The following is a 451058-nucleotide window of genomic DNA, read 5'->3' as shown; positions in this document are numbered from 1 at the left end:
AGCGCCGCACCGACGACAAGTGGTGGGACGGCGAAGTGTTCCTCGATGGCCTGGAATTCATCGACTACGGCACCGATCCGGCAGCCATGGTCAGCGCTTTCGAAGCCGGCGAAGTCCACACCAACTTCGAGACCTCGGCCGACTATGTGTCGATCCTCGACGGCATGGACCTGGTCAAGTCGGAAATCGTCACGGCGTCGACCATCGTTTGCCGCACCAACGTCAACAACAAGCCCTATGGCGATCAGAAGGTACGCAACGCGTTGCAGCTTGCGGTCGACAACAATGTCGTTCTTCAGCTCGGCTACGGCAATGCCGGCACCGTTGCCGAAAACCACCATGTCTGCCAGATTCACCCGGAATATTTCGAGCTTGCGAAGGTCGCCCGCGATCCGGCCAAGGCAAAGGCGTTGATGGCGGAGGCAGGCCAGGCCGACTTCGAGCACGATCTGATCACCGTCGACGAGGACTGGCACAAGAACACCGGCGATGCGATCGCCGCCCAGATGCGCGACGCCGGCCTCAAGGTGAAGCGCACCGTGCTGCCTGGCTCGACGTTCTGGAACGATTGGACCAAGTATCCGCTGTCGATGACCAACTGGAACATGCGGCCGCTTGGCGTCCAGGTGCTTGCGATCGGCTATCGCACAGGCGAGGCCTGGAACGAGACGGCCTGGTCGAACCCCGACTGGGACGCCAAGCTCAATGCCGCGCTCGCCGTTGCCGACGCCGCCAAGCGCAAGGAAATGATGAAGGACATCGAGCAGATCCTGCAGGATTCCGGCATCTTGATCCAGCCGTACTGGCGCAAGCTCTACAGCCACTCGGTCAAGGCGGTGCAGAACTATAAGATGCATCCGACCTTCGAGCGCGACTACGGCAAGGTCTGGCTCGACCAGGCTTGATCGCACGGACAAGGGGAAGGGGCATCAGCCCCTTCCCTCGCTGTTGGCATCATCCGTCCCTGCAGGTCCGCTTCTCAAGAAAGTTGCGGACTCCCGGGCAAGGTCATGCAACAAAAACAGGGTTGATCGCATCCGAAGGCCTGTTTGACAGCCAGCCCCGCCGGTCACGGCAGGGTTGGCTTTCATAGCCGGCTCAAACCCCAACCCATCGGCAGGGGACCGCCATGCTTTCTTTCGTTATCAGGCGCCTTGGCACCATGGCATTGACGATGCTGTGCCTGACCATGATCGTCTTCTTCCTGATCAACCTTGAACCCAATCTGAAGAAGCTGGCGATCAGCCAGACCGAAATGCATACCTCGGCCGAGCAGCTCGAAAGCTGGCTGGTCAACCATGGCTACCGGCAGAACTTCTTCGTCCGCTATGGGCAGTGGCTGGGCGTCGTGCCCAAGCAGCCGGTGACCGACCCGGCGACCGGCAAGCCGGCGCAGCGTTTCTCCTTCTGCAACGATCCGGTCGTGCCGACCTTCGCTGGCGTTCTCGAGGGCGATTTCGGCTGCTCTACCAAATTCAAGGCTAGCGTCGCCTCGAAACTGTTTCCCGCCCTTGGCGCGACCGGCACCCTGATGCTCTGCGTGCTGGCGGTAATGGTGCCGATCTCGCTGCTGATCGGCATTCTGGCCGGCATGCGCGAAGGGTCGCGAACCGACCGCGTGCTGTCGGTGGCCTCGATCGCCTCGACCGCGACACCCGAATATGTGTCGGGCGTCATCTTCACCGTCATCTTCGCCTCATGGCTTGGCTGGTTGAACGGCTCGGCGGCATCGGCCAGCCAGGGCATCACCTTCTACAATTTCACTTTGCCGGTCATGACGCTGGCGATCTACGGCATCGGCTACATCGCCCGCATGACGCGCGCTTCGATGGTCGAGGTGATGACGCAGCAATATATCCGGACCGCCCGATTGAAGGGTCTCTCCTTCGGCAGCGTGGTGGTGAAGCACGCGCTGCGCAATGCGCTGATCGCGCCATTCACCGTCATCATGCTGCAGTTTCCCTGGCTGCTCACTGGCGTCGTCATCGTCGAGGTGATGTTCCGCTACCAAGGCTTCGGCTACACGCTGGTCGAGGCGGCCGGCAACAACGACATCGACCTGCTGCTCGGCTGCTCGCTGGTTTCGGTGTTCATCGTCTTGATCACGCAGCTCATTTCCGATGTCGGCTACGCGTTTCTCAATCCGCGTATCAGAGTTCAGTAGGGGGCGAAGCGGATGCCGATCCAATACATCAGTGCGTTCACCGTCGTTCTCGAAGTGCTGTCGCGCTTCTGGCCGGTCTGGATCGCGCTCCTCATCGTCATGGGAGCGAGCTTCGCCTACAAGAAGAAGCTGGCGCTCTACGGCCAGCTGTTCGACAGCGGCGTAGGCATAGTCGGCGTCGGCATCTGCCTGTTCTGGCTGTTCACGGCAATCTTCGCCGCGACCATCTCGCCCTTCGATCCGCTGGCCCAGGTCCCGATCATGAAGGACGTGCTGCCGGGCGCCATCGAACCGCAATCGGGACTGACCTATCTGTTCGGTGGCGACAAGCTGGCGCGCGACGTGTTTTCGCGCATGGTCTATGGCAGCCAGATCGTACTGATCATCGCGCCTGCCGCGACGGGCTTCGCGCTGATGGTCGGCATCACGCTCGGCTTGCCGGCCGGCTACTACGGCGGCAAGATCGACACAGTGCTGTCGTTCCTGGCCAATCTGGTGCTGGCCTTCCCGGTGATCCTGCTGTTCTACCTGCTGGTGACGCCGGGCATCATGGACACGCCGATCCCCTATGCGATGGCCGGCGTGTTCTTCCTGTTTCCGATCATCTTCTTCAGCGTGCTGTTCTGGACGCGCTACAAGAACCGGCCCGATCGGCTCTACATCCTGCTCGGCATCACCCTGATCGTCGGTGGCTGGATCTATGCCGGCCTGGTGTTCGACGCCGATCCGCTGAAGATCGTGCACATCGACCCCAACCAGCTCAACATCTTCGTGGCGGTGGTGTTCGCCTCCAGCCCCGGCGTGTTTCGTATCGTGCGCGGCCTGGTGATGGACATCAAGACGCGCGATTATGTGGCGGCGGCACAGACGCGGGGTGAATCGCCCTGGTACATCATGCTGTGGGAGATCCTGCCCAATGCACGCGGGCCGCTGATCGTCGATGCCTGCCTGCGCATCGGTTACACCACGATCCTGCTCGGCACGCTCGGTTATTTCGGCCTTGGCCTGGCGCCCGAAAGTCCGGACTGGGGCACCGCGATCAAGGACGCCAGCCGCCTGCTGCGCTCCTTCATCCACCCGGCGCTGCCGCCGACGATCGCACTGATGTCGTTCGTGCTGGGCTTGAACCTGTTGGCCGACTCGCTGCGCGAACAATCGATGAAAGACTGATGGACGGATCTTCAACCCCAAGAGCGAAGAGCCGGCCTGAAACAAGGATTGGAGCGACCCATGAATGAGGCAGTTCGAAATCCCGCCAAGCCGACCAATGGGCCGATCATCGAGATCGAAAACCTGTCGATCTCCTTCTTCACCCGCAAGGGCGAAATCCCGGCGGTCATGGATTTTTCCTGCACGGTCATGCCGGGCGAGGCGATGGGCATCGTCGGCGAATCCGGCTGCGGCAAGTCGACCGTGTCGCTCGGCATCATGCGCGACCTCTCCAACATCGGAAAGATCGTCGGCGGCAAGATCAAGTTCCAGGGCAAGGACATGGGCGAGCTCTCCGATGAGGAGCTGCGCGCCATCCGCGGGAACAAGATCGCCATGATCTACCAGGAACCGATGGCGAGCCTCAATCCGGCGATGAAGGTCGGCCAGCAATTGATGGAAGTGCCGCTGATCCACGACAAGGTGTCGAAGGAAGAGGCTTACAAACGGGCGCTCGAAATGGTGCGTTCGGTCAAGCTTCCCGACCCCGAGCGCATGATGCGCTCCTATCCGCACCAGCTCTCCGGCGGTCAGCAGCAGCGTATCGTCATCGCCATGGCGCTTTTGTCGAAGCCGGCGCTGCTTTTGCTGGACGAGCCGACGACGGCGCTCGACGTGACAGTCGAGGCGGGCATCGTCGACCTGGTCAAGGGGCTGGGCGAGAAGTTCGGCACCTCGATGATCTTCGTGTCGCACAATCTGGGTCTCATCCTGGAGACCTGCGACCGCATCACGGTGATGTATTCGGGCGAGGCGGTGGAGACCGGCAAGATCAAGGACGTGTTCGACCGCATGCGCCATCCCTATACGCAAGGGTTGTTCCGCTCGATCCCGCTGCCCGGCGCTGACAAGAATTCACGGCCGCTGATCTCGATTCCCGGACAGCTGCCGCTGCCGCATGAGCGGCCCAAAGGCTGCAATTTCGGCCCGCGCTGTCACCATTTCGTCGAGGGCGTCTGCAATGCCGCCGAGATCCCGATGATCGAGGTCGCGGGCCACGAAGGCCATTTCTCGCGCTGCGTGCGTTTCAACGAGATCGACTGGGAGGCCCTGCCGCCCGGCGCCAAGAAGGTCAATGAGCGCGTCGTGCCCGGCGCGCCGGTGCTCAAGATCGAGGATCTGAGAAAATACTACAAGGTCGGCGGCAGTGAGGTGTTCGGCTCGAGCGAAGGCCGCGTCGTCAAGGCCAACGAGACGATCTCGTTCATGGCGCGCGAATCCGAGACGGTCGCCATCGTCGGTGAATCCGGCTGTGGAAAGTCGACATTGGCCAAGGTGCTGCTCGGGCTTGAGACGGCAAGCTCCGGCAGCGTGACGCTGGGCAATACGGAAATCCAGTCGACCGGCATCGAGAAGCGCAGCGTCGACACCGTGTCGTCGATCCAGATGGTGTTCCAGAACCCGTTCGACACGCTCAATCCCAGCCATTCGGTCGGTTCGCAGATCATCCGCACGCTGGAGAAATTCAACGTCGGCAAGACGGTTGCCGACCGCCGCAAGCGCATGCTGGAACTGCTCGACCTGGTGAAGCTGCCGCGGGCGTTCGAGACCCGCAAGCCGCGCCAGTTGTCCGGCGGCCAGAAGCAGCGCATCGGCGTGGCGCGGGCCTTTGCCGGCGACGCCAAGGTGGTGGTGGCCGACGAGCCGGTGTCGGCGCTCGACGTGTCCGTGCAGGCGGCGGTGACCGAACTCTTGATGGACATCCAGCGCAAGAACAAGACGACGATGCTGTTCATCAGCCACGATCTGTCGGTCGTGCGCTACATCGCCGACCGTGTCGTCGTGATGTATCTCGGCTACATCGTCGAGCAAGGCACGACCGACCAGATCTTCGCGCCGCCCTATCACCCCTATACCGAGGCGCTGCTGTCGGCGATCCCGATCGCCGACACCAGCGTGGTGAAGCGGCACATCGTGCTGGAGGGCGACATTCCTTCGGCGATGAACCCGCCGTCGGGCTGTCCGTTCCAGACACGCTGCGGCTACAAGAAACTTGTGCCGGACAATCTGTGCGAGACCAAGGTGCCGCCGGTCAAGAACCTGGGCGACGGCCATATGAGCCTGTGCTGGCTGGCGGACGACGTGCTGGCCAAAATGGAGCCGGTGATCAAGTTCGACAAGGAACACGCCGCGCATGAGGGCGTGCCGGAAGACGCGCCGCATGTTTCGGAGGCGCCTACGCCCAAGCCCCCACGCGGCAAAAAGCCGAACTGACGGGCGCAGTCGGAGTTAGCGCAGCGGCGCGTTCAGTTGCCGCACTGGCTCAGTTGCTGCGCATAGTCCCGCGCCATCTTTTCGGTGGCCCTCGCATAGCCCTGGACGCCGGCATCGCCGCGGTTGCCGCGGCCATAGGCGGTCCAGCCGAGATAGTAGGCGAGATAGAGATTGTAGGTGTCGTTGCGGGCGACACCATAGCTGTCTGCCGTCTTGGAGTGATACCAGCCGACGAAATCGACGGCGTCGGCAAATTTGGTCCGCCGCGCCGCCCAGTTGCCAGTCTCTCTCTGATATTGCGACCAGGTGCCATCCAGTGCCTGCGAGAAGCCGGTGGCCGACGAGACGTGCTTCCATGGAATGAAGCCGAGCAGCTTGGTGCGCGGCGGCCGGGCGTTGCTCTTGAAGCCGGATTCCTTGCGCACCGTCGCCATCAGCACGGGGACCGGCACGCCGTATTTCTGCTGCGTGTGCTCGGCGGCCGACTGCCAGTTGTCGAACCAGCCATCGTTCTGGTCGAAGACGGCGCAGACATTGTTGATATGACTGGGCGCCGTGGCGCAGGCCGAAAGCGCCAGCAGCACGCAAACCGCACCAATTTTACTAAAACTCGAACTACGCATTGGAGGAGCAATAGGGCGAAAACATAAAAGGAATCTTGCGACGTTCGTTAATGCCTCACCGGCGTAGCTGCTCGACAAAATCCATTGCCAATAACACGACGCATTTTGTCGTTTTTCCTAAACGGACACTGCAGAAATGCCGCCGTGGCTAAAATCACGTCCGCAAACGGCGTATTTCTGACAGCTTGCCCGGTTTGCCGGGGCTTTGATGTCAGGCATGAACGAACCAAGACGCAAGCGCGGCGCCGAGCGCACCAGCAACAGGGGGCCATCGGCCATCCCGCAATTGCCGCTCCGGCGCGTGACCAATCCCTATCCGCCAATGGCAATGCTCTCGGCCGACCAGATCGAGCAGATCCATCAGGCGTCGATGCACATATTGGAGAATTTCGGCATCGAGGTGATGAGCCCGCGCGCGCTATCGCTGTTCGAGAAGGCCGGCGCCAGCGTCGATCATGCCTCGGCGAATGTCCGCATCGATCGCGGCCTCGTCGCCGAGGCGCTGAAGACCACGCAGTCCAGCTATGTGCTGACGCCGCGCAATCCGGCCAACGCCATTCATCTCGGCGGCAACACCATCAATTTCACGCTTGTCGCCGGGCCGCCCAATGTGCATGACATGGAACGCGGCCGCCGCGCCGGCAATCTGCGCGACTATTCCGACCTCACCCGGCTGGCGCAGCACTTCAACTGCATCCACATGCTCGGCAACCAGGTCTGCGCGCCGGTGGAACTGCCGGCGAATTCCCGCCATCTCGACACCTATTTCACCAATCTGACGCTGACCGACAAGAGCTTCCATGTCTCGGCGATCGGGAGGGGTAGGGCGCTGGACGGCATCGAGATGATGGCGATTGCGCGCGGGCTGACGCTGGACCAGATGCGCGACGATCCCGGGATCACCACCATCATCTCGGTCAACTCGCCGCGCCGCTTTGACGAGATGATGGCCGAGGGGCTGATGACCATGGCCGAGTTCGGCCAGTCGGTGGCGGTGACGCCGTTCACGCTGATGGGGGCGATGAGCCCGGTGACGCTGGCCGGCGCGCTGGCGCAACAGAATGCCGAAGCGCTGTTCGGCGTGGTGCTGACGCAGTTGGTGCGCCCCGGTGCGCCGGTCATGTATGGCGCCTTCACTTCCAATGTCGACATGAAGTCGGGCGCGCCGGCCTTCGGCACGCCGGAGAATACCAAGGCCAACATCGCGTCGGGGCAGTTGGCGCGACGCTACAATCTGCCCTACCGCACCACCCCGGGTTCCGCCTCCAACGCCGCCGATGCGCAGGGCGCGTATGAGACGCTGATGGCGCTGTGGGGCGCGGTGCTCGGCCATGGTAATCTCGTCTACCATGCCGCCGGCTGGCAGGAGGGCGGACTGACCGCTTCGTTCGAGAAGCTCATCATCGATGTCGAGATGATCCAGCACATGATGGAGTTCCTGCGCCCGATCGAGGTCAACGAGGCGGAGCTTGCCGTCGAGGCTTTGGGCGCGGTGCCGACCGGCGGCCATTTCTTCGGCGAGCCGCATACGCTCGAGCGTTACGCCACCGCCTTCTACCAGCCGATGCTGTCCAATTGGCAGAATTACGAAGCCTGGCAGGAAGCCGGTGGCCTCGACGCCACGGCGCGGGCGACGCGGCTGTGGAAGAAGGCGCTCGAGGACTATGTCGAGCCGGTGATGGATATCGCCGTGCGCGAGGCGCTCGAGGCCTACATGGCCAAGCGGCGCGAAGCGATCGGGCAGGGCGAGCCGTGATGCCTTGCGTTTCGATTCATCTCACCCATTCAACACACTGATATCAGAGAAAAATCCATGAAATCGCATGCAAAGGTCGTGGTCATTGGCGGCGGCGTCGTCGGGTGCTCCGTACTGTTCCATCTGGCCCGCCATGGCTGGACCGACGTCGTGCTTCTGGAGCGTGACGAGCTGACCTCAGGCTCGACCTGGCACGCGGCCGGCGGCATGCACACGATCAATGGCGACCCCAACGTCGCCAAGCTGCAGAAATACACCATCAACCTCTACAAGGAGATCGAGGAGCTTTCCGGCCAGGCGACCGGCGTGCACCTGACCGGCGGTGTGCTTCTGGCGGCGACCGAGGCGCGGCTGGACTGGCTGCGCGGCGTCGTCGCCAAGGGGCGCTATCTCGGCATCGAGCTTGAGGAGATCTCGCCCAGCGAGGCGGCCGAACTGATGCCGCTGCTCGATCCCAAGCAGTTCGTCGGCGCTGTCAGAAACAAGGAGGACGGCCATCTCGATCCGTCGGGGGTGACCCATGCCTATGCCAAGGCGGCGCGCAAACTCGGCGCCGAGGTCGAGCGCTTCACCAAGGTCGAGGACATCGTGCGGCGCGCCGATGGAATGTGGCACGTCATCACCAACAAGGGCGAGGTGGTGGCCGAGCATGTCGTCAATGCCGGCGGCCTGTGGGCGCGCGAGGTCGGCCGCATGGTCGGGCTCGAACTGCCGGTGCTGGCGATGGAGCATATGTACCTGATCACCGAGGACATGCCGGAGGTCGCTGCCTGGAACGCCAAGACCGGCACGGAGATCATCCACGCGGTCGATTTCGATGGCGAGCTCTATCTGCGCCAGGAACGCGGCGGCATGCTGATGGGTACCTATGAGAAGGCCAACAAGCCGTGGTCCGAGTTCCAGACGCCGTGGAATTTCGGCCATGAATTGCTGGCGCCGGACATCGACCGCATCGCGCCGTCGCTCGAGGTCGGCTTCCGGCATTTCCCGGCGTTCCAGAACACTGGCATCAAGCAGATCATCAACGGCCCCTTCACCTTCGCGCCGGACGGCAACCCGCTGGTCGGGCCGGTGCGCGGCCTGCCGGGTTTCTGGGTTGCCTGTGGAGTCATGGCCGGCTTCAGCCAAGGCGGCGGCGTCGGCCTGGCGCTGTCCAACTGGATGATCGAGGGCGATCCCGGCGCGGATATCTGGGCGATGGACGTCGCGCGCTATGGCGACTGGGCGACAATGGCCTACACCAACGCCAAGGTGCGCGAGAACTATTCCAGGCGCTTTTCGATCCGCTTCCCCAATGAGGAACTGCCCGCCGGGCGGCCGCTGAAGACGACGCCGGTCTATGACCTGCTGTCGGCCAAGGGCGCGCAATGGGGCGTCGCCTATGGGCTCGAGGTGCCGCTCTGGTATGCGCCCGAAGGTGTCAAGGACGAGTTCTCGTGGCGCCGCTCGAGCGATTTCACCCAGGTCGCCAGGGAGGTCGCGACCGTTCGCGACGGCGTCGGCCTGTCAGAGATTTCGAGCTTCGCCAAATACAAGGTGGCGGGCGAGGGGGCGGCCGCCTGGCTCGACCGGATGCTCGCCTGCAAGCTGCCCAGGCCCGGCCGCATGACGCTGGCGCCGATGCTGAAGGATGATGGCAAGCTGATCGGCGACTTCACACTGGCCAATATCGGCAGCGAAGGCTGGTTCCTCGCCGGCTCCGGCATCGCCGAGCAATACCACATGCGCTGGTTCGAGAAGCACCTGCCTGCCGATGGTTCGGTTCGCATCGAGGCGCTGGGGCCAAAACTCACCGGCCTGGCGATCGCCGGGCCGAGAGCGCGCGAAGTGCTGGCCAAGGTCAGCCGCGCGGATGTCTCCAACGCCGCGTTTCCCTTCATGGCGGTTGCAAGAATGGACATCGGCATGGCGCCTTGCCTGGTCGGCCGCGTCAGCTACACAGGCGACCTCGGCTACGAGATCTGGGTGGCGCCGGAGTATCAGCGCGCTGCATTCCAGGCCCTGATGGCGGCCGGCGAGGAATTCGGCATCGGCCTGTTTGGCTCGCGGGCGCTGAACGCGCTGCGGCTGGAGAAGAACTACGGTTCATGGGCGCGCGAGTACCGGCCGATCTATGGGCCACTGGAAGCCGGTCTCGACCGCTTCGTTGCGTATAGCAAGGATGCGGATTTCATCGGCAAGGCCGCGGCGCTCGCCGAGCGCAAGCAGGGCGGCAAGCTGCGCCTTCGCGCCTTCATCGTCGATGCCGACGACGCCGATGTCATCGGCGACGAGCCGATCTGGTTCGATGGCGCGGTGCGTGGCTGGGTGACTTCGGGTGGCTACGCGCATCACTCGAAACAATCCGTCGCCGTGGGCTATGTGCCGAAGGAGATCGCCGACGAGAGCGACGGCTTCGAGATCGAGCTTTTGGGCAAGCGGCATGCGGCGCGCGTGCAGGCGGCGCCACTGTTCGATGCCAATTTCGAGAGGATGCGCGCTTGAGCACGCATCCCTCCCAAGGTGGTCAGGCGCTACGGCGGTTGTCCAACGCAAAAGCGCCGGCGCCGGCAAACACCAGATAGAGGAAGATGAAGCAGAACGAGATCGCCAAATCTCCGCCGTTGTTGACGGGGAAAAAGTCGCGCGGCATGTGCGCCATGAAATAGGCGATCGCCATTTCGCCGGCCAGCAGGAACGCGACCGGGCGGGTGAACAGCCCCAGCGCCAGCAGGATGCCGCCGGCGAATTCGAAAATTCCAGCGGCGAGTGTCAGCCCGGTAAGGGTATGGGGTTGGTCGCTTATGGGAAAATTGAACAATTTCTGGCTGCCGTGCTCGATGAACTGCAGCGCCGTCATGATGCGCAGCACCCCCAAGGCCTGCGGCTGATACTTGGCGAGGCTTTCGAAAAGCTTCATAAATGGCTCCATTTGTCGCTTCCCGACCGGCCATAGATTGTCGCTGGGTAACGGACCATTCACTTCCCATGGCATGCCATCAACAATCGGTGATTGGAAATGTTCCCCGGTTTGACCTTTCATATTGTTCTCGTATGGGTTGCATTTGTATCGCTATGGTTGTATCCATAATATGGACATTCCGAACAGGCGGGTTCCCTTGGTTATGAAAAAAGTCGCCATCAGTCTATTCGCAATCCTTGCAGGGACCAGCTTCGCCATGGCCGAGGATGCCGGCTGCGAGGCCTTCAAATGGCCGGTGACGCGGGAACAGGCGTTGTTTGCCGCAGCGCCTGYAACGCCGTCTGGAGCGACGCTGGTGGTGGGTGCTGCTGCGGATCTGGCACTGGTGCCGGCGGAGAAAGCCGGTTTTGCGCTGCCGCCCGAACATGCCCCCGCATCAGGCACGTTCGGTGCCGTCGCCAGCGTCGAGGTGCCGGCCGAGGGCGCCATTCAGATAAGTCTGTCAGGCGAGGCCTGGATCGATGTCATTCAGGACGGCCACGCCATGAAGTCAGTGGGCTATAGCGGTGTGAAAACCTGCCCCGGCATCCGCAAGAGCGTGCGTTTCAAGCTTGCGGCCGGCCCGGCCACCGTCCAGTTCAGCGGCGCGAAAAAGGCAGACCTGAAGGTCGCGGTGCTGACGCCCGAGTAATTCTCAAAGAGCGCCAGAGTCAGCGAGACAGCGCCCCTCTGTCCAGATGGACAGAGGGGCGGAGAAACCGGGCCTGGCCTCTTACCGCACCGGCGCCATCAATGCGAAATGGGCGCCTTGCGGGTCCTGGCATTGCACGATCCAGCTGCCGCCGGGGACCTCCATCGGGCCCATCAGGATCTTGCCACCATTGTCGGTGACCCGCTTGGCGGCCGCATCTATGGCCGCAACATTGAAGTAGAACTGCCAGACCGGCACCGGGATCTGCTGCGGCTTGTTCATGATGCCGCCACTGGATTCGGGGCCGGCTGTGAAGGTCTGGTAGGTGCCCATCGGGCCCATGTCGAAATCGCCGGCATTGGCCCAGCCGAACTGGTCGGAATAGAAATCGAACGCGGCCTTCCAGTCCGATGTGTAAAGCTCGTGCCAGCCGATATGGCCTGGGGTGCTGGCTGGCACGATGGGCTGGTCCGGGCCGTTCGGCTGCAGAAACATGAAGGTCGCGCCTTGCGGATCGGCGACGACGGCAAAGCGGCCGACGCCCGGAATGTCGTCGGGCTTGCGGTGAACCGCACCGCCGGCTTTCTCCAGCGATGCCGTCGCGGCATCGACGTCTTTTGTATGGATGTAGCCGAGCCAAGCCGGCGGCATGCCCATCTTGGCGGCGTCCTCGGGCATCGTCATCAGCCCGCCGACGCCACGCTCGCCGACATTCATGACGATGTAGCGCGGCATGCCGGGGGCCTTGTCGAAAGGCTGCGCGGTCCAGCCGACCACCTTGGTGTAGAACGCCTCCGCAGCGTCCAGATCTGTGGTCATCAATTCGTACCAGAAAAAGGGCATCGGGGTTTTTGGCATGGTCGGTCTCCTCACCGGTTATGCATCGATCGTCGGTCGATCCATCCTAGGACGATCTTCACGACGGAAATCCGACAATCGCCCAAACAAGAATGTCGGTCCATGACAAGCGTTCCCGGGTTGCGCGCCCACCGGTTTTCGATTTCTCTGCGGTGGAGAGGGGACGTCGTTTCATGCGCCGGATGTCGCTCACGCCTGAGCTTGTCGCACTGTGCCATCGGGAGGAGGCCGATCCTGGCCCTGACCCGAGCTGGACGGAGTTGAAAGACGAGGATTTCCGGCCCCTTGCCTTGCGGCTGTCCGGTGAAGCCGACGAGGGGCCGCTTTGGGTATTCGCCTATGGATCGCTGATCTGGAAGCCGGAGTTCGAGTCGATCGAGCAGCAACTCGCCACGGCCTTTGGCTGGCACCGCTCCTTCTGCCTCGACATGGTGCGTTGGCGCGGCAGCGCCGAGCAGCCGGGGCTCATGATGGCGCTCGAGCGGGGTGGACGGTGCAACGGCGTCATCTATCGCTTGCCGGAAGGCGAAAAACCGGCCCAGATCGAACGGCTGCTGCGGCGCGAGATCAGCGACCACGAAAGTATCGACACGGTCAGGTGGCTCCCGGTGCATACGGCTCAAGGGTCGCTGCGCGCGCTTGGCTTCTGGGTCGGCGTGAAGGGCAGGGGAACGTCACTGAAGCAGCCGCTGGACAAGGTGGCGAGCGTGCTGGCCAGAGCCTGCGGGCACATCGGGTCCGGCGCCGAATATCTCTACAACACGGTCAGTCATCTCGAAGCGTTCGGCATCCACGACCGCAATCTGTGGCGGTTGCAGGAACTGGCGGACGAGGTCCGGGCTATCCATGGCCATGCTGTGGAGCCCAGCCATTCGCTCGCACTGCAAACGCCATAACATGAGTAAAAATATCATGTTTTATCCAGCCTTTTCAGGGCCTTGCGCCGAAAATTGACCAATTGATAAAAAAATAAAACGTGCTAGCCTTCGCCAAAACAAAACATGGGGAACTGACGATGCCAGAAGGCCAGTTCAAGGAAGGCATTGCCGGCGGCCGGCTCCAAGCCGACCAGTATGCGGACAATTTTTCCGACCTGCACCCGCCGCTCGATCACCACGAGGCGCTGGTCGAATCCGACCGCTGCTATTTCTGCTACGACGCGCCGTGCATGAATGCATGCCCGACCTCGATCGACATTCCGCTGTTCATCCGCCAGATATCGACCGGTAATCCTATCGGTTCAGCCAAGACGATCTTCGACCAGAACATTCTGGGCGGCATGTGCGCCCGCGTCTGCCCGACCGAGACGCTGTGCGAAGAGGTCTGCGTGCGCGAGGTGGCAGAAGGCAAGCCGGTCCAGATCGGCCGTCTGCAGCGCTATGCCACCGATGTCGCGATGAGCGAGAACAAGCAGTTTTACCAACGCGCCACTGCCACCGGCAAGACGGTCGCCGTGGTGGGGGCAGGGCCGGCAGGCCTCGCCGCCGCGCACCGGCTCGCCCGCCATGGCCATGACGTGACCATCCTGGAAGCGCGGCCGAAGGCCGGCGGGCTCAACGAGTACGGCATCGCCGCCTACAAGAGCGTCGACAATTTCGCCCAGGCCGAAGTCGACTACGTCACCGCCATCGGCGGCATCGACATCCAGAACGGCAAGGCGCTTGGTCGCGACTACCAGCTGTCCGACCTTATACGCAATTACGATGCCGTGTTCCTCGGCATGGGGCTTGGCGGCGTCAATGCGCTGCGCGCCGATGGCGAGGATGCCGACGGCGTAACCAATGCGGTCGAGTTCATTGCCGAACTGCGCCAGGCCAGTGATCTCGCCAGCCTGCCGGTCGGCCGGCGTGTCGTCGTCATCGGCGGCGGCATGACGGCGATCGACGCGGCGGTGCAGTCGAAGCTGCTTGGCGCCGAGGAAGTGACGATCTGCTACCGGCGTGGCCACGAGCAGATGAACGCTTCCGGGTTCGAACAGGATCTTGCCGCCGCCAACGGCGTCACCATCCGCCACTGGCTGCAGCCCAAGCGGGTGATTGCAGAAGGCGGCAAGGTGTCAGCCATCGAACTCGAATACACCGCCATGGACGGCGACAGGCTTGCCGGCACCGGCGAGAGGCTGACACTGGTCGCCGACCAGGTGTTCAAGGCGATCGGCCAGAGTTTCGTGCCGACCGCGCTTAACGGCAGCGGTGCCGAGATCGAGCTCGAAGCCGGACGCATCAAGGTCGATGCGGAAGGCCGCACCTCGCTCGCCAAGGTCTGGGCCGGCGGCGACTGCATCTTCGGCGGCGACGACCTCACCGTTTCGGCCGTGGCGCAGGGCCGCGACGCGGCGGAGAGCATCCACAGGAGCCTCGCTCAGGGATAGGATCATGGCCACGGTGGAACCGGGCATCGCCCGTCACTATGACATATCGGGCCTGGAGGAGCGGATCATTGCCGCGCTCTCCGATAGCGGCGTGGACGTTGCCAATCTGCGTGCAAGCGATCTTGAAGCGGTCGACGAATTTCACATTGGCGGCGTGGCCGCGACCATGGCACTCGTCGGGCAGATGGGGCTGAAGCCGGGGACAATGCTTCTCGACATCGGGTCTGGCGTCGGCGGGCCGGCCCGCTTCGTCGCCAACAATGTTGGCGCCGATGTTACCGGCATCGACCTCACGCAAAGCTATGTCGATATCGCGGCCAGCCTGTCCGAGCGAACCGGTATGGCGGGCAAGACGCGCTTCGTGCAAGGCAGTGCGCTGGACATGCCATTCGCGGATGCCAGCTTCGATGCGGCGGTTGTCCTGCATGTCGGCATGAACCTCCCCGACAAGCCGGGACTGATGAGCGAAGCTGCCCGCGTGCTGCGGCCAGGCGGCGTTTTCGCCGTCTACGATGTGATGCGGCTGAAGGACGGCGTGCTGACCTTTCCGCTGCCATGGGCGTCTGATGAAACCATGTCCTTCGTTGCTACCCCGGACGACTATCGCTCGGCGGCCGTCGCCGCCGGGTTCTCCGTGATCGCCGAGCGGCCGCGCGGCGCCTTTGCCATCGAGTTCTTCGCCACGATGCGTGCGCGCCTGGCAGCCGCGCAAGCGGAAGGCAGCAAGCCGCCGCCCGGGGTTGGCCTCGTCATGGGCGACGACGCCCGCACCAAGATCGCCAATCTCACCGCCGCACTTGAAGGCGGCATTCTTGCACCCGTCGAACTGCTCCTTCGTCTCGGTTGAAAGGGACCTGTCATGGCAGACATCCGCAATAATTTCGTCGGCATCAAATCGCCCAATCCGTTCTGGCTGGCCTCGGCGCCGCCGACCGACAAAGCCTACAACGTCATCCGTGCCTTCAAGGCCGGCTGGGGCGGCGTTGTCTGGAAGACGCTTGGCGAGGAAGGCCCGCCGGTGGTCAACGTCAACGGCCCGCGTTACGGCGCGATCTGGGGCGCCGACCGGCGACTGCTCGGCCTCAACAACATCGAGTTGATCACCGACCGCGACCTGCAGGTCAATCTGCGCGAGATCAAGCAGGTCAAGAAGGACTGGCCCGACCGTGCCATCGTCGTCTCGCTGATGGTGCCTTGCGTCGAGGAGAGTTGGAAGGCGATCCTGCCGGTGGTCGAGGAGACGGAAGCTGATGGCATCGAGCTCAATTTCGGCTGTCCGCACGGCATGTCGGAACGTGGCATGGGTGCCGCCGTCGGCCAGGTGCCGGAATATATCGAAATGGTGGTGCGCTGGTGCAAGGCCAACACCCGAATGCCGGTCATCACCAAGCTGACGCCCAACATCACCGATGTGCGCAAGCCCGCGCGTGCCGCGCTTGCCGGCGGCACCGACGCGGTGTCGCTGATCAACACCATCAATTCGATCACCGGCGTCGACCTTGACAGTTTCGCGCCGCAGCCGACCATCGACGGCAAGGGTTCGCATGGCGGCTATTGCGGCCCGGCGGTGAAGCCCATCGCCATGAACATGGTGGCCGAGATCGCGCGCGATCCCGAAACCCACGGCTTGCCGATCTCCGGCATCGGCGGCATCACCACCTGGCGCGACGCGGCCGAATTCATGGCGCTCGGCGCCGGCAATGTTCAGGTCTGCACGGCGGCGATGACCTACGGCTTCAAGATCGTGCAGGAGATGATCGCAGGTCTCGAAAACTGGATGGACGAGAAGGGGCATGCCTCGCTCGACGACATTGTCGGCCGCGCCACGCCCAACGTCACCGACTGGCAGTACCTCAACCTCAATTATGTTGCCAAGGCCCGTATCGACCAGGACGCCTGCATCCAATGCGGCCGCTGCCACATCGCCTGCGAGGACACTTCGCATCAGGCGATCACCAGCATGGTCGACGGCAAGCGGCATTTCGAGGTGATCGAGGCAGAATGCGTCGGCTGCAATCTGTGCGTCAATGTCTGCCCGGTCGAGAACTGCATCACCATGGAGCCGCTCGCGGCAGGCGCAATGGACCAGCGCACCGGCAAGCCGGTGTCGCCGATCTATGCCAACTGGACGACGCACCCGAACAACCCGATGGCCAAGGTGGCGGCGGAGTAGGGGCAGCATTCGTCGAAAAAAAGCGGCGCTTTCGGGCGCCGTTTTTCATTTTTCTATTGCAGATAAAACTTATCCACGATATAAATTATCCAAGAATAGGAGGTCAACACAATGAAACTGGGCGAGGGCGTTGAAGCAGCCATCCACTGCGCCGCCATGCTGGCCGGCGTCGAGGGTGAAGCGACCATGCCGGGCGCCGCGCTGGCGGAGGCCTTTGGCCTGTCGCCGAGCTACCTCCTGAAGCATCTCAACATGCTGAGCGCTGCGCGCATCCTGGAATCGGTGCCGGGACCGGCCGGCGGCTACCGGCTGGCGCGGCCGGCCGAGCGCATAACGCTGCTCGATATCGTGCTGGCGGTCGAAGGGCGCGAACCGGCCTTCCGTTGCGGCGAGATCCGCCGCAACGGTCCGACCAGGCTAGACGCCTCGGCTTATGTCAAACCCTGCGGCATCAATATCGCGATGCTGAAGGCCGAGAAGGCCTACCGCGCCGCACTGGCCGAGGCAAAGCTGTCCGACATCGTGGCGGAATACGTGACCGATGCCGATCCGCGTTCGGTCGCTGCCGGCTGCGCTTTCGTGGCGCGCCATCAGAGACCGCAGAAATCCAGTTCAACCAAGCAAGCGTAAAGGACATCAAGATGAAACAGAGGCTGCAATTTTTCGCCAAGGCGCCGGAGATCATGAAGGCGGTGTCGGCGCTCAACAAGGCGGTCGACGAATGCGGGCTTGAGGTGGGCCTGCTGCACCTGATCAAATTGCGTGCATCGCAGATCAATGGCTGCTCGTACTGCGTCGAGATGCACAGCCGCGAGGCCAGGCGCGACGGCGAGAGCGAGCAACGGCTCTATCTGGTTTCGGCCTGGAAGGAATCGCCGCTGTTTTCCGAGCGTGAGCGCGCCGCCTTCGCCTGGACCGAGGCCGTTACCCTGATCGCTGACCATGGCGTGTCGGACGAACTCTATGCAAAGACGCTCCAGCATTTCTCGGAAGAGGAACTGGTCAAGCTGTCGGTCGCGCTCGGCATGATCAACACCTGGAACCGGCTCTGCATCCCGTTCCACGCCATTCATCCAGTGGCGGCGGCCAAGGCTGCCTGATTGACAGGTTTTGTCTTGGAGCGCCGTCGAGGAGGCGGCGCTCCAACTGTTTTGAAAGGGGGAGTTTGATGCCGATCGATTTGCCTTCGAGCTTGTTGTTTCTCGGCCGGTTGTTGCTCGGCGGCGCCTTCGTCTTCGCCGGTCTGCGAAACATCCAGAACGCGGCCTTCCTGACCCATCTGATGGCCGCGCGCGGCGTGCCGCAGGCGCGGTTGGCGCTATGGGCCGGCGTTGTCCTGCAGATCATTGCCGGCGTGTTGGTAATGGCGGGCTTCTGGATCGCAATTGCCTGTGCGGTGCTGGTCGTGTTCCTAATTGTTGCAACGCCGATGTTCCACAATTTCTGGGATCATCAGGGCCCGGACCGGGCGTCGCGCATCAACGGCTTCGTCGGCAATGTCGCACTGAGCGGTGGTTTTCTGACGCTGATCGCACAGTCTGTCTAGGAAAAGAACAAGCGATCAGGTTTTCCCGCAGAAAGATCGACAGACGACGGGGATTGCAGGTAACGGCGGTGCTGTTTGACTTCGGCACCGGACGCTCTAACGTGCGCCGGCGGCTTCTTGTCAAGGAGTGGCCCCGTGTCAGTCGTGTATCGACCTGCCGGCGCGCAAGATCTGAAACGAGCTGACGAGCTTGTCGTTGCCAGCATCAACGATTTGACCGAGCGCCATGGCTTTGGCCCCATAGCCGTGCCGCGCCCGACCAATTTTCAATTGTTTTCCTTGAACGACGACGCCGCTGGCTTGTGGGTGGCGGAAGACGCCGGTGAAATCCTCGGCTTCGCCTGGAGTTGGGTCTGCGGGGATTTGTGGTTTCTCGCGCAGCTGTTCGTTTCTTCCAGTCATCAGGGCAGCGGGATCGGCAATCAACTGTTGAAACGAACGCTGGAGCATGCGCGGCAGTCGGGAGCGACCAACAAGGCTTTGATCACCTTCAGCTTCAACACCGTATCGCAAGGTCTCTACATCAGGCACGGACTGTTCCCGCGATTCCCGATCTACAATCTCAGCGTTGCGCAGGATGTCCTGAAAGGTCGATTGAAGGCCGGGCAGCTCCGCAGTGTGCCTCTGAGGGAAACAGCTTCGCACCTGCATAGCCTTGCCTATATTGACGATCGGGCCCTGGGCGTATCACGCGAAAAGCACCATCGGTATTTGATCAACGACGAGCAGACGAGGGGTGTCGTTCTCTATGCCGGGGAGGACTGCGTCGGCTACGTCTACATAGGCACCAACGGCCACATCGGGCCACTTGCGGTCGTGCGGCCGGATCAGCTCGACGCTGCCTTCAGAACCGCACTGACTCTCGCCGCGGAGATTGGCTCTTCGCAGGTGTCGGCGTTTCTGCCTGGCACGACGCAAACAGCTCTGAGCACCGCCGTCGAGCATGGGATGCGCATCACGCTTCCCATGGTTCTGATGTCGACGCGGGATCTTGGCGATTGGTCTCAGTATTTGCCCCGCAATCCTGGTTTCATGTGATCGCAGCCACTGCCTGCGTGGCATGGCATTCGACCCGCAGCCGCTCGTCGCCTCCGACGGCATCGATATTATATCGGAACCAATCGAGCCGCTGATGCATTTCGCACCTGTATGCCGAGCATCCCGGGACGAAATATGAAAATTGCCCATGTCGCGCCGCTTTTTGAATCGGTGCCGCCCAGACTTTATGGTGGCACCGAACGCATCGTCTCGTACCTGACCGAAGCGCTGGTTGACCTTGGCCATGAGGTGACCCTGTTTGCCAGTGGCGACAGCCAGACCTCCGCGAAGCTGGTCGCCGGCAGGGAATGCGCGCTTCGCCTCGATCTGCGCCCGCTCAAATCCGAGATTGCGGCGCATCTTTCGATGCTTGCCGAGGTGCGAAGACGGGCGCGAGAGTTTGACGTCATCCACTTCCACCTCAGCCATTTCCTGCACTTTTCCTTCTTCGAGGACATGGCGGAGAGGACGGTGACGACACCGCATGGCAGGCTGGACTATGTCGACCTGGCGCCGGCCTATGAGCGTTTCCCGCGCTTCCCGATGATTTCCATTTCGCGCAGCCAGAAGACAGGCCTTGCCAGGGCCAACTGGCTGGCAACGATCCACCACGGACTGCCGACCGGTATTTACGAACCGACGTTCGAGACGAAGGCGCAAGAACCCTATCTTGCCTTCCTCGGTCGGTTTTCACGCGACAAGCGCCCGGATCGCGCCATCGAGATCGCCTTGCGCTCCGGGCTCAAGCTGAAGCTTGCGGCAAAGATTGGCGACGACGACCGAGCCTATTTCCACGAAGTGGTCGAGCCTTTGATCGACGGCGATCGCATCGACTATGTCGGCGAGATCGAGGAGGACCAGAAGGCGGAATTTCTCGGCAACGCGGCCGGCCTGCTGTTCCCGATCGACTGGCCGGAGCCGTTCGGCCTTGCCGCCATCGAGGCAATGGCCTGCGGCACGCCGGTGATCGCCTGGAATTGCGGCGCGCTGCCCGAGATCATTGATCAAGGCGTCACCGGCTTTGTCGTGGATTCGTTGGATGGCGCGGGCGCCGCAGTGCCGGACTTGCTGCAGCTCGACAGGCGAAAGGTGAGGGGCGTTTTCGAAAAGCGGTTTTCCGCCAGAAGAATGGCCGGCGACTATTTGGCTGCCTATGCGCGCCTGCTCGGTGTCCCGAGCGAGGCGAAGGCGTCGTGAGCAACGACGCGCTCGATCTATGGGAATGAAACGACAGGGATTTGTGACGAATGGCCCAACTCGATGAGCGCCAGCTCGATCCCGCCGTCGCGCTTGCCTCGCTCGACGCGACAGCGCCTCGTGAGCCCCACCGGCTGTTTGCGCTCAAACAGGGCGACTGCTTTGCGGTTGCCGATGCCTATGGTGATATACGCGGCGCTGGCGACGGTTTTTTCCGCGACGACACACGGGTGCTGTCCGAGTTCCGGTTGACCATCGGCGGCAGGCAGACATCGTTACTTGGCGCCTCGCTCAGCCAGGACAATGTCTTGTTCACCACCAACCTGACCAATCTGCCGATGCTCAGCGCCAGCGGTCGCGACATTCCGCAGGGCGCCATTCATGTCGAGCGCGTCAGGCTGCTCTGGCAAGACAGGCTGTTCGAACGCATCACCCTTTCCAATTACAGCCGGGAAACCTCGACGATCGGCGTTTCCCTGCACTTTGCTGCTGATTTCCGTGACATGTTCGAAGTGCGCGGCTCGACACGGCTGCGGCGCGGCATGACGCATGTGGCCGAGATGGATGCGACGTCCGTCCTGCTGCGCTACGACGGCTTGGACGGACTGGCGCGCGCATCGGCGATTTCGTTCTCGCAGGCACCGGATCAACTGACAGCCGACCGCGCCGATTTCTTGCTTGCGGTGACCAAGCGCAGCAGCAGTGTGCTCTATGTCGAGGTCGGTTCCGAGGTGGCGGATGCGCCCGATCGTGACCGTTTCCGCGCCGCAGCCGCCCGGGCCCGCTTTGGCATGCGGGCCAAGCGCCGCCATGGCGCGACGGTGCACAGTTCCGGTCGCGTCTTCAACGACTGGGTCGAGCGCGCCCGCGCCGATGTCGCGCTGCTGACCACCGAGCTTGCGACCGGACCCTATCCCTATGCCGGCATCCCCTGGTTCTCGACGGCGTTCGGCCGTGACGGCGTCATCTCGGCGCTGCAGATGCTGTGGCTCAATCCCGGCCTGGCGCGGGGGGTGCTGGCCTTCCTGGCCCAGCATCAGGCGACGGAGACGTCGCCGTTCAGCGATTCGCAGCCGGGCAAGATCATGCACGAGACCCGCAAGGGCGAGATGGCGGCGCTGCGGGAGCTTCCATTCGGCCGCTACTATGGCGGCGTCGATACGACGCCGCTCTACATCCATCTCGCCTGTGCCTATGCAGATCGTACTGGCGACATGGCGTTCATCGACAGCCTGTGGCCGTCGCTATGCGCGGCGGCCGAATGGATGGAGGAGGCGGGCCGCGAGACCGGATTCGTGACCTACCAGCGGGCTGCCGAGTCCGGCCTCGCCAACCAGGGCTGGAAGGACAGCTTCGATTCCGTCTTTCATGCCGATGGCCGTATCCCCAAGGGTCCGATCGCGCTGGTCGAGGTGCAAGGCTATGTCTTTGCCGCCTTCCGGGGGCTGGCGGCGCTTGCCCGTCGCCGTGGCGAGGACGAGAGAGCCGATCACTGGGACAGCCTCGCCGAGGCCATTCGGGCGGCGGTGGAACGCGATTTCTGGCTCGACGACCTCGGCTTCTATGCCCTTGCGATCGACGGTGCCGGCGAGCCCTGCAAGGTGCGAACCTCGAATGCGGGCCATCTCCTCCTTGTCGGGCTTCCGGAGCCGGCGCGGGCGCAAATGGTCGCCGATCAGCTGCTTTCCGCCTCCTTCCATTCCGGCTGGGGGCTGAGGACGCTTGCCGACGATGCCGTGTTCTTCAACCCGATGTCGTACCACAATGGCTCGATCTGGCCGCATGACACCGCCATGTGCGGCGCCGGGCTGGCGCGCTATGGCGAGCGCGACAGCGTGGTCCGCCTGATGAGCGGTACGTTCGAATCCGCTGTCCATTTCAACATGCGGTTGCCGGAACTGTTCTGCGGCTTTACCCGCGCGCCGGGCGAAGCACCGATCGCCTATCCCGTCGCTTGCCTGCCGCAAGCGTGGTCGGCGGGATCCGCCTTCATGCTGATGCAGGCCTGCCTCGGCCTGGAAATCGATGGCTGGGATGGCGAAATCCGCGTCACCCGTCCGAGGCTGCCGATCGGCATCGACACACTCACGCTGCGACATCTGGGCGTCGGCGAAAGGGTGGTCGATCTCACGTTCCAGCGTGTCGGCGACCGGGTCGTCGCTTTCCTGGCCGACCGGCATGAAGGCCTGGTGCCGCTCATCGTCAGAACATGATCCGATCCAGATTGGCTGGAACCGATCGCTGCCTTGTGCGTTGCACAATACAGGTCCGGGCGCCGACCAGGTTGCCGGCGGATAGTTTCTAGTCGGAAACACGAACAAAAAAGGCCGCCGAACGGCCTGAGGTGAGTTGGCATTCCAATGACAGATTATGGTGCGGACCTGCTCTGGGTTCTGATCCTCGCGAGCCTTTGTCTTTCCGCTCTTGCCGTTTTCTTCTCCATATCGCGGCAACGCCGCAGCCACCCTCCAACGGTTGCACATCCAGCCGGCGAGGACGTGGCCGCGGAAGCGGCGCGCAAGGTGATACGGGAGTTCGAAAAGAACGGCCAATCAGCCGATGCCGCCCTGGTGACGTGGTCGCCCGAGACATTGCGCAAGATCCTGGCTGACGATCTGCCCGATGCGCAGGTCATCGTGGTCTCCAACCGCGAACCATACATCCACAACGTCAGAGGCAATGGCGTCGAACTGCTCGTGCCGGCCAGCGGGCTGGTTTCGGCGCTGGAGCCGATCACCCGCGCCTGCGCCGGCACCTGGATAGCCTATGGCGGAGGCACCGCGGACCGTCTCATGGTCGACGAGGACGACCGGGTCCAGGTGCCACCCGGCAATCCGTCCTACACGCTGCGCCGGGTCTGGCTGACGGAGGAGGAGCATCAGGGCTACTATCTCGGCTTTGCCAATGAGGGCCTGTGGCCGCTTTGCCATATCGCCTTCACCCGGCCGATCTTTCGCGCCTCGGACTGGGAGGCCTATGAAGCCGTAAACCGGAAGTTCGCCGATACGGTGGTGGCCGAAGCACGCAACGAGCGGCCGATCGTGCTGGTCCAGGACTATCACTTCGCGCTGCTGCCGCGGATGATCCGCGAGCGCCTGCCCGAGGCTATCGTCATCACCTTCTGGCACATCCCGTGGCCGAACTCGGAAGTCTACAGCATCTGTCCATGGCGTGAGCGCATCCTCGAAGGACTACTCGGCAGCTCGATCATCGGTTTCCACACCCAGTTCCATGCCAACAATTTCACCGAGAGTGTCGATCGCTTCCTGGAAAGCCGTATCGAGCGGGCGGATGCGGCCATCTCCTATGGCGGGCAGACGACGCTGGTGCACGCCTATCCCATCTCGATAGAGTGGCCGGCGGACCTTCTGGCAAGATTGCCTGATGTCGATGACTGCCGCGCCCGCCTGCGCGCCAGGTTCGCATTGAAAGCGGATGTGAAGCTGGGCGTCGGCGTCGAACGTCTCGACTACACCAAGGGTATTCTGGATCGCCTCCAAGCGCTGGACGAATTGTTCAGGCGATACCCGGAATGGATCGGAAAGGTGGTCGTCCTGCAGATCGCGGCACCGAGCCGCGGCACGCTCCCGGCCTACAGGCAGCTCTACGACGAATGCCACCGTTATGCTGAAGAGCTCAACGAGCGCTATGGCAGCGACGGCTACAGGCCGGTGATCATGGTGGCCGAACATCACACGCAGGAACAGGTCTATGAGATCTATCGTGCCGCCGACATCTGCATGGTCACCAGCCTGCATGACGGCATGAACCTGGTCGCAAAGGAATTCGTTGCGGCGCGCAACGACGAACAGGGCGTCTTGATGCTCAGCACATTCGCCGGTGCCTCGCGCGAATTGCTGGAGGCGCTGATCGTCAACCCCTACGATGCCGCCATGATGAGCGAGGCTCTGCTGCAGGCGCTGACGATGACGCCGGATGAGCAGCGCGAGCGCATGCGGCCGATGCGGCAGATGGTCCGCGACAACAACGTCTATCGCTGGGCCGGCAGCATGCTTCTAGATGCGGCACGCTTGCGCAAGCGCGGTGACGTCGATCGGGCAACCGGCACTGGCGACCGACAGCCTCCGAGCGCCGACAATGTCGTTTCCATGTTCGAGCGCAAACGGCTGGCAATGTCATGAGCGAGACTCTGCGAAAGCCACAGACTGTGCTGGCCGGCGAATGGGCGCTGTTCCTCGACATTGACGGCACCCTGCTGGAACATGCGGAACACCCGGACGCCGTCTCGGTCAGCGCCGACCTTCGCTCTTTGCTGCAAGGCCTGGATCACAAGTTAAACGGGGCATTGGCTGTTATCACGGGCCGCTCGGTTGCGGCAGTGGATGAGCTTTTTCAGCCTTTGAAGCTGCGCGCGGCCGGGCTTTATGGCCTGGAACACAGGCTCCTGCCGGATGACCAAGTCGAAGTCGCTGGAGAGCCGGCGGATATTGCGGCCCTTGCCGACGAGATTGAGGCCGAGCTCGGTCGTGGGCAAGCCTATATCGAACGCAAGGGCCGGGTGCTGGCCATCCATACGCGCGCTGCCCCGCATTTGCTTCCGCGCGCGACGCAGCTTGTCGAGCAGGCGCTGGCCAGCCTGCCCGAGGGCTACCGGGTGGTTGCCGGCAATGCCGGCGTGGAACTGTTGCCGCTCGAGGCAGCCAAGGGTGCCGCGATCCGGCGGTTCATGGGCATAGCGCCCTTCACAGGCCGCCGCCCGGTCTTCCTGGGCGACGACACGCCAGACGAAAACGGCTTCGAAGCCGTCAACGATGCCGGCGGCATATCGATACGGGTCAAACCACCCGCGCATACCGCCGCACGGTACGGCCTTGACGGCGTTGCAGAAACGCTCGCCTGGCTGAGGGGTCAACTTTAGATCCAGCCGAGGGGCGCAACCGGGGCTTGGGGCGATGTGGATCAAGCCGCAAATCGGAGGCCGCCATCGCAGGTCAGCACCTGACCGGTCATGAAGCCGTTGGAGACGAGAAAGGCAATTGCGTCGGCGACGTCGTCGGCGCGGCCGATGCGGCCGACCGGGGTCTTGCCGGCATATTCGGCAAAGAGCGCCTGCCGCTGCTCCTCGGCCAGAAAATCCCACCAGGGCGTGTCGATAACGCCGGGCGCCACGACATTGACGCGCAGCGGCCTCAGCTCCACCGCCAGGATCGGCACGACGGTCAAAAGCATGCCGTTGATGGCGGCGATGCCGGCGACGCCCGGCGTCGCGAGCTGAGCCGATACTGCCGAGATGAAGGTGGCCGATCCACCCTTGTTCAGCGTCGGCAAGGCGGCCTGCAGGCATGACAGTTGCGGGCGGACTTTCTCGTCGACGCCGCTGCCGATATCGGTCAGGTCAAGCGTCTGGAAGGGGCCAAGGCCCTTGCCGCCGCTGGCCGCCAGGACCAAGGTGGTCGAAGGGGCCGAGGCGTTCGAAGAACTGGCTGACTTCGTCCGGCTTCGAGGCATCGAACGCAGCCTTCTCGACGGCCCCGCCGAGGCTCTTCCACGCGCCGTTGAGCCTATCCTGGTTGCGCCCGGTGATGGTCACCTTCATGCCGGGGCCAATCAGCTTGCGCGCCGTCGCCAGACCGATGCCGGACGAGCCGCCGATGACGACGGTGTGCTGGATTGTCGTGGTCATGAATGCTGTTCGTTCGATGTTGGGGAGGCGAGGCCGACGAGGTCGAGGCTCAAAGCTCGCAATTGTTGTCTAGCCTTGGCGTCGTAGGCCTGGGCGTCGGCGCGGGATTCCCGCAGGCCGTCGAAATAGAGGCCGCTGCGTCCGTCCAGCGCCGATGAAGTCGCAAGATTGAGGATAGCGTCGGCACCGGTTTCGACCGAACTCCATGGGGTGACGCCTGCCTGGCGGACCATGGTGGTGTCCATGTAGCTGGCCGGATGCAGCGCGTTCACGGTAACGCCTGTCCCTTTCAGCTCCTGCGCAAGGTCGACTGTGAACAGGATCTGCGCCAGCTTGCTCTGGCAATAGGCGCGCACGCCGTCGTAGCTGCGGGTCAGCATGACATCGCCGAAGTCGATCGCCTGCTGTCCAGCCGAGGCAACGTTGACGATGCGCGCCGGAGCGCTTGCTTTCAGCAATGGCAGAAGTTCCGATGTCAGCAGGAAGCCGGCGAGATAGTTGACGGCAAAGCGCAGTTCGTAGCCGTCGGCGCTGATCTGCCTTTTGGCACCTTGGCCGGCAGTGCCGATGCCGGCATTGTTGATGAGGATGTCGAGGCGGTCCGTCCTGGCGCGCACGGCCTCGGCGAGGCGGCGCACCTCGGTCAGGGAGGAGAGGTCGGCGACCAGCAGCTCGGCCTTGCCGCCGGCGGCTTCGATGTCGGCGACGGTCGTCTTACCGCGCGTCGCATCGCGACCATGCACCAGCACACGGGCACCATCAGCGCCGAGCCTTTGCGCGACGACACGGCCGACGCCGTCGGTCGACCCGGTGACGAGGATTGTCTTGTCTTTGAGTTCCATGTTCGGAGCCTCCCTTCTGTTGCTCTGAACGGAAGATGGGACAGCCAGCGCGCGTCAAACAGTTCAAACTTTATCCTGGTATCAATACTGCTATATTAGCCTCATGGAATCCCAACCTCACTCTGCTCCCACGCACTCCGCCGAAGACAGCCGCCGGCGCGAGCTGGGCGCTTTCCTGCGCTCGCGCCGCGAAAGGCTGACGCCATCGGCCACAGGCATTGCCACCGGCCTCAGGCGGCGCACGCCCGGGCTGCGGCGCGAGGAGGTGGCGATGATCGCCGGCGTCGGCACGACCTGGTACACATGGCTGGAACAGGGGCGGGACGTCAGGCCCTCGGTCGAAGTGCTGACGGTGCTTGCCGAGGCGCTGCGCCTCGATGCCGCCGAAAAGCAGCATCTGTTCATCCTCGCCGGCCGCCAGCAGCCGGAGCGTCGCGCCGTGGCGCCGGAAAAGGTCGACGGCCCCTTGCTGCACATGCTGCAGAGCCTGGTGCTGCAGCCGGCCTATGTCGTCGGCCGGCGCTGGGACGTGCTGGCCTGGAACCCGGCGGCGGTGGCGGTGTTCGGCGACTATGGTCTGCTGGAGGGTGATGCCCGCAACATCGTCCACATGGTCTTCACCAATCCGCACCACCGGCGGCTGCTGGTCGACTGGGAGCAACTGGCGCGCATGGTGCTGGCCTCGTTCCGGGCCGCAAGCGCCAGATATGTCGGCGATCCGGATTTCGAGCGGCTGATCGAGTTGATGACGCGCTCAAGCCCGGAGTTTCGCGCCTGGTGGCCGCAGCGCGACGTGGCGCACCGATTGTCGGGGGTGAAGCATGTCAGGCATCCGAGCGCTGGCGGCATGACGTTCGAGCATATGACCTTGTCGGTGGGCGACGGCTCCGACATGAAGCTGATCGTCTACACGCCGCTTGCCGAGCAGAACTCGATCGCAAAGCTGCAGACATTGCTGGATGCGCTGCCGGCCGAACGGCGCAGCGCCTGATAGCCGCCGAACGTTAGTTTTTCGGCTTCAGCCCGTCGAGGAACAATTGCTCCAGATAACGGGCGGCATCCTCGAAACGGCCATCGCCGCCGCGGTCGGGGCCGAGCACGGCTCGGACCTGGACGTCGAAATCGGCATAGTGCTGCGTCGTTGCCCAGATCGAGAAGATCAGATGCCAGGGGTCGGTCCTGGCGATCTTGCCGGCGCGCATCCAGCTCTTGATGACGGCGGCCTTTTCATCGACCAGCGTTTTCAGTTCACCCGCCAGCAGCGGCATGATGCGCGGCGCCCCTTGCAGGATCTCGTTGGCGAACAGCCGGCTCTCGCGCGGAAAATCGCGTGCCATTTCGAGCTTGCGCCTGATGTAGTTGCGCAATTCGGTCATGGGATCGCCGATGTCGTCCAGCTCTCGCAGCGGCGCCAGCCAGGTGTCGAGCAGGCGCTGCATCAACGTCTCGTGGATGTCCTCCTTGCGGCGGAAATAATAAAGCAGGTTCGGCTTCGACATGCCGGCGGCTTCGGCTATCTGGTCGATGGTCGAGCCGCGAAAGCCGTTGGTGGAGAAAACCTCGAGCGCCGCCTCCAGGATGAGTTCGCGCTTTTCCTGCTGGATGCGGGTGCGGCGAGGGGCGTCCGTGCTGGTGGTCACCGTTGCCAGCCCTCGCTTTGCCAAACCTCGCGTTCAAGGTCATCTGGACCAATTCTCTGGACCAGTTTTTCCTTGGCCTGTGGAACGCACTTCAGGTGCCGCATTTCCGCTAGTAATCCCTTGACCGCCGACAGGGCGGTGCTAACGTTTGTCCAATCGGTCAAAAATTTGCGTAGCACGAAATCGCAACGAAGACCAAGCGTTGGGCGCACCGAAACAATTTACAAGGGGAAGTCTTGGTCATGTCCAACCGGCTGAAAGTCACGCCGAACGATCTCAGTGCATTCTGGATGCCGTTCACGGCAAACCGGCAGTTCAAGCAGGCGCCGCGCATGATGGTGTCCGCCAAGGACATGCATTACACCACCAGCGATGGCCGCAAGGTGCTGGACGGCACCGCGGGTCTGTGGTGCGTCAATGCCGGCCACTGCCGGCCGAAAATCACCGAGGCCATCCAGCATCAGGCCGCCGAGCTCGACTACGCGCCGGCCTTCCAGATGGGCCATCCGATCGTCTTCGAACTGGCCAACCGCCTGGTCGACCTCGCGCCGAAGGGCATGGACCATGTCTTCTTCACCAATTCCGGCTCGGAATCGGTCGAAACGGCGCTCAAGATGGCGATCGCCTATCACCGCGCCAAGGGCGAGGGCTCGCGCACCCGTCTGATCGGCCGCGAGCGCGGCTATCACGGCGTTAATTTCGGCGGTATCTCGGTCGGCGGCATCGTCTCCAATCGCAAGATGTTCGGCACGCTGCTCGGCGGCGTCGACCACATGGCGCACACGCATCTGCCCGAGAAGAACGCATTCACCAAAGGCGTGCCGGAGCATGGCGCGGAACTGGCCAACGAGCTGGAGCGCATCGTCGCCCTGCATGACGCCTCGACCATCGCCGCCGTCATTGTCGAGCCGGTCGCCGGTTCCACCGGTGTGATCCTGCCGCCCAAGGGCTATCTGCAGAAGCTGCGCGAAATCTGCACCAAGCACGGCATACTTTTGATCTTCGACGAGGTCATCACCGGCTTCGGCCGTCTCGGCACGCCGTTCGCCGCCGACTATTTCGGCGTCACGCCCGACATCATGACCACCGCCAAGGGCGTCTCCAACGGCGTCATCCCGATGGGCGCGGTGTTCGTGAAGAAGGAAATCCACGACGCCTTCATGACCGGCCCCGAGCACATGATCGAGTTCTTCCACGGCTACACATATTCGGGCAATCCGATCGCCTGCGCGGCGGCCTTGGGCACGCTCGATACCTACAAGGAAGAGGGCCTGCTCACCCGTGGCGAGGAACTGGCGCCCTATTGGGAAGACGCACTGCATTCGCTGAAGGGCGAGCCGAACGTCATCGATATCAGAAACATCGGCCTGATCGGCGCGATCGAACTGGCGCCGATCGCCGGCCAGCCGACCAAGCGGGCCTTCTCGGCCTTCGTCAAGGCGTTCGAGCGCGGCGCGCTGATCCGCACCACCGGCGACATCATCGCGCTGTCGCCGCCGCTGATCATCACCAAGGGCCAGATCAACGAATTGATCGACCATGTGCGGGATGTCCTGCGCTCGATAGACTAATCTGCCTATACCTGGACGGGTGGCGACGGGAACCGCCGCCCGCCCAGGACATGAAATGAGAGGACTTGGCATGGCCGCACCCGGCGAGAATCTGCGAATCAATTCAGACCGTTTGTGGGATTCGATAATGGAGATGGCGAAGATCGGCCCCGGCATTGCCGGCGGCAACAATCGCCAGACCGTAACCGACGAGGACGGCGAGGGCCGGCATCTGTTCAAGCGCTGGTGCGATGCGGCCGGGCTCGACATGGGCGTCGACGAGATGGGCACGATGTTTGCCCGCCGCGAAGGCGCCGATCCAAGCCTGCCGCCGGTCTATGTCGGCAGCCATCTCGATACGCAGCCGACCGGCGGCAAGTATGACGGCGTGCTCGGCGTGCTGGGCGGGCTTGAGGTGGTGCGCTCGCTCAACGATCTCGGCATCAAGACCAAACATCCGATCGTCGTCACCAACTGGACGAACGAGGAAGGCGCACGCTTTGCCCCGGCAATGATGGCATCCGGCGTGTTTGCCGGTGTGCTCGACCAGGCCGACGTCTATGAGCATGTCGACAAGCAAGGCAAGAAATTCGGCGAGGAGCTTGAACGCATCGGCTGGAAGGGCACTGAGAAGGTCGGCGACCGCAAGATCCATGCCTTCTTCGAACTGCATATCGAGCAGGGACCGATCCTCGAGGACGAGGGCATCGACATCGGTGTCGTCACCCACGGGCAAGGGCTGAAGTGGCTGCAGGTGACGCTGACCGGCAAGGAGGCCCACACTGGTTCGACGCCGATGCCGAAGCGCCGCAATGCCGGGCTGGGCATGGCGCGTGTGATCGAACTGGTGCACGAGATCGCCATGGACTACCAGCCCGACGCCGTCGGCGCGGTCGGCCATATGGAGGTGTTTCCCAATTCGCGCAACATCATCGCCGGCCGCACCTTCTTCACCATCGACATCCGCTCGCCCGAAAAGGAAGTGCTGGATGCGATGGACGGCCGCATCCGCGAAGGCATCGACACGATCTGCGAGGCGCTCGACATCCAGTACAAGATCGAGCAGGTCGGCGCTTTCGACCCTGTCACCTTCGACGCCGGCTGCGTCAAGGCGATACGCGATGCCGCCGAACGCCTCGGCTATACGCACCGCAACATCGTCTCCGGCGCCGGCCACGATGCCTGCTGGATCAATCGCGTTGCGCCGACCGCGATGGTGATGTGCCCTTGCGTCGACGGGCTCAGCCACAACGAGGCCGAGGACATCTCCAAGGAATGGGCGTCGGCTGGTGCCGACGTGCTGTTCCATGCCGTGGTGGAGACGGCTGTCATCGTGGAGTGAGCTTACAAATCCGCATTCCAAACGCCGCTCGCAAAGAAGCGCGAAGAGAACAAGGGAACAAGACATGACCAAAGTTATCAAGAACGGCACCATCGTCACTGCCGACCGCACGTGGAAGGCCGATGTGCTGGTCAAGCACGGCAAGATCGTCGCCATCGGCTCGGACCTGCATGGCGACCACGAATTCGATGCCACCGGCTGCTATGTCATGCCGGGCGGCATCGATCCGCATACCCATCTCGAAATGCCGTTCATGGGCACCTATTCGGCCGATGATTTCGAATCCGGCACACGCGCGGCGCTCGCGGGCGGCACCACGATGGTTGTCGATTTCTGCCTGCCGGCGCCGCAGCAGTCGCTGCTGGAAGCCTTGCAGATGTGGGACAACAAAACCTCGAAAGCATCCTGCGACTATTCCTTCCACATGGCGATCACTTGGTGGGGCAAGCAGGTGTTCGACGAGATGGCCACCGTCGTCGACAAGGGCATCACGTCGTTCAAGCATTTCATGGCCTACAAGGGCGCGCTGATGGTCGACGACGACGAGATGTATGCCTCGTTCCAGCGTTGCGCCGACCTTGGCGCGCTGCCGCTGGTGCATGCCGAGAATGGCGATGTGGTTGCAGCCCTGTCACAGAAGTTGCTTGCCGCCGGCAACAATGGCCCCGAGGGTCATGCCTATTCGCGGCCACCGGAAGTGGAAGGCGAGGCGACCAACCGCGCCATCATGATCGCCGACATGGCGGGCGTGCCGCTCTATGTCGTGCATGTCTCCTGCGAGCAGAGCCACGAGGCGATCCGCCGGGCGCGGCAGAAGGGCATGCGGGTGTTCGGCGAGCCGCTGATCCAGCACCTGACGCTCGACGAGAGCGAGTATTTCAACAAGGACTGGGACCATGCGGCGCGCCGCGTCATGAGCCCGCCTTTCCGCAACAAATTGCACCAGGATTCGCTGTGGGCCGGCCTGCAGGCGGGTTCGTTGCAGGTGGTGGCGACCGACCATTGCGCCTTCACAACCAAGCAGAAACGCAACGGCGTCGGCGATTTCACCAAAATCCCGAACGGCACCGGCGGGCTGGAAGACCGCATGCCGGTGCTGTGGACCACCGGCGTCAACACCGGCCGGCTGACGATGAACGAGTTCGTCGCCGTGACCTCGACCAACATCGCCAAGATCCTCAACATGTACCCGAAGAAAGGCGCCATCGTCGAAGGCGCTGACGCCGACATCGTCGTCTGGGATCCGAAACGCAAGAAGAAGATCTCGTCGAAGAAGCAGCAATCTGTCATCGACTACAATGTCTTCGAAGGGTTCGAGGTGACCGGCCTGCCGCGCTTCGTGTTCTCGCGCGGCGAGTTGTCGATCCAGGAGGCCGAGGTCAAGGCCAAGCCGGGGCACGGCGAGTTTGTCGGCCGTGAGCCGAACGCGGCGGTCAACCGGGCGCTGTCGACGTGGAAGGAAATTTCCGCGCCGCGCAAGGTCGAACGCACCGGCATCCCGGCGACCGGGGTTTGAGCTTGGAGCGCTCGGCCGCGCTTATTTCGTTGGTCCTGGCTGCAGCTGTCGCTGGCCCAGCAGCAGCGAGCGGCGTGCTGGCCGGCTCCTGGGGCAACGATGTTGGCTGCGCCGGCGTCAAGGCCGGCTATCGGGACAGCGATGCCTATATCGTGCTGACCGCCGAGGGCATCGAGACCTATGGCAGCGGCTGCCGGTTCGCGCAGCAATTGACGTCGGTGCTGGGTGCCCAATCGGTGGCTTCGACCTGTTCCGCCGAGGGCGAGGCGGGGACGACGATCGAAACAATCGTGGTCACCAACAAGGGTGAGGATGGTTTCTTCGTCTCCATTCCGGGCCTTGAAGAAATGGGGCCGCTGCAATCATGTTCGTGACGTGGGGCGTTGGCATGCGCGGTTTTGGTCTGTCCCTTGCGATGGCGCTCGTGCTGGCTGCCGGTCAGGCTTCGGCGGCAGGCATCGATCTATCCAAGCCCTATGGCAACAAGTCCGGCTGCATCAACAAGAACGGCCAGGAAGTCTATGCCGAGGACATGCTGCTGCTGACGGACACGGATCTGGTCACCGTGGCAAGCGCCTGCACCTTTACCGACAAGCAGGCGAAATCGGACGGTTCGCTGGTCATCAAGGCGCAATGCGAGGCCGAAGGTGAGGATGGGCAGTCGCCGGCAGAGTTCACCGTCAAGCAAAGCCCCAAGAGCGCCAAGAAGCTGGTGATCACCGATGCGGACGGTAATGTCATGGGGGAAGTCTCCCGGTGCCGATGACGATCAAGTTCCCATCGGCTTCAAGCGACCAGCGCATCCAGTTCCGGCAGCAGGACGACGCTTTCCTGTTCGTTGGGATCGGTGCGGGCAATGACGGCCGAAGACGGGGCGCTGCTGAGATTGGCCGGCAGATGCGGCACGCCGGCCGGAATGTAGAAGAGGTCGCCGGCCTTGACGACGATATGATGCTCCAGCCGGTCGCCATACCACGTATGGACTTCGCCGGAGAGCACGTAGATCGCCGTTTCATGGTTCTCGTGCATGTGCGCCTTGGCGCGGGCGCCGGGCGGCATCGTCAGTATGTGCATGCAGATGCCGGAGGAACCGACGGTTTCAGTGGCGATGCCGGCGAAATAGGTCAATCCCTGCTTGCCTTCATAAGTGGTTTCAGGGCGGATAAGATGACAAGTGGGCGACATCGGGGAAAACTCCGGGCGTCGATTGAGTGGGACAAATTAGTGGGACTGGGGCCAATGGGACAGGGGCGAGTGGAAAACAACATCGCAATAAAAGCAATCGGATTCCGGTCGGCGCCGCAGTGGCGGGAACAGGCAGGCAGCAAGCGATGACGGGGATTTCGCCAGCCGTCGTCGCGGCAAGCCAACTCGGACTGACGTTCCAGACCAATGACGGGCCGGTGCAGGCGCTGTCCAATGTCGACCTGACCATCGGCAAGGGAGAGTTCGTCTCCTTCATCGGGCCGTCGGGCTGCGGCAAGACCACCTTGCTGCGCGTCATCGCCGATCTGGAGAAGCCAACCTCGGGGACGATTTCGGTCAACGGCATGACGCCCGAACAGGCGCGTGAGAAACGCGCCTATGGCTATGTCTTCCAGGCCGCGGCGCTGTTTCCGTGGCGCACCATCGAGCGCAATGTCGGGCTGCCACTGGAGATCATGGGTCTGTCCAAGGCGGAGCAGGCGGAGCGCATCAATCGCACGCTCGACCTCGTCAACCTCTCAGGTTTCGAGAAGAAATATCCCTGGCAGCTTTCTGGCGGCATGCAGCAGCGCGCGTCAATCGCCCGGGCCCTGGCCTTCGACGCCGACCTTCTGTTGATGGACGAGCCATTCGGCGCGCTGGACGAGATCGTGCGCGACCACCTCAACAAGCAATTGCTGGAACTGTGGGGACGCACCAACAAGACCATCTGCTTCGTCACCCACTCCATTCCCGAAGCCGTGTATCTGTCGACACGCATCGTCGTCATGTCGCCACGCCCGGGCCGCGTTACTGATGTCATCGAATCGACGCTGCCGAAGGAGCGGCCGCTCCACATCCGCGAGACGCCGGAATTCCTGGCGATCGCAGCCCGCGTCCGCGATGGTCTGCGGGCAGGGCACAGTTATGAAGATTGAGGCGGCGCGCTAGATGGACAGCTTCCGCGACAAGCTCGTTCCGGTGACCTCGATCCTCGCTGGCGTGGTCGTGCTCTGGTACGTTTTCGCCGTTATCCTCAACACGCCGTTCCAGCGCGATCTCGACCGGCGCGCCGGTGAAACCCCTGCCTTGAGCGAATTCATCGGCAAGACGCTGTCGCAGCCGAAGCCGACGCTGCCGGCGCCACATCAGGTGGCGGTCAATTTCTTCGAGAACACCTTTCTGCGCCCCGTCACGTCGAGCCGCAGCCTCGTCTACAATGCCTGGGTGACACTGTCGTCGACGCTGCTTGGCTTTGCTTTCGGCACGGGGCTCGGCATTATCATCGCCGTCGGCATCGTGCATGTGGCGACGCTCGACCGCAGCTTGATGCCGTGGATCATCGCCTCGCAGACCATTCCCATCCTGGCGGTGGCGCCGATGATCATCGTCGTGCTGGCGGCGGTTGGCATCACCGGGCTCATCCCGAAGGCGATGATCTCGACCTATCTGTCGTTCTTCCCGGTGACCGTGGGCATGGTGAAGGGCCTGCGCTCGCCGGAGATCATGCATCTAGACCTGATGCACACCTACAATGCCAGCGCGTCGCAGACCTTCTGGAAGTTGCGCGTGCCGGCCTCGGTGCCGTTCCTGTTCACATCGATGAAGGTGGCCGTGGCGGCGAGCCTGGTCGGTGCCATCGTCGGCGAACTGCCGACCGGTGCGGTCGCCGGCATCGGTGCCAAGCTACTGGCCGGCGCCTATTACAGCCAGTCTATCGACATCTGGTCGGCGCTGGTCGCAGGTTCGGTGGTGGCCGCACTACTTGTCATGGTGGTCGGCATAGCTGGGCGCATCGTCGACCGCGCCATGGGCGGGAGGCCGGCATGAACTGGCTGAAACCCTCGTGGCAAGCGGTGCTCGCCATCGCACTGTGCCTGATCGCTGTGGCGCTCGGCGCGATGTCGAAGCCCGAAGCGGCAGCGCTTGCCGACCCGGCAGTCAGCTTCAACTACCCCTACCTCACAACGAAGGGCTTGATCTTCGGCCTGGCCGTGCTGGCGGCGCTGATCTCGATGACCAGGATTCCGCCCCTTGCAGAGGCGGTGGTGCTGTTTGTCGGCGCCCACCTCGTCGCATGGTTGCTGATATCGGGCATAACCGGTTTTGAAGGCACGGCACTGGCGCCGTACTTTTTGCTGCTCACTGCTGCCTGGCTGCTCGGCTGGCGCTGCGTCGCCGTCCTGTCGGAGCTTCGCCCGATGGCGAACTGGGCCCGGAGCGCGCTGCGCCTGATCATCCCCGCCATTTTCGGCGCCTGGATCCTGATCATCTGGGAAGCCGTGACGCGGGGCGCCGGCATTCCCTTCATCCTTTTGCCGCCGCCAAGCGCCATCGGCGCGCGCATCGCCAACTCGCTGCCGGTGCTCGGCGCCGATGTCCGGCAGACCATCTTCAAGGCGGTGATCTTCGGGTATGTCGTGGGCAGCGGTGCCGGCTTCATCACCGCGATCCTCGCCGATCGCGTACCGTTCCTGCGCCGCGGGCTCTTGCCGATCGGCAACATGGTCTCGGCGCTGCCGATCATCGGCGTCGCCCCAATCATGGTCATGTGGTTCGGCTTCGATTGGCAATCCAAGGCGGCCGTCGTCATCATCATGACCTTCTTCCCGATGCTGGTGAACACGGTGGCTGGGCTCGCCGCGTCCGGCCATATGGAGCGCGACCTGATGCGCACCTACGCATCGGGCTACTGGCAGACGCTGCTGAAACTCCGGCTGCCGGCAGCAGCGCCCTTCATCTTCAATGCGCTGAAGATCAACTCGACGCTGGCGCTGATCGGCGCCATCGTCGCCGAGTTCTTCGGTACGCCTGTCGTCGGCATGGGCTTCCGCATCTCGACCGAGGTCGGGCGGATGAACATCGACATGGTCTGGGCCGAAATCGCAGTTGCAGCACTTGCGGGTTCGGTCTTTTATGGTGTGGTCGCTCTTGTCGAAAGAGCCGTCACGTTTTGGCATCCCTCTGTCCGTGGTGGATAGGGCGGTGGGTTTAAGGGTACTAACTTCAGAGGGTAAAAAGATGAAAAGACTGATTATTCCTGTCCTGGCCGGCGCAATGTCGCTAGCCGCTTTCCAGGCAATGGCCGCCGACAAGGTGACGTTGCAACTGAAATGGGTCACGCAGGCCCAGTTTGCCGGCTACTATGTTGCCAAGGCCAAGGGTTTCTACGAGGCCGAAGGTCTCGACGTCGACATCAAGCCGGGCGGTCCCGACATTGCGCCCGAGCAGGTGATCGCCGGCGGCGGCGCCGACGTCATCGTCGACTGGATGGGTGGTGCGCTGGCCGCTCGCGAAAAGGGCGTGCCGCTGGTCAACATCGCCCAGCCGTTCAAGAAGGCCGGCATGGAACTGGTCTGCCCGAAGGACGGCCCGATCAAGACCGAAGCCGACTTCAAGGGCCACACGCTCGGCGTCTGGTTCTTCGGCAACGAATATCCGTTCTACGCCTGGATGAACAAGCTCGGCCTGAAGACCGAAGGCGGCCCGGATGGCGTCACGGTTCTGAAGCAGAGCTTTGACGTGCAGCCGCTGATCCAGAAGCAGGCCGACTGCATCTCGGTGATGACCTATAACGAGTACTGGCAGCTGATCGACGCCGGCTACAAGCCGGAACAGCTGACGGTGTTCAACTATTCGGCAATGGGCAACGACCTGCTCGAGGACGGGCTCTATGCGTCGGAAGATAAGCTCAAGGATCCGGCGTTCGAGGACAAGATGGTGCGTTTCGTGCGCGCCTCGATGAAGGGCTGGAAATACGCCATCGACAACAATGACGAGGCCGCAGGCATCGTCATGGACGGTGGCGGCCAAGACGAGAACCACCAGAAGCGGATGATGAGCGAAGTCGCCAAGCTGATCGACAATGCCGACGGCAAGCTCGATCCGGCGACCTACGAGCGCACCGCCAAGGCGCTGCTCGACCAGAAGATCATCACCAAGGAGCCGAAAGGCGCCTACACCACCGCCATCACCGACAAGGCGGTCAAGTAAGCCTAGCCGGCAATATCTTGATATTGACAAACGGCGCCTCTGTCAGAGGCGCCGTTCCTTTATGGTGTTCATGACGAAGCTGGTCTCGATCGAGGCGACGCATTTCAGCCGCGCGATCTTTTCCTTGATGAAGCGCTCGTACTGTTCGAGGCTGCCCGTCACCACCTTCAGCACATAGTCGCGCGAACCGGTGACGAGGTGGCATTCCAGCACCTCTTCCCAGCCGCGGATCGCGTCCTCGAACATGACGATCTCGTCCTCGTTCTGACGGCTGAGCCTGACGGTCGCGATGGCGACCATGCTCCAGCCGAAGGCGGCCGGATCGACCAGCGTGGTGTAGCCTCTGATGACGCCGGTCTCCTCCAGCCGCCGCACCCGCCTCAGACAGGGCGACGGCGACAAGCCGATCCGCTCGGCAAGTTCGTTGTTGGTGATGCGGGCGTCGGCCTGCAATTCCTGCAGAATCCTGCGGTCGAAATCATCGGCTATCTTTTGCTGCACTTTCGGCCTCTCCCGGCAATTTGTTGCGAGGATGCAGCCATGTGCGCCCAAAAATAGCAAGGACTGCGCGATGGGGATCGCATAAATTGCCGTGCGACACTCCTCGAAGAAGCAGGAAAAAGCCATGCCCGCGCCACGCCCGTCGAAAACCCATATCGGCAACCACAAGCTCCATCCGGAGACGCTAATGCTGAGCTATGGCTTCGATCCGCAGCTTTCGGAGGGCGCGGTCAAGCCACCGGTGTTCCTGACCTCGACATTCGTGTTCAAGTCGGCGGAAGAGGGACGCGACTTCTTCGACTACACGTCCGGCCGCAAGGAGCCGCCGAGCGGTACGGCGTCCGGTCTGGTCTATTCGCGCTTCAACCATCCCAACAGTGAGATCGTCGAGGACCGGCTCGCGATCTATGAGGGGACGGACGCCTGCATCCTGTTTTCGTCAGGCATGTCGGCGATCGCGACGACACTTCTCGCCTATGCTCGTCCGAGCGACGTCATCCTGCATTCGCAGCCGCTCTATGGTGGTACCGAGACGCTTTTGACGCGCACGCTTTCCGGCTTCGGCATCGGCGCTGTCGGCTTCGCCGACGGCGTCGACGAGACGGCCGTGCGCGCGGCAGCCGACGCTGCAGTCGCGAAGGGCCGTGTCTCGGTCATCCTGATCGAGACGCCGTCAAATCCCACCAACAGCCTGGTCGACATCGCGCTGATGCGCAAGATCGCAGACGAAATCGGCGCGCGCCAAGGGTCGGCGCCGATCATCGTCTGCGACAACACGCTGCTTGGTCCGGTGTTCCAGAGGCCCATCGAACACGGCGCCGATGTATCCGTCTATTCGCTGACCAAATATGTCGGCGGCCATTCCGACCTGATCGCGGGCGCCGCCATGGGCAGCAAGGCGGTCACCAAGCCGATCAAGGCGCTGCGCGGCGCGATCGGCACGCAGCTCGACCCGCATTCCTGCTGGATGCTTGGCCGTTCGCTGGAGACGCTGTCGATCCGCATGGAGCGGGCGAACGACAATGCGCGCATGGTCGCTGAATTCCTGCGCGATCATGCCAAGGTCGAGAAGGTGCATTACCTGCCGTTCCTGCGCGAGGATACGCCGGCCGGCCGCGCCTATAAGGCACAGTGTAGCGGCGCCGGCTCGACCTTCTCCTTCGACATACGCGGCGGACAGAAGGCGGCTTTCGCCTTTCTCAACGGCCTGCAGATATTCAAACTGGCTGTAAGCCTCGGCGGAACGGAATCGCTGGCCAGCCACCCAGCAGCCATGACCCATTCGGGGATACCCTTCGACGTGCGCCAACGTATCGGCGTGCTGGAGACCACGGTCAGGCTGTCGATCGGTGTAGAGCATCCGGACGATTTGATCGCCGACCTGACGCAGGCGCTGGCAGCGGTCTGACCGTCTCCGAGGCGCGCCTAGGCAGCGAGGCGGAGGCGCCGTCGCAGCTTTGAGTTGGATAATCCCAGGAGGGGCGGGCAACCGCCTCTCTCTTTATCGGTCGTCATCACATATGCGTGCGCCGAGGATACTTTTGGCCGGTAGATCGTTGTGGTGATGTATCCATGCGCTGGGGGGCCGCAGGGTGTTTCATCCAACGGAGGTTTCTAAAATGCGCATGCAGTCCATTTCGCCGATCGTTTCGGCACTTGCCGTCACTGTTTCTATCTTCCTTGTCTCGCCGGCCTTGGCCGACACGGAAAAGTTCACTGCGACGCTCGATGGCGGCCAGCAGAGCCCGCCCGTCACAACGAAGGGCAAAGGCACGGCCACTCTCACGTTCGATACGGCCAAGAAGAAGCTCAGCTGGAACGTCAAATATTCCGGTCTCAGCGGGCCGGCGACGGCCGCGCACATTCACGGCCCGGCGGCGATGGGTGAAAACGCCGGACCCGTCATCCCGTTCAAAAAGCTCAAGAGCCCGATCAAGGGATCGGAGACGTTGACCGATACGCAGGCCGCTGACCTCGAGGCCGGCAAATACTACGTCAACGTCCACACCGCCGCCAACAAGGACGGTGAGATCCGCGGCCAGATCGAAAAGGCGAAGTAGGATAACGTCGCCCCGGGGGACTGGGGGACTGAATTACCTCGAAGTTAAGGAACAGCGTCCCCTCCGTCCGGTAGGATGGAGGGGACGCGACGCTGTTCGACCCATGCCGTTGGTGCTCAGGCCTTGTCGCGGATCTGGGTCATCGTCCGGGTCGGCGTGATCGCCTCGGGGTCGAGCCTGATCTCGACGATCGCCGGTTTGCCGCTGGCGCGGGCACGCTCGAAGGCGGAAGCGAAATCCGCGGTCTTCTCGACAGTCTCGCCATGGCCGCCATAGGCGCGGGCCAAGGCCGCAAAGTCGGGGTTCTTGAGATCCGTGGCAACGACGCGGCCGGGATATTCGCGCTCCTGATGCATGCGGATGGTGCCGTAGATGCCATTGTTGACGACGACGACGATGATCGGCAGGTCATACTGGACGGCGGTGGCGAATTCCTGCCCGTTCATCAGGAAGCAGCCGTCGCCGGCAAAGGCAACCACCATGCGATCCGGGAACAGCCCTTTGGCGGCGACCGCGGCAGGGGTGCCATAGCCCATCGAGCCTGACGTCGGGGCTGCCTGCGTGGCGAAGCGGCGCGAGCGGTGGAAGCGATGCACCCAGGTGGCGTAATTGCCGGCGCCGTTGGTGAGGATGGCGTCGTCGGGCAACACCTTTTCGAGGTAGTTCATGATCGGCCCCATCTGGACCGGGCCGGGACCGCTCTCCGGCGGCGTCGACCAGTCGAGATAGGCCGCATGCAGCTTTGGCGTCTCGGCTGCCCAGACGGGCGCGGCGGCCGGCCTGCGCTTGGCGAAGGCTTGAACGAAGGCCGAAGGCGAGGCGTTGATTGCCAGTGTCGGCCGGTAGACGCGGCCGAGTTCGCCGGCATCGGCATGGACATGGACCAGCGTCTGGTCGGGGTAGGGGCTTTTCAGCAGCGTGTAGTCGGACGACGGCATTTCGCCCATGCGGCCGCCGATCAGCAGCACGAGATCGGCCTGCTTGATCGCGGTGGCCAGCTTCGGATTGATGCCGATGCCGACATCGCCGGCATAGTTCGGATGCAGATGGTCGAACAGCATCTGGCGGCGGAAGGAACAGCCGACCGGCAGCGACCACGCTTCGGCGATCGTGCGCATCTGCGCCACGGCCTCGGCATCCCAGCGGGTGCCCCCGAGGATGACGAATGGCCGCTTGGCCCTGGCCAGCAATGCCTCCAGCGCGTCGAGTTCGGCTTCGCCAGGCCGGGTTTCGACCGATGTGTGCGGCAAGGCGATGGGGGCTTCGACGACACTGGTCAGCATGTCTTCGGGAAGCGAGATGACCACCGGGCCGGGGCGGCCCGATGTCGCCACCGCGAAGGCGCGGGTGACGAATTCCGGGATGCGCGAGGCATCGTCGATCTCGACCACCCATTTGGCGATGTCGCCGAAGAAACGCTTGTAGTCGACTTCCTGGAAGGCCTCGCGCTCCTTGGCGTGGCTGGCGACCTGGCCGATGAACAGGATGACGGGAACCGAGTCCTGCATGGCGATGTGGATGCCGGCGGACGCATTGGTAGCGCCGGGCCCGCGGGTGACGAAGCAGATGCCGGGCTTGCCGGTCAGGCGGCCGTGGCAATCGGCCATCATGGCGGCGCCGCCTTCCTGGCGGCAGACGATGGTGCGGATCGCTGAATCGTGCAGCGCGTCGAGCACCGCCAGGTACGATTCGCCAGGCACGCAATAGATGCGGTCGGTGCCGTTGGCTTCGAGTGCGTCGACGATCAGTTGTCCGCCAGTCTTCATTGTCCAGACTTCTCCAGTTCGGCAAGGATTTCTTGCGTGTGCTCGCCGAGGCGCGGCGAGGGACGCTCATAGACGAGCGGCGTGCCGGACATCACCATCGGTGCGCGCACCGATGGCAGAAGATTGCCCTGGCCGTCGTCAAGGTCGAGCCGCATGCCGCGCGCGATCGTCTGCGGGTCGGCAAACATCTGGCCGATCGTGTTGATCGGGCTCGCCGGCACGCTGGCCGCCTCCAGCTTTGCCAGCAGCGGGTCGCGATCAAAAATCTTCAGCGCCTCGATCATGTGCTCGCGCAGCTTGACCCGGTTGGTGACGCGGGCAGGGTTGGTGGCGAAGTCGGGATTTGCGGGCAAATCGTCGAGCCCGACGGCGGCACAGAATTTAACGAACTGGCCGTCATTGCCGACCGCCAGGATGATGTGACCATCCCTGACCGGGACCACCTCGTAAGGCGCGATGTTCATATGCGCATTGCCCATCTGCACCGGCGACTTGCCGGAAACGAGATAGTTGAGGTTCTGGTTGCCGAGCGCCGAGATTTGGGTGTCGAAGAGCGCCATGTCGATGTGCTGGCCGTCGCCAGTCTGTTCGGCATGGCGAAGCGCCGCCTGAATGGCGATGACCGAATAAAGGCCGGTGAAGATATCGGAGATGGCGACGCCGGCCTTTTGCGGCTCGCGGCCGACCTCGCCGGTGATCGACATCATGCCGGCCATGGCCTGGATGATGAAATCATAGCCGGCGCGCGGCGCGTAGGGACCATCCTGGCCGAAGCCGGTGATCGAGCAGTAGACGAGGCGAGGGTTGATCGTCTTCAGGCTGTCGTAATCGAGGCCATATTTCTTGAGGCCGCCGAGCTTGAAGTTCTCAATCAGCACGTCCGACGTCGCGACCAGCCGGCGCACCGTCTCGGCACCCTCGGGCGTCGAGAAGTCGATGGCGATGGAGCGCTTGCCGCGATTGCAGGAGTGGTAATAGGCGGCCGACAGGTTCTCGCCGTCCTTGCCCATGACGAAGGGCGGGCCCCATTTGCGGGTGTCGTCGCCGCCATCGGGGCTCTCGACCTTAATGACATCGGCGCCGAGATCGGCAAGCAATTGCCCGGCCCAAGGTCCGGCAAGGATGCGAGCGAGTTCGACGACGCGGACGCCTTTCAGTGGGGGTTTGGCCATAAATCACCGTGGTTGCTGCAATCACTTTGATTGCTGCGAAAGCAGAGGCTCTATCAAGCCCGGCGGTGGCTGTCACGGCCCTTGCAATGGGCCAAGGTGCCAGTTCGATGCGGATTCGCACCGCTTTGGCCTTATTTTAGCACTCCGTCGGCCCAGGCCGCGAAATCGTCCATGATGATGTCGCGGTTGACCTCGTTCAGGCTTTCGTGGCGGGTGTCGGCGTAAACCTTTGAAACCAGATTCGAAAACCCCATCATGCGCATGCGATTGGCAAGATGGGTGATCCCTTTGCCGTAGTCCGAGGCGGGATCCTTCTCGCCACCGACGACGCTGACTGGGAGATCGCGCCTGATGCCGGCAAAGCCGGCGTCCCTGCCACCATTCAGCGCCATGCCGACGACGTCGCGCCACATCGATACCGAGGCATCCCAGCCGCAGAGCGGATCGGCAATGTACTTCGCCACCTCAGCCTCGTCGCGCGACAGCCAGTCGAACAGCGTGCGGTGATTGGGCACGGCCTTGCCCCAGGCCCGGAAGGTGAGTTTCGGCAGCAGGCGCGATGGGACATCCGAGCCCAGCCGCATCCGTTCCCAGCCAAGAATGCCCAGGGCCAGCTGGCCGAGCAGGCCTTGCGAGAAGTTGCCGTTCCAGATCGCGGCCGCATGAACGCGTGGCGAGTGGTGCAACAGGAAGTTCAGCGCCACGGACGCACCCATCGAATGGCCAAAAAGGATGACCGGCAAGTTCGGCTGTTCGCGGGCGATGAGATCATGGACGGCGCCGACATCGGCGATCACCTTGGCTGAGCCATCCTGGTCGGCGAATTTGCCGAGTGGCGCATCGGGCGCCTTGGTGGCGCCATGGCCGCGATGGTCGTGGACATAGACGTGGTAGCCGCGCGGGCCAAGAAAATCGGCGAAGCGGCCATAGCGCGCGGCGTGCTCTGCCAGCCCGTGATTGATCTGCACGACGGCACGTGGCCTGCCATCGGCCTGCCTGACGAAGAGATTGAGGCTGGCGCCGGTCGGCGAGCGAACCACGCGCTGCTGGCTGAATGACATGCCGCTCGGTCTCCAGGCTCTGCCGCCATCGTGGCGCCGGCTTTGTTTGCGCCGGCACCGGTTTTGCGTCAATCCACCCTGCCTGACTTTCCGCGACGATGTTTCTTGCGTTTGGCCAGCAAAATATCGCAATTCTGACATGGAGACAGCTTCAGTCTGTCGCCCACTTTCTTCAGCCGGGGATTCCTATGCGCATTGGTGTTGTTTTCGGATTGGCCATGCTGGCGGCCTCGCTGGCCGGTGTGGCGCGTGCCGACGTCAAGATGAGGGGCACCTTCGTCGCCGATGCGGCCTGTCCGGCAACGCAAGCCATCAAGAATGGCAAGAATCCGGGCAACGTCTCGACCGATGCTGGACAGAGCTACCAGCTGCTTGCCGGCAACAAGGATGCGCCTACGCATTATCTCATCCTGGTGCCGGGCGCCGATCCGGAGCGCCGCTGGGTGAAGGTCAGCTGCGGCCATGTCTCCGGCAGCAGCGCCGCGACAGTGCCGGCAGCACCTGGTGGGCAAGGCAAGCCGGCGGCGTCGGGAAAGCCTGAATATGTCTTCGCGCTGAGCTGGCAGCCGGCCTTCTGCGAGACCAAGTCGAGCAAGACCGAATGCAAGGCGCAGAGCGCCGGCGATTTCGACGCTACGCATTTCACCTTGCACGGGCTGTGGCCGCAGCCGAACGGCAATTTCTATTGCCAGGCGACAGCGAGCGACAAGGCCAATGACAATCCGGCCCACTGGAAGGACCTGCCACCGGTCAATCTGGATGCCAGCACCCGCACGGAACTCGACCAGGTGATGCCGGGTACCGCCTCCCATCTCGAGCGGCATGAATGGATCAAGCACGGCACTTGCTACGGCAAGAGCCAGCAGGACTATTTCTCCGACGCGCTCAATTTGATGCGCGCGGTGAACAGCTCGCCGGTGCGCGATCTCTTTGCCAAGAACATCGGCGGCAAGCTGACGGCGGACCAGATCCGTGGCGCCTTCGATAGCGCCTTTGGCGCTGGGGCAGGGGACCGGGTGCGGGTCTCCTGCGTCATCGATCCTTCGAGCGGGAGGCGGCTGATCGGCGAACTGACGCTCGGCCTTGCCGGCCCGATCGGGCCCGACAGCTCGCTCAAGGACCTCTTGCTGGCTTCGGTGCCGACCAACAAGGCCGGGTGCCCGACCGGCACCGTTGACGCGATCGGGTTCCAGTAAGCACTGGCTGAACGCCGACGCCTGACTGTCGCCTTGCCTCGTCGTGGTGCTATGCTGCGCCGAGCATCATTCGGGCGGGGGTCTCAATGGTTGGCATGACGAGCAGCGCGCTGGCGCGGCTGGCCTTCTGGGCCAAGGGCATGGTCGCGATCAGCGACGGGCGCATGGAATGGCCGGGTTTTTCCTATAAAGACTCCGAATGGGCGCGCATGCGGACGCTCTCCGAACCGATCGGCGCCGGCACCTACCAGCTGTTCACGATCGTCAATGCGGTGATCTTCATCACTATTGCTTCGCTCGGCATTTTCGGCGTCTTCCTGCCGCTGGCGACAGTGCTGTTTCCCGTTCCGGCCGAGACCAGCGCACTGAAGTTTTCGCTGCTGCTGGCGGCCTGCGCCTTCCTCATCATCGGGCTTGGCCTGCCGATCTCGATGCGCCTCTCGGCAGTGCTGGTGGCCAGCAACGCGGTGCGTGCGGCGCTTGTAGCCGCGCCCGGCGACGAGGCGCTGGCCTCAAAAGTGTCCTGGCAGATCAACCGCATCATGCTGATCATGTGCGGCCTGCTGGTGCCAGGCATCCTGCTGTTCATAGCCTATGACATCGAAGCCGGACCGATCATCACCGCACTGAAATGGCTGGCGATCGCACTGATGGCGGTCTCTACTTTGGCCGGCATTCGGTGGCAGAAAAAGTCGTCGTAAGCTTCACGGGACCGTGCTCTAGATCTGAGCGGATTTGGTCCATGCAACGGCGGCATCGGCCTCGTAGCCGTCCGGCTCGCCAACGACGCGATCGCGTCCGGTCGACTTGGCCTTGTAGAGACGCTGGTCGGCGAGCGCGAACAGATCGGCAAGGCAGCGCGTGGTTTCGCCGACGCTGGAGACGCCGGCGCTGACGGTCAGGTCGAAGCGGCTGGTGTTGGCGGAGGCCTTGACCGCATAGCGAATGCTCTCGCCGAACAGCCTGGCGACCGAGTGCGGACGCGAACTGAGGATGGCGAATTCCTCGCCGCCGATCCGGAACACCTGGTCTTCCGCACTTGCTGCCTCGCCAAGCAGGGCCGCAACGGCTTTCAGCACCTTGTCGCCTTCGGCATGGCCGAAACGGTCGTTGATCGACTTGAAATGGTCGACGTCGATGATCAGCAGGCTGAGCGGCTTCGCCGTTCGCAGGCTGACCTGAACGGCGGCTTCACCATCGCTGTCGAAGCGCCCCCTGTGCAGCAGGCCGGTCAGGCCGTCACGGCCGACATGTTCGACCAGCGCTTCGTAGCGCTCGCGATAGGTCAGCGTGTCGAAGATGTCGGTCAGGCCGCGCGGTAGCGCGATCTGGCGTTCTTCGAACCATCTGAGATAGGCGACGAGCATGGTGCTGTAGGTCAGCGCGGCGACCATCTTGGCAAACCAGCCGCCGAAAAACACCGCGATCGGCGCGCCGGCGACGAAATGCAGCGCGGCGAAGAACCCCGCCTGGTCGAAGGTGAGCACGCAGGCGACCGAAATCAGGATGCGCGCGAACTGTGCCTTGCGCAGGTATCGCCCGAGCTTTTCATAAAGCAGGATGATCAGGATGGCGTCGACGAACAGCAGCGTCGTGCCCCACACCATCAGCCAGCCCATCTCGTCGATGAAACCGATGTCGGGGAGCCTGCCATCGGACAGCGGGGCGATGGCGTGCAGGCGCAACAGCAGCACCAGCCCGATCATCAGCGCATTGCCAAGCAGCAGACCATAGATCGGCTGACGGACGGTGGCGGCGTCCTCCTTCATGTAGAGCAGCAAAAGCATGACCAGCTTGCCGGAAAACAGCACCGCCGAGCCCGGCGAGACCATGCCGAACGGCAAGGCGACGTAAAAGACGCTGGCGAGGTAGGTCTCGAGGAAGTGCATGACGCCAAGCGCGCAGACGAAGACGCCGAGGCCGATGCGCTTCCTGAAGTGGAAAAGCGTCACCATGACGCTGAAGTAGACGACCGCTTCGGCAAGGAGCAGGAAACTGTTCAGCAATGCCGTCGATCCGATCTTTCTCCTGAATCGCGACAAGCCGGCGATTCCACTCGATCCTGTTTTGACCGCGAAGGGTTAACCGGAGCTTTCATCGCGCCCGGCGGCCGGCGGAAAACTTCAGGCCTGGCGGACACTTCCGCGTGTGACCGGCCAGAAGCGGCAAAAGCGATTGCCGTTCGCCGCCGCATCGCCTACATAGCGGCCAACCTCCATTCAATTTGACAAATCCAGTCAGTTTCTCTGGGCCAGTCAGTTTTTCAGGGAAAGCGCGCGTGGCACGCCAGTTCATCTATCACATGGCCGGCCTCAACAAGGCCTATGGCACCAAGAAGGTGCTCGAGAACATCCATCTGTCCTTCTATCCAGATGCCAAGATCGGCATTCTCGGCCCCAACGGCGCCGGCAAGTCGACGATCCTCAAGATCATGGCCGGGCTCGACAAGGAGTGGAACGGCGAGGCGTGGCTCGCCGAAGGCGCCACCGTCGGCTATTTGGCGCAGGAGCCGGCGCTCGATGCGAAGAAGACCGTGTTCGAGAACATCATGGAAGGCGTCGCAGCCAAGACCGCCATCATCGAACGCTACAATGAACTGATGATGAACTATTCCGACGAGACGGCCGATGAGTCGGCCAAGCTCCAGGACGAGATGGACCGGCTGAACCTGTGGGACCTCGAACAGCAGGTCGAGATGGCGATGGAAGCGCTGGGCTGCCCGCCCAAGGACGCCGACGTCACCAAGCTGTCGGGGGGCGAGCGCCGCCGTGTCGCGCTCTGTCAGCTCTTGCTGCGCCAGCCCGACCTGCTGCTGCTCGACGAGCCGACCAACCATCTCGACGCCGAGACCACGGCGTGGCTGGAAAAGCATCTGCGCGCTTACCCGGGCGCGGTGATGATCATTACCCACGATCGCTACTTCCTCGACAATGTCACCGGCTGGATCCTGGAACTCGACCGTGGCCGCGGCATTCCCTATGAGGGCAACTACACCAAGTATCTCGAAGCCAAGGCCAAGCGGCTCAAGCAGGAAGGCCGCGAGGACGACGCCCGCCAGCGCGCCATCGGCCGCGAGCGCGAGTGGATCCAGTCGAGCCCCAAGGCCCGCCAGACCAAGTCCAAGGCGCGTATCCAGGCCTTCCAGGATCTCCTGGATGCAGCCGACAAGCGGCGGCCGACGGACACGCAGATCGTCATCCCGCATGGCGAGCGGCTCGGCAACGTGGTGATCGAGGTCGACAGCCTGTCGAAGGGTTTTGGCGACACGCTGCTGATCGACGGCCTGGAATTCAAGCTGCCGCCCGGCGGCATCGTCGGCGTCATCGGTCCGAACGGCGCCGGCAAGACGACGCTGTTCCGCATGATCACCGGCCAGGAAAAGCCGGATGCCGGCACAGTCCGCGTCGGCGAGACGGTCAAGCTCGGCTATGTCGACCAAAGCCGCGATGCACTCGATCCGTCAAAGACGGTTTGGGAAGAGATTTCCGGCGGCGCCGAAGTGGTCAAGCTCGGCAAGTTCGAAGCCAACACGCGCGCCTATTGCGCGTCGTTCAACTTCCGTGGCGGCGACCAGCAGCAGAAGGTCGGCAACCTCTCCGGCGGCCAGCGCAACCGCGTGCACCTGGCAAAGATGCTGAAGACCGGCGGCAACGTGCTGCTGCTCGACGAACCGACCAACGACCTCGATACGGAAACGCTGGCGGCACTCGAAGACGCGCTGGAAAATTTTGGTGGCTGCGCGGTCATCATCTCGCACGATCGTATGTTCCTCGACCGCTTGGCGACGCACATCCTCGCCTTCGAGGGCGACAGCCACGTCGAATGGTTCGAGGGCAATTTCGAGGATTACGAGCAGGACAAGATCCGCCGCCTCGGGCCGGATGCCGTCAACCCGCACCGCATGACCTACAAGAGGCTGACGCGATAAGGTTTTTTGGGCGGCGAATTCTCAAGCGACATGAGGAGCTCACATGGCTGATTGGTCCGCCGCCCAATATCTGAAATTCGAGGACGAGCGCACGCGACCCGCGCGTGATCTCGCGGCGCAGGTACCGGTGGATTTCCCGCGCCGGGTCGTCGACATCGGATGCGGTCCTGGCAACTCGACCGAGTTGCTTGTCGAGCGCTGGCCGGATGCGCAGGTGAGCGGCTTCGACACGTCGCCCGACATGATCGAGAAGGCGAGGGCGCGCCTGCCTGACGTCACCTTTGACCTGGCAGATGCCTCCAACTGGCAGCCGGGGGTGCCGGTCGATGTGATCTTCGCCAATGCGGTCTTCCAGTGGCTGCCGCAACATCCGGCGGTCTTCCAGCGGCTGATGGGTTTTTTGGCCCCGGGCGGCGCGCTGGCCATTCAGATGCCCGACAATATGGGCGAGGACTCGCACCGCTTGATGCGGGAGACCGCGGCCGAAATGCCGTTTGCCGACAAGATCAAGGGTGCGGCGCGCGCTCCGCTGCCGTCGGTTTCGTTCTATTATGATCTGTTGTCGCCGCTCAGCGATCGGCTGGACATCTGGCACAGCATCTACAACCATCCGCTTGCCGACGCAGAGGCGATCGTCGAATGGGTGAAATCGACCGGGTTGAAACCGTTCCTCGATCCGCTCGAGGCGGACGAGCGCAAAATGTTCCTCGACAGCTACACGGCCAAGATCGCCAGGGCCTATCCGAAGACGGCTAACGGCAAGGTGCTTTTGCGTTTTCCACGCATCTTCATCGTCGCCAAACGGGCTTGATTATCCACGTTGCGACGAGCCAATTGCGGCCGCTTGACCCGGTTTCTTCACCGTGCGCATTTCATCGCGTTGGGTCACGATGGCCCGTGGCAGGGGTGGGTGATGACACTGAAAAAGATGCTTTTCGGCGGCGGCGTGTGCGCGGCAGTGCTTCTGGCGTTCTCGATCTCGGCGGAGGCCAAGCGGGCGCGTTGCTATACCAGCGATGACGGCTATTTCTCATGCAGATACAGGGCGATCGACGACGCGGGCAGCTTCCGCATCTCGGCGCCGGGCTACCCGACCTATGTCCTGGAGATCGACGGGCCGGGCTTTGCCTATGGCTATGTCAATCTCGGCCGCCGCAATGTGCCGCTGCCGGGACAGTTCGTGCGCAGTCGCGACGACGGCGCCTGCTGGAACAACCCGCAGACCAACACCAAGCTGTGCGCCTGGTGAAGTTAGATTTAAGCCGGCGTAAACCGCCTCGGTGAGAAAAGTGTTGCGCCCGAGCGTTTCGGCGCCCACATGAAGCCCGCAACGCCTGCGGATGGGACGGACTGGACACATGCATCGCGTCATCATCAGCGGCATTGGCGTTGAAATCCCCGAACCCAAGATCACCAATGAAGAACTGGTCGCCAGCTTCAATGCCTGGGTCGACATGGAGAACGCGCGCCGCCAGGGCACCGACGAGGCGCCGCTGGCGAAATCGGACAGCGACTTCATCGTCCACGCCTCGGGCGTACGCACACGCCACGTGATCGAGCGCGAAGGCATTCTCGACCCGACCCGCATGGCGCCGCGCATTCCGGCACGGGCCGATGACGCGCTGTCGCTTCAGGCCGAGTTCGGCATTGCCTCGGCGCGAAAGGCTCTCGACCATGCCGGGCTGAAGCCGTCCGATATCGACCTGGTGATCTGCTCGGCCTCGCATCACCAGCGGCCCTATCCGGCGATCGCCATCGAAATGCAGGCGGCGCTTGGCACCAAGGGCGCCGGATTCGACATGGGGCTTGGTTGCTCTTCGGCTGCTGCTGCCTTGCACATCGCCGTCAACCTGGTGCGGTCTGGTGCGCACAAGCGCATTCTGGTGACGACGCCCGAGATCATCACCGGCCATCTCAATTTTCGCGACCGGCAGACGCATTTCATCTTCGGTGACGCCTCGGTGTCGATGGTGGTCGAAGGGCTGGCGCAGGGCGAAAAGCGGCCGGGCCGCTTCGAGGTGCTGGAAACGCGTACCTGGACGCAGATGTCGAACAACATCCGCACCAATCTGGGCTATCACACGCGCACCGCTCAGGATGACCCCTACATGATCAATCTGGAGGGAAACCTGATCAAGCAGGTCGGCAACAAGGTGTTCAAGGAAGTCACCGTCGCCGGGCACAAGTTCATCGTCGAATTCCTCGCCGAGCATGGGCTGACGCCGCAGGCAGTCCGGCGCTTCTGGCTGCATCAGGCCAATGCGCGCATGAACGCCATGATCCTGAAACTGTCGTTCGGCCATGAGGTCGACCACGATCGCGCGCCGATGGTGCTGGAGCGGCTGGGCAACACGGCGGGCGCCGGCGCCATCGTGGCGCTGTCGGAGAACCATGCCGACATGAAGCCCGGCGATTTCGGCCTGATCTGCGCGTTTGGCGCGGGGTATTCAATAGGTGGTGCGCTTCTCAGAATGCTCTAGACTCGGGCATTCGATATTCACCCGGCCTGCGCATTCGGTGCTCCCGCACCCCAAAGCGCGCCCCGTTGCGGTTCCCGGAATCCACCATTCCAGTCGCTGCGCGCCGATGGCGCTGTCGAACACTTCCAGCAAAGCAGTGCGGCAAGAAAATCAGGCTGAAACGGCGCTTACCTGCCGTATCGGGCTGGCGCGAACGGCACCAGCATCGGCACCTGCCTGGCATAGTTGTCATAGGCGCTGCCCAGTTCGCCGCGCATGAAGTGTTCCTCGAGTTTTGCCTTCGTCACGATGCCGATGATGAGCAAAGCGGTTCCGACAATGCCCCAAACCGTACCTTTTGCCGCCATTGTGGCCAGGATCGCCACCAGCAGTCCGGTGTAGATCGGATGCCGGACCAGCCTATAGGGGCCGGTGTCGACGACGTGGTGCCCGGCCTTGGCGGTAATGGTGCCTGACCATAGCCTGCCGAGATGCAGGCGCGCCCACCAGGCAAAGGCGATGCCGATGGCGATCAGAACGACACAGATCCATGCCTCGGCGATGGTAGGCATCCACAACCTGAGGCGGCCTTCATAGCCATGCGCTGGAATGAACAGCAACGCCGCGCCGACCAGCCAGAGAACCCGATAGCGAACCTCCACCCTGAACCCGGCGCGTTTCTGGGCAGGGTCGGCCCAGAGCGCGGCGGCGGCCCAGGTGACCACCCAGATCAGCCAAAGCAGCGCGATTGCTGTCCCGGGACGCATGAGAACCTCCGCAGACTTGGTCTGGCGTCACCATGAAGCCGGCGCGGCGCGGCAGCAATGCGGCGTTGCGTGGACTGGTTCCACTTTCAGGTCGTGATCCGCGCCGGACCTCATTCATTGGGACAGCTGAACATCCATTGCACGCCAAAGGCGTCGACCAGCATGCCGAAGCTGGTTCCCCAATATTGCCGCGCCAGGGGGACGGTGATCCGGCCGCCCGCGGCCATGCGGGCGAAAAGCTCCCGCATCGCCGACAGGCTGTCGAATTCCAAGCAAAGGGCGGAGCCTTTCATCGGCTCGGCATCGTCATTGTCCGAGGCATGAAACAGCACGCCCGGACCTTCGAATCGCGCATGCAACACCTTTCCGCGCATAGCTTCGGTCCGCACCGGCATGGTGTTGTCGCCCCAGCGCAGCAGGATCGTCGCCCGGCCAAGACCGCACTGTTCGTAGAAGGCCAGTGCCGGCTCGCAATTGGTGGTGAAGAACAGCGAAGGGGAGAGCCGCATCGGTTCGCTCCTGTTCGTCGCGGCCGAAATCACTGCGCGGCGGCGGTTGCGGCAGCGACAAGTGCTTCGCCTGAATATTGCCGGCTGCCGATACCCCAACCGCCGTCGGGCGCATTGACGATGTTGATCCAGGTGTTTTCAGGCCGGTGGCCGGGCACGCAGAGCGCGGCGACAATCCCGGCGGCCTCGGTGATGAAGGCATTTCGGGCTTCGATCGAACCGAGGCCGATGTTCGGCAACTTCAGCTCGACCATGACGACCGGCCGATTGGCGCCACCGGCATAAATGCGATGCAGGGGCAGGATATTGACTGTGCCTCCGACGATCGCGGTGAAGAACGAATTGCCTGTGGCGCCGGAGGCTTCGATGAGGGCGGCGCTGAGGCGCGGCAGGATCTCACGCTCTCCCGCCGGGGTCAGTACGCCTTCGGGCGCGGTCACGGTGATTGGCATTTGGCTCTCCTTTTTCGCTGGTTTCCATGGTCTTGCCGGGGACATTTCTTCCGGCTTGCCATGTTTCGTATCAATTGTTACGTTATGCAGACAAGGCGAGTCAAAAGGTTTCGTATCGATCACTATGGATAATTTGGAAAAGCATCGGGGTGGCCGGCCACGCGCCTTCGACCTTGATCGGGCGCTGGATGCGGCGATGCATCTGTTTTGGGAGCATGGCTATGAGGCGACGTCGCTGGCCATGCTGCGCGAGGCGATGGGGCTGACGCCGCCGCAGATCTACAACGCCTTCACCGACAAGGAGACTTTGTTCCGCAAGGCGCTGAAGCGCTACCACCAGACCGAGATCGGCTTTGCGCTGGAGGCGCTGAGCGCGCCGGTGCCGACGGGGGAGGCGATCCGGCGGTTGCTGCTCGGCGCGGCGGAGGCCTATTCCAGACCCGGCAAGCCGGGTGGCTGTCTGTTCGTCAGCGGTGCGCTCGCCGCCTCGCCGCAGGCGCAAGCTATTGCGGATGAACTCAAGGCTTATCGCAAGGCAAGTGAAGCGGCGATCGCCGAGCGGCTGGCCAAGGGCCGGGCAATCGGTGACCTGCCGGAAGGCCTCGCCGTCGAGGGCTTCGCCAAATACCTGTCCGGCGTCATGAACGGCATGTCGATCCAGGCGCGCGACGGCGCTTCGGTCGAAGAGTTGCGCACTTTGGCCCAAACCGCTCTTGCGGCGTTCGCAATCGAAGGGCAAAAACAGGCGCATCATCCAAGGAATGAAGCCGATGCTGGATCTCTTCCCCGAGGCTGAAAAGCCTGTCGAAATCGTCCCGGCGCGTAAGCTGGTCGCCAAGGTGGCGGCGCTTTATCTGGCGCCGTCTGATCATTTCGAGACGCGCCCGGTCGATGCGTTGCGGCTGGGCTTCGATGGCATATCAGGTGATTTCCACGCCGGCGCGACGCGGCGCTCCGGCGGGCGCGAGCCCTGGTATCCGCGCGGCACCGAAATGCGCAACGAGCGGCAATTGTCCGTCGTGGCGGCGGACGAGCTGGCCATCGTTGCCGACCGGATGGGCTTGGCCGAGATCAAGCCGGAGTGGATCGGCGCCAATCTTTTGATCGAAGGTGTGCCGCATCTGTCTATGCTGCCGGCCGGCACGCTGCTGTTCTTCAAGGACGGCGTCACCATCAAGGTCGACGCGCAGAACGGACCTTGCCGTATCGCCGGCCGATCGATCGCCCAACATGCCGGGATGGCCGACATCGAGGCCGGCGCGCTGCTGTTCCCGAAATCGGCGAAGCGGCTGCGCGGCCTCGTCGTCTGGGTCGAGAAGCCGGGAACGATCAATGCCGGCGAGGAGATATCGGTGCGGGTGCCCGAGCAGTGGATCTATCTGAGCTAGACTCTCGCCAGTATTGAAAGGCCGCATAGGGTAGGGGCCACGCCGCCGAGGCGGCGTAGCGTAGCGATATCTCCGAACTGGCCTCAGGCTTTGCGGTTCTTCTTCGCGCCCTGCGCCATGATGGAAACGTCGTCCCACTTTTCCCAGGTGGCGATGCGGTTGGCGTATTCCTGCTTGATCATCGGCAGGCCGCCATCGCCGAAGAACACGCGCAGTGGCGGTTCGGCGGCATCGACAATGGCCAGCATCGCCGGTCCGGTGGCCTCGGGATCGCCGGCGACCGAATTGGCGCGGCGCTCGGCCATCTTGGCGCGGGCGGGCGCATAGGCCTCGATCGGCTTGGAGACCTTGGCCGACGGTCCGGCCCAGTCGGTGGAGAAGCCGCCCGGTTCGACCAGCGTCACGTGGATGCCGAATTCCGCGACCTCGATGCCGAGCGACTGGCTGAAGGCCTCCAGCGCCCATTTCGAGGCATGATAGAGGCCGAGCGAGGCAAAGGCATTGACGCCCCCGATCGACGAGATCTGGATGATGTGGCCGGAACGCTGCGCCCGCATGATAGGCAGTGCGGCCTGGGTGACCCACAGGGCGCCGAAGACATTGGTTTCGATCTGGTCGCGGGCTTCCTGTTCGCTGACTTCCTCGATGGCGCCGAAATGGCCATAGCCGGCATTGTTGATGACGATATCGAGCCGGCCAAAGCGCTTGTGCGCCTCGGCTATCGCGGCGTCGACGGCTTTCTTGTCGGTGACGTCAAGCTTTATCGCGGCGATATTGTCGCCGTACTTCTCGACGAGATCGGCGAGCGTGCCGGCATCGCGGGCGGTCGCCGCGACGCGATCGCCACGGGCGAGTGCGGCCTCGGCCCAGACGCGGCCAAAGCCCTTCGACGATCCGGTGATGAACCAAACCTTGTTTGTCATAATGTGGAGTCCTTGCCCCTGCGGGCGTGATTTCGGGTGAAAGCGGAGGCTTCTCCGCTTTTGGGCATATACGGACAATTCGGCGCTTTTCCAGAGGCGAAGGAAATCTTTTTGAACAGACCGCCTTGTTGATCAGGGGTATTGCACCGGGCTCGACCATGCCGGGTCGTCGTGCTTTTGCCAATAGAGCGTCATCAGGCGGTTGGTGATCGGGCCGACGTTGCCGTTCGCGATCCGGTCGCCGTTGATCTCCGTCACCGGCATGATACCCCCGGCGGTCGAGGTGATGAAGACCTCGTCAGCTTCGCGCAAAGCGGCGACACTGACATCGGTGGCGACGGCGTCGAGACCTTGTTCGGCGCAGAGATCGAAGACGGTGCGCCGGGTGATGCCGGGCAGCACGCCAATGGCCGGCGTCGACAGTTTGCCGTTCTTGACGCAGAAGACGTTGAAGCCCGGGCCCTCGGCGACATTGCCGTTAAAATCGAGAATCAGCGCGGTCTCGGCGCCGCGGTCATAGGCATCATAGAGGCCGCGCACCAGATCGAGCCAGTGGTAGTTCTTGATCGTCGGATCGATCGAGCCCGGCGGGATACGTACCTTGTCGCTGATGGCGAGACGCAGGCCGCGTTGCAACTGCTCGGCATTGGCGACAGAGCCGAACGGCACCGCGAACGCCATGAAGCGGTTGACCGCCTGGCGCGGGTCGCGGCTGAAGGTCGGCGAGGCGCCGCGCGTGCACAGCATTTCGACATAGGCGCTGCGATGTCCCGACAACGCCACGCAATTGTGCAGGATTTCGGTCACGCGTTCACGGTCGAAGGGGATCGTCATGCGCAGCTTTTCCAGCCCGCTGAAGAAACGGTCGAGATGCAGGTCGAGGCGGAAGAAGCGGCCGTTCCAGACATGCACGGTGTCGTAGGTAGCGTCGGAATGCAGAAAACCCCAGTCCAACACCGAGACCTTGGCTTGCGACATCGGCAGGTACTGGCCGTCGAGGAAGGCAACCCCGTCGGGATAGGAATGCGGGTCTACGTGGCTGTCGCTGACCGTTGGCAGTGGCTTCTCATTCGGTCTTGCGATCGTCTGGCTCATCGGGGCGTCCTCTCGCGCAAGGCGGAATCGGCAGGCTATCGGCGCCACGCGGAAGGCATAGAGCCAGCCGACAGGCGCCGTTCGTCCTCGATGGCGATCCGGCCGATACATTGGACTGGAATTGCCCTATGTTGCGGGCTCTGACCGGGAGGGGACATGGGCAGGTTCGGGACCGTCATCGCAGCCATGATGATTTTCGCCGCCACAGGCCAAGCCAGTGCCCAATGCGCGCGCGAAGGCGAGGAACTGTGCCAGAGCGGCCAGACCTATCGCTGCGAGAAAACCGGCAGCGAATTGACGCCGATCTTCCAAAACGTGCCTTGCGCGGTGAATGCGCCGACGCTGAGCGGCACCTGGGTCGGCAGCGGCCACCAGAGCCCGGCCGGGGCCACCGGTGCCGACTGGTCGATCGCTATGACGATCAATGATAGCGGCGCATCGATCGACTATCCGTCACTTGGCTGCGGCGGATCCCTGTCCCAGACGTCCAGCGACGAGACATCAGCGGAATACCATGAGAGCATCACTTACGGTCAGGACAAGTGCATCGACGGCGGCAACGTCACCGTCAGGTTTTTCAAGGGAAATCTGTCCTGGACATGGACCGGCCAGGCGGACGGCCAGCCCTACAATGCGGTCGCCGTGCTGACGCGGCAATAACAGGCTCTGCCTCATTCCTCCTCGTCGTCGGCATCGAGCAGTCGCGTGGCTCGCCAGCGGGTGAGCATGATGTTGGTCTGTTCGATGACGAAGAAACGCGCCGAGTCGCGGTCATAGCCTTCGCCCAGCAGTTTTTCATAATCGGTGTGCACGTGGCGGATGTGGGCAATGGTCGCCAACCACACGGCGATGGTCGGTGGCAACGTCTTCATGTGAACCGAGCCGGCATCCGCGCGGATCTTCTCCATGTCGGCATAGGGCGCCAGCGGCAGCAGTGCTGTCAGCGCCTTGGCGATGGCGCGGCGGCGGCCGGTCGGCGCTGCTCTCATCGCCGAATCCGATTGGGCTCGTCGCGCCCTTCAATGGTCGCCTCGGCGAAGGCATCGGTCGAGGCGAAGTAGGGTTTTATGTCGATGACCGGCGTGCCATCGAGCACGTCGATGGCGTCGAGATCGAGGCGGCCGGTGCCGATGTCGAGCCCGACGAGTTTTGCCACATGCAGGCCGACCGGGTTCGGTCGGGCAGGGGAGCGCAGGCCGAATACGCCTTTTGCTTCAGCCGCATGGCGAGGTTTCTGCACAATCAGAGTCCGCGGCGCATGATGCATCCAGGACAGGATGATGATGTGGCTGGCGCGCTCCAGCCCCTGCAGGCCGCTGCGATAGGGCGCGTCGATGGTCACCACGGCCGGCTGCCCGGTCTCGCGCGCGGCGCGCATGTTCTTAGGGCAGGTCTCCCGTGTCGTCCATGGCGAGGTGATGCGGCCGATGAAGACGATGCCGCCGTCGGCCGGCATCAGTGCCGGATCGTTTTCCAGCTTCTGCTCGCCGTCGCGCGCCTCGAACATCTCACGTGGTCCGGTCATTGCGCCCTCGCATCTTTGGACGTGCATGTCGTTGCCCCAAAACCGCTACACACTTTTGGGCGACATGCACCAAGGGATCACGCAAGCGGCATTTTCTTGTCCGGAAGCGACATAGCGCTTGCAAGGATGCGAAAATCGACATAAACATATGTTTATATCTTTTTCAAAGAGAATACTCTGATGCATGTCTCGCTCGACACCATGGTGGACACATTGAAGGCGGCGGCCGAATCCAGCCGCCTGCGCATATTGGCACTGTTGTCGCGCGGCGACCTCACCGTTTCCGATCTTACCGAAATTCTCGGTCAATCGCAGCCGCGCGTTTCGCGGCACCTCAAGCTGCTGCTGGAGGCCGGGCTAATCGGCCGCTACCAGGAAGGGTCTTGGGCCTTCTTTCGCCTGTCTGATGCGGATTCCGCGCGCGGCTTCGTCATGGGGCTGGTTTCCAGCATTCGCGGCGCCGACCCGCAGGTCGAGCGCGATCTCGAGCGGCTGGGCTCGGTCAAACGCAAGCGGCAGGACCGGGCAGCCGAGTATTTTTCGGTGAATGCGGCAAGCTGGGATCATATCCGCTCGCTTCATGTGCCGGACCGCGCCGTCGAAGCCGCGATGCTGAAGCTGGTCGGCAAGCGGCCGTTCCAGTCAATGCTGGACCTCGGCACCGGCACTGGGCGCCTGCTCGAAATCTTCTCGCCCCTGTACCGGCGCGGTGTCGGCATCGACATGTCGCGCGAGATGCTGACTGTTGCGCGTGCCAATCTCGATAAGGCAGGTGTTTCGAATGCTCAGGTGCGGCAGGGCGACATCTTCGCGCCGCCGGTCGAGCGCGACGCCTTCGATCTCGTCACCATCCACCAGGTGCTGCACTATCTCGACGATCCCGCCCGCGCCATCCACGAGGCGGCGCGGCTTTTGCGTCCAACCGGACGGCTGGTCATCGTCGACTTCGCGCCGCACACGCTGGAATTCCTGCGCGACGAACACGCGCATATGCGGCTCGGCTTTTCCGACCGGCAGATCGCCGACTGGTTTGCGGAAGCCGGCCTCGATCTCGAGGACAGCCAAGAGTTCGAGCCACGCGGCGGCAACGAAGCCAGGCTCACCGTCAAACTCTGGCTTGGGCGCGACCGGCGCCTGCTGATCGCCGATCCTTCCAATGACACAAGGCAGATAAGGGAAATTGCCTGATGAACCAGTTCCGCTTTTCCCGCCGTCCCGACATTGGCGACAAGGTCAGGGTTTCCTTCGAGTTCTTCCCGCCCAAGACCGACGAGATGGAGGCGAGGCTGTGGGACACGGTCACCCGGCTGGAGCCGCTGAAGCCGAAATTCGTCTCGGTGACCTATGGCGCCGGTGGCTCGACGCGTGAGCGTACAGCCCGCACGGTAAAGCGCATCCTGACGGAAACCGGTATTCCGGCCGCGGCGCATCTGACCTGCGTCGGTGCAACGCGCGACGAGGTCGACGCGGTCATCCAGGACTATAAGTCGATCGGCATCAACCGGTTCGTGGCGCTGCGCGGCGATCCGGCCTCGGGTGTCGGCGAACCGTATCGCCCGCATCCCGGTGGCTACGAGAATGGTGCGGAACTGGTCGCCGGACTCAAGAAGATCGCGGATTTCGACATCTCCGTCGCGGCTTATCCGGAAAAGCACCCGCAGAGCCCCGATTTCGCCACCGACATCGAGATGCTGAAACGCAAGGTCGACAATGGTGCGACGCGCGCCATCACCCAGTTCTTCTTCGACAATGATCTCTACGAGCGCTATGTCGAGCGCGTCCGCCGCGCCGGCATCTACATCCCCATCGTGCCGGGCATCCAACCGGTTCACAGTTTCAAGCAGGTCGCGAACTTCTCCGCCAGGGCGGGCGCGCATGTGCCCGGCTGGCTGGCGGAGCGGTTCGAGGGCCTTGACCGGGACCCGCAGACGCATGCGCTGGTGGCGTCGGCGGTGGCGGCCGAACAGGTCATGGACCTGGTCGAGCGCGGGGTCGGGGATTTCCATTTCTATACGATGAACCGAGCCGATCTGGTTTTTGCCATCTGCCACATGATCGGCATCCGTTCACACGAAGCCGAGTCGGCCGGTACCGCCGCGGCCTAGAGCAATTCCCCGTTCGGGATTGCGTCAAAGAGCTTCCGAAATGCAAAAAGGCCGGGCAAAAACCCGGCCTTTTTCGATGGTTTTGACTATGTGGTGCTGGTCTTCCCCGTCTTGGCGGGTCAGGGAAGAAAGCCCATAATGAGGGCTCCGATGAAGGCGAACGCAGCACAGATCATCAATGCGTTGATAGGCCTCGTAAGTCCCATGACATAGCCTCCTCTTAAAGAGCTATGTCCGAGAGTCTAGGTTCATTTGTGCCACAGGCAAGCGAAAAATGTGCTGCATTGCGACGTGATTGCCAGATTTGCGACCCGCCTTTTGCCGTTAGGCATTGAAACTCTTCGGCAAAAACCCGCTTCAGACCTGTGAACAAAATGTGGCGGCGATGTGTCACTATCGTGTCATGGCAGCGCTACCGCGGTTCTAACGCCTTCCGAACGGCCGTCCGTCGATAGTCACGAGGCCAAGTGCGATCAGCACCACGCCGCCGATTTCGAACAGTTCGAGCCGTTCGCCGAGGAACAGGAAGCCGAGCAGCATGGCGCTGGCCGGCACGATGAGCGTGACCAGCGAGGCATTGGTGGCGCCGGCCGAGGCGACGAGGTTGAAATAAAGGATGTAGGCGAAGGCGGTGGACAAAAGCGCCAGCGCCAGCACCGCCGCCCAGACCGGAGGCGAGGCGGAGAACAGACCGGCAGGGCCATAAGCGAAGAGCACGATCGGGATCATGATGATGGTCGAGGCGGTCAATTGTCCGGTGGCGATGACCGGCGATGGCACGCCTTTGAAGCGGCGGGCGACCATCAGCGCCACGCCATAGGACAGCGACGCGCCGATCAGCGCGAATTTGGCCCAGACCGGGCCGCCGAGCCCGGCAAGCAGGCCGGGGCCGATCATCAGCGCCGTGCCGGCGACGCCGAGCGCAATGCCGGCCAGCTTGTTCCAGGAGAGCTTTTCGTCTGATGTCAGCGCGTTGGCGAGGATCAACGTCCAGAACGGCGTCGTTGCGTTGAGCACCGAGGCGACGCCGGCGCCAAGCTGGGTCTGGCCGGCGAAGATCAGCGAGAAAGGGACGACATTGTTGGTCAATGCCAGCAGGAAGAACAGGCCGGCATGGGGAAGCGCGAGGCGGAAAGACGGTCCGCGAATGGCGAGATAGAGCTGCAGCGCGATCGCCGCGATGGCGACGCGAAACAGCACCAGCACCAGCGGATGAAGTTCCGCCACCGCGATGCGGGCAAAGAAGAACGAGCCACCCCATATCGCACCGAGCAGCAGGAGCTGTCCCCAGTCCTTGAGCACCATCGGCCCGCGTGGCGCTGATGTCGCGGCCATTGCCATGTCAATCGTCCTCCCCAGACGGCCTGAATGCCAGCCGGTCAGCCAGAACGCATATCGGGTCTGGCGACAAGGGCCACCCGAAACCTGACTGATGGCAAACACTGCCACTTGGACCTAGCGCAGCTGCGTCAGTGCCACGAGACACAGAATTGTTTTCATTAGCCGCTAGCTTGGATTAATTGTGCGCAGCCGACATGAGGATTCGTCCATGCAGCGATTCGAGAATGCCCGCGAGGCGGCACTGGCGCTTCGCCCGGACGATCCGGTCTATTGCTTCCGCCCGCAGGTGCTGATGGCGGATGCCAGGCAGTTCATGGGCATGTTCCCCGGCAAGACCGCCTATGCGGTCAAGACCAATGGCGAGCCGATCGTACTCAAGGCGCTGGTTGAGGCCGGCGTCACTGCTTTCGACGTCGCCTCGCCAGGCGAGTTCGCCGCCGTGCGCGCGGTCTCACCCGATGCCGAGATGCTCTACATGCATCCGGTCAAGGCGCAGTCGGACATCAAGCTGGCACTGGAGAAGTACGCCATCCGTGTCATTTCGCTCGACCATGAGGACGAGATCACCAAGCTGACACGGGTGGTGCGGGCGCTCGACATCGATCCAGGCGCGATAGCCGTGTTCGTGCGGGTGCAGACCAAGGGGCTTGCCGCCTACGAACTGTCGAAGAAGTTCGGCGCCGGGCCGGCCTATGCGGTAGAGCTGGCGGAGCGGCTGAACCGCACTGGCTACAAGGTCGGCCTGTGTTTCCATGTCGGCAGCCAGATCGAGGATCCCGATACCTATGAGCGGGCGCTGGCCTCGGCCGACTGGGTGCGCAACCGCCTGACCTTCGACATTGCCGGGCTCGATGTCGGCGGTGGCTTTCCAGCCGAGTACGGCCACGACCCGAACCGCAAGCACATCGAGATGCCGTCGCTCGGCCAGATCATGTCGCGGCTTTCCGGCGACCTCAAGGAATACCAATTCGACCACATACCGCTGGTGGCCGAGCCCGGCAGGGTGATCGTGGCGCGCTGCCTGTCGCTGATCGTGCGGGTGCTCTTGCGCAAGGGCAAGCGGCTCTACATCAATGACGGCATCTGGGCGTCGCTGTCGGACTCCTGGACCGGCAAGATCACGCTGCCGGCGCGTTTCATCCCCGATCCGGCGATCCGCTCGCGCAATGGGGAGGAAAAGAACATCGTGCCGTTCAAGGTCTGCGGCGCGACCTGCGATTCTGTCGACATCCTGTCGCGGCCATTCTGGCTGCCTGAAACGGTCGACACGGGCGACTGGATCGAGATCGGCCATATCGGCGCCTATTCGCTGTCGCTTAGGACCCGCTTCAACGGCTTTTACCCCGACACCTTCGTCGAGGTAACGACGCCGTTCGACGAAGGCGACGCGCCGCAAGGCTTTGCGAGTTTGGAGACGATGGCGAATTAGTGAGGTGGTGAGTAGAAGCAGCCCTTCTATTCACTACTTACTATTCGCACTCACTAGAGCCTCGCCAAAAGCTCCGGCGTCGGCCAGCCGTCCACCGGCAGGCCAAGACGCATCTGCTCCTTGCGGATGGCTTCGCGGGTGTTGGTGCCGAGGATGCCATCGACCGTGCCGACATCGTAGCCCCTGGCTTCCAGCCTGGTCTGCAGCGCCTTCAGTTGCTCGTTGTTGAGGCCGGTCTCGGGATTGCGCGGATCGAACTGTGGCGCGCCCGCCAGCCTGGCGGCGAGGTTGGCAGCGGTCAGCGCGTAGGTGAAGGACTGGTTCCATTCGAGATAGACATCGAAATTGTCGTAGGTGAGGAAGGCTGGCCCCTTGCGGCCCATCGGAAGCGCGAGGCCCGCTTTCAGGCCATTGTCGACCAACGGGGCGCCGCTGGGGTAGGTGACACCCCATTGTGCCCATTGTGTCAGCGGCAGCTTGTTGGTGCGCCCGGTCTGGTCCCACGGCATGTCGTCGGGCACGCGGACCTCCTGGATCCAGGGCTCGTCACGTTTCCAGCCACGCGACAGAACCTTGTTGGCAGTGGTCATGATCACATCCGGCACGCTGCCGCGCAGGTCGACCTTTCCGTCGCCATCGCCGTCGACGCCGCGCGCCAGATAGTCGGAAGGCAGGATCTGCGTCTGGCCGATCTCACCGGCCCAGGCACCCCTGACATCGGCCGGCACGACGCCGCGATCGATCAGTTCCAGAAGTGGCACGAGCTGAGGCCGAAACAGTTGCGGGCGGCGGCAATCATGGGACAGCGTCACCAGGGCGCTCAGCGTGTGGAAATCGCCCTGCACGGCGCCGAAATCGGTCTCCAGCGCCCAGAAGGCGGCGATGATCGGTGCCTGGACGCCGAATTGCTGGTCGGCACGGGCGAAGACATCGGCGTATTTCTTCATGTTCGCCGCGCCCTGCTTCAGCCGGTAGGCCGAGATCATGCGGTTCGAAAATTCGGTGAAGGTCTGGGTGAAGACGCCCTGGGCGCGGTCGCGCGCCAGGACCTTGTCGTCGATGGTGGCATCCTCCAGCGCGTCCAGACCCACTGCACCGACACCAGCCGATTTGGCTTCCGCCGCTACGCCCTGCTTCCAGGTTTCGAAGTCGCCGCCACATTCCTGCGCCATCGCCGGCAAGGCCGTGGCGCACAAGAAGAGCGCCGCGAGGGCTTGGGAATGCAGTCGCATCAGCTTCCTTTCGAACGAATGAGGGCATTTGTCGTGCCCCCCTCGGAAGCCCCAACGCCCTTGATTACCGCCGGTTGCACTCTTTGCCGCCGGCTGTGTCGAAAAGCAAGCGGCAGGCCCGGTGTCAACGGTGTTCTGCCGAAGCCTCTTATTCCGCTCCGCTTCGCTGCGGTTAAACCTAGGTCAACGGGTGTTCTGCCACAGCCCCCTTTTTCCAGGCGACCTCGTTGCCGTTGAACCGGGCTCAACGGGTGTTCTGCCGCAACCACTTGTTCCACGCAGCTTCGCTGCCGTTGAAGACGTTGATGTCGGACTTGCCGGTCATGCCCGGAACGATGCCGGTTCCGGTGTATTGCCAGAAGGTGAAGGGGTGACTGCCGTATTTTTCGCGCGGATGGCCGGCGACGGATCGCAGCCAGTAGGGATAGCCGCGGAAGGTCGATAGCTGGTTGTCGTCGAAGAAGTCGACCGAGGTGTAGATGATCGGCTTCTTGCCATAGTGCCGTTCGACGATTTCGAGGAAGGTGGTCATCTCCGCGCGCACCGTGGCGGCATCGGGACGCAACCTGCAGGTTGGCGACTTCGGGTTCCACTCCATGTCGAGGACTGGCGGCATCGCCGAGCGATCGACCGGGACGTTCTGGATGAACCAGCGCGCCTGCTGGGCGGCGGGCGTGCAGAAGTAGAAGAAGTGGTAGGCCGCGCGCGGGACGCCGGCGGCTTTCGTGCGGGCCCAGTGTTCGTTGAAATATTCATCGAAGCGGTCACCGCCCTCGGTCGCCTTGATGAAGGCGAAGGAGATGCCGCTGGCCTTGGCAGCCGGCCAGTCGACCGACGTCTGATATTTGGACACATCGGTGCCGTGGACGGCATAGTTCCACGGCGCGCCGCTGTCCCATTCATGCGGCTTGGAATCGGCGAAGCGCGGCGCGCGCACGGCAACCGTCGTCGGGCTACTGGACGCAGACGGCGACAGCGGCGAGAGATCGTCCACCGTCGAGCAGGCGCTAAGCAGCGTCAGCATGATGAGGCCCGCAAGACGGCGCATCGCAACTCCCGAGCCGGATTCAGCCGGTCGCTGATGGGTCTGTGCACTGATGGCCGGCGCTTGGTCTGGCCCCCGACGAGCGATCGCCCCACAGCATCGCCCGGTATCTTCGTTCTCGTGCATGTCGTTGTCCCAAAACCGCTGCGCAGTTTTGGGCGACATGCATTGATCGCCGAACATGGTTGATATCAGGTTGACGGCGCTCGACAAGCACTGCGATTTGCGGAAGCAATGGCGGCAAATCGATGACATAAGCGTCAGGCAGGGGCCTGGGAGGAAACAAATGCGGACCGTCGCCAAGATCGTCAGATGGCTGCTTGGCCTGGTCGTGCTGGCGATCGCCGCGCTCTTCGCCTGGCTCTACATCGCACCGCCGGAATTGATCCGTGTCGGTTCGGGCTATTCGGCCAAGATTGTCTGCTCGAACGTCTTCATCGCCGGTCGCGACGCCAATGAGGTGCTAGCGGTCGACGTGCAGGCGCCTGGGCACCCGCTGCTGCGGCTGATGCGGGTCTCGGTGGACAAGAACAGGGGAACGGTCTCGGCGGGCCTGCTCGGCTTCCTTGGCAAGAGCCTCGCTGTCGCCCGTGATGGGCTGGGCTGCGCCTCGGTTCCCGATGGCGATGTCGGCAAGGCGCGACGGACGGCGGTCTATGCCGAACCGTCGGCGGTCAGCCAGGACGCGCTGTGGCCGGAGGGCGAGCGGGTCGAGCCGTCACAGGACCCGGTGATTGCCAAGCTGCTCGACGATGCGGCGCTGACCGGCACCGGCATGCGTGCGGTGGTGGTGGTCAAGAATGGCCGCGTCGTCGCCGAGCGCTATGGCGCGGGATTCTCGGCAAAGACGCCGATGCTCGGCTGGTCGATGACCAAGACGGTGAACGCCGCTATCGTCGGCACGCTGGTCAAGGACGGCAAGATGGCGGTCGACAACAAAGGCCTGTTCACGCCATGGAAGGCGGATGGCCGCGCGGCGATCAGCCTTGCCGACATGATGGCGATGTCGAGTGGACTGGAGTTCAACGAGGACTATGGCGACGTTGCCGACGTCACGCGCATGCTCTACCTCGAACCCGACATGGCAGGCTTCGCCGAAGCCAAGCCACTGGTGGCCGAGGTCGGCAAAGTGTTTACCTATTCGAGCGGCACGGCGGTGATGCTGTCGCGCCTCTGGCAGGACGCGATCGGCGACAAGGGAAAGGCGCTGACGTGGCCACGAACGGCGCTGTTCGAGCCGCTCGGCATGCACAGCGCGGTGCTCGAGACCGATGAACAGGGCACCTTCGTAGGCTCGTCCTATCTCTATGCGACTGCGCATGACTGGGCCCGCTTCGGCCAGTTCCTGCTGCAAGGGGGCGTGTGGAACGGCAACCAGGTGCTGCCGGCCGGCTTCGTCGACTGGATGCGGGAGCCGGCGCCGGCCTCGAAAGTCTACGGCAAGGGCCAGTTGTGGATCGAGGCACCGGGCGACGAGAAAAAGCCCGGCGCTGGCGTGGCGGCGGGCCTGCCCAAGGACACCTACTGGATGGAAGGCCATGACGGGCAGACGGTGACCATCATTCCCTCTGAGCAACTGGTGGTGGTGCGGCTCGGGCTGACGCCGGCCAAGCTCGGCTACCGCCCTCAGGCGATCGTTGGGGCCCTGGTGGCCGCGCTACATTAGCTTCTACGGACGCGGCCCGATCACGGCCAGCCACGCATAGCCGCGATAAAGCGTGCGGAAACGGAAGCTTGCGCCGGTTCGACGAGTTTCCGATTCCAGGACCTCGCGCAGGGTTGAGCGCGGCGCGACATGGAACTTCTTGAGCCAGCCGCGCAGCAGTGCCCGGAACCAACCCGGCAGGCCTTCCTGCTGCCCGAAATCGACGACGTGCAGCGAACCATTCGATGACAGCGCAGCAAGTGCCGCCGACACCGTCTTTTCCCAACCAGGGATCATCGACAGCGAATAGGATACGAAGATGCGGTCGAACCGTTCTACACCGTAAAGCGCGTCTGTGTCGAAATCGGTGGCGTCGCCCCTCGCCAGCGTGACGCGGCCCGACAAGCCTTCGCGAGCAATGGCAGTGCCGGCCGTCTCCAGCATCTCGGCCGAAATATCGAGGCCGAAGAAGCGGGCGTCGGGATAGCGACGGGCGGCCAAGATGATGTTGCGGCCGGTGCCGCAGCCGAGTTCAAGCACGGTGCCGCTGGCCGGCACGTCGAGTCCCGAGATCATCAGGTCGCGGCCAAGCAAATAGTATTTGCGGGTCAGGTCGTAGATGTGACGCTGCCAGCGATAGACGCCGTCCATCAGCTCGGCATGGCTGGCCGGCAGCTCGGTGGTGCTCATGCTGCGCGCTTCACGTAGAGGTGGAAGCCGCCATAGATGGCCGAACGGTCGCGGGTCGAGAATTCGCGCGAGGCCTCGTCCTGATAAGTCCATTGGTCGAGCAGCGAGCTGGAAACCCGGCCGGGCAACAAGCTGGGTTCGGCGGCGGTGCGGAAGATGACGCGGGCGCCGGCCGACGCGGTGCGGGTGATTTCGGACCATAGCGCATTGAGCTGGTCGTCGGTCATCCAGTCCTGCGCATCGAGCAGGATGAAGCGGTCGACCGCGCCTGCATCCTTGCCGGCAAGGAACTCGATCAGATTGGCATGGTGGATGGCTACGCGGTCGACATTGCCGCGGATGGTCTCGTAATTCTGCTTTTCGAGATAGGCGGGCAGGGCGGCCTCGCCGGGATTCGGATAGCGGCGGGCGAAGGCCTGCCAGGCGAAGTAGTTGTTCTCCAGCGGAAAATCGCAAGCGAGCTTTTCCAGCCGGGCCTTGAGCACGCTGGCCATGGTGCCGTCGCCCGACGTGATCAGCGAATCATACTGCGCCGGCGGAATGCCGAGGCCGAACAGCGAGGCTTTGCGCGACGTCGCCCATTTCAGCAGCGGCTTGTCGAAGACCGGCGCCAGTTTCTCGTTGAAGAAGCGGCGCTGCTCGCCGATGTTACGGGCCTGCATGATGCCGGCAGGATCGACGCCGAAGAACTTTGCCGTGCGATGGCCCATGGCGATGAACAGGCCGAGCAGGCCGGTCTGGTAGAAATTGCGATCGAAGACCGCGATGCGCCGGCGGCCGCGCCAGTTGCGGCGCTCCCAGTAGTGACGGCTGACCGGGTCGAGATGCGGCGCGATGAAACGGTCGTAGGCTTGCGAATTGTGGCTGGTGTCGGCGGCGCCGAAGAAGCGGAACAGATCGCCCTGCGCAGGCAGGTGGCGCACGGCTTCCAGCTTCATGCGGTTCAACGCGATATGCGCTGCATTGAGGTCGACGGCGTCAATTTGTGCTGGCGAACGGGTCAGGTAGGCGAGGATGTTGCAGCCGCCGGAGGCGATGGTGACGACGCGATGGCCCTGGCCAAGCTGCATCGCCTCCATGTCGACATCGGGGTCCTCCCAGATCTGCGGGTAGACGAGGCCGGAAAACAGGAAGGCGAACAGCCGCTCCGAGATGCCGGCTTTCGACAGCGGGCGGTTCTGGTAGACGGCCTTTCCAACTTCCTTGCCGCGGCGAAAAACCAGATCTGCGGAAACGTCCGTCATGGCAAGGTGATTCCCCATTTGCTTTGGCGCAAGCGGGTAGCGCAGGGTCATGACAGGCCAGTGACAGCCTGTTGACGTAGCTTCAGGCCTTGCCAAACCCGCCCGGCGTCGGCGTCGTCAGGATGACGGCGTCGCCGGCCTGAAGCACGGTCTGGTCGCAGGCTTTCAACAGGTCGATCGCGCCGTCCTTGCGGCGGACCTTGGTCGAGCCGACTTCGCCGTCGCCGCCACCGTCCAAGCCTTGCGGCGGGCGGTTGCGATGCGAGGACAGGATCGCGCATTCCATCTTCTCGAGGAAACGGATGGTGCGCCTGGTGCCGTCGCCGGCGCTCCATCTGCCCTTGCCGCCGGAACCTTCCCGAATGTGGAAATCCTCGAGCAGCACGGGAAAGCGCAGCTCCAGCACTTCCGGGTCGGTGAGGCGCGAATTGGTCATGTGGGTATGGACGCCGGAAGTGCCGGCAAAGCCGCGGCCGGAGTTCATTCGGCCGGCGGGTGAGCCGGAACAGATCGTCTCGTAATACTGGTAGTGCTTGTTGCCGAAGGTCAGGTTGTTCATGGTGCCTTGCGCGTTGGCCATGGCGCCCATGGCGCCGAACAGCGCATTGGTGACGTGCTGCGAGGTCTCGACATTGCCGGCCACGACGGCGGCAGGGTAGGCGGGTTTGAGCATGCAGCCGTCGGGAATGATGATGTTGATTGGCCGCAAACAGCCGGCATTCATCGGGATCATGTCTTCGACCATGACGCGGAAGGCATAGAGGACCGCCGCGCGGGCAACCGGCTCGGGCGCATTGAAATTGTTCTTCATGACCGGCGACGTGCCGGTGAAGTCGACAGTCGCCTCGCGCCGTTGCCGATCCACCGTGATCTTCACCTTGATGAGCTGGCCGGTATCGGTCGGATATTCATATTCGGAAGCGTCCGGCAGCCGCTCCAGCACGCGGCGCACGCTCTCGGCGGCGTTGTCCTGGACATGGCCCATATAGGCTTCGACGACATCGAGGCCGAAATGCGCGACCATCTTGCGCAGTTCCGCGACGCCTTTCTCGTTGGCGGCGATCTGCGCCTTGAGGTCGGCGATGTTCTGGTGCGGATTGCGGGCCGGCCACCGGTGGTCGGTGAGCAGCGTTTCCAGTTCCTTCTCGCGGAAGCGGCCGCGATCGACAATGCGGAAATTGTCGAACAGCACGCCTTCCTCGTCGACCGTTGTGGCGAGCGGCGTCATCGAGCCGGGCGCCGTGCCGCCGATATCGGCGTGGTGGCCACGCGAGGCGGCCCAAAACAGGATTTTCTGCTGAGCGTCGTCGAAAACCGGCGTCACCACGGTGATATCGGGCAAATGGGTGCCGCCATTGTAGGGGGCGTTGAGGGCAAAGACGTCGCCGGGGTGGATGTCGCCGGAATTCAGCCGGATGATGGTTTCGACCGAACGATCCATGGAGCCTAGATGCACCGGCATGTGCGGCGCATTGGCGACCAGCGCGCCGTTGTGGTCGAAGACGGCGCAGGAGAAATCCAGCCGCTCCTTGATGTTGACGGAATAGGCGGTGTTCTGCAGTGTCACGCCCATCTGCTCGGCGATCGACATGAACAGATTGTTGAAGACTTCCAGCATCACCGGATCGGCCTCGGTGCCGAGCGCTGCCTGCCGCTGCTTCTCCTCGACGCGGCGTAACAGCACATGGTTCTTGGCGGTGATCTCGGCCTGCCAGCCCGACTCGACGACGATGGTCTGGTTAGGCTCGATGATCAGCGCAGGGCCGGCAATTCTATGCCCGGGCTTGAGCCCTTCGCGGCGAATGATGCCGGCGTCGCGCCAGATGCCGTCGGAAAAGATTTTTCTAACTTCCAAAGGACTTGCGGCGATGTCTTCGAGCGCGGAATCGCTTTCGTCGCGTCCCGTGCCACCGGTGTCGGTCCCCTCGACGCCGACGGTCTCGACGATCATCGGCTTGTTGTCATAGACGAAGCCGAACTGCGCCTTGTGGGCAATTTCGAAATCGCGCTTGGCCTTGAAAATCGAGTCTTCCTCGAAATTCACCGGCAGTGTCGTGTCGGTGCCGTCATATCGAATGTGAAGCACCGGCTTAGCGGCAACCATGTTTTCGGCGATGCCCTGCACTGCGAATTCGGCGAAGACGGCTTTTCTCAGGGTGGCAATCAGGTTGCCGATCTCGGTTCTGGACTCTTCCGCCAGCGGCTTCAGCAGCGCCTGCTGGCGCGAGGCAAAAACCGAGGACAGTCCAATGCCATAGGCCGACAGCAGGCCGGAAAAGGGATGGATCAGCACCGCTTCCATGCCGAGCGCGTCGGCAACCAGGCAAGCATGCTGGCCGCCGGCGCCGCCGAAGCAATTGAGCAGATATTCGGTGACGTCGTAGCCGCGCTGGACGGAAATCTTCTTGATGGCATTGGCCATGTTTTCCACGGCGATGGTGACGAACCCTTCGGCGACAGCCTCGGGAGTGCGGCCGTCGCCGATTTCGGCGGCCAGTGCGGTGAATTTTTCGCGCACCGTTTCGACGTCGAGCGGCTGGTCCTGGGCGGGACCAAAGATCTTCGGAAAGAAATCGGGCTGCAGCTTTCCCAGCATGACATTGGCATCGGTGACGGCCAGCGGCCCGCCGCGGCGATAGGCGGCCGGGCCGGGATTGGCGCCGGCGGAATCGGGGCCGGCGCGGAAACGGCCGGCCTCGTAGTGGAGGACCGAACCGCCGCCGGCGGCGACGGTGTGGATGCGCATCATCGGCGCGCGGATCCGCACGCCGGCGACCTCGGTGTCGAAGGCACGCTCATACTCGCCGTCATAGTGGGCGACATCAGTGGAGGTGCCGCCCATGTCGAAACCGATGACCTTGCCGAAGCCGGCAAGCTTCGCCGTCTCGACCATGCCGACAACGCCGCCCGCTGGCCCGGATAGCAGCGCGTCCTTGCCCTGGAATATGTCGGCGGCGGTCAGCCCGCCAGAGGACATCATGAACATGAGGTGGGGAGATTGGCCGGGCGCGGCGCCCAATTCCCCAGCCACCTTCTGCACATATCTCGACAGGATCGGCGACAGATAGGCGTCGACCACGGCGGTGTCGCCGCGGCCGACCAGCTTGATCAGCGGCGACACTTCATGGCTGACGGAAACCTGGCCGAAGCCCAGTTTTCGGCAGACTTTTGCCACTGCCTTCTCGTGGTCGGGGTATTTCCAGGCATGCATGAAGACGATGGCGACGGCGTCGATGCCATCGGCTTTCGCCTGCTCGATCGCCGGCCGGCAAGCCGCGATGTCGAGCAGCCGTTCGATGCTGCCGTCGGCGCGCACGCGCTCGTCGATCTCGATGACGCGCTCATAGAGCTGTTCTGGAAGGATGATCTCCTTGGCGAAGATGTCCGGCCGCGCCTGATAGGCGATCTTCAGCGCGTCGCGAAACCCCTTGGTGATGAGCAGCAGAACCCGGTCTCCCTTGCGCTCCAGAAGGGCGTTGGTGGCGACGGTGGTGCCCATCTTGATGTCGCCGATCAGGCCCGGCGGGATTGCGCCGCCGGAGGACAGGCCGAGAAGGTCGCGAATGCCCTGGATGGCGGCATCGGCATAGGCTTCGGGATTTTCGGAGAGAAGTTTGCGCGGATGCAGCCCGCCTTGCGGGTCGCGGCCGATGACGTCGGTGAAGGTGCCGCCGCGATCGATCCAGAAATCCCACGTCGCGGTCATGGCAGCTCCCGGCAGTTTCAGTTCGATTTGCTCAACACATCCTGTTAGTTCGCCGTTGTCTGGCCGGCAATCGCAAACGGGCCAGATGATGTTACATATGGAAACGCAACGTTACGAAACTCATGGCCGTCTGATGCATTTCCCCTTCGACCGTTCACCGCAACGTGAACGTGTAGTGAAGGAGAGATGTTATGAAAAAGCTCATTCTTGCGTCCGTTTCCGCTTTGGCGTTGCTCGGCGTTGCTGCCTGTAGCGACAGCGGCACGGACAACACCACCACCCAGAGCACCAATCCGCCGGCCGCCGAACAGCCGATGAAGCCGGCGACGCCGGAAGCCACGCCGCCGGCCGCAACGCCTCCGGCAACCGATAACTCGACCACCAAGAGCATCACACCTGAGAAGCCTGCCGAGCCGGCTCCGGCAACACCAGCTCCTGCGCCCGCGCAGTAGTCAGCAAAGCAGTACTCGTGTGATGATTGAGGAAGGCCGGCTTGTGCGCCGGCCTTTCTCATATTGTCCGCGCCCCGTGGCTACATCCCCCTCCGGCGCCACAGCGACCGGTTGCGCCAAGGCTGCGGCACTGTCCCGGCTTGATAGCAAGAGGCCGTGGCCCTAAGAAGCAGGCCATGTCGATTTGGGATCGCCTTGGCGAATTCATCACGCGCGTTTCATCCTCAACCTCGTCCGGCGTCGCCGACGTCGTGGAGGCTGTGCGCACGATTTTCTCCGGCGACGCTGATCTGCGCCGGCGTGTCGCTTTCTCGGTGGCGATGATCGCGCTGTCGGCCAAGATGGCCAAGGCCGATGGCATCGTGACCCAGGACGAGGTGCGCGCGTTCCAGGAAATATTCGAAGTGCCGCCGAAGGAGACGCGCAATGTGGCGCGGCTGTTCGATCTCGCCCAGCGCGACGTCGCCGGTTTCGAAACCTATGCTGAGCGGATGGCGCAACTGTGCGGCTCGGGCCATTCCAACTGCGTGATGCTGGAAGACATACTCGACGGTCTGTTTCACATCGCCAAGGCCGATGGGCTGGTGCATGAGCGCGAAGGCCACTTCCTGCATCGCATCGCCGAGATTTTCCGCATCGACGAGGCCCATTACGAGAGCATCATGGCGCGGCACGTCAATCTCGGCGCAGGTGATCCCTATGTCGTGCTCGGCATCGAACGCGGCAAGCCGTTCGAAGAGGTCAGGAAGCGTTATCGCAAGCTGGTCTCCGACAATCATCCGGACCGGCTGATCGCGCGCGGCCTGCCGCAGGAGTTCATCAAGATCGCAACGACCAGGGTGGCGGCGATCAACGCCGCCTATGAGATGATCGAGCGGGGCCTGCGGCACGCATGAGCGGCTTCCTGCCCGACGAGCCCAGCGCCGAGGTCAGGGTATCGCCGAATTTCGGTCCGCGGCGCGACACGCTCCGGCCCGACATGATCGTGCTGCATTACACTGGAATGGCGACCGGTGCCGGCGCCGAAGCATGGCTGTGCGATCCGGCCAGCGAGGTCTCGTCGCACTATCTCGTGCATGAGAATGGCCACATCGTGCAGATGGTCAGGGAAAGCGATCGCGCCTGGCACGCCGGCCAGAGCTCGTGGTTCGGACGCGCCGACATCAATTCCTGTTCGATAGGCATCGAGATCGTCAATCCGGGACATTCGCTGGGCTATCCCGGTTTTCCCAGACGGCAGATCGATGCGGTGATCGGCTTGTGCGCCGGGATCGCAGGTCGGCACTCGATTGCTGCCGAGCGAGTGCTGGCCCATTCGGACGTGGCGCCGGGGCGCAAGATCGATCCGGGCGAGAAGTTCCCATGGCGGACGCTGTTTGCGGCCGGCGTCGGCCATCTCGTGGCGGCCGCACCCGTCAGGCGAGGGGCCGTGCTCAAGACCGGAGACACCGGCGCCGATGTCGAGGCGTTGCAGTCGATGCTGGCGCTCTATGGCTATGGCGTCGAGATATCAGGCATTTTCGACCGGCAGACGGAGATTGTCGTCGAAGCGTTTCAGCGACATTTCCGGCCGCGCAAAGTGGATGGTGTTGCCGATGGCTCGACGCAGCGGACGCTAGAAAGGCTGCTTGCTTCCGTAAGGTCTTGATCTCGGGGGAAGCTGTTCCCAAGGTACTCATTCCAGTCCTTAGGTTACAAGCTGTCACTTAAAGTGACTTGCCTGGCCTTGTTTGGCACCAATTCGAGCTTCAAACGGCTGGCGTGCAAGTTGTCGGACCCCCAGCCCCCCGGATGTTCCGATATTGATTAAGCGTTGCTGCGTGAACACCTTCACGCGGTTCAGACAGAACAGGATCACATGCAGAAATTGACCGTTTTAACGGCAGCTGTTGCTGCCGGCGTAATGACTTTTGCCTTCGGTGCCGCGAATGCCAGCCCTCGGGCTGATCAAGGGCTCGTCGCGGTATCCGCAAAACCCAGCAAGGCAGGCCAAGACGCCAAGGCCACGAAGCGGTCTCCCGTGAAAATGGAAAAGGCAAGTTTTGCCAAGCCGAAGAAATCCGCCAAGAGGCAGACGAAGCGCGGCCGCAAGACCTTGGACATGGCGACAACGGCGTCGATCGGCCTCAGGAACGCGGCTGCGTCGACGGCAGCAGTGGCCGGCGGCGGTCAGTATTCGGCGATCGTCGCGCGCTATGCCGCGAGCTACGGCGTACCGGTTTCGCTCGCTCATGCAGTCATCAGCATCGAGAGCAACTACCGGCCGAACATGGTCGGCAGCGCCGGCGAGATCGGCCTGATGCAGATCAAGCCGGCGACGGCGCGGATGATGGGCTACAACGGTTCGGCAAAGGGCCTCTTCGACCCCGACACCAACATCAAATACGGCATGAAGTACCTCGCCATGGCGCAGGACCTCGGCGGCGGCACCACCTGCGGCACGATCCTGAAATATAACGCCGGCCACGCCGCGACGCGGATGAACCCGGTGTCGGCCGCCTATTGCAGCAAGGTCAAGGTGCAGATGGCGGCGCTTTAGCCGACTGGTTGTGTGGAGCCGGCCGGAGCGGCCGGCTTTTTCGTTTGCGTTTTCGAGCGTGAACCCCTTTATACGCCTTGCCAGCTGGCCGGGCGGCCGCACCCGCAACAGCCGAAAGGCCGCGGGTGAGGAAAGTCCGGGCTCCATGGAGACACGGTGCCGGTTAATGGCCGGCGGGGGCGACCCCAGGGAAAGTGCCACAGAAAGCAAACCGCCACGATCTAATCGTGGCAAGGGTGAAAGGGTGGGGTAAGAGCCCACCGCGCGACTGGCAACAGGAGCGGCACGGTAAACCCCACCGGGAGCAAGACCGAATAGGGGCGGTGCGAGGGGAAACCCTCGAGGGCTGTTTCCGGCTCACCGTCCGGGTAGGTTGCGTGAGGCGTATGGCAACATGCGCCCAAGATGAATGGCCGCCACGTTCTCGCCTCGCAAGGGGCGAGGGCCATACAGAACCCGGCTTACAGGCCAGCTGGCAATTCTCTCCCCGACATCGAAAAGAAATCTTTGAGATCAGCAGGTTGCGCCCTCGGGCGCGCCTGCCGATTCAAGCTGTTCAGCTACTTACCCTCGAAAGCGGGGAGCCTACCTGTTGCTTGAAGCTGGTGCGATTAAATCGTACCATGGGTCAGAATGGCATCAGGGGCCTATCATGGGACAGGTCGACAAACGCAGCATTACGCTTTCGCCGGAACTGGCGCAGGCGGTGGACGATGTGGTCGCAGCCGGCGAATACGCTTCGGCGAGCGAGGTGATCCGCGATGCGCTCAGGCAATGGAAGGACCGGCGCGATCTGCATGGCTACACGGTCGAGGAGTTGCGCAAGCTGGTGCAGGAGGGGATCGACAGCGGGCCGGCATTGGATGGGCCGCTACTCATGGAACGATTGCGCGCCAAATATCTGAAACTGTCAGAGACCAAGGGCTTTCAGGAGTGAAATACCGCTTGCTTCCCCAAGCAGTGGTCGACCTCGAAAATATCGGTGACTACATTGCCAGCCACGATCCATCGGCAGCTGTCCGCCTCGTGGATGCGTTGCAAAGACGGTGGGATTTGCTGACTTTGCATCCTTTCTCAGGCGCGCCACGCGACGATATCGCCCCGGCCATCCGTCATCTGGTCGTGGGCGACTACCTCACTCTGTACCGGGTCGGTGACGACGCGATCGAAATCATCCGCGTGCTGCACGGCAAACGCAGGATCGAAGCCGACGACCCCGGTTCATGATCGACGCCCCGGTCAGCCGCTGATCTTGTCCAGCGACGCCTCGATCGCCTTCCAGAGTTCTTCCACCGGCTCACAGCCGACCGAGAGGCGAACGAAACCGGCGGCAACCGCATCGCCTCTCTTAGATCGGCGTTCGGCGGAGCTATGGACGCCGCCAAAGGATGTTGCGGCCTGCATCAGATCGCAGTTGTTGATGAAATCCTCGGCCTTGTCTTCAGAGGCGAGCTCGAACGAGATGAGAAAGCCGAAGCGCTCCATCTGGGCTCGGGCAAGGTTGTGCGACGGGTCGCTCTCCAGTCCGGGAAAACGCAGGCCGCTGATTGCCGGGTGGCTCTTCAGCCGCCGTGCGATCACTTCCGCCGAAGAGCACATGCGGTCGAAGCGCACATCCAGCGTTTCGAGGCCGCGATGCACCAGCCATGCCTCGAACGGTCCAGGAATGCTGCCGGAGATTTCTCGCCAGCCGGTCACGGCGGCGATGATATCGGCATTGCGGCTGGCGACATGGCCGAACAGAACGTCGGAATGGCCATTGGGTGCCTTGGTGTCGGCGGCAACGACGATATCAGCGCCATGGTCGAGCGGGCGCTGTCCGAAGGGCGTCATCGTCGTGTTGTCGACGGCAAGGAGCGCACCGGCCACGTGAGCGGCTTTTGCAACGGCCGCGATATCGCAGATGTCCAGTCCCGGGTTGGCTGGGGTTTCGACGAAGGCAAGGCGGTAACCTTCGAAGCCACCGTCGAGGAAGGTCGATGTCGGCCTCATATCGTAGGTGACGCCAAACGGCTTCAGGAAGCGGTCGGCCAGGGCCCTTGTCGTGTGGTAGCCGTCCGCAGGCAGCAGGATACGGTCGCCGGCTTTAAGCAGGCCGAAAAACACCGAACAGATCGCAGCCATCCCGGACGGAAAGGCGACGCTGGGCGCACCTTCCAGATGCGCCAGCATGTGCTCGACCGCATCCCAGGTCGGGTTGCTGAAGCGGCCATACTCATCGAAACCGTTGGCGTCGCCGGGGGTGTGATAGATCGCGGCCATGGTCAGCGGCAGCGGGATCGGATCACCCTTGGCGAACCCCCTGTCGCGCAGATGGGGAAGTGCCGCAGCGCGTGCGTTCGCTGTTTCAGACATCGATTCTCAGACCCTCTTGGTGACCGACGAGATGCGGCGAGACGCTATGCCGGGCGGTGGCTTGCGGCAAGGCGCGTCCGGTTGGGCCAGGCGGGTCTAAACGCTTCGTTAGGCTTAATGGACCATAAAGACGAGACGTGCCGTCAAGGCTGCTCTCATTGGTCGCGACGCGCGTGTTTGTGAAGCCATTCCCGTTGACGCCCATAGTGCCCCATGATATCCCATTTCGATACTCAAGCCTTCGTTCCGCGTCAGGGTAAAGCGTACGCCAATCGGGCAGCCGCGGCGGCTGCGCGTTTGCGGGTTTTTGCCCTTATGGACGAGGCTGATACGGGGCAGGGAGCGCGCTGCGGCGGCGCGTGCGGCAAGATGGAGAGGGGTGCGGCGGCGCAAGCGGCTGTGACGTTCAATGGACCGGTTTCTGTCAAACACGGTGAGCAGGATCGATGCGAAGGGGCGAGTTTCCGTTCCGGCGCATTTCCGTGCCGTCGTGCAGAAGCGCGGCTACTCGGAACTCTATGGGTTGCGCTGTCTCGACCAGCCGGCGATGGATGTTGGCGGGCTCGACCTGCTCGACCGCTACGAAGAGCGCATCGCACTCGAAGATCCCTTCCTGCAGACGGCGGACGACATGTCGTTCTTCTGCCATGGCGATGGTACCTTCCTGAAGCTCGACCAGGACGGCCGTATCACGATAAGCGATTTCATTCGCGAGCATACCGGCATTTCGGCGGAGGTGGCCTTTGTCGGGCGCGGCAATTTCTTTCAGATCTGGGAACCGGGACGGCTAGCTGCCTATGGGGCGCAGGCGCGGGCCCGGCTTTTGCAGCTTCGGCAGGGGACGAAGCCTGGGGAGCGACCGGAATGACGGTAGGCCACGGCGATGACCCTCACGCCGTTGGCGGATCGGCCCGCCACATTCCGGTCCTCCTTGGCGAAGTGCTCGAAGCGCTGGCGCCGGCGGAGGGCGACATCATCGTCGACGGCACGTTCGGCGCCGGCGGCTACACCAAGGCCATTCTGGCGACGGGCGCTTCCGTCGTGGCGATCGACCGCGATCCGGATGCCATCGCCGCCGGGCGCGATCTCGAGGCGCAATCCGGCGGCAGGTTGAGGTTGGTGCAGGCGCCATTCTCGACGCTGGACGAGCATGTCGAGAGCGCCGACGGCGTCGTGCTCGACATCGGTGTGTCGTCGATGCAGCTCGACCAGGCCGAACGCGGGTTCTCGTTCCGCGCCGATGGGCCGCTCGACATGCGCATGGCGCAAGCGGGCCTGAGCGCCGCCGATGTCGTCAATTCCTTCAAGCCGGGCGATCTCGCCCGCATCTTCGGCTTCCTCGGCGAGGAGCGTCACGCCGGCCGTATTGCCCGCATGATCGAGGCTCGCCGCGAAAGGCGGCCATTCGAGCGCACGCTGGAACTGGCCGACGCCATCGAGACACATGTCGGCCGCGCACCAAAGGACAAGATCCATCCGGCCACGCGCGTCTTCCAGGCGTTGCGCATCTTCGTCAATGACGAGCTTGGCGAACTGGCGAAGGCCTTGTTGGCCGCCGAACGCACGCTGAAGCCGGGCGGGCGGCTCGCCGTGGTGACGTTCCATTCGCTGGAAGACCGCATCGTCAAGCGCTTCATCGCCGATCGCGCCGACGCCGTGACCGGCTCGCGCCATATGCCCGAGGCACACGCGCGCACCGCGACCTTCCGCAAGGCGGGCGGCGGCGTGACTGCCGGCGATGCCGAGGTCGCGGCCAACCCGCGCGCCCGTTCGGCCCGGCTGCGCGCGGCCATCCGCACCGAGGCACCGGCCCGCAACAGCGACTTTTCGATTTTCGGCCTTCCAAAACTTCCCGGCATCGACCGGCCGGGAGAGAGGTAAGCACGTGTTTCGTACCAGCGACATCGTCCTGATCGCCGTCATGGTTTCGGCGGCGGCCCTTACCTACAAGACCAAGCGCGAGGCCGAGGAACAATTGGCAGCGGTGCAGAAGATCCACGAGCAGATCCGCTATGAGGAGGACACGATCGACCTGCTCAAGGCCGACTGGAGCCTGCTCACCCAGCCGTCGCGGCTGCAGAAGCTGGCCGACCTCTACAAGTCGCAGCTCGAACTCCAGCCGGTCAGCGCCCGCCAGATCGTCGGTATCGGCGACCTGCCGGCCAAAGCCCTGGACATTCAGGACATCCTCAAAGGACGCGAGGGCGGCATGGCCGACAATTCCGACATGGCGTCCCCGGACGGCAAGGATCCCGTTGTGACCGGAGGCATCGCCCAATGATCGGCAAACTGCTGAAGCGCAGCACCAAGGCCGGTGAAGGCGGATCGATCGTGGTCGAGGGCGCCCGCAAGGCGACCGGCGGTAAGGGCAGGACGCGCATCGTGATGACGATGGCGGTGTTCTTCGGCATCTTCGCGACCATTTCAGGGCGGCTGGTCTATCTCGGCTTCCAGACCCCCGACATGTCGGGCGGCCCGCAGAGCCGGGTAACAGCGTCGCGGCCCGACATTGTCGATCGCAACGGCGAAGTGCTGGCGACGGACATCAAGACGGCGTCGCTGTTCGCCGAACCGCGGCGCATCGTCGACGCCGACGAGGCGATCGAGAAGCTGTCGACGGTTCTGCCCGAGATCGACTACGAGCAGACCTACCACAAGCTCAAAAGCGGCGCCGGCTTCGTCTGGCTGCAGCGGCAGCTGACGCCCAAGCAGCAGTCCGACATCATGCAACTCGGCATTCCCGGTTTCGGCTTCCGCACCGAAAAGCGCCGCTTCTATCCGAGCGGCGAGACCTCGTCCTACGTTGTCGGGCTCACCAACATCGACAACCAGGGCATCTCCGGCATGGAGAAGTATGTCGATGAGCAGGGTTTGAGCGACTTGCAGGCATCGGGCCTGGCGGTGGCCAAGGATCTGAAGCCGGTGAGGCTTTCGATCGATCTGCGCGTCCAGCATGTTGTGCGCGACGAGATCGCCGCCGGTTTGGAACGCTATCGCGCCATGGGCGCTGGCGCCGTTGTGCTCAACGTCAAGACAGGCGAAGTGGTCGCGATGGCCTCGGTGCCGGATTTCGATCCGAACAATCCTTACAATGCACAGGAAAAGGACCGGCTGAATCGGATGTCGGCGGGGCTCTATGAGATGGGCTCGACCTTCAAGAGCTTCACCTCGGCCATGGCGCTCGATTCCGGCAAGGCGACGATGGCGAGCCGCTTCGACGCTTCGCATCCGATCCGGGTCGGCCATCAGGCCATTCACGATTTCCACGGCAAGAACCGTGTGCTGTCATTGCCGGAGGTGTTCCTCTATTCGTCCAACATCGGGTCGGCCAGGGAGGCCGAGATGGTCGGCATCGAGGGGCACCGCGAATTCCTGCATCGCCTTGGAATCTTGGACAAGATGCAGACCGAACTGCCGGAAGTCGCCCGTCCGACTGAACCGAAGGTCTGGAAACAGGTCAATTCGTTCACCATCGCGTTCGGCCATGGCGTGTCGACGACGCCGCTGCAAGCGGCTGTCGGCTGCGCGGCGCTGATGAATGGTGGCTTCCTGATGAATCCTACCTTCCTGGTCCGCACTCAGGAAGAAGCGATGGCGGTGGCCAAGAAGGTGGTCAGCGAAAAGACGGTCGATGGCATGCGCTACCTCTATACGCTCAACGCCGAAAAGGGCTCGGCCAGAAACGCCAGGGTCCCCGGCTACCGCGTTGGTGGCAAGACCGGAACAGCCGAGAAGGTCATCAATGGCCGCTACTCGAAGGAATTGAACTTCAATACCTTCGTCGCCGCTTTCCCGATGGACGATCCGCAATACCTCGTGTTTACGATCGCCGACGCCCCGCACCCGGAAAAGCCTGGCATGACCGACGTCGCGGCCGCGAATGCGGGGGTTATCGCCGGTAATATCATCAAGCGTTCAGCGGCCATGCTTGGCGTGAAGCCAGATTTCAGCCATGAAAATGGTGCAACGCTGGTTTCCTATCAGTGATTCTTGGGGCGCGCCGGCAACTGCGCGCTATTTTGTTGTGGTGAACGGGACTCGATGAAGCTCAGAGATCTAGCCGGTATCCTGCCAGTCGAAGGAACAGCTTCCGCCGATCTGGAGGTTACCGGGATTTCGTCGGATTCCCGCCAGGTAAAGCCCGGCGTCGTCTTCTTCGCGCTCGCCGGTACCAAGGCGGATGGCGCCACCTATGCCGCCGACGCTGCCCGGCGTGGCGCCGCCGCAATCGTCGCAGGCAGCGCCATCGCCGGGTTGCCGGTTCCAGTGCTGGCGGTCGATGATCCGCGCCTGGCGCTGGCGCTAAGCGCGGCCCGCTATTTCGGCAAGCAGCCTGAGACCATGGTCGCGGTGACCGGCACCAGCGGCAAGACATCGGTCGCCGCCTTCACCAGGCAGATCTGGGAGCAGGCCGGCTATGCCGCCGCTTCGATCGGCACCACCGGCGTGGTGGCGCCGGGTCGCAACGAGTATGGCTCGTTGACGACACCCGATCCGGTCGCCTTGCACCAGCTGCTCAAGGAATTGGCGGATGCCGGCGTCACCCACGCATCGATGGAAGCCTCCAGCCATGGGCTCGACCAGCGCCGCCTCGACGGCGTCAAGCTGGCGGCAGGCGGCTTCACCAATCTCGGCCGCGACCATATGGACTATCATCCGACCGTCGAGGACTACCACCGCGCCAAATTGCGCCTGTTCGACACGTTGCTGCCGAAAGGCGCGCCGGCCGTCATTTTCGCCGACGATCCGTGGTCGGCGCCGACGATCCAGGCGGCGCAGGCTGCCGGGCTCGACGTGCTGACGGTTGGCCGCCATGGCGATTTCCTCAAGCTGAAGCGAGTCGAGCACGAGCGCCATCGCCAGCGCGCCGAGGTCGAGGCTGGCGGCGTGCTCTACGAGGTCGACCTGCCGCTCGCCGGCGATTTCCAGATATCGAACGCGCTGGTTTCCGCGGGGCTTGCCATTTCCACTGGAACACCTGTCGCCAAAGCCTTGCTGGCATTGGAGAAACTGAAGGGCGCGCCGGGCCGGCTCGACCTTGTTGGCACCACCACCAACGGCGCGCCGGTCTATGTCGACTACGCTCACAAGCCCGATGCGCTGGAAAACGTGCTGGCCTCGGTGCGCCCGTTCACCACCGGTCGCGTCATCGTCGTGTTCGGCTGTGGCGGCGACCGCGATCGCGGCAAGCGGCCGATCATGGGCGAGATCGCGACGCGGCTCGCCGATGTGGTCATCGTCACCGACGACAATCCGCGCTCGGAAGTGCCGGAAACGATCCGCGCCGCTATTCTTGCCGCCGCGCCAGACGCCATCGAAATCGGTGACCGGCGCCAGGCGATACACGAGGCGGTCGCTATGCTGCATGCCGGCGACACGCTGATCGTGGCCGGCAAGGGCCACGAGGAAGGCCAGACGATCGGCACTGAAACGCTGCATTTCTCAGATCATGAGGAAGTCCGCGCGGCGCTGCGGGAGCGTGCCGCATGAGCTTGCTGTGGACCTCCGAGGCACTGGTTGCCGGCATGGACGGGCGGCCGCTCGGGCCGATGCCGGAAGGCATATCCGGTATTTCGATCGACAGCCGCAGCCTGCAACCGGGCGACGCCTTCTTCGCCATCAAGGGCGAGGTGATGGATGGTCATGACTTCGCCACTGCCGCCATCAAGGCCGGCGCCGGCGTGCTGGTGGTGGCGGAAGGCAAGCTGCCGTCGCTCGGTCGGCTGACGGCACCGATCATCGTCGTCGAAGACGTGCTGGTGGCACTTGAGAAGCTTGGTGTCGCTGCGCGCGCTCGTTCCGAGGCCAAGATCATCGCTGTGACCGGTTCGGCCGGCAAGACCACCACAAAGGAAGCGCTGCGCCACGTGCTGTCGGCGGTCGGCAAGGTGCATGCCTCGGCGCAGTCCTTCAACAATCACTGGGGGGTGCCGCTGACGCTGGCGCGGATGCCGGTCGATTGCGACTATGCCGTGTTCGAAATCGGCATGAACCATCCCGACGAAATCCGGCCACTGGTCAAGATGGTGAGGCCGCATGTCGCCATCGTCACCATGATCGCGGCGGCGCATCTTGGCTTCTTCCGCAATCTCGATGAGATCGCCAGGGCCAAGGCCGAGATATTCGAAGGCCTGGAGCCTGACGGCGCAGCCGTCCTCAATCGCGACGATGGGCGCTGGAAGCTTCTGGACAAGATGGCGCATGCCGCCGGAGTCGAGCACGTGTACGGCTTCGGCGAGAATGCGCGCTCGACCTTCAGGCTGATCAAATGCGATCTCCATGCCGACCATTCCGACATCACCGCCAGGATCGGCGGCCACGAGGTGACGGCCCGGGTCGGTGCGCCCGGCCGCCACATGGTGCAGAACGTGCTGGCGGTGCTGGGTGCGGCGCATCTGGTCGGCGCCGATCTCGACAGAGCGGCGCTGGCGCTGGCCGATCTTTCGGCCGAGCGCGGCCGTGGCAAGCGCCATGTGCTGCGCCACCCCGGCGGGCCGATCACGCTGATCGACGAGAGTTACAACGCCAACCCGGCGTCGATGGGCGCCGCCATGGCGCTGCTCAATGCGACGCCGGTGACAGGCGAGGGCCGCCGCATCGCCGTGCTAGGCGACATGCTGGAACTCGGCGACCATTCGGCCAAGCTGCATGCCGCCCTTGCCGATCTCATCGTCGGCACCGGGACGCAGACGGTCTTTCTCGGCGGGCCGGAAATGCGGGCGCTGGCCGAGAGGCTGCCAGGCGAAATCGAGACGGAATACCGCGCCGGCGTCGAGGAACTGAAGCCGGTGCTGCTTGCCGCGCTGAAACCGGGCGACGTGGTGATGATCAAATCGTCGAAGGGCATCGGTTTTGCAAAACTGGTCGATGCGCTGCTGGGCAAGTTCCCGGCTCAAACGACAAGCAAACAGACCTAGGTCGGGGGACGATAAGCGCATGTTCACACTGCTCGTCGATTTTGCGGACAAGATCTCGGTCTTCAATGTCTTCCGCTACATCACCTTCCGCACCGGCGGGGCGCTGATCACGTCGGCACTCATCGTCTTCATCTTCGGACCGACCATCATCAATTCGCTGCGGTTGCGGCAAGGCAAGGGCCAGCCGATCCGCGCCGACGGCCCCCAGACGCATTTCAAGAAGGCCGGCACCCCGACCATGGGCGGGCTGATGATCCTGTCGGGCATCATCGGGTCGTCGCTGCTGTGGGCAAACCTGTCGAGCATCTATGTCTGGGTGGTGCTGCTGGTGACGCTGGGCTTCGGCTCGATCGGCTTCTACGACGACTATCTGAAGGTGACCAAACAGTCGCATCTCGGCTTTTCCGGCAAGGCACGGCTGGCGCTCGAATTCGTCATTGCCGGCATCGCCGCCTGGGTGATCATGCATAACGGCCAGGCGCCGTTCTCGTCGTCGCTGACATTCCCCTTCGCCAAGGAATTCATCATCAATCTCGGCTGGTTCTTCATCCCGTTCTCCTGCTTCGTCATCGTCGGCGCCGGCAATGCGGTGAACCTGACCGACGGCCTCGACGGGCTGGCGATCGTGCCGATCATGATCGCGGCGGCGTCCTTCGGCGTCATCGCCTATCTGTCCGGCAACGCCGTGTTCGCAGAATATCTGCAGATCCATTTCGTGCCCGGCACCGGCGAACTGGCGGTCGTGCTCGGCGCGGTCATCGGCGCCGGCCTCGGCTTCCTCTGGTTCAACGCGCCGCCGGCGGCGATCTTCATGGGCGACACCGGCTCGCTGGCCATGGGTGGCCTGATCGGCACGGTTGCCGTCGCCACCAAGCACGAAATCGTGCTGGTCATCGTCGGCGGATTGTTCGTCGTCGAAATCCTGTCGGTCATCATCCAGGTCGGCTACTTCAAGATGACCGGCAAGCGGGTGTTCCTGATGGCGCCGATCCACCATCATTTCGAAAAGCTCGGCTGGACCGAAAGCCAGGTGGTGATCCGATTCTGGATCATCGCCGTCATCCTGGCGCTGGTCGGCCTGTCCACCCTGAAGCTGAGATAGGAGGCCGCTTGATCCCCGCCGCATCCTTCGCAGGCAAGCGCGTTTCGCTCTTCGGGCTCGGTGGCTCGGGGATCGCGACGGCGCGCGCGCTGATCGCCGGCGGGGCGGACGTGCTGGCCTGGGACGACAACCCCGACAGCGTTGCCAAGGCGGCGGCGGACGGCATCGCAACCAGCGATTTGCGCGGCGCCGACTGGGCGAAGTTCTCGGCTTTCGTGCTGTCGCCGGGCGTGCCGCTGACGCATCCCAAGCCGCATTGGACGGTGGAACTGGCGCGTGGTGCCGGCGTCGAGATCATTGGCGACATCGAGCTTTTCTGCCGCGAACGGATGCTCGCCGCGCCGGCAGCGCCGTTCATCGCCATCACCGGCACCAACGGCAAGTCGACGACGACCGCATTGACCGCGCATATCCTCAAAGCGGCGGGTCGCGACACGCAGATGGGCGGCAATATCGGCCGCGCGGTGATGACGCTCGATCCGCCCGAGCCCAATCGGCATTATGTCGTCGAATGCTCGTCGTACCAGATCGATCTCGCGCCCTCGATCAACCCGACGGCCGGCATCCTGCTCAATTTGACGCCGGACCATCTCGATCGGCACGGCACCATGCAGCACTACGCCTCGATCAAGGAACGGCTGGTGGCCGGCAGCGAGACTGCGATCATCGGCATCGACGATTCCTGGTGCGCTCAGATTGCCGAGCGGCTGGAGCGGGCGGGGCGGCATGTCATCCGTATTTCCAAGCGGCTGCCGCTGACCGACGGCTATTTCGCCGACGGCGGCAACCTGATGGAGGCGGTGAACGGTCGCTACAGCCGCGTCGCTTTCCTCGAAGGCATCGGCTCGCTGCGCGGCCAGCACAATGCGCAGAACGCGTTGGCGGCGGTCGCTGCTTGCCTCAAGGTCGGGCTGGACCTCGGCGAAATCCAATCCGGACTGGAAAGTTTTCCCGGCCTTGCACACCGCATGGAGCAGGTCGGCCGCAAGGATCATGTGCTGTTCGTCAACGATTCCAAGGCGACCAATGCCGACGCGGCGGCACCGGCTTTGTCGAGCTTTCCGCGCATCTACTGGATCGCCGGCGGCCTGCCCAAGGAGGGCGGCATTGAGCCGCTGCGCGGCTTCTTCCCGCGCATCGCCAAGGCCTATCTGATCGGCGAGGCGGCGCCCGCCTTTTCGGCGACACTGGGCGAGGCCGTGTCCTACGAAATATCGGGCACGCTGGCCGCTGCGGTCGAACATGCCGCGCATGATGCGGCTCAAGACGATGCGAGCGAAGTGGTGGTTCTGTTGTCGCCGGCCTGCGCCAGTTTCGACCAGTTCAAGAATTTCGAAGTCCGCGGCGAAGCCTTCAGGCAAGCTGCGAATGCTATCGAGGGTGTGAAACCCATCGGAGGGGCACGATAATGCAGAGCCGTCTCGATAAAAGTCCGGTTGCGACCTGGTGGTGGACGATCGATCGCTGGTTCCTGGCGGCGTTCCTGTCGCTGATGGGGCTCGGCATCGTGCTGTCCTTTGCCGCCAGCCCGGCGGTGGCCGAACGCATCGGCCTCGACAGCTTCCATTTCGCCACCAGGCAGATCATCTTTACCGTTCCGGCGCTCGGCGTGATGCTGGCGGTGTCCTTCCTCGAATCCCGGCAGATCCGGCGCATGGCGTTGATCATGCTGTGCCTGATGCTGGTGCTGATGGTGGCGGTGCTCTACATCGGCGTCGAAGTGAAAGGCGCGCGCCGTTGGGTGTCGCTGGCCGGCCTGTCGATCCAGCCGTCGGAATTCCTCAAGCCCGCCTTCGTCATCATGTGCGCCTGGCTGTTTGCCGAGCACAAGCGCCAGCCCGACATTCCGGGCAATCTGTTTGCCATGCTGCTGCTGGCGCTGGTCGTCTCACTGCTGGTGGCGCAACCGGACCTCGGCCAGACGATGCTGGTGACCGGCACCTGGGGTGTGATGTTCTTCATGGCCGGGCTCCCATGGCTGTGGATCATCGCGCTTGGTGGCGCGGGCGTCGGCGGCGTATTTGCCGCCTATTCGGTGTTTCCGCACGTCGCCTTGCGCATCGACAAGTTCCTCACCGGCGAAGGCGACACGTTCCAAGTCGACATGGGCCGCGAGGCGCTGATCAATGGCGGCTGGTTCGGCGTCGGGCCGGGCGAGGGCACCGTCAAGCGGGTCATCCCGGACAGCCATGCCGACTTCGTCTTTTCGGTCGCCGGCGAGGAATTCGGGTTGATCATGTGCTTCTTCATCATGTCGATCTTCGCCTTCATCGTGCTGCGCGGCCTCAACACGGCGCTGAAGGAACATGACGACTTCACCCGCTATGCGGTCGGCGGCCTCGTCACGGTGTTCGGCCTGCAGGCCGTCATCAACATGTGCGTCAACCTGCAGCTCGTGCCGGCCAAGGGCATGACGCTGCCATTCATCTCCTATGGTGGCTCCTCGCAGATCGCCATCGCCATCTCGATGGGCATGGTGCTGGCGCTGACGCGCAAGCGGCCCGAAAAGCGCAAGCAGATGGGCTTTGCCTTGCCGCAACGCGCCTTGCCGGCGGAGTGATATGGCGAGAGGCGTCATCCTTCTCGCGGCAGGTGGAACCGGCGGGCATCTGTTTCCGGCCGAGGCGCTGGCGCATGAGCTGAACGAGCGCGGCTGGACGGTGCATCTGGCCACCGACGACCGCGCCGAGCGGTTCGCCGCCCATTTCCCGGCGGCCGCCATCCATCCGATCCAGTCGGCGACAATGGGCTCGAAGAATCCCATCGCCCTGCTTGGTGCCTTCTGGAAAATCTGGCGCGGTGTGCGCCAGGCCTCCGCGGTCATCGCCAGGATCAAGCCGGATGCGGTCGTCGGCTTTGGTGGCTACCCGACCTTGCCGCCGCTCTATGCGGCGACACGGCGCAAGGTGCCGACGCTGATCCATGAGCAGAACGCAGTGATGGGGCGCGCCAACCGGGCGCTGGCCGGGCGTGTCGACGCCATCGCCGGCGGCTTCCTGCCACAGGACGCCAGTGCCACCGGCGCCAAGACGGTGACGACAGGCAATCCGGTCCGGCCTCCCGTGCTGGAAGCGGCCAAGACGCCTTATGCGGCATCGACCGGGGAGCAGCCGTTCAGGCTGTTGGTGTTCGGCGGGAGCCAGGGTGCGCAGTTCTTTTCGGACGCGGTGCCGGCGGCCGTCGCGCTGCTTTCCGATACGCAACGCAAGCGGTTGCTGATCACGCAGCAGGCGCGCGCCGATGACGTGGCGCGGGTGAAGGCGGCCTATGCCGCACTTGGCGTCGCCGCCGAAGTCTCGCCCTTCTTCACCGACATGGCGCAACGCATAGCGGCGGCGCATCTGGTGGTGTCGCGCTCCGGCGCCTCGACCGTTTCGGAGATCGCCGTCATCGGCCGGCCGGCGCTGCTGGTGCCATATCCCTATGCGCTCGACCACGACCAGGCGGCGAACGCGGCGGCCCTTGCCGCCGCTGGCGGTGGCGAAGTGCACCCGCAATCCTCGCTTTCGCCCGAGCGCATCGCGGCCCTCATCGGTGGGCTGATGGACAGCCCCGAGCGGCTGGCGGCCATGGCGGCGGGAGCGAAATCGGCCGGCCGGCCCGACGCGGCACGGTTGCTCGCCGATCTTACAGAGGCTATTGCGTCCCAAAAAACCGTTTCAGACTTCAGGAAGGGGACGCACGTATGAAGATGCCGCAGACCATCGGCCTTGTGCATTTCATCGGTATTGGCGGCATCGGCATGAGCGGCATCGCCGAAGTGCTGCACAATCTCGGCTACAAGGTGCAGGGGTCCGATCAGGCCGACAGCGCCAATGTGCAGCGGCTGCGCGACAAGGGCATCGAATGCTTCGTCGGCCACCAGGCCGAAAATCTCGGCGATGCCGAGGTTGTCGTCGTCTCGACGGCGATCAAGAAAACAAACCCCGAACTGAAGGCCGCGCGCGAGAAGCTGCTGCCGATCGTGCGCCGCGCCGAGATGCTGGCCGAGCTGATGCGTTTTCGCCAGGCGGTGGCGATTGGCGGCACGCATGGCAAGACGACGACGACCTCGATGGTGGCGACGTTGCTCGAAGCCGGTGGGCTCGATCCGACGGTCATCAATGGCGGCATCATCAATGCCTATGGCACCAATGCGCGCATGGGCGATGGCGAATGGATGGTGGTCGAGGCCGACGAGAGCGACGGCACATTCCTCAAGCTGCCGGCCGAAATCGCCGTCGTCACCAACATCGATCCCGAGCACCTCGACCACTATGGCAGCTTCGACAAGGTGCGCGAGGCGTTCCGCCAGTTCGTCGAGAACGTGCCGTTCTACGGCTTCGGCGTGATGTGCACCGACCACCCGGAAGTGCAGGCCCTGGTCGGCCGCATCGAGGACCGCCGCGTCATCACCTATGGCGAGAACGCGCAGGCCGACGTGCGCTTCACCAACCACCGCATGGCGGGTGCCATTTCGGAATTCGACGTGGTGATCCGCAACCGCAAGAGCGGTGGCCAGACGACGATCGCCGGCCTGCGCTTGCCGATGCCCGGCCGCCACAACGTCTCCAACGCGACGGCGGCGATCGCTGTCGCGCATGAACTTGGCCTGTCCGCCGAGGCGATCAAGAAGGGCCTGTCGTCCTTCGCCGGCGTCAAACGCCGCTTCACTCATACCGGTTCATGGAACGGCGTCGATGTGTTCGACGATTACGGCCATCATCCGGTCGAGATCTCGGCTGTGCTGAAGGCGGCGCGCAGCGCCACTAAGGGCCGCGTCATCGCCATTGCCCAGCCGCATCGCTTCACCCGGCTGCACGACCTGTTCAACGAGTTTTCCACCTGTTTTAACGACGCCGACACGGTGATGGTGGCGCCGGTCTACGCGGCCGGTGAAGAACCGATCGAAGGCGTGACCTCGGATGCCCTGGTGTCGCGCATCCGCGCCGGCGGCCATCGCGACGCACGCTACATCGAAGGTCCGGCAGCAATCGCGCCGATCATCCGCGATCTGGCCAAGCCCGGCGACTTCGTCGTCTTCCTCGGCGCCGGAAACATCACCCAATGGGCTTATGCGTTGCCCAAGGAGCTTGGCGGGACGGTCTCATGATGTATGGCCAGGCCCTGATCGACAGACTTGGCGACCGGCTTGCCGGCCTGCGTGGCCGCCTCACGCCGAATGCCGAGATGGACAAGATCACCTGGTTTCGCGCCGGGGGGCTGGCCGAAGTGCTGTTCCAGCCGGCCGACGAGGAGGACCTGGCCGCCTTCCTCAAAGCCGTTCCCGAGGAAATACCGCTGACCGTCGTCGGCGTCGGCTCGAACCTTCTGGTTCGTGACGGCGGCATTCCGGGTTTTGTCATCCGGCTTTCGGCTAAGGGGTTTGGTGAGGCAGAAGTTGTTTCGCCGACCACGATCAAGGCGGGCGCGGCCACGCCCGACAAGCGCGTTGCCGCCGTGGCGCTGGAAGCCGGCATTGGCGGCTTTCATTTCTATCACGGCATTCCGGGCGCCATCGGCGGCGCGCTGCGGATGAACGCCGGCGCCAACGGCGTCGAGACGCGCGAACGCGTCGTCGAGGTGCGTGCGCTCGACCGCAAGGGCAATGTGCAAACGCTGAGCAATGCCGACATGGGTTACGCCTACCGCCATTCGGCGGCACCTTCCGGGCTGATCTTCACCTCGGCTTTGTTCGAGGGATTTGCCGAGGACAAGACCGCGATCAAGGCGGCGATGGACGCGGTGCAGAACCATCGCGAGACCGTGCAGCCGATCCGCGAAAAGACCGGCGGCTCGACCTTCAAGAATCCCGAAGGCACGTCAGCCTGGAAGGAGATCGACAAGGCGGGCTGCCGCGGCCTGATGATCGGCGGTGCCCAGATGTCGCCGCTGCATTGCAACTTCATGATCAATACGGGAACCGCGACCGGCTACGACCTCGAATACCTCGGCGAGACGGTGCGAACGCGGGTGCTGGAAAATTCGGGCATCCGGCTGCAATGGGAAATCAAGCGCATCGGCAATTTCCGGCCGGGGCATGCCGTGCAGGAGTTTCTCGGGCAACTTCTATAGTGGGTGTTGAAGTTCACGTGATGCATGAACTTCAATGGGGCCGAAAATGGCCCGCGACCGTTGCTGCAAAGACTCAACGGCGCGGTTTTCGCATCCATTTTCTCAGAAAGTGAATCTCTCGGAATCGTAAGTACTTGCCAGTGAATCAACTCTCTGATTCTCTGCTCCAAAGCGTTTCCTGATTTGAGTCGTTCGACGCGTTCGGCGTTTTCCGTCTGGGGGGGCAACCTGCCGGGAGACTCGGACTCAATGTTGCGGAAATCTTGGTTTTTGGTCCGCGGTGAGAGGGGATGACGGGGGAAATGAAAAGCAAGCATGTGGCCGTCCTGCTGGGAGGTTTCTCGTCCGAGCGGCCCGTGTCCCTGTCCTCGGGAAAGGCTTGTGCCGATGAGCTCGAGAAGGAAGGCTACCAGGTCACGCGCGTCGATGTCGGGCGCGATGTCGGCTCGGTGCTTGCCGAACTCCGGCCGGATATCGCGTTCAATGCGCTGCATGGTCCGTTTGGCGAGGATGGTACCATCCAGGGTATCCTCGAATATCTCGGTGTCCCCTATACGCATTCCGGCGTGCTCGCTTCGGCGCTGGCCATGAACAAGGAGCAGGCCAAGCGGGTTGCCAAATCGGTCGGTGTCCCTGTCGCCGAATCGAAGGTCGCCAGCCGCTTCGCCATTCAGAACAAGCACCCGATGAAGCCGCCCTATGTGGTCAAGCCCGTCAATGAGGGGTCAAGCTTCGGCGTCGTCATCGTGCATGAAGGGCAGTCGCATCCGCCGCAGGTCATCGGCTCGTCCGAATGGAAGTATGGCGATACCGTCATGGTCGAACGCTACATCCATGGCCGCGAGCTGACCTGCGCCGTAATGGGCGATGTCGCTCTGGGAGTCTGCGAGATCATCCCGACCGGCCATTCCTTCTACGACTATGATTCAAAATATGTCGCGGGGGGATCAAAGCACGAATGCCCCGCAAAAGTTTCACCGAATATTTACCAAAAAATACAAACACTGGCGCTCAAGGCTCATCAAGCGATCGGCTGTCGGGGCGTTTCCCGGTCGGACTTCCGTTATGACGATCGGCATTCCGAAAACGGCGAGGTTGTCTGGCTCGAGGTCAACACCCAGCCGGGTATGACGCCGACGTCCTTGGTGCCTGAAATCGCCGCCCAGGCCGGGCATTCGTTTGGCGATTTGTTGAGTTGGATGGTGGAGGACGCTTCGTGTCTGCGTTGAAATGGGGACAAGGCAAGGGGAAAGGCGCGGCAGGGCCGGCGCTGTTCGGCCTGCCGTTGTCATCAGGCCATTTCGTGCTGCCGCGTGTGCTTCGCCGCCCGGTGCGCGTTCTTGCGCGCCTGGGCGTGGGTGAATTCCAGGCGCCGCGCTTCTCCGCGGCCATGATGTCTGCCGTGCTGCTTGTGTCGAGCAGTGCCTATGGCGCCTACCTCGGCGGCCATGTCGACGGCATCGTCCAAAGCATCACTGCCCGCACCGGCTTTGCCGTCGATCAGGTCAAGGTGGTCGGCAATCGCCAGACCTCCGAGATCGACATTCTCGACAGGCTCGAGCTCGACGGCTGGACCTCGCTGATCGGTTTCGATGCCGGGGCCGCGCGGGAGCGCATTGCTACCTTGCCTTGGATCGAGGTCGCCGCGGTGCGCAAGGTCTATCCGCACACGCTGGAAGTGCGCGTCGAAGAGCGCGAGCCTTTCGCGCTCTGGCAGCAGGGCGATGAGCTCTCTGTTATCGAGAAGAATGGCGCCGTGATCGCGCCGTTCTCCGGCGGCAAGCAGGTGCTTCTGCCTTTGCTGATCGGTCTCGGTGCGCCGGCCAAGGCGCCGGACTTCCTGGTCAAGGTCGAAAAATACCCCGAGCTGGCGAGCCGGATCAAAGGCTATGTCCGCGTTGGCGAGCGGCGCTGGGACCTGAAGCTGGACAACGGCATCACCGTCAAGCTTCCCGAGGATGGCGAGGATCAGGCGATCGCCGAGCTCGTCAAGATGGACCAGGACAAGGGGCTGTTGTCGCGCGATATCGCCGCCGTCGACATGCGCCTGACGGACAGGCTGGTCGTGCAGTTGACGCCCGAGGCGGCGACGCAGCGCGAAGCCGCCCTCAACGAAAAACCCAAAAGCCTGAAGCGCAAGCCGGAGACGAAAATATGAGCTGGCTTGGCGGTCATGGCGACGCCGCGTCGCGCCGGTCCGGCACCCTGACGGTGCTGGATGTCGGTTCGAGCAAGGTCTGCTGCATGGTGGCCAAGCTGAAACCGAGCGATGACGGCAAGCTGTTGCGCGGCCGCTCGCACCGGATCCAGGTGATCGGCATCGGCCATCAGAAGTCGCAAGGCGTGAAGTCGGGAGTCGTCGTCGACCTCGATCGCGCCGAGCATGCCATTCGTCTTTCCGTCGATGCGGCCGAGCGCATGGCTGGGCTGACGGTCGATTCGCTGATCGTCAACATGACCGCCGGCCGGCTGAAGAGCGAAGCCTTCTCGGCCACCATCAACCTTGGCGGCCACGAGGCCGACGAGGCCGATATCAAGCGCGTTCTCGGCGCCGGCGCCAAGCAGGCCTTGAAGGCCGAACGCGAGGTGATCCATTCGCTCCCCGTCGGCTTTTCGCTGGACGCCGAGCGCGGCGTGCGCGATCCGCGCGGCATGGTCGGCGACGCACTTGGCGTCGACATGCATGTCTTGACCGGTGACGCCGCGCCGATGCGCAACCTGGAGCTTTCCATCAACCGGTCGCACCTGTCGGTCGAGCGCATGGTGGCGACGCCCTATGCCAGCGGGCTGGCCGCCCTGGTCGACGACGAACTGGAAATGGGCGCCGCCTGCATCGACATGGGCGGCGGCACGACGACGATCTCGGTGTTTTCGGACGGCAAGTTCGTCCATGGCGACGCCATCGCAATCGGCGGCAACCATGTCACGCTGGACATGGCCAAGGGCCTGTCGACCTCGCTCGACGCCGCCGAGCGGCTGAAGGTGATGCATGGCTCGGCATTGCCGGGCAGCGCCGACGACCGCGACCTGGTCTCGATCCAACCGATCGGCGACGATGGCGACGTGCCGCTGCAGATCCCGCGCTCGGTGATGACGCGCATCGTGCGCGCCCGCATCGACGAGACGCTCGAACTGCTGCGCGACCGGCTGAACAAGTCCGGCTACGGCAATGCAGTGGGCAAGCGCGTCGTCTTGACCGGCGGCGCCAGCCAGCTTGCCGGCCTGCCGGAGGCGGCTCGCCGGATCCTCGGACGCAATGTGCGCATCGGCCGCCCGCTTGGCGTGGCGGGCCTGCCGGAAGCGGCGAAGGGACCGGCCTTCTCGGCTGCGGTGGGGCTTCTGATCTATCCGCAGATGGCGAGCTTCGAGAGCCATCCGGCGAAAGGAATTTCCGGTCTCAGAATGACCGGAACGGGTGGAAAACTGCATCGCATGAGTCAGTGGTTGAGAGACAGTTTCTAATTGACGGGGACAGCCCCATAGGCGGCCGCGGCGGCGAAGCGGCGTGAAAGGCAAAGGACGGAGACAATGACGATCAATCTGCAAAAGCCGGACATCACCGAGCTTAAGCCGCGGATCACCGTTTTCGGTGTCGGCGGCGGCGGCGGCAATGCCGTCAACAACATGATCACCGCCGGTCTGCGCGGTGTCGAGTTCGTGGTGGCCAACACCGACGCTCAGGCGCTGACCATGTCGAAGGCCGATCGGCTGATCCAGCTCGGCGCGCATGTCACCGAAGGCCTTGGCGCCGGATCGCAGCCGGAAGTCGGCCGCGCGGCGGCGGAGGAATGCATCGACGAGATCATCGATCATCTGTCCAACACCCATATGTGCTTCGTCACCGCGGGCATGGGCGGCGGCACCGGCACGGGTGCGGCTCCGGTCGTGGCGCGTGCCGCACGCGAAAAGGGCATCCTCACCGTCGGCGTCGTCACCAAGCCGTTCCATTTCGAAGGCCAGCGCCGCATGAAGACGGCGGATTTTGGCATCGAAGAGCTGCAGAAATGCGTCGATACGCTGATCGTCATCCCCAACCAGAACCTGTTCCGGCTGGCCAATGACAAGACGACCTTCGCCGACGCCTTCGCCATGGCCGACCAGGTGCTCTATTCCGGTGTTGCCTGCATCACCGACCTGATGGTGAAGGAAGGCCTGATCAACCTCGACTTCGCCGACGTGCGTTCGGTCATGCGCGAGATGGGCAAGGCGATGATGGGCACCGGCGAGGCTTCGGGCGAGGGCCGCGCGATGGCCGCCGCCGAGGCAGCCATTGCCAACCCGCTGCTCGACGAGACCTCGATGAAGGGCGCCAAGGGCCTGCTGATTTCGATAACCGGCGGCCGCGACCTGACCCTGTTCGAGGTCGACGAAGCGGCGACCCGCATCCGCGAGGAAGTCGACCAGGACGCCAACATCATCCTCGGCGCCACCTTCGACGAAGAGCTCGAAGGCGTCATCCGCGTGTCGGTGGTTGCCACCGGCATCGACAAGTCGGCGGCGGAAATCGCCGCAGCGCCGATCTCGATCCGCACCGCTCCGCAGAAGCCGGTCAGCCGCCCGGCCGTTGCCGCGGTGGAAAGCCGACCGGCGCCGGTCCAGCAGGCAGCTTACGAACCGCGCGCCGTCGACCCGGTCGCCGAAGCCATCCAGCTGGCGGAAGCAAATGCAGCGGCGATGGCGCAGGCTCGTCCGGCTCCCGTTGCCCATGCGGAGGATTTCCGCCCGCAGAGCAAGATCTTCCAGGCACCGCCAGCACAGCCGATGCCGCAGCCCGTGGCACAGCCGGCCCCGCAGCCACGCGAAATGCTGCGTGAAGCGCCGCAACCGGTTGCGATGGCGCCGCAGCGGATGCCGCGCGTCGAGGACTTTCCGCCGGTCGTCAAGGCCGAGGTGGATGCCAAGAACCGCCCGGCCGACCACGAGAACAGCAGCGGACCGATGGGCCTGCTGAAGCGCCTGACGAACGGCCTGACCCGTCGCGAGGAAGAGCCTGCACGGCTGCAGCCGGCGCAGCCGCGCGAACCCAAGCTGCGCCAGGCAGCGCCTGAGGTGCGCCGTCTTGCCAGCCAGGACGCGCAGCTCTACGCGCCGCGCCGCGGTCAACTCGACGAGCAGGGCCGCCTGACGCCGCAGGTGAGGGCGACTCAGGACGATGATCAGCTGGAGATTCCGGCGTTCCTGCGCCGCCAGGCCAACTGATTGGTAAACGGGCTTTAAGAATTGTTAACAGGCAAGCAAGAAACTGCTTGCCTGTTAACGTTTAAAATCATGAGATTTCAATAGCTTATCAAGCTCAACTGGATCCGGCTCGCAGTTACAAAGAGTAAGAAACCGTGATTTGGAGTCTCCCACCCGCGACATTATCTTCCGGCCACCATAGTCGGTTTGTCAGGATTTCGGGGGAAGTCGCCCTGCCTGCCGATTTCAACAAGAGCCGCGCCCTCGGGCTGGAGAAGCGGACCTTAGGCATTACGGGCTTATGGGGATTGTCTTGCACGACTATCAGACGACAGTGAAGACGCGCGCGTCGCTTACCGGCACCGGCGTCCACAGCGGCAAGGAAGTTTCCATCAGCTTCGTGCCGGCAGATGCCGATACCGGCATCGTGTTCCAGATTTTCAACGGCGCAGAGCAGGGCCGCGAGGTTCGCGCCTTGGTTTCCGAAGTCGGCGCCACAGACCTGTGCACCATGCTGGGTGATCCCGCTGGCGAGCACATCGCCACGGTAGAGCACATCATGGCGGCGCTGTTCGGGCTCGGCATCGACAATGTCGCCATCGAGATCGACGGGTCCGAGGTTCCCATCTTCGACGGCAGCGCCATGGCGTTCGTCGAAGCCATCGACCAGGCCGGCGTCGAGACGCTGTCGGTCAAGCGCCGTTATATCAGGGTCATCAAGCCGGTTCGCATCGAGAACGGCGCCTCGTGGGCGGAGTTCAAGCCTTACGACGGCACCCGTTTCGAGATCGAGATCGACTTCGAAAGCCCGGCAATCGGCCGGCAGCTGTTCGCGTCCGACCTCAACGCCGATATCTTCCGCCGCGACCTCGCGCGCGCCCGCACCTTCGGCTTCATGAAGGATGTCGAGCGGCTGTGGGCCGCCGGCTATGCGCTCGGCTCCTCGCTGGAGAATTCGCTGGTGATCGGTGACGACAACCGCGTCATCAACATGGGCGGCCTGCGTTATCCCAACGAATTCGTCCGCCACAAGACGCTTGACGCCATGGGCGACCTGGCGTTGGCCGGTGCCCGTTTCATCGGCTGCTTCCGCTCCTATCGCGGCGGCCACAGGATGAATGCCGCCGCACTGCGTCGCCTGCTGTCGGATCGCACGGCATTCGAGATCGTCGAGACGACACGCCGCGAGCGCGGCCGCAGCGCCGAGATGAACGCCGTCAACGCGCCGCTCTACGCGCCCTGGATGATCTGATTTTCCTAACTTTTTTCGGATTCCTGGCAGATAGAGGTGTTGCATGAATGCACCACCTGTCGGTGAAATTGCACTGATTTTCAAGCAGCGTCCGGCTGCCACAAAAATGTGCGATTGGCCGGCGATAGCGTTGCCGGGCAAGGCGGTTATGGTTTATGGCTGCTGCCGTCGATTAGGGCATGTCGCTCAAAAGTGGGGATCAAGTTTGGGACCACGGCATGCAACACGCATTGAAATAACGCCGAAAGGGCGGAATCCAATCATGTTCTTCAAGCGAGTTGGTCAATCGAAAGCGCCGCAGCGGGCTGTTTTCCTGGCGCTTTCGGTGGTTGTTCCATCGCTCTTCCTGTCGGCCTGCATGTCGTCGGAGAAAGATATCGACCTGTCGACCTATGTCGACCAGACCGAGCCGGCCGATGTTCTCTACAATCAAGGTCTTGCCAATCTGAATGCCGGGCGCCTGCAAGAGGCGAGCCGCAAATTCGATGCCGTCGACCGTCAGCATCCTTATTCGGAATTCGCCCGCAAATCGATGGTGATGGGCGCTTTCGCAGACTATCGCCAGGGCAACTACGACGAGGCGATCGGCTCGGCCAAACGCTACCTCACGCTCTATCCGTCGACCGATGACGCCGCTTACGCGCAGTACATCATCGGCTTGAGCTACTACCGCCAGATCAAGGACGTGACGCAGGACCAGAAGGAAGCGCGCCAGACCCTTCAGACGATGCAGGACCTGGTGACGCGCTGGCCGACATCGGAATATGTCGATGACGCCAAGGAAAAGATGCGCTTCGCCAACGACCAGCTGGCCGGCAAGGAAATGCAGATCGGCCGCTACTATCTCGAGCGCCGCGAATACATCGCCGCCGTCAAGCGCTTCCGCACCGTGGTGGAGAACTATTCCAACACACGGCATGTCGAGGAGGCGCTCGCCCGCCTGACCGAAAGTTATTACGCGATGGGCCTGACCTCGGAGGCACAGACCGCCGCCGCGGTGCTCGGCACCAACTACCCCGACAGTTCGTGGTACAAGGATTCCTACAAGCTGCTGCAGAGCAACGGGCTTGCGCCGCGCGAGAATGCCGGCTCGTGGATATCCAAGGCCGGGAAGATGATCACCGGCGGCGCCTGACCCCAGAGCATTGGACCGAAGCGTACGCAACGCTTTTTCGGATTGATCCGGTGCCCAAACAAAAAGATAGTGCGGCGCTGCGACTCCAGATGGTCGAGTGCCGCTCTAAAGCGCATCGCGCTTTAGGTCTTTTGTCTTTGTGCATGTCGTTATCCCAAAACCGGGTCCACTTTTGGGCGACATGCAATAGGTCCGGGTTCTGATGCTTTCCAGACTGTCGATCCGCGATATCGTCCTGATCGAGAAGCTGGATATCGACTTCCAGCCGGGTCTTTCCGTGCTGACCGGCGAAACCGGCGCCGGCAAATCCATCCTGCTCGATGCCCTGTCGCTGGCGCTCGGCGCGCGCGGCGACGCGTCGCTTGTGCGCCATGGCGCGGCGCAGGGCCAGGTGATCGCCGTCTTCGACGTGCCGCGCAACCATCCAGCCCGCACACTGCTTGCCGAGAACGCCATCGACGATGACGGCGACATCATCCTGCGCCGCCTCCAGACGGCAGATGGCCGCACCCGCGTCTTCGTCAACGACCAGCCTTCGAGCGTCACGCTGATGCGCGATGTCGGCCGCGCGCTGGTCGAGATCCACGGCCAGCACGACGAACGCGCTCTGGTCGATCCCGGCGCACACCGCGATGTGCTTGACGCTTTCGGCGGCCATCTCGGCGCTGTCCGCTCGACCGGCGAGGCGTGGCGGCACTGGCGCGCCTGCGAGCAGGAGCTGTCGCGTCACAGCGCCAAGGTGGCGGCGGCCGCGCGCGAGGCCGACTATCTGCGTGCGGCGGTGGCGGAACTGACGAAGCTCGATCCGCAGCCGGGCGAGGAGACCGATCTCGCTGAGCTGCGCGCATCCATGATGCGGGCGGAGAAGATCGCTTCCGAAATCCATGACGCGCAAGATGTGCTGTCCGGTCCGTCCTCGCCCTTGCCGCAACTGGCGAGCCTGCTCAGGCGGCTGCAGCGCAAGGTGACGGAAGCGCCGGGCCTGCTCGACGACGTGGTCAAGTCGCTCGACGAGGCAATGCTGTCGCTCGACGCCGCGCAATCGGGCGTCGAGGCCGCACTGCGCGCCACCGAATATGATCCACAGCGGCTGGAGAAGGCGGAGGAGCGGTTGTTTTCGCTGCGCGCCGCTTCGCGCAAGCACACTGTCGCCGTCGACGACCTGGCGCAATTGCGCGACACGATGTCGGCCGATCTCGCCGATCTCGATGCCGGCGAGGAACGCTTGCACGGGCTGGAAAAGCAGGCTGCCGCGGCGCGCGAGACCTATGACATAGCCGCCGCACAGCTGTCCTCGCTGCGTCATGCGGCAGCAGTCGGCCTGACCAAGGCGGTCATGGCCGAGTTGCCGGCTCTAAAGCTCGAACGCGCCGCCTTCATCGTCGAGATGAAGAGCGAGGCCGAGGGCCGCATGGAAGAAGGCATCGACCAGATCGAATTCTGGGTGCGCACCAATCCAGGCACACGGCCCGGGCCGATGATGAAGGTCGCTTCCGGCGGTGAGCTGTCGCGCTTCCTGTTGGCGCTGAAGGTGGCGCTGGCCGACCGTGGCTCGGCGCCGACGCTGGTTTTCGATGAAATCGACACCGGCGTGGGCGGCGCGGTCGCCGACGCCATCGGCCAGCGGCTGGCGCGATTGTCGAAACGCGTCCAGGTGCTGTCGGTCACGCATGCGCCGCAGGTAGCGGCACGTGCGGCGACGCATTTCCTGATCTCCAAGTCGGGCAGCACCGACCGAGTCGCGACCGGCATTGCCGAGATGGACCGGCCGGCGCGGCAGGAAGAGATCGCGCGCATGCTGGCCGGCGCCACCATCACCGACGAGGCGCGCGCCGCCGCCGAGCGGCTGCTGCGCGAGAACACCGCCGCGTCCTGACGATGCACGGTTCGCCAGGCTGGCAAAAATCCCGGCTTCGCAACAGAGTCAGCTTGTGGCGCCATCCCGCTGTTTCGGCGCGGTTTTATCAGAATTTTGCTCCCTTGGATCCGAAAGCTGATCTATGGTCGCGGACCACCAAAGCGCGTCGCGCCGAATCGGATTTGCGCGACGCGCTCTGGGTCTTTGTTGCTATGCGTGTCGTTGTCCCAAAACCGCTGCGCACTTTTGGGCGGCATACATCTATGAGCCGGGTCTGAAACCATGTCCGAAAAACCAGTCGATGCCCTGACAGACAGCGAAGCCAAAGCCGAGCTGAAGCGCTTGGCGGAAGAGATCGCCGAGCATGACCGGCGCTACCATACCGAGGATGCGCCGATAATCTCCGATGCGGAATATGATGCGTTGACGCGCCGCAACCTTGCCATTGAGCAGCGCTTTCCGGCGCTGGTGCGCGAGGATTCGCCGTCGCGCAGGGTCGGTGCGGCGCCGGCGGAAGGCTTCGCCAAGGTGCGCCATGCGGTGCCCATGCTCAGCCTCGCCAAGGCCTATACCGACGAGGATGTCGCCGACTTCATCGAACGCGGCCGGCGGTTCTTCGATCGCGACAAGGATCTCGACATCGCCTTCACGGCCGAGCCGAAGATCGACGGTTTGTCGGCATCGCTGCGCTATGAAAGCGGTGTGTTCGTGCAGGGCGCAACGCGTGGCGACGGTGCCGTCGGCGAGGACATCACCGCCAATCTCAGGACGATCGCCGACATCCCCGCGAAGCTGAAAGGCTCGGGCTGGCCAGAAATCATCGAGATACGCGGCGAGGTCTATATGACCTACGCGGAATTCGAGGCGCTGAAGCAACGCTCGGCGGCGGTTGGCGGCCAGGACTACGTCAATCCGCGCAACACGGCGGCCGGTTCCCTGCGCCAGAAGGATCCATCCGTCACCGCCAGCCGCAACCTCAAATTCTTCGCCTATGCCTGGGGCTATACGTCTGAGGATCCCGCTCCGACCCAGTACGGCGCCGTGCAGAAGTTCAAGGATTGGGGGTTCGCGATCAGCCCGCTGATGGTGCGGGCGAAGTCGGCCGAGGAGTTGATCGCGCATTATCATCGGATCGAGGAGCAGCGCTCCTCGTTGGGCTACGACATTGATGGCGTCGTCTACAAGGTCGACCAGCTGGAGCTGCAGCGCAGATGGGGTTTCGTCACCGGCGAGCCGCGCTGGGCGGTTGCGCATAAATTCCCCGCCGAACAGGCGATGACGACCGTGCAGAAGATCGACATCCAGGTCGGCCGCACCGGCACGCTGGCGCCGGTTGCGCGGCTGGCGCCGGTCACGGTCGGCGGCGTCGTGGTCGAAAACGTCACGCTGCACAATGAGGACTACATCAAGGGCCTGGACAGCACGGGACAGCCGATAAGGGACGGCATCGACGTGCGCATCGGCGATACGGTGGTGATCCAGCGGGCAGGGGATGTCATTCCACAGATCGTCAGCGTCGTCATCGACAAGCGTCCGCCCGACGCCGTGCCATACGAATTCCCGCACACCTGTCCGATCTGCGGCTCGCCCGCGACGCGTGAAATCAACGAGAAGACAGGCAAGGAAGATTCCCGCCGCCGTTGCACCGGCGAACTGATCTGCCCCGCGCAGGCCGTGGAAGGATTGCGGCACTTCGTGTCACGCGGTGCCCTGGACATCGAAGGCCTGGGCGCCGAGAACATAGACACTTTCTTCAATGCGGGATTGATCAAGACAGCCGCCGATATCTTCACGCTCAGGGATCGCCGTCCGGCCGTCACCAAGGCGTTGGCCGAGCGGCGCGAGGAGCAGGCTAGGCAGCGCGAGGCGGCATCGGGCAAGACGCGCAAGAATGTGCGCAGCGTCGAGGATCGCAATTACGAAGGCCTCGACAAACTGTTTGCTGCCATCGACTCGCGCCGCGAACCGGAACTGGACCGCTTCATCTTCGCGCTCGGCATCCGCCATATCGGCGAAACCACGGCCGCAGTGCTTGCCAAAACCTTCTCGACCATCGAGGAACTGATCCGCGTCGGCAAGGAGACAGCGGCGGCCGACGATCCGCACAGCGTTTTCCCATCGGTCAACGGCATCGGCGACACGGTCATCGATGCGCTACGCGACTTCTTCGGCAACGAACGCAACGACGACGTGCTGGACGCGCTGCTCAAACAGGTCAAGCCGAAGCCGTATATCGTGACCATCTCGGCCGACAGCGCGGTGGCTGGCAAGACGATTGTGTTCACAGGCACGCTGGAAAAGATGACCCGCCCCGAAGCCAAGGCAATGGCCGAACGCCTCGGCGCGAAGGTCGCGGGCTCGGTTTCGGCGAAGACGGATCTGGTGGTCGCCGGGCCGGGCGCCGGCTCCAAGCTCAAGCTCGCCAGCGAGCTCGGCGTCGAAGTGATCGACGAGGACGCCTGGCTTGTGCGGATCGGCAAGGCGTGATGGAAGGTGCATTCAAGGGTTTCGGGCAGAAGGCCATTCCGTTCCTGAAGGCGCTGGATTTCCATCAGAGCCGGGAGTGGTTCCTGGAAAACCGCGACCTGTTCGAAAAGGAGTTGCGCGATCCCTTCGGCGATCTGGTCGAAACGCTCACGGAGCGTTTCACGCAAGCTGGGCTCGGCCTGCGCGGCGATCGCAAGAAGTCGCTGTTCCGTATCAACCGCGACGTGCGCTTCGCCAAGGACAAGCGGCCTTACAACCGGCATCTGTCGGCGATCCTGTCGCCCGACGGCACCAAGATGGCGCACGGCGTGTTCTACGTTCATGTCGGGCTCGAGGGTTGCTTTGCCGACGTTGCCTGGTGGCAGCCGGAGCCGGCACTGCTGCTGGCTATGCGCAAAGCCATCGCGACGCAGCCTGACAAGTTCCGCGCCATGGCAAAGGCGCTGAAGAAGAACGGCCTTGAGCTTGAGACGGAAGGCCGCATGAAGCGTACCCCACGCGGCTTCGAGCAGATCAGCGAACCCGATCTGACTGACGCCATCCGCAACCGGCATTTTGTCGTCCAGCATGTGATCGACCCGGCGGGGATCCATGGTGCGCAGCTGGTCGACGAACTTGTCGATTTCACCTTGCGCGCCAAACCGCTGCTCGGCTGGGGCAGGGCGATCGAGGGCGGTGCTGCCCCTGCCTAGATCGGATAATGGGGTAGCCGAGGGACAACGAAATGTCGGATTGCAAGATCGAATTTCGCAAAAATCCGTTGCCCGACGGAACGCCTCAGCGCGAGTTTCTGACTGATGCCGAATTCTACCAGGTCGCCGAGATCGTAAAGACAGATTCGGAAGTTATGGCCGCGATCCACCGGCAGGCGGAAAAAATAAATCGAAATCGTGGGTTAGACGAACCAGACGACGACGAGATACCAGTCGCAGGCTGTTTACCGAAGATTGCCGCTGTCATTCACGATGTGACGTCACGAGACAGTTCGGCAGTTTTGGCGTTTAGGTTTGTCGTTGAGTTCTTGAAGGAAGAAAACCTCATATAGAGAAGATCGGCGATGTAGCGGTAGGGCAGCGCTTGAATCCGTTCCAACGCGACCGCTTTGACCGGGCTACGAAAAAGCGGCCCTGGATCATTTCCGCTGATCATTTGGCTCAAGCGAATTCGTGTGACAAGGCAGGCCACGCCACCTACATCCGCCGTTATCTAAAGCGCGTCGCGCGCTTTAGGTCTTTGTTTTATGCATGTCGCTGTCCCAAAACCGGGGCCACTTTTGGGCGACATGCAGTAGGAGCAGTCGATGGCGACGGACGTAATTTCCGAAAGCAGCGTGAAAAGCGATTTCTGGCAAGGTGTGCGGCTGTCGATGCCTGTCGTGGTGGCGTCGGCGCCATTCGCGGTGCTGTTCGGGGCGCTTGCGGTCGACAATGGCTTCTCAGTCCTCGAGGCCTTTCTGATGAGCGCGCTGGTCTATGGCGGCGCCAGCCAGATGGTCGGCATCCAGCTGTTCGGCCAGCATGTCGCGCCTTGGCTGATCGTGCTGTCGATCTTCGCCGTCAATTTCCGTCACGTGCTCTATTCCGCCGGTATCGGCCGGCGCATCGCGCACTGGCCCATCATCGAGCAGGCGCTCGGCTATTTCATCCTCACCGATCCGCAGTTCGCCGTGGCCGAGGCGAGGGCACAATCCGGCCAGACGGTCGGCTTCGCCTGGTATCTCGGACTTGGCCTGCCGGTCTATGTGTTCTGGGTGATCGAAAGCGCGATTGGCGCGGTGTTCGGCAAGCTGATCCCCGACACGCATGCGCTGGGGATCGATTTCCTGCTGCCGATCTATTTTCTCGGCCTTGTCCTGGGCTTTCGCAAGCGACCGCTGTGGCTGCCGGTGGTCATTGCCAGCGCCGCCGCCTCGATCATTGCCTACAAGACGGTCGGCTCGCCCTGGCACGTCTCGATCGGCGCAATTGCCGGTGTGCTGCTCGCCGTCATCCTGCCACCTCACCACAGCGGCGTGAAGGCACGGCCATGAGCACGACATTCTGGATCATCATCGCCGGTGCGATCGCGACCTATCTGACGCGCATCGGCGGGCATCTGGTCATCTCCCGTTTCGAGAACATCCATCCGCGCGTCGAAGCCGGCCTCAATGCCGTGCCGGCGGCGGTGCTGACGACACTGGTCGCGCCGGAGCTGTTGAACGCCGGACCGGCGGAATGGGCAGCACTGGTTGTCACCGCCGTGGTTTCGCTGCGCGGCGGGCTGATGTCGATGTTTCTCGCCGGCGCGGCGGTGCTGATACTGGCGCGGCAGTTCGTCGGGTAGGAATTCTGCCGCGCGACCGTTTCGATGGTTGGCGCTGCCCCTCATTGCCCTGCCGGGCATTTCTCCCCGTAGAACGGGGAGAAAGACGCCTGCCTTGAAGCTTTCGCCATCATCAGATCTTCGCGTCGTGAGGCAGCGGCGCGGTCGCCTTTTCCAGCCAGGCCAACGTTTCGCCGTCGAGCATCGGTCCGATCTCAGCCAGCACGCGGGCATGGTAGGCGTCGAGCCAGTGCAATTCGTCGCGCGTCAGCAGATCGGTGCGCACCAGGCGGATGTCGATCGGCGCCAGCGTCAGCGTCTCGAAGCCGTGCATGGCGATGTCGCCGCCCTCGACCTGTTCCGCCGGCGTCACGAGGATCAGGTTCTCGATGCGGATGCCGTAGGAGCCTTCCTTGTAGTAGCCGGGCTCGTTGGACAGCATCATGCCTTCGAGCAGCTTTTCGGTGCCGGTGCGGGCAATGCGCTGCGGTCCCTCATGCACGGCCAGGTACGAGCCGACGCCGTGGCCGGTGCCGTGGGCGAAGTCGCAGCCGTGCTTCCACAGCGACATGCGGGCGACGGCGTCGATTTCCGAGCCGCGCGTGCCGGTGGGGAAACGCAGCGTCGAAATGCCGATCATGCCTTTCAGCACCAGCGTGAAGCGTTCGCGCATTTCCTCGGTCGGCTGGCCGATCGGCACCGTGCGGGTGATGTCGGTGGTGCCGTCCTGATACTGGCCGCCGGAATCGAGCAGGAACAATTCGCCGGCCTGCAGCTTGCGGCTGGTGGCGCGCGACACACGGTAATGCATGATGGCGCCGTTCGGGCCGGCGCCGGAAATGGTGTCGAAAGAGACGTCGCGCAGCGGCATCTGGGTTTCCTCGCCCGTCTGCCGGCGCGTCTCTTCAAGCCTGGTCACCACGGCAATCTCGTCGAGCGAGCCGGGTTTTTGGCGCTCCAGCCAGCACAAAAGCTTCGCCACTGCAGCGCCATCGCGCCGATGCGCGGCGCGGGAACCGTTGATCTCGGCCTGGTTCTTGGTGGCGCGCGGAATGCGGGCGGGGTCGGCTGCTGCAACCACCGTGCCGCCATTGTCTTCGACCAACATGCGCAGCCTGTCGGCCGCCAGCACCGGGTCGAGCGCGATCTTCGCGCCACCCTTGGCAAGGGCCACGATCGCCGCTTCGAATTCGCCGGGCTCATGTGGCTCGGCGAGCTGCGTGAGATAGGCCTCGACCTGGCGCGAGAATTTGCGCCCGTCCATGAACAGCTGATGCGATCCGTCGGCTGCGAGGATGGCGAAGCCGAGCGCCAGCGGTGTATGCGGCACGTCACCGCCACGGATGTTGAAGGCCCAGGCGATGGAGGAGGGGTCGGTCAGCACCGCATGGGTGGCGCCGTCCTTGGCGATCGCCGTTGCCAACCGCGCCAGCTTGTCCTTGGCGAGTTCGCCGGCAAAGCCGATCGGGTGGAGCTCGACCGGCGCCACCGGCGCCTCGGGCTGGTCCTTCCAGATGATGTCGATCGGGTTCTTGTCGAGCGGCACCAGCACAGCGCCGGTCTTGTCGGCCGAGGCCTGCAGTGCCTTGACCTCACTGATCGTGTGCAGCCACGGGTCAAATCCGAGCCGTGCGCCCTTACCCAGATTGTCCCTGAGCCAGGCGGTTGGCGGGTTGTCGACCAGGCTTTCGATCGAAAAGATGTTGAGATCGACCTCGTGGCGCACCTGCAGGGTGTAGCGCCCGTCGACAAAGACGAAGGCGCGGTCGCGCAGCACGATGGCGACACCGGCCGAGCCGCTGAAACCGGTCAGCCATTTCAGCCGCGCCGAGCGATCGGCGACATACTCGCCCTGATGTTCGTCGGCGCGCGGCACGATGAAGCCGTCCAGCCCGTTGGCGGCCAGCCAATGGCGCAGCAGCACGACGCGCGGCTTGCCGACTGCCGGATCGCCCGCGGAATCGAAGGTCTGGAACATTGTGGCCTCCCTGAATTCGGCACTGATGTAGCGCATGGGCCTGAAAATCGGAATCGATTTCCGGCTGGCGCAACCTGCTACAGCATCGCTTGACTGACAACCGGCCGGGCTTGGTCCAAGCTGGGTCGTTGCCGGCGTGTCGGCCTCAATGCTTGAGGTGGATCGTCACCCAGCCCTCGCGGTGCAAGGTGCGCACGTGGCGGAAGTTCTGGCCGACATAGGCCGAGACGACGGCGTTGCGCTGGCGCTCGAGGATGCCTGACAGCACGATCGAGCCACCAAGTGCGATGTGATCGGCCATTTGCGGTGCAAGCCGCATCAGCGGCCGCGCCAATATGTTGGCGACGATGAGATCGAAGGGCGCGCGCTTGCCAAAGATCGGGTGGTGAAAGCCCGGCGCGGTCACCGTCTCCACCAGCGCCTTGACGTGGTTGAGCCGCGCATTGGCGGCAGCCACCCTGACCGCCACCGGGTCGATGTCAGTGGCCAGCACCGGGATGTGCGCCAGCTTGGCGACGGCGATGGCCAACACCGCGCTGCCGGTGCCGAGGTCGAGCGCATTGCGCGGGTGCTCGCGGCGCATGACCTTTTCCAGCATTTCGAGGCAGCCGGCGGTGGTGCCGTGGTGGCCGGTGCCGAAGGCAAGACCCGCCTCGATCTCGATGGCGAGTTCGCCGCTGTGGCGCTTCCGGCGGTCATGCGCGCCGTGGACGAAGAAACGGCCGGCGCGCACCGGCTTCAAGCCTTCCAGCGAGCGTGCCACCCAGTCGATGTCGGGCAGGGCCTCGCGGCCGATCGGCTTCGCGATGGAAAGGCCGGCAAGGATGTCCTTGGCCCGCGCCTCGACGGCATCGACGTCGCCATCGGCATAGAGCGACACTTCGTAAATGTCGCGATCTTCATCGACCTCCAGCACGGCGATCGGCAGGCCTTCATCCTCGAAGGCCGCCTCGAACGCCGCGAAAATGCTGACAGATTCGAGCTTTCCGGTGATGAAATGAAGCCGCGTCTGGGTCATGGATTAAGTGTCTTGCTCGAGCATGATCTTGTCCGAAAACCGGTTCCACTTTTCGCTGACGCGGTCCTTCGGTTCGGGATCATGCGCCCTCGGCCAGTCGCTTCAACTTGGCGACGGCCGTGTCGGCGCTTTCGCCATAGGCGATGGTGCCGGCAAAGTCGCCCTTGGCGTTGAGCAGCAGCACCGAGGCGGTATGGTCCATCGTGTAGTCGCCGTCGCCGGTGTCGACTTTCTTCCAGTAGATGCCGAACGACTTGGCCATGGCATGGACCTTGTCCGGATCGCCGGTGATGCCGACGATGCGGTCGGAGAAATTGCTGACATAGGCGTTCATCACATCGGGCGTGTCGCGCTCCGGATCGACCGAGACGAAATAGGCATGCAGGTTCTTGCCGTCGTCGCCGAGTGTCTTCAGCCAGCCGGCCAGTTCGAACAGCGTGGTCGGGCAGACTTCGGGGCAATGGGTGAAGCCGAAGAAGACGACGCTGGGCTGACCCCTGAAGGCGGCCTCGGTGATCGGCGCGCCTTTCTGGTCGACCAACGTGAAGGCGGCGCCGAAGGGCTCACCTCCATAGTGGCCGCGGTACCAGTCGAAGGTCAGCCAGCCGATGCCGGCCGCCATCAGGACGAGAATGCCGACCAGAATAGAACGCATCATCAGTAAGGTCCGTCCGCAGAATCATCGCGGCGCCGGCCCAAGGCCGCGCCAGCATGACAGTCTTAACGGTTCGACCCCGTCCAGGCAAAGTGCCGCGTTGCCGCAACCGCAGTGGTGTCGATGTATATGCTTGCAAAGCGGGGTTGGTCGCCCCACCTGTGACCGGCAACTCGAAGCAGGAGGCTCCCTTGCAAGCACTGATTGGGCGGAAACTGATCGGCGGCGCGTTGGCCGCGTGCGTTGTCCTTGGCGCTGGCACGGCGGTGGCCGATGAAGTCGGCAAGGTCGGTGTCGACTGGCTGGGCAACGACATCATCGTCGAGGCGATCAAGGATCCGAAGGTGGAGGGCGTCACCTGTCACGTCGCTTATTTCGATCGTGGCATCATCGACCGCCTGCATAAGGGCAACTGGTTCGAGGATCCGTCCGATTCATCGATCTCCTGCCGCCAGACCGGCCCAATCACCATCGGCGACATCGATATGAGCGAAGGCGGCGAGGAAGTGTTCAAGCAAGGCATCAGCCTGATCTGGAAGAAGCAGGTGGTGAACCGCATCTACGACAAGGCCAACGAGACGCTGATCTACCTGTCGCATTCACGCCAAGTGCAGAACGGCTCGGCCAAGATGTCGGTCACCACCGTGCCGCTCTACGGCCAGAACGTGGTGTGGACCAGCGGCAAGCCGAAATAGGTGGGTCGGCTGGAACCGAGCTTACGGACGGTTGGTCCCGCTTGCGGGACCAACCGCCTAGGGGTAAAGCCGCCCGCATGGACCGTTCCGAAAATCTCGTCCCGAAGGATTCCGAGCCGCGCATCCATCCGACCGCGGAGCTGAAGGCCTGCAAGCTCGGCCGCTATGCCTCGATCGGCGAGCGGGTGGTGCTGCGCGAGGTGAGCGTCGGCGACTTCTCCTATTTCGAGCGCCACGCCGAAGCGATCTACACGACGATCGGCAAATTCTGTTCGATCGCTTCAAACAGCCGCATCAACGCGCTGGAGCACCCCATCCAGCGGCTGACCCAGCACAAGGTCAGTTACCGGCCGAACGAGTATTTTCGCTGGCTGGGCGTCGACGCCGCATTCCGCGAGCGGCGGCAGGCGAAAGCAGTGACCATCGGCCATGATGTCTGGATCGGCCATGGCGCGGTGATCATGCCCGGGGTCACCATCGGCAATGGCGCCGTCATCGGCGCCAATGCGGTGGTGACGCATGATGTAGCGTCCTACGCCATCGTCGCCGGGGTGCCGGCCAGACCGCTCAGATCACGCTTCCCGGCCACTGTCGCGGCTCGGATCGAAGCGCTCGCGTGGTGGGACTGGCCGGTCGAAAAGCTCGCCAGGGCGGTTCCCGACATGCAGGCATTGCCGATCGAGGCGTTCCTCGACCGCTGGGAAAACGACGCCATCTGACCGGACTGAAACCCCTTCCGCCATGCGGGGGTGGCGCGGCGGAAGGGGCTGGAGATAACCCGCTGGGTAGCGGAAGGAACAGGCACTCTTGCCTGTGCCGCTATTGTGGCATTGAAGCCATAAGGCGTGTTTCCGCCTTGTTCCCTTTATGCGTGTAGCCAATTGCGCCTGACGTATTTGTTTGCGCCGGGAACCTGAAGCGGTCGCCGGTTGTTTCTCATCGTGCCGCTGCGTTGAGGGATTTCGACACATGGAAAAGCTTTTCACCAAGATCGCCAACTGGGTCGCCCATGTCACCGGCCTGCCGCTGACGTTTGCCGCCTGCTGCCTGATCGTCGTCGTCTGGGCGGTGACCGGGCCGTTCTTCGGCTTTTCGGACACCTGGCAGCTCGTCATCAACACCGGCACGACCATCATCACCTTCCTGATGGTCTTTCTCATCCAGAACACCCAGAACCGCGACGGCGCGGCGATCCAGGCCAAGCTCGACGAGCTGATCCGCGTCAGCGAGGGCCACAACAACTTCATCGGCATCGAACATCTGACCGAATCGGAGGTCGAGGAGATCCGTGACAAATGCGAGCGTGCGGCCAGGCGGCATGACGAGAAGATCGCTGCCATGGCGGCAAAGAAGGCCGTGGCGCAGAAGCGCGGACCGAAGAAGCACGCGGCTTGAAAGGCTGGAATTCAGGATCAGTCTCTGAGAACGCTCATTGCTTCATGTAGGCCGCGAAAGGCTCCTTGTAGTCCGGATGCCAGCGCGACAGGGCCGGGCGGTTCTCGATGATGTCGCCGATCGCCCAGGCCATGCGCTTTTCATCCAGCGGCCGCGCCGCCTCATTGTCCGGGCACAGGATGTAGAAATCGCCCCTGGTCAGGGATTCCAGCATGAAATCAATGACCTGTTCGCCGCTCCAGGCGCCGGCCGGTTTTTCGGTCGCGCCCTCGGTGAGGCCGGTAAAGGTGAAGCCGGGGATCAGCAGATGGGCGGCGAGATGGGCGCCGGGTTCGTTGCGCAGCGCGTGTGCCAAGCCTTCCGTGTAGGTCTTCACGCCAGCCTTGGAGACATTGTAGGCGAGGTTGCCGGGCGGTGTGGTGATGCCTTGCTTGGAGCCGGTGTTGACGATCAGGCCGGGCTTGGCCGAGGCCAGCATGCGCGGCGCGAAGGCCTCGACGCCATGCACGACGCCCCAGAAATTGATGTCCAGAAGCCGCCTCCAGGCATCGCGGTTTTCCCAGGGCTTTCCGGGGTTGTTGCCAACGCCGGCATTGTTCATCAGCAGCGACACGTCGCCGAAGGCGCCGAACGCTCTTTCGGCGAGACGGTCCACTTCATCCGCGTTCGAAACGTCGGCGGCAACGGCAAGCACAGCATCGTCGCCCGCAATCGCGGAAACGGCGCGGGAGGCGTCGTCAAGGCGTGCGCTGCCGATGTCTGCCAGCACGATCTTCATGCCCATCAATGCAAGCCGCTTGGCGGCCGCAAGACCAATACCGCTGGCGGCGCCGGTGATGACGGCGGTGTTGCCCGGGCCAAGCGCGGGCAGGGCGGTCTGGATTTCGGCGTCGGTGATCATGGGCTATGGGGTCCTTCTTTCGATGGCGCAGAACTTAGCGCTGGAACTGGCCAGCGCAAGCCTCACTGCGCGTAAAGCGCATCGGGGTTCGAAGGGATTTATGCGGCGCGCTTCAGGCCTTGTTTTCATGCATGTCGTCGTCCCAACGCCACCGCGCCCATTCGGGCGGCATGCATTGGCCCGGGTTGACCAGCCCGGCCGAGGCTGCGCATGTTGCCACGGCAAAAGGAGACTTTTGCCGTGAGAAATGGAGATTTCCTGATTGACGGACTGGGTCGCAATTCTGAAGGAACAGACCGCCACCGGCGATCAGATGAGCCGCGAGGTGCCGCAGATGCTGGCCAACCCCGACATCAGCGAAGCGCAGGTGAAAACGCTCTTTTCCGCCCTGGAGAAACAAGCCGAGTTCGTCGAGAAGCTGCGCATGGCGCTGGAGAAATTCGGCCATGATTTCTCGATCATCAAGGCGGCGGAACGGTTGGAGGAGCGCTATGCCGACCTTGCCGCCTCGGTGGCGGAAAAACTGAAGGCGATGCGCAAGTGAAGCAATTCCAGGAAAAGTGTGAAGCGGCTTTCCTGGGAATCGCGTCAGACAAAAAGCACTATTTTTCGATCACCCGGGCGAAGCGCCTATCCGGCACAAACCAGATCATCGCAACCAGCACATAAAGCGCGACGCCGATCCACTGACTGACGAAGGTCAGCAGGACGCCTGCGATGTAGAGGCTCAGCGAGATCTTGCCCTTGCGGTCATTGCCCAGCGCCTTGGCAAAGGCGGTCTCGTTGCCGTGCAGGCGATGCAGTGCGGCGGCCAGTATCGTATAGGCGACGGCGCATAGCACGAGATCGATGCCATAGACGGCGACTGGCACCGGTGCGAAGTGGTTCTCGCCCATGAAGGCCGTCGTCACCGGCATCAGCGACAGCCAGAATAAAAGATTGAGGTTCGCCCACAGCACGCGGCCGTCGACGCGCTGCACCGTGTGGAACATGTTGTGCAGATTGTTCCAGTAGATCCCGACGTTGATGAAGGACAGCACATAGCTGAAGAAGATCGGCCACAACGGCAACAGGGCGGAAACATCCTCGCCATGCGGCACTTTCAGCTCGAGCACCATGATGGTGATGATGATGGCGACGACGCCATCGGTGAATGCCTCGACCCTGCCTTTGCCCATAAGTCCTCCCCCACTGTCGGCGAAATCTACGCGATGGCGGGACAGGCGGCTACCCGCCATGTGGCTGGGCGACCACCTCTGAGGACGGAACGGATCGGGGCGGTTCGGGTGGAAGAAGATCAATACGCCGCCGTTGCCGGCGAAGTGCGGAGGTATCGCCTGTCCTTCAGCCGTTGGGCATCTCGGGCGCCATATTCGCGCGCTGGCGCGGCACGCCAAGGCCGGTATCCGGCGGCTCGCCGGCAGCCGGCCTGTCCTCGATCATGTGCATGGTGCGCCAGCGGCCGAAGCGGTAGTAGGCCGCGGCCAGCACCAGCGAGGTGATCGAGCCGGCCGGGAAACTCCACCACAGCGCTTCCTCGCCGATTACGCCGCGCATGAAATAGGCGAAGCCGGTGCGCACTACCAGCACCGAAATCACCAGGATGATGAGCGGCGGCATCACAGCGCCGGTGGCGCGCACGGTGGCGAACAGCACGATGGTGATGCCGAACAGGATGAACGACTAGGACGCAACATTGTTGATGTGGGCGGCGATGTCGATCGCAGCGCTGTCGTTGCTCAGGAACAGGCTCAGCACCGAACGGTCGAAAAGCCAAAGCACGGCAACCAATGCGCCGGTCAGCACCAGGTTGAAGCCGACACCGGAGGCGGCGATGCGGCCGATCCGGTCCCAGCGGCCGGCGCCGACATTCTGCGCCGCCATCGAGGAGACCGCCGCACCGATGGCGAGCGCCGGCATCTGGATGTAGGTCCAAAGCTGCGCGGCGATGCCGTAGGCGGCGGCGACCTGCGAACCGTAGGAGTTGACGATGCCCATCACCGTCAGCGCCGCCACCGAGATGACGATCATCTGCAGGCCCATCGGCACGCCCTTGAACACGATGATGCGCAGCAAGGCAGGGTCGGGCCGCAGCAGAGCGAGGTTGGCGCCGGCCAGCCGCAGCGGGTGCTTGCGCACATAGAGCACGATCAGAATGGCGATTGCGCTGACCGTCTGGCCGATCAGCGTCGCGGTGGCGGAGCCAGCGATGCCGAGTTCCGGGAATGGCCCGATGCCACGGATGAGCAACGGGTTGAGCACAATGTCGAGGACGACGGCGAGCGCCATGAACGAAAAGGGCGTGCGTGAATCGCCGGCGCCGCGCAGCACGGTCATGACGAAGGACAGAAGGTTCATCATCGGCACGGCGACAAAGATGATGCGCAGATAGGAGCGCGCCAGCGGCAAGGCATCGGCCGGAGTGCCGAGCGTGTTGAGGATGGCGTCGACCCATATCCAGCCGCAGACCGCGAAGATGACCGAGATGAGGAAGAAGAAGGTCGCGCTGGTGCCGACGATGCGGCGCGCCTCGGGCAGGTCGCGGGCGCCGACCGACTGTGCCACCAGGATGGTGGCGGCCATGCCGACGCCGAACACCGTGCCGAGGATGAGGAACAGGACGAGGTTGGCGTTGGAGGTAGCCGTCAGCGCCGATTCGCCTAGAAAACGGCCAACCCAGACGGCGTTGATCGAGCCGTTGAGCGACTGCAGCACGTTGGAGCCGAGCACCGGCAAGGCGAACAGCAGCAGCGTGCGCGGGATCGGGCCACTGGTCAGGTCGCCGGTGCGCCGGCGCGTGGGCATCTTGTCGTCCATGGCAAGGCAACTCGGCGAAGGCTTATGTCAGGTCCGGTCCGTGCCTTGATCTAATCATGTTCTCAAAGCTTCCGTAATCGGATAGTGGTTCTGGGCGCGTGGGGCGCGTTCCTTACTTGATCAAACTCGTAAGCCGGGGGTTCATGTCCGATATTCCGCTGTTTTTTAAGCGCCTGAACAGGCGCTCGTTTCTCGGTGCCTCCGCTTTGGGCGCGGCCTCCGTGGCTCTTTCGGCGTGCACCACGACGGAGGTGGTGACGCCGCCAGTGGCAGCGCCGCCAAGCGATCCGGCCTTCGGCGATGTCGCAACCATGTATGAGGCGCGCGTCGACGAGGGCTATCAGCTGCCGGCGATCCCGGTGGCCAAGATGGATCCGAAGTTCGTGCGTCAGATCGTGTCCGACCCGACCGGAGAAAAACCTGGCACGATCGTCGTCGATGTCTCCGAGCACTTCCTCTACCTGGTGCGCGACGGCGGCAAGGCTATCCGCTATGGCGTCAGCCTGGGCAAGGCCGGTTTCGGATGGACCGGCAGCGCCGTGGTCCAGGCGAGGAAGAAGTGGCCGGTCTGGACGCCGCCGCCGGAAATGATCCAGCGCCGGCCGGAACTGGCGAAATACAAGGACGGCATGCCGCCCGGCCCGCAGAGCCCGCTAGGCGCCCGCGCGCTGTATCTCTTCCGCGACGGCAAGGACACGATGTATCGGCTGCACGGAACACCGGAGTGGGATTCGATCGGGAAGAACGCTTCGTCCGGCTGTGTGCGCTTCATGAACCAGGACATCATCGACCTCTACGGCCGCGTCAACGGACCCGCGCCGGTCTTCGTACGCGCAAATCTGTCGGCCGCCGCGAAGATCACCGCCGTGTCGAACAGGACGGCCGAGCCGATCGACGCGGGCGTACCGAAGGACGCGGAGATGTTGCAGTAAGTGTGCCTTCACGATCTGTAGGCGGACGCGCTTGGCGTCCGCCTGGGTCGTGTCGTTACTTCTTGGCGAGGCCGGGAAGCGTGACCTGATAGACCGTGAACATGGTGTCGACATCGGCGCCGTCCTCGGCCTTGTAGGGTGCGCCGACCTGGAACCCGTCCTGGGTGAGGAAGTCGTTGTCGTTGGCCACGAACAGGAAATAGTCGTCCGGCAGCTTGGGATCGAGCACGCTGACCACCGACATCGCCTCCCACTTTTCCGAAAGGTTGTTCTTGTCGTTCGGCGCGCCATTGTGCAGGCCGAAGCGGCCGAGTTCGCCCTTGTCGTTGAGGTCGATGAACGGCGTCAGCTTGGCCGGCGTCACCGATGGGTCGAGCACGCCCTTGGGTGCCACCGGCTTGTCGGCGGCGTCGAAGGCGCCACCGGCGATGTCGGTCGCAGCGGAGAGATCGACGATGTTGATCTGGCGAAGCAGCGAGGTGTCGCCCTTCAACCCCTGGCCGTTGCCGCTGTCGCGGGTCAGCATCAGGAAGGTCTGGTCGGACAGGGCGACGATCTCGCTCTGCGCCGCCACCTTGGTCTTGCCCTTGGCATCCTTGAACACCGGCAGCGGCACGACATATTCGTGCGCCAGCTTGAGATGGGCGAGGTCGGAAGCGTCATAGACCAGCGCGCGCGTGTTCTGGCGCGTCGCGCCGGAATCGCCGCCATCCTGCCGGGGCGCCGACTGCAGCACGGCGATCAGGAACTTGCCGTCCGGCGTCATCGCCATGCCTTCGAGGCCCTGGTTGTTCTGTCGGCCGGTATCGGGATCCTTCGGATCGGGCTCGGCAGCACCTGGACCTGGATTGTCCGAGGCGAAGTTCGGCGCGCCATGGCGCATCGGCACGAGGGCAGCCGGCGGCTGGGTCGCCGACAGCAGGCGGCCTTCAGCGGAAAACCGATAGATGTTCGGGCCGTATTCGTCGGAGATGAACATCGAGCCGTCGGCTAGCCGCACGATCGCCTCGTTGTCGAGCGCCAGCTTGCCGTTGGCCTCGGGCAGGATCGGCATGTCGCCGCTTGCTGCGCGCACGCCGTTGAGCGGGTCGAGGCCCGTGGCATCAGCGCCCTTGTCGTCGGTCAGGAGCATGGTGTCGGCGAGTGTCGCCTTGACGCCGGACTGCTCCTGGCCGGCAGCGGGTGCCGCACCAGGCGCGGTTGGCGCGAACTCGATGCCGATCGTGTTGAGGCGCGGCCGGTAGTCGGTGGTGCCGACGACATTGTAGCCGCGGTCCGGCAGCAGCCAGAGCGAACCCTTGTAGCCGTCGGCACCATGCGTCCAGCCGGCGGTGTCGATCGCCATGCCGGAACCTGAGCCGAACGTTTCGCCGAACTTGTCCTTCTGGCTGGCCGGGATGCGGCCGACGCCGACCAGTCCCTTGTTGACGAAGCTGATGCCGCCGACGGTCGCGGTGCTGTCGGCCAGCGCCGGCGTCAAGGCGGTGAACAATGCCAGCGCGACGCCGAGCGACGCGGTTCGGTGCAGGTGTTTCATGGATGATCCTCTTTGTAACAAAGCGTGCCGGAGCGGCCGATGGCGAAAGAGCTGAAAGAGGTGCGGCATCGATGATGCCGCGCGCGCCTCCCCGAAAGCGGTCTACGGCGCAAACATGATGCTTGCGTGACAGCGCGCGCAATGCCCCGTCGGGTTCTTCACACGCCGATAATAACCTGTGGTCGCACCAAAGAATTGATCACTCCCTTCTAGCTCAAGTCGACAAAGCGTGGTGTGCGTGCATCGTACTAGACACATATGTCCAGTGCGTATATGGTGCAGCCTTCGGACTAACCGGGGAGGGAAGCCTTGAAGTCGCACTACCGCGCAGTCGTCATCGGGGGTGGCGTGGTCGGAGCCTCGGTGCTCTATCATCTGACACGGTTCGGCTGGAGCGATGTGGCGCTGATCGAGCGAGCCGAACTGACGGCCGGTTCGACCTGGCACGCGGCGGCCGGGTTCCACGCGCTCAATGCCGATCCCAACGTCGCGGCGCTGCAGGACTACACCATCAAGCTCTATCGCGAGATCGAGGCCGAATCCGGCCAGGACGCGGGCCTGCACATGACGGGCGGCGTCAACATGGCCAGCGATCCCCAGCGCTGGGAGTGGCTGAAATCGGCCTGGGCCGTGTTCCAGTCGGTCGGCATCGAAACGGCTCGCCTGGTGACACCGGAAGAGATCAAGGAGATCTGCCCGATCGTCGATGTCAGCGACGTGCTCGGCGGCCTCTATGATTCCAACGAAGGCCATCTCGACCCTTACGGAGCGACGCATGCCTATGCCGGCGCCGCGAAAAAGCGTGGTGCCGACGTGATCCTGCGCAACCGCGTGGTCGCGTTGAAGGCGCGTGCCGACGGGCACTGGGATGTCGTCACCGAGCAAGGCACGATCGTGGCCGAGCATGTCGTCAACGCCGGCGGGCTATGGGCAAAGCAGCTCGGCCGCATGGCCGGCGTCGACTTGCCGGTGACGCCGATGGAGCACCACTATTTCATCACCGAAGACATTCCGGAGGTTGCCGCTCTCGACAAGGAACTCGGTCTTGCGGTCGATCTCGACGGCTTTTCCTACCTCAGGCAAGAGCGCAAGGGCGTGCTGCTCGGCGTCTACGAGCAGAACCCGAAGCACTGGAACATGGATGGCGCGCCATGGGATTACGGCATCGAGCTGATCCCGGAAGACATCGACCGCATCAGCCCGGAACTGTCCAAGGCCTATGAGCGCTTTCCGTGCCTGAGGACGGCCGGCATCCGCAAATGGGTCAACGGCGCCTTCACTTTCACCCCCGACGGCAATCCGATCGTCGGGCCGGTGCGCGGGCTGAAGAATTACTGGCTTGCCTGTGGCGTCATGACCGGCTTCAGCCAGGGTGGCGGCGTCGGCAAGTCGCTGGCCGAGTGGATGATCTATGGTGAGCCGCAGGCCGACATCTTCGGCATGGATATCGCCCGCTATGGCGCCTTCGCGGCCAACCGCGAATATCTCAGGCAGACGACGCGCCAGTTCTATTCGCGCCGCTTCGTCATGACCTTTCCCAATGAGCGGCTACCCGCCGGCCGGCCGCTGAAACGCCCCGGCGCCTATGACGGCATGACGGCGGCGGGATGCGAATGGACGGCGTCCTGGGGTCTGGAAATCCCGGCCTATTTCGCACCGATGGGGTTTCGCGAGAACACGACGCTGCGGCGTTCCAACGCCTTCGACATCGTCGGCGACGAGGCGGTGCAGGTTCGGCGTGCCGCCGGTCTCGTCGATATCTCGGCCTATGCGCGTTATGCGGTCTCGGGGCAAGGGGCCGAAGCATGGCTTGACCAGTTGCTTGCCTGCAGGCTGCCGAAGCCGGGACAGGCGAGGCTGGCGCCGATGCTCGGCCATGACGGGCGGCTGAAGGGCGACCTCACGGTCATCAACTGGGGTGGCGGCGACTATTGGCTGATGGGCTCGTACTATCTCAGGGAATTCCACATGCGCTGGTTCGAGAGCCATGCGGCGGAGGGGATCACTGTCACAGACCTTTCCGACACGATGAGCGGCTTCCTGCTGACCGGGCCGAATGCACGCAAAATCCTGGCGCGCACGACGCATCAGGACGTGTCGGGCGCGGCACTGCCGTTCATGGCCTGCGGGGCATTCGACATCGGTATGGTGCCCGCGCGGGTTGCCCGCCTTTCGATCGCCGGTGAGCTCGGTTTCGAGATCAGTTGTCCGGTCACCATGCATGCCAGCTTGCGCGAAACGCTGCTGGCCGCCGGCGAGGATCTCGGCCTTGCCGAGATCGGCTATTACGCGCTGAATGCGCTGCGGCTGGAGAAGAGTTTCGGCATCTGGTCGCGTGAATTCACCCAGGGCTACACACCCGATCAGGCCGGTCTCGACCGGTTCATCGCGTTTGGGAAGGGTGACTTCACCGGTCGCGAGGCGGCATTGAAACAGCGGGAGGGCGGCAGCGGCCAATGCCTGGTGACGCTGGAGATCGATGCCATCGACGCCGACGCCAGCGGCTTCGAGCCGGTCTGGCATCAAGGCCGGCGCGTCGGCTTCGTCACTTCGGGCGGCTATGGCTATACTGTCGGCAAAAGCCTGGCGCTGGCGCTCGTCGATCGTGATTTCGCAGGCGAGGGCACCGCGCTCTCGATGCATGTCGTCGGCACGGAGAGGCCGGCGCGCGTCATCGCGGCCTCGCCCTACGACCCCGAAGGCAAGGCGATGCGGCAATGAGGAGGATTTCTGATGGATGACGCGGCACGTGACAGCAGGCGCGAGCGCCGGCGTGGACGGACGGGCGAAGCCGGCTCGGAAACTAGCCGCCGCCCCAATTACCGTTCGCTGAGGAACCCGTTCCTGCCGCAGCCGATCTTTTCGGATGATCAGGTTGCCGCCATCCACGACACGGCGCTGCGCGTGCTGGAAGAGCTCGGTATCAAGGTGCTGTTGCCGCAGGCGCGTGAACATTTCGCCCACGCCGGCGCCCTGGTCGATCCGGACACCGACATGGTGCGCATCGGCCGCGATATGGTGACGGCGGCACTGGCCTCGGCGCCGAAGTCGATCCATGCTCATGGCGGTGCTCACACTCGCGATCTGACGCTCGAACTCGGCTCGATGACTTTCCTGGCCGGATGCGGGGCGCCGAACGTCACCGATCTCGAGCGCGGCCGGAGGCCGGGGACGCTGGCCGATTTCGAGGATCTGATACGGCTGGTGCAGCATTTCGACGTGCTGCATATGCTGGGACCCTGCATCGAGCCGCAGGACGTCGACAACCGCTTTCGCCACTATGCGGTCAACCGTGCCCAGCTGACGCTCTCCGACAAGCTTCCGTTCGTCTTCGCGCGCGGCACGCCGCAGGTCGAGGACGGCTTCGAGATGCTGCGGTTGGCGCGCGGCCTGTCGGAGGACGAATTCCTTGCCGGCGCGCACTGCTACACCGTCATCAACACGAACTCGCCGCGCCAGCTCGACATCCCGATGGCGCAAGGCATCATCGATTTCGCCAGGGCCGGGCAGATCTCCGTCATCACGCCCTTCTGCCTGGCGGGCGCGATGGCGCCGATCACGGTCGCCGGTGCGCTGACGTTGCAGCATGCCGAAGCGCTGGCGGGACTGACGCTGGCGCAGATCGTGCGGCCCGGTGCACCAGTCGTCTACGGCTCCTTCTCCTCCAATGTCGACATGAAATCAGGCGCGCCCGCCTTCGGCACGCCGGAGCATGTCAAGGCGACGCTGGGCGCCGGCCAACTGGCGCGTTTCACCGGGCTGCCATGGCGGTCCGGCGGCGGCAGCGCGGCCAACATTTCGGACGCGCAGGCGGCGCACGAGACGCAGTTCGCGCTGTGGGGCTCGGTGCTGGCCGGGGCGACGATGTGCATCCATGCCGCCGGCTGGCTGGAAGGCGGCTTGAGCGTTTCCTTCGAGAAGCTGGTCACTGATATCGAGGCGTTGCAGACAGTGGCTGAACTCTGCGCCCCGACGCCCGGCGACAGCGATTCCATCGGCTTCGAGGCAATCGCCGAGGTACAGCCGGGCGGTCACTTCTTCTCGGCCGGCCACACCATGGCGCGCTACCGCACCGCGTTCTACGAACCGCTGGTCGCCGACTGGTCGAATTTCGGCAATTGGACGCAAGGCGGGTCGAAGACCGCGAGCGAGCGCGCCACAGGTGTCTGGAGACGGGCGCTGGCCGATTTCGTACCGCCGGAATCGGCTATCGCGACCGCCGGCGTCCTCGACGCGTTCATCGCCCGGCGCACGCAAGAGGGCGGCGCAGCACCGGTGTCCTGAGGGCGGGAGCAGTCGCGCAAGACGCGCGACGCAGCTTTCGCGACGTGATCGGTGCCGGGGTCATTGGCAATCGGCGCATCCCGTGCAGAAATGGGCGCATGCGCGAAGCTTTGATCGCAGTGATGATCTTCCTGTGCCTGACAGCGGCGCCGCTGGCCAGCATGGCGATCTGGCCCAGGCTGCCGGTCAGACATCGCGACGAAGATACGAACAATGTGGTTCGGCTCGCCGCCAACCTGTTTGGGGTCATGACCTCGCTTGTGCTCGGCCTGATGATCAACTCGGCCAAGAACACGTTCGAATCGATCGATCACAACGTGCACGACTATGCGACGGAGCTGATCCTGCTCGACAGGACCTTGCGCGAGTATGGCCCGGAGACCGACGAGGCGCGCCAGCTGCTGGTCGTCTATGTGCAGAGGGTGGCGGGCGACGCTTCGCCGACTGGTGAAACTCCGGTCGTCGCCAACCGGTTGTCCGAACATCTGCTGACGGAGATCGGCACCCGGCTGAGGGCGCTGGAGCCGGCCGACGCGGCGCACAGCGCCCTTCTGCAGGATGCCGGTCAGCGCCTGCAGAAAGTGGTGGAGTTGCGATGGATTCTGATCGAGCAGTCGGAGGGCACGATCCCTGCGCCGCTGATCGCCATGCTGGTTGCGTGGCTGGTGCTGATCTTCGCCAGTTTCGGGTTCAGGGCACCGCGCAACGCCATCACGGTTTCGACCTTCGTGGTTTCGGCAGTGCTGATTGCCGGTGCGATCTACCTCATCCTGGATATGGACATACCGTTCTCCGGCCCGATCCAGATTTCGCCGGCGCCCCTGCAGAGGGCATTGGCGGAATTGCAGCGATGATACGGAACCGGCGTCGATCCCGGGCATTCTGTGAGATGGCTCCACGGAGGACGACATGGGATTCGACCAGTATCACGAACCGCCTGAAGAACTGTCGCAGAAGGTACGGACCTTTGCCCGCATGATCACCTCGCTGATCGAGGAGGCGGAGGCGATAGGCTGGTACGAACAGCGCATCTCGGTGGAGAAGGACCCTCAGGCCCGCGCCATCATGAAGAACGCGCAGGGCGAGGAGTTCAAGCATTTCGGCATGGATCTCGAATTCCTGTTGCGCCAGAAAAAGGATTGGCGGGCGGAACTGAAGGAAATCCTGTTCACCACCGGCGACATCGTCAAGGCCGGCGAGAGGGGTGAGAAGAAGGTGGATTGAGGCCTGATAGGTCGCGACTGATCTGGCTCTGCTTTCGGCCAGATCAATCGCTGTCGCGCGCCACAAGCTCCAGCGGCCAGACCTCGCGCATGATCCGCGGACCCTCCGGGCCGGCGAAGGCCGGGATCGAGGCCAGCAGCATTTCGGCGAGCCGCTGACCCATCGGCTCCAGGGCCGGGCGGAAGGCTGTCAGCGCCGGCGAGAAGTAACGGCAGAGCGGTGTGTCGACGATGACGGTCACCGCCATGTCGTGGCCTGGCCTGATCCCCATTTCGGCCAGCGCCTTGCAGCCGCCAAGCGCCATCGCGTCGTTGTTGAAGATGATAGCGGTCGGCGGATCCTTGGAGCGCATGACCTGCGGCGTCACCTCGTAGCCGCCGGCCTCGTTGATGAAGCCGGACGCGATCAGCTCGGGGTCCACCTCGATGCCGTGCCGCCGCAAGGCCTTGCGATACCCGTCGAGGAACAGGTAGCTGAAATTGAGATCAAGCGACGGGCGGATGGCGGCAATGCGGCGGTGGCCGCGCGCCACCAGGCGGTCGACTGCGTCGGCACCGGCCTTTTCGAAATCGAGGTCGAGCGAAGGGTAGGACTTGGCCCCGGAGCGGCTGCGACCGAGCGTGGCGAACGGGAAGCCGGCCTGGGTGAGATAGTCGATGCGCTCGTCCTCCCGCCGCGTCCAGGCCAGCACCACGGCATCGGCGCGGCGCGTCTCGACGACACGGCGCAGGCGTTCCTGCTGGTAGTCGCCCGGCGCGCCCATGACCACGATCAGGTCGAGCCCGCTCTCGGCAAGTTTCGCCTGCAGCCCGATCAGGAACGGAATGAAGAACGGCTCGCCATATTGCTGGTCGCCCGGATGCGGCTGCAGCATGAAGGCGATCGAATGGGTGGCGCCCTGCCGAAGGCTGCGGCCGGACTGGTTCGGCGAATAGTTCAGCGTCCTGGCCGCCTCGAGCACGCGCTGGCGCGTGTCGGCGTTGACGTCGGCGCGGCCGTTGAGGGCGCGCGACACGGTGCCGATCGAAATGTTCAGGTGACGGGCAAGGTCATGAATGCTGGACGCCAAGTGACTGTTCTCCCCCTTGCTTGGCTAGCACCGGTAAGCGCTCAGGCCAAGGCGACAAGACAATTTTTTGCGAGCGGCCAATTGACATTCTACACCTTCGGGTGTGTTCTCGTAAACGTTTACGGAAAAACGTTTACGGCCATGCCGTGAATGCCGTGACGATCGGTCTGGAGGGACCGAGCGGAGGAGGAGTGCTGGATGATCAATGTCGTCCTGGCCGGCTGCGGAGCGATGAGCAAGCAGTGGCTCGATGCCGTGAGGCAGATCGACGGGCTTTCCGTTGTCGGCCTTGTCGACCTCGACGCCGACAGGGCGAAGGCGAGGGCGCGCGAATACGACCTCACCAGCGCCGTCACCGGCACCAGCCTCGACGCGGTGCTCGACCAGACCAGGCCGGACGCGGTGTTCGATGTGGTGGTTCCCGCCGCCCGGCGTGAGGTCGCGTTCTCGGCCTTTGCCCATCATTGCCATCTCCTGACGGAAAAGCCGCTCGCCGACAGCCCCGAGAATGCGCGCGCCATCGTCGAGGCCGCGCGCCGGGCCGGGCGTATCCATGCCGTCGTCCAGAACCGCCGCTACGTCGCCAATGTCAGGCGTATCCGGCGCTTTCTCTCTTCCGGCGCCATCGGTGCCGCGACCAGCATCCATGCCGACTTCTTCGTCGCGCCGCATTTCGGCGGCTTTCGCGAGGAGATGGCCCACGTCCTGCTGCTCGACATGGCGATCCACACCTTCGACGCCGCCCGCTACATGGTGAATGGCGAGCCGGCCGGCGTCTACTGCCAGGAATGGGAGCCGGCGAGTTCCTGGTACCGGCAGGGATCGTCGGCCAGCGCCGTCTTCGATCTCGGCGGCGGCAAGGTCTTCACCTATGCCGGCTCCTGGTGCGCCGCCGGCTTCCGCACCAGCTGGGAGAGCACATGGCGCATCGTCGCCGAGCGCGGCAGCCTGGTCTGGGACGGCAGCGACGAGTTGAAGGCCGAGGTCGTCCTGCCAGCCCGTGAAGGCCTGTTCGACCGCACCGAGCCGATCACCGTGCCGCCGCTCGATCCCGCCGACCGCGTCGGCGGCCATCTCGGCATCATCCAGGATTTCATGCGCGCGATCGAGACCGGCACCGAGCCGGAGACGCGCGGCGCCGACAACATCAAGAGCCTGGCCATGGTCTTCGGCGCTATCGAAAGCGCCGAGACCGGGCGCCGGGTGACGATCTCTTCGCAGGAAGGACAGTGATGCCAAACCCGCTTCTCGACATCAGGATCGGCACCATGGTGCGGGCCAATCTCGATGACCCGGCCGCCTATATCAAGGCGATCCTGCCGCTCGGTTTCGAGTGCATCCAGCCCTTCTTCTGGCAGACGCTGGGCGGCAAGGATCTGCCGCGGCTTGCCGGCCAGATACGCGAGGCGATCGGCGATGCCGACGTCACGGTCTCCTCGATCGGCGTGTTCGGCAATCCGCTGGAGAGCGGCGACGTCGATCGCGGCGTGCTCCAGGCCTGGGAAACGGTGATCGACAACGCGCATCTGTTCGGCACGTCGATCGTCAGCGGCTTCACCGGCCGCCTCCGCGGCAAGCCGTTGCCCGACAGCCTGCCACGCTTCAAGGAAGTCTGGGGTCCGCTGGCCAGGCGCGCCGCCGACAAGGGCGTGCGCATCGCTTTCGAGAATTGCGCCATGGACGGCAACTGGGCTGGTGGAGACTGGAACATCGCCCACAATCCGGATGCCTGGGAGCTAATGTTCAATGAATTGCCAGACGACAATCTCGGCCTCGAATGGGAGCCCTGCCACCAACTCGTCTACCTGATCGATCCCCTGCCGCAGATCCGCAAATGGGCGCCGCGCATCTTCCATGTCCACGGCAAGGACGCGACGGTGCGCTGGGATGTGATCCGCGAACACGGCGTGTTCGGCCGGCTGCCGTTCGTACAGATGCGCACGCCGGGCTTCGGCGACAGCGACTGGACGCGGGTGATCAGCGAACTGCGGCTGGCCGGCTACAAGGGCGCCATCGACATCGAAGGCTGGCACGATCCGGTCTATCGCAACGAGCTGGAGATCACCGGGCAGGTACGTGCCCTGGACTATCTGAAGCAATGCCGGGGAGGTGCCAGCTACCTGCCTAACCCGGTGTGAGAGCGAGCCGGCGGGAGGTGCCGGCTGGCCAAGATTGCGGCGCACTGCCGAAGCGATCGTCGAAAACCCCTCGGCCTAGCCAGGGAAAAAAGGGAGGATAAGTGCATGAGCATGACGATGAGAAGGACACTTCTGCGCTCGACCATCGTGGCCGCCGCCACGACGCTCGCCGCTGCGATCTCGACCTTGCCGGCGCAGGCGCTCGACGCCCAATGGTGCAAGGACGTCCACATCCGTTTCTTCGTCGGCGGCGCCGAGGGCGACGCCTTCGGCACCATCGTCTACAATGGCGCCAAGCAGGCGGCAGCCGATCTCGGACCAAAGGTCGATTACATCTTCTCCGGCTGGGATGTCGAAAAGATGGTGCAGCAATTGCGCGAGGCGGTCGCGGTGAAGCCAGGCGGCATCGCCATGATGGGCCACCCGGGCGACGCGGCGATCATGCCGCTGGCCGAACAGGCGCATAAGGACGGCATCAAGATGATGTACCAGAATGTGCCGGTGCCGACGGTGACGGCGGCGTTCGGCGGAGGCTATGTCGGCGCCCAGCAGGAGCAGCAGGGCCGCGCGCTCGGCGCCGAGGCGTTCAAGCTGGCCAAGCTGAAGGCCGGCGACAAGGCGATCATGATCGGCCCGTTCGAGAATGAGAGTCGGGGCGCGCGCGAGCGTGGGACAGTCGCCGCGCTGAAAGAGGCCGGCATCGATGTCATTCAAATCAATTCTCAAACCGAATGGGCAGCCGATCCGAATCTCGCGATCCCGTTGATCACCGCCGCGTTGCTCAACAATCCCGACGTCAAGGCGGTCGGCTATCCCGGCGGACAGATGCTCGGCAATGTGCCGACATACATGCAGGCCGCAGGGAGGAAGGCCGGCGACATCTTCAACTTCGGCTTTGACACCAGCCCGCAGATCGTCGAGGCCTTCAAGGGCGGCTGGGTACAGCTGACGGCCGACCAGCAACCGTTCCTGCAGGGCTATCTGCCGATCCTCAGCCTCTGCCAGCAGGTGGTGCTCGGTCTGGCGCCGATGAATGTCGACACCGGCGCCGGCTTCGTCACGGTTGAAAATTACGAGATCGTCGCCGAACTCGCCAAGCAGGCACTGCGCTGACCTCCCAAGCTGCCGGCCGGGGCTGAGCCCGGCCGGCAGGACCGCCGGCAGAGACGCTGGCAGCGACAACAGAGGTGAGGATCCGATGGCCGAACGCATCATCGAACTGCGCGATATCAGCAAGTCCTATGGCCAGGTCTATGCACTGGGCGGGGTCAATCTCAGCGTCGATCGGGGCGAAGTGGTCGGCCTGATCGGCGACAATGGCGCCGGTAAGTCGACGCTGATCAAGATCCTGTCCGGCGTGGTCAGGCCGACCAGCGGCGAGATTCTCGTGCGCGGAAAGGCGGTGACGGGATGGAGCGCGGCGCGTTCGCGCGACGCGGGCATCGAGACGGTGTTCCAGGACCGGGCGCTGGCCGTGCAGCAGACGATCGTGCGCAACATCTTCATGGGCCGAGAACTCACCGGCTTCCTCGGCTGGCTGAAGGTCAACAAGGAGATCGAGGAAGCCAGCCGGCTGATGCGCGAGATCGGCTTCACCTCGAAAGTGTTCACGCCGCAGTCGATCGTCGGCCAACTGTCGGGCGGCGAGCGCCAGGGCGTGGCGATCGCGCGCGCCATCTACAAGCAGGCGGAACTGATCATCCTCGACGAGCCAACGACGGCGCTGTCGCTGACCGAAACCGCCAAGGTCTTCCATTTCGTGCGCCAAGTGCGGGCGAGCGGCCGCTCGATCCTGTTTATCGGCCACAACATCCATCATGTCTTCGACATCGCCGACCGCTTCGTGGTGCTCGATCGCGGCAAGGTCGCGCTCACCGCCGACCGCAGCGAGGTCAAGTCGGCCGAGGACCTCATCAACTTCATGGAGGATGTCGCACATCCCGGCGGGCTGGCCGGGTTGCACGACACCGGCGACGCCGAGAGGGCAGTGCGATGAGCAAGACCATGGAACCCGATCTGCACGAGCCGTCCACCGCCATTCCCAGCCCACAGAAGGAGTGGAGACACCCATCCGATCAATGGCTGCGCGGCTTCATCCTCGACAATCGTGCTTCGCTCGGCACGCTCGGCGTGTTCATCGTCATGATGGCGGTGTTCATGATCGCCAACCCGACCGTGTTCACCACCTGGTATCTCTACAGTTCAGTGCTGACCACGCTGCCGGTCGCGCTGTTCGTGGTGGTGCCGCTGGTCTTCGTCGTTACCTGCGGAGAGATCGACCTGTCGTTTCCGGCGACGATGGGTTTTGCCTCATGGGTCTTCGCGCTGGTCGTGCAGGCCGGCTACGATCCGTTTCTCGGCATTGCCGCGGCGCTCGTCACCGGCATACTGCTCGGCTTCCTGGTCGGCTCCCTGGTGGTCTATGGCGGGCTGTCGTCGCTGATCGCCACGCTCGGCATGAATTTCCTGCTGCGCGGTCTGATCCAGATCATCAACGAAGGCAAGTCGATGGCGCTGACCAACCTTGCCGACAGCTGGGCCTATAAGATTTTCTCCAGCCAGGTTTATGGCATCCCGGTGCAGATCTTCTGGGCCATCGCCTTCGTCGTGCTGTCGGCGATGCTCTACAACCGCCATCGCTTCGGCGCGCAGGTGAGGGTGGTCGGCGACAATCCCGATAGCGCCCAGCAGATGGGCATCGACGTCAAGCGCGTGCGGGTGAAAGTGTTCGTCTTCGTCGGCATTGGTGCGGCGATCGCCGGCACCTTCTCGGTGATGATCAACTTCACCTGGTGGCCGACCGCCGGCGACGGCTATCTCTTGCCGGTGCTGGCATCGGTGTTCGTCGGCGGCACCCCGACCTGGGGCGGCATCGGCACCGTCGTCGGCGGCGCCATCGGTGCGGTCACCGTGTCGTTCATCCAGACCGGCGTCGTGGCGGCGGGCCTGAGCGGCTTCTATGTGCAGTTCTTCAACGGGCTGATCATCATCCTGTCGCTGCTCGGCCACAAATGGAACCAGGCGCGGTATCGGTGAGGGGTGGAGATTTTTGGCTGGGGCGGTCGCTTGTAGGACAACGGGACAAGCGGGCGCTCAAACCGCCGCGACAAACCCGTCCAGCACGCGCTTCTGGCCGGCCTTGTCGAAGTCGATGGTCAGCTTGTTGCCTTCGATGGCGGAAATGTTGCCGTTGCCGAATTTCTGGTGGAAGACGCGATCTCCGACGCTGAAGGCGGATGGCGTATCTGAGACGGATTTGGCGACCAGCTCACCGTCGATGGTGCGACCTTTGACGCTGGTGCGGCCGGCGCCGTAGCCGGAGTCGGTCTCGCCATAGCCGATGCGCTCGACCTGATGGCCGGAGCGCGAGCCCCAGTTGCGGTCGGTCGCTTCAGTGCGGTTTTGTTGCGCGCGCTGCCAGCCCGGCGTCGCATAGGTGTTGGAAAAGGCACCGGATTTTTCCGTATTGGCGCCGACATTGTCGAAGCGCGAGGCGCCATAGGGATTTTGCCGGCCACCGCGACCGGAGGCGAAAGAACCGCCGCCATAGGAATTGCCATAGCCGCCATAGGAATTGCCGCTTTCGGCGACATCGACATGGGCTTCCGGCAGTTCTTCGAGAAAGCGCGACGGGATGGTCGACTGCCACAGGCCATGGATGCGACGGTTGGAGACGAACCACAAATGCAGGTTCTTCTTGGCGCGGGTCAGGCCGACATAGGCGAGCCGGCGCTCTTCCTCCAGCCCGGAGCGGCCGCCTTCATCGAGTGCGCGCTGGTGCGGGAACAGGCCTTCCTCCCAGCCGGGCAGGAAGACGGTCTCGAATTCGAGACCCTTGGCCGAATGCAGCGTCATGATATTGACGGCGTCGAGCTCGGCATTCTGCTCGGCGTCCATGACCAGCGCCACATGCTCGAGGAAGGAGCGCAGCGATTCATACTCCTCCATGGAGCGGATCAGCTCCTTCAAATTCTCCAGCCGGCCGGGCGCTTCGACCGAGCGGTCGTTCTTCCACATGTCGGTGTAACCGCTCTCTTCCAGAATGGTCTCGGCGAGTTCGGTGTGCGGCGTGGTCTCCAGCGCCTTCTGCCAGCGCTCGAAATTGGCGGCGACCTCGCGCAAGGCGGCGCGCGGCTTCGGCTTCAACTCGTCGCTTTCGGCGAGCTTGGCGGCGGCTTTCAGCATCGGCACGCGCAGCGCGCGCGCCGTGTCGTGTATCTGGCGGATGGTGGTTTCGCCCAGCCCGCGCTTCGGCACGTTGACGATGCGCTCGAAGGCGAGGTCGTCGGCGCCTTGCGCGACGACGCGGAAGAAGGCCAGCGCATCGCGTATCTCCATGCGCTCGTAGAAGCGCGGACCGCCGATGACGCGGTAGTTGAGGCCGAGCGTGACGAAGCGGTCCTCGAACTCGCGCATCTGGAACGAGGCGCGGACCAGAATGGCCATGTCGTTGAGATTGTGCTTCCGGCGCTGGTAGGCCTCGATGGTCTCGCCAACGGCGCGGGCTTCCTCCTCGGAATCCCAGGCGGCGTGGACATGCACCTTGTCGTCCTCGGGCTCGTCGCGGTCGGTGAACAGCGTCTTGCCGAAGCGGCCCTCATTGTGGGCGATGAGGTGGGAGGCAGCCCCCAGGATATGCGCGGTGGAGCGGTAGTTGCGTTCCAGGCGGATGATGGTGGCGCCCGGAAAATCCTTGTCGAAGCGCAGGATGTTGTCGATCTCTGCGCCCCGCCAGCCATAGATGGATTGATCGTCGTCGCCGACGCAGCAGATGTTGACTTTGTTGTCGCTCACGGGCTGTTCCGCGCCTGCCGGCGCGGGCCCTCCGCGGGGGCCTCGCAACGGCTCGGACGGACGGTCGTCCTTGCGGCCTTCGGCCGACTGCAGACCGGCGGTCGACGAAGATTGGCGCGACGGTTGCGGCCGCTGCGCCAAAAGCCGCAGCCACATGTACTGGGCGGTGTTGGTGTCCTGATATTCGTCGACGAGGATGTATTTGAAGCGCTTGTGGTATTCCTTCAGCACATCCGGATTGGCGCGGAAAATGCGGATCGGATGGCACAAAAGGTCGCCGAAATCGCAGGCGTTCAGCGTCTGCAGCCGCGCCTGGTAGGCCTTGTAGAGTTCACGGCCCCGGCCGTTGGCGAAGGCGCGGGCGTCGCCCTCTGCGATGTCGGCCGGGCCTTGTCCCTTGTTCTTCCAGCCGTCGATCATCTGGGCGAACTGCTTGGCCGGCCAGCGCTTGTCGTCCAGGCCCTCGGCCTGGATCAACTGCTTGATCAGCCGCACGACATCGTCGGTGTCGAGGATGGTGAAGTCGGAGCGCAAACCGGCAAGCTCGGCGTGTCTGCGAAGCAGCTTCACTCCAATCGAGTGGAAGGTGCCGAGCCACGGCATGCCTTCGACGTTGCCTTCGCCGATCAGGATGCCGATGCGCTGCTTCATCTCGCGCGCGGCCTTGTTGGTGAAGGTGACAGCGAGGATCTGCGAGGGGAACGCCTTACCGGTGGCGAGGATGTGAGCGATGCGCGTGGTCAGCACCCGCGTCTTGCCGGTGCCGGCGCCGGCCAGCACCAGAACCGGGCCTTCGGTGGTTTCCACCGCCAGCCTCTGCTCGGGGTTCAGCCCCTTCAGATAGTCCGGCGCATTGTTGTGGCCGCTGCGGGCAGCCATGGCGCGCGCGGCAATGCCCGACGGGGCCGCGGGCCGCGCATTGGGTTCATCGAAAAAGGGCATGTCTTCGGAAAAGCCGGACATCTCCCCCGAATGTAGTGATTCGGCGGCGAAAGGCCAGAAGTGTCTACGTTTTGTTCCGCTAAAGTGCCCGATATGGGCTGTTCAGGCCTTGCGATAACCGAGGGCGACGAAAAATCGATGTCCGAACGAGCGCGCCTCGTCCGTCATCACGGCGCCGAGAGCGACCTGCATCTGGTCGTAATAGTGGCTGCCGGCGGGCGATGTCAGGAAAGTCTGGTAGAGCTTGAGATCGTCAAGCGGCAGATCCCGGTAGATGTAGGCCACCGATGCCATGACGTCCGTTTCGATGTCATGGCGAAGTCCTTCGGATCGCTGACGCAGCAGGGCCATGATCTGGTCGTCGGGCAGGGGCTTTCCGGCCGCTCCCAGCATCTCGGAAAGCATTGCATAGCCCATGTTCAAGGCCACGGCTTCTCCGGTGTCGACAGCGCTGAGATCGTCCACGAGCTTCTTGTACAGTGCGAGCCGAGCCGGATCCCTGGATGGAAGTTCGCGCAGGATCTTGGGACCTTCGATCGTCTTGCGTTGCCTTTCTTCCGGAGTTGAAGCCTGGATTTCCAGTGCCGTGACATGTTTACCGAGGGGCGACGCATAGAACGAGGCCAGGTCGGACAATTCACTGGCGGGCAGTTTGTCCGCCATTCGCGCTTCGATGGCTGCCTCCATCTTGTTCGCGTCAAAGGCGCCTTCCATGGCCGCCGCCAGGGCGTCCTGGACTTTTTGCGGCGGCGTTTCCGGCGCCGATTTCACGGCTGCGATGAAACCCGGGCCGATAGCCATCAGCATCTCGTGAAAGCCGTTCGCCTTGTTGATCTCATGCAGCGTCTGCGCGGGCGCAGCCACGGCGACAGAGACAAGGCAACAGAGTGCAAGCATCAGGCGCGTCAGCGGCGGAACGAACGACGTCATTTGCTTGCTCCTGCGGAGAGATGATTGAGACTGCTGGAAAACCCGACCGCAGGCAAGATGGATTGCCACCTTGGCGTGTGCGTCGCCTTGACAGGCGGGGCAGGCGGGAGAAAGCTGTGCGGAGGGCAGGAACGGGTGCATCGGGCTGTCCTTGGGCGTCGCAAAACGCAACAGTCGAAGGAGTATCATCTTGGCTGTCACCATCACCTCCCTCATCCTTTTCCTGATCGGTCTGGTGCTTGGCGGCGGCGGCATCCGCTTGGCTTCGCTGGGCGGCAGCTGGTACTATATTATCGTCGGCCTCGCCTTCCTGATCGCCGCCTGGCTGCTCTACCGGCGCCGGTCCACCGCGCTGTGGCTCTACGCGGCGATCGTGATCGGCACGCTGGCCTGGGCAGTCTGGGAAACCGGCTTCGACTGGTGGGAACTCGGCCCGCGCGGCGGCATCATCGTGCTGGTGGCGCTGTGGCTGCTGACGCCGTGGGCGCGGCGGGGGATTACCGGCCCCGACGCACGCGCGCCGCTGATCCTTGCCGTGCTGGCGTCGCTGGCGGTCGCCGGTTATTCAATGACAGCGGATCCGAAGGACATTGCCGGCGAGCTCGACACCGACAAGGTGATCCCCAATGCCAATCTCGGCAACGATGTGCCGGCCGGTGAGTGGCACTATTACGGACGCACACAGTTTGGCCAACGCTATTCGCCGCTCGACCAGATCACGCCGGACAATGTCGCCAAGCTGCAGCCTGCCTGGACCTATCGCACCGGCGACGTGAAGGGGCCGGACGATATCAGCGAGACAACGTATCAGGTGACACCGCTGAAGATTGGCGACACGCTCTACATCTGCACGCCGCACAATTTCGCCATCGCGGTCGATGCGGTGACCGGTAAGGAGAAATGGCGCTACGATCCCAAGATCAAGCTCGACAAGGATCGCCAGCACCAGACCTGCCGTGGCGTGTCCTATTATGCCGATGCCGCCATCGCCGCCGGCCAGCCCTGTGCAACCCGCGTCTACCTGCCGACCTCGGATGCGCGGCTGATCGCGCTCGACGCCGCCAACGGGCAGGTCTGTCCGGCCTTCGCCGAGGGCGGCACGCTGAACCTGCTGACCAACATGCCCTATCCGAAGTCGGGCTATTACTATTCGACCTCGGCGCCGTTGGTATCGGGCGGCAAGATCATCGTCGGCGGGGCCGTCAACGACAATTATTCGACGCAGGAGCCGTCCGGCGTCATTCGCGCCTACGATGTCAACACCGGCGCCCTGGTGTGGAACTGGGATTCCGGCAATCCGGACCAGACGACGCCGCTGGCGGCGGGCCAGACCTATACCGCCAACTCGCCCAACATGTGGTCGACGCCGAGCGCCGACGAGAAGCTCGGCCTGCTCTACGTGCCGCTCGGCAACCAGACCCCGGACCAGCTCGGTGCCGGGCGCAGCGACAATGTCGAGAAGTTCTCGTCCTCGATCACCGCGCTCGACCTCAACACCGGGCAGTTGCGCTGGGTGCGGCAGACCGTGCACCACGACCTCTGGGACATGGACGTTCCGGCGCAGCCGAGCCTGATCGACATCACCAAGGCCGACGGCACGGTGGTGCCGGCGCTGGTCGGGCCGACCAAGCAGGGCGACCTCTATGTGCTTGACCGCCGCACCGGCGAGCCGGTGGTTGCGGTCAAGGAAGTGCCGGCGCCCGGCGGCGCCGTCGAGGGTGACCACAGCGCGCCAACGCAGCCAGCGTCGGACCTCTCCTTCAATCCGAAGCCGCTGACCGACGCCGACATGTGGGGCATCACCATGTTCGACCAACTGGCGTGCCGGATCGAGTTCCAGGGCCTGCGCTACGAAGGCCGTTACACGCCGCCGTCGGTGCAGGGGTCGCTAATCTATCCCGGCAATTTCGGCACCTTCAACTGGGGCGGCGTCGCGGTCGATCCGGTGCGGCAGGTACTATTCGGCATGCCGACCTATCTGGCTTTCAAGTCGCAGCTCATTCCGCGCGATCAGGTGCCGCCGCCGGATGAAGGGCGCGGCAGCGAGCAGGGGCTGAACCGCAACGAGGGCGCGCCCTATGCGGTGGTGATGGGACCGTTCCTGTCGCCGCTCGGCATTCCCTGCCAGGCGCCGCCCTGGGGCTATGTCGCGGGTGTGGATTTACGGACCGGCACCATCGCCTACAAGCATCGCAACGGCACCGTCTACGACATGACGCCGCTGCCATTGCCACTGAAGGTCGGTGTGCCGGGCATTGGCGGACCGATGATCACCGCCGGCGGCGTCGCCTTCCTGGGTGCCGCGGTCGACGATTATCTGCGCGCCTATGACCTGACATCGGGCAAGCAGCTCTGGCAGGCGCGGCTGCCGGCCGGCGGGCAATCGACGCCGATGACCTACACCGTCGCCGACGGACGCCAATTCGTGGTCATCGTTGCCGGCGGCCACGGCTCGGTCGGCACAAAGCCGGGCGACTTTGTTATGGCCTACGCGCTGCCGAAGTAGGGGAGACTACTGTCTTGACGGATCGACGCCTCAGCTGATCCCGAGATGGCTCTTCAGGCTGGGCACCGAGCCCAGCACCTCGTTCGTCAGGTCCGGGCCGGCGGCGGCTTCGGCTTGCTGGATCAGCGTCGCGCCCGCCTTCTGGATCTGCGCCATGTCGAGGCCGGATGCCTTCAGCGCCGCAATACCGTTGACCAATGCGCCGGCTTTCTCGCCGAGAACGCCGCCAAGCGCGCCCTGCAGCGAGGACAGAAAGCCGCCACCGCCGGCTGGGGCGGTGGCCATGACGTCATACTTCTGGGCCAACGCATCGGCGCCGGGGATCTTGGCGAAGAATGAGGAGGCGCTGGTGCCTTCCGCTTCGTGCTCGAGCACCGAGAAAATGGTGCCAACGACCTTTTCCGTCGTCGCCTGGTCGAGACCCGCCTTCTGCGAAACAGTGTTCACGATGTCCTGTACGTCCATGACTTCACCTCAACCCTGGGTTTTCGTGTTTGCCGGATGGCGCTGATGGCTGCGGACCTTGATCATGGACCTTCGACTTGCGGCAACGATCGTCGCGCGCAACGCTGGAATGGCGGTCGCGGCAACCAGGAAGGCGGCTGCCAGGATTGGCGAGGGCATGGTCATCGGCGTCTTTCCTTTCCAGATCGGGCCTTTCAGATCAGGAACCGTGACCGCGCCAAGGCGCGGCCGACGTCTGTCAGTGTCCCCCACTATTGTGGCAGCGCCATCAGGATTTGTGGCCGATGACCAAAACGTGATGATGCTGGAAGTCTCCAGGGCATTCGCGAGGGAGGACGAGGTGTCACCGAGCCGTGACTGGACGACAGGAGCCTCGCCCCTATCTTGCGAACGATGCCAAAGCGGATCGAAGGAGCGCGCCCATGACGAAACCAGCCATCACCCAGGCTATGATCGACGCCTATGATGAATACACCCATCTGACGCTCGACCGCCGCCGCTTCATGGAGCAACTGACCCGGCTTGCCGGATCGGGTGCTGCCGCCGCCGCAATCGCACCGCTGCTGGCGGCAAATTCGGCGCAAGCGGCAATCGTCGCCGACAACGATCCACGCGTGAAGGGCGAGGACATCACATATGCCGGCAGCGGCGGCGAGATGAAGGGCTATCTGGTCAAGCCGGCGAGCCAGTCCGGCAAGCTCGGCACCGTCATCGTCATCCACGAGAACAGGGGGCTCAACCCGCATATACGCGATGTGGCGCGGCGCGTCGCGCTGGAAGGGTTTGTGGCGCTGGCGCCGGATTTCCTGTCGCCGCTCGGCGGCACGCCTGACGACGAGGACAAGGCGCGCGACATGTTCGCCAAACTGGATTCCGCGCAGACCGTCGCCAACGGGGTGGCAACGGTCGCTTTCCTCAAGGCCGAAAAGGACGGCAACGGCAAGGTCGGCGCCGTTGGCTTCTGCTGGGGCGGGGGCACGGCAAACATGTTGGCGGTCAACGCGCCCGATCTCAGCGCCTCCGTCGCCTATTACGGGATGCAGCCGAAGGCCGCCGATGTGTCGAAGATCAAGGCTGCACTGCTGCTGCACTATGCCGGGCTGGACGAGCGCACCAATGCCGGCATCGACGCCTTCAAGAAGGAGCTCGACGCCGCGCATGTCGAATACACGGTGTATGTCTATGAAGGCGCCAACCACGCCTTCAACAATGACACCTCGGCGGCGCGCTACGACAAGAAGGCGGCCGACCTCGCCTGGGGGCGCACGATCGCTTTCCTCAAGGAGAAGCTGGCGTAGAGCTTTTCATCGCGGTAACGCCGCGCCGCTCGGATTTGCCTTAGGGAAAGCGCTACGCGCTTTCCCGTGCTCCAGCTTTTGGAGTCAGGCACCTGAGGACGCCCAGACGGTTTCGAAGGCCGGCGACAGCGTGAAGCCGGACGGCAGCACCGAAACGGGCGGCGGACGGCGCACGCCTTCCTGCAGATAGCGTAACGCGGAGGTCAGCCCGTTCATCGTGTAAGGTTTGGCAATCACGCCGATCGCGCCTGCGAAATGATCGGGAATACGTTTCGGGTTGGCGGTCATGAACACCACCATGGCGTTCTTCTTCTGGCCGATATATTCGGCCACTTCGACGCCGGTCGGCCCGTCGGTCAGATGAATGTCGACAAAGGCGATGTCGGCGGCCGTTGTATCCACCATGGTCCTTGCTTCGGTCAGGGAGGTCGCCCAGCCAACAACGCTGTGGCCGGCGTCCTCGACAAGGCCTTCCAGTTCCATTGCCAGCAGCGCTTCGTCTTCGACGATCAGGACCTTGAGCGGTTCAATCATGACACATTCCCTTTTTGCTGCGGTTCGTTCGGCATCGAGATGATAACTTTGGTGCCGGGGCCGGCGTCGCGCCATTCGATGTCGGCGCGCAGCTGACGGGCCAGCGACTTGATCAGCCGCATGCCGAAAGACGCGTCGCCGCTGGCATCAGCCATGCCGACCCCATCATCGGACACCTCGATGTTGAAGTGGCCGTCAGGCTGGCTCATCTTGATGCCGATGCGTCCCGCCCTCGTGCCGTCCGGCTTTTCCTTGAAAGCATGTTTTAGCGCGTTGGTGACAAGCTCATTGACCATCAGGGCGACGGGCGTTGCCTTTTCAGCCGAAATGACGATGGGTTCGAGGTCGAGGGTCGACTTGATCTCCGAACGTCCCGAAGCCGTCAGCAGGTCGGATACGAGATCCCTGGCGAAATCCGAGACGTCGAACCGGCTAACGTCCTTCGACTGGTAGAGCCGGCGGTGGACGGTGCTCAGCGCCTCGATGCGCGCCAGCATGGTAGACAGCGACTGCTTGGTCGATTCGTCCTTCATGGTCCGGCTCTGCATGATGATCAGTGAGGAGATCATCTGCAGGTTGTTCTTCACCCGATGGTCGACCTCGTGGAGAAGGGTTGTCTGCGCCTCGAGTGCGGCTTCAAGCTCGCTGGTGCGTTCCTGTACTGCCTTCTCGAAGCGGTCCTTGTCCGCTTTTACGCGATGCTCCGAGCTCTTGCGGTCCGAGACGTCCAGTTGCGAGGCGAAAAAGAACTGCAATTCGCCTTTGTCGTTGGAAACCGGACTGATGTAGAGCGCATTCCAGAAGCTGGAACCGTCCTTGCGGTAGTTCAGAAGATCGACGGCGATGTCGGCTCGATCTTCGATCGCGGCGCGCACCTTGTCGACGGCGGCCTTGTCGGTCTTGGGTCCTTGCAGGAAACGGCAGTTCTTACCCATGACCTCGTCGCGCTCATAGCCGGTCAGGCGCAGGAACGCGTCATTTGCAAAGACGATCGGATTGTCCTGTTGCCGGGGATCGGTGATGATCATCGACATGCGTGTGGCGCGAATGGCGGCGGCGAACGGATCGCCCTTGCCGTGTTCTGCATGCAGATCGTCTGTCATGCGCCAGGCGTCAGCCGGTTCCCTGGTCCGTTTCCAGTCCATTTCTTTCTAACTCCAAGCCGTTTCGTGGGGACCAACGGCTCAGGAGTGGAAATAGTTCAATCTTGAGCCGTTTTATCGCGGTCTGGCGAATCGCGGAACTCAAGAGTTGTTGATTTAAGTCTTTGATAATAAACTGTTTTATTCAGCTTATCTGACGCCTGCGGGTTTATGCAAGGCAACGCCAGCGACGACCAAAATGATGCCGAAGCAGTCAATGAGGCTCGGAATCTGGCGCAAGACGATGACGCCGATCAGCGTCGCGGTAACCGGCAGCAGCGACAGCATCAGCGCAAAGCTGGCGCGCGGCAGCCGCGACATGGCGAGCTGGTCGCAGATGTAGGGAATGACCGACGAGCAGATGCCGACGCCGATGGCGGCGAGCAACAGCAATGGTGAGAAAAGAGCGGGCAACGCGTCGGTGAGGCCGATCGGCAGCACGACGATGAAGGCAATGGCCATCGCCGCGCCGAGGCCCGCGATGCCGTCGCCTGCGCCCGCGCGGGCGACGCGGTGGCCGAGCACGATGTAGCCGACGAACAGCGCGCCGTTGAGGAAGGCCCAGAACAGGCCAAGCGGATCGCTCGACCATTTGACGTCGATGAGCAGCAATGTGCCGGTGACGGCAATGGCAAGCGCTGCGAGATTGCGCGGGCTTCTGAGGCCGATCAGCGCGATGCCGATGGTGCCGACGAATTCGATTGCCGCCACCAGCGAGATCGGCAGGCGGTCGAGCGCGAGGTAGAACGAACAGTTCATCACCGCCAGGCAGGCGCCGAAGGCCAGCAACAGCAGCCGCGTCGAGCGATCGGCGCGGGCGAAGGTTCGCCATGGACGGGTCAGTGGCGCGAAGACCAGGGCTGCGGTGGCTATCCGCAGCCACGCCATGCCGAGCACGCCGACATGCGGGAACAGCAGCACGGCGAATGCCGGCCCGAGATAATGGAAGACGGCGCTGACGCCGAACCAGACATGCGGCGGCAGTCTCGTCGCCAGCCCGCCGAGGGTGGGGCCAGCACGGGCAGCGCTTGCCGCGAGAGCTTGCGTTTGATCATCCATCGGATCAGTATCGCAGGCAGTTTTGTCAATTTATATGGGTGATGATTGCCCCTTCTGACTAGCTTTCGCCTGGAAGCAAGGAGATTTCCTTGAAACGCCTTCGAACTGAAAGCGCCGACCTCGATGCGGCGGATATGAAGATCCTGCTGCTGCTCGAAAAGGACGCTCGCGTCAGCACGGCGGAGCTTGCACGCTCGGTCGGCCTGTCGGCGCCGAGTGTCGCCGAGCGCATCAAGCGACTGCAGGAGAGCGGCGTCATCGAGGCCTATTCGGTCAGGATCAACCCTGCCGCACTTGGCCTGCCGCTATCGGCATGGCTGCGCATCCGTCCCGTGCCGGGGCAACTGGCTGTGGTGGCCGAGATCATCCGCGAGCTGCCGGAGATCGCGCAATGCGACCGGGTGACCGGTGAGGACTGTTTCATCGCGCTGGCGCATGTCGGCTCCGTGGCCGAGCTCGAACGGGTGATCGACCGCATCATTCCCTACGCGATGACCAACACGGCGATCATCCAGTCGTCGCCGGTGGTGGCGCGCTCGCCGCTGGGAGCGGTGAAACGCCAGTCTTGAGGGCGAGGATGTCGGTTTGAAGATTTATGCGTGGCCGCGCTTCATGCGCGCCTGCTTCAGGATGGCGCGCCAGCGGATCATGTCGAACGGGATCGGCTCGTTGTTGTTGGCGATGTGGAAAATCTCGTTGTTGACGTTCTTGAGCGAGCGCCAGAAATCATAGTCCGTGATGCGCGGATCGGCTACCAGCCTGTCCACTTCGACCTTGATGTCGGTTTTCATGCACGTCCCTCGAACCGGCTTCGCCCGCCGCCCGTATCGCAACCCATGCGGACCGTTCTCGACCGCTCCGCTGAGTCGTTCAATGGCTCAATTGGCTTGTTCCCGTTAAAACCTCGGTAAGGTTAACGTGGGCGTCGAGTCGCTTCAAGCGGTCTTGCGACGAATCCCGATCGAACGGCCGGCGCGCTCCGGCATCGGCAGCGCCGAATGGGCGGCGCGCATGGCTTCGACCTTGGCAAGCACATCGGCGGGAAAGGGTGCCACCTTCGGCCCGGACATGTCGACATGCAGTGAAAGCGATTCCGATGTGGCGGCCAGCCAGCCGTCGACGTGGCGGATTTCCTGGTAGACCCGAAGCCGCTTGTCGTCATGGTCGATCAGCTGGAAGGTGACGGTGACCTTGTGCTCGAGATGCAGCTCCTGCACGTAGCAGACATGGACTTCCGCCGTGTAAATGGTGAGGCGGCGGTCCCTGGCGTAATTCGGCCCCATGCCCATCGCCTCGAAGGCGTCGTCCGAGCAGCGGTCGAACAGCACGTTGTAATAGGCCATGTTGAGATGGCCGTTGTAGTCGATCCAGTCCTTCTCGATGTCCATCGGTTGGGAGACGAAGGGGGCGGGAATAGGCATCGAAACTTCCTTGTTCTGGTGCTGGACAGACTGTTGCCGGTGAGACTAGATCGGTTCATCGTTTCACGGAAACGCCGAACTGCTCTATCTCCTTGTTTGACGCAAATCCGATGGAAAGCCGCTCCACGCCTTTCCTGGGATTGCCGAGCGCATCATCCATAGATGCACAACAAGGGTGCGCGCTGGTCCATTCGCGGAGGAATTCATGGCTCTGAGCGACCTCAATCCGGTCGAACGCAACGAGGAAGGCATCGCGGCGGTGCTCGGCATCCTCAAGCAGCGGCTCGGCGAGCGCTTCCAGACCGGGCAGGCCATCCGCTCCCAGCACGCCCACACCACCACCTATATTCCGACGCAGGCGCCGGATGGCGTCGCCTTCCCGGAGACGACGGCCGAGGTGCAGGAGATCGTGCGCGCCTGCGCCGCGTATAGGGTGCCGGTGATCGCCTTCGGCGTCGGCTCATCGCTGGAAGGCCACACCAATGCGCCGGGCGGCGGCATCTCTGTCGACACGTCGCGGATGAACCGTATCCTGGCGGTCAATCCGCAGGATCTCGACTGCACGGTCGAACCCGGCGTCACCCGCGAGGATTTGAACCGGCATTTGCGCGACACCGGCCTGTTCTTTCCGATCGACCCGGGCGCCAACGCCTCGCTCGGCGGCATGGCGGCGACGAGGGCGTCCGGCACCAATGCGGTGCGCTACGGCACGATGCGCGAGAACGTGCTGTCGCTGACCGCGGTCATGGCCGACGGCGAGACGGTGACGACCGGCAAGCGTGCGAAAAAGAGCTCGGCCGGCTATGATTTGACGCGATTGCTGGTTGGATCGGAAGGCACGCTTGGCATCATCACATCGCTGACACTGAAGCTGCAAGGCATTCCGCAAGCGATCTCCGGCGGCGTTTGTCCCTTCCCGAGTGTCGAGGCGGCCTGCAACGCGGTCATCGCGACGATCCAGATGGGCATTCCGGTGGCGCGCATCGAACTGGTCAATGCACTGCAGATGCGGGCGATGAAGAACTATTCGAAGCTCGATTATCCCGAGAGCCCGTGCCTTTTCGTCGAATTCCACGGCAGTGACGCCGGCGTTGCCGAGCAGGCGGAGACCTTCGGCATGATCGCCGAGGAGAATGGCGGCGGACCGTTTCTGTGGACCAGTGTCGTCGAGGAGCGGACGAAATTGTGGAAGGCGAGGCACGACGCCTACTGGTCGTCGCTGACGCTGCGGCCGGGCGCGAAGGGACTGTCGACCGATGTCTGCGTACCGATCTCGCGCTTTGCCGAATGCGTCACCGAGACCGAAGCCGATATCGCCGAGATGGGGCTGATCGCGCCGATCGTCGGCCATGCCGGCGACGGTAATTTTCACGTGCTGGTCCTGATGGACGTCGACGACCCCAAGGAGATCGTGCTTTCGGAAAAGTTCGTCGCGCGGCTCAACATGCGGGCGATCGCCATGGATGGCACCTGCACCGGCGAGCACGGCATCGGCCAGGGCAAGATCGGCTTCCTGCGCCATGAACTCGGCCACGGCGTCGACATCATGCGCACCATCAAGCAGGCGCTCGATCCGCTTGATATCATGAACCCGGGCAAGATATTGCCTGGAAAATAAGGCGCGGACTTACTACCGCTGGCTCGACCCGGTCGCGGATGACCCAAAGCAGATATCCCGCGCTGACTGGAAGCTTGCGCTGTACCACTCGGCGAGGACTTGCAGGTCACCAGCTGGGATCTCGGCCTTCAAGATCTTCGTTCGGGACGATCGGCGGTTGGCGACGAAGACCGGTGTATGGGTCCAGGTAGGCCATTTTGAAAGCGTCGCCCATCACACGGCATATCGCGTTGAGAGTTGCGCCGATTGCAAGCCTCGGAAAGCCTAGCCGAGGCAGTTTAAGGCGTCGGATGTTAATCAGGACGGTGGTGGAGATGTCGGCCATGGTGTCCTCCAGTGACGGTGAGAATGACACCGTGTCCCACTCAGGTCCTTGGCTCGGACCTGAAAGGTTCTGAACTACCCTGAAGTTCGCCTTCAGGACCGTCTTGGGTTATCGTTGCCCTGGAGGGACGGGTTCTTTTGCAAATGGACTTGGAGTTTGGGAATTATCGTCTGAAACGCGCCGAACGGCTGCTGCTGGGTCCCAAGGGGCCGATGGAGCTGTCGACGCGATCCTTCGACATCCTCGCCACGTTGCTGGAGAGGCCGGACGAGGTGATCGGCAAGACCGAACTCTTCGATGCTGTCTGGCCCGGCGTGGTGGTGGAGGAGAACACGCTGCAGGTCCACATTTCGGCGCTGCGAAAACTGCTGCCCGCCGAGATGATCGTAACCGTGCATGGTCGCGGCTATAAATATGCTGGTCCCAAGCCCTTTGTGGCCGTGGCAGAGGCTACGGCACCGGCCAGAGCATCCATCGCCGTTCTTCCCTTCGACAACATGAGCGGCGACCGGGAACAGGGCTATTTCAGCGACGGGATAACCGAAGACATCATCACCGAGCTTGGCAAGTTCAGGGAGTTCCTGGTCATTGCGCGGAACTCATCCTTCCAGTTCCGTGGCAAGGCGAATGACGTGGCCGAGGTGGCGAAGAGACTTGGCGTCCAGTATGTCGTCGAAGGCAGCGTGCGGAAGATCGGCAACCGGGTGCGGGTCACCGTGCAACTGATCGACGCATCCTCAACAGCTCACATCTGGGGCGAGCACTACGACCGCGAACTCGATGACATTTTCGCCATCCAGGATGAAATCACCCAGATGATTGCAGCCCGCCTCGCCCGGCAGGCGAGAACCGCGATTGCATCGCGCGCCAGGGCCCGGCCGACGGACAACATGTCGGCCTATGAGTTTTACCTGCGGGCGCTGCAATTGGCGGCCGTCTATGACGCCGCACACGAAGCGGAACCGTTTCTGCGCCAGGCGGTAAAGCTCGATCCGCGGTTTGCTGCTGCCCACGCCATGCTCGGCGTTGTCGAGACCCTCAAATTCTTCTGGGTCTACTACAATTCAGATTATCTGCATTCCGCACTGGAGATGGCAAAAACCGCGTTGCAACTCGACCCCGACGGGGCGTATGGCCATCTCGCGACCGGCTTTGCTCTCTTGTACTTGCGCCAATTCAGGCAGGCTGAAATCAGCCTTGACCGTGCGGTTGCCCTGAATCCGAACGACCCGTTCATTCTCAGTATCCGTGCCCTTTTCCTCAATTACACGGACAGGCCGGATGAGGCGCTTGTTGAAATAAACCAAGCCCAGCGCCGCGACCCATACGCTGTGGGATGGTATGAAGACTTTCGCGGCATCATACTGACCACTGCTGGACGATATCGCGAGGCAACGGCCTGCTACGCGAAAATGGCGAGCGTACCGCGGTGGTCGCTCGTTCGTCTTGTCGTCTGCCATTGCGAACTCGGCGAAATCGAGCAAGCGCAAGACGTCCTGGCAAAAGTCAAGGCACATTACCCTGGACTAGGCCTTGACGAGATCGTCGATGCGGAATTGGATTTCTTTGAGGATCCCGCTGTGTGCAGCCGTTACCGCGCCATCCTGGAGCGTGTCGACAGGCAAGAATAAGCGTCTCCCAAGCCGCAGCCCGCTGTGAGCTGTGAGTACCCATCGACCCGTCTCAAGACAACGTGCCGCGTCGGACGGCCCTGCCTTCAACTTGCGCACCTCGCGCAAGGGGCATGCGGTCGGAGGCAAACCAGAGGACGGCGGACTACCGTGCGGCCGCAGGCTTCTCCTGCGCGCCCTGAACAAGCGTTTGCAGCATGGGGCGGGTTGGCGCGAAGAACGTCGTGCCGGTGTGCGGCGTGGAGAAATCGAGCAACCGGTCGTATGCGCCCGGCGGGTCACCGATGTACATTCGCTGCAGCATCTTCTCGGTCACCCAGAGATACCTGCTATAGCCGATAAAATAGGTTCCGAATTCCCGTCGCCCCGGCTGGCCGAACGGCATGTTGTCGCGCAGGATATCGTATCCGTTGCCATCGGCATCCTCGATGGTGGCCAACGACTTGTGCGATTTGCGCGGCGCGGCGTCATCATCGATTTCGATGTTGTCGATCTTGGTGCGGCCGATGATCTCTTCCTGGAGGGGCGTTGGCGTTCGCGCCCACGCATTGAGATCGTGCAGATATTTCTGAACGACGACATAGCTGCCGCCGGCGAAGTCGGCATCTTCGTCGCCGACGAGCGCCGAGGCGGGCAGATCGAGACCGGTCGGGTTGGCCGTGCCGTCGACAAAGCCGAGCAGGTCACGCGCATCGAAATAGCGGAAGCCCGAGACCTCGTCGACGACCGTCACGCCGTCGCCAAGGCTGTCGAGCAGGATGCGCTCGAACTCGAAGCACATGTCGGGGCGTTCGGACCGGATGTGGAAGAGAAGGTCGCCCGCTGTCGACGGCGCCGAATGAACCGCACCCTTGATCGGCGCAAACGGTCTCAGTTCCAGCGGCCGCCGGTCTGGAGAGAGACGATCCCAGAGCGCGCGGCCGATGCCGGCAATGCAGGACAGGTGGCCGGACAGGTCACGGAATCCGACAGTCTTGACGAGATCGTCAAGCCCGCCGAGCACGGCCGCGACCTCGGCCAGGGCGCTTTGCTCGCTGGCGACGGTGACGACAAGAAAGACCGCCGACAACGATAGTGGAGCGTCGACGCTCTGCGCATCGATCGGCACGCGGTCCCAGTTCTTCCCTGACATCCGAAAAATCTCCGCTTTTCCAGGATTTGTTTCAGATCATCCGGCTTCACGCAACTCACGCAACTGCGGATGAGGCATCACGCAACACTGGATGAATTGCCTCTTTATCGACACGCGGATGCAGGTAGAGTGCGGCAGAATTTCAATCAACCCGTTTGGAGCTGATGCTCGCACGTCTGTTCGTGATCTTCGGTGGCCTGTTCGTGCTGGTGCTGTGTGCGGCGCTGGTGGTGCCATATTTTGTCGACTGGACCGGCTACCGCGCCGAATTCGAGCGCGAAGCCAGCGCCATCCTCGGCCGCAAGGTGACGGTGCAGGGCGATGCCACGGCGCGGCTGTTGCCGTTTCCCTCGGTGACCTTTTCCAACGTCACCGTCGCCGGTGGCCCGAATGGTCAGCCGGCCATGACCGTCGAGACGTTTTCGATGGATGCGGAGCTGGCGCCCTTCCTGCGTGGCGAGGTGCTGATCTTCGACATGCGGCTGGTGCGGCCGCAAGCGACCATCGATATTGCCAGCAACGGTACCGTCGACTGGGCGATGCGGCCGTCCTCGCCCTTCGACCTCAACCAGATCTCGATCGAAAAGCTGACGGTAACGGAAGGGCAGATCAAACTCAGCCATGCCGCCGGCGGACGCAGCCATCTCATCTCCGAGATCAATTCGACGATCTCCGCCAAGTCGCTGGCCGGGCCATGGCGCATGGACGGCACACTGCGGCTCGACGGCCTTCGTACCACGGTCGTGGCGTCCACTGGCAAGGCCGAAGGCACCGGGCAAATGCGGCTTCGGCTGAAGGCCGATCCCGATGCCTATCCGCTGGTCATCGAAACCGACGGTAATGCAGGCATCGTCAAGGGTGCCGCCGTCTACTCCGGCCAGTTCAAGATCTCCGGTGCCGACAAGAACAGCGCCGCGCTGCGCGGCAACGACGGCGAGACGGTGAAGGTCAGTGCTGGCAAGCCCGATCCGGGCTTTCGGCTGAACGGCAAGTTTTCGCTCGACCACCAGAAGCTCGGTGTCGACGAATTCCGCTTCGAGACGGGGCCTCTCGACAATCCCTACACCGCCGACGGCAAGGCTTCGGTCGATCTCGGCCTGAAGCCGAGCTTCGCCATCGAGGCCAGTGGCGCGCAGGTGCAGTTCGACGAGGCGGTAGGCGCCGAGGCCGGCGCCGGCGCGACGCTCGACCAGCGCATCGCGGCGCTTGAGCAAGCGTTGCACGAGCTGCCGAAGCCGACCATACCGGGCACCGTCGAGGTCAAGCTGCCGGCGGTGGTCGCCGGCGACACCACGGTGCGCGACGTCCATCTTTCCGCCCAGCCGACCGATGGCGGCTGGTTGGTGGAATCGCTCGCCGCGACACTGCCTGGCCGCACCACGCTGGAAGCCAACGGCATGCTCAGCGTCGAGAATCATTTCGGCTTCACCGGCTCGCTGCTGCTGGCCGTGGCGCAACCTTCTGGCTTTGCCGCCTGGCTGTCGAAGGATGTCGACGAGGCGATCCGCCGACTGCCCGCCGCCGGTTTCAAGGCCACGGTCGATCTCACGGAAAAGCGCCAGGCCTTCAGCGATCTCGAATTGATCCTGGGCAAGGCGAAGTTTTCCGGCAGTATCGATTCCAGCCAGCCCGACGATGCCAAACCGTCGGTGCTGATGCGGCTCGAAGGCGGTGAGCTCGATGTCGACGGGCTGGCAGCCTTCGCTTCGATCTTCGTCAGCGACAAGGGCGCCAACCGCTTTGCCGACCGCGACCTGGATTTCCAGATCAAGGCCGGGCCGGTCAGCGCCGGCGGCCTGACCGCCGACACGGTCGATACGGCGCTGAGGCTGCGCGACGGGTTGCTTGAAATCGACCGACTGTCGTTGGGCGGGTTGGCCGGCGCCTCGATCAGCGCCACCGGCCGGATCAAGGATTTTCCGGCAAGTCCGACCGGTAAGCTCGACGCTTCGGTGGTTGCCGTCGATCTCAAGCCGCTGGTCGACGTTGCTGCCCAGCACTATCCCGACAATGCCGTGCTGAAGGGGCTGGCAAGCCGTGCGGCGGCCTATCCCGAGCTGTTCCAGGATGCGCGCGTCGACCTTGTGGCAAGTGCCGCCGACAATGGCGATGGCACTACGGGGCTGGCGGTGAGCGGCCAAGGCAAGGCCGGCGGCTCGGCCTTTTCGGCATCGCTGTCGGGGAAGGGAGCAGCGGACAAGTTGCTCGAAGCGCCGGTGACGCTGACCTTCAACGCCAGGAACCCTGACGCCACCGCGCTGCTGGCGCTCTACGGCCTGCCGGCGCTGCCGCTCGGCATGCTGGGCGAGGCGAGCACGGACGTTCAGGCCAAGGGCACGCTTGGCGGCGGCCTGGCGACGACTTTCAGCCTCGCCGGCAACGACTTCAAAGCCGGTTTCGAGGGAACCGTTGCGGACACGCCGCAAGGGGCTACCGTCAAAGGCAAGCTCAACCTCGATGCCGCCGACATCGAGCCGTGGCTGATGACGACCGGCATCGGCCTGCCTGGCATGGGCGCTGGCATGTCGGCGTCACTCGCGGCGCAGGGCGACTATGGCAACGGCCTGTTGGTGCTGGACAATCTCAGCGGCGCCCTGAACGAGGCGGCGGTGTCCGGCGACGTCAATGTCGAGGTCAAGGACGGCGTGCCGCATCTGGCCGGGGCGCTGGTGCTCGACGAGCTTGACCTCGATCCGATGGCGGTGGCGCTGTTCGGCGATTCCGCTTTCCTTGCCAATAAGAGTGGGGGCGACAAGAATGGTGGCTGGCCGGCTGCTCCGTTCAGCCAGAAATCCAGCCTGCCGTTCACCGCCGACCTCGACCTGACGACGGCGGCACTTGCCGCCGGGCCGTTCGCCACCGCCTATGACGCTGGCTTTTCGCTCAAGCTCGACCAGGAAGGCATCCGGGTTTCGGATCTCAAGGCGAAATTCCTCAATGGTGCGCTGACTGGCCTGTTCGAATTGAAGAACAATGACGGCACCGGACTTTTCACCGGCCAGATGAAACTGGCCGGCGCCGATCTGGCGACCGTGCTGCCGAATGCCGGCATCAGCGGCAATGGTGATTTCTCGACGGCGCTGTCGACCAGCGGCAAGTCGGTCGATGCGATGGTGGCGGCTTTATCCGGCTCCGGCACGGCGGCGCTGAAGGGCTTGCAGGTCGCCGGCGTCAATCCCGATGCGTTCAACGCGTTCCTCGCCAAGGCGGATGCGATCGGGCGCGACATCGATGCGGCCAAGACCGCCGCCTTCGCGCCGCAAATCGCCGCCGATGGCAGTTTTGCCGCCAAGGATACATCTGTCGCCTTCACGGTTGCCGGCGGCACGGTGCGGGCACCGCCGATCAGCCTGGAGAATCCGGCGGCGACCTTGTCCGCCGACATCATTGCGGACCTCAACACAGCCATGGTTTCCGCCAAGGGGGCGATTACCTATCGGCCCGGCGACGACGCGCTGGTCGGCTCCGAGCCGGTCGTGAACTTCACCGCCGAGGGGCCGTTCGGCGCCGTGAAACGGCAGTTCGACAGCGAGCCGCTGGCACAGTTCCTGACCCAGCGCGCGCTGGAAAGGGAACAGCGGCGCGTCGAGGCGATGCAGGCGGCGCTGCTCGAAAAGCAGCGGCTGCGGCGCGAGGTGCGCTACTATGCGGCGTTGCAGGACGAACGCGACAGGGCGGCCGAGGAACTGCGCCAACAGGAGGAAGCGGCGCGGCTGAAAGCCGAGGCTGACGCCAGGGCAAAGGCGCAAGCAGATGCGCAGGCCCAAGCTGAAGCGGATGCAAAGGCGAAAGCCGATGCCGAAGCGAAAGCCCAGGCAGATGCCGAGGCCGCGGCCCAGCAGCAGGCCGCCGACGAGGCAGCCAAGGCGCAGGCCGACGAGCAGGAGCGGCAGAAGGCGGAGGAGGCAAGACGCATCGCCTCGCAGGAAAAGGCAAGGCTCGAGGCCGAACGCAAGGCCGCGCAGCAGGCCCCGAAGGTGGAGCGTGCGCCGCTGCCGGAGGCCAACGACAGCCCGCCGCCGGCCAAGCCGAAGTCCAATCCGTTCACCATCGACAATCTGCTGAAGTCGTTGCAGTAGCGGAAACTACCGCCGGCGCTGAACAATTGCCTCAGAGGACGGACATCTCGGCGCTGTCCGCAACGTAGCGAGCGTGACGAAAATCGCGAATGGCGGCAAGCCTGCCCGCCTGCCATCCCAGCAGCACGAAGTAGGAAGGCCGCACCGTCGGGTCACTTGGATCGCAGACAAGGACTGCCGGCCTGCCTTCGACGAAGCCCGGCACGAAACGCCAATCCTGGACCGACGAATAATTGCGGAAGTAGGTGCCCACTTGCCCGCGGCCATTCAGCCGCGCCCTGGCCACCAGTTCCAGCCGCACCTCGTCGGCCAGCATGTCGCGCACCGCATCGAAATCGCGGGCGTTGAAGCGATCGATGTAAGCGTCGAGGAGCAGGCGTTCGGACGCACTCAGCCTGGGGGAAGGGCGATCCTCGGGTTCATCGGCGAGCTGGCGCAGGCGGCCGCGGCCACGATGCAGCGCCGCCTTGATGGCCGGAATGCTGGTGTCGAGCATGGCGCTGATCTCCTGCAGCGAATAGCCCAGGACGTCCATCATGATGATGCTGCTTCGCTGTGCGACGGGAAGGCGCATGAAGGTGTGCAGGCCGGCGGCCGCGGCCTGACGATCGACGGTGGGGTTGGCCGGGTCGACGATCATGTCCGGATCCTCATCGGAAAAGGCCTTTTCACGGGCGCGACGGCGCAGAAAATCAAGCGCCGCATTGTGGGCGATGCGGAACAGCCAACCTTCCGGATTCGCTATCGGGCCGGTGTTGGGCAGGGCTTCGAACGCCTTGGCCAGGGCTTCCTGGAGCACGTCTTCACCGTCGATGGCCGAGCCCGTCATGCGGGCGCAGTAGCGGTGCAGCTTGGGGCGCAATTCCCCGAACAGGCGATCGAAGGGATCGCGGATATCGCCAGGGATGTTCATGCGCCTCTATCCCGATTACTCGCCCAGCATCCGATAGCTGCCCACGACGGTCATTTCCTCACGTTGTGGGCGTTCAATGCAACGGTCGCGGATGCCGTTCTGAAAGGCCTCGAATGCCGCAAGCCCGGTGATGAGTTCGGCATGGGCATCAGTTTCCGTTTCGACCAGATGGACAAAGGTCCCGTCGCCGGCCCGCAAGGTCATATAGCGAACGCCGTCCGGAGATTTATCGCTCAGTTCCTGGAATACGGCCTTGATCAGCCGCTCGTTCTCATCGGCCAGCTCCGGCTTGGTCTTGTAGCGTATCAGGTGGCGTTTCATCGTGATTGTTCCTTGAATCGTGTTTCGCCTTGCCGGCCCACTCCTGTCGAGACGTTCCCGGGAAGCCCAAGGATTCAGGGTGCCAGGAATAATTTGCTGCCGTGCCGCAACGATGCCGGCGCGTCACTCGCGGACGAGCAGGCGCTTGAGCATGGGTTCGATGCGTGACAGCTCGTCGAGATGTGCTGCCGACAGCTCGGCCAGGCAATCGTCGGCGCGTTCGGTCAGCCGCAGCAGCACGCGGCGATGGTCATCCTTGTCCTGATTCCTTGCCACCAGTCCTGCCTCGCAAAGGCGGTTGACCAGCTCGACGGCGCTGTGATGACGAATGCGCAGGCGCTCCGCCAGATCGCCAACCGTCACCGGTCCGCCGCCCGGGAATCCCTTGATTGCAAGCAACGCCTGATGCTGGCGCGGCGTCAGGCCGGCGTCTTCCGCCTGGATCTGGCTGAATTCGAGGAAGCGGCGGATCAGGTAGCGAAATTCGGACAGCCGCTGGTAGTCGGACTGCTTGATGGCGGGGCGTGGTTTCTGCGGCTGCGTCATACCAGACATTTGTTCGTTTTCCGGGAAAGCTCAAACGGATTTCGAGCAAAACCGACTTGAATATTTATATCGTGTTACGATACATAGCCAACCGACAAAGCCGGCTGGCCGCCTCGACCATGCCGCGAGATACGGCTCGCCGCCAGAAAGCAAAGTCCGTCATGAAGCCCAATCACTCCAATCCCAGTCATCTCAGGGATTTCACCACCGATGCCAGGGTGCTGCTCGTCGCCGCCATCGCCGTGGTGGTGGCGACGGCGGGGCTGTTTGCCGGCATCGCGCTTTTGAAACTGATCCGGCTTGCCACCAACATTGCCTATTTTGGCCAGTTCACGCTTGCCGATCTGAAGCTGCAGGACACGCCGCTTGGTTATGCCTCGGTCGTCGTCCCGGTGATCGGCGCGCTGATCATCGGGGTGATGGCGCGCTTCGGCAGCGAGAAGATCCGCGGCCACGGTATTCCGGAGGCCATCGAGGCGATCCTGCTCGGGCGCTCGAGGCTCGACGCCAAGGTTGCAATCCTGAAGCCGCTGTCGTCGGCGATTTCGATCGGCTCGGGCGGCCCGTTCGGGGCCGAGGGCCCGATCATCATGACAGGCGGCGCGATCGGCTCGCTGATCGCACAAATGCTGCCGGTCACCGACAATGAGCGCAAGACGCTGCTGGTGGCAGGTGCGGCGGCCGGCATGACCACGGTCTTCGGCACACCGATCGCGGCCATCATGCTGGCGGTCGAACTGCTGCTTTTCGAATGGACCCCGCGTAGCTTCATTCCCGTGGCGGTCGCGGCAATCATTGCCGAGGTCGAGCGCACCATCCTGCATCTGCCCGGGCCGATCTTTCCGTTTCAGGGCGGCATGGAGGTGTCCTTCATCGGCCTTGCCGGCTGGGTCTCGATCGGTGTTGCGGCCGGCCTGTTGTCGGGGCTGCTGACGCAGATGGTCTATGCCTGCGAGGACGGCTTCCAGAAGCTGCCCATTCACTGGATGTGGTGGCCGATGCTGGGTGGCCTGGTGGTCGGCATAGGCGGACTGATCGAGCCGCAGGCGCTCGGCGTCGGCTATGACAACATCACCGACATGCTGGATGGCCGCACGGTCGCCACCGCGGCCCTCGTCCTCCTGGTGGTGAAGGCCATCATCTGGTCGGTGGCGCTTGGTTCGGGAACGTCCGGGGGCGTGCTGGCACCGCTGCTGATCATGGGCGGGGCGATGGGAGCGGTGCTCGCCGGCGTTCTGCCCGCGGCCGATCCGGGCTTCTGGGCGCTGCTGGCGATGGCCGCGACCATGGGCGGCACGATGCGGGCGCCGTTGACCGCAACCTTCTTTGCCGTCGAGCTGACCGGCAACACGCACATGCTGGTGCCGCTGATCGCGGCCTGCGCGGCGGCACATGCCGTCACCGTGCTCTTGATGAAGCGTTCGATCCTGACCGAGAAGATCGCCAGAAGGGGACACCATCTGGTTCGCGAATACCGTGTCGATCCCTTCGCCCTGACCAGGGTGCGCGAGGTGATGACCTCTCAGGTCGAGAGCGTACCTGCTGCGATGACGCTGCATGGCGCGGCGGCATTCCTGACGGCGCCGGAAACGCGGCATCCAAGTTTTCCCGTCGTCGACGAGAACGGGCATGTGCTCGGTCTCATCGATCCGCCGGCAATCCTGCGCTGGAGACGCGCCGGCACGCACCGCACCACGACGCTTGGCGAGCTGCTGGCCGGCAGCAAGATTACGCTGGCCTATCCAGATGAGTATCTTGAGGGTCTCTCCGACAAGCTGCTCCTGGCCAACGTCTCCCATCTGCCTGTCGTCACCCGCGAGGGCCTGCAGCTGGTCGGTTATGTCGGCTGGAAGGATCTGATGCGCGTGCGGTCGAGGAAACAGGCCGAGGAACGCGATCGCTCGACCCTGCTTGCCTTCGGCACCAGACGCAGGAAAAAGACGGACGCGGTCGAGAGCCTCTAGAAGCAATTCCAGGAAAAGTGCGAGACAGTTTTCCGTCCGAAATTGCGTAAAGTCAAAGATTTAGCCGGCGCCGCGCTTTGCCCACTGCAGGACAAAGAGCCGGAGAGCCGAAGACAGGTTGGTGTCGCGGGGCCGCGTCTCGTCGACTTCGGCGACAAGAGCGGCGAGCGTCAGCTTCCTGGTCGCCGCGATCCCGACGAGATCGTCATAGAAGGGCTTTTCCAGCGAATAGCTGGTGCGGTGACCGCGAATGGTCACCGAGCGCTTTTCGACGGCGCTCACGGCGGAGTGCTCATTTTGCTCTAAGCATCGGATTCATCCTGAAGCCGCCGCGCACCTTTTTGTCCGATGCTCTGGTTGTCCTTATCGCCAAAGGGTTCGCGACGGTGGCCAGCGACGAATTTGTCGCTCTTGTCGGCGATCATGCGGTCGCGTTCCTTTTCGGCCTTGGAACGACCGTGCAGGGCCCGGTTCTGTTCGGCGACGTGCAGTTTCTCGTCCCGCGCCTTCTGCTTGCGGGCCTGGCGGAGGTTGACGATGTCGGCCATGGCGCGAACCGTGGATTATTTCTTGCGGAAGGCGTCGAGCGAGACCACTTCGGCGCCCTTGGTGGCGGCGTCGGCAGTGGCGGGCTTCTTCTCCGACTCGGCGGCGGCGGCCTTCTTCTCGGCCTTCGGCTTTTTCTCGGAGACGATGGTCAGCGGCTCGGGCGAGGCTTCAGCGGCTAGTTCCTCGGCTGCCAGACCGTCCGTCTTGACGTCGAATTCGAGTTCGAAATTGACCGAAGGATCATAGAAGCCGCGCACGGCCGAGAAGGGGATTTCGAGTTTCTCCGGCACGTCGGAGAAGGACAGGCCGACCTCGAAGCCCGTGTCGGTCACCTTCAGGTCCCAATACTGGAACTGGATGACGATGGTCATCTGCTCCGGATAGCGCTCGCGCAGCCGCGACGACACGCGCACGCCCGGCGCGCCGGTCAGAAAGGTGATGAAGAAGTGGTGGTTGCCGGGGAGGCCGGTGCGCGCGACTTCGGCCAGGACCTTGCGCATGACGCCGCGCAACGCCTCCTGGGCGAGAATGTCGTAGCGGATGTGGTCGTCGGCCATGTGGCGGTCGGGTTCCGTTGAATCGTCCGCATAGCTGTAATCAAGCTTGAGCGCGGCGTAAACCGCATATAGATCACCTCCGCACCGAGACGAGGACTATTGCCGACGATTTGATCGCTCAGGCGCTGGCCAGCGCGGCCTGCTTTTCAACCGATGCGACGGACCGGCGCTTGCCAAACGCACGCAGGAAGGTGCGCACGCCATTGGTCGCCGACTGGAGCACCTGGTCTTCGCGCGGCGTGCCGCCGAGCATGAAGGTCGTTTGCAGTTCGGCATTGACGAGGCCGAGAAACTGACGCGCCGCCACATCGGGATCCTCGATCGCGAGGTAACCGCCATAAGCCAGCCGCGCGAAGCGGGCGGCGATTGCCGGCCAGGTTCTGCCTGGGCCCTGTTCCAGCCATTCTGCAAACAGTTCGGGATAGCGCTCGCCTTCGGTCTGGATCAGCTTGCGCAGGAATTTTCCGTCGCGGTTGCAGATGCAGTTCTGGTTCAAGCGCACGGCAAAGCCGATCAGATCGGCTTCGAGGTCCTTGGGTTGATCGGGGAAGGTGGCGATGGTGGCGAAAATGCCGGTATTGCAGCGCTCGGTCAGATCGCGCACCACGGCGACGAACAATTTTTCCTTGTCGCCATGATGGTTATAGACGGTCTGGCGTGAGACGCCGGCCTCGACCGCGATCAAGTCGATGTTGGCGCCGGCATAACCTTCGCGACAGAAGACTCCAGCTGCGGCGTCGACGATCGATATGCGCTTGGCCTCATGGCCGCGTGGCGGGAAAGTGTCAGGAGAAACGTGCAGCTTCATAGAAATCTATATAGAGGTGATTGACGAATTAGACAAGAGTGTCTAAATTTGTGGACACAATACGAAGAGATTTGGCTCCGGAGAGACGAAGAGAATTCGCTCTTGGAGAGTCGGAATTTCAGGGGATGGAACGTCCTTGGGTTACCCGCCGGCCCGCGGCGGCAACCAGATTCGAAAGAAGCCTTTATCATGAGTCCCAAATTCCTCCGCATCGCGGTCGTGCTCGGCTTGTTGTCCGCCATCGGCCCGTTCGCCATCGACATGTATCTGCCCGCGCTGCCTTCGATCGGCGCGGATCTGCACGCCGGCACCGCCGCCGTGCAGATGAGCCTGTTGATCTTCTTCCTGTCGATGGGTTTTGGCCAAATCGTCGTTGGGCCGATCTCCGACATGGTTGGCCGCAAGCTGCCGCTCTACGGCGGCCTTGCGCTGTTCATGATTGGCGGCATCGGTTCGGCAATGGCGCCGACCATCGAATGGCTGATCGCTTTCCGCTTCCTGCAGGGCCTTGGCGCGAGCGCCGGCATGGCCATTCCACGCGCCATCGTGCGTGACCTGCACACAGGCAATGAGGCTGCCAAGCTGATGTCGCTGCTGATGCTGGTGTTTTCGGTGTCGCCGATCCTGGCGCCGCTGACCGGCAGCCAGATCATCGAGAATTTCGGCTGGCGCGCGGTGTTCTGGACGGTGACGGGTGCGGCAGTGCTTGCCACCATCCTGTTGGCGACTTCGCTCAAGGAGACGCGGCCGGTGGAAGACCGCGCCGGTTCCTCCTTTGCAACCGCGCTTTCCGGTTACCGCTTCCTGATGGGTGATCGCAACTTCCTCGGTCTGGTGGCAATCGCCGGTTTCGGCATTGCGAGCTTCTTCGTCTATCTGTCGAGCTCGTCGTTCATCCTGATCGACCACTACGGGCTTTCGCCTTCGGTCTACAGCGTGTTCTTCTCGATCAATGCGGTCGCCTTCATCGGCATGTCGCAGCTGACGGGTCTGCTGGCCGAGCGCTTCGGGCTGCGGCGCGTTGTGCGTGTCGCAGTGACTGGCTACGCCACGACGATGGTGGTGCTGTTCGCGGTGATGGCCACAGGCATCGACCGGCTCGACGTGATGGCGGCGCTGTTGTTCGTCGGCTACGGCTTCCTCGGCCTGGTTATCCCGACCACCTCCGTGCTGGCCATGGAAGAGCATGGCCAGATCGCCGGCACGGCTTCGGCATTGATGGGCACGCTGCACTTCGCCATCGGTGCGGTGGCCATGGGCGTCGCCGGGGTGTTCTTCGACGGTACGCCGCTGCCGATGGTGGCTGGCATCACGCTCTGTGCGGTCATCTCCTTCACGCTGGCCAAGGTCACGCTCGGCCGCTCGCGCGAAGCTGTTGAGGCGCCGGCGGAATAAACAATTACAATCCACGAAAAGGCCGGGCTCGCCCGGCCTTTTTTATCTCAAACCTGCCTCGGCCAGCACAAATCGCAGCCGGACCTCGATCGGCGCCAATGGCAGCGGGACCAGCTCATAACCCAGTTCCGAATAGACGCCGACCAGCGCATGATAGGTGCGCTCGGCCTCGTCGAGCGTCTGCTTTCTCTCGGCATCCTGCGTGAAGATGTCAGGCCATGGCGGAGCAATGAAGACGCGGCCGGCATAGCGGAAGCGTTCGGCGGCATGCATGACGTGCTCGGGAACGGGCAGGTCGGTCAGGCGCAGATAACCAAGCGTGTCCGGTACGCCGCGATCAAAAAAGACCGGGCCTGAGTGTTCGCACGCGACCTGATGGGAGCGCATCTCCCACGACAGCATCAACTCTGCGAACAGCGCGCGATCGTGCCAGGGCAGGGCGGTCCCGCCTATGGCGGACTGGTCGCGGATGATGGCGCGGCCGGCTTCGACCGCAGTGGCGAAGCCGGCCCGGCGCAAGGCTTCGATCAAAGTGGTCTTGCCGGAGCCGGGACCACCGGTCAGCACGAAGAATCGATCTGAATCGTTTTGCATCTTTTGTCCATGGAGACGGCACGCGGTGCTGCGCCCTTCGCGGCCATGGCGGTGCAAAGGGGCTGATCAGCCGAAGCTGTCGTTGCGCGTGAGGCGTATTGAAAGAGGGGAGAAGTGGAGGTTTCTGTTGCCAGGTACCTCCGAACCCCGCCTAGAAGTGCGAACCTCTAGGACTTGAATTGAAGCTATCGCACCGCATTAAGCAGCGAGACGTGCTTCCGCATAGTTGTCGTTGGCAACTATAAGTTTAGCCCGATGACGGTGGTACAATGCCGGGCAAAAGTACGATCTTTACACCTTCGTCGATCCTATTTCGCCCCCAGCAAAAACCGCCTTGTCTCGGCAGCGGCTTTTGGTGGAGGCGCCGGGTACCGCCCCCGGGTCCGAACGGCTTATTTCATCGCCCATTTATCGCCATAGTCGGTCAAGCCGACAAAACGAATATAGGGGCCGATGGTGGAAAATGAAAGGCCGCAATGGCACTTTGTCCCCATGCCAAAACCGCATTGCCAAGGGTTGACTTGGGCGCGGTCTCAACCGAAGCTTTGCAACGGTGAGGAGTTACCGACCTAGCGCACAGGTTGCAGCAGCGCGCCACAGCCCTCATCGATCAGATTCGTGGCGCCGACGAGGGGAATTCTGATGGCCGACTATCTTGCAGACGTGAAGAAATACGACGCCGCGGCAAGCGCCGACGTGGTCGACAAGATCGTGAAGCATCTGGGCATTGCGCTCAGGAACCGCGATTCCTCGCTGGTGTCCTGCACCGACCCGAAGGAGCTCGACCGCGTCAAGGCCGGCTGGGTGTCAAAAAAGCTTGGCATATCAGACGACAAGAAGGCTGATGCGTCGATCGAAAAGGTCTGCAAGGCGATGGCCGCCGACAACACCAAGAACCGGGTGACTTTCTACTATCTGGTCGCCAAGGACCTGGGCAAACTCGGCTCCCTCTGACGGTCGCGCGACCGACGTTGCAAGAAGGGCGCCGACGTTGCTGCCGGCTTCTTTCTCCCCGTCGCTATACGCGGAGAAATGCCCGGCAGGGCAATGAGGGGCGGCGCAGACGCCTGCAAAAGAGTGATGGAGCAAGCAACGCTTGCGCCGCTTTGTAGTGTTCGGCCTCCTGTCCGTCGGCTATGATGGCAGGACAACCGAATCGAGCCGGAACCGATGCGCCAATATCTTGACCTCTTGCAGCATGTGCTGGACAACGGCGCCGATCGCGGCGACCGCACCGGCACTGGTACGCGCTCCGTGTTTGGCTACCAGATGCGTTTCGATCTGGCGCGCGGCTTTCCCGTCACCACCACCAAGAAGCTGCACTTGAAGTCGATCATCCATGAACTGCTGTGGTTCCTGGCCGGCGACACCAACATCAAATACCTCACCGACCATGGCGTTTCGATCTGGGACGAATGGGCCGACGAGAATCGTGATCTCGGCCCGGTCTACGGCAAGCAATGGCGCTCGTGGCCGGATGGCCATGGCGGTTCCATCGACCAGATAGCAAATCTCTTGAAAGAGATACGCCGCAATCCTCAATCGCGGCGGCTGATCGTTTCAGCCTGGAACCCGGCCGAAGTGGAAGCCATGGCGCTGCCGCCATGCCACTGCCTGTTCCAGTTCTATGTTTCCGAGGGCCGGCTTTCTTGCCAGCTCTACCAGCGCTCCGCCGATATCTTCCTCGGCGTGCCGTTCAACATCGCTTCCTACGCGCTGCTGACGTTGATGGTGGCGCAGGTGACCGGGCTGAAGCCAGGTGATTTCGTTCATACGCTCGGTGACGCGCATCTCTACGCGAACCATTTCGAACAGGCGCGCGAACAATTGCAGCGCACGCCAAGGGCGCTGCCGACAATGTGGATCAATCCGGAGGTGAAGGACCTGTTCGCCTTCCGCTTCGAGGATTTCCGGTTGGAAAACTACGTCGCCGATGCGACTATCAAGGCGCCGATCGCGGTCTAAGTCCCGCCGATCGGCTTACCCTCGAAATCAGGCACCGATCAGTCGATGCCGACCATCACATCCGAAGCCTTGATCACGGCATAGGCCTGCTTGCCCTTTTCGAGCTTAAGATCGGCGACGGCCTCGTTGGTGATCGAAGCGGTGACGACGGCGCCGCCAATGTCGATCCTGACATGCGAGGTGGTGGCTCCCTTGACGATCTCGGTGATCGTTCCCTTGAGGATATTGCGGGCGCTGATCTTCATCGGAGTTTCCTTTTCCAGGGCTTCTTTGCCCGTCTTACCAGAACAATCGATGTCGCACAGGGGTACAGGGCCTTCCCTTGTTATATTCATGCGGATATATCGGTGGCAGGCTTCGAGCCGATCGGATTTCAAACCCAGGGGAGTTTTCCATGACGCGCAAAGGTTTCGGATTGAGAGCGATCGCCATTGGTGGTTTTGCCGCGACGCTGATGGCGGCAGTGCCGGCCGCTCATGCGGAAGACAAGGTGGTGGTGTTTGCCGCGGCCAGCCTCAAGGACGCGCTCGACGCAGTGAACAAGGCATGCGAGGCCGATGTCGGCGAGGCCGCGACTGTCTCCTACGCCGCAAGCTCGGCGCTGGCCAAGCAGATCGAGGGCGGCGCACCTGCCGACGTCTTCATTTCGGCCGACCTCGACTGGATGAAATATCTCTCCGACAAGAAGCTGACCAAGCCGGACACCGAAGTGAAGCTGCTCGGCAACGAGATCGTGCTGGTGGCGCCGAAGGACTCGACGGTTGAAACCAAGATCGAGAAGGGTTTTGGCCTTGCCAAGCTGATTGGCGACGGCAAGCTGGCCATGGGCGACTTCAAGGCTGTGCCGGCCGGCAAATACGGCAAGGCCGCGCTTGAATCGCTCGGTGTCTGGTCGTCGGTCGAAGGCAAAGTGGCGCAGGCCGAGAATGTGCGCGCGGCGCTCAAGCTGGTTTCGACCGGCGAAGCCGCCCTCGGCATCGTCTACGCCACCGACGCGCACGCCGAAAAGGGCGTCAAGGTGGTCGGCACCTTCCCGGAGGATTCGCATCCGCCGATCATCTATCCGGTTGCCCAGACCGCCGATTCGAAGGACAAGGATACGCCGGCTTTCCTGAAATGCCTGCAGTCGGCCAAGGCTGGTGCGCTGTTCAAGGAGCAGGGATTTACTGTCCTGACGCCGAGCAATTGAGGTACGAAACCAACGCATGAACTGGCTGCTGGACCTCACTCCCGACGAATGGAATGCGGTCCGGCTGTCGATCAAGGTGGCGACAGTGGCGATGCTCGCCAGCCTGCCGCCGGGCATATTGATCGCGATGCTGCTTGCCCGAGGACAATTCTGGGGCAAGACGCTGCTCAACGGCCTGGTCCATCTGCCGCTGATTCTGCCGCCGGTGGTGACGGGCTATCTGCTGCTGCTGACCTTCGGCAAGCGAGGGCCGGCCGGCGCCTTCCTGGCCGAGCATTTTGGCATCGTCTTTTCGTTTCGCTGGACGGGTGCGGCGCTCGCTTGCGGCGTCATGGGCTTTCCCCTGATGGTGCGCGCGATCCGGCTGTCGATCGAGGCGGTTGACCGCAAGATGGAAGCGGCGGCGGGAACGCTCGGCGCAAATCCCTACTGGGTGTTCGCCACCATCACGCTGCCGCTGATCCTGCCCGGATTGATCGCCGGCGCCATCCTGGCTTTTGCCAAGGCGATGGGCGAGTTCGGCGCGACCATCACCTTCGTGTCCAACATCCCCAACGAGACTCAGACACTGCCGTCGGCGATCTATACCTTCACGCAAGTGCCGGGCGGTGACGAAGGCGCGCTCAGGCTGACGCTGATCTCCATTGTCATCTCGATGGCCGCACTGGTCGCTTCGGAGGTGCTGGCACGGCGTGTCGGACGGCGGATGGACATTGAATGACCGTCCTTGTCGACATCAGCCATCGCCTCGGCGATTTCAGCCTCGATGTTCGCTTCGAGAGCGCCGGGCGGCTGACGGCGTTGTTCGGACCCTCCGGGTCCGGCAAGACGACGCTGATCGACATGATCGCCGGGCTGATCCGGCCCGACAAAGGGCGCATCGAGGTCGATGGCCGCGTGCTGGTCGACACCGGCGCTGGCATTTTCGTGCCGAAGCACAAGCGCCGCATCGGCATGGTGTTCCAGGATGCACGCCTGTTTCCGCATATGAGCGTGGCCAGCAATTTGCGCTATGGCCGCTGGTTCTCGCCGGCAACGGAGCGCTACGCCGAGATGGATGCCGTTGTCGAATTGCTCGGCATTGGCCCGCTGCTGGACAGGCGCCCGGCAAAGCTCTCGGGCGGCGAGAAGCAGCGCGTGGCGATCGGCCGGGCGTTGCTGGCCAGCCCCAGATTGCTGCTCATGGACGAACCGCTGGCCTCGCTCGACGAGGCGCGCAAGGCCGAGATCCTGCCCTATGTCGAGCGGCTGCGCGACGAGACGAAAATTCCGATCGTCTATGTCAGCCATTCGGTTGCCGAGGTGGCACGGCTGGCCACCGACGTGGTGACGCTGTCGCAAGGCCATGTCATCGCGAGCGGACCGACCGAGGCGGTGATGCAAAGGCTCGACCTGCTGCCGGCGGAGGAGCGCGCCGAGGGCGGCGCCGTGCTGGACACGAAGGTGCTGCACCATGACGAGGTTTTCGGCATGACCGTGCTCGGCTCGGCCGCCGGCGAGATCCGGGTGCCGCGGCTGGCGATGACGACAGGGGCGCGTGTCCGCATCCGCATCCGCGCCCGCGACGTGATGATCGCAACGGAGAAACCGACAGGCCTCAGCGCGCTCAACATTCTGCCGGGCACCATTGTCGCCATCAGCCCGGGCGAGGGCGCGACAGTCGAGGTCGGCATCGACTGCAACGGCGCAACCGTGCTTGCCCGCATCACCGAGCAGTCGCGGCAGGGGCTGAAGCTTCGGCTCGGCGGCAAGGTTTTCGCGGTGGTCAAGACGGTGAGTTTCGACCGGGCAAACACCGGCGCCGGCCTGCCCGTCGAAGTGGACGGCTGACCATCGCTATGTTTTTTTGGAATAGCGGTATCGCTGAGGAGCTTCTAGTATGGCATCGGGCGTGACCGCGGAGGAGCAAAGATGCCGTCGCTGAGCTTGCGGATAAATCTCGACCCCGACGGGCGCATCGGACCGGGTAAGATCGAGCTTCTCGAGCAGATCGCCGCCTTCGGCTCGATCTCTGCCGCCGCGCGTGGCATGGAAATGTCCTACAAGCACGCCTGGGACCTGGTCGAGGACATGAACCGGGTGTTCGGCAAGCCGCTGGTCGCGGCGCAGACCGGCGGTCGCAAGGGCGGCGGCGCGCAACTGACGGCGGTGGGGCTTGCGGTTGTCAGCCGCTTTCGCGCCATCGAGCGCGCGGCTGCGGCTGCGGCTGCGACGCATATGGAGGCATTGCAGGCTGAAATCGACGCCGGGTGAGAGCTGCCGAGCGGAAGATGGGACGCCCAGTTCACGGCGCCAACCAGAGGCCGACAGCGCGGTGCCAACAACATCATCGCAACGGTTGCTTTGTGCGCTCGCGGGCCAGTTGTCCGGCTCCGGATTCTTGGTTAGAATTGGCACCTCTTGGTTAGACGACACGTTGATGCACAGCAGATCGGCCCCCTGAGCACTCCATACATCGAGGAAACTGAGGCCATGATCTTGGAAACAGCGCAGCACTAGCAACAACTCAACACGAAGAGGCGCTGCGCGATGAGGGTACTGCTTCGGCTTACCTATGTCTGGCGGCTATTGCCTCGCGCAATGCGGGCTCGGCTTGCCTCGCTTCCCCTGTTGAGAAGACTGCTGCCGCTGCTCAGGCGCGGGCTAATTCGAATGGACGCCGGCCCCACAGAGTTTCACCGAAACGACCTGACTGCCCTTGTCGGACGCAAATCAGCCCTTGAGATCGGGCCTTTCACCAACCCAACGCTTCGGGGTCCAAACGTCAGATATCTCGACGTCTTGGACAAGCAGGGCCTGATCAAGAGGGCGGATGCGGTCGGCTACCCATACTCCACCGCCCCTGTGGATATCGACTATGTCTCCAGCACCGGCGATTTGGGTATCGTCGCCGAGACGTTTGACTTCTGCCTGAGCAGTCACTGCATCGAGCATCAGCCGGATCTGATCCACCATCTGAGACAGGTCGAGAGGATTCTCGTGCCGACAGGCAGATACCTCCTGATTGTACCGGACAAGCGCTATTGCTTCGATCACTTCATTCCAGAGAGCTCAATTGCAGATTTCATCAACGCTCGGGGCAACAGCGTTCACTGCGTAAAGAGCGTCATCGAACACAGAGCACTGATCACGCACAATGACGCTGCCCGTCATTGGGCCGGAGATCATGGGCTGCCGGTTTATCGGCAGAATATTGCTGCCGTCTCCGTGGCCATGAGCGAATATGACAATTCCGGCGGGGCATACGTCGATGTTCACGCGTGGCAATTTACGCCGCAAAGCTTCCGCGACGGCATAGAGGCACTTTCCAATCTCGGTCTCATCGGGCTGGATGTCGAGCAAGTCTATGCCACGCCGCACAACAACTTTGAATTCTGCGCAATTTTGAAACGACGGCAGGCGTAGGTCGTTAGGTTTGGACCTTCGGTTCCTGAAAATTACCGATCGTCCTGCGGCTCACCAGGCTTGCGCAGCAGATACGTATCCATGATCCAGCCCTTCTGCAGACGGGCTTCCTCGCGGACCCTTTCGATCTCCGGGCCGACATCGCCGATCCGGCCCGAGAGAATAATCTCGTCCGCTGTGCCGAGATAGGCGCCCCAATAGATAGCGACATCCTTGTCGGCAAGCGTGTTGAACGCGCATTTTCCATCCAGCATGACGACGGTGCTGCCGGCATTGTCGGCCAGGCCCTCCTGGGAGAGGCGGCGGCCGGTGGTGACGAGGACGGAATCGCCAATGCGGTTCAGCGCCATTTTGTGGCTGGCGGCAAGCGCCTGGATAGCGGTGATGCCTGGAATGACCTCCAGTTCGAACGCGACATTGCCTCTCAGGCGCACGCGCTCGAGGATTCGCAGCGCGCTGTCGTAGAGCGAGGGATCGCCCCAGATCAGAAAGGCGCCGCAGCCATCCTGCGCAATCTCGTCGCGGATCAGGGCTTCGTAGATGGCGGCAATGGCCTCGTGCCAGTCGTCGACCGTCGAGCGGTAGGAGGGCGCCGGCTCGGCGCGCACCGGCACGTCGAATTCGACGCGGCGCGACTTCGGGTTGGTGACGAAGCGATCGCAGATCTGGCGGCGCAGGTCGGCAAGGTCGTTCTTTTTCGCGCCCTTGTCGGGGATGAACAGCACGTCGGCGCGGTTGAGGCCGTTTATGGCCTGAACGGTCATGTGGTCTGGATTGCCGGCGCCGATGCCGATGACGAGAAGCTTGCGCATGGAACGATCTCCTGCCCGATCGAAACCTGTTAGTCCAGAGCGTCATGGCGCGCCCGCGGATGCGGAAGGGCTTTGAAACGCCACATTGAAACGGCTAGGGTCGTGTCGGCATTCTAGCCGAGGGGGCTTCCATGTTGCGATACGTCCTGACCGCCGTGCTGGCGCTTTCAGCCGCGCCTGCATTCGCCAATGATTCGGTTGCCGAGCTCGGCACCGGCGGCCTGATCCTGTCGCGCAGCGATGCCGTGTCGATGCAAAGCGAGGACCTCTTCATCTCGCCGCAAAAGGTGACGGTCGACTACGTCTTCCACAACAACACCGACAAGGATGTCGACGCGATGGTCGCTTTCCCGATGCCCGACATTTCTGGCGATCCCGAGGAGATGCCGGCGATCCCTGAAAATCAGAGCGACAATTTTCTCGGCTTCGAGGTGACGATCGACGGAGTCGCCGCCAAGCCCCAGCTCGAGCAGAAGGTGTTCGCGCTCGGCATCGACATCGGTGCCGATCTGAAGGCTCAGAATGTGCCGTTCAACCCGTTCGGCGACGAGGCGAAGGCCGCATTGGCAAAGCTGCCGCAAGCGGTGGCCGACGATTGGGTCAACCGCGGCATCATCATCGAGGACACGATTGACGACAGCCCCGGCGCGAAACCCAACTACGCGCCGTTCTGGCAATTGCGGTCGACCTACTGGTGGCGCTCGACCTTTCCGGCCAACAAGGACGTTCATGTCTCGCACCGTTACAAGCCGAGCGTCGGCGGCACGTCTTCGGTCAGCTTTTACTTCGACGGCAAGTTCCAGGGCCAATACGCCAGCTACAAGACGCGTTACTGCATGGACGACACCTTCGAGAACGCGGTGCGCAAGGCGGCGAAGGATGGTCCAGACGGCTATCCCCAGTACAACGAAAGCCGCATCGCCTATATCCTGACCACCGGCGGCAACTGGGCGGCGGGCACCATCGGCAAGTTCAAGCTGACCGTCGACAAGGTCAATCCGAAAGCGCTGGTCTCGTTCTGCGGCGACAATGTCAAAAAGGTCGGGCCGACGACGTTCGAGATGACGGCAGACGATTTCTATCCCGAGCACGACATCGACATCCTGCTTCTCGATCCGACGGCCAGCAATGGCGGGGAGGCCAACTGATGCATGTCGCGATTTATGTTGCCATTGCCGAGAACGGCGTGATCGGGCGGGATGGCGGGCTGCCCTGGCGGCTGTCCACCGATCTCAAGCGCTTCAGGGCCGACACGATGGGCAAGCCGATCATCATGGGCCGCAAGACCTTTGAAGGCATCGGCCGGCCACTGCCGGGCAGACTGAACATCGTGGTCACCCGCGACAAGGCCTGGCGCGCCGAGGGTATCGAGGTGGCGCATTCACTCGAAGCCGCGATCCAACTGGCGACGGTGCGCGGGCGCTGCATGGTCGGTGTGGACGAGGTCTGCGTCATCGGGGGCGGCGAAATCTACGCCCAGGCGCTGCCGCTGGCCGACCGGCTGCACGTCACCCATGTGCTGGCAGCGGTCGACGGCGATGCGCATTTCCCGCCGATCGATCCCAATTCCTGGCGTATGGTCAGCTCACAGGAGATTCCGGCGGGGGAAAAGGACAGCCACGCGACGCGCTATTCGGTTTACGAGCGCCGCCGCGACGTGCATTGAAAGACGACAAAGGGTCGCGACCGGGCCAAATCGGACGAAGTCGGCAACGCATCGCGTTGAAAGCGTCTCGTGGCGTCCCTATAGAAGAACGATACTGGATTTCGCGCCATAATTCCGGCGCTTGAGGGAATTCCATGCGAAAGGACATTCATGCCCTGGAACGATAAAAGCGGCGGCGGCGGCCCATGGGGCGGCGGCGGCAACAATCAGGGACCCTGGGGGCAGGGACCAAAGGGACCGAGCGGCCCGCAGGGCTCGCCTCCCGATCTGGAAGACATCATCCGCCGCGGCCAGGACAGGCTACGGCGCGCGCTGCCGGGTGGCGGTGGCGCAAGCCCGGCTATTTTCGCGCTGATCGCGGCAGCATTAGTGGTGCTGTGGGCGTTCCAAGCGGTTTACACCGTGCAGCCCGACGAGGTCGCGGTTGAACTGCGCTTCGGCAAGCCGAAGGCCGAACTGTCGCAGCCCGGCCTGCATTTCCATTGGTGGCCGCTCGAAACCGTAGAGACGGCCAAGATTTCCGAACAGCTCGTCGATATTGGCGGCGGCAACACCAGCGGCAACGGGTTGATGCTTTCAGGCGACCAGAACATCGTCAATGTCCAGTTCTCGGTAGCCTATCAGGTCTCCGACCCCCGGGCCTATCTGTTCGACGTCTCCGATCCCGACGGCATGCTGCGGCAGGTTGCCGAAAGCGCCATGCGCGAAGCCGTCGGCCGCCGGCCGGCGCAGGACATCTTCCGCGATGACCGCCAGGGCATCGCCGCCTCGGTTCGCGAGATCATCCAGACCACGCTGGATGGCTACAAGGCCGGCCTCAACGTCAATGCCGTCTCGATCGAGGATGCAGCACCGCCACGCGAGGTGGCCGATGCGTTCGACGAGGTGCAGCGTGCCGAGCAGGACGAGGACAAGTTCGTCGAGCAGGCCAACCAGTACTCCAACCAGAAGCTCGGCCAGGCGCGCGGCGAGGCCGCACAGGTTCGCGAAGACGCGGCCGCCTACAAGAACCGGGTCGTGCAGGAAGCCGAAGGTGAGGCGCAGCGCTTCATCTCCGTCTATGACGAATATGCCAAGGCGCCGGATGTGACACGCAAGCGCCTCTATCTGGAAACCATGGAGAGAGTTCTGAAGGATTCGAACAAGGTGATCGTCGAGCAGGGCAACGGGCAAGGGGTCGTTCCCTATCTGCCGCTGCCGGCATTGCAGCCGAAGGCGCCGGCACCGGCCGCCCCTGCTGCCGTTACGGGAGGTAACCAGTAATGGCCAATCGTCTCCCCATCATCGTCGTCGCCGTGGCGATCATCCTGTTCCTGCTCTATTCGTCGGTCTTCGTGGTCAATGCGCGCCAGCAGGCGCTGGTCCTCAGGTTCGGCGAGATCGTCGACGTCAAGAGCGAACCCGGCATCTACTTCAAGGCGCCGTTCTCGTTCTTCGACGCCGATACGGTGCAGCTGATCGAGAACCGTGTGCTGCGCTTCGACCTCGACAACATCCGCGTCCAGGTGTCGGGCGGCAAGTTCTATGAGGTCGATGCCTTCATCGCCTATCGCATCTCGGATCCGCGCGTCTTCCGTGCCGCCGTGTCCGGCCAGATCGAACTGGCCGAAGCCCGGCTCAGGACGCGTCTCGACGCTGCCTTGCGCCGTGTCTACGGTCTGCGCGATTTCGAGGCCGCGCTCTCCGAACAGCGCGCCGTGATGATGCGCGAAGTCCGCGATCAGCTCCGGCCCGACGCCACGTCGCTCGGCCTGCAGATCGAGGATGTGCGCATTCGCCGTACCGATCTCACCGCGGAAGTCTCGCAGCAGACATACGACCGCATGAAGGCCGAACGCTTGGCAGAAGCTGCGCGGCTGAGGGCACGCGGCAACGAAGCGGCACAGCGCATCACGGCTCGCGCCGATCGCGAAGTGGTCGAGATCGTTGCCGAAGCGCGCAAAGAGTCGGAAATCCTGCGAGGCGAGGGCGAAGCCCAGCGCAGCGCCACCTTCGCGGAAGCGTATAAGCGCGACCCGGCCTTCTTCGATTTCTATCGGTCGATGAACGCCTATGGCACGGCGCTGGACAACACCGGGACGACCATGGTGCTGTCGCCGAACTCCGAGTTCTTCCGGTTCTTCCGCGATCCTGATGGCAAGGAGGCGCCGGCGAAGCCGGTTTCACCGGCACCTGCCGCGCCTGCGACGGCACCTGCCGCGCCGGCGGCACAGCCCAGCACCAGCCCGTAGCGGCAGGTGCAGGACTTTCTCGCCGCCATGGGCCTTGTCCTTGTGATAGAAGGTCTGGTCTATGGCGGCTTTCCAGGCCTTGCCAGGAAGCTCGCCACTGAAGTGCTGTCGCTGCCCGAGAATGCGTTGCGGATCGCCGGGCTGGCGGCGATTGCCATCGGTGTCGGCATCGTCTGGCTGGTGCGGAGCGGGTGAGGGCGGCGAGCTTCGATCTCGGGATACGAGCTTCGATCCCGGGGGATACGAGCTTCGACCCCGGGATAACGGATGATTTATCCTCTGCCGATAGTCATAGCCGCAAACGTGCCGTATTTTTTGCCAACATGGCGCGACGCGGCGTTTTCGTCGAAGCGCTTTTCTTTTCAAGAATACCGGGAGGCTTCTCGATGACATCCAATACCCTTTTGCGCGCGGCACGGCGGACGCTCATCGCCGGTGCGGCAGCCCTTCTTGTCAGCGCCGTCGCTGCCCCGTCCTTCGTGACGCCGACATTGGCCGCCGACGGCCCTGCTTCGGTCGCCGACCTGGCGCAAGGCCTGCTCGGCGCGGTGGTCAACATCTCGACCTCTCAGACTGTGAAGGGTACGGAAGGTCCGGGCGCGGTGCCGATGCCGCAGTTGCCCGAGGGTTCGCCTTTCCAGGATTTCTTCGACGATTTCTTCAAGAACCGTGGCGGCGACAAGGACAATGGCGGGCAGAAAGTGCAGTCGCTGGGTTCCGGCTTCGTCATCGACGCGGAGCAAGGCATCGTCGTCACCAACAACCACGTGATCGCCGATGCCGACGACATCGAGGTCAATTTCTCGGACGGCATCACCTTGAAGGCGACGCTGGTCGGCACCGACACCAAGACCGATGTCGCGGTGCTGAAGGTCGACCCGAAGGGCCACAAGCTGACGGCGGTGAAGTTCGGCGATTCCACCAAGATGCGCGTCGGCGACTGGGTCATGGCGATCGGCAATCCGTTCGGCCTCGGTGGCACGGTGACGGTCGGCATCGTTTCGGCCCGCAACCGCGACATCAATTCCGGCCCCTATGACGATTTCATCCAGACCGACGCCGCGATCAACCGCGGCAATTCCGGCGGTCCGCTGTTCAACAGCGCCGGCGAGGTCATTGGCATCAACACCGCGATCATTTCGCCGTCGGGCGGTTCGATCGGCATCGGCTTCTCCATCCCCTCGCAACTCGCCTCCGGCGTCGTTGACCAGTTGCGCCAGTTCGGCGAGACCCGGCGCGGCTGGCTCGGCGTGCGCATCCAGCCGGTGACCGACGACATTGCCGAAAGCCTCGGCATGGCGACTGCCAAGGGCGCGCTGGTCGCCGGCGTCATCAAGGGCGGCCCGGTCGACAACGGCACCATTCAGGCCGGCGATGTCATCCTCAAATTCGACGGCAAGGACATCCATGAAATGCGCGACCTGCCGCGCGTGGTCGCCGAGAGCCCGGTCGGCAAGGCGGTCGACGTGCTGATCGTGCGCAAGGGCGTCGAGCAGACCGTGAAGGTGACGCTCGGCCGGCTCGAAGATGGCGAAAAGCTGGCCAGCGGCGAGGACGGCAGCAACACCGACCAGAACAAGGGCGACAAGGCTCCGGCCGTCTCGACGGCTTCGGTGCTTGGCATGACCGTCGGCGAACTGAACGACGAAACGCGCAAGAAGTTCAGCATTGCCGCCGATGTCTCCGGCGTCGTCATCACCGATGTCACCAAGGATTCGGCTGCCGCCGAACGCGGCATCCAGCCGGGCGAGGTGATCACCGAGATCGCACAGGAATCGGTCGCCACGCCCAAGGATGTCATGGACCGGATTGGCGCCTTGAAGGAGCAAGGGCGCAAGAACGCGCTGCTGATGCTGGCGTCGAAGACCGGCGAGCTCAGGTTCGTGACGATCCGGATGGACTGAAGTCCGGAAAGGCTTGTAGTGCCCTGATTTTGAGACGAAAAAAGGCGGCTATTGGGCCGCCTTTTTTCTTGCCTGCCAGTCCTCGCGCGACAATCTGTAGAGGACATGCCGCTTGAGCGCCGGGTGGCTGTCAGGGACGTCCGGATGGTCGAAGTCGCCAGCCGGGTCGACCCTCATGCCGAGGCGTTTCATGACGGCGGTGGAGCGATGGTTTTCGTAAACCGCGAAAGACACGATTTCGTCCAGGTCGAGCGTTTCGAAACCGTGGGCGAGCCAGGCCTCGGCCGCCTCGGTGACGTAGCCCTTGCCCCAGAATTCCGGAGCGAGACGCCAGCCTATCTCGATCGTGCCGGCGGGCAGGACGTCGATGTCTTCCGTCCCGGTTATCCCGACAAAGCCGATGCACTCGCCCGTGGCCGCAATCTCGGTCGCGGCGAAGCCATAGCCGTCCTCATCAACCCAGGCGCGGACCTCGTCCATCTTAGCGTCCGCCTCCGCGCGGGTGCGGCGGAACGGAAAGAATTCCATGACCAGTTCGTCGGAATTGATCCGGTGGAACAGTTCGCGATCGCGATCTTCCCAGTTGCGCAGGATCAGGCGCTCGGTACGCATTGGTTTCATTGCACAAACTCTTCCTGTCTGTAGCCCTGCACATAGAGCAATGCTGTCAGGTCGCCATGGTCGATGCGAACCGTTGCCTGTGCCGCCACCGTCGGCTTGGCATGGAGGGCGACACCGGTGCCAGCCAGCCGGATCATGTCGAGATCATTGGCGCCGTCGCCGACAGCAATGGCGTCAGTCGGCGTCAGGCCGAGGCGTGTGGAAATCTCGATCAGCGCATCGGCCTTGGCGGCGCGGCCGAGTATCGGTTCGCCAACCAGCCCGGTGAAGCGGCCGTCCTGTTCGAGCAGGCGATTGGCGCGGTTCTCCTGGAAGCCAAGCATGGCCGCGATGCGCGTCGTGAAGACCTCGAACCCGCCGGACACCAGCGCCGTCCAGGCGCCATGGGCCCGCATGGTTCGCACCAGCGCGCCGCCGCCCGAGGCCAGAGTCAGGCGATTGGCGACGATGCGGTCGACCACGGCGGCGTCGAGGCCCTTCAACAACGCCACCCGCTCGCGCAAGGCCGGTTCAAACGCGATCTCTCCATTCATCGATCGCGCGGTGATGGCGGCGACATGATCCTTGACGCCGATCTCGTCGGCCAGTTCGTCGATGCATTCCTGGTCGATCATGGTCGAATCCATGTCGGCGATGAGGATCTTCTTGCGGCGCGTTTCCGCCGGCTGGACGATCACGTCGACCGGTTCGGTGGCGAGTGCTGCACGCAGGGCGGCACTTATATCGCCGGCGTTAGCCTCTTTCGGCAAGGCAAGATCGCAGGCAATCCCGTCGGCAAGCCAGACAACAGCGCTTGCGCCGACCGACCGTGACGCCATATTCGCAAGCGACTGCGACAATACGCGATCGGCGGGACGGGAAACAAGCGTGGCGATGAGCGGCATGGACGATTCCGGCGGACAGGCGGGCAAAGGCCGCGTGAAGGACGCGATCCTGATAGCCGGGCCGACCGCCAGCGGCAAGTCGGCCCTTGCGCTCGATCTGGCCGGGCGCAAGGGCGCCGTCATCGTCAACACCGATTCCATGCAGGGCTATTCGGTGCTCGACGTGCTGACGGCCCGGCCGGGGGTCACCGACCTCGCCCGCGCGCCGCATTTTCTCTATGGCCATGTCCACCCAGCTACAGCCTATTCCACCGGCGCCTGGCTGCGCGACGTGATGAAGCTGATCGACGACGGTACGCTCTCCGGACAGCCAGTTATTTTTGTCGGTGGTACCGGGCTCTACTTCCGTGCGCTCGCCGAGGGCATTTCGGAAATGCCCGACATTCCGCAGCGAATTCGTGACCGCTGGCGCTATGAGTTGAAGGAGCAGGGCGCCGTCAAGCTGCACAGCGTGCTGCTGCGCCAGGATTCTGCGGCTGCCATGATGCTGAAGCCGACCGACAGCCAGCGCATCGTGCGGGCACTGGAGGTGCTCGATGCGTCGGGCCGTTCGATCCGGGAATGGCAGGCGGAACGCGGCCGGCCGCTCATCGACAGGCAGAGCGCGCGTTTCTTGGTCATCGAGCCGGACCGGGCGGCGCTGGTCGACCGCATCGAAAAGCGCTTCGACCAGATGCTGGACAAGGGGGCACTGGACGAGGTCAAGCGGCTATCGGCGCTCGGCCTCGACCCCGAATTGCCGGCGATGAAAGCGATCGGTGTTCGCGAACTGCAGGCCGCGATGGCTGGAGAGATTGGCTTTCCCGAGGCGATCGAGCGCGCCAAGATTGCAACCAGGCAATATGCCAAGCGGCAAACGACCTGGTTCAGGCACCAATTGGGCTCGGAATGGCAAAAATTGCGGCCCGGTGACGATCTGGAAACCACGATTTGATCGCCTGTTTCCATTGCAACCTGAAAAGTTTATCTGCAAGGTAAGGTTCCCGTTGCGGTTGTCCAAATTAACCCTCCGTAAGCCCGCCCATGCCATAAGGTCAGTGGGCACTTTTCCATTGGGGAGCAGATGCGTTTCCATAAGGCGGAATCAGCATTTTTCGTCTTTATCTTCGTGATCCTGGCCGCCGGCCTGGTGACGCTGCATGCCTATGGACTGCTGCAATCCTTCGCCACCGAGCTGCATACGGCTTCGGGCATGGACAAGGTCATCTATCTCAACAAGCTGTTGTTCGCGACCGGGGTGCTTTTGGCCACTGCGCTGTTCTTCGGCATTTTCTTCATCTATCCGCTGATCCGCAAACAGGCGACGGAGGAAGGCAAGCTGCGCGCCATGACGGTATCGCTCAGCGCCCGCTCTGAGACACTTGAGCATGCCGCGCTGACCGACGGCCTGACCGGCATGCAGAACCGGCGCTATTTCGATGACGCGCTGAAGGAATATCTCGAGGAGTTCCGGCGCATCGAAAAGCCCGTCGGGCTGATGATCCTCGACCTCGACCATTTCAAGCAGGTCAACGACACCCATGGCCATGATGTCGGCGACGAGGTGCTCAAGGCCGTCGCGAGCTGCCTCAAGGACATGACACGCTATCACGACGTGGTGGCGCGGCTGGGCGGCGAGGAGTTCGCCGTGGTCACGCCCAACATGGACTCCGAACTGCTGGGCAAGTTTGCCGAGCGCATCCGCAAGGCGGTCGCCAATATGTCGGTGCTCTCCGGCAATGTCCGGCTCAGGATCACCACCAGCGTCGGTCTGGCTGTCTGGGACCGCAAGGAAACGGCGGAGGAGTTCTATCGCCGCGCCGACCGCCAGCTCTACGAGGCGAAGAGGCAAGGCCGCAACCGCGTCTGCGCCTAAAATCCCGAAAGGGAATTCATGAGGCCGGTCGTCTGACGCGGCTTTCTAGACTTCCGGTGCTCACGGACTAAATGTCCGCTCCGCTCCGGCTTCTCGAAAGCCACGCCATTCAACTCGGCCTGATGAATTCCCCTTCGGGATTTACCCAAGGCATGCCAACGACGCAGGGCGCCTAGATGTGCGGCTTCTTGGACTGTCAGCAGAGAGACGTAGCGCGCACCGCTCAGTCGTTTTGTGGGCGCAGGCCGAAGGTCGCGGGCTTGAGACCGTAGCGCATGTCGAAATCGTCATCCGATTGCACCCGGCTGGTGGCCGGCGGCTTGCGGTAGTCGGGATCGCCGGCCTGGCGGCTTGAATCGACGACTTCGGCGAAGGCCATCGCCTGCTGCGTTGATTTCGGCACGTTGCGCAGCCGCTCGACGATCGCCACCAGGTCGACATCCTCGCCGGCTTTCGACTCGGCCTCTTCGCGTTTGTTGGTGCCGGGGATCAATTCCGAGGATAGTTTTTCGAACTTAAGCCGCATCGTCGTCGCCACGCCTTCGCCAAAGGCAATTGCCTCGCGCTGGCCCATGGACGACAGGAAAGCCAGCGTCGAGGCCGAGGAGTCGGCAATCGCCGAGCGGATGATCGCCTGGTCCTGCTCGTTGGCTAGTCGCATGGCGAAGAAGGTCGAACATTGCGACAGGATCGTCGGGTCGAGCTCGCCCGGTCGCTGGGTGACGACGCCGAGATAGCAGCCATATTTGCGGCCTTCCTTGGCGATGCGCGACAGCGCGTGCCTTGTCGGCGCAAAGCCGAGACGCGGATCGGCCGGCATATAGCGGTGCGCTTCTTCGCACAAAAGCAGAAGCTGCAGCTTGCCCTCGCTCCACAAAGCGAGGTCGAAGGCCAGGCGCGCCAGCACCGAACAGACGGAATTGACCACTTCGGACGGCATGCCGGCCATCTCGAAGCAGGTTACCGGGCGGCCATGATGCGGCACGCGGAAGAGGTTGCCGATCGTCTCGTGGATGGTGTCCTCGATCAGGCGCGAGTTGAACATGAAACGGTAGCGTGGATCGGCCGCCGCCGACTCGACGCGCGTCTTCAGGGATTTCAGCGTCGGGCGATCGGTCTTGCTTTCGAGCATGCCCATACGCTCGTCGATCTGCTTGATAAGGTCGGCGATGCGGTAAGGCACCGGCGTATCGGCGGTCAGCGCATCGCTGCCGCGCCTGATGTAGCTGCCCGAATTCGGGTTGCGGTAAAGGTTCTTGGCGGCGGGGATGAGGTCGCGCAAGGCGTCGATCTCTTCCGGCACCGTCTCGCGGCCGCGGAACAGCACCTCGGCGAACTCCTCCAGCCTGAACATCCAGAACGGAAGGTCGAGCGTCTTGGAATCGACCCTGACGCAATATTCGGGCAGCGACGCGGCGAACTCGTTGTGCGGATCGAGGATCAGGATGCGCAGGTCCGGCCGCGCCGCGATCGACTTGCGCAGCAGCAACGAGACGGCGGTGGATTTGCCGACACCGGTGGTGCCGACCACGGCGAAGTGACGCGCCAACGTATCGTCGATGGCGATGTTGGCGGCGATCGTCTCGTCCTGCGAGAGTGTGCCGATGGTGATCGAATGGCGCCCGGCCAGATCATAGACCGCCTGCAGGTCACGGGTGCGGATGCGATGGGCGATGGCGCCGATATGCGGATAGGTGGTGATGCCGCGATCGAAGATCGGCTTGGCGCCCGGCTCTGCTCCGTCGCGGACTTCGCCGATCAGCTCGATGCTGACCTCGATCGGGTTTTGACCTTCATTGCTCCAGGCGCGGTCCGACTTGCCGATCCCGTAGACCAGGCCGACGGTTCGCGTGGATCCCAGATTGATGGAAATCATCTTGCCGACTGTCCACAGGCCGGTCACCGCGCCGTCAATATCGTCCGCAAAGGCGCCGATGGTGGCGCGCGCGCCGTCGCATTGCACGACGTTGCCCAGAATGCGCCTGTCGTTCTGCTCCGCGTTGCGACGCTCCTGCGATGTCGGTTCTCCAACGGAGGCTTCGCGTTCGACATACATGGACAGACCAACCCCCATTTTCCCTTGGAGCATCGACCCTACAGGAACGGGGTTAAGGCTGGATGAGGTCGGATGGTGTAGAGACGATTAAGGGGTCCGTGAGAATTGTCGCGAGAGGGATCTTCTCCATCGCCGGCATTTCGCTATAATGGACATATGGATGATATAGCGAACGATATTTCCTCAACCATCGGCAGAAGAATACACGCCGAAAGGACCATGCGGGACTGGTCCCTGGCCGAGCTTGCGGGGCGCTCCGCCGTGTCGAAGGCGATGCTGAGCACGATAGAGCGCGGCAAGACCAGCCCGACGGCAGCACTTCTGGTGCGCATCGCGTCGGCCTTCGGCATGACGCTGTCGACGCTCATCGCGCGCGCCGAATTGCAAGGCGGCGGGCTGCTGCGCGAGGCCGATCAACCGGTGTGGCGCGACCCTGGTACGGGCTATGTCAGGCGGCATCTGTCGCCCGCCTCGGACATGCCGCTGGAACTGATCAGGGTTCAGTTGCCGGCGGGCGCCAGGGTCAGTTTTCCCGCCGCGTCCTATGCCTTCATCAAGCAGCAGATATGGCTGATTTCGGGGCGGCTCGAGTTTGCCGAGGGCGATGTGGTGCACCGGCTCGACCCCGGCGATTGTCTGGCGCTCGGCGCGCCATCGGACTGCACCTTCCACGCCCTGGAACCCGGCGCCGACTATCTCGTCGCGCTGGTCAGGGGTTGAAGTCATGGCCAGACGACCAAAGCGCTCCCACAATGGGGGGCCGCCTCTTGACGAGTACAAGGGGCCGCCATGGGGCAAGGGCGATCCCTACATCTTCCTTGCCTGGCAGGCCGCCCATGCCAAGGCGTGGAAGGCGCCAAGCCGCGAGGTCATGCTGCTGCGCATGGACAAGGCCGAGCGGCTGGGCCTGACCTATGAGGAATATACGCTCGAGATACTGGAGCGCGGGCGGCATCTCAGGGAAGAAGACACCGAACGCATCGGCGCCATCAAGGCGGCACGAAAGCGCCGCCGCGTGCGCCATCTCGACTGACGACCGCTTCAGTCGTGCCATCGCAATCACAGGACATCACGCGCATGAACTCGATCGAGATCGGAACACTGACCCCAGCTGCGGCGACGCAGGAGATGCTGGCCGAATTGCTGGTCGCAACGGTAGCGGCCGGTGGATCGGTCAGTTTCATGCATCCGCTGGCACCGGAAGCGGCTAGCGCATTCTGGCAGAAATCCCTGGCAGCAGCGGCAAGAGGGGAAAGGGCGGTGCTTGGCGCCTGGGACGGCGAGGTCCTGGTCGGCACCGTCACCCTGTTGCTCGACTGTCCGCCCAACCAGCCGCACCGGGCCGAGATCGCCAAGTTGATGACCCGTTTGGATTACCGGGGCAGGGGCGTGGGATCGCGCCTGATGCGGGCCGCTGAGAGCCTGGCCGTGGAAAAGGGCCGCACGCTGCTGGTTCTCGACACGGCGACGGAGGAGGGTGCTTCAGGGCTCTACGAGAAGCTCGGTTTCACGCTGGCAGGCGAGATACCGGACTATGCCTTGAAGCCGCATGGCGGGCTGACCGGTACACTCCTCTACTGGAAACGTATCGGGCCAATCTCGTAACCAGTCACGCAGGACCGTAACCGGAGAGGCGCGACAGCAGCCACCGGCGGAAATCCTGCTCGGCACTGGTCAGGCGCGCGGTCGACGCCTTGGTCAGGAAATGCCCAGAGGTGCTGGAGAGTTCGAAGTCGGAAAGCCTGACCAGGGTCCTGCTGTCGAGCGCGGCATCGACCAGCGGCCGCGAGCCCAGCAGCACGCCGGCACCGGCCCGGGCCGCCTCCATCGCCGCAACGAAACTGTCGAAGCGATGCGATCGCCGGAGGTGGCCGGCCAACCCTGCGGCCGCGAACCATTCAGCCCACATCTCGCGTGCGCCGGCGACCAGAAGCAGCGGCAGGGAGGTCCAGTCGGCGTCGCCAGCCAGGGCCGGGGCAGCCACCGGCACGAGCCGCTCGGCGGTCAGCCTGTCGGCGTCACGTCCGGGGAAGGATCCGTTGCCGAAACGGATGTCGAGCGTTGATCCCGGCAGGTCGTAGTCGGTCGGTCGGTGGATCGTCACCAGATCGAGCTGGATGCGCGGCAATGCCGTGGCCAGATCGGGCAATGCCGGGACGAGCATCAGCAAGGCAAAGGAGATCGGCGCTCGAACGGTCACGGTCTGGACGGCACGCGGCTCAAACAGTTCAGCCGTGCTGCTGCCGATGGTGGCGAAAGCCGACTGGATGTGGGGCAGGTAAGCCGCGCCTTCCGGCGCCAGCGCGACGCCACGTGCCAGCCTTGAGAACAGACGCGTCTTCAGCCGTTCTTCAAGAAGCCGGATATGCTGGCTGACCGCCGCCTGGGTCAGGCCAAGCTCGGTTGCCGCGGCGGTGAAATTCGACAGCCGTGCCGCGGCCTCGAAACTGCGCAGCCAGTCAAGCGGAGGCAAGGGCGGGATTGTTCGAGCCATTAGTTCTTTGGGGTCATTGGCCAAAAAAGGATAATTTGAGTTATGCCTTTCGCGCGGTCAACATGCAATCGAAACCTGCGGATCGGACCGCAGGCGTAGCGGACAGGAATGGATCTCCATGCTCACCCACGCGCTGGTCGGCGACGAAGGCGGAACCATCGAACTTGGCTGGAAGGACGGGACGCGCACCCGCTTTCACGCCATCTGGCTGCGCGACAATGCGCTGGACGACAAGACGCGCAGCGCCGGCAACGGCCAGCGGCTCATCACCATCCTCGACATTCCAGCCGAGACGAAGATCGGCGCGGCATCGATCAAGGGCGACGCCCTCGAGGTCAGCTTCGTGCCGGAAGGAAAGACGGTGAGCTTTCCCTCGATATGGCTGAGCGCCAATGCCTATGATCGCGACGCGGCCCGCCAGGCCGGCTGGACAGGCGAGCACATCGTGCGCTGGACCAAGGCGACGATGCAGAATTCCGTGCCGCGTGCCGGCTACCCTGCTGCCAGCCGCGACCGCAACGTCTTGAGGCAATGGCTGTCGGCGGTGAAAGCCTATGGCTTTGCGGTGATGGACGACCTGCCGGCCGAATCCGGGGCGCTCTGCAAAGTGTCAGATCTGTTCGGCTATATCAGGGAAACCAATTACGGCCGCTGGTTCGAAGTGCGCGCCGAGGTCAATCCCAGCAATCTCGCCTACACCAATCTCGGCCTCCAGGCGCACACCGATAATCCCTATCGCGATCCGGTGCCGACGCTGCAGATCCTGTCCTGCATCGAAAATACGGTGGAGGGTGGCGAGTCCAGCGTCGTCGACGGGTTTGCCGTCGCGGCCGCCTTGCAGGCTGAGAACCCCGAAGGCTTTCGGCTGTTGAGTTCATGCCCGGCGCGGTTCGAATATGCCGGCTCGGCCGGCGTGCGGCTGCAGGCGAAGCGGCCGATGATCGAGCTCGGGCCCGACGGCGAGCTGATCTGCATCCGCTTCAACAATCGTTCGCTGGCGCCGACGGTCGACGTGCCGTTCGCCGACATGGAGGCATACTATGCCGCCTATCGCCGGTTTGCCGAGCTGATCGAGGATCCATCCTTCGAAGTGACCTTCAAGCTCGAAGCGGGCCAGGCGTTCATTGTCGACAACACGCGCGTCATGCATGCCCGCAAGGCGTTTTCCGGCACCGGCAAGCGCTGGCTGCAGGGTTGCTACGCCGACAAGGACGGCCTGCTGTCGACGCTCGCGGCGATCGAACGCGGGTTCAAGGAGGCGGCGGAATGACCGGCCAGGACCTGAACGCGGACAACATCGTCGAGTTCATCGCCGACATCTTTGAACGCCGGGGTGCGGAATCCTATCTCGGTGAGCCCGTCACCATGTCGGAGCACATGCTGCAGGGCGCATGGTTCGCCGAGCAGGACGGCGCGCCGGACGAGCTGGTGGCGGCGGCCCTGCTGCACGACATCGGCCACTACACCAGCGAGTTCGGCACCTATTCGCCGGAGGATGTCGAGGACAAGCATCATGACGAAGCCGGCGGTGAGGTACTGGCGCCGTTCTTTCCGCCTGTCATCGTCGAATGCGTCAGGCTGCATGTCTCGGCCAAGCGCTATCTCTGCGCCACCGACCCGAGCTATTTCGGCAAGCTTTCGCAGGCTTCGGTGCATACGCTGTCGCTGCAGGGCGGGCCGATGAGCGTGGACGAGGTGGCCGAGTTCCGCAAGAATCCCTTCCATGAAGAGGCGGTCCGGGTCCGTATCTGGGACGAGAGCGGCAAGGTCGCCAACATGAAGACGCGGACATTCCGCGACTACGTGCCGTTGCTGCAGCGGGTCGTTCGCGACTTTCGCGATCGCGCCTGACGCAACTCCGTCGAGGTCGAGGAGGCTCGCCGTCTTGCCGCTGCGCTTGTTCCGATGTATTAGCCGCGCCCACCATGCGGCCCGCATTTTCATTGGCCGCACCGTATCGACCACGCTTTTGATGGAGGCGACGATGAGATCTTGTTCACGCATTTTGCGCCTCCGCGGCGGACGAACGGGCTGACCGCGCCACAGCGGTTCCAATATCCTGGCACTCTGAGGACCGCCGTGCTGCGATGTGCGGTGGCAGTTGTCGTCTACACGAGCTGCGTAACCCGGGACGGCGTTAAGCCGCATTGTCCTTAAAACGGTGGGAAGCCTAGCTCCCGGCCAACGATCGCGGCTGCCTGAAAATCAAAGATGCAGCTTTGCAACACTTCGGCAGGCCATTGTAAACATTGAAGGAATGGCACTTGTGCCAAGTTTCTTGTGAGCCTAGAGACCGCGCCATTCCCAACCCGTCATCCTGAACGGAGACCTGTCCATGTCACGCCAACCCAGATCGACACATTCCGTGCCGACGCTGGAATTGCGTGCGGCTGACAGGGTTCCAATCAGGAAGAACGGCCATGGCAAAGTCCATGATCCAGCGCAGGCAGGACGCCGAGCGCCAACGCATTGAAGCATATCAAGCATCGCTGAGGCGGGTTTCCGCCATGCCGCGCCCCGCTCCCGATTTCGAGCGGGCGCTCGACGAGGTACGCCGCGGCTATGCAGGCATGGCGATCCGCGACGGCGCGTTGTGGCGTCCAAAGCTGAAGACGCGCGACCCGGCGCGGCTGCGGCTGGCTGCCGCCCGCTATCTCTTTGCGCGTTATCCGGTTTCGGCCGCGCTCGAGGCCATCTGGCTGGATAGGTCGGGACTCGATGGCGAGGAGATCGCACTTCGCCTGGCCTGGTACGTCACGGCTGCAGGTGGCGGCTCGCTCTACAAGGCGGGCGCCAATGCGTGGCTGTCGCGAAAGGAGGTGCACTGCTTCCTGAACGTGTCCGGCGATTTCACCTTCGACGAGGCGTTCTGGTTCGCGATCGTCCGGTCCTACACCGAGGATTGGGGGCTGGCTGCACGACTTGCACGCACGAAGATCGCGCGCACGCCGCGTGGCGAGTTGGCCTTCTGGCGCGAGGTGGCGCGCTTCTTCTGCGAGCATCCTGCTTCGAAGGAGGAGATCGACGATCTCTGTGACTATGTCGGCGCCAAGCACCGGCGCGATGCTGCCTACAGCCTGAAGGGCCGCACGCTCGCCTCGCTGCACCGGCAGATGTCGGACTGGCATCGCGATCTTGCTGCGATCGAACGCATCGAGACGATGCGCCGGCGGGCCGCCGCGCGGGCTCAGCCCGTCGCCGGCGCACCCGCGCAGTGCAGCGCCTGGGACGGCTCGCGCCTGCAGGATTGGGAATGGCATCCGCCGCCCAAGGAGGCGAAGGCGCATGGCGAGTGGTTCTCCATCCGCCAGTTGAAGACCGCAGAGGACCTCGTTGCCGAGAGCCGGGCGATGCATCATTGCGTATCGTCCTATGCGACCAAATGCATTGCCGGCAATGCCTCGATCTGGGCGCTGCGGCGCAAGGCGCTCGGCAAGACTGAACGCTTGCTGACGATCGAGCTCGATCCGCAGCATCGGGCGGTCCAGGTGCGCGGTTTCGGCAATCGTCTGGCAACGACGGACGAGCGCAAGATCCTCGAGCGTTGGGCCAAGGCGAAGTGCGTGACGCCGCAGGACTGAACAGACTGAGCCCGCGCGGCGGAATCGCCGCGCGGGTTTAAAAGGGGCGGATGAACGAGGCGCTATCCCTTGTGATGGACCTGCTGCAGCCCGTAGACCGGCGTCGGCAGGCCTATCTGCCTGGCCTTCAACTGCAGCGACAGGAACTGCGAATAGTGGCGTGACTGGTGCAGATTGCCGCCATGGAACCACAGTGCTTCCTGCTGCGTCGGCTTCCACATGTTGCGCAATTCGCCCTCCCATGGACCGGGATCCTTGGTGGTGTTCGAACCGAGACCCCAGCATTTGCCGACCTTATCGGCGACGTCCCTGGAGATGAGGTCGGCCGCCCAGCCATTCATCGAGCCATAGCCGGTGGCATAGACGATGACATCGGCGGGCAACTCGGTGCCGTCACTGAGCAGCACCGAGTGCTCCTTGATCTCGGCAACGTTGACACCGCTTTTCAGCTTGATCGAGCCATCGATGATCAGGTCGGAAGCGCCGACATCGATGTAGTAGCCCGAACCGCGTCGCAGATACTTCATGAACAGGCCCGAATCGTCATCGCCCCAATCGAGCATGAAGCCGGCCTTCTCCAGACCCGTGTAGAATTTTGCATCGCGCTTCTTCATCTCGGCGTAAGCCGGAATCTGGAATTCGTGCAGGATCTTGTAGGGCAGGGAGGCAAAGACGAGGTCGGCCTTGGCCGTGTTCATGCCGCTCTGCACCGCCTGTTCCGAATAGAGGGACCCCAGCCCGATTTCCATCAACGTGTCGGACTTGACGATATGCGTGGTCGAGCGTTGCACCATGGTGACATCGGCGCCAGCTTCCCAAAGTGCCGCGGCTATGTCGTGGGCGGAATTGTTCGAGCCGACGACAACAGCTTTCTTGCCGGCATAGGCATCGGGACCAGGATGCTTCGAGGAGTGATGCTGATCGCCCTTGAAGTTTTCCATGCCTTTGAATTTCGGCATATTGGCCTTGCCGGATTGTCCCGTAGCCAGCACCAGTTGCTTCGGCCTTAGGGTGATGTCCTTGCCGTCGCGGTGGACGACGACCGTCCATTCCTTCTTCTTGTCGTCATAGGACGCGCTCTTGGCCTCGGTCGAGGACCAGTAATTCAGTTCCATCACCTTGGTGTACATTTCCAGCCAGTCGCCGATCTTGTCCTTGGGCGAAAAGACCGGCCAGTTCTTCGGGAAATCGATATAGGGCAGATGGTCGTACCAGACCGGGTCATGCAGGCAGAGCGACTTGTAGCGCTTGCGCCAGCTGTCGCCGGCCCGTTCGTTCTTCTCGATGATGATCGTGGGAACGCCGAGCTGCCGCAGGCGCGCGCCGAGCGCGATGCCGCCCTGGCCGCCGCCGATGATCACCGTGTAGGGCTGAGTCTTGAAGCCGAGCTCAGAGGCTTCCTTTTCGCGTTCTTCCTTCCATGTCTGACGGTTCTTGCCCGAGCCGTGTTTGGCACCCATCGGCCGCGCGAAACCCGCCGGCTCCTCGTGGCCTTTCAATTCAACCATGGTGGTCAGCAGCGTCCAGATCTTGCCGTCCTTCAGCCTGACATGGCCGAAGCCGCGCGCCACCTCTGTCTCGAAGCTGATCCAGCCGTCGATCAGCCCGCCGCTCTCGGTCGCGTCCTCGCCCTTGGCGATGGCGAAGTGGGATGGCTTGGTCTTCGACAACTGGCTTTTCAGCATGTGGCGGACCTGGTCGCGACCCTCCATGGTCTTGATGTTCCAGGTGAAGGTGACGAGGTCGCGCCAGTAACAGTCCTCCTGAAAGCAATCGACCGCTTTCTCGATGTCGTTGGCGGCCAGGGCGGCGCCGAATTGGTCGAGCAGGTCGGACAGTTTCTTGTTAGGGGCCTTGTCGAGCATCAGCTTTCCTCCTTGGATTGTGATCGCTTCTCGATCGAGCGATTTGGCCGGACCGAGTTGTCCACGATGAGCTGAGTATTTCTTCAAAAGCTCCGCAGCGTCACGCCCTCCAATAGTTTGGCGTGTTTTCAATGCCTTATCGGAAACCTATGGGATTTTTCCGGTCATGGCTTGCCGGTGCCAAGGAGGAGAGCCGGCCCCTTTGCTGCGGGTTCATGTCACTCAGATTCGCCGTTGACAGCGGCGTGAAACCAATTCTATTGTCCGCCACCATGAAAACGGCACTCATTCTCGTAGGAAAGCGCGTGGGCAAGGCGGTGTAACCGCCGGGCGAAAACCTCCCATGCGCACACACAGGCTCCCTCGGGGGCCTTTTTTATTGCCTGAAACACGACTAAACGACCAGCAATCGCCAGATGGCGGCAGTACGGGACCAGACCGATGAGCAACGGACAGAGTGAGCGGCGCGAAATGCCAAGAACCGAAATGACGGGCGCCGAAATGGTGGTGCAGGCGCTGAAGGACAATGGCGTCAAGCATGTCTTCGGCTATCCGGGCGGCGCGGTACTCCCGATCTACGACGAGATTTTCCAACAGGACGAGGTCGAGCACATCCTGGTGCGCCACGAGCAGGGCGCCGGCCATGCGGCCGAAGGCTATGCACGCTCGACCGGCAAGGCGGGCGTCATGCTGGTGACGTCGGGACCCGGCGCCACCAATGCGGTGACGCCGCTGCAGGATGCGTTGATGGATTCGATCCCGCTGGTCTGCCTGACCGGGCAGGTGCCGACTTCGCTGATCGGCTCCGACGCTTTTCAGGAATGCGACACGGTCGGCATCACGCGCCCCTGCACCAAGCACAACTGGCTGGTGAAGGACGTCAACGAACTCGCCGCAACCATCCACGAGGCCTTCCATGTGGCCACCACCGGCCGTCCCGGTCCGGTCGTGGTCGACATTCCGAAGGACGTGCAGTTCGCCAGGGGCTTTTACGTCTCGCCGCAGATCGCGCCGCGCACCAGCTATCAGCCCAAGGTCCAGGGCGACCTGGACAAGATCAAGGCGGCGGTCGAATTGATGGCCAGCGCCAAGAAGCCGATCATCTATAGCGGCGGCGGCGTCATCAATTCGGGTGCGGAAGCAAGCCATCTGCTGCGCGAACTGGTCGATCTCACCGGCTTCCCGATCACATCGACGCTGATGGGGCTCGGCGCCTATCCGGCATCGGGCAAGAACTGGATGGGCATGCTGGGCATGCACGGCACTTATGAAGCCAACATGGCCATGCATGATTGCGATGTGATGATCTGCATCGGTGCGCGCTTCGACGACCGCATCACCGGGCGGCTGACCGCGTTCTCGCCGAACTCGAAGAAGATCCACATCGACATCGATCCGTCGTCGATCAACAAGAACGTCCACACCGAAGTGCCGATCATCGGCGATGTCGGCCGGGTGCTGGAGGATATGGTGCGGCTGTGGCGGGCGACCGCCAAGGCCGACAAGAAGGCGCTCTACCCCTGGTGGGAGCAGATCGCCAAATGGCGTGCGCGCGATTCACTCGCCTACAAGATGAACAACGACGTGATCATGCCGCAATACGCCATCCAGCGGCTCTACGAACTGACCAAGGGCATGGACACCTACATCACCACCGAGGTCGGCCAGCACCAGATGTGGGCGGCGCAGCACTATCATTTCGAGAAGCCGAACCGCTGGATGACGTCAGGCGGGCTGGGCACGATGGGTTATGGCCTGCCGGCGGCATTGGGCGTGCAGATCGCGCATCCCGATGCGCTGGTCATCGACATCGCCGGCGACGCCTCGGTGCAGATGACGATGCAAGAGATGAGCGCCGCCGTGCAGCACGACGCGCCGATCAAGATCTTCATCCTCAACAACCAGTATATGGGCATGGTGCGGCAGTGGCAGCAGCTGCTGCACGGCAACCGGCTGTCGCATTCCTACACCGAGGCGATGCCGGACTTCGTCAAGCTGGCCGAGGCCTATGGCGGCCACGGCATCCGTTGCGAGAAGCCGGACGAGCTGGACGATGCGATCAAGGAGATGATCGCGGTGAAGAAGCCGGTGCTGTTCGATTGCCGCGTGGCAACGCTTGCCAACTGCTTCCCGATGATCCCGTCGGGCAAGGCACACAACGAGATGCTGCTGCCCGACGAGGCGACCGACGAGGCGGTGGCCAACGCCATCGACGCCAAGGGCAGGGAACTGGTGTAGTCCGCTCAGCCGAGGCAGGGCTGTCGCGAGAAGCCGTGCGAAAACAGAGAATTAGCTCAATAGTTTGAAATCGAGATTGATGTCATGAACGCACAGCACCTTCAGCCCACGGGCTCCGCCTACTTCATCGCCAAGGAGACGGAAAGGCCGGAGAACCACACGCTTTCCGTGCTGGTCGACAATGAGCCGGGCGTGCTCGCCCGGGTCATTGGCCTGTTCTCCGGGCGCGGCTACAACATCGAGAGCCTGACCGTCTCCGAGACCGAGCATGAGAAGCACCTGTCGCGCATCACCATCGTGACGCGCGGCACGCCGCATGTGCTGGAGCAGATCAAGCATCAGCTCGAACGCATAGTGCCGGTCCACCGCGTGGTCGACCTGACCGTGCGTTCGCACGAGTTCGGCCAGGAGCGGCCGCTGGAGCGGGAACTGGCGCTGGTCAAGGTTGCCGGCACCGGCGAGGCCCGCGTCGAGGCGCTGCGGCTGGCGGACGCCTTCCGCGCCAGCGTCATCGACGCCAACACCGAGCATTTCATCTTCGAGATCACCGGCAAGGGCTCCAAGCTCGACCAGTTCATCGCCATCATGAAGCCGCTCGGCCTGGTCGAGATCTGCCGCACCGGCGTGGCGGCGATGAACCGCGGCCCGCAGGGGATGTAGGCACGGCCGGGCCTTCCAAATCTTTGACAAGCGTAGGTCTGGCTCGGTCATAGACCGGCAACTGGTCTTTGTGCAGTTGCCGAAAAGAGACAATAATGCTGACGTGTCTGGGAGGATATCATGTCGCTTGACGCATTCCTTGCCCTGCTCGTCTATGCCTTGGTGACGTCGATCACGCCGGGGCCGAACAATTTCATGCTTCTGGCATCGGGAGTGAATTTCGGCATCGTCAGGACGGTTCCGCACATGCTGGGCATCAGCATCGGTTTCCTGGTGCTGCTGGTGGCGGTTGGGCTTGGCCTGGGTGCGGTGCTGACCGCGTTTCCGATCCTGCATACGGCACTCAAGGTCGCGGGCGGCGCCTACCTGCTCTATCTTGCCTGGAAGATCGCCATGTCGCGTTCGCTTGCCGGCAAGGGTGAGGCGAAGGGGCAGCCCATGCGCTTCATCGACGCGGCGGCGTTTCAGTGGGTCAACCCCAAGGCATGGGTTATGGCGATCACCGCCATGGCCGTCTACACCAATCCGGAGCATCCGTTCCTGTCGGTAGTGTTGATCTCGGTGGCCTTCACCGTCGTCAACTTGCCGAGCGTCTCGGTGTGGGCGGGTTTCGGCACCGCGCTGCGCGGTTTCCTGTCGGACCCGGTGCGGCTGAAATGGTTCAACATCGCCATGGGCGTGCTTCTGGCGGCGACGTTGTGGCCGATGCTGCGCTAGGTGTGTCGACATTCAGCTGATGCGGGCAGGTGATGCCGGCCTGACCTGAAACCCGGCCCACCTTGGTCGGCTGCACATCCATTGTGCAGTGCACATTAAATCTTCGTAATGCCGTGTTTTGGCCCTTTTCCGACAAAGGCGTGTCCTATCTATTCGGCGAAATCGCGGCAACGGGCCGTGATTTGCGCTAGAATGCGAACCATCGGCCCATCGCGTGTCGGATGGAGAGGGCCTTTTGACCATGCGTGGAAAAGTCGTTCTTTCGTTGCTTGCCGTCGCTTGCCTCGGCGCGGCGGGCTGGCTCTATCTTTCGCCGAACGCGCTAGGCAGGGTTGAACAGATCATCGGCGCAAAGCAGGTGGCTGCGGCGGACCAACCGGCCGCGGCTTCGGACAAGAAGGGCGCCACCGCGGCGCGCTCCGCCTCCATCCTCTCGGCCGTCGCTTCGACGGCCGATTTCCCGATCCGGCGCTATGCGATCGGTTTCGTCTCGTCTCCGGCCGTCGTCAGCATCAATGCACGGGTGTCCAGCCAGATCGTATCGATCGACGTCAAGGACGGGCAGATGGTGAAGACCGGCGACGTTCTGTTTTCACTGGATGATCGCGCGCTGAGGGCGCAACTGGCCAAGGACCAGGCGGCGCTCGCCAAGGACCAGGCGATGCTCGCCAGCTCGAATTCGGATCTCCAGCGCGCCAAGGACCTGGTCGCCAAGCAGGCCGGGACGCAACAGACCTACGACCAGGCGGTTGCGGCGCAAAAGGCGGCGACAGCGACCGTGGATGCCGACAAGGCGACAATCGACGCCGACAACGTCCAGCTTGGCTTTGCCACGATCACCGCGCCGATTTCCGGCCGGCTTGGCGCCGTCAATGTCGCGGTCGGCGACCTGGTCACCACCAGCAATGGCAACAACAGCAGCACGGCAACCCCGCTGGTGACCATCACCCAGATGGACCCGCTGCAGGTCAACTTCAATCTGCCGGAAAGTAACCTGGCGCTTCTTCATAAGGCGCTTGCCGCGCCGCAGCAGGGTGCCGTGACGCTGACCAAGGACGGCGATCCGACGCCGATCGGCAAGGGTACGCTCGATTTCGTCGACTCCAGTGTCGACACCGCTTCCGGAACGATCGCGACGCGGGCGAGCGTGCCGAATGCCGATCTCTCCTTGTGGCCGGGCCAATATGTCAATGTCGTGCTCGATGCCGGCATCATGCCTAAGATGACATCGGTTCCCACGGTTGCGGTGCAGCCCAGCCAGAAGGGGCCGTTCGTCTACGTGGTCAAGCCGGATAACACGGTCGAGATGCGGCCGGTGGAGGTGGCACTGACCGAAGGTGAAAACAGCGCCATCAGCCAGGGGCTGAAAAGCGGTGAGAAGGTTGTCACCGAAGGCCAGACAAGGCTGAAGGACGGCGCCGCCGTGCATGAAGGCAAGGCCGCGACCGGTGGCGGCGGCCAAGCCGCTCCCAAGGTCGCGCAAGCCGGCAAGGCCGGCGAGGCGGCCCAATGATCTCCGAATTCTGCATTCGCAGGCCAGTCGCCACCCTCCTGATGTCGTTCGCCCTCGTGCTGGGCGGACTGTTCGCCTACAAGTTCCTGCCGGTGGCGGCGCTGCCCAGCGCCGAATTCCCGGTGGTCAACGTCTCGGCGCAGTTGCCCGGCGCCTCGCCGGAAACCATGGCCACGTCGGTGGCGACGCCACTCATCAAGCAATTCGCCACCATCGCCGGCATCGATTCCATTTCGACAACCAACTCGCTCGGTTCGACCTCGATCGCCATCCAGTTCGTGCTCAACCGCGACATCGATGCGGCCGCGGCCGACGTGCAGGCGGCGATCGCGCGCACGCAGAAATCATTGCCGCCGCAGATGACGGCGCCGCCGAGCTATCGCAAGGTCAATCCGGCCGATGCGCCGATCCTGCTGATGTCGCTGGTCAGCGACACGGTTCCGCTGACAGATCTCGATGCTTTCGCGGAAAACGTCATCTCGCCGTCGCTCTCGACGATCGACGGCGTCGCGCAGGTCTCGATCTTCGGCCAGCAGAAATATGCGGTGCGCATCCAGATCGATCCGACCGCGCTTGCCGCGCGCGGCATCTCGATCGACCAGCTGCAGGCAGCGATCGCGTCTGCAAACAGCAACACGCCGCTCGGCGTGCTGCAGAACGACAAGCAGCAGCTCACCATCACGGCCAACACGCAACTGACCAACGCTGCCGGCTTCTCCAACCTCATCATCGCCACCAAGAACGGTCACCCGGTACGGCTGGGCGAGGTGACCCGCGTCGTCGATTCGGTGCAGACGACCACCACCGCAAGTTGGTACGATGGTACCCGCGCGATCATCATGGCCGTGCAGCGCCAGCCCGACGCCAACACGGTCGACGTCGTCGACAAGGTCAAGGCGATGTTGCCGTCCTTCCAGGACCAGATGCCGGCCGCCGCCTCGATCAAGCTGCTCAACGACCGTTCGACCTCGATCCGCCAGGCTGTCGATGACGTGCAGTTCACGCTGCTGTTGACCATCGCGCTGGTGGTCATGGTGATCTTCGTGTTCCTGCGCCGGGTAACGGCGACCATCATCCCGGCCGTGGCGGTGCCGATCTCGCTGATCGCCACGCTTGGCGCGATGTTCCTGTTCGGCTTTTCCATCGACAACATATCGCTGATGGGCTTGACGCTTGCGGTCGGCCTTGTCGTCGACGATGCCATCGTGATGCTGGAAAACATCTTCCGCCATATGGAGGAGGATGGGTTGTCGGCATTCGATGCGTCGCTGAAGGGCGCGCGCGAAATCGGCTTCACCATCATCTCGATCTCGATATCGCTGGTCGCCGTGTTCATCCCCGTGCTTCTCATGGGCGGCGTGATCGGGCGCATCTTCAACGAGTTCGCCGTCGTGGTGACGGTCGCCATCCTGGCCTCGATGTTCGTGTCGCTGACGCTGACGCCGATGCTGTGCTCGCGGCTGCTGTCGGTTACGAAGGCCGATCGCGACAAGCATGGCCCCGGTCACAAGCAGGATTTCATCACACGCGGCTACGACCGGATCTTGAGCTTCTGCCTGCGGCACACCTTCCTGGTGTTCCTCGTCTTCATCGGAACCGCGGCAGCGTCGGTATGGCTGATCCAGGTCTCGCCGAAGGGCTTCTTCCCGCAAGAGGATATCGGCCAGATATCGGTGACGACCATCGCGCGCCAGGACATCTCGTTTGACGCCATGGCAAAGCTGCAGGGGCAGGTGGCCAACGTCTTCTCGCATTCGCCTTATGTCGACCATGTGGCGTGGTCGGCGGGCAGCGGCAACAATGCGCTCAACCAGGGGCAGCTGTTCGTCCAGCTCAAGGGGAAGGACCAGCGTCCCGATATCGAGAAGGTCCTTTCGGATCTAAGGCGACAACTGGCCGGCGTGGCGGGTATCGAGACCTACATGCAACCGGTTCAGAACCTGAGGCTGGGTTCGCGGTCGTCGGCCAGCGCCTATCAGCTCGTGGTTCAGGGCCTGGATACCGGCCAGACCGATATCTGGGCGCAGAAGATGAACGACGCGATGGCGGCCGACCATGCGACCTTCGCCGACGTCACCAGCGACCTGCAGAACAATGCCCTGCAGGCGACGCTGGTGGTGGATCGCGACAAAGCCGCCCAACTCGGTATCGATACCGACACCCTGCGTTCCGCTCTCTATGGCGGATTCGGCACCGACCAGGTTTCGACAATCTTCGGTTCGGCCGACAGCTACGAAGTCATCACCGAGCTCGATCCCAAGATCGAATGGTCGCCCGAGCGGATGCTGGCCATCCAGATGAGGACGGCGAGTGGCAGTCTGGTGCCGCTTGGCGCCTTTGCCCGGGTCGATCGCACGGCCGGCGCCTTGACGGTCAACCAGCTTGGCCAGCTGCCCGCGGTGACCATCTCCTACAATCTGCCGCAAGGCGTGGCTCTCGGCGACAGCGTGACCCGCATCAACGCGCTCAAGGAGCAGATCGGCATGCCGACGGCGATCTCGACGACCTTTGCCGGCACGGCCAAGACCTTCCAGGATTCGCTGGCCAACCAGGGCCTGCTGATCGGCGGCGCCATCCTGACCATCTACATCGTGCTTGGCATCCTCTACGAAAGCTTCATTCACCCGCTCACCATTCTCACCGGCCTGCCATCGGCGGTGCTTGGCGCCGTCGTTGCGCTACGCTTTGCTGGCATGGATCTGTCGGTGATCGCGGTGATCGGCATTCTGATGCTGATCGGCATCGTCAAGAAGAACGGCATCATGATGGTCGACGTGGCGCTGGAATTGCGACGAGACGGCTTGTCGGCCACCGAGTCCATCCACAAGGCCTGCCTCATGCGTTTCAGGCCGATCATGATGACGACGCTGGCCGCACTGATGGGCACGTTTCCGATCGCGCTCGGCACCGGCGCCAGCGCCGAGCTGCGCCAGCCGCTGGGTGTTGCCGTTGTTGGCGGCCTGCTTGCTTCGCAGGCGCTGACCTTGTTCGTGACGCCGGTGATCTATGTCTACATGGAGAATTTCTCGGGCTGGCTGGTCGGGCTGATGCCGAAGCGCAAGGCTGAAGAGATCCCGAAGGAACCTGTGAGGCAGCCCTCTCTGTTCGATGTCAACGAGGAGCAGCAGCTCGAACCGCAGAAGACGGCCGCCGAATAGAATCCAAGGTCGCCAGGATCTGGCCCAAGGCGTTGCGCTTGTGGTGGCATCACCAGAAACGTAATTTGCCGGCATGTCACACGACCACGATCACGACCACGACAACGAGCTCGATCCCTTTGCCGCGCGGGTACGTGCGCTGGAGACGATCCTCACTCGCAAGGGGCTGATCGATCCGGCCGCGATCGATGTCATCGTCGACACCTACGAGACCAGGATCGGCCCGCGCAATGGCGCCAGGGTGGTGGCGAAGGCCTGGAGCGATCCTGCCTATGCCGACTGGCTGAGGCGCGATGCGACGGCAGCGATCGAATCGCTCAGCTACACCGGCCGCCAAGGCGAGCATATGCAGGCGGTCTTCAACACCGAGGAGACGCACAACCTCGTCGTCTGCACGCTGTGCTCCTGTTATCCGTGGTCGGTACTCGGCCTGCCGCCGGTCTGGTATAAGGCGCCGCCCTACCGCTCGCGCGCGGTCATCGATCCGCGCGGCGTGCTGGAGGAGTTCGGGCTGACGCTGCCGGCCGACAAAAAGATCCGCGTCTGGGATTCCACCGCCGAGCTGCGCTATCTCGTCGTGCCGATGCGTCCCGACGGCACCGAGGGCTGGAGCGAGGAGCGGCTGGCCGATCTGGTGAGCCGCGACGCGATGATCGGCACCGCTTTAGCGAGCCAGCCGGCATGAACGGGCCGCAGGACCTCGGCGGACAGATGGGCTTCGGTCCGGTCGCGCCGGAAATTGACGAGCCGTATTTCCATGCCGCCTGGGAAAGGCGGGCGCTGGGCGTGACCTTATGCGCAGGCGCGATGGGCGCGTGGAACATCGACGAGAGCCGGCATGCGCGGGAATCGCTGCATCCCGCCGATTACTATGCCTCCAGCTACTACGAGATCTGGATCAAGGCGCTGGAAGTGCTGCTCAAGCGCCATGGTTTTGTCAGCGAGCGCGATCTCAAGGCAGGCACCGCAGTCGATCCGGCGGCGGCGCCGAAACGGGTGCTGAAGGCCGAAAACGTGCCCGCGGTGCTGGCCGACGGCGGTCCTTGCGACCGCCCGGTGGTGCAATCGGCACGGTTCAAGGCCGGCGATCCCGTACGGACCAAGAACTTCAACCCGACCGGCCACACGCGGCTGCCGCGCTATGCACGCGGCAAGCATGGAACGATCGAGGCGGTGCGCGACGGCTTTGTGTTTCCAGACAGCAACGCGCATGGCGAGGGCGAAAACCCGCAATGGGTCTACACGGTGGTTTTCGAAGGGTCGGAAATCTGGGGCGAGGGCGCCGACCCGACGCTGAGCGTGTTGATCGATGCCTGGGAGAGTTATCTTGAGCCGGCGTGAGGCAAACGGACCCGCCGCCGATTTGCTGCTTGGCGTCGATGCCCCGGTCTTTGCCGAGCCATGGCAGGCCGAAGCATTCGCCATGACGGTTGCGCTGCATGACGAGGGCCAGTTTTCGTGGGGCGAATGGGCGCAGGCACTGTCGGCGCAGGTGAAGAAGCCAGGTGCCGCGGTTGACGGCAATGACTATTACGAACATTGGCTGGCGGCGCTGGAAAGCTTGCTTGTTTCGAAAGGGCTGACCGCCAAGGCGGATGTCGATGCCATGGCTGAAGCCTGGGAGCGCGCCGCGCACGCCACTCCGCATGGCAAGCCGATCCTGCTGGAGAACGACCCCAGGCCGACCAGACAGGTCGTGGCGGCAGCCCGACCATAACCGCGGCGTTGCCACGTCTGTTCTCTTTACGTTCTTGTTTGCGCCTGATAGCCTGACCCGTCCGTGGCGCTGAAGCGCCCCGACACGTCGATGGTGGTGGCGGCTATCTTGTCTTTCCCTTGCGAATCCGGTCTCTCGCGCTGATGGAATTCTCTCCCCAACAGGACGAGGCGCTGCAAGCGGTTGCCCGCTGGCTGAAGACCGGAAAGCCGCAGCTGTTCCGGCTGTTCGGCTATGCCGGCACCGGCAAGACGACGCTGGCGCGCTATTTCGCCGAGCATGTCGACGGCCAGGTCCAGTTCGCCGCCTTCACCGGCAAGGCCGCACAGGTGTTGCGCTCCAAGGGCGCGATCAACGCCCGCACCATCCATTCGCTGATCTATCGGCCGAAGGGCGAGGAATCGGTATCGGATGAGGTCACCGGCAAGACCTCGATGTCGCCGACCTTTTCGCTCAACCGGCAAAGCCCGATCTCGCGGGCGAAACTGGTCGTCATCGACGAATGTTCGATGGTCGACGAACAGCTTGGCCGCGACCTGATGAGTTTCGGCACGCCGATCCTGGTGCTCGGCGACCCTGGCCAGCTGCCGCCGATTTCGGGCGGCGGCTTCTTCACCGACCACGAGCCGGATTTCCTGCTCACCGAAATCCACCGGCAGGCGCGCGACAACCCGATCCTGCGGCTGGCGCTCGATGTGCGCGAGGGCCGCGAATTCATGCGCGGCGACTATGGCACGGCCCAGGTGATCGGCAAGGAAGACGTCACCCAGGAGCTGGTGCTGAAGGCCGACCAGGTGCTGGTCGGCACCAACCGCACGCGGCGACGCTACAATCAGCGGCTGCGCGAACTCAAAGGCTTCAATGCCGACTATCCGCAGGCCGGCGACAAGCTCGTCTGCCTGCGCAACGATCCGGCCAAGGGCCTGCTCAACGGTTCGCTGTGGAAGGTGATGACCTCGTCGCGCGAGACAGTGAAGCCCGGCATCAACCTTCTGGTGTCGCCGGAAGAGGACGATCCGGATCGCGGCGTCGCCAAGATCAAGCTGCTCAAGGCAGCCTTCGAGGATCCGGATGCCGACATCCCCTGGCAGCAGAAGAAGCGCTTCGACGATTTCGACTATGGTTACGCGCTGACCGTGCACAAGGCGCAGGGCTCGCAATGGAACGAGATCGTGCTGTTCGATGAAAGCTGGGCCTTCAAGGAAACCCGCCAGCGCTGGCTCTACACCGCGATCACGCGCGCGGCCGAGCGGCTGACGATCGTCAGGTAGCAGGCATTCGCCGAGACCCTGCGGGGCTGTCGTGTTTCAGCCGCGACCCTGTTGATCTTCGGTCGGCCGGGCTCCAAGCCATTGCCAGGCCGAGGCTTCGTCCTCGGTCTCGAAATGCTTGAATTCGATTGACGGCGCATCCCGCATGACATGTCGCGCGTCGGCGGTCCAGTCCGGCTCGCCGATCGTCGCGCAACGGCCGACATGTTGCATTGCATGGGCGGTGCCTTGCGTCAGGGTCTCTTCGGCAATATTGGCCCAGTCGACGCCATCGTGATCGACAAGGCGCACCAGCACGTCGATATGTGGGTGAAGGGCATAGGCTGCCTCCATCAACCCGAAAAGGTTTTCGCCATCGGCCCCCGAGACGTGGCCGACGACATCGATGGCGAGAAGATCGTCACGGCTGGTCTCGAGACGACGGATAGCCGGTACGGCATCGAGAAAATTCATGGCGCTTCCTTTCGCGGACTCACTTCATCACGCTTGGAACACTCGAAACCCCCTGTCTGTTCCCGCCAAAGGCATTATAGGTGGCGCGTCGAATGATCTCCGAGGCCGCTTCCATGCCCGCAAAACTCTCCGTCAATCTCAATGCCGTCGCCATGCTGCGCAACAGGCGTGACCTGCCGTGGCCGAGCGTGACGGGCCTCGGCCGCATCGCGCTCGCAGCCGGGGCGCATGGGCTGACGGTGCATCCGCGCCCCGACGAGCGGCACACGAGACACTCGGATCTGCCTGAGATACGGTCCCTGATCGACGACGAATTTCCGCGCGCGGAATTCAACATCGAGGGCTATCCGACCGAGGATTTCCTGGTGCTTGTGGAAAAGCATCAGCCCGAACAGGTGACGCTGGTGCCGGACGATCCGGCGCAGGCGACGTCGGACCATGGCTGGAACTTTGCCGCCGAGGCCGCGTTCCTTATTCCGATCGTCAGACGCCTGAAGAAGAGCGGCTTTCGTGTGTCGCTGTTTTCTGACCCGGACCCTGCGGGCGTGACGGCAGCGCGGGACACCGGCGCCGACCGCATAGAGCTTTATACAGGTCCGTATGGTAGTTATCATTCCGATCCCGCCGGAGCGGCCAAGGAATTGGAAAGACTGGGAAAAACCGCTGATGCCGCGCTTGCCGCCGGTCTTCAGGTCAATGCCGGGCACGATCTGGTGGTCAGGAACCTTCCGGCACTGGCAAAGCGCATTCCGGCATTAGCCGAAGTGTCGATCGGACATGGATTGACAGCCGACGCGTTGGAGTATGGCATGGCCGGCACGGTGGGGCGGTTCCTGAAGGCCTGCGGGTGGTAGGGTAGAGCCGCGCATTGAAAGTATGGCAGCCATCGCGTGCAATTGATATCGTATCGCAGCATGCATAGAGCGCCGCGCGCTTGTCGGAGAGTGGTCGATGGCCCTTGCCAGTAGCGGTAGCGAGGCTGGAACCGTCGAACAATCGAGCCATTCCGAGGTCGAAAAGCACAGCACCAAGGTTCTGATGCTAGGCGCACTCGGTGTCGTCTATGGCGATATCGGCACCAGCCCCATCTACGCCTTCCGAGAGGCGCTCCATGCTTCTCCCGGCACCGATACGCGCAGCGATGTGCTGGGCGTTCTGTCGCTGATCGTCTGGGCGCTGACGATCATCGTCACCATAAAGTATGTCGCCTTCGTGCTTCGTGCAGACAACAAGGGCGAGGGCGGTACGCTATCCCTGATGGCGCTTGCACGAAGCGCCTATCCGAAAGGCGCCCGACTAATTCTCGGGATCGGGCTTTGCGGTGCGGCGCTGTTCTTTGGCGACGCTATCATCACACCGGCCATCTCCGTGCTGTCGGCGGTCGAAGGCCTGGAGGTGGTGACCCCGACACTGGATGCCTATGTCGTGCCCATCACGTTGGTCATCCTGGCCCTTCTGTTTTCGGTGCAACGCTTCGGCACCGGAAAGGTCGCGGCGGTGTTCGGGCCGGTGACAGCGCTTTGGTTCCTGGCCATCGGCATTGCAGGGCTCTATCACCTGACGGACGATCCATCGGTCCTGATGGCGATCAATCCTTACTACGCCGTCTATTATCTCGCCGGTACTCCGACCGCCGCCTTTGTCACCGTCGGTGCCGTGTTCCTGGCCGTGACCGGGGCCGAGGCGCTCTATGTCGATCTCGGCCATTTCGGGCGCAAGCCGATCGTGATGGCCTGGTTTTCCGTGGTTTTCCCGTGTCTGCTGCTCAACTATTTCGGGCAAGGCGCCTTTGTCCTGGCCAATGGTGGCAGGCCGACCAATCCATTCTTTCAGATGCTGCCTGACTGGGCACTGATGCCGATGGTGGGCATGGCAACGGCCGCGACCGTTATCGCCAGCCAGGCGGTCATCTCAGGCGCTTTTTCACTGACCCGTCAGGCCGTGCAGCTCAACCTTCTGCCGCGCATCGAGGTGCAGCATACCTCTGAAATGCAGCTCGGGCAGATTTACATGCCCCGCGTCAACCTGCTCATCGCGATCGGGGTGATGCTGCTGGTGGTTGGTTTCGGCAGCTCGAGTGCGCTGGCCTCCGCTTACGGAATTTCGGTGACCGGCGAAATGCTGATGACGACCATTCTGCTGTTCGTGGTGATGCGCAAGCTGTGGAAATGGAAGCTGGCGCTTGCCTTGGCTCTGGCCCTGCTGTTCGGCATTATCGACAGCGGTTTCTTCTTGGCAAACGTCGTCAAGATATTCGAAGGCGGATGGGTATCAATTACTGTCGCCTGCATGATGGGGCTGATCATGTCGACATGGATTCGCGGCACCCGCTATCTGTTCGACAAGACCCGGCGCAACGAGATTCCGCTCGATTTCCTCGCCGGCAATCTGCTGAAGAAGAAGCCGCAGCTGGTGTCCGGCACCGCCGTGTTCCTGACCAGCGATCCCTTGAGCGCGCCAACGGCACTGATGCACAGTCTGAAGCACTACAAGGTGCTGCATGAGCAGAACGTCATCCTTTCGGTGGTGACCGCGCCGCAGCCGGTGGTGCCCGACAGCGAGCGGGTCAAGATGGAGACGGTCAACGAGCTGTTCATGCGGGTGACGCTGACCTTCGGCTACATGGAGCAGCCCAACATCCCGCGCGCGCTGGCGATCTGCCGCAAGCAGGGTTGGAAGTTCGACATCATGACGACCTCGTTCTTCCTGTCGCGACGTTCGCTCAAGGCCTCGCCCAATTCCGGTATGCCGGTGTGGCAGGATCGGTTGTTCATCGGCCTGGCGCGCACGGCGGCCGACGCGACCGAATATTTCCAGATCCCGACCGGCCGTGTGGTAGAGATTGGTACGCAGGTAGCGATCTGACGGACGCATATGCTGCCGGTCCTGCTGGTGGGACCATGCCTGCAGATCGAGCCCGCGAATCTCGCGTGGACCGATGATCTTCCGAGCAGCCGAGCGTTGCCGGCATGGGAGCCATCACGCGACGGCACTTGATATTGCATCGCAGCAAGCGTAGATGACCGCGCACTTATTGGAGTGTCGTCCATGGCCCTTGCCAATGCTGGTAGTGAGGCAGAACCCGTCGAACAATCGAGCCATCCTGAAATCGAACAGCACAGCACCAAGGTGTTGATGCTGGGCGCGCTTGGCGTCGTCTATGGGGATATCGGCACCAGCCCGATCTATGCGTTCCGCGAGGCGCTGGTGGCATCGTCCCGCGGTAGCGTGGCGGATCGCGGCGATATTCTTGGCGTTCTGTCGCTGATCATCTGGTCGCTGACGATCATCGTCACCATCAAATACATTATGTTTGTGTTGCGCGCCGACAACCGCGGCGAGGGCGGCGTGCTGTCGCTGATGGCGCTGGCGCGCGGCAGTTTCCCCAAGCGTTCGGCGCTGATACTTGGCATCGGCATCGTCGGGGCATCGCTTTTCTTCGGTGACGCCGTCATCACGCCGGCAATCTCGGTGCTGTCGGCCGTCGAGGGCATGAATGTCGTCACGCCTGCCTTCCAGCCTTATGTGGTGCCGCTAACTCTGGTCATTCTTGCCWTGGTGTTCGCCGTACAGCGCTTTGGCACGGGCGGGGTGGGATTGGTGTTCGGCCCAGTGACCGCAGTATGGTTCCTGGCCATTGGCCTTTCCGGTCTCAACCACATCATCGCCGATCCGGAAATCCTGTGGGCCGTGAGCCCACACTACATCGTTGCCTTTCTGATCAATTCGCCCGACGTCGCCTTCGTTACCATCGGCGCCATCTTCCTCGCCGTCACCGGCGCCGAAGCGCTCTATGCCGATCTGGGCCATTTCGGCCGCAAGCCGATCGTGCTCGCCTGGCTGGCGATCGTGTTTCCCTGCCTGCTGCTCAATTATGCCGGGCAAGGCGCCTTCGTGCTGGCAAAGAACGGCGTGGTCGGCCATCCGTTCTTCGAGATGAATGAGGGCTGGACGCTGATCCCGATGGTCGTGCTGGCGACTGCTGCGACCGTGATCGCCAGCCAGGCGGTGATTTCCGGCGCCTTCTCGCTGACCAGGCAGGCTGTGCAGCTCAACATGCTGCCGCGTCTGGAAATCCTGCACACATCTGAAAAACAGTCCGGCCAGATCTATATGCCGCGCGTCAATCTCCTGCTGGCGCTGGTGGTGATGATGCTGGTCGTCGGCTTCGGCGAGTCCAGCAAGCTGGCGTCGGCCTATGGTATTTCGGTGACTGGCAACATGCTGGTGACAACGGTGCTGCTCTATGTCGTCATGACGCGTATCTGGAAATGGCAGCTGTGGCTGGCCGTCTCGCTGACGGCGCTGTTTGCCTTTATCGACATCGGCTTCTTTGCCTCCAACATCGTCAAGGTGTTCGAGGGCGGCTGGGCATCGCTGGCTGTGGCCTTCACCATCGTGCTGGGCATGTGGACCTGGGTGCGCGGCAGCCGCTATCTGTTCGACAAGACCCGGCGCAACGAGATCCCGCTCGATTTCCTCGCCGGCAATCTCTTGAAGAAGAAGCCGCAGCTGGTGTCCGGCACCGCCGTGTTCCTGACCAGCGATCCCTTGAGCGCGCCAACGGCGCTGATGCACAGCCTGAAACACTACAAGGTGCTGCATGAGCAGAACGTCATCCTTTCGGTGGTGACCGCGCCGCAGCCGGTGGTGCCCGACAGCGAGCGGGTGAAGATGGAGACGGTCAACGAGCTGTTCATGCGGGTGACGCTGACCTTCGGCTACATGGAGCAGCCCAACATCCCTCGCGCGCTGGCGATCTGCCGCAAGCAGGGCTGGAAGTTCGACATCATGACGACCTCGTTCTTCCTGTCGCGACGTTCGCTCAAGGCCTCGCCCAATTCCGGCATGCCGGTTTGGCAGGACCGGTTGTTCATTGGCCTGGCGCGTACGGCGGCCGACGCGACCGAATATTTCCAGATCCCGACCGGCCGTGTGGTAGAGATCGGTACGCAGGTGGCGATCTGACGGGCCCTTGCCGATGAACGGTTGAGGAGGCGGGAATGAGCGGCGAATTGGTGCTTGTTACCGGTGGCTCCGGCTTCCTCGGCGCGCATTGTATTCTCGAACTGCTGAACGCCGGCTACCGTGTTCGCACGACCGTGCGCTCGGCCAAACGCGAAGCCGATGTTTTGGCCATGCTCAAGGCAGGCGGCACCGAGCCTGGGGCGGCGCTCTCGTTTGCCGTCGCCGATCTGATGGCCGATGCCGGCTGGCCGGATGCGGTGGCCGGTTGCGACTATGTGCTTCATGTCGCCTCGCCATTTCCGCCCGGCGTGCCGAAACATGAAGACGACCTCATCATCCCGGCCCGTGAGGGTGCGCTCAGGGTGTTGCGCGCGGCGCGGGATGCGAACGTGAAGCGCGTCGTGCTGACCTCGTCCTTCGCGGCAATCGGTTATGGCAAGCTGCCGCCCGGCGGGCAGCCGTTCACCGAGGAGAGCTGGACCGATCCGACGGCCAAGGTTAGCGCCTATGTGAAATCGAAGACGCTCGCCGAACGCGCCGCCTGGGATTTCATTGCCGCGGAGCGTGGCAAACTGGAACTCGCGGTCGTCAATCCGGTCGGTATCTTCGGGCCGGTGCTCGGCCCGGACCATTCGACCTCCACCGAATTTGTCCAGCGTATGTTGAACGGTGCCATGCCGGGGCTGCCGCGCCTGTCCTTCGGCGTTGTCGACGTGCGCGACGTGGCGGACCTGCATGTGCGTGCCATGACCAATCCTGCCGCCAGGGGCAAACGATTCCTGGCGGTTGCCGGCGATTTCATGACCGTGCGGGAGATCGCGCAGACTTTGAAAACCCGGCTTGGCGATGCCGGGGCGCGCGTCTCGACGCGGGAACTACCCGATTGGCTGGTGCGCATCGTGGGCCTGTTCAACCCGGAAGTCGCACAGTTGGTGCCGGAATTGGGCAAGGTCAAGAATGCAACCAAAGCGAGGGCCGTGCGCCTGCTAAGCTGGGCGCCGCGATCACGCGAGGACGCGCTGGTTGCCACCGGCGAAAGCCTCATCCGGCTCGGTCTGCTCAAAAAGGCGAAGTAGCGCCGGAAGCCGGGGTTCGGCTTCCGGGACCACTCACCTGACCGTCAGCCTGCCAAGGCAGCCTTGTTGGTCTCGAGGAACTGCTTCAGCGACACCGACTTGCGGCCGGAGAGCTTTTCCACGGCGTCCGTCACCATGCCAAGACCGCCGCCCCGCGTGGTGGCGTCGAAGGACACCAGAAGCTTGGCGAAGGGCTCAGGCAGGCCGGCTGCCTTCATGCCCTCGGTCAGGGCGTCGTCGGAAAGCTGCACGACCTGGATGGGCTTGCCGGTGACTTCGGTGACAAGGGCCGCGACCTCGGCGGTCGTAAAGGCCTGGGGTCCGGTCAGCGTGTAGGTCGCGCTCTCGTTGATGCCGGAGGCGAGCCCCGCGGCGATCGCCGCCGCGAGATCGTCGCGCGCGCCATAGGAAATGCGGCCATCGCCCGCCGACGTGTACCATTGGCCCGACGCCAGGATTTGCGGCGTTGCCATGAACAGGTTCTCGTCATACCAGCCATTGCGGAAGATCGTATAGGCAATGCCGCTCGCCTTGATCGCTTGTTCGGTGTCGTAGTGGTCGGGCGCGAAATGGACCGGTGAACCCGGCTCGGGGTTAGGCATCGAGGTGTAGAGCAGGTGGGCGACGCCGGCCTTGCTGGCCGCGGTCACGGCCGCGAGCTGCTGCTCACGGCGCTTTCCCTGCACCTCAAGTTCGTTGGTCGAGATGATGAGCGCCCGGCCGGCGCCCGCGAAGGCCTTGGCAAGTGATGCCGGATCGTTGAAGTCGGCGGCCCTGACGACAACGCCGCGCGCCGCCAGGTCGGCAAGGTTGGCCGGCGTGCGCGTGGTGGCGATGATCTGCGCCGCCGGGACGTTGAATGTGTCCAGCAGGTGGTTGATGACGCTGCGGCCGAGTTGGCCTGAAGCGCCGGTGACGAGGAGGGTTTTGCTCATTGGATATCCTGGCATGGGTCGGAGAGGAGTGGGGCAAAAGGTGGTCTCAAAAAGAGACCAGCACTAAAATAGGAATTGACCCGTGGCCGTAAAGAAGGCAGTTTTTCGGGAGGTAGGCACAATCAGGGAACCAGCCGTGGACAGCACCATCGTCAATCTCAGATCCAAGCTCGAGATCTACAAATCCTTGAGCGATGGCGGCAACATCGCCGATTGCCCGGTCCGCGATGTGATCCAGGGGCTGAACGGCAAATGGAGCTCGCTGTTGATGGCGGCACTGGCCGAGCAGCCCTATCGCTTCGGCGAGCTGCGGCGGCTGGTGCCCGACATTTCACAGCGCATGCTCACCCAGACGCTCTACGACCTGCAGCGCGACGGCTATGTGCATCGCGAAGTGTTCCCGACCAAACCGCCAAGCGTTGAATACAGCCTTACCGACCTTGGACGCTCGATGTTCGGCGCCTTGCACCAGCTGATCCTGTGGGCTGAGCTCAACCACGACGCGGTGCGCAACGCGCGCGCCGGTTTTGATGCGGCCCAAGGGTGAGCCGGCCAGCGAAGCGGACAAAGCCAAGGGCTGCGGCTTGATTTAGTCCGCCCGCTGAAGGACTGTCCGGCGAGTTCGGCTTTGGGGGCATTGGCATTTCCTACGATATCGCGATTGCCGGGGCCGGCCCGGCGGGGCTCGCCATGGCGCTCTATCTCAAGCGCGCCGGGCACAAGGTCACCATGTTCGAGCGCTTCGAGGAGCCGAAGCCGGTCGGTTCCGGGCTGATCCTGCAGCCGACCGGGCTGACGGTGTTGGCTGATCTCGGCCTGCTCGACGACATACTGGCGCTTGGCAGCCGTATCGACCGACTGCATGGCGCCGATGCCGCCACCGGCCGCACTGTTCTCGACGTCCGCTATGATGCCCAGCGCGGCCACCGCTTCGGGCTGGCGGTGCATCGGGCGGCTCTGTTCGGCGTGCTCTTTCGTGCTGTGCAGCGCGAAGCGATCGCCATCGAGACAGGTGTCGAGATCGAGACTCTGGAGACCGGCGAACGGGCAACGCTGGTCTGTGGCAACGGCCGCAGGGAAGGGCCGTTCGACTTCGTCGTCGACGCCAGCGGCTCACGCTCGAAGCTGCGGCAGTGCACGGGCAATGCAGGCGCGCCACGGCCGCTCACCTACGGCGCGTTCTGGGCCTCGCTGCGCTGGCGCGATGAAGGTTTCGACGAGCACGCGCTATTGCAGCGCTACGACAAGGCCAGCGTGATGATCGGGGTGCTGCCGATCGGCCGGCCGCAGCCGGGCGCTGAAAAGATGGCGGCCTTCTTCTGGAGCCTGAAGCCGGCGGACGCCGATGAGGTGCGCAACCGGGGCCTCGACGCCTGGAAGGAGAGGGTGGTTCGGCTGTGGCCCGAGAGCGAGGCATACACCAGCCAGATCGAGGATTTCGACCAACTTTCGCTGGCGCGCTACGGCCACCACACGATGAAGCGGCCGGCCGGGCGGCGGCTGGCCGTCATCGGCGACGCCGCGCATTCGACCAGTCCGCAGCTGGGGCAAGGGGCGAACATGGCGCTGCTCGATGCGGCCGCGCTCAGCCATGCGCTGGCGCGGACGCCAGACGTCGAGGCGGCACTTGAAGCCTATGCGAAGGCACGGCGGTGGCACGTGCGTGTCTTCCAGGCGCTGTCGCTGGCGTTCACGCCCTTCTACCAGTCGGACTCCATGGCGCTGCCCTTCATCCGCGACAGGCTGGTGGCGACGGTGGCAAGAGTCCCGCCGGCGCCACAGTTCCTTGCCTCGATGGTGGCCGGCACGGTGGTTGATCCGTTCAGGTGTATCGGGCTCAAGGAAGCGCGATGGCCAGATCGTTCCGCTGAATAATCGTCGTGAGTTGCGACTTCTTCGCCCGCAGAAAGGTATGCAGGCGCTGCGGGTAGTCCGGCGCGACGGCCTGCCTGATCGACGGACGCTCCCTCAACGCCTGACGCCAGGCCCGGACGAACGGCTTGCCGTCCAGAATGCCGAAATCGCCGATCCGGTCGAACACGTCGAGATATCTGAAAACAGGGCCGTGGACGGCGTCGACAAGCGAGAAGTGCTCGCCGGCGAACCATGGTCCGTTCCGTTCGGTGTCCGCCAGTTCGGCTTCGAGACGATCGAACATCGCCGACAGCGCGCTGGTTTCGGCGAGGAAGCCGGCCTCCGTCGTGGCCGAATAGAACCGGCCGATGGCGTTGAGGATTGCCGAGCCGAACTCGATCCAGGCACGATGCCGGGCGCGGGCATAGGGGTCGGCGGGGTGGAGTGGATTGGCTTGTGTCTCTTCGAGGAATTCGAGAATGACAGCGGATTCGAAGATCACCGTTTCCTCGCCATTTCGCTGCACGCGCAGCAGCGGCACCTTGCCGAGCGGCGAGATCGCTCTGAACCAGGCCGGCTTGTTGGCGAGGTCGATATCGACGCGCTCGAACGGCACGCCCTTTTCGGCCAGTGAAATTGCCGCGCGCTGCACATAGGGGCAGAGAGGATGGCTGACGAGAATGAGCTTGTCGGTCATCTCACTCTCCCCAGACATAGTTCAACGCGCCGTCCTCGACGCGCGTCGACAAGAACATCAGGCGGGAATCCTTTGGCGCCGGACCGTCGACGCGGTCGCCGCTGGCCATGTCGAACGAGGCGCCATGCCATTGGCAGACCAACCTGCCGTCCTTGCAGTCGAGCGGGCCACCAAAGTGCAGACAGACATTGGCGGCGGCGCGGATGCGCTCGCCGCTGCGGTAGACATGGACCTCGCGGCCGAAGAACGGGGCGATCAGGCTGCCCGTCTGCGGAATGTCGGCGACCTTGCAGATTTCGTGTTTCATGACGCGTTCTCAAAGTTGATGCAATTGCATCTATATAGATGCATCTGCATTGACCGTCAAGCTTGATGCAATTGCATCTATCGCCTATGGTGGGCCATGACTGAGAAAGCCATGCCTTCGCCCGAGGCCATCACGGCCTGGGCCCGCCTGATGCGCGTTTCGCGCCAGCTCGTGGAAAGTGCTGAAGACGCGCTGAAGGAAAGCGGCCTGCCACCACTTGCCTGGTACGACGTGCTGCACGAACTCGCCGAGGCGGGTGAGGGCGGCTTGCGGCCGTTTCAGGTGATCGAGCGCACTTTGTTTGCGCAATACAACGTCTCGCGGCTGCTGGCCCGGCTCGAGGCAGACGGGGTGGTCGAGAAACTGCCGGTGGCCGATGACGGCCGCGGCCAGACCATCCGTATCACGGCCAGGGGCCGCGAGATGCGTCGCCAGATGTGGGCTGTCTATGGGCGATCGATTACCGAACTGGTCGGTGCCAAACTCTCCGCTGATGAGCTGAACATGGTGTCGGCACTCCTGGGTCGATTGCGCTATCCTCCCCTTGCGGACTGATGATCTGGCGCCGGTCAGGCCGAATGACTGCCCCAGAGAAAGGCCAATGTCGCCAGCACGCCAAGGGCCACGCGAACCCGGTGCAGATCGCCCCACTTGACGATCAGGGACCGGGCTTGCGGATTGCCGGCGCCTGCGTCCATCGCCTCCAGCACCCTGTTGGTCGGCATCATGGCGATCAGCGTCCACGGCCAGGGCAGGATGATCAGCACCGCGCCGACCAGAAAGGCGAAACCGCCAGTCTGCCACCAGGCAATGAGACCCAGAACGCAAGCAACAATGGCAATCGACGCCTGCATGGCGGCGCCACGCTTGTAGGAAGGTTGCCATTCCTGCAACAGCGCCTTGTCGTCGATACGAAGCCGCGCCGGTTGCTCGGCGACACTGACGTAGATCGCGGCGCCAGAGAATACGGCGGCAACCGTCAAGGCCAACAATCCGATCAGCATCTTCTTCCCCGCGCAAGCCGTCCGGCGCCGACGCCATACAGGTAGAAATAGGGCTTGCAAGGCTGGGAACAATACGCCATAGAAGAGGCGAACCGTAACGTACGGTACGGCTCGCCGAAAATGACCGGCCGGCCTTACCTGCCGAGAGAATAGCGTGTTGGACATCGTGCCCGAGATCGACACCAGCGAAGCGCTGACGGAGCGGCAGAAAGCCGTGCTCGACGCAGCGCTGCGGCTGCTCGTCGAGGAGGGCGATCAGCTGACCATGACCGCCGTGGCGCGTCGGGCAAGCTGCTCCAAGGAAACGCTCTACAAATGGTTCGGCGACCGTGACGGGCTGCTGACGGCGACGGTGCAGTGGCAGGCGTCCAAGGTGCGGGTGGCGCAAGTCGATGGCAAGGGGCTCGATCTTGTGTCGCTGACCGCAAGCCTCGAACGCTTCGCTTCCGACTGGCTGAAGGTTATTTCGAGCGACACCTCGATCGCGCTCAACCGCGTAGCGGTCAGTCATGCTGGTTCCGGCAAGGATAACCTTGGCGCCGTGGTGCTGGAGAATGGCCGCTTCGCTTTGGCCAAGCGGCTGAAGCCGCTGCTTGAGGCCGGACGACAGGCTGGACTGCTCGACTTTGCGGATGCCGAGACGGCGTTCCGAACCTTTTTCGGGCTGGTCGCCCGCGACGTGCAGATACGTCTGCTGCTCGGCGACCGGCTGGAATTGACTGAGGCGGCGATCGGCGGCGATGCCGCGCGGGCGACGCAGCAGTTTCTCGCTCTTTTCAAGAGCAACAACCGGCCGCAAGGCCTCTGATTCATAACCGGGAAGGAAGACAAAATGCGTGTCTATTACGATCGCGATGCCGATCTCAATCTGATCAAGGGCAAGAAGGTTGCTATCATCGGCTATGGCAGCCAGGGCAGGGCGCACGCGCTCAACCTCAAGGATTCGGGCGCCAAGGATATCGCCATCGGCCTCAAGGCCGGCTCGGCGACCGCCAAGAAGGTCGAGGCCGACGGTCTCAAGGTGATGAGCGTGGCGGACGCGGCCAAATGGGCCGACCTGATGATGATGGCGACGCCTGACGAGCTGCAGGCCGACATCTATCGCAACGAGATCGCGCCGAACATTCGTGACGGCGCTGCAATCGCCTTCGCGCACGGCCTCAATGTGCATTTCGGCCTGATCGAGCCGAAGGCCTCGGTCGACGTCGTCATGATTGCGCCGAAGGGCCCTGGCCACACGGTGCGCGGCGAATACCAGAAGGGCGGCGGCGTGCCGTGCCTGGTCGCCGTCAACCAGGACGCCTCGGGCAATGCGCTTGACTTGGCGCTGTCCTATGCCTGCGGCGTCGGCGGCGGCCGTTCGGGCATCATCGAGACCAATTTCCGCGAGGAGTGCGAGACCGACTTGTTCGGCGAGCAGGTCGTGCTGTGCGGCGGCCTGGTCGAGTTGATCCGCGCCGGCTTCGAGACGCTGGTGGAAGCCGGTTATGCGCCGGAAATGGCCTATTTCGAGTGCCTGCACGAGGTCAAGTTGATCGTCGACCTGATCTATGAAGGCGGCATCGCCAACATGAACTATTCGATCTCGAACACCGCCGAATGGGGCGAATATGTCTCCGGCCCGCGCATCATCACCGCCGAGACCAAGGCCGAGATGAAGCGCGTCCTGAAGGACATCCAGACCGGCAAGTTCACCTCGGAATGGATGCAGGAATATCGCGCCGGCATGTCGCGCTTCAAGGGCATTCGCCGCAACAATGACAGCCACCAGATCGAGGAAGTCGGCGCCAAGCTGCGCGCGATGATGCCGTGGATTTCCAAGAACAAGCTGGTCGACAAGGCCAAGAACTAAGTTAAATCCACGTTCTTGCCTTTGCGTGTCCTCGGGCTTCGCCCTGCGGGCACGCGGGGATTTCCAAGAACAAGCTGGTCGACAAGGCCAAGAACTGAACCTTGCGCTCGAAGTCCTTGGGTTCGAAGAGCTGAAAATGAAAAACGGCGCCACATGGCGCCGTTTGTCATGTCAGGGCTCCGCTACAGACTAGCTCGTCAATAGGGCGAGTAGCACTGCTGACGCGGGCCGCCATAGGGCTGGAACGTGTTGTCCCAGGCGCGATACGACCGGTAGCGGTTATAGCACCATTGGACATGGGCGCTCGAAACCCGCGTGCGGTAGTAGCGGCGCGGTGGCGCGTCGTAGTAATTGTAGTTGTTGTACATGCTGCCGATGCCGAGCCCAAGGCCAAGGCCTAGAAGGGCAGCCGCGCCGTCATCGTAGTAGCCGCCGCCGTGATAATGATGGCGACCATGGCGCCAACGCCAATTGTCTCCATTGTTCCAGTTTCCGCCGCCGCCATTCCAGTGTCCGTGGCCACCGTTCCAGTGTCCGTTTCCGCCATTCCAATTGCCCGACCGGCGCCATCTCCAATTGCCGCCATTGTTGCCGCCCGCCCAGCCTTCGCGAACCACCATCGGCGCCGCAGTGCTGGCGGGGATCGACACGTCGGGCTGCATCATCGGCCCTGCGGCGGACGGCGCCGTGACGCCGGACAGGATACCGAGGGCTATCAGCCCGGATTTGACCGTGGAAGAAAAGAGCGAGTTCATTGCACTCTCCAAGAGACACAGGCCCCACGCCTATTTTAGGGGGCCTATTGTGGATGTTTGCATCTGAACGGCGGATGAACGGAAAGGTTCCGTCAACCATGGCGCGAGTGGCGTCAGGACCGATCGATCTCCGCTGGCGGTCCTGCGACCTTGTTTTCCGCCGCGCTTGCGGGCAAAGGTCATGACATGTCGCTGCGCCTCGCCACCTTCAATGTCGAGAACCTGATGAACAGGTTCGATTTTTCCGGCTATCGCAACCAGCTCAACGAGGATCGCACGCTGGCGCTGTTCGATATCCAGAGCGAGGCGGAATACAAGATGCTGGAGCAGGCGCGCGCCATCGCCCAGTCCGACGATACGCGCCAGCTGACGGCGCTGGCGATCGCGGCCACCCGCGCCGACATCATCTGCATGCAGGAGGTCGACAATATCGAGGCACTGAAGGCCTTCGAATATGGCTATCTGTTCAAGATGGTGGGGCAGGGCTACCGGCAGAAATACACCACTTCGGGCAATGATTCGCGCGGCATCGACGTTGCCGTGATGATGCGCAACGAGACCGCGCAGGGCCAGTTGATCGAATTCGTGCGCATGACCAGCCATGCCTACGTCACCTACGAACAGTTCGGGCTGCACACGCCGGAACTCGAGGCACTCGGCAACCAGGCCAACGAGCGCATCTTCCGGCGCGACTGCCTGGAAGTCGACGTGACCGTGGGCGGTGTACCGCTGACGCTTTATCTGGTGCACTTCAAGTCGATGGGCTCGCCCCGCAACGGGCTAGACGGACGCGAAGCGACGATGCCGGTGCGCATCGCCGAGGCTCAAGCCGTGCGCCGGATCATCGAGGAGCGTTTTGGCAAGGACCATGCCGCCGACAAGCGATGGGCGATCTGCGGCGACATGAATGATTACCGGCAACGCGTGAAGATCGCCGGCGACGCGATCGACGGCCACCGCTTCGAGGTGGTCAACGAGAACCAGTCCTGCATCAACGTGCTGACAGCAGGCGGCTTCTGCGAAAACGTCGTCGAGCGGCGGCCGGAGATGAACCGCTGGAGTTTCTACCACACGCGCGGACCGGAAGAACGGCATCTGTGCCAGCTCGACTACATCCTGTTGTCGAAAGGGCTCGCCGCCAGCAACGCGACGGCCGTTCCAGACATCATCCGGAACGGCCAGCCCTGGCGCACGATTTTCCCGCCCGGCCAGGAGGTCGACCGGTTTCCGCGCGCCGGCTGGGACAGGCCGAAGGCATCCGATCATTGTCCCGTGGCGATCACCTTGGACATGACCTGATACGCCGATGAGTTTCGACCTGCCGCGCAATGTCATCCTGCCGGTCGATGCCGTCGACGTCCGGCTCGATCCCAGCCCGCACCCGTTCGCACTGGACAATGCGGAGGCTATCGTCGAGAACTGGCAGCGCGAGCTGGCAGCCAAGCCGGCGCTGTTCGACGGCACGGTGGTGCTGCTGTCGCAACTCACCTATCGCGACAACCGTCTTGTCGGCCGCTGCCATGCGGTCAACTACTCCACCTTCATGCTTTGGCGTAAGCGGCGTGAGAATTCGGGCGCCGAACATGCCTATGCCCATGCCGTGCTGGTGGCCGGCGACAATGCGCTGGTGGCGATCCGCATGGGCTCGCACACGGTCAATGCCGGGCGCGTCTATTTCGCCGCCGGCTCGTTCGAGCCCATCGACTTTCGCGACGGCCAGGTCGACGTCGATTTCAACATGATCCGCGAGGTGCGCGAGGAGACCGGTCTCGATCTGTCGGACGCGTCACGCGGCAAGCGCTACCACGTCCTGTCGACGGCCAGCGGTACGGTGATCTTCCGCCGCTATCGCGAGACTGCTCCGGCCGACGAAATTGCCCGGCGAATCTCAGCCTTCGTCGCCACCGAGACCGAGCCGGAAATCGATGGGCCGGTCATCATCCGCCACGCCGCCGACCTGCCGGACGGATTGGCGGCGCATATGAAGCCGCTGGTCGAGTGGCATTTTGCGGGCGTGGACTAGCGAAGCGTCTTGTCCTGCGCCGCCTTGCGATCGTTGCGGGCGGCGACGAAGAACAAGATAAAGCCAAGACCCAGCAAGCCGCCCATCGCCATTCCCATGGTCTGTCCGACCACTGTCTGGAAATCGGCGGTAACCCGATCGGGATCGGCCATGCCGAAGCGGGCGAGATACCACCAGATGCCTGCAAGGACTGCTTCGATGACGACCATCGCCAGGATCAGTCGTGCCTTCTTGCTCATGTGCTGTTCGCCCCCGACCAGAGATATCTTGCCTTAGGGCCTGGAGATCGCCGAGTCGATCGAATCTGCATCGAAATGAGGTCGATTTGGAAGCGATGGCGGCGAGCACGCAGCGCGCCGGGTACCCCTGTTGCATGTCGCCAATGCGTCTGCTAAATACTGAACCACATGGTTCACTATTTTCGCCCCCATCTTGATGCCTCGTTCGCCGCGCTCTCGGACACCACCCGACGCGGCGTTCTGGAGCAGCTCGGACGTTCCGATGCTTCGATCACGGAGCTTGCCGAGAAGTTTCACATGACCCTCACGGGCATGAAGAAGCATGTCGGCGTCTTGGAGCAGGCGGGGCTCGTCATCACCGAGAAGGTCGGGCGCGTGCGGACCTGCAAGCTCGGCCTGCGCCGACTGGAGGAAGAGGCGGCATGGATCGAGAGGTACCGCCAGCTCTGGGACGCACGCTTCGACGAATTGGACAAGGTTGTCGAGGAATTGAAACGGAAGGAGAAAGTCGATGGACAAAAAAAGCGAGAGTGAGCCCATGAACAACCGCACGACGGTCGAACGGAAGTCCGACCGAGAGCTGGTCGTTACGCGAACCGTCAACGGCCCGGCGCGCATCGTGTTCGAGGCGTGGACCAAGCCCGAACTGTTCAAGCAGTGGTGGGCGCCGAAGTCGATGGGCATGTTCCTGCGTTCCTGTGAGATGGATGTTCGTACCGGTGGCACCTACCGTCTGGTGTTCGGCCACGATGCCTCAAACTCTGACGAGTTCTTCGGCAGGTATATCGAAGTGACACCGCACTCGCGCCTCGTCTGGACCAATGACGAAGGTGGTGACGTTGGACCCGTCACCACGGTGACCTTCGAGGAAAAGGGTGGCAAGACGCTGCTGGTCCTGCACGAACTCTATCCCTCGAAGGAAGCTCTCGACGCTGCCGGGACCGGGGCGGCGGATGCGATGGGCGAGCAGTTCGAGCAACTGGACGAGCTCCTCGTCACCCTGGGCGCGAACTTGGGAGGGTCATGAGGCCCTTGATCTCGCGGTCGGTCGCATGGGAATTCACGACACGGAACAGCCCCCCGGCGAGATCGCCGTGGGGAGCTGGCCTGGGCCTACTCGTGCCGCAGCGCGTCGATCGGATCGAGCCTGGCGCCGCGCAGCGCCGGAAAGAAGCCGAACACCATGCCGATCAGCGCCGAAAAACCGACGGCGAGCAGGATGACCGCCGGGCTTGGCGCGAAGGGAATGGTCAGCGCCACCGAGGCGAGGCCGGCCAGCGCCAGGCCGATCAGGATGCCGATGATGCCGCCGAGCAGCGACAGCACCGTCGCCTCGACCAGGAACTGGATGAGGATGTGCTTTTCATGGGCGCCGATGGCGAGCCGGATGCCGATCTCGCGCGTCCGCTCGGTGACCGAGACCAGCATGATGTTCATGATGCCGATGCCGCCGACCAGCAGGCTGACGCCGGCAACCGCGCCCAGCATGCCGGTCATGGTGGTGGTGGCGCTGGCCATGGCGTCGGCGATCTGGGTCATGTCGCGGATGGCGAAATCGCTCTCGCGGTCGGGGGTGACACGCCTGATATCGCGCAAAATGTCCTCGACGCGCGGCTGCAACTCGCTGGTCGGCGTCGTGTCGTCGGCGGCGATGTAGATGTTGTCGATGTCGCGGTTGCCGGCGATGCGGCGCTGATAGGCATGCAGCGGCATCAGCACCACATTGTCCTGGTCCTGGCCGAAGCCGGTATAGCCCTTGGGCTCGAGCAGCCCGATGATCTTGCAGGAGGTGCGGTTGACGCGGATGAACTCACCTTCCGGGTCACCGGCGCCGAAGAATTGCTGGCGCACCGTCTCGCCGATCAGGCAGACGCCGGTGCCGGAGCGGGTTTCGGAATCGCTGAACGGACGGCCGGAAACCAGCTTCCAGTCGCGCGCATCGAGATATGCGCTGTCGGTGCCGGTGACGCCCGAGGTCAGGCTTTCGGTGCCGAAGATGACGCGGACCTGCTTTTGCGAGGCCGGCGAAATGGCGCGCGCGCCGGTTAGATGCGCGACCAGTGCCGCGAGGTCCTTTTCGGCCAGCGGACGGACCACCTGGTCGAGCCCGCCCGGACCGCCTGGCCCGGCCGGGCGGCCGGAGCGGACGACCAGCAGGTTGCTGCCGAGCTTGGAGATGTCGGCCTTGACCTTTTGCGTGGTGCCGGAGCCGATGGTGAGCATGGCAATGACGGCGGCAACGCCAATGACGATGCCGAGCAATGTCAGGAACGAACGCAGCACGTTGCGGCGGATCGAGCGCAAGGAGAGGCGGACAGTTTCCCAGATCATGGTTACGCCGTCTCCAGCTTCATGGAATCGGAAGCGACGTGGCCGTCGAGGAAGCGAATGGTGCGCTCGGCATAGCCGGCGACGTCGGCCTCATGCGTGACCATGGCGATGGTCAGGCCAAGTTCGGTGTTGAGCTGCGTCAGCAACTCCATGATCTCGTGCGTGCGCGCGGTGTCGAGATTGCCGGTCGGCTCGTCGGCGACGAGCAGCGTGGGCCTTGTGACGATGGCGCGCGCGATCGCCACGCGCTGCTGCTGGCCGCCGGACAGTTCGGCAGGCGTGTGGTGCTCGCGGCCGACAAGGCCGACCTGGGACAGCGCCTGCATGGCAAGATCGCGGCGCTCGTGAGCGGCAACGCCGCGATAGATCAGCGGTAGTTCGACATTTTCAGCTGCCGTGGTGCGGGCCAAGAGATTGTAGCCCTGGAAGACGAAGCCGACATAGAGGTTGCGCAGCATGGCGCGGCGGTTGCGGTCGAGCCGGCCGGCGTCGATGCCCATGAAGGAATAGGTGCCGGCCGTCGGCGTGTCTAGGCAGCCGATGATGTTCATCGCCGTCGACTTGCCGGAGCCGGATGGGCCCATGATGGCGACGAATTCGCCGCGCCGGATGGCAAGATCGACGCCGGCCAGCGCATGGACCTTGGCTTCGCCCTGGCCGTAGGTCTTCCAGACCTTGTCGAAGGTGATGAGGGCAGCACCGGCAGCCACGGCCTCAGCTCCGCTGCTGCGATGCGGTGATGACCTCAGCGCCTTCCTTCAGGCCCGAGGTGATCTCGGTCAGCTCGCCATCGGTTGAGCCGATCTTGACGTTGACCGGATGCGGCCGCCCATTCTCCAGCACATAGAGCGTGCGCGAGCCGTCGGTGGGCGTCGTCGCGGCCTGGCGCTGGCGGTTGCCGCCGGGGCGACCCATGCGGCCGGTGAACAGGTCCGTGAGGCTCCAGCCACGGGCCGCCTGCTGGGCTGGGCGATAACGGAAGGCGGTGGCGGGTACGGTGAGCACGTCCTTGGCCTGCCGTGTGACGACCGAAACGGTTGCGGTCATGCCGGGCCGCAGCAACAGCTCGTTGTTGTCGACCTCAAGCCGCGCATTGTAGGTGACGACGCCGTCGGTGGTGACCGAGGCATAGGAAATGTCGCGTATCTCGGCGTCGAACGGCCGGTCCGGGAAGGCATCGACGGTGAAACGGGCATGCTGGCCGGTCTTGACCGCGCCGATGTCGGCCTCGTCGACCGCCGCCACCAGCTCCATGTTTCTGAGATCGGCGGCGATGATGAACAGCACCGGCGCCTGCAGCGAGGAGGCGACCGTCTGGCCGGGGTCGACCGAGCGCGTCAGCACGATGCCGTCGATCGGCGCATAGATAGTGCTGTTGGCGAGGTCGGTCTGCTGTGATTTCAGATCGGCATTGGCGATGGCGAGATTGGCCTCAGCGCTGTCGAGCGCCGCCTTGGAGCGGTCGCGCGTCGCGGTCGCCGCCTCGAGCGACTGGTCGGTCGCCATGCCACGATTGGTCAGCGAGGCCGCGCGGACAAGCGCCTTCTCATTCTCGGCGAGCGTCACCGTGGCGTCCTCGACATTGGCGGCCGCACCCTTGGCGGACGCCTGCGCCCGCTCGATCTGGACCTGCAGCTTGGCGGTGTCGAGGGCGGCCAGCACATCGCCCTTCTTGACCTGCTGGTTTTCCTCGACGGACACCGAACGGATGATGCCGGACAACTGGCTGGAAATGTCTACCTGGGTGAGCGGCTGCAGCGTGCCGGTCGCCGACACCGCGACGGTGAGATCGGCCTTGGCGGCCGGCACGGTGGTGTAGTCGATCTTGGCCGGCGAGCCGGCATACCACTGATAAAGGCCAAGCCCCGCAGCAAGCACGATCAGTGTCAGCAGCGCATAGAGCCAGCCACGCCGACGCGTCTTGCGCAGACCTTGCCTGTCGAGCCCGAGCGCCGTCTCGATGGCGGAATCCGATTCCGTCTTTGGCAGGTTGACAATCTGGTCCACGTTGGACCCCTATGATGCGCAATGTCCCTATCTGTGCACAGATCAGGGTTACTGGTTCAAATATCAAATTAAATTTCGCCCATGTTGGGATTGAGGCAGGCATGCAAACCCGGAATTACTTACTTTACGACGTGTTTACGACCGAGCGACTGGCCGGCAACCCGCTGGCCGTGGTGTTGGATTGCAAAGGTCTGGACACGGCCGCGATGCAGGCCATCGCGCGCGAGTTCAACCTGTCCGAAACGGTCTTCGTGCTGCCGCCGGACAATCCCAAGCACAAAAACCGCATCCGGATCTTCACCCCCGACTATGAAATGCCGTTCGCCGGCCATCCGACAGTGGGTTCGGCGATCGCGCTGGCCGAACTGGCGGGAGATGGCGGCGCTGGCATCTTCGTGCTGGAAGAGAACATCGGTCCCGTGCGTTGCGCCGTCAGCAAGCATGATGGCGACACCTTCGCCGAATTCGATCTGGCGAAGCTGCCGGAGCCGCTGAAGCTCGAAGCCGATCCGGAGGCGATCGGCGCGGCCCTTGGGCTGGCGCCGCATGAGATCGGCTTCGAGAATCACCGCGTCTCGTTCTGGTCGGCGGGCGTGCCCTATGTGACCATCCCGGTTGCCAATCTCGAAGCGGCGGGCCGAATCCGGCTGGACAACCAGGCGTGGTCGGAACTGGCGCCGCGCAAGAGCGAGTGGGCCTTTGCCAGCCCCTATGTCTATTGCCGCGAGACGGTGAACCACGAAAGCGCGTTCCATGTCCGCATGATCGTGCCGGGCACGCCGTCCTATGAGGATCCGGCGACCGGCTCGGCGGCGGCCGCCTTCGCCGGCGCCATCATGCATTTCGACGCGCCGACCGACGGTGTTTCGCAACTGTGGATCGAGCAGGGGCTGGAGATGCACCGGCCGTCGCGCATCCGCCTCGAACTGACCGTGCAAGGCGGAAAACTGGCCTCGGCGCGTATCGGTGGCAACGCGGTCAAGGTGGCGGAAGGCAGACTGTTCGTCTAACCGTAGACGGGCTCGGTCGATTTGTCGGGAAATGATTCCGGCAGGGCTGGACAGGACCGATGGTGGCGGCTATATGCCCGCCAACGCCGGTTTTCGCCGGCCGAGTGGGTGCGTAGCTCAGTTGGTAGAGCAGCTGACTCTTAATCAGCGGGTCCACAGTTCAATCCTGTGCGCACCCACCAAATTCTTCAAAGACTTGGTGGAAAAGACCTGAAAGCGAGACGCGTTGACGCGTCTCGGGCATGCGCCGGTTATGGTGCGGTCTTCCCAAGACTGGTTGTGAACCTGGCCTTCATGGCGATTTGACCGGCGGCACCCTCAACGGGGCATCAAAGGCTGCGATTGCCGCGCCGAAAAATGCGGTTCAGAAACCTGCCGAGCCGAAATGCGATGCCGTTGTCCGAACTTTGATGGCCATCGGCATCAATGCTGGCCTTGCGGCCCGAAAAATCACTGATGAGCCACCAGAAGAAAACCAGGAAAACCGCCAGAATCGCAGTGTCGATCGGGCCGTAACTTGAATATCCATTACGCCGAAGCACAACTGCAAGCAGCACGGCGATAGTCACAGCAGCGGCAGCAGGATGAAGCTTTTTCATCCACCAGACCTATTCGAGAATCGTTACAATTGAAAGATACCGCCCTTGCTGTGATGACTGTGGCTTGTCCGATCTAAGCGGGAACTCGGCGTTTACTTCTCCGACACCCCAGCCTCGGCAAAACTTGCCATGCGGGCATGGCACTCCAGCGCCGAGCGGACGATGTTGACGGCGAGGCAGGCGCCGGAGCCTTCGCCAAGCCGCATGCCGAGATCGAGCAGCGGCGGCAGGCCGAGCGCTTCGAGCAGGCCGCGATGGCCCGATTCGGCCGAGACGTGTGCTGCGATCGTATGGGCGAGACCTGCCGGGTGCAGCCTTGCCAGTGGGGCGGCGGCGGCGGTGCAGACGAAGCCATCGAGCAGCACGGGTATGCCCAGATGGCGGGCGGCGAGCGTGGCACCGAAGATGGCGGCGAGTTCGCGCCCGCCGAGTGCAGCGGCAACCCCCAGCGGATCGGCAAGGGCGGCGGCATGGCGCTTCAGGCCGGCCTCGATGGCGACCACCTTGCGCTTGAGGCCAGCGTCGTCGACGCCGGTGCCGCGGCCTGTCCATTTTTCAGCGCCGCCCCCGAACAGCGCTGCCGAAATGGCGGCTGCCGGCGTGGTGTTGCCGATGCCCATTTCGCCGAAGCAGACCAGATCAAGGTCCTTCGTCACCGCGTCATAGCCAGCTGACACGGCTGCGAGAAACGCCTTGTCGTCCATCGCCGCCCCTTGTGTAAAATCGCCCGTGGGATGGTCGAGATCGAGCGGAATGACGTCGAGTTCGGCGCCGGCGATGCGGGCGAGCTGGTTGATGGCGGCACCGCCGCCGGCGAAATTCGCCACCATCTGCACCGTGACTTCGGAAGGATAGGCCGAGACGCCTTGTGCTGTAACGCCGTGGTTGCCAGCGAAGACAAAGACCTTCACCCGGTCGAGTTTTGGCATATCGCGGCCTTGCCAGCGTGCCAGCCACGAGGCGATGGTCTCGAGCCGGCCGAGGCTGCCTTGCGGCTTGGTCAGCGTGTCCTGGCGGCGGGCGACCGCATTTGCGGCGGCATCGCTGCCGGCGGGTAGATCGACGCAAGCGGCGCGCAGTTCATCGAGCGATTTGAAGGGCATGGGGGCAAAGTCTCCAAAAGGGAATCAGGCCAAGGGGGTATCAGGAGAGAGCTACAGAAGCGACGAGCAGCACGGCGATTTCACTCAGCTGCTGCAAAGCGCCGATCGTGTCGCCGGTCTGGCCATCGATCTGGTTGAGGCAAAGGGCGCGGAAGGCGGCAAACAGCAGGCCAAGCAAGACGAGCGCGACAATGGCGCCGCCGAGCCCGAGCAAAAGCAGCGGTACCGCGCCGAGCACGGCACCGGCGATGGCGGTTTCAAACGAAACCGTGCCGGAATCGGCCGAGAGACCATCGGATCGGGCCGGGGGCAAAAGGTGCATGAAGACGCCCAGCACGCCGCGCGAGGCGGCATGTGCAGCCACGAGTGCGAAGAGGGCCTGCGTGGGTTCGACGAATTCCTGCAGTGCGCTCCAGCGGATCAGCAGTGACAGAGCGAGTGCTGCGGCGCCGTAGGCGCCGATGCGGCTGTCGCGCATGATGTCGAGTTTGCGGCCGCGCGATTTGCCGCCGCCAAAGCCATCGGCGACGTCGGAGAGCCCATCCTCATGCAGGCAGCCGGTGGTGAGCAGGGTTGCCACAAGGGCAAGCGCTGCCGACGGCCCCATGGCGAGGCCAAACCGTTCCGCCGTGGCAAAGACGATGGCGCCGATCAGGCCGACGACAAGGCCGGCGACCGGGGCGGCCCAGATCGCGGATGCAAGGCTGCGGCCACGAAAGTCGAAGACGGGCAGCGGCAGCCGGGTGAAGAAGACCAGGCAAAGCGCGATATCGCTGGGGATTTGCCGGGGCGAACGGCTGAAGTTCTGGAATTTGAGTCGAATTTCTTCCCAAAACCGGCTGCCATTTTTCGGGATCATGCTCTAGCCCCTCGCAATGGCGTGGAAGAAGGTGCCGCTGACATGGCCGCGCCTGTAACCCGAGGCGCCAATGGGGTTGCCCTGGCCGTCGGCGAGGTCGGCCAGCGGCTCGTCATTGCCGGTCGCGATCATCTGCGCGTAGTGGAATTCGTGGCCGCGGATCAGCGCGCCTTGCGCGCCCAGCGGACAATCGGCGCGCAGCCGCGCCTCGCGGTAACCGAGATTCATCTTGCGTTTGGCAAAGCTGGTGGAATGGCCGAGCAAGCCGAGCATTCCATGCTTTTCGCCCGACGCGTCCTCCAGGGCTTCGCCCAGCACCATGAAGCCACCGCACTCGCCATGGATGGGCTTCGTCGCGGCGAATCTTGTCATTCCGGCGCGGAAATTTGTCGCTGCGGCGAGCTTACCGGCATGGAGCTCGGGATAGCCGCCGGGCAGCCAGCAGACATCGCAGCCTTCGTCCGGGGCCTCGTCGGCGAGCGGCGAGAACGGGACGATCTCAGCGCCGGCCTTGCGCCAACAGGCCGCCACATGCGGATAGAGGAAGGTGCAAGCGGCATCTTCAGCCAGCGCAATGCGCTGGCCGGGCGGCGATAGCGCGTCATCGAAGCCGCCGGGCGCCGGGGTGAGGGGTGTCGCCAAGGCCATGATGGCATCGAGATCGAGCGACTTCTCGGCCATGTCGGCCAGCCGGTCGAGATGCGCCATCAGGTCGTCATATTCGCCGGCCTGGACGAGGCCGAGATGGCGCTCGGGCAGGTTCAGCGTCGGGTCGCGCAGGATGGCGCCGACAACGGGCAGGCCGATTGCCTCGATGGCGTCGCCGGAGAGACGTCGGTGGCGCTCGCTGCCCAGCCGGTTGAGCACGATTCCGGCCATGCGCACATCGGGATCGTAAGTGGCAAACCCCTTGGCGACAGCGGCCGCCGTGGTCGACTGGCCGGAAACGTCGAGCACCAGCAGCACCGGCAGGCCATAGAGCCGGGCTAGGTCGGCGGCGGAGCCGGTGCGGCCGGGAGCCGCCGGAATGCCGTCGAACAGCCCCATGGCGCTTTCGAGGATGACGAAGTCGGTGTCGTCAGCCGCTTGCGCGGCCAGTGCGTTGAGCAGCGATGGCGGCATCGCCCAGCTGTCGAGATTGACGCCGGACAGACCGGTGGCTGCGGTGTGGAAGCCGGGATCGATATAGTCGGGGCCGGACTTGGCGCCGCGCACTTTCAAGCCCCGCCGGGTGAGCGCGCGCAGGATGCCGATGGTGACGCTGGTCTTGCCCGAGCCGGAGCGCGGTGCCCCGATGATGATGGCGCGGGCGCTCACGGGTTGCCCGCCAGTGCCGCGCGCATGGCAACGATGCCGCCAACGACGATCAGCGCCGGCGAGGTCAGCCCAGCGGCGGCGGCTTCCTCGGCAATGGTGGCGAGCGTGGCGACGACGGTCTGTTCCTGCGGCGTCGTCGCGGCAACGATGACTGCCGCCGGCGTCGACGGCGCCAGCCCACCGTCGAGCAGTGCGGCGGCGATGAGGGGCAGATTGGCCATGCCCATATAGACCACGACCGGCTGGCCGGTGCGGGCGATTGCGCTCCAGTCGATATCGTCATCGGAACCGGCGGCGTGGCCGGTGGCCAGGATCACCGCCTTGTTGATGCCGCGCATGGTGGCGGGGATGCCGGTCGCGGCCAGCGCGCTCAGCCCCGATGTCAGGCCGGGCAGCACGCGGAACGGGATATGCTCCCGCGCCAGCGCCAAGGCTTCTTCACCGCCACGACCGAAAATATAGGGATCGCCGCCCTTCAGCCTGACGACGCGGCGACCTTCGCGCGCCAGCCGGACCAACAGGGCGGTGATGTCGTCCTGCTTCATCGACGGTTTCCCGCCGCGCTTGCCGGCGAAGAAAAGCTCGGCGTTTGCGGCAACGGCGACGACATCGGAGGAGACCAGCGCGTCGTAGACCAATGCATCCGCCTCGGCCAAGGCCGCCAGCACTTCCAGGGTCAGGCAGCCGGGGTCGCCGGGGCCGGCGCCGGCCAGCCAGACATGGCCGGGCTCTAGCCGGCGCGGCTTGAAATTCAGCCGGGACAATGCCTGCTCGAGCGTGGCGTTCTCGCCCTTGTTCCTGGTGCTGGCGCTCACAATCCGTCCCGTCCGCGAAAACGCCGCTGGTAGTGGGCGTCGTACAATGAACTCTCGCCAAAGCCTTCCGCCGCCAGCGAACGGCCGACGAAGATGATCGCCGTGCGCTCCATCGGATCGGCAGCGAGTTGTGCCTCGATTGTTTCCAGCGTGCCAGTCAGCACGCGCTCGTCCGGCCAGGAGGCGCGGAAGACGATCGCCACCGGGCAATCCCCACCATAGTACGGCGTCAGCTCGGCGACGACGCGGTCGATGGCGTGGATGGCAAGGTGAATGGCGAGCGTGGCGCCGGTGCGGCCGAAACCAGCCAGCGTTTCTCCAGGCGGCATCTTTGAGGCGCGGCCGGAGATGCGGGTCAGCACCAGGCTTTGCGCGACTTCGGGGATGGTCAGCTCGCGGCGAAGTGCTGCGGCCGCGGCGGCGAAGGAGGGGACGCCCGGCGTCAGCGTGTAGGGAATACCGTGCTTTTCCAGCCGCCGGATCTGCTCGGCAACCGCGCTCCACACCGACAGGTCGCCGGAATGCAGACGGGCGACATCATGGCCGGCCTTGTGGGCCTCCAGATACGCGGCCTCGATCTCGTCGAGCGACATCGGCGCGGTGTCGATCAGTTTTGTCCCAGGCGCACAGTGCTGCAGCAATTCGGGCGCGACGATCGAACCGGCATGCAGGCAGACAGGGCAGCTTGCCAGCAACCTGGCGCCACGCAGCGTGATGAGATCGGCGGCGCCTGGACCGGCACCGATGAAATGCACGGTCATGGCGCGTCTCCGCTGATGGCGATGGCGCAGGTCACGGGGCCGTGCACTGTACGGGCTCCAAGCAGCCTCGCGCCCCTGCCGGCGACGGCAAGCGCGGATGCTTCGGAAACCGATGGCGTGCCGGCCAGATCCTGTGAGAGAACGGATTGGCTGAGCGTGGCCGACGAGGCTGCCTCGATCGCGGCCTCGTTGGCGATGATGATCGGAAGATCGAGCTGATGTCCGGCGGCGAAAATGGCCTTTTCGTCCTGCTTCAGGGGAGCTGTCGCCAAGGCAGACAACGCTGTCATCGTCAGCCCGTGCGTTTCCAGCGCGGTTTCTATCGCCGCGAGTACGTCTTCGACTGTCACGCCTTTTCGGCTGCCGATGCCTGCGACCATCATGGCTTCACCCAATTCCATTGGGTGACCGGCATGGCAGGCCGCCACGCCTGCATCGAGCCCACCGGCGACGCGCGGGATATGTTTATGCGGGTAAGGTCGCCGCCGAGCGAGACGTGGCGCGCGAGAAGCAGGGTTTCCATCTCCAGTGTCACCGCGTTGGCGACGAGACGGCCGCCGGCGCGCAGGGCCTTGATGGCAGCGTTCAACACGCCGGTATCGCTGCCGCCGCCGCCGATGAAAATCGCGTCCGGCGTGTCCAACCTGGCGAGCGCCTTGGGTGCACTGCCCTCCATCACGATCAGGCCGGGAACGCCACAAGCAGCAGCGTTGCGGCCAATGCGGGCGGCTCGGATCGGGTCCGCCTCGATGGCGATGGCGCGCATCGAGGGATGGGCGAGCATCCATTCGATGCCGATGGAGCCGGAGCCGGCGCCGATGTCCCACAGCAACTCGCCGCGACGTGGCGCCAGCGCCGACAGGGTGATGGCGCGGATTTCGCGCTTGGTGATCTGGCCGTCATGGTCGAACAGATGATCGGCAAGGCCAACCGTGAGCGGCAGGACGCGCGCATCAGGACCCGATTCAACGTCGATCGCCAAAACATTGAGCGGATTGATGTTTTCGAGGTCGAAGGCATCGGCGCGAGCCGAGCGCAGGTTTTCGTTCGGACCGCCTAGCGCCTCAAGAACCGTCAGCCGTGATGCGCCGAAGTCGAGTTCGGTCATCAGGCGCGCGATTGCAGCAGGCGCTGCGGCGTCCGACGTCAGCGCCAAGATGCGCGCTTTCGGCTGCAGCAGCGGCCGGATCAGGTCGAGCGGCCGGCCATGCAGCGACACGGTGTCGATATCCGGCAGCGGCCAGCCAAGGCGGGCCGCTGCCAGCGAAACGGCCGATGGTGCCGGGATGACATGCATCTCCCGCGCCTTCACCTTGCGGGCGAGAGTGGCGCCAACCCCATGGAAGAACGGATCGCCGGAGGCGAGCACACAGACGTTTCTGCCGGCAAGCGCCAGCACATCAGCCATCTCGGCATCGAAAGGAACCGGCCATGGGCGCGCCTCGCCCTTGGCGAAGGAGGCGACAAGGGCGAGGTGCCGCTTCCCACCGAAGATAATCTCCGCCTTGGCGATCAGCCGCTTGGCCTCGTCGCCGAGACCCGTTAAACCGTCCTCGCCGATGCCGACGACTGTAAGCCATCTTGAGTTGAGCTTGGCGCCGCGCGGTCCTTCAGCAGGCATGATGACCCACCGCATTCTGATCCTCGGCGGAACCACGGAAGCCCGGCAGCTGGCCGGAAAACTGACGGCGCGCGCCTCGGTCACGCTGTCGCTGGCCGGCCGCACCGAAAGCCCGGTTGCGCAAGGGGTGCCGGTGCGAACCGGAGGGTTTGGCGGCGCCGATGGGCTGGCTGCCTATCTGCGGGACACTCGCACCGACCTTCTGATCGACGCCACCCATCCCTACGCAGCGCGAATCTCGGCCAATGCCGCGCAAGCCGCGCACGTGGCCGGCGTGCCTATTTTGGCCCTGAGGCGGCCGGGCTGGGAGCCTGTCGCAGGCGACCTCTGGACGCAGGTCGATATCGTCAGCGATGCCGTGCAAGCGCTGGGTCCCGCGCCTCGTCGCGCCTTTCTGGCGCTGGGCCGGCAAGAGGTTGCCGCTTTCGAAGCAGCGCCCCAGCATCACTATCTCATCCGCAGCGTCGATGCGGTCGAGCCGAAGCTGGCCGTTCCCGATGCTCACTATCTTTTGGCCCGGGGGCCGTTCCGCGAGGCGGAAGAACGTACGCTGCTCGAAGAGCATCGCATCGACATCGTAGTGTCCAAGAACAGCGGCGGCGAGGCGACCTATGGAAAGATCGCCGCGGCGCGAGCACTTGGCATCGAGGTGGTCATGGTCCGCAGGCCGGCCTTGCCGGATGTTCCTTCGGCTGAAACCGTCGAAGCGCTGGCCGCCATTGTCAACCAGTTCGGGGCCGATCATCTTCTCTGACCTGTGGACGAGCGCGGCGTGTAGACCAGCGCAGGTCTGTCGTTGCGCTTGATGATCCTGGTTTCTGGCGAGCCGATGATGATGCAGGTCGCCATATCGGCTTTTTGTGCGTCGACATCGGCCAGTAGGAACACGTCGATGCGCTCGTCCGGACGGCCGGCGGCACGGCCGAAAATCACCGGCGTGGTGCCGGGCAGGATGGCGGTCAGGCATTCGAAGGCGCGGCCGAGTTGCCAGGGGCGCGCCTTGCTGATCGGATTGTAGAGCGCGATGACGAAGCCGGCGCCGGCCGCCGCCAGCAGGCGCAGCTCGATCAGTTCCCAGGGTTTCAGATTGTCGGACAGCGAAATGGCGCAGAAATCATGGCCGAGCGGGGCACCGATGCGGGCGGCAACCGCGAGCATGGCGGTGATGCCGGGCACCACATTGACATCGACCGCACGCCATTCAGCCGGGCCGGCCTCAATCGCCTCGCAGACTGCAGCCGCCATGGCGAAGACGCCGGGGTCGCCACCGGAAACGACGGCGACGTCATGGCCTTCCGCGGCTTTGGTCAAGGCGTCCTTGGAGCGGGCGAGTTCCTCGCGGTTGTCGGAGGTAACGCGAGTCTGGTCCGGGCGCAATTCGAGCCGGTCGAGATAGGGCTTATAGCCATAGAAGAACGCTGCCTGCGCCACCGCGTGGCTGGCCTCAGGCGTCACCTGATTGGCATTGCCGGGCCCGAGCCCGATGACGGTGATACGGCCGCTCATGCCTGCGCTCCCAAGGCGCCGGGCCGGCCGGACCAGCCGGCGACCAGCACGATGGCAAAATAAGGCGCCTTGTCGTCCTGCTTGTCGGCAAGTCGCATCGAGACGCTGCCGGCCATGGTGCCGCGCTCGACATAGACGGCGCGCGCCAGCTTGCCGGTTGCCTCCAGCGCTCGCCTGATCTTGGGCAGGTTGCGGCCGACCTTCATGATGACGGCGGCGTCGGTGTCGGCCAGCCGCCGGGTGAGTTCGAACTCGTTCATCGTGCCCGGCAACACCGTCAGCACATCGTCGCCCTGGACGATTGGCAAACCGGTCGCCGACCAGCAGCCGGACATGGCGGTGACGCCGGGAATGACCTCGGTCGGGAAGCGATGGGCGAGCCGCACATGCAGGTGCATGTAGGAGCCGTAGAACAGTGGGTCGCCCTCGGACAGCACGGCAACCATCCTGCCTGCTTCAAGGTGTTCGGCGACCTTCTCGGCTGACTCCTCGTAGAAACCGGCGATCTGCGAACGGTAGTCGTCGTGATCCTTGTCGATTTCGGTGGTGACGGGATAGAGCAGCGGCAGTTCCGTCATGCCCGGGCGGAATTGGGCTTCGACGATGGCGCGCGCGTTGCTGTTGTTGCCGCGCTTGGCGAAATACGCCACGACATCGGCCTCGGCCAAGGCCCGAGCGGCCTTCAGCGTCAACAGTTCGGGGTCGCCGGGACCGGTGCCGACACCGACGAGACGGCCTTTGGGGAGCGCGTTCACAGGCCAGGCCTCGCCAGGGCGTTGAGTGCGGCGGCAGTCATGGCGCTGCCGCCAAGCCGGCCGCGCACGATGGCATAGGGCACGCCATAGGAATTCTCGGCCAACGCATCCTTGGATTCGGCCGCGCCGACGAAGCCGACCGGCATGCCGATGATCGCCGCCGGCTTCGGCGCACCGTCGCGCAGTTTTTCCAGCAAATAGAAGAGCGCGGTCGGCGCATTGCCGATGGCGACCACCGAACCGGCCATGCGCTCTCCCCACAGGTCGATGGCGGCCGCGGAACGGGTGTTGCCGATCTCCCTGGCGATTTCGTGTGTGCGCGGGTCGCGCAAGGTGCAGATCACCTCGTTGCCGGTCGGCAGCCTGGCGCGGGTGACCCCATGCGAAACCATCTCGGCGTCGCAGAAGATTGGCGCCCCAGCCGAAAGTGCCGTGCGCGCGGCGGCAACGAAATCCGTCGAAAAGACAAAATGGCTGGCAGCTTCGACCTGACCGCAGGCATGGATCATGCGGATCGCGACATCGGCCTCTGCTTCGGAGAAGCGCGACAGGTCGGCCTCGGCGCGAATGATGGCGAAGGAGCGCTCGTAGATCGCCGTGCCGTCGTGGATGTAGTCGTAGGCGGCCATGCTCATTCCTGTCGGTAAGCCTCGGCGATGCCGGCCGCGCCAAGCCTTGTCAGGCAAGCGGCGGCGGTTTCGCCGGGAAGTCGTGCGCTGCGGATTGCTGCCGCGACGCGGCTGATGCCGCGCGCGGCGTCATAGCCCGGCCTGTAGCTGGCAGGAAGGCCCTTTGCCGTCGCGTTCACGACAAGTCCGGCTCCGTTTTCGCCGCCGACCAGGGTAAGTGCAGCTTTGCCCGGATGGGCGCAGCCCTTGGCGCAGCCGGAAATGTGCAAGGTGAAGTCGAGGATGTCGGCATTTTCAGCGGCAATCGTCTCGGCAATGTCGCGCGTGGCGATCCGGCCGGAAGCGCAGGCCGGTGTACCGGGGCAAGCGGCGATGCGTGTGCGCGGATCGGCGGCGTCCGTGACGAATCCGAGGGTGGTTGCGGTGTCCTGAAGGGGCCGGTTGGCGGCTGTCGGCTGGCCGAGGAAGAGCAGCGCGCGGCCGGGGGCGAGGCGGATTTCCGACGTGCCGAGGGCGAGGGCGCCTTGGGCGAGGCTGATGATCTTGTCCGCCGGCATGCTGCCATAGGGGAGGGCGATGCCGAGGGCGACGCCAGAGGCGGCGAGGTCGAAAGTTCCGATGGGAGAGCGAGTCGATGGCGCAGGATAGCGATCCTGCCCACCCCCCTCTGTCCTGCCGGACATCTCCCCCGCAAGGGGGGAGATCGGCAGTTCTGCTGCCGGCTCTCCTTTTGGACGCTGAGTGATTGCTGCAACGCCTACGACTAGCGAAAGCGGAGATGAGAGCGCAATCTCCCCCCTTGCGGGGGAGATGTCCGGCAGGACAGAGGGGGGTGGGACGGAGTGCCAACTTGCAAGAGAAGCTAGCTGCCTCTCGGTCAAATCCCTCGCATGGGCTTCGCGGCCCTTCTCGGCAATCATCCTGAGCACGGCAACGGCAATATCGCATGCAGCATCGTCTTCCACCGTGGCCAGCGGCCTTGCATTCCGCCCATCACCCGCGACAGACACCAGCCACCGAACTCCCGCATCAGTGCGCGTCGCGGCAAGCCGCACATCGGCCGTCACCGAATCCAGTCGAAGCTGCCCGCCGCCGTCGACAACGACTGAAACCTTCGGGCCGAGCCGTTGCGTGAGCCCGGCTTCTTCGACCGCTGTCCTGATCCGTTCAGCCAACGGCTGGGGATCGGGAACCTCCTGCGGATCGATGCCGGCCAGCGGCCCGGTCTCGACCGGCACGCCGGTGCGCACCGCGATATCAAGCGCATCGACCTCGGTCGCCAGCAGCGGCGCGCTTTCCGATGTCAGGCCGCGTATCTGCAGGCTGCCGCGCGCGGTGACTTCCATGATGCCGTTGCCGTGCCGCAGGGCCGATTCGGCGAGTGCGATCAAAAGCTTTGGCGACAATCCTCCAGAAGATGGGCCTCCAGCAACGGGGTTGAGCCGCACCAGCAGACCATCGCCGGTCTGCATGGGGGCTGCCAGAGCCGGACAGGCGCCGCGACGCGAGAAGGCGTTCATGCCGCAACCCCAAGCGCTTCAGCCTCGGCAATCAGGGCGGCGAGGTCGTCGTCGATAGAATTGCGCAAGGGATGCCAGAGCCCGCGCCGCCGGGCCGACAGGAAGCGTTCGGCGATGACTTTGGCGGCGGCAGGGTTCTCGCGCAGGATGAAGGCGCGCACCAGGGGATCGCCGAGATAGGCGTCATGCACCGCCTCGATCAGCGTGCCTGATATCGCGAGGGTGGTTTCGGCAAAGCCGACCAGCCGGTCAACGGTTTCGGCGAATTCGGAGGCGCCGCGCGGGCCGTGGCGCATCTGGCCTGAGACGAAGCGTGGATTGACGGCGCGGGCCCGCACGACGCGGGCCACCGCCTCACTGAGCGAACGCGGCTTCGGCTTTTGCGGATCGGTGGTGTCGAGCACGATGACGTCGGCATTCCTGCCAAGCGCCGCAAGCGCTGCCGAAAATCCGCCGATGAAGGCGACGTCGGCGGAGCCTTCGAGGATATCGCGGCCAGGGTCGTCGCCGGTGTGGACGAGAAGATCGGCTTCGGCGATGCGACCCTCGAAGGCGCCGGGTGCCGAGACGCCTTCGCCCCCAGCGCCGCCATAGGCATGCGAGGTGGCGTCGAGATAGGCGCGGCCGATCTCTTCGCGCGCCGCCCAGTCGCCGCTCGACAGCAAGTCCTCGACGCCGGCGCCGTAAGTGCCGGGCGAAGTGCCGAAGATGCGCGGGCTGATCTTGCCATCCGCGCGGGTCTTGGCCGCCAGCGGGTTTTCCGAATCCTCCTCGTCGCGGGCGGCAACGGCGTTGGCCGCGGCATCGATCAGTGCGATTTGGGTTGGGAACATGTCTCGGAACAGGCCGGAAATGCGCCAGGTGACGTCGACGCGTGGTCGGCCGACGGTTGCCGGCGGCAGCACCTCGATGCCGTTGATGCGGCCGGTCGCGGCATCCCATTGCGGCCGGCAGCCCATCAGCGCCAGGCCTTGTGCAATCTCCTCGCCGCCGGTGCGCAGCGAGGCTGAGCCCCAGAGGTCGATGACCAGCGAACGCGGCCAGTCGCCATGCGACTGCATATAGCCACGCACCACTTCCTCCGCCGCCGCCCTGCCGAGGTCATAGGCGGTCGGCGTCGGCATGGTGCGCGGGTCCGACGTGAACAGGTTGCGACCGGTGGGCAATACATCGGCGCGGCCGCGCGCCGGCGCCCCTGCCGGGCCGGCCTTGACGTGGCGGCCATCGAGTGCTGCCAGCAATGCCGTCTTCTCGGCTTCAGCGCTTTGACGCCGCATGGCGTCAGGCTCGTCGTTGGAGGCGCGGCCGTAGATATGCAGCCCGTCCTTGATGGCGAAATCCTTGAGGTCGCAGAGCCAGGCGTCGATGCGGCGCAGCGCCTCGTCGGGTGCATCGGTTTTGGCGACGCCGGCTTCGGAGGCGAGGCCGGTCTTCTGCGCGGTGTCGACGATCAGCTTTGCGAGGCGGTCGCGGCGGCGGCGGTCGAGCCCGTCGGCCTGGGCATATTCGTCGACCAGGCGTTCGAGCCTGTGCTGATCCTCGTCCAGTCCGGCGCCGGTCAGCGGCGGCGGCAGATGCCCAAGGGTGACGGCGGCGATGCGCCGCTTGGCCTGTGCGGCTTCGCCGGGGTTGGAGACGATGAAGGGATAGATCACGGGCAAGGGGCCGGTGACGATCTCGGGAAAGCAGTTTTGGCTGAGCGCAACCGTCTTTCCGGGCAGCCATTCCAGCGTTCCATGGGCGCCGACATGGACAAGCGCATGAGCGCCGAGCGATTTGCGCAGCCACAGGCCGAAGGCGATCAGCGCATGCCGCGGCGGCAGCGTCGGGTCGTGATAATCGGCGCGCCGATCCACTGACCGGCCGCGGTCGGGAGCAAGCGCCACGGTGACGTTGCCGAAGGTGGCGGCGCGGAAGGGGAATTTTGCGGAGGTTAGCACCTCGCGCAAACCTGTTTCATCTTTCGCCTTACCCCAGGCGCCTTCTACGGCAGCTATCGCCGCCCTCGGCAGTTCGGTTGAGAAGCACAGATAGTCGTCAAGCTTCAGCCCGTGGTTTGAACTTTCCAGCAAATCCAGCAGCGCACGCGGCGTTTGCGGAATCCCGTCAACGGCATAGCCCTGTCCCTTGAGGTCCTGCAGCATCGCCAGCACGCTGGACGGCACGTCGAGGCCGACGGCATAGCCGGTGCGGCCGGGGGCGCTGGGATAATCGGGGATCAGGATGGCAAGCTTGCGCTCGGCGCTCGGCGTTTCTTGCAGCTTGATGAAGGCCGCGACACGGTCCGCCACTTGCGCCACACGATCGGGCTCCGGCCGGTTGGCGAAGGCGCGGTGACCAAGTGCGGGATCGACCTCGCTCTCGCCCTTGAAGGAAATGGCGCCGGCAAGGATGCGGCCGTCGAGTTCGGGCAGCACGACATGCATAGCGAGGTCGGCGGGCGCCAGCCCACGCTGGTTGTTTTCCCAGATGTCGCGGCGGGTGGTGGCGACGATGACCTGGAAGACTGGCACGCCGGCACGATCGAACAGGGTTTCGACGCCGGGTTCGGCGCCGGACGCGAAGGCGGTCGCGGTGACGATGGCGGCAGGTTTCAACGAGGCCAGCGCGGTTTCGACGAACGCCAGCGATACCGGGTCCTTGAGGCTGGAGACGAAGATGGGGACCGGCGTCATACGGCGCTGCCGCAGCGCTTCAAAAAGGGCGTCGATCGGTGCGACATCGGCGGCCAGCAGCATCGAACGGTAGAACAGGATGGGGATGACAGGCGCGGTGTTTCCTTGCCCCTCGAGAGGAAGGGGGACGACGCCGCGGCCCGGCTCATAGTAGCCGGCCTTTGGTACCGCGACAGGCGCCGAAATTGTTGCTTCAGACCCTGCCAGCCGCGCCAGCTTCTGCACCAGCGCGTTCATATTGGCCGGACCGCCCTCGCGAAAATAGTCGAGCAGGCCGTCCAGTTCCTGGCGCGGCAGTGTCGAGGCTTCGATCAGGCGCAGATCCTCGTCGCGGCATTCGCCGGGCAGCAGCGCCAGTTTTATACCGCGCGCGCGGGCGGTCGAGGCAAGCTGGTCGCAGCCGTAGCGCCACCAGTCGTAGCCGCCCAGAATGCGCACGAGGATGACTTTGGCATGGCGGGCGACGCTGTCGACCCAGAGGTCGACGGACATCGGATGGCGCAGGTCACGCAAAGCCGCCAGCCGCATCGAGGGCAGGCGCTCGGCATCGGCCTTCCATGCCGCCGCCAGTCCGGCGAGATCGCTGTCGGTGAAGGACAGGGCCACGATATCCGCCGGCGACTGCCGCAGATCGACCGGCTCGGCGAGATCGTCGAGCGAGGCGGAGGTCGTGGTGAGGATGTGCATCGCGGGCCGTGGTTTGCGTCAGCCGGCGAGTATACGCTCGATCGCCGGGCGGTTCAGCCCCTTGAGGCCGATAACGACGAGACGCGAGCGGCGGTCATCCCCGGCCGTCCAGGCGCGGTCGTAGTAGTGATTGACGCGCGGTCCCACGGCCTGCAGCAAGAGCCGCATCGGCTTGCCGCCAACCTCGACGAAGCCTTTCACGCGCAGCACGTTTTCTTCCTCGGCGGCGGTGGCGACGCGCTTTGCCAGCTCGTCGGGATTGGCGATCGAGGCAATGTCGATGACGAAAGAGTCGAAGTCGTCGTGCTCGTGGTCGAGTTCGTCGTCGTGGTGGGTCTTGCGGTTCTCGATATCGTCCTCGACGGCAAGGCCAAGACCAAGCAGCACCGACGGATCGACCTTGCCTTGCGACGTCGGCACGATCTTCACGGCGCGAGCGATGTGCTCGTTGATGATGGCGTTGGCGCGGGCGGAGCCGGCGGTGTCCATCAGGTCGCTCTTCGACAGGATGATCAGGTCGGCGCAGGCGATCTGGTCCTCGAACACCTCCTCGACCGGATCGTCGTGATCGAGCGTCTCATCCTGGGCGCGCTGTGCCTGAAGTGCGTCCATGTCATTGGCGACGCGGCCTTCGGCGAGTGCGGGACCGTCGACGACGGCGATGACGCCATCGACCGTCACGCGGCTCTTCACCGTCGGCCACTGGAAAGCCTGGACCAGTGGCTTGGGCAGAGCCAGACCCGAGGTCTCGATCAAGATGTGGTCGACCTTCGGCGTCAACGACAGGATCTGGTCGAGCGCCGGCACGAAATCGTCGGCAACGGTGCAGCAGATGCAGCCATTGGACAGTTCGACGATGTTTTCCTCCGGGCAGGTGTCGATGCCGCAGCCCTTCAGGATTTCGCCGTCGATGCCGATGTCGCCGAACTCGTTGACGATGATGGCGATCCGCTTGCCGCCGGCGTTTTCCAGGAGATGGCGGATCAGCGTCGTCTTGCCGGCGCCGAGGAAGCCGGTGACGACGGTGCAGGGGACGCGGGAGACGGAGGCAGTCATGATCAGTCCTTCAGCAGGTCGAGGGGAGGGATGCGGGCCACGAGGCCGCGCTTGAGGCTATCTGGACGGCCGCGCCACGGGATCAGGCCGTCGGTCGAGGTGGCGAAGAGTTTTGCCCCTGTGACGAGGTCGGCGCCGCTGGATGTGGTCAGGTCGCCGAAGACGTAGCTCCAGCAACCATCGCGCAGGATGGCGGCACTGAGCCGGCGCTTGCAATTGCCGAGGCATTCGACCGTGCGGACGCGGATGTCTTGGCCAGACGCGGCGTGACGCGTGTCGTCCGCGAGCAGTTCGCCGGCGCGGGGATGGGCATCGGAACCGGTTTCATCGCGACAGGAGGCACAGACGATCACGGTCACGCCGGCAAGGGCATCGCTCTCGCCGGACGAATTGTCCGCTGTGCCAGCGGAAAAACTGCTGTCGTGGTCCAAAAATTGGGCTCCTTGCCCGGAAACCCGCCGGGCGATCGGATTCTACAGTCGCAGACGGCAGGTCTCCTGGCTCGCGGGTCATCGCCTTGGGTAGCCGCCTTCCCGGGAATACCCCAGTGGCTTTCGGCCTTGGCTCGTCGCTTACAGTTGCGGGGACAGCCGCGGATTTGAAATCGGAATTTCGCACCGCATTCCCTCTTGGCTCCTCTCGTTGAAGAGAGGAGACCGTCTGGAGCGGATTTAGGCTTTTGCGGGCGGCGGTGTCAACGTGGGCTTACGACACGGTCAGGTCGGCCAGCGCCGGACCCAAATCACCGGCTGATGTCACCTCTATACGTTCAAGGCCGAGCCAGCCCTGCATCTGCTTCAATTCTTCGAAGAGTTCTGCAGCGGTTTCAGGCGGCGCGCCGGGCTCTGCGTAAGCAGCATGGACCCGCAGGACACCGGCTGGCCGGTCGGCCTTGAGGTCAACGCGCGCCACGATCCTGTCGCCGAGCAGGAACGGCAGGACGTAGTAGCCGTATTGGCGCTTTTCGGCTGGCGTGTAGATCTCGATGCGGTAGTGGAAGTCGAACAGCCGCTCGGTGCGCGACCGTTCGAAGACGACCGGATCGAACGGCGCCAGCAAAGCGCGGGCCTCGATCTTGCGTGGCAGACGGGCGTCTTTATGAAGATAGGCCGGCTTGTCCCAGCCTTCGACACGCACAGGCAGCAGTTCGCCTGTTTCGACCAGTTCCTCCAGTCGGCCCTTCATGTCGGCGGGGGACAGGCGGAAATAGTCGCGCAGGTCGCCTGATGTCGCGATGCCGTGGGCGCGGGCGGAAATGCGCAGCAATTCGCGGTGCGCGTCCTCGGCGGCGGGCACCGGCAGGTCGAGGATCGCCTGCGGCAGCACGCGTTCCGGCAGATCGTAGAACCGCTCGAAACCGCGACGGTGCGCCGTTGTGATGCGCCCGGCCCAGAACAGCCATTCGAAGGCGTGCTTGGCATGGCTCCAGCCCCACCAGCCGCCCGAGCCTTTCTGGCCTTCGAGCGCGGAAGCGGCGATCGGCCCGCGATCGGCGACCTCGCGATAGATCTGTTCGATGTAGCCAGCGTGTTCGCGGCCCCATTTGGCGAGACCGAGATACATTTCGTCGCCGCGCTCGGCTCGCTGCATGCGCCAGCGCATCAGCGGGTAGGTCTCGACCGGCAGGAAGGAGGCTTCGTGTGCCCAGTATTCGAACACCGTGCGTTTGCGCGTCACGGCGGCGTTGTCGAGCAGAGCGAAGGGGTAGGGGCCAAGGCGCGAATAGAGCGGCATATAGTGGGCGCGCACCACTGCACTGACGGAATCGATCTGCAGCAGGCCGGTGCGGGAGAGAACGCGGGCGAAATGGCGGCGGTCGGGCGTACCGGCGGGGCGGGGATCGAGAAACCCCTGGGCGGCGAGCGCGATGCGCCGGGCCATGGCAAGCGAGAACTTTTCCTTCATGCAGGCATCACTCTGAGGGTGGTTGGCCGAAGTTCTGATGGGTGATTCCGGCCCATGCTAGCAGGGTTTTGGCGGCAACCATGTCAGGAGACAAAAGTGGAGTAAAAAGCGAAGGAAATCAAACAGGAGCGGATCGGACCAGTTTCCTCGGATATGCCGTCCAGCACCGCGTTTTGAACAAGGTTTGACTTGCTTCGCTGGAAGTGCTGCGCTAACCCTCGCCGCGTTGCAGCATAGGCCCTTAAAACGGTTCAGCGGTTAAACTGTCACGCTTCCGCATTAGGGTCCGGTGCTGTAATCAACGTGGATTGGCGCCAACGGAAAGCCGAGCATGAACGCACTTCTAGGTTCATACCTGCCCATCGTCCTGTTCATCGGCGTGGCCCTGGTCGTCGGGCTGGCGCTGCTGGCCGCCCCCTTCCTGGTCGCCTACCGCAATCCCGATCCCGAAAAGCTTTCCGCCTACGAGTGCGGTTTCAACTCGTTCGACGACGCCCGCATGAAATTCGACATCCGTTTCTACCTGGTGTCGATCCTGTTCATCATCTTCGACCTGGAAGTGGCTTTCCTGTTTCCGTGGGCGGTGTCGTTCTCGAAGATCGGCATGCTCGGCTTCTGGTCGATGATGGTCTTCCTGGCGGTGCTGACCATCGGCTTTGCCTATGAATGGAAAAAAGGAGCGCTGGAATGGGATTGAACGACAGTTCCGGCACGCTCGTCGCGCCGAAGCCCAAGGGCCTGATCGATCCCAACACCGGCAGGCCGGTAGGGTCCGACGATCCTTTCTTCCTCGAGATCAACAACGAATTGGCCGACAAGGGCTTTCTCGTCACCTCGACTGAGGCGCTGATCACCTGGGCGCGCAGCGGTTCGCTGATGTTCATGACGTTCGGCCTCGCCTGCTGCGCGGTCGAGATGATCCATACTTCGATGCCGCGCTACGATTCGGAGCGGTTCGGCGTTGCGCCGCGCGCGTCTCCGCGCCAGTCCGACATCATGATCGTCGCCGGCACGCTGACTAACAAGATGGCGCCGGCGCTGCGCAAGGTCTATGACCAGATGCCGGAGCCGCGCTACGTCATCTCGATGGGCTCCTGCGCCAATGGCGGCGGCTACTACCACTATTCCTATTCGGTGGTGCGCGGCTGCGACCGCGTCGTGCCGGTCGACATCTATGTGCCCGGCTGCCCGCCGAGCGCCGAAGCGCTGCTTTACGGGATTCTTCTGTTGCAGAAGAAGATCCGCCGCACCGGCACGATCGAACGGTAAATCCATGACCGCATCCCTGAGCGAACTGTCGACCTATCTCGGCGAGAAGCTGATCGGCCGCGTGAATGACGCGGTGATCGCCTATGGCGAACTCACCGTCCATGTCGAGCCGCGCAATCTGGTCGAGGTGATGACTTTCCTGCGCGACGATGCGCGCTGCCAGTTCATCTCGATCATCGATGTCTGCGGCGCCGACTATCCGTCGCGGGCCAAGCGCTTCGACGTCGTCTATCACCTGTTGTCGCCGAAGCAGAACGTGCGCATCCGCGTCAAGGTGCAGGCCGACGAGGAGACGATGGTGCCGTCGATCACCGGCGTCTATCCCGGCGCCGACTGGTTCGAGCGCGAGACCTACGATCTCTACGGTGTGCTTTTCTCCGGGCATCCGGACCTGCGGCGACTGTTGACGGATTACGGTTTCGAAGGCCATCCGCTGCGCAAGGATTTCCCGCTGACCGGCTTCGTCGAGGTGCGCTACGACGACGAGGCCAAGCGCGTCATCTACGAGCCGGTCGAGCTCAAGCAGGAATTTCGCAATTTCGATTTTCTCTCCCCTTGGGAAGGCACGGACTACGTGCTGCCCGGGGATGAAAAAGCCAAGACGAATTGAGGCGCCAGAATGGCTGAAACCTCCGTCCGCAACTTCAACATCAATTTCGGCCCGCAACACCCCGCGGCGCACGGCGTTTTGCGCCTCGTTCTGGAGCTGGACGGCGAAGTCGTCGATCGCGTCGATCCGCATATCGGGCTGCTGCATCGCGGCACCGAAAAGCTGATCGAGGCCAAGACCTACCTGCAGGCGATACCTTATCTCGACCGGCTCGATTATTGCGCGCCGATGAACCAGGAGCATGCCTTCGCACTGGCCGTCGAGCGCCTGCTCGGCATCGATGTGCCGAAGCGCGGCCAACTGATCCGCGTGCTCTACTGCGAGATCGGCCGCATCATGTCGCACATCCTCAATGTCACGACGCAGGCGATGGATGTCGGCGCGCTGACGCCGCCGCTGTGGGGCTTCGTCGAGCGCGAAAAGCTGATGGTGTTCTATGAGCGCGCCTCCGGCTCGCGCATGCATGCGGCCTATTTCCGCCCCGGCGGCGTGCATCAGGATCTGCCGCAGAAGCTGGTCGAGGATATCGGCAAGTGGATCGATCCATTCCTGAAGTCGATCGACGACCTCGATCAGTTGCTCACCGGCAACCGAATCTTCAAGCAGCGCAATGTCGATATCGGCACGGTCTCGCTGGCCGATGCGTGGGCCTGGGGCTTTTCGGGCGTGATGGTACGTGGTTCGGGCGCGCCTTGGGACCTGCGCAAGTCGCAACCCTATGAGTGCTATTCGGAAATGGATTTCGACATTCCGATCGGCAAGAACGGCGACTGCTTCGACCGCTACCTCGTGCGCATGGAAGAAATGCGCCAGTCGGCAAAGATCATGCGCCAGTGCGTCGACCTCTTGCTCGGCAAGGAGAGCACCGGCCCGGTGTCGAACCTCGACGGCAAGGTGGTGCCGCCGAAGCGTCAGGCGATGAAGCGCTCGATGGAAGCGCTGATCCATCACTTCAAGCTCTACACCGAGGGCTACCGCGTGCCGGCCGGCGAGGTCTATGCGGCGGTCGAAGCGCCGAAAGGCGAGTTCGGCGTGTATCTCGTCTCCGACGGCTCCAACAAGCCCTACCGCTGCAAGCTGCGCGCGCCCGGTTTCGCGCATTTGCAGGCCATGGATTTCCTCTGCCGCGGCCACATGCTGGCCGACGTCACCGCCGTTCTCGGCTCCCTCGACATCGTGTTTGGTGAGGTCGATCGCTAAATGTCAGTCCGCCGTCTCGCAGAAGCCAGCGTCCAGCCAGCATCCTTCGCCTTCAACCGGGCGAACGCGGCAGCGGCGAAGCAATGGCTCAAAAAATACCCCAAGGGCCGCGAACAGTCGGCGATCATCCCCTTGCTGATGATAGCTCAGGAGCAGGAAGGCTGGGTCACCAAGGCGGCGATCGAGACGATTTCGGACATGCTCGGCATGCCCCGTATCAGGGGGCTGGAAGTCGCCACCTTCTACACGCAATACCAGCTGAGCCCGGTCGGTACCCGCGCCCACATCCAGGTTTGCGGCACCACGCCCTGCATGCTGCGCGGCTCGGAAGCGCTGATGGATGTGTGCCGCTCAAAAATCCATCACGACCAGTTCCACACCAACGACAAGGGCACCTTGTCGTGGGAAGAGGTCGAGTGCCTTGGCGCCTGCGTCAACGCGCCGATGGTGATGATCTTCAAGGATACGTTCGAGGATTTGACGCCCGAGCGGCTGGCCGAAATCATCGATCTCTATGACGCCGGCAAGGGCGCCTCGGTGACGCCCGGACCGCAGGACGGGCGCACCGGCTCGGAGCCGGCCTCCGGCCTCACGACCCTGAAAAGCGAAAAGGCGATCCTCAAGTCGACCCGCGACAGGGAAGCAAGGGAGGCAACCAAGGCCGCGAAGGCGGCGCCCGACGCGATAATCGCCACGGTCGCGCCCGCTGCCGCTCCTGTCGCACCGTCCAATGCCAGCAAGCCGAAGACCGATGCGCCTGAAACCAGCCCGGCCTTGAAGACGCCTTCAAAGACCAAGGTCGCGCCGGCTGCTGAAAAGGCGGCGAGTGTTTCGGCCCCGCCGCATTCGGCCGCCAATGCCAACAAGGCGGCCCCCGAAGTCGAGCAGGTTTCAAAGCAGCGCAACGGTCCGAAGACCAAGGCCGAGCCGGCAGCCGCCTTCAAGGCGCCGGAGGTCAAGGCCCCAGCCGCGAAGGCTGACAAGCTGGCCAAGCCGTCGCTCGAGGACAAGAACCGCCCGGCCGGCATCGACAGGCCGGCGCTGGTCGACGATCTCAAGTTGATCTCTGGTGTCGGCCCGAAGATCGAGGGCGTCCTGCATTCCCTGGGCATTTTCACCTTCGCGCAGGTTGCTTCCTGGAAGAAGGCCGAGCGCGAGTGGGTGGACGGTTATCTCGCTTTCCACGGCCGCATCGATCGCGACGACTGGGTCAAGCAGGCCAAGGCGCTCGCCAAGGGTGGCGTCGCCGAATACATCCGCGTCTTCGGCAAGAAACCGGTCTGAGGGACGAAAAATGCTTCAGGACAAAGACCGCATCTTCAACAACATCTACGGCCTCTTCGACAAGTCGCTGGCCGGCGCGATGGCGCGTGGCGCCTGGGACAACACGCCCGGCATCGTCGCCAAGGGGCGCGAGTGGATCGTCAACGAGATGAAGGCATCCGGCCTGCGCGGACGCGGCGGCGCCGGCTTCCCGACAGGCCTGAAATGGTCGTTCATGCCCAAGCAGAGCGACGGCCGGCCGAGCTACCTCGTCATCAATGCCGACGAATCCGAGCCCGGCACCTGCAAGGATCGCGACATCCTGCGCAATGACCCGCACACGCTGGTCGAGGGCGCGCTGCTTGCAGGCTTCGCCATGGGTGCGATTGCCGCCTACATCTATGTTCGCGGCGAGTTCATCCGCGAGCGCGAGGCGCTGCAGCGGGCGATCGACGAGGCCTACGAAGCCAAGCTGATCGGCAAGAACAACACGTCCGGCTACGACTTCGACATCTACATGCACCATGGCGCCGGCGCCTATATCTGCGGCGAGGAGACGGCGCTGCTCGAAAGCCTCGAAGGCAAGAAGGGCCAGCCGCGGCTGAAGCCGCCATTTCCGGCCAATGTCGGCTTGTATGGTTGCCCGACAACCGTGAACAATGTCGAATCCATCGCCGTTGCGCCGACCATCCTGCGCCGCGGTGCTGCCTGGTTCTCGTCCTTCGGCCGGCCCAACAATGTCGGCACCAAGCTGTTTTGCGTCTCCGGCCACGTCAACAACCCGTGCACCGTCGAAGAGGCGATGTCGATCCCGTTCCGCGAGCTGATCGAGACGCATTGCGGCGGCATTCGCGGCGGCTGGGACAATCTCCTGGCGGTCATTCCGGGCGGCGCTTCGGTGCCGCTGGTGCCGGCAGAGCAGATCATCGATACGCCGATGGATTTCGACGCGTTGCGCGACCTCAAATCCGGCCTCGGCACGGCGGCTGTCATCGTCATGGACAAGTCGACCGATATCGTGAAGGCGATCGCGCGGCTTTCCTACTTCTACAAGCACGAGAGCTGCGGCCAGTGTACGCCGTGCCGTGAAGGCACCGGCTGGATGTGGCGGGTGATGGAACGGCTGGTGCGCGGCGAAGCGCAGAAGCGCGAGATCGACATGCTGCTCGACGTCACCAAGCAGGTCGAGGGCCACACGATCTGCGCGCTGGGCGACGCGGCGGCATGGCCGATCCAGGGTCTGATGCGGCATTTCCGCGGCGAGGTGGAACGCCGCATCGACGAGTTTTCGCGCAATGCGCACCGGGCCGAGCCGGTGATGGTGGCGGCGGAATAGAGAAATTGTGAATTCGGGCGAAAGCCCGAAGCGGAATGCGGGCAAGTGCCCGATTTGAGACAACCGGGGCGGGCGAACGAAGAAACGACCAGGAGATATCTATGGCGCCGTATTCGACACCCTACTCATTGATGCCCAATTTGGACCAGTTCGAGAAGATGAACCAGGATCTGACCAGGATGATGCCGAAGGAGATGGCGAGCGCCGTCAACCTTCTCGCGCATCCTGTGGCGGGTGCCGCGGCGATGTCGGCGCTCGGTATCGGGCTGGCGAACCACGCCTTCGGCGTCTGGCTGGGCGCGCTCTCGGGGGCTGCCGAAGCCTCGCAACGGCTGCTGCAGCCGATCGTCGATGATTTCGAGGCGCGCACCGAGCGCTTCCCGGAGACGGAAAAGAGCGCCTCCAAGGCCGCTCGCGCGGCGACCAAGACCTTGATCGCCGAAGCGCAATCCTTCGCGCAGGACGTGACTGACATGGTTGCCAGGGAGGCAGCCGACGCAGTGCCGGTCGCCGATGGCGGCCCAGCAGCAGGCCCGGCTCCGGCCGGGTTGATGCCGGAGGATTTCAGGCAGCCGAAGGCTATGGACAAGCCGGCGGAGCCGTCGGACCTCAAAGCGATATCGGGCATCGGTCCGAAGCTGGAGAAGGTTCTCAATGGCCTGGGTATCTGGACATATGCCCAGATCGCCGCATGGGTGCCGGAAGAGGTTGCCTGGGTCGAGGATTATTTGTCGCTCACCGGCCGTATCGTCCGTGACGATTGGACTGCCCAGGCGTCGGCACTCGCCGTCGGGAAATGAATGAAATGCCGGGTGCGGTTTCGACCGTGCCCGGGACAAGAGATTGCGGGAAATCCGCAGGGGTTTGAGGCGAATGGCAAAGCTCAAGGTCGACGGGAAAGAGATCACTGTACCCGACCACTACACGCTGCTGCAGGCGGCGGAAGACGCTGGCGCGGAAGTGCCGCGTTTCTGCTTCCATGAGCGGCTGTCGATCGCCGGCAATTGCCGCATGTGCCTGATCGAGGTGAAGGGCGGGCCGCCCAAGCCGCAAGCCTCCTGCGCCATGGGCGTGCGCGACCTGCGCCCCGGCCCGAATGGCGAGGCGCCGGAAATCTTCACCAACACGCCGATGGTCAAGAAGGCCCGCGAGGGCGTGATGGAATTCCTGCTGATCAACCATCCGCTGGATTGCCCGATCTGCGACCAGGGCGGCGAATGCGACCTGCAGGACCAGGCGATGGCCTTCGGCGTCGATTCCTCGCGCTATCACGAGAACAAGCGCGCGGTCGAAGACAAGTATATCGGCCCGCTTGTCAAGACGGTGATGAACCGCTGCATCCATTGCACGCGCTGCGTCCGCTTCACCACCGAAGTCGCCGGTATTTCCGAACTCGGCCTGATCGGTCGCGGCGAGGACGCCGAGATCACCACCTATCTCGAACAGGCGATGACCTCGGAGCTGCAGGGCAATGTCATCGACCTTTGCCCGGTCGGCGCGCTGACTTCGAAGCCGTTCGCCTTCCAGGCGCGGCCGTGGGAACTGACCAAGACCGAATCCATCGACGTGATGGACGCCGTCGGCTCGGCGATCCGCGTCGACAGCCGCGGCCGCGAAGTGATGCGCATCCTGCCGCGCGTCAACGAGCAGGTGAACGAGGAGTGGATCTCCGACAAGACCCGCTTCATCTGGGACGGTCTGCGCACGCAGCGCCTCGACCGCCCCTATGTGCGCAAGGATGGCAGGCTGGCACCGGCAAGCTGGGCCGAGGCCTTTGCCGCGATCAAGGATGCGGTGTCGAAGACAACACCAGAAAAGATCGGCGCCATTGCAGGCGATCTCGCCGCGGTCGAGGAAATCTACGCGCTGAAGCTGCTGATGGCTTCGCTCGGTTCGAAGAACACCGACTGCCGTCAGGACGGCGCCGCACTCGATCCGGCGCTCGGCCGGGCCAGCTATATCTTCAACCCGACCATCGAGGGCATCGAGCAGGCCGACGCGGTGCTGATCATCGGCGCAAATCCGCGCTATGAAGCCTCGGTGCTCAACGCCCGCATCCGCAAGCGCTGGCGGATCGGCAATCTGCCGGTCGGCGTCATCGGCGATGTCGGCGACACGCGCTACGACTATGAACAACTGGGCGCCGGACCGGATTTGCTGAAGGATCTGGCTGACGGAAACGGCAAGTTCTTCCAGACGCTGAAGAAGGCGACGCATCCGCTGATCATCGTCGGCCAGGGCGCGCTGGCGCGCGCCGATGGTGCGGCCGTGCTCGGCCAGGCGGCAAAGCTCGCCGCCGCCGTCAACGCCGCCAGGGCGGACTGGAACGGCTTTGCAGTGCTGCACAATGCGGCCGGTCGCGTCGGCGGCCTCGATCTCGGCTTCGTGCCGGGCGAGGGCGGCAAGAACGTCGCCGGTATGCTGGGCGAGATGGAACTGCTGTTCCTGCTTGGCGCCGACGAGATCGATATGGCCAAGACCGGCGGCGCCTTCGTCGTCTATATCGGCACGCATGGCGACCAGGGCGCGCACCGTGCCAATGCCATCCTGCCGGCGGCAGCCTACACCGAAAAGTCGGCCACCTATGTCAACACCGAAGGCCGCGTGCAGCAGACCAACCGCGCCGGCTTCGCGCCGGGCGATGCGCGCGAGGACTGGGCGATCCTGCGGGCGCTGTCGGATGTACTGGGCAAGAAGCTGCCGTTCGATTCGCTGCCGCAGCTGCGTGCGAAGCTCTATGGCGAATTCCCGCATCTGGCCCGCATCGACCAGGTCGCGGCCGGCAATGCCGAGGACATCGCCAAGGTGGCGAAGCTCGGCGGGCGGCTGAACAAGGGCACCTTCACCTCGCCGGTCGCGGACTTCTACCTGACCAACCCGATCGCGCGGGCATCGGCCGTGATGGCGGAATGCTCGGCACTGGCCAAGAGCGGCTTCAAGCAGGCGGCGGAATAAGCATGGACACTTTCTTCTCCTTCTACGTGCTGCCGGCGCTGCTGATCCTTCTCAAGTCGGTCGTGCTGATCGTCGTGCTTTTGATCTTCGTCGCCTACATCCTCTACGCCGACCGCAAGATCTGGGCGGCGGTGCAGCTGCGCCGCGGCCCGAACGTGGTCGGCCCGTGGGGAACGCTGCAGGCCTTCGCCGATCTTTTGAAGTTCGTCTTCAAGGAACCGGTCATCCCGTCCGGCGCCAACAAGGGCGTTTTTCTCCTGGCGCCGCTGGTTTCTGCCGTGCTGGCGATCTCGGCCTGGGCGGTCATTCCGGTCAACCAGGGCTGGGCGATCGCCAACGTCAATGTCGGCATCCTCTATGTCTTCGCGATCTCCTCGCTCGAGGTCTATGGCGTGATCATGGGCGGCTGGGCGTCCAACTCGAAATATCCGTTCCTCGGCGCGCTACGTTCGGCCGCACAGATGGTGTCCTATGAAGTCTCGATCGGCTTTGTCATCGTCACCGTGCTTTTATGCGCCGGTTCGCTCAACCTGTCCGACATCGTGATGTCGCAGCAGGATGGGCTGGGCACCAAGCTCGGCCTGCCCAACACCTTCCTCGACTGGCACTGGCTGTCGCTGTTCCCGATGTTCGTCATTTTCTTCATCTCGGCGCTGGCCGAGACGAACCGGCCGCCCTTCGACCTGGTGGAAGCCGAATCGGAACTGGTCGCCGGCCACATGGTCGAATATTCGTCGACGCCGTTCCTGCTGTTCTTCCTCGGTGAGTATGTCGCCATCGTGCTGATGTGCGCGCTGGCCACCATCCTGTTCCTCGGTGGCTGGCTGCCGCCCTTCGACTTCGCGCCGTTCACCTGGGTGCCGGGCGTCATCTGGTTCGTGCTAAAGGTCTGCTTTGTGTTCTTCGGCATCTCCATGGTGAAGGCCTTCGTCCCGCGCTACCGCTACGACCAGCTGATGCGGCTCGGCTGGAAGGTGTTCCTGCCGATCTCGCTGTTCATGGTGGTCGCCACCGCCGCCTTCCTCAAGATCACGGGGTTTGCGTGATGTCCGCTCTGTCCCAAGCCGCAAAATCGCTGCTGCTGCAGGATTTCGTCAGCGCCTTCTTCCTGTCGATGCGCCAGTTCTTCGCACCGAAGGAGACGATCAACTATCCGCACGAGAAGGGGCCGACCAGCCCGCGCTTTCGTGGCGAGCATGCGCTGCGCCGCTATCCCAACGGCGAGGAGCGCTGCATTGCGTGCAAGCTCTGCGAGGCGATCTGCCCGGCGCAGGCGATCACCATCGAAGCCGGCCCGCGCCGCAATGACGGCACGCGCCGCACGGTGCGTTACGACATCGACATGGTGAAGTGCATCTATTGCGGCTTCTGCCAGGAAGCCTGCCCGGTCGACGCCATCGTCGAGGGGCCCAATTTCGAATTCGCTACGGAGACGCGCGAAGAGCTCTACTACGACAAGGACAAGCTTTTGGCGAATGGCGACCGGTGGGAGCGCGAACTGGCGCGCAACATCTCGCTGGACTCGCCGTATCGCTGATATTTGACGCATGGACGGGGCGAGGGGCCTCGTCTAAGGACAACGCGACTTGGGAACCGGAGGCGGTACCAAGCCACAGAAGCGGACATGGCGAGAGCCGGTCCGGACAGGAACCCGGGGGAACCCCATGCTGAGTGGACTAGAGGCGGCCTTTTTCTACCTCTTCGCCTTTGTCGCGGTGGCGTCGGCGTTCATGGTCATTTCGTCGCGCAACCCCGTGCATTCGGTGCTGTTCCTGATCTTGACCTTCTTCAACGCGGCCGGCCTGTTCATGCTGACCGGCGCCGAGTTCCTGGCGATGATCCTGCTCGTCGTCTATGTCGGCGCGGTCATGGTGCTGTTCCTGTTCGTCGTCATGATGCTCGACGTCGATTTCGCGGAGATGAAGGAAGGCGCGCTGCAGTATGCGCCGATCGGCGCGCTGGTCGGGCTGATCCTGGCGGCGGAGCTGATCGTCGTGCTGGGCGGTTACACATTCGCACCGCAGCTCGCCTCGACGGTGTCCAAGCCAATTCCGGACCTCGCCACGCGCTCGAATACGGCAGCACTCGGCGACATCCTCTATACGGACTACCTCTACTACTTCCAGATCGCCGGCCTCGTGCTCTTGGTCGCCATGATCGGCGCCATTGTCTTGACGCTGCGCCACAAGGAAGGGGTCAAGCGGCAGTCGATCGCAGCCCAGGTCGGCCGCACCGCGGCGACCGGCATGGAAATCCGCAAGGTCAAGTCGGGCGAAGGAGTCTGAGATGGTCGTCGGCATCGCACATTATCTGACCGTATCGGCGATCCTGTTCACGCTCGGCGTGTTCGGCATCTTTTTGAACCGTCGGAACGTCATCGTCATCCTGATGTCGATCGAGCTGATCCTGCTCGCGGTCAACATCAACTTCGTCGCTTTCTCGGCGGCACTTGGCGATCTGGTCGGCCAGGTGTTCGCGCTGTTCGTGCTGACGGTCGCGGCGGCCGAGGCTGCCATCGGACTTGCCATTCTCGTCGTCTTCTTCCGCAACCGCGGCTCGATCGCGGTCGAAGACGTGAACATGATGAAGGGTTGACGGATCCACCATGTACCAGGCCATCGTCTTCCTTCCCCTGCTCGGCTTCCTGATCGTCGGCCTGTTCGGCACGTCGCTCGGCGCCAAGGCATCCGAATACATCACCTCAGGCTTCCTGGTGATCGCGGCGGTGCTGTCGTGGGTTGCGTTCTTCAGCGTCGGCTTCGGCCATGGCGAAGTGTTCACCGTGCCGGTGCTGCGCTGGATCCAGTCGGGCGGATTGGAAGCGTCCTGGGCACTCCGGATCGACACGCTGACAGTGGTGATGCTGGTGGTGGTCAACACTGTGTCGGCGCTGGTCCACATCTATTCGATCGGCTACATGCACCACGATCCGAACCGGCCGCGCTTCTTCGCCTATCTGTCGCTGTTCACCTTTGCCATGCTGATGCTGGTGACGGCCGACAATCTGGTGCAGATGTTCTTCGGCTGGGAAGGGGTGGGTCTCGCGTCCTACCTGCTGATCGGCTTCTGGTACAAGAAGCCGTCGGCCAACGCCGCCGCGATCAAGGCCTTCGTCGTCAACCGAGTCGGCGATTTCGGCTTCGCGCTCGGCATTTTCGGTCTGTTCGTGCTGTTCGGTTCGGTCAATCTGGGCACCATCTTCGCCAATGCGGCGACGTTCATTCCCGCTGAAGGCGCGCCGCAAGGTGCCGCCGTGCTGACCTTCCTCGGGCACGCGCTCGACAAGCAGTCGGCAATGACGATTGTCTGCCTGCTGCTGTTCATGGGCGCCATGGGCAAGTCGGCGCAGGTGCCGCTGCACACCTGGCTGCCGGACGCCATGGAAGGCCCGACGCCGGTCTCCGCACTCATCCACGCCGCCACCATGGTGACGGCGGGCGTGTTCATGCTGGCGCGGTTGTCGCCGCTGTTCGAACTGTCGCATTCGGCGCTGACGGTCGTGACCTTCATCGGCGCCTTCACCGCCTTCTTCGCGGCGACCGTCGGCCTCGTCCAGAACGACATCAAGCGCGTCATCGCCTATTCGACCTGTTCGCAGCTCGGCTACATGTTCGTGGCGCTCGGCGTCGGCGCCTACGGTGCCGCGATCTTCCACCTCTTCACGCATGCCTTCTTCAAGGCGCTGCTGTTCCTCGGCTCGGGCTCGGTCATCCACGCCGTCTCCGACGAGCAGGACATGCGCAACATGGGCGGCCTGCGCAAGCTGATCCCCACCACCTACTGGATGATGGTGATCGGCACGCTGGCGCTGACCGGTGTCGGCATTCCGGTGACGGTCATCGGCACCGCCGGCTTCTTCTCCAAGGACGCCATCATCGAAAGCGCCTTTGCTGGCCACAATTCGGTTGCCGGCCTCGCCTTTGTGCTTTTGGTCATCGCCGCCTGCTTCACCTCCTTCTATTCCTGGCGGCTGATCTTCATGACCTTCCATGGCGAGCCGCGGGCGAGCCATGAGGTGATGCACCACGTCCATGAATCGCCGCCGGTGATGCTGGTGCCGCTGTTCATCCTGGCCGCTGGCGCGCTGTTCGCCGGCATCATCTTCCACGGCGCCTTCATCGGCGAGGGCTATGCCGAATTCTGGAAGGCATCGCTGTTCACACTGCCGGACAACCACATCCTGCACGAAATCCACGAACTGCCGCTGTGGGTCGAGCTCTCGCCCTTCATCGCTATGCTGATCGGCTTAGCGCTGGCCTGGAAGTTCTACATCCGCTCGCCGGAATTGCCGCGAAGCGTCGCCGCCAACCACCGCTTGCTCTACGCCTTCCTGCTCAACAAGTGGTATTTCGACGAGCTGTACGACTTCCTGTTCGTGCGGCCAGCCAAGCGGCTCGGTCGTTTCCTGTGGAAGACCGGCGACGGCACCATCATCGACGGTCTTGGTCCTGACGGCATCTCGGCGCGCGTCATCGATGTCACCGACCGCGTCGTCAAGCTGCAGACCGGCTACCTCTACCACTATGCCTTCGCCATGCTGATCGGCGTTGCCGCACTCGTCACCTGGATGATGCTCTGATGACCGCTTGGCCAATCCTCTCGCTGGTCACCTTCCTGCCGCTGGTTGGTGTGCTGCTCATCCTGTTCATCAATGATGACAGTGAAAACGCGCGCCGCAACATCCGCGCCATCGCGCTGTTGACGACGACGTTCACGTTCATCATCTCGCTGTTCATCTGGACCGGCTTCGACAATTCGCAAGCGGGCTTCCAGTTCGTCGAGAAGGTTGCCTGGCTCGACTCCGGCATCTCCTACCATATGGGCGTCGACGGCATTTCAATGCTGTTCGTCATCCTGACGACATTCCTGATGCCGCTCTGCATCCTGGCCTCGTGGGAAGCGATCGAGAAGCGCGTCAAGGCCTACATGATCGCCTTCCTGCTGCTCGAAACGCTGATGATCGGCGTGTTCTGCGCGCTGGACATCGTGCTGTTCTACGTCTTCTTCGAGGCTGGCCTGATCCCGATGTTCATCATCATCGGCGTCTGGGGCGGCAAGCGGCGCGTCTATGCCTCGTTCAAGTTCTTCCTCTACACGCTGGCCGGCTCGGTGCTGATGCTGCTCGCCATCATGGCGATGTTCTATCAGTCCGGCACGACCGACATCCCGACGCTTTTGACGCACAATTTCCCGGCCAACATGCAGACCTGGTTGTGGCTCGCCTTCTTCGCCTCCTTCGCGGTGAAGATGCCGATGTGGCCGGTGCACACCTGGCTGCCTGACGCGCATGTCGAAGCGCCGACAGCGGGCTCGGTGATCCTGGCCGCAATCCTGCTCAAGATGGGCGGGTACGGCTTCCTGCGCTTCTCGCTGCCGATGTTCCCGCTGGCGTCGGAAATGTTCGCGCCGCTGGTGTTCACGCTGTCGGTCGTCGCCATCATCTACACCTCGCTGGTGGCGCTGATGCAGGAGGACATGAAGAAGCTGATCGCCTATTCCTCGGTCGCCCATATGGGCTTCGTGACCATGGGCATCTTCGCCATGAACCAGGAAGGCGTGCAGGGCGCGATCTTCCAGATGCTCAGCCACGGCCTTGTCTCGGGCGCGCTGTTCCTGTGCGTCGGCGTTATCTACGACCGCATGCACACGCGCGAGATCGACGCCTATGGCGGGCTGGTCAACAACATGCCGAAATACGCCACCGTGTTCATGGTCTTCACCATGGCCAATGTCGGCCTGCCCGGCACCAGCGGCTTCGTCGGCGAGTTCCTGACCATGCTCGGCGTCTTCCGGGTCAACACCTGGGTGGCGTTCTTCGCAGCCACCGGCGTCATCCTGTCGGCAGCCTATGCGCTGTGGCTCTATCGCCGGGTGATTTTCGGCGCGCTGACCAAGGACAGCCTGAAGGGCCTGCTCGATCTGTCGCCGCGCGAGAAGGTGATCATCTACCCGCTGGTCGTGCTGGTCATATTCTTCGGCGTCTATCCGGCGCCCGTCTTCGACGCGACGGCCCAATCGGTCAAGTCGCTCGTCACCAATGTCACTGCATCCATCGGCGCCGCGCAGACCGCGGCGGCGAATTAACCCAAGGGTTTTGCGAACCATGACGCCGGACCTTCTCTCCAGCCTGTCGCTGTCGACGCCAGAGCTGATCCTCGCCATCGGCGCGCTGGCGCTGCTGATGGTCGGCGCCTATTCGCGCGCCAACACCGCCAATACGGTGACCGGCCTCGCAGTCGCCGTGCTGGTGTTATCAGGCGCCTGGCTGGTCTTCCGCACGGGGCAGGGCAGCGCCTATGGCAATGCCTTCATCCAGGATTCCTTCGCCCACTTCATGAAGGTGCTGGCGCTGATCGGCTCGGCGGTGACGCTGGTGATGTCGATGCGCTTTGCCAAAGCGGAGCATTTCGACAAATTCGAATATCCGGTGCTGATCCTGCTTTGCACGCTCGGCATGATGCTGATGATCTCGGCCAACAGCATGATCGGGCTCTATCTCGGCCTCGAACTGCAATCGCTGGCGATCTACGTGCTGGCGGCGATCAACCGTGACAATCTGCGTTCGACCGAGGCCGGCCTGAAGTATTTCGTCCTCGGCGCACTGTCGTCGGGCATGCTCCTCTATGGCATCAGCCTGGTCTACGGCTACACCGGCAACACCGGCTTCCAGGAGATCGCCACGGCGTTGGGCAGCGGCGAGCGCCAGCTTGGCCTGGTTTTCGGTCTGGTCTTCGTGTTGGCCGGCCTTGCCTTCAAGATCTCGGCGGTGCCGTTCCACATGTGGACGCCCGACGTCTATGAAGGCGCGCCGACGCCGGTGACGGCCTTCCTGGCGGCCGCTCCCAAGATGGCGGCGATGGCGCTGATGGTGCGCGTCACCATGGGCGCGTTCAAGCCGATCGCCTCGGACTGGCAGCAGATCATCGTCTTCATCTCGATCGCCTCGATGGCGCTCGGCGCCTTCGCGGCGATCGGCCAGACCAACATCAAGCGACTGATGGCCTATTCCTCGATCGGCCACATGGGCTACGCGCTGGTCGGCCTTGCCGCCAACAGCCAGGCGGGCGTGCGTGGCGTCGCCATCTACATGCTGATCTACCTGGTGATGACGCTCGGCACCTTCGCCTTCATCCTCGCCATGCGGCGCAAGGAAGGCAATGTCGAGTTGATCAGCGACCTGGCCGGTCTGTCGTCGACCAACCCGATCATGGCGACGATCCTGACCATCCTGATGTTCTCGCTGGCCGGCATTCCGCCGCTCGCCGGCTTCTGGGGGAAATGGTACGTCTTCCTCGCCGCCATCAACGCCAACCTCTACGCGCTGGCGATCATCGGCGTGCTGGCCTCGGTGGTGGGTGCTTATTATTATCTGCGCATCATCAAGATCATGTGGTTCGATGAGCCGGTTGGCGGCTTTGTGCCGATGGCGAGTGAACTGCGCCTGGTGCTCGGCGTCAGTGGCGCCTTCGTGCTGTTCTACGTGCTGATCGGCGGGCCGATCGGCACCTATGCCGAAGCCGCTGCCAAGACATTTTTCTAAACGGCATGGCGTTTCGGCTGGCTCCTACCTCGGCGTCGGAAGGGTTCCGGCTCGAGGCACATGACAGCGTCGGCTCCACCAATGCGCTGGCGCTGGACCATGCCCGGGCGGGCGACCCCGGCAGATTGTGGGTCGTTTCCAAGAAGCAGGAAAGCGGGCGCGGGCGGCGCGGCCGTGTCTGGGCGACGCCGGAAGGCAACCTCGCGGCGACGCTGCTTGTCATCACCACTGCCGAGCTTCGTCTTGCCGCGACGCTGGGCTTCGTCGCCGGGCTGGCGCTGGCCGATGCGCTCGACGCGGTCGTGCCGAAGGGCCGGATCGCCATAGGCCTCGACGGCGCAAGTGCGGGCAAAAACCGGTTCGAGCTGAAATGGCCGAACGACGTGCTTGCCGCCGGCGCCAAGCTGGCCGGCATCCTGCTGGAATCGGCGATCCTGGACGGCGGCCGTTTCGCCGTGGCTGTCGGCATCGGCGTCAATGTTGTGGCTTATCCCGAAGATTTGCCCTATCCGGCAACTTCATTGCGCGCGCTGGGCGCGACATGCGATGCGGAAACATTGTTTCTGGCGCTGTCGGATGCCTGGAGCGAGAATGCCCGGTTGTGGGATGAGGGGCGCGGACTTGCCGCCGTCAGGCAACGCTGGCTGGCACGGGCGGCGGGGCTTGGCGGCGAGGTTGCTGTCAGAATTGACGGCAATGTGGTGCGTGGCGTGTTTGAAACCATTGACGAGGACTGCCGTTTCGTGATCCGCGACGATCAAGGTTCTATTCTGACGATCGCCGCCGGCGACGTGCATTTCGGCGCGGTCGCGTCTGCCCGCGTCTAACGGGCTTGGCCTGAGGGTCAGGAAGGGAAAAATCATGGCGAAAGCGGAAAACGCCGAACTCGTCTTCGTGCCGCTCGGCGGCGTCGGCGAGATCGGCATGAACTTCGCCCTCTATGGCTACGGCCCGCCGAGCGCGCGCGAGTGGATCGTCATCGATGTCGGCGTGACCTTTCCCGATGCCAGCCTGCCGGGCGTCGACCTGGTGCTGCCCGATACGCGCTTCATCGAGGAGAACCTCGCCAATCTGCGCGGCATCATCATCACGCATGCGCATGAAGACCATTATGGCGCGCTGCTCGACACCTGGCCGAAGCTGAAGGCCCCGGTCTGGATGACGCCGTTCAGCGCCGGCCTGCTCGAAGCCAAGCGGCAGGGCGAACAGGGCGCGCCGAAGATCCCGCTGACCATTTACCGGGCGGGCGAGAAATTCACGGTCGGCCCGTTCGAGATCGAAGCCATTCCCGTAGCGCACTCGATTCCCGAGCCGATGTCGCTGGCGATCACGTCGCCGGCCGGCACCGTCATCCACACCGGCGACTGGAAGATCGATCCAGAGCCGACGATCGGCCCGAAGACCGACGAGGCGCGTTTCCGCGCCTATGGTGACAAGGGTGTTCTGGCGCTGATCTGCGATTCGACCAATGCGCTGCGGGAAGGCGAGTCGCCTTCGGAAGTCGCCGTGGGCGAGGGCCTCAAGGGCGTCATCCAAGCAGCCAAGGGCCGCGTCGCCGTCACCACTTTCTCCTCCAATGTCGGCCGCATCGTCTCCATTGCCAAGGCGGCGCGCGATGCCGGACGCCAGTGCCTGGTGCTCGGCCGTTCGCTGAAGCGGGTGATCGATGTGGCTGATGAACTCGGTTACATGGACGGGCTGCCCGAGTTCATCGCCGAAGAGGATTTTGGCTTCATCCCGCGCGAAAACCTGGTGATCATCTGCACTGGCAGCCAGGGCGAGCCTTTGGCGGCGCTGGCCAAGCTGTCGCGCGAAGAAATGAAATCGGTGTCGCTGACGGCCGGCGATACGGTGGTGTTTTCCTCGCGTACGATCCCCGGCAATGAAAAGGCGATCCTCGAGATCAAGAACCGCCTGATCGACCTCGGCATCAAGATCATCGAGGACGGCGACGCGCTGGTGCATGTTTCAGGCCACCCGCGGCGCAGCGAATTGCGCAAGATGTACGAATGGGTGCGGCCGCAGATCGGCGTTCCCGTGCATGGCGAGGCAGCGCATCTGGTGGCGCAGGGGTCGCTGATGTCGACCTCCGGCATCGGCCAGGTGGCGCAGGTGCGCGACGGCGACATGCTCAGGCTCGCTCCCGGCCCCGCCACCATTATCGACCAGGTGCCGTTCGGGCGCATCTACAAGGACGGCAGTCTGATCGGCACCGATCAGGCGATGGGCATTCGCGATCGGCGCAAGCTGTCCTTTGCCGGCCATGTCGCGGTCAATGTCGTGCTCGACGACAAATATGAGCTTGCCGGCGATCCCGATCTGGTTGCCATCGGCGTCGCCGAGGCCGATGCAAGCGGTGAGACGCTCGAGGATCTGATGATCGACGCGGCAGTCGGCGCCGTGGATTCGATCCCCCGCCAGCGGCGAAAGGATCTCGACCTGGTGCAAGAGGCGGTACGGCGCGCCGTACGCGGCGCTGCCAACGAAGCGTGGGGCAAGAAACCGCTGGTGACGGTGTTCGTCACCCGGTGAGGGTGGCAGCGTTCGCTACACGTTCAGCTGATAGCTGACGGGAAGCCAGCGAAAAGAGCCGTCTAGCTGCTCGACGTAGCCCAGTCCTGGAAATGGCATGTGGTGGCCAGCGATCAACAGACGCTGTTCCGCGGCCATCTTCAGCAGTCGCTTGCGGGTCTCGATGGCCAGGTCTTTGTCATCATCCAGATCGGCACGCCACTCCGGCCGCTGGATGGACACGACATAGTGCAGGAAGGCGTCCGACCAGATGAGCAATTGCTGTCCGTCGCTTTCGACGAGAAACGCCAGCAGCCCGGGAGAATGACCGGCTGCGTCGATGGCGGCAATGCCAGGCGCAACCTTGTCCCCGGGTGCTATGAATGCTGCCCGGCCGGCCAGGTTGCTGCAAATGCGCCTGAATAGATCGCGGCTTTTCAATCTGGCCTCGCGCACCGCATTTCCCTCGGTCCAGAAGCTGAATTCCGCCGCGCCGAATACATAGCGTGCCCGCCTGAAAACGGGTTCGCCATCCTTCACAAGTCCTCCGATGTGATCCGGGTGCCCGTGGGTGATGATCACCACATCAATGTCATCAGGCCCGAGCCCAAGGTCCTGCAGACAATCCAAAAGCGAACTGTCCGCATCTCCGCATCCGGTGTCGAACAGGATCTTTTCGGAACCGGTGTCGATCAGCGTCGGGATGAAACAGTGCTCGTAGCGATCGCGGTCGATGAAGTTCGAGACAGCGAGTTCGTGCACTGCGGTTGACGACTGTCCAGGTGCCAGGGCCGATGCAAGGTTGTTGCGAACATCGACGGCATCGAGCAAAGCGGCAACTTTGAATGAGCCAAGACCGAATGTGAAAACGCGTGGGCGGGAAGGGTGGGCGTCGAACATTTGCCGTTTGTACTTCGCAGTTGCCGGTTGGAACAGCCTGGGCGGTGATTTTGAAACTCTCTGTCCGTTCAAGAGCGTTCGAGGACGGCTCGTCAAAGTGCGACAGTGCGCGCCTGGTGAAAGGCTGTTGATATCAGTCGATTTGACGTATGACGCCAGCCATCGGGACCCAGAAGGGAATGCTCGGATATGCTCGGTCGCCTGAACCATGTTGCGCTTGCAGTGCCGGATCTGGCTGCGGCCGTCGCCGCCTATCGCAACACGCTCGGCGCCGAAGTGACGGAGCCGCAGGCACTGCCGGAGCACGGTGTGACCGTGGTGTTCGTCAATGTCGGCAACACCAAGATCGAACTTCTGGAGCCGCTGGGCGAGGGCTCGCCGATCGCCGCCTTCCTGGAGAAGAATCCGTCCGGCGGGATGCACCATCTTTGCTACGAGATCGACGACATCCTGGCCGCACGCGACCAGCTCAAGGCCGCAGGCGCGCGCGTGCTGGGTGACGGCAATCCGAAGACCGGTGCGCATGGCAAGCCGGTGCTGTTCCTGCATCCGAAGGATTTCTTCGGTACGCTGATCGAACTGGAGCAATCATGAGCTGGGTATCGTTCACCGCACTTTTCTTCGCCACCTGGTGGATCGTGCTGTTCGTCGTGCTGCCGTTCAGCGTCAGCACACAGGACGACGATCACGACGTGACGCTGGGCACGGTTCCAAGTGCGCCGCGCGGCCCGCATATGCTGCGCGCCATCCTGCGAACCACCGTCGCGACGGCGGTTCTCATGGGCATTTTCTACGGCCTGACGAAAGGGTTGGGATACAGCCTTGACGAGGTGCCGCACATCATTCCGGAATTCAGTCAGACGCCAACGAAATAGGCCTTTTCAGGCCGCGTTTCAGCCGATTCGAGATCGACACGATATCGCCTGGAGGCCATGGCGATTCTGGCTTTGTGCCGGTTGACGCAAGGTCATCCAGTTTATCAATCTCTGCTGCTAACCAGATGTTTGCACAAAAAAAATGCAAGGCACAAGGCCTTGCAATTTAAACGCGTCCGATCTGTTTCCGGTTTCCGGCGGCAGCGAGTTACCGCGCCTAGATCGCATCCTCCCAAGACTTTGACCGCGTAGGAGAGCAGATTTTTCTCTACCCTCTCGGTTATCGGGGCACATTAGCCCAACGCGAATGAAAATGTCACGTAGAATTTTGCCTTGAAACGGGCATTCTCGTGCTGCACTGCACAATAGTGTGGCAGGCTTTGCTTGGGAAACGACCAATAAGACGCGCGCGGCACTGCAGCATCCCTGGAACGCCGGGTGTCCGAGGCACGCGCAAGGACGCTCTGGCACGTTCGACCCCATGTATCGTGCCTTTCCGAAAGCCGATTTCCGATTTTCGGATCGATGCGTCCGGGTTTCCATTCCGCCATGAAATGGCTATGAAGCCGGGGCAAGCAAGCCCGGGTCGCGCCGATTCCCGCGCGGCCATCCTCACTCACGGACCAGTCCATGCGTTTGTCGCGCTATTTCCTGCCTATCCTCAAAGAAAATCCGCGCGAGGCCGAAATCGTCTCGCACCGGCTGATGCTGCGCGCCGGCATGATCCGCCAGCAGGGGCAGGGCAGTTTCTCGTGGCTGCCACTCGGCAAGCGGGTCCTGGACAAGGTTTGCCTGATCATCCGCGAGGAGCAGAATCGCGCCGGTGCGCTGGAAATCCTGATGCCGACCATCCAGTCGGCGGATCTGTGGCGCGAAAGCGGACGCTATGATGACTACGGCAAGGAGATGCTGCGCATCAAGGACCGGCAGGACCGCGACATGCTCTACGGCCCGACCAATGAGGAAGTGGTCACCGAGATCGTCCGCGCCTACGTGAAGTCCTACAAGGACCTGCCGCTCAATCTCTACCACATCCAGTGGAAGTTCCGTGACGAAGTGCGGCCGCGCTTCGGTGTCATGCGTTCGCGCGAATTCCTGATGAAGGACGCCTATTCCTTCGACCTCGACTTCGAGGGCGCCAAGGCGGCGTACAACAGGATGTTCGTGTCCTATCTCAGGACGTTTACGCGCATGGGCCTGCAGGCGATTCCGATGCGGGCCGACACCGGGCCGATCGGCGGCGATCTCAGCCATGAATTCATCATCCTCGCCGACACCGGCGAGAGCCAGGTTTTCTGCCATCGCGACTATCTTTCGCTGGACGTGCCCGGAGAAAAGACCGACTTCGCCAACGACGCCGAGATCGGCGACATCGTCAAGACATGGACGACGCCCTACGCCGCCACCGACGAGATGCATGACGAGGCGGCCTGGGAGAAGATCGGCGAAAGCGACAAGGTTTCGGCGCGCGGCATCGAGGTTGGCCACATCTTCCATTTCGGCGACAAATACTCCAAACCGATGGGCGCCAAGGTGACCGGGCCCGACGGCAAGGATCATTTCGTCTCCGGCGGCTCCTACGGCATCGGTCCGTCGCGCCTGGTCGCGGCGATCATCGAAGCCAGCCATGACGACAACGGCATCATCTGGCCGGAAGCGGTGGCGCCATTCGACATCGGATTGATCAACATGAAGGCGGGCGATGCCGAGTGCGACCGCGTCTGTGACGAGCTGCATGCCGCCTTCGTCGCCGCCGGCAAGGATGTGCTCTACGACGACACCGACCAGCGGCCGGGCGGCAAGTTCGCCACCGCCGACCTGATCGGCCTGCCTTGGCAAGTCATCGTCGGTCCACGCGGCGTTGCCGCAGGCGAGATCGAGATCAAGAATCGCAGGACCGGCGAGCGCGAGACGCTGCCGATCGCCGACGCGAAAAAGCGCTTTGGCAGCGCCGCATGAGCGACGTGGCGGTGGCAAGATCGGCGGGCGCCGGACCTTTTTCCATCTTCGAGCGCATGGTTGCCTGGCGCTACCTGCGTTCGCGGCGCAAGGAGACGGTGATCTCGGTGATCGCCTCGATCTCCTTCCTCGGCATCATGCTGGGGGTCGCCACGCTGATCGTGGTGATGGCGGTGATGAATGGCTTTCGGGCGGAGCTGTTGACGCGCATCCTCGGCGTCAACGGCCATCTGATCGCGCAGCCGCTCGATTCGCCGCTTGAGGACTACGCACAGGTCGCCGGCCGCATCAACGGCGTGCCCGGCGTCAAATACGCCATCCCGCTGATCGATGGCCAGGTGCTGGCGCAAGGCAATGTCGGCGGCGGAACCGGCGCGCTGGTTCGCGGCATACGTGGCGAGGATCTGAGCAAGATCGCCATCGTCGCGGCCAACGTCAAGCAGGGTTCGATCGCCGGTTTCGACACCGGCGAGGGCGTCGCTATCGGCAAGCGCATGGCCGAGAATCTCGGCCTGGCGCTCGGCGACACGATCACCTTGATTTCGCCTGACGGCGACGTGACGCCGCTCGGCACGACGCCGCGCATGAAGGGCTATCCGATCACCGCGATCTTTGAAGTCGGCATGTCGGAATATGACAGTTCCATCGTCTACATGCCGTTCTCGGAGGCACAGCTCTATTTCAACATGGACGGCCGGGCCCAGACGATCGAGATCTACGTCGACAATCCCGATGATGTCGACGCGCTGAAACCGAAGGTGGAGGAGGCGGCGCAGCGGCCAATCGACCTCGTCGACTGGCGCCAGCGCAACGAGACCTTCTTTTCCGCCCTGCAGGTCGAGCGCAACGTCATGTTCATGATCTTGACGCTGATCGTGCTGGTGGCGGCACTCAACATCATTTCCGGCCTGATCATGCTGGTGAAGGACAAGGGGCATGACATTGCCATCCTGCGCACCATGGGGGCGTCGCGCGGCGCCATCCTGCGCATCTTCCTGATGACGGGGGCGGCGATCGGCGTGACCGGCACGATCGCCGGCGTGCTGCTCGGCGTGCTGATCTGCACCAACATCGAATCCATCCGCCAGTTCTTCTCCTGGATGACCGGCAAGGTGCTGTTCAACCCGGAGCTCTATTTCCTCAGCCAGCTGCCGGCGAAGATGGATCCGCGCGAGACGACCTATGTCATCCTGATGGCACTCGGGCTGTCCTTCCTGGCAACGGTGTTTCCAGCGTGGCGGGCCGCCCGGCTCGATCCCGTCGAAGCCTTGAGGTATGAATGATGGCCGAGGCCATTATCGAGCTGAAGAGCGTCGAGCGGCACTACGTCCAGGGGCCGCGCAAGCTCACCATTCTCAACGGCGCCGATTTCTCGCTAAAGCGCGGCGAGATGGTTGCGCTGGTGGCGCCGTCGGGCACCGGCAAGTCGACGCTGCTGCACACTGCCGGCCTGCTAGAGCGGCCTGATGCCGGCGACGTCATCCTGGCCGGCCGTGCCTGCGGGCGGCTCTCCGACGACGAGCGCACGGCGATCCGCCGCAACGATGTCGGCTTCGTCTACCAGTTCCATCACCTGCTGCCGGAATTCTCGGCGCTGGAAAACATCATGATGCCGCAGCTGATCAAGGGGCTGAGCCGCAAGGAGGCGTCGGAGCGCGCGGCGCAACTGCTCGACTACATGCAGATCGGCAAGCGCGCGTCGCACCGTCCGTCCGAGCTTTCCGGCGGCGAGCAGCAGCGCGTCGCCATTGCCCGCGCGGTTGCCAATGCACCGCTGGTGCTGTTGGCCGACGAGCCGACCGGCAATCTCGACCCTGTCACCGCCTCCTATGTGTTCGAGGCGCTGGCGGCGCTGGTCAAGCAATCGGGCCTCGCGGCGCTGATCGCTACCCACAATCACGAACTGGCCTCGCGCATGGACCGGCGCGTCACGCTGGCCGACGGCAAAGTGGTGCCGCTCGGCTTGAGCTGATCTCAGTCTCGACAGACCTGGCGAGCTCGCGGACAGTCCGCCCTCAGTGCGCGTTGCGGCTCCATTGATGGTTGTCGCACGCCCGTCAACCTTTCCTTAACCCTGCCGATTTGATCGCCCGGAAATTCCGGACGCGGCCGGATACCGACCGTTGACAATAGAACAAAATTAGAACAAATTAAAAACATATCAACAACAGGAGAGAGTTATGACCGATCTGGTTCAGGATGTCATCTCACTGGTTTGCATGAGCACCTTTCTCATTTCCATGGCGATCTGGATCGGCGCCATGTGATCTGGAGTTGAGGACGTGGCGCGAACGCAAGCGTCCCTCGGGCGCGAAACTCCTCACACTTACCCTCTCCCCGTTCAAGACGGGGAGAGGGGGGCATCAACGCTGGCGGCGTGCCTTTCACTGAGACGCCGACGCGAATGGCATGCATCCGGGAACCGAGTTTTCCTGTTAAGCTTTTCTTGCCGCCGCGACGTTTAGGGTAGTGCCTCCAAGACAGGGAGCAACGTCGCGTGTCGCCCATCGTCACGACCATCCTCGTGGCCAGCAATCTCGGGCTGATCTTTCTCTTGATGAGCGTGCCGCTTGGTTTGCGCACGATCAGGCTCAGCCGTGTCGTGGCTATGGACCGGCAGCGCCTCTGGCAGGCGCTGTGGCCGCTTGGCAGCGATGCCGGCTGGTCCGGCGAGATCCTTTCGGCCGAGCCGCTGGACGGCGAGGGCATGGCCCGCATCATGCTGTCCTGGGAAGGCCGCGACGGCAAGCCGATCGAGCGCAAGTCGCGGTTTGAGGACGTAGTCGAGGGCAGCCGTTTCTCGATGCGGGTCATCGAGGATACCACGCTCGACGCTTCGTTCTGGAAGGATTTTCGCGAGACCACTGAGCTCGTTTCTGAAGGCAGCGGCACGCGGATCACGCTTGGCCAGACCGATCGCTATCGCGGCTTTGCCTTCCTGGTGTTCCGCTATTTCGCCATGTGCCGCGAACTCTCCAAGCTGCAGCGCTGGGCGAGGACCGGGCGATATCGCAAGGGCGGCTGGTTCGAGCATCCGCTCAGCCAGGTCGGCTTCGCGGCATTGTCGGCATTGATCCTGTGGCCGTTCTTCGGGCTTCATCTCGGCGGACTGGCGCTGGCCGCGATCCTCACGTCAGTGGTGGCCCTGCACGAGCTCGGCCACATGGCCGCGTTTCGCCTGATGGGTCACAACAAGGCGCGCATGATCTTCATTCCGCTGCTCGGCGGCATCGCCATTGGCGGGCGGCCATATGACAGCCGTTTCGAAGTGGCGTTCGTGGCGTTGATGGGCGCCGGCTTCTCCGCCTTCCTGGTGCCGGTCGTCATCGCCGCCAGCACCTTTGCCGGCGCGGAAGGATATCGACTGGCAGCAATGCTGCTGGCGACGCTGGCGGGCTTTGCTGCCCTGTTCAACATCGCCAATCTGGTGCCGGTGTGGAAGTTCGATGGCGGCCAGGTGCTGCGCCAGATCTGCCCGGGGCCGATCGTGCTGGCGCTGGCCTCGTTCTCCCTGCTTTCGGCCTTCCTGGCGCTTGGCCGAAAGGCCGGCTTTTCCCCGGGCTTTCTGCTCGCCGCGGGCGCGGTCTTTTCAATCCTCAGCCTGCTGACGATGCGCAGCGGGGTAAAGCCGCGCCACGAGCTGAAACCGATCCGCACCGTCGACCGCCTCGTCATCGCCGGCGCGCTGCTGGCGGTGTTCGCTATCCATGGCTTCGGCGTCCTGTGGGCGTCCGCGCAACTGATCTGAGGTGTGTTGATATTCGGGCCGGATGGATCAGCCGGCCTTGCGGGCGGCTTCGACAGGCAAAGCCGTGGCGGGACCGAAGACGTCGTCGAAGGCAGATTTCAGGGCCAGGTCGAGGTCCGCCATTGTTACAGGCAAGCCGAGGTCGACAAGGCTGGTAACGCCGTGGTCCTGCACGCCGCACGGCACGATGCCGCTGAAATGGTCGAGATCCGGTTCGACATTGATGGCGATGCCATGAAAGCTCACCCAGCGCCGCAGCCTGATGCCGATGGCGGCGATCTTGTCTTCGGCCGGCGAGCCGTCCGGCAGGGCAGGGCGATCCGGCCGCACCACCCAGACACCGACGCGGTCCTCGCGGCGTTCGCCGTGCACGTTGAAAGCGGCGAGCGTGGCGATGATCCACTGTTCAAGCGCGGCGACAAAAGCACGGACATCCTCGCGGCGCCGCTTCAGGTCGAGCATCACATAGGCGACCCGCTGGCCCGGCCCATGATAGGTGTACTCACCGCCGCGCCCAGCCGCGAACACTGGAAAACGGTTCGCGTCGATCAGGTCCTCGCTACGGGCACTGGTGCCGGCGGTGTAAAGCGGCGGATGTTCGACAAGCCAGACCATTTCGCCGGCGGCACCGCTTCGGATCGCCTCGGCGCGCGCCTCCATGAAGGCCAGCGCATCGCGATAGGCGGTGAGGCCAGGCTCGATGCACCATTCGACCGGTGCTGAACCGGGGAGCGGCAGGAACGACGTGGCGATCTGGCTGCGTTCTGGCATGGCTTTTCGTTTTTCGTTTATGCATGTCATGATCCCAAAACCGCCTTGCGCTTTCGGGCGACATGCATTTGCCTTCCATATGGCGCTATCGGGCCGAAACGTCCAGTTTCGGCTACGCATTCCAATTCTGTGGAACGTTATGCCAATCGCTGGCGATTATTGCTTGCGGCGCACTTGTTTCGCCGGAAACGATTTGCTACACGCCGCGAGCCGGTCGGTTCCGGCTCCTACCACGTGCGGTCGTGGCGGAATTGGTAGACGCGCAGCGTTGAGGTCGCTGTGGGGCAACCCGTGGAAGTTCGAGTCTTCTCGACCGCACCAAATTTCCCTGACAGATTGCTTATGGCGAGCTCTGACGGCAGGCGATGACACGTCGCGGCCACAGGGCTTTCCGCGGATCGAAACGGCAGCGGCGGCGCGTCCTTCAGACCACGCCGCCGCTTCGCCTTTTAGGGCCTATCCCGTCCACCCAAGGCCAGCCGAAATGCAATTGATCGATACAAGCAGAGCGTCGGTCGCCCGCTTTTGATCCGCCGTGCCGGTATTTGCCCGAACTTCACGCAGCAGATCGACCTGTAGCCGGTGAATGTCATCCATCTGTCGCCGCAGACTGTCGAAACGCCGCTTGAACATCGGAAAGCGCGCGGAAAGATCGCCTCCCGTGAGGTCGCCGATCAGGCGTCGCGTCAACTCGTATTCGGCGGCGATGCGGGCGTAGATTCGCTGGGCCGCATCGCTGTCGGACACCAGGCGGGCGTAGAGCCCCGCGATCTCCATGTCGGACTGGTAGAGCGTCTTCTCGGCCTCGTCGACGATCAAGCGGAAGAAGCGCGAGTGCTCGAACATGCCGGCCAGAAGTTCGCGCCCGGCCTCGCCGCGCACAGCGACGAAAGAGCTAAGCGCGCTGCCGATGCCATACCAGCCAGTCAGCAGATGACGGTTCTGACTCCAGGCGAACACCCATGGAATGGCGCGCAGGTCAGCAATGCCGCTGGCGCCGAAACGGCGGTCCGGCCGTGACCCCATTTTCAGGAGCGCCAGCTCCGCGACCGGGCTCGCCTGGTTGAAATAATCGAGGAAACCGGGCTCGGCCATCAACCCGGCGTAGGATGCCTGCGACATGCCTGCCAGAGCTTCCAGCGCCTCGTCGAATTCCGGCGTTTCCTTCGGCTCGACATCACCGGGCGATCCGACACCGTGGGCCAGCACGCCAGCGGCGAGAACCTCGAGCTGGTTGAGGCCGGTGCCGCGATTGGCGAATTTCGACGATACGACCTCGCCCTGCTCCGTCACCCGCATGGATCCGGCTACCGTGCCTTCCGGTTGTGCCGCGATCGCCCGGCCGGTCGGCGCGCCGCCACGGCTGACAGAGCCGCCGCGACCGTGAAAGAAACTGATCCTGACGTTGTGCTTGCGCCCGACGGCGGCGAGGCGCTTTTGCGCTTTTGCCAGTTCCCAATTGGAAGCCAGAAAGCCGCCGTCCTTGTTGGAATCTGAATAGCCAAGCATGATTTCCTGGCGCGCGCCGAAATCTCGCACCGTCCGCCTCACTAGCGAAACGCCGAGCAATCCAATCAGGATGCCCGGTGCGGCCTGTAGATCGGAGATAGTCTCGAACAATGGTACGATCCGCAGCCTGATCGTGCCGCCACCACCAGGCGCGGTTGAAAGTCCGCAACATTGCGCCAGCAGATAGACCGCGAGCAGATCGTCGGCCGAACGGGTCATACTGAGAACGAAGGAGCCGACAGCGTCGGCATCCGAGCCGGAGATCTGCTCGCGGATAACGGAGAAAGTCGAAAGCAGTTCGCCTGCTTCGGGCGAGAGGCGGCCTGCGTCGATCTCCAGCCGCTCGCCCTGGATGATGGCTGTGCGAATACGCGCCGACCATTGCGGCGTGCCGGCTGCGACCGGATCGGCGGGATTTTCCAGCGCAAACAGTTCGGCCAGCACCCGGTTGACGACCGTGGAGTTCTGCCGGATGTCGAGCGAGACCGTACGGAAGCCGAAGCTTCCGACTTGCCAAAGCAGAGGCTGGATGAAGCGCTTGGCTACCGCGCGACCTCCGATCGCTTCGAGAACGGAAGACAGCCCGTTCAGATCGGCACGAAACGCCTCTGCCGAGAGATATGCCGCCGGACCGCCGTCTCGCGTGGCCTCCAGCCGGGCAAGCAAGGCCGAGGCGAACTGGCGAAGCGGTTCGTCAGGGTTGCGGGCGGCGATAATGTGCGCCAGTCCGCTTTTATCAAGCGCCGTTTGCAGCACCGGCTTGAAGCTGGCCGGCAGGTCGATGACGTTTGAGCTGGCGCTGAGCACCGTCACCAGCCGCTGCACCTGCGTCAGATACCAGCCTATTGCGGTGTTGCGGTATTCGGCCATGGCATGGGCGGTGACCGCGGCAGTCACATTTGGATTGCCATCGCGGTCGCCGCCGATCCACGAGGCATAGCGCATGAATGAGGGAATTCTGATCGGCTCTCCCGGATAGTGACGCTCGAAGGCGCCCTGAAGCTTGCCATAGAGCTGCGGCGTTGCCTCGAAGATGACTTCGCGAAAGAAATGCAGGCCCCAGGCGATTTCACGTTCGACCGTCGGACGCTCCAGGCGCAACTCGCCCGTCATCCACAGAAGCTCGATCTCGCTTTCCAGATCGGCGACCAACAGGGAGCGTTCGCGCGGCGCCCAGCGTGGCTGGTCGAGCTCGGTCAGCTTGCGATAGATACGGCGGTGGATCTCCAGCACCGTGACGCGTTTGGCTTCCGTCGGGTGCGCGGTCATGGTCGGGCCAACGCGAAGCTCATCGAGCTTCGCCTGGACTTCCTGCGCCGAGTGGCCATTCGCCGCCATCTGCGCGATCACGCTGGCGAAGGAGCCGGGTACTTCGTCAACACCCGCGCCTTGTTCGAGTTCGCGGCGCGCCCGCATGGCAAGCAACTCGTCTGCTATCGCCAGCAACTGGAACCATACGCCGCTTGCCTGAAGCGCCGGGATGCGCTGCTCCGCGGCGAGGGAGACAAGCGACCGACGTCCGGCCAGAACGGCGGCGATCTCGGGCTCACGCGCGCTTGCGACCTGAAGCAGCAAGCGCAACAAAAGGCTGCGCTCGTCCTCACGAAAGTTGATGCGTCTGCTCTGTTCCAAACCGGTTTCCTGCTTCGTCCGCACCGATGGCCAAGTAGCCGCGCCCTGAATCGAGGGCGGCGCCTGCTGTCAGGCGACCCGGTCGGGGACCGGGCGACCCTCGAAAAAGGCGGCCAGGTTCTCCACCACCTTCATGCCCATCGCCACCCGCGTTTCCTCGGTCGCACTCCCGAGATGCGGCAACAGCACCACGTTCTCCAACCGCTTCAGCGCCTCCGGAACGGCCGGCTCGTCGGCAAAGACGTCGAGACCCGCCCCCGCGATCTCGCGCCTTTCCAGTGCACCGATCAGGGCATCCTGGTCGACGACGTCGCCGCGCGCCGTGTTGATCAGGAACGCGTCGCCTTTCATCGACCGCAGGCTTCGAGCATTGATGAGATGGCGGTTTTCCGCGCCGCCCGGACAGTGCAGCGACACGAAATCAGATGTTATGAGCACATTGTCCAGGGTTGGCATCTGCACCGCGCCCATGGCGCGCGTCTCGTCATCATCGACCGGGGACCGATTGAAGAACACGATGTTCATACCGAAGCCGAAATGCGCGCGCCTGGCTGTCGCCTTGCCGATGCGCCCCATGCCGACAATACCCAAGGTTTTGCCCGACACCTTCGCGCCGGCCATATGGGTTGGCGACCAGCCGCGCCACTCTCCGGCCCGCAACTGCCGCTCGCCCTCACCAGTCCGGCGCGCGACAGCCAACAGCAAGCTGAGGGCGAGGTCGGCGGTGCAATCGGTCAGCACGCCCGGAGTGTTGGTCACGACGATGTCGCGGTCGCGGGCTGCCGCGACATCGATATGGCTGAAGCCGACGCCGAAATTGGCAATGATCCGGGTGCGGGCGGTGTTCTCGGGAAACACTGCACCAGGCAAGCGGTCGCTGACCGTTGCCAGGATCGCGTCAAAATTCGCGAATGCCGATGTCATTGCGGCAGGGCTCAGCGGCGTATCGCTGGGGTTGAGCGTCGTGTCGAAGCGCTCGGCGAGGATCGCTTCAACGGGGGCCGGCCATCTCCGGGTGACAATCAAACGCGGTTTCATCGAATTTCCTGCCGATCGATGGGCCGCGATGCATCCGCCGACCCGAAACAGACTTCACATCTTGAGCCATGCGACCGTCAGGCCGCCTTCTTCATCCCGGCCAGGGTATCGGCAACGACCTCCCCGAAGGACGATGGCGTCGGCACGATGACGACGCCGGCCTCTTTGAGGATTTCGACCTTTTCCTGCGCCGACTCGCCGAAGGCCGAGATGATGGCGCCGGCATGGCCCATGCGCCGGCCCTTCGGCGCGGAAAGCCCGGCGATGTAGGCGATCAGCGGCTTGCGCATGTTGTCGCGCGCCCAGATAGCGGCTTCCGCCTCCTGCGGTCCGCCGATCTCGCCGATCATGACCACGGCATCGGTTTCGTCGTCCTGTTCGAACAGCTTCAGCATGTCCTTGAAGGACGAGCCGTTGATCGGATCACCGCCGATGCCGACGCTGGTCGAAACGCCGATGCCGAGCGCCTTCATCTGCGAGGCTGCCTCATAGCCGAGCGTGCCCGAGCGCCCGACGATGCCGACGCGGCCGGGGAGATAGATGCTGCCCGGCATGATGCCCATCAGTGCCTGTCCGGGCGTGATCACGCCAGCGCAGTTCGGACCGATCAGCCGCATGCGGTCCTCGAAACGGTAGCGAAGCATGTAGCGCTTCACCTGCATCATGTCCTGCGAGGGGATGCCGTCGGTGATGCAGACGCATAGCTTTATGCCGGCATCGGCGGCTTCCATGATCGAATCGGCAGCGAAAGGCGGCGGCACGAAGACGATGCTCGCTTCGGCGCGGGTTTCGCGAACGGCGCCCTTGACGGTGTTGAAGACCGGCAGGCCGAGATGCTTCTGACCGCCCTTGCCGGGCGTCACGCCGCCGACGAGCTTGGTGCCGTAGCGCTTCATGTCTTCGGCATGGAAGCTGCCGATCTTGCCGGTGAAGCCCTGGACGATGACCCGCGTGCCGCGGTTGAGCAGGATTGCCATATTCTTAGCTCCCTCAGCTTGCTTTTTTGAGCGTTGCCGAACGCCAGGCGGCGACGGCTTTTTCGGCGGCTTCCGCCAGCGTATCGGCGACGATCACCGCCTCGCCGGAATCGGCCAGGATGCGGCGCCCTTCCTCGACCTTGGTGCCGGCAAGCCGCACCACCAGGGGGACGTTGACGCCGACTTCGCGGATTGCCTTGACGACGCCTTCGGCGACCCAGTCGCAACGGTTGATGCCGGCGAAGATGTTGACCAGGATGGTCTCGACATTCTTGTCACCAAGCACGGCGCGGAACGATTTCGCGACCCGCTCCGGCGAGGCGCCGCCGCCGATGTCGAGGAAGTTCGCCGGCTCGCCGCCGGCGATCTTGATCATGTCCATCGTCGCCATGGCGAGACCGGCGCCGTTGATGATGCAGCCGATATTGCCGTCGAGGCCGACATAGGAGAGGCCCCGGTCGCTGGCGAAGGTCTCACGCGGGTCTTCCTGGCTCTTGTCGCGCAGCTCGGAGATCTCCGGCCGCCGGAACAACGCGTTCTCGTCGAACGACATCTTGGCGTCGAGCGCGACGAGGTTGCCGTCGCGCGTCACCACCAGCGGATTGATCTCCAGCATCGAGGCGTCGTAGTCGCGGAACACCTGGTAGCAGCTGAAGATGGTTTCGGTCGCCTTGCCGATCAGGTTCTGGTCCAGACCGAGCCCGAAGGCGATCTCGCGCGCCTGGAAGCGCTGCATGCCGACGCCCGGATCGACCGTGGTCCGGATGATGGAATCCGGCGCCCTCTCGACGATATCCTCGATCTCCATGCCGCCGGCGGCCGACGCCACGATCATGACGCGCTCTTCTTTGCGGTCGAGAACGAAGCCGACATAGAGCTCCTGCGCGATGTCGACGGCCTCCTCGAGATAGAGCCGCGATATCAACTTGCCCCGCGGGCCGGTCTGCTGGGTCACGAGCTTGCGGCCGAGCATTGCTTCGGCCGCGTTGGAGATCTCCTCGTCATTGGCGCAGAGCTTGATGCCGCCGGCCTTGCCGCGGGCACCGGAATGAACCTGCGCCTTGAGAACCCATTTGCCGCCGCCGATCTCGCGCGCCCGATAGGTCGCCTGCTCGGGGCTGTAGGCCAGGCCGCCGCGCGGAACATGAACCCCGTGGCGGGCAAGCAGTTCCTTGGCCTGGTATTCGTGAATGTCCATTTTTTGTCCTCCCAAGAGCCTTCAGTGCGCGGCTGCGTGCGCCTGGCCGGCGCGTTCGATTGCCTCGTTGACCACCAGCACATTGCGCGCCATGCGTTCCGACGCCGCGTCGATCATTTTTCCGTCGAGCGCCGCCGCGCCCTTTCCGAGCGCCTCCGCTTCCTTGAGCACTTCCAGGATGCGCCTGGCGCGGACGACTTCCTTTTCCGGCGGCGAGAAGACGTTGTTGGCAAGCGCGATCTGCGAGGGGTGGATCGCCCATTTGCCTTCGATGCCAAGTGCCGCCGCGCGCCTTGCCGCCGCCGTGTAGCCCTCGGGGTCCGAGAAATCGCCGAACGGCCCGTCGATGGCGCGCAGGCCGTAGGCCCTGCAGGCAACCGTCATCCGCGACAGGGCGAAATGCCACTGGTCACCCGGATAGTCGGGATTGAGACCGCCGATGTTGACGGTGCGCGCCTTGTTGCTGGCGGCATAGTCGGCGACGCCGAAATGCATCGCCTCCAGGCGGCCGGGCGTGGCGGCGATCGCCTCGACATTGGCCATGCCGAGCGCCGTCTCGATGAGGGCTTCGAGGCCGACGCGGGTCTTGTAGCCCTTGGCCATCTCGATCTGGTTGACCATGGCTTCGACCATATAGAGGTCGGCCGGAACGCCGACTTTCGGCACCAGTATGGTGTCCAGCCGGTCGCCGGCCTGTTCCATCACATCGACCACGTCGCGATACATGTAGTGCGTGTCGAGGCCGTTGATGCGCACCGAAACGGTCTTGCCCTTGGCGCGCCAGTCGATGTCGTTGAGCGCCTGGATGATGTTTTTGCGGGCGCGTTCCTTGTCCGGCGGCGCCACCGCGTCCTCGATGTCGAGGAAGACGAAATCGGCGGCGCTGTTGGCCGCCTTCTCGATCATCTCCGGGCTGGAGCCGGGAACCGCGAGTTCGCTGCGCTGCAGCCGGAGTTTTTTGAGATGGTTGATCGTGTGGCTCATGGTCGCGTTCCTCTCACGCCGCTTCGGCGACAGGTACCTCGGCCGAGGCACGGAAGTGCTGGATGGCGGCGCCGACGCCCGAACCTGGCGCCAGCCGGACGCCGCAATCGAGCAGCGCCATTTCGGCCGCCGACAGCGAGGCGAGCACCATCACCTCGTTCAGCCAGCCGAGATGGCCGATGCGGAAGACCTTGCCGAGCACCTTGTTGAGACCGCCTCCGAGCGAGGTCCGGTAGCTCTGGTAGGCGCGCTTGACGACGTCGCCGCTGTCGATGCCTTCCGGCACCAGGATGGCGCTGACGGTGTCGGAGTGCCATTTCGGCGCCTTCGCGCAAAGCTTCAGGCCCCAGGCGTCGACCGCCTTGCGCACGCCTTCGGCAAGGCGATGGTGACGGGCGAAGATGTTCTCGAGCCCTTCCTCGGCGATCAGGTCGAGCGAGGCGCGCAGTCCGCGCAGCAGTTGCGTTGCCGGCGTATAGGGGAAATAGCCGGCGTCGTTGGTACGGATCATGTCCTCGAACGAGAAGAAGCAGCGGCGGTGAGTCGCGACCCTGGAAGCGGCCAGCGCTTTCTTGCTGACCGAGAGGAAGCCGAGGCCGGCAGGCAGCATGAAGCCTTTCTGCGAGCCGCTGACGGCGCAGTCGACACCCCATTCCTCCTGACGAAAGTCGATCGAGCCGATCGACGACACACCGTCGACAAAGAGAAGGGCAGGGTGGTTCGCCGCGTCGAGTATGGCTCGGCAGCCTGCGACATCGCTGGTGACGCCGGTGGCGGTCTCGTTCTGCGTGCAGAAGATTGCCTTGATGCGGTGTGCCTTGTCGGCCTTCAGCTTTTCTGAGTAGAGGTCGAGCGGCACGCCGGTTCCCCACTCGCAGTCGATCACGTCGACCTCGAGGCCGAGGCGCTCGGCCATGTCGACCCACAGATGCGAGAACTGTCCGAAGCGCGACATCAGCACGCGATCGCCGGGGCTGAGCACGTTGGTCATCGCCGCCTCCCAGGCGCCGGTGCCCGACGACGGGTAGATGAAGACGCGGCCGGTCTCGTTCTTGAAGACCTTCTTGATGTCCTCGAACAGTGGCAGCGTGAAATCAGGGAACGATCCGGCGCGCATGTCCTCCATCGGGAGGTTCATCGCTTGCCGGACCTGCTCCGGAATGTTGGTGGGTCCTGGAATAAAAAGGTGGGTGAACCCAGCCATGCGTGAACTCCTCCGAAGTTAGAGATTTGTGGAGGGAGTGTCGTTTGGAAGGCGAGGGGCAACAACACCTTGGTGGGTAAGTTCTCGCCGCGCGCGGGTGGGGCGAGCCTACCCGCTCGGCCTACCCGGTCGTGTTACCCGACAGGCTGCTTGGGACTGCGACGCTTCTCGCTCGAATAGAGCGCGACGGCCATCGCGCGATTGCGGACGTCAAGCTTGTCATAGAGATTCTTGAGGTGATACTTCACCGTATTCTCGGAAATTCCAGTGCGCGTTGCGATCTGAACGTTGGTCCAGCCGTCGGAAAGCACCGCCAGCAGTTCGCGCTCGCGAACCGTGAGCTGGGCCAAAGGCGTGTCGTTGACCTTGTTGATGTCGATGTAGGGGATGCAGATGCGGCCGTGCGCGACCGCCAGGATCGTCTCGAAGATGATATGCGGATCGTCGAACTGGAAGCAGTAGCCTTGAGCACCAAGCCGCACGCACTGCTTCAAGATGCCGATGTCGTGGTCGTTGGAAAACACCGTGATGCGCACATCGAGCTTACGGCTCTGGACCTCGGCCAGCACATCCGCGCCGTCCATGTCGGCGAGCCTCCAGCCGATGACAGCGACATCAAACGTGGTCTTTCCTGCCAGGTCCAGGAGTTGCCTGCCGCTCTGCACGGCGCTCAGCAATTCGAAACGTCCGTCGCATTCCAGCATTTCGCGGAGCGCCGATATGACAAGCGGATTGCGCTCGGCGACAACGACGCGAATGCGTTGCTGTCCTGATGTGGCCTCGTTCGTTCTCGCCGACCTTGCGTTCAAGGGCTTCCGTTCTGGACCGGTTGCGGGCATGGGCGGACCCGGCTGGTATCCGGACCCTATGCCATGACAATCGCCGCAACCGCACCACGGTGCTCTTTCCCCAGCGACATGCGCTGTCGCGCCACCTGAACCGGTACCCAGTTGGTTTTGACGGGATCGGCATCGTCAGCCCAGCGCTCGGCGATGTCCGCCTCTGGCGACGTCAGGCCGGTAGGAGCGCGCGTATTTCGTTTGATATTCCGTGCGTTAGGACCATAGGTTCCCAAATCGAATCGTGCTGCCGCGCCATCTCTGGATCGAGCGGCGGATTCTCCCCAAAAGCGGTTTCCACTTTTGGGTCCGATGCTCTAGACCTGAGACGCACCTTTTCCGGGATTGCGATGGCGGGAGGCGCTGGTGGAAGGCCAGGACGAACGGACGACCGGCGCCAGGGCCGCTGAAGACGCCCACGCCGATATTTATGGCGAGGATGGCGCCGTCCTTTCGTCCTTCCTTGCCCAGATCGGTGCGGCGATCGCCGACCGCGACACGCTCACGCTCAAGCACGAAGTCGACCACCTGCACCAGTCGGAGCTCGGCGACCTGCTCGAGGCTCTGCATCCCGAACAGCGCCGCACGCTGGTCGAATTGTTGGGCGCCGATTTCGACTTCTCCGCGCTGACCGAGGTCGACGAGGCGATCCGTATGGAGATCGTCGACAATCTGCCCAATGCGCAGATCGCCCAGGCGGTGCAGGAGCTCGATTCCGACGACGCGGTCTACATTCTCGAAGACCTCGAAAAGGAAGACCAGGACGAGATCCTGTCGCAACTGCCGTTCACCGAGCGGATCAGGCTGCGCCGCTCGCTCGACTATCCGGAAGAGACGGCCGGCCGCCGCATGCAGACCGAGTTCGTCGCGGTGCCGCCGTTCTGGACGATCGGCCAGACCATCGACTACATGCGCGAGGACAAGAACCTGCCCGAGCGCTTCAGCCAGATCTTCGTCATCGATCCGACCTTCAAGCTGCTCGGCGCCATCGACCTCGACCAGATCCTGCGCACCAAGCGCGCGGTCAAGGTGGAAGAGGTCATGCATGAGACGCGACACGCCATTCCCGCCACCATGGACCAGGAAGAGGCGGCGCGGGAATTCGAACAGTATGACCTTCTGTCTGCCGCCGTTGTCGACGAGAACGAACGGCTGGTCGGCGTGCTGACCATCGACGACGTCGTCGACGTCATACAGCAGGAAGCGGAAGAAGATCTCCTGCGCATGGGCGGCGTCGGTGACGAAGAGCTCTCCGACAGCATCTTTTCGACCTCGCGCTCGCGCGTGCCTTGGCTGCTGGTCAACCTCTTGACCGCATTCCTGGCGGCATCGGTGATCGGCCTGTTCGACCGCACGATCGAGCATATCGTGGCGCTGGCAGTGCTGATGCCGATCGTCGCCGGCATGGGTGGCAATGCCGGCTCGCAAACCATGACGGTCACCGTGCGCGCGCTGGCGACCAAGGATATCGACATCTACAATGCCGGCCGCATCATCCGCCGCGAGATGGGTGTCGGCTTCATCAACGGAATCGTCTTTGCCATCCTGATCGGCATCGTCGCCGCGACCTGGTTCCACGACAACAATCTGGGCGGCATCATCGCCGCGGCGATGATCATCAACATGTTCGCGGCCGCTTTGGCCGGCATCCTGATCCCGCTGCTGCTCGACCGTTTCAAGATCGATCCGGCGGTCGCTTCGGCGGTCTTCGTCACCACGGTCACCGATGTCGTCGGCTTCTTTGCCTTTCTCGGCATTGCCACGTGGTGGTTTGCGGTGCCTTGAAGGCGCATCGTGCCCTCAATTGACTTTTACGTAAATGCCGTGCGAGGCTTGCGCGGGGTGCCATGTCGATTCCGGCTTGGCATGGGTTTGGTTCGGGACAGGAGGGGGTGCCGCATGGCGATCCCCGGGTTCCGGGGTGTGGGAGTGACAATGCGGGAATATTATTCGATCACCGAGCTGACCCGCGAATTCGACGTGTCGACGCGGACGCTGCGCTTCTATGAGGACGAGGGGCTGGTGCAGCCGGTGCGGCGCGGCCGCACGCGGCTGTTTCGCCCGTCCGACCGCCACCTCATTCGCCAGATCATGCGGGGAAAACGGCTCGGCTTTTCGATCAATGAGATCCGCGAAATCATCCAGATGTACAAGGAGCCCCCCGGCGAGGTCGGTCAACTCAAGCTGATGATCAAGCGCATCGAGGAAAAGCGCGAGGACCTGCGGCAGAAGCGCCGCGACCTCGAGGAGACGCTGGCCGAACTCGACCAGGCCGAGGAATCCTGCGTCGAGCGGCTCGTCGAACTCGGCGTCAATACGTAGCGCTGTTCAAATCCAGCGCCGCACTCTCTTGGCGTAGTCCCGGTATTTCTTGCCGAATTTCGCCGCCAGCACCTTTTCCTCGCCCTCGATCGCGACCTTCTGCGTGACAAAGGCAGCGATGAAGGCGAGCGGCAGGAACCATACGATCCCCGAGACAAAGGCGACGCCGATCAACAGCAGCGTGTTGGCCAGATACATCGGATTGCGGGTAATGCCGAACGGGCCTGTGGTAACCAGGTGATCGGGCACCGCGTTGGGATTGAGCGTGGTCTTGGCCCGAATCATGGTGCGGATCGCGGTGAACCAGAGTGCCGCGACGCCGAGCAGGGCCACCCAGCCGGCGGCGAACAGGATATCGCCCAAGAGGTCGCCAATCCAGGGCAGGGGATAGAGCAGGCCGAGTGCGATGCTGATGGCGATGGCAGCAATGTAGATCACTGGCGGCCACGGTATGAGCCCTGCCTTCGGCTGGTTCTCGGTCATTTGACCCCTCCCTCCGTCATCTTGTCTTCGGTCTTGGCGGTGCACATACCGGCGAGATCGGATATATGCGTCTTCCATTCGGCAGTCTGGTCGTTGTTGTAGAGCCGATCAAGTGAGGCTTCGCTCTCGAGCGTGTCGAGCATGCAGACACAGTAGCTCGAACAGAATTCGATGTCGCGCGACTGCTCGCAAGACAGCTGGCAGGTCTTCAGGAAGTTCACCTGCGGGGTTTCGACCTTCGCCGGCATGACTTGCGCGAACAGCCACACACAGCCGATCAAAAGCGGCTGGTGGATCAGGTAGAAGGCCAGGCTGTGGCGGCCGATGAAGATCAGCGGGTTGGCCCAGCGGCCGGGTGTCAATTCGGCAAGCCGGGCAAGCAAGCCCGAAGCGGAGGCGAGTTTAGTTACCGCGATGCCTGCAAGTACGGCGCCGAACCACGGAAACAGCGGCACGTAGTCGTTGGAACGCGGATTGATCGCCGACAGGCCGATCCACCACAGCCATGGATGGTCGAAGGCCTCGAAGCGCAGATAGACGGGCGCTGCGATGACCAGCGCTGCCACAAGCAGCGTCAGCAGCGCGGGCAGCCGCAGGAACGCGAGGCCGAGCAGGCTGGCCAGCGCGATCTCGTGCAGGATGCCGAAGAAGATAAAACCGTCCGGGGTGGCAATGCGGGTGGCAACCGAGATGGCGATCGCCGCTCCGGCGACCATGGCGAAGCGCCTCCAGAAGCCGTTCCAACGGATTTGCCGGCCATGGGCGAGGTATAGGCTGACGCCGACCAGGAACAGGAAGGTCGAGGCGATGCAGCGCGCGTAGACCTTCCACCAGCCGAAGGCGGTGAGGCCCGGGTCGGTATAGCCGAAGAATTCCAGGTCCCAGGTGAAGTGGTAGCTCGCCATGGCGATGAGCGCGATGCCGCGCACGATGTCGATGGCGACGATGCGCTTCGGTCGATCCTGAACAGATGCGGTCGGCGTGTGGATGCTCATGGTCTCGTATTTCTGATTCAGCCCCGCAAGACGACTATCACGGTTGCCACGGACAAAAGAAGGCCGGCAGCTTCGGGTATAGGCTGCGCTGCAGACGCTGGATCAGGCGCCGCCTTAGGCCAGCGCCGGAAAGCCTTTGGCCGACTTCGCTTTTGCCGGATAGGCGTCGGTTTCCTGTTACCCGCGCAGGAATCACCACGGCAGATTTGACCCGCTGATTCTGCTTTGGGGAAGCAATGTCCACCCATGTGCGCCACCCGGTCTGGCTGCCGGCCTTGCGGCCGGCCGACGCGCGCACCTTCGCCTCGCTCTATGCGGTCGAATCCTTCGCCCGCGCCACGGTGTCGAGCGTCATCCCGATCCAGGCCTACGAGATCCTGCATAACGAGCAGATCGTCTCGATCCTCTACACCATCGTGGCGATGCTCGGCCTGTCGGTAACGCTGTTCATGCCGATGCTGATCCGACGCTTTGCCCGGCGCTGGGTCTACACGGCAGGCGCCTGCCTGCTGGCCATCGGCGCGTTGTTCTTCGTCACCCATACGCTTGCCGGACAATTGGCCGGCATGCTGTGCCGCGTGATGGGCGCCAGCGCGCTGTCGATCACGCTCAACCTCTACATCATGGACCACATCCGCAAGACCGATTTCATGCAGGCCGAATCACTGCGCATGGCGTGGTCGATGTTGGCCTGGACCGGCGGGCCGACGCTCGGCATCTTCCTCTACACGCGCTTCGGCATCTACGCCGCGCATGGTGCGGTGGCGGTGTTCGCGCTGGCCTTGCTGGCGCTGTTCTGGACCTACCGCCTGGGCGACAACCCATCGATCCGCCCTGGCAAGATGCGGCCGGCCAATCCGCTCGCCAATATCGGTCGCTTCGTCGCCCAGCCCAGGTTGCGGCTGGCCTGGCTGATCGCCTTCGGCCGCTCCTGTTTCTGGACGACGTTCTTCGTCTACGGGCCGCTGTTCATGGTCATCACCGGCGAGGGCAAGCTGGCCGGCGGTCTTTTGGTTTCGGCCGGCAATGCGCTGCTGTTCATGGCCATTTTCTGGGGCAAGGCGGGAAAGCGCTTCGGTGGCCGCCGAACCATGACATTTGCCTATTTCGCCATGTCGGCCATGCTGCTGGCGGCGGGTGCGGTTGGCCAAACCGTGCCGCTGCTCACCGGCGCCTTGCTGCTCTGCGGCGCTTTCTTCACCATCGCGCTCGATGCGCTGGGCTCGACCGCCTTCATGCGCTCGGTGCGATCCTATGAAAGGTCGCAGATGGCGGCGGTCTACCGGACCTATCTCGACTTTTCCGAACTGACGCCGCCGCTGGTCTATTCGGTGGTGCTGGCGTTCTTCGGGCTGGGCTCGGTGTTCGTCACGCTCGGCCTGCTGGCGGCGGTCTGCGGCTTCGTGACCTGGCGATACCTGCCGAAATCGCTGTGATCTTCAGGGCTTGGGGATAACCGCTGCGTGCCGCTCGCGGATCCAGTTGTGGAAGCGGTGCAGGTCGTACTCCTCGGGCATCAGCACGCCGGCCGCATGGCGCATCGAGCGCAGACCTTTCTGATTGACCTCGCAGATCGCCGCATCCTCCTCCAGCACCTGTTTGCCGAAGGCGACGATGTTGTCGATGTCGGTTGCATCAAGCGCCTCCGGCGCAAACAGCCATTCGGCGACAAGCTCGGTCTGCTCGGGGCCAAGCGGCACCAGCCGCACGGTCCTGATATAGTCGACATGGCCGACGACGAACATCGACGGCAGGTTGGTGGCGTAGGTCTGGCCGGCGGCGCGTTCGGCTGATGTGAGGCCGGCAAAGACCGGCCCATGCGCCTGTCCGTCGCGCGACCATGTCTGCGCGCCGGCGCGCAGGCCGCCGGAAAACTCCGGCGCGTCATTGTCGGCGTGGCGGGACCATTCGGGATCGTCATGGCGGCCCATCAGGCCGCGGCCATAGATCGGCACCAGCCGCGACAGGTCCTTGTGGACGCCCGGACAATGCAGGCACTCGTTGAAGTTTTCCCAAAAGATCTTCCAGTTGCAGTTCATCACCTTTCGCAGCACATGGCCGGTAACAAGCGTCTCCAGCGGCCAGTTGGCGAGACTGCCGGATGCTGGATCGAAGGATATTTCCGCCGAGCCGGCGGCGTCCTCCTGCAGATTGACGAAGACAAAACCGCGCCATACGGAGAGCGCCACGCGATAGAGCGGATGATTTGCCTTGTCGAAGCCTTCCGGCAGCGACTTCGACGGCACGCGCACGAGGTCGCCGCGCAGCGAATAGGACCAGGCATGGTAGGGGCAGGTGATGAGCCGCGCCTTCAGCCGGCCTTCGCGTTCCTGGCAAAGCTGCGAGCCGCGATGGCGGCACGTGTTGTGGAAGGCGCGCAGTTCGCCGGTTTCGTCGCGGAGCGCGACGATTTCCTGCGTGCCGACGCGGAAGGTGCGGAATGAAAGCGGCTGCGCAAGGTCGGCCTCGCGGCAGACGAGCAACCAGCTTTTGTACCAGATGGCGTCGAGATCGCGCTGATAACTGTCCGCATCCCAATAGGCCGACGATGGCAGCGTGGGTTCGGCCCGGGTCAGGCCGTTGTAGGGATCGCGCTCGCTGGCAATGGGCTGCATGGCTGGCTTCCTGTGGACTTGTCAGCCGACACCCGACCACGGGAATTGTCAATTGTTGTGCCGGAGACCCGATTTATCTGGATGGCGCAATCGCGCTGGTTGTCGGCGGAATTTGGTTTGCCGGTCGCGACGATTTTCCCTATAGTCGCGCTTGTCGTCGGTTCCGTTTGGAGCCAAGAGGGAATGCGGTGCGGGCGGACTTGTTGCCCAATGCCGTGGCTGCCCCCGCAACTGTGTGCGGTAGTCCTCTCCATATGCCACTGAAGGTTTCTCTTCGGGAAGGTGGGGAAGGGCGCTGATCCGCGAGCCAGGAGACCTGCCGGCGACAGGAAACTGACTTCGATGCCCTCGGGTGGAGGGTGAAAGGACAAGACATGACTACCGCTTCCGTCTCCCTCGGCGCCTCCGTCTCCTCGCAGTCGCGCTTCATGCAGCTTGCACTCGTGGCGCTGCTCGGCATCTTCGTCGTCGGCTTTGTCGGCTTCTCGCATATCGATGCGGTCCACAATGCGGCTCACGACTATCGCCATTCGATGGCGTTTCCCTGCCACTGACGAGGATTTGACATCATGAACCTGTTTCGCAACGTCGTGTTCATCGCGGCGATCGCAGGGCTCGTGGCCGGCGTCGTTCTCGCATGCCTGCAGGCCTATGCCACCGTGCCGCTGATCCTCAAGGCGGAAGTCTACGAACAGGCCGGCGGCGGCCATCACCATGACCATGCCGCTCCTGCCGCAACCGATACCAGCGCCATGAGCACAGCCGCTCCGGCGGGGAATGCGATGAGCTCCGCCGCCCCGGCGCCGGCGGAAGCAGCCGCTCCGGCGGCGGAAGACGAAGGCTGGGCGCCGGCCGACGGTTTCGAGCGTTTCGCCTTCAGCGTTGTCGCCAATATCGTCACCGGCATCGGTTTTGCGCTGATCCTGGTCGCGGTTTCCGAATTCGCCGGCGGCATCGGCAATTGGCGCCAGGGCGTGTTCTGGGGCCTGGCCGGCTTTGCCGTGTTCACGCTGGCACCGGGCCTCGGCCTGCCACCGGAATTGCCTGCCATGCCGGCGGCCGATCTCACGCAGCGCCAGATCTGGTGGTGGGCGACGGTGGTGGCGACCGCGGCGGGTCTCGGCCTGATCGCGTTCCGCAAGTCGCTGCCGCTTGCAATCCTTGCCGTCCTGCTGATCGTCGCGCCGCATATTGTCGGCGCACCGCAGCCCGACAGTTTCGAGACGCCGATCCCGGAAGGCCTGCACCACCAGTTCGTGGTGGCGGTTACGGTGACCAACCTGGTGTTCTGGCTGGTGCTCGGCGCCGTCGTCGGCGTGGTGCGCGGCCGCTTCACCGGCACCGCGACCAGCCTGCGCGACAGCTTTGCCTGATCGCAGCAAGCTGACCTTCATCATCGGCGGTGCGCGCTCCGGCAAGAGCGCGCATGCCGAAACCCTGGCGACGGTTCTACCCTCGCCATGGACCTATATCGCCACGGCGCAAGCCTATGATGACGAAATGCGTGAGCGTATCGCGTTGCACCGCTCGCGGCGCGGCGAGGGCTGGGCGACCATCGACGCACCGCTCGATCTCGCCGGCACGCTCGAGGCTTTGCCGGACGATCAGCCGGTGCTTGTCGACTGCCTGACACTGTGGCTGACCAATCATATGCTGGCCGAACACGACCTCGACCTTGAATGCCGTCGGCTGACGGACGTGCTGTCGCGGCCGCGCGGGCCCTGGTTCGTCGTGTCCAATGAAGTCGGCCAAGGGATCGTGCCGGACAACGCACTGGCGCGCCGTTTTCGCGATGCCGCCGGCCGGCTCAACCAGCAGGTGGCCGCTGTCGCCGACACGGTGCTTCTGATGGTGGCGGGGCTGCCGCTCAAGGTGAAATGAAATGACCGATATCGACAACAAGACCGACCGGGATGAAGAACGCCACCGCGCCAAGATGGCCAAGCGCAAGGCGGTGCAGGATGCCGAGGTGGCGGCCAAGACGATCGAGAAGGGGCTGCTGATCGTCAACACCGGGCCGGGCAAGGGCAAGACCACCGCTGCTTTTGGTCTGGCTTTGCGGATACTCGGCTACGGCAAGCGTGTCGGCGTCGTCCAGTTCATCAAGGGCAAATGGCACACCGGCGAGAAGGATGCCTTCGCCGCCTTTGGCGACCGCGTCGTCTGGCACGCCATGGGCGAGGGGTTCACCTGGGAGACCCAGGATTTGAAGCGCGACATCGCGGCGGCCGAAGCCGCATGGGCCAAAGTGCTCGATCTGATGGCCGATCCGTCGATCAGCCTGTTGGTGCTCGACGAGCTGAACATCGCACTGCGCTACGATTATCTCGATCTCGACAAAGTGGTTGCGGCGCTGAAGGCGCGGCGCGAGGGCCTGCATGTCGTCGTCACCGGCCGCAACGCCAAGCCGGCAATGGTCGAGGCGGCCGATCTCGTCACCGAAATGGGTGTAACCAAACACCATTTCTCGGCGGGCGTGAAGGCGCAGCAAGGCATCGAGTTCTGATAGCCTTAACCAGCAGGCCCGATCACGCGACGATGACGATTGCCGAGACCAAACCGAACAGCGCGATCAGCAGATAATCGGCGACACGATAGAGTTTCAGCGCCTGCCTGATATCGATGCTGTCGGCTTCGCGGCGGCCGCCTTCGCCCATGAAGACGTCGTCGACCAGCACGCCGCCGTAGCTGCGCGGCCCGGCGAGGGCCAGGCCGAGCGCGCCGGCCATCGCCGCTTCCGGCCAGCCGGCATTGGGCGAGCGGTGTTTTTTCGCGTCGCGCCACACGGCATGCCAGGCGTTTTTCGCATCAGCACCCCTGACCAGGAATGCGGCCAGCACGATCAACAGCGCCGTCAGCCGCGATGCCGGCAGGTTGATCCAATCGTCGAAGCGCGCCGCCGCCCAGCCGAACGCTTCGTGGCGCGGGGTGCGGTGGCCGATCATCGAATCGGCGGTGTTGGCGGCCTTGTAGGCAGCGCCTCCGGCCAGCCCGGCGACCCCGGTCCAGAAGGCGGGAGCAACGATGCCGTCGGAAAAATTCTCGGCCAGGCTCTCGATCGCCGCGCGGCTGACACCGGCCCGGTCCAGCGATTCGGGATCGCGGCCGACAATGCGCGAGACGGCGATGCGTCCAAGAGCAAGGCCACCTGTGTCGAGCGCGTCGGCCACGGCCTCGACATGCTCGTAGAGGCTCTTCTGCGACAGAAGCGATGTCGCCAGAAGGGCGGCAATGATCAATCCCATGGGAACGAACCAGAGCAGGATCTGCACGCCGAGCCCGATCGCCGCCGGCACCAGCACGATGACCAACAGCGCCTGGACACCACGCTTGCGACGCAGCGCGTCGGGATCAGTGGCGCGGTTGAGCCGGCCGTCGAGAAAGGATATCAGCCTGCCGAACCACGTCACCGGATGGCCGATGGCGCGAAACAGCCAGTCCGGGTAACCCAGGACGAATTCAGCGGCCAATGACAGGAAAGCGATCAGGATTGACATGAAGCTTCTTGATGGGGCGGCGGTGGACCATGGTGGAAGTCTCGGCCGGGCGAGGGCGCTTTTCCCCAACGCGCCGCAGCCTTTCGTCGACCTCTCGACCGGTATCAATCCGCACTCCTACCCGCTTTTCGAGTTGCCCGCCACCACCCTGTCGCGGCTGCCGGAGGCCGGACGTGGCCGCGAGCTGGTCGAGATCGCGGCGAGCGCCTATGGCGCGCCTTCGCCGGCCAACCTTGTCGCGGCACCCGGCACGCAGATCCTGTTGCCGCGCGTCGCATCGCTGATAGCGCCCGGCAAAGCGCTGGTGCTGGGTCCGACCTATGCCGAACATGCGCGGGCAGCGGCGATCGCCGGGCACGCGGTGACGGAGGTCGGCGATTTCGAAGTGTTGGCGGAAGCCGACCTTGCCATCATCGTCAATCCCAACAATCCGGATGGGCGCATCATCGCGCGCGACAGGCTGCTGGCGCTGGCCGCAGGGCTGCGCGCCAAGGGCGGGCTGCTGGTCGTCGACGAGGCGTTCATGGATGTCGGCCCGCGTCAGCACAGCCTTGGCGGCGATGTCGGCCGGGGCGGCATCGTGGTGCTGCGCTCGTTCGGCAAGTTCTTTGGCCTGGCCGGGCTGCGGCTCGGTTTTGCGCTTTCCGATGCGGCGACGGTCGGCCGGCTGGACAACCAATTCGGACCATGGGCCGTCGCCGCCCCGGCGCTGGAATATGGCATCCGCGCGCTTGCCGATATCGACTGGCAGGACGCGATGCGGGCATCCCTTGCGGAGGCATCGGCACGGCTCGACGCGCTGTTCGGCCGCTTCGGCGCTGCTGTCGCGGGCGGCACCACATTGTTCCGCTATCTCCACTTGCCCGACGCCGCCGACCTGTTCGCCACACTTGGCGAGCGAGGCATCCTGCTGCGCCATTTCGCCGACCGTCCTGGCGTCTTGCGCGCCGGCCTGCCGGGGAGCGAGGTGGAATGGCAGCGGCTCGAATCCGCTCTTGCCGAATGGGCGTCGCGGCGCAAGGATCGATCGAAGGGTTCGAAACAATGATCCATGTCTGTTCGCTGGCAAAGGTCGAGGAAACGGTGGCAAGGACCGGCGCCGATCGCATGCTGTCGTTGCTCGCCGCCGGAACCGATGTTGTGCGCCCGGCCTCGATCGCCCGGGAGAATCATCTGCATCTGGTCATGCACGACATTGCGGTGGCGCAGGACGGCATGACCATGCCGGGCGAGGAGCATGTCCGCAACCTGCTCGATTTCGCGCGCCGATGGGACCGGGCAAAGCCGATGGTCGTGCATTGCTATGCCGGCATCAGCCGCTCGACCGCCTCGGCCTACATCATCGCCGCGGCATTGGCACCGAAGCGCGACGAAGCCGAACTGGCTCAGACGCTGCGGACGCTGTCTCCCTCAGCGACGCCCAACCCGCGGCTGATTGCGGTGGCCGACCTCCTGCTCGACCGCAACGGCCGCATGATCGAGGCGATCCAGGCGATCGGGCGCGGCGCCGACGCTTTTGAAGGAGCGCCCTTTGCGCTGAAGATCGACCTCTAGGACATGTTGATATTCAGGTGACCTGCCCTGAGACGGGAGTGCTATTTCAGCCAGTCGGCAAGCTCTGCCTTCCGCACATCGCGCAGCAGGCTGATGAAACCATCGGCCTGATGTTCTGATGTCAGCCGGCCTTTCTCGGCCGTGGCGATGCTGGCATCGCCGACCACGCCATTCGGGTTGAGATCGCTGGCGATCCAGGCAAAGGCATGGGTGCCGGTGTGGCGCAGCAGCGAAAATTCCTTTTCAGCCTTCGCGACATTGGAAACGAAATTGTCGGCCTTGCCCATGTCGACGAGATCTGGCCGGAAATGCAGCATCAGCGACGTCTCGACATCGCCGCCATGGATGCCGTGACGGTCCTCGATTTCGGTGTACATGCCCGCCGGGCGGCCAAAGCGCTGCCAGCTGGTCTTCACCGCCAGCATGTTTTCGCGCACGCGCAGTTCGCGCGTGACGATGCCCATGATCTCTTCATTGCCGCCATGCGAATTGACGACGATCAGCTTGCGCACGCCGGCCCGTGCGATCGACAGGCCAATTTCGGTCCAGGCGTCGACCAGCGTCGTTGCCGGCAGGGTGAGGGTGCCCGGTGCGTGAAGATGCTCGTTCGACTTGCCCACCGCCTGCACCGGCAGGATGCGGATGTCGAGATCGTCTGGAAGGCGGGCAATCACTGTGTCGAGCATGCCGTTCATGATCGCAGTGTCGGTCGAGACCGGCAGATGCGGACCATGCTGCTCGATCGCCGCCAGCGGCAGCACGGCGATCGTCGCCTCCGGGTCGATCGAGGCGTATTCGGTCGTGCGGTAGTCGCCCCACCACACGCGTTTGTTTGCAACGGTCATGTCACGCCTCTTCGATAATAGGTCAGACCTAGCGCGGCAAGCGCGGCCTGTCGATCACCCAGCCGCGATGGCCTCGACCTCGACCTTGAATTCAGGCCGGGCGAAACCCGAGACGATCATCAGCGTCGAGGCCGGCGCCGGGCTGGAAAACAGCCGGTCGCGGACATCCATATAGGGTCGCAGGTGCGCGCGGTCGGTGACGTAGGCGTTGATGCGGACGATATCCTGCAGCACCAAACCGGCCTCTCCGAGCACTGCCGCGATGTTGCGGAAGCAGAGTTCGGCCTGTGCGCCGGCATCTTCCGGTATCTGGTCGTCCGCCGTGATGGCGACCTGGCCCGAGCACAGCACCAGCCGCTTGCCGGCGGGCACCTCGACGCCGTGGCTGTAGCGGGCAAAGGGTGGCTTTATCGACTTCGGGGTGAGGAACTTGAACATGGCAATCTCCGGTTCGCCGGTAGCCTAAGACCGGATGCACCATACCTTCAAGATGGCGGTGCATGTCGCTGGGGCGATTGTGGACAGGCGTTCAAAAAATAGGCACGATGCCTCCGGTGCAGCACGACCCGTCCGGCTTCGCAGATGGCTGTGGTGCAAGCGGGCGGTCCCGGCGCAAGACGCCGGTGGCATGTGTCTTGCTTCTTGAATCTCTGGTGTCGAGCCTGGCGCGTGGCGTGCCGGAGCAAACAAAGGGTGATGTTGATGTACGGAAAACAGAAGATCTCGGTGGCGGTGGTGGCCCTGCTTGCGGCCAGCACGCTCGGTGCCGCGGCGAATGAAAAAGTCACCTTCGGCACCAACTGGTTGGCCGAGCCGGAGCATGGCGGATATTATCAGGCGGTGGCTGACGGCACCTACGCCGCCTGCGGCCTCGACGTCACCATCATGCAGGGCGGTCCGCAGGTCAGCGGCCGGCCGATGCTGCTTGCCGGCAAGATCGATTTCTACATGGGCGGCAATCTGCTGTCGGCTTTCGATGCCGTCCAGCAAGGCATTCCGATGCGCGTGGTGGCGGCGGATTTCCAGAAGGACCCGCAGGTCATCATGTCCCACCCCGGCGAGGGGCTCGACAAGTGGGAAGATCTGAAGAACGCCGACCAGTACATATTGGGCGACGAGGGCGTGCAGACCTTCTTCCAGTGGATGGTCATCGAGCTCGGCTTCGACGCCGCCAAGCGCGCGCCCTACACCTACAACACCGCTCCCTTCCTCGCCAACAAGAAGTCGATCCAGCAGGGCTACGTCACCTCCGAGCCGTTCGCGGTCAAGAAGGAAGGCGGCTTCGTACCGAACCAGTTCCTGCTTGCCGACTATGGCTGGGACACCTACTCGACGACGATCGAGGTGATGCAGGACACGATCGACAAGAAGCCGGAGGTGGTCCAGTGCTTCGTCGATGGCTCGGCCAAGGGCTGGTACAAATATCTCTACGGCGACAACAAGGCCGCCAACGACATGATCAAGAAAGACAATCCTGACATGAGCGACGAGCAGATCGCTTTCTCGATCGAGCAGATGAAAAAGTTCGGCCTTGCCGATTCAGGCGACACCGAAAAGCTCGGCATCGGCGCCATGACCGACGCGCGCATCCAGAGCTTCTACGACAAGATGGTCAAGGCCAAGGTCACGCCAGCCGGCATCGACATCAAGAAGGCCTACACGCTGACCTTCGTCAACAAGGGTGTCGGGCTCGAGCTGAAGAAGTAGGCCGTTCCGGCATGATGCAGGAGAATGTGGCGCAAGCGCCGGCGAACGCGTCGGATGTCGCTCCGACATTGCTGGCGCTGCGTGGCGTCGGCAAGGTCTTTTCCAACGGCGTGACGGCGCTCAACGATGTCGATCTGACGATCCGGGAAGGCGATTTCCTCAGTCTGCTCGGACCGTCCGGTTGCGGCAAGTCGACGGCGCTGCGGCTGATCGCCGGCCTGTCGACCCCGACCTCCGGCGTGCTCGACTGGCGCGGCGGCGGCTCGCTTGACCGCTCCAACATCGGCTTCGTCTTCCAGGAGCCGACGCTGCTGCCCTGGGCCAGCGTCTTCGACAATGTCTGGCTGCCGCTCAGGCTGAAAGGCGTTTCCCGCGCCAAGGCGGCGCCGGCGGTGACGCAAATGCTGGCGCGGGTTCACCTGACCGGCTTCGAAGACGCGGTGCCGCGCGAACTGTCCGGCGGCATGAAGATGCGTGTCTCGATCGCGCGCGCCATGGTGACGAAACCGCGTGTGCTGTTGATGGACGAGCCGTTCGCCGCGCTCGACGAGATCACCCGCTTCAAGCTCAACAACGATCTTCTGGAGCTGTGGCAGGACGAGCGCTTCACCGTCGTCTTCGTCACCCACAGCGTCTTCGAAAGCGTGTTTCTCTCCAACCGCGTCGTCGTCATGGCGGCGCGGCCGGGCAGGGTGTTCGACGAACTCGCCATCGAGGCAGCCTATCCGCGCGACGAGGCGTTCCGGACCTCGCCCGACTATGCGGCGTTGTGCCGGCAGGCCTCCGACGTGTTGGTCAAGGCCATCAATTCAACAGCAGGCGCGCATCATGACGGCCATTGACGAGGGCGTGCTGAAGCTCGATCCCGAGGAAGCGCGCCGCGTGCGCCAGGATCGGCTCGAACGGATTGGTCGCTGGGTGTTGCCGCTGGCGATCATGATCCTGGCGATCTGGCTATGGGATCGCATCTGCGTGTGGAATGAGATCCCGCAATACATCCTGCCGCGCCCCGGCGTGGTGCTGTGGACGCTCTACAACGATGCCGGCCTGCTGTTTTCCGCGCTGCTGGTGACCTTGCGCATCACCTTCCTCAGCCTGGCCTTGGCCGTCATCGGCGGTGTCGGGCTGGCGGTGCTGTTCGCGCAATCGAAATGGGTCGAGATGTCCTTCTTCCCGTTCGCCATCGTGCTGCAGGTGACGCCGATCGTGGCGATCTTTCCGCTGATCAACATCTATGTCGACAACCAGACGACCAAGCTCCTGCTCTGCGCCTGGATCGTTGCCTTCTTTCCGATCCTGTCCAACACAACGCTCGGCCTCAATTCGGTCGACCGCAACCTGCGCGACATGTTCAAGCTCAATGGCGCGACGCGCTGGCAGCAGTTGCGCTATCTCAGATTGCCGGCGGCGATGCCGTATTTCCTGGGCGGGTTGAAGATCGCCGGCGGCCTGTCGCTGATCGGTGCCGTGGTGGCCGAGTTCGTCGCCGGCGCCACCGGCCAGTCGTCGGGGCTTGCCTCACGCATCATTGAAGCCGGTTACCGGCTCAACGCGCCGCGGCTGTTCGCGGCGCTGTTCCTGATTTCGCTCACCGGCATCCTGATCTTCCTCGTGCTGTCGCTGATTTCGCATCTCATTTTAAGGCGCTGGCACGAAAGCGCGCTGAAGCAGGAGCGCTAGTTCCTTGGTACCGAACACAGGTTCATACCGCCTCGCCAACGCCCGGCTTCACGCGTCCCTGACGCCGGGATTCACAGCTGCTTTCGACAGCGATGGCTTTGCTCTTGCAGACATCGCTGTCGCCGACGGCAAGATTTCCAGCATTGCCGTACATGCCCGTACCGTGCCGGTGGACACCACAGACCTTGCCGGCCGCATCATCCTGCCGTGCTTCGTCGACTGCCATACGCATATCGACAAGGGCCATATCTGGCCACGAAAGCCCAATCCGGATGGCACCTTCATGGGTGCGCTGAGCGCCACCGGCGCCGACCGCACTGCGCGCTGGAACGCCGAGGACGTGGCGCGGCGCATGGATTTCTCGCTGCGCTCAGCCTACGCGCATGGGACCAGGGCGCTGCGGACTCATCTCGACAGCGTCGCGCCGCAAGAGGAAATCTCCTGGCCGGTGTTCGAAACGATGCGCGAGACATGGCGCGGCCGCATCGAATTGCAAGGCGCATGCCTGATCGGCATCGAGGGCGTGCGCGACAAAAAATGGTTCGACAGGCTGGCAAAAAGGGTAGCCGCGGCCAAGGGTGTTCTCGGTGTGGTCACCTATATGGTGCCGGATCTCGAAGAGCTGCTCGACCACGTCTTCGCGCAAGCGATCAAGCATGGCCTAGATCTCGATTTCCATGCCGACGAAACCGACGACATCGCGGCGATCTCTCTGAAGAAGATCGCCGAGGCGGCACTCTGGAACGGCTTCGAGGGCAACATCCTCGTCGGCCATTGCTGCTCGCTGGGGCGCCAGCCGGACCTCGATGTGCTCGACACGCTGGACAAGGTGGCGAAGGCCGGGCTCGCGGTCGTGTCGCTGCCGATGTGCAATCTCTATCTGCAGGACCGGCGCGGCGACCACACCACACCGCGCTGGCGTGGCGTGACGCTGCTGCACGAGATGAAAGCGCGTGGCATTCCGGTCGCTGTCGCTTCCGACAACACGCGTGACCCATTCTATGCCTATGGCGATCTCGACATGCTGGAGGTCTACCGCATGGCGACGCGCATCCTGCATTTCGATCATCCGGTCGCCGACTGGCCGCAAGCGGTCACCGCGACACCTGCCAGGGTGATGCGGCTCGACGGTTTCGGCACGCTCGCTGCCGGCGGGGATGCCGACTTCGTCGTGTTCAAGGGCAGGAGCTGGACGGAATTGCTGTCGCGGCCCGAATCGGATCGCATCGTCGTGCGCAGCGGGCGCGCGATCGACCGGCAACTGCCCGACTATGCCGAACTCGACGAACTGATGGTGGAATGATGGACGTTTCGGCGCTCAAACGCGATCTCGAAGGCCTGAAGCTCGACGACAATCCGGCCATCGTCCAGCAGAAGAGCCGCGACTTCTACTGGTACAGCCCGGTGCTGAAGCAGCAGCTCGACCATGTCACCGGCGACCTGATCGTGACGCCGAAGGACGAGGCCGAACTGATCCGCGTGCTTGCGGCCTGCCACAGGCATGGCGTGCCGGTGACGCCGCGCGGCAGCGGCACGGGCAACTACGGCCAGGCCATGCCGCTCTCCGGCGGCGTGGTGCTCAACCTTGCCGAAATGAACGAGATCAAGTCGATCGCGCCGGGGCGCGTGGTGACCGGACCAGGTGCGGTTCTGGCCGACATCGACAAGGCAACGCGGGCCCATTCCGGCCAGGAACTCCGGCTGTCGCCCTCCACCTACAACACGGCTTCGATCGGCGGCTTCATTGCCGGTGGCTCGGGCGGCGTCGGCTCGATCAATTTCGGCGGCCTGCGCGATTTCGGCAATGTGCTTCGCCTGCGCGTGGTGACCATGGAGGCCGAGCCGAAGGCGCTCGAACTCACCGGCGAGGATTTGCACAAGGTGACCCACGCCTTTGGCACCAACGGCATCATCACCGAAGTCGAGATGCCGCTGACATCAGCCTATGACTGGGTCGATGTCATCGTCGGCTTCGACAGCTTCATGGAAGCGGCCCGCTATGGCAATGCGCTGGCTTGCCAAGACGGCATCCTGACCAAGCTGATCACGCCGATAGCGGCACCCGTGCCGCAGCTCTATTTCAAGCGGCACCAGAAATTCCTCAGGGAAGGGCAGAGCGTCTGCGTCGTCATGGTGGCGCAGCATGGGCTCGACGCCTTCCTGGCCTTCACCAGCCGAACCGGCGGCGAGGTTATTTTCAATGCCGCCACAGCGACGCCGGAGGACAAGAAGGGCCTGCCGCCCGCCTATGAGCTGGCCTGGAACCACACCACGCTCAGGGCGCTGCGCGTCGACCCCTCGATCACCTATCTGCAATCGCTCTATCCCTTCCCCAACCAGCTGGCGTTGGTCGAGAAGATGGACGCGATGTTTCCCGGTGAGGTGTTCTCGCATCTCGAATTCGTGCGGCTGGACGGCAACATCACCTGCTTCGGCCTGCCGCTGGTCAAGTTCACCACCGAAGCGCGGCTCGACGAGATCGTGCGCATGCATGAGGAGAATGGCTGCCCGATCTTCAACCCGCACCGCTACACGCTGGAAGAGGGCGGCATGAAGCAGACGGATGCGGTGCAGCTTGCCTTCAAGCGCGAGACCGATCCGCAGGGCCTGCTCAACCCCGGCAAGATGATCGCTTGGGAAAACCCGGACTACGACTACCGTTCGGGCCGGACCTTCCTGTTCAAGGGGCTGCAAAAGGCCGGCTGATGAACATTCTCGTCCTCCACGCCCATCCGGTCGAGACCAGCTTCAATGCCGGCCTGCACCGGATGATCGTCGAGCGGCTGACGGCAGCGGGCCACAAGGTCGACGATTGCGATCTCTACGCCGAGGATTTCGATCCGCGCCTGACGCGCCAGGAGCGGCTGGACTACCACAATGCGCGCGGCCCGGCCGACCCTGTGGCGCCTTATGTCGAGCGCCTGCTGCGGGCCGAAGCGCTGGTGCTGTCCTACCCGGTCTGGAACTATGGCTTTCCGGCGGTCCTGAAAGGCTTCTTCGATCGCGTCTTCCTGCCCGGCGTGTCGTTCAAGCTGGTCAATGGCAAGGTGCAGCCCTCGCTGCACAACATCATCAAGGTCGCGGCGGTCACCACCTATGGCGGCAGCCGGTTCCGCGCCATGCTGATGGGCGATCCCCCACGCAAGCTGATCAAGCGCATGCTGCGCGCCACCGTAAAGCCCGGCGCGCCGGTGAGCTATCTCGCGCACTATGCAATGAACCTGTCGACCGCTGAAACGCGCAAGGCGTTCATGGCGAAGGTCGCGGCCAGCATGGACGCCTTCTGATGCGGGCTCTGGTTGTCTACTGCCATCCGGTGCCGGAGAGTTTTTGCGCGGCGATCCGTGCCACTGCCGTCGAGGTGCTGAAGGCGCGAGGCTGGGAGGTGCGGATGCTCGATCTCTATGCCGAGAAATTCGACCCGGTGATGGGATGCGACGAACGGCGCTCCTACAACGACCAGGCGCCGCAGGATCCGGCGCTGAAGCCGCATTTCGAGCTGCTCAACTGGGCCGAAGCGATACTGTTCGTCTATCCGACCTGGTGGTATGGGCTTCCGGCGATGCTCAAGGGCTGGCTCGATCGGGTGTGGGCGACGGACGTCGCGTTCAAGCTGCCGGCGGGCAAGGGGCGGATCAAGTCGCTGATGACGCATGTGACCAAGGTCGGTGTCATCACCACCTGCGGTGCGCCGACCTGGTGGAGCGTCGTCGTCGGCCAGCCCGGACGCAAGACCCTGCTGCGCGGCATGCGGGCGCTGTGCGCGAGGCGCTGCCGGACCTTCTTCCTGGCGCACTATCTGATGGATGCCTCGACGCCGCAGACACGGGCTGCGTTTCTGGCGAAGGTGCGATGGAAGCTGGAGCGGTTCTGAGGGGCTTGACCCTCCCCCTTGTGGGGAGGGTCACATAGCAAATGCCGCAAAGCGGCTTTTGCGAAGTGGGGTGGGGGTCTCGTAGGGCGCACCCCCCACCCCGTCTCGCGATCTTCGATTCGCTACGACTGCGAGCCGACCCTCCCCACAAGGGGGAGGGTGAAACAACTACATCCTCGTCCGCTCCGACTTCGGGTCATACATCGGCTTCAGCGATGCTTCCGCAGCAAAACGCTCGCCGGCGATCTCGATCTCGTAGGACGATGCCAGAACATCCGCCTCGCTCTCGCCCAGACACGGCACATAGCCCAGCCCAATGGCGCCGCCGAGATGATGGCCGTAATTGCCCGAGGTGATCGGGCCGACGATCTTGCCGTCGCGCAGGATCGCCTCGTTGTGGAAGAGCAGGGGCTGCGGCTCCTTCAACCGGAACTGCACCAGCCGGCGTGACAGGCCGGCCTCCTTCTTCCGCAGCACCGCATCGCGACCGATGAAGTCGCCCTTGACCGTCTTCACGGCAAAGCCGAGGCCGGCTTCCAGCACATTGTCCTCATCGGTGATGTCGTGGCCGAAATGCCGGAAGGCCTTTTCGATGCGGCAGGAATCCAGCGTGTGCAGGCCGCAGAGCTTCAGGCCGACATCAGTACCCGCCTCGTCGATCGCCTCGAAGACATGAGCTGCCTGGTCGGTCGAGACGTAGAGTTCCCAGCCGAGTTCACCGACATAGGTGACGCGATGGGCGCGGGCCAGGCCCATGCCGATCTCGATCTCCTGGAACGTCCCAAACGGGTTGGCTTCGTTGGAGAAATCATTCGGGCTGACCTTCTGTATCAGCTTCCGTGAGTCCGGCCCCATCAGGCAAAGCACGGCTTCAGCGGCGGTGACATCGGTGATGACCACGAATTCGTCGGTCAGATGCTTGCGCAGCCAGGCGAGGTCGCGCTGCAGCGTCGCGCCGGGAACGACAAGGAAGAAAGCCGTTTCCGACAGCCGCGAGACGGTGAGGTCGCTTTCGATGCCGCCGCGCTGGTTGAGCATCTGTGTGTAGACGATCTTGCCCGGCGCCACGTCCATGTCGTTGGCGCAGAGCTTTTGCAGGAAGGCGCAGGCATCGCGGCCCTCGACGCGGATCTTGCCGAACGAGGTCATGTCGAACAGGCCGACCTTGTTCCTGACCGCCAGATGCTCCTCGCGCTGGTTGTCGAACCAGTTCTGCCGCTTCCAGGAATAGCGGTATTCGCGCTCCTGGCCCTCGCGGGCGAACCAGTTGGCGCGCTCCCAACCGGCGACCTCACCGAAGACGGCGCCACGCGCCTTGAGATGTTCATGCAGGGGTGAGCGACGGACATCGCGCGAGGTCGCCATCTGCCGATAGGGGAAATGATCGGCATAGAGCAGGCCGAGCGTTTCGGAGACGCGCTCCTTCAAATAGCGGCGGTTCTTCTGGAATGGCTGGGCGCGGCGAATGTCGACTTCCCACAGATCAAAGGGTGCTTCGCCGTCATTGATCCACTGCGCCAGCGCCATGCCGGCGCCACCGGAGGAGACGATGCCGATCGAGTTGTAGCCGGTCGCCATCCAGTAGCCGGACAGCTCCGGCGCCTCGCCGAGATAGTAGCGGTCGTCGGGGGTGAAGCTCTCGGGACCGTTGAAGAAAGTATGGATGCCGGCGGTCGCCAGCATCGGCATCCGGTTGACGCCCATTTCGAGGATCGGCTCGAAATGGTCCATGTCCTCAGGCAACTGATCGAAGCAGAAATCCTCGCGGATGCCGTCCATGCCCCAGGGTTTTGCCACCGGCTCGAAGGCGCCCAGCATCATCTTGCCGGCGTCTTCCTTGTAATAGGCGCACTCGTCGGGAACGCGCAGCACCGGCAGGCGGGTAAGGCCCGGGATTGGCTCGGTGACGAGATAAAAGTGCTCGCAGGCGTGCAGAGGGATGGTGACGCCGTTCTGGGCGCCAAGCTCACGCGCCCACATGCCGGCGCAGTTGACGACGATGTCGGCTTCGATGGTCCCTTGTTCTTCGCCTTGCGCCCACGACACGCCGGCGACGCGACCGGCCTTGGTGTGGACCTTGGTGACCTTCACATTCTCGACGATGGTGGCGCCGCGCTGGCGGGCACCCTTGGCCAGCGCCATCGCAATGTTGGCGGGGTCGCATTGGCCGTCGAGCGGCAGATGCACGGCGCCGACGACGTCGGACACATTGAGATGCGGGTACATCTCCTTGACTTCATTCGGTGAAATCTCGCGCACGTCGACATCGAACGCGCGGGCGAGAGACGCCTGCCGGTAGATTTCATGCTTGCGCTCCTCAGTCAGCGCCACCGTGATCGAGCCGACCTGCCGCATGCCGGTGCCGACCTCGGTCTCGGCTTCCAGCTTGACGTAGAGGTCGGCCGAATATTTCGCCAGCCGGGTCATGTTCTGCGAGCCGCGCAACTGGCCGATCAGGCCGGCGGCATGCCAGGTCGTGCCCGATGTCAGCTGCTTGCGCTCCAGGAGCACGATGTCGGTCCAGCCGAGCTTGGCCAGATGATAGGCGACCGAACAGCCGGAGACGCCGCCGCCGATGATGACAGCTCTTGCCTTGGTGGGGATGGCCTTGGCGGTCATGCGGCCTCGCGGCGATAGCTGGAGGCAAAACGGCGCAGCCGAAGTGCTGCTTCCTGCAACACGAGCTCCGGCTGGCAAAGGCTGATGCGAATGTGGCCGGCGGCGGCCTCGCCGAAGCTGGAGCCGGGCATCACGCCGACCTTTTCCTTGTCGAGCAAGGCCCAGGCGAATTTCTCGTCGTCGGGTTCGACGGCCGATATGTCGAGCATGACGTACATACCGCCGTCGGAACCGCGCACGGTGACATCGTTCATGCCACGCACGGCGTCGAGCAGGATGGTGCGGCGCGCGGCGTAGCGTTCGGCGATTTCCTTGACGCCATAACGGTTCTCGAGCGCCTCGGCGCAGGCAATCGAGATGAAGGCCGGCAAGCCATAGGTCGTCACCAGATTGAGATTGACCAGCAGCGAAATCATCTCTTGTGGTCCCGTCAGCCAGCCCATGCGCCAGCCGGTCATGCCATGGCTCTTCGACATGGAATTGATGACCAGAGTGCGCTCGGCCATGCCGGGCAGCGAGCGCGGCGAGACGTGCTCGCCGCCGCCCAGTGTCCAGTAGACCTCGTCCGACAACAGCCAGAGGTCATGCTCCCTGCAGACCTCCGCCAGCTGTTCCAGCCGCTCGCGCGAATAGACCGCACCGGTCGGGTTGTTCGGCGTGTTGATCAGGATGGCGCGCGTGTTAGGCCGAAGTGCTGTGCGGATCATGTCGGCGTGCGGCTGGAAGCCATCCTCGGCCGGTGTCTCGACCACGGTGAAACTGGCACCGGCGGCGCTGAACGTGTTGGGATAGGTGGCGTAGTAGGGCGCCACCACGATGGCATGGTCGCCCTGGTCGAGAACAGCCTGCACGGCCGCGTAGAGTGCGGCCTGGCCGCCCGGCGTGGCGATGACCTGATCCGGCGTCGTCTCGACGCCGGTGCAGGCGCTCGAGGCTGCCGCCATAGCCTTGCGCAGGCGCGGCAGGCCGGGAAGCGGGGTGTAGTGGTGATTGCTGCCGCGAACCGCGGTCACACAGGCTTCGATGGTTTCCGAGGGCGTGTCGAAATCATGGTCGCCCACTGACAGCATGATGATGTCTTCGCCGGCCGCCTTGCGGGCCCAAGCGGCCGAATGGACTTCCCAACCGTCCTTGCCCGAAGGCACGATGCCGGAAATGCGCGATGATGGTCTAGGCATGTATATCTCCCGAAATTTCGTAACCGGCCTGTTCGAGCCGGTCGCGCAGCGCGGCGATGTGTGGCGGTCCGACTTCGCAGCAGCCGCCGACAATGCTCGCGCCGGCCTCCATCCAGCCGATCGCCTGTTCTGCATAGGCGTCCGGACCGAGGTCATGGCGAGCGTGCAGGACATCCACCGTGCCGCCATGCTTGAGCGCTTCGACCGAGGTGAAGCCGTTGGCATAGGCGCCAACCGGGCCGCCGAGATCAATCAGCTCGGGCAGCGCTGCGCTGACTGCCTCGGGCCGGCAACAATTGACCAGCCGCGCTGCCACCGCCAGGCCATCGAGAGCGCTTGCTGCCGCGGCCAATGCCTCGCCACTGCGCAGGCGTGGCTTGCCATGATCGGCCAGCGTCCACGAAACCCATACCGGCTTGCCGCTTTCCGACGCCGCGGTCACCGCCGCACGCGCCTCCTCGGTGGAAGCCATGGTCTCGCACAGGAACAAGTCGACGCCATCAGCCTGCTCGGCAACGATGCGGCGGTAGATGTCGAGCGTATCCTCGAATGAAATGGTCAGCGCATGGGCATAGCTACCGAAAAGCGGTGACAGGCAGCCGGCGATGGTCGCCTCGCCGGCCTGCTCGCAGGCTTGCCTTGCAAGCTCGATGCCGCGCTTCTGCAAGGGCTTGAAGAGGTCTTCCGCGCCCTCGCGCGCCAGGCGTTCGGGTGTCGCCGAATAGGTGTTTATGGTGATGACGCGGGCGCCGGCACGGATAAATTCCGCGTGCAGGTCGCGCACGAGATCCGGTTCGTCGATCAGCACCCTGGCCGACCATAATGGCGTCGGCTCGGATTTGCTGCGGCGGACCAGTTCCTGGCCCATGCCGCCATCCGTGAGGATGATTTTCTTCATGCGCGCAGCCTCTCGTTCTTTGGATCCCACAAGGGCTCGTCCTTCTGCACGACCGCCTGAAAACGGTCGCCGAAGATTTCGACCTCGATCGCTGTTCCCGGTTCCGCCAGATCGGCGCGCAGCATGCCGAGCGCGATCGATTTGTCGATCCGATGACCCCAGCCGCCCGATGTCGTTTCACCGACGATCTTGCCGTCGTGCCAGAGTGTGGAAACAGAAGGGGCGTCGCAGTCACCGGGGTTCTCGACGACCAAAGTGACGAAACGCTTCGTCACGCCTTGCTGCTTCTCGTTCAGCAGTGCCGCCTTGCCGCGGAAATCGGGCTTGTCCCATTTGACGAAGCGCTCCAGCCCGCCCTGGAGGATCGAATAGTCGGTCGACAGGTCACCCTTCCAGGTGCGGTAGCCTTTTTCGAGCCGGAGCGAATCCAGCGCGTACATGCCGAATGGCCTGAGGCCATGCTGTTCTCCGGCCGCGCAGATGGCGTCAAAGATGGCGGCGGTGTCGTCGACCCTGGTGTGGATTTCCCAGCCGAGTTCGCCGGCGAACGAGACGCGCACCAGCTTCGCCCAGCGTCCGGCGATCTTCGTCTCCTGATGCGTCAGCCACGGCAAAGCAAGGTCGGCGCTGCAGACATCGGCGAGGATTTTTCGCGAGTTCGGGCCGGCCAGGATCTGGGTCGAAAATTCCTCGGTGCGGTCGATCAGCCTGAACGGCGCATTCTTGGGCATCCTCGATTTCAGCCATTCGAAATCATGCCATTGCGCGACCGCCGCGGTGATCAGCGTCATCAGGTTCTCGTCATGGCGCACGACCGACATTTCGGTGACGATGCGGCCCTTGTCGTCGGCGAAATAGACGAGGCCGATGCGGCCGATCTTCGGCACCAGTCCGGTGACCTGCAGGCTCAGCCATTCGGCGGCACCTGGTCCGTCGAGGTTGAAGCGCGAGAAGCCCGGCAGGTCGAGGATGCCGGCTGCGTCGCGAACGGCAAGGCATTCCTCGCGGACGCGATGCTGCCACGGTCCTTCGCGACGGAAGGTCAGCGTCGCTTCCTCTGACATGTCGTCGCCGTCCTTGGCGTACCAGGTGGCGCGTTCCCAGCCATTATAGGCGTCGAAGCGGGCGCCGAGCGCCTTGATGCGATCATGGATCGGCGACAGCTTGCGGTCACGGCCTTCCGGCCACGCATGGCGCGGGAACTGGATGGCGTATTCGTTGCCGTAGATCTCCTTGCCTTTGGCGACGCAATAGTCCGGCGCGGCAGCAAAGGAGGTGAAGCGGCGCGGATCGCACGACCACATGTCCCATTCGGTCTGGCCCTGTGTCACCCACTCGGCCAGCACCTTGCCGGCGCCGCCGCCCTGGGCGATGCCGAAGGTGAAGACGCAGGCCTCGAAGGCGTTGGGAACGCCGGGCATCGGCCCGATCAGCGGATTGCCGTCCGGCGTATAGGGGATCGGCCCGTTGATGACCTTGGACAGGCCGGCGGTGCCCAGGATCGGCACGCGGGCCACGGCATCGGCCAGATAGTGTTCCAGCCGGTCGAGGTCGTCGGGGAACAACTGGAAGGAAAAGTCCTCCGGCATCGGATCATTGTGGGTCGCCCAATGCGCGCGGCAGTTGCGCTCATAGGGACCGAGATTCATGCCGTTCTTTTCCTGGCGCAGATAGTAGGAGGTGTCGACGTCGCGCAGCAGCGGCAGTTTCTTGCCCTGTTCCTTCGACCATGCCGCCAGTTCGGGGATTTCCTCGAACAATATGTACTGATGGCTCATCACCATCATCGGCACCTCGCGGCCGAACATCTTGCCGACTTCGGCGGCGCGGTAGCCGGCGGCATTGACGACGATCTCGCAGCGGATTTCGCCTTGCGCGGTCTCGACCACCCATTCGTCGTTCTCGCGGCGCACGCCGGTGACCGGGCAGAAGCGGATGATCCTGGCACCCATGTCGCGCGCGCCCTTGGCCAGCGCCTGGGTCAACTGCGCCGGATCGATGTCGCCGTCGCTCGGGTCGTAGAGCGCGCCTTTCAGATCATGCGTCTCGATGAAGGGATAGCGGCGCTTGATCTCGTCCACGCCGACGACGTCGATGTCCATGCCCTGATAGCGGCCCATGCCCTTGGCGCGCTGGAACTCCTGCATGCGCTCGACCGAGTGGGCGAGGCGAAGCGAACCGGTGACGTGGTAGTTCATGGGATAGTCGACCGCTTCGGCCAGCCCGCGATAGAGCTCGGTCGAATAGCGCTGCATGTTCATCAGCGACCAGGACGACGAGAAGGTCGGCACATTGCCGGCGGCATGCCAAGTCGAGCCGGAGGTCAGTTCGTTCTTTTCGAGCAGGACGCAGTCGGTCCAGCCCGCTTTGGCGAGATGATAGAGCGCGGACGTGCCGACGGCACCACCTCCGATGATCACCACGCGTGCCGTGCTCGGCAAACCGGTCATGTTCTTCTCCCTGACAAAACCCAAAAGCGCGTTGCGCTTTCCATTTTTTGTTTTTGATACCTGTCGTTATCCCAAGCACGCTTCTGGGCGACATGCATTCAATAGACTGGCGGCGCAACCACCCAGATGACAACCGCCGGCTCGGCACCCGGATTGCGCCAGCGGTAGGGCTTGCCTTCGAAGCGAAAGGAGTCGCCTTCGCCGAGCCGATGCCAGACGCCCGATATCTCGATATCGAACAGTCCGGACGCGACGTATCCGGCCTCTTCGGTCGGCCGACGCGCCTCGTTTTTCAGCTCCGCGCCCGGCGCGAAAACCGAACGCACCATCTCGAAGCTACCGCCGAGATCGGGCGACAGAAGCTCCTCCACCAGGCCGGATTCGCTTGTGCCAAGCGTGCGGCGCCTGCCGGCGCGCACAACCACGCCACGCTCGCTTTCGACCGGCACGTCATGGCTGAAGAACAGGCTGATCGGCACGCCGAACAGTTCAGCGAAGGCTCTGAGATCGCTGAGCGATGGCGTCGACAGGCCACGTTCGACCTGGCTGACCCAGCCGACCGAACGGCCAAGCTTCAGGCCGATCTCGGCAAGCGTCAGCCCGCGCGCCTTGCGCAGCGCCCTGAGATCGCTGGCCAGCACGCGTTCGTCAGGTCCCTGCAATGTTCGTGCGATAGGTGAAGGCAAAACGCTCACTTCATGAAAATTTGCATCCGAATTTCATGAGAAATCAAGCTCATGAAAAAATCAAGTGGATTTTCACGCATGCTCAAGATTTGCTTGCAGGATTTTGACGGTTCATGCAAAGGCTCGGGCACGAACGGCGAGTGGGGACGTCTGGTCGAGACGAGGGTTAAAGGACGGCCCATGCTTGAAAAGAACACCCGAATTGCGGACGAGGCCGAGATTGTCGACGAGGCGATCCTGTCGCGCCGCTCGGTGCGCGCATTCCTGCCCGACATGGTCGACGACGACACCATCCGCGCCATTCTGTCGGTTGCGGCGCGGGCTCCATCCGGCACCAACATGCAGCCGTGGAAGGTCTACGTCACCAAGGGCGAGACCAAGCAGCAGATCACCGACGCCATCCTCAATTCGGGCATCCGCGCTGAAAAGGCCGATTGGGATGAGTACCGCTACTATCCCACCCAGTTCTTCGAGCCCTATCTGACCCGACGGCGCGCCAACGGCTTTGGGCTCTATGGCGCGCTCGGTATCGGCCGTCGCGAGGTCGACAAGATGCGCGCCCAGCACGACCGCAACTTCGTCTTCTTCGACGCGCCGGTCGGCATGATCTTCACCATTGACCGCCGGCTCAACCAGGGTTCATGGATCGACTACGGCATGTTCCTGCAAAACATCATGGTCGCAGCGCGGGGCAGGGGCTTGCACACGTGCCCACAAGCGGCGTTCGCCCCCTATCACCGGCAGATCCGGCCGGTGCTCAACATTCCCGACGAGGAGATCGTCGTCTGCGGCATGGCGCTTGGCCATGAGGACATCTCCAAACCCGAAAACGCCTTCCGCACCGACCGCGTGCCGCTGGAAGAGTGGGTGACGTTCAGCGAGTAAGCCGGCCGCCCCGGCCAGAACCGGCCAACTGGGCGTCGAGCCCTATTCCGTGTTCATCTGTGCGCCGTGGCCGCTGACATGGGCGCCGTCCTGCGGCGTCAGCTTGAGATAGGCGAATAGCGCACACAGCGTGATGACGCCCTCGATCACGAACAGGATGCGAAAATCGCTTGCCACGGCCGGACCGCCGCCGGCCAGAAACGACAGTGCCGCGGCGGCCAGGCCGACACTGATCGCCACCGCGAGCTGCCACAGGATGTAATAGAGTGCGCTGAAGCGGGCGAGCTGTTCGGGCGCGATGTCGGAATAGGCGAGGTTGCCGGTCGACGCCCATTGCGCTGAGCGGAAGACGCCGAAGACGAAGATGTAGGCAAGCACGATCCACACCGGTGTGGTTGCCTGCATCAAGGCAAATCCAACGACCATGGCGGCGACGATCGGCGTGTTGCAGACCAGCACGCGGCGGAAGCCGAAACGGTTGAGGACACGCGGCATGAAGAAGCGCATGGCCACCGAACCGACCGCGGCAACGAAAGTCAGCGATCCCGCCTGCACCGCGCTCATGCCGAAGCCGAGCTGGAACATCAGAGGCAGCAGGAAGACGACCGAGCTGAGGCCGATCGTATCCAGGCCACCGCCGGTCAGGAAGGAAATGCGGAAGGTGCGGATGCGCAGGAGCTTGAGATCGAGCAGCGGATTGCGCACGCGCAGGCAGTAGAACGAGGCAATTGTCAGGATGACAAGCGCGAGCGCCAGTTCACCGGCGATGACGCCGCCGGCAGCGTCCTTGGCGGCAAGCGAATCCATGCCGAAGACCAGCAGCACCATGCCGCTGCCGACCAGCAGAAACCCCGGAAAATCGAACGGCGTGCGCACGGGCTTGGTCACTGTCGGAAACAGCGAGGCGGCAAGCAAAGCCGCCGCCAGTGCGAACGGCACGTTGATGAAGAAGATCCAGCGCCAGGAAATGTAGGTGGTCAGCGCGCCGCCGACGAGCGGGCCGACCAGCGGTCCGGACTGGCCGGCCAGCGAGATGTACATGTTGATCTTCAGGGTGCGGCTGCGCGGAAAGGTCTGCAGGATGACGACCTGGCCGAGCGTGCCCATCAGCGCGCCGCCGAACCCTTGCAGCGCACGGGCGCCGACCAGCATCCAGATGTTGTCGGACAGCCCGCATAGGGCCGATGCGGTGGCGAACACCAGCAAGGCAAAGCAATAGACATTGCGCAGGCCGAAGCGGTCGGCGGCCCAGCCGCCAAGCGGCATCGAGATGATCAGGCTGGCGACATAGACGGTGATCAGAAGGCCGAGCTGGCTGGGCGGGCGGCCGAGGCTTTCGCCGATACCGGGCAACGCCGTCACGACGACATTCTGATCGAGGCTGGTCATGAAGACGCCGCAGGCGACCGTCAGTGGCAGCAGGAGCAAGGCTCTGGCCGACACATCGGCGCGATCGGTGGCGCCGGCGGATATTTCTGCGGTCATGGGGATGTTCGAACCAAACGACTATGCCGAGCCTGAGACGGGGTTTGATGCCCCTTGGGCCGGTCTTGGCGGCCACGTTTCCCATCATGGCCGCCCGCGGCGCGATTCTCTAGCGGCAGAACCGGCTGGCCTTGATGCCAGAAGCCGCGGCGATGCGGCCATCCGGCCGGCGCTGCCTATTGCACCTCGTAGCCGACTTCCTCGCTGGCATGGCAGAGCGCCTTCCAGAACGAGCGTGCGAACGAGCGGAAGACATAGATGTCGAACTGGTCGGAGCCGATACGCTGGATCTGGGCGAAGACATCGTGATGGGCGGTCGAGCGGCCGGCGCCAACCGGAAAGGCCGGCAGCGCGAAGTCGATGGCGAAGAACTTCGCCAGCACCCATTCGGCCTTCGGCCCGGCGATGCGAATGGCGGTGCGACCATGCGAAAGGTCGGTCACCGTGCCGATGGCCGGGGTGACCGCCTTGGCAAAGGCGCCGGCCAGGCCTTCGGCTTCATCGGCAACGGTGAATTTTCCCGGCGCGAAGCCGAAGACCGACTTCACGCCGTCGCTCATGCCGCCGCCGGCGCCATCGGGCAGCGCAAGCCCGGTGACGGTACGGATGGCGGCAATCAACTTCTTCTCCTCACCCGGCCAGGCTGCCAGCTGCACGATCGAGCCGGGCCCGGTCTCGGTCAGGATGATCTCGACGCCGTGTTCGAAATTGCCATGCGAGCCAATGTGAAACTCCGGCTCGAGCGGTGATTGGCGCTCAACCATGCATGCGGCTCCCGTCCGGATCGAAGAAGTGGTTGGAGACGATCTCGACCGGCCCGAACCGGTTGCGCAGGGGATCGGAGACATTGGCGCGCGTGCCGTGTCGTGCCTTGCCGCCCTTGACCAGCGCCAGCGCGATGTGCTTGCCGAGCGCTGGCGAATAGCAGCAGGCGGTGATGTGGCCGATCGAGCCGTGGGGATTGGCCTCGTCGAGTTGCTCGACGATGTGCGCGCCGCCATTGAGTGGGCGGTTGTCCAGCGCGATCAGGCCGACGAGTTCCAAGCGGTCAGACGCGATCAGGCCCTCGCGGTCCATCATCGCCGAGCCGATGAACGGCTTTTTCTTCGACAGCATCCAGTCGAGATGCAAGTCGCGCGCCGTGGTGCGGCCGTCGATCTCGGCGCCGGTGACATGGCCCTTCTCGATGCGCATCGTGCCCAGCGCCTCGAGCCCGTAGGTGACCAGCCCGAACGGTTTGCCGGCCTCGATCAGCGCTTCCCAGACATGGGTGCCATGGCCGGCACCGGAATAGACCTCGAACGCCATCTCACCGGAGAAGGAGAGCCGGCAAATCATCACCGGGACACCCGATATCTCGCCGCGCACAATTCCCATGAAGGGCAAGGTGGCGTTGTCGACCGATGTGCCGGTGACGCAAGCAGCGAGGATCTGCCTGGCCTTCGGTCCGCCGATCGCGGCGCCCGCCCATTCGTCGGTCACCGAGGTGACGTGCACCTTGAGCTCCGGCCAGATCACGTCGAGGAAATATTCCAGATGCTGCATCACCTTGCCGGCGTTCGCCGTCGTGGTGGTCATCAGGAAATCCTGCTCGCCCAACCGCCAGGTGGTGCCGTCGTCGAAGGCGAGGCCGTCCTCGCGCAGCATCAGCCCGTAGCGGGCCTTGCCGACGGCCAGTGTCGAAAACATGTTGGTGTAGACGCGGTCGAGGAATGCAGCGGCGTCGGGCCCTTGCACGGCGATCTTGCCCAGTGTCGAGACATCGACGATGCCGGCGCTTTCGCGGGTCGCCTTGGCTTCGCGCACATAGGCCTGCTCGACCGTCTCTCCGGCATGGCCGTAGATCATCGGACGGTACCAGAGGCCGGCCGAATACATGGTCGCGCCATTGGCGAGATGCCAGTCATGCATCGGCGTCAGCCGCTCGGGTTTCAGGTCACCGAAGCGCTCGGCCGCCAGCGAGCCGATCGACACCGGTGCAAAGGGCGGGCGGAAGCGCGTCGTGCCGACCTCGGGGATCGGCTTGCCCAGCGCCTCGGCCATGATGGCAAGGCCCGGAACATTGGAGCTCTTGCCCTGGTCGGTTGCCATGCCGAGCGTGGTGTAGCGCTTCAGGTGCTCGACCGAGACAAAGCCTTCGCGGTGTGCCAGCCGCACATCCTCCGCGGTGACGTCGTGCTGGAAATCGACAAAGCTCTTGCCTTTGGCCCTGATCTCGAACACCGGCGCCGGATCGGGATCGCCAGGAACGGCTTCGACAGTGGGCAACGCCGCCGGCGTGCTGGTTCCGCCGGCCGCGGCGAGGCCGGCGGCGCGGCCTTCGGCGATGGCTTCAGTGGTGGAAAAACTGCCGGTGAAGGCGCCGGCGCCAATCCAGTGCTGCGTTGGCCATTGCTGGGTCGGCTTCGGCGGCAGGAAAGCCTGCCGCGCGGCGTTCCACTCGGCCTTGGCGCCGGCCTGGCTGGCCAGATGGATGGTAGGCGACCAGCCGCCCGACATCAGCAGGCAATCGGCGTGGATGCTGCGGGCGTCGCCGGTGAGCGAACCGTTGGCCATGTCGAAGCGCTGCAGCTTGAGGCCGGTCAGCGTCTTGCCGCCTTCCGTGGCGACGACGGCATGGCCGGCGAAGACCTCGGCCTCGGCCTCCGTGGCCAGCTTGAGCATCTCGGCTGAAGGGTCTGGCCGGACGTCGGCAATGGCGACGACCGTGGCACCCGCCTTCTTCAAGGCGACGGCCGCTCGGTAGGCGCTGTCATTGTTGGTGAACAGCGCGATCCGTTCGCCCGGCAACACGCCGAACTCGTTGGCGTAGCGCTCGGCGGCATGCGCCAGCATCACACCTGGCCTGTCATTGCCCGGAAACACCAGCGGCCGTTCGAAGGCGCCGGTGGCGAGCACCACGGAGCGGGCGCGAATCGCCCAATAGCGATGGCGCGGCTCGCCCTTGCCGGGCTGCTCCTTGTGGTCGCTGACCCGTTCGAGCGCGGCAAGCGTGTTGTTGTCGTAATAGCCCCAGACCGTGGTGCGCGGCAAAAGGCGGACATTGTCGCGGCCTTCGAGCTGGGCGACGGTGCGGCGGGCCCAGTCGGCGGCCGGTGCGCCATCGATGGTTTCGCCTGACCAGTTGGCAGAGCCGCCGAAACGCGGCTCAAGATCAGCCAGCATGACCCGGGCGCCCTGATCGGCAGCGGCCTTGGCGGCCATCAGCCCGGCCGGGCCGGAGCCGACTACCAGCACGTCGCAAAAGGCGTTCATGCGTTCATAGCGGGCCGGGTCCTTCGCCGATCCGGCGCTGCCGAGACCGGCGGCGCGGCGGATGAAATGCTCGCAGAACATCCAGAAGCGAGTGCCTTTGAGCGGACCGATCACTGGCCCCATGAAGGTCTTGTAGTAGAAGCCGGCCGACAGGATCTTGCCGCCAAGCTGGTTGACGGCGTTGACGTCCCAGGCAAGCGAGGGAAAGCGGTTCTGGCTGATGGCGACCAGTCCGTCATGGATCTCGACCATGGTCGCCGGAATGTTGGGCTCGCGAACATCGCCCTTCAGCACCGTCACCAGCGCGTTGGGCTCCTCGATGCCTGCGGTGAGCAGGCCGCGCGGGCGGTGATATTTGAATGAACGCCCGTAAAGGGTGACGCCCTTGGCCAACAGCGCCGACGCCAGCGTGTCGCCGGCATGGCCGGTATAGGTGGCTCCGTCGAAGGTGAAGCGGATGGTTTTCAGCCGGTCTATGCGGCCGCCAGTGTCGGTGCGGCGCGGGCTCATGATTTGTCCTCCGCCTTGCGGCGCGCGGTCGAGGTGTGAGCGCCGCGCATGAAGGCGACGCTCAAAATCTCATGCGTCAGCGTGTTACGCACGACCCTGAGATGTGCGCGGCAACCGCCGGAATGCTGCCAGATTTCGTTGTGGTCGCCGGCCGGGTTCAGCCGGTCGTAGACATAGGCGTTCCATGCCTCGAAATTCTGCGAGGCGGGGTCGGGGCGCTTACGGTTGCCGTCACCTTGATAGGTAAATTCGACGACGTCGCGCGGGCCGCAATATGGACAGGTGATCAACATGGGACTTTACCTAATGCAGCCGCGGGTTTGCACCCTGGCCCTTGTCGTCGATCACCAGGCCGCGGTGGAAGCGGTCGAGCGTGAAGGGGGCGTTGAACTCGTGCGGCTGATCCTTGGCGATGGTCCAGGCAAAGCACCAACCCGAGGCCGGCGTCGCCTTGAAGCCGCCATAGCACCAGCCGCAGTTGAGATACATGCCGGGCAGGGGGCCGGTGGTGATGATCGGCGATCCGTCCATCGACATGTCGCAGACGCCGCCCCAGGAGCGCAGCATGCGCACGCGGGCAAGGCCCGGAAACAGCGCCAGCATCTCGCTCATCACCTCGTCGACGATGGGCAGGTTGCCGCGCTGGGCATAGCTGTTGTAGCCGTCGATGTCGCCGCCATAGATGAGGCCGCCCTTGTCCGACTGCGACATGTAGAAATGGCCCATGCCGAAGGTGACGACGGTGTCGATGAAAGGCTTTAGCGATTCGGTGACGAAGGCCTGCAGCACGTGGCTCTCGATCGGCATCGTCTCGACGCCGGCCAACTTCATGACGCGCCCGGTGCTGCCAGCGACCGCCACTGCCACCTTCCTGGCGCGGATGTCGCCGCGCGACGTGGTGACGCCGGTGACGCGGTCGCCGTCGCGCAGGAAGCCGGTGACCTCGCAATTCTCGATGATGTCGACGCCGCGCCGGTCCGCGCCGCGCGCATAGCCCCAGGCGACCGCATCGTGACGGGCGGTGCCGGCGCGCCGCTGCATCAGGCCACCGACCACCGGGAAGCGTGCGCTGTCGGAGATATCGAGCGCCGGGATCAGCCGTTTGATCTGCGCTGGCGTCATCAATTCAGCATCGACGCCGAGATGACGCATGGCGTTGCCGCGCCGTGCATAGTCGTCGAACTGAGCCGGCGTGTGCGCCAGGTTCAGGCAGCCGCGCTGCGAGAACATGACATTGTAATTCAACTTGTGCGACAGGTTCTCCCACATCTTCATCGAATGCTCGTAGAAGCGGGTGTTGGCGGGCAGCAGATAGTTCGAGCGCACGGCCGTCGTGTTGCGGCCGACATTGCCGGAGCCGAGCCAACCCTTTTCCAGCACCGCGACATTGGTGATACCGTGCTCCTTGGCGAGATAGTAGGCGGTTGCCAGCCCGTGACCGCCGCCACCGATGATGATGACATCATAGGACGCCTTCGGATCCGGCTTGCGCCAGGCCGGTTTCCAGTCCTTGTTTCCCTTGAGCGCGTTCGCGAGCAGCGAAAAGGCCGAGTACTCTGCCATCATTGTCATCCGGTTCGGGCGATGCGGCAGACTATAGAGCAGGCCGCATCCGCAAAGCCAATATTGCGCCATCGCCTTTCGACTGGCCGACGCCCGCGATCGGATCAGTGGAGCGATCGGATGCGACGGCTTGCCCCATGATATGGCCGTCTTTATCAATGACAGGCTTTTTAGATGCCTTTGCCGCTCGTGAGTCGCCAACAAATCATGCTTTTCCGGTTGCTTCGCCTCATTTTGATCCTCGCGCTTGTTGTTTCGGCGCCGCCTTCGTTTGATGCGATGGCGCAAGCGCTCGGTCAGGGCGCTGCCGGATTGATCACCGATCAGCAGAAAGTCATCCAGGGCCTGACGGCCAAGACTGACGACCTCGAGAAGAAAATACAGCAGGACGGTGAGGACGATGCCTCACTCGTCGATATTCGTCTGCAACTGGAGGACGTGTCGCGTGCGGCACTTACCAGTGCGCTGGCGTTTCGTTCGCGCCTCACCGACATCAACAATCGGATCGAGGTGCTGGGCCCGCCACCCGCGGCGGGGCAGCCACAGGAGCCCGACATAGTTACAGGCGAACGCCAGGCGTTGGCGTCGGAAAAGGCCGAGATCAACGCAGTTGTCGCCAGCGCGCAGAACCTGTCGATCCGCATCAGCGGGCTGGTCGACAACATCGGCAACATGCGCAGCGCGCTGTTCCGCAACCTTTTGACCAAGCGCTACGTGCTGTCCGATGCCCTGAGCCCTGAGGTCTTCTCCGACGCCCATGACGAATACGCCAACCTGTACAAGGCGGTGTCGTCCTGGCTGATCTTCGCTTTCAAGTTCAAGTTTAAGGCCATCCTGGCAGCGACCTTCGTGGCGCTCGGACTGGCGCTGGTGCTGCTGGTCGGGGGCAGGCGGCTGTTCGGGCGGGTCTTCGAAGCCGACCCGACGGTCGAGCAACCGTCCTATCTCAGCCGTCTATCGGTGGCGTTCTGGTCGACTTTGCTGCCGTCACTGGCGGTCAGCGTATTCCTGGCCTCCACGGTGTTCTTATTCAACTATTACAATGTGTTGCGTGGCGACATCGGGGTCTTCCTGAACGCGCTGGCGGCTGTCATCGCTGTGGTGTTCGGCGTCAACCGGCTGACCAATGCGGCGCTCGAGCCGCGGCTGCCGAACTGGCGGCTCATTCCCGTCGAAACCGGCCCGGCGCGCTGGTTGGTGCGGCTGACGACCGCCATGGCAGTGGTCATCGGCGTCAACTATTTCCTGTCGATCGTCAACGACAAGATGGGCTCGCCGCTGTCGCTGACCATTGCCCGCAGTTTCGGCGCCACGATCATCTTTGGCGTGATCCTGATCCTGATGGCGATGCTGCGGCCGTTCAGGGCGCGTGACGGAAGCTGGCGGCCGTGGCCGGCATGGCTGCGCTACATGGCGCTCGCACTCGGTTTGTTCACCATCGCTGCGGCCTTGCTCGGCTATATTGGCCTTGCCATCTTTGTCTCGGTGCAAGTGTTGGTCACCGGCACCATCCTCATCACTTCCTATATCGGCTTCCTGTCGGCGCGGGCGATCGGCGAGGAGGGCGCTTTCGCCGACACGTCCGTTGGGCGCTGGCTGTCGGCCAATTCGAGCTACGATGACGCCGCCCTCGATCAACTCGGCCTCGCCGTCAGCGTCGCCATCAACTTGATGATCGTGCTGGTCTTCCTGCCGCTGATCCTGTTGATGTGGGGTTTCCAGCCCGGCGACATCGAGGCCTGGGCCTACAGGCTGGCAACCGGGATCACCGTCGGTTCGGTGACGATTTCGGTCACCGGCATCCTTTCCGGCATCGTCGTCTTCATCATCGGCTATTTCCTGACGCGCTGGTTCCAGGGCTGGCTCGACGGTTCGGTGATGGCGCGCGGCAAGGTCGATACCGGAGTGCGCAACTCGATCCGGCTGGCGGTCGGCTACTCCGGTGTTGCGCTGGCGGCACTGGTCGGCATTTCGGCTGCGGGCATCGACCTGTCCAATCTAGCGCTGGTCGCCGGTGCCCTCTCTCTCGGCATCGGCTTTGGCCTGCAGAATGTGGTGTCCAATTTCGTCTCCGGCCTGATTCTTTTGGCCGAGCGGCCATTCAAGGTCGGCGACTGGATCGTCGCCGGCGATGTCAGCGGCACCGTCAAGAAGATCAGCGTGCGCGCCACCGAAATCGAGACGTTCCAGCGGCAGTCGGTGATCCTGCCCAATTCGAACCTGATCAACAACGCCGTCGGCAACTGGACGCATCGCAACAAGCTTGGCCGGGTCGACATCAAGGTCGGCGTCGCCTATGGCAGCGACGTCAAAAAGGTTCACGCCATCCTGACAGAGATCGCACGCGGCCACCCGATGGTGCTGAAGAATCCGGAACCTTTCGTGCTGTTTTCCAATTTCGGCGCGGCAGCACTGGAATTCGAGATCCGCGTGTTCCTGGCCGATGTGATGAACGGCAATATCGCGCAGAACGACATCCGTTTTGCCGTGCTCGAGAAATTCAGCGGCGAGCATATCGAGATTCCCTCGACGCCACGCGCCGTCGTCGAGGTCCGCAAGCCAGAGGCCTGGCCGACCGACGACGACAAGATCGAGGCCGACTTCGTCGAACAGGAGCAGGCCAAGGTGGAAGCCGCGGCCGAAGCAAAAAAGCTCGCCAAGACGGGACGCAAGGCGCGCAAGCCCGATCCGGACTAGGCGTGTAGTCAGTCAACTGCCCCTTTAACGGGTGCGCTCGCAACCGGGCAAAGCCAATTGCGGCATGAATGCGGCATTCAGTTGCGGTTCAGCTTCCATCTCATATAAGCTCCCATGCAAAGGCGAAAATGCCTTGCGAAATGCAACAGAGGCGGTGGGAACACCGATATTGCAACATGTGGAAGTCTCTCGTCGCTGCCGTCGCTTTGGCCGCCGCCATCGGCTCGACCCATGCCGCCAGCGCGGTCAACAAGGACGCCGAGACCCGCACGCTGATCGTGACGGAGGGCGGCAGCAAATCAGACCTTGCGCTGGCCGCTGGCGAAACCGTTGAATTCTGCCCGAACGGTTGCTTCGTCACCTTGCCCAATGGCGATCTCGAAGCCCTGACCGGCTCGGAAACGGTCGAGATCTCGGGCGGCGTTGCCCGCATCAAGTAATCCCGACGGCATGACAGGAAAGGCCGGGCATTTGCCCGGCCTTTTATTGTTTTCGGTAGCGTTTGCTTAACAATGACGCCGGAAATACCGCCGCGACAACCGCCTGCATCCGGGCGTTTTAACGTTCGCTATGCCGTTCCCGGCTATACCAGCTTCAAGACGCCGAAACGCGGCGCGCAACGAGGCTCCGGCTTTCCGGATCATACGCTGGCAGGGCAGGACGGGTTATGGATGCGAGGTCGGACAGGAACGCAATACCGTTTGCGGTCGATCTCGACGGCACGCTGATTGCTACCGACCTGTTGTGGGAAGGACTGTTCATCCTTCTCAAGAAGAACCCGCTCTATATATTCCTCGTGCCTTTCTGGGCCGCCCGCGGGCCGGCCCGGTTGAAGCAGGCGATTGCCCAGCACATCGACATCGATCCGGCATCGCTGCCTTATCGCGAGGCGTTGCTCTGCCGCCTCCGGACCGAGCACGCGGAAGGCCGCAAGATCGTGCTGGCGACCGGCACGCCGCGCAAATTCGCAGACGCCATCGCTGCCCATCTCGGCATTTTCGACCGGGTGCTGGCTACCGACGGTTTCGACAATCTCACCTCCGGCAAGAAGCGCGCCTCACTGATCGCAGCCTATGGCGACGGTGGCTTCGATTATGCCGGCAACAGCCGCCACGACCTCCAGGTCTTCGACGCCGCGCGCACGGCAATCGTGGTGGCGCCCGACCGTCATGCCGCGCGCTGGCAGGCAGCACATGGCGCCGAGACGATGCCGACGCCCAAGCCGACACTGCGGACCGTCGTCAAGATGTTGCGCGTGCATCAGTGGCTCAAGAACTCGCTGATCGCCGTGCCAATGGTGCTGTCGCATGAATATTTCAACACCTCCATGATCTGGCAATGCCTGCTGGCATTCGTCTCGTTCAGCGCGGTGGCGTCGGCGATCTACATCCTCAACGATTTCTTCGACCTTGCGCTCGACCGCAAGCACGCCACCAAGCGCAACCGGCCGTTCGCCAGCGGCGCGCTGTCGATCCCGTTCGGCCTTGGCGCGATCGCGGTGCTGCTGGCGATCGGCATCGCCACCGGATTGCTGTTGTCGCCCGAATTCCTGGCCGTGCTTGGCGGCTACATGGTGGTCACGACGGCCTATTCGCTGTCGTTCAAGCGCATGCTGCTTGTCGACGTGCTGACGCTTGCAGGCCTCTACACGATCCGCGTCCTGGCGGGTGCGGCCGCGACCGGCGTCGACGTCTCGTTCTGGCTGCTCGCCTTCTCGATCTTCTTCTTCCTGTCGCTGGCACTGGTGAAGCGCTTCGTCGAACTTCGCACCACAGCCATTCCGCCCGGCGAGCGCATTGCCGGCCGTGGCTATCGCACCGAAGACCAGGAGATCGTCGCCCAGGCCGGAATGGCTTCGGCCTTCTCCTCGGCGCTGGTGCTGGCGCTCTACATGGACAGCGTCGCCGTGCGCGAGCTTTATCCGCATCCGTGGCTGATCTGGCCGCTGGCGCCAATCGTGCTTTATCTCACCATGCGCGTCTGGATCCTGGCGCGCCGCGACGAGATGCATGACGACCCGGTCGTCTTCATCATCCGCGACTGGCGCAGCCAGATCGTGGTGCTGATCGGCGCGGTAATGCTGGTCATCGGAGGCTGGTAAAGGATGGCCGACCGCTTCCAGAGCTTTGGCCTTGCCACGCCGCCGGCACCACGCGCGATCGGTGCCGACGATGGCATTGCGCTGCTGAAGGGCGGCCAGGCCAAGCCGGCGTCGCTGCTCGCCTATGGCAACGGCCGTTCCTACGGCGATTCCTGCCAGAACGAGGCCGGCACGGTCGTCGACATGCGGTCTTTGAACAGCATCCGCGCCTTCAATGCCGAGACAGGCCTTCTTGAAGCCGATGCCGGCGTGCTGTTATCCGACATCATCGCACACGCTGCCCCTTACGGCTTCTTCCCGGCGGTTGTTCCAGGCACCCAATTCGTCACGCTCGGCGGCGCCATCGCCAATGATGTGCATGGCAAGAACCATCATCGGCGCGGCACCTTCGGCTGCCATGTCGAGACCTTGACGCTGCTCAGGTCCGACGGAAAGAGCCGTCGCTGTTCGGCGACCGACAATGCGCGGCTGTTTCGGGCGACGATCGGCGGAATGGGGCTGACCGGCCTCATCCTGTCGGCCTCGATCCGGCTGATGCGGGTGCCTTCGCTCGACATCGTCGAGACGGCGACGCCGTTTCGCGATCTAGGCGAATTTTTCGGTTTGGCCGAGGCGGCCGACGAGGCCAATGAGTACGCGGTCGCTTGGATCGACCAACTGGCCGGTGGCCGCAACAGTGGTCGCGGCCTGCTGTTTACCGGCAATCACGCCGAGCACGGCTCGCATGCCGCCGCGCGCGCCGGCGGCACGCTATCGGTGCCGGTCCAGCCGCCTTTCAATGTCCTTAACCGGCCGTTCCTGACCGCCTTCAATGGCGCATACAGGTGGAAGAAGGGCCGGTCCGCGGCGCCGCGCCAGGTCGGATACCAGGGCTTCTTCTTTCCGCTTGATGGCGTGCGCGACTGGAACCGGCTTTACGGACCGAAAGGGCTTTTCCAGCACCAGAGCGTGGTCCCTGAAGAGACGGCGCACGAGGCGGTGCCGGCGCTGCTGGCGGCTGCAAGGCTGGCCGGGCAGGGTTCGTTCCTCACCGTGCTGAAGCGGTTCGGCTCGATCCGCTCGCCAGCGCTGCTGTCGTTCCCGCGTCCCGGCTATACGATGACGCTGGATTTCCCCAACAGAGGGGCGGCAACGCTTGCGCTGCTAAGGCAACTCGACCGCATCACCGTCGAGGCCGGCGGCGCGGTCAACCCCTATAAGGATGCCCGCATGGGCGCCGACATCTTCGCTTCGTCCTTTCCCGAATGGCAGCGGCTGGAGGCGTTGCGCGATCCCGCCTTCATGTCGTCATTCTGGGCTCGGACGGCAAGGAAACTCGATGCGCGACGCGGCACGGTCGAGGCGGCGGAATAGATAAAACTTGAGTAATTCTTGGTTATCGAATCATTAAATTGACGATTCACTCAAAACATTCTCGTGGCTTCACGAAATGTTTGCGGGTTTGTAATAGGAAGCGTGAAGGGGTGGTTGGGAACACATGAAATACATCGTCTTCATTCTCTTTACGGTCATGACCAATGCCGCTGCGCAGCTGATGCTGAAGCAAGGCATGATGTCGCTCGGGCCGATCTCGTTCGAGGGCGTCAATCCCCTGGTCAAGCTGTTGCAGATCGTCTTCAGCCCCTGGGTGTTCCTGGGCCTATGCACCTTCGTCATCTCGATGGCCTCGCACCTCTATGTGCTGTCCAAGGTCGAGCTTTCCTTCGCCTATCCGTTCCTCAGCCTCGCCTATGTCGCCGTCGCCATCTTCGCGTATTTCGTCTTCCGCGAGGATCTCAATGGCTGGCGCATCGCCGGCATCGCCTGCATCTGCGTCGGCACGGTGCTGATCGCGCAAAGCGGGCGCGGGCATGAGGCGCAAACGGCTTCGCTTTCTTCCGACAAGATTCACAGCGAGACTATCCAATGAGACATGTGATTTTCGGTGGCGACGGTTTCGTCGGTCGCCATCTTGCCCCGAAGCTTGTCGCCGATGGTGAAGAGGTTGTCGTCGCCGACATCGTCAGGAGCGACCTGCCGCATTACCGCAATGTCCGCTTTATCAAGTGCGATGTCACCGATCCGGCCTCGGTCGCCGCGGTTGGGCTGAAGGCCGACGACATGGTCTACAATTTCTCGGCCAAGATGCTGTCGCCGATCCAGGTTCGCGCCAAGCGGCATGATTTCTTCTTCCCGGTCAATTTCCATGGCACCGAGCACATCATGCAGGCGATGGACAAGGCCGGCGCAGCCAAGCTCGTCCACTACACGACCGACATGATTTACGGCCACACGGTCACCCAGCCGATGACGGAGGAGCATCCGGTCGCGCCGCTTGGCGAATATGGCTGGTCGAAACAGAAGACCGAGGAACTGGCTGCCGAATGGCGCAAGCGTGGCATGTCGATCTCGCTGTTCCGCCCGCGCCTGATCATCGGCCCCGGCCGGCTCGGCATTCTGGAAAAACTGTTCAAGCTGATCGACTGGAGCTTTCCGGTGCCGATGATCGGTTCGGGCAGAAACCCCTATCAGTTCATCTCGGTCTTCGACTGCGCCGAGGCGGCGCGCGCCGCCTGGAAGGCCGGGGTGCCTGATGAGGCCTATAATCTGGGCTCGCTCAACCCGCCGCCGGTCAAGAAACTGCTCGGCGACCTGATCAGGCATGCGGGTTCTAAATCGATCCTGATCCCGACGCCGGGCTGGGCGGTGAAGCGCACGCTCGACCTGCTCGACCTGATGAACATGCCGATCATGGATCCGGAGCAATATCTGATCGCCGACGAAGAGTGCGTGCTCGATGTCTCCAAGGCAGAACGCCAGCTCGGCTGGGTGCCGCAATATCGCGACGAGGACATGCTGATCGCCGCCTACAGCGAGTACCGCGCCAAGAAGGCCGGTCACGCTGTCGCCACCAAACATGTGCCGGCCGAATAGCGGCTCGCAAAACAGTTTTCGTTGCGCACGATCCCGGTCATGCGCGCAGACAGGAGATTGAAATGACCGTCATGGCCAAGCCCGAACAGACGAGCGCGCGCACCATGGTCAGCGCGCCGGCGCTGTCGCCCGCCACCATCGCCAAGCCCGACCTGATCAGCGTCGAGCAGGCCAAGGCGATGGACGTCGCTGTGATGACTGACCTGTTCAAGGCGCACCTCAATCCCGGCCAGCTGCATTTCATGAAGCTGCTCGGCTTCCACAAGATCAAGATCGAGCGTGCCGAGGGCATGTTCTACATCGACCAGAACGGCCGCAAGATCCTCGATTTCTTCGGCGGCTTCGGTTCGCTGGCCTTCGGCCACAACCATCCGCGCATTCTGGAAGCACGGAAAAAATTCCAGGAGGAGAAGCGCCAGGAGATCGCCATCGCCTTCATGTCGCAATATGCGGCGGCCTTGGCGCACAACATCGCCAAATGCTCACCCGGCGATCTCGACATGGTGTTCCTCGGCTCGTCAGGCTCAGAGGCGATGGAAGCGGCGGTCAAGGTAGCCGAGCGCGCCGCCGGCCCGAAGCGACCGAAAATCGTCTATGCCGAGAATTCCTTCCACGGCAAGACCAAGGGCGTTCTGGGCATCACCGACGGCCAGCTTTATCGCGCCGACTTCAAGATGGCGGAGAATACGGTCCGCATCCCCTTTGCCGACATTGAAGCGGTCGAGCGCCTGTTCCGCTCCGACCCGGAGGTCGGCGTCATCGTGCTCGAAACCATCCAAGGCGGCGGCGGCATCATCCAGGCTCCGGCCGAATACTGGCAGAAGCTGCGCGCGCTCTGCGACCAATATGGCGTTCTGTGGGTCGCCGACGAAGTGCAGTGCGGCTATGGCCGCTCGGGCCGCTTCTACGCCTTCGAGCATTACGGCGTCATTCCTGACGTGACGGCGCTGGCCAAGTCGCTTGGTGCCGGCAAGGCGGCGGTCGGTGCGATGATTGCCCGGCGCGAGGTCTACATGAAGGCCTATGGCACGCCGAAGACGGCGATGATCCATGCGATGGCGACCTTCGGCGGCATGGGCGAGGCCTGCGTCACCTCGATCGAGGGGCTCAACGTGCTCTATGACGAGGGGCTGATCGACAACGCTGCGCTCACCGGCGATTACCTGCTGCAGCGGCTACAGGCGCTCAAGGACAAATATCCCAAGATCATCAAGGACGTGCGCGGCAAGGGCTTCATGGTCGGCCTGGAGTTCCACGACTTCTCGCAGACCTTGCCGATGGTGCTGCGGCCGATCGTCAGCGTGCTCGACGACAAGCTGAAAGGCTCGCTGTCGGGCTTCATCGGCGCGCTCTTGCTGCGTGACTATGACGTGCTTGTCGCCTTCACCGAATACAATCGCAACGTCATCCGGCTCGAACCGCCGCTGATCTGCCAGCCCGAGCATGTCGACCGTTTCGTCGATGCCTTCGACAGCCTGCTGTCGCGCGGCATCGTGTCGATCGTCAAGGATTTCGTCAAAAGCCAAGTCCGTTAAAGCGAAGGTCGCTGAGCAAAATCATGCTGACCAAGTCTCCCGCTGAGAAAAACCCACTCGACAGGCTCACCGAGGCCGGCCTGACGTGGGGCGAGGGGACCTATGCGCGTTTGGCGGCACCTATCGGCGCGGCGGCTTTCGCGCTCTACATCCTGCTGACGGCGTTCACGGCATGGGTGATGCCGGACGCCAACTGGGACATGCTGCCCTATCTCGCTATCGCCGAGGAAGGCACCTATCCCGATGCGCAGGCGCTGCACGACTATGCCTACAGCACCGTCAAGGCCGGCGTGTCGGCGGGCGACTACAAGACGCTGACCGACGATGGCGGCCGCTTCCGCAGCCATATGGCGGAGAATGCCGCCGACTTCCATTCGCTGCTCGGCATGTATCGGATCAAGTTCCTCTATGCCGAGATCCTGCCGACGATGAGTTCGGCGATGTCGCCGGTGGAGGCTATGCGGCTGGTCTCGGTGTTGTCCGTGCTGTTGTTCGGCGCGATCGCGCTGCTCTGGCTGCGCTCGGAGCATGCACTGGCGCTGGCGCCTGTGGTCGGCGCGGTGCTGATCATGGCCGACTTCGGCGGCGCGGCGCGTGCCTCGACGCCTGACCTGTTGTGCTCGGCGCTGTTCCTCGGCGGGCTTTACGCCTATGTCCGCGGCCGCGAGGCGGCAACGGCGATCCTGCTCTTCCTTGCCTTCATGGCGCGGCCGGACAATATTGTTTTCCTTGCCATTTTCGCTGTGTTGCTGGTCGTTTTCCGGCAGAAGGCATGGGGCGCGCTAGCCGGCTTCGCGGTGTCCTTCGTCGCCTATTTCGCCATTTCGCACTGGGCCCATCACCCCGGCTGGTGGCCACATCTGTGGTTCTCCAGCATCGAGCAGCACTACAATATGGACGGGTTCGAGCCGCCGTTCTCGATCGCGGCTTATCTGCGGGCGTTCGCCACGTCGCTGCTGCGCGCCGTCAGCCTGAACAGCTGGGTCGGCGTGTCGGTGCTGGCTTTGGCCGGCTGGTATGCGGCAAGCCGCGCCGGCTTTCGCCTCGAGCGTCGCGCCGGCATCCTGTTTGCGGCGCTGGTGCTCGGCGTGCTGGCGAAATTTGCCGTGTTCCCGATCCACGACACTCGCATCTATTTCCCCAATCTGATCCCGCCGTTCCTGCTGCTGGCGACGCCGCTGATGGCGCTGTGGGCAACAGCGGCCCGTGGCCAGCATCGCGCGGCCCTGCACGTCCTTCCCGGAGACAAGTCATGAGTTCAGTATCCAACCTGGCGCGTGTTGCCCTGTCGCTTGGTCTTCCCGGTGGACTTCTCGATCGCGGGCCGTCGCTACGCGGCACGAAATTCCTGGCCAAGGCGGCGCTGAAAGCGCGCTTCGGCGGATCAGGGCGCCCGTTCCAGATGGTCAATGTCGGCGCCTGCGACGGCGCGTTGTTCGATGACGTCACGCCGTGGCTGCACCGCATAGCTGGTGCCCGCGCCATGCTGGTCGAGCCGATCCCGTACAATCAGAAGCGGCTGCGCGCCAACTATCCCGACACGAGCCGGTTCATCATCGAGCCGGTGGCTGTTACCAAGACGAAGGGCACGATCACCGTCCACACCTTCGATGCCGCCGCACTCGAGGCCGGCACGTTGCCGATCGAGTTCATCGGCTGCTCGTCGGTGACCGACACCAATCTGATGTCGGGCAAGAATGCCTGGGGCGAAGCCGACGCAAATTTCAACAAGTTCGCGCCGCATCTGAGAGATATCGAGGTGCCGTCGGAAACGCTGCAGACCCTGCTCGACCGCAACGGTATCAGCCATATCGATGCATTCCTCGTCGATTGCGAGGGCGCCGACTGGGTCGTCTTCGAACAACTCGACCTCAAGCGCTATCGCCCAGGCATGATCAAGGTCGAGGTCGGCGCGCTGCCGGCGGCCGAGATCGGCCAGGTCGTGGTCAAGCTGAAGACGTCAGGCTACCAGGTGGGCTTCCAGGCCGAGGACGTGTGGGCCTTCGCCTGAGCTGGCCTCTTTGCGGCCGAAAAGGAACCGGCCGATGCGTCCCACGTGGACCATTCGGTCGTCTGGTCGCTCGGCTTTTTGCCAATGTCGCAAACAGGCTTCATCAGCGCCACCGCTCCGCCCTATAGTCCGCCCGCTTTATCACTTTGGAGTCGCGGGCAATGGCAGAGTTTCCGAAAAAGGCGAAGGTCGTCATCGTTGGCCTGGGCGGCATTGTCGGTGCATCGATCGCCCATCACCTGATCGAACGCGGCTGGGACGATATTGTCGGCATCGACAAGTCCGGCATCCCGACCGACATCGGCTCGACCGCGCATGCCTCCGACTTCTGCTACACCACCAGCCATGATTTCCTGTCGTGCTGGACGACGCTGTACTCCATCGATTTCTACGAGAAGATGGGCCACTACGCGCGCATCGGCGGCCTCGAAGTGGCTCGCGTTGGCGACGACAGCCGCATGGACGAGATCAAGCGCAAGATCGCCTCGGCCAAGGCCTTTGGCACGCGCGCGCGCCTGATCGAACCGGCCGAGATCAAGGAAAAATTTCCGCTGATCGAAGAAGGCATGGTGCAGGGCGGCCTGTGGGATCCCGATGCCGGTCTTGTCATCCCGCGTTCGCAGACCGTCGCCGGCAAGCTGGTCGACCAGGCGGAAGCCTCCGGCAAGCTCAAATCCTTCGCCAACACTCCGGCAAAGTCGTTCATCGTCAAAGACGGCCGCATCACCGGCGTGGTGACCGATCGCGGCACCATTGAGGCCGATTATGTCGTGGTCTGCGCCGGCATCTGGGGCCGGCTGATCGCGGAGATGGTCGGCGAGGATCTGCCGGTCATGCCGATCGACCATCCGCTCACCTTCTTCGGCCCGTACAACGAGTTCGCCGGCACCGGCAAGGAGATCGGCTGGCCGCTGCTGCGTGACCAGGGCAACTCGGCCTATATGCGTGACACCGGCGATCCCAAGACCGCCGAAGGCGGGCAGATCGAATGGGGCTATTACGAAGAGACCAATCCGCGCCTTTGCCATCCGCGCGACCTCTTGGAGAAGGACCAGGCCCGGCTTTCGCCTTCGCAGCGCGATCTCGACATGGAGCAGATCCTGGGACCGCTCGAACGCGCCATGGAGTTGACGCCGATCCTGGGCGAACTCGGCTACAACGAGAGCCATTCCTTCAACGGTCTCTTGCAGGTGACGGCGGATGGCGGCCCGTCGATGGGCGAAAGCCAGAAGGTGAGGGGCCTGTGGTATGCCGTCGCCATCTGGGTCAAGGACGGGCCTGGCATGGGCAAGCTGATCGCCGACTGGATGACAGACGGCCGCACGGCGATCGACCATCACGCCATCGACTATGCGCGTTTCTATCCGCACCAGACGAAGGAGCAGTTCATCTGGGACCGCTGTACCGAGACGGCGATGAAGGTCTACAATCCGGCGGTGCATCCGCGCGAACCCTTCTCCAAGGCTCGCAACATCAGGCGCTCGCCGTTCTGGGAGCGCGAAAAGGAACTCGGCGGCTATTTCATGGAGCTCGGCGGCTGGGAGCGTGCCCATGGCTATGCCGCCAACGAGCATCTTCTGGAAAAATACGGCAACCGCGTGCCGGTGCGCGAGAACGAGTGGGACAACCGCCATTTCTGGCGCGTTTCCAACGCCGAACATCTCGCCATGAGCGAGGATTGCGGCATCGTCAACCTGTCGCACTTCTCGATGTATGACATCGAAGGGCCCGACCATGTAGCGTTGCTGGAATGGTTGTGCGCGGCCAAGATCGGCGGCGACAACAACATCGGCAAGGGCATCTACACCCACTTCCTCGACGAGGAAGGCATGGTGCGCGCCGACTTCACCGTCGTCCGCATGGCTGACCGCTGTCGTTTGATCGACGGGGCGGACGCCGGCCCGCGCGACTTCCAGTACATGCGCCGCACCGCGCAGGACAAAGGTTTCGACGTCACCATCACCGACGTGACCGAGAAATACGTCACCATCGGCATCTGGGGTCCGAATGCCCGGGCGACCTTGCAGAAGGTGGTTGAGAATCCGGACGGGCTCTCGCTTGAAAACTTCCCGTTCGCGGCGATCAAGCCGGTCCGGATCGGCGGCAAGGACGTCACCGCCTTCCGCATCTCCTATGTCGGCGAGCAGGGCTGGGAACTGCATATGCGCTACGAGGATGGTCTCGCCGTCTGGGACGCGCTGCGCTCGACCGGCGTGATGCCCTTTGGCGTCGAAACCTATGCCAACACGCGCCGCATGGAAAAGAGCCTGCGCCTGCAGAATGCCGACCTGCTGACCGAGTACAATCTGCTCGAAGCAGATCTAGCCCGTCCGAAGGTCAAGGAGAACGATTTCTGCGGCAAGGCCAGGCATGTCGAGTACCGCGCGCGCGAGCACCAGCCGGCCACGCTGTGCACGCTGGTGATGACCGAGAATGTCGATTCGAAAGGCGTTGCCCGCTATCCCGTCGGCACGATGCCGGTGATGGATCCGAAGACGGGCGAAACGCTGGTCGACGAACTCGGGCGCCGGTCGTTCACGACGTCGATGGCCTATGGTCCGACCATCGGCAAGAACATCGGCCTCGCCTATCTGCCGTGGGCGTTTGCCCAGGAAGGCCGCAAGCTCGCCATCGAGTATTTCGGTGAGACCTATCCGGTCGAAGTCGCGGCGGTCGGCTACAAGCCGCTCTATGACCCGGAAAACCTCAAGCCGCGCAGCTGAGCGCCGGCAAGCGCGAAACAGCGTGAACGCGAAGCCCGGCTCTTGGCCGGGCTTTTCACTTTTTAATCGGACGATTCTCGCTTACCCTTGCGGCATGTCTGCTTTTTCATGCGCGAGACATGTCTTGTCGGGCGGCGCCGCGATCGCAATGATGCTCTGGCTGACGCCGGTGTCCCTCGCGGATGAGCCGGTCGATGTCGAGCTGGTGCTGGCCGTCGATGTTTCCCTGTCGATGTCGCCCGATGAACTCGAGATCCAGCGGCACGGCTACGCAGCGGCGCTGACCCACGACAACGTGCTGCAGGCGATTGCCGACGGCGCTCATGGCAAGATCGCCGTCACCTATGTCGAGTGGGCCGGCACCACCTGGCAGCGCGTCATCGTGCCTTGGACGGTGATCGCCAATCGCGCCGATGCGGAGCGTGTGGTTGCGCAATTGTCGGCCCAGCCGCCCGGCAGCGCGCGGCGCACCTCGATCTCCGGCGCGCTTGAGTTCGGCAGCGATCTTTTTGCTGAAAGCGGCTACCAGGGAGACAAGCGGGTCATCGACATTTCGGGTGACGGCCCCAACAACCAGGGCGCGCCGGTCAACCTCACCCGCGACGGGCTGGTCAAGCAAGGCATCGTCATCAACGGACTGCCGCTGATGACCCGAGGCGGCTTTTCCGGCGCCTACGACGTCAACAATCTCGATCGCTACTACAGCGACTGTGTCATCGGCGGTCCTGGGGCCTTCATGATCCCGGTCAACGACTGGACGCAATTTCCCGAAGCCATACGCCGCAAGCTGGTGCTTGAGCTTGCCGGCCCGGCCTCACAGCAATGGGCGGCGGAAGAAGCCGCGCATCCGCCTGTCGTATTGGCGCAGGACGCGCCCGTCAGCGATTGCCTGGTCGGCGAGAAAATGTGGCGCAACCGCAGCTGGATGTTCGACAGCCGCTAGGCTTGCCTCTCCAACGGGAGCAATGGCAAACTGGCGAAGCCGCGCGATCGGGCGGCGGGGGCCGCGGTCAGAACCGAGGAAAACACCAGATGAAACGTCTTGCCATCCTGACTGCTGTCGCATCCGTGCTGTTTGCTGACGGCGCCAGCGCCCAATACAATGATGAGCCCGCCTGCATCATGTTCGAGCACGCAAATTTTCGCGGGCGGTCTATCGGCATGGGGTCCGACGATTCCGTGAATTTTCGCGGCGGTCAGTTCTGGAACGACCGCGTGTCGTCGGTGATCGTCCGCCGTGGTTGCACGCTCGTTGCCTATGAGGACTCGCGGATGGGCGGCCGTTCGATCGAGATCAGGCGCAGGGTCCGTAATTTCGGCGGCAGCGAATGGAACGACCGCATCTCGTCGGCGGAGTGTTATTGTAACGACTACTGAAGGCATGCCGGATTTCTGGCGGCTGATGCCGTTTTGGCGGCGGGCGGGCGATCCAGTGGGGCTATCGGCGCCGGCCCGCGTTGCACCTCACCATCCTGTTCATTGACAAGCCGATTGGCCTCTGTGACACAATTTCCGCAGAAAAAACAAAAGGGGAACCGACATGACCAGGATCGCCGTTCTTGCCGCAACATTGACACTTGCCGCCGGCTTGTCCGCACCGGCGATGGCTGCCACATCTGTCACCATCGGCATCAGCGGCTGGACCGGCTTCGCGCCGCTGACGCTTGCCAAGCAGGCAGGCCTGTTCGAGAAGCACGGCCTAAACGTGACCTTGAAGAAGGTGCCGCAAGCGAGCCGGCCGCTCGCCATCGCCAGCGGCGACCTGCAATGCGCCGCCACCACGGTCGAGACCTGGCTGGTCTGGAATGCCAGCGGCGTCACCACCAAGCAGATCTTCCAGCTCGACAAGTCCTATGGCGCCGACGGCATCGTCGTCCGTAACGACATCAAGACCGTCGCCGATCTCAAGGGCAAGAATGTCGCGTCCTCGGCACCCGGCACGTCGCCCTATTTCATGCTCGCCTGGGTGCTGAACAAGAACGGCATGTCGACCAAGGATGTGACCGTCGTCAATCTGGAGCCGGACGCGGCGGCGCAGGCCTTCCTCGCCGGCCAGAACGACGCCGCGGTCACCTATGAGCCGTTCATCTCGGCGGTGCGCGGCAAATCCGACCAGGGCCATATCCTGGCGACGACACTCGACTACCCGATGGTGCTCGACACGGTCGGCTGCACGCCCGAATTCCTCAAGGCCAATCCGGATGCCGCCAAGGCACTTGCCGACAGCTATTTCGAAGCGCTCGACCTGATCAATAGCGATCCGCAGAAATCCTACGAGATCATGGGCGCCGACGTGAAGCAGTCGGCCAAGGAGTTCGAGGATTCGGCGAAGTACCTGAAATGGGCCGACAAGGCCGAGAACAAGCAGTTCTTCACCAAGGAATTCCAGGACTTTTCCAAGACCGCCGGCGACCTTCTGCTGCAGATGGGGCTGATCAAGGAAGCGCCCGACGTCACCACGCTGGCCGACACCGGCGCGGTGTCGAACTGACAGTCCGGCCTTCGGCCATCTCGCGGCGGCGCTCAGCGCCGCCGTTTTCTCCTGGACAAGTGACGATTTGAAGATGGGGACGATTTGAAGATGCGCCCCTTGCATCCAATCTCGCCGGGCATCCGAACCGTGCTCGGCATTTCCTTCTTCGTGCTGTTCGTCGCCTTCTGGGCTTGGATCACGCTTGGCGGCCACGTCAATCGCATCTTCCTCGCCGATCCGCTGTCGATGCTGCGGGACGGCTGGCGGCTGCTGGTCGAGGATCGTTTCTGGCTCGACATATTGATCACCATCTGGCGCGTCTTCGGCGGTTTCCTGCTGGCCTCGGTCGTCGCGGTGCCGCTCGGTATTGCCATGGGCGCCTGGAAGCCGGTGGAGGCGTTCCTGGAGCCTTTCGTCTCCTTTGCCCGTTACCTGCCGGCCTCGGCTTTCATTCCGCTGCTCATCCTGTGGGCCGGCATTGGCGAACTGGAAAAACTGCTCGTCATCTTCGTCGGCTCGGTGTTCCAGATCATCCTGATCATCGCGGTCAAGGTCGGCAGCACGCGGCGCGACCTGGTCGAGGCTGCCTATACGCTGGGCTCCACCAACAACGGCATCGTCAGCCGTGTGATCATGCCGGCCAATGCGCCGGAGATCGCCGAGACGTTGCGGCTGGTGCTTGGCTGGGCTTGGACCTATGTCATCGTCGCCGAGCTGATCGGCTCGTCCTCCGGCATCGGCTACATGATCATCAACAGCCAGTCGCGGCTGGCGACGGGGCAGATCATCTTCGGCATCATCGTCATCGGGCTGATCGGACTGTTGTCCGATTTCGCTTTCAAGGCCTTCAACCGCTGGCTCTTTCCGTGGAGCCTGGCGTGAGCAAGCTTCTCATCGAGGGCGTTTCGCGAACGTTCGCCGGCGTGCGCGGCGGGGAGCCGGTCAAGGCGCTGATGCCGGTCGACCTTGCGGTCGCGGCCAACGACTTCATCACCATCCTCGGTCCATCGGGCTGCGGAAAGTCGACGCTGCTCAGAATTGTCGCCGGCCTGGAAGCACCAAGCCAAGGCCGCGTGCTGCTCGACGGCAAGGCGGTGACCCGTCCGGGGCCGGATCGCGGCATGGTCTTCCAGTCCTACACGCTGTTTCCCTGGCTGACGGTGGCCGAGAACATCGCCTTCGGCCTGCGCGAACGCGGCATGCCCGAAACGGAGCGTGACGGGCTCGTTGCTTCCTATGTCGATCTCGTCGGCCTGAAAGGGTTTGAGAACCACTGGCCGAAGCAGCTTTCCGGCGGTATGCAGCAGCGCACGGCGATCGCCCGCGCTTTGGCCAACGATCCCGAGATCCTGTTGCTCGACGAGCCGTTCGGCGCGCTCGACAATCAGACGCGCGGGTTGATGCAGGAGCTGCTGCTCGGCATCTGGGAGCGTCGCAAGAAAACGGTGCTGTTCGTCACCCACGACATCGAGGAGGCGATCTTCATGGCGTCACGCGTGATCGTGATGACGGCGCGGCCCGGCCGCATCAAGTCGGATGTCGCCATCGACCTGCCGCATCCGCGCCACTACACGCTGAAGACCAGCCCGGAATTCTCGGCGCTGAAGGCACGGCTGACCGAGGATATCCGCGTCGAGGCGATGCGCACGGCGCAGGCGCAGAGCGCCTAGGCAAACTTGATGTGCCGGCTCAGGCCGCCAGCAACTGCTTGCGGTCGACGCGCTCCTGCTGCGGCGAGCGGGCATAGAGCTCGCGATAGCATTTGGAGAAATGCGAGGCCGAGACGAAGCCGCAGGCGACCGCCACCTCGACCACGGGCATCGACGACTGGATCAGCAGATGCCTGGCGCGGTCGAGCCGGATTTCCAGATAGTAGCGGGCAGGGGAGCGTCCCATCTCGGTGCGGAACAGCCGCTCGATCTGGCGGCGCGACAGGTCGACATGGTCGGCGATCTCGATCAGCGACAGCGGCTCGGACAGGTTCGCCTCCATCAGTTCGATGATGGTCAGTACCTTCGAGTTCTGCACGCCGAGGCGGGCACGCAGCGGCAGGCGCTGGCGGTCGGTCGGGCTGCGCACGCGGTCGGTCAGCACCTGCTCGCAGACGCGGTTGACGAGGTTCTCGTCAAAATCGTCGCCGATCAGCTTCAGCATCATGTCGAGTGCCGCGGTGCCGCCGGCGCAGGTGTAGATGTTCTGGTCGATCTCGAAAAGGTCGGCAAAGACATTGGCCTTCGGAAAAGCCTCGGAAAAGCCCGGCAGGTTCTCCCAGTGGATGGCGCAGCGCTTGTTGGACAGCAGTCCTGCAGCGGCAAGGATATGCGCGCCCGTGCACAGGCCGCCGACGGCGACGCCGCGATTGTACTCCTCGCGCAGCCAAGCGAAGGCCGACTTGTTCTGATAGCGCTCGACATTGACGCCGCTGCAGACGATGGCCATGTTCGGCCGGTCAGGGCCCGCCATCTTCTTGCGCTCTTCCTCCAGCGACGTGTTGACCGCGCATTCGACCCCGTTCGAGGCGCGCACCGGCTTGCCGTCGATGCTGGCGAGGCGCCAGCGATAGGCCTCATAGCCAAGCATGCGGTTAGCCGAGCGCAACGGGTCGAGCGCGGTCGCAAACGCGATCATGGTGAAATCGGGAATAAGAAAGAATACAAACGATCGCTTGATCGGATGCTTTACGGCGTTCAAGGGAACCTCACGCAGCCATGACGCGAACAGGATGTCGCGATTAGCATAGCGACATCAGGAAAAACCATGTCTGTCAATCGGCTACGCGGCCAGGACACGATTAAATTTGCGACATGGGTCGCAAATGGGCAATCGGGTGTTCAGCGAGGCCTGCACGCGACGCCCAACTGTTCAGGAACAGGCAGATCACGCCTTGCGGCGAAAACAAAAACGCCGCCTTGGGAGGAACCAGGCGGCGTTGCAGTTTTAAAGCAGCGGCAGGGAAACGCTGCCTGCAAGAAAAGTTCAGGCGACGAAGCCGAGGCGCGCCGCAGCCATCGCGCCGGTCTGGCCGGGCATGGTGTTGGCAAGGCGCTGACGCTCGAGAGCGGTGGTCAGGTTCATTTCGCGGCGGGCGAAGAGGCGGGCAAAAAGCTTCATGATGATCTCCATTCGGTTGCTCAGACGGGTCGCCTTCGCTTGATGGAGTGGGGCAGCTCGTTTGCTGACGCTGACATAGGCTTGTGCTGCGTAAAACTAAATCGCAAAAGCGAAGCGCTTGTTATGAAATGCGACACCGATTGCGACAATTTTGGGCAGCATGCTCGAAATTTACGATTGTTTACAAGGGACTAATTGGGTAACCGGGTCGCTATGCGGCTTGCTCATATGCGTCATGCGCTGGCGACATGGCTCCAAAACTCATTTGAATACAAATAAAACAAAGAAGGCCTGCCGGGCGGCTTGCGCGGCAGGCCTTCAGCACATGGTACACACGATTTACTTTGCTCCAGCCCACGATCCGACGCCGTTGCGAACCCCGGTCTTGGTGTCGGCAGCTTCAGGCCAGCCGATGTCCTTCTGCAGTTCGATCGGCAGGGAGTGGATGGCACGTTCGGTCTGGTAGCGGGCGCGGGCTGCGCTGAATTCGGTCGCGATCCGACCGATGGACGACAGGATAGACATTTCTTTCTCCTTTGGTGCTGGCGGATGCCAGACGGTGAGTTGGTTACGTCGCTTTTGTTTCAACTGCATTTCATGTCGATTGCAGGTTTGTATCGTGGTCGTTTCGGGGCCACTTCCAATGCGTCCTGCCTCGATGGTGTTGACTATCGTCCCAATCTGATGTTCAATCAAACGAAATGGAATGATGCTTTGTATCAGAAAAATTGAAGGTCGCTTCCCATGAACGCCCCACTCAATCATCCACTGCCACTGCTCGATCTCGACGTTTTGCGCACTTTCGTGGCGATTGCAGAGACAGGCAGCTTCACCACCGCCGCCAATGCCGTCTTCCGCACGCCGTCGGCTGTCTCCATGCAGATCAAGAAGCTGGAGGACATTCTCGGCCGCTCGGTGTTCGCGCGCGACGCCCGCTCGGTGTCGCTCACCACGGATGGCGAAATGCTGCTCGGCTATGCCCGCAGGCTGCTGTCGATCAACCGCGAGGTGGTGTCGAAATTCATCATTCCCGAGATTGTCGGCGTTGTCCGGCTCGGCTCGCCGGATGACTATGGCGAGCGCGTGCTGCCGCATGTGCTGAAGCGTTTTGCGCAATCGCATCCGTCGATCGCGGTCGATGTCACCATCGACCAGAGCAGCAATCTGCGCCGACGCATGGACGACCGGGCGCTCGACATCACGCTCTTGACCAATTCCTACAAGACCAGTGCGCTCGGCGCCGAGGTTCTGCTCACCGAGCCGATCGTCTGGGCCGGTGCCAAGGGCGGCTGCGCGCATCTGCGCGAACCCTTGCCGGTATCGCTCTGGGAAGAGGGCTGCGCCTGGCGGGCCGGCGCACTTGAGGCGCTTGGACGCGAAGGCCGCAACTATCGCATCGCCTATATGAGTGCGCACACGGCCGGCCAGCGCGCCGCGATCATGTCCGATCTCGCCGTGGCGCCGCTGCCGAAGTCATTCCTCGGCAACGACATGGTCGAACTCTGCCCGAAGGACGGGATGCCCGACATCGGCACTTACAATCTGGCGATGGTGGTGGCGCCGGACGCCAGCGCGCCGGTCAAGGCCGTTGCCGACCATATCCGCGCGACCTTCGAAGTGTTCCGGGAAACCGGCAAATTCTGATGCGCCGGCTGTGAACCGCGTTTCGGTGCTCAGCGATCTTATCACATGTGGGAAGCCGATTGATGTTCTGGCTGCAAACGTAAGCGACCTGGGTTGGTCCGAGACGCCAGTGGTCGTCCTGACCACTGATCATATTTTGAGTGTGCTCCGACGGTTCCAGGAAGGAGAGCTCACCGCTGCGGACGTGGAGGCCTGGGCAGATCTGATCGAATGCAGGGAAGATATCGACTACCAGCCAGGGCGAGATGAAGCGATAGTGGAAGCAATTTTCGTGCTGGCCAATCCGGTGTTGAATGGTTCGCTAGATGAAGCCTTGACCGACCAGGTGATCGCCTCGATCTCGGCTTGACCAAAGGTTTTTTCCCCGGCCAGGAAGGTCACGATGGCGTCGCGCGCCCGCCGTGCTTCAGGCATGTCGATCAGTGGCCAAACGTGGAACATACCCTCCTCGTAGACGACCTCGACCTCGACGCCGACGGCGCGCGCCTTTTGCGCGAAGATCAGATTGTCAGGACTGAGGAGGTCGTGCGAGCCGGTTAGGAGCAGCGTTTTAGGCAGCACCGAGAGGTCGCCATAAAGCGGGCTGATGTGCCAGTCGCTGCGATCGTAGCCGGCGCTGTAGAGCCGGACAGCCTCCATCCCGCCCGAAATGCCCAGCCAGGGGTCGCGGCGTTCGGCCTCGAACACTTCGGGGTTGGAAAGCGACATGTCGAGGCCGGGCGAAATCAGCACATGGCGCGACGGCATGGGCAGGGCCTGTTCCGCGGCCATCATGGTCAGCACGACGGCCATGTTGCCGCCGGCGGAATCGCCCATGAAGACGATATCCTCGGCCTCCGTCTCGTCGAGCATCCGGCGGTAGACGTCGCCGACCATGCCGAACATGGCGTGGAAATCGTGTTCGGGAGCGATGGGATAGATCGGCACGGTGATGCCGTAGCCCAGCCGGTTGGCCATGTCGGCGATCAGGTGCCAGTGATAGGGCGTGATTTCAAAGACATAGGCGCCGCCGTGCAGGTAGAGCATCCGCTTCTGCTCGCCGGCCTTGGGTGCGATTTCATAGACGGGGAAGCCATCGACCGTATGCATCTGGATGTCGAGATGCTGATGCAGTGAGGCGGGCGGCTGGTGGGTCTCGGTCTTGCGCGCGGCAGCGATCCACCGCTGCAGGTTTTCCGGGCTGGAAAACGCCTTCTTGCGGCTGTACCGGAGCACGAAGGACACGACGTGGCTTTTCAAACTTGGCATGCGGATACACGAACTTCGGCGGCAGCCGACTAAGAGAATTCCCCTCTCTGGCGAACATCGTGCCGTGGCCGAAAATGTCAAGTTATACGCTATGTCTACACGGTGGTGTGATCCGCGCCGTGGTGCTTGCGCCGACGATCAACGCCGCAGCAGAAGCGCGGCGCGCAGCCGAGTGTTGCCAGGCGCCGAGGCCGCATGGGGGCTCCGACGCCTGACGAGCAGTTTGCATTTGTCGGCGAATGTCATCAGCGCGCCGTACCCAGAAGCAGCGAGATGAGCGCGGCCTGCGGGTCGTTTGGCGGCGATGCCGGCCAACCAATGTCCTTCTGGACATGCGGCGGCAGGCTGTTCATGGCCCGGATCGACTTCTTCCTGTCGTGGGCAAACTTGATGGCCGCACCATAATGGCCGAGGCTTTCGAACATCGACATTTTGGTTTCCTCCGGAAGGTCACTGCGGCAGGAAGACATTTCCGGCCGGCCTTCGACGCTGGCTTAAATGCGCCGCGCATGTTTCCAGCGGATTTCACGAAAACAACGCTTCCGTTTCCGGATCAGCAGATCCGGAAACATTTGCATACAAATGAGTTGGTGAGGCTGGCGACCTGGGCGCGCCCGCTTATTTCCGGCCGCGCCGGGCGGCGTGGCCCTCGCGCGAACGCCGGCGCGGAGCGGCGTCGCCGGCGACACCGTCCTCGCTGACCGTCTTGCGCGGCGGCAGTTTCACCGCCGCCGACAGTTTCGGGAACGGGTCGACCTTGTTGGGCAGCGCCATGGCGTAGACGAAATGCTCCTGGAATTTCGGTTCCAGCGCGGTCTCGATCTTCTCGATCTTGCTGACCGTGTCCTCGATCTCGCGGCGATAGCCGCGGTTGAGCAGCGCCATGCGCGCACCGGCGCCGGCGGCGTTGCCGACGGCCGAGACCTTGTCGAGATCGCAGTCCGGGATCAGGCCCAGCACCATGGCGTATTTCGGATCGATGAAGGAACCGAAGGCGCCGGCGAAATGGATGCGGTCGACATGATCGGTGTTCTGCTTTTCCATCAACAGCTTGGTGCCCGCGTAAAGCGCAGCCTTGGCGAGCTGGATGGCGCGCACGTCGGTCTGGGTGATGGTGATCTTTGGCTCGCCTTCCTTCAGCACGTAGGAGAAGGTGCGGCCATTGGCGGTGACGCGCGGCGAGCGGGCGGCAAGTCCGCCGTCGATGACACCGTCCTCGGAGATGATGCCGGAGAGATACATCTCGGCGACGACCTCGATGATGCCGGAGCCGCAGATGCCGGTGACGCCGGTCGCCTGCACGCTGTCGAGGAAGCCAGCCTCGTCGGACCACAATTCCGAGCCGATGACGCGGTACTTCGGCTCGAGCGTGTCGGGGTCGATGCGCACGCGCTCGATGGCACCAGGCGCGGCGCGCTGGCCGCCGGAGATTTCCGCGCCCTCGAAGGCGGGGCCGGTGGGCGAGGAGGCGGCGACGACGCGCGTGCGGTTGCCAAGCACGATCTCGGCATTGGTGCCGACGTCGACGATCAGCATCATCTCGTCTTGGCGATGTGGGCCTTCCGACAGCGTCACCGCTGCCGCATCGGCGCCGACATGGCCGGCGATGCAAGGCAGCATGTAGAGCCGGGCTCCCTGGTTGAGCTTCAGGCCGATATCGGATGCCTTGACGTGCACCGCGCCCGAAACGGCCAGCGCAAAAGGCGCGCCGCCAAGCTCGGTCGGGTCGATGCCGAGGAACAGATGGTGCATGATCGGATTGCCGACGAAGACGGAATCCAGGATGTCGTTGCGGTGGACATTGCCTTCGGCGCAGACCTTGTCGACCAGGCCGGAGATCGCTTCGCGCACGGCGACCGTCATGCCTTCGCGACCGTCGGGGTTCATCATCACGTAGGAGACCCGGCTCATCAGGTCCTCGCCGAAGCGGATCTGCGGGTTCGACGTGCCCGACGAGGCGGCGACGCGGCCCGACAGCAGCGACACCAGATGCATGGCAATGGTGGTCGAGCCGATATCGCAGGCCAACCCATAGGCTTCGTTCTTAAGGCCCGGCCACAAAGCGATGACGCGTGCGGTCTCCGAGTCGGCATCCTTGTAGATGGCAGCGGTGGCGGTCCAGCTGCCCTTGCGCAGAATGCCTTGCACTTGCGGCAAGAGATAAAAATCGAAGTCCAGGCTCTTGAGGTTCCAGTCCTTCATCAGGGCGATCTTGAGGCGGTCGAGATCCCCGAGCGGCTTATGCATGTCGGGCTCTTCGATTTCGACATAGCACATGCGGATTGCCGCATCGCGGGCGATCACCCTGGTGTCGGCATCCTTGCGGATGGTCTGCGCGTTGATGACCGTGTCCTGAGGCACGTCGATGACGAGGTCGCCGAGGATCTGCGCCGAGCAAGAGAGGCGGCGCCGTTCGGGCAGGCCGCGCACGCGCTCGTAGCGCTCTTCCTTGGCGCCCTTGGGCGAGATGTGGTCGTTGGAGGAGACGATCTTGTGCTTGGCGAAATTGCCTTCCTGCACTTCGATCTGGCAGCGCCCACAGGTAGCGCGTCCGCCGCAGACGCTTTCGACATAGACGCCGAGCTGGCGCGCGGCATCGAGCACCGGCGTGCCGACAGGAAACCGCCCGCGCTTGCCCGACGGCATGAACAGCACGAGCGGATCGGTGATGTTGGCAGGTGAATTCATGCTTGCACGCGTCTCGATGACGATTGTCGATGCCGTTTAACGGATCGTTTCGCTATTGGGCGGAATGTTTGATGGTCCAGAGGCCAATCATGTCCGATCTCCTCCTGTCCGCCATAACAACCGCTTTTACCATGGTGCGCCTGCTGCGCGGCCCATGGCTGCGCAATCCGCAATATCTGGCGTCCGGTATCGTCGGCGCGATTGTCGGAGCATTGCTGCTCCACGGGTTCTGGCCGGCCGCCGATGCCGACTTCATTGTCGGCGGGCTGACCGGCATTTTCGGGTCGTGGGCGGGAATGGTGCTGTTCGACGCCATTTTGGGCATGGCCTGACCGAAACGCACACCGTCCCGACGGCATCATCTGCACGATCGGTTCGGTGAGGTTTACAGGACAGTCCACGATTGCGCGCTTATCCTCGACCCATCCGGGCTTCACGGCCGCCACGGCGGCGTCCGCCATTGCCGGCGCCTTCGCCGGGCGCATTGACTTGCGTCGGGGCGGCTACCGCCTGGCCGCCTTCGGCCGGCTTGTAGTCCTTGTAGGTGCGAATCCAGTTGGTGCAGTTCTCGTCGGTGCCGTTGAGCACATTGGCGCCGCGCACGGCTTCCATTTCCTGCGGGCGCACCGGGTTCATGATGGCGCTGGTCATGCCGGCGCCGATCACCATCGGGATGAAGGCGGCATTGATGCCGTGGCGATGCGGCAGGCCAAAGGAGATATTGGACAGGCCGCAAGTGGTGTTCACCTTGAGCTCTTCGCGAAGCCGACGCAGCAGCGCGAACACTTGGCGGCCGGCATCGCCGAGCGCGCCGATCGGCATCACCAGAGGGTCGACGACGACGTCGTGCGCGGGAATGCCGAAATCGGCGCAACGCTGCACGATCTTCTTGGCGACGGCGAAACGCACATCCGGATCCATCGAAATGCCGGTCTCGTCATTGGAGATGGCGACGACAGGGACGTTGTACTTCTTGACCAGCGGCAGGATGGCCTCGAGCTTTTCTTCCTCGCCGGTGACGGAGTTGACCAGCGGCCGGCCCTTGGCAACCTTCAACGCGGCCTCGATCGCGGCGGTGACCGACGAGTCGATCGACAGTGGCAGGTCGACGAGGCCCTGGACGATTTCCAGCGTCTGCACCAGCAGGCCGGGTTCGGTCTCGTTCGGGTTGACCGAGGTAACGCCAGCATTGACGTCGAGCATGGTGGCGCCACAGGCTGCCTGCTCGAGCGCATCCTTGATGACAGTCTCGAAATTGCCCACGATCATCTCGGCGGCCAGCTTCTTGCGGCCGGTCGGATTGATGCGTTCGCCAATCACGCAGAACGGCTGGTCGAAGCCGATGATGATTTCTCGTGTCGCCGAGGCGACGATGGTCCGGGTCATGAATTCTCTCTCCGCCGTGATATAAAGATTTCTTTATATCGTTGTCTGGTTTCGTTCAAGCGAACGGGTGACCGTCCACGCCGTCAGTGCGCGGTCTTCACCATGTCCACCTGCGTTTCGGTAATGTCGTCGTGCAGTATGTGCCCGAGCCGGTCGGCGACCATCTGGTCGTCGCGACGGATTTCGCGTTTCCATGGCTGGCGGCCCTTCAGCACGCCCGATTCATCGACGATCTCGGCGACATATTCCTCCTGGCGATAGGCCATCACATGGACGCCGGAGACGCCGGAGATTTCCTTCACCTCATTGATGATGTCGATGCAGAGCTGCTTGCCTTCCTTCTTCTGGTCCTGCGCGCCCTCCAGCCGCTTGATGACCGAATCGGGGATGTGAATGCCCGGCACGTTGGAGCGGATCCACTTGGCTGTCTTGGCCGAGGCCAGCGGTCCGACGCCAACCAGGATGAAGCACTGTTCGGTGTAGCCGAGGTCGCGCACTTTCTGCATGTAGGTGCGGAACATCGGCACGTCGAAACAATACTGGCTCTGCACGAATTGCGCGCCGGCGGCGATCTTCTTGCCCAACCGATGCGGGCGGAAATCGATCGGCGGTGCGAACGGATTGATCGCGGCACCAAGGAAAAGCTGCGGCGGCGTCGTCAGCTTGCGGCCGGACAGGAACTTGCCGTTGTCGCGCATGACGCGGCAGGTTTCCAGGAGCGACATGCAGTCGAGGTCGAAGACCGGCTTGGCGCCGGGCTGGTCGCCGGCCTGCACGCCGTCGCCGGTCAGGCACAGCATGTTGGCGACGCCCATCGCAGCCCCGCCCAGCACGTCGCCCTGAATGGCGATGCGGTTTTTGTCGCGGCAGGCGATCTGCATGATCGGCGCATAGCCCATGCGGGTCAAAAGCGCACAGATGCCAACCGACGACATGTGGCAGTTGGCACCCGAGGCGTCGACGGCGTTGATGGCGTCAACCCAGCCGTCGAAGATCTTCGCCCGGTTGTAGACGTCTTCCGGGTCGGCGCTGTCGGGCGGGTTGAGTTCGGTCGTGACCGCGAATTCACCACGCCGCAGGACACGTTCCAGCCGGCCGCGCGAGGTGTGGCCGGGCAGGGGGTCGAGCGGCAGATGGATGCCGGCCGGGTTCTCGTCGCGCTGGCTTCCGATCATGCCGATGCCCCGGTGTTTGCCGCGCCATTCTTGGCGGCAGCGGCGGCTTCGCGCGCGGCGGCCGCCTGCGCGGTGACCCGCAACCAGGCCGAGGTTTCGCGCAGCGACTGATCGACCGGCTTCTGCACGGTCAGGATCCTGTCATTGTGGACCATATTCTGCGAGCCTTCCCAGGCCTTGACCCAGACGCAGGGCATATCAGGCTCGACCTCGCAATTGCCGTTGGCGCGCACGCCGCCGCAAGGGCCGTTGCGCAATTGCTTGGGGCAGTTCATCGGGCACGACATGCCGGTCGAGGACAATATGCATTGGCCACACATGCGGCAGTCGAACATGAAGCCCTTGACGCGCTTCTCGACAAATTTGACCGGCCCTTCGACACGGCCGTAGCCGATTCCCTTCCACAAGGGGTGGAGGAGCAGGAACATGTCGGCGAATCTGGCATAGAACCATTCGAGCAATCGCGAGTGCCGTACCGACCATAGTCTGACCGCGAAGGAACGCTGCACGCGCCGCTGCGGCGACACGTCGGCCGGCTTGTAGTCGGATTTCGGTGCTGCCTTCTTGACCAGAGTGGCCTGGGTAACCGTTGGCTGGGTATCAGACATTTTCTTTGCCGCCCGCCTTGACAAGAGCGACCAGCCGCTCACGGTCGTATGTCATGTCGATGTCCTGGAACGCCTTCTCGACCTCGGCTTCGAGGTCGTCGCCAACCGGAACAGGATCGGCCTTGCGCCATTCGGCCAGATAGTCATCGGTGCCGCCGGCGCCGGTGCGCATGGCGCACATGTCAATCGCTTCGGTGAAGCGCAGCGGCAGTTCGCGCTTGGCGTTCTGCCGGCCCTTCTTGACGATGACCTGGGCAGGGATGTCGCGCCAGTAGACGACGATCAGATCGGCCATGAATTCTCACTCCTCGATGGAGCGAGCATTGCCGGAAGCGCAGTTGGGCCGCTTGTTATGGGACGACGCGCGCGCATTCAAAAGCGACGCATTCGGATGTCGTAAAATGAAAGGTGCGTTTATTCGTTCGCGGCGTGTGCCGGCGGCAGGTTCGATGCGTCGGAAAGGCCGGCGCGGTGCACCCGATCGCGGACCATGATTGCGCTACCAGATGCCGGTTCGCAGGCCTGTCCAGAGGTAGAACCAGATTGTCGGGTGATACCATTGTTTCGACGGCAGGCCCGGGTCGATGGTGGCAAGTTTTCCGGCCAGCACGTCGCTGACCGCTTCGACGCAGATGTCGCGCGAAAACGCCGCCTGGCGCAGCGCGTAGCTCGAAATGCTGTCGCCGCGTTTGGGCTGAGCGCGCACCTGTTTCAGCACTGCGCCCGTATCGACGCCGGCATCGACCAGATGCACGGTGGTGCCGAAATTCTGCAGATCGCCTGATGCCAGAGCCCAATAGCCGCCATTCATGCCGCGGTATTTTGGTGTGATGCCGGCGTGATAGTTGAGCACCGGACAGGGCATTTTGCGCAGCATCTCGGCCGAGATCAGTCGGCAACCGTTGAGCAGCACGACGCCTGGCCGGATCTTTTGGATCGCCTGCAGGCACTCAGGCCCATTGGCCGAGGCCACCTGGATAATCTCCTGGCCTGGTCGCGGCTCAACCTCCAGTCTCTCCTCGGCGATCAATCGCGCGCCATGGCGAGCCAGCAGCCGCTTGCCCACCCTGCTCAACACCATCGTGCCAAGCTGGCCCATGGCCGAGACCCAACCCTGGCGGCGAGCCCGACCACGCAGCAATTGCTTTTTGGATTCAGGGGTTTCGAGGATGACGCTGACGGGACCGACGCGATCGGCGATTGCGTTGATCATGGCCCAGACATGCTGGCCGCCGCCGGTCACGACGACGATCGACGCGCTGGTTCCAACCCGTGAAGACATGGCCCGCTTTCCTGCCTTGCACGCGGCCGGCTGCCGCATGCTGGCCGGATTTGTGCCGGAATGGGGTTAAATCTTGATGACCACGCTCAGCGCTTGAACTCGATGATGTCGAGCTTCGATTCGTAATAGGGTGCTGGAAATTCAATGCGCCATTGGCTGGCGCTGTTGCGGAAGGCATAGCCGACCTGGTCGGTTTGCGGGCCACTGCCATAGGGTTTTGCCGGATCGCTGTTGACGTAGGCCGAGCCAAGATAGATCGCGCGCTTCTCGCCATCGTCGAAGAAACGGCCCTTGGTGCGTTGCGAGCCGCTGATCTTTTCCAGTCGCCAGCCGGAGCCGTCGTCGGTCACCTTGCACTTGAACCAGCCATAGATGACGAGCGGTAATGGTCCGCCGGCCTTGATGGTGCGGCACTGCCAGTTGCCGGTCAGGTCCTTGTCGGAAAACGCCACCAGCGGTTTTGCCAGCAAGGCGTCGAGCTGCTTGACCTCGGCGGGATCTCCCGCCTTCGCCTCGGCCAGCGCCTCCTTGCGGGTCTCGCCATATTTGTCGAGCCGTGTCTTGTCGGCGGCGGTGATCAGTTTCTGCACCTCACCATCGGCAAGGGCGGGAAGGGTACAGCAGAGCAGACCGACAGCGGCGAGCAGTGGACGAAGGATCATAGGAGGCCTCCCGGTTGATGTCTCGAGCAGCGCCGCTGCTGACCTGGTGCAAAACTATCGGGTCGCTGGCGCCTGTCATCCGTGCTTAACAGCGTCACGGTCAAAAATCATGGTGTGACGAATGCGAATCTTGCTCACGGGATCGTCGGGTTGGCTGGGCAGCGCGCTGTCGCCGCGGCTGCGGGCCCTCGGCCACGATGTCACAGGCCTCGATCCCGTTCCATCGAGAGAGACCCGGATTGTCGGCTCGATCGCCGATCGTGATCTGGTCCTACGCACTGTCCGCGACAACCAGATCGAGGCGATCATCCACAGCGGTGCGCTGCACAAGCCCAATATCGAGCACCGCGCCAACACTGATTTTGTCGCCACCAACGTGCAAGGCACGTTGAACCTGCTCGACGCGGCGGCGGTGTCCGGCGTGGAGCGTTTCGTCTTCACGTCGACGACCTCACTGATGATTTCGCAGGCGATACGCGACGGGTTCGAGGGTGGTGCGCGCAAGGCCGCCTGGCTGACCGAGGCGATGTCGCCCGAGCCGCGCAACATCTATGGCGTCACCAAGCTTTCGGCCGAACATCTTTGCCGCCTCTATCATATCCAGCATGGCCTGCCGGTGGTGGTGTTGCGCACCGCCCGCTTCTTTCCCGAAGCCGACGACATGGCGCATGCGATCAAACAGTCGGATGCAAACACCAAGGCCAATGAACTGCTGTTTCGCCGGTTGACGGTGGATGACGCGGCCGCTGCCCACATCCTTGCCCTCGAAAAGGCGCCGCGGCTCGGTTTCGACATTTTCATCGTCTCGGCGCCGACGCCGTTCCGGCCCGATGATTGCGCCGCACTGATCGCCGACGCCCCGTCGGTCGTCGCGCGCTATTTTCCGGACTTTCCGGCGCTCTACGCGCGAAAAGGCTGGACGATGTTTGGCTGCATCGACCGCGTCTATGACGCCTCGCGGGCAAGCGACCGGCTGGGTTTCGTCTGCCGGACGAGCTTTGCCGATGTGCTGGCGGAGTTGCGGACGGAAGTGGGCGCCGCCTAGCCAGCGTGTGCCGCGGCCTGCGCCATTCCGGCCGTCAGGTCGCCATAGCCGGTCGCCCGGCGCTCATAGGCGAGGCCGAGCAATTTTGCGGCTTTTTCCGCCACCTTGTCCAACTCCGGATCGTCGGTCTGGGCGAGGTAGATCAGCTTCTCGTAATTGCCGAAATAGTCCTTGATCAACTCCGGGTGCTTGTCGAGGCCGAGCGGCTTCATGAAGAAGGCGTCGAACTGACGGCACAGGAAATCGGTCATGTAGAAGGACATCATGTCGTCGTCGGCGATCTTCGCATAGGCCTCCATGCCTTGATAGAAGGCAAAGCAATGCGGGCCGGCCATGCGCTCGACGCCGTGCTTCTCGCAGATCCGGTCGAGCAGGCCACCGGTGCCGCAATCGGCATAGCCGACGAAGATGTGTTCGTAGCCGTCCGCCTTGGCCTTCTCGATGGCCTTGTCCATGGCCGGCGCGATGCGATCCGGATAGAAATGAAATTCCGCCGGCAGGCAGGTCAGATCGAGGTGATCCAGTCCGAGCTGTTCCTTGACGGCCAGAACTTCGCGCGCAATCATCCCACAGGCGATGACGAGCAGCCTGTCGTCTTGATTCGGTTTCGTTTTTTGTATCTTGGCCATGGAACCAGTCGAGCCGGCCTTCGTTGCTGCGGGGCTAATTTATCTATTGAGGGAGACACCGTCCATGAAACTGTTACGCATCGCGCCGATAGCCATCCTTGCCTGCGCCCTGGCCCTTACGGCATGTGCGAACACCGTCCGCGGCGTCGGCAAAGATGTCAAATCGACGGCCAGGGCGGTCGAGGACACCGTCACCAAGCCCTGATCCGCACACAGCCTCACCCACCACTTGGGAACAAAAAAGCCGCGCTGCAAGGCGCGGCTTTTTCCATTGTCCATGCCGGATTGGCCAATCACGCCGAAGCGCGGACGTTGTGCTTGCGCTTCATGAAGTCCTTGGCGGTCTCGACCGCCACTGCGGCGTCGCGGCAATAGGCATCGGCGCCGACGGCCTTGCCGAATTCCTCGTTCAGTGGCGCACCGCCGACCAGCACGACATAATCGTCGCGGATGCCCTTTTCCTTCATCGTGTCGATGACGACCTTCATGTAGGGCATGGTCGTGGTCAGCAGTGCCGACATGCCGATGATGTCGGGCTGGTGCTGYTCGATCGCRTCGAGATATTTYTCGACCGCATTGTTGATGCCGAGGTCGATGACGTCGAAGCCGGCACCTTCCATCATCATGCCGACGAGGTTCTTGCCGATGTCGTGGATGTCGCCCTTGACGGTGCCGATGACCATCTTGCCCTGCTTCGGCGCGCCGGTGGCGGCAAGCAGCGGACGCAGGATGAACATGCCGGCCTTCATCGCRTTGGCCGACAACAGCACTTCGGGAACGAACAGGATGCCGTCGCGAAAATCCTCGCCGACGATGCGCATGCCTTCGACCAGCGCYTCGGTCAGCACCTTGTAAGGCRCCCAGCCGCGCTCGAGCAGGATGTTGGTGCCTTCCTCGATCTCTTCCTTCAGCCCGTCATAGAGATCGTCGTGCATCTGCTGCACCAACTCGTCGTCGGAAAGTTCGGAAAGGATGATCTCGTCGTCGGACATTTGTATCGAGCTCCTGCCGGCATCGCGACTGCGTCGCAAGGCACACAATATTCGCGTTCATACCTAACCCGCTGGGGGCATGTATCCATAGCTGATTTGCGACTTCCCGCAAAAGGAAAGCGACCGTAACTCTCTTGGAATTCTTGTCGATTTTGCGACAGCCGTTGGCGCTGGCGGGCCGTTTCGAATAGGGTGCTTGGCTACGATCCGGCAAGAAGCGGCGATACGCTGCCGCAATGGATTCCGGACAAGAACAAATTCAGGGAAGAGCGATCATGAGCGAACACGCGGCAGTCGATCAGGAAGCGTCAAACGCGCGACGCGGGCGCGGCGCCAGCGGCGGAGCGGCTGCCCGGCGTGCAGCCCGTTCGGGCGGCGGCCCCGGCACCCAGCTCACCTATATCAAGCGCAAGATCAACGTCTATGAGGTACTGGACGAGGAAGGCCTGGCGCTGATCGAGAAGAACACCGACACGGTGCTCGAGGAGATCGGCATCATCTTCCGCGACGACGCGGAAGCGCTGCAGCTGTGGAAAGAAGCCGGCGCCGACGTCAAGGGCGAACGCGTGCACTTTCCCAAAGGGCTCTGCCGCTCGCTGCTGAAGACCGCGCCGTCCGTCTACACCCAGCACGCCCGCAATTCCGAACGCTCGGTGCAGATCGGCGGCAACGCCACTGTCTTTGCGCCGGTCTATGGCCCGCCCTTCGTGCGCGATCTCGACGGCGTCAGGCGCTATGCGACCATCGAGGATTTCCGGAATTTCGTGAAGCTCGCCTACATGGCGCCGTCGATCCACCATTCGGGCGGCACCGTGTGCGAACCGGTCGATGTGCCGGTCAACAAGCGCCATCTCGACATGATCTACAGCCACATCAAATATTCGGACAAGCCGTTCATGGGCTCGGTGACAGCGCCCGAGCGCGCCGAGGACACCGTCGCCATGGCCAAGATCGTGTTCGGCGACGACTTCGTCGAAAACAACACGGTGCTGACCAGCCTGATCAACGCCAACTCGCCGATGGTGTTCGACGAGACCATGCTCGGCGCGCTGAAAGTCTATTCGCGCCACAACCAGGCCTGCATCGTCACGCCGTTCATTCTCGCCGGTGCGATGAGCCCGGTGACGGTCGCCGGGACGCTGACGCAGGTTTTGGCCGAGGTGCTGGCCGGCGCGTCGTTCACCCAGCTGATCCGGCCGGGCGCGCCGGTGCTGTTCGGCACTTTCGCCTCGTCAATCTCCATGCAATCGGGCGCGCCGACCTTCGGCACGCCCGAGCCGTCGCTGGTGTCCTATGGCGCCGCACAGCTCGCACGTCGCCTCGGCCTGCCGTTCCGCACCGGCGGCTCGCTTTGCGCATCCAAGGTTCCGGACGCTCAGGCGGCCTATGAAAGCGCCAACACGCTGAACTCGACCATCCTGGCCGGCACCAACTTCGTGCTGCACTCGGCCGGCTGGCTCGAGGGCGGGCTCGTCTCCTGCTACGAAAAATTCATGATGGACATCGACCAGCTCGGCATGACGCAGAAGTTCTCCGAGGGCGTCGATCTGTCGGAAAACGGTCAGGCGATGGATGCCATCCGCCAGGTCGGACCGGGCAGCCACTATCTCGGCTGCGACCACACCCAGGCCAATTTCCAGACCGCCTTCTATCGCTCCAACATCGCCGACAACAATTCCTACGAACAGTGGCTGGCCGAGGGCGAGAAGACCGCGCCGCAGCGCGCCAACGAGCTCGCCCGCCGCTGGCTGGAAAGCTATGAGGCACCATACCTCGATCCGAGCACCGACGAAGCCTTGAAGGACTTCATCGCCAAGAAGAAGGGGTCGATGCCCGACGCCTTCACTTGAAAGGAGCCCGAGTCAGGCGGGGCTAAAGTCGCCAACATCATTCACAAGGAAGTCTGGCGGAGTGCATTCTCCGATCCGGTCAAGAAGGAATGATTGCGCCTGCCGGCAGCGTTGACCGTATCGCTTCGGCGCTTCTCGCCAACGGCCTTGTTCTACGTGGCGGCTTCAATTTTGAGCTGGGCGATGCGCCGCCACCGGGCCAGTCGGGCGCTCCCTCCAAGGCCGTCCTGCTGGTGGGGCAGGCGGGTGCTGCGTCCTGGCCGCATTTCCTGCGCTGGCGGGAAAAGCAATCGCCGACCATTGCCAATCCGCTCGACACCTGGTCGCGTGAAGTGATCGGGGCGGTGGCCGAGGTATTCGGGGCGAGGGCCATTTCACCGTCCGACAAGCCCTATCTGCCATTTCAGCAATGGGCGATGCGGGCGGAGGGGCTGAAGCCGTCACCGCTCGGCATCCTCATGCATCCGCAATATGGGCTGTGGCACGCCTATCGTGGTGCGCTGCTGTTCGAGCAAGAACTTCCTCTCCAAGCCGTTGAGACGCCGCTCCACCTTTGCGATGCATGTGTGGAAAAACCTTGCCTGAAATCCTGTCCGGTCGACGCTTATTCCGAACAAGGTTTCGCCTACCAATCCTGTCTGGCGCATGTGCGGGGAGCAAATGGCGGACCGTGCCGAAGCGGCGGCTGCCTCGACCGCAACGCCTGTCCGTACGGCACGGCCTATCGCTATCCATTGGAGATCCAGGCTTTTCATATGGCGGCATTCGCCGGTCTGTAGTCGCCACGCCATCCTGCACGAAATGTTGACTGCCGGGTTCAGGGAACGCCTTGTTCTGGCGGCTCACGCGGATATGTATCGCGCATCTAATGAACGGAGCAGGCGATGACGAAACAAGACCTTCAGATCAAGACCAGGGATGGCGTTGCCAGGGCAGGACTTTTCCGCGCTGCAAACACGTCCCCGGCCAAGGCCGGCATCATCCTGTATATGGATGCGTTCGGGCCGCGCGCTGCGCTCGATGGCATGGCGGAACGGTTGGCGGGCGAAGGCTATGCGGTGTTGGTGCCGGACCTGTTCTACCGCAATGCGCCCTACGGGCCGTTCGACGCCAAGACCGCCTTTGCCGAGGAAAAGACCAAGACAGTGCTGATGGCGCTGGTCACCGGCACCACGCAAGAGATGACCATCAGCGACAGTGGTGCATTCGTCGATGCGCTGGCTGCCGAGGGTGTTACCGGACCGATCGGGACGGTGGGCTATTGCATGGGCGGCGCACGGGCATTGAACGCCGCTGCAACCTATCCCGAGCAGATAAGGGCGGCGGCCAGTTTCCATGGCGGCAATCTGGCCAGCGATGCCGCCGACAGCCCGCATCGCAAGGCTGCCTCGATCAAGGCGCGTGTCTATGTCGGCACGTCCGGTGTCGACAGAAGTTTCCCGCCTGAGCAGTCGGCACGACTTGCCGAGGCGCTGCGAGTTGCGGAAGTCGACCATGTGATCGAGAACTATGTCGGCATGGCGCATGGCTGGTGCGTGCCGGATCATAGCGTCTTCGATGCGATCGGCGCCGAGCGCCATTGGAAGCGGTTGACGACGCTTTTTGCCGAAACGCTGATCTAAAACGGACCGGGACGTTGCCTGCGGTCGCACCGAACGGGTAGAGACTTGCACGATTGGCGCCGCCTGCTGAACGGCGCCGTCAGCGGGAACGATTTGGCCTGATGCAATCCTATGATGTCGTGATCATCGGCGCGGGCGCCGCCGGAATGATGTGCGCCGTGGAGACGGCCAAGCGCGGCCGTTCGGTGCTGATCCTCGATCACGCGGCGATGCCCGGCGAAAAGATCCGCATCTCCGGCGGAGGCCGGTGCAATTTCACCAACATCCATGCCAGCCCGAAGAACTTTCTCTCGGGCAATCCGCATTTCTGCATCTCGGCGCTCAGCCGCTACACGCAGCGCGATTTCATCGCGCTCGTCGAGCGCCACCGCATTGCCTATCACGAAAAGACGCTGGGGCAGTTGTTCTGCGACGGCTCCGCACGCCAGATCATCGACATGATGGTCGCGGAAATGCGGAGCAGGGGCGTGGAACTGGCACTGTCGGCCAACGTCGGTGATGTCCGCAGAACCGTGGAAGGATTTGTGCTTACCCTCTCCACCGGTACGGTCGCATGCCAGTCCCTGGTCGTGGCGTGTGGCGGCAAGTCGATTCCCAAAATGGGGGCGACCGGCTTCGGCTACGAGCTTGCCGAACGGTTTGGTCTTGCCATTGTCGAAACGCGGCCGGCGCTGGTGCCGCTGACCTTCGACGCAAAAACGCTCGAGCGGCTGGCGCCCCTGGCCGGCAATGCCGTCGAAGCGGAAGTCGCCTGTGGCAAGACACGGTTTTCCGAAGCGATGCTGTTCACGCATCGCGGCGTCAGCGGACCGTCCATCCTGCAGATATCGTCCTATTGGCGCGAGGGAGACGAAATCCGCATCGCCATGCTGCCGGGAGCCGACGTGGCAGACCTCATTCGCACCGCCAAGCGCGGCAACGGACGGCAAGCGGTGCAGACGGTGCTGGCAAATCATCTGCCGAAGCGGCTTGCGCAGTCGATCGCCGAGCGCACCGGGATCGACGGCAACCTCGCCGATCTTTCGGATGCTGAGATCAAAACCATCGCCGCGGCGGTCAATGACTGGCACATCAAGCCGGCCGGTTCGGAGGGCTATCGTACGGCCGAAGTGACGCTTGGCGGGGTCGATACCAACGGACTTGACCAGAAGACGATGCAGGCGAAATCTGTCCCAGGCCTGTTCTTCATCGGCGAAGTCGTCGACGTCACGGGGTGGCTGGGCGGTTATAATTTCCAGTGGGCGTGGTCGTCCGGCTGGGTTGCGGGGCAAGCGGCCTAAAGCACCAAAAATGGCGACGATGCTACTTCGGTGCCTTCGCCAGCGCTTTCTTCTTCTTTTTGGCCTGGTTGTAATCGATGGCGGCCCGGACAAGGTCTTTCAGCGCGCGCTCATCGAGCTCATCGCCCTCGAAAAGATCGATCGCACGCCACACCTTGCCGTCCAACCCCGCGTTGAAGAGCTTGCCGGGGTCCGGCAGGCTGGCGCCGTGGGAAAAGGTCAGTTTCACCTTGTCCTTGTGGGCGTTGCCGACGGCGATCATTCCGTCGCGGGACCACACCGGGCTTCCCATCCACTTCCATTCCTCGATGATCTCGCCATCGGCTTCAAGAATGGTCTTGCGGACGCTGGCGAGCGTCTTGCCACGCCAGTCCGTGAGGCCCGCGATCAGCTGGTCGATCTGTTGCGATGGAATCATTGCGTGCCTTTCTCTGCCACGACGCGTTTTGTTTGCCGCGCTTTACCAGCGCGCCAGCTGGGTGATCTGAACGAGGTTGCCGCAGGTGTCGTTCAACTGGGCGATGGTCGAGCCGGTCGCCTCGGTCGGCGGCATGGTGAACTCGCCGCCGCTCGCCTTGATGCGCTCGTAGTCGCCCTTGACGTCATCGGTGAAGAACATGACCGCGGGCTGGCCTTGCTTGAAGATGGCTTGCTGATAGGCCTTGGCGGCCGGGTTGTCGTTGAGCGCGAGTTGCAGCTCGGTTCCATCGGGCTCTTCGGACGAGGCCACGGTCAACCAGCGATAGGGCCCATTGCTGAAGTCGGCCTTCTTGGTGAGGCCGAGCACTTCAGTATAGAAGCGCAGGGCGTTTTCCTGGTCGTCCACATAGACGCTGGTCAGCTTGATCTTCATCGCTATTTCTCCTCTGTCCGCCCTGTCGGAAGGGCGTGGTTTGAATTGTGCTGGCAGGCTTCAATCAATCCGCGGGCGCGGCTACGGGATCCAGCCGGGCAGGGCGGCGGCCTGCTTCACCCACTCCGCCATCTGCGCCTCGTCGAACGCGTCGCCTTCGCGGATGTCGATCCAGCGTGCGTCCTTGCTTTTCGCCGTGCCGCCGGGCGGGACCGGCCGCAACGACATGCCGCTGAAGAAGGTCACCTTCACGTAGCGGGTCAGGACATGGAACGTCACGAACCAGCCTTGGCCCTCGATGCCGTAGAACGGCGAATTCCATCTCACGGCTTTGCGGACATCAGGCACATTGCGCACGATGAGTGCGTCGAGGCGCTCGCCGAGGCCGCGTTTCCAGCCCGGCATTGCAGCGATATAGGCCTGCACCGGCGCGTCGCCGTCCCCCTTCGCGATTTGCGGGTTGCCGCCCGACAGCAGGACTGGTGCAGCCTTGGCCGCGACCTTGGTCGATTGCCCCTGCGTCTTGGCCATTCTGCCCATTTCCTATGCGCCCGCGCGTTCCCTGCCGTTTCCCTTGGCGGCATACGGCAGCGCGAACATGTACAAGCCACTGAACAGCAGCAAGAAGAGCGGCAAGAGCGGCGAGTAGACGATCCAGGCAGGCGGCTGCCCCAATGTCATGGCAACGAAGTTGGCGATGACGGTCAGCGTAAAGATGATCGACAGCCAGCGATGAGTTTGCCGAATCCACTTGTTCCAATCCAATGAGACCTCCCGTTAAAAACGAGCCGAAGCGGACCCAGTGATCCGCTCGGCGGGTTTCAATCCATTCGCGCCAGGACCTCAGCCAGGTTTGCAAAGTACTGCCGCCACCCACTCGTCGCACCCCGGTATGCCTGCTCCTGATCAGGCCGGAAGCCGGACTGCTCCATCCGCAATCGAGTGCCCGTGCTGGTCGGCATGAGAGTCCATGTGACGACACTCTCGAGGCCATAGGCCTGCCAAGTGTAGGACAGTGTCTTGTTCGGCTCGATTGCGGTTACCTGACAGTCAACGACGATGCTCACGTCAGGCTGCGGGTCCTTTCGCAGATTGAAACGATGACCCGCGACTGGCTTGAAATCATTCTTCATCAGCCACTCCTCGATCAAATGCGGTTGGGTGAGCGCGCGCCAGATCTTTTCCGGCGGATGAGGTATCTCTCGTTCGACAATGACGGAGCGCGTTTCGATCGCAATGTTGGTCATTGGTCCATTCTATTGAGCAGATTTTCGAGGTCGTCGAACCGGCTCTGCCAGAATGCGTTCATCTGGTTCGTCCAGTCTGTCAGCGGTGCAAGTGCGCCGAGTTGGGCGCTGTAATGGGTCTGCCGCCCCTCATGGCGGTCGCGCACCAGCCCGGCATGCCTGAGCACGCCGAGATGCTTTGACACGGCTGGTTGCGAGACCCCGGACTGAGCCGTCAGGGCGCCGACCGTCTGCTCGCCTTCCCGGCACAGGCGCTCGAAGATGGCCCGACGCGTCGGATCGGAGAGCGTTCGGAAAAGGACATCGTGAGCATTCGTCATGGGGATCGATAACTCGGCGGCTATTGATTTACGTATAACTGCAGAGATATGTATCTGTCAAGCGGGGCAGCGATGGCCACGATCTGCCCGTTTCCAAAAAAATCTTTCCATTGCCCCAAGGAATCGCCATTAGCCTTCGTCCAACAGGCAAATGATGGCGATGATGCTGGATGAGAGCGAAGCCTCCGACGCCGAACTGATCGGGCGGGCGAAGGGCGGAGACAGGGGGGCCTTCAGCAAATTGCTGGAAAGGCACTATGACTTCGTCTATCGCGCCGCCTATCGCTGGTGCGGCAAGAAGGCCGATGCCGAAGACATCGCCCAGGAAGTCTGCGTCCGGCTCGGCCGGGCTATCCGCGACTATCGCGGGGGCGGCGCCTTCACGACATGGCTTTACTCCGTGACCCTGAACGCCGCGCGCGACATGATGCGCAAGTCCGCCCGCGATATGGCAAAGACGGAGGCCTATGGCGTTCACGCGCTAATCTCGGGCGAGGCTTCGGCAGAGCCGGAAGACCCGGCCGAGGCATTGTGGGCGGCGGTAAGGCAGTTGCCGGACAAGCAGCGCGACGCCGTGCTGCTGGTCTATGGCGAGGGCTTGAGCCATGCGGCCGCCGCCGAGGCGATGGCGATCTCGGAGGCGACGGTTTCCTGGCACATCCATGAAGCGAAGAAACGGCTGAAGACGCTGATGCGCTCGGCCGGGGAAGTGTGACCATGGTCGACGACAACGAACTCAACAGACTGCGCGACATCGCGGCGCCGGCGCCGGGCGAGAGCGCGAAGGCTCGTGCCTTCGAAGCCGCCATGCGCGCCTATGATCAGGAAAATATTTCGACCGTGAGCCAAGGATCGGTAGGCGGGCTTCGTCTCACAGAGCGAGCACAAAAGCTCTGGAGCGAGATCATGCAAAAGAAACTCATTGCCGCGCCGGCTCTTGCCGGGCTCGTCGCCCTGCCGATCGCCGGATACGCCACCTTCCACATGCTGAGGGAACAGCCGCCCAAATTCGGCGGCGACGAGAAGATCACCGAAACGCTGGCCGACAAGCCTGCGACGGTGAAGCAGACGACCAACGAGCTCAAGCCGGCCCGCACCGAACTGGAGAAAGACAAGAAGGCCGACGCGGATGTAGAAAGCCGCGACGCCTCAGATGCGCTCGTCGCGCCGGCCTCACCGCCGAAATCCGAATCGACCGTTGCTATCGGCGGTGCACAGCAGGAGGCGGCGAAGGGCGCTCCCCGACAGGATGCTACTGGCGCCGGAAGTGTGGCAATGAATAGTGCACCCCCGGCACCGGCCCCGACAGGCGAATTTGCGCTGGACGGTACTGTAAGTGCCCCCAGCATGTCGCGGAGTCTCGCGCCGGCCGAGTCCAAGCTGATGGCGCAGCAGCCAGCCATGGCTCCGGCCGACCAGGTTCAGCCGCAAGAGCAAAACCGCGACCGCATCGAGGATTTCAAGACCAATCCGGTGCATGCCGCGCTTGAGGATCCGGTCTCGACCTTCTCGATCGATGTCGACACGGCTTCCTATTCCTTCGTGCGGCGTTCGCTGAAGGAAGGGTTCGTGCCGCAGGCCGATACGGTCCGCGTCGAGGAGATGATCAACTACTTCCCTTATGACTGGAAGGGCCCGGACTCCGCCACGACGCCGTTCAACTCGACGGTCAGCGTCATGCCGACACCGTGGAACACGCACACCAAGCTGATGCATGTCGCCATCAAGGGTTTTGACGTCAAGCCGACCGAGCAGCCGAAAGCCAATCTGGTCTTCCTGATCGACGTCTCGGGCTCGATGGACGAGCCGGACAAGCTGCCGCTGCTCAAGTCGGCTTTCCGGCTTCTGGTCGGCAAATTGAAGGCAGACGACACGATCTCGATCGTGACCTATGCCGGTGAGGCCGGCACCGTGCTGATGCCGACAAAAGTTGCCGAGAAGGACAAGATCCTCAATGCCATCGACAATCTGCAGCCCGGCGGCTCGACGGCCGGCGAGGCGGGCATCAAGGAAGCCTACAGACTTGCCCAGCAATCCTTCGTCAAGGACGGCGTCAACCGGGTGATGCTCGCCACCGATGGCGACTTCAACGTTGGTCAGACTGATGACGACGACCTGAAGCGTTTGATCGAGAGCGAGCGCAAGACCGGTGTCTTCCTGTCGGTGTTCGGCTTTGGCCGCGGCAATCTGAACGACCAGATGATGCAGACCATCGCCCAGAACGGCAACGGCACGGCCGCCTATATCGACACGCTCGCCGAGGCCGAGAAGGTGCTGGTCGAGGACGCCTCCTCGACGCTGTTCACGATCGCCAAGGATGTGAAGATCCAGGTCGAGTTCAACCCCAACAAGGTCTCGGAATACCGGCTGATCGGCTACGAGACCCGGGCGCTCAACCGTGAGGATTTCAACAATGACCGCGTCGATGCCGGCGATATCGGTTCGGGTCATTCGGTCACCGCGATCTACGAGATCACGCCGAAGGGCAGCGGTGGCGAGCAGATCGACCCGCTGCGCTACGGCCAGGCGTCGGTGGACAATGGGGGCATCGCCAATGCCGGCGAATATGCCTTCGTCAAGATCCGCTACAAGCTGCCCAACGAGGACGTCTCGAAGCTGATCACCACGCCGGTGACTTCGGCCAACGAGGTGGCGTCGTTCGACGAGGCCGGCACCGACCAGCGCTTCTCCGTGGCCGTCGCGGCCTTCGGCCAGAAGCTGCGCGACGAGGATGCTACCGCGAAGTTCGGTTACGACAAGATCATGGAGATTGCCACTGCCGCTCGAGGATCCGACCCGTTTGGGTACAGGTCCGAGTTCCTCTCGCTTGTGCGCCTTGCCTCGGCGCTGGGCGGAAATCGGTAGTGGTGATGACGGCCGGTTTCTTTCAGATGGGATCGTTCTGATACGGGAAACCGACCCACGGGCGGGTGAGGCAGGCCGGCGAGGGTTTCATTCCTTGCCGGCCTTTTTTTGCGGATTGTTAAATTGCGTTGGATTTCCGGTAGATGATCGCAATTTCCTCTTGTTACGCAGAGGCTAATGTTTGGGCTTGAGGGGGCCGGAATTGCTGATCAGGACTGTTGCGAACTCGATAACCCGAGATATGCCGGCACTTGGATCGCCAGCCTCCACGCCATCGGCGGAATCCAGGCGCATCAGCGACGATGTCGCTCAAGCGCGTAACACCGCCATATCAGCGCTGAACAATGATCGTTTTCGCGTCATGCTGGAGCAGATCTCCGACCCCACTGCATCGGGCGCACTTATGACAATGCGCGGCGATACGGCCGCCGGCGCCGGTACCGATTTCAAGTCGGCGCAGTCGAGTTACGCCGACAACAGCGAATAATCAGAAACGATAAGATCAGGCCCGGCTGCGGCGACGCTCGCGGCGGGCTTCGCTGGTTTCGACGGTGTTTTCCGTCGCCACCTTGTTGCGCATCGGACCGATGCGCTCGACAATCGCGCCAACGGTCGGACGATCCGCCTTGGTGTGCGCGTCGAGTGCCTTGCGCATGGCGGCAAGGTGCTGGAACGAGGTGCCGCAGCAGCCGCCGACGATTTTCGCACCGGCATCGACGGCAAGCCTGACATAGTCGGCCATCAGTTCCGGCGTGCCGGAATAATGAATCTCGGTGCCGCGGAATTCGGGAATGCCGCAATTACCCTTGACGATGACAGTCGCCTCCGGCTTCGCCTCGGTCATGTCGAGCAGCGATGCCAGGATGTCGGAGGCGCCGACGCCGCAATTGGCACCGACGCCGAGCGGCGCTTGCGACAAGCCGTCGACGACGCCGTGGATGTCCTTCGGCAGCAGGCCCATCATGGTGCGGCCGGCGGTGTCGAAGGACCCGGTATAGGTGTAGGGCAGGCCGACGCGGATGGCGGCTTCGGCAGCGGCGCGGATCTCGTCGGGAGCCGACATGGTCTCGATCCAGGCGACTTCGGCGCCACCGGCCTTGAGACCCTCGATCTGTTCGGCAAAGGCATCGACCGCCTCGTCATAGGTCATGGCGCCAAGCGGCACTAGCAATTCACCGGTCGGACCGACCGAGCCGGCGACGATCACCTTGCGGCCGGCCTTGTCGGCGACAGCACGCGCAATCTCGGCGGCGCGCTTGTTCAGCGCGTGCACGCGGTCCTGCGCATGATGCAGCTTCAGCCGGTGACGGGTGCCGCCGAAGGAATTGGTGAGAATGATGTCGGCGCCCGCATCGACGAAATTCTGGTGCAGGCTGGTGATGGTGTCGGGCGCCGTCTCGTTCAGCAGCTCCGGCGCTTCGCCAGCCTCCAGCCCCATGGCGAACAGGTTGGTGCCGGTGGCGCCATCGGCCAACAGCACGCCCTTTTCAGCCAGCAGCGCATCGATCGGGTTGGTCGTCGTCATCGGATTGGCTTTCATGTTTTGAAATTCGAATAAGGATATAAAGAAGTCTTTATGTGTAGTCAATGATATTGCGGCGCTTGACTGGCGATGTCGACGGCCGGGCGTTGGTTGAACGACCCTCGATTGCCTTCGATCAGGCAGAGCCTGATGTAAAGGACATGTCGGCCAGATTGCGCGCGAAGGCGGCGGCTTCGTGCGGGTTGACGTCGGCGGCACGGATCAGATTGTCGAAATGCTGGGTCAAGGCCTGGACCGGCTGGGTGGCGTTCAGCACCACATACATGTCGCCGACATAGATAGCCGCCCGATAGGGGCCGAAGATGGTGAGGGGAATGGAATAGCGCATGCGGCCGTCATACAGAAACAAGCGGAAGGTCGGGTAGAGATCGTCAAGCAGCGTTGCCATGTGGGCGAGTTGTTGTCGGCGGTCGGCCTCTGGAAAACGGTCCCACACGCCCAGGCCGCGGGCGAAGATCTCCAGCGTATGGCGCGGCATGCAGACTTCCATGTCGGTTTCCGGCCGCCGGTTGTAGTCGATGCGGTATTGGGTTTCGTTGGCTTGCGTCTGACGGCTCCTGTTGGTGATGTTGGCTTCATAGTCGACGAGCGCGTGTGTTCGCAGAAGATCGGGGATGCCTGCCGGCACATAGCGGATCTTGGTACCGGCCGCCTCGGCGAACCACTTTGCCAGCAGCGTGCGGTCGAAGCCGTCGCGCGCTTCCTCGATCTCCAGGCTCTCGCGGATCTCGCCGGTGACACCCTCGTCCTGGCTGAGGCCAAGCAGCCAGTCCAGCGACACTTTGAACTCGGCAGCGATATTGAGCAGGGTTTCCGCCCGGGGCAGGCGTGTCGAGGCGCCGGACAGCAGTTGCGACAGGGCCGACCGATCGATGCCGACCGCGGTCGCGAAAGATGACTGGTTGAGATCGGACCGTGTCAGGAGCAGCTTCAGACGCTCCCGAAAGATCGCTGACAGATCTCGTTTGTCCATCACTTGGCTCCGCGAATCAGGAGGAAAAATTTGCGCCAAAGCTGCCGAACGGACGCCTTAGGCGTAAATGAATCCCCAATATTGTTTACAATGTGTAACATGTGCTGTCAAAAATGCGCAATCGCAACATTTTGTACACTTTGTCTCGTTGAGTGGAATCGCTTCTCCTGACACAATGATGTCAGGAACCAGTTGGGGTTCCGGCGACTGAGGGACAGTGGTCGATAGCATGACTAGCATGAGCATCAGACAGCGTAGCGTACCGGCCATCGAATGGCCGACCGTGGCTCTCGCATTCTTCTGCTACGCAACATGGTTCGCCACCGGCTTCCTGCTCTGGCCATCCTACCCGATCTCCGCGCTCGCCGTCCTGGCCTTCACCGCCGCATTGCAATCGTCGATCATGCACGAAGTGCTGCACGGTCATCCAACGCGCAATGCGCGGATCAATGAGGCGTTCGTCTTCCTGCCAATCGGTCTCGTCTGGCCGTTCCGCCGCTTCAAGACCATTCATCTGCGCCATCATGCCGATGAGCGGCTGACCGATCCGCTGGACGATCCGGAGAGCTACTACCAGGCGCTCTGGCAGCATGACGACTTGCCGCCGACTGTGAAATTCCTGCTCAAGATCAACAACACTATGGCCGGCCGCTTCGTGCTCGGCCCCTGGCTGTCCTGCGTCGGCTTCTTCATCGACGACGCCAGGCACATGATCGCTGGCGACAAGGCGATCCGCAAGGCGTGGCTGCTGCATGCGATCGGCCTCGCCATCGTGATGCCCATCGTGCAGTTCGGCTTCGGCATCCCGCTGTGGCTCTACGTCCTGGTACCGGTCTGGCTCGGCCAATCGCTGATCTCGATCCGCACCTTCGCCGAGCATCAATGGTCCGAACACCCGGAGGGCCGCACGGTGATCGTCGAGCGCTCGCCGCTGTCGTTCCTGTTCCTCAACAACAATCTGCATTTCGTCCACCACAAGAGCCCGACCGTGGCCTGGTACCGGCTGCCGAAACTGTTTCGCGACCGTCGCGACGAATGGCTGCGGATGAACAATGGCTACGCCTATCCGAACTATTTCGCGCTGATCAAAGCCTATGCCTTCAAGGCGAAGGAGCCGATCGTGCATCCGGTGCTGCGGCGCGCGCCGGAGCCGGGCAGGGCGTTCAAACCTCGCATCAGGGCGCGCAACATAAATGGGCTCGGCTCCGCGCCGGTTCCCGCCGAGCCGCCCAAGGAATGAGTTTTGCGGCGAGTGGGTAATGCCTGCTAGACTGGCTGCGGTCGGTCCCCTTCAATCCCAGATACAACGGTCAGATTCCGGCATGAGCGAATTGGTTGCGGCGTTGCCGATGTATGACTGGCCCGAAGCGCGCGACGAGGTCGACGCCCAATGGGCGCGCTTGCGCGACGCCTTCCGGCGGAGGGGTATCGACGCGCCGCAAACGATCGTGCGCCGAAATGGCGACCTGCCGCCGGTGCCGGGTGGCATTCATGATGCCCAGGGAAAACTGATCGCGCCAGACCCGGCGACATTGCCGCCGGACGAACTCGATTTTCACAAGCTTTGGCTGCATCCTGCGCTGCTGTTTGCGCAGACCTGCTGGGGACCGATGGAACTCGGCCTGTCCAAACACGTTCAGGTGGTCGGCCAGCCGAGCTACGACGCCTGTGAAGGCGGGCAGGGCGAGCTCTATTCGAGCGCGCTGGTGATGCGGGCGGGCGAGGGGCTGGAGGTTCGATCGCCTGCGGACGGCCGCGCTCTCATCCCGCTCGATCTGATCCGCGGCAAGCGCTTCACCTTCAACAGCCTTGATTCCATGTCAGGCATCATTGCACTGACGCGCGACCTGCAAGCGGCCGGCGAAGACCTGGATATATTCTCGACGCGCAGCGAAAGCGGCGGCCATCGCGACTCGATCGTCGCTGTGGCCGAAGGCAAGGCGGATGTCGCGGCCATCGACTGCGGAAGCTGGGCGCTGGCGCAGCGTTTGGAGCCGGCGGCGCAAGCGGTGAAGGTCGTCGGCTGGACGGGACGGCGCAAAGGCCTGCCGTTCATCACCGCCGCAACGACACCGGAAAAGACGGTCAGGGCGATGCGCGAGGCACTTGCCGGACTAGCCGAGCAGCCTCGCATCCAACGGGTAGGTTGAAAGTTTTTCGTTGCCGGTTTCGGTGATGAGAATCTGCTCTTCGATCTTGACGCCTTCGCGTCCGCCCAGCCGGCCGATATAACTTTCCACGCACAGCACCATGCCTGACTCCAGCGCGCCGTCTGGGGTGTCGGGGGTCCAGTCGCTGGCATGCGGCAAGGTCGGGTATTCGTCGGCCAGGCCGACGCCGTGATAGAGAACGCCGTATCGCGTCGGAAAACAGTCTCCGGGCGGTACCGCCGAGCGTTCGACAAGGTCGCGGAACGAGGTGCCCGGCTGCATCAATTGCGTGTTGTGTTCGATCTGATCGGCGGCGATGCGGAACAGGTCGCGCTGTTCGTTGGTCGGCTCTGCATCACCGCACAGCCAGGTGCGCGACAGGTCGGCACAGAAGCCGTAGGGGCCGATCAAGTCGGTGTCGAAGGCGACCAGGTCGCCGGCTTCGGTCTTGCGCGACGAGCATTCCTGGAACCACGGGTTGGTGCGCGGGCCTGACGTCAGCAGCCGCGTCTCGATCCATTCGCCACCGCGCGCGATGTTGCCGCGATGCAGTTCGGCCCACAGCTCGTTCTCGGAAATGCCAGGCCGCAGGGCCTGCTCCATCTCGCCCATCGCCGCCTCGCAAGCGACGATGGCGCGGCGCATGGCGAGAATCTCGTCCGATGATTTGATCAGCCGCGCATTTTCCATCACCGCTTCGCCATTGCCGATCGTCACACCCAGACGGGCGAGTTCCTCGACGCCTTCCGGGTTGATGTGATCGACCGCGATGCGGCTGTTGCCGCCGCCATGTTCCCTGACCAGATCGGTAATGCCGGCGGCCCAGCGGCGGACTTTTTGCTCGGTCAGTTCGCCGCCATAGAGATACATCCATGAGACAGCCGGCCGCACCTCGTCGACGACGCCGGAATGGTCGGACAGGTGCTCGCAGGAAAAATAATCGAACAGCACCACCGGCCCGTCGGTGGCGACGAAACAATGCCGTGTCGGATTGTGCGCCACCCACAGCTGCATGTTGGTGGAATCGGTGGCGTAGCGGATGTTGACCGGGTCGTAGAGCAGGGCGCCGGCATAGTCGCGGCGCTTCAACTCGGCGCGGATGCGGTCCAGCCGGTATTGGCGCGTCGCCGGCAGATCGGGAGCGGCAATACCCGCCGCTGCCCATTCAGCTTCCGCCTGGGCGCCATAGCCCAGCACATGCTGGTTGAGCGACGCCGCCTTCTGGCGGGAAACGTCGCGCAGCGCCTCGATCGAGCCCGGCTCGAACGGCATGATCTTGCGATGGCGGCCAAAGCTGCCCTTCGGCCCAGCGCTGTCCATGACCGAACCTCAGGTCCGCATCTTCTCGCCACTCGGGTCGAACGGTGCTTCGACGTTGATGCGGGCCGGGCGCCGGTGTCCCAAGATCTCGATCTCGAACAGCCCGGCACTTTCGTCCTCGGCGAGTGCTGCCGGAATGTAACCCTGCGCCATCGACTTCTGCACATAGTGCGCATAGCCGCCTGATGTCACCCAGCCGACGACGCGCCAGTCGCCGTCGACGATGCCGCGCACGGCCGAAGCGCCTTCAGCTGCCTTGGAGCCGCGTATTTCCTCGCCGCCATCGTCGAAACGCGGCGCGCCGTAGCCATGCGGCTTTTCCACCGTGCCGTAGTCCTTGGAGACCTTGGCCCAGATCGGCTCGTCGCCCATCACATCGGCGTCGGCGGCATCGACGATGAAGGAGACGCGGCGCAGTTTTGGCCCCTGGGCCTGTTCCTTGGCGGCAGCCTCGCGGCCTATGAAATCGTTCTTCTCGAGCTTGATGAAGCGGTCCATCGCGCCTTCGAACGGTCCGTAGATCGGCCGCAACTCGCGGAACCAGGTCGGGAAGTTCTTTTCCAGGCGCATCGACAGCAAAGCGCGCATGCCGAAATCGACAAGGCCGAATTCCTCGCCGGCATCCTTGATCGCCTTATAGACAAGGCGCTGGTAGGCCGGCGCCATCCAGATCTCGTAGCCGAGATCACCGGTGTAGGTGATACGGTTGACCAAACAGGGCGCACCGCCGACCGCCATCTCGCGGAAATCCATGAAACGGAAAGCTTTTGTCGAGATGTCGACATCGACGAGCTTCTGCAAGAGGTCGCGGGACTTAGGCCCTGCGATCGACAAACCGACCAGCGTCTGGTCGAAGCGGTGGATGCGCACAGAACCATCCTTCGGCAGGTGCTTCTCGAACCAGCGCATGTGATATTTTTGCGCCGCCGACGAGCCCCAGATCATGAAGCGGTCTTCTCCGGCCTTGGCGATGGTGAAGTCGCCGATCAGCTTGCCGAATTCGTTGATCATCGGCGTCAGCACGATGCGACCGGTCTTCGGCATGCGGTTGGTCATCAGCCGGTTGAGGAAATCTTCCGCCCCTGGTCCCGACACTTCGTATTTGGCGAAGTTGGCGATCTCGGTGACGCCGACGCGCTCGCGGGTGGCGCGCACTTCCTCGCCGATCGGCCCAAAATCGTTGGAGCGGTGGAAGGAGACGATGTCCTTCGGCTCCTTGCCCTTCGGGGCAAACCAGAGCGGGGTTTCGAGACCCCAGGAGTCGCCCATGACGGCGTTGTTGGCGAGCATCGTATCGTAGAGCGGCGTCGTCTGCGCCGGGCGTGCGGCCGGCAGTTCCTCATTGGGGAAGCGGATGGAGAAGCGGCGCGAATAATTTTCGCGCACCTTGGCGTTGGTGTACCGCAGGCCGGCCCATTCGCCGAAGCGGGCGACGTCCATACCCCAAACGTCGAAGCCGGGATCGCCGTGGACCATCCAGTTCGACAGCGCCAGACCGACGCCGCCACCCTGGCTGAAGCCGGCCATAACGGCGCAGGCGCACCAGAAATTGGTCAGGCCCTGCACCGGGCCGACCAGCGGGTTGCCGTCGAGCGCGAAGGTGAAGGGGCCGTTGATGATCTGCTTGATCCCGGCCTTCTCGATGCCGGGGAAATGCTTGAAGCCGATCTCCAGCGACGGCGCAATGCGGTCGAGGTCGGGGGCGAGCAATTCATGGCCGAAATCCCACGGCGTGTTGACCGGCGACCACGGCTTGCATGCCTTTTCATAGGTGCCGAGCAGAATGCCGTTGCGCTCCTGGCGGGTGTATATCTCGCCCTTGAAGTCAAGCACGCCGATCATCTCGCGACCGGTCGACTTGTTGAATTCCTCGACCTCCGGCATTGGCTCGGTGAGCAGGTACATGTGCTCCATGGCCAGCACCGGCAGTTCGACGCCGACCATGCGGCCGATCTCACGTGCCCACAGGCCGCCGCAGTTGACGACATGCTCGGCATGAACCGTGCCTTGTTCGGTGACGACATTCCAGGTGCCGTCGACCTCTTGCGTCAGCTCGACGACGCGGTTGCGCAGCACGATCTCGGCGCCAAGCTTCTTGGCCGCCTTGGAATAGGCGATCGTGGTGCCGGACGGATCAAGATGGCCCTCGACCGGATCCCACATGGCGCCGACGAAATTGGTCTCGTCCATCAGTGGGAACATCGCCTTGGCTTCGGATGGCGTGATCAACTCGGTGTCCATGCCGAGATAGCGGCCCTTGGCATGGGCGAGCCGCAGGAAGTCCATGCGCTCCGGGGTATCTGCCATCATCACGCCGCCAGTCAGGTGCAGCGAGCAGGATTGGCCGGAAATCTCCTCGATCTCCTTGTAGAGTTGCACCGTATAGGCCTGCAGCTTGGCGACGTTGGGGTCGCCGTTCAGCGTGTGGAAGCCGCCCGCCGCGTGCCAGGACGAGCCGGAGGTAAGCTCCGAGCGCTCGATCAGCATGATGTCGGTCCAGCCGGCCTTGGCCAGATGGTAGAGAACCGAGCAGCCGACGACGCCGCCGCCGATGACAACCGCTTTTACATGAGATTTCATCAAGATAGGTCCGTTTTTGCGTAAACTGAGTCAGGTTTTTGGGTCGGCGGTGGAACGCGCCTCGACGCCGAGGTCAGCGGTCGCCGCGTGCCATTCAAAAGTCGGTCGGTGCACCGCCCTCGGACCGGCGCTTTTCGACGAAGGCGTTGAGTTCCTCGCGAATGGCCGGGTCCATATAGGGCTCTTCAAATGATGCTAGCCGTTCCTTCCACACCTTGTTGGCCTTTTCCAGCGCCGTCGGCGAGCCGGCTTCCGCCCAGGTCTCGAAATTGCGCCAGTCGGAGAGGATCGGCGAGTAGAAGGCGGTCTTGTAGCGGTCCTGCGTGTGCTGGGTGCCGAAGAAATGGCCGCCGGGACCGACCGACTGGATGGCATCGAAGCCGAGCGCTTCTTCGGACAGGTCGAGCGGGGTCAGGAACTCCGCCACCATCTGCAGCAGGTCGATGTCCAATATGGTCTTCTCATAGGAGCAGCGCAGGCCGCCCTCGAGCCAGCCGGCCGCATGCATCATCAGATTGCCGCCGCCCTGGATGGCGCCCCACAGCGAGAACACGCTCTCGTAAGCCGCCTGCGCATCGACCGTGTTGGCGGCGCAGGTGTTGGAGGTGCGGTAGGGTATGTTGTAGCGGCGGGCAAGCTGGCCGCCGACCAACTGTGCCTTCATGTATTCGGGCGTGCCGAAGGCCGGTGAACCGGACTTCATGTCGACATTGGAGGTGAAGCCGCCATAGCCGACGGGCGCGCCCTTGCGCACCATCTGGGCAAAGGCGATGCCGGACAGCGCTTCGGCGTTCTGCTGCACCAGCGCGCCGGCGATCGTCACCGGCGCCATGGCCCCTGAAAGGGTGAACGGCGTGACGACGACGACCTGGCCCTTGCTCGACATCTGGATGATGCCTTCCATCATCGGCACATCGAGCTTGAGCGGCGAATTGGTGTTGATGATGGTGAAGACCGACGGCTCCTCGAGCAACTGCTCGTGGCTGATGCCGCGCGCGATCCTGGCGATCTCGATGCCGTCGACGTTGCGCTCCTTGCCGAGCGAGTAGATGTGAAACACCTTGTCGGTCAGCGTGGCGAGGTCGCGGACGCACTCCAGGTGCCTGACCGACGGATGGATATCGGTCGGCTCGACCGGATAGCCGCCGGTGCAGTTCAGGATGTTGTGCATCTGAGCGAGCTTGAGGAAGTTGCGGTAATCCTGCTGGTTGCCGGGCCGGCGGCCGCGGTCGATGTCGGAGCAGTTGGGCGCCGATGCCATCATCGAGATGATCAGATTGTTGCCGCCGAAGCGCACATTGTGCGCCGGGTTGCGCGAGTGGATGGTGAACTCCGAAGGGCAGTTCGACACCAGCTCGAGGATCATGTCGCTGTCGAAGCGCACCCGCTCGCTGCCGTCGCGCACGTCGGCGCCATGCGCCTTCATGATGCGGCGGGCCTCGTCATGCAGAACATCGACGCCGATTTCCCTCAGCACGCGCAAGGAGGCGAGATGGATCGATTCCAGCTCGTCGTCCGAAACCAGCCTGGTCGGCGCGAGTGGGTTCTTCAGCTGGCGGAAAGCCGGCTGCTCGAACGCGGCCGAACCGCCGGCGCGCTTTCCAGCGCGGCCGCCACGACGGGCGCGGTCGGTGGCCAATGCCGGTTCTGCAGGTTGTAGGGCGGCGGTCATGGTGGTCCTCGTACGATGCGGTAGCGGGCGGCATAATGGACCGGCGACCCGCCGGTCGTTGCGGAGGCGGCGACCACTAGGGCGAGGGAAGCGACATGCCGGAACGGCAGTTGCACGGCAAGAATATCGCCCCGATCGCGGCGATGCGCTGGCCTGGGACCAGCGGCCGGATCGACGCTAAGTGAAACGCGTTACACATCCGTCTTTTACTTCTGCTATATTGGCGCGCCGAACGTCTCTGGAGGGAAAGCCATGCCTGACGTCGTCAAAGTGCGCGCCGCGACAAACAACGAAGTCGCGTTCCTTTCCTGGGATATAGACGGCATGATCCCTGGCTGCCTCGGGTTCGAGATCGTGCGCATCTATCCCGACACTGGCGAGGAACGCTGCCTCGCCTCCTGGGTGCCTTTCAAGGGCCAACGCAATCCACGATGGATTCCCCAGGATACCGGCGTCTGGCCGGTGCAGAAGACTTTCTGGCGCGATCTCACCGTGCGGCGGCGGCGCGACAGCATCGACGTCAGGCCAGAGGGTGAAATGATAGCCTACCGGGTGCGGCCGGTCGGCGACATGAAGCCGGGTCTCGACCCGGTGCCGGTGCGACCCGATCAGATCGTCGATGGCAAACCCGCCTATACCGGGCCGGCGCGCCCGCTCGGTTATCTCGGCCAGGGTGCAGTCAGCCCACCGATCTTTCTCGGGCAGATGTTCGGCAAGGCGCGGGTTGCCTTCACCAATGGAGTGCTGTCGACGCAATGGATGTCGCATGCGCTGCAAGAGGCCGGCATCAAGGTCGGGCAGCGCGACAAGATCAGGGCGGTGCTGCAGGATCCGACCAGCAAGATACGCGCCTATCTGCATGGCGATGTGCCTGACGTGCTGACCAGCCTGCTGAAACGGGCCAAGACCGAAGGCGGAACCGTCAGGCTGGCGCTCTACGAGCTTGGCGACGACGAGATTTGCGACGCGATCGTCGCCGCCAAGGATGTCGTCGAGGTCATTCTTGCCAATTCGGGCAGGGACGACCAGACCAAGGCCTGGGACGCCGGCAACGCGCCGTACAGGAAGCGCTTGCACGACGCGGGCGTCGTGGTGAGCGACCGCCTGTTCAACAACAACCATATCGGCCACAACAAGTTTGCCGTCTACCGCGATGCCCAGGGCAAGCCGCAAGCGGTGATGACCGGCAGCACCAACTGGACGTCGACGGGCATTTGCGGACAGTCCAACAACGCCTTCATCCGCGACGATCCGGCGATGGCCGAGATATTCGACGCCTATTGGCAGCGCATGAAGGCCGATGTGTTCCCGCCGCCAGCCTCGGAAAGCGCTGCCGGCCACGTCGTGCAGACGCAAGGCGTGCCGTTTCGTAGGGAAAACCACCTGCCCAATCCGCTGAACGGCGCCACGGGAACGCTGGACGGCATGACGGTCTGGTTCTCTCCCAACGATCCCGACCGCAACAAGAAGGACATCTCGGTGCGGCCGGTCGACCTCGAGGATGTCTTCGCCCGCATCAAGGCGGCGAAGCGCGCGGTGCTGTTCCTGGTGTTCAATCCGTCGCTGCTCGGCGAAAACTCGATCGTCGACCAGGCGGTCGCGGCAGCCAAGGCCGATCCGAATCTGATCGTGCAAGGCGCGATCAGCGACGAAACCGCGATGCCCAATTATGTCGCGCCGACCAAGGATCCGGTCACCCACAAGTCCAACAAGGACGGCAAGTCGCCCTTCGTCTTTCCGGAGAAGGTCTGGGAGATGCCGAACGTTTCCATCGTGCGGGCCGCAAACCTGACTGGCGCCACGATCGCCCGCGACTTCCAGGCAGAAGTACTGACCGTCGGCCATGCGATCGTGCACGACAAGATCGTCATCATCGACCCGATGGAGGACAATGCCACGGTCATCACCGGCAGCCACAATCTCGGTTACAAGGCTTCCTACGAGAATGACGAGAACATGGTGATCGTGGAGGGCGACAAGACCTTCGCCGCCGCCTATGCGGTGCATATGCTCGACGTGTTCGACCACTACAAGTTCCGCGCCTGGCGCAGGACGATCGGCAAGGGACCTTCCGACGATGACGGGATTTCCATCGACGACAAGTGGCTGAAGCCGTACGCCGACGGCAAGAAGGGGGCTATCGCCCGGTATTTTCCGTAGCCTCCACCAGGTTCAGCACCTGCCTCCATTCGATGAGCGACCGATCGGCTTCAGCCGACAGGACGGGTCCGGTGGCGCAAGCGGATTTCGTCGTCCGGCCCTTCCTTTCCCCAAATCGAACCAGTAGCTAGTCGGGCTTGCCGGCGGGATAGCCTGCACTTTCACATGGATGACAGTATCAGCATGGTCGCGACCGGCTCGAGCGAAGGCGAAGCGGGAACGCAGTGGGCAGCGCTTGCCGGTGTCACCGCAGCACTTGCCATGTTCGGCGCCGCGCAAGGGCTGAGCTCGCCGCTGTTCACGCTGCTGATGCAGAAGCAGGGAATGTCGCCGGCGCTGATCGGCTTGTCGGCGGCGATGATGCCGCTCGGCCTGATCCTTTCGGCTTCCTTCGTGCCGGCCGCGGTGCGGCTGGTCGGCGCACGCACGCTGGCGGTCGGCTGCTCGCTGATCGGCGCGCTCTGCTTCCTGGGCGTCGGCTATCTGCAGGACTGGGTGGCCTGGTTCGTCATCCGCTTCATCATCGGCGTGGTCATCAATCCGCTCTACATCCTTGGCGAGGTCTGGGCGCTGTCGCTGGCGCCGCCATCGCGACGGGGCCGGGTCATGGGTGTGTTCAACACGCTGCTGGGCGCCGGCTATGCGGCCGGGCCGTTCGCACTGACCCTGCTGGGCACGTCGGGCTGGGCTCCCTTCCTGGTCGGTGTCGCCGGCTTCACGCTCTGCGCGGTGATCCTGCACGCCGTCTCTTCCAGGCTCACCGGCTTCGAGGATGACGGCCAACCTGCCAGCGGCCTAGTCGGCTTTGCCAAGGTGGCGCCGGCACTGCTGCTTGCCGTCCTGGTTTCGGCCGCGGTCCAGCAAAGCACCTATGCGCTGCTGCCGGTGTTCGGCGCCAGCTACGGCCTGGCGGAGGCCGTGCTTGCCTCGCTGGTGATGGCGCTTTCGCTGGGCAACATCCTGCTGCAGATCCCACTCGGCCTGCTGGCGGAGCGTTTTGGCGGTCGTGCCATGATCATCGTCTGTGCGCTGGCAACCGCGACTTGCGCGCTCTTGCTGCCGCTGCTGGTCATGACGCCGCTGATCTGGGTCGTGCTGCTGGTGATGGGCGCCGTCGGCTACGGCGTCTACACAATGGCGCTGGTCGAACTGGGCAGCCGCTTCAAGGGCTCGGTGCTGGTCGCCGGCAACGCCGCCTTCGCGCTGATGTGGGGCGTCGGCGGTATTGTCGGCCCGCCGGGTGCCGGGCTGCTCATGCAAGGCATCGGCCCGCTCGGCCTGCCGGTCGTGATCGCCGGTCTCGACGCGTTGCTGGTGATGTTCGCGCTGTATCGCTCGTCCGTGCGCCGGAGCGGCAAGGCATGATCACGAACGGTTCGAGCGACAGTGAGACCGCGATGCAGTGGGCGGCGATCACCGGCGTGATCGCGACCGTCTCGGTGTTCGCCATCGCGCAAGGCCTGTCCTATCCGCTGCTGAGCTTCATCCTGCAGCGCCAGGGCGTCTCACCGGCGATGATCGGCCTGTCGGCGGCAATGACACCGATAGGTTTCATCGTCTCGTCACCACTGATCCCGGCGCTGGCGCGCCGGTTCGGGGCAGGGCGCACGGCACTCTCCTGCGCGGCGCTTTCGGCGATCGTGCTGGTGCTGATCGGCTGGACGCAGGATGTCTATCTGTGGTTTCCGCTGCGCTTCCTGATTGGCGTGGTGACCAACCCGCTTTACGTGCTGAGCGAGATCTGGGTGATCGCGCTGGCGCCGCCGGCCCGGCGCGCACGCGTCATGGGCGTCTATTCGACGATCATCTCGGCCGGCTTCGCAGCCGGGCCGCTTTGCCTGCTTGCCGTCGGCACGGAGGGCTGGCCGCCCTTCCTCGTCGGCATTTTGGCCTTCGTGCTGTGCGGCATCTGCCTGGCCTCGGTGCTGCCGCGTCTGCCCAAGGTCGACGAGGCCGGGCATCGCGTTTCCGTCCTGGGCTTCGTGCCCTTGGCGTGGCTGCTTTTGTTTGCCGTTATCGTGGCCGCCGGCTTCGAGCAGGGCGCGCTGGCCTTGCTGCCCGTCTATGGCACCCATCACGGCATCACTGAGACCCGCATGTCGGCGCTGCTTTCGGTGATGATCGCCGGGAACATCGCCATGCAGGTGCCACTTGGCCTGTTGGCCGAAAGGCTCTCAGCGCGCCTGGTGCGGCTTGCCTGTGTCGCCATCACGGTGCTCGGCTGCCTGCTCCTGCCGTTTCTCATCGAGACGCCACTGATCTGGCCGATGATCTTTGTCTGGGGTGCGGTTTCCTACGGCATCTACACGATGTCGATCATCGAGCTCGGCGAGCGCTTCACCGGCTCGACACTGGTTGCCGGCAACGCCGCCTTCTCCCTGATGTGGGGCGTCGGCGGCATCGCAGTGCCGCCGCTGGCCGGCACAGCGATGGATGTTCTGGGTGCAAGAGGCCTGCCGATTATCCTTGGCCTAATGTGTCTGGCGCTGGCGGTTGCGAGCATCGTTGGTCGAAGGTCAGCCTGACCCGATTGTGGGATGCCGCAGCTCGTCATCGACTTGCCATCTCGAAATTGCCCATATGTCACAATGCGCGTGACGTTCCTCAGGGTGCTTCCGGCGCAGCATGTCCTGAATTTCGACGGCACGATCAAAGTCGGGTATCAGGCCAAACTGAGACAACTCCGAATTCGTGAACACGTCGGGAAAACCGCCGCAGTTGGTCAACGCGCTTATGGAACCTTCTTGATCCAACAAGTCGTAGCCCAGGAAGATGAAACCGCCCCAATCAATCGAATGCACGTCCGTCGACGGCTTTCGAATTACGCTTAAGATATTCAATTCGTTCGTACCCGCCAGTTGCGAAAGCAGAAACTCCAGGTCCACAAAGAAATCGAGCATCCAGTCCTCGTTGACAATGTGGGGCCAGTAGCTGTCCTTTGTCTCGCCAAGCGCGACCCGGCCGAGCATTCCATCGAGGGTGACGACTTCGGTCAGTTGGGTTAGGCCCGACCACTCGATGTATTTCGTCCATTCCGTGCCGCTGGACGGATCAAATCTCTCTTTCGCAATGTAGAGAAATTGCATCAGGTTTCCTCGTAGCGACACATGGCCGGATAAGGTTTCGCACTTGATGCTGTATGGCGGGTCGCTTCTTTCGCGCGTTCCAATTGAATTTCGGTAGTGGCATGACGATGTGTGCGACACCGAGCCTTGATGAGTTTACCGGAGACCCTATGACCAAGTCGACCACGCAGACCCTGCCAAATTCCACCCCTTCGACCGAAGATCCCTTTCTCTGGCTGGAGGACAGGACAGCCAAGCAGTCGCTCGACTGGGTGCATGGTCAGAACGAGGTAACGGTCGGTGAACTGCAGGGCGATCCGTCCTATCAGGCGTCGTTCCAGACCGCGCTCGACCTGATGACTGCCGAGGACAACATCGCAGTCGGTGCCGCGATTGCCGGCCATGTCTACAATTTCTGGCAGGACAAGACCAATGTGCTCGGGCTGTGGCGCCGCACGACGGTGGCTTCCTACAAGACCGAGAAGGCCGACTGGGAAACGATCGTCGACTTCGACCAGCTTGCGGCCAAGGACGGAATCAAGTGGGTGTTCAGCGGTGCCAGCCGGCTCTATCCGGACTTCAACCTCTGCCTTGTCTCGATGTCGCCGGATGGCGGTGACGCCAGCGAGATGCGCGAATTCGACATCGCGACCAAATCCTTTGTCGAGGATGGATTTCGCGCACCCGCTTCCAAGTCGGGCTTCGGCTGGCTGGACAAGGACACCGTCATCGTCTCGGCGGCTTTCGAGGAGGAGGACAAGACGCAATCCGGTTATCCGCGCGTGGTCAAGCTGTGGAAGCGCGGCACCAAACTGGAAGACGCGACACCGATCTTCGAGGGGCGGAAGGAAGATCTCGCGGTTGGCGCTGGCGTCGAGTTCGACGGCGACAGACGTTATCTGATCCTGGCCCGGACGCTCGATTTCTTCGCCTCACATATCTTCCTGCGGCTGCCTTCCGGCGAGAACAAACGCCTGCCGTTGCCTGACTACGTGACCGATACGGCGATCTTCAAGGATCAACTCGTCTTCGGCGTGCGCAGCCCGTGGACGGCGCCCGACGGCACTTCGTGCAAGCCTGATGGTCTCTATTCGCTGGATCTGGCACACTGGGTCGAGGCTGGCACGCTCGGCCCAGTGGAGACCTTGCTGGAGCCGGCGTATCGCGTGTCGATTGCCGGCATTGCCCGCACGCAGGACCGCCTGTTCATCAATCTGATGGACAACGTGCGCGGCAAGGTAGTCGTCTGCGAGCGCAAGGATCGCGGCTGGTCGCAGAAGCCCGTGGCACTGCCCGAGAACGGCAATGTCGGCATCAGCCACGCCGAGCATTTCGGCTCCAGCGTTTCCTTCTCCTTCACCGACTTCCTGACGCCGAGTTCGATCATCTGGTCGGACGACGATGGCGAGACGCTCGCCACCGTGAAGTCGCAGCCGGCCCGCTTCGATGCGTCGCCGCTGATCTCGGAGCAGTTCGAGGCGCGCTCGAAGGACGGCACGATGATCCCGTACTTCGTCGTCCGGCGGCGCGACCAGAAGGGTCCGGTGCCGACGCTGCTTTATGGCTATGGTGGTTTCGAAGTCCCGCTTCTGCCAAGCTATGCCGGCGTGCGCGGCAGGCTGTGGCTGGAAAGGGGCAATGCCTATGTCCAAGCCTGTATTCGCGGCGGCGGAGAGTTCGGCCCGGCCTGGCATCAGGCGGCGCTCAAGGGCAACCGCCAGAACGCCTTCGACGATTTCGCCGCGGTCGCGCAGGACGTCGTCAAGCGCGGCATTGCGACGGCCGCTTCGCTCGGCATCCAGGGCGGCTCGAACGGCGGCTTGCTGACCGGCGTTTCCATGACGCAGCATCCCGAGTTTTTCGGTGCCGTGATCATCGAGGTGCCGCTGCTCGACATGCTGCGCTACACCGAATTGCCGCCAGGTGCCTCCTGGATGGCCGAATATGGCGATCCGTCGAAACCGGAAGATGCGAAGTGGCTTTCGGCCTATTCGCCCTACCAGCATGTTGCGGCCGATGCCGCCTATCCTCCGGTGCTACTGACCACCTCGACCGCTGACGACCGCGTCCATCCCGGTCATGCGCGCAAGATGGCGGCCCGCCTGCAGGAAGCCGGCCACACCCGGACGCTGTTCTTCGAGGAGACCGAGGGCGGACATGGTGGACGCGGCGACCGCCGGCCGCAGGCGGCGCAGACGGCGATGAAATATGTGTTCCTACAAAGGGCGCTGAGCGGCAAGGCATGAGCCGAAGTCTCGGCGCTGCAAACGCAAAGGGTGGTTCACTTCGACCGCCCTTTGCTCGCTCTTTGTTTTGATGCAATTCCCTGAGGGAGAGCGCTACGAGCTTTTCCCGGGAAAACCGCTTCACTCTTTTCCCGGAATTGCTCTAAGGTGCCGTCCATGGCTTTCGTCAGGACTTTGGCTCCCGTATTTGGGGCTCGCGCATTCCGGGTCGCGGTGACACCGTCACCGCGCACGCTGCGCGCCGAGCTTCTGCGCCTGTGCGCCCGCATCGGTTATTCACCACCTGCTTGCCTCTGACGCATTCGCTCCCGGCACGGCCGGATAGAATCCAGAGGAAAGATCAGATCAATGACCTATCAGAATTATTCGCTGAAGCAGCTTCAGCAGATCGACGCCGCGCACCATCTCCACCCGTTCACCGACCATAAGGAATTGCGCGAAGCCGGCTCGCGCATCATCACCCATGCCAACGGGCCGTTCATCTACGATACCGAGGGGACTGAGATCCTCGACGGCATGGCCGGGCTGTGGTGCGTCAACATCGGCTATGGCCGCGACGAACTGGCCGAGGCCGCCTACGCGCAGATGAAGGAGCTGCCCTACTACAACTCCTTCTTCAAATGCTCGACGCCGACGCCGGTGCTGTTGTCCAAGAAGCTGGCGGAGATCGCGCCGAAGCACGTCAACCAGGTGTTCTACGGCTCGTCTGGGTCGGAAGCCAACGACACGGCGCTGCGCCTTGTCCGCCACTACTGGGTGCTGGAAGGCAAGCCGGAGAAGAACCGCATCATCTCGCGAAAGATGGCCTATCACGGCTCGACCGTTGCCGGCACCTCGCTCGGCGGCATGGACGCCATGCACAAGCAGCTCGGCGGCGCGGTGCCCAACATCGTCCATGTGATGATGCCTTATGCCTATGAACTCGCACTGCCGGGCGAGAGCGATCATGACTTCGGCCTGCGGGCGGCCAAGGCCGTCGAGGATGCGATCCTCGAAGCCGGTGCCGACAAAGTTGCGGCCTTCATCGGCGAGCCGGTGATGGGGGCAGGCGGCGTGAAGATACCGCCGGTCAGCTACTGGCCGGAAGTGCAGCGCATCTGCCGCAAATACGATGTCCTGCTGATGCTGGACGAGGTCATCACCGGCTACGGCCGCACCGGTGAATGGTTCGCATCACAAACGCTCGGCATCGAGCCGGACACCATCACCACGGCCAAGGCACTGACCTCGGGCTACCAGCCGCTGTCGGCATTGCTGGTCGGCGACCGCATCGCCGCGACCCTGGTCGGGAAGGGCGGCGAGTTCAATCACGGCTATACCTATTCTGGTCATCCGGTGGCCTGTGCCGTGGCGCTGAAGAACCTTGAGATCATCGAGCGGGAAGGGCTGGTCGATCGCGTCAGGAACGATACCGGGCCGTATTTCGCCAAGGCGTTGCAGGAGCGCATTGCCGGGCATGATCTGGTCGGCGAGGTGCGCTCGATCGGGCTGATGGGCGCGATCGAAATCGTCAAGGACAAGGCCACCAAGGAGCGGTTCCTGCCGTCGGGAAGTGCGGCGGTGACCGTGCGCGACCATGCGATCGCGCACGGCATGATGCTGCGCGCCACCGGCGACACGATGATCCTGTCGCCGCCGCTGATCTGGACCCGTGACACGATCGACATGGCTTGCGAGCGCATCTCCAAGGCGCTGGACCTGGCGCAGGCGGATCTGCGCAAGCGATAGGGATCGGTACCTCGACCGGGCGTTCTCGATGAGAATGCCCGGCTTCGAGAAACATTTCGTGGGGGAACGAATTTCACCCTCAGCGCTTAGTGTGCGGGTCAGCAGCCGACGTGGCTGCGACAAGGGGACTGTTTCCATGAAAAAGACCGGCAAGAGCCGACGGCTGCAACATGCAGCCAGCATCGGCGGTGACCTGATGCTGGCGCCGATGGTGGCGCTGATGCGGCTGCCGTTGATGGCGTTGGATGCCGGGAGCGGGAAGCCATGGGGCACGGAGACGGCGCGCGCGGTGAACGAGAAGACCGTGGCGATGGCCGAAGGGGCGTTTGCGGCGCAAATGTCCTTCCTGCATTCGGCATCGCGGTTCTGGCCGGAAATCCTTGCCGGCCGCACGCCGTCGTTGTTCAACGGCGTCGCTGCGGAACGGTCGATCAGCGCCGCGCTGAAGCCGGCAAGCCGTACGGTGAAGGCGAATTTTCGCCGGCTTTCCAACAAGGCCTGACAAAGAAAGGCCGTTCGGGAAAAACCGATTCCCGTTTTTCGAGGTCATACGCTAGAACCCATGAAGCACATCTGCCGATGGGGGAACATCATGGCCGGACAGCCGCTTAACCAGCCTGCCGAAATTCCGGCCGAACTTGACCGCTGGAACTGGGGCGCCTTCTTCCTCAACTGGATCTGGGGTATCGGCAACAGCACCTTCATCGCGCTGCTGGCACTGATCCCTGTCGTCAACATCGTCATGATCATCGTACTGGGTGCGCGCGGCAGCCGCTGGGCCTGGCAGAACCGCGCCTGGCGCGACGCGGAACAGTTCCGCAAGACGCAACGCAACTGGGCGATCGCCGGCCTTGTCATCTGGGTGGTCAGCATCGGCGGCTGTGCGGCGATGGTCGGCGGCATTCCTTACGTGCTGAAAGGCAGCGATGCCTATCACATGACCATGGACAAGCTTCGCGGCGACGACCGCGTCAAGGCCGCCCTCGGTGATGACCTGACCGAGAGTTTCTGGGTCGGTGGCCATCTCAATGTCAACGCGAATGGGCAGGGCGATGCCCAGTTCAGCATTCCGGTCCATGGCGCCAAGGGCAAGGGCACCGCCTTCTCGACCGCTGTCCGGACAGCAGGCACGTGGAGCCTGCGCCTGCTGGTCGTCAGGGTCGAGGGAGCCGATGCACCGATCGTGCTGATCAATGAAGATCATGTCGCGATCCCGAATGCGGCAATCGGTATATAAAACAGGCTGCAATGATGAAATGCAAAAACCGCGCTCCATCGGGAACGCGGCTTTGCCAGATACGCATGGCGTTTCGCTACGCAAACACTTGGCGAAACTTACGGGCTCCGGTACGCGAGACCTGATCCGGAGCGCCGGGCGGATGCGATATGTCCGCCTCGCATTCCGTTTTACAGAAACATCGTTACCGGGGGGTTATCGAGAGCTTAAGCAAACCTAAATTTGACCGGTTTCTCTCAAGATAAGCAAAAAAACCAGTTATATTAGGAGCTTATGGATTGGCTCCGCGCAGAAAATTAATGATTCCGGAAAAATCGGCGCCTGCATGCCCCTGGGCGTTGAACAGCGCATAGAGCTGAGCCGCCTCAGCACCAAGCGGGGTCACCGCGCCGCATCCTTGTGCTGCCTCCTGCGCCAGCCTCAGGTCCTTCAGCATCAGAGCGGCGGCAAAGCCCGGCTTGTAGTCGCGGTTGGCGGGCGAGGTCGGCACAGGGCCGGGCACCGGGCAGTAGGTGGTCAGCGACCAGCACTGGCCGGACGAAGTCGAGGCGACGTCGAACAGCGCCTGGTGCGAGAGGCCGAGCCTTTCCGCCAGCACGAAGGCCTCGGCGACGCCGATCATCGAAATGCCGAGGATCATGTTGTTGCAGATCTTGGCGGCCTGTCCTGCGCCGTCGCCGCCGCAATGGACGATACGCCCGGCCATCGGCTTCAGGATCGGCTCGGCGGCGGCGAAGGCATTGTCGGAGCCACCGGCCATGAAGGTCAGTGTGCCGGCCGCCGCACCGCCGGTGCCGCCTGAGACCGGTGCGTCGATGGACAGCAGGCCGTGCCTGGTGGCGACGGCATGCGCCTTGCGGGCCGATTCGACATCGATGGTCGAGGAATCAATGAACAGCGCGCCCTTTTTGGCCTTGGGAGCAATGTCTTCATAGACCGACAGCACATGCTTGCCAGCCGGCAGCATGGTGACCACCACATCGGCGTCCTTCACCGCGGCCGGTGCATTGGCCATAATGATGACGCCATGCTCGCGGGCGACCGTCAGATTCTCCGGCATCAGGTCGAAGCCATGCACGGCATGCCCGGCCTTGACCAGATTGGCCGCCATTGGATTGCCCATGTTGCCGAGCCCGATGAAGGCGATCGTCGTCATTGTCTGTCTCCCAGGTTCTTCTGGCGTCAGCGGCCGATCAGGGCTCGCGCGATGATGACGCGCATGATCTCGTTGGTGCCTTCGAGGATCTGATGGACGCGCAGGTCCCGCACCAGCTTCTCGATGCCGTAATCGTGCAGGTAGCCGTAGCCGCCGAGCAGTTGCAGCGCGTCGTTGGCCACGGTGAAGCCGGTGTCGGTGACGAAGCGCTTGGCCATTGCCGACCATTTGCCGGCGTCCGGCGCCTTGCCGTCGAGCTTCGAGGCGGCGGCGTAGAGGAAGATGCGCGCCGCCTGCAGTTCGGTCTCCATATCGGCCAGCCTGAACTGCAGCGCCTGGAACTGGTTGATCCTGGAGCCGAACGCCTTGCGCTCGGCGGCGTAGGACAGCGCCTTGTCGAGCGCCGATTGCGCGCCGCCCAGCGAACAGGCGGCTATGTTCAGCCGGCCGCCGTCGAGCCCGGCCATGGCGATGCCGAAGCCGGCGCCTTCGCCCGATAGCAGGTTTTCCGCCGGCACCTTGCAGTCTTCGAAGATGACCTGGCGGGTCGACTGCATGTGCCAGCCCATCTTGTGCTCGTTGGCGCCGAAGGAGAGGCCGGGCGCGTCCTTGGGAACGACGATGGTGGAAATGCCTTTCGGCCCGTCGGCGCCGGTGCGCACCATGACGGCGTAGACGTCGCTGTCACCGGCGCCCGAGATGAACTGCTTGGTGCCGTTGAGGACATAGTCGCCGCCGCTCTTCACCGCGCGCGTCTTCAGCGCCGCGGCATCCGATCCGGAGCCCGGTTCGGTCAGGCAGTAGCTCGCCAGCCATTCCATTGAGGTGAGCTTCGGCAGGAATCGCTGGCGCTGCTCCTCATTGCCGAAACGGTCGATCATCGAGGCGACCATGTTGTGGATCGAGATGAACGACGAAAAGGCCGGATCGGCGCGCGAGAGCGCCTCGAAGATCAGCACAGCGTCGAGCCGGCCGAGCGCGGAGCCGCCGACATCGTCTCGGACATAGATGCCGCCGAGGCCGAGCGGCCCGGTCTCGCGGATCACGTCGGCGGGGAAGTGTTTCCTGCGGTCCCAATCGAGTGCGTTCGGCGCGACGCGGTCGGCGGCGAAGGCCTGCGCCATCTCCTGGATGGCGCGCTGTTCCTCGTTGAGTTCGAACTGGCTGGTGCTCGCATCGACCGCGGCGTCCATGGCGTGCTCCCTATGTGCTGGCCAGCTAAGTTATGTTGATACTCAGGTGATGCCGGCCTGCAAACGTCGGTTTCTTGCACTTCCGGTGCTCACGTACCTTAAGTACGCTCCGCTCCGGTTCTCGAAAACCGCCGTTTTCGGCCAGGCCTGACCTGAATCTCAACACATCTTAAGCTCGCTGGCCTGTTGTTTTTGGCTTTGCGCGCGCACCAATCTAGACCAATGATGCCGCCGCGCAACCCGACCTCCTGCGGAGCGGCTGTGCACCAATGCATGTTCGGAGCGAGACGTGGCGACAAAATTCGATGAACTGCTGGAACAGTTCCACGCCTATCTCGCTTCCGTGGACGACGCCCTGGTGCGCGACGCCGTGGCGGGGATCGCCTGGGACATGCCAGCCCGCGCGCTGGAGCCGCATCCGCTTGGCTGCCTGCGCCACCTCGATCGCGCCGCCGAACTGGCGCCGCCCGATGCCAAGCCGCTGGTGCGATTGCTTGCGGAACGTCGGAATGATCTCCGCTGGGGGCAGACCTATAGCAAGGCGGATTTCGGTGAAGCATTTATCGACAATTACGGCTGGCTCGAAGTGTTCGGCACACGCGGCCACTTCGCCAATGACGAGGTCGCCGCCGGCCTGCTGATTCTTGGCCCCGATATCGTCTATCCCGACCATCATCATGTTGCCGAGGAGATCTACATTCCGCTGACCGGCGGCACCGAGTGGCGGATGGGTGAGAGCGGGTTTCGCCGCCGCGCGGCTGGCGAGGTCGTCCACCATGCTTCCAACGTCAACCACGCCATGCGCACCGGCCTGGAGCCATTGCTGGCGCTCTACATCTGGCGCGGCGGGCCACTGGCTGCAAAATCCACGATCACCGGAACCGTGGCGCAGGGCAGGGGCTGATGGCCAAGGCGATCATGCTGCAAGGCACGGGTTCGGATGTCGGCAAGACGGTGCTGGTCGCCGGCCTTTGCCGGGCAGCAAAAAAGCGTGGGCTGAAGGTGCGGCCGTTTAAGCCGCAGAACATGTCGAACAACGCTGCGGTCGCCGACATTCCCGGCGACAACAAGGCCGGCGGCGGCGAGATCGGCCGCGCGCAATGGCTGCAGGCGATCGCTTGCGGTGTGGCGCCGTCGGTCCACATGAACCCGGTGCTGCTCAAGCCGCAGACCGATGTCGGTGCGCAGGTCATCGTGCAGGGCAAGGTGTTTGGCGAAGCGCGGGCGCGCGACTATCAAGCACTGAAGGGCCAACTGATGGACGCCGTGCTGGACTCCTGGAACAAGGTCGGCGAGGGCGCCGACCTTGTCATCGTGGAGGGCGCCGGTTCGCCGGCCGAGATCAACCTGCGCAACCGCGACATTGCCAATATGGGCTTTGCGACGCGGGCCAACGTGCCGGTGGTGCTGGTCGGCGATATCGATCGCGGCGGCGTCATCGCCTCGGTGGCCGGCACACATCTGATCCTGCCGGAAGAGGACCGGCGCATGATCGTCGGCTACCTCATCAACAAGTTTCGCGGCGACGTCTCGCTGTTCGACGATGGCATAAGGTCGATCGAGAAATTTACCGGCTGGCGGTGTTTTGGCGTGGTGCCGTGGCTGAAGGCGGCAGCGCGGCTGCCTTCGGAGGATTCGGTGGTGCTGGAACGGCTGGCGTCCGGCGAGACGCGCGCGCTGAAGGTGGCCGTGCCGATGCTTGGCCGCATCGCCAATTTCGACGATCTCGATCCGCTCAAGGCCGAACCGCAGGTCGAGGTGGTGTTCGTGCCGCCCGGAAAGCCTTTGCCGGCCGATGCCGGGCTGGTGGTCATTCCCGGCTCCAAGTCGACGATCGGCGATCTCTTGAAATTCCGCGAGAACGGCTGGGACCGGGACCTTCTTGCCCACTGCAAGCGGGGCGGCCATGTCGTTGGCATTTGCGGCGGCTTCCAGATGCTTGGCCGCTCGGTGCACGACCCGGACGGCATCGAAGGCAGCGTAACCGAAGCCGAAGGGCTTGGCCTGCTCGACGTCGAGACGGTGATGGAACCGGAGAAGACGGTGCGCAATGTCAGTGCCCGCTCGGTACAATTCGATCTGCCGCTCGAGGGCTACGAGATCCACCTTGGCCACACCACGGGTCCGGACACAATGCGACCGTCGGCGATCATCAATGGTGTCGAGGATGGCGCTATCTCCGCCGACGGCAAGGTGATCGGCACCTATATGCATGGCCTGTTCGGCGCCGACGGCTTTCGCGGGAAATTCCTTGAAAGCCTCGGCATCAAGGGTGGCGGCATCGATTATCGGGCCGAAGTCGAGCGGGCGCTGGACGAGGTCGCAGCCGAGTTGGAAAGCCACCTCAACTGCGACGCAATTTTCGCGCTGGCGCGCTAGACCTTGCCTATGCCTTGTCGCCAGCCTTCGGCCAGTAGGTCCCGAACGACCAGACACTGCCTTCGGGATCGCGGCAGATGAACTCGCGGCTGCCATAGTCGCGGTTGGTCAATTCCTGGATGATCGTGGCACCGGCCTTCCTGGCTTTGGCATAGGCGGCATCGGCATCGTCGACGGCAATGTAGATCGACTTACCGCCGCCTGGGCCGGGCTCGCCGACCATCTTGCCGTAGTCGTCGTCGCGCACCGTGCCCAGCATGATCATCGACGAGCCGAAAACCAGTTCGGCATGGTGCACGACATCGCCTTCGCCATAGCGAGCACGGACGCTGAAGCCGAAGGCTTCGCACAGCCAGTCGATCATTTTTGCCGCGTTCTTGTAGCGCAGGGCAGGGTAGAGGCGCGGCGCTTCCGTGGTGGTGGGCATGGGAACTCCTTCACTTGGGTTGGTCGATGAACCTTGATTGTGCATGCCCAAAAACGCTGCGCACTTTTGGGCGACATGCATCACTCTGGTCGAAGGCCGTTCCAGCGTCTTGAAGAAATGTTACCTGGCAAGTGCGGTCGGCGTCTCGCCGGCAAGGTCGCGGAATTCGCGTACCAGATGCGCCTGGTCGGCATAGCCGCAATCGGCGGCGATATCCGCCCAGTCGACGGTCTGCTGCCTTGACAGGCCGAGCGCCCGGTTGAAGCGCACGATGCGCGACAGCGTCTTGGGGCCGATACCGATCGCATCGGAAAAGCCGCTGGCGAGATGCTTGCGGCTCCGGCCCAGCTTTTCGGCAAGCACCGAAATGCGGGTCCGGCCGCCAGAGGTGATGATACGGTCATAGGCCCAAGCGATTTCGAGCGGGGTTTCGGCGGCATTCTCGAGACGGGCCGCGACGAAGGCTTCGGCGATGTCGAAACGCGCCGCCCAGTCCGGCGCGTTGCCAAGCCGCTCGCGCAGCGCCATGCCTTCGCCGCCAAGCACGTCGTCGAGCACGACCATGCTGTCGGTGAGCTCGCTCATCGGCTGTCGGAAAAACCGGCGTGCGCCGAGCGGCGTGAAGTTGACCTGGACGCAGCAGGCGCCGCCGAAGGATTCGATCACCACCGGTCCGGCAAAAAGGCCGGCGGCGAAACTGGCGAAGCGGTCATTGTCGCCCGGCGTCTTGCCGAGGCCGATGGCGAAGGGCTCGGCAAAGCTGATCACCAGCGGCACGGTCAGCGATGCATATTCGACATTGTGGAAATGGCCGGCAGCAGTTTCGCGATAGCCGCAGATGTCGGTGACGATGCCTTCAAGTGCAGGACTGGGCAGGCGCCGGCGCATCTCGAACCGCCCGGCAATGGAGCGGTCCTGTTCCTTCCATTGCTGCATCTCGACTGGCATCGGCCATCCTTCCGCCGAGGCAAATCTAGCAGACCATTGGCCAGAATCAAAAGCGCCCGGCTTTTGGCCGGGCGCTCCAGGTCCCCACTTCAAGGGAAACTGGTCAGGCGCCGCGCATCAAGCAGCCGCCGGCAAGCACGATGAAGGCAATAAGAACAATCCACACCGATGCGATTGGAATGAACGCAAGAACGCCAAGCGCGGCGAGAACACCGATGATGGCGATAACAACTGCAATGATGAAAACAATTTGGGTGGGTGCGCTAAGATTCATGTCTGGCTCCTCGCAACATGATTCGAACAGCGGCATTCTATCAGGGCGGGTATTCACACACCAATCATGACACGCAGCGGGTTCGCCGGGTCGGCCAAGAGCTTCACGGCCAGCGCAAGGCAGACGACCACCAGCAGCGGCTTGATCAGTCTTGCACCGATGCGCATGGCCAGGCTGGCGCCGACGCGAGCGCCGAGGAATTGGGCAACGCCCATCATCAAACCGATCTTCCAGTAGACGACGCCGACTGCGGCGAAGACGATGAAGCCGCCGATGTTGGAGGCGAAATTGAGCAGCTTGGTATGCGCGGTCGCCTTGAGCACGCCGAAACCGGCGAGTGCGACGAAGGCCAGCATGTAAAAGGAGCCGGCGCCGGGTCCAAACAGGCCGTCGTAGAAGCCGATTGCGGGCGCGACAGTCAACCCGAACAGGAACGGTGACAGCCGCTCGGCACGGTCGACATCACCCATGTTGGGTTTTATGGCGAAATAAAATGCGATGGCGATCAGCAGAAGTGGCAGCGAGGCGCGTAGAATATCGCCCGGGACAATCGTTGCCAGCAAGGCACCGGCAGTGCCGCCGGCAAGCGCCAGCAAGGCTGACGGCAGCTGTCGTCGCAGGTCGACATGGCCATTCGCGGCATAATGGATTGTGGCCGAGCCAGAGCCGAACATGCCTTGCAGTTTGTTGGTTCCAAGCGTTTCGATCGGTGAGAAACCGGCGAGAAGCAGTGCGGGAATGGTGATCAATCCGCCGCCGCCGGCGATCGAGTCGACAAAGCCCGCGGCAAAGCCTGCGAACGCCAGCATGGCGACGGTCTGGGTGGTGAGGTCGATCATCTGAAGTGTGGAAATGTCCGGTGGGCTGAGATATCGGGCGTTCGACCACGAAGGCCCTGTTTGCGCAAGGCCGATTCCGCGCTACCTCTATTCAAGCGCGTCGCGCTTGGGTGGAATCATGCGACGCATCTTAATCGGAAAGGGGCTCCTGATGGCATTCGCATTGCTGGACCAGATACGCTCGATCTTCGACGGCGACCCGGGCGTGCGCAAGGTGGCGGACGATCCGGTCCTGTCGGCGGAACTCTTGATGCTGTTCCGCATGATCCTGGCCGACGGGTCGGTCAGCGAGAGCGAGATGGTTGCCTTCCGGCGCATCTGCAAGGACGCCTTCGGCATTGCCGAAACCAGCATCGACAGCGTCATCGAATATCTCAACGAGTTCGGCTACGAGACCAACGGCTCGCAGGCCATTGCGCTGTTCCGCGATCTCGACCTCGAGCGGCGCAAGCAACTGGCCCGCCATATGGCCGAGATCGCCAAGGCGGATTCGCAGCTAGCCGAGAGCGAGGTGCGGCTGCTCCGGCGCACGCTCGACCTGCTCGACATCAGTCCGGTCGACGTGGTCAAGCCGGAAGGCTGAGGCGTTGCTCGCGCAACGGTTTCGCTAGCTGCGGGGAGCGTTGGAATGGCCTTTGCCGACAGCTATCTGGGACAATTGCGGGCGCTGATCGGGGATCGTCTGGTGCTCATGCCGGGCGCTCGCATCGTCATCGAACGCGCCGACGGCAGCATCCTGTTGCAGAAACGAACTGATTTTGGCCTGTGGGGCCTGCCTGGCGGCAATGCCGAGGAAGGCGAGGGCCTGGAGACCCTCGTGGTCCGGGAGGCACTCGAGGAAACCGGGTTGATCGTCAGCGATGTCGAGCCGTTCGGGTTCGGCTGCGACCCGCACTATGAAACCTTCCAGTTTCCCAATGGCGATCGCGCCCAGTTTTTCGCGCTGATGTTCTACACGCGCTCCTTTGAAGGCGAGCCGGCCGTTACCGATGACGAGAGCAGTGCCGTCGGCTGGTTCGCGCCCGACGACTTGCCCGAAATGCTGCCCAATATGGCCCGCAGCATCGAGGCCTATCTCCGGTTCAAGACCACCGGAATATTCCAGATGATCTGAGAGGCTATTTGGAAATTCTTCTCTGGCCGCCATCTAGCGGCGTTTTCGGCGCTTCCGGTGCTCACGGACCCGGAATATTCCAGATGATCTGATGGGCTAACCCTGTTCCTGCATCCGCCGAGCGATTGCCCGCTGCAGGTTCGGGGCAGCAGCGACCAGCGCCTTGGCCGCCTCGGATTGCGGGTGATCCAGCACTTCGTTCGTCTTGCCGCGCTCGACGATCTTGCCGTCATGCATGACCAGCACCTCGTCCGTGATGGCACGGGCGACGGACAGGTCGTGTGTGATGAAGAGATAGGCGATGCCGAGTTTTTGGTTGAGCTCGGCGAACAAATCCAGGATCTGGGCGCGGATCGAGACATCGAGCGCCGAGACCGGCTCGTCGGCGACGACCAGCTTGGGGCGGGTGATGATAGCGCGGGCGATCGAAAGGCGCTGGCGCTGGCCGCCGGAAAACTCATGCGGATATTTGTCCATGTCGCGCTGGTCGAGGCCGACTTCATGCAGCGCATGCGCCACCATTTCGTGGCGCTCGGCGCGCGTCGGCTTCTTGTCCAGAACATGCAGGGGTTCGGCGACCAGTTTTTCAACCTTCTGGCGCGGGTCGAAGGAGCCGTAAGGATCCTGGAAGACAACCTGCATGTCACGCCGGGCCGGCTTCAGTTCCGCTTCGCTCTTGTCGGTGATGGACTCGCCGCGAAACCGGATCGTGCCCGAGCTTGGTCGGTCGAGCGCAAGGATCATGCGGGCGAGCGTTGACTTGCCGCAGCCGGAGCGACCAACCAGCGCCACCGATTGGCCTGGCGCCATCGACAGGGATACATCGTCCACGGCACGGATATCAGGCGCACGCCTGAACAGCGAGGTGCGCCGGCCGGGATAGTCGCGCGCCACGCCCTCGACCTGAAGCAAGAGTTGGCTCGATCCGACGCCATGCGGCCTCGCCCGCGCCGGCACATGCATCGAGGCCTGCGCCAGTTGGCGCGTGTAGGGGTGGAGCTGTTCGGACAGCGTGCGCGCCGTGTCACCGGCCTCCATCACCTCGCCGTGGCGCAGGATGGTGATGCGGTCGGCCATCTCGGTCACCACCGCAAGATCGTGCGAGATCAACAGCAGGCCCATGCGGCTCTCCGCGACGAGGTCGCGCAGGAGGTCGAGGATCTGGGCCTGCAGAACAACGTCGAGCGCCGTCGTCGGCTCATCGGCAATCAGCAGCTTCGGTTTCAGCGCACAGGCGATGGCGATGACGACGCGCTGGCGCTGGCCGCCGGACAGTTCGTGTGGATAGCGCGAGAGCGGGAATTTTGCCGAGGGCAGGCCGACGCGGTCGAGCATTTTTCGCGCACGCTCCTCGGCCTCGGCGCGGCTTGCCCTGGTGTGCCAGCGTATGCCCTCGGCGACCTGTTCGCCGATCGTCTTGACCGGATTGAGCGCCGTCATCGGCTCCTGGAACACCATGCCGATGTCGTCACCGCGCAGCGCGCACATCTGGTCCTCGGTTGCCGCGAGGATGTCGATGCCGTCGAACGAGACGCGCCCGGTGGCGCGCGCGGCATGAGGCAGAAGCTGCATCACCGCCAGCGCCGTCATCGACTTGCCCGAACCGGATTCACCGACCAGTCCCATGACCTCGCCGGGCGCAACGGAAAGCTCCATGCCTCTGAGGATCGGCGTGTCGCCTATGGTCAGCGACAGGTTCTCGACCTCGAGCAGGCTCATCGCTGCCGCCGCGATTTCGGGTCGAGGATGTCGGCGATGCCATCGCCCAGAAGGTTGAGCCCAAGCACGGTGACGACGATCGCCATGCCGGGAAAGATTGCCATCCACGGCGCCACCACCATGCGGGTCTGCGCGTCGAACAGCATGCGGCCCCAGCTCGGCATTGGCGGTTGGGCGCCCAGGCCCAGATAGGAAAGCCCAGCTTCGGCCAGGATGCCCAGCGCGAACTGAATGGTGCCTTGCACCAGAAGCAGCGTGGCAATGTTGGGCAGCACATGTTCGATGCTGATCTGCGTGCTGCTCTTGCCGGCGGCGCGCGCGGCAAGGATGAACTCGCGCGGCCAGATCGCCAGCGCGCCGGCCCTGGCGACACGGGCAAACACCGGAATGTTGAAGATGCCGATGGCGATGATGGCGTTGACGGCGCCCGGTCCGAAGATGGCGGTGATCATGATGGCCGACAGCAAAGCGGGGAAGGCGAAGACGAGATCGTTCAGCCGCATTAGCGCCTCGTCGACGAGGCCGCTGCGCGCTGCGGCAAAGGCGCCGAGCGGCACGCCGACCCCCATGCCGATGCCGACCGCGACCAACGCCACGGCAATGGAATTGCGGGCGCCGACCATGACCATCGACAGGATGTCGCGGCCGAAATGATCGGTGCCGAACCAGTGCGCCAGCGAGGGGGCCTGCGTCTTGTCTGATATCACCAGTTTCGTGACGTCGTAGGGTGTCCAGACGTAGGAGATGATCGCCATCGCCAGGATCAGCAAGGTGATGACGAAACCGGCAACGAACGCGGTGTTCCTGAAAGCCTTGACCAGGATGCTGCCGAACGTCTCCTCGGGAATTTCGATGTGCAGCGTCATTGCCGGCTCCTCAGGCGCGGATCGACGACTGCATAGGAAAGGTCGACGAGGAGGTTGACGGCAATGACGGCGGCGACCAGCAGCATGACGACGCTTTCGACGACGATCAGGTCGCGCTGGGTGATCGCCTGGAACACCAGCCGGCCGAGGCCGGGCAGATAAAAGACATTCTCGATGATGATGGTGCCGGCAAGCAGGAAAGCGAACTGCAGGCCAAGAATGGTCAGCACCGGGATCATTGCGTTGCGCAGCGCGTGCCGCCATAACACCGCGCGGTAAGGCAGGCCCTTGGCGCGGGCGGTGCGGATATAGTCCTCGTTCAGCACCTCGATCAGCGCCGAGCGGGTGACGCGTGCCAGGATGGCGGCCTGCGGCAAGGCAAGCGCCACTGCCGGCAGCAGCAGCGATTTCAGCGCCGGCCAGAGGCCTGCGCTCCAGCCGGGAAAGCCGCCGGCCGGAACCAGCCGCAGCCAGACGGCGAAGACATAGATCAGCATCAGCGCGAACCAGAAATTGGGGACAGCGACGCCAAGCTGTGCGGCGCCCATCGCCACCGTATCGCCGGCCCGTCCGCGGCGGCTGGCGGAAAACAGGCCGACCGGAATGGCGATGATGGTGGAGAGCGCCAGCGCAATCAGCGCCAGCGGCAGGGAGACAGCCAGCCGCTCGCGCACGAGATCGATGACCGGCACCGAATAGGTGTAGGAGCGGCCGAAATCGAGACTGAGCAGGCCGCCGGCCCAATGCAGGTAGCGCCAAGGCAGCGGCGCGTTGAGCCCCATCTGATTGCGCAACAGTTCGACCTGGTCGGCGCTGGCGTTCATGCCCAGCATCAGCCGCGCCGGGTCGCCGGGCAGGATCTCCAACACGGCGAACACCACGATGGAGGCCAGCACCAGCGTGGCAATCGCGATGGTGAGCCGCTTGAGGAGATAGACGGTCATGAGGCCGCTGCGTTGCCGATGGCAGACAACAAGTGACGATAGCGTTCTGCGACGCCCCCCTCTGTCCTGCCGGACATCTCCCCCTCAAGGGGGGAGATCGGCAATTTCAGCGCAGGCGCTACAAAGGCTTCATTGATGAATGGCGAAAGCGCTGACAAGAGCGAAGTATTCCCCCTTGAGGGGGAGATGCCCGGCAGGGCAGAGGGGGGCGCGAAGGAGCGCAAGCGGCGCCTTTTGGCCAACAGCCTTACTCGCTCCACTTCACCTTGGTCAGGTCATTGGCCTGGATCGGTGCGTTTTCCCACAGTCCTTGCAGCTTGGCATCCCAGACGCCGACCTTGGGCAGTTCGAAGAGGAAGCCGACCACGGCATCATCGGCCAGGATCTTCTGCGCCTGTCCGAGCAGTTCCTTGCGCTTGGCCTCGTCGGAGGTGAGGTTGAGGTCGGCAATCACCTTGTCGAAGGCGGGGTTGTCGTAGTTGAAGTAATAGTCCTTGCGCGAATAGATATCGATGTCGTTGGGCTCGGTGTGCGAGACGATGGTCAGGTCGTAATCCTTCTTGGTGAACACCTGATCCAGCCATTGCGCCCATTCGACCGGGATGATCTCGAGATCGATACCGACGTCGCGAAGTTCCGAGGCGATGATCTCGCCGCCTAGCCGCGCGTAAGAGGGAGGCGGCAATTTCAACGTCGCCTTGAAGCCGTTCTCCAGTCCCGCTTCCTTCAGCAGTTCCTTGGCCTTGGCGACATCATGCGGATAGCGGCCGGTGAGGTCGACATAGTCCTTGTTGGCCGGTGACATGTGCGATCCGATCGGCTGGCCGAGGCCGGCCGAGGCGCCGTCGATGATCGCCTTGCGGTCGAGCGCATAGGAGATCGCTTGTCTCACCTGTAATTTGTCGAAAGGCGGCTTCTTGTTGTTGATCGACAGGAGGGTTTCGCCTTCGGTCGCGCCGATCACCACCTTGAAGCGCGGGTCGTCCTTGACCTGGGCGACGCTGTCGGCATCGAAGAACGGGAAAGCCTGGATGTCGCCAGACAGCAGCGCCGGTACGTAGGCCGCCGCATCCGGCACGATGCGGAACTCGGCCTTGTCGAGGGACACCGGCGTGCCCCAGTAATTGTCCGACTTGACCAGCGTGATCGACGACCCCTTGGCCCAGCTCTGGAATTTGAACGGGCCGGTGCCGATCGGCTTCTCCTTGTTGGTGTCGGCCGATTCAGGCGCCACGATCACCGCGTCGCCCCAGCCCATATTGTAGAGGAAGGAGCCTTGCGGGTTCTTCAACGTCACCTTGACCGTTGCCGGGTCGACGACATCGACCTTGTCGATCGCTGCGAACAGACCCTTCTGCGCATTGACCGAATTGTCGGCGCGGGCGCGGTCGAGGGAGAACTTAACGTCACTGGCGTCGAAATCGGTGCCGTCGTGGAATTTGACGCCGGTGTGCAGCTTGAAGGTGTAGACCTTGCCGTCATCGGAAATGGTCCAGCTTTCGGCCAGATCCGGCAGCACCTCGCCATTCGGCCCGATACGGGTCAGGCCCTCGAACACATTGGCGTAGAGAACCTCGTCGATCGCCGCGGCAGCACCGGCGGTCGGATCGAGATGCGGCGGTTCGAGCGGGATGCCGATGACGAGGTCGGTTCGCGCGGCGAATGCCGACGTGCCAGTGGCCAGCGACAGCACCGCTGCGGCCAGGATGGTTTTCCACAATCTCATCGTGCAACTCCCCATGCGTTTTCAGACACGTGCTCAAACCCGGGCGATAGAAGCGTGATTTGGCCACGGAGTAAATTGCGTTTCGTTCTGCCCGGCAGGATGGCTGGGAATGTTTTTGCCGTGACAGCCCTGTCGGCTGGTCGAAGCTTGTTGCGATGCGACTATCCCGTGGCTGTGCCGCGCAGCAGCACGTTGAGCCCGATCGCCATCACCTTGGCCGCTTCCACCATGTCCGATATCCCGACCCATTCGTCCGGCCGGTGGGCGAGGTCTAGAATGCCCGGACCGTAGGCGATGCAATCATAGATATGGCCGATGCGGGCAATGTGCTTCTGGTCGTAGGTGCCGGGCGAGATGACATAGTCCGGTTCGCGGTCGAAGATCGCCATGATGCCCTGCGCCACCGCCTTGACCACGGGCGCGTCGCGCTCCGTCATCAGCGGCAGCACTTCCATCAAGTCGCGGATCTCATAGTCGAATTTTTTCCGCTCGCGCTTCAGCCGGTCGAGAATGCCGGTCACTTCACCTTTGACCGTGTCGAGGTCCTCCTCGAGCAGGAAGCGGCGGTCGATGGTCAGCCGGCAGGAATCGGGCACGTTGGGCGAAGGCAGGCCGGGCCGGAAATCCTCGGTCTGGCCACCGTGGATGGAGTTGATGTTCATGGTCGAGCGCTTGGCGCCTTCGGGCACCACCGGCATGCGCGTCGTCTTGCGATCGAGCGCGGGGAATAGTTCATCCTCGAAGGCCTGCAGGACGGCGCCCATATGGCGCACCGCATTGTCGCCGAGAAACGGCATCGAGCCGTGCGCGATCTCGCCCTTGGTCTCGATCTCCGCCCACCAGACGCCGCGATGACCAAGGCAGATGCGGTCCTTGTTCAGTGGTTCGGGGATGATGACGTGGTCGACCCTGGGTTTCGAGAAATAGCCGAGCCTGGCCAGATGGGCGACGCCGCCGAAGCCGCCGGATTCCTCGTCGACAGTGCCCGATATTTCGATGGCGCCTGGAAAGTCGGGAAACACCTCCATGAAGGCTTCCGCTGCAATGACCGAGGCGGCAAGGCCACCCTTCATGTCGCAGGCACCACGGCCGTAGACCTTGCCGTCGCGGACCACGCCGGCAAAGGGATCGACGCTCCATCCGTCGCCGGCTTCGACAACGTCGATATGCGAGTTGAAGTGGACGCAGGCGCCCGGCGACCGTCCGTCGAACCGTGCAACGACATTGACACGCGGGTAGCGATCGGTGTCGCCGGGTGTGCCCTCGGCACGGATGAATTCGGTCTCGAAACCACTCTTCTTCAGTCGCGCACCGAGATATTCGGCGCATGGCCGATAGGCCTCGCCGGGTGGGTTGATGGTCGGAAATCGGATCAGGTCGGCGGTCAGCGCGACGACATCGTCGCGCCGGTCATCGATCGCCTTGAGGAGTCGCTCGTTCATGCGACGAGTTGAGCAGCGATATCAGCGGTTTTGCAAGCCCGACGGTGAACAGACCGGTGCGGCGTGTCGTTGCGGCAACTATCGCGCGAAATCGTTCAAATTCGCTGCTTTGGATTGGCGAATTGGTCAAGGAGTGTGTGCTATCGCATCACTCGCCATTAAAAAGATGAAAAACAACGTGATGGCAGGCAAGTAAGGGGCAATCAAAGGGGTTTGATCGCATGAAAAAGACTGTTCTCATGGCAGCCGTGTTTGTCGCGATGCTGTTCGGTGCCGCGGGGCAAGGCTGGGCGGCCAGCCTCGTTGCAAACATAGACGTGTCGTCGCAGACGATGACGGTCAGATACGGCTTTTCGGTCTACCGGTGGAGCGTGTCCACCGCGCGATCCGGCTATTTCACGCCGCGCGGCACCTATCGGCCGCAACGCACGGCACGGATGTGGTATTCGCGCAAATACCATATGTCGCCTATGCCTTATTCCGTGTTCTTCCATGGCGGCTATGCCATCCATGGAACTGGCGCCGTCAGGCAACTCGGCAGGCCGGCATCGCATGGCTGCGTGCGGCTGCACACGGCCAACGCCGCGACCTTCTATTCGATGGTGCGGGAAGTGGGTTTCGGCAACACGCGGATCGTCGTGACGAACTAGGGCCGTCAGTCGGGCATCGTCCGCGGCGCAGTCTTGTCTTATGTTAGCCGGTTCAACGTCGGTGGATTGCTGAACCGGTCTAACTGTTTGTTGGCACTTTCTTGTGAATTGCTTTGGCTGTCGACGCCAGTGGCAAGTCGGAACGCATAACAATCCTGGCATGGTCACTGCCGACTGCCGGGGCCTCTTTCTAAAGCGGCGCCAATTTTCGTTACCATGTGGAAAGCATTGGTATGAGACGTTCCGCCGGTGGTGGCAGCACCTGGGCGACCAGCTTCTATATGAGATGTCTCCTACGTTTCGCAGGCCGGTCAATCGGTAACCAGAAGTCTCGCCACTGCGCACCGATTGTCGGATTTGACGGATGCTCTCCCAGCCAGAAATGGACGATCGTGTTTCCAGTCGGCCCGCCGGGGTGGTTATTCTTGGTGGGGCGCACGGGACGCTGGCGCTGGCCAGGAGCCTTGGTGCGCAGAAAGTGCCGGTCTGGCTGATAAGCGCCGACACGCCTTTGCCCCGCTTTTCGCGTTACGCTCATCGGCAGATGACGTGGCCCGGCCCCGAGGATGACGGCGCCGTTGCCTTCCTGCTCGACCTGGCTGCGACCCAGGGATTGGGCGGCTTTCTTCTGGTTCCCGGCGGCGATCCTGAAGTTCGCCTGGTGTCGCAAGCCATCGAGCAACTGTCCGATGTATTCGACGTGGTGCTGCCACCATGGCAGCAGCTGAAATGGGTTTGTGAGAAGCCGCTTCTGTATCGCCGTGCCCGCGAACTGGCGCTCGCCATTCCGCTGACCTACGAGTTTACTTCGGTTGAGCAGGCAGGGGCGGCCGAGCTTCGCTTTCCCGTCATCCTGAAGCCGAACATGGGCGGGCGCAGCCGTTTCGCCCGTACAAAGGCCATTCTCGCCAACGACCAGGCGTCGTTCCTGACAGCCTACAAATGGGCCGCCGAAGACATTGGTTTTGAGAATGTCGTCGTCCAGGAAATGATACCGGGAGGAGGAGAAAACCAGTTTTCCTACGCGGCGCTTTGGAACCGGGGCGCACCGGTGGCCGAGTTCACTGCCCGCCGCAGCCGGCAATATCCGGTGGATTTCGGCTATACCAGCACGTTCGTGGAGGTCGTCGACGAGCCGCAACTGATCGACGCCTCGCGCCGGCTTCTTGGATCGATCGGTCACCACGGACTGGTGGAGGTCGAATTCAAGCGCGACCCCCGCGATGGCTCGTTGAAGATACTCGATGTCAATCCGCGACCCTGGACATGGTTTGGGCTTGCCGCTGCCGCGGGCGTCGATCTCGGTGCCATGCTTTGGGCGATCAGGTCAGGCCGCGAGGTCGGGGCGGTCTCGGCGCGGCCGAATACATCCTGGATGTACCTGGTTCGGGATATAGTGGCCGTCAGCAAGTTGATTTCAAGTGGCCGGCTGACAAGGCGGGCCTATTTGCGCTCGTTCGGTTCGGTGCGGGCATGGGCGACATTCACGGCAAGCGACCCGATGCCAGGCCTGATCGACATACCCTTGACCATGTGGAGAGTGTTGACGAGGCGAATACTTCGCAGGCGGTGAAACCATTAACCGACAACGCCATGTCATCTGTCGGACAGGCGGTAGGATGCGGTTCATTTCCGCATTCTTAACCTGGGAATGTTTAGGACGACGGGGTGTCCGACCGGGGTTTCAGTCGGGACCAGGCGTCGATAAAACGGAACCACGAGACCAGTGACATGACCGCTCCCATGCCCAGGACCGATTGCGAGGTGGCTGTGATCGGTGCCGGACCGTTTGGGCTGGCCGTTGCTTCCGCCCTCAAGGCGGCGGGCATTGAAACGATTGCCCTCGGCGGCGCAATGTCCTTCTGGCGTGATCACATGCCGAGAGGCATGAGGCTGCGCTCACCCTGGCATGCGACCTATATCGGCCACACCAAAGGTTCGCTCTCGCTTGATTCCTACGCAGCGGTCCTTGGAATCTCGCCGCGCGAACCGCTGCTGCTCGAAAACTTCGTCGACTATGGACTGTGGATACAGGCCCAGGCGGTTCCCGATCTGGATACGCGCATGGTTGGCCGTGTCGAGACGGCGAGGGGAGGGTTTCGCCTCGCCCTTGCTGATGGTGATGCCGTCCAAGCGCGGCGTGTCGTCGTTGCCACCGGGCTGATGAATCAGCAGATGATCCCCGCCGTCTTCAATGGAATGCCCGCCGAACTGGTCAGCCATGCCAGCGAACATGCCGGCTACGAGGCCTTCCGCGGCAAGCGGGTCGCGGTCATCGGGCGCGGGCAGAGCGCCTGCGAATCCGCGGTGCTGCTGAAGCGTAGCGGGGCGGATGTCGAACTTGTCTGCCGTGGCGACATCCATTGGCTCGGGTATCGAACGCTGTCGGGAAACAAAAGCTGGAGTTTGCGTGACTTCGCTTCGGAGCGTCTTGCGTCTCCCTCGAGGGTCGGCCCCTTCCCACTGTCCTGGCTGGTCGAAGTTCCAGGCTTCGTGCACCGGTTTCCGGAGGCAGCCAGAGACGGGCTCAACATCCGCAGTCTTGGGGCAGGCGCGTCAGGCTGGCTGAAGCCGGACTTCGATGGAATAAAGGTCAATGCTGGCAGCAGGATTGTCGGTGCTGCCGCCAAGGACCACGCCATCGAACTGCGGTTCGAGAAGGATGTCGCCACCTTCGATCACGTGCTGCTGGGAACTGGCTACCGGATCGATATCGCCAGGCTCGGGCTGTTCGCGCCCGATGTGCTTGCCGCGATTGCGCGCCGGGAAGGGGCTCCGGTGCTCTCCGCGGGGTTCGAGTCGAGCATTCCAGGCCTACATTTCGTCGGTGCGAGCGCCGTCGGCAGTTTTGGCCCGCTGATGCGTTTCACTGCCGGCACGCCATACGCCGCGCGCAACGTCACGCGTTTCGTCAAGGCCAGAAGCAAGAGTTACGCTCCGGCGCGAAACTGAAAGACCGCGTAGTCGATGGTTCGGATCGCATCGAGGAAGCCGGGCATCGGCGGCACGGGAAGTTCCATGAAAATGCCGGCCGCCCGGATTGCCGGCCTTGCCCAATCGATGGCGCGGTGGCTTGAGCTTCCGTAGACGATGAAACAGTTTCTCGGGCGCCGTTCGAGCGACGACACGAGATTTTTCAGCACGATGTCGAAAACGTCTTTGGAAAAAGGATTGTAGAAATAGACCACCAGGGGCGCATCGGGAAATTCGTAGGTCGCCGCGTCCGCCTCGACGACACTGAGCGCGCGGCATTTCTGCGACGGATTCCTGAAGCGCCTTATGTTGCTCCTGGCGATTTCGACCAACTCGCGAGCGAACTCCACCCCGATGATCTCTGCAAACGGATAGCGCGACGCCAGCAACAGCGTCCGCGATTTTCCAGAGCCGATGTCGATGAATGTGCGGCCCTGGAGGTCTTGGGGCAGCGACTTCATGATGAAATCAAAGGTTTTCGGCGAGGTGCATACCGCTTCGTTGCCCTTGCTGCGATGCGGGCCGACGACATCGAGCGCAGCGAGCTGGATCGAACCGGCCGTATCGACATCGTGCCGGCGATCCCATTTTCGCGCGAGGCGGTCGGCGACGATATAGCGGACGTTCCGCAGGACAAAGCCAACGCTCGCGCCGATCCCATGCTGGCGAACGAGCCTGATCGGCTCCAGCAAGCCTCGCTGGCGGATAAAGGACCAGGCCCTGCCAAAACGGCCAAACGAGCGGTCTTCGAGCCTATCCCGGTCGGCGCGACGCGTTTCGAGACTAACCATGCAACGGTCCCAGCCGATGAACATCCCTGGGATATCTGCGCCCCGGCCGTTTAAGATTCCCTGACCAACAACGCTACGAATGTCAGGACCGGTGGCCAATCAACGGGCTTAGGCGCCAGCGACTGGCGCTCCCGCCTGCGGGGGCCGCTTTCTGCGCCGGCCGCCGATCTCCCACCTTTTGTGGAACCACATCCACTGACCAGGGTCTTCGCGCACCCAGCGCTCGACCACGTCGTTGAGAAGCTGGGTGGTGGCACGGACGTCGACGATGCCGTCAGCGGTCCGCGGCAAGGTCAGCTTGTCCTCGATCTCGAGCCGGAAGCGGTTGCCCGGAAGCCTGACGCAGCGCGCCGGATAGACGTCGCAGTCGTAGTGACGGGCAAGGGTTCCCAGCACGCGATTGCTCTGGCAGGGGCGGCCGAAGAACGTCGTCTCGAGGCCGTTGGTGAATTTCTGGTCGACCAAGACACCGATGTTGCCGCCTTTCTCCAAGACCCCGGCCAACGCAAACGAGGCGCCGGCCATCGATGGCAGCAGTGATCCCATGGTCGAGCGGCGCGTCGAGAGGATGTAGTCGGCGAGATAGGGATTGTTGGGAGGGCGAAACAGCGCCGTGATGTTCATGCCGAAGGTTGCGGCGGCCACCGGCAGCAATTCGAAATTGCCGAGATGGCCGGTGAAGACGATGTGCGGCTGCTTTTCGGCGGCGATCTCGATGAAGTGTTCTATCCCCTTGACCTCGACGCGTCCCGGACTGGTGGCAGCGGGATCGTAGTCGAACAGGGCGTCGAGAAAGATGTATTCGGCGGCCAGGCGGGCCATGTTGCCCCACATGTCGGAGGCGATGGCCTGGATCTCGGCTTCGCTCTTTTCCGGATAGGCCCTGCGCAGATTGTCGACGGCGACCTGATGGCGCCCGACCCGAGGGCCGACACGGCGTGCGACGCGGTCGGCGAAATTCAGCGCGCTGTCGGCCGGCAGCAGGCGCAGCGCCGAGATGATCATCATCGCCGCACGCGCCACCAGCCAGTAGTTCAACTGGCGCAACTGCCTGCCATAGCGAAATTTGAGATCCCGGCGAAACTTCTTGAGCACTGAGGTCAAGCTCTAGTCGACGCGCAGGATGATCTTGCCGAACACGTCGCGGCCTTCCATGCGCTTCAGCGCGGCATCGATATCGTCGAAGCCGACTTCGGTGTCGATGACCGGTGCGACCTGTCCCGCCGCCATTTTCTGCATGGCGTTGGCCATGTTCTCCATGCGGCAGCCGAAGGAGCCGAGCAGTTTCAACTGCTGCTGGAACAGCTGCATCAGGTTGATCTGCGTCGACACGCCCGAGGTCGAGCCGCAGGTCACCAGGCGACCGCCGCGCTTCAGGCACAGCATCGAGGCGGCAAAAGTGTCGGCGCCGACATGTTCGAAAACGACGTCGACGCCCTTCTTCCTGGTCAGCTTGCGCACGACGCCTTCGAAACGGTCGTCGCGATAGTTAATGACATGATCGGCGCCGAGCGCCCTGGCCTTGTCGATCTTGTCGTTCGAGCCGACCGTGGTGATGATCGTGCAGCCCATCCGCTTCGCCAGCTGGATGGCCGCCGAGCCGATGCCGGAGCCACCGGCATGGACCAGGATGGTCTCGCCTGGTTGCAGCCGGGCATTGTCGAACAGCATGTGCTCGACGGTGCCGAAAGTGACGGGCGCCACTGCGGCACCGATATCTGTCACGCCGGGCGGGGCGGGGACCAGAAGGCGCGCCGGCAGGTTGATCTTTTCCTGCGCGAAGCCGTCGAGATGGAAGCCGTGAACCCCCGAAACATGCTCGCAGAGATTGTCGCGGCCTTCGCGGCAGGCACGGCAAAGGCCGCAGGTGCGCGCGCCGTAGATCGAAACCAACTGTCCGGGCAAGAGACTGGAAACACCGGGACCGACCGCCTCGACCTCGCCGGAGGCTTCCGCGCCGACGACCAACGGCAGCTTGCGCTTGGCGAAGGCCATGCCGCGCCAGCCCCAGACGTCGATGTGGTTCAGCGCCACCGCCTTGATACGCAGCGTGACTTCACCGAGTGCCGGCGGCGGGGGAGGCGGCAGGTCCACCGTTTCAAGACGGCGGTCCTCGATAAGTTGCAGTGCGCGCATGGAGCCTGTCGGTTCTGTTTGGCGGAAAAAGGTCGCTTAGACCGGTTCCCGCGCCATGACAAGGCAAGTGTTCTGGCCGCCGAAGCCGAAGGAGTTCGACAGAACGGTGCGAACCTCGGCATTGCGCTTCTTGTTCGGCACCACGTCGAGCACGATCGCGGGGTCGGGATTGTCGTAGTTGATGGTCGGCGGAATGACGCTTTCGCGCATCGTCATCAGCGAGAACGCCGCCTCGACCGCGCCAGCCGCTGACAGCGTATGGCCAATCATCGACTTGTTCGAAGAGATCGGCATCGAACCGATCCGCTCGCCGAACACCGTCGACAGCGACAGGTGCTCCATCTTGTCGTTTTCCGGCGTCGAGGTGCCGTGGGCGTTGACGTAGTCGATCTCGTCTTCGCTCAGGCCGGCATCGGTGAGGGCGGCACGAACCGCCGCGATTGCCGGCGAACCGTCGGGCTTCGAGCGGGTGCGATGGAAATCATCGGCTTTCTCGCCGCAGCCGCGCAGGATGCCGAGAACGGTGGCGCCGCGCGCGAGGGCGGCCTCCAACGATTCCAGCACGAGCGCGCCGGAACCCTCGGCCAGCACGAAGCCGTCGCGGTCCTTGGAGAAGGGTTTTGAGGCTTTTTCCGGGATGTCGTTGTGGGTCGAAAGCGCCGACAGCAGCGAGAAGCGGATCAGTGCCTCGGCGGTCGCCGAACCATCGGCGCCGATCGACAGCGCCCGGTCGCATTCGCCGCGGCGGATCGCCTCGACACCGAGCTGGATGGCGGTGGCGCCGGAGGCACAAGCGGTCGAGAGCGTGATCGGCAGGCCGCGGGTGCCGAAACGGTCGGCGAGACGGTCGGCGATCGAGCCGAACTGTGTGGTCTCGAAAATGTCTGTTTCCTTCAGCCCGCGCGCGACCCGCAGCAGCCTTTCGGCGCCGGCATCCTGTTTGTCGGAATTGTAGAGCGAGAAGCGTTCGCGCCAGTCGAGTTCTACCGGTGGCGAAGCCAGGAAAAGCGGACCGCCGAAATCACTGGAATTGAGACCGGCTTCGGCCACGGCCTCGTGCGCGGCGGTTTCGGCCAGTTCGTAGGTGAGGGGACTGGCGCCCTTCGAACTCGACGCCAGGAAGTCGACAGTGCCGGAGATGCGGGTGTTGAGATGGTCGACCGGAAAGCGGGTGATCGGGTGGATGCCCGACTTGCCCGAGGTCAGCGCCGCCCAATTGTCGGCCTTGCCGACGCCAAGCGAGGTCACCACGCCGATGCCGGTGACGGCGACGATCGGCCTGCCCATGTGATCGTTCAGATTGGCCATCCGGGAGCCCTCGACCTTTTTGTATCGTTGCAGCATGGATCGCGGAGCACCGCCTCAGGCGGCGTTGACCAGCGCCATGCCCTCGAATTGGTGATAGCCGATCGCCGTTGCAAGGACGGTGGCCGGAACGCCTTCGAATGGCGTCTCGGCAGCGGCGTCAAAAACAGGGTAGGCGGCCTTGCGGTCAACGGCGAGTGCGGCCAGCGCCACGGCGAACGGAAACTGCGCTTCCTTCATATGTCCGGTCAGCGTCGAGAAGCCGCGAGAAGCGATCGCTGGATTGGCATCGAGCGCTGCTTTCTCCGCGCGGGTTGCCGCATGAGCGCCCGACGCGCCGGACAGGGCAAGCAGCTTGCCGTTCGGCAGCGCCGCCTGGCTGAGCAGCGCCGTGATCTCGGTGTCGAGTTCTCCGCGCCGCCGCCTGGCGCGGCCGGAGACGACCGGCCCGAGTTCGGCATAGATCTTGCGCCCACGGCTTGTCGCGTGTTCGCGCTGCTCCAGCACCAGGAAGGCGCCACCGGAGCCCGACACCACGCCGCCACCTTCAGAGCCCTGTCTTTGCCAGACCGGCTTCCACGGGCCGCGATGCAGGTAGCCGGCAAGTTCGTAGCCGAGCAGCATGTCGGAATGTTCGGTCTGGAAGGCGCCGCCGACCAGGATGTGGGTCGACTGGCCGGAGCGGATGCGCGCGGCAGCCGTTTCGACGGCGGCGACGCCCGCACCTTCCTCACCCATGAAGGTTCTGGACGAGCCGGTCACCTTGTGGACGATGGAGATGTTGCCGGCGAGCAGATTGGAAAGCTGGGCCAGGAATAGCGTCGGCCGCAGTTCTGTGGTCAGCTTCTCGTTCAGCAGCACGTCGCGGTCGTTGCGGCTTTCGGAAGCGGCGAGAATGGCGGCATCGACCGCTTCGTCACGTTCGCCGCCACCGGCGGCCACAACCATGTCCATGGTCGTGCAGAGTTCGTCATTGCCCTTGATGCCGGCGTCGTCCAACGCCAGTCCGGCGGCATAGGTGCCGAGCCTCTGCCAGGTCTCCATCTGACGCTGGTCGCCGCGCTTGGCGATCTGCAGGTTCCAGTCGATCTCCGGCAGGGGGTGGACGGTGTAGGGCGCGAAACGCGCGGCCTCGAGCACCGGCTGCAGGCCGGGCTGGGCGAGCTTCTGCCAGTGGGCGTCCGGACCCTCTCCCAGCGAGGAGACAAGGCCGATACCAGTGATGACGACGTCGCGGGGGCTGCTCATGGGCGGCTTTGTGGGTCAGGCGGCAGAGCGCGTCAAGATCGCGCGCTCAACTGACGTCAAGCAGTCTTGGCGGCGACCAGCGCGTCGATCTTGGCGCACAGGTTCTTCATGACGAAGTAATCGTCGGTCGAAGCCTTGCCGTCATTGACCTCCTGGGTCCACTTTTCCAGCGGCACCTTGATGCCGAATTCCTTGTCGATGGCGAAGACGATGTCGAGGAAATCGAGGCTGTCGATGCCGAGATCGTCGATCGTGTGGCTCTCGGGCGTGATGGTGTCGATATCGATCTCGCTGGTGTCGGCAATGATCTTGGCGACTTTGTCGAACGTGGTGGACAAGAGGCTTTTCCTTCGGTTGCGGGCGGAATCTGTCCGCATGTGTTTGGGCGCTGTCTAATCGGTTTTTCCCGGCAGGAAAAGGCCTGATGCGCGGGGCGCAGATGGGTAGGGCGCTCAAGAAACGCAAGAAGGGCCACCGGTCGACCCGGCGGCCTCTCCCATTGACGTTACGTAAGCTCAAGTGTCGCGGAGCTTGACCAGGTCGTTGAGCAGCCCGCCCGTTCCGTTGTGGACGGTCAGCCGCTCGACCTTGCCGGCAATGGTTTCCAGAGCCTCGAGCTCCTTCAGCCGCAGCATCACCGGGTTCTCCGCCATCACCTTGGCCGTGTTAAGCAGCGAACGCGTGGCGTTCGTCTCCTCGCGGCGACGGATGATGTTGGCCTCGGCCTGCTTTTCAGCCGACACCACCTGGTTGAGGATCTCGCGCATCTCGCCCGGCAGGATGACATCCTTCAGGGCGATATCGCTGACCTCCACACCGATCTCCGCCATGTCGGCGCGGACCTTGGCCGCCGCTTCCTCGTCGACCGTCATCTTCTTCTTAAGGATCTGGTCGAGCGTCAGCGCGCCAAGCGTCTTGCGGAAGGCGTACTGCAGGGCACGGTAGAGGGCTTCGGAGAAGTCCTTCACAGCGCTCACCGCCTTGACCGGATCGACGACCCGGTATTCGGCGGCGATGTTGACGCGGATCGTGACGCGATCCTTGGTCAGCACTTCCTGCCCGGCAACGTCGAGCGACTGGCGCTTGAGGTCGACGACCTTGATCTGCACCATGCGTCCGACGTTCCAGAAAGCATGCACGCCCGCCGACAGCGTCCGCACGAGGACACCGTCGATGAACAGCAGTCCGGCCTGGCCGTCGACGACCGGATGGACGGACATCAGTTCCGCCTTCCGGGCCTGGCCGAGCCGGCGCATGACCGCCGCATCGATGGCCAGATCGGCCAACGTGTCGATCAGCGTCACCTTCCACGGACCGGCATCCGTCCACAGCACGAGCTTGCGATCCGGCGCCAGCACGGCATGCAGGTTGCCGTCACGCTCGATGACGGCGACGTCCGTGCGCCCGGTGCGAACGACGGTGAAATGACGCGCGGCTACATCCGGGAGCTTGTCGAACAACGCCTTCTCGTATGCCGAAACGAATTCCGGGTTCTTCAGATCGTGCCGCGACACCTCGAGGCTTCCGCGCCGGTTGGCGAGCCAATGTTCGCCCGGCAGCAGGACAGCCTTGATCTCACCCTTGTACAGGGTGAGGGCACGTTCGTTTTCCCTTACGAGGACGCGCTCGCGTCCAAGAACCTTGTCAAGAATGGTCATTGTCTTACTCCTGTCGGGCATGGCCCCATGCGAGGCGTCAAGTCATGCGTCGATCTTCCCTTCGTTTCTCGTTTCACATCGTCTCTTGCGTCTTGATCCGGGCACGAATGATCCGGGGACTGGTGGCATCAATCCGTGGCGGGCCTGCGGGAGCGGATCGCGGGGCAGCGAAGCGGGCGCCGGAGGCCTTGGCCTCCCTTGCCGGCGACGCTGCGCCTTGACCATCACCGCGGGCCTGGCCGCGAGCCGATGGCGTCAGACTTTCAGGATGGCCCGCGCCCGAAGGGCTTGGGCCGTCCGTCAGATCTTCAGCATTCCAGTCCCCGGACCGTTTTTCAGATAACACCGTGGCAGGGTGCTGGCTTATCAGGCCAATGGAGAAGGATTCGAACCTTCGACAATCAGAACCTAAATCTGATGCTCTACCAATCTGAGCTATCCGTGGTGCAGACAGCAGGAATCGAACCTGCGACCTCCGGAACCAAATCCGGCGCTCTCCCGCTGAGCTATATCCGCGATCCCAATCCCCAAAGCGGCGCCGTATACAGGGCGGCAAAGCCGCCTGCACGGGCGGAGACGAAAGCTCCAACCGTTGTGCTCACTTCGGTTTTCGTGACCGGGTGCGCGCCTATAGCCCCTGCGACGGGTTGTCGCAAGCGGCATTGTCGTGGTCAATTTGCGGCTTCTTTCAGTGGTGGCATTTCGGCAACACAAACGGCAGTCGCCGGCGTGCGCTTGCGTGTACCAATGTACCATGGTACACGATGGCCATGGATATAGAGCGCGTGCAGACAGGGGTTCGCCTGGAAAAGCGACTGGTGAAGGTCCTCAAGGCCTTGGCCGAACACCGCGACATGAGCCTCGGCGATCTCATCGAGGGCATCGTGCTGCATGCTTTCGAAGGGCAGACGCCGTTTTCGCCGGCGACGCTCGAAACAATCGGCCAATTGAAGCGCATCTATGGGCTGGAGCTTGGCGCCGCGGACAGCCACCGTCTGGTCGAACGGAAGGGCGAAGGCGGATGACGAGCCATCTTGAGCGTTGCCACAGCATCGTCCTTTCCGGTCCGGTCGATCGCGTCTTTCCGCTGTTCTCGCCGATCGGCGAGACATTGTGGGTGGAGGGCTGGGATCCGGAGTTTCTGCATCCGCAAGGCGGCGAAACGCGGCAAGGCATGGTCTTCCGGACCGCCCATGGTGATGAGACGACTCTCTGGGCCTGCGCTGACTGGGATCCTGTCGGGCATCGTGTCCGCTATGTCAGGGTCACGCCGGATTCACGTTTCGGATTTGTCGAGGTGGCCTGCAATCCGGCGGCTGACGGCGGCACCGAGGCATCGATCGCCTACACGTTCACCGCCCTGAACGCGTCAGGCAGGTCGTATCTGTCGGCGCTGACGGAGGACGCGTTCGCGCGCATGATCCAGGCATGGCAAGTCCGCATCGATGCGTGGCTGCTCACCGACGCGTCAGTCGGTCATCGCCACGACTAGAACGTGACCCGACCGAGCACGCGCAGGCCGTCGCCCTGCGGCTCGACGACCACGGCCTCGCCTTCGCGTGGCGAGACGCCGGTCAGCGCCACGATGTCTTCCAGATGGGTGACCATGACCAGATTGTCGGAGCCGGAATAGGCGCGGATTTCCTTCATGATTGCCGCGATCTGCGCCGCCTTCTGCGTCTCATCCCCCTTCAGGAGATCGAGCGGCGCAAACAGCTCCGGCTCGGCCTCGAAGGCGATGCGCGCGGTGTCGAGGCAGCGGCAATAGCGGCTAGACAGCACACGCTCGATGGGTGCCGCCCGCGCCGCAAACAAGGCGCCGATCTTGCTCGCCTGCTGCTTGCCGCGCGCCGACAGGTTGACCTGGGTGGCACAGCTGTCGATGTCGAAATTGGCCGGATCGGTGGTGCCGGTGACCATAGCATGGCGAAGCAGCACGACATGGCCGCCGTCGCGCAACAGCGCCCAGCCGGCGTCCGTTGCGTGGGCCGCGGCCGGGATAGCGAACAGAAGCAAAGCCAACAAAAATCGAATCATAGGCTATCCTTCTCCGGTTCCCGGCATGGGCTCCGGTGACTCGACATATAGGGACGGTAAAGCCAGCCGAAAGACAAGGCGCGGTCGGACAGAGCCCTACTTCTTCGCCAGTTGTTTCTTCACCAGATCGATCTTCTGGTCGGTCAACGGGATGGGCATCGTATAGCCGGCTTCGGTAAAGCCTTGCTTGGCGTTCTCGAAGAATTCGATCGCCTTTCGATATTCGGCCTTGCCGCCACCATAGCTGGCGCGGTTCCAGTGGATGTCGCCGAGATTGTTCTGTTCGAAGGCCCACTGCATCGGCTGGCTTTCGCGGGTGAACACCTTCAACGTTGCCGTGAAGGCGGCCTCGGCATCGCCGAGATATTTGTCGGTCCGCTGGAGATTGCCGAGGTTGAGAAGGCTCCTGCCGATGCCGTTTTGGGCATTGGCCCAGTCGACGGGTGCGGCTTCGACGGTCAACACTTCAAGTGCCGCCCGCCCTGCGGCGATGGACTCGAGCAGGGTCTTCGGGTCGGCGTTGCTCATGCTCAGCCAGTGCAGCGTCGAGCCAAGGCCGGCCTGGGCCAGCGCCCATTGCCGCGGGTTCGTCTCGCGCTTGTATTCGCGCAACGCATCGCGGTAGGCGGCGATCGCCTCGCCATAGTGTTCCGGCTTGTCGGTCACGCCTCCAAGCAGCTGCAGCGTGTTGCCGAGATTGTAGTGGCTCATTGCCCAGTCGAGCGGGAATTTCCGTCTGACATAGACCTGTCGGGCGGCCTGGAACGCCGCCGCCGACTGTTCTAGCCTGGCCGCGTCGCGGGTGCGCTGGCCAAGCGTCTGGTAGATCGAACCGAGATTGTTCTGCGCCGACGCCCAGTCCATCGGAAAACGCTGCCGGGTAAACACCGTCAGCGCATCGTCATAGGCCGCCGCGGCCTCCTCGAGCGCGCTGGTGCCCAAGTCGAAGCGGGCGACGCCGCTCAGCGCGTTGCCGAGGTTGAGCCGGCTGGTGGCCCAGGAGACCGGGAAGGTTTCACGGGTTCGCACCTCGAGCGCGGCGCGGAAGGCGTCGGCCGCCGCGTTGATCTTTGCCTTGTCGTTGAGCTGGATGCCAAGCGACACAAGCGTATTGCCGAGATTGTTCTCGACCATCGCCCATTCCACAGGCACCTTTTCGCGCGTGTATTCCTCAAGCGCCAGCCGGTAGGCCGCCTCCGCTTGCGTCAGATGCTCGCCGGCGGCCTCGCGCTCGGACAGTGCGTAGAGCGCCAGGCCGAGGTTGTTCTGCGAAGCTGCCCAGTCGAGCGGCACCTTGTCGCGTGGGCGCTTCTCGAGGGTGGCGCGCATTGCCGCCACCGCTTCATTCAGGCGCTTCGGGTCGCTCTCGCGTTCGCCGATCTTCAAGAGCACATTGGCGAGGTTGTTCTGCGCGGCGGCCCAGTTGAGGTCGTCCTTCTCGCGCTCGAACACGACGAGGGAATCGCGAAAAATCTGTGCCGCTTCGTCGAGATGAGCGGTTTCGGTCTCGCGCTCGCCGATGGTCTGCAGCACCACCGCCATGTTGTTGCGGGTGATCGCCCAGTCGCGATTCTGTTCGCCGTTGGGGATAAAGTTCAGGATGATGCGATAGGCCTCGATGGAATGCTGCAGCGCCTCGAGATCGCCAGAGGCATAGCCGAAAGTATTCAACGCCTCGGCTTCCTGGTTCTTGTAGTTCCAGCGCAGCTTGTCGTCCCATTTTTCGGCCAGCGAAAACGCCTTGGCGTAGTCGCCGGCGGCGGACTTATAATCGAAGACCAGCGCCGAGGCATCGGCGCGCCTGGCGTAGATCGCGGCATCGGCAAGGCGCTTCTGCTTGACGAGATCTTCGGCCTCATCGACCGCATCGCCTGTCTGTTCGACCCGGCCGACCGCGCCATCGAGGAATTTGCGCGCCGTCACGATGGCGCCCTGGGCGATGGCCTCGTCGGCGGAAGCGACGAGGCGCTTGATCTCGGGATCGTCGGTGCGCAACGCCGCGCGCTCGGACATCATCTTCTTCAGGCGCTCGGCCTGGGCGTCGAGCACCTTTTGCAGATCCGTCGGATCCTCGGGGATTTTTTCCGTGCCGCGCGCCTTCAGCACGCCATAAAGCGCGTCGAGCGGCACGCCCTCCTGCAGCGAGGCCAGTTCCACCTGTGCCCGCTTCGGGTCGGGCAGGTCGGAAATGGTCAACAGCAACTGCCGCCGCTCGCTGGTGATCAACCCGTCGTCGCCGGTCGGCTCCGGTGGTGCAATACCGAAATAGAGCAGGCGGCGCAGGCTTTCATTGACCCAGGGACGCTGCTTGGCCTTGGTGTCGAGGTAGACCTCCTCGGTCACCATGCGCATGACCGAGCCGAACTCGGTGCCTTTCATCGCCGCGAGGTGGCGCAGCAGGGCGGCCGCGTAAGGGCTGTTTTCGCCAGCCACGCCATCGAGTGCCGGGCGACCGGGTTCGGCGGCAAAGCCGACCACGGTGCCCAGGCTCGCGTCTGTCGCCGCCGCATTGCCGAGGGCCTTGGCACCACGCACCGGTTCCAGTCCGCCGGCGCCAATCGGCGAGGCGGAGGCGGTCGGGGCGCGCCGCACCACTGCGTCCGCCGGAAACGGATTTGTGCGGCATGCATCGAGCAGCACGATCGTCACCGGCACGGTCGTCTTCAAGGCACCCATGACGGCGGAAATCGGCACCAGGGCCGCGTCGGCATCCTTCAGGGAAGATATGTCGGCATCGACCGGCACCAGATAGTTCTCGCCGCCGGCCTCGATGCCATGACCGGAATAGTAAATGAAGGCGACATCGGCGCCTTCGGCATCCTCGGTGAATCGCTCCAGGTCGCGCTTCAGCTTGGCGGCGTCGCGGTCGGTGACGTTACGGGCGTCGAAGCCGAGGTCGGTCAGCATCTTGGCCATGTCGCGGGCGTCGTTGGCCGGGTTGGGGAGGGCGGCGATATGTTCGTATTTCGACTGGCCGATGATCAGCGCCACACCCTTCAGGCTTTTCGTTTCAGCGGCCTGAAGCGCTGTCGCGGCAAGGCAAAACAGGGCAGTGGCGAAAGCTGTCAGCCACGCCTGCCGGAAAAGATTACGCTTCGAAGTTTCGACAAAGGCCATTTGTCGTTCGCGCCCGCCCCGATGATCCAAACCCTCTATAACGCTGCCAGCCGACCATGATCAAATTCAGGCGAGATTGCGCCACGACCGTGGCTCGCCTATCACGGGAAAAATGTCTCCGCTCACCGAAACCGTGCTCTTCGTCTTCAGCCTTGTCGCGCTCGGCTATCTCGCCGGGTTCACAGGCTATCTCAGACCGGCGAGCGGCGAGGGGATATCCGATTTCGCGGTCAGCGTGGCCATGCCGCTGCTGTTGTTCCAGACCATGGTGAACGCCGATTTCCACGGCGTCGCGCCATGGTCCCTGTGGGGCGCCTATTTCGCGGCGGTAGCGATCACCTGGGCCGCCGGCCATCTCGTCACCACGCGGATCTTCGGACGGGATGCACGTGCCGGGGTCGTCGGCGGTGTGTCGTCGGCCTACTCCAATGTCGTGCTGCTCGGTGCCCCCTTCATTCTCGGCATATTCGGCCCGAGCGGCTTCGAAGTGCTGTCGCTGCTCGTCTCCGTCCATCTGCCGGTCATGATGATGGCGTCGATCGTCCTGTTCGAGATGTTCGGCCGGACTGGCAGCGAGCCTATGCACCCCTTGCGCATCATCCGTAGTTTCCTGCGGCGGCTTTTCATCAATCCACTGATCATCGGCATTCTGGCGGGACTGGCATGGCGCCTCAGCGGTGTGCCGCTGCCCGACCTTGCCATGCGACTGGTCGATGCGCTGGCCGATACGGCCGGGCCGGTTGCGCTGTTTGCCATGGGGCTCAGCCTGCGCCGCTTCGGCATTTCGGGGAATGTCCGTCCGGCGCTGGCGCTTTCGGTGCTGAAGCTGTTCTTGATGCCGGCGCTGGTTCTCGCCTTCGTCTGGCTGCTCGGCCTGCCGCCCTTGACGGCCAAGGTGGCGGTCGTGATCGCGGCGCTGCCATCCGGCATCAATTCCTATCTCATCGCCGTGCAGTTCAACACCGGCCAGGCGCTGGCATCGAACCAGATGACCATCGCCACGGCCTGCGCCGCTGTGACGACTGCTTTCTGGCTGACGGTGGTGCTCCACGTTTTCTGACAGGTTATGCTGATATTCAGATAATGCCGGCCTGCGATCTTCCTGCCATATGTCGGCCTGCTCTCGCCTCGGGCTGGCCCAACCCCTATATGCCATGTAGCGATTGCTTGCGGGCCTTGCCCTAGGTAAAGAGCAGTGGCTCCGGCGTGCCGGCTTCAATTCCATGGCGCACGCTCACCGAAGACTTCACAGACCGGCCCGTCAGTGCGCCGAACGGAGGATAGACCATGCTTCAGAAAACCAGCCATTTCATGCGGCAGGCCAATCTCATCAACGGCGAATGGGTGCAGGCCGACAGCGGCCAGACGGTCGACGTCAACAACCCGGCCACCGGTCTCAAGATCGGCACTGTGCCGAAGTCGGGCAAGGCCGAGACCCGCCGTGCCATCGAGGCCGCCGAAGCTGCCTTCAAGTCGTGGCGCAAGACGACCGCGCTCGAGCGCTCGAAGCTGCTGCGCAAGCTGCATGACGCGATGATGGACAATCAGGACGTGTTGGCCGAATTGCTCACCATCGAGCAGGGCAAGTCCCTGTTCGAGTCCAAGGGCGAGATCGGCTCGGCCGCTTCCTACATCCTGTGGTTCGCCGAGGAAGGCCGCCGCACCTATGGCGACGTCGTGCCCTCGCCATGGGCGGACCGCCGCATCCTGGTGACCAAGGAGCCGGTCGGCGTCATCGCCGCCATCACGCCGTGGAATTTCCCGTCCTCGATGCTGGCCCGCAAGCTCGGACCGGCGCTTGCCGCCGGCTGCACCGCGGTCGTCAAGCCGGCCTCGCAGACCCCGTACTCGGGTCTGGCCTGGGGCGCGCTCGCAGAGGAAGTCGGTTTCCCCAAGGGCGTCATCAACATCCTGACCGGTTCGGCCAGCGAGATCGGGGACGAGATCTGCGCCAATCCGCTGGTGTCGAAGATCACCTTCACCGGATCGACCGAGGTCGGCAAGCTTCTCATCCAGAAGTCCTCGGTCACCGTCAAGAAGGTGTCGATGGAGCTTGGCGGCAACGCGCCGTTCATCGTCTTCGACGACGCCGATCTCGAGCGTGCCGTCGCCGGCGCGATCACCGCCAAATACCGCAATTCCGGCCAGACCTGCGTCTGCACCAACCGCTTCCTGGTTCAGGCCGGCGTCTATGACAAGTTCGTCGAAAAGCTCGCTGCCGCAAGCAACGGGTTGAAGGTCGGTTCCGGCCTCGAGGACGGCGTGCAGCAGGGACCGCTGATCGACGAAAAGGCTGTCGAGAAGGTCGAGGAGCTGATTGCCGACGCGACTGCCAAGGGCGGCAAGATCGTCGCCGGGGGCAAGCGTCACGCGCTCGGCGGTTCGTTCTTCCAGCCGACGGTCATCGCCAATGCGACGCCCAAGATGCGCTTCATGAAGGAAGAAATCTTTGGCCCGGTCGCACCGGTGTTCAAGTTCGAGACCGAAGAGGAAGCCATCGCGCTCGCCAACGACACCGAATTCGGCCTCGCCTGCTATTTTTACACCGGCGATCTCGGCCGCGCCTTCCGCGTCATGGAAGGGCTGAAATACGGCATGGTCGGCGTCAATGAAGGCCTCATCACCACGCCCGAGGCGCCGTTCGGCGGCGTCAAGGAATCTGGCCTCGGCAAGGAAGGCGGACATCAGGGCATCGAGGACTACCTCGACACCAAATATGTCTGCATCGGTGGCCTCGGCCTCTGATAGACTAGCTCCAAGCGGGCAGGTCTGTGACCTGCCCGCTTGCGTCGAGAAAACCAGCCGAAATTCTCTGAATCAACTGGCGTTTGCGAGCATGACGAATGAAGGACGGTGAGGTTTTCGGTACGACGCAGGCAGGCGAGCCGGTGCGTCGCTTCGCGATCAGGGGTGGCGGTCTTACCGCCAACATCATCGGGCTCGGCGCAATCATCCAGGATTTGCGCCTCACCGGACACGATGCGCCGCTGGTGCTCGGCTATAACAGTCTGGAGGCCTATGAGACCGACACCGCCTTCTTCGGCGCCGTCGTCGGCCGCTACGCCAATCGCATCCGGGATGGCCGCTTCACCATCGCCGGCCAGCGCTACCAGACCGAACGCAACTTCCTCGACAAGCACACGCTGCATGGCGGCTCGCAAGGCTTTTTCCACCGGCCGTGGACGGTTTCGCTGCATGGCAGGGATTTCGTCACGCTCACGCTGCATGATCCCGACGGCACGATGGGCTTTCCCGGCGCGCTCGACGTCACCTGCACCTACCGGCTGAAGATCCCCGGCACGCTCAGTGTCGAACTCACCGCGACCTGCGAGGAGCCGACGCTGTGCAATCTCACCCAGCATTCTTATTTCAACCTGGATGATGGTGGCGCTGGCGACATCCTCGACCACAGGATGATGCTGAATGCGGGCGCCTATCTGCCCGTCGATGGCGACATGATCCCGACCGGCGTGGTCAAGCCGGTTGACGGCACGCCCTTCGATTTTCGCCAGGCGCGGCCGCTGCGCATGGAGACCGAGGGTGAACAGCTGCCCTATGACCAGAATTTCTGCCTCGCCCCGACGCGCGGGCCGCTCAAACAGGCAGCTTGGACGCAAGGGGCGAGTTCCGGTGTCGAGATGGAGGTGTGGACCACGGAGCCCGGCGTCCAGCTCTATACCGGCCAGTACGTGACGCCGCGCAAGGGGTTGGAAGGGCGAGACTACAAGGCCTTCTGCGGGTTTTGCCTGGAGCCGCAGGTCTGGCCGGATGCGCCGAACCGGCCGTATTTCCCGCAGGCAACGCTGTGGCCGGGCGCGATCTACCATCACGTCACCGAATACCGCTTCCGGCTCCCTTAGTATTTCTGGTCACTCGGTTTCGAACGCCGTCCGCAACGTCTCGAACGGGGCCAAGGCGCCGCGCACCTGTACTACGGCTGCGGCGACGCGGTGCGCGCGCAATACGGCATCCACCGGGGCGTGACCGGCGAGGCGTGCGGCCAGATAGGCGCCATTGAAGGAATCGCCCGCGCCGGTTGTGTCGACGGGTGCGGCGACATGGATCGCCGGCACGTCGTGCGATGTTCCGTTGTCGGCAATCAGTGCTGGCGCCTCGCCGTTCTTGACGACGACCTCGCTGACCAGTTGCCCAAGCCGGGCGGCGGTCGCTTGCGGCGTTGCATCGCCGAACAGCATCTGCTCGTCGGGAAAGGTCGGCAAGGCGATGTCGGTGACGGCAAGCGCTTCGGCGATCGCTGCCTGCGCATCCTCGCGCCGGCGCCAGAGCCGCGGCCTGTAGTTGGGGTCGAACGCGACAGTCGAGCCTGCCGCCCGCGCCCTGGCCACGGCCGCCAGCAGCGTAGCCCGCGCGGCATCGTCCAGAATTGCCAAAGTAATTCCGCTGAAGTAGACAAGCGCCTGATTTTCCAGGTTTTTCGACAATGCCGCATGATCGGAGGCGAGCTGCCGGGCGGCGGCGTCGCCACGCCAGTAAGTGAAGGAGCGCTCGGCGCCGGCCAGCGTGATCGCGTAGAGACCGGGCCGCGCCCCGGCTATGACCGGGCTGGAACCGATGCCGATGCCGTTTTCAGCGAAGAAAGCGATCTGGCCTTGTGAGAAGGGATCGTCACCAAAGGCTGAGACATAGGTTGCTGGCCGCTCAGTGCTCAACGCATGCAGCGCCCACAGCGTGTTGAACGTGTCGCCGGCAAAACCCATGCGCCAGTTCGGGCCGGTCTGGCCCGAGAGTTCGAGCATGCATTCGCCGATCGAGGCGACGCCGTTTCCCGCCATCTACAATCCTCCAGTGATCCCGGTGCTGTAGCTTTTTGCCACGGGCAGCGCCATGCTTGGCAAGCAGGCTTTTTTCCGCCACAGCGTTTTCCCACAGGCTGGCGGGATGCGATCCGTCCGGCAAAACGTTGTCTGCAGAAGAGGAACCGGTTTGGCATCGTTATGGCGTTATCTTCTGGCGGGTCTTGGTCTGGCTGCCTTGCTGGTCGGCATTCTTGCGGTCGTCTATCTGACGGCGCCGCGATCGTGGCAGCCTGCTGGCCCGGATGTCTCGCGGACGAAGAACACCGACAACGGTCTTTTCGTGGCAAGTTTTTTGCCGGAGCGGGGCGTCGTGCGGCAAGGCGAACTGGAATCCTGGCTGCTGACCCTGAAGACAAAGGCCGGCGCGCCGGTGGAGGGGGCCGCGATCGCGATTTCTGGCGGCATGCCGCAGCACAATCACGGCCTGCCGACCAGCCCGCAGGCGACCGACTATCTCGGCGACGGGCGCTATCGGATCGAAGGGGTGAAATTCACGATGAGTGGCTGGTGGCAACTGCACTTCGCCATCTCGGCCACGGCCGGCTCGGACACGGTGCTGTTCAACGTGGTGCTGTGAGCGACCGATGAGGCACTTTCCGCGTTTTCTGGCGCTGTTGGCGGCCATCGTCCTCGTCGGTTGCGGCAAGCCGGATTTCTCCGACGCCGAGAAGAAGACCGTCGCCTCGCTGGCACTGTCAACGCTGCCGTCCCTGAAGCCCGACACCACCAACCGCTTTGCCGATGTGCCGGCGGCCGCCGCACTCGGCTCGACGCTGTTCTTCGATCAGGGGATGAGCCGCGACGGCACGGTGTCCTGCTCGACCTGCCATAAGATCGACCGCCAGTTCCAGGACGACCTGCCGCAAGCGGTCGGCGTCGGCCACACCAACCGGCGCACCATGCCGCTGGCGGGCGTGGCGCGCGATCCCTGGTTCTTCTGGGATGGCCGCCGCGACAGCCTGTGGGCGCAGGCGCTGACGCCGCTCGAAAATCCGCTGGAGCAGGCGGGAAACCGTACCGCCTATGCGCATTACATGAAGACGCGATTCGGCGAACGCTATGAGCGCATCTTTGGACCGCTGCCCGATTTTTCCGGCATGCCGTTGAATGCAAGCCCACTCGGAACCGATGCCGAGAAGGCCGCCTGGAACGCGATGAGCGGCGCGCAGCGCGATGCCATCAACGGCGTCTATGCCAATATCGGCAAGGCTATCGCCGCGTTCGAACGGTCGATCGAGCCGGCGCCGACGCGCTTCGATCGCTTTGCGCTGGATCTCGCCACCGGCGCCGAGGCGAAAGGCGATGCCGCCTTTTCCCAGGAGGAAATCCTCGGGCTGAAACTGTTCATCGGCAAGGCCAATTGCGTGACATGTCACAATGGGCCGCGCTTCACCGACAACAGTTTTCACAACACCGGCGTGCCACCTGTCGCGGATCTGCCGCCCGACCGCGGCCGCATCGATGCGGTACGCCAAGTCGAGGCCGACCCGTTCAACTGCCTGGGCGCCTACCGGGATGGCGACGCCAGTGCCTGCGGCGAACTGCGCTTCATGGTCAAGGATGGGCCGCAGCTGATCCGGGCCTACAAGACGCCGTCGCTGCGCGGTGCCGCCACGCGTCCACCCTATATGCATGCCGGGCAGTTTTCGTCGCTCGACGAGGTGATCGCGCACTATGCAAAGGCTGCGCCCAGCGTTGAAGGGACATCCGAAATCCATCCGCTGGAACTGTCGGATCGCGAACGTGCGGCGCTGGTGGCCTTCCTGAAGACGCTGGCCGAGTGATCTACCTATCCTTGACCGTCTCCATCGCCACGAAGGTCGAGGTCTGGGCGACATGGGGCAGGGCCGAGATGCGTTCGCCAAGCACGCGGCGATAAGCAGCGATGTCCCTGGTGCGGACCTTCAGCAGATAGTCAAAGCTCGACGCCATCATGTGGCACTGCTCGATCTCCGGTACCGCCTGCACGGACCGGTTGAAGGCATCGAGTGCTGCGGATCGGGTATCGGACAGTTTCACCTGGACGAAGGCGACATGACCTTCGCCCATGCGCTCGCGGTCAATGATCGCCTGGTAGCCCCTGATGTAGCCGTCCTTCTCCAGCCGCTTGACCCGCGCCTGCACCGGTGTCTTCGACAAGCCGACCTTTGCCGCCAGTTCGGACATCGAAAGCCGGCCATCACTTGCCAGCGCTGACAGGATATTCCGGTCGATGCGGTCCAATTGGTCTTCTGTCATCGAAAACACAGTCCATATGCCAAATCTAGGCCGTAATGTTAGACCGAATGACCTAAAATGTCGATTTCTTCGGACCGACTGAAATTCGCACTTGTGCTAGCTTGCGCCATTCGGTCCGGTGACCGCCGGCCCGATCCCCTTTGCTCGATCCACGGGACCGCCATGCCGCTAGATACCATCCGCCAGCAGATCCGCGCCAACTATCTGCCCGACGAAGACGAGGCGGTGCAGCGACTTGCCGAGGCCACGGGGCTTTCCGCGAAAGACCGCAAGGCGATCTCGGCCCGCGCCGCCGATCTGGTGCGGGCGGTGCGCGGCTCGTCGGACCCCCGGCTGATGGAAGTCTTCCTTTCCGCCTACGGCCTTTCCACCAAGGAAGGCGTGGCGCTGATGTGCCTGGCCGAAGCGCTGCTGCGCGTGCCCGACACCGAGACGATGGACGATCTCATCGCCGACAAGATCGCGCCGCACGACTGGTCGGCGCATTCGGGCGGTTCGAGCTCCATCTTCGTCAACGCCTCGACCTGGGCGCTGATGCTGACCGGCCGCGTCCTCGATGAAGGCGAGGGCGGCATCGAAGGCACACTGCGCTCCATGGTGCGCCGGCTGGGCGAGCCGGTCATCCGCAAGGCGGTGGCGGCAGCCATGCGCGAGATGGGTGAGCAGTTCGTGCTCGGCCGCACCATCACCGAGGCCGTCAAGCGCGGCCGGCCGATGACGCAGAAGGGCTATCTCTATTCCTTCGACATGCTGGGCGAAGCCGCACGCACCGAGGCCGACGCGTTGCGTTATCATAAGGCCTATGCAGACGCGATTTCCTCGCTCGATTCCGGTTCCAACGGCCCGGACATCCGCCAGAATCACGGCATCTCGGTCAAGCTCTCGGCGCTGCATCCGCGCTACGAGGTGGCGCAGAAGGACGAGATGCTGCCTGTCATGGCCGAGCGGCTGTTGTCGCTGGCGCTGGCCGCGCGGCATTCGCGCATGGGTCTCAACATCGATGCCGAGGAGGCCGATCGCCTCGATCTGTCGCTCGACGTCATCGACCGGGTGCTGGCCGAGCCGGAGCTTGCCGGCTGGAACGGCTTTGGCGTCGTCGTCCAGGCCTATGGCCCGCGTGCCGCCTTTGCCATCGACTGGCTCTACGCGCTGGCGAAGAAATACGACCGCACCATCATGGTGCGGCTGGTCAAGGGCGCCTATTGGGACACCGAGATCAAGCGGGCGCAGACGCTCGGGCTTACCGGTTATCCCGTCTTCACCCGCAAGGCCAACACCGACGTTTCCTACATGGCTTGTGCCAAAAAGCTGCTGTCGATGACCGACCGCATCTATCCGCAATTCGCCACCCACAACGCCCACACCGTCGCCGCCATTTTGTCGATGGCCGGGGACCGCGATTCCTTCGAGTTCCAGCGTCTGCACGGCATGGGCGAGGCCCTGCATGAGACGGTGCGCAAGGCCGAAGGCACGCGCTGCCGCATTTATGCGCCGGTCGGCGCGCATTCCGATCTGCTTGCCTATCTGGTTCGGCGGCTGCTGGAGAACGGCGCCAATTCCTCCTTCGTGCATCAGCTAACTGACGAGGAGGTCGAGCCCGAGGACATCGCCCGCGATCCGCTCGAAACGGTCGAGAGCCAGGGCCCCGCCGCCAATCCGGCGATTGCCCGCCCTTCCCAGATATTCGGCGCTAGTCGCCGCAATTCGAAGGGTTTTGATATCACCGACACGGTGACGCTGGCGGCGATCGACAAGGCCAAGGCTGCGTTCGCCGGCCCCGATCGCTGGCATGCCAAGCCGATCACGCGGGCCGCCGGTTATGGCAAGCAACGGCCGATCGTCAATCCGGCCAAACCCGCGGAAGTCGTCGGCACGGTCAGCGAAGCCGCCGCCAAGCAGGTGGCGACCGCCGTGCGCATCGCCGTGGAGGCGCAGCCAGCCTGGGCAAAGCGTCCTGTGGCCGAGCGCGCCGCCATCCTCAATCGCGCCGCCGATCTCTATGAGGCCAACGCCGTCGAGTTCTTCGCACTGGCCACCCGGGAAGCCGGCAAATCGCTGGCCGACGGTGTGGCCGAGGTGCGCGAGGCCGTCGACTTCCTGCGCTACTACGCTGCCGAGGCGGCCAACGCCGAACCGGGCACGCAGGCGCGCGGCGCCATCGTCTGCATTTCACCGTGGAATTTCCCGCTCGCCATTTTCACCGGCCAGATCGCGTCGGCACTCGTCACCGGCAATTCGGTGATCGCCAAGCCGGCCGAGCAGACGCCGCTGATCGCCTTCCGTGCCGTCGAAATGCTACGCGAGGCCGGTGTACCGGAAGACGTCATCCAGCTTCTGCCCGGCGACGGGCCCTCGGTCGGCGGCCCGCTGACTGCTGATCCGCGCATCGCCGGTGTCTGCTTCACCGGCTCGACCGAAGTCGCCAAGCTGATCGAAAAGCAACTGGCCGAGACCGCCGCGCCCGACGCCATGCTAATCGCCGAGACCGGCGGCTTGAATGCGATGATCGTCGATTCCACCGCGCTGCCCGAACAAGCGGTGCGCGACATCCTGGCCTCGGCCTTCCAGAGCGCCGGCCAGCGCTGCTCGGCGCTGCGCGTGCTCTATGTGCAGAAGGACGTCGAGAAGAAGATGCTTGAGATGCTGAAAGGCGCCATGGAGGCGCTCAGCATCGGCGATCCCTGGCGGATTTCGACCGATGTCGGCCCGGTCATCGACGACGAGGCGCAGACTTCGATCCGCGATTACTGCACGAAGATGGGCCTGCAGGGCCGGCTGATCGCCAAGCTCGAAGCGCCGAAGGATGGCCGCTTTGTCGCGCCGCATGTCTTCCGGGTCAAAGGCATCGAGGACATGGAGCGCGAGGTGTTCGGGCCAGTGCTGCATGTCGCCACGTTCGACGCCGACGAGATCGACGCGGTCATCGCCGCCATCAACCGCAAGGGCTATGGCCTGACCTTCGGCCTGCACACGCGCATCGAGGGCCGCGTGCAGCATTTCGTCGACGGCATCCACGCCGGCAACATCTACGTCAACCGCAACCAGATTGGCGCCGTCGTCGGTTCGCAACCGTTTGGCGGCGAGGGGCTGTCGGGCACCGGGCCGAAGGCCGGCGGCCCGCACTATCTCCGTCGCTTCCGCAAGGGGCCGGAGGCCGGCACGCACATTGCCGAAGGCCACAAGGTCACGGCGACCGAACTTGCCGACAATCTGCCCGATCCGGCGTTGGGTGGCTGGTCGACGCGGCCCGACCGGATTGCCATCCTGAGGAAGCATCTGCGCGGCAAGGGTGCCGCGGCCATTGGCGCCGCCGCCGGCATCGACTTCGGCCAGGTCGACCTGCCCGGCCCGACCGGCGAGGCCAACACGCTGTCGCTGTCGCCGCGCGGACGAGTTCTGTGCCTCGGTCCCGATCAAGACACGCTGCTTGCCCAGGTGATCCAGGCACTCGCCGCCGGCAATGCGGTGCTGGCCGTTGCACCGGGCGCACCGGCGGCGCTGTCTGCGCTGACCGGCAAGGGCCTGCCGCTGGCCGCCATCGACGGCCGTCCGGATCCGGTCGAAGCGCGCTCGCTGCACGTCGATGTCGTCGCCTTCTCGGGCACTCAGGAGGCCGCGCGCATTGTTCGCAAGGTCATCGCCGACCGCTCAGGGCCGATCGTGCCGCTGGTCAGCGAGGTGCTCAACCCGGCGGCCTATGCGCATGAACGCGCCGTCTGTGTCGACACCACCGCGGCGGGGGGCAATGCCAGCCTGCTGGCCGGCTCCTGAAGGACCGGCTGGTCACACCTCTTCGGGTGCGCAGCCGAACTTCAGCAGATTGCCGTGCGGGTCCCGGATATGGAATTCCTTCATGTTCCACGGCCGCACGGTGAACGGACTGAGTTGCCTGACACCGCGCGCTGAAAATTCGGCATGCAGCGCCGGCACCTCGCCGCCCCTGATATAGCAGGACGAAACTTCGGGGAGTTTGCGGTCGTCGCTCTTCCAGAAATGGATTTCGATGTCGCCCCGGCGCACGATCAGATAGTCGTCCATCTCCGGCTCGACGACACCAAAGCCGAGCTCATCGCGGTAGAAATCGCGCGTTGCCTCGATGTCGGGCGAGGGCAGGATCGGAATGCTGCGCGCAGGATCTTGGGCAGGCGTTGCCATCTCAGGCCCCTTCCACGACGGAAAAACCCTCGAATTGCGGATGGCCGAGATAGTGGACTTTCGTGGTGCCGACATTTCTGTGGGCGGCACGGAAATTCTCGGACTTGGTCCAGGCGACGAAATCATCGTGGCTCGCCCACACCGTGTGCGAGGCAAACAGCGTGTAGCCTTCAGTCTCGTTGACCGGGCCACGCAGCAGATGGAACTCCCGGAAACCTTTCATCTGGGCAAGGCTTGAATCGCGGTTCTTCCAGACGGCTTCGAAATCGGCTTCCGAGCCGGTCTGCACCTTGAAGCGGTTCATGGCGATGTACATGGAGGTTCCTTTCATTCGGGTGTTGATGGTTGACGCCGCGACAGTTTCAAAATGGGCCGATTTCGGCCTCGAACGCCAAACTCTTGCTCACGGCCTGTGGTGGAATTGGAGGAAAAGGAGCTGCCTTGCGCACGATGCCGAGCGCGACCTTGTCGAAATTCGGCGATCCAGAGCTTTGCACAATGCGCAGGTCATCAATGCCGCCGCGGCTGCCGATGATGAATGTCACAACGGCATTGTTGCGAGCAGCCAACTGTACCGAAGGCGGGACGCCGCGATTGACACGGCTGAGCTTTCGGAAGACGTCGCCGCGGTAATTGTCTTCCGCCGCGCTGCCTGCCTCCTTCTGTTTCTTGCCCTTGCTGGCCGCCTGCGCCAATCGGTCCTGGCCATTCGCCGTGCCACGCTTCTCATCCGCTTGGCTGGTGCTGGGCGGGGCGGCTGCCGGAGTTGGCCTGGCGCTGGGAATCGCTTGCTGCTCCGGGACGACGGCAGGCTCGGCCTGAACGGTCGGCTGTGCAAGGGTTTCAGTCTTTGCAACGATGCTCTTGTCATCGGTGCGCGGGGCTGTCGCCACCAGAATGTCCGGCGTGACGGAAGGCTGTTTGACAGGCGCTGACAAAGGCTCGACCGGCTGTTTGGCGGTTTCTTGAACAGGTTGAGACGGCTCTGTTGGTGTCGTCGGCCTGGCCGCCTTTGAAGGCTCTGATTTGGTCGGCCGTGGATTGGGCACCAGCTTGACATTTACAGCCGCCGGATCCTGGTCCAGTGCGCTGCCGACCACCTTGTCTCCGGACTGATCGCTGCCCTCCGACCGCATGGCATCCTGGGAATCGAATGTCCCCGAGGGCGAAATCAGAAAACCCGCCGCCACCGCCGCATGGAGCAGGCAGGAGACGATGATCGCCGCCGTCCATCTGCGGTTCCAGGCCGATGGCCGCGGCGGCGCAAGCGGCTCGGTTGGCACGATCGCCAGTTCGGCGCCGGGTTCGGGGAGGGGACTGATGTCACGCATGTCGCGGGACGAGACCTGCAGCGACCCGTGCGGACTTGTCAAATCAAGATCGCTTGGTCCAAACGACAAGCCGGCCAGGGGCCGTGCCACCGTGCTTTGCAGGAATGCGGGATGCAGTCCCATCTCAGACGCCGAAGGCGATACCGGTCTTGGTGTCGGTCTTCAGCTTGCGCATGCAGGCGTTCGGATCGACGGCTGTGCCGGCGCATTCCGTCGCGCTGTTGATCAGCACACGGCTGACCTTGGCGCAGTCGGTGCCGGCCAGATCGAAGCGTGTCACCTTGGTCTTGCCCGCAGGCAATTCCTTGAAGTCGAGCACGGTCAGCCGGTCGACGATGCCTGCCTCGTTGAACAGGGCGATCTCGAACGCCGCCTTGGAGAGGTCGGCGCCGAGGTTGTTGCTGACCACGAAGGTCAGGCGGCAGCCCTTGTCGGAGGCTTGCGCGCCGTTGAGTTCGAGGGCCAGCGCGGGAACCGGCGCGGACTGCTCAGGCCATGCCGGAACCATCGCAAGCGACATCGCCAACGTCGAGGTCAGCAGACGAAGGGATGTCCTCAAGCTCGCCATTGCCGTCAGCCTCCAAATCGCATCGTTGCCGCCAGCTTCAGGGTTATGCCCGGTTCGTAGACAGCAACCGTCGTGCTGCCGTTCAACGGGTTGGCGTATTTGACATCGAACAGATTGTCGGCGCGGAAATCGACCTTCAGATTGTCGGTCGCCTGATAGCTGGCGAAGGCGTTGACCAGCGTATAGTTCTTGGCCACTGCATTGCCTTTCGGCTTGCCATTGTACTGCACTTCGCCACCGACGGTCAGCTTGTCCTCGAGGAAGCGCAGGCCGAGTTGAGCCGTGACCTGAGAGGACGGGATGGTGGCAAGGTCTGCCCGGTCGCCTTCATAGGATATGGTGTGACCATTGATGATGGAGGCGGAAAGTCCGGCGTAGCCCCATGCCGCATCGTAAACCCCCTCCATCTCGAAGCCGTCGATCTTGGCCTTGGCAAAATTCTGGTACTGGAAGCAGATCGGGATGCCTGGGCCGAACGGGCAGCCGCTGGTCGGGTCGAACGGCGACAGCGTCACGCCGTCGATATAGTCATCGACATTGTTGTTGAAATAGGCCGCCTTGATGCGAAGCGCGTCGCCGGCCTCCAGGATGTCATTTTGCTTGTAGTTGACGCCGAATTCCGTCGTCTTGCCGGTTTCAGGCCGCAGATTGGGATTGGGCAGGAACGGGAAGGAAACACCGGCCGGATGGTTGCCGCTGATCAGCGTCTCCGTCAGCGAGGGAGAACGGTAGCCTTCCGCATAGGTGCCATAGAATTGCAGGCCGGCAAGGCCAGCGCTTTCGAAGGGCGAGACGCCGACAGTGATGCGCGGCGACACTCTATCGCCGGAAGTCTCGTGGGTATCATCCTTCAAGCTGTAGTTGTCGTAACGCAGGCCGGCGATGACTTCGAGCCACTCCCAGGTGAGCTTGTCCTGGACATAGGCGCCGGAAACGTTGCGCTTGCCGGAAGGCGTGTAGAAGCTGTCACCACCGGCCGTGCCGCCGGTCTCGACGTTGTCGCCCGCCCAGTCACCGCCGTAGGTCAGTTCGTGCGCGACGCCGGCGGTCTCGAACCTGGACGTGTTCCAGATGTCGATGCTGGTCGTGCCGACATTGAAGGTCGAGGTCGAACCTGTCGGCAGCACCACAGGCAGGCCGGTGACCGGATCAAAGCGTTTTAGCGGGACGAGGCTCTTCAGGTCGAGGTTGGTCTTTTTGTAGGAGGTGTTGATGTGGAGATCGAGCCAGCTCTTGTCTTCGTCGGTGATGTTGTAGCGGGCTGTGAAGGTGTTCGACTTCAGGTCCACATCATTCACCGGCGCGCCACCGCTGATCTCGTTCCAGCCATCGCTTGAGCCGACCCAGCCGAGCTTCAGCTCACTGTTGTCGGTCGTTCGGATGGTGGTCTTGAGCAGGCCGCTGAGCACGTCGAAGCCAGTGCCCTTGGCGGTATCGCCATCGCCATCCTTGTAGTCGTTATAGTTGCGGTAGACGATGTTGCCGAGCGCATCCCAGTTCTCGTTGAAGCGATAGGCGCCGGATGCGCTGGTGGTCCAGCCCTTGCCATTGCTCTCATAGCGCCCGGTGACGGAGCCAGCCCATGTCTCGTTCGGCTTGAGGAAATCCTCGGCATCCTTGGTGTCGAAGAAGACCACGCCGCCGATGGCGCCCGAGCCATAGGTGTTGGCGACAGGACCGCGGATCACGTCGACGGAGTTGACGAGCTCAGGATCGATGTAGAAGGTCGACTGCGTGCCGTGGTCGGAACGCTGGAAATTCTGGCGGGCGCCGTCGACGATAACCGCGACGCGACCGAAATCCTGCAGGCCACGGATGTTGATGCTGGTGCTGACACGCCTGGCGTCGGCCTGCGCCGCGACACCGGGCACACCAAGCAGCATCTCGTTCGGCGTCGTCGCCATGCGGCGGTCGAGCTGTTCCTGGTCGATATGGCTGGCCGAAGCCAGCGATTCGATCGCTGTCTCGCCGGTGCGGCTCAGCACCAGGATCTTGTCGAGCAGTGTTACGCCCGCCGGGGCGGGCTTTGCCTCTTCCGCCTTCGGCGATTCCGCCGCTTGCTGGGCGCTGGCTGGTGGCGCCAGCAAAGCGACTGCCGCGACGCTTGCCAGCAAGGCTGCCATTGCTCTTGCCGTGGATCGCCCGCCAAGACCCTCATCAAACGGGCCAGTGTCAAACCGGCCGCGCCATTCCCAATTCATCAACCCCATGCCCCAACTCCAAAGTCCAGGTTCGGTGCTGGCTGGCCTGGGGCTCGCTGGCGTTTTTTGATCGTGTCCGGCGTCTTAAATGTTGACTCATTTACTCCGGTATTGCACTGACTAGTAAACATGATTATTCAAGTCAAGAAATGAATCGGCATTTATGCAGGCCTAGCCAGGCGCCCGGCACAGGAAAGGGATCGATCCAGATGAACACGCACAATCCCAATGACTTTCGCTATCGCGTCCGTCGTTCCGACGACACCTCCACCCGTTTCGACCGGGTTCCGCTGGCGGTGCGAACGCTGTCCAGCAACACCCTGTTCCAGGGCGAGCACGAGATCGGCATCGAGCATCATGGCGCGCTCTACCGGCTGAAGATCACCCGCCAGGGCAAGCTCATTCTCAACAAGTAAGGCAAGGCAGTAGGGACGAAACATGGACCAGCGCGTAAAACCCGCCCCGCATGAAATCCGGCGGGCACGGACAGAGAATCCGAAGACGCGCGAGCGTGATCTGGCTGCCCAGCTCGGCATTTCGGAGGCCGAGCTCATCGCCGCGCATTGCGGCGACGGGGTTGTCCGCATCGAGCCGCGCGTCAACGATCTCCTGACCGGCCTCGAAGCCGTCGGCGAAGTCATGGCCTTGACCCGCAACGAAAGTGCGGTGCACGAGAAGATCGGCGTCTACGACAAGATCGTCACCGGCAACCACAATGCCATGGTGCTCGGCGAAAACATCGATCTGCGCATCTTCCCGAAAGTCTGGGCGCACGGCTTTGCCGTGGAAAAGCGCGATGGCGACGACATTCGCCGCAGCCTGCAGTTCTTCGACGCGGCGGGCGAGGCGGTGCACAAGGTGCATCTGCGGCCTGCCTCCAGTCTCTATGCCTACCAAAAGCTGGTCGCCGCGCTCGAATCGTCGAACCAGGAGCCGACGATCGACATTTCTGGACACGTCCCCGACGACGAGGTCCATGGCGGGGAAACCACCGCCAATCTTGACGATTTGCGCGACCGCTGGAGCCGGCTGACCGACGTGCACCAGTTCTTCGGCATGCTGAAGACGCTGAAGCTCAGCCGCCGGCAGGCGGTGCGTATGGTCGGCCAGGACTATGCCTGGCGGCTCGACAATGACGCCGTCCGCGCCATGTTCCATCATGCCGCCGAGGGCGAGATGCCGATCATGTGCTTTGTCGGCAATCGCGGCTGTATCCAGATCCATTCCGGTTCGGTCAAATCCATCAAGCCGATGGGGCCATGGATCAACGTACTGGACGAGACCTTCCACCTGCACTTGCGAACCGACCACCTCCATGAGGTCTGGGCGGTGCGCAAGCCGACCAAGGACGGTCACGTCACCTCGCTCGAAGTCTATGATGCCGACGGCAAGATGATCATCCAGTTCTTCGGCAAACGCCACGAAGGCGAGAGCGAGCGCGACGACTGGCGATTCCTGGCGGAACACCTGCCGCGCATCCCTAGCCCGACCGCAGCCTGAGGATGATACCTATGGTTTCCTTTTCCAGACTGGCGCCTGTTCTCAGGCTGGCGCTTGGACCGGCAATCGGTCTCTCCCTGGCTTTTGTCGCCTTGCAACCCGGCAACGCCGCCGAGGGTGCGACCGTCTTTGCCGATCGCTCGAAGATAGTTGCCATTGGCGGCTCCATCACCGAGATCGTCTACGCGCTCGGCGAGGAGAAGCATCTGGTGGCTCGCGATTCCACCAGCCGGTATCCGAAGGCCGCACTTGATCTGCCTGATGTCGGCTACATGCGCCAGCTGTCGCCGGAAGGTGTGCTGTCGGTCAACCCGACCGGCATCCTTGCGCTGCACGGCAGCGGTCCCAGGGAAGCCGTCGATGTGCTGAAGAAGGCGAGTGTCCCGTTCATCGAAGTGCCCGAACACTATAGCCACGAAGGCATCCTGGAGAAGATCCGCATCGTCGGCAAGGCACTCGGCGTCGACGCCAAGGCCGAGGTGCTGGCCAGGGAGCTTGATGCCAAGCTCACCGCGGCCGAAAAGCAGACGGCCTCGATCAAGCAGCGCAAGCGCATCCTGTTCGTGCTGTCGATACAGGGCGGCAAGATCCTGGCCGCCGGCAGCGAGACCGCCGCCGATGGCATGGTCAAGCTGGCGGGCGGGGGCAATGCCGTGGAAGGCTTTTCCGGCTACAAGCAAATGTCCGACGAGGCGATCATCACCGCCAGGCCGGACGTGATCCTGATGATGAGCAATGCCGGGCCTCCGGTATCGGACGACGAATTGTTCGCCAATCCGTCCATCGCCTCGACGCCGGCGGGTGCCGCACGCAAGCTGATCCGCATCGACGGCGCCTATCTGCTCGGCTTCGGGCCGCGCACGGCCGATGCTATCCACGATCTCGCCGTCTCGCTTTATGGCGGGCAGGTCACGGATTGAGCGGGCAGATCATGGTCGATCAATCAATGGCCGGCCCGGTGAAGGTGATGGCGGGTGCATCCGACGGCGATCGCTCGGATCGCGCCCGCATCGTCACTCTTCTCCTGTGCCTGGGGCTCGTCATCGCCGTGCTTTTGTCGCTGACGTCCGGAGCATCGGACGCATCGGCCGTCAATGTCATCAGCGACTGGCTGTTCGGCACCGTGCCTGATAACGCCGCGTTGAGGGCCCGCGACAGCCTGATCGTCTACGACATCCGCCTGCCGCGCATCATCCTGGGCATGCTGGTCGGCGCAGCACTTGCCGTCTCCGGCGCTGTCATGCAGGGGCTGTTCCGCAATCCGCTCGCCGATCCCGGCCTGATCGGCGTTTCGGCCGGGTCCAGCCTCGGCGCGGTTGCCGTCATCGTGCTCGGTGCCACGGTGCTGGCGCCGGTGACGGCCTGGTTTGGCACGCTTGCGCTGCCATTGGCGGCATTCTGTGGCGGGCTCGCCACGACATTGGTGCTCTACCAGGTTGCCACGCGACGGGGACAAACCTCGGTTGCCACCATGCTGCTCGCCGGCATCGCGCTGGCGGCGCTTGCCATGGCGCTGACCGGCATCCTGATCTTCATGGCCGACGACCGCCAGTTGCGCGACCTGACCTTCTGGCAACTCGGATCGCTCGGTGGCGCGACCTGGGCGAAGATCGCTTCGGTCGGACCGATCATCATGCTGGCGCTGGTGGCGATGTCGTTCCTGGCGCGCGGCCTCAACGCACTGGCGCTGGGCGAGGCGACCGCCGGCCATCTCGGCATTCCGGTGCAACGGCTGAAGTACACGGCCATCATCGGTGTCTCGGCGGCGGTCGGTGCATCCGTCGCCGTCAGCGGCGGCATCGGTTTCGTCGGCATCGTCGTACCGCATTTGCTGCGGCTGCTGATCGGTCCCGACAATCGCTACCTGCTGCCGGCATCGGCGCTGCTCGGCGCCTCGCTGCTGCTGCTGGCCGACGCCGTCGCGCGCACCATCGTGGCGCCGGCTGAATTGCCGATCGGCATTGTCACCGCGATCGCCGGTGCGCCGTTCTTCCTGTCGATACTGCTGCGCAAGCGCGGCGTCGTTGATTTGTGATTTAGGGACCTGTGAGGCTCGGATGATCGAGGCAAGGGATGTTTCCGTGGCGATCGCCGGCAAGCACATCGTTGCCGGTGTCGATTTCGCCGCACGCCCCGGCGAAGTGGCGGCAATCGTCGGCCCCAATGGGTCCGGCAAGACGACCTTCCTCAAGGCGCTGTCCGGCGAACTCGCCTACACCGGACATGTCGTCCTCAACGGCGGCGACCTCTCGGCGATGAAGCCGGTCGAGATCGCCGTCCATCGGGCCGTGCTGCCGCAGGCGACGACGCTGTCGTTTCCGTTCACGGTGCGGGAGGTGGTCAAGCTTGGCCTTGTCGGCGGCCGCTCGGGCGTCTTGCCGGGCGAGGACGCGCGGCTGCCGGAACGGGCGCTGGCGCGTGTCGACCTCGATGGTTTTGCCGGGCGTTTCTACCAGGAGCTTTCGGGCGGCGAGCAGCAGCGTGTCCAGCTTGCGCGCGTGCTGTGCCAGGTCTGGGCGCCGGTGCTCGACGGCAAGCCGCGCTATCTGTTCCTCGATGAGCCGGTTTCCAGCCTCGATATCAAGCACCAGCTGATCATCATGAACATCGCCCGCGACTTCGCCAGAAGGGGCGGCGGCGTGGTCGCCATCCTGCACGACCTCAATCTGACGGCCATGTTTGCCGACCGGATTTTTGTCATGCATCGCGGCAGGCTTGCTGCCACCGGCTCGCCACGGGCCGTGCTGAGCGACGACCTGATCGAAAAAGTGTTCGACTGCCGGCTCAGGGTCGGCGTGCTGCCGGCCGGCGACATGCCGTTCGTATTGCCGCAGTCGACGGTCTGTTGATACTCAGGTGAGGCGGCCTGCGAATGGCGGTTTCCTGCGCTTCCGGTACTCACGTACCCGAAAGTACGCTCCGTTCGTTCTCGACTCAGCGTGACCTGAATCTCAACGGACCTAATCAGACTCGGGAGACTTGCTCAGGCAGCAGGTGCGCGGCGCTCCACCAGCATGTCGATACCGAGCAGGTTGCGCACATTCGGCCGCGCCGCCACGAGATCGGCGATCGTGTAGCGCTCCAGCACCGCGAAGAACGCGTTCAGCGCCTCGCGCAATGCCGAGTTCAGCGCACAGCTGTCGACCAGCGGGCATTCGGCGGCATCGTTCTCGAAGCATTCGGCCATGGCGAAGCTCTCTTCGGTCACGCGCACGACATCGAATAGGCTGATGGACTCAGCGGCACGGCCAAGCCTGACGCCGCCATTCCTGCCACGCACGGTCTCGACCAGGCCGTGCTCGACCAGCGGCTGCAGGATCTTGAACAGGAACAACTCCGACACCGAATAGGCGGCCGCGATCTCGGGGATGCGGCTCAATCGATCATTGTTGGCGGCACAATACATCAGGATGCGCATGGCATAGTTGGTCTGGCGCGTAAGCCGCATTTTGTCCTCACAACGCGCTGGTGCGGTAGAACCACGCCAGATTTCAAAACTTTACTGATGCGGCTTTGACTCCGAAATTTCGGATTCGCCACATTGGCCTGGGCGGAATATGGCCTATACCTTGGAACAATTCCAGACTAGCCAGGCACAATAGATGAACATTCTCGTCAACTTTGTGTGTGCATCCGAGCAAGGTGCGAGCGAAACCGGCTGTAACGGGCATTTCGCCTGATGAAACACTAAATAGGCCCGAGATTGACGAGGAGCAGCTCATCCATGTCACAATCGGTCCAGTCGCTGGCGCCTGTCCGTTTCGATGCCGACGCGGAGGCCAGGCTTTCCGCCTTGCGGTGGACAAAGTTTATCGCGGCGGCGGCGCTGGCGCTTTGCGTGCTGGTGTTTGCGCTCGCCAAATCGTTCGAGCACATCTATCCGTGGCTCGGCTTCGTCGCGGCCTTTGCCGAGGCCGCGACCATCGGCGGGCTGGCCGACTGGTACGCGGTGGTGGCTTTGTTCAGGCGGCCACTTGGATTGCCGATCCCGCACACCGCCATCATCCCCGAGAACCAGAGCCGCATCGCCGACAATCTCGGCCGCTTCATCGAGGTCAATTTCCTGGCGCCCGAACCAGTGCGTGAAAAGCTTGCCGAGGTCGATTTCTCGGCGCTGGTCGCCGACTGGCTCGCCGATGCCGAACGTGCGGCAGGCCTGTCGCGCTTCGTCGTGCGGCTGGTACCGCAGACGCTTGCCGCCGTCGAGCAATCCGGCCTGCGTGGCTTCGTCACCAGCCGCATGCTGGAGCAGATCGAAAAGGTGCCGCTGGCGCCGCTGGCGGCCGAGCTGTTGTCGGCGCTCACCGACGACCGTCGCCACCAGAAACTGTTCGACGAATTCACCAAGGTGATCGGCCGGTTCCTCAACGACGAGCAGGCGCTGGCGACGATGCGCGAGAAGATCCGCGAGGAGTTGCCGTCGCTGTTCAACCTGTTCCGCGCCGACGCTTACCTGCTGAAGAAGATCGTCGCCTCGGCCGGTTCGCTGCTCGACGAGGTGCGGGCCGATCCCGACCATCCAATGCGCGCCGAATTCGACCGTTTCGCTCAAGCCTTCATCGAAAAGCTCAGGACATCGAAGCAATATGCCAAGCGCGCCGAGAAGCTGAAACGCGATTTCCTGGCCCGGCCGGAGGTCAGGGGATTGGCCGGCGACATGTGGGCAAGCCTCAGCCAGTTCATCGAGCAGGACGCCAATGCGCCCGAGTCGATCATCCGTACGCATCTCGCCAACATGTTCGTCGAGATCGGTCGCCATCTCGCCGGCGATGCGCAGATCCGGGCCGACATGAACCAGGGGTTCGTGGTGGCGCTCGCTTCGTTCGTGGAGAGCCAGAAGAGCGGCGTGTCGAAATTCATCGCCGACCAGGTCAAGCGCTGGGACCTGGCGCAGCTGACACGGCTGATCGAGATGAACATCGGCAGGGACCTGCAATACATCCGCTTCAACGGCATGATCATTGGTGGGCTTGCCGGTGTCGTGCTCTATGTCGCCGAGCGACTGTTCCTCGTCGGCTGACGCATTCGGACCTAGACCGATTCCACTGCGTTCGAATGGACACGCGGCACTTCGGTGCTATTCTCCCGTCCGGGAGCCCAATCGGCGGCGACAGGGGAGAGACCATCATGGCCAAGCAACCGGAATCCGATTCCTTCATGGACATGTTCGGCAAGTTCGGCCGCGACCTGAAAGTGCCCAACGTCGATGTCGAGGCAATTCTTGCGCATCATCGCAAGAACCTCGAAGCGCTGGAAAAATCGGCCCGAGCCAGTGCCGCCGGCGCGACCTCGCTGTTGTCCAGGCAGCGCGAAATGCTGCAGGACACGCTGCGCGAGGTTACCGAGATGGCGCAAAGCTACAGGGCGCCGGGCAATCCGCAGGAACTGATGGCCAAACAGACGGAATTCGCGCGCAAATCCTTCGAGGCTGCGTTGAAGAACGCCGGCGAAGTGGCTGAACTGGTCAAGAAATCCGGCACCGAATCGGTCGACATCCTGCGCACGCGCATCAAGGAGGCGATGGAAGAAATCCGCGCCGGCTACGACAGGAAGTAGCGGTCTTCGGCCAAGGTGGCATCGTTGCCGCCGACAGCCCGAAAGCCCAAGAAATCCCGATTTACCCTGCCGTTGCGGCGGGCGGCATGGCATAATCGCGGCCGAAGTCGGCGGAACGGATTCGCGCAGGGCGAATTGACAGGGGCCGCCAGTTCGTGGTCCGGAGGCGTTGAAAGCTATCGGGAAACCAGGAATGACTGAAATACGGCCCAAGACGCCGCCGACCTACGAGCAATTGAGGACGATGGCCGGGCAGGAGCTTGGCGTGTCTGAGTGGACCACGGTCGACCAGAATCGTATCAACCAGTTCGCCGAATGTACCGGCGACCATCAATGGATTCATGTCGACCCTGAGCGGGCGCGACGGCAAAGCCCGTTCCGCACGACGATCGCGCACGGCTACCTGACGCTGTCGATCATCGGCGCGCTGGCGCTCGGCATGGGCATCGTGCCCGAAAACACCCAGGCTGCGTTCAATTACGGTTTCGACAAGGTGCGTTTCCTGGCGCCGGTCAAGGTCGGCGCGCGCATCAGGCTGCGCGCCGTTCTGCTGTCCATGGAGGACAGAGGCCCTGGCCAGTATCTGATGAAGGCGGCCAACACGGTAGAGATCGAAGGCGAGGAAAAGCCGGCGCTCACCGCTGAAACGCTGGTCATGCTCTACGAGCGCCGCAAACGGGCAGGGGCCTGAGCCTTACGAAACGCTGGGCTGCGCGCGGCCAACGGTGCGGGCCGAGAGCAGCGCAAGGACCAGCGCGACCAGCGCCAGTGCCGTTGCCGTCTGAAAGGTGACCTGCATTCCCCGGGCGGCGGCCGCGGAACTCAGAATGTCTTGTTCCCCAGCCGATGCGACGGCGAAGACGGCGCCCATCAACGATGCGCCGGTGATGAGGCCGAGATTGCGCGACAGATTGAGCAGGCCAGAGACGACACCGCGCTCGCCCGCGCCAACACCGGTCATGATCGCTGCATTGTTGGACGTCTGGAACAGCGCGTAGCCGATGCAGGTGACGGTGATCGGCACGACATAGCTGGCAATGCCGAGTTTCGTCATGGCGAGCGACAGCAGGAACGTGCCGATGGCAAGGCTGGCCGAGCCGGCAACCATCATCCTGTGGGCCCCGAAGCGATCAGTCAGGCGTCCGGCCAGCAGCGCCGACAGGGCCGAGACGAGCGGACCGGTCGACAGCACGAGGCCGACCCTTGCGGCATCGAGCCCGAGCCCGCGCGACAGGTAGAACGGTGCAACCACCAGGGTCGCCATCATCACCGTCGCGACGACGAGGCTCATCGCCAGGCTGGCGCTCAACTGGAGGTCACGAAAGCTGGCAAGCTTGATCAAAGGGTTCTTCACTTTTGCCTGCGCTGCGGCGAACAGAACGACGCCGATGCCGGCAGCTATCAGCAGGCCGAGGTTGAGTGCGCCGAAATTGCCCCTGCCAAGCGTCATGGCCAGCGCATAGGCGGCCAGCGTCAGGGCCAGCAGGGCAGTGCCCACGGCGTCGAACTTGCCCCGATCAGCCTGGGCTGGCTTGCCGCGCGCCGGCAAGGCACGATAGGCGAGAGCGAAGGTGAGTATGCCCAGCGGCATGTTGACGAGGAAAATCGCCCGCCAGCCGAAGCCCGCGATCAGAAGGCCGCCGAGCGAGGGCCCAAGTGTCGTGCCGATTGCGGACATGGCGCCGAGCAGGCCCATGGCGCTGCCGGTTTTGGCCTTGCTCACCGTTTCGGCGACAAAAGCCAGCGTCAGCGCCATCATCAGCGCCGCACCAAGTCCTTGCACGGCCCGCGCGGCGATCAGCAGCCAGAGCGTTGGCGCCAGGCCGCAGAGTATGGACGCCAGCGTGAACAGCGCGATGCCGCCAAGCAGCAACGGCCGGCGCCCGAACATGTCGGCCAGCCGTCCGGCGCTGACAATCAATGTGGTGATGGCGAGCAGATAGGCCAGAACAACCCACTGCACCGACTGGAACGAAGCGCCGAACGCCTGCATCAGCGACGGCAGGCCGACGCTGGCAATGCTGGTTCCCAGCGACGACAGCAGGGTGGCGAGCGAAAGGCTCGCCAGCGCCCGGCGGGAGGATTGGGGCGGCGCCGATACGCGCTCATTTTGCTCTGCGATTGCCAAGGCGATCTCCTTTCCATCGGCTCCATAACCGGAGCTGTCGGAGATCTAGTCTTTTGGCTGATATGGCGGAAGACGCAGTATTTGCATGCTATTCGTGCATCAAACGCCATATCACGTGCTATGATCCGCGGATGGCATCGCCCGATCTCAATTTGCTCGTCGCCCTCGACGTTCTGCTGACCGAAGGCAGTGTGGCGCGCGCCGCCAATCGTCTTGGTCTAAGCCCCTCGGCGATGAGCCGGACGCTGGCGCGGCTGCGCGAGGCGACGGGCGATCCGCTGCTGGTTCGCGCCGGCCGCGGCCTGGTTCCGACACCGCGTGCGCAGGAGTTGCGGCAGCAGGCTGGTCGCGTCGTCCAGGATGCGGAAGCACTGCTGCGCCCTGCCAGGCTCCTCGACCTTTCGGACCTCGCCAGGACTTTCACACTGCGCACCAATGAAAGCTTCGTGGAAGAGTTCGCGCCGCGCCTTGTTGCTCGCATCGAAGCGGAGGCGCCATGCGTGCGACTGCGTTTCGCGCCGAAGTCAGACAAGGATGTCACGCCGCTGCGCGAGGCGGCGGTTGACCTGGAAATCGGCGTCGCCAGTGAAACCGGACCCGAGATGCGTATTCAGGCCCTGTTTCGCGACCGCTTCATCGGTGCGGTGCGCGCTGGCCATCCCTTGAGCGAGGGCGTCGTGACGGCCGAGCGCTACGCGGCTGGCCGCCACATCAGTGTTTCGCGGCGTGGCCGCGAGAAAGGGCCGATCGATGAAGCCCTGGAGCGGCTTGGACTCCAGCGGACTGTCGTGTGCATGGTTTCAAGCTTCTCGGCCACGCTTGCGATGGCGCGCGCATCCGACCTGATCGCCAGCGTGCCCGAGCGGCACACCGAGGGCGCGCGCGCCGGCATGCACAGCTTTCCGCTGCCGGTCGCCACCGTGGAGGTCACCATCTCCATGCTCTGGCATCCGCGTCTCGATGCCGATCCGGCGCAACGCTGGTTGCGCGACTGCGTGCGGGAGGTCTGTGCGACATCTCGCTGACCGGCAATCAACGCGCCATCGCCGCCTCAACCACCTTGAAAATCCGCTGGTCTGCGCACTGGGCAACGTTGAAGCGCAGGAAGCGGCTGGCTGTCTGGGACAGGCTGAACGCATTGCCGGGCGCCAGCACGATGTTGTCGGCGAGAGCCCGGCGGGCGACTTCGGCCGCATCGACGCCATCCGGCAGGCTGCACCACAGGAACAGCCCGGCCGGCTGGTCGATCCAGGGCGTGATGCCGATTGCCTTCAGACGGGTGCTCGTCTCGCCCATGGCGCGCGAAAGCCGCGCCCGCAGCAGATCCATGTGCTTGCGGTAGCTGCCGTCCTTCAGCAGCGTCAGCACCAGTTCGGCCGCAAGCCGCCCGCCGCCGAAAGTGGTGGCGATCTTGAGATCGGTCAGGCGCTCGATCCAGTCGCGGGGCGCTGCGATGAAGCCGCAGCGAACAGACGCCGACAGCGTCTTGGAGAAACTGCCGATCTGGACGACCCGGCTCAGGCCATCGAACGCCGCCAGCCTGGGGGCGGGCGCATGTTCGAAATCGGCAAAGATGTCGTCCTCGACGATGGTCAGGTCGGATTGATCGGCGAGCTTGAGCAGCCGGTGGGCCGTGACTGGCGACAGGATCGCGCCGGTCGGGTTGTGGATGGCCGAATTGGTGATGTAGAGCCGAGGCCGGTGCTCGGCCAACGCCTGCGCGAACAGGTCGATGTCCGGCCCTGACTGCGTGTAAGGAACGCTGACGACCTTGGCGCGGTGGGCGCGCAGCAAAGCATGAAAATTGAAGTAGCAGGGATCGTCGACCAGTACCGTGTCACCGGGCTCGATCAGAAACCGGCACAGGAGATCGATGGCCTGCGTGCCCGATTCCGTCAGCATGATCTGTTCGGGAGAGGCTTCGATGCCATGCTCGGCCATGCGCCGCGCCAGCAGGTTCCGCAGCGGCGGCAGGCCGAGCGGCGTGCCGTAGTCGGCGAGCGCGACATCATCGGCGCGCGCCACGGTTCGCAGCGCGCGGCGCAACCCTGCCTGGGGCATCCACGCGGCCGGCAGCCAGCCGCAGCCGGGTTTCAGACTGTCATCGCCTGCCTCCAGCGACTGGCGCGAGATCCAGAGCGGATCGACCGCGCGATCGAGCCGGGGACCGATCTCGGCCAGAGACAGCGGCGCCAGCGAGCCGGCGGCATAGAAGCCTGAGCCCGGTCGGGAGCGGATCGCGCCTTCTGCGGCGAGCCGCTCATAGGCTTCGACCACGGTGGATTTGGAAACCTGCATGGATTTGGCGAAGGCGCGGATCGACGGCAATCGCGCCCCCGGAGTCAGGCTGCGCGCGGCAATCCGCTGGCGGACAGTCGCCATCACGCTCTCGACCAAAGTGACCGTGTCCTCAGTCTCAAGCGCTGGTATCGTCATCTGTACTGCCTTGTCGACCATTACAGTTTTGAAAAATTGTACCCCATTGTCACTGGCGACGCCATAGGCGCAGGCCCGATAGAGGGCGAAACAAAACGGAGCCTGTGATGGACAAGATGGCGAGCGGCTGGGTGAACGGATTCGTCGGCGTGCTGATTTTCAGCGGCTCGCTTCCGGCAACGCGCGTCGCCGTGATGGATTTCGATCCAACCTTCGTGACATCGGCCCGCGCGGCGATTGCCGGACTGCTTGGTCTCGCCCTGCTGCTGGTGTTCCGCCAAAAGCGCCCGGAGCGAGGGGATTTGCTGTCGCTGGTCATCGTCGCGCTCGGCGTGGTGGTGGGTTTTCCCCTGCTGACGGCACTGGCGCTCAAGCACGTCACCTCGGCCCACTCCATCATCTTCGTCGGCCTGCTGCCGCTGGCGACGGCGATTTTCGGCGTGCTGCGCGGCGGTGAACGTCCTCGCCCGGCGTTCTGGCTGTTCTCGTGCGTGGGCAGCGGGCTTGTCGCGGGCTTTGCCCTGATGCAGGGCGTGACAGCCTCGCCGGTCGGCGATGGTCTGATGCTGGCCGCCATCGTCGTCTGCGGCCTGGGTTATGCCGAGGGTGCAGCGCTGTCGCGCAAGCTCGGCGGCTGGCAAGTGATCTGCTGGGCGCTGGTGCTGTCGCTGCCGATCATGCTGGTGCTGACTTTCGCGACGCTGCCGCCATCCTTTGCCAGTGTCGGCTCCAACGCCTGGATCGGGCTCGCCTATGTCTCACTGTTCAGCATGCTGATAGGCTTCGTGTTCTGGTACCGCGGCCTTGCGCAAGGCGGCATCGCCGCCGTCGGACAGTTACAGCTTTTGCAGCCGTTCTTTGGCCTGGCGCTGGCGGCGACGCTGCTGCATGAGCAGGTCAGTCCGCTAATGGTGGTCGTGACGCTCGGTGTTGTGCTATGCGTGTTCGGCGCGAAGAAATTTGCCAGGTAGTTCCGGGGCGGCGGCTCTTGTCCCTAGAACTTCGTCACCACGCCGATGCCGATGCCCTCGAAGCCGCCCATCGCCATCAAGGCCGCGGGCGCCTCGTCGAGGCTGATCTTCTTGCCGACCAGAAGTTCGGGCTTGAGCTTGCCGTTGCGGATCATCTCCATCATCGCCTGGTAGCGATAGGCCTGCATGCCGTGGCTGCCGAGAATCTCGAGCTCGAAGGCAATCACCTTGTCCATCGGCACCTGTGGGCGGGCGTGCTCCCCCAGCATCAGGCCGACCTGCACATGGCGGCCGCGCCGGCGCAGGTTCGCGATCGAGTTGAATGAGGTGGTGGGGTGGCCGAGCGCGTCCATCGACATGTGCGCACCGCCATTGGTGATCTGCTTCACGGTCTTGACGACATTCGGCGTTTTCGACGCGTTGATGGTGGCGACGGCGCCGATCTTCCTGGCGAAATCGAGCTTCTCGTCGGTGAGGTCAATGGCGATGACATTGGCGCCCATCGCGCTGGCGATCATGATCGCCGACAGGCCGACGCCGCCGCAGCCATGCACCGCCACCCATTCGCCCGGCGTCACCCGACCCTGATCGACGATGGCGCGAAAGGAGGTGACGAAGCGGCAGCCGAGGCTGGCGGCGGTGGCGAATTCCATCTCGTCGGGCAAGCGCACGAGATTGGTGTCGGCGTGTTCGATGGCGACATATTCGGCGAACGAGCCCCAGCCGGTGAAGCCGGGCTGCGTCTGATGTTCGCAGACCTGGTGATTGCCCGAGGTGCATTCGAAGCAATGGCCGCAACCGACTGCGAACGGCACCGTGACGCGTTCGCCGGCCTTCCAGCGGGTCACATGCTTGCCGGCGGCGACCACGACACCGGCCAGTTCGTGGCCCGGCACATGCGGCAGGCGGATGCCGTCGTCATGACCCATCCAGCCATGCCAGTCGCTGCGGCACAGTCCGGTCGCCTCGACCTTGATGACGACGCCATCGGCAGCCGGTTTCGGATCGGGAACGGTCTGGATCGTCGGCGCTTCGCCGAATTTCTCGAAGACGACGGCTTTCATTGGCAACTCCCAACCTTCAAACGGCCTGTGGGAAACGATAGCCGATTCCCTGTCCGGTCAAGCGGAAATCGATTCCGCCAGACGGACTGACCAGTTGGCGCTGGCGCTACGCGTCGGCGGCCTTACTCGGCATCGATCTGGTTCTGGGGAGCCGCCTTCTGGAACGCCGAAAGGGCCATGCAGGCGGCGTTGATGCGCGCGATGGTCGGGTAAGGCGTCATGTCGAGGCCGAAGCGGGCATTGCTGGTGACCTGCGCAGCCAGGCAGATGTCGGCCAGGCCCGGCATGTCGCCATGGCAGAATGTACCTGTCTCGGCCGAGGCAGCCCGCCGGCACCAGACCCTGCGGATTGACCGCGAGATAGGCGGGCTCCAGATGCTCGCCATGGCGCAGGTGATGCGGGACATAATCATAGCTCAGCCCCTTCATCTCCAGCGCAATCCGCACCCGATAGGAGGTGGAGGAGCGATAGTAGTTGTGCAGGACGACGTCGCTCATGCGCTTACTTCGGTTGGCCGATGGTGACTTCGATCGTGCCGATGCCGTCGACACCGCCGGTCATCGTGTCGCCGGCACGAACCGCGCCGACACCGGCCGGCGTGCCGGTGAAGATCAGGTCGCCGGGTTCCAGTTCCACCGCCTCGCTGCAGATCGATACGATATCGGCGATCGGCCAGATCAGTTCGGCGAGGTCGGCATCCTGCCTGACCTTGCCATTGACGGCGAGCCAGATGCGGCCCTTTTGCGGGTGGCCAGCTTTCGCCGCGGGGACCAGCGGGCCGCAAGGCGCGGAGCGGTCGAACGCCTTCGACCAGTCCCAGGGCCGCGCCGTCTTCTTGGCTTCATCCTGCAGATCGCGGCGGGTGAGGTCGATGCCGACGCCATAACCCCAGACATGATCTAGAGCCCGCTCGCGCGTGATGCGGAAGCCTGGCTTGCCGATCGCAGCGACCAGTTCGATCTCATGGTGCAGATTGCCGGTCAAGGGTGGGTAGGGGATGGTGGTGCCGGAATCGACCACCGCATCGGCCGGCTTGGTGAAGAAGAAGGGCGGATCGCGCTCGTCATTGCCGAATTCGCGGGCATGCGCCGCGTAGTTGCGGCCGACGCAGAAGATGCGGCGCACCGCAAAGCGCTCGGGCGAGCCGGCAACGGCCACCGATGATGTTGCGGGCGAGGGAAGGACGAAGGCGGTCATGTGGGTCTCTGCTTGGTTGCCGGAACATTCGGCCGATTTGTGCGCCCGGGCAAGGCGAAGTGATCGAGAAAGCGCGGCCGCGCTTTCCGACGGAGATGGCGATGTACTATTTGGCAATAATCTGGCCATGGTCGCGAGGCTATTCTAAAGCGCGTCGCGTTTGAACGGATTTGAGGCGACGCGCTTTAGGTCTTTGTCTCATGCATGTCGTTCACCCAAAACCGGGGCCACTTTTGGGCGACATGCATCAATCGCCCCCGAACCGAAATGAACCCATGACCGCAGTCCACGATCGCGCCCGGTTCCTCATCATCGACGACCACCCGCTGTTTCGCGAGGCGCTGCACAGCGCGGTGCAGATGGCTTATCCGGAAGTCGACACGGTGGAGGCGCGCTCGATCAGCGAGGCGCTCGATCTTCTGGCCGGCGCCAAGCCGTTCGATCTGGCGCTGCTCGACCTCAGCATGCCCGACGTGCACGGCTTCGACGGACTGCTGCAACTCCGAACCCGCTATCCGCGCCTGCCGGTGGTCATCGTCTCGGGTTATGAGGAACCAAAGATCATTTCCGAGGCACTGTCCTATGGGGCGGCCGGCTTCATCCCGAAATCGGCGCGCAAGAGCGACCTCGCCGCCGCCATACGCTCGGTGATGGAAGGTGCGATCTATGTGCCGGAAACCTATGAAGCCCGCACGCCCGACGCCGACAGCGTCGACCGTGCCGACATGGTGCAACGCCTGTCGACGCTGACGCCGCAACAATTGCGCGTGCTGCAGATGCTGCGCCAGGGCCTGCTCAACAAGCAGATCGCCTATGAGCTGCAGGTCGGCGAAACCACGGTCAAGGCTCATGTGTCGGAAATCCTGCGCAAGCTCAATGTCTACAGCCGCACGCAAGCGGTGATCGAGGTGTCGAAGCTGGACAATGCGGAGCTGTTCAGGGATCAGGCTGGGTTTTGAGCTTTTACCTTTCCCCTTGTGGGGGCGATCCGCGAAGCGGAGCTGGGTGGGGGGCAACGATGTTCGGGCAGGGCGTGGTAAAAAGTGCACTGTCACCGCAATTGCAAGTGCACTGTCACTGTATTTCGCAATTGCCGTAGTTCCATTCTAGTCCTCGATCAATTCAGGTAACGCAAACCACCCATCCTCGACATCAGGTTCGGCGAAGCTGTCGACTGACCATACTTCAATAATATTCTCTATTATCTCGCTCTCACTGACTCCATATCTGTGATCTCGGACCCATTTCCCCATGTTGCCGGTCACCGGAATCCCGCCGCGCCTAAAGATTTTCTCGAGGCTAACACGCGTAAAAGTCTTCAAATCCTCACCCGTGAGCTCAAATTCATGCCGTCCTACCGGAATGATTTGCCAAAGCCCGATAGCGTCACGATCTAGCTCATTTGGCATATTTTCAAGCCACTGACGCAGAGGCCAACCGTAGGCTCTATGTTTCTTTTGATAATCCATTTTAGCTCACTGCTGATGTATCTTCGAATCTTTAATCAAATCAGGATGCGAAATATCGATAGAGGGTTCACTTTTCACGCTGTTTCGAGGCCACAAGAATTACCAAGAATGACGCAACGGTGACAGTGCACTATTTTCCTGAATCGGCGAATTACGGTGACAGTTCACTTTTTCTGTTCGCTGCGCGCCTCGCGTTCCTGGTTTCACGGCCTGGCTCGGCAATCTGCTCGACAAATGCATCGATAAGGAGTGCACTGTCACCGTAATTCTTGCCTGGCGTTCCCGGTTTCACGCCCTTTCGGTTCGGCAATCTGCTCGACAAACGCCTCGATAAAAAGTGCACTGTCACCGTAATTCGATGCCAGAGAACTGTACTATCATTGTCATTTCTTTGAGTCGGGTGATTTGTCAGGGCGAGCGGCAGACATGATGAAAGTGCACTGTCACCGTAATTGCCTCGATGAAGCTAAGCCAGTAGATGCGCCAGCAGCGCCCTCAATTGTGCCGGCTTCAGCGGCTTGCGCATCAGTTCGATGCCGCCGGCGCGTGCCGCCTTGGCGACGGCTTCGGAACTGTCGGCGGTGACGATCAGGGCCGGCACGGCGCGGCCGAGATAGTCGCGGACCTCGGCGATGGTGGCAGTGCCGAGATCGCCGCCGTCGAGATGCTGGTCGGCAATGACGATGTCGGGCACCCAGTCGGTATCGCCCAGCATGTCGAGGGCGTCGTCGGTCGAGGTCGCGGCCCGCACCAGGCATTGCCAGCGCTCGAGCAGGAAGGTCATGGCCTGCAGAACCTCGACATCGTTCTCGATCAGCAGCACCTTGGTGCCGAACAGGCCGTAGCCGCGCGGCCGTTCCATGTCGGCGCTGTTGGCGATGGTGTCGGCCGGGGCGCCGATGCCGACCGGAACGTCGATGTGGAAGATCGTGCCGCGGCCGACCTTGGATGAAAATGTCACGGGATGGCCGAGCGCGCTGGCCATGCGGCGCACGATGGCAAGCCCGAGCCCGAGACCGCCGCCGTCCAGCTCCGCATTGGCCGACGAGGTGCCACGGTGGAATTCCTCGAACACCGCTTCGCGCTGGTCTTCGGGAATGCCGCAGCCGGTATCTGCGACGTCGATGCGGATGGTATCGCCGCGATGCCTGGTGCCGACCAGCACACCGCCGGAGCGTGTGTAGCCCAGCGCATTGGAGAGAATGTTCTGCAGGATGCGGCGCAACAGCGTGCGGTCGGAGCGGACCACGGCGTTGACCGGCCGGAATTTCAGCGACAGCCCCTTCAGTTCCGCCACCGGCAGGAAATCCGAGCGCAGCGATGAGAACAGCGCCTCCAGGCTGACGTCGCCGGTGTCGGGTTGCACCACGCCGGCGTCGAGCTTGGAGATGTCGAGCAGCGTGCGCAGCAGGTCCTCCATCGTCTCCAGCGAGCGCTCGACCTGCCGCACCAGCTTCCTGCCCTCGTCGCTGGTCTGCACTTCGGCCAGCGCCGAAACCGAGAGGTGGGCCGCGTTCAGCGGCTGCAGCACGTCATGGCTGGCGGCGGCGAGGAAGCGGGTCTTGGACAGGTTCGCCAGTTCGGCGTTTTCCTTGGCGGCGCTGAGGTCGATGTTCGACTGCTCCAGCCGGCGCAAGGTCGAATGCAGCTCCTCGGTGCGCGTGCGCACGCGATTTTCCAGCGAAATCGCGGTCTGGAACAGCGAGAAGGCATTGCCTTGCTGGTCCATCGACCGCTCGACGCGGCTGACCAGTGCGGCGTTGATCTTCTTCAGCTTTTCGAGATCGTTGATGTCCCTGAGCGGCATCTTATTCCGCCGCCTGTCGTTCGCCAAAGGCGATGCCGGTGAAGGTCTGGTTCAAATGCATCGACCGGTACTGTTCGCCATAGGTGCCGAAGCCGATGACATTGTTGACCCGGTAGAGCTCCGAGATGTCGCGAAAAACCTGGCGGTTGCGCGCGTCCAGACGGCGCAGCACGCAGTCGAAGCCGAGGATCATGTCGATGCCGCCAAGCCGCTCCTCGACATCCCTGAGCGCCGCGCGCGTCGATTCGACCATGTCCTTGGGTTGGGCGATCGACAGCACGACCCCGTCGTCTATGGCGCAGAAGAACGACAGCGAGCCATCGGGATGCATCTTCTGGATCGACCGGCAGTAATATTCGCCGCCCACTTTCACCACCACCGGATGCGAGGCAAAACTCAGCGGCGTCAGCGTCTGCGCAACGATGCCGACGGACGCGGCGTATTCCTCCGCCGCGTTGGTGGCATTGAACTCGCGCACGATGCGGTGATCGGGATCGGCCGCCGTCACCACCAGCTTCTCGTCGGTGGGAACGAAATTGTCGGTCTTGAAGACGTGGAAAGGGATTTCGGTGGCGATCAGCACGATGATGGCGCTGTCGGAGGTGACGTTGCCGTTCGAGATGAGGCGCGTCGTCTCGAACTTCAGGTCGTCGCCGGCCGAGCCGCCGAGCAGCGGTATGTCGTCGAGGCCCCAATGGATGGCCGAACTCACCGCTTCCTCGGCATAGGAGAGCCCATCGATGAAGCAGAGCGCGAAGGTGCCTTTGGTGCGGTCGCAACCCAGGCGCGCGCGCAGCGACCGCCGCAAGGCCTCGACCTCGCTGGTGATCCTGTCCATGCCCGACGAGGACAGATCGTCGACCATCACGCTGACGGCGGTGAACGCGGCGGACGGAAGCAGCATGGCGAGCACGTGGCCATCCTCGAGGCCTTGCGGCGTGATCTCGCCGGCGGTCGAGCAGCCCGCGTGATGAAGCGCCGGCGCGTGGCTCATGAGCGCCCGGGAAAGGGTGTCGGCCTCGACCAGGCTCTGGGAAAAAAACAGGAGCGCGAAGCCGGCGTCGATTGCCGCAGCCTCCAACGCGATCGCCTTGGCGAATGCGTCCATGTCGGGCTCATCCGTGGTGAGCGCCGACAGGCCGCATGCATAGCGCGTCCGTGAACTGGCCAGCGGTGTTCTCCGCATTTCCTCCGACGCTGTTTTATGCGCGTCGGGCGCGCGGGCGTCTGATAACATTGTTGCCCTCAAACCCTGTTTTGGCAATGGGCGACCGGGGCCGCGCGTTTGGGCTCAGCCCATGACCGAAAGTACAATGTAACGAGTTTGCGACGTGCTGTTTTTTGTCCATTGTGCAGTGTACGAATAACCATGGCCGAAGCGGCAACACCGCGTCGGCAGCGTGATGACCAAGGTTGATACCCAGGGAGGAAGCATGTCGGACGTTTCGTTGATGGTGAACGGAAAACGGGTCAGTGGCGCTGCCGAGGACCGAACGCTTCTGGTTCACTTCCTGCGCGAAAATCTCGGCCTTACCGGAACGCACGTCGGTTGCGACACGTCGCAATGCGGTGCCTGCGTCGTCCATGTCGACGGCAAGGCGGTCAAATCCTGCTCGATGCTCGCGGTACAGGCCTCCGGGTCGACCGTGGTGACGATCGAGGGCCTGGCCAATGGCGCCGATCTGCATCCGGTGCAGGCCGCCTTCAAGGAACATCACGGGCTGCAGTGCGGCTTCTGCACGCCGGGCATGATCATGACGGCGACCGACATGATCAACCGCCACCCCGAAGGCCTCGACGAAGCGACGGTGCGCACAGAGCTCGAGGGCAACATCTGCCGCTGCACCGGCTACCACAACATCGTGAAGGCGATCCTTGCCGCATCGAAGACGATGTCCAAGGGGTCGAAGGGCAAAGCCAGGCAAGCGGCGTGAGAAGGAAGTGGGTAGCGAATAGGGAGTAGCGAATAGTCAGCAGTCTGACAAAACGCCAACTCACCACAATTCGCCATTCACTACTCACTATTCGCTATTTCAGCATTTCGGGAGGAATTTCTGATGGGCATTGAAGGTGTTGGCGCTCGGGTCGCGCGCAAGGAAGACAAACGATTCATCACCGGCGCCGGCCGCTATGTCGACGACATGGTGGTTCCCGGCATGAAGCACGCAGCCTTCGTGCGCAGCCCGCACGCGCACGCGCAGATCAAGAAGATTGACGTCAAAAAGGCTCAAGCCATGCCCGGCGTCATCGGCGTGCTGACCGGCAAGGAGCTCAAGGCCGACGGCATCGGCAACCTCATCTGCGGCTGGATGATCCACTCCAAGGATGGTTCGCCGATGAAGATGGGGGCGTGGTCGCCGCTTGCTTTCGACCGGGTCCGCTATGTCGGCGATGCCGTCGTCATCGTCGTGGCCGAGACCAAAGGGCAGGCGCGTGATGCCGCCGAGGCGGTCGAGATCACCTACAAGGAACTGAAGGCCGTCGTCGATGCCTCGAAGGCCATGGACAAGGGCGCGCCGCAGATCCACCCCGAGGCCGACAACAACCTGATCTTCGACTGGGACATCGGCAATGCCGACGAGACGGCCGCGGCGTTCAGGAAGGCGGCCCATGTCGTCAAGATGGATATCATCAACAATCGCCTCGTGCCCAACGCCATGGAGCCGCGCGCGGCTCTTGGCCACTACGACAAGGCCGAGGACCACTACACCTGCTGGACGACCTCACAAAACCCGCATGTGGCGCGGCTGGTGATGAGCGCCTTCTACAATGTCGCCCCGGAAAACAAGCTGCGCGTCATAGCGCCCGATGTCGGCGGCGGCTTCGGCTCGAAGATCTACATCTATCCCGAAGAGATCGTCTGCCTGTGGGCGTCGAAGAAGACCGGGGTGCCGGTCAAATGGGTGGCCGACCGCACCGAGAGTTTTCTGACCGACGCACATGGCCGCGACCATCACACTCATGCTGAAATGGCCTTCGACAGCGATCACAAGATCCTCGGCCTGAAGGTCGAGACCAAGGCCAATCTTGGCGCCTACATGTCGCTGTTCTCGTCGGCGACGCCGACATACCTCTACGCTACGCTGTTGTCGGGCCAGTACAACATCCCCGCCATCCACGCCAATGTGAAGGCGATCTACACCAACACCGCACCCGTCGATGCCTATCGCGGGGCAGGGCGGCCGGAAGCAACCTTCGTCATGGAACGCATGATGGAGACGGCCGCGCGCCAGTTCGGCGTCTCACCCGCCGAGTTACGCCGCAAGAACTTCATTACCTCGTTCCCGCACCAGACGCCGGTCATCATGTGCTACGACGCTGGCGACTATGCCGCTTCGCTCGACGCGGCGATGAAGGCGTCGGACTATGCCGGCTTTGCCAAGCGCAAGGCTGCCGCAGCCAAGAAGGGGCTGCTGCGCGGCATCGGCATGAGCTGCTACATCGAGGCCTGCGGCATCGCGCCGTCGGCGGCGGTCGGCAGTCTTGGCGCCGGCGTCGGTCTGTGGGAATCGGCGGAAGTGCGGGTCAATGCAGTCGGCACGATCGAGGTGCTGACCGGCTCGCACAGCCATGGCCAGGGCCATGAGACGACCTTCGCGCAACTGGTCAACGAACGCTTCGGCGTGCCGCTCGATTCGGTCTCGATCGTCCATGGCGACACCGACAAGGTGCAGATGGGCATGGGCACCTATGGCTCGCGCTCGGGTGCTGTCGGCATGTCGGCCATCGTCAAGGCACTCGACAAGGTCGAGGCCAAGGCCAAGAAGATCGCCGCTCATCTGCTCGAGGCTGACGAGGGCGACATCATCATCGAGAACGGCGCGCTGAAGGTCGCAGGCACCGACAAAAACGTGCCATGGTTCCAGATGGCGCTCGCCGCCTACACCGCCCACAATCTGCCGGGCGGCATGGAGCCCGGGCTGAAGGAAACGGCGTTTTATGATCCGTCGAACTTCACCTTCCCGGCGGGCTGCTACATCTGCGAGGTCGAGGTCGATCCGGAAACCGGCATGACCGAGATCATCCAGTTCGTCGCCGCCGATGATTTCGGAAACATCATCAATCCGATGATCGTCGAGGGCCAGGTGCATGGCGGACTGGCGCAAGGCATCGGCCAGGCGCTGCTCGAAGGCGCCCACTACGACAATGGCGGCCAACTGCTGACCGCGAGCTACATGGACTACACCATGCCGCGCGCCGGCGACCTGCCGTCGTTCAAGGTCTCGACCTCGAACACGCCATGCCCGGGAAATCCGCTGGGCATCAAGGGCTGCGGCGAAGCCGGCGCCATCGGCTCGCCGCCGGCGGTGATCAACGCCATCACCGACGCCATCGGCAGCAACGATCTTGCCATGCCGGCATCGCCGTCCACCGTGTGGGCAGCGATCCGCGCGACGACGAAACACTGAGGAGGAACGAGCATGTATTCGGTCAACTATCACCGCGCCGCCTCGGTCGCCGACGCCGCCAAACTGGTCAAGGCGGGCGATGCGAAGCTGCTTTCGGGCGGCATGACGCTGATCCCGGCGATGAAGACACGGCTTGCCGCGCCCTCCGACCTTGTCGACCTGTCGAAGATCAAGGAGTTGCAGGGGGTCAAGGTGTCGGGCAAGACGGTGACCATCGGCGCCGCGACCACGCATTACGACGTTGCCAATGACGAGAAGCTGAAGAAGGCCTGCCCGGCGCTTGCCCATCTGGCGTCGCTGATCGGCGATCCGGCGGTGCGCCACCGGGGGACGATCGGCGGCTCGATCGCCAACAACGATCCGGCGGCCGACTATCCGGCGGCGCTGCTGGCGCTGGGCGCCACCATCGTCACCAACAAGCGCCAGATCGCCGCCGACAAATTCTTCAAGGGCCTGTTCGAGACGTCGCTGAAGGAAGGCGAGATTGTTACCGCCGTCACTTTCACGGCGCCGGCTAAGGCGGCCTATGAAAAATTCCGCAACCCAGCATCGCGCTATGCGATCGTCGGTGTGTTCGTGGCCAAGGGCAAGGATGGCGTCAGCGTCGCCGTCACCGGCGCCGGCGACGACGGCGTTTTCCGTTCGAAGGAGATCGAGGCAGCCCTGGCCAAGAATTTCGCGGCCTCGGCGCTCGAAGGCGTGAAGGTATCGGCGAAGAATTTGATGACCGACATCCACGCCTCGGCCGACTACCGCGCCAATCTGATCGCGGTGATGGCCAAGCGCGCTGTGGCTGCCGCCACCGCCTGACACCATCAGCCGCGCACAAGGAAAGGGGCCCCTGCGGCCCCTTTTTCGCGTGCGGTGACCTGCAACTGTCCGGTTCCGATGGGATCGCCTCAGCGCGCCAACCGTTTGCTTGAAGCAATTCCCGTCCATACTTCGCCAGGAACTGCGTCAGCGACAATCTCGCACTTGCACAAAGCGATATTGCACTGCACTATGCCAGTGACCAAACGCGAGCCGGGTTGTTAGTGTCGATCACGGCCTGCGACCCTTTCAGCATCTTTCAATGCGAAGGGAGCCGGCATGACCGACATCTCCGCGACGCATGTCGTTGCGTCCCGACCCGTCGCCGACAGAGCGGCCAGAACAAGACTGGCCTATCTCGATGGCTGGCGCGGCCTGTCGATTGCCCTGGTGCTGATCGGCCATTTCTTTCCTGTTCCCGGGATCAATCTGGGTGTGCTGGGCGTCGAATTCTTCTTCGTGCTCAGCGGCCGGCTGATGAGCGAGATCCTGTTCATCGAGCGCTACCCGCTGAAGAAATTCTTCAAGCGCCGTTTCTCCCGCATCTATCCGGCACTTCTCGTCTTCGTGGTCGTCGCCATGATTGCGCTCTCCGGCACATTCATCGCCTTCAAATGGAAGGCGGCGCTGACCGCGCTGACATTCACCTACAATTATGCCGGCATCCTCGTCACGCGGGCGGGCGCACTCGACCATATCTGGTCGCTCTGCATCGAGGAGCACGCCTATATCATCCTGGCGCTGATCAGCGTCGTCGTCTTAAGCCGCTCTCGCGTCGTCGTGTTGCTCCTGGCGCTGGCCTTGCTTGCCATGGCGAATGGAGCGGTTTCGTACTGGGTGTTCGGGATGGACTACGAAACCACCTACTGGCGCACCGATGTGCATATCGCGTCGATCCTGCTGTCGGCCTCGATCTGCTTGCTCAAGGCGGATGGCAGACTGCCGGCGATCTTCAGAGGCAGGCACGTAGCACTGGCGGCATCGATCTTCGACGTTCTTCTGTTCCTCGATCCAGTGCCGACGCCGATCCACTATCTCTTCGCGGTGCCGCTGCTGGCGCTGGCCGTCAACGCGCTCGATTTCAGCCCGCGCTATCTGACCGGATTGCTGTCCTCCTGGCCGATGGCGACCCTCGGGCTGTGGTCCTACTCGCTCTATCTGTGGCAGCAGCCGTTCTACAAATTCGTCTATGAGCAAGGCAGCGCGCCGATCCCGATGCTGGCCGGGGTCTTCGTTTGCGCGCTTTGCAGCTACTACGTCATCGAGCGACCGGCACGCGAATGGCTCAATCGCAATTGGTAATGCCGTAGTGCTGTCGGCGCTAAGCCGATCGGCGCTTCTTGTCCGTCAGATACCGCTTGAGGCCGGCTTCGCCGCGCGGCGTCGTCCAGCGGTGGTTCCAGGCGAAGGCCTGCCGCAGCAGCGGTGCGAGGAATTTGAGGATCGGCCGCAGTACCGTGACCTGCCAGGTCAATTGCACATGGGTCCCGGTGCCGGACGGCGACAATTCCGCCCGCCACAGCCCGTCGAAATCGCCAAGGGTTTTCACAACCACCAGCTTGCCGGGTTCGAGCTCGGCGGCCTCGATGATGAAGTTCAGCTCGTAGGGCAGGGCGCCGCGAGCCCGCGCCCTTGCGCGCGATCCGATGGTCGCCTTGCCCTTCCTGTCGAGCGGCACCACCTCCTTGTAGACATCGCCCCACCAGATCGGCAGCAATTCGGCATCCGAGAGCACCTCCCACACTTCCTGCGGTGTGCCCTCGGGGATGTGCCAGCTTTCGTCGAAGCGAAAGACGTTGCTCGGCATCGCGTTTCCTCCGGTTGGCGGAAACATTCATATTAGCTGCGGCTTCTTTGTGTGGCCAGCGCCAGCGGGATCAGGCGGAGATTCGCCTGATGTATCAGTCGGAAATCTGTCTGATGTAGTAGCGCACCGCCTTCTTGCCGCCGTGGATGACGGCGTCGCCGGCTTCGGCGAAGCCAAGCGCGGCGTGGAAGGCATCCGAGGCGGGGTTCGGCGGGTCAGTGTTGACCTCGCAGGTGACCAGCGTGTGGCCGGCGCGCTCAACGTGGCCGAACAGATCCTGATAGAGCCGGCGCGCATGGCCGCGGCCACGCGCCTGCGCCGCCACCACGACACGGTCAACATAGACGAAGCGGGGGTAGCGTTCGCGGAACCAGACGAAATTCGGGCTGTCGTAACGGGCGTCCTGGTCGAAGGTCATGATGAAGGCTTCGAGATTGCCGATGCGCCGCGTGTAAAACGCCTCGCCGAGCAGGAAGGATAGCCGTTCGGGCTCCAGCCACGACAGTTCGGCTGCGTGCTCGTTGTTGAGCGCGAGGATTGCCGCTTCGTCTTCGGCCGATACAAGGCTGATCGGGGCAGGGGTCGCGCTCATGCCTTCGCAGCCGCAATGGTGGCCGCCACGAGGTCCGTGTCGGTCAAGGTGTTGCGGTACTCTCTGTCGAGGTCGGAGCCGCCCATGCCGACATGCGGGTTGCGGTAATCCATGGCGCTCGGCACATCCTTGAGGGCGGCGAAATGCATTTCTGACAACCCGGTCCTTCTGCGCACTTCGGCGATGTTGCCGAGGTCCAGCCCGCCGCAGCCGAGGATGACGATGCGGTCGCCGGCCTGTCGAACCAGATCCGCCAGCAGCGACATGCCCTCGACCGCCGTATCGCGCTGGCCGCTGGTCAGCACGCGGCCAACCTTGCTGCGGATCAGCGCTTCGAGCGCCTCGGCGGGGTCGCGGGTCATGTCGAAGGCACGGTGACAGGTCACGTTCAACGAGCCGGCGGCTTGCGTCAATTCACTCATGCGCGCCTCGTCGATGGTGCCATCGGCGTTCAAGCAGCCAAACACCACGCCGGGCACGCCGAGGTCGCGCAGCGCTGCGACATCGGCGAGCATCGAGGCGTACTCGGTTTCGCTGTAGAGAAAATCGCCGCCGCGCGGCCGCACCATGACGTGGAAAGGCACGGTCGCCTGGTCGAGGGCAGCGCGCACCGTGCCGAGGCTCGGCGTGATGCCGCCTTCAATGAGGCTGGCGCACAGTTCCACCCGGTCGGCGCCGGCCGCCTGCGCGGCCAGCAAGCCATCAATGCCTTCGACACAGATTTCGATCAGCGGCAGGCGAGTTTCTTCGGTCAAGGGGCAATCCAATCGATGATGTCGCCGCAAGCCCTAGCATCGGGCCGGTTGGCGCGAAAGCGTGAACAGCGCGTGGCCATTTGGGCCAGACGGCAAACTCCGCGCTTGACAGTCAAATAACCGTTGAGTTATGGAATAATCATAACCGGATGGTTATTAATCTCACTATCCGAACTCAGAAAGCCTGGATGCGCGGCATCCGGGCCCGACGAGACACGCCCTGACGAAACCCTTCAAAAGGAGAAGACCATGCAAGCAAGGATCAAGAATCCGGTGGTGCTCATTCCCGGATCCCTGCAGGCGCTGCTGGCGCTGGACAAGTCGACCGAAGCGGCCGAATTGCCCTATGTGACGCGCAAGCTCATCCATCTGCGCGCCAGCCAGATCAACGCCTGCAGCCTCTGCGTCGACATGCATGCGCGCGAGTTGAAGAAGGCCGGCGAAAAGGACGAGCGCATCTTTGCCCTCGCGGCTTGGCGGGAGACGCCGTACTTCACCGATGCCGAACGCGCAGCCCTGGCGCTGGCCGAGGCCGGCACACGGCTCGCCGACCGGCCCGACGCGGTGCCGGACGACGTCTGGGACGAGGCCGCCCGACATTACGATGAAAAGGCGCTCGCCGCCCTGGTCATCCAGATCGCCCTGATCAATGCCTTCAACCGGCTGAACGCTACGACACGGCAGATGGTCGGCGCCTGGGGCTAACCTTGTAGCAAAGGCGCGTCAGCCTTGGCCGCTACTGGCGCAACTCTGTGTTCTTGGCGCCTTCCTCGACCTGGTCGATCACCAGCAGTTTGACCGGACCATCGCCGATGTTGGTGGCCTGGTGCCATTGGCCGATCATTTCGATGATGAAATCTCCGGTCTTGTATGTGTTGCTGTTGCCGGTCTCGACATTGGTGACCTTCAGCGTCCCCGCCTGGACATAGGCGTAGCGCGGGAAGGGGTGTCTGTGCACCGGCAAGGTCGCACCCGGTGCAATGTCATAAGTCGACACCAGAACCTGCACGTTCTTCTGCGGCAGAGTAATCGGCTGGCCGGAAGCAGTCGTCGTGCGTGATGCCAGCGGTGTCACGACGACGGGCGTGCCGCTGCTGTCCAGCGCCAGGGCGGGGTGTGCAAATGACGCGACCGCCAGCAGCAATGCCGATGCCAAGATTTTCCGCATGTATCCTCCCAAAGCAACACATCTATCGCGCGGCGGCCCTCCGCGTGCAAGCAGGCCTTCTCGACGCGAGCGGCTTTCTCACGGCTCCATTGCCTTGAGCGCCGCCGGAACCGGATAGTGGGCGCTGTCGTAGCGTAGCCGGTAGGTCCGCTTCACGGATTTGCCTGGATGAGACTGGCACTCGCCATCCTTGTCGGGCAAGGGTTCGTCGGTATCCGCCTGCTCGAACGCTGTGATGTCGTGATAGCCGTGGTGGCTCGCCGTACTCATGGCCAGGCTGACCTGGCTGGAATGAAAGGATCCGGCGCAACTCGCGTCGCCTTCGCCGCCATGGCCGGCCACGGCTAGGCCGCCGAGCACCAAGCGCAGGGTGTCGCCGGCGACGGCATAGAGCCGCAGGCCGGTTTCGTCGAAAGGAGTGACCTGCGAATGGGTTGCCAGTTCGATGCGCAAGCCAAAGGCGGAGACATCGGGTGCCAACCGATAGCGACCGGTATCGAATTCGACCTTGCGGATGGCGATGGCGTCATCGGTCATCAGGCCGGGCTGGAGCAGGCGCTGGCGCACGCCCAGGCTCTTCCTGTCGACGACCAGAAGCTCAATATCGCCAACATGCCTGTCTTCGCTGGCTTCGACGCTGTCCATCAGCGGTACTGCGACCAGAAGCAGGTCATCATGCGCAGGCCAGATCTTGCAGACCAGGCCAACTGGGGTTTCGTAGTCCGTGAGCGTCAGGGGGATGCTGATATGGGGTTCGAGTGTTAGCGAAGCTCCGTCGACGCTCCTCTTGGCCTTGGGATAGGCCTGCTGCACCAGGGCGACAACATCGCCGCAATCGCCGGCGGCGGCCCAGACGGGCGACAGACTGGCCGCGGCGAGGCCGAGGAAGAGGGTGCGCAACACTGTTCGCATGGGATTCTCACGTCGCAGGACCGAGTTCGCTTGGAGATCCGCGTGTACCACAGTTGTTGCGTTTGGACGGGCCCGGATTTTGCAACGTTACCTTCATCAACAAGATCAGTCTCCGGCCCCCCCGGGTCGATGGAACGAAGCGTCTTATATTAGCCAGCAACGATATATTAACGGCTGTGATGCAACCTTTCCTCCATGGGGACGGGGAACACCCTCCTCATCGACGTTCCAACGCGCGCCCTTGGGGCCGCGGGACGCTCGACCAATGCGGGGAAAACGCATGAGTGTCGGAACAGCTCTGGAACAATTGCTGCGATTGATTCATCGCAGGGCAATGAAATTGGCCGCGTTGCCGGAGGATGAAAGGGATTTACACTACGATCTCATTCGCCGCTCATGTTGCGAAGCTGCCGAGAACGTTGGGCAAAGTCCCGACAAGGCAGCCATCACGGCAAACGATATGGTCGAATTTGTTCGCGCACTGGTCGGAATTATTGAAGTGGGTTGTGAATCGGACCAAGAGCAAAGCGCCGACCGCCCGCTGCCAGAACGCCATTTTGGGAGTCGGGAGACTGTCGCCACGCCTAGCGCCGCCGCTTCATTGGTGTCGCCAATTTGGCGTCCCAGGGGGGCCGCTGCCTCACGGTGACGGGCGTTTCTCATTTTTCGCTGGCGGCGCCTTCAGAGGTAGTTTGATGCGTTGTCACGTATGGAAAGACGCGACCAACGTCCCGTCCATCAAGATCTGGAGTTGGCTTGGCGCCACGCCTCGTATTCCCCGCGGGCATCGTCATGCAGGGGATAATATCGTTGCAAGGACCCGCCCTCCATGAGCTTCGCTCGTGAGAACTCCTCCCAATCGTGATGCTTCTGCGATTCATCGATCACTTTTGCGGCCATTGCCACGGGAAGCACCACCACCCCGTCGTCGTCGGCGACGATGATGTCGCCGGGGATCACCGTGACACCGCCACAGGCAATCGGAACGTTGACGGCATTGGGATAGATGCTGGTCTGCACATGATAATTTGGCGTCCAGCCGCGCAGCCATAGCGGCAGATCGAGCTTTTCGACATTGGGCCGGTCGCGCATGCATCCATCGATGACGATGCCCGCGCCGCCTCTGCCCTTGAAATACGTCGACATCATATCGCCGAAGACGCCAGAGCTCATGTCGCCACGCGCGTCGACCACGACCACGTCGCCCTCCTGCGCGTGATAGAGCACGTGCCGGTGCAGTTGCGTCTCCGGATCGGCATATTCTCCCTCGTTGAAGAGGTCCGGCCGCTGCGGCAGGAACTGTAGCGTCAGCGCCGGCCCGACGATCGACTTCCCGTGGTTTTGCGGCACGGGACCAACCATGTGCGGATTGCGGAAGCCCATGTGGCCAAGTGTGCCGGCAACCGTCGCGGCGCCGATTTCCCTTAGCGCGTCGATCAGGTCCTTAGGCGGTCGCGTAATGTCGGGGGTATGCGTCATTTTAGACTCCGGTGGATGGAACTACCAGTTGGTAACAGAACCGTCGCGGCGCTTAAGGTGAGGCGCTTCCCAAAAACGAAAGCTCTCCGCCTGGACTGCCTCTTCGTTGACCTCGACGCCGAGCCCCGGCAGGTCGCTGACCGGATAATTGGGGCCGTCGAGCCGTGGTTGCACGGGGAAGAAGTTGGAATTGTCGAAGCCCAGCTTTCTTTCGGGCGCCCTAGTCTCAAGCCATGCGAAGTTGGGTACCGCGGCAGCGAGATGCACGGTCGCGGCCGTGCACACTGGGCCAAGGGGATTGTGCGGCATCAGGTCCACATAGTGCGCCTCGCTCCAGCCAGCGACTTTCATCGCCTCGGTGAACCCGCCGACATTGCAGATATCGAGCCGGTTGAACTGATGGATGCCGCGCTCGATGTAGGGGAGGAACTGCCACTTGCTGGCAAATTCCTCGCCGATGGCAAAGGGGATGTCGGTCATCGTCCGCAGGGATTCGTAGGCCTCCGGTGTCTCGTCGCGTATCGGCTCCTCGAGGAAATCAAGCACGCCACGGCCGAGCTTGTTGCAGAAGCTGGCCGCCTCGGCCACCGACAGCCGATGGTGATAGTCGATGCCGAGGACGACGTCGTCGCCCAGTGCCTCGCGCGCCTTGTTCAGCATGCTCGCGGTAGCGCCGATAGATTCGCGAGGCTCGAAGATGTCCCTGCTGCTTTGCCCGACGGGGAAGAAGCGGATCGCCTGCCACCCCTGTGCGCGCAGTTCGCGGGCTCGTTCGATGGCAACATCGCCCTCGGCCTCGTCTCCGGTCGAGGCGAAGGTGGGGATGCGGTCGCGCTGCTTGCCGCCGAGCAGTTCGTACACCGGCACTCCAAGCGCCTTGCCCTTGATGTCGTGAAGGGCGATGTCGATGGCGGAAATCGCCGCCTGCAGAACGCGCCCGCCTTCGAAGTACTGGCTGCGATAGACTTCCTGCCAGATCCGCCCGATCTGCATGGGATCGCGGCCGATGAGAAACTCGCGATAGTGCTCGACCGCGCCGGCCACGGCCCTCTCGCGACCGCTCAAGCCGCTCTCGCCCCAGCCGAAAATGCCGTGATCGGTCTCGACCTTGACGAGTATCTGGTTGCGCGTTCCCACCCACACCGGATAGGGCTTGATCGCAGTGATCTTAAGCTTCGTAGTCATCCAAGCCCACGTCCCACAAGCATCCGCCCGGTCTCAATCGGCCTTGAGGGCCATTTCAGTTTCGCCGTCGAACAGATGCATGCGCTCCTGGTCGAACTCGAGCCAGATCTGCTCATCGGGCGCGACGGCAATGGTCGGCGGCACGCTGACATTGACGATTGCGCCGGACAGGAACGCCTGAACGAAGGTGACGTCTCCGGTCGGCTCCACCGTGTAGGCCTTTGCCGGGACGCTGCCTGGCACTGCACTCTTGTGGAGCTTGATCGTCGAGTGACGTGCGCCGAGCACGACTTTCTTGGTCGTTGCCCCCGCGACTTTGCGGGCGTTGCGCGGCGAGAGCCCAAGGGTCCAGCCCTCCGCGCTGGTCAGCACGGTGTTGCCGTTCGCTGTCGATGCCTGCAGAGGAATAAGGCTCATCGCCGGGCTGCCGATGAAGCTTGCGACGAACATGTTCATCGGATGGGCAAAGACCTGCGCCGGTGAATCGTATTGCTGCAGGAAGCCGCCGTTCATCACCGCCATCTTGTCGGCCATGGTCACCGCTTCGAGCTGGTCGTGCGTCACATAGATGATCGTCGCCTTGAGGTCCTGGTGGAAGCGCTTGATCTCCGACCGCATCTGCACGCGCAGCTTGGCATCGAGGTTGGAGAGCGGCTCGTCCATGAGGAACACGGCGGGGTCGCGGACGAGGGCACGGCCCAGGGCTACACGCTGCTGCTGCCCGCCGGAAAGTTCGCGGGGCTTGCGCTCGAGCAGGTGCGTCATGTCGAGCACTCGCGCCGCGTCCTTGACCTTTTTGTCGATCTCGTCCCTGGGCAATTTTCGCATCTGCAGGGGGAACGCCAGATTCTTATAGACCGATTTCTGCGGATAGAGCGCGTAGTTCTGGAACACCATTGCGATGTCCCGGTCCTTGGGGTCGAGGTCGTTGACCACCCGGTCGCCGATGACGATGTCGCCCGACGTGATCGGGATCAGCCCGGCGACGAGATTGAGCGTGGTTGTCTTGCCGCAGCCTGAAGGACCGACGAGCGCGACGAACTCGCCATCGTTGACCGTCAGCGAAACGTTGTTGACAGCTTTGAAGCCGCCATAGGTCTTGACGAGATCTTTGAGGACCACGTGGGCCATCGGCAACTCCCTAGTGTTTGACCGCGCCTTCTGTAAGGGCGCGTACGAAGTATCGCTGCAGGACGAGGAACAACACGACGACAGGCACGCTCATCATAAAGCTGGCCGCCATCAGGCCCGGAAAGTCCGTCGTGTTTTCCGAGAAGAAGCGCTGGATGCCGACCGGCAGGGTCAGCTGCTCGTTCTTGGAAAGGAAGGTGTAGGCGTAGATGTACTCGTTCCACGCGCCGATGAAGGAATAGATCGCGGTGGCGATGATCCCGGGCGTCGAAAGCGGCATCACGATCAGGATGAAGGCCTGGAACCGCGTTGCCCCGTCGATGCGCGCCGCCTGCTCGAGCTGCACCGGGATGTTGTCGTAGAAGCCCTTGAGCAGCCAGATCGCCAGCGGCAGGCCGAAAGTGAGATAGGTGAGGATCAGCGAGCCATGCGTGTTCACCAGCCCGAGCATGCGCATCAGTATGAACAGCGGCACGAGAAAGATCACAGCCGGGAACATGTTGCGCAGCAGCACGGCGAAGAACAGGAAGTTCCGGCCGGGGAAACGGAAGCGCGAAAACGCGTAGGCCGCCGGGACAGCCACGATCACCGAAAGGATTGTCGTGGCAGTCGACACGAAAAGGCTGTTCCAGAAGAAGCGCAGAAAGTCCTGGCCGACGCTGTTCTGCGGATCGAGCAGCTTCTGGTAGCTGGCAAGGGTAGGCTCGTCTGGCCACCATTGCGGCGGAAATTGCATCGCCGCGAAGCCGGACTTGATCGAAGTGAG

430 protein-coding genes, 4 tRNA genes, 2 other RNA genes, 2 pseudogenes and 2 riboswitches (2 of these 440 running past the window's edge) are annotated in these 451058 nt (G+C 63.3%); of the genes and pseudogenes, 252 read left to right on the top strand and 186 right to left on the bottom strand.

The features are described from left to right. The 4 genes from AC1D08_RS10360 to AC1D08_RS10345 all read left to right on the top strand — a co-directional run. Positions 1-905: the 3' portion of an ABC transporter substrate-binding protein gene (locus tag AC1D08_RS10360; protein ID WP_477226939.1), read on the top strand. Its footprint begins 748 nt before the window's first position; only the last 905 of its 1653 coding nucleotides appear in the window; the start codon falls outside the window, past its left edge; its stop codon occupies positions 903-905. Positions 906-1129: 224 nt separating this feature from the next. Next, complete coding sequence (locus AC1D08_RS10355) at positions 1130-2164, top strand: ABC transporter permease (protein ID WP_477226940.1); 1035 nt, start codon at positions 1130-1132, stop codon at positions 2162-2164. Between the two features lie 12 nt (positions 2165-2176). Continuing rightward, positions 2177-3334, top strand: coding sequence for an ABC transporter permease (locus AC1D08_RS10350; protein WP_457151197.1), 1158 nt, complete (start codon positions 2177-2179; stop codon positions 3332-3334). A gap of 60 nt (positions 3335-3394) precedes the next feature. Next, positions 3395-5587, top strand: a complete 2193-nt coding sequence (locus AC1D08_RS10345; protein WP_477226941.1) for a dipeptide ABC transporter ATP-binding protein — start codon at positions 3395-3397, stop codon at positions 5585-5587. A 32-nt stretch (positions 5588-5619) separates the two neighbouring features. Here AC1D08_RS10345 and AC1D08_RS10340 read toward each other — a convergent pair whose 3' ends face one another. Continuing rightward, positions 5620-6210, bottom strand: coding sequence for a transglycosylase SLT domain-containing protein (locus AC1D08_RS10340; RefSeq protein ID WP_095091475.1), 591 nt, complete (start codon positions 6208-6210; stop codon positions 5620-5622). A gap of 217 nt (positions 6211-6427) precedes the next feature. Here AC1D08_RS10340 and AC1D08_RS10335 point away from each other — a divergent pair, with 217 nt between their 5' ends. Together AC1D08_RS10335 and AC1D08_RS10330 are read left to right on the top strand one after the other, a co-directional pair. Beyond that, on the top strand, positions 6428-7966 hold the full coding sequence (locus AC1D08_RS10335) for a trimethylamine methyltransferase family protein (RefSeq protein ID WP_477301925.1): 1539 nt from the start codon (positions 6428-6430) through the stop codon (positions 7964-7966). Positions 7967-8023: 57 nt separating this feature from the next. Then, entirely contained in the window at positions 8024-10450 is a 2427-nt protein-coding gene (locus tag AC1D08_RS10330) for a GcvT family protein (protein WP_457151194.1), read from the top strand. A 22-nt stretch (positions 10451-10472) separates the two neighbouring features. Here the strand turns inward: AC1D08_RS10330 and AC1D08_RS10325 are convergent, their stop codons facing one another. After that, the gene (locus tag AC1D08_RS10325; protein WP_457151200.1) at positions 10473-10865 is read right to left on the bottom strand and encodes a DoxX family protein; all 393 of its coding nucleotides are present in this window, start codon (positions 10863-10865) and stop codon (positions 10473-10475) included. Positions 10866-11070: 205 nt separating this feature from the next. Between AC1D08_RS10325 and AC1D08_RS10320 the strand changes: the two genes are divergently transcribed. Then, positions 11071-11559, top strand: a complete 489-nt coding sequence (locus AC1D08_RS10320) for a hypothetical protein (protein ID WP_477423080.1) — start codon at positions 11071-11073, stop codon at positions 11557-11559. Positions 11560-11640: 81 nt separating this feature from the next. On the opposite strand, the gene AC1D08_RS10315 is transcribed toward AC1D08_RS10320, so the two are convergent. Further along, positions 11641-12417, bottom strand: coding sequence for a VOC family protein (locus AC1D08_RS10315; RefSeq protein ID WP_457151193.1), 777 nt, complete (start codon positions 12415-12417; stop codon positions 11641-11643). 173 nt (positions 12418-12590) lie between these two features. Between AC1D08_RS10315 and AC1D08_RS10310 the strand changes: the two genes are divergently transcribed. The 12 genes from AC1D08_RS10310 to otsB all read left to right on the top strand — a co-directional run bounded on the left by AC1D08_RS10310 (position 12591) and on the right by otsB (position 25621). Further along, entirely contained in the window at positions 12591-13313 is a 723-nt protein-coding gene (locus tag AC1D08_RS10310) for a gamma-glutamylcyclotransferase (RefSeq protein ID WP_477423061.1), read from the top strand. A 119-nt stretch (positions 13314-13432) separates the two neighbouring features. Further along, a complete protein-coding gene (locus AC1D08_RS10305) occupies positions 13433-14788 on the top strand; it encodes an NAD(P)-dependent oxidoreductase (protein ID WP_457151191.1) in 1356 nt (451 codons plus the stop codon). A 4-nt stretch (positions 14789-14792) separates the two neighbouring features. Further along, positions 14793-15635: a class I SAM-dependent methyltransferase gene (locus AC1D08_RS10300; protein WP_457151190.1), complete on the top strand. Its 843-nt coding sequence runs from the start codon at positions 14793-14795 to the stop codon at positions 15633-15635. Positions 15636-15647: 12 nt separating this feature from the next. Continuing rightward, on the top strand, positions 15648-16961 hold the full coding sequence (gene preA / locus AC1D08_RS10295) for an NAD-dependent dihydropyrimidine dehydrogenase subunit PreA (RefSeq protein WP_457151189.1): 1314 nt from the start codon (positions 15648-15650) through the stop codon (positions 16959-16961). Positions 16962-17072: 111 nt separating this feature from the next. Then, positions 17073-17591, top strand: coding sequence for an RrF2 family transcriptional regulator (locus tag AC1D08_RS10290; RefSeq protein WP_457151188.1), 519 nt, complete (start codon positions 17073-17075; stop codon positions 17589-17591). An 11-nt stretch (positions 17592-17602) separates the two neighbouring features. Then, positions 17603-18061: a carboxymuconolactone decarboxylase family protein gene (locus AC1D08_RS10285; protein ID WP_457151187.1), complete on the top strand. Its 459-nt coding sequence runs from the start codon at positions 17603-17605 to the stop codon at positions 18059-18061. 68 nt (positions 18062-18129) lie between these two features. After that, the gene (locus tag AC1D08_RS10280; protein ID WP_477301936.1) at positions 18130-18507 is read left to right on the top strand and encodes a DoxX family protein; all 378 of its coding nucleotides are present in this window, start codon (positions 18130-18132) and stop codon (positions 18505-18507) included. A 135-nt stretch (positions 18508-18642) separates the two neighbouring features. Continuing rightward, positions 18643-19545: a GNAT family N-acetyltransferase gene (locus AC1D08_RS10275; protein WP_457151185.1), complete on the top strand. Its 903-nt coding sequence runs from the start codon at positions 18643-18645 to the stop codon at positions 19543-19545. A 135-nt stretch (positions 19546-19680) separates the two neighbouring features. After that, positions 19681-20742, top strand: coding sequence for a glycosyltransferase family 4 protein (locus tag AC1D08_RS10270; RefSeq protein ID WP_477423059.1), 1062 nt, complete (start codon positions 19681-19683; stop codon positions 20740-20742). A gap of 50 nt (positions 20743-20792) precedes the next feature. Continuing rightward, positions 20793-22955, top strand: coding sequence for an amylo-alpha-1,6-glucosidase (locus AC1D08_RS10265; RefSeq protein ID WP_457152974.1), 2163 nt, complete (start codon positions 20793-20795; stop codon positions 22953-22955). Positions 22956-23102: 147 nt separating this feature from the next. Further along, complete coding sequence (locus AC1D08_RS10260) at positions 23103-24884, top strand: alpha,alpha-trehalose-phosphate synthase (UDP-forming) (RefSeq protein WP_457152975.1); 1782 nt, start codon at positions 23103-23105, stop codon at positions 24882-24884. Next, the gene (gene otsB, locus AC1D08_RS10255) at positions 24881-25621 is read left to right on the top strand and encodes a trehalose-phosphatase (RefSeq protein ID WP_457152976.1); all 741 of its coding nucleotides are present in this window, start codon (positions 24881-24883) and stop codon (positions 25619-25621) included. Before AC1D08_RS10260 ends, otsB begins: the two co-directional genes overlap by 4 nt. A gap of 41 nt (positions 25622-25662) precedes the next feature. Here otsB and AC1D08_RS10250 read toward each other — a convergent pair. After that, a pseudogene (locus AC1D08_RS10250) lies at positions 25663-26386 on the bottom strand (SDR family oxidoreductase). Continuing rightward, positions 26383-27228 carry an SDR family NAD(P)-dependent oxidoreductase gene (locus tag AC1D08_RS10245; RefSeq protein ID WP_477423057.1) on the bottom strand — a complete coding sequence of 282 codons (846 nt, stop codon included), beginning with the start codon at positions 27226-27228 and terminating at the stop codon, positions 26383-26385. The pseudogene AC1D08_RS10250 and the gene AC1D08_RS10245 overlap by 4 nt, the downstream one beginning before the upstream one ends. A gap of 103 nt (positions 27229-27331) precedes the next feature. Between AC1D08_RS10245 and AC1D08_RS10240 the strand changes: the two genes are divergently transcribed. Beyond that, complete coding sequence (locus tag AC1D08_RS10240; RefSeq protein ID WP_457152978.1) at positions 27332-28219, top strand: helix-turn-helix transcriptional regulator; 888 nt, start codon at positions 27332-27334, stop codon at positions 28217-28219. Between the two features lie 13 nt (positions 28220-28232). On the opposite strand, the gene AC1D08_RS10235 is transcribed toward AC1D08_RS10240, so the two are convergent. Next, on the bottom strand, positions 28233-28868 hold the full coding sequence (locus AC1D08_RS10235) for a TetR family transcriptional regulator C-terminal domain-containing protein (RefSeq protein WP_457152979.1): 636 nt from the start codon (positions 28866-28868) through the stop codon (positions 28233-28235). A 242-nt stretch (positions 28869-29110) separates the two neighbouring features. Between AC1D08_RS10235 and aptA the strand changes: the two genes are divergently transcribed. The 5 genes from aptA (at position 29111) to AC1D08_RS10210 (ending at position 34042) form a co-directional block, all read left to right on the top strand. Next, the gene (aptA, locus tag AC1D08_RS10230) at positions 29111-30439 is read left to right on the top strand and encodes an omega-aminotransferase AptA (protein WP_095088901.1); all 1329 of its coding nucleotides are present in this window, start codon (positions 29111-29113) and stop codon (positions 30437-30439) included. A 70-nt stretch (positions 30440-30509) separates the two neighbouring features. Next, on the top strand, positions 30510-31760 hold the full coding sequence (locus tag AC1D08_RS10225) for a Zn-dependent hydrolase (protein ID WP_457152360.1): 1251 nt from the start codon (positions 30510-30512) through the stop codon (positions 31758-31760). Between the two features lie 64 nt (positions 31761-31824). Further along, positions 31825-33276 carry a dihydropyrimidinase gene (gene hydA / locus AC1D08_RS10220; RefSeq protein WP_477423055.1) on the top strand — a complete coding sequence of 484 codons (1452 nt, stop codon included), beginning with the start codon at positions 31825-31827 and terminating at the stop codon, positions 33274-33276. Continuing rightward, positions 33273-33650 carry a hypothetical protein gene (locus AC1D08_RS10215; RefSeq protein ID WP_457152350.1) on the top strand — a complete coding sequence of 126 codons (378 nt, stop codon included), beginning with the start codon at positions 33273-33275 and terminating at the stop codon, positions 33648-33650. Before hydA ends, AC1D08_RS10215 begins: the two co-directional genes overlap by 4 nt. Before the next feature lie 14 nt (positions 33651-33664). Then, entirely contained in the window at positions 33665-34042 is a 378-nt protein-coding gene (locus tag AC1D08_RS10210; protein WP_457152351.1) for a hypothetical protein, read from the top strand. Between the two features lie 20 nt (positions 34043-34062). Here AC1D08_RS10210 and AC1D08_RS10205 read toward each other — a convergent pair whose 3' ends face one another. Next, on the bottom strand, positions 34063-34461 hold the full coding sequence (locus AC1D08_RS10205; RefSeq protein WP_477423053.1) for a cupin domain-containing protein: 399 nt from the start codon (positions 34459-34461) through the stop codon (positions 34063-34065). A 146-nt stretch (positions 34462-34607) separates the two neighbouring features. Here AC1D08_RS10205 and AC1D08_RS10200 point away from each other — a divergent pair, with 146 nt between their 5' ends. The 4 genes from AC1D08_RS10200 to AC1D08_RS10185 are packed head-to-tail and all read left to right on the top strand — an operon-like array spanning position 34608 to position 38454. Continuing rightward, on the top strand, positions 34608-35399 hold the full coding sequence (locus AC1D08_RS10200; protein WP_457152353.1) for an ABC transporter ATP-binding protein: 792 nt from the start codon (positions 34608-34610) through the stop codon (positions 35397-35399). A 13-nt stretch (positions 35400-35412) separates the two neighbouring features. Continuing rightward, positions 35413-36291: an ABC transporter permease gene (locus tag AC1D08_RS10195; protein WP_477301961.1), complete on the top strand. Its 879-nt coding sequence runs from the start codon at positions 35413-35415 to the stop codon at positions 36289-36291. After that, entirely contained in the window at positions 36288-37442 is a 1155-nt protein-coding gene (locus AC1D08_RS10190) for an ABC transporter permease (protein WP_457152355.1), read from the top strand. The genes AC1D08_RS10195 and AC1D08_RS10190 overlap by 4 nt, the downstream gene beginning before the upstream one ends. Before the next feature lie 40 nt (positions 37443-37482). Continuing rightward, positions 37483-38454, top strand: coding sequence for an ABC transporter substrate-binding protein (locus AC1D08_RS10185; RefSeq protein WP_457152356.1), 972 nt, complete (start codon positions 37483-37485; stop codon positions 38452-38454). A gap of 42 nt (positions 38455-38496) precedes the next feature. Here the strand turns inward: AC1D08_RS10185 and AC1D08_RS10180 are convergent, their stop codons facing one another. Then, on the bottom strand, positions 38497-38955 hold the full coding sequence (locus tag AC1D08_RS10180; protein WP_457152357.1) for an Lrp/AsnC family transcriptional regulator: 459 nt from the start codon (positions 38953-38955) through the stop codon (positions 38497-38499). 124 nt (positions 38956-39079) lie between these two features. On the opposite strand from AC1D08_RS10180, the gene AC1D08_RS10175 reads away from it, so the two are divergent. Next, the gene (locus tag AC1D08_RS10175) at positions 39080-40363 is read left to right on the top strand and encodes a cystathionine gamma-synthase family protein (RefSeq protein ID WP_457152358.1); all 1284 of its coding nucleotides are present in this window, start codon (positions 39080-39082) and stop codon (positions 40361-40363) included. Positions 40364-40574: 211 nt separating this feature from the next. Further along, positions 40575-41015 carry a CHRD domain-containing protein gene (locus AC1D08_RS10170; protein WP_457152359.1) on the top strand — a complete coding sequence of 147 codons (441 nt, stop codon included), beginning with the start codon at positions 40575-40577 and terminating at the stop codon, positions 41013-41015. A gap of 116 nt (positions 41016-41131) precedes the next feature. On the opposite strand, the gene AC1D08_RS10165 is transcribed toward AC1D08_RS10170, so the two are convergent. From AC1D08_RS10165 to AC1D08_RS10155, 3 genes are all read right to left on the bottom strand, one after another. Further along, complete coding sequence (locus AC1D08_RS10165; RefSeq protein ID WP_457151706.1) at positions 41132-42781, bottom strand: thiamine pyrophosphate-binding protein; 1650 nt, start codon at positions 42779-42781, stop codon at positions 41132-41134. Next, positions 42778-43953, bottom strand: a complete 1176-nt coding sequence (locus AC1D08_RS10160) for a CaiB/BaiF CoA transferase family protein (RefSeq protein ID WP_457151705.1) — start codon at positions 43951-43953, stop codon at positions 42778-42780. The genes AC1D08_RS10165 and AC1D08_RS10160 overlap by 4 nt, the downstream gene beginning before the upstream one ends. A gap of 131 nt (positions 43954-44084) precedes the next feature. Beyond that, complete coding sequence (locus AC1D08_RS10155) at positions 44085-45014, bottom strand: alpha/beta fold hydrolase (protein WP_457151704.1); 930 nt, start codon at positions 45012-45014, stop codon at positions 44085-44087. Positions 45015-45202: 188 nt separating this feature from the next. Here AC1D08_RS10155 and AC1D08_RS10150 point away from each other — a divergent pair, with 188 nt between their 5' ends. Both AC1D08_RS10150 and AC1D08_RS10145 read left to right on the top strand, forming a co-directional pair. Beyond that, positions 45203-46210, top strand: a complete 1008-nt coding sequence (locus AC1D08_RS10150; RefSeq protein WP_477226965.1) for a ribonuclease T2 family protein — start codon at positions 45203-45205, stop codon at positions 46208-46210. An 86-nt stretch (positions 46211-46296) separates the two neighbouring features. Then, entirely contained in the window at positions 46297-46911 is a 615-nt protein-coding gene (locus AC1D08_RS10145; RefSeq protein ID WP_477423050.1) for a hypothetical protein, read from the top strand. Between the two features lie 18 nt (positions 46912-46929). On the opposite strand, the gene AC1D08_RS10140 is transcribed toward AC1D08_RS10145, so the two are convergent. Next, positions 46930-48216: a GGDEF domain-containing protein gene (locus AC1D08_RS10140; protein WP_457151701.1), complete on the bottom strand. Its 1287-nt coding sequence runs from the start codon at positions 48214-48216 to the stop codon at positions 46930-46932. 272 nt (positions 48217-48488) lie between these two features. Here AC1D08_RS10140 and ettA point away from each other — a divergent pair, with 272 nt between their 5' ends. The 4 genes from ettA to AC1D08_RS10120 all read left to right on the top strand — a co-directional run bounded on the left by ettA (position 48489) and on the right by AC1D08_RS10120 (position 52618). Next, positions 48489-50138 (top strand): energy-dependent translational throttle protein EttA, encoded by a 1650-nt coding sequence (ettA, locus tag AC1D08_RS10135; RefSeq protein ID WP_457151700.1) that lies wholly within the window; start codon positions 48489-48491, stop codon positions 50136-50138. Between the two features lie 43 nt (positions 50139-50181). Beyond that, complete coding sequence (gene tam / locus AC1D08_RS10130; protein ID WP_457151699.1) at positions 50182-50949, top strand: trans-aconitate 2-methyltransferase; 768 nt, start codon at positions 50182-50184, stop codon at positions 50947-50949. 102 nt (positions 50950-51051) lie between these two features. After that, entirely contained in the window at positions 51052-51387 is a 336-nt protein-coding gene (locus tag AC1D08_RS10125; protein WP_457151698.1) for a hypothetical protein, read from the top strand. 109 nt (positions 51388-51496) lie between these two features. Further along, the gene (locus tag AC1D08_RS10120) at positions 51497-52618 is read left to right on the top strand and encodes a beta-ketoacyl-ACP synthase III (protein WP_095086841.1); all 1122 of its coding nucleotides are present in this window, start codon (positions 51497-51499) and stop codon (positions 52616-52618) included. Between the two features lie 167 nt (positions 52619-52785). On the opposite strand, the gene AC1D08_RS10115 is transcribed toward AC1D08_RS10120, so the two are convergent. From AC1D08_RS10115 to AC1D08_RS10105, 3 genes are all read right to left on the bottom strand, one after another. After that, the gene (locus AC1D08_RS10115; RefSeq protein WP_477226967.1) at positions 52786-53364 is read right to left on the bottom strand and encodes a methyltransferase family protein; all 579 of its coding nucleotides are present in this window, start codon (positions 53362-53364) and stop codon (positions 52786-52788) included. Between the two features lie 110 nt (positions 53365-53474). After that, positions 53475-53873 carry a VOC family protein gene (locus AC1D08_RS10110; protein ID WP_457151696.1) on the bottom strand — a complete coding sequence of 133 codons (399 nt, stop codon included), beginning with the start codon at positions 53871-53873 and terminating at the stop codon, positions 53475-53477. A gap of 29 nt (positions 53874-53902) precedes the next feature. Next, positions 53903-54325: a tautomerase family protein gene (locus tag AC1D08_RS10105; RefSeq protein ID WP_457151695.1), complete on the bottom strand. Its 423-nt coding sequence runs from the start codon at positions 54323-54325 to the stop codon at positions 53903-53905. 196 nt (positions 54326-54521) lie between these two features. Here AC1D08_RS10105 and AC1D08_RS10100 point away from each other — a divergent pair, with 196 nt between their 5' ends. Together AC1D08_RS10100 and AC1D08_RS10095 are read left to right on the top strand one after the other, a co-directional pair. After that, positions 54522-55121 (top strand): TetR/AcrR family transcriptional regulator, encoded by a 600-nt coding sequence (locus AC1D08_RS10100; RefSeq protein WP_477226968.1) that lies wholly within the window; start codon positions 54522-54524, stop codon positions 55119-55121. Next, positions 55096-55713 (top strand): MOSC domain-containing protein, encoded by a 618-nt coding sequence (locus AC1D08_RS10095; RefSeq protein WP_477423048.1) that lies wholly within the window; start codon positions 55096-55098, stop codon positions 55711-55713. Before AC1D08_RS10100 ends, AC1D08_RS10095 begins: the two co-directional genes overlap by 26 nt. 83 nt (positions 55714-55796) lie before the next feature. Here the strand turns inward: AC1D08_RS10095 and AC1D08_RS10090 are convergent, their stop codons facing one another. Together AC1D08_RS10090 and AC1D08_RS10085 are read right to left on the bottom strand one after the other, a co-directional pair. After that, a complete protein-coding gene (locus AC1D08_RS10090; RefSeq protein WP_095086855.1) occupies positions 55797-56636 on the bottom strand; it encodes an SDR family oxidoreductase in 840 nt (279 codons plus the stop codon). A gap of 132 nt (positions 56637-56768) precedes the next feature. Then, the gene (locus tag AC1D08_RS10085; protein WP_457151692.1) at positions 56769-57731 is read right to left on the bottom strand and encodes a D-amino acid aminotransferase; all 963 of its coding nucleotides are present in this window, start codon (positions 57729-57731) and stop codon (positions 56769-56771) included. Between the two features lie 156 nt (positions 57732-57887). On the opposite strand from AC1D08_RS10085, the gene AC1D08_RS10080 reads away from it, so the two are divergent. Next, positions 57888-58391 (top strand): hypothetical protein, encoded by a 504-nt coding sequence (locus AC1D08_RS10080; RefSeq protein WP_477301997.1) that lies wholly within the window; start codon positions 57888-57890, stop codon positions 58389-58391. Between the two features lie 11 nt (positions 58392-58402). Here the strand turns inward: AC1D08_RS10080 and AC1D08_RS10075 are convergent, their stop codons facing one another. Then, complete coding sequence (locus tag AC1D08_RS10075) at positions 58403-58720, bottom strand: DUF2293 domain-containing protein (protein ID WP_457154109.1); 318 nt, start codon at positions 58718-58720, stop codon at positions 58403-58405. Next, complete coding sequence (tsaA, locus tag AC1D08_RS10070) at positions 58717-59256, bottom strand: tRNA (N6-threonylcarbamoyladenosine(37)-N6)-methyltransferase TrmO (protein ID WP_457154110.1); 540 nt, start codon at positions 59254-59256, stop codon at positions 58717-58719. Before tsaA ends, AC1D08_RS10075 begins: the two co-directional genes overlap by 4 nt. 180 nt (positions 59257-59436) lie before the next feature. Here tsaA and AC1D08_RS10065 point away from each other — a divergent pair, with 180 nt between their 5' ends. Together AC1D08_RS10065 and metF are read left to right on the top strand one after the other, a co-directional pair. Beyond that, entirely contained in the window at positions 59437-60444 is a 1008-nt protein-coding gene (locus AC1D08_RS10065) for an ArsR/SmtB family transcription factor (RefSeq protein ID WP_457154111.1), read from the top strand. Continuing rightward, the gene (metF, locus tag AC1D08_RS10060; protein WP_457154112.1) at positions 60444-61361 is read left to right on the top strand and encodes a methylenetetrahydrofolate reductase [NAD(P)H]; all 918 of its coding nucleotides are present in this window, start codon (positions 60444-60446) and stop codon (positions 61359-61361) included. The genes AC1D08_RS10065 and metF overlap by 1 nt, the downstream gene beginning before the upstream one ends. A 423-nt stretch (positions 61362-61784) precedes the next feature. Here metF and AC1D08_RS10055 read toward each other — a convergent pair whose 3' ends face one another. Continuing rightward, positions 61785-62702 (bottom strand): DMT family transporter, encoded by a 918-nt coding sequence (locus tag AC1D08_RS10055; protein ID WP_477423045.1) that lies wholly within the window; start codon positions 62700-62702, stop codon positions 61785-61787. Positions 62703-62910: 208 nt separating this feature from the next. Here AC1D08_RS10055 and AC1D08_RS10050 point away from each other — a divergent pair, with 208 nt between their 5' ends. Beyond that, positions 62911-64131, top strand: coding sequence for an alanine racemase (locus tag AC1D08_RS10050; RefSeq protein ID WP_457150358.1), 1221 nt, complete (start codon positions 62911-62913; stop codon positions 64129-64131). A 53-nt stretch (positions 64132-64184) separates the two neighbouring features. On the opposite strand, the gene AC1D08_RS10045 is transcribed toward AC1D08_RS10050, so the two are convergent. Together AC1D08_RS10045 and AC1D08_RS10040 are read right to left on the bottom strand one after the other, a co-directional pair. Further along, positions 64185-65363: a lytic murein transglycosylase gene (locus AC1D08_RS10045; RefSeq protein ID WP_477423043.1), complete on the bottom strand. Its 1179-nt coding sequence runs from the start codon at positions 65361-65363 to the stop codon at positions 64185-64187. Between the two features lie 244 nt (positions 65364-65607). After that, positions 65608-66411, bottom strand: coding sequence for a glycoside hydrolase family 25 protein (locus AC1D08_RS10040; protein WP_457150356.1), 804 nt, complete (start codon positions 66409-66411; stop codon positions 65608-65610). 283 nt (positions 66412-66694) lie between these two features. Here AC1D08_RS10040 and AC1D08_RS10035 point away from each other — a divergent pair, with 283 nt between their 5' ends. After that, entirely contained in the window at positions 66695-68074 is a 1380-nt protein-coding gene (locus tag AC1D08_RS10035) for a serine hydrolase domain-containing protein (RefSeq protein WP_457150355.1), read from the top strand. Between the two features lie 3 nt (positions 68075-68077). Here AC1D08_RS10035 and AC1D08_RS10030 read toward each other — a convergent pair whose 3' ends face one another. From AC1D08_RS10030 to AC1D08_RS10020, 3 genes are read right to left on the bottom strand one after another with little or no spacing between them, the layout of a single operon-like run. Beyond that, positions 68078-68743, bottom strand: a complete 666-nt coding sequence (locus AC1D08_RS10030) for a class I SAM-dependent methyltransferase (RefSeq protein WP_457150354.1) — start codon at positions 68741-68743, stop codon at positions 68078-68080. Next, complete coding sequence (locus tag AC1D08_RS10025) at positions 68740-70038, bottom strand: BtaA family protein (protein ID WP_477423041.1); 1299 nt, start codon at positions 70036-70038, stop codon at positions 68740-68742. The genes AC1D08_RS10030 and AC1D08_RS10025 overlap by 4 nt, the downstream gene beginning before the upstream one ends. A gap of 31 nt (positions 70039-70069) precedes the next feature. After that, the gene (locus AC1D08_RS10020; protein WP_477423039.1) at positions 70070-73693 is read right to left on the bottom strand and encodes a hydantoinase B/oxoprolinase family protein; all 3624 of its coding nucleotides are present in this window, start codon (positions 73691-73693) and stop codon (positions 70070-70072) included. 191 nt (positions 73694-73884) lie between these two features. Here AC1D08_RS10020 and AC1D08_RS10015 point away from each other — a divergent pair, with 191 nt between their 5' ends. From AC1D08_RS10015 to AC1D08_RS09985, 7 genes are all read left to right on the top strand, one after another. Further along, the gene (locus AC1D08_RS10015; RefSeq protein WP_109668284.1) at positions 73885-74145 is read left to right on the top strand and encodes a hypothetical protein; all 261 of its coding nucleotides are present in this window, start codon (positions 73885-73887) and stop codon (positions 74143-74145) included. Between the two features lie 176 nt (positions 74146-74321). After that, entirely contained in the window at positions 74322-75041 is a 720-nt protein-coding gene (locus AC1D08_RS10010) for a J domain-containing protein (protein WP_095086896.1), read from the top strand. After that, the gene (locus AC1D08_RS10005; protein WP_477423037.1) at positions 75038-75793 is read left to right on the top strand and encodes an N-acetylmuramoyl-L-alanine amidase; all 756 of its coding nucleotides are present in this window, start codon (positions 75038-75040) and stop codon (positions 75791-75793) included. Before AC1D08_RS10010 ends, AC1D08_RS10005 begins: the two co-directional genes overlap by 4 nt. 210 nt (positions 75794-76003) lie before the next feature. Further along, positions 76004-76684, top strand: a complete 681-nt coding sequence (locus AC1D08_RS10000) for a lytic transglycosylase domain-containing protein (RefSeq protein ID WP_457150350.1) — start codon at positions 76004-76006, stop codon at positions 76682-76684. 80 nt (positions 76685-76764) lie between these two features. Continuing rightward, an RNA gene (gene rnpB / locus AC1D08_RS09995) (RNase P RNA component class A) lies at positions 76765-77164 on the top strand. A gap of 172 nt (positions 77165-77336) precedes the next feature. Continuing rightward, positions 77337-77621: a type II toxin-antitoxin system ParD family antitoxin gene (locus AC1D08_RS09990; protein WP_457150349.1), complete on the top strand. Its 285-nt coding sequence runs from the start codon at positions 77337-77339 to the stop codon at positions 77619-77621. 8 nt (positions 77622-77629) lie between these two features. Next, positions 77630-77911, top strand: coding sequence for a type II toxin-antitoxin system RelE/ParE family toxin (locus AC1D08_RS09985; RefSeq protein ID WP_477423035.1), 282 nt, complete (start codon positions 77630-77632; stop codon positions 77909-77911). Positions 77912-77923: 12 nt separating this feature from the next. On the opposite strand, the gene AC1D08_RS09980 is transcribed toward AC1D08_RS09985, so the two are convergent. Next, entirely contained in the window at positions 77924-79039 is a 1116-nt protein-coding gene (locus tag AC1D08_RS09980; protein ID WP_457150347.1) for a cystathionine gamma-lyase, read from the bottom strand. Positions 79040-79448: 409 nt separating this feature from the next. Between AC1D08_RS09980 and mraZ the strand changes: the two genes are divergently transcribed. The 24 genes from mraZ (at position 79449) to AC1D08_RS09860 (ending at position 107344) form a co-directional block, all read left to right on the top strand. Then, positions 79449-79907, top strand: coding sequence for a division/cell wall cluster transcriptional repressor MraZ (gene mraZ / locus AC1D08_RS09975; protein ID WP_457150346.1), 459 nt, complete (start codon positions 79449-79451; stop codon positions 79905-79907). After that, entirely contained in the window at positions 79904-80920 is a 1017-nt protein-coding gene (gene rsmH, locus AC1D08_RS09970; protein WP_457150345.1) for a 16S rRNA (cytosine(1402)-N(4))-methyltransferase RsmH, read from the top strand. Before mraZ ends, rsmH begins: the two co-directional genes overlap by 4 nt. 4 nt (positions 80921-80924) lie before the next feature. Further along, on the top strand, positions 80925-81320 hold the full coding sequence (ftsL, locus tag AC1D08_RS09965; RefSeq protein ID WP_477226986.1) for a cell division protein FtsL: 396 nt from the start codon (positions 80925-80927) through the stop codon (positions 81318-81320). Continuing rightward, positions 81317-83026, top strand: coding sequence for a peptidoglycan D,D-transpeptidase FtsI family protein (locus AC1D08_RS09960; RefSeq protein ID WP_477226987.1), 1710 nt, complete (start codon positions 81317-81319; stop codon positions 83024-83026). Before ftsL ends, AC1D08_RS09960 begins: the two co-directional genes overlap by 4 nt. 54 nt (positions 83027-83080) lie before the next feature. Beyond that, positions 83081-84529 carry a UDP-N-acetylmuramoyl-L-alanyl-D-glutamate--2,6-diaminopimelate ligase gene (locus tag AC1D08_RS09955; protein WP_457150342.1) on the top strand — a complete coding sequence of 483 codons (1449 nt, stop codon included), beginning with the start codon at positions 83081-83083 and terminating at the stop codon, positions 84527-84529. Further along, on the top strand, positions 84526-85956 hold the full coding sequence (locus AC1D08_RS09950) for a UDP-N-acetylmuramoylalanyl-D-glutamyl-2,6-diaminopimelate--D-alanyl-D-alanine ligase (protein ID WP_457150341.1): 1431 nt from the start codon (positions 84526-84528) through the stop codon (positions 85954-85956). The genes AC1D08_RS09955 and AC1D08_RS09950 overlap by 4 nt, the downstream gene beginning before the upstream one ends. Before the next feature lie 19 nt (positions 85957-85975). Further along, on the top strand, positions 85976-87058 hold the full coding sequence (gene mraY / locus AC1D08_RS09945; RefSeq protein ID WP_023765130.1) for a phospho-N-acetylmuramoyl-pentapeptide-transferase: 1083 nt from the start codon (positions 85976-85978) through the stop codon (positions 87056-87058). A gap of 8 nt (positions 87059-87066) precedes the next feature. Next, complete coding sequence (gene murD / locus AC1D08_RS09940; protein WP_457150339.1) at positions 87067-88467, top strand: UDP-N-acetylmuramoyl-L-alanine--D-glutamate ligase; 1401 nt, start codon at positions 87067-87069, stop codon at positions 88465-88467. Further along, a complete protein-coding gene (gene ftsW, locus AC1D08_RS09935; protein WP_095086935.1) occupies positions 88467-89618 on the top strand; it encodes a putative lipid II flippase FtsW in 1152 nt (383 codons plus the stop codon). Before murD ends, ftsW begins: the two co-directional genes overlap by 1 nt. 1 nt (position 89619) lies before the next feature. After that, positions 89620-90747, top strand: coding sequence for an undecaprenyldiphospho-muramoylpentapeptide beta-N-acetylglucosaminyltransferase (murG, locus tag AC1D08_RS09930; RefSeq protein ID WP_457150338.1), 1128 nt, complete (start codon positions 89620-89622; stop codon positions 90745-90747). Then, positions 90744-92150 (top strand): UDP-N-acetylmuramate--L-alanine ligase, encoded by a 1407-nt coding sequence (murC, locus tag AC1D08_RS09925; RefSeq protein ID WP_457150337.1) that lies wholly within the window; start codon positions 90744-90746, stop codon positions 92148-92150. The genes murG and murC overlap by 4 nt, the downstream gene beginning before the upstream one ends. After that, on the top strand, positions 92147-93112 hold the full coding sequence (murB, locus tag AC1D08_RS09920) for a UDP-N-acetylmuramate dehydrogenase (protein WP_477423033.1): 966 nt from the start codon (positions 92147-92149) through the stop codon (positions 93110-93112). Before murC ends, murB begins: the two co-directional genes overlap by 4 nt. A 302-nt stretch (positions 93113-93414) precedes the next feature. Further along, positions 93415-94341 carry a D-alanine--D-alanine ligase gene (locus AC1D08_RS09915; RefSeq protein WP_477423031.1) on the top strand — a complete coding sequence of 309 codons (927 nt, stop codon included), beginning with the start codon at positions 93415-93417 and terminating at the stop codon, positions 94339-94341. Then, positions 94329-95270 (top strand): cell division protein FtsQ/DivIB, encoded by a 942-nt coding sequence (locus AC1D08_RS09910; protein WP_457153751.1) that lies wholly within the window; start codon positions 94329-94331, stop codon positions 95268-95270. Before AC1D08_RS09915 ends, AC1D08_RS09910 begins: the two co-directional genes overlap by 13 nt. Further along, positions 95267-96574, top strand: coding sequence for a cell division protein FtsA (ftsA, locus tag AC1D08_RS09905; RefSeq protein ID WP_095086953.1), 1308 nt, complete (start codon positions 95267-95269; stop codon positions 96572-96574). Before AC1D08_RS09910 ends, ftsA begins: the two co-directional genes overlap by 4 nt. A gap of 66 nt (positions 96575-96640) precedes the next feature. Continuing rightward, entirely contained in the window at positions 96641-98311 is a 1671-nt protein-coding gene (gene ftsZ / locus AC1D08_RS09900) for a cell division protein FtsZ (RefSeq protein WP_457153750.1), read from the top strand. Between the two features lie 280 nt (positions 98312-98591). Further along, the gene (gene lpxC / locus AC1D08_RS09895; RefSeq protein WP_457153749.1) at positions 98592-99542 is read left to right on the top strand and encodes a UDP-3-O-acyl-N-acetylglucosamine deacetylase; all 951 of its coding nucleotides are present in this window, start codon (positions 98592-98594) and stop codon (positions 99540-99542) included. 262 nt (positions 99543-99804) lie between these two features. Beyond that, on the top strand, positions 99805-100677 hold the full coding sequence (locus AC1D08_RS09890) for an outer membrane protein assembly factor BamD (protein ID WP_095086961.1): 873 nt from the start codon (positions 99805-99807) through the stop codon (positions 100675-100677). A 202-nt stretch (positions 100678-100879) separates the two neighbouring features. Next, positions 100880-102553 (top strand): DNA repair protein RecN, encoded by a 1674-nt coding sequence (gene recN, locus AC1D08_RS09885; protein WP_457154003.1) that lies wholly within the window; start codon positions 100880-100882, stop codon positions 102551-102553. A 264-nt stretch (positions 102554-102817) separates the two neighbouring features. Next, positions 102818-105022 (top strand): NAD-dependent DNA ligase LigA, encoded by a 2205-nt coding sequence (ligA, locus tag AC1D08_RS09880; protein WP_477226996.1) that lies wholly within the window; start codon positions 102818-102820, stop codon positions 105020-105022. Continuing rightward, entirely contained in the window at positions 105022-105714 is a 693-nt protein-coding gene (locus AC1D08_RS09875; RefSeq protein ID WP_477423078.1) for a DUF2461 domain-containing protein, read from the top strand. The genes ligA and AC1D08_RS09875 overlap by 1 nt, the downstream gene beginning before the upstream one ends. A 32-nt stretch (positions 105715-105746) precedes the next feature. Beyond that, entirely contained in the window at positions 105747-106067 is a 321-nt protein-coding gene (locus AC1D08_RS09870; protein WP_477423029.1) for a hypothetical protein, read from the top strand. Between the two features lie 255 nt (positions 106068-106322). Further along, complete coding sequence (locus tag AC1D08_RS09865; protein WP_457151475.1) at positions 106323-107051, top strand: AzlC family ABC transporter permease; 729 nt, start codon at positions 106323-106325, stop codon at positions 107049-107051. Next, on the top strand, positions 107048-107344 hold the full coding sequence (locus tag AC1D08_RS09860; RefSeq protein WP_184874906.1) for an AzlD family protein: 297 nt from the start codon (positions 107048-107050) through the stop codon (positions 107342-107344). The genes AC1D08_RS09865 and AC1D08_RS09860 overlap by 4 nt, the downstream gene beginning before the upstream one ends. Before the next feature lie 112 nt (positions 107345-107456). Here AC1D08_RS09860 and AC1D08_RS09855 read toward each other — a convergent pair whose 3' ends face one another. From AC1D08_RS09855 to AC1D08_RS09845, 3 genes are all read right to left on the bottom strand, one after another. Then, positions 107457-109301: an aminopeptidase P family protein gene (locus AC1D08_RS09855; RefSeq protein WP_457151474.1), complete on the bottom strand. Its 1845-nt coding sequence runs from the start codon at positions 109299-109301 to the stop codon at positions 107457-107459. A 145-nt stretch (positions 109302-109446) separates the two neighbouring features. After that, positions 109447-110319, bottom strand: a complete 873-nt coding sequence (locus AC1D08_RS09850; RefSeq protein WP_457151473.1) for a 50S ribosomal protein L11 methyltransferase — start codon at positions 110317-110319, stop codon at positions 109447-109449. 79 nt (positions 110320-110398) lie between these two features. Beyond that, positions 110399-110977, bottom strand: coding sequence for an SCO family protein (locus tag AC1D08_RS09845; RefSeq protein WP_457151472.1), 579 nt, complete (start codon positions 110975-110977; stop codon positions 110399-110401). Positions 110978-111165: 188 nt separating this feature from the next. Here AC1D08_RS09845 and AC1D08_RS09840 point away from each other — a divergent pair, with 188 nt between their 5' ends. The 3 genes from AC1D08_RS09840 (at position 111166) to AC1D08_RS09830 (ending at position 113064) form a co-directional block, all read left to right on the top strand. Next, positions 111166-111669 carry a CreA family protein gene (locus AC1D08_RS09840; RefSeq protein WP_457151471.1) on the top strand — a complete coding sequence of 168 codons (504 nt, stop codon included), beginning with the start codon at positions 111166-111168 and terminating at the stop codon, positions 111667-111669. A 77-nt stretch (positions 111670-111746) separates the two neighbouring features. Next, a complete protein-coding gene (locus AC1D08_RS09835) occupies positions 111747-112388 on the top strand; it encodes a DapH/DapD/GlmU-related protein (protein ID WP_457151470.1) in 642 nt (213 codons plus the stop codon). Positions 112389-112638: 250 nt separating this feature from the next. After that, a complete protein-coding gene (locus AC1D08_RS09830; RefSeq protein ID WP_457151469.1) occupies positions 112639-113064 on the top strand; it encodes a low affinity iron permease family protein in 426 nt (141 codons plus the stop codon). Positions 113065-113098: 34 nt separating this feature from the next. Here AC1D08_RS09830 and AC1D08_RS09825 read toward each other — a convergent pair whose 3' ends face one another. Further along, on the bottom strand, positions 113099-113965 hold the full coding sequence (locus tag AC1D08_RS09825) for an SDR family NAD(P)-dependent oxidoreductase (protein WP_457151468.1): 867 nt from the start codon (positions 113963-113965) through the stop codon (positions 113099-113101). 262 nt (positions 113966-114227) lie between these two features. Between AC1D08_RS09825 and AC1D08_RS09820 the strand changes: the two genes are divergently transcribed. Further along, positions 114228-114509: a hypothetical protein gene (locus tag AC1D08_RS09820; protein ID WP_184874898.1), complete on the top strand. Its 282-nt coding sequence runs from the start codon at positions 114228-114230 to the stop codon at positions 114507-114509. A 58-nt stretch (positions 114510-114567) separates the two neighbouring features. On the opposite strand, the gene AC1D08_RS09815 is transcribed toward AC1D08_RS09820, so the two are convergent. The 3 genes from AC1D08_RS09815 to AC1D08_RS09805 form a co-directional block, all read right to left on the bottom strand. After that, positions 114568-115143 carry a TMEM175 family protein gene (locus AC1D08_RS09815; protein ID WP_095086996.1) on the bottom strand — a complete coding sequence of 192 codons (576 nt, stop codon included), beginning with the start codon at positions 115141-115143 and terminating at the stop codon, positions 114568-114570. A 166-nt stretch (positions 115144-115309) separates the two neighbouring features. Further along, positions 115310-115621 carry a hypothetical protein gene (locus AC1D08_RS09810; RefSeq protein WP_477423026.1) on the bottom strand — a complete coding sequence of 104 codons (312 nt, stop codon included), beginning with the start codon at positions 115619-115621 and terminating at the stop codon, positions 115310-115312. A gap of 27 nt (positions 115622-115648) precedes the next feature. After that, complete coding sequence (locus AC1D08_RS09805) at positions 115649-116770, bottom strand: MATE family efflux transporter (RefSeq protein WP_457151466.1); 1122 nt, start codon at positions 116768-116770, stop codon at positions 115649-115651. A 155-nt stretch (positions 116771-116925) separates the two neighbouring features. On the opposite strand from AC1D08_RS09805, the gene AC1D08_RS09800 reads away from it, so the two are divergent. Further along, entirely contained in the window at positions 116926-117714 is a 789-nt protein-coding gene (locus tag AC1D08_RS09800) for a L,D-transpeptidase (protein ID WP_457151465.1), read from the top strand. A 55-nt stretch (positions 117715-117769) separates the two neighbouring features. Here AC1D08_RS09800 and AC1D08_RS09795 read toward each other — a convergent pair whose 3' ends face one another. Then, positions 117770-119251 carry an esterase-like activity of phytase family protein gene (locus AC1D08_RS09795; RefSeq protein ID WP_457151464.1) on the bottom strand — a complete coding sequence of 494 codons (1482 nt, stop codon included), beginning with the start codon at positions 119249-119251 and terminating at the stop codon, positions 117770-117772. 309 nt (positions 119252-119560) lie between these two features. On the opposite strand from AC1D08_RS09795, the gene AC1D08_RS09790 reads away from it, so the two are divergent. The 4 genes from AC1D08_RS09790 to AC1D08_RS09775 all read left to right on the top strand — a co-directional run bounded on the left by AC1D08_RS09790 (position 119561) and on the right by AC1D08_RS09775 (position 124759). After that, positions 119561-121972: a GcvT family protein gene (locus tag AC1D08_RS09790; protein WP_457151463.1), complete on the top strand. Its 2412-nt coding sequence runs from the start codon at positions 119561-119563 to the stop codon at positions 121970-121972. A gap of 9 nt (positions 121973-121981) precedes the next feature. Further along, positions 121982-123535, top strand: coding sequence for a trimethylamine methyltransferase family protein (locus AC1D08_RS09785; RefSeq protein WP_457151477.1), 1554 nt, complete (start codon positions 121982-121984; stop codon positions 123533-123535). A 98-nt stretch (positions 123536-123633) separates the two neighbouring features. Continuing rightward, entirely contained in the window at positions 123634-124389 is a 756-nt protein-coding gene (locus AC1D08_RS09780) for a bestrophin-like domain (RefSeq protein WP_477302077.1), read from the top strand. A 55-nt stretch (positions 124390-124444) separates the two neighbouring features. Further along, the gene (locus AC1D08_RS09775) at positions 124445-124759 is read left to right on the top strand and encodes a ferritin family protein (protein ID WP_095087016.1); all 315 of its coding nucleotides are present in this window, start codon (positions 124445-124447) and stop codon (positions 124757-124759) included. A gap of 43 nt (positions 124760-124802) precedes the next feature. On the opposite strand, the gene AC1D08_RS09770 is transcribed toward AC1D08_RS09775, so the two are convergent. Then, positions 124803-125828 (bottom strand): LacI family DNA-binding transcriptional regulator, encoded by a 1026-nt coding sequence (locus AC1D08_RS09770; protein ID WP_457151982.1) that lies wholly within the window; start codon positions 125826-125828, stop codon positions 124803-124805. A 198-nt stretch (positions 125829-126026) separates the two neighbouring features. Here AC1D08_RS09770 and AC1D08_RS09765 point away from each other — a divergent pair, with 198 nt between their 5' ends. The 5 genes from AC1D08_RS09765 to AC1D08_RS09745 all read left to right on the top strand — a co-directional run bounded on the left by AC1D08_RS09765 (position 126027) and on the right by AC1D08_RS09745 (position 131002). Next, the gene (locus AC1D08_RS09765) at positions 126027-127061 is read left to right on the top strand and encodes a Gfo/Idh/MocA family protein (protein WP_477423023.1); all 1035 of its coding nucleotides are present in this window, start codon (positions 126027-126029) and stop codon (positions 127059-127061) included. Further along, complete coding sequence (locus tag AC1D08_RS09760; RefSeq protein WP_206073730.1) at positions 127061-127966, top strand: sugar phosphate isomerase/epimerase family protein; 906 nt, start codon at positions 127061-127063, stop codon at positions 127964-127966. Before AC1D08_RS09765 ends, AC1D08_RS09760 begins: the two co-directional genes overlap by 1 nt. A 105-nt stretch (positions 127967-128071) precedes the next feature. Continuing rightward, complete coding sequence (locus tag AC1D08_RS09755; protein WP_095087028.1) at positions 128072-129079, top strand: substrate-binding domain-containing protein; 1008 nt, start codon at positions 128072-128074, stop codon at positions 129077-129079. Between the two features lie 85 nt (positions 129080-129164). Then, positions 129165-129962 (top strand): ATP-binding cassette domain-containing protein, encoded by a 798-nt coding sequence (locus tag AC1D08_RS09750; RefSeq protein WP_095087031.1) that lies wholly within the window; start codon positions 129165-129167, stop codon positions 129960-129962. Continuing rightward, on the top strand, positions 129959-131002 hold the full coding sequence (locus tag AC1D08_RS09745; RefSeq protein ID WP_457151979.1) for an ABC transporter permease: 1044 nt from the start codon (positions 129959-129961) through the stop codon (positions 131000-131002). Before AC1D08_RS09750 ends, AC1D08_RS09745 begins: the two co-directional genes overlap by 4 nt. A 57-nt stretch (positions 131003-131059) precedes the next feature. On the opposite strand, the gene AC1D08_RS09740 is transcribed toward AC1D08_RS09745, so the two are convergent. Further along, positions 131060-133723: an ATP-dependent helicase gene (locus tag AC1D08_RS09740; RefSeq protein WP_457151978.1), complete on the bottom strand. Its 2664-nt coding sequence runs from the start codon at positions 133721-133723 to the stop codon at positions 131060-131062. An 81-nt stretch (positions 133724-133804) separates the two neighbouring features. Next, complete coding sequence (locus tag AC1D08_RS09735; protein WP_457151977.1) at positions 133805-134836, bottom strand: DUF2059 domain-containing protein; 1032 nt, start codon at positions 134834-134836, stop codon at positions 133805-133807. On the opposite strand from AC1D08_RS09735, the gene AC1D08_RS09730 reads away from it, so the two are divergent. After that, positions 134823-137138, top strand: a complete 2316-nt coding sequence (locus AC1D08_RS09730) for a glucose/quinate/shikimate family membrane-bound PQQ-dependent dehydrogenase (protein ID WP_457151976.1) — start codon at positions 134823-134825, stop codon at positions 137136-137138. The two genes, AC1D08_RS09735 and AC1D08_RS09730, sit on opposite strands and share 14 nt — an antisense overlap. Positions 137139-137168: 30 nt before the next feature. On the opposite strand, the gene AC1D08_RS09725 is transcribed toward AC1D08_RS09730, so the two are convergent. Next, positions 137169-137603 carry a hypothetical protein gene (locus AC1D08_RS09725; protein WP_457151975.1) on the bottom strand — a complete coding sequence of 145 codons (435 nt, stop codon included), beginning with the start codon at positions 137601-137603 and terminating at the stop codon, positions 137169-137171. A gap of 9 nt (positions 137604-137612) precedes the next feature. After that, on the bottom strand, positions 137613-137768 hold the full coding sequence (locus AC1D08_RS09720) for a hypothetical protein (protein WP_457151974.1): 156 nt from the start codon (positions 137766-137768) through the stop codon (positions 137613-137615). Positions 137769-138025: 257 nt separating this feature from the next. Between AC1D08_RS09720 and AC1D08_RS09715 the strand changes: the two genes are divergently transcribed. Continuing rightward, positions 138026-138901 carry a dienelactone hydrolase family protein gene (locus tag AC1D08_RS09715; protein WP_477413526.1) on the top strand — a complete coding sequence of 292 codons (876 nt, stop codon included), beginning with the start codon at positions 138026-138028 and terminating at the stop codon, positions 138899-138901. 84 nt (positions 138902-138985) lie between these two features. On the opposite strand, the gene AC1D08_RS09710 is transcribed toward AC1D08_RS09715, so the two are convergent. The 3 genes from AC1D08_RS09710 to AC1D08_RS09700 all read right to left on the bottom strand — a co-directional run bounded on the left by AC1D08_RS09710 (position 138986) and on the right by AC1D08_RS09700 (position 141636). After that, positions 138986-139435, bottom strand: a complete 450-nt coding sequence (locus AC1D08_RS09710; protein ID WP_095087049.1) for a response regulator — start codon at positions 139433-139435, stop codon at positions 138986-138988. Next, on the bottom strand, positions 139432-140580 hold the full coding sequence (locus AC1D08_RS09705) for a histidine kinase dimerization/phosphoacceptor domain -containing protein (RefSeq protein WP_095087053.1): 1149 nt from the start codon (positions 140578-140580) through the stop codon (positions 139432-139434). The genes AC1D08_RS09710 and AC1D08_RS09705 overlap by 4 nt, the downstream gene beginning before the upstream one ends. A 147-nt stretch (positions 140581-140727) precedes the next feature. After that, positions 140728-141636, bottom strand: a complete 909-nt coding sequence (locus AC1D08_RS09700; RefSeq protein WP_457153961.1) for an EamA family transporter — start codon at positions 141634-141636, stop codon at positions 140728-140730. Positions 141637-141725: 89 nt separating this feature from the next. Between AC1D08_RS09700 and AC1D08_RS09695 the strand changes: the two genes are divergently transcribed. Next, positions 141726-142205 (top strand): Lrp/AsnC family transcriptional regulator, encoded by a 480-nt coding sequence (locus tag AC1D08_RS09695; RefSeq protein ID WP_457153960.1) that lies wholly within the window; start codon positions 141726-141728, stop codon positions 142203-142205. Positions 142206-142229: 24 nt separating this feature from the next. Here the strand turns inward: AC1D08_RS09695 and AC1D08_RS09690 are convergent, their stop codons facing one another. Then, the gene (locus AC1D08_RS09690; RefSeq protein WP_095087062.1) at positions 142230-142427 is read right to left on the bottom strand and encodes a hypothetical protein; all 198 of its coding nucleotides are present in this window, start codon (positions 142425-142427) and stop codon (positions 142230-142232) included. A 144-nt stretch (positions 142428-142571) separates the two neighbouring features. Continuing rightward, positions 142572-143057 carry a thioesterase family protein gene (locus AC1D08_RS09685; protein WP_095087065.1) on the bottom strand — a complete coding sequence of 162 codons (486 nt, stop codon included), beginning with the start codon at positions 143055-143057 and terminating at the stop codon, positions 142572-142574. Between the two features lie 205 nt (positions 143058-143262). Between AC1D08_RS09685 and AC1D08_RS09680 the strand changes: the two genes are divergently transcribed. Next, positions 143263-144675 (top strand): FAD-binding oxidoreductase, encoded by a 1413-nt coding sequence (locus AC1D08_RS09680; protein ID WP_477423021.1) that lies wholly within the window; start codon positions 143263-143265, stop codon positions 144673-144675. Positions 144676-144781: 106 nt separating this feature from the next. Here AC1D08_RS09680 and AC1D08_RS09675 read toward each other — a convergent pair whose 3' ends face one another. Beyond that, positions 144782-145000 carry a hypothetical protein gene (locus AC1D08_RS09675; RefSeq protein WP_477423019.1) on the bottom strand — a complete coding sequence of 73 codons (219 nt, stop codon included), beginning with the start codon at positions 144998-145000 and terminating at the stop codon, positions 144782-144784. 143 nt (positions 145001-145143) lie between these two features. On the opposite strand from AC1D08_RS09675, the gene AC1D08_RS09670 reads away from it, so the two are divergent. Then, positions 145144-146631 carry a winged helix-turn-helix domain-containing tetratricopeptide repeat protein gene (locus AC1D08_RS09670; RefSeq protein WP_477423017.1) on the top strand — a complete coding sequence of 496 codons (1488 nt, stop codon included), beginning with the start codon at positions 145144-145146 and terminating at the stop codon, positions 146629-146631. 145 nt (positions 146632-146776) lie between these two features. Here the strand turns inward: AC1D08_RS09670 and AC1D08_RS09665 are convergent, their stop codons facing one another. Then, positions 146777-147763 carry a Dyp-type peroxidase gene (locus AC1D08_RS09665; protein ID WP_457153422.1) on the bottom strand — a complete coding sequence of 329 codons (987 nt, stop codon included), beginning with the start codon at positions 147761-147763 and terminating at the stop codon, positions 146777-146779. Positions 147764-147927: 164 nt separating this feature from the next. Here AC1D08_RS09665 and AC1D08_RS09660 point away from each other — a divergent pair, with 164 nt between their 5' ends. Next, positions 147928-151842 (top strand): AsmA family protein, encoded by a 3915-nt coding sequence (locus AC1D08_RS09660; RefSeq protein ID WP_477423015.1) that lies wholly within the window; start codon positions 147928-147930, stop codon positions 151840-151842. A gap of 31 nt (positions 151843-151873) precedes the next feature. Here AC1D08_RS09660 and AC1D08_RS09655 read toward each other — a convergent pair whose 3' ends face one another. From AC1D08_RS09655 to AC1D08_RS09645, 3 genes are all read right to left on the bottom strand, one after another. Then, positions 151874-152755 (bottom strand): sigma-70 family RNA polymerase sigma factor, encoded by an 882-nt coding sequence (locus AC1D08_RS09655; RefSeq protein ID WP_457153420.1) that lies wholly within the window; start codon positions 152753-152755, stop codon positions 151874-151876. 15 nt (positions 152756-152770) lie between these two features. Next, a complete protein-coding gene (locus AC1D08_RS09650) occupies positions 152771-153076 on the bottom strand; it encodes a hypothetical protein (RefSeq protein ID WP_477423013.1) in 306 nt (101 codons plus the stop codon). A gap of 123 nt (positions 153077-153199) precedes the next feature. Further along, positions 153200-153631, bottom strand: coding sequence for a MarR family winged helix-turn-helix transcriptional regulator (locus tag AC1D08_RS09645; RefSeq protein WP_477423011.1), 432 nt, complete (start codon positions 153629-153631; stop codon positions 153200-153202). 152 nt (positions 153632-153783) lie between these two features. Here AC1D08_RS09645 and AC1D08_RS09640 point away from each other — a divergent pair, with 152 nt between their 5' ends. After that, a complete protein-coding gene (locus AC1D08_RS09640; protein ID WP_457154847.1) occupies positions 153784-155586 on the top strand; it encodes a chloride channel protein in 1803 nt (600 codons plus the stop codon). 60 nt (positions 155587-155646) lie between these two features. Here the strand turns inward: AC1D08_RS09640 and AC1D08_RS09635 are convergent, their stop codons facing one another. The 4 genes from AC1D08_RS09635 to AC1D08_RS09620 form a co-directional block, all read right to left on the bottom strand. Continuing rightward, the gene (locus AC1D08_RS09635; RefSeq protein WP_095087089.1) at positions 155647-155868 is read right to left on the bottom strand and encodes a ribbon-helix-helix domain-containing protein; all 222 of its coding nucleotides are present in this window, start codon (positions 155866-155868) and stop codon (positions 155647-155649) included. Between the two features lie 20 nt (positions 155869-155888). Next, positions 155889-156134 (bottom strand): DUF4169 family protein, encoded by a 246-nt coding sequence (locus AC1D08_RS09630; protein WP_457152853.1) that lies wholly within the window; start codon positions 156132-156134, stop codon positions 155889-155891. Positions 156135-156149: 15 nt separating this feature from the next. After that, positions 156150-156692, bottom strand: a complete 543-nt coding sequence (locus tag AC1D08_RS09625) for an SspB family protein (protein WP_477423009.1) — start codon at positions 156690-156692, stop codon at positions 156150-156152. 118 nt (positions 156693-156810) lie between these two features. Beyond that, entirely contained in the window at positions 156811-157500 is a 690-nt protein-coding gene (locus AC1D08_RS09620; RefSeq protein ID WP_457152855.1) for a TetR/AcrR family transcriptional regulator, read from the bottom strand. A 189-nt stretch (positions 157501-157689) separates the two neighbouring features. On the opposite strand from AC1D08_RS09620, the gene AC1D08_RS09615 reads away from it, so the two are divergent. After that, positions 157690-158895 carry a multidrug effflux MFS transporter gene (locus AC1D08_RS09615; RefSeq protein WP_457152856.1) on the top strand — a complete coding sequence of 402 codons (1206 nt, stop codon included), beginning with the start codon at positions 157690-157692 and terminating at the stop codon, positions 158893-158895. A 42-nt stretch (positions 158896-158937) separates the two neighbouring features. On the opposite strand, the gene AC1D08_RS09610 is transcribed toward AC1D08_RS09615, so the two are convergent. Then, a complete protein-coding gene (locus AC1D08_RS09610) occupies positions 158938-159489 on the bottom strand; it encodes an AAA family ATPase (RefSeq protein ID WP_457152857.1) in 552 nt (183 codons plus the stop codon). A 113-nt stretch (positions 159490-159602) separates the two neighbouring features. Further along, positions 159603-159962: a transfer-messenger RNA gene (ssrA, locus tag AC1D08_RS09605) on the bottom strand. Between the two features lie 169 nt (positions 159963-160131). Between ssrA and AC1D08_RS09600 the strand changes: the two genes are divergently transcribed. Then, entirely contained in the window at positions 160132-160443 is a 312-nt protein-coding gene (locus AC1D08_RS09600) for a DUF2853 family protein (protein WP_095087099.1), read from the top strand. 216 nt (positions 160444-160659) lie between these two features. Next, entirely contained in the window at positions 160660-161454 is a 795-nt protein-coding gene (locus AC1D08_RS09595; RefSeq protein ID WP_457152858.1) for a thymidylate synthase, read from the top strand. A gap of 38 nt (positions 161455-161492) precedes the next feature. Here AC1D08_RS09595 and AC1D08_RS09590 read toward each other — a convergent pair whose 3' ends face one another. Beyond that, a complete protein-coding gene (locus tag AC1D08_RS09590) occupies positions 161493-161699 on the bottom strand; it encodes a TOBE domain-containing protein (protein ID WP_095087103.1) in 207 nt (68 codons plus the stop codon). 149 nt (positions 161700-161848) lie between these two features. Between AC1D08_RS09590 and modA the strand changes: the two genes are divergently transcribed. From modA to AC1D08_RS09565, 5 genes are all read left to right on the top strand, one after another. After that, positions 161849-162643, top strand: coding sequence for a molybdate ABC transporter substrate-binding protein (gene modA / locus AC1D08_RS09585; protein WP_457152859.1), 795 nt, complete (start codon positions 161849-161851; stop codon positions 162641-162643). A 16-nt stretch (positions 162644-162659) separates the two neighbouring features. After that, positions 162660-163364 (top strand): molybdate ABC transporter permease subunit, encoded by a 705-nt coding sequence (modB, locus tag AC1D08_RS09580; RefSeq protein ID WP_477423007.1) that lies wholly within the window; start codon positions 162660-162662, stop codon positions 163362-163364. Beyond that, complete coding sequence (gene modC / locus AC1D08_RS09575) at positions 163361-164473, top strand: molybdenum ABC transporter ATP-binding protein (RefSeq protein ID WP_457152861.1); 1113 nt, start codon at positions 163361-163363, stop codon at positions 164471-164473. The genes modB and modC overlap by 4 nt, the downstream gene beginning before the upstream one ends. A gap of 81 nt (positions 164474-164554) precedes the next feature. Then, on the top strand, positions 164555-164896 hold the full coding sequence (locus tag AC1D08_RS09570; protein ID WP_095087111.1) for a winged helix-turn-helix domain-containing protein: 342 nt from the start codon (positions 164555-164557) through the stop codon (positions 164894-164896). A gap of 399 nt (positions 164897-165295) precedes the next feature. Beyond that, positions 165296-166048, top strand: a complete 753-nt coding sequence (locus AC1D08_RS09565; protein ID WP_477423005.1) for a methyltransferase domain-containing protein — start codon at positions 165296-165298, stop codon at positions 166046-166048. Between the two features lie 32 nt (positions 166049-166080). On the opposite strand, the gene cobF is transcribed toward AC1D08_RS09565, so the two are convergent. After that, positions 166081-166860, bottom strand: coding sequence for a precorrin-6A synthase (deacetylating) (cobF, locus tag AC1D08_RS09560; RefSeq protein ID WP_457153340.1), 780 nt, complete (start codon positions 166858-166860; stop codon positions 166081-166083). A 131-nt stretch (positions 166861-166991) separates the two neighbouring features. On the opposite strand from cobF, the gene AC1D08_RS09555 reads away from it, so the two are divergent. The 6 genes from AC1D08_RS09555 to AC1D08_RS09530 all read left to right on the top strand — a co-directional run bounded on the left by AC1D08_RS09555 (position 166992) and on the right by AC1D08_RS09530 (position 172661). Next, entirely contained in the window at positions 166992-168008 is a 1017-nt protein-coding gene (locus AC1D08_RS09555) for a DUF4424 domain-containing protein (protein ID WP_457153339.1), read from the top strand. Then, positions 168008-168526: a dihydrofolate reductase gene (locus AC1D08_RS09550; RefSeq protein ID WP_457153338.1), complete on the top strand. Its 519-nt coding sequence runs from the start codon at positions 168008-168010 to the stop codon at positions 168524-168526. The genes AC1D08_RS09555 and AC1D08_RS09550 overlap by 1 nt, the downstream gene beginning before the upstream one ends. A 150-nt stretch (positions 168527-168676) precedes the next feature. Beyond that, entirely contained in the window at positions 168677-169789 is a 1113-nt protein-coding gene (gene hflK / locus AC1D08_RS09545; RefSeq protein ID WP_095087121.1) for an FtsH protease activity modulator HflK, read from the top strand. Continuing rightward, complete coding sequence (hflC, locus tag AC1D08_RS09540; protein WP_095087123.1) at positions 169789-170757, top strand: protease modulator HflC; 969 nt, start codon at positions 169789-169791, stop codon at positions 170755-170757. The genes hflK and hflC overlap by 1 nt, the downstream gene beginning before the upstream one ends. A 6-nt stretch (positions 170758-170763) precedes the next feature. Beyond that, the gene (locus AC1D08_RS09535; protein ID WP_095087125.1) at positions 170764-170952 is read left to right on the top strand and encodes a DUF2065 domain-containing protein; all 189 of its coding nucleotides are present in this window, start codon (positions 170764-170766) and stop codon (positions 170950-170952) included. 191 nt (positions 170953-171143) lie between these two features. Beyond that, the gene (locus AC1D08_RS09530) at positions 171144-172661 is read left to right on the top strand and encodes a DegQ family serine endoprotease (protein WP_457153337.1); all 1518 of its coding nucleotides are present in this window, start codon (positions 171144-171146) and stop codon (positions 172659-172661) included. 48 nt (positions 172662-172709) lie between these two features. Here the strand turns inward: AC1D08_RS09530 and AC1D08_RS09525 are convergent, their stop codons facing one another. Both AC1D08_RS09525 and serB read right to left on the bottom strand, forming a co-directional pair. Further along, complete coding sequence (locus AC1D08_RS09525) at positions 172710-173282, bottom strand: GNAT family N-acetyltransferase (RefSeq protein WP_477227043.1); 573 nt, start codon at positions 173280-173282, stop codon at positions 172710-172712. Further along, positions 173279-174166 carry a phosphoserine phosphatase SerB gene (gene serB / locus AC1D08_RS09520; RefSeq protein ID WP_457154868.1) on the bottom strand — a complete coding sequence of 296 codons (888 nt, stop codon included), beginning with the start codon at positions 174164-174166 and terminating at the stop codon, positions 173279-173281. The genes AC1D08_RS09525 and serB overlap by 4 nt, the downstream gene beginning before the upstream one ends. On the opposite strand from serB, the gene miaA reads away from it, so the two are divergent. Continuing rightward, positions 174156-175100, top strand: a complete 945-nt coding sequence (miaA, locus tag AC1D08_RS09515) for a tRNA (adenosine(37)-N6)-dimethylallyltransferase MiaA (RefSeq protein ID WP_457154869.1) — start codon at positions 174156-174158, stop codon at positions 175098-175100. The two genes, serB and miaA, sit on opposite strands and share 11 nt — an antisense overlap. Before the next feature lie 129 nt (positions 175101-175229). Continuing rightward, positions 175230-176021, top strand: coding sequence for a GGDEF domain-containing protein (locus tag AC1D08_RS09510; RefSeq protein ID WP_477227044.1), 792 nt, complete (start codon positions 175230-175232; stop codon positions 176019-176021). A 223-nt stretch (positions 176022-176244) separates the two neighbouring features. Here the strand turns inward: AC1D08_RS09510 and AC1D08_RS09505 are convergent, their stop codons facing one another. Continuing rightward, positions 176245-178077, bottom strand: a complete 1833-nt coding sequence (locus AC1D08_RS09505; protein WP_477227045.1) for an ATP-binding protein — start codon at positions 178075-178077, stop codon at positions 176245-176247. A gap of 156 nt (positions 178078-178233) precedes the next feature. Here AC1D08_RS09505 and AC1D08_RS09500 point away from each other — a divergent pair, with 156 nt between their 5' ends. The 3 genes from AC1D08_RS09500 to AC1D08_RS09490 are packed head-to-tail and all read left to right on the top strand — an operon-like array spanning position 178234 to position 179682. Then, a complete protein-coding gene (locus AC1D08_RS09500) occupies positions 178234-178797 on the top strand; it encodes a helix-turn-helix domain-containing protein (RefSeq protein WP_457153058.1) in 564 nt (187 codons plus the stop codon). A gap of 4 nt (positions 178798-178801) precedes the next feature. Continuing rightward, the gene (locus tag AC1D08_RS09495) at positions 178802-179110 is read left to right on the top strand and encodes a hypothetical protein (RefSeq protein WP_184873406.1); all 309 of its coding nucleotides are present in this window, start codon (positions 178802-178804) and stop codon (positions 179108-179110) included. 44 nt (positions 179111-179154) lie between these two features. Then, the gene (locus AC1D08_RS09490) at positions 179155-179682 is read left to right on the top strand and encodes a GNAT family N-acetyltransferase (RefSeq protein WP_457153057.1); all 528 of its coding nucleotides are present in this window, start codon (positions 179155-179157) and stop codon (positions 179680-179682) included. 4 nt (positions 179683-179686) lie between these two features. Here AC1D08_RS09490 and AC1D08_RS09485 read toward each other — a convergent pair whose 3' ends face one another. After that, a complete protein-coding gene (locus tag AC1D08_RS09485; protein ID WP_457153056.1) occupies positions 179687-180571 on the bottom strand; it encodes a LysR family transcriptional regulator in 885 nt (294 codons plus the stop codon). Between the two features lie 118 nt (positions 180572-180689). On the opposite strand from AC1D08_RS09485, the gene tmpA reads away from it, so the two are divergent. The 3 genes from tmpA to AC1D08_RS09470 all read left to right on the top strand — a co-directional run bounded on the left by tmpA (position 180690) and on the right by AC1D08_RS09470 (position 184152). Further along, positions 180690-181841, top strand: a complete 1152-nt coding sequence (tmpA, locus tag AC1D08_RS09480; protein WP_457153055.1) for a 2-trimethylaminoethylphosphonate dioxygenase — start codon at positions 180690-180692, stop codon at positions 181839-181841. Then, entirely contained in the window at positions 181838-182422 is a 585-nt protein-coding gene (tmpB, locus tag AC1D08_RS09475; RefSeq protein ID WP_457153054.1) for a (R)-1-hydroxy-2-trimethylaminoethylphosphonate oxygenase, read from the top strand. Before tmpA ends, tmpB begins: the two co-directional genes overlap by 4 nt. 569 nt (positions 182423-182991) lie before the next feature. Then, on the top strand, positions 182992-184152 hold the full coding sequence (locus AC1D08_RS09470) for a PcfJ domain-containing protein (RefSeq protein WP_457153053.1): 1161 nt from the start codon (positions 182992-182994) through the stop codon (positions 184150-184152). Between the two features lie 62 nt (positions 184153-184214). On the opposite strand, the gene AC1D08_RS09465 is transcribed toward AC1D08_RS09470, so the two are convergent. Continuing rightward, positions 184215-186017, bottom strand: coding sequence for an NAD(P)-binding domain-containing protein (locus AC1D08_RS09465; protein WP_457151509.1), 1803 nt, complete (start codon positions 186015-186017; stop codon positions 184215-184217). A 441-nt stretch (positions 186018-186458) separates the two neighbouring features. Here AC1D08_RS09465 and AC1D08_RS09460 point away from each other — a divergent pair, with 441 nt between their 5' ends. The 9 genes from AC1D08_RS09460 to AC1D08_RS09420 all read left to right on the top strand — a co-directional run bounded on the left by AC1D08_RS09460 (position 186459) and on the right by AC1D08_RS09420 (position 197291). After that, positions 186459-188255, top strand: coding sequence for an acetolactate synthase 3 large subunit (locus AC1D08_RS09460; protein WP_457151508.1), 1797 nt, complete (start codon positions 186459-186461; stop codon positions 188253-188255). An 84-nt stretch (positions 188256-188339) separates the two neighbouring features. Continuing rightward, entirely contained in the window at positions 188340-188915 is a 576-nt protein-coding gene (ilvN, locus tag AC1D08_RS09455; RefSeq protein WP_013894763.1) for an acetolactate synthase small subunit, read from the top strand. Between the two features lie 120 nt (positions 188916-189035). Then, positions 189036-189632, top strand: coding sequence for a LysE family translocator (locus AC1D08_RS09450; protein WP_457151506.1), 597 nt, complete (start codon positions 189036-189038; stop codon positions 189630-189632). A gap of 241 nt (positions 189633-189873) precedes the next feature. After that, positions 189874-191145 (top strand): efflux RND transporter periplasmic adaptor subunit, encoded by a 1272-nt coding sequence (locus tag AC1D08_RS09445; protein ID WP_457151505.1) that lies wholly within the window; start codon positions 189874-189876, stop codon positions 191143-191145. Beyond that, entirely contained in the window at positions 191142-194303 is a 3162-nt protein-coding gene (locus tag AC1D08_RS09440; RefSeq protein WP_477423002.1) for an efflux RND transporter permease subunit, read from the top strand. The genes AC1D08_RS09445 and AC1D08_RS09440 overlap by 4 nt, the downstream gene beginning before the upstream one ends. Before the next feature lie 73 nt (positions 194304-194376). Further along, a complete protein-coding gene (gene nthA, locus AC1D08_RS09435) occupies positions 194377-194988 on the top strand; it encodes a nitrile hydratase subunit alpha (RefSeq protein WP_457151503.1) in 612 nt (203 codons plus the stop codon). After that, positions 194985-195644, top strand: a complete 660-nt coding sequence (gene nthB / locus AC1D08_RS09430; protein ID WP_457151502.1) for a nitrile hydratase subunit beta — start codon at positions 194985-194987, stop codon at positions 195642-195644. Before nthA ends, nthB begins: the two co-directional genes overlap by 4 nt. Then, positions 195631-196020: a nitrile hydratase accessory protein gene (locus AC1D08_RS09425; protein WP_457151501.1), complete on the top strand. Its 390-nt coding sequence runs from the start codon at positions 195631-195633 to the stop codon at positions 196018-196020. The genes nthB and AC1D08_RS09425 overlap by 14 nt, the downstream gene beginning before the upstream one ends. Before the next feature lie 143 nt (positions 196021-196163). Continuing rightward, entirely contained in the window at positions 196164-197291 is a 1128-nt protein-coding gene (locus AC1D08_RS09420; protein ID WP_457151500.1) for an ATP-dependent DNA helicase, read from the top strand. Between the two features lie 36 nt (positions 197292-197327). Here the strand turns inward: AC1D08_RS09420 and AC1D08_RS09415 are convergent, their stop codons facing one another. Continuing rightward, complete coding sequence (locus AC1D08_RS09415) at positions 197328-197744, bottom strand: SpoIIAA family protein (RefSeq protein ID WP_457151499.1); 417 nt, start codon at positions 197742-197744, stop codon at positions 197328-197330. A gap of 113 nt (positions 197745-197857) precedes the next feature. Here AC1D08_RS09415 and AC1D08_RS09410 point away from each other — a divergent pair, with 113 nt between their 5' ends. The 4 genes from AC1D08_RS09410 to AC1D08_RS09395 all read left to right on the top strand — a co-directional run bounded on the left by AC1D08_RS09410 (position 197858) and on the right by AC1D08_RS09395 (position 203788). Beyond that, positions 197858-198598 (top strand): pyridoxine 5'-phosphate synthase, encoded by a 741-nt coding sequence (locus AC1D08_RS09410; protein WP_457151498.1) that lies wholly within the window; start codon positions 197858-197860, stop codon positions 198596-198598. Between the two features lie 97 nt (positions 198599-198695). Further along, positions 198696-200609 carry a potassium transporter Kup gene (locus AC1D08_RS09405; protein ID WP_457151497.1) on the top strand — a complete coding sequence of 638 codons (1914 nt, stop codon included), beginning with the start codon at positions 198696-198698 and terminating at the stop codon, positions 200607-200609. Between the two features lie 183 nt (positions 200610-200792). After that, the gene (locus tag AC1D08_RS09400) at positions 200793-202712 is read left to right on the top strand and encodes a potassium transporter Kup (protein WP_477423000.1); all 1920 of its coding nucleotides are present in this window, start codon (positions 200793-200795) and stop codon (positions 202710-202712) included. 35 nt (positions 202713-202747) lie between these two features. Next, the gene (locus tag AC1D08_RS09395; RefSeq protein ID WP_457150251.1) at positions 202748-203788 is read left to right on the top strand and encodes an SDR family oxidoreductase; all 1041 of its coding nucleotides are present in this window, start codon (positions 202748-202750) and stop codon (positions 203786-203788) included. A gap of 44 nt (positions 203789-203832) precedes the next feature. Here the strand turns inward: AC1D08_RS09395 and AC1D08_RS09390 are convergent, their stop codons facing one another. Next, positions 203833-204723, bottom strand: a complete 891-nt coding sequence (locus tag AC1D08_RS09390) for an SDR family oxidoreductase (RefSeq protein ID WP_457150250.1) — start codon at positions 204721-204723, stop codon at positions 203833-203835. Positions 204724-204859: 136 nt separating this feature from the next. Here AC1D08_RS09390 and AC1D08_RS09385 point away from each other — a divergent pair, with 136 nt between their 5' ends. After that, positions 204860-205270 carry a winged helix-turn-helix transcriptional regulator gene (locus AC1D08_RS09385; protein ID WP_457150249.1) on the top strand — a complete coding sequence of 137 codons (411 nt, stop codon included), beginning with the start codon at positions 204860-204862 and terminating at the stop codon, positions 205268-205270. A 143-nt stretch (positions 205271-205413) separates the two neighbouring features. After that, a complete protein-coding gene (locus AC1D08_RS09380; protein WP_457150248.1) occupies positions 205414-206598 on the top strand; it encodes an FAD-dependent oxidoreductase in 1185 nt (394 codons plus the stop codon). Here AC1D08_RS09380 and AC1D08_RS09375 read toward each other — a convergent pair. Further along, positions 206561-207274, bottom strand: coding sequence for a glutathione S-transferase family protein (locus tag AC1D08_RS09375; RefSeq protein WP_457150247.1), 714 nt, complete (start codon positions 207272-207274; stop codon positions 206561-206563). The genes AC1D08_RS09380 and AC1D08_RS09375 overlap by 38 nt on opposite strands. A 1-nt stretch (position 207275) precedes the next feature. Continuing rightward, complete coding sequence (locus AC1D08_RS09370; RefSeq protein ID WP_457150246.1) at positions 207276-207581, bottom strand: Rieske (2Fe-2S) protein; 306 nt, start codon at positions 207579-207581, stop codon at positions 207276-207278. Between the two features lie 96 nt (positions 207582-207677). Here AC1D08_RS09370 and AC1D08_RS09365 point away from each other — a divergent pair, with 96 nt between their 5' ends. Continuing rightward, positions 207678-208136 (top strand): MarR family winged helix-turn-helix transcriptional regulator, encoded by a 459-nt coding sequence (locus tag AC1D08_RS09365; RefSeq protein ID WP_457150245.1) that lies wholly within the window; start codon positions 207678-207680, stop codon positions 208134-208136. Positions 208137-208150: 14 nt separating this feature from the next. Here AC1D08_RS09365 and AC1D08_RS09360 read toward each other — a convergent pair whose 3' ends face one another. Next, positions 208151-208582 (bottom strand): anthrone oxygenase family protein, encoded by a 432-nt coding sequence (locus tag AC1D08_RS09360; protein ID WP_457150253.1) that lies wholly within the window; start codon positions 208580-208582, stop codon positions 208151-208153. A 157-nt stretch (positions 208583-208739) separates the two neighbouring features. Here AC1D08_RS09360 and AC1D08_RS09355 point away from each other — a divergent pair, with 157 nt between their 5' ends. Together AC1D08_RS09355 and ilvC are read left to right on the top strand one after the other, a co-directional pair. Next, complete coding sequence (locus AC1D08_RS09355; RefSeq protein ID WP_457150244.1) at positions 208740-209393, top strand: TetR/AcrR family transcriptional regulator; 654 nt, start codon at positions 208740-208742, stop codon at positions 209391-209393. 24 nt (positions 209394-209417) lie between these two features. After that, the gene (ilvC, locus tag AC1D08_RS09350) at positions 209418-210437 is read left to right on the top strand and encodes a ketol-acid reductoisomerase (protein WP_095087167.1); all 1020 of its coding nucleotides are present in this window, start codon (positions 209418-209420) and stop codon (positions 210435-210437) included. A gap of 197 nt (positions 210438-210634) precedes the next feature. Here the strand turns inward: ilvC and AC1D08_RS09345 are convergent, their stop codons facing one another. Next, positions 210635-211192, bottom strand: coding sequence for a BA14K family protein (locus tag AC1D08_RS09345; RefSeq protein ID WP_457150243.1), 558 nt, complete (start codon positions 211190-211192; stop codon positions 210635-210637). Between the two features lie 186 nt (positions 211193-211378). Here AC1D08_RS09345 and AC1D08_RS09340 point away from each other — a divergent pair, with 186 nt between their 5' ends. After that, positions 211379-212491 carry an endonuclease/exonuclease/phosphatase family protein gene (locus tag AC1D08_RS09340; RefSeq protein WP_457150242.1) on the top strand — a complete coding sequence of 371 codons (1113 nt, stop codon included), beginning with the start codon at positions 211379-211381 and terminating at the stop codon, positions 212489-212491. Positions 212492-212498: 7 nt separating this feature from the next. Next, a complete protein-coding gene (locus AC1D08_RS09335) occupies positions 212499-213215 on the top strand; it encodes a hypothetical protein (RefSeq protein ID WP_457150241.1) in 717 nt (238 codons plus the stop codon). Here AC1D08_RS09335 and AC1D08_RS09330 read toward each other — a convergent pair. Continuing rightward, a complete protein-coding gene (locus AC1D08_RS09330; RefSeq protein ID WP_457150240.1) occupies positions 213212-213454 on the bottom strand; it encodes a hypothetical protein in 243 nt (80 codons plus the stop codon). The two genes, AC1D08_RS09335 and AC1D08_RS09330, sit on opposite strands and share 4 nt — an antisense overlap. Positions 213455-213622: 168 nt before the next feature. Here AC1D08_RS09330 and AC1D08_RS09325 point away from each other — a divergent pair, with 168 nt between their 5' ends. Then, positions 213623-213988: an ArsR/SmtB family transcription factor gene (locus AC1D08_RS09325; protein WP_457150239.1), complete on the top strand. Its 366-nt coding sequence runs from the start codon at positions 213623-213625 to the stop codon at positions 213986-213988. Continuing rightward, the gene (locus AC1D08_RS09320) at positions 213966-214481 is read left to right on the top strand and encodes an SRPBCC family protein (RefSeq protein WP_457150238.1); all 516 of its coding nucleotides are present in this window, start codon (positions 213966-213968) and stop codon (positions 214479-214481) included. Before AC1D08_RS09325 ends, AC1D08_RS09320 begins: the two co-directional genes overlap by 23 nt. An 86-nt stretch (positions 214482-214567) precedes the next feature. Here the strand turns inward: AC1D08_RS09320 and AC1D08_RS09315 are convergent, their stop codons facing one another. Genes AC1D08_RS09315 through AC1D08_RS09305 form a run of 3 tightly spaced genes read right to left on the bottom strand, consistent with a single transcriptional unit; the run spans position 214568 to position 217792 of the window. Beyond that, positions 214568-215785: an ABC transporter permease gene (locus tag AC1D08_RS09315; protein WP_457150237.1), complete on the bottom strand. Its 1218-nt coding sequence runs from the start codon at positions 215783-215785 to the stop codon at positions 214568-214570. Between the two features lie 2 nt (positions 215786-215787). Then, positions 215788-216495, bottom strand: coding sequence for an ABC transporter ATP-binding protein (locus AC1D08_RS09310; protein ID WP_457150236.1), 708 nt, complete (start codon positions 216493-216495; stop codon positions 215788-215790). A 4-nt stretch (positions 216496-216499) separates the two neighbouring features. Continuing rightward, positions 216500-217792, bottom strand: coding sequence for an efflux RND transporter periplasmic adaptor subunit (locus AC1D08_RS09305; RefSeq protein WP_457150235.1), 1293 nt, complete (start codon positions 217790-217792; stop codon positions 216500-216502). A 101-nt stretch (positions 217793-217893) separates the two neighbouring features. On the opposite strand from AC1D08_RS09305, the gene AC1D08_RS09300 reads away from it, so the two are divergent. Further along, a complete protein-coding gene (locus AC1D08_RS09300; protein ID WP_477422997.1) occupies positions 217894-218802 on the top strand; it encodes a PhzF family phenazine biosynthesis protein in 909 nt (302 codons plus the stop codon). Between the two features lie 106 nt (positions 218803-218908). Further along, positions 218909-218984 (top strand) — tRNA-Lys (locus tag AC1D08_RS09295). 147 nt (positions 218985-219131) lie between these two features. Here the strand turns inward: AC1D08_RS09295 and AC1D08_RS09290 are convergent. The 8 genes from AC1D08_RS09290 to cbiE all read right to left on the bottom strand — a co-directional run bounded on the left by AC1D08_RS09290 (position 219132) and on the right by cbiE (position 225877). Further along, positions 219132-219401, bottom strand: coding sequence for a hypothetical protein (locus AC1D08_RS09290; RefSeq protein WP_457150233.1), 270 nt, complete (start codon positions 219399-219401; stop codon positions 219132-219134). 92 nt (positions 219402-219493) lie between these two features. Further along, the gene (gene cobT / locus AC1D08_RS09285) at positions 219494-220504 is read right to left on the bottom strand and encodes a nicotinate-nucleotide--dimethylbenzimidazole phosphoribosyltransferase (protein WP_477422995.1); all 1011 of its coding nucleotides are present in this window, start codon (positions 220502-220504) and stop codon (positions 219494-219496) included. Positions 220505-220544: 40 nt separating this feature from the next. Then, entirely contained in the window at positions 220545-221363 is an 819-nt protein-coding gene (locus tag AC1D08_RS09280) for an adenosylcobinamide-GDP ribazoletransferase (protein ID WP_457150231.1), read from the bottom strand. Positions 221364-221366: 3 nt separating this feature from the next. Further along, entirely contained in the window at positions 221367-222680 is a 1314-nt protein-coding gene (locus AC1D08_RS09275) for a cobyrinic acid a,c-diamide synthase CobB (protein ID WP_457150230.1), read from the bottom strand. Next, the gene (gene cobA, locus AC1D08_RS09270; RefSeq protein ID WP_457150229.1) at positions 222677-223495 is read right to left on the bottom strand and encodes a uroporphyrinogen-III C-methyltransferase; all 819 of its coding nucleotides are present in this window, start codon (positions 223493-223495) and stop codon (positions 222677-222679) included. The genes AC1D08_RS09275 and cobA overlap by 4 nt, the downstream gene beginning before the upstream one ends. Beyond that, positions 223492-224256: a precorrin-4 C(11)-methyltransferase gene (gene cobM, locus AC1D08_RS09265; protein ID WP_477228771.1), complete on the bottom strand. Its 765-nt coding sequence runs from the start codon at positions 224254-224256 to the stop codon at positions 223492-223494. The genes cobA and cobM overlap by 4 nt, the downstream gene beginning before the upstream one ends. Continuing rightward, positions 224253-224639, bottom strand: a complete 387-nt coding sequence (locus AC1D08_RS09260) for a cobalamin biosynthesis protein (RefSeq protein ID WP_457150227.1) — start codon at positions 224637-224639, stop codon at positions 224253-224255. Before AC1D08_RS09260 ends, cobM begins: the two co-directional genes overlap by 4 nt. Then, complete coding sequence (gene cbiE, locus AC1D08_RS09255; protein ID WP_457150226.1) at positions 224636-225877, bottom strand: precorrin-6y C5,15-methyltransferase (decarboxylating) subunit CbiE; 1242 nt, start codon at positions 225875-225877, stop codon at positions 224636-224638. The genes AC1D08_RS09260 and cbiE overlap by 4 nt, the downstream gene beginning before the upstream one ends. Position 225878: 1 nt before the next feature. On the opposite strand from cbiE, the gene AC1D08_RS09250 reads away from it, so the two are divergent. Beyond that, on the top strand, positions 225879-226631 hold the full coding sequence (locus AC1D08_RS09250) for a cobalt-precorrin-6A reductase (RefSeq protein ID WP_457150225.1): 753 nt from the start codon (positions 225879-225881) through the stop codon (positions 226629-226631). Here the strand turns inward: AC1D08_RS09250 and AC1D08_RS09245 are convergent. From AC1D08_RS09245 to AC1D08_RS09210, 8 genes are all read right to left on the bottom strand, one after another. Beyond that, positions 226619-227383, bottom strand: a complete 765-nt coding sequence (locus AC1D08_RS09245) for a precorrin-3B C(17)-methyltransferase (RefSeq protein WP_457150224.1) — start codon at positions 227381-227383, stop codon at positions 226619-226621. The genes AC1D08_RS09250 and AC1D08_RS09245 overlap by 13 nt on opposite strands. After that, positions 227380-228138, bottom strand: a complete 759-nt coding sequence (locus AC1D08_RS09240) for a precorrin-2 C(20)-methyltransferase (protein ID WP_457150223.1) — start codon at positions 228136-228138, stop codon at positions 227380-227382. The genes AC1D08_RS09245 and AC1D08_RS09240 overlap by 4 nt, the downstream gene beginning before the upstream one ends. After that, entirely contained in the window at positions 228135-228767 is a 633-nt protein-coding gene (locus AC1D08_RS09235) for a precorrin-8X methylmutase (RefSeq protein WP_457150222.1), read from the bottom strand. The genes AC1D08_RS09240 and AC1D08_RS09235 overlap by 4 nt, the downstream gene beginning before the upstream one ends. 2 nt (positions 228768-228769) lie before the next feature. After that, positions 228770-230287 (bottom strand): precorrin-3B synthase, encoded by a 1518-nt coding sequence (gene cobG, locus AC1D08_RS09230; RefSeq protein ID WP_457150221.1) that lies wholly within the window; start codon positions 230285-230287, stop codon positions 228770-228772. Beyond that, positions 230284-233649: a cobaltochelatase subunit CobN gene (gene cobN / locus AC1D08_RS09225; RefSeq protein WP_457150220.1), complete on the bottom strand. Its 3366-nt coding sequence runs from the start codon at positions 233647-233649 to the stop codon at positions 230284-230286. Before cobN ends, cobG begins: the two co-directional genes overlap by 4 nt. 18 nt (positions 233650-233667) lie before the next feature. Beyond that, positions 233668-234705: a cobalamin biosynthesis protein CobW gene (gene cobW / locus AC1D08_RS09220; RefSeq protein ID WP_457150219.1), complete on the bottom strand. Its 1038-nt coding sequence runs from the start codon at positions 234703-234705 to the stop codon at positions 233668-233670. A 2-nt stretch (positions 234706-234707) separates the two neighbouring features. Continuing rightward, positions 234708-235136: a DUF1636 family protein gene (locus AC1D08_RS09215; protein ID WP_457150218.1), complete on the bottom strand. Its 429-nt coding sequence runs from the start codon at positions 235134-235136 to the stop codon at positions 234708-234710. A 39-nt stretch (positions 235137-235175) separates the two neighbouring features. Further along, positions 235176-235381: riboswitch (cobalamin riboswitch) on the bottom strand. A 29-nt stretch (positions 235382-235410) separates the two neighbouring features. Continuing rightward, complete coding sequence (locus AC1D08_RS09210) at positions 235411-236610, bottom strand: winged helix-turn-helix domain-containing protein (RefSeq protein WP_457150217.1); 1200 nt, start codon at positions 236608-236610, stop codon at positions 235411-235413. A 331-nt stretch (positions 236611-236941) separates the two neighbouring features. On the opposite strand from AC1D08_RS09210, the gene AC1D08_RS09205 reads away from it, so the two are divergent. The 17 genes from AC1D08_RS09205 (at position 236942) to AC1D08_RS09125 (ending at position 255315) form a co-directional block, all read left to right on the top strand. Next, a complete protein-coding gene (locus AC1D08_RS09205; protein WP_095087214.1) occupies positions 236942-237307 on the top strand; it encodes an NADH-quinone oxidoreductase subunit A in 366 nt (121 codons plus the stop codon). Continuing rightward, complete coding sequence (locus AC1D08_RS09200; protein WP_095087216.1) at positions 237298-237879, top strand: NuoB/complex I 20 kDa subunit family protein; 582 nt, start codon at positions 237298-237300, stop codon at positions 237877-237879. Before AC1D08_RS09205 ends, AC1D08_RS09200 begins: the two co-directional genes overlap by 10 nt. A gap of 4 nt (positions 237880-237883) precedes the next feature. Continuing rightward, the gene (locus AC1D08_RS09195) at positions 237884-238489 is read left to right on the top strand and encodes an NADH-quinone oxidoreductase subunit C (protein WP_095087218.1); all 606 of its coding nucleotides are present in this window, start codon (positions 237884-237886) and stop codon (positions 238487-238489) included. 9 nt (positions 238490-238498) lie between these two features. Continuing rightward, the gene (locus tag AC1D08_RS09190) at positions 238499-239689 is read left to right on the top strand and encodes an NADH-quinone oxidoreductase subunit D (protein WP_457152118.1); all 1191 of its coding nucleotides are present in this window, start codon (positions 238499-238501) and stop codon (positions 239687-239689) included. Then, entirely contained in the window at positions 239690-240973 is a 1284-nt protein-coding gene (locus AC1D08_RS09185; protein WP_457152117.1) for an NADH-quinone oxidoreductase subunit E, read from the top strand. 10 nt (positions 240974-240983) lie between these two features. Next, entirely contained in the window at positions 240984-242288 is a 1305-nt protein-coding gene (gene nuoF / locus AC1D08_RS09180) for an NADH-quinone oxidoreductase subunit NuoF (protein WP_095087224.1), read from the top strand. Positions 242289-242389: 101 nt separating this feature from the next. Then, the gene (locus tag AC1D08_RS09175; RefSeq protein WP_457152116.1) at positions 242390-243088 is read left to right on the top strand and encodes an NADH-ubiquinone dehydrogenase; all 699 of its coding nucleotides are present in this window, start codon (positions 242390-242392) and stop codon (positions 243086-243088) included. Positions 243089-243161: 73 nt separating this feature from the next. After that, entirely contained in the window at positions 243162-245243 is a 2082-nt protein-coding gene (nuoG, locus tag AC1D08_RS09170; RefSeq protein ID WP_477422992.1) for an NADH-quinone oxidoreductase subunit NuoG, read from the top strand. A 2-nt stretch (positions 245244-245245) separates the two neighbouring features. Then, positions 245246-246289: an NADH-quinone oxidoreductase subunit NuoH gene (nuoH, locus tag AC1D08_RS09165; protein ID WP_477395541.1), complete on the top strand. Its 1044-nt coding sequence runs from the start codon at positions 245246-245248 to the stop codon at positions 246287-246289. After that, positions 246289-246780 carry an NADH-quinone oxidoreductase subunit NuoI gene (gene nuoI / locus AC1D08_RS09160; protein WP_023812382.1) on the top strand — a complete coding sequence of 164 codons (492 nt, stop codon included), beginning with the start codon at positions 246289-246291 and terminating at the stop codon, positions 246778-246780. Before nuoH ends, nuoI begins: the two co-directional genes overlap by 1 nt. 127 nt (positions 246781-246907) lie before the next feature. Next, positions 246908-247528 (top strand): NADH-quinone oxidoreductase subunit J, encoded by a 621-nt coding sequence (locus AC1D08_RS09155; protein WP_095087233.1) that lies wholly within the window; start codon positions 246908-246910, stop codon positions 247526-247528. 1 nt (position 247529) lies between these two features. Beyond that, complete coding sequence (gene nuoK, locus AC1D08_RS09150; protein ID WP_023676620.1) at positions 247530-247838, top strand: NADH-quinone oxidoreductase subunit NuoK; 309 nt, start codon at positions 247530-247532, stop codon at positions 247836-247838. 10 nt (positions 247839-247848) lie between these two features. Then, positions 247849-249822, top strand: coding sequence for an NADH-quinone oxidoreductase subunit L (gene nuoL, locus AC1D08_RS09145; RefSeq protein WP_095087235.1), 1974 nt, complete (start codon positions 247849-247851; stop codon positions 249820-249822). Further along, positions 249822-251327: an NADH-quinone oxidoreductase subunit M gene (locus tag AC1D08_RS09140; RefSeq protein ID WP_095087237.1), complete on the top strand. Its 1506-nt coding sequence runs from the start codon at positions 249822-249824 to the stop codon at positions 251325-251327. The genes nuoL and AC1D08_RS09140 overlap by 1 nt, the downstream gene beginning before the upstream one ends. A 19-nt stretch (positions 251328-251346) precedes the next feature. Beyond that, positions 251347-252783: an NADH-quinone oxidoreductase subunit NuoN gene (nuoN, locus tag AC1D08_RS09135; protein ID WP_457153270.1), complete on the top strand. Its 1437-nt coding sequence runs from the start codon at positions 251347-251349 to the stop codon at positions 252781-252783. A gap of 5 nt (positions 252784-252788) precedes the next feature. Then, entirely contained in the window at positions 252789-253610 is an 822-nt protein-coding gene (locus AC1D08_RS09130) for a biotin--[acetyl-CoA-carboxylase] ligase (RefSeq protein WP_457153271.1), read from the top strand. 34 nt (positions 253611-253644) lie between these two features. Next, entirely contained in the window at positions 253645-255315 is a 1671-nt protein-coding gene (locus tag AC1D08_RS09125; RefSeq protein WP_457153272.1) for a ribonuclease J, read from the top strand. Between the two features lie 15 nt (positions 255316-255330). Here AC1D08_RS09125 and AC1D08_RS09120 read toward each other — a convergent pair whose 3' ends face one another. Next, the gene (locus AC1D08_RS09120; protein ID WP_477422990.1) at positions 255331-256194 is read right to left on the bottom strand and encodes an MBL fold metallo-hydrolase; all 864 of its coding nucleotides are present in this window, start codon (positions 256192-256194) and stop codon (positions 255331-255333) included. Positions 256195-256383: 189 nt separating this feature from the next. Between AC1D08_RS09120 and mce the strand changes: the two genes are divergently transcribed. From mce to AC1D08_RS09090, 6 genes are all read left to right on the top strand, one after another. Beyond that, the gene (mce, locus tag AC1D08_RS09115; protein ID WP_477422988.1) at positions 256384-256788 is read left to right on the top strand and encodes a methylmalonyl-CoA epimerase; all 405 of its coding nucleotides are present in this window, start codon (positions 256384-256386) and stop codon (positions 256786-256788) included. Beyond that, entirely contained in the window at positions 256785-257069 is a 285-nt protein-coding gene (locus tag AC1D08_RS09110; RefSeq protein WP_457153275.1) for a DUF1467 family protein, read from the top strand. The genes mce and AC1D08_RS09110 overlap by 4 nt, the downstream gene beginning before the upstream one ends. A gap of 630 nt (positions 257070-257699) precedes the next feature. Further along, complete coding sequence (gene proS / locus AC1D08_RS09105; RefSeq protein ID WP_477422986.1) at positions 257700-259028, top strand: proline--tRNA ligase; 1329 nt, start codon at positions 257700-257702, stop codon at positions 259026-259028. Continuing rightward, a complete protein-coding gene (locus AC1D08_RS09100) occupies positions 259025-260311 on the top strand; it encodes a lipoprotein-releasing ABC transporter permease subunit (protein WP_457151926.1) in 1287 nt (428 codons plus the stop codon). Before proS ends, AC1D08_RS09100 begins: the two co-directional genes overlap by 4 nt. After that, positions 260308-261000, top strand: a complete 693-nt coding sequence (locus AC1D08_RS09095; RefSeq protein WP_457151925.1) for an ABC transporter ATP-binding protein — start codon at positions 260308-260310, stop codon at positions 260998-261000. The genes AC1D08_RS09100 and AC1D08_RS09095 overlap by 4 nt, the downstream gene beginning before the upstream one ends. A gap of 525 nt (positions 261001-261525) precedes the next feature. Next, positions 261526-262776 carry a site-2 protease family protein gene (locus AC1D08_RS09090; protein ID WP_457151924.1) on the top strand — a complete coding sequence of 417 codons (1251 nt, stop codon included), beginning with the start codon at positions 261526-261528 and terminating at the stop codon, positions 262774-262776. Between the two features lie 27 nt (positions 262777-262803). Here the strand turns inward: AC1D08_RS09090 and lipB are convergent, their stop codons facing one another. Further along, entirely contained in the window at positions 262804-263547 is a 744-nt protein-coding gene (gene lipB / locus AC1D08_RS09085) for a lipoyl(octanoyl) transferase LipB (protein ID WP_457151923.1), read from the bottom strand. A 236-nt stretch (positions 263548-263783) separates the two neighbouring features. Here lipB and AC1D08_RS09080 point away from each other — a divergent pair. Next, a tRNA-Leu gene (locus tag AC1D08_RS09080) sits at positions 263784-263868 on the top strand. 135 nt (positions 263869-264003) lie between these two features. Here the strand turns inward: AC1D08_RS09080 and AC1D08_RS09075 are convergent. The 7 genes from AC1D08_RS09075 to AC1D08_RS09045 all read right to left on the bottom strand — a co-directional run bounded on the left by AC1D08_RS09075 (position 264004) and on the right by AC1D08_RS09045 (position 272847). Further along, positions 264004-266688: a phosphoenolpyruvate carboxylase gene (locus AC1D08_RS09075; RefSeq protein ID WP_477422983.1), complete on the bottom strand. Its 2685-nt coding sequence runs from the start codon at positions 266686-266688 to the stop codon at positions 264004-264006. 69 nt (positions 266689-266757) lie between these two features. Further along, positions 266758-267726 carry a 2-hydroxyacid dehydrogenase gene (locus tag AC1D08_RS09070; protein ID WP_457151921.1) on the bottom strand — a complete coding sequence of 323 codons (969 nt, stop codon included), beginning with the start codon at positions 267724-267726 and terminating at the stop codon, positions 266758-266760. A 77-nt stretch (positions 267727-267803) separates the two neighbouring features. Beyond that, positions 267804-268703: a succinate--CoA ligase subunit alpha gene (sucD, locus tag AC1D08_RS09065; RefSeq protein WP_184873479.1), complete on the bottom strand. Its 900-nt coding sequence runs from the start codon at positions 268701-268703 to the stop codon at positions 267804-267806. A gap of 13 nt (positions 268704-268716) precedes the next feature. Continuing rightward, a complete protein-coding gene (locus tag AC1D08_RS09060) occupies positions 268717-269901 on the bottom strand; it encodes a malate--CoA ligase subunit beta (RefSeq protein WP_457151920.1) in 1185 nt (394 codons plus the stop codon). Between the two features lie 21 nt (positions 269902-269922). Beyond that, the gene (locus tag AC1D08_RS09055; RefSeq protein WP_457151919.1) at positions 269923-270885 is read right to left on the bottom strand and encodes an HpcH/HpaI aldolase/citrate lyase family protein; all 963 of its coding nucleotides are present in this window, start codon (positions 270883-270885) and stop codon (positions 269923-269925) included. 13 nt (positions 270886-270898) lie between these two features. Then, entirely contained in the window at positions 270899-272089 is a 1191-nt protein-coding gene (locus AC1D08_RS09050; RefSeq protein ID WP_457151918.1) for an aminotransferase class V-fold PLP-dependent enzyme, read from the bottom strand. 134 nt (positions 272090-272223) lie between these two features. Continuing rightward, positions 272224-272847 carry a response regulator transcription factor gene (locus AC1D08_RS09045; protein ID WP_477423076.1) on the bottom strand — a complete coding sequence of 208 codons (624 nt, stop codon included), beginning with the start codon at positions 272845-272847 and terminating at the stop codon, positions 272224-272226. Positions 272848-273294: 447 nt separating this feature from the next. On the opposite strand from AC1D08_RS09045, the gene mgtE reads away from it, so the two are divergent. Continuing rightward, positions 273295-274713, top strand: coding sequence for a magnesium transporter (gene mgtE, locus AC1D08_RS09040; protein WP_457150498.1), 1419 nt, complete (start codon positions 273295-273297; stop codon positions 274711-274713). 150 nt (positions 274714-274863) lie between these two features. Then, complete coding sequence (locus AC1D08_RS09035) at positions 274864-275250, top strand: MerR family transcriptional regulator (RefSeq protein ID WP_006203215.1); 387 nt, start codon at positions 274864-274866, stop codon at positions 275248-275250. 6 nt (positions 275251-275256) lie between these two features. On the opposite strand, the gene AC1D08_RS09030 is transcribed toward AC1D08_RS09035, so the two are convergent. Together AC1D08_RS09030 and AC1D08_RS09025 are read right to left on the bottom strand one after the other, a co-directional pair. Continuing rightward, the gene (locus tag AC1D08_RS09030; protein ID WP_457150499.1) at positions 275257-275733 is read right to left on the bottom strand and encodes a methyltransferase family protein; all 477 of its coding nucleotides are present in this window, start codon (positions 275731-275733) and stop codon (positions 275257-275259) included. Then, positions 275730-276728 carry a heparan-alpha-glucosaminide N-acetyltransferase gene (locus AC1D08_RS09025; protein ID WP_457150500.1) on the bottom strand — a complete coding sequence of 333 codons (999 nt, stop codon included), beginning with the start codon at positions 276726-276728 and terminating at the stop codon, positions 275730-275732. Before AC1D08_RS09025 ends, AC1D08_RS09030 begins: the two co-directional genes overlap by 4 nt. A gap of 236 nt (positions 276729-276964) precedes the next feature. On the opposite strand from AC1D08_RS09025, the gene AC1D08_RS09020 reads away from it, so the two are divergent. After that, positions 276965-278164, top strand: a complete 1200-nt coding sequence (locus AC1D08_RS09020) for an MFS transporter (RefSeq protein WP_457150501.1) — start codon at positions 276965-276967, stop codon at positions 278162-278164. 3 nt (positions 278165-278167) lie between these two features. On the opposite strand, the gene AC1D08_RS09015 is transcribed toward AC1D08_RS09020, so the two are convergent. Then, entirely contained in the window at positions 278168-279343 is a 1176-nt protein-coding gene (locus AC1D08_RS09015) for an aromatic ring-hydroxylating oxygenase subunit alpha (RefSeq protein WP_457150502.1), read from the bottom strand. 141 nt (positions 279344-279484) lie between these two features. Further along, positions 279485-279681: riboswitch (cobalamin riboswitch) on the top strand. A 36-nt stretch (positions 279682-279717) separates the two neighbouring features. On the opposite strand from AC1D08_RS09015, the gene AC1D08_RS09010 reads away from it, so the two are divergent. Genes AC1D08_RS09010 through cobO form a run of 4 tightly spaced genes read left to right on the top strand, consistent with a single transcriptional unit; the run spans position 279718 to position 281849 of the window. After that, positions 279718-279897: a CbtB domain-containing protein gene (locus AC1D08_RS09010; protein ID WP_095087280.1), complete on the top strand. Its 180-nt coding sequence runs from the start codon at positions 279718-279720 to the stop codon at positions 279895-279897. Between the two features lie 15 nt (positions 279898-279912). Next, positions 279913-280716: a CbtA family protein gene (locus tag AC1D08_RS09005; protein ID WP_457150503.1), complete on the top strand. Its 804-nt coding sequence runs from the start codon at positions 279913-279915 to the stop codon at positions 280714-280716. Continuing rightward, positions 280709-281224 (top strand): bifunctional adenosylcobinamide kinase/adenosylcobinamide-phosphate guanylyltransferase, encoded by a 516-nt coding sequence (cobU, locus tag AC1D08_RS09000; RefSeq protein WP_457150504.1) that lies wholly within the window; start codon positions 280709-280711, stop codon positions 281222-281224. The genes AC1D08_RS09005 and cobU overlap by 8 nt, the downstream gene beginning before the upstream one ends. 1 nt (position 281225) lies before the next feature. Then, positions 281226-281849, top strand: coding sequence for a cob(I)yrinic acid a,c-diamide adenosyltransferase (gene cobO, locus AC1D08_RS08995; protein ID WP_457150505.1), 624 nt, complete (start codon positions 281226-281228; stop codon positions 281847-281849). A gap of 22 nt (positions 281850-281871) precedes the next feature. Here the strand turns inward: cobO and cbiB are convergent, their stop codons facing one another. After that, positions 281872-282840 (bottom strand): adenosylcobinamide-phosphate synthase CbiB, encoded by a 969-nt coding sequence (gene cbiB / locus AC1D08_RS08990; protein ID WP_457150506.1) that lies wholly within the window; start codon positions 282838-282840, stop codon positions 281872-281874. Here cbiB and cobD point away from each other — a divergent pair. Both cobD and AC1D08_RS08980 read left to right on the top strand, forming a co-directional pair. After that, a complete protein-coding gene (gene cobD / locus AC1D08_RS08985; RefSeq protein ID WP_457150507.1) occupies positions 282839-283888 on the top strand; it encodes a threonine-phosphate decarboxylase CobD in 1050 nt (349 codons plus the stop codon). The two genes, cbiB and cobD, sit on opposite strands and share 2 nt — an antisense overlap. Beyond that, positions 283885-284394, top strand: coding sequence for a tyrosine phosphatase family protein (locus AC1D08_RS08980; protein WP_457150508.1), 510 nt, complete (start codon positions 283885-283887; stop codon positions 284392-284394). The genes cobD and AC1D08_RS08980 overlap by 4 nt, the downstream gene beginning before the upstream one ends. Positions 284395-284435: 41 nt before the next feature. On the opposite strand, the gene AC1D08_RS08975 is transcribed toward AC1D08_RS08980, so the two are convergent. Next, positions 284436-285239 (bottom strand): creatininase family protein, encoded by an 804-nt coding sequence (locus tag AC1D08_RS08975; protein ID WP_457150509.1) that lies wholly within the window; start codon positions 285237-285239, stop codon positions 284436-284438. A gap of 54 nt (positions 285240-285293) precedes the next feature. Next, on the bottom strand, positions 285294-285677 hold the full coding sequence (locus AC1D08_RS08970; RefSeq protein WP_457150510.1) for a RidA family protein: 384 nt from the start codon (positions 285675-285677) through the stop codon (positions 285294-285296). Between the two features lie 264 nt (positions 285678-285941). On the opposite strand from AC1D08_RS08970, the gene AC1D08_RS08965 reads away from it, so the two are divergent. From AC1D08_RS08965 to AC1D08_RS08935, 7 genes are read left to right on the top strand one after another with little or no spacing between them, the layout of a single operon-like run. Further along, positions 285942-286946 carry an ABC transporter substrate-binding protein gene (locus tag AC1D08_RS08965; protein WP_095087295.1) on the top strand — a complete coding sequence of 335 codons (1005 nt, stop codon included), beginning with the start codon at positions 285942-285944 and terminating at the stop codon, positions 286944-286946. Positions 286947-286957: 11 nt separating this feature from the next. Then, on the top strand, positions 286958-287788 hold the full coding sequence (locus AC1D08_RS08960; RefSeq protein ID WP_477422977.1) for an ABC transporter ATP-binding protein: 831 nt from the start codon (positions 286958-286960) through the stop codon (positions 287786-287788). Further along, positions 287775-288626: an ABC transporter permease gene (locus tag AC1D08_RS08955; protein ID WP_477395497.1), complete on the top strand. Its 852-nt coding sequence runs from the start codon at positions 287775-287777 to the stop codon at positions 288624-288626. Before AC1D08_RS08960 ends, AC1D08_RS08955 begins: the two co-directional genes overlap by 14 nt. Positions 288627-288630: 4 nt before the next feature. Then, the gene (locus tag AC1D08_RS08950; protein WP_477422975.1) at positions 288631-289929 is read left to right on the top strand and encodes a cytosine deaminase; all 1299 of its coding nucleotides are present in this window, start codon (positions 288631-288633) and stop codon (positions 289927-289929) included. After that, positions 289929-291332: an FAD-binding oxidoreductase gene (locus AC1D08_RS08945; protein WP_457150520.1), complete on the top strand. Its 1404-nt coding sequence runs from the start codon at positions 289929-289931 to the stop codon at positions 291330-291332. The genes AC1D08_RS08950 and AC1D08_RS08945 overlap by 1 nt, the downstream gene beginning before the upstream one ends. Beyond that, positions 291332-291913 (top strand): NAD(P)H-dependent oxidoreductase, encoded by a 582-nt coding sequence (locus tag AC1D08_RS08940; protein ID WP_457150514.1) that lies wholly within the window; start codon positions 291332-291334, stop codon positions 291911-291913. Before AC1D08_RS08945 ends, AC1D08_RS08940 begins: the two co-directional genes overlap by 1 nt. Further along, positions 291913-292500 carry an NAD(P)H-dependent oxidoreductase gene (locus AC1D08_RS08935; protein ID WP_457150515.1) on the top strand — a complete coding sequence of 196 codons (588 nt, stop codon included), beginning with the start codon at positions 291913-291915 and terminating at the stop codon, positions 292498-292500. The genes AC1D08_RS08940 and AC1D08_RS08935 overlap by 1 nt, the downstream gene beginning before the upstream one ends. A 168-nt stretch (positions 292501-292668) precedes the next feature. Here the strand turns inward: AC1D08_RS08935 and AC1D08_RS08930 are convergent, their stop codons facing one another. The 5 genes from AC1D08_RS08930 to AC1D08_RS08910 all read right to left on the bottom strand — a co-directional run bounded on the left by AC1D08_RS08930 (position 292669) and on the right by AC1D08_RS08910 (position 300307). Beyond that, positions 292669-295119: a GcvT family protein gene (locus AC1D08_RS08930; RefSeq protein ID WP_457150516.1), complete on the bottom strand. Its 2451-nt coding sequence runs from the start codon at positions 295117-295119 to the stop codon at positions 292669-292671. Next, entirely contained in the window at positions 295116-296297 is a 1182-nt protein-coding gene (locus AC1D08_RS08925) for a pyridoxal phosphate-dependent aminotransferase (protein WP_477228730.1), read from the bottom strand. Before AC1D08_RS08925 ends, AC1D08_RS08930 begins: the two co-directional genes overlap by 4 nt. Beyond that, positions 296290-297195 carry a homocysteine S-methyltransferase family protein gene (locus AC1D08_RS08920; RefSeq protein ID WP_457150518.1) on the bottom strand — a complete coding sequence of 302 codons (906 nt, stop codon included), beginning with the start codon at positions 297193-297195 and terminating at the stop codon, positions 296290-296292. The genes AC1D08_RS08925 and AC1D08_RS08920 overlap by 8 nt, the downstream gene beginning before the upstream one ends. Further along, positions 297192-299645 (bottom strand): GcvT family protein, encoded by a 2454-nt coding sequence (locus tag AC1D08_RS08915; protein WP_477228729.1) that lies wholly within the window; start codon positions 299643-299645, stop codon positions 297192-297194. Before AC1D08_RS08915 ends, AC1D08_RS08920 begins: the two co-directional genes overlap by 4 nt. 98 nt (positions 299646-299743) lie before the next feature. Then, positions 299744-300307 (bottom strand): helix-turn-helix domain-containing protein, encoded by a 564-nt coding sequence (locus AC1D08_RS08910; protein ID WP_457150427.1) that lies wholly within the window; start codon positions 300305-300307, stop codon positions 299744-299746. Between the two features lie 204 nt (positions 300308-300511). Between AC1D08_RS08910 and AC1D08_RS08905 the strand changes: the two genes are divergently transcribed. Beyond that, entirely contained in the window at positions 300512-301216 is a 705-nt protein-coding gene (locus AC1D08_RS08905) for a nitroreductase (protein WP_457150426.1), read from the top strand. 42 nt (positions 301217-301258) lie between these two features. On the opposite strand, the gene AC1D08_RS08900 is transcribed toward AC1D08_RS08905, so the two are convergent. The 5 genes from AC1D08_RS08900 to AC1D08_RS08880 all read right to left on the bottom strand — a co-directional run bounded on the left by AC1D08_RS08900 (position 301259) and on the right by AC1D08_RS08880 (position 308029). Then, positions 301259-302701, bottom strand: coding sequence for an MFS transporter (locus AC1D08_RS08900; RefSeq protein WP_457150425.1), 1443 nt, complete (start codon positions 302699-302701; stop codon positions 301259-301261). Positions 302702-302877: 176 nt separating this feature from the next. Beyond that, positions 302878-303465, bottom strand: coding sequence for a sarcosine oxidase subunit gamma (locus AC1D08_RS08895; RefSeq protein ID WP_477422972.1), 588 nt, complete (start codon positions 303463-303465; stop codon positions 302878-302880). Then, complete coding sequence (locus tag AC1D08_RS08890) at positions 303458-306466, bottom strand: sarcosine oxidase subunit alpha (RefSeq protein ID WP_457150423.1); 3009 nt, start codon at positions 306464-306466, stop codon at positions 303458-303460. Before AC1D08_RS08890 ends, AC1D08_RS08895 begins: the two co-directional genes overlap by 8 nt. Continuing rightward, entirely contained in the window at positions 306463-306759 is a 297-nt protein-coding gene (locus AC1D08_RS08885) for a sarcosine oxidase subunit delta (RefSeq protein WP_457150422.1), read from the bottom strand. The genes AC1D08_RS08890 and AC1D08_RS08885 overlap by 4 nt, the downstream gene beginning before the upstream one ends. A 10-nt stretch (positions 306760-306769) precedes the next feature. Next, on the bottom strand, positions 306770-308029 hold the full coding sequence (locus AC1D08_RS08880; RefSeq protein WP_477422970.1) for a sarcosine oxidase subunit beta: 1260 nt from the start codon (positions 308027-308029) through the stop codon (positions 306770-306772). Between the two features lie 207 nt (positions 308030-308236). Between AC1D08_RS08880 and AC1D08_RS08875 the strand changes: the two genes are divergently transcribed. From AC1D08_RS08875 to AC1D08_RS08805, 15 genes are all read left to right on the top strand, one after another. Continuing rightward, positions 308237-310726: a mechanosensitive ion channel family protein gene (locus AC1D08_RS08875; RefSeq protein WP_457150420.1), complete on the top strand. Its 2490-nt coding sequence runs from the start codon at positions 308237-308239 to the stop codon at positions 310724-310726. 176 nt (positions 310727-310902) lie between these two features. After that, positions 310903-311166 (top strand): hypothetical protein, encoded by a 264-nt coding sequence (locus AC1D08_RS08870; RefSeq protein WP_167392187.1) that lies wholly within the window; start codon positions 310903-310905, stop codon positions 311164-311166. 227 nt (positions 311167-311393) lie between these two features. Beyond that, positions 311394-312827 carry a UbiA family prenyltransferase gene (locus AC1D08_RS08865; RefSeq protein ID WP_457150419.1) on the top strand — a complete coding sequence of 478 codons (1434 nt, stop codon included), beginning with the start codon at positions 311394-311396 and terminating at the stop codon, positions 312825-312827. 3 nt (positions 312828-312830) lie between these two features. Next, on the top strand, positions 312831-314180 hold the full coding sequence (locus AC1D08_RS08860; protein WP_457150418.1) for an FAD-binding oxidoreductase: 1350 nt from the start codon (positions 312831-312833) through the stop codon (positions 314178-314180). 124 nt (positions 314181-314304) lie between these two features. Further along, on the top strand, positions 314305-314736 hold the full coding sequence (locus AC1D08_RS08855) for an EamA family transporter (RefSeq protein ID WP_095087322.1): 432 nt from the start codon (positions 314305-314307) through the stop codon (positions 314734-314736). Further along, positions 314733-315740, top strand: coding sequence for an NAD-dependent epimerase/dehydratase family protein (locus tag AC1D08_RS08850; RefSeq protein WP_457150416.1), 1008 nt, complete (start codon positions 314733-314735; stop codon positions 315738-315740). The genes AC1D08_RS08855 and AC1D08_RS08850 overlap by 4 nt, the downstream gene beginning before the upstream one ends. Positions 315741-315844: 104 nt before the next feature. Next, positions 315845-317275 carry an aspartate aminotransferase family protein gene (locus tag AC1D08_RS08845; RefSeq protein ID WP_457150428.1) on the top strand — a complete coding sequence of 477 codons (1431 nt, stop codon included), beginning with the start codon at positions 315845-315847 and terminating at the stop codon, positions 317273-317275. Between the two features lie 23 nt (positions 317276-317298). Further along, a complete protein-coding gene (locus tag AC1D08_RS08840; protein WP_457150415.1) occupies positions 317299-318531 on the top strand; it encodes a hypothetical protein in 1233 nt (410 codons plus the stop codon). Continuing rightward, positions 318528-319286, top strand: a complete 759-nt coding sequence (locus AC1D08_RS08835; RefSeq protein WP_457150414.1) for an FkbM family methyltransferase — start codon at positions 318528-318530, stop codon at positions 319284-319286. Before AC1D08_RS08840 ends, AC1D08_RS08835 begins: the two co-directional genes overlap by 4 nt. A 161-nt stretch (positions 319287-319447) precedes the next feature. Then, entirely contained in the window at positions 319448-322009 is a 2562-nt protein-coding gene (locus tag AC1D08_RS08830; RefSeq protein ID WP_477228719.1) for a GcvT family protein, read from the top strand. A 94-nt stretch (positions 322010-322103) separates the two neighbouring features. Then, positions 322104-322952 (top strand): DUF1194 domain-containing protein, encoded by an 849-nt coding sequence (locus AC1D08_RS08825; protein WP_457150412.1) that lies wholly within the window; start codon positions 322104-322106, stop codon positions 322950-322952. An 89-nt stretch (positions 322953-323041) separates the two neighbouring features. Beyond that, positions 323042-323386 carry a peptidase inhibitor family I36 protein gene (locus AC1D08_RS08820; RefSeq protein WP_095087330.1) on the top strand — a complete coding sequence of 115 codons (345 nt, stop codon included), beginning with the start codon at positions 323042-323044 and terminating at the stop codon, positions 323384-323386. Between the two features lie 163 nt (positions 323387-323549). Continuing rightward, complete coding sequence (locus tag AC1D08_RS08815; RefSeq protein WP_457150411.1) at positions 323550-324500, top strand: ABC transporter substrate-binding protein; 951 nt, start codon at positions 323550-323552, stop codon at positions 324498-324500. A 90-nt stretch (positions 324501-324590) separates the two neighbouring features. Then, positions 324591-325364 carry an ABC transporter permease gene (locus tag AC1D08_RS08810; protein WP_457150410.1) on the top strand — a complete coding sequence of 258 codons (774 nt, stop codon included), beginning with the start codon at positions 324591-324593 and terminating at the stop codon, positions 325362-325364. Next, the gene (locus tag AC1D08_RS08805) at positions 325361-326152 is read left to right on the top strand and encodes an ABC transporter ATP-binding protein (protein WP_457150409.1); all 792 of its coding nucleotides are present in this window, start codon (positions 325361-325363) and stop codon (positions 326150-326152) included. The genes AC1D08_RS08810 and AC1D08_RS08805 overlap by 4 nt, the downstream gene beginning before the upstream one ends. 19 nt (positions 326153-326171) lie before the next feature. On the opposite strand, the gene AC1D08_RS08800 is transcribed toward AC1D08_RS08805, so the two are convergent. From AC1D08_RS08800 to AC1D08_RS08790, 3 genes are all read right to left on the bottom strand, one after another. Further along, on the bottom strand, positions 326172-327110 hold the full coding sequence (locus AC1D08_RS08800) for a GlxA family transcriptional regulator (protein WP_425352300.1): 939 nt from the start codon (positions 327108-327110) through the stop codon (positions 326172-326174). A gap of 348 nt (positions 327111-327458) precedes the next feature. Next, positions 327459-327593 carry a hypothetical protein gene (locus AC1D08_RS08795; protein ID WP_013894968.1) on the bottom strand — a complete coding sequence of 45 codons (135 nt, stop codon included), beginning with the start codon at positions 327591-327593 and terminating at the stop codon, positions 327459-327461. 339 nt (positions 327594-327932) lie between these two features. Beyond that, on the bottom strand, positions 327933-328118 hold the full coding sequence (locus AC1D08_RS08790) for a hypothetical protein (RefSeq protein ID WP_095087335.1): 186 nt from the start codon (positions 328116-328118) through the stop codon (positions 327933-327935). Between the two features lie 219 nt (positions 328119-328337). Between AC1D08_RS08790 and AC1D08_RS08785 the strand changes: the two genes are divergently transcribed. Then, positions 328338-329237, top strand: coding sequence for a LysR substrate-binding domain-containing protein (locus AC1D08_RS08785; protein WP_095087339.1), 900 nt, complete (start codon positions 328338-328340; stop codon positions 329235-329237). Positions 329238-329465: 228 nt separating this feature from the next. On the opposite strand, the gene AC1D08_RS08780 is transcribed toward AC1D08_RS08785, so the two are convergent. From AC1D08_RS08780 to AC1D08_RS08770, 3 genes are all read right to left on the bottom strand, one after another. Further along, positions 329466-330485 (bottom strand): alpha/beta hydrolase, encoded by a 1020-nt coding sequence (locus AC1D08_RS08780; protein ID WP_457153726.1) that lies wholly within the window; start codon positions 330483-330485, stop codon positions 329466-329468. A 245-nt stretch (positions 330486-330730) separates the two neighbouring features. Beyond that, positions 330731-330916, bottom strand: coding sequence for a hypothetical protein (locus tag AC1D08_RS08775; RefSeq protein WP_457153727.1), 186 nt, complete (start codon positions 330914-330916; stop codon positions 330731-330733). Between the two features lie 187 nt (positions 330917-331103). Beyond that, positions 331104-333173, bottom strand: coding sequence for an ASKHA domain-containing protein (locus tag AC1D08_RS08770; protein WP_457153728.1), 2070 nt, complete (start codon positions 333171-333173; stop codon positions 331104-331106). A gap of 89 nt (positions 333174-333262) precedes the next feature. Between AC1D08_RS08770 and AC1D08_RS08765 the strand changes: the two genes are divergently transcribed. Next, positions 333263-333505, top strand: coding sequence for a hypothetical protein (locus AC1D08_RS08765; RefSeq protein ID WP_457153729.1), 243 nt, complete (start codon positions 333263-333265; stop codon positions 333503-333505). 79 nt (positions 333506-333584) lie between these two features. Here AC1D08_RS08765 and AC1D08_RS08760 read toward each other — a convergent pair whose 3' ends face one another. From AC1D08_RS08760 to AC1D08_RS08735, 6 genes are all read right to left on the bottom strand, one after another. Next, entirely contained in the window at positions 333585-334559 is a 975-nt protein-coding gene (locus AC1D08_RS08760) for a methyltetrahydrofolate cobalamin methyltransferase (protein WP_457153730.1), read from the bottom strand. An 83-nt stretch (positions 334560-334642) separates the two neighbouring features. Further along, complete coding sequence (locus AC1D08_RS08755; RefSeq protein ID WP_477307127.1) at positions 334643-335734, bottom strand: methylenetetrahydrofolate reductase; 1092 nt, start codon at positions 335732-335734, stop codon at positions 334643-334645. Beyond that, positions 335731-336342, bottom strand: coding sequence for a methylenetetrahydrofolate reductase C-terminal domain-containing protein (locus AC1D08_RS08750; RefSeq protein WP_184873530.1), 612 nt, complete (start codon positions 336340-336342; stop codon positions 335731-335733). The genes AC1D08_RS08755 and AC1D08_RS08750 overlap by 4 nt, the downstream gene beginning before the upstream one ends. Continuing rightward, on the bottom strand, positions 336335-336637 hold the full coding sequence (locus AC1D08_RS08745; protein WP_457152323.1) for a virulence factor: 303 nt from the start codon (positions 336635-336637) through the stop codon (positions 336335-336337). The genes AC1D08_RS08750 and AC1D08_RS08745 overlap by 8 nt, the downstream gene beginning before the upstream one ends. A 204-nt stretch (positions 336638-336841) precedes the next feature. Continuing rightward, the gene (locus tag AC1D08_RS08740) at positions 336842-337624 is read right to left on the bottom strand and encodes a formyl transferase (protein WP_457152322.1); all 783 of its coding nucleotides are present in this window, start codon (positions 337622-337624) and stop codon (positions 336842-336844) included. Positions 337625-337710: 86 nt separating this feature from the next. Beyond that, positions 337711-338286, bottom strand: a complete 576-nt coding sequence (locus tag AC1D08_RS08735) for a DUF4893 domain-containing protein (RefSeq protein ID WP_457152321.1) — start codon at positions 338284-338286, stop codon at positions 337711-337713. 121 nt (positions 338287-338407) lie between these two features. Between AC1D08_RS08735 and AC1D08_RS08730 the strand changes: the two genes are divergently transcribed. After that, positions 338408-339331 carry an NAD-dependent epimerase/dehydratase family protein gene (locus tag AC1D08_RS08730; RefSeq protein WP_457152320.1) on the top strand — a complete coding sequence of 308 codons (924 nt, stop codon included), beginning with the start codon at positions 338408-338410 and terminating at the stop codon, positions 339329-339331. Here the strand turns inward: AC1D08_RS08730 and AC1D08_RS08725 are convergent. Continuing rightward, on the bottom strand, positions 339328-339960 hold the full coding sequence (locus AC1D08_RS08725; RefSeq protein ID WP_457152319.1) for a DUF1638 domain-containing protein: 633 nt from the start codon (positions 339958-339960) through the stop codon (positions 339328-339330). The two genes, AC1D08_RS08730 and AC1D08_RS08725, sit on opposite strands and share 4 nt — an antisense overlap. Positions 339961-340024: 64 nt before the next feature. Here AC1D08_RS08725 and AC1D08_RS08720 point away from each other — a divergent pair, with 64 nt between their 5' ends. Continuing rightward, positions 340025-340165: an entericidin A/B family lipoprotein gene (locus AC1D08_RS08720; protein WP_095087994.1), complete on the top strand. Its 141-nt coding sequence runs from the start codon at positions 340025-340027 to the stop codon at positions 340163-340165. An 88-nt stretch (positions 340166-340253) separates the two neighbouring features. Here AC1D08_RS08720 and AC1D08_RS08715 read toward each other — a convergent pair whose 3' ends face one another. After that, positions 340254-340952 carry a corrinoid protein gene (locus tag AC1D08_RS08715; protein ID WP_477395454.1) on the bottom strand — a complete coding sequence of 233 codons (699 nt, stop codon included), beginning with the start codon at positions 340950-340952 and terminating at the stop codon, positions 340254-340256. 275 nt (positions 340953-341227) lie between these two features. Between AC1D08_RS08715 and AC1D08_RS08710 the strand changes: the two genes are divergently transcribed. From AC1D08_RS08710 to AC1D08_RS08695, 4 genes are all read left to right on the top strand, one after another. Next, on the top strand, positions 341228-342802 hold the full coding sequence (locus AC1D08_RS08710; RefSeq protein ID WP_477422966.1) for a trimethylamine methyltransferase family protein: 1575 nt from the start codon (positions 341228-341230) through the stop codon (positions 342800-342802). A gap of 89 nt (positions 342803-342891) precedes the next feature. Then, positions 342892-343581: a hypothetical protein gene (locus tag AC1D08_RS08705; RefSeq protein WP_457154458.1), complete on the top strand. Its 690-nt coding sequence runs from the start codon at positions 342892-342894 to the stop codon at positions 343579-343581. 105 nt (positions 343582-343686) lie between these two features. Next, positions 343687-344424, top strand: coding sequence for a dienelactone hydrolase family protein (locus AC1D08_RS08700; RefSeq protein ID WP_457154459.1), 738 nt, complete (start codon positions 343687-343689; stop codon positions 344422-344424). Positions 344425-344525: 101 nt separating this feature from the next. Further along, positions 344526-345704, top strand: a complete 1179-nt coding sequence (locus AC1D08_RS08695) for a BaiN/RdsA family NAD(P)/FAD-dependent oxidoreductase (RefSeq protein ID WP_457154460.1) — start codon at positions 344526-344528, stop codon at positions 345702-345704. Between the two features lie 22 nt (positions 345705-345726). Here AC1D08_RS08695 and AC1D08_RS08690 read toward each other — a convergent pair whose 3' ends face one another. The 6 genes from AC1D08_RS08690 to AC1D08_RS08665 all read right to left on the bottom strand — a co-directional run bounded on the left by AC1D08_RS08690 (position 345727) and on the right by AC1D08_RS08665 (position 348124). After that, on the bottom strand, positions 345727-346122 hold the full coding sequence (locus AC1D08_RS08690; RefSeq protein WP_477227535.1) for a DUF1801 domain-containing protein: 396 nt from the start codon (positions 346120-346122) through the stop codon (positions 345727-345729). 42 nt (positions 346123-346164) lie between these two features. Then, positions 346165-346557 (bottom strand): VOC family protein, encoded by a 393-nt coding sequence (locus tag AC1D08_RS08685; protein ID WP_457154977.1) that lies wholly within the window; start codon positions 346555-346557, stop codon positions 346165-346167. 81 nt (positions 346558-346638) lie between these two features. Continuing rightward, positions 346639-347088, bottom strand: coding sequence for a DUF1801 domain-containing protein (locus tag AC1D08_RS08680; protein WP_457154976.1), 450 nt, complete (start codon positions 347086-347088; stop codon positions 346639-346641). Between the two features lie 12 nt (positions 347089-347100). Continuing rightward, on the bottom strand, positions 347101-347322 hold the full coding sequence (locus tag AC1D08_RS08675; protein ID WP_457154975.1) for a hypothetical protein: 222 nt from the start codon (positions 347320-347322) through the stop codon (positions 347101-347103). Between the two features lie 56 nt (positions 347323-347378). Then, positions 347379-347804 (bottom strand): SRPBCC family protein, encoded by a 426-nt coding sequence (locus AC1D08_RS08670; protein WP_457154974.1) that lies wholly within the window; start codon positions 347802-347804, stop codon positions 347379-347381. Beyond that, entirely contained in the window at positions 347801-348124 is a 324-nt protein-coding gene (locus AC1D08_RS08665) for an ArsR/SmtB family transcription factor (protein ID WP_457154973.1), read from the bottom strand. Before AC1D08_RS08665 ends, AC1D08_RS08670 begins: the two co-directional genes overlap by 4 nt. A 154-nt stretch (positions 348125-348278) precedes the next feature. On the opposite strand from AC1D08_RS08665, the gene AC1D08_RS08660 reads away from it, so the two are divergent. The 3 genes from AC1D08_RS08660 (at position 348279) to AC1D08_RS08650 (ending at position 351476) form a co-directional block, all read left to right on the top strand. Then, positions 348279-348839, top strand: coding sequence for an RNA polymerase sigma factor (locus AC1D08_RS08660; protein ID WP_095087997.1), 561 nt, complete (start codon positions 348279-348281; stop codon positions 348837-348839). A gap of 2 nt (positions 348840-348841) precedes the next feature. After that, a complete protein-coding gene (locus AC1D08_RS08655; protein ID WP_477227534.1) occupies positions 348842-350989 on the top strand; it encodes a vWA domain-containing protein in 2148 nt (715 codons plus the stop codon). A gap of 241 nt (positions 350990-351230) precedes the next feature. Further along, the gene (locus AC1D08_RS08650) at positions 351231-351476 is read left to right on the top strand and encodes a hypothetical protein (protein ID WP_457154951.1); all 246 of its coding nucleotides are present in this window, start codon (positions 351231-351233) and stop codon (positions 351474-351476) included. Positions 351477-351491: 15 nt separating this feature from the next. On the opposite strand, the gene bmt is transcribed toward AC1D08_RS08650, so the two are convergent. After that, positions 351492-352514 carry a betaine--homocysteine S-methyltransferase gene (gene bmt, locus AC1D08_RS08645; protein ID WP_457154952.1) on the bottom strand — a complete coding sequence of 341 codons (1023 nt, stop codon included), beginning with the start codon at positions 352512-352514 and terminating at the stop codon, positions 351492-351494. 133 nt (positions 352515-352647) lie between these two features. Next, a complete protein-coding gene (locus AC1D08_RS08640) occupies positions 352648-353505 on the bottom strand; it encodes a helix-turn-helix domain-containing protein (protein WP_457154950.1) in 858 nt (285 codons plus the stop codon). A 229-nt stretch (positions 353506-353734) separates the two neighbouring features. Here AC1D08_RS08640 and AC1D08_RS08635 point away from each other — a divergent pair, with 229 nt between their 5' ends. Both AC1D08_RS08635 and AC1D08_RS08630 read left to right on the top strand, forming a co-directional pair. Continuing rightward, the gene (locus tag AC1D08_RS08635; RefSeq protein WP_477422964.1) at positions 353735-354745 is read left to right on the top strand and encodes a fatty acid desaturase; all 1011 of its coding nucleotides are present in this window, start codon (positions 353735-353737) and stop codon (positions 354743-354745) included. Between the two features lie 82 nt (positions 354746-354827). Then, complete coding sequence (locus AC1D08_RS08630; RefSeq protein ID WP_457154107.1) at positions 354828-355655, top strand: phosphate/phosphite/phosphonate ABC transporter substrate-binding protein; 828 nt, start codon at positions 354828-354830, stop codon at positions 355653-355655. On the opposite strand, the gene AC1D08_RS08625 is transcribed toward AC1D08_RS08630, so the two are convergent. The 3 genes from AC1D08_RS08625 to AC1D08_RS08615 all read right to left on the bottom strand — a co-directional run bounded on the left by AC1D08_RS08625 (position 355620) and on the right by AC1D08_RS08615 (position 361227). Further along, a complete protein-coding gene (locus tag AC1D08_RS08625; protein WP_457154106.1) occupies positions 355620-356975 on the bottom strand; it encodes a M24 family metallopeptidase in 1356 nt (451 codons plus the stop codon). The genes AC1D08_RS08630 and AC1D08_RS08625 overlap by 36 nt on opposite strands. 9 nt (positions 356976-356984) lie before the next feature. Beyond that, entirely contained in the window at positions 356985-359555 is a 2571-nt protein-coding gene (locus tag AC1D08_RS08620; protein WP_457154105.1) for a GcvT family protein, read from the bottom strand. Positions 359556-359649: 94 nt separating this feature from the next. Continuing rightward, positions 359650-361227, bottom strand: a complete 1578-nt coding sequence (locus tag AC1D08_RS08615) for a trimethylamine methyltransferase family protein (protein ID WP_477227528.1) — start codon at positions 361225-361227, stop codon at positions 359650-359652. Between the two features lie 252 nt (positions 361228-361479). On the opposite strand from AC1D08_RS08615, the gene AC1D08_RS08610 reads away from it, so the two are divergent. The 3 genes from AC1D08_RS08610 (at position 361480) to AC1D08_RS08600 (ending at position 365912) form a co-directional block, all read left to right on the top strand. After that, positions 361480-363387 (top strand): phospholipase D-like domain-containing protein, encoded by a 1908-nt coding sequence (locus tag AC1D08_RS08610; protein ID WP_477422962.1) that lies wholly within the window; start codon positions 361480-361482, stop codon positions 363385-363387. Between the two features lie 183 nt (positions 363388-363570). Next, positions 363571-364752, top strand: a complete 1182-nt coding sequence (locus AC1D08_RS08605; RefSeq protein WP_457152103.1) for an MFS transporter — start codon at positions 363571-363573, stop codon at positions 364750-364752. Continuing rightward, complete coding sequence (locus AC1D08_RS08600) at positions 364749-365912, top strand: MFS transporter (protein WP_457152092.1); 1164 nt, start codon at positions 364749-364751, stop codon at positions 365910-365912. The genes AC1D08_RS08605 and AC1D08_RS08600 overlap by 4 nt, the downstream gene beginning before the upstream one ends. Here AC1D08_RS08600 and AC1D08_RS08595 read toward each other — a convergent pair. Beyond that, positions 365904-366473 carry a hypothetical protein gene (locus tag AC1D08_RS08595; protein WP_457152093.1) on the bottom strand — a complete coding sequence of 190 codons (570 nt, stop codon included), beginning with the start codon at positions 366471-366473 and terminating at the stop codon, positions 365904-365906. The genes AC1D08_RS08600 and AC1D08_RS08595 overlap by 9 nt on opposite strands. Before the next feature lie 149 nt (positions 366474-366622). On the opposite strand from AC1D08_RS08595, the gene AC1D08_RS08590 reads away from it, so the two are divergent. The 4 genes from AC1D08_RS08590 (at position 366623) to AC1D08_RS08575 (ending at position 371663) form a co-directional block, all read left to right on the top strand. Then, positions 366623-368698, top strand: a complete 2076-nt coding sequence (locus tag AC1D08_RS08590) for a prolyl oligopeptidase family serine peptidase (protein ID WP_477422960.1) — start codon at positions 366623-366625, stop codon at positions 368696-368698. Positions 368699-369046: 348 nt separating this feature from the next. Next, entirely contained in the window at positions 369047-370426 is a 1380-nt protein-coding gene (locus AC1D08_RS08585; protein WP_477416879.1) for an aspartate aminotransferase family protein, read from the top strand. Positions 370427-370562: 136 nt separating this feature from the next. Next, positions 370563-370928, top strand: a complete 366-nt coding sequence (locus AC1D08_RS08580) for a hypothetical protein (protein ID WP_457152096.1) — start codon at positions 370563-370565, stop codon at positions 370926-370928. 90 nt (positions 370929-371018) lie between these two features. Next, positions 371019-371663: a cytochrome c oxidase assembly factor Coa1 family protein gene (locus AC1D08_RS08575; protein WP_457152097.1), complete on the top strand. Its 645-nt coding sequence runs from the start codon at positions 371019-371021 to the stop codon at positions 371661-371663. Between the two features lie 271 nt (positions 371664-371934). Here AC1D08_RS08575 and mmsB read toward each other — a convergent pair whose 3' ends face one another. Both mmsB and AC1D08_RS08565 read right to left on the bottom strand, forming a co-directional pair. Then, positions 371935-372819: a 3-hydroxyisobutyrate dehydrogenase gene (gene mmsB, locus AC1D08_RS08570; protein ID WP_457152098.1), complete on the bottom strand. Its 885-nt coding sequence runs from the start codon at positions 372817-372819 to the stop codon at positions 371935-371937. A 26-nt stretch (positions 372820-372845) separates the two neighbouring features. Next, on the bottom strand, positions 372846-374012 hold the full coding sequence (locus AC1D08_RS08565; RefSeq protein WP_457152099.1) for an isobutyryl-CoA dehydrogenase: 1167 nt from the start codon (positions 374010-374012) through the stop codon (positions 372846-372848). Between the two features lie 289 nt (positions 374013-374301). On the opposite strand from AC1D08_RS08565, the gene AC1D08_RS08560 reads away from it, so the two are divergent. Continuing rightward, the gene (locus AC1D08_RS08560) at positions 374302-374916 is read left to right on the top strand and encodes a dimethylsulfonioproprionate lyase family protein (RefSeq protein ID WP_457152100.1); all 615 of its coding nucleotides are present in this window, start codon (positions 374302-374304) and stop codon (positions 374914-374916) included. Further along, positions 374916-376391 (top strand): cobyric acid synthase, encoded by a 1476-nt coding sequence (locus AC1D08_RS08555; RefSeq protein WP_457152101.1) that lies wholly within the window; start codon positions 374916-374918, stop codon positions 376389-376391. Before AC1D08_RS08560 ends, AC1D08_RS08555 begins: the two co-directional genes overlap by 1 nt. A gap of 7 nt (positions 376392-376398) precedes the next feature. On the opposite strand, the gene AC1D08_RS08550 is transcribed toward AC1D08_RS08555, so the two are convergent. The 4 genes from AC1D08_RS08550 to AC1D08_RS08535 form a co-directional block, all read right to left on the bottom strand. Beyond that, entirely contained in the window at positions 376399-376818 is a 420-nt protein-coding gene (locus AC1D08_RS08550) for a VOC family protein (RefSeq protein WP_477416893.1), read from the bottom strand. A 120-nt stretch (positions 376819-376938) separates the two neighbouring features. Continuing rightward, entirely contained in the window at positions 376939-377766 is an 828-nt protein-coding gene (locus AC1D08_RS08545) for a helix-turn-helix domain-containing protein (protein ID WP_457154743.1), read from the bottom strand. A gap of 103 nt (positions 377767-377869) precedes the next feature. Beyond that, on the bottom strand, positions 377870-378040 hold the full coding sequence (locus AC1D08_RS08540; protein ID WP_457154742.1) for a hypothetical protein: 171 nt from the start codon (positions 378038-378040) through the stop codon (positions 377870-377872). 53 nt (positions 378041-378093) lie between these two features. Then, complete coding sequence (locus AC1D08_RS08535) at positions 378094-378879, bottom strand: TSUP family transporter (RefSeq protein WP_184873569.1); 786 nt, start codon at positions 378877-378879, stop codon at positions 378094-378096. A gap of 151 nt (positions 378880-379030) precedes the next feature. Here AC1D08_RS08535 and AC1D08_RS08530 point away from each other — a divergent pair, with 151 nt between their 5' ends. Beyond that, positions 379031-379462, top strand: coding sequence for a TerB family tellurite resistance protein (locus tag AC1D08_RS08530; protein WP_095087434.1), 432 nt, complete (start codon positions 379031-379033; stop codon positions 379460-379462). A gap of 45 nt (positions 379463-379507) precedes the next feature. Then, positions 379508-379993 carry an NUDIX domain-containing protein gene (locus AC1D08_RS08525; RefSeq protein ID WP_477422957.1) on the top strand — a complete coding sequence of 162 codons (486 nt, stop codon included), beginning with the start codon at positions 379508-379510 and terminating at the stop codon, positions 379991-379993. A gap of 96 nt (positions 379994-380089) precedes the next feature. Here AC1D08_RS08525 and AC1D08_RS08520 read toward each other — a convergent pair whose 3' ends face one another. The 5 genes from AC1D08_RS08520 to AC1D08_RS08500 form a co-directional block, all read right to left on the bottom strand. Continuing rightward, on the bottom strand, positions 380090-381712 hold the full coding sequence (locus AC1D08_RS08520; RefSeq protein WP_457153536.1) for an ABC transporter ATP-binding protein: 1623 nt from the start codon (positions 381710-381712) through the stop codon (positions 380090-380092). After that, positions 381709-382578: an ABC transporter permease gene (locus AC1D08_RS08515; RefSeq protein ID WP_457153535.1), complete on the bottom strand. Its 870-nt coding sequence runs from the start codon at positions 382576-382578 to the stop codon at positions 381709-381711. The genes AC1D08_RS08520 and AC1D08_RS08515 overlap by 4 nt, the downstream gene beginning before the upstream one ends. Further along, on the bottom strand, positions 382575-383522 hold the full coding sequence (locus AC1D08_RS08510) for an ABC transporter permease (RefSeq protein WP_457153534.1): 948 nt from the start codon (positions 383520-383522) through the stop codon (positions 382575-382577). Before AC1D08_RS08510 ends, AC1D08_RS08515 begins: the two co-directional genes overlap by 4 nt. A 247-nt stretch (positions 383523-383769) precedes the next feature. Continuing rightward, positions 383770-385248 (bottom strand): ABC transporter substrate-binding protein, encoded by a 1479-nt coding sequence (locus tag AC1D08_RS08505; protein ID WP_477227511.1) that lies wholly within the window; start codon positions 385246-385248, stop codon positions 383770-383772. A gap of 161 nt (positions 385249-385409) precedes the next feature. Continuing rightward, on the bottom strand, positions 385410-386690 hold the full coding sequence (locus AC1D08_RS08500; protein ID WP_477416909.1) for an acetylornithine deacetylase/succinyl-diaminopimelate desuccinylase family protein: 1281 nt from the start codon (positions 386688-386690) through the stop codon (positions 385410-385412). On the opposite strand from AC1D08_RS08500, the gene AC1D08_RS08495 reads away from it, so the two are divergent. From AC1D08_RS08495 to AC1D08_RS08480, 4 genes are all read left to right on the top strand, one after another. After that, entirely contained in the window at positions 386689-386886 is a 198-nt protein-coding gene (locus AC1D08_RS08495) for a hypothetical protein (RefSeq protein ID WP_143748794.1), read from the top strand. The two genes, AC1D08_RS08500 and AC1D08_RS08495, sit on opposite strands and share 2 nt — an antisense overlap. Before the next feature lie 25 nt (positions 386887-386911). Next, a complete protein-coding gene (locus tag AC1D08_RS08490) occupies positions 386912-387340 on the top strand; it encodes a L,D-transpeptidase (RefSeq protein ID WP_095087450.1) in 429 nt (142 codons plus the stop codon). Positions 387341-387704: 364 nt separating this feature from the next. Continuing rightward, the gene (locus tag AC1D08_RS08485) at positions 387705-388913 is read left to right on the top strand and encodes a carboxylate--amine ligase (protein WP_457154513.1); all 1209 of its coding nucleotides are present in this window, start codon (positions 387705-387707) and stop codon (positions 388911-388913) included. Between the two features lie 158 nt (positions 388914-389071). Next, entirely contained in the window at positions 389072-390292 is a 1221-nt protein-coding gene (locus AC1D08_RS08480) for an NAD(P)-binding domain-containing protein (RefSeq protein WP_477422955.1), read from the top strand. Here the strand turns inward: AC1D08_RS08480 and AC1D08_RS08475 are convergent. The 9 genes from AC1D08_RS08475 to AC1D08_RS08435 all read right to left on the bottom strand — a co-directional run bounded on the left by AC1D08_RS08475 (position 390271) and on the right by AC1D08_RS08435 (position 397967). Then, positions 390271-391203, bottom strand: a complete 933-nt coding sequence (locus AC1D08_RS08475) for a class I SAM-dependent methyltransferase (RefSeq protein ID WP_477422953.1) — start codon at positions 391201-391203, stop codon at positions 390271-390273. The two genes, AC1D08_RS08480 and AC1D08_RS08475, sit on opposite strands and share 22 nt — an antisense overlap. Before the next feature lie 9 nt (positions 391204-391212). Then, positions 391213-392199: a lipid A biosynthesis lauroyl acyltransferase gene (locus AC1D08_RS08470; protein ID WP_457154324.1), complete on the bottom strand. Its 987-nt coding sequence runs from the start codon at positions 392197-392199 to the stop codon at positions 391213-391215. A gap of 12 nt (positions 392200-392211) precedes the next feature. After that, complete coding sequence (locus tag AC1D08_RS08465; protein ID WP_457154322.1) at positions 392212-393240, bottom strand: zinc-binding dehydrogenase; 1029 nt, start codon at positions 393238-393240, stop codon at positions 392212-392214. A 36-nt stretch (positions 393241-393276) separates the two neighbouring features. Then, entirely contained in the window at positions 393277-394548 is a 1272-nt protein-coding gene (locus tag AC1D08_RS08460; RefSeq protein ID WP_457154323.1) for a beta-ketoacyl-ACP synthase, read from the bottom strand. Positions 394549-394602: 54 nt separating this feature from the next. Beyond that, positions 394603-395793, bottom strand: a complete 1191-nt coding sequence (locus tag AC1D08_RS08455; RefSeq protein WP_477422951.1) for a beta-ketoacyl-ACP synthase — start codon at positions 395791-395793, stop codon at positions 394603-394605. Between the two features lie 56 nt (positions 395794-395849). Beyond that, positions 395850-396131, bottom strand: a complete 282-nt coding sequence (locus tag AC1D08_RS08450) for an acyl carrier protein (RefSeq protein ID WP_010909964.1) — start codon at positions 396129-396131, stop codon at positions 395850-395852. Between the two features lie 177 nt (positions 396132-396308). Then, entirely contained in the window at positions 396309-397451 is a 1143-nt protein-coding gene (locus tag AC1D08_RS08445) for a slipin family protein (protein WP_477422949.1), read from the bottom strand. A gap of 371 nt (positions 397452-397822) precedes the next feature. Continuing rightward, positions 397823-397891: transfer RNA gene (locus tag AC1D08_RS08440), tRNA-Leu, on the bottom strand. Between the two features lie 2 nt (positions 397892-397893). Continuing rightward, a tRNA-OTHER gene (locus AC1D08_RS08435) sits at positions 397894-397967 on the bottom strand. A 248-nt stretch (positions 397968-398215) separates the two neighbouring features. On the opposite strand from AC1D08_RS08435, the gene AC1D08_RS08430 reads away from it, so the two are divergent. Together AC1D08_RS08430 and AC1D08_RS08425 are read left to right on the top strand one after the other, a co-directional pair. After that, positions 398216-398476, top strand: coding sequence for a hypothetical protein (locus tag AC1D08_RS08430; protein ID WP_477422947.1), 261 nt, complete (start codon positions 398216-398218; stop codon positions 398474-398476). Next, positions 398473-398943 carry a hypothetical protein gene (locus AC1D08_RS08425; protein WP_457150921.1) on the top strand — a complete coding sequence of 157 codons (471 nt, stop codon included), beginning with the start codon at positions 398473-398475 and terminating at the stop codon, positions 398941-398943. Before AC1D08_RS08430 ends, AC1D08_RS08425 begins: the two co-directional genes overlap by 4 nt. Here AC1D08_RS08425 and AC1D08_RS08420 read toward each other — a convergent pair. Further along, on the bottom strand, positions 398940-399488 hold the full coding sequence (locus AC1D08_RS08420) for a histidine phosphatase family protein (protein ID WP_457150920.1): 549 nt from the start codon (positions 399486-399488) through the stop codon (positions 398940-398942). The genes AC1D08_RS08425 and AC1D08_RS08420 overlap by 4 nt on opposite strands. 96 nt (positions 399489-399584) lie before the next feature. Beyond that, the gene (locus AC1D08_RS08415) at positions 399585-402605 is read right to left on the bottom strand and encodes a caspase family protein (RefSeq protein ID WP_477422945.1); all 3021 of its coding nucleotides are present in this window, start codon (positions 402603-402605) and stop codon (positions 399585-399587) included. A gap of 112 nt (positions 402606-402717) precedes the next feature. Between AC1D08_RS08415 and AC1D08_RS08410 the strand changes: the two genes are divergently transcribed. The 3 genes from AC1D08_RS08410 to AC1D08_RS08400 all read left to right on the top strand — a co-directional run bounded on the left by AC1D08_RS08410 (position 402718) and on the right by AC1D08_RS08400 (position 406465). Beyond that, positions 402718-403665, top strand: coding sequence for an AEC family transporter (locus tag AC1D08_RS08410; RefSeq protein WP_457150918.1), 948 nt, complete (start codon positions 402718-402720; stop codon positions 403663-403665). A 227-nt stretch (positions 403666-403892) separates the two neighbouring features. Further along, the gene (locus AC1D08_RS08405; protein ID WP_095087470.1) at positions 403893-405350 is read left to right on the top strand and encodes an NAD-dependent succinate-semialdehyde dehydrogenase; all 1458 of its coding nucleotides are present in this window, start codon (positions 403893-403895) and stop codon (positions 405348-405350) included. Positions 405351-405448: 98 nt separating this feature from the next. Then, complete coding sequence (locus AC1D08_RS08400; protein WP_477422943.1) at positions 405449-406465, top strand: aldose epimerase family protein; 1017 nt, start codon at positions 405449-405451, stop codon at positions 406463-406465. A gap of 9 nt (positions 406466-406474) precedes the next feature. On the opposite strand, the gene AC1D08_RS08395 is transcribed toward AC1D08_RS08400, so the two are convergent. Continuing rightward, complete coding sequence (locus tag AC1D08_RS08395) at positions 406475-407398, bottom strand: sugar kinase (protein ID WP_457150916.1); 924 nt, start codon at positions 407396-407398, stop codon at positions 406475-406477. A gap of 151 nt (positions 407399-407549) precedes the next feature. Between AC1D08_RS08395 and AC1D08_RS08390 the strand changes: the two genes are divergently transcribed. Both AC1D08_RS08390 and AC1D08_RS08385 read left to right on the top strand, forming a co-directional pair. Further along, positions 407550-407999, top strand: a complete 450-nt coding sequence (locus tag AC1D08_RS08390) for a FixH family protein (RefSeq protein ID WP_457150925.1) — start codon at positions 407550-407552, stop codon at positions 407997-407999. Between the two features lie 7 nt (positions 408000-408006). Next, positions 408007-409206: a cytochrome-c peroxidase gene (locus AC1D08_RS08385; protein ID WP_477394685.1), complete on the top strand. Its 1200-nt coding sequence runs from the start codon at positions 408007-408009 to the stop codon at positions 409204-409206. 1 nt (position 409207) lies between these two features. On the opposite strand, the gene AC1D08_RS08380 is transcribed toward AC1D08_RS08385, so the two are convergent. Then, positions 409208-409660, bottom strand: a complete 453-nt coding sequence (locus tag AC1D08_RS08380) for an Lrp/AsnC family transcriptional regulator (protein ID WP_027029407.1) — start codon at positions 409658-409660, stop codon at positions 409208-409210. Positions 409661-409822: 162 nt separating this feature from the next. Here AC1D08_RS08380 and putA point away from each other — a divergent pair, with 162 nt between their 5' ends. Then, on the top strand, positions 409823-413431 hold the full coding sequence (gene putA, locus AC1D08_RS08375) for a bifunctional proline dehydrogenase/L-glutamate gamma-semialdehyde dehydrogenase PutA (RefSeq protein ID WP_457150914.1): 3609 nt from the start codon (positions 409823-409825) through the stop codon (positions 413429-413431). Positions 413432-413443: 12 nt separating this feature from the next. Here putA and AC1D08_RS08370 read toward each other — a convergent pair whose 3' ends face one another. The 5 genes from AC1D08_RS08370 to AC1D08_RS08350 are packed head-to-tail and all read right to left on the bottom strand — an operon-like array spanning position 413444 to position 417924. Further along, entirely contained in the window at positions 413444-413815 is a 372-nt protein-coding gene (locus tag AC1D08_RS08370) for a bleomycin resistance protein (protein ID WP_457150913.1), read from the bottom strand. A gap of 1 nt (position 413816) precedes the next feature. Then, entirely contained in the window at positions 413817-414131 is a 315-nt protein-coding gene (gene hmuQ, locus AC1D08_RS08365) for a heme-degrading protein HmuQ (protein ID WP_457150912.1), read from the bottom strand. A 46-nt stretch (positions 414132-414177) separates the two neighbouring features. Then, on the bottom strand, positions 414178-415269 hold the full coding sequence (locus AC1D08_RS08360; RefSeq protein ID WP_457150911.1) for an energy transducer TonB family protein: 1092 nt from the start codon (positions 415267-415269) through the stop codon (positions 414178-414180). Position 415270: 1 nt separating this feature from the next. Further along, the gene (locus tag AC1D08_RS08355; protein ID WP_457150910.1) at positions 415271-415714 is read right to left on the bottom strand and encodes a hypothetical protein; all 444 of its coding nucleotides are present in this window, start codon (positions 415712-415714) and stop codon (positions 415271-415273) included. Positions 415715-415719: 5 nt separating this feature from the next. Next, a complete protein-coding gene (locus AC1D08_RS08350) occupies positions 415720-417924 on the bottom strand; it encodes a TonB-dependent hemoglobin/transferrin/lactoferrin family receptor (RefSeq protein ID WP_477422941.1) in 2205 nt (734 codons plus the stop codon). Between the two features lie 200 nt (positions 417925-418124). Between AC1D08_RS08350 and hemP the strand changes: the two genes are divergently transcribed. The 5 genes from hemP to AC1D08_RS08325 are packed head-to-tail and all read left to right on the top strand — an operon-like array spanning position 418125 to position 422264. Next, positions 418125-418331, top strand: a complete 207-nt coding sequence (gene hemP / locus AC1D08_RS08345; protein WP_457155520.1) for a hemin uptake protein HemP — start codon at positions 418125-418127, stop codon at positions 418329-418331. Between the two features lie 22 nt (positions 418332-418353). Further along, complete coding sequence (locus AC1D08_RS08340) at positions 418354-419415, top strand: hemin-degrading factor (protein ID WP_477227489.1); 1062 nt, start codon at positions 418354-418356, stop codon at positions 419413-419415. Positions 419416-419426: 11 nt separating this feature from the next. After that, positions 419427-420335, top strand: coding sequence for a heme/hemin ABC transporter substrate-binding protein (locus AC1D08_RS08335; protein WP_457154134.1), 909 nt, complete (start codon positions 419427-419429; stop codon positions 420333-420335). Positions 420336-420346: 11 nt separating this feature from the next. Beyond that, complete coding sequence (locus tag AC1D08_RS08330) at positions 420347-421450, top strand: FecCD family ABC transporter permease (protein ID WP_457154135.1); 1104 nt, start codon at positions 420347-420349, stop codon at positions 421448-421450. 22 nt (positions 421451-421472) lie between these two features. Beyond that, positions 421473-422264, top strand: coding sequence for a heme ABC transporter ATP-binding protein (locus tag AC1D08_RS08325; RefSeq protein ID WP_457154136.1), 792 nt, complete (start codon positions 421473-421475; stop codon positions 422262-422264). A 134-nt stretch (positions 422265-422398) separates the two neighbouring features. Here AC1D08_RS08325 and rirA read toward each other — a convergent pair whose 3' ends face one another. Continuing rightward, positions 422399-422863 (bottom strand): iron-responsive transcriptional regulator RirA, encoded by a 465-nt coding sequence (gene rirA, locus AC1D08_RS08320; protein WP_095087491.1) that lies wholly within the window; start codon positions 422861-422863, stop codon positions 422399-422401. A gap of 276 nt (positions 422864-423139) precedes the next feature. Here rirA and AC1D08_RS08315 point away from each other — a divergent pair, with 276 nt between their 5' ends. The 3 genes from AC1D08_RS08315 (at position 423140) to AC1D08_RS08305 (ending at position 425662) form a co-directional block, all read left to right on the top strand. Beyond that, positions 423140-424435: a DUF445 domain-containing protein gene (locus tag AC1D08_RS08315; protein ID WP_477422939.1), complete on the top strand. Its 1296-nt coding sequence runs from the start codon at positions 423140-423142 to the stop codon at positions 424433-424435. Between the two features lie 107 nt (positions 424436-424542). Beyond that, positions 424543-424971 (top strand): phasin family protein, encoded by a 429-nt coding sequence (locus AC1D08_RS08310; protein ID WP_095087495.1) that lies wholly within the window; start codon positions 424543-424545, stop codon positions 424969-424971. A 193-nt stretch (positions 424972-425164) separates the two neighbouring features. Next, positions 425165-425662 carry a MaoC family dehydratase gene (locus tag AC1D08_RS08305; protein ID WP_477422937.1) on the top strand — a complete coding sequence of 166 codons (498 nt, stop codon included), beginning with the start codon at positions 425165-425167 and terminating at the stop codon, positions 425660-425662. A 3-nt stretch (positions 425663-425665) separates the two neighbouring features. Here the strand turns inward: AC1D08_RS08305 and AC1D08_RS08300 are convergent, their stop codons facing one another. Next, positions 425666-427099, bottom strand: a complete 1434-nt coding sequence (locus tag AC1D08_RS08300) for an MFS transporter (RefSeq protein WP_477422935.1) — start codon at positions 427097-427099, stop codon at positions 425666-425668. Positions 427100-427230: 131 nt separating this feature from the next. Between AC1D08_RS08300 and AC1D08_RS08295 the strand changes: the two genes are divergently transcribed. Next, positions 427231-428124: a LysR family transcriptional regulator gene (locus AC1D08_RS08295; RefSeq protein WP_457152819.1), complete on the top strand. Its 894-nt coding sequence runs from the start codon at positions 427231-427233 to the stop codon at positions 428122-428124. Between the two features lie 7 nt (positions 428125-428131). Here the strand turns inward: AC1D08_RS08295 and AC1D08_RS08290 are convergent, their stop codons facing one another. Next, positions 428132-429535: an aminotransferase-like domain-containing protein gene (locus AC1D08_RS08290; RefSeq protein ID WP_457152820.1), complete on the bottom strand. Its 1404-nt coding sequence runs from the start codon at positions 429533-429535 to the stop codon at positions 428132-428134. Between the two features lie 107 nt (positions 429536-429642). Between AC1D08_RS08290 and AC1D08_RS08285 the strand changes: the two genes are divergently transcribed. Then, positions 429643-430506 (top strand): DMT family transporter, encoded by an 864-nt coding sequence (locus tag AC1D08_RS08285; protein ID WP_457152821.1) that lies wholly within the window; start codon positions 429643-429645, stop codon positions 430504-430506. 23 nt (positions 430507-430529) lie between these two features. On the opposite strand, the gene AC1D08_RS08280 is transcribed toward AC1D08_RS08285, so the two are convergent. From AC1D08_RS08280 to AC1D08_RS08270, 3 genes and pseudogenes are all read right to left on the bottom strand, one after another. Beyond that, on the bottom strand, positions 430530-431570 hold the full coding sequence (locus AC1D08_RS08280) for a zinc-dependent alcohol dehydrogenase family protein (protein WP_457152822.1): 1041 nt from the start codon (positions 431568-431570) through the stop codon (positions 430530-430532). A gap of 122 nt (positions 431571-431692) precedes the next feature. Continuing rightward, positions 431693-432068: pseudogene (locus tag AC1D08_RS08275) on the bottom strand (glutathione S-transferase N-terminal domain-containing protein). 4 nt (positions 432069-432072) lie between these two features. Then, complete coding sequence (locus AC1D08_RS08270) at positions 432073-432768, bottom strand: fumarylacetoacetate hydrolase family protein (RefSeq protein WP_457152824.1); 696 nt, start codon at positions 432766-432768, stop codon at positions 432073-432075. A 275-nt stretch (positions 432769-433043) separates the two neighbouring features. Between AC1D08_RS08270 and AC1D08_RS08265 the strand changes: the two genes are divergently transcribed. After that, on the top strand, positions 433044-433727 hold the full coding sequence (locus AC1D08_RS08265; protein ID WP_457152825.1) for a response regulator: 684 nt from the start codon (positions 433044-433046) through the stop codon (positions 433725-433727). Positions 433728-433874: 147 nt separating this feature from the next. On the opposite strand, the gene AC1D08_RS08260 is transcribed toward AC1D08_RS08265, so the two are convergent. The 3 genes from AC1D08_RS08260 to AC1D08_RS08250 all read right to left on the bottom strand — a co-directional run bounded on the left by AC1D08_RS08260 (position 433875) and on the right by AC1D08_RS08250 (position 437230). After that, entirely contained in the window at positions 433875-434237 is a 363-nt protein-coding gene (locus tag AC1D08_RS08260) for a hypothetical protein (RefSeq protein ID WP_457152826.1), read from the bottom strand. Between the two features lie 466 nt (positions 434238-434703). Beyond that, positions 434704-436044, bottom strand: a complete 1341-nt coding sequence (locus AC1D08_RS08255; RefSeq protein WP_184873667.1) for a hybrid sensor histidine kinase/response regulator — start codon at positions 436042-436044, stop codon at positions 434704-434706. Between the two features lies 1 nt (position 436045). Beyond that, positions 436046-437230 carry an FIST N-terminal domain-containing protein gene (locus tag AC1D08_RS08250; RefSeq protein WP_457154870.1) on the bottom strand — a complete coding sequence of 395 codons (1185 nt, stop codon included), beginning with the start codon at positions 437228-437230 and terminating at the stop codon, positions 436046-436048. Positions 437231-437477: 247 nt separating this feature from the next. Between AC1D08_RS08250 and AC1D08_RS08245 the strand changes: the two genes are divergently transcribed. From AC1D08_RS08245 to AC1D08_RS08230, 4 genes are all read left to right on the top strand, one after another. Next, positions 437478-437978, top strand: coding sequence for a (2Fe-2S)-binding protein (locus tag AC1D08_RS08245; protein ID WP_095088065.1), 501 nt, complete (start codon positions 437478-437480; stop codon positions 437976-437978). A gap of 123 nt (positions 437979-438101) precedes the next feature. Next, positions 438102-440453 (top strand): xanthine dehydrogenase family protein molybdopterin-binding subunit, encoded by a 2352-nt coding sequence (locus AC1D08_RS08240; RefSeq protein WP_477227476.1) that lies wholly within the window; start codon positions 438102-438104, stop codon positions 440451-440453. A 12-nt stretch (positions 440454-440465) separates the two neighbouring features. Further along, complete coding sequence (locus AC1D08_RS08235) at positions 440466-441263, top strand: FAD binding domain-containing protein (RefSeq protein ID WP_457153142.1); 798 nt, start codon at positions 440466-440468, stop codon at positions 441261-441263. A gap of 279 nt (positions 441264-441542) precedes the next feature. Further along, entirely contained in the window at positions 441543-442565 is a 1023-nt protein-coding gene (locus tag AC1D08_RS08230; RefSeq protein WP_457153143.1) for an acyltransferase family protein, read from the top strand. Between the two features lie 19 nt (positions 442566-442584). Here AC1D08_RS08230 and AC1D08_RS08225 read toward each other — a convergent pair whose 3' ends face one another. From AC1D08_RS08225 to AC1D08_RS08215, 3 genes are all read right to left on the bottom strand, one after another. After that, positions 442585-443070, bottom strand: a complete 486-nt coding sequence (locus tag AC1D08_RS08225; RefSeq protein WP_457153144.1) for an SRPBCC family protein — start codon at positions 443068-443070, stop codon at positions 442585-442587. A 94-nt stretch (positions 443071-443164) separates the two neighbouring features. Then, entirely contained in the window at positions 443165-443662 is a 498-nt protein-coding gene (locus AC1D08_RS08220; protein ID WP_457153145.1) for a GNAT family N-acetyltransferase, read from the bottom strand. Beyond that, the gene (locus tag AC1D08_RS08215; RefSeq protein ID WP_457153146.1) at positions 443659-444417 is read right to left on the bottom strand and encodes a copper homeostasis protein CutC; all 759 of its coding nucleotides are present in this window, start codon (positions 444415-444417) and stop codon (positions 443659-443661) included. The genes AC1D08_RS08220 and AC1D08_RS08215 overlap by 4 nt, the downstream gene beginning before the upstream one ends. A gap of 249 nt (positions 444418-444666) precedes the next feature. On the opposite strand from AC1D08_RS08215, the gene AC1D08_RS08210 reads away from it, so the two are divergent. Then, positions 444667-445122, top strand: a complete 456-nt coding sequence (locus AC1D08_RS08210) for a carboxymuconolactone decarboxylase family protein (protein ID WP_457153147.1) — start codon at positions 444667-444669, stop codon at positions 445120-445122. A gap of 31 nt (positions 445123-445153) precedes the next feature. On the opposite strand, the gene AC1D08_RS08205 is transcribed toward AC1D08_RS08210, so the two are convergent. After that, the gene (locus tag AC1D08_RS08205; protein WP_457153148.1) at positions 445154-445585 is read right to left on the bottom strand and encodes a cupin domain-containing protein; all 432 of its coding nucleotides are present in this window, start codon (positions 445583-445585) and stop codon (positions 445154-445156) included. Positions 445586-445663: 78 nt separating this feature from the next. Then, positions 445664-446497, bottom strand: coding sequence for a PA3715 family protein (locus AC1D08_RS08200; protein WP_477422932.1), 834 nt, complete (start codon positions 446495-446497; stop codon positions 445664-445666). Between the two features lie 280 nt (positions 446498-446777). Between AC1D08_RS08200 and AC1D08_RS08195 the strand changes: the two genes are divergently transcribed. Beyond that, a complete protein-coding gene (locus AC1D08_RS08195) occupies positions 446778-447146 on the top strand; it encodes a hypothetical protein (RefSeq protein ID WP_477394729.1) in 369 nt (122 codons plus the stop codon). 89 nt (positions 447147-447235) lie between these two features. Here AC1D08_RS08195 and AC1D08_RS08190 read toward each other — a convergent pair whose 3' ends face one another. The 4 genes in view from AC1D08_RS08190 to AC1D08_RS08175 are tightly spaced (at most 33 nt apart) and all read right to left on the bottom strand, a layout consistent with a single transcriptional unit that may run on beyond the window. Beyond that, positions 447236-447976: a ribonuclease activity regulator RraA gene (locus AC1D08_RS08190; RefSeq protein WP_457154462.1), complete on the bottom strand. Its 741-nt coding sequence runs from the start codon at positions 447974-447976 to the stop codon at positions 447236-447238. Between the two features lie 21 nt (positions 447977-447997). After that, positions 447998-449161, bottom strand: coding sequence for a mandelate racemase/muconate lactonizing enzyme family protein (locus tag AC1D08_RS08185; RefSeq protein WP_477422930.1), 1164 nt, complete (start codon positions 449159-449161; stop codon positions 447998-448000). A 33-nt stretch (positions 449162-449194) separates the two neighbouring features. Beyond that, positions 449195-450292 (bottom strand): ABC transporter ATP-binding protein, encoded by a 1098-nt coding sequence (locus AC1D08_RS08180; RefSeq protein ID WP_457154464.1) that lies wholly within the window; start codon positions 450290-450292, stop codon positions 449195-449197. 10 nt (positions 450293-450302) lie between these two features. Beyond that, on the bottom strand, positions 450303-451058 hold the 3' portion of the coding sequence (locus AC1D08_RS08175; protein WP_477304304.1) for a carbohydrate ABC transporter permease. Its footprint extends 135 nt past the window's final position; the window shows 756 of its 891 coding nt (coding positions 136-891); its start codon lies off the right edge, out of view; its stop codon occupies positions 450303-450305.

The organism is Mesorhizobium sp. P2_E6, from assembly GCF_056403835.1.
Note: the sequence above shows the minus strand (reverse complement) of the source record. Positions and strands in the feature narration are given on the sequence as shown.

What these genes read in the sequence shown, in the direction of transcription:
- AC1D08_RS10355 (WP_477226940.1), top strand. Translation starts at nt 1,130, where the DNA reads ATGCTTTCTTTCGTTATCAGGCGCCTTGGCACCATGGCATTGACGATG.
- AC1D08_RS10350 (WP_457151197.1), top strand. Translation starts at nt 2,177, where the DNA reads ATGCCGATCCAATACATCAGTGCGTTCACCGTCGTTCTCGAAGTGCTG.
- AC1D08_RS10345 (WP_477226941.1), top strand. Translation starts at nt 3,395, where the DNA reads ATGAATGAGGCAGTTCGAAATCCCGCCAAGCCGACCAATGGGCCGATC.
- AC1D08_RS10340 (WP_095091475.1), bottom strand. Translation starts at nt 6,210, where the DNA reads ATGCGTAGTTCGAGTTTTAGTAAAATTGGTGCGGTTTGCGTGCTGCTG.
- AC1D08_RS10335 (WP_477301925.1), top strand. Translation starts at nt 6,428, where the DNA reads ATGAACGAACCAAGACGCAAGCGCGGCGCCGAGCGCACCAGCAACAGG.
- AC1D08_RS10330 (WP_457151194.1), top strand. Translation starts at nt 8,024, where the DNA reads ATGAAATCGCATGCAAAGGTCGTGGTCATTGGCGGCGGCGTCGTCGGG.
- AC1D08_RS10325 (WP_457151200.1), bottom strand. Translation starts at nt 10,865, where the DNA reads ATGAAGCTTTTCGAAAGCCTCGCCAAGTATCAGCCGCAGGCCTTGGGG.
- AC1D08_RS10315 (WP_457151193.1), bottom strand. Translation starts at nt 12,417, where the DNA reads ATGCCAAAAACCCCGATGCCCTTTTTCTGGTACGAATTGATGACCACA.
- AC1D08_RS10310 (WP_477423061.1), top strand. Translation starts at nt 12,591, where the DNA reads ATGCGCCGGATGTCGCTCACGCCTGAGCTTGTCGCACTGTGCCATCGG.
- AC1D08_RS10305 (WP_457151191.1), top strand. Translation starts at nt 13,433, where the DNA reads ATGCCAGAAGGCCAGTTCAAGGAAGGCATTGCCGGCGGCCGGCTCCAA.
- AC1D08_RS10300 (WP_457151190.1), top strand. Translation starts at nt 14,793, where the DNA reads ATGGCCACGGTGGAACCGGGCATCGCCCGTCACTATGACATATCGGGC.
- preA (WP_457151189.1), top strand. Translation starts at nt 15,648, where the DNA reads ATGGCAGACATCCGCAATAATTTCGTCGGCATCAAATCGCCCAATCCG.
- AC1D08_RS10290 (WP_457151188.1), top strand. Translation starts at nt 17,073, where the DNA reads ATGAAACTGGGCGAGGGCGTTGAAGCAGCCATCCACTGCGCCGCCATG.
- AC1D08_RS10285 (WP_457151187.1), top strand. Translation starts at nt 17,603, where the DNA reads ATGAAACAGAGGCTGCAATTTTTCGCCAAGGCGCCGGAGATCATGAAG.
- AC1D08_RS10280 (WP_477301936.1), top strand. Translation starts at nt 18,130, where the DNA reads ATGCCGATCGATTTGCCTTCGAGCTTGTTGTTTCTCGGCCGGTTGTTG.
- AC1D08_RS10270 (WP_477423059.1), top strand. Translation starts at nt 19,681, where the DNA reads ATGAAAATTGCCCATGTCGCGCCGCTTTTTGAATCGGTGCCGCCCAGA.
- AC1D08_RS10265 (WP_457152974.1), top strand. Translation starts at nt 20,793, where the DNA reads ATGGCCCAACTCGATGAGCGCCAGCTCGATCCCGCCGTCGCGCTTGCC.
- AC1D08_RS10260 (WP_457152975.1), top strand. Translation starts at nt 23,103, where the DNA reads ATGACAGATTATGGTGCGGACCTGCTCTGGGTTCTGATCCTCGCGAGC.
- otsB (WP_457152976.1), top strand. Translation starts at nt 24,881, where the DNA reads ATGAGCGAGACTCTGCGAAAGCCACAGACTGTGCTGGCCGGCGAATGG.
- AC1D08_RS10245 (WP_477423057.1), bottom strand. Translation starts at nt 27,228, where the DNA reads ATGGAACTCAAAGACAAGACAATCCTCGTCACCGGGTCGACCGACGGC.
- AC1D08_RS10240 (WP_457152978.1), top strand. Translation starts at nt 27,332, where the DNA reads ATGGAATCCCAACCTCACTCTGCTCCCACGCACTCCGCCGAAGACAGC.
- aptA (WP_095088901.1), top strand. Translation starts at nt 29,111, where the DNA reads ATGTCCAACCGGCTGAAAGTCACGCCGAACGATCTCAGTGCATTCTGG.
- AC1D08_RS10225 (WP_457152360.1), top strand. Translation starts at nt 30,510, where the DNA reads ATGGCCGCACCCGGCGAGAATCTGCGAATCAATTCAGACCGTTTGTGG.
- hydA (WP_477423055.1), top strand. Translation starts at nt 31,825, where the DNA reads ATGACCAAAGTTATCAAGAACGGCACCATCGTCACTGCCGACCGCACG.
- AC1D08_RS10210 (WP_457152351.1), top strand. Translation starts at nt 33,665, where the DNA reads ATGCGCGGTTTTGGTCTGTCCCTTGCGATGGCGCTCGTGCTGGCTGCC.
- AC1D08_RS10205 (WP_477423053.1), bottom strand. Translation starts at nt 34,461, where the DNA reads ATGTCGCCCACTTGTCATCTTATCCGCCCTGAAACCACTTATGAAGGC.
- AC1D08_RS10200 (WP_457152353.1), top strand. Translation starts at nt 34,608, where the DNA reads ATGACGGGGATTTCGCCAGCCGTCGTCGCGGCAAGCCAACTCGGACTG.
- AC1D08_RS10195 (WP_477301961.1), top strand. Translation starts at nt 35,413, where the DNA reads ATGGACAGCTTCCGCGACAAGCTCGTTCCGGTGACCTCGATCCTCGCT.
- AC1D08_RS10190 (WP_457152355.1), top strand. Translation starts at nt 36,288, where the DNA reads ATGAACTGGCTGAAACCCTCGTGGCAAGCGGTGCTCGCCATCGCACTG.
- AC1D08_RS10185 (WP_457152356.1), top strand. Translation starts at nt 37,483, where the DNA reads ATGAAAAGACTGATTATTCCTGTCCTGGCCGGCGCAATGTCGCTAGCC.
- AC1D08_RS10175 (WP_457152358.1), top strand. Translation starts at nt 39,080, where the DNA reads ATGCCCGCGCCACGCCCGTCGAAAACCCATATCGGCAACCACAAGCTC.
- AC1D08_RS10170 (WP_457152359.1), top strand. Translation starts at nt 40,575, where the DNA reads ATGCGCATGCAGTCCATTTCGCCGATCGTTTCGGCACTTGCCGTCACT.
- AC1D08_RS10165 (WP_457151706.1), bottom strand. Translation starts at nt 42,781, where the DNA reads ATGAAGACTGGCGGACAACTGATCGTCGACGCACTCGAAGCCAACGGC.
- AC1D08_RS10160 (WP_457151705.1), bottom strand. Translation starts at nt 43,953, where the DNA reads ATGGCCAAACCCCCACTGAAAGGCGTCCGCGTCGTCGAACTCGCTCGC.
- AC1D08_RS10155 (WP_457151704.1), bottom strand. Translation starts at nt 45,014, where the DNA reads ATGTCATTCAGCCAGCAGCGCGTGGTTCGCTCGCCGACCGGCGCCAGC.
- AC1D08_RS10150 (WP_477226965.1), top strand. Translation starts at nt 45,203, where the DNA reads ATGCGCATTGGTGTTGTTTTCGGATTGGCCATGCTGGCGGCCTCGCTG.
- AC1D08_RS10145 (WP_477423050.1), top strand. Translation starts at nt 46,297, where the DNA reads ATGGTTGGCATGACGAGCAGCGCGCTGGCGCGGCTGGCCTTCTGGGCC.
- tam (WP_457151699.1), top strand. Translation starts at nt 50,182, where the DNA reads ATGGCTGATTGGTCCGCCGCCCAATATCTGAAATTCGAGGACGAGCGC.
- AC1D08_RS10125 (WP_457151698.1), top strand. Translation starts at nt 51,052, where the DNA reads ATGACACTGAAAAAGATGCTTTTCGGCGGCGGCGTGTGCGCGGCAGTG.
- AC1D08_RS10120 (WP_095086841.1), top strand. Translation starts at nt 51,497, where the DNA reads ATGCATCGCGTCATCATCAGCGGCATTGGCGTTGAAATCCCCGAACCC.
- AC1D08_RS10115 (WP_477226967.1), bottom strand. Translation starts at nt 53,364, where the DNA reads ATGCGTCCCGGGACAGCAATCGCGCTGCTTTGGCTGATCTGGGTGGTC.
- AC1D08_RS10110 (WP_457151696.1), bottom strand. Translation starts at nt 53,873, where the DNA reads ATGCGGCTCTCCCCTTCGCTGTTCTTCACCACCAATTGCGAGCCGGCA.
- AC1D08_RS10105 (WP_457151695.1), bottom strand. Translation starts at nt 54,325, where the DNA reads ATGCCAATCACCGTGACCGCGCCCGAAGGCGTACTGACCCCGGCGGGA.
- AC1D08_RS10100 (WP_477226968.1), top strand. Translation starts at nt 54,522, where the DNA reads ATGCATCTGTTTTGGGAGCATGGCTATGAGGCGACGTCGCTGGCCATG.
- AC1D08_RS10095 (WP_477423048.1), top strand. Translation starts at nt 55,096, where the DNA reads ATGCTGGATCTCTTCCCCGAGGCTGAAAAGCCTGTCGAAATCGTCCCG.
- AC1D08_RS10090 (WP_095086855.1), bottom strand. Translation starts at nt 56,636, where the DNA reads ATGACAAACAAGGTTTGGTTCATCACCGGATCGTCGAAGGGCTTTGGC.
- AC1D08_RS10085 (WP_457151692.1), bottom strand. Translation starts at nt 57,731, where the DNA reads ATGAGCCAGACGATCGCAAGACCGAATGAGAAGCCACTGCCAACGGTC.
- AC1D08_RS10080 (WP_477301997.1), top strand. Translation starts at nt 57,888, where the DNA reads ATGGGCAGGTTCGGGACCGTCATCGCAGCCATGATGATTTTCGCCGCC.
- AC1D08_RS10075 (WP_457154109.1), bottom strand. Translation starts at nt 58,720, where the DNA reads ATGAGAGCAGCGCCGACCGGCCGCCGCCGCGCCATCGCCAAGGCGCTG.
- tsaA (WP_457154110.1), bottom strand. Translation starts at nt 59,256, where the DNA reads ATGACCGGACCACGTGAGATGTTCGAGGCGCGCGACGGCGAGCAGAAG.
- AC1D08_RS10065 (WP_457154111.1), top strand. Translation starts at nt 59,437, where the DNA reads ATGCATGTCTCGCTCGACACCATGGTGGACACATTGAAGGCGGCGGCC.
- metF (WP_457154112.1), top strand. Translation starts at nt 60,444, where the DNA reads ATGAACCAGTTCCGCTTTTCCCGCCGTCCCGACATTGGCGACAAGGTC.
- AC1D08_RS10055 (WP_477423045.1), bottom strand. Translation starts at nt 62,702, where the DNA reads ATGGCAATGGCCGCGACATCAGCGCCACGCGGGCCGATGGTGCTCAAG.
- AC1D08_RS10050 (WP_457150358.1), top strand. Translation starts at nt 62,911, where the DNA reads ATGCAGCGATTCGAGAATGCCCGCGAGGCGGCACTGGCGCTTCGCCCG.
- AC1D08_RS10045 (WP_477423043.1), bottom strand. Translation starts at nt 65,363, where the DNA reads ATGCGACTGCATTCCCAAGCCCTCGCGGCGCTCTTCTTGTGCGCCACG.
- AC1D08_RS10040 (WP_457150356.1), bottom strand. Translation starts at nt 66,411, where the DNA reads ATGCGCCGTCTTGCGGGCCTCATCATGCTGACGCTGCTTAGCGCCTGC.
- AC1D08_RS10035 (WP_457150355.1), top strand. Translation starts at nt 66,695, where the DNA reads ATGCGGACCGTCGCCAAGATCGTCAGATGGCTGCTTGGCCTGGTCGTG.
- AC1D08_RS10030 (WP_457150354.1), bottom strand. Translation starts at nt 68,743, where the DNA reads ATGAGCACCACCGAGCTGCCGGCCAGCCATGCCGAGCTGATGGACGGC.
- AC1D08_RS10025 (WP_477423041.1), bottom strand. Translation starts at nt 70,038, where the DNA reads ATGACCCTGCGCTACCCGCTTGCGCCAAAGCAAATGGGGAATCACCTT.
- AC1D08_RS10020 (WP_477423039.1), bottom strand. Translation starts at nt 73,693, where the DNA reads ATGACCGCGACGTGGGATTTCTGGATCGATCGCGGCGGCACCTTCACC.
- AC1D08_RS10015 (WP_109668284.1), top strand. Translation starts at nt 73,885, where the DNA reads ATGAAAAAGCTCATTCTTGCGTCCGTTTCCGCTTTGGCGTTGCTCGGC.
- AC1D08_RS10010 (WP_095086896.1), top strand. Translation starts at nt 74,322, where the DNA reads ATGTCGATTTGGGATCGCCTTGGCGAATTCATCACGCGCGTTTCATCC.
- AC1D08_RS10005 (WP_477423037.1), top strand. Translation starts at nt 75,038, where the DNA reads ATGAGCGGCTTCCTGCCCGACGAGCCCAGCGCCGAGGTCAGGGTATCG.
- AC1D08_RS10000 (WP_457150350.1), top strand. Translation starts at nt 76,004, where the DNA reads ATGCAGAAATTGACCGTTTTAACGGCAGCTGTTGCTGCCGGCGTAATG.
- AC1D08_RS09990 (WP_457150349.1), top strand. Translation starts at nt 77,337, where the DNA reads ATGGGACAGGTCGACAAACGCAGCATTACGCTTTCGCCGGAACTGGCG.
- AC1D08_RS09980 (WP_457150347.1), bottom strand. Translation starts at nt 79,039, where the DNA reads ATGTCTGAAACAGCGAACGCACGCGCTGCGGCACTTCCCCATCTGCGC.
- mraZ (WP_457150346.1), top strand. Translation starts at nt 79,449, where the DNA reads ATGGACCGGTTTCTGTCAAACACGGTGAGCAGGATCGATGCGAAGGGG.
- rsmH (WP_457150345.1), top strand. Translation starts at nt 79,904, where the DNA reads ATGACGGTAGGCCACGGCGATGACCCTCACGCCGTTGGCGGATCGGCC.
- AC1D08_RS09960 (WP_477226987.1), top strand. Translation starts at nt 81,317, where the DNA reads ATGATCGGCAAACTGCTGAAGCGCAGCACCAAGGCCGGTGAAGGCGGA.
- AC1D08_RS09955 (WP_457150342.1), top strand. Translation starts at nt 83,081, where the DNA reads ATGAAGCTCAGAGATCTAGCCGGTATCCTGCCAGTCGAAGGAACAGCT.
- AC1D08_RS09950 (WP_457150341.1), top strand. Translation starts at nt 84,526, where the DNA reads ATGAGCTTGCTGTGGACCTCCGAGGCACTGGTTGCCGGCATGGACGGG.
- mraY (WP_023765130.1), top strand. Translation starts at nt 85,976, where the DNA reads ATGTTCACACTGCTCGTCGATTTTGCGGACAAGATCTCGGTCTTCAAT.
- ftsW (WP_095086935.1), top strand. Translation starts at nt 88,467, where the DNA reads ATGCAGAGCCGTCTCGATAAAAGTCCGGTTGCGACCTGGTGGTGGACG.
- murG (WP_457150338.1), top strand. Translation starts at nt 89,620, where the DNA reads ATGGCGAGAGGCGTCATCCTTCTCGCGGCAGGTGGAACCGGCGGGCAT.
- murC (WP_457150337.1), top strand. Translation starts at nt 90,744, where the DNA reads ATGAAGATGCCGCAGACCATCGGCCTTGTGCATTTCATCGGTATTGGC.
- murB (WP_477423033.1), top strand. Translation starts at nt 92,147, where the DNA reads ATGATGTATGGCCAGGCCCTGATCGACAGACTTGGCGACCGGCTTGCC.
- AC1D08_RS09915 (WP_477423031.1), top strand. Translation starts at nt 93,415, where the DNA reads ATGAAAAGCAAGCATGTGGCCGTCCTGCTGGGAGGTTTCTCGTCCGAG.
- ftsA (WP_095086953.1), top strand. Translation starts at nt 95,267, where the DNA reads ATGAGCTGGCTTGGCGGTCATGGCGACGCCGCGTCGCGCCGGTCCGGC.
- ftsZ (WP_457153750.1), top strand. Translation starts at nt 96,641, where the DNA reads ATGACGATCAATCTGCAAAAGCCGGACATCACCGAGCTTAAGCCGCGG.
- lpxC (WP_457153749.1), top strand. Translation starts at nt 98,592, where the DNA reads ATGGGGATTGTCTTGCACGACTATCAGACGACAGTGAAGACGCGCGCG.
- AC1D08_RS09890 (WP_095086961.1), top strand. Translation starts at nt 99,805, where the DNA reads ATGTTCTTCAAGCGAGTTGGTCAATCGAAAGCGCCGCAGCGGGCTGTT.
- recN (WP_457154003.1), top strand. Translation starts at nt 100,880, where the DNA reads ATGCTTTCCAGACTGTCGATCCGCGATATCGTCCTGATCGAGAAGCTG.
- ligA (WP_477226996.1), top strand. Translation starts at nt 102,818, where the DNA reads ATGTCCGAAAAACCAGTCGATGCCCTGACAGACAGCGAAGCCAAAGCC.
- AC1D08_RS09875 (WP_477423078.1), top strand. Translation starts at nt 105,022, where the DNA reads ATGGAAGGTGCATTCAAGGGTTTCGGGCAGAAGGCCATTCCGTTCCTG.
- AC1D08_RS09870 (WP_477423029.1), top strand. Translation starts at nt 105,747, where the DNA reads ATGTCGGATTGCAAGATCGAATTTCGCAAAAATCCGTTGCCCGACGGA.
- AC1D08_RS09865 (WP_457151475.1), top strand. Translation starts at nt 106,323, where the DNA reads ATGGCGACGGACGTAATTTCCGAAAGCAGCGTGAAAAGCGATTTCTGG.
- AC1D08_RS09860 (WP_184874906.1), top strand. Translation starts at nt 107,048, where the DNA reads ATGAGCACGACATTCTGGATCATCATCGCCGGTGCGATCGCGACCTAT.
- AC1D08_RS09855 (WP_457151474.1), bottom strand. Translation starts at nt 109,301, where the DNA reads ATGTTCCAGACCTTCGATTCCGCGGGCGATCCGGCAGTCGGCAAGCCG.
- AC1D08_RS09850 (WP_457151473.1), bottom strand. Translation starts at nt 110,319, where the DNA reads ATGACCCAGACGCGGCTTCATTTCATCACCGGAAAGCTCGAATCTGTC.
- AC1D08_RS09845 (WP_457151472.1), bottom strand. Translation starts at nt 110,977, where the DNA reads ATGATGCGTTCTATTCTGGTCGGCATTCTCGTCCTGATGGCGGCCGGC.
- AC1D08_RS09835 (WP_457151470.1), top strand. Translation starts at nt 111,747, where the DNA reads ATGGACCGTTCCGAAAATCTCGTCCCGAAGGATTCCGAGCCGCGCATC.
- AC1D08_RS09830 (WP_457151469.1), top strand. Translation starts at nt 112,639, where the DNA reads ATGGAAAAGCTTTTCACCAAGATCGCCAACTGGGTCGCCCATGTCACC.
- AC1D08_RS09825 (WP_457151468.1), bottom strand. Translation starts at nt 113,965, where the DNA reads ATGATCACCGACGCCGAAATCCAGACCGCCCTGCCCGCGCTTGGCCCG.
- AC1D08_RS09815 (WP_095086996.1), bottom strand. Translation starts at nt 115,143, where the DNA reads ATGGGCAAAGGCAGGGTCGAGGCATTCACCGATGGCGTCGTCGCCATC.
- AC1D08_RS09805 (WP_457151466.1), bottom strand. Translation starts at nt 116,770, where the DNA reads ATGCCCACGCGCCGGCGCACCGGCGACCTGACCAGTGGCCCGATCCCG.
- AC1D08_RS09800 (WP_457151465.1), top strand. Translation starts at nt 116,926, where the DNA reads ATGTCCGATATTCCGCTGTTTTTTAAGCGCCTGAACAGGCGCTCGTTT.
- AC1D08_RS09795 (WP_457151464.1), bottom strand. Translation starts at nt 119,251, where the DNA reads ATGAAACACCTGCACCGAACCGCGTCGCTCGGCGTCGCGCTGGCATTG.
- AC1D08_RS09780 (WP_477302077.1), top strand. Translation starts at nt 123,634, where the DNA reads ATGCGCGAAGCTTTGATCGCAGTGATGATCTTCCTGTGCCTGACAGCG.
- AC1D08_RS09775 (WP_095087016.1), top strand. Translation starts at nt 124,445, where the DNA reads ATGGGATTCGACCAGTATCACGAACCGCCTGAAGAACTGTCGCAGAAG.
- AC1D08_RS09765 (WP_477423023.1), top strand. Translation starts at nt 126,027, where the DNA reads ATGATCAATGTCGTCCTGGCCGGCTGCGGAGCGATGAGCAAGCAGTGG.
- AC1D08_RS09760 (WP_206073730.1), top strand. Translation starts at nt 127,061, where the DNA reads ATGCCAAACCCGCTTCTCGACATCAGGATCGGCACCATGGTGCGGGCC.
- AC1D08_RS09755 (WP_095087028.1), top strand. Translation starts at nt 128,072, where the DNA reads ATGAGCATGACGATGAGAAGGACACTTCTGCGCTCGACCATCGTGGCC.
- AC1D08_RS09750 (WP_095087031.1), top strand. Translation starts at nt 129,165, where the DNA reads ATGGCCGAACGCATCATCGAACTGCGCGATATCAGCAAGTCCTATGGC.
- AC1D08_RS09745 (WP_457151979.1), top strand. Translation starts at nt 129,959, where the DNA reads ATGAGCAAGACCATGGAACCCGATCTGCACGAGCCGTCCACCGCCATT.
- AC1D08_RS09740 (WP_457151978.1), bottom strand. Translation starts at nt 133,723, where the DNA reads ATGTCCGGCTTTTCCGAAGACATGCCCTTTTTCGATGAACCCAATGCG.
- AC1D08_RS09735 (WP_457151977.1), bottom strand. Translation starts at nt 134,836, where the DNA reads ATGGTGACAGCCAAGATGATACTCCTTCGACTGTTGCGTTTTGCGACG.
- AC1D08_RS09725 (WP_457151975.1), bottom strand. Translation starts at nt 137,603, where the DNA reads ATGGACGTACAGGACATCGTGAACACTGTTTCGCAGAAGGCGGGTCTC.
- AC1D08_RS09720 (WP_457151974.1), bottom strand. Translation starts at nt 137,768, where the DNA reads ATGACCATGCCCTCGCCAATCCTGGCAGCCGCCTTCCTGGTTGCCGCG.
- AC1D08_RS09715 (WP_477413526.1), top strand. Translation starts at nt 138,026, where the DNA reads ATGACGAAACCAGCCATCACCCAGGCTATGATCGACGCCTATGATGAA.
- AC1D08_RS09710 (WP_095087049.1), bottom strand. Translation starts at nt 139,435, where the DNA reads ATGATTGAACCGCTCAAGGTCCTGATCGTCGAAGACGAAGCGCTGCTG.
- AC1D08_RS09705 (WP_095087053.1), bottom strand. Translation starts at nt 140,580, where the DNA reads ATGGACTGGAAACGGACCAGGGAACCGGCTGACGCCTGGCGCATGACA.
- AC1D08_RS09700 (WP_457153961.1), bottom strand. Translation starts at nt 141,636, where the DNA reads ATGGATGATCAAACGCAAGCTCTCGCGGCAAGCGCTGCCCGTGCTGGC.
- AC1D08_RS09690 (WP_095087062.1), bottom strand. Translation starts at nt 142,427, where the DNA reads ATGAAAACCGACATCAAGGTCGAAGTGGACAGGCTGGTAGCCGATCCG.
- AC1D08_RS09685 (WP_095087065.1), bottom strand. Translation starts at nt 143,057, where the DNA reads ATGCCTATTCCCGCCCCCTTCGTCTCCCAACCGATGGACATCGAGAAG.
- AC1D08_RS09680 (WP_477423021.1), top strand. Translation starts at nt 143,263, where the DNA reads ATGGCTCTGAGCGACCTCAATCCGGTCGAACGCAACGAGGAAGGCATC.
- AC1D08_RS09675 (WP_477423019.1), bottom strand. Translation starts at nt 145,000, where the DNA reads ATGGCCGACATCTCCACCACCGTCCTGATTAACATCCGACGCCTTAAA.
- AC1D08_RS09670 (WP_477423017.1), top strand. Translation starts at nt 145,144, where the DNA reads ATGGACTTGGAGTTTGGGAATTATCGTCTGAAACGCGCCGAACGGCTG.
- AC1D08_RS09665 (WP_457153422.1), bottom strand. Translation starts at nt 147,763, where the DNA reads ATGTCAGGGAAGAACTGGGACCGCGTGCCGATCGATGCGCAGAGCGTC.
- AC1D08_RS09660 (WP_477423015.1), top strand. Translation starts at nt 147,928, where the DNA reads ATGCTCGCACGTCTGTTCGTGATCTTCGGTGGCCTGTTCGTGCTGGTG.
- AC1D08_RS09655 (WP_457153420.1), bottom strand. Translation starts at nt 152,755, where the DNA reads ATGAACATCCCTGGCGATATCCGCGATCCCTTCGATCGCCTGTTCGGG.
- AC1D08_RS09650 (WP_477423013.1), bottom strand. Translation starts at nt 153,076, where the DNA reads ATGAAACGCCACCTGATACGCTACAAGACCAAGCCGGAGCTGGCCGAT.
- AC1D08_RS09645 (WP_477423011.1), bottom strand. Translation starts at nt 153,631, where the DNA reads ATGTCTGGTATGACGCAGCCGCAGAAACCACGCCCCGCCATCAAGCAG.
- AC1D08_RS09640 (WP_457154847.1), top strand. Translation starts at nt 153,784, where the DNA reads ATGAAGCCCAATCACTCCAATCCCAGTCATCTCAGGGATTTCACCACC.
- AC1D08_RS09630 (WP_457152853.1), bottom strand. Translation starts at nt 156,134, where the DNA reads ATGGCCGACATCGTCAACCTCCGCCAGGCCCGCAAGCAGAAGGCGCGG.
- AC1D08_RS09625 (WP_477423009.1), bottom strand. Translation starts at nt 156,692, where the DNA reads ATGGCCGACGACCACATCCGCTACGACATTCTCGCCCAGGAGGCGTTG.
- AC1D08_RS09620 (WP_457152855.1), bottom strand. Translation starts at nt 157,500, where the DNA reads ATGAAGCTGCACGTTTCTCCTGACACTTTCCCGCCACGCGGCCATGAG.
- AC1D08_RS09615 (WP_457152856.1), top strand. Translation starts at nt 157,690, where the DNA reads ATGAGTCCCAAATTCCTCCGCATCGCGGTCGTGCTCGGCTTGTTGTCC.
- AC1D08_RS09610 (WP_457152857.1), bottom strand. Translation starts at nt 159,489, where the DNA reads ATGCAAAACGATTCAGATCGATTCTTCGTGCTGACCGGTGGTCCCGGC.
- AC1D08_RS09600 (WP_095087099.1), top strand. Translation starts at nt 160,132, where the DNA reads ATGGCCGACTATCTTGCAGACGTGAAGAAATACGACGCCGCGGCAAGC.
- AC1D08_RS09595 (WP_457152858.1), top strand. Translation starts at nt 160,660, where the DNA reads ATGCGCCAATATCTTGACCTCTTGCAGCATGTGCTGGACAACGGCGCC.
- AC1D08_RS09590 (WP_095087103.1), bottom strand. Translation starts at nt 161,699, where the DNA reads ATGAAGATCAGCGCCCGCAATATCCTCAAGGGAACGATCACCGAGATC.
- modA (WP_457152859.1), top strand. Translation starts at nt 161,849, where the DNA reads ATGACGCGCAAAGGTTTCGGATTGAGAGCGATCGCCATTGGTGGTTTT.
- modB (WP_477423007.1), top strand. Translation starts at nt 162,660, where the DNA reads ATGAACTGGCTGCTGGACCTCACTCCCGACGAATGGAATGCGGTCCGG.
- modC (WP_457152861.1), top strand. Translation starts at nt 163,361, where the DNA reads ATGACCGTCCTTGTCGACATCAGCCATCGCCTCGGCGATTTCAGCCTC.
- AC1D08_RS09570 (WP_095087111.1), top strand. Translation starts at nt 164,555, where the DNA reads ATGCCGTCGCTGAGCTTGCGGATAAATCTCGACCCCGACGGGCGCATC.
- AC1D08_RS09565 (WP_477423005.1), top strand. Translation starts at nt 165,296, where the DNA reads ATGGACGCCGGCCCCACAGAGTTTCACCGAAACGACCTGACTGCCCTT.
- cobF (WP_457153340.1), bottom strand. Translation starts at nt 166,860, where the DNA reads ATGCGCAAGCTTCTCGTCATCGGCATCGGCGCCGGCAATCCAGACCAC.
- AC1D08_RS09555 (WP_457153339.1), top strand. Translation starts at nt 166,992, where the DNA reads ATGTTGCGATACGTCCTGACCGCCGTGCTGGCGCTTTCAGCCGCGCCT.
- AC1D08_RS09550 (WP_457153338.1), top strand. Translation starts at nt 168,008, where the DNA reads ATGCATGTCGCGATTTATGTTGCCATTGCCGAGAACGGCGTGATCGGG.
- hflK (WP_095087121.1), top strand. Translation starts at nt 168,677, where the DNA reads ATGCCCTGGAACGATAAAAGCGGCGGCGGCGGCCCATGGGGCGGCGGC.
- hflC (WP_095087123.1), top strand. Translation starts at nt 169,789, where the DNA reads ATGGCCAATCGTCTCCCCATCATCGTCGTCGCCGTGGCGATCATCCTG.
- AC1D08_RS09530 (WP_457153337.1), top strand. Translation starts at nt 171,144, where the DNA reads ATGACATCCAATACCCTTTTGCGCGCGGCACGGCGGACGCTCATCGCC.
- AC1D08_RS09525 (WP_477227043.1), bottom strand. Translation starts at nt 173,282, where the DNA reads ATGAAACCAATGCGTACCGAGCGCCTGATCCTGCGCAACTGGGAAGAT.
- miaA (WP_457154869.1), top strand. Translation starts at nt 174,156, where the DNA reads ATGAGCGGCATGGACGATTCCGGCGGACAGGCGGGCAAAGGCCGCGTG.
- serB (WP_457154868.1), bottom strand. Translation starts at nt 174,166, where the DNA reads ATGCCGCTCATCGCCACGCTTGTTTCCCGTCCCGCCGATCGCGTATTG.
- AC1D08_RS09510 (WP_477227044.1), top strand. Translation starts at nt 175,230, where the DNA reads ATGCGTTTCCATAAGGCGGAATCAGCATTTTTCGTCTTTATCTTCGTG.
- AC1D08_RS09505 (WP_477227045.1), bottom strand. Translation starts at nt 178,077, where the DNA reads ATGTATGTCGAACGCGAAGCCTCCGTTGGAGAACCGACATCGCAGGAG.
- AC1D08_RS09500 (WP_457153058.1), top strand. Translation starts at nt 178,234, where the DNA reads ATGGATGATATAGCGAACGATATTTCCTCAACCATCGGCAGAAGAATA.
- AC1D08_RS09495 (WP_184873406.1), top strand. Translation starts at nt 178,802, where the DNA reads ATGGCCAGACGACCAAAGCGCTCCCACAATGGGGGGCCGCCTCTTGAC.
- AC1D08_RS09490 (WP_457153057.1), top strand. Translation starts at nt 179,155, where the DNA reads ATGAACTCGATCGAGATCGGAACACTGACCCCAGCTGCGGCGACGCAG.
- AC1D08_RS09485 (WP_457153056.1), bottom strand. Translation starts at nt 180,571, where the DNA reads ATGGCTCGAACAATCCCGCCCTTGCCTCCGCTTGACTGGCTGCGCAGT.
- tmpA (WP_457153055.1), top strand. Translation starts at nt 180,690, where the DNA reads ATGCTCACCCACGCGCTGGTCGGCGACGAAGGCGGAACCATCGAACTT.
- tmpB (WP_457153054.1), top strand. Translation starts at nt 181,838, where the DNA reads ATGACCGGCCAGGACCTGAACGCGGACAACATCGTCGAGTTCATCGCC.
- AC1D08_RS09470 (WP_457153053.1), top strand. Translation starts at nt 182,992, where the DNA reads ATGGCAAAGTCCATGATCCAGCGCAGGCAGGACGCCGAGCGCCAACGC.
- AC1D08_RS09465 (WP_457151509.1), bottom strand. Translation starts at nt 186,017, where the DNA reads ATGCTCGACAAGGCCCCTAACAAGAAACTGTCCGACCTGCTCGACCAA.
- AC1D08_RS09460 (WP_457151508.1), top strand. Translation starts at nt 186,459, where the DNA reads ATGAGCAACGGACAGAGTGAGCGGCGCGAAATGCCAAGAACCGAAATG.
- ilvN (WP_013894763.1), top strand. Translation starts at nt 188,340, where the DNA reads ATGAACGCACAGCACCTTCAGCCCACGGGCTCCGCCTACTTCATCGCC.
- AC1D08_RS09450 (WP_457151506.1), top strand. Translation starts at nt 189,036, where the DNA reads ATGTCGCTTGACGCATTCCTTGCCCTGCTCGTCTATGCCTTGGTGACG.
- AC1D08_RS09445 (WP_457151505.1), top strand. Translation starts at nt 189,874, where the DNA reads ATGCGTGGAAAAGTCGTTCTTTCGTTGCTTGCCGTCGCTTGCCTCGGC.
- AC1D08_RS09440 (WP_477423002.1), top strand. Translation starts at nt 191,142, where the DNA reads ATGATCTCCGAATTCTGCATTCGCAGGCCAGTCGCCACCCTCCTGATG.
- nthA (WP_457151503.1), top strand. Translation starts at nt 194,377, where the DNA reads ATGTCACACGACCACGATCACGACCACGACAACGAGCTCGATCCCTTT.
- nthB (WP_457151502.1), top strand. Translation starts at nt 194,985, where the DNA reads ATGAACGGGCCGCAGGACCTCGGCGGACAGATGGGCTTCGGTCCGGTC.
- AC1D08_RS09420 (WP_457151500.1), top strand. Translation starts at nt 196,164, where the DNA reads ATGGAATTCTCTCCCCAACAGGACGAGGCGCTGCAAGCGGTTGCCCGC.
- AC1D08_RS09415 (WP_457151499.1), bottom strand. Translation starts at nt 197,744, where the DNA reads ATGAATTTTCTCGATGCCGTACCGGCTATCCGTCGTCTCGAGACCAGC.
- AC1D08_RS09410 (WP_457151498.1), top strand. Translation starts at nt 197,858, where the DNA reads ATGCCCGCAAAACTCTCCGTCAATCTCAATGCCGTCGCCATGCTGCGC.
- AC1D08_RS09405 (WP_457151497.1), top strand. Translation starts at nt 198,696, where the DNA reads ATGGCCCTTGCCAGTAGCGGTAGCGAGGCTGGAACCGTCGAACAATCG.
- AC1D08_RS09395 (WP_457150251.1), top strand. Translation starts at nt 202,748, where the DNA reads ATGAGCGGCGAATTGGTGCTTGTTACCGGTGGCTCCGGCTTCCTCGGC.
- AC1D08_RS09390 (WP_457150250.1), bottom strand. Translation starts at nt 204,723, where the DNA reads ATGAGCAAAACCCTCCTCGTCACCGGCGCTTCAGGCCAACTCGGCCGC.
- AC1D08_RS09380 (WP_457150248.1), top strand. Translation starts at nt 205,414, where the DNA reads ATGGCGCTCTATCTCAAGCGCGCCGGGCACAAGGTCACCATGTTCGAG.
- AC1D08_RS09375 (WP_457150247.1), bottom strand. Translation starts at nt 207,274, where the DNA reads ATGACCGACAAGCTCATTCTCGTCAGCCATCCTCTCTGCCCCTATGTG.
- AC1D08_RS09370 (WP_457150246.1), bottom strand. Translation starts at nt 207,581, where the DNA reads ATGAAACACGAAATCTGCAAGGTCGCCGACATTCCGCAGACGGGCAGC.
- AC1D08_RS09365 (WP_457150245.1), top strand. Translation starts at nt 207,678, where the DNA reads ATGACTGAGAAAGCCATGCCTTCGCCCGAGGCCATCACGGCCTGGGCC.
- ilvC (WP_095087167.1), top strand. Translation starts at nt 209,418, where the DNA reads ATGCGTGTCTATTACGATCGCGATGCCGATCTCAATCTGATCAAGGGC.
- AC1D08_RS09345 (WP_457150243.1), bottom strand. Translation starts at nt 211,192, where the DNA reads ATGAACTCGCTCTTTTCTTCCACGGTCAAATCCGGGCTGATAGCCCTC.
- AC1D08_RS09340 (WP_457150242.1), top strand. Translation starts at nt 211,379, where the DNA reads ATGTCGCTGCGCCTCGCCACCTTCAATGTCGAGAACCTGATGAACAGG.
- AC1D08_RS09335 (WP_457150241.1), top strand. Translation starts at nt 212,499, where the DNA reads ATGAGTTTCGACCTGCCGCGCAATGTCATCCTGCCGGTCGATGCCGTC.
- AC1D08_RS09330 (WP_457150240.1), bottom strand. Translation starts at nt 213,454, where the DNA reads ATGAGCAAGAAGGCACGACTGATCCTGGCGATGGTCGTCATCGAAGCA.
- AC1D08_RS09325 (WP_457150239.1), top strand. Translation starts at nt 213,623, where the DNA reads ATGGTTCACTATTTTCGCCCCCATCTTGATGCCTCGTTCGCCGCGCTC.
- AC1D08_RS09320 (WP_457150238.1), top strand. Translation starts at nt 213,966, where the DNA reads ATGGACAAAAAAAGCGAGAGTGAGCCCATGAACAACCGCACGACGGTC.
- AC1D08_RS09315 (WP_457150237.1), bottom strand. Translation starts at nt 215,785, where the DNA reads ATGATCTGGGAAACTGTCCGCCTCTCCTTGCGCTCGATCCGCCGCAAC.
- AC1D08_RS09300 (WP_477422997.1), top strand. Translation starts at nt 217,894, where the DNA reads ATGCAAACCCGGAATTACTTACTTTACGACGTGTTTACGACCGAGCGA.
- AC1D08_RS09290 (WP_457150233.1), bottom strand. Translation starts at nt 219,401, where the DNA reads ATGAAAAAGCTTCATCCTGCTGCCGCTGCTGTGACTATCGCCGTGCTG.
- cobT (WP_477422995.1), bottom strand. Translation starts at nt 220,504, where the DNA reads ATGCCCTTCAAATCGCTCGATGAACTGCGCGCCGCTTGCGTCGATCTA.
- AC1D08_RS09280 (WP_457150231.1), bottom strand. Translation starts at nt 221,363, where the DNA reads ATGATCCCGAAAAATGGCAGCCGGTTTTGGGAAGAAATTCGACTCAAA.
- cobM (WP_477228771.1), bottom strand. Translation starts at nt 224,256, where the DNA reads ATGACCGTGCATTTCATCGGTGCCGGTCCAGGCGCCGCCGATCTCATC.
- AC1D08_RS09260 (WP_457150227.1), bottom strand. Translation starts at nt 224,639, where the DNA reads ATGATGGTCGCAGGCATCGGCAGCCGAAAAGGCGTGACAGTCGAAGAC.
- cbiE (WP_457150226.1), bottom strand. Translation starts at nt 225,877, where the DNA reads ATGCCTGCTGAAGGACCGCGCGGCGCCAAGCTCAACTCAAGATGGCTT.
- AC1D08_RS09250 (WP_457150225.1), top strand. Translation starts at nt 225,879, where the DNA reads ATGACCCACCGCATTCTGATCCTCGGCGGAACCACGGAAGCCCGGCAG.
- AC1D08_RS09245 (WP_457150224.1), bottom strand. Translation starts at nt 227,383, where the DNA reads ATGAGCGGCCGTATCACCGTCATCGGGCTCGGGCCCGGCAATGCCAAT.
- AC1D08_RS09235 (WP_457150222.1), bottom strand. Translation starts at nt 228,767, where the DNA reads ATGGCCGCCTACGACTACATCCACGACGGCACGGCGATCTACGAGCGC.
- cobG (WP_457150221.1), bottom strand. Translation starts at nt 230,287, where the DNA reads ATGAACGCCTTCTCGCGTCGCGGCGCCTGTCCGGCTCTGGCAGCCCCC.
- cobN (WP_457150220.1), bottom strand. Translation starts at nt 233,649, where the DNA reads ATGCACATCCTCACCACGACCTCCGCCTCGCTCGACGATCTCGCCGAG.
- cobW (WP_457150219.1), bottom strand. Translation starts at nt 234,705, where the DNA reads ATGACTGCCTCCGTCTCCCGCGTCCCCTGCACCGTCGTCACCGGCTTC.
- AC1D08_RS09210 (WP_457150217.1), bottom strand. Translation starts at nt 236,610, where the DNA reads ATGAAGGAAAAGTTCTCGCTTGCCATGGCCCGGCGCATCGCGCTCGCC.
- AC1D08_RS09205 (WP_095087214.1), top strand. Translation starts at nt 236,942, where the DNA reads ATGAACGCACTTCTAGGTTCATACCTGCCCATCGTCCTGTTCATCGGC.
- AC1D08_RS09200 (WP_095087216.1), top strand. Translation starts at nt 237,298, where the DNA reads ATGGGATTGAACGACAGTTCCGGCACGCTCGTCGCGCCGAAGCCCAAG.
- AC1D08_RS09195 (WP_095087218.1), top strand. Translation starts at nt 237,884, where the DNA reads ATGACCGCATCCCTGAGCGAACTGTCGACCTATCTCGGCGAGAAGCTG.
- AC1D08_RS09190 (WP_457152118.1), top strand. Translation starts at nt 238,499, where the DNA reads ATGGCTGAAACCTCCGTCCGCAACTTCAACATCAATTTCGGCCCGCAA.
- AC1D08_RS09185 (WP_457152117.1), top strand. Translation starts at nt 239,690, where the DNA reads ATGTCAGTCCGCCGTCTCGCAGAAGCCAGCGTCCAGCCAGCATCCTTC.
- nuoF (WP_095087224.1), top strand. Translation starts at nt 240,984, where the DNA reads ATGCTTCAGGACAAAGACCGCATCTTCAACAACATCTACGGCCTCTTC.
- AC1D08_RS09175 (WP_457152116.1), top strand. Translation starts at nt 242,390, where the DNA reads ATGGCGCCGTATTCGACACCCTACTCATTGATGCCCAATTTGGACCAG.
- nuoG (WP_477422992.1), top strand. Translation starts at nt 243,162, where the DNA reads ATGGCAAAGCTCAAGGTCGACGGGAAAGAGATCACTGTACCCGACCAC.
- nuoH (WP_477395541.1), top strand. Translation starts at nt 245,246, where the DNA reads ATGGACACTTTCTTCTCCTTCTACGTGCTGCCGGCGCTGCTGATCCTT.
- nuoI (WP_023812382.1), top strand. Translation starts at nt 246,289, where the DNA reads ATGTCCGCTCTGTCCCAAGCCGCAAAATCGCTGCTGCTGCAGGATTTC.
- AC1D08_RS09155 (WP_095087233.1), top strand. Translation starts at nt 246,908, where the DNA reads ATGCTGAGTGGACTAGAGGCGGCCTTTTTCTACCTCTTCGCCTTTGTC.
- nuoK (WP_023676620.1), top strand. Translation starts at nt 247,530, where the DNA reads ATGGTCGTCGGCATCGCACATTATCTGACCGTATCGGCGATCCTGTTC.
- nuoL (WP_095087235.1), top strand. Translation starts at nt 247,849, where the DNA reads ATGTACCAGGCCATCGTCTTCCTTCCCCTGCTCGGCTTCCTGATCGTC.
- AC1D08_RS09140 (WP_095087237.1), top strand. Translation starts at nt 249,822, where the DNA reads ATGACCGCTTGGCCAATCCTCTCGCTGGTCACCTTCCTGCCGCTGGTT.
- nuoN (WP_457153270.1), top strand. Translation starts at nt 251,347, where the DNA reads ATGACGCCGGACCTTCTCTCCAGCCTGTCGCTGTCGACGCCAGAGCTG.
- AC1D08_RS09130 (WP_457153271.1), top strand. Translation starts at nt 252,789, where the DNA reads ATGGCGTTTCGGCTGGCTCCTACCTCGGCGTCGGAAGGGTTCCGGCTC.
- AC1D08_RS09125 (WP_457153272.1), top strand. Translation starts at nt 253,645, where the DNA reads ATGGCGAAAGCGGAAAACGCCGAACTCGTCTTCGTGCCGCTCGGCGGC.
- AC1D08_RS09120 (WP_477422990.1), bottom strand. Translation starts at nt 256,194, where the DNA reads ATGTTCGACGCCCACCCTTCCCGCCCACGCGTTTTCACATTCGGTCTT.
- mce (WP_477422988.1), top strand. Translation starts at nt 256,384, where the DNA reads ATGCTCGGTCGCCTGAACCATGTTGCGCTTGCAGTGCCGGATCTGGCT.
- AC1D08_RS09110 (WP_457153275.1), top strand. Translation starts at nt 256,785, where the DNA reads ATGAGCTGGGTATCGTTCACCGCACTTTTCTTCGCCACCTGGTGGATC.
- proS (WP_477422986.1), top strand. Translation starts at nt 257,700, where the DNA reads ATGCGTTTGTCGCGCTATTTCCTGCCTATCCTCAAAGAAAATCCGCGC.
- AC1D08_RS09100 (WP_457151926.1), top strand. Translation starts at nt 259,025, where the DNA reads ATGAGCGACGTGGCGGTGGCAAGATCGGCGGGCGCCGGACCTTTTTCC.
- AC1D08_RS09095 (WP_457151925.1), top strand. Translation starts at nt 260,308, where the DNA reads ATGATGGCCGAGGCCATTATCGAGCTGAAGAGCGTCGAGCGGCACTAC.
- lipB (WP_457151923.1), bottom strand. Translation starts at nt 263,547, where the DNA reads ATGCCAGAACGCAGCCAGATCGCCACGTCGTTCCTGCCGCTCCCCGGT.
- AC1D08_RS09070 (WP_457151921.1), bottom strand. Translation starts at nt 267,726, where the DNA reads ATGAAACCGCGTTTGATTGTCACCCGGAGATGGCCGGCCCCCGTTGAA.
- sucD (WP_184873479.1), bottom strand. Translation starts at nt 268,703, where the DNA reads ATGGCAATCCTGCTCAACCGCGGCACGCGGGTCATCGTCCAGGGCTTC.
- AC1D08_RS09060 (WP_457151920.1), bottom strand. Translation starts at nt 269,901, where the DNA reads ATGGACATTCACGAATACCAGGCCAAGGAACTGCTTGCCCGCCACGGG.
- AC1D08_RS09055 (WP_457151919.1), bottom strand. Translation starts at nt 270,885, where the DNA reads ATGAGCCACACGATCAACCATCTCAAAAAACTCCGGCTGCAGCGCAGC.
- AC1D08_RS09050 (WP_457151918.1), bottom strand. Translation starts at nt 272,089, where the DNA reads ATGGCTGGGTTCACCCACCTTTTTATTCCAGGACCCACCAACATTCCG.
- AC1D08_RS09035 (WP_006203215.1), top strand. Translation starts at nt 274,864, where the DNA reads ATGCGGGAATATTATTCGATCACCGAGCTGACCCGCGAATTCGACGTG.
- AC1D08_RS09030 (WP_457150499.1), bottom strand. Translation starts at nt 275,733, where the DNA reads ATGACCGAGAACCAGCCGAAGGCAGGGCTCATACCGTGGCCGCCAGTG.
- AC1D08_RS09025 (WP_457150500.1), bottom strand. Translation starts at nt 276,728, where the DNA reads ATGAGCATCCACACGCCGACCGCATCTGTTCAGGATCGACCGAAGCGC.
- AC1D08_RS09020 (WP_457150501.1), top strand. Translation starts at nt 276,965, where the DNA reads ATGTCCACCCATGTGCGCCACCCGGTCTGGCTGCCGGCCTTGCGGCCG.
- AC1D08_RS09015 (WP_457150502.1), bottom strand. Translation starts at nt 279,343, where the DNA reads ATGCAGCCCATTGCCAGCGAGCGCGATCCCTACAACGGCCTGACCCGG.
- AC1D08_RS09010 (WP_095087280.1), top strand. Translation starts at nt 279,718, where the DNA reads ATGACTACCGCTTCCGTCTCCCTCGGCGCCTCCGTCTCCTCGCAGTCG.
- AC1D08_RS09005 (WP_457150503.1), top strand. Translation starts at nt 279,913, where the DNA reads ATGAACCTGTTTCGCAACGTCGTGTTCATCGCGGCGATCGCAGGGCTC.
- cobO (WP_457150505.1), top strand. Translation starts at nt 281,226, where the DNA reads ATGACCGATATCGACAACAAGACCGACCGGGATGAAGAACGCCACCGC.
- cobD (WP_457150507.1), top strand. Translation starts at nt 282,839, where the DNA reads ATGAAGCTTCTTGATGGGGCGGCGGTGGACCATGGTGGAAGTCTCGGC.
- cbiB (WP_457150506.1), bottom strand. Translation starts at nt 282,840, where the DNA reads ATGTCAATCCTGATCGCTTTCCTGTCATTGGCCGCTGAATTCGTCCTG.
- AC1D08_RS08980 (WP_457150508.1), top strand. Translation starts at nt 283,885, where the DNA reads ATGATCCATGTCTGTTCGCTGGCAAAGGTCGAGGAAACGGTGGCAAGG.
- AC1D08_RS08975 (WP_457150509.1), bottom strand. Translation starts at nt 285,239, where the DNA reads ATGACCGTTGCAAACAAACGCGTGTGGTGGGGCGACTACCGCACGACC.
- AC1D08_RS08970 (WP_457150510.1), bottom strand. Translation starts at nt 285,677, where the DNA reads ATGTTCAAGTTCCTCACCCCGAAGTCGATAAAGCCACCCTTTGCCCGC.
- AC1D08_RS08965 (WP_095087295.1), top strand. Translation starts at nt 285,942, where the DNA reads ATGTACGGAAAACAGAAGATCTCGGTGGCGGTGGTGGCCCTGCTTGCG.
- AC1D08_RS08960 (WP_477422977.1), top strand. Translation starts at nt 286,958, where the DNA reads ATGATGCAGGAGAATGTGGCGCAAGCGCCGGCGAACGCGTCGGATGTC.
- AC1D08_RS08955 (WP_477395497.1), top strand. Translation starts at nt 287,775, where the DNA reads ATGACGGCCATTGACGAGGGCGTGCTGAAGCTCGATCCCGAGGAAGCG.
- AC1D08_RS08945 (WP_457150520.1), top strand. Translation starts at nt 289,929, where the DNA reads ATGGACGTTTCGGCGCTCAAACGCGATCTCGAAGGCCTGAAGCTCGAC.
- AC1D08_RS08940 (WP_457150514.1), top strand. Translation starts at nt 291,332, where the DNA reads ATGAACATTCTCGTCCTCCACGCCCATCCGGTCGAGACCAGCTTCAAT.
- AC1D08_RS08935 (WP_457150515.1), top strand. Translation starts at nt 291,913, where the DNA reads ATGCGGGCTCTGGTTGTCTACTGCCATCCGGTGCCGGAGAGTTTTTGC.
- AC1D08_RS08930 (WP_457150516.1), bottom strand. Translation starts at nt 295,119, where the DNA reads ATGACCGCCAAGGCCATCCCCACCAAGGCAAGAGCTGTCATCATCGGC.
- AC1D08_RS08925 (WP_477228730.1), bottom strand. Translation starts at nt 296,297, where the DNA reads ATGCCTAGACCATCATCGCGCATTTCCGGCATCGTGCCTTCGGGCAAG.
- AC1D08_RS08920 (WP_457150518.1), bottom strand. Translation starts at nt 297,195, where the DNA reads ATGAAGAAAATCATCCTCACGGATGGCGGCATGGGCCAGGAACTGGTC.
- AC1D08_RS08915 (WP_477228729.1), bottom strand. Translation starts at nt 299,645, where the DNA reads ATGACCGGTTTGCCGAGCACGGCACGCGTGGTGATCATCGGAGGTGGT.
- AC1D08_RS08905 (WP_457150426.1), top strand. Translation starts at nt 300,512, where the DNA reads ATGCTTGAAAAGAACACCCGAATTGCGGACGAGGCCGAGATTGTCGAC.
- AC1D08_RS08900 (WP_457150425.1), bottom strand. Translation starts at nt 302,701, where the DNA reads ATGACCGCAGAAATATCCGCCGGCGCCACCGATCGCGCCGATGTGTCG.
- AC1D08_RS08895 (WP_477422972.1), bottom strand. Translation starts at nt 303,465, where the DNA reads ATGGTTGAGCGCCAATCACCGCTCGAGCCGGAGTTTCACATTGGCTCG.
- AC1D08_RS08890 (WP_457150423.1), bottom strand. Translation starts at nt 306,466, where the DNA reads ATGAGCCCGCGCCGCACCGACACTGGCGGCCGCATAGACCGGCTGAAA.
- AC1D08_RS08885 (WP_457150422.1), bottom strand. Translation starts at nt 306,759, where the DNA reads ATGTTGATCACCTGTCCATATTGCGGCCCGCGCGACGTCGTCGAATTT.
- AC1D08_RS08880 (WP_477422970.1), bottom strand. Translation starts at nt 308,029, where the DNA reads ATGGCAGAGTACTCGGCCTTTTCGCTGCTCGCGAACGCGCTCAAGGGA.
- AC1D08_RS08875 (WP_457150420.1), top strand. Translation starts at nt 308,237, where the DNA reads ATGCTTTTCCGGTTGCTTCGCCTCATTTTGATCCTCGCGCTTGTTGTT.
- AC1D08_RS08870 (WP_167392187.1), top strand. Translation starts at nt 310,903, where the DNA reads ATGTGGAAGTCTCTCGTCGCTGCCGTCGCTTTGGCCGCCGCCATCGGC.
- AC1D08_RS08865 (WP_457150419.1), top strand. Translation starts at nt 311,394, where the DNA reads ATGGATGCGAGGTCGGACAGGAACGCAATACCGTTTGCGGTCGATCTC.
- AC1D08_RS08860 (WP_457150418.1), top strand. Translation starts at nt 312,831, where the DNA reads ATGGCCGACCGCTTCCAGAGCTTTGGCCTTGCCACGCCGCCGGCACCA.
- AC1D08_RS08855 (WP_095087322.1), top strand. Translation starts at nt 314,305, where the DNA reads ATGAAATACATCGTCTTCATTCTCTTTACGGTCATGACCAATGCCGCT.
- AC1D08_RS08850 (WP_457150416.1), top strand. Translation starts at nt 314,733, where the DNA reads ATGAGACATGTGATTTTCGGTGGCGACGGTTTCGTCGGTCGCCATCTT.
- AC1D08_RS08845 (WP_457150428.1), top strand. Translation starts at nt 315,845, where the DNA reads ATGGTCAGCGCGCCGGCGCTGTCGCCCGCCACCATCGCCAAGCCCGAC.
- AC1D08_RS08840 (WP_457150415.1), top strand. Translation starts at nt 317,299, where the DNA reads ATGCTGACCAAGTCTCCCGCTGAGAAAAACCCACTCGACAGGCTCACC.
- AC1D08_RS08835 (WP_457150414.1), top strand. Translation starts at nt 318,528, where the DNA reads ATGAGTTCAGTATCCAACCTGGCGCGTGTTGCCCTGTCGCTTGGTCTT.
- AC1D08_RS08830 (WP_477228719.1), top strand. Translation starts at nt 319,448, where the DNA reads ATGGCAGAGTTTCCGAAAAAGGCGAAGGTCGTCATCGTTGGCCTGGGC.
- AC1D08_RS08825 (WP_457150412.1), top strand. Translation starts at nt 322,104, where the DNA reads ATGTCTGCTTTTTCATGCGCGAGACATGTCTTGTCGGGCGGCGCCGCG.
- AC1D08_RS08820 (WP_095087330.1), top strand. Translation starts at nt 323,042, where the DNA reads ATGAAACGTCTTGCCATCCTGACTGCTGTCGCATCCGTGCTGTTTGCT.
- AC1D08_RS08815 (WP_457150411.1), top strand. Translation starts at nt 323,550, where the DNA reads ATGACCAGGATCGCCGTTCTTGCCGCAACATTGACACTTGCCGCCGGC.
- AC1D08_RS08810 (WP_457150410.1), top strand. Translation starts at nt 324,591, where the DNA reads ATGCGCCCCTTGCATCCAATCTCGCCGGGCATCCGAACCGTGCTCGGC.
- AC1D08_RS08800 (WP_425352300.1), bottom strand. Translation starts at nt 327,110, where the DNA reads ATGATCGCGTTTGCGACCGCGCTCGACCCGTTGCGCTCGGCTAACCGC.
- AC1D08_RS08795 (WP_013894968.1), bottom strand. Translation starts at nt 327,593, where the DNA reads ATGAAGCTTTTTGCCCGCCTCTTCGCCCGCCGCGAAATGAACCTGACC.
- AC1D08_RS08790 (WP_095087335.1), bottom strand. Translation starts at nt 328,118, where the DNA reads ATGTCTATCCTGTCGTCCATCGGTCGGATCGCGACCGAATTCAGCGCA.
- AC1D08_RS08785 (WP_095087339.1), top strand. Translation starts at nt 328,338, where the DNA reads ATGAACGCCCCACTCAATCATCCACTGCCACTGCTCGATCTCGACGTT.
- AC1D08_RS08780 (WP_457153726.1), bottom strand. Translation starts at nt 330,485, where the DNA reads ATGCCAAGTTTGAAAAGCCACGTCGTGTCCTTCGTGCTCCGGTACAGC.
- AC1D08_RS08775 (WP_457153727.1), bottom strand. Translation starts at nt 330,916, where the DNA reads ATGTCGATGTTCGAAAGCCTCGGCCATTATGGTGCGGCCATCAAGTTT.
- AC1D08_RS08770 (WP_457153728.1), bottom strand. Translation starts at nt 333,173, where the DNA reads ATGAATTCACCTGCCAACATCACCGATCCGCTCGTGCTGTTCATGCCG.
- AC1D08_RS08765 (WP_457153729.1), top strand. Translation starts at nt 333,263, where the DNA reads ATGTCCGATCTCCTCCTGTCCGCCATAACAACCGCTTTTACCATGGTG.
- AC1D08_RS08760 (WP_457153730.1), bottom strand. Translation starts at nt 334,559, where the DNA reads ATGACCCGGACCATCGTCGCCTCGGCGACACGAGAAATCATCATCGGC.
- AC1D08_RS08755 (WP_477307127.1), bottom strand. Translation starts at nt 335,734, where the DNA reads ATGATCGGAAGCCAGCGCGACGAGAACCCGGCCGGCATCCATCTGCCG.
- AC1D08_RS08750 (WP_184873530.1), bottom strand. Translation starts at nt 336,342, where the DNA reads ATGTCTGATACCCAGCCAACGGTTACCCAGGCCACTCTGGTCAAGAAG.
- AC1D08_RS08745 (WP_457152323.1), bottom strand. Translation starts at nt 336,637, where the DNA reads ATGGCCGATCTGATCGTCGTCTACTGGCGCGACATCCCTGCCCAGGTC.
- AC1D08_RS08740 (WP_457152322.1), bottom strand. Translation starts at nt 337,624, where the DNA reads ATGTCTTCACGGGTTGGAACCAGCGCGTCGATCGTCGTCGTGACCGGC.
- AC1D08_RS08735 (WP_457152321.1), bottom strand. Translation starts at nt 338,286, where the DNA reads ATGATCCTTCGTCCACTGCTCGCCGCTGTCGGTCTGCTCTGCTGTACC.
- AC1D08_RS08730 (WP_457152320.1), top strand. Translation starts at nt 338,408, where the DNA reads ATGCGAATCTTGCTCACGGGATCGTCGGGTTGGCTGGGCAGCGCGCTG.
- AC1D08_RS08725 (WP_457152319.1), bottom strand. Translation starts at nt 339,960, where the DNA reads ATGGCCAAGATACAAAAAACGAAACCGAATCAAGACGACAGGCTGCTC.
- AC1D08_RS08720 (WP_095087994.1), top strand. Translation starts at nt 340,025, where the DNA reads ATGAAACTGTTACGCATCGCGCCGATAGCCATCCTTGCCTGCGCCCTG.
- AC1D08_RS08710 (WP_477422966.1), top strand. Translation starts at nt 341,228, where the DNA reads ATGAGCGAACACGCGGCAGTCGATCAGGAAGCGTCAAACGCGCGACGC.
- AC1D08_RS08705 (WP_457154458.1), top strand. Translation starts at nt 342,892, where the DNA reads ATGATTGCGCCTGCCGGCAGCGTTGACCGTATCGCTTCGGCGCTTCTC.
- AC1D08_RS08700 (WP_457154459.1), top strand. Translation starts at nt 343,687, where the DNA reads ATGACGAAACAAGACCTTCAGATCAAGACCAGGGATGGCGTTGCCAGG.
- AC1D08_RS08695 (WP_457154460.1), top strand. Translation starts at nt 344,526, where the DNA reads ATGCAATCCTATGATGTCGTGATCATCGGCGCGGGCGCCGCCGGAATG.
- AC1D08_RS08690 (WP_477227535.1), bottom strand. Translation starts at nt 346,122, where the DNA reads ATGATTCCATCGCAACAGATCGACCAGCTGATCGCGGGCCTCACGGAC.
- AC1D08_RS08685 (WP_457154977.1), bottom strand. Translation starts at nt 346,557, where the DNA reads ATGAAGATCAAGCTGACCAGCGTCTATGTGGACGACCAGGAAAACGCC.
- AC1D08_RS08680 (WP_457154976.1), bottom strand. Translation starts at nt 347,088, where the DNA reads ATGGCCAAGACGCAGGGGCAATCGACCAAGGTCGCGGCCAAGGCTGCA.
- AC1D08_RS08670 (WP_457154974.1), bottom strand. Translation starts at nt 347,804, where the DNA reads ATGACCAACATTGCGATCGAAACGCGCTCCGTCATTGTCGAACGAGAG.
- AC1D08_RS08665 (WP_457154973.1), bottom strand. Translation starts at nt 348,124, where the DNA reads ATGACGAATGCTCACGATGTCCTTTTCCGAACGCTCTCCGATCCGACG.
- AC1D08_RS08660 (WP_095087997.1), top strand. Translation starts at nt 348,279, where the DNA reads ATGGCGATGATGCTGGATGAGAGCGAAGCCTCCGACGCCGAACTGATC.
- AC1D08_RS08655 (WP_477227534.1), top strand. Translation starts at nt 348,842, where the DNA reads ATGGTCGACGACAACGAACTCAACAGACTGCGCGACATCGCGGCGCCG.
- AC1D08_RS08650 (WP_457154951.1), top strand. Translation starts at nt 351,231, where the DNA reads ATGCCGGCACTTGGATCGCCAGCCTCCACGCCATCGGCGGAATCCAGG.
- bmt (WP_457154952.1), bottom strand. Translation starts at nt 352,514, where the DNA reads ATGACGACGACCAACCCGATCGATGCGCTGCTGGCTGAAAAGGGCGTG.
- AC1D08_RS08640 (WP_457154950.1), bottom strand. Translation starts at nt 353,505, where the DNA reads ATGGACAAACGAGATCTGTCAGCGATCTTTCGGGAGCGTCTGAAGCTG.
- AC1D08_RS08635 (WP_477422964.1), top strand. Translation starts at nt 353,735, where the DNA reads ATGACTAGCATGAGCATCAGACAGCGTAGCGTACCGGCCATCGAATGG.
- AC1D08_RS08630 (WP_457154107.1), top strand. Translation starts at nt 354,828, where the DNA reads ATGAGCGAATTGGTTGCGGCGTTGCCGATGTATGACTGGCCCGAAGCG.
- AC1D08_RS08625 (WP_457154106.1), bottom strand. Translation starts at nt 356,975, where the DNA reads ATGGACAGCGCTGGGCCGAAGGGCAGCTTTGGCCGCCATCGCAAGATC.
- AC1D08_RS08620 (WP_457154105.1), bottom strand. Translation starts at nt 359,555, where the DNA reads ATGAAATCTCATGTAAAAGCGGTTGTCATCGGCGGCGGCGTCGTCGGC.
- AC1D08_RS08615 (WP_477227528.1), bottom strand. Translation starts at nt 361,227, where the DNA reads ATGACCGCCGCCCTACAACCTGCAGAACCGGCATTGGCCACCGACCGC.
- AC1D08_RS08610 (WP_477422962.1), top strand. Translation starts at nt 361,480, where the DNA reads ATGCCTGACGTCGTCAAAGTGCGCGCCGCGACAAACAACGAAGTCGCG.
- AC1D08_RS08605 (WP_457152103.1), top strand. Translation starts at nt 363,571, where the DNA reads ATGGTCGCGACCGGCTCGAGCGAAGGCGAAGCGGGAACGCAGTGGGCA.
- AC1D08_RS08600 (WP_457152092.1), top strand. Translation starts at nt 364,749, where the DNA reads ATGATCACGAACGGTTCGAGCGACAGTGAGACCGCGATGCAGTGGGCG.
- AC1D08_RS08595 (WP_457152093.1), bottom strand. Translation starts at nt 366,473, where the DNA reads ATGCAATTTCTCTACATTGCGAAAGAGAGATTTGATCCGTCCAGCGGC.
- AC1D08_RS08590 (WP_477422960.1), top strand. Translation starts at nt 366,623, where the DNA reads ATGACCAAGTCGACCACGCAGACCCTGCCAAATTCCACCCCTTCGACC.
- AC1D08_RS08585 (WP_477416879.1), top strand. Translation starts at nt 369,047, where the DNA reads ATGACCTATCAGAATTATTCGCTGAAGCAGCTTCAGCAGATCGACGCC.
- AC1D08_RS08580 (WP_457152096.1), top strand. Translation starts at nt 370,563, where the DNA reads ATGAAAAAGACCGGCAAGAGCCGACGGCTGCAACATGCAGCCAGCATC.
- AC1D08_RS08575 (WP_457152097.1), top strand. Translation starts at nt 371,019, where the DNA reads ATGGCCGGACAGCCGCTTAACCAGCCTGCCGAAATTCCGGCCGAACTT.
- mmsB (WP_457152098.1), bottom strand. Translation starts at nt 372,819, where the DNA reads ATGACGACGATCGCCTTCATCGGGCTCGGCAACATGGGCAATCCAATG.
- AC1D08_RS08565 (WP_457152099.1), bottom strand. Translation starts at nt 374,012, where the DNA reads ATGGACGCCGCGGTCGATGCGAGCACCAGCCAGTTCGAACTCAACGAG.
- AC1D08_RS08555 (WP_457152101.1), top strand. Translation starts at nt 374,916, where the DNA reads ATGGCCAAGGCGATCATGCTGCAAGGCACGGGTTCGGATGTCGGCAAG.
- AC1D08_RS08550 (WP_477416893.1), bottom strand. Translation starts at nt 376,818, where the DNA reads ATGCCCACCACCACGGAAGCGCCGCGCCTCTACCCTGCCCTGCGCTAC.
- AC1D08_RS08545 (WP_457154743.1), bottom strand. Translation starts at nt 377,766, where the DNA reads ATGCCAGTCGAGATGCAGCAATGGAAGGAACAGGACCGCTCCATTGCC.
- AC1D08_RS08540 (WP_457154742.1), bottom strand. Translation starts at nt 378,040, where the DNA reads ATGAATCTTAGCGCACCCACCCAAATTGTTTTCATCATTGCAGTTGTT.
- AC1D08_RS08535 (WP_184873569.1), bottom strand. Translation starts at nt 378,879, where the DNA reads ATGATCGACCTCACCACCCAGACCGTCGCCATGCTGGCGTTCGCAGGC.
- AC1D08_RS08530 (WP_095087434.1), top strand. Translation starts at nt 379,031, where the DNA reads ATGGCATTCGCATTGCTGGACCAGATACGCTCGATCTTCGACGGCGAC.
- AC1D08_RS08525 (WP_477422957.1), top strand. Translation starts at nt 379,508, where the DNA reads ATGGCCTTTGCCGACAGCTATCTGGGACAATTGCGGGCGCTGATCGGG.
- AC1D08_RS08520 (WP_457153536.1), bottom strand. Translation starts at nt 381,712, where the DNA reads ATGAGCCTGCTCGAGGTCGAGAACCTGTCGCTGACCATAGGCGACACG.
- AC1D08_RS08515 (WP_457153535.1), bottom strand. Translation starts at nt 382,578, where the DNA reads ATGACGCTGCACATCGAAATTCCCGAGGAGACGTTCGGCAGCATCCTG.
- AC1D08_RS08510 (WP_457153534.1), bottom strand. Translation starts at nt 383,522, where the DNA reads ATGACCGTCTATCTCCTCAAGCGGCTCACCATCGCGATTGCCACGCTG.
- AC1D08_RS08505 (WP_477227511.1), bottom strand. Translation starts at nt 385,248, where the DNA reads ATGAGATTGTGGAAAACCATCCTGGCCGCAGCGGTGCTGTCGCTGGCC.
- AC1D08_RS08495 (WP_143748794.1), top strand. Translation starts at nt 386,689, where the DNA reads ATGCGACGAGTTGAGCAGCGATATCAGCGGTTTTGCAAGCCCGACGGT.
- AC1D08_RS08500 (WP_477416909.1), bottom strand. Translation starts at nt 386,690, where the DNA reads ATGAACGAGCGACTCCTCAAGGCGATCGATGACCGGCGCGACGATGTC.
- AC1D08_RS08490 (WP_095087450.1), top strand. Translation starts at nt 386,912, where the DNA reads ATGAAAAAGACTGTTCTCATGGCAGCCGTGTTTGTCGCGATGCTGTTC.
- AC1D08_RS08485 (WP_457154513.1), top strand. Translation starts at nt 387,705, where the DNA reads ATGCTCTCCCAGCCAGAAATGGACGATCGTGTTTCCAGTCGGCCCGCC.
- AC1D08_RS08480 (WP_477422955.1), top strand. Translation starts at nt 389,072, where the DNA reads ATGACCGCTCCCATGCCCAGGACCGATTGCGAGGTGGCTGTGATCGGT.
- AC1D08_RS08465 (WP_457154322.1), bottom strand. Translation starts at nt 393,240, where the DNA reads ATGCGCGCACTGCAACTTATCGAGGACCGCCGTCTTGAAACGGTGGAC.
- AC1D08_RS08460 (WP_457154323.1), bottom strand. Translation starts at nt 394,548, where the DNA reads ATGGCCAATCTGAACGATCACATGGGCAGGCCGATCGTCGCCGTCACC.
- AC1D08_RS08455 (WP_477422951.1), bottom strand. Translation starts at nt 395,793, where the DNA reads ATGAGCAGCCCCCGCGACGTCGTCATCACTGGTATCGGCCTTGTCTCC.
- AC1D08_RS08445 (WP_477422949.1), bottom strand. Translation starts at nt 397,451, where the DNA reads ATGACCATTCTTGACAAGGTTCTTGGACGCGAGCGCGTCCTCGTAAGG.
- AC1D08_RS08430 (WP_477422947.1), top strand. Translation starts at nt 398,216, where the DNA reads ATGGCCATGGATATAGAGCGCGTGCAGACAGGGGTTCGCCTGGAAAAG.
- AC1D08_RS08425 (WP_457150921.1), top strand. Translation starts at nt 398,473, where the DNA reads ATGACGAGCCATCTTGAGCGTTGCCACAGCATCGTCCTTTCCGGTCCG.
- AC1D08_RS08420 (WP_457150920.1), bottom strand. Translation starts at nt 399,488, where the DNA reads ATGATTCGATTTTTGTTGGCTTTGCTTCTGTTCGCTATCCCGGCCGCG.
- AC1D08_RS08415 (WP_477422945.1), bottom strand. Translation starts at nt 402,605, where the DNA reads ATGGCCTTTGTCGAAACTTCGAAGCGTAATCTTTTCCGGCAGGCGTGG.
- AC1D08_RS08410 (WP_457150918.1), top strand. Translation starts at nt 402,718, where the DNA reads ATGTCTCCGCTCACCGAAACCGTGCTCTTCGTCTTCAGCCTTGTCGCG.
- AC1D08_RS08405 (WP_095087470.1), top strand. Translation starts at nt 403,893, where the DNA reads ATGCTTCAGAAAACCAGCCATTTCATGCGGCAGGCCAATCTCATCAAC.
- AC1D08_RS08400 (WP_477422943.1), top strand. Translation starts at nt 405,449, where the DNA reads ATGAAGGACGGTGAGGTTTTCGGTACGACGCAGGCAGGCGAGCCGGTG.
- AC1D08_RS08395 (WP_457150916.1), bottom strand. Translation starts at nt 407,398, where the DNA reads ATGGCGGGAAACGGCGTCGCCTCGATCGGCGAATGCATGCTCGAACTC.
- AC1D08_RS08385 (WP_477394685.1), top strand. Translation starts at nt 408,007, where the DNA reads ATGAGGCACTTTCCGCGTTTTCTGGCGCTGTTGGCGGCCATCGTCCTC.
- AC1D08_RS08380 (WP_027029407.1), bottom strand. Translation starts at nt 409,660, where the DNA reads ATGACAGAAGACCAATTGGACCGCATCGACCGGAATATCCTGTCAGCG.
- putA (WP_457150914.1), top strand. Translation starts at nt 409,823, where the DNA reads ATGCCGCTAGATACCATCCGCCAGCAGATCCGCGCCAACTATCTGCCC.
- AC1D08_RS08370 (WP_457150913.1), bottom strand. Translation starts at nt 413,815, where the DNA reads ATGGCAACGCCTGCCCAAGATCCTGCGCGCAGCATTCCGATCCTGCCC.
- hmuQ (WP_457150912.1), bottom strand. Translation starts at nt 414,131, where the DNA reads ATGTACATCGCCATGAACCGCTTCAAGGTGCAGACCGGCTCGGAAGCC.
- AC1D08_RS08360 (WP_457150911.1), bottom strand. Translation starts at nt 415,269, where the DNA reads ATGGGACTGCATCCCGCATTCCTGCAAAGCACGGTGGCACGGCCCCTG.
- AC1D08_RS08355 (WP_457150910.1), bottom strand. Translation starts at nt 415,714, where the DNA reads ATGGCGAGCTTGAGGACATCCCTTCGTCTGCTGACCTCGACGTTGGCG.
- AC1D08_RS08350 (WP_477422941.1), bottom strand. Translation starts at nt 417,924, where the DNA reads ATGGGGTTGATGAATTGGGAATGGCGCGGCCGGTTTGACACTGGCCCG.
- hemP (WP_457155520.1), top strand. Translation starts at nt 418,125, where the DNA reads ATGAACACGCACAATCCCAATGACTTTCGCTATCGCGTCCGTCGTTCC.
- AC1D08_RS08340 (WP_477227489.1), top strand. Translation starts at nt 418,354, where the DNA reads ATGGACCAGCGCGTAAAACCCGCCCCGCATGAAATCCGGCGGGCACGG.
- AC1D08_RS08335 (WP_457154134.1), top strand. Translation starts at nt 419,427, where the DNA reads ATGGTTTCCTTTTCCAGACTGGCGCCTGTTCTCAGGCTGGCGCTTGGA.
- AC1D08_RS08330 (WP_457154135.1), top strand. Translation starts at nt 420,347, where the DNA reads ATGGTCGATCAATCAATGGCCGGCCCGGTGAAGGTGATGGCGGGTGCA.
- AC1D08_RS08325 (WP_457154136.1), top strand. Translation starts at nt 421,473, where the DNA reads ATGATCGAGGCAAGGGATGTTTCCGTGGCGATCGCCGGCAAGCACATC.
- rirA (WP_095087491.1), bottom strand. Translation starts at nt 422,863, where the DNA reads ATGCGGCTTACGCGCCAGACCAACTATGCCATGCGCATCCTGATGTAT.
- AC1D08_RS08315 (WP_477422939.1), top strand. Translation starts at nt 423,140, where the DNA reads ATGTCACAATCGGTCCAGTCGCTGGCGCCTGTCCGTTTCGATGCCGAC.
- AC1D08_RS08310 (WP_095087495.1), top strand. Translation starts at nt 424,543, where the DNA reads ATGGCCAAGCAACCGGAATCCGATTCCTTCATGGACATGTTCGGCAAG.
- AC1D08_RS08305 (WP_477422937.1), top strand. Translation starts at nt 425,165, where the DNA reads ATGACTGAAATACGGCCCAAGACGCCGCCGACCTACGAGCAATTGAGG.
- AC1D08_RS08295 (WP_457152819.1), top strand. Translation starts at nt 427,231, where the DNA reads ATGGCATCGCCCGATCTCAATTTGCTCGTCGCCCTCGACGTTCTGCTG.
- AC1D08_RS08290 (WP_457152820.1), bottom strand. Translation starts at nt 429,535, where the DNA reads ATGACGATACCAGCGCTTGAGACTGAGGACACGGTCACTTTGGTCGAG.
- AC1D08_RS08285 (WP_457152821.1), top strand. Translation starts at nt 429,643, where the DNA reads ATGGACAAGATGGCGAGCGGCTGGGTGAACGGATTCGTCGGCGTGCTG.
- AC1D08_RS08280 (WP_457152822.1), bottom strand. Translation starts at nt 431,570, where the DNA reads ATGAAAGCCGTCGTCTTCGAGAAATTCGGCGAAGCGCCGACGATCCAG.
- AC1D08_RS08270 (WP_457152824.1), bottom strand. Translation starts at nt 432,768, where the DNA reads ATGACCGCCTTCGTCCTTCCCTCGCCCGCAACATCATCGGTGGCCGTT.
- AC1D08_RS08265 (WP_457152825.1), top strand. Translation starts at nt 433,044, where the DNA reads ATGACCGCAGTCCACGATCGCGCCCGGTTCCTCATCATCGACGACCAC.
- AC1D08_RS08260 (WP_457152826.1), bottom strand. Translation starts at nt 434,237, where the DNA reads ATGGATTATCAAAAGAAACATAGAGCCTACGGTTGGCCTCTGCGTCAG.
- AC1D08_RS08255 (WP_184873667.1), bottom strand. Translation starts at nt 436,044, where the DNA reads ATGCCGCTCAGGGACATCAACGATCTCGAAAAGCTGAAGAAGATCAAC.
- AC1D08_RS08250 (WP_457154870.1), bottom strand. Translation starts at nt 437,230, where the DNA reads ATGCGGAGAACACCGCTGGCCAGTTCACGGACGCGCTATGCATGCGGC.
- AC1D08_RS08245 (WP_095088065.1), top strand. Translation starts at nt 437,478, where the DNA reads ATGTCGGACGTTTCGTTGATGGTGAACGGAAAACGGGTCAGTGGCGCT.
- AC1D08_RS08240 (WP_477227476.1), top strand. Translation starts at nt 438,102, where the DNA reads ATGGGCATTGAAGGTGTTGGCGCTCGGGTCGCGCGCAAGGAAGACAAA.
- AC1D08_RS08235 (WP_457153142.1), top strand. Translation starts at nt 440,466, where the DNA reads ATGTATTCGGTCAACTATCACCGCGCCGCCTCGGTCGCCGACGCCGCC.
- AC1D08_RS08230 (WP_457153143.1), top strand. Translation starts at nt 441,543, where the DNA reads ATGACCGACATCTCCGCGACGCATGTCGTTGCGTCCCGACCCGTCGCC.
- AC1D08_RS08225 (WP_457153144.1), bottom strand. Translation starts at nt 443,070, where the DNA reads ATGCCGAGCAACGTCTTTCGCTTCGACGAAAGCTGGCACATCCCCGAG.
- AC1D08_RS08220 (WP_457153145.1), bottom strand. Translation starts at nt 443,662, where the DNA reads ATGAGCGCGACCCCTGCCCCGATCAGCCTTGTATCGGCCGAAGACGAA.
- AC1D08_RS08210 (WP_457153147.1), top strand. Translation starts at nt 444,667, where the DNA reads ATGCAAGCAAGGATCAAGAATCCGGTGGTGCTCATTCCCGGATCCCTG.
- AC1D08_RS08205 (WP_457153148.1), bottom strand. Translation starts at nt 445,585, where the DNA reads ATGCGGAAAATCTTGGCATCGGCATTGCTGCTGGCGGTCGCGTCATTT.
- AC1D08_RS08200 (WP_477422932.1), bottom strand. Translation starts at nt 446,497, where the DNA reads ATGCGAACAGTGTTGCGCACCCTCTTCCTCGGCCTCGCCGCGGCCAGT.
- AC1D08_RS08195 (WP_477394729.1), top strand. Translation starts at nt 446,778, where the DNA reads ATGAGTGTCGGAACAGCTCTGGAACAATTGCTGCGATTGATTCATCGC.
- AC1D08_RS08190 (WP_457154462.1), bottom strand. Translation starts at nt 447,976, where the DNA reads ATGACGCATACCCCCGACATTACGCGACCGCCTAAGGACCTGATCGAC.
- AC1D08_RS08185 (WP_477422930.1), bottom strand. Translation starts at nt 449,161, where the DNA reads ATGACTACGAAGCTTAAGATCACTGCGATCAAGCCCTATCCGGTGTGG.
- AC1D08_RS08180 (WP_457154464.1), bottom strand. Translation starts at nt 450,292, where the DNA reads ATGGCCCACGTGGTCCTCAAAGATCTCGTCAAGACCTATGGCGGCTTC.